At 53.4% G+C, this 461,373-nt stretch carries 458 protein-coding genes and 25 pseudogenes (2 of these 483 cut by a window edge); 238 read left to right on the top strand and 245 right to left on the bottom strand.

Annotation, left to right across the window (positions count from 1 at the left end):
- Positions 1 to 2,519, bottom strand: the 5' portion of a protein-coding gene (locus tag EL645_RS26485) for an RHS repeat-associated core domain-containing protein (protein WP_126553801.1). 991 nt of this gene lie to the left of the window's left edge; only the first 2,519 of its 3,510 coding nucleotides appear in the window; its start codon is at positions 2,517 to 2,519; its stop codon lies beyond the left edge, outside the window.
- A gap of 312 nt (positions 2,520 to 2,831) precedes the next feature.
- Between EL645_RS26485 and EL645_RS26480 the strand changes: the two genes are divergently transcribed.
- The 3 genes from EL645_RS26480 to EL645_RS26470 all read left to right on the top strand — a co-directional run bounded on the left by EL645_RS26480 (position 2,832) and on the right by EL645_RS26470 (position 5,013).
- Positions 2,832 to 3,992 (top strand): eIF2A-related protein, encoded by a 1,161-nt coding sequence (locus EL645_RS26480; RefSeq protein WP_126553799.1) that lies wholly within the window; start codon positions 2,832 to 2,834, stop codon positions 3,990 to 3,992.
- Positions 3,979 to 4,287 carry a WD40 repeat domain-containing protein gene (locus EL645_RS26475; protein WP_161977709.1) on the top strand — a complete coding sequence of 103 codons (309 nt, stop codon included), beginning with the start codon at positions 3,979 to 3,981 and terminating at the stop codon, positions 4,285 to 4,287. The genes EL645_RS26480 and EL645_RS26475 overlap by 14 nt, the downstream gene beginning before the upstream one ends.
- 96 nt (positions 4,288 to 4,383) lie before the next feature.
- Positions 4,384 to 5,013, top strand: a complete 630-nt coding sequence (locus EL645_RS26470; protein ID WP_126553795.1) for a Chromate resistance protein ChrB — start codon at positions 4,384 to 4,386, stop codon at positions 5,011 to 5,013.
- Between the two features lie 19 nt (positions 5,014 to 5,032).
- On the opposite strand, the gene EL645_RS26465 is transcribed toward EL645_RS26470, so the two are convergent.
- Entirely contained in the window at positions 5,033 to 5,251 is a 219-nt protein-coding gene (locus EL645_RS26465; RefSeq protein WP_126553793.1) for a hypothetical protein, read from the bottom strand.
- A 31-nt stretch (positions 5,252 to 5,282) separates the two neighbouring features.
- On the bottom strand, positions 5,283 to 6,074 hold the full coding sequence (locus EL645_RS26460) for a COG4280 domain-containing protein (RefSeq protein WP_126553791.1): 792 nt from the start codon (positions 6,072 to 6,074) through the stop codon (positions 5,283 to 5,285).
- A gap of 262 nt (positions 6,075 to 6,336) precedes the next feature.
- On the opposite strand from EL645_RS26460, the gene EL645_RS26455 reads away from it, so the two are divergent.
- The 5 genes from EL645_RS26455 to pgi all read left to right on the top strand — a co-directional run bounded on the left by EL645_RS26455 (position 6,337) and on the right by pgi (position 12,132).
- Positions 6,337 to 7,440 carry an extracellular solute-binding protein gene (locus EL645_RS26455; protein WP_126553790.1) on the top strand — a complete coding sequence of 368 codons (1,104 nt, stop codon included), beginning with the start codon at positions 6,337 to 6,339 and terminating at the stop codon, positions 7,438 to 7,440.
- Positions 7,413 to 8,093, top strand: a complete 681-nt coding sequence (locus EL645_RS26450; RefSeq protein ID WP_126553788.1) for an ABC transporter permease subunit — start codon at positions 7,413 to 7,415, stop codon at positions 8,091 to 8,093. The genes EL645_RS26455 and EL645_RS26450 overlap by 28 nt, the downstream gene beginning before the upstream one ends.
- A gap of 44 nt (positions 8,094 to 8,137) precedes the next feature.
- Entirely contained in the window at positions 8,138 to 9,307 is a 1,170-nt protein-coding gene (locus EL645_RS26445; protein ID WP_126553786.1) for an ABC transporter permease, read from the top strand.
- On the top strand, positions 9,249 to 10,346 hold the full coding sequence (locus EL645_RS26440) for an ABC transporter ATP-binding protein (RefSeq protein WP_161977708.1): 1,098 nt from the start codon (positions 9,249 to 9,251) through the stop codon (positions 10,344 to 10,346). Before EL645_RS26445 ends, EL645_RS26440 begins: the two co-directional genes overlap by 59 nt.
- Before the next feature lie 154 nt (positions 10,347 to 10,500).
- Positions 10,501 to 12,132: a glucose-6-phosphate isomerase gene (gene pgi / locus EL645_RS26435; RefSeq protein ID WP_126553783.1), complete on the top strand. Its 1,632-nt coding sequence runs from the start codon at positions 10,501 to 10,503 to the stop codon at positions 12,130 to 12,132.
- Positions 12,133 to 12,266: 134 nt separating this feature from the next.
- On the opposite strand, the gene EL645_RS26430 is transcribed toward pgi, so the two are convergent.
- Together EL645_RS26430 and EL645_RS26425 are read right to left on the bottom strand one after the other, a co-directional pair.
- Positions 12,267 to 13,538: a glycosyltransferase gene (locus tag EL645_RS26430; RefSeq protein WP_126553781.1), complete on the bottom strand. Its 1,272-nt coding sequence runs from the start codon at positions 13,536 to 13,538 to the stop codon at positions 12,267 to 12,269.
- Between the two features lie 364 nt (positions 13,539 to 13,902).
- Positions 13,903 to 14,082 (bottom strand): hypothetical protein, encoded by a 180-nt coding sequence (locus EL645_RS26425; RefSeq protein ID WP_126553779.1) that lies wholly within the window; start codon positions 14,080 to 14,082, stop codon positions 13,903 to 13,905.
- 38 nt (positions 14,083 to 14,120) lie between these two features.
- Here EL645_RS26425 and EL645_RS26420 point away from each other — a divergent pair, with 38 nt between their 5' ends.
- Positions 14,121 to 14,612: an arsinothricin resistance N-acetyltransferase ArsN1 family A gene (locus EL645_RS26420; protein WP_126553777.1), complete on the top strand. Its 492-nt coding sequence runs from the start codon at positions 14,121 to 14,123 to the stop codon at positions 14,610 to 14,612.
- Positions 14,613 to 14,629: 17 nt separating this feature from the next.
- Here EL645_RS26420 and EL645_RS26415 read toward each other — a convergent pair whose 3' ends face one another.
- Positions 14,630 to 15,349 (bottom strand): MgtC/SapB family protein, encoded by a 720-nt coding sequence (locus EL645_RS26415; protein WP_126553775.1) that lies wholly within the window; start codon positions 15,347 to 15,349, stop codon positions 14,630 to 14,632.
- Between the two features lie 405 nt (positions 15,350 to 15,754).
- Between EL645_RS26415 and EL645_RS26410 the strand changes: the two genes are divergently transcribed.
- Complete coding sequence (locus tag EL645_RS26410) at positions 15,755 to 16,564, top strand: aldo/keto reductase (RefSeq protein WP_126553773.1); 810 nt, start codon at positions 15,755 to 15,757, stop codon at positions 16,562 to 16,564.
- Between the two features lie 95 nt (positions 16,565 to 16,659).
- Here the strand turns inward: EL645_RS26410 and EL645_RS26405 are convergent, their stop codons facing one another.
- Positions 16,660 to 17,571, bottom strand: coding sequence for an LLM class flavin-dependent oxidoreductase (locus EL645_RS26405; protein WP_126553771.1), 912 nt, complete (start codon positions 17,569 to 17,571; stop codon positions 16,660 to 16,662).
- A gap of 508 nt (positions 17,572 to 18,079) precedes the next feature.
- Between EL645_RS26405 and EL645_RS26400 the strand changes: the two genes are divergently transcribed.
- On the top strand, positions 18,080 to 18,799 hold the full coding sequence (locus tag EL645_RS26400; RefSeq protein WP_126553769.1) for a DUF998 domain-containing protein: 720 nt from the start codon (positions 18,080 to 18,082) through the stop codon (positions 18,797 to 18,799).
- 64 nt (positions 18,800 to 18,863) lie between these two features.
- Here EL645_RS26400 and EL645_RS26395 read toward each other — a convergent pair whose 3' ends face one another.
- The 4 genes from EL645_RS26395 to EL645_RS26380 form a co-directional block, all read right to left on the bottom strand.
- On the bottom strand, positions 18,864 to 20,207 hold the full coding sequence (locus EL645_RS26395; protein WP_126553767.1) for an ABC transporter substrate-binding protein: 1,344 nt from the start codon (positions 20,205 to 20,207) through the stop codon (positions 18,864 to 18,866).
- A 79-nt stretch (positions 20,208 to 20,286) separates the two neighbouring features.
- Positions 20,287 to 21,156, bottom strand: coding sequence for a carbohydrate ABC transporter permease (locus EL645_RS26390; protein WP_246035482.1), 870 nt, complete (start codon positions 21,154 to 21,156; stop codon positions 20,287 to 20,289).
- Positions 21,157 to 21,182: 26 nt separating this feature from the next.
- Positions 21,183 to 22,109: a carbohydrate ABC transporter permease gene (locus EL645_RS43140; protein WP_126553763.1), complete on the bottom strand. Its 927-nt coding sequence runs from the start codon at positions 22,107 to 22,109 to the stop codon at positions 21,183 to 21,185.
- A gap of 193 nt (positions 22,110 to 22,302) precedes the next feature.
- Positions 22,303 to 22,890, bottom strand: coding sequence for a DNA-3-methyladenine glycosylase I (locus tag EL645_RS26380; protein WP_246035481.1), 588 nt, complete (start codon positions 22,888 to 22,890; stop codon positions 22,303 to 22,305).
- Between the two features lie 374 nt (positions 22,891 to 23,264).
- On the opposite strand from EL645_RS26380, the gene EL645_RS26375 reads away from it, so the two are divergent.
- From EL645_RS26375 to EL645_RS26350, 5 genes are all read left to right on the top strand, one after another.
- Positions 23,265 to 23,894 (top strand): TetR/AcrR family transcriptional regulator, encoded by a 630-nt coding sequence (locus tag EL645_RS26375; protein ID WP_161977707.1) that lies wholly within the window; start codon positions 23,265 to 23,267, stop codon positions 23,892 to 23,894.
- A 615-nt stretch (positions 23,895 to 24,509) separates the two neighbouring features.
- Complete coding sequence (locus tag EL645_RS45780) at positions 24,510 to 25,220, top strand: PAS domain S-box protein (RefSeq protein WP_371865766.1); 711 nt, start codon at positions 24,510 to 24,512, stop codon at positions 25,218 to 25,220.
- Positions 25,139 to 25,384 carry a PAS domain-containing protein gene (locus EL645_RS44560; RefSeq protein ID WP_126553755.1) on the top strand — a complete coding sequence of 82 codons (246 nt, stop codon included), beginning with the start codon at positions 25,139 to 25,141 and terminating at the stop codon, positions 25,382 to 25,384. Before EL645_RS45780 ends, EL645_RS44560 begins: the two co-directional genes overlap by 82 nt.
- Complete coding sequence (locus tag EL645_RS26355; protein ID WP_371865765.1) at positions 25,312 to 26,322, top strand: sensor histidine kinase; 1,011 nt, start codon at positions 25,312 to 25,314, stop codon at positions 26,320 to 26,322. The genes EL645_RS44560 and EL645_RS26355 overlap by 73 nt, the downstream gene beginning before the upstream one ends.
- Positions 26,253 to 26,648: a sensor histidine kinase gene (locus EL645_RS26350; RefSeq protein ID WP_126553751.1), complete on the top strand. Its 396-nt coding sequence runs from the start codon at positions 26,253 to 26,255 to the stop codon at positions 26,646 to 26,648. Before EL645_RS26355 ends, EL645_RS26350 begins: the two co-directional genes overlap by 70 nt.
- Before the next feature lie 233 nt (positions 26,649 to 26,881).
- Here EL645_RS26350 and ppk2 read toward each other — a convergent pair whose 3' ends face one another.
- The 3 genes from ppk2 to EL645_RS26335 all read right to left on the bottom strand — a co-directional run bounded on the left by ppk2 (position 26,882) and on the right by EL645_RS26335 (position 28,764).
- Entirely contained in the window at positions 26,882 to 27,712 is an 831-nt protein-coding gene (ppk2, locus tag EL645_RS26345) for a polyphosphate kinase 2 (protein ID WP_126553749.1), read from the bottom strand.
- 222 nt (positions 27,713 to 27,934) lie between these two features.
- Positions 27,935 to 28,336, bottom strand: coding sequence for an AraC family transcriptional regulator (locus EL645_RS26340; protein WP_126553747.1), 402 nt, complete (start codon positions 28,334 to 28,336; stop codon positions 27,935 to 27,937).
- Entirely contained in the window at positions 28,288 to 28,764 is a 477-nt protein-coding gene (locus EL645_RS26335; protein WP_126553745.1) for a cupin domain-containing protein, read from the bottom strand. Before EL645_RS26335 ends, EL645_RS26340 begins: the two co-directional genes overlap by 49 nt.
- 176 nt (positions 28,765 to 28,940) lie before the next feature.
- On the opposite strand from EL645_RS26335, the gene EL645_RS26330 reads away from it, so the two are divergent.
- The gene (locus EL645_RS26330) at positions 28,941 to 29,975 is read left to right on the top strand and encodes a phytanoyl-CoA dioxygenase family protein (RefSeq protein ID WP_126553743.1); all 1,035 of its coding nucleotides are present in this window, start codon (positions 28,941 to 28,943) and stop codon (positions 29,973 to 29,975) included.
- A gap of 12 nt (positions 29,976 to 29,987) precedes the next feature.
- Here EL645_RS26330 and EL645_RS26325 read toward each other — a convergent pair whose 3' ends face one another.
- From EL645_RS26325 to EL645_RS26295, 8 genes and pseudogenes are all read right to left on the bottom strand, one after another.
- Positions 29,988 to 30,554: a GNAT family N-acetyltransferase gene (locus tag EL645_RS26325; RefSeq protein WP_161977705.1), complete on the bottom strand. Its 567-nt coding sequence runs from the start codon at positions 30,552 to 30,554 to the stop codon at positions 29,988 to 29,990.
- Between the two features lie 104 nt (positions 30,555 to 30,658).
- Positions 30,659 to 31,215, bottom strand: a pseudogene (locus EL645_RS43130) (MOSC domain-containing protein).
- A 136-nt stretch (positions 31,216 to 31,351) separates the two neighbouring features.
- A complete protein-coding gene (locus EL645_RS26315) occupies positions 31,352 to 31,750 on the bottom strand; it encodes a hypothetical protein (RefSeq protein ID WP_126553739.1) in 399 nt (132 codons plus the stop codon).
- On the bottom strand, positions 31,720 to 32,007 hold the full coding sequence (locus EL645_RS26310; protein WP_126553737.1) for a ThiF family adenylyltransferase: 288 nt from the start codon (positions 32,005 to 32,007) through the stop codon (positions 31,720 to 31,722). Before EL645_RS26310 ends, EL645_RS26315 begins: the two co-directional genes overlap by 31 nt.
- A 2-nt stretch (positions 32,008 to 32,009) precedes the next feature.
- Positions 32,010 to 32,882 (bottom strand): hypothetical protein, encoded by an 873-nt coding sequence (locus EL645_RS26305; protein ID WP_126553735.1) that lies wholly within the window; start codon positions 32,880 to 32,882, stop codon positions 32,010 to 32,012.
- Between the two features lie 307 nt (positions 32,883 to 33,189).
- The gene (locus EL645_RS41425) at positions 33,190 to 33,642 is read right to left on the bottom strand and encodes a hypothetical protein (RefSeq protein WP_218032026.1); all 453 of its coding nucleotides are present in this window, start codon (positions 33,640 to 33,642) and stop codon (positions 33,190 to 33,192) included.
- Positions 33,593 to 34,792, bottom strand: a complete 1,200-nt coding sequence (locus EL645_RS26300; RefSeq protein ID WP_218032025.1) for a vWA domain-containing protein — start codon at positions 34,790 to 34,792, stop codon at positions 33,593 to 33,595. Before EL645_RS26300 ends, EL645_RS41425 begins: the two co-directional genes overlap by 50 nt.
- Before the next feature lie 927 nt (positions 34,793 to 35,719).
- Entirely contained in the window at positions 35,720 to 35,938 is a 219-nt protein-coding gene (locus EL645_RS26295; RefSeq protein ID WP_126553733.1) for a hypothetical protein, read from the bottom strand.
- Positions 35,939 to 36,223: 285 nt separating this feature from the next.
- Between EL645_RS26295 and EL645_RS26290 the strand changes: the two genes are divergently transcribed.
- The 3 genes from EL645_RS26290 to EL645_RS26280 are packed head-to-tail and all read left to right on the top strand — an operon-like array spanning position 36,224 to position 39,301.
- Positions 36,224 to 36,805 (top strand): arsenate reductase (azurin) small subunit, encoded by a 582-nt coding sequence (locus EL645_RS26290; protein ID WP_126553731.1) that lies wholly within the window; start codon positions 36,224 to 36,226, stop codon positions 36,803 to 36,805.
- A 25-nt stretch (positions 36,806 to 36,830) separates the two neighbouring features.
- Complete coding sequence (locus EL645_RS44555) at positions 36,831 to 37,457, top strand: molybdopterin-dependent oxidoreductase (protein ID WP_126553730.1); 627 nt, start codon at positions 36,831 to 36,833, stop codon at positions 37,455 to 37,457.
- Positions 37,454 to 39,301, top strand: coding sequence for an arsenate reductase (azurin) large subunit (locus EL645_RS26280; protein ID WP_126553728.1), 1,848 nt, complete (start codon positions 37,454 to 37,456; stop codon positions 39,299 to 39,301). Before EL645_RS44555 ends, EL645_RS26280 begins: the two co-directional genes overlap by 4 nt.
- 68 nt (positions 39,302 to 39,369) lie before the next feature.
- On the opposite strand, the gene EL645_RS39610 is transcribed toward EL645_RS26280, so the two are convergent.
- The gene (locus EL645_RS39610) at positions 39,370 to 39,534 is read right to left on the bottom strand and encodes a hypothetical protein (protein ID WP_161977704.1); all 165 of its coding nucleotides are present in this window, start codon (positions 39,532 to 39,534) and stop codon (positions 39,370 to 39,372) included.
- Between the two features lie 690 nt (positions 39,535 to 40,224).
- Here EL645_RS39610 and EL645_RS26275 point away from each other — a divergent pair.
- From EL645_RS26275 to EL645_RS26255, 5 genes are all read left to right on the top strand, one after another.
- The gene (locus tag EL645_RS26275) at positions 40,225 to 41,025 is read left to right on the top strand and encodes a sugar phosphate isomerase/epimerase family protein (protein ID WP_126553726.1); all 801 of its coding nucleotides are present in this window, start codon (positions 40,225 to 40,227) and stop codon (positions 41,023 to 41,025) included.
- Between the two features lie 136 nt (positions 41,026 to 41,161).
- The gene (locus tag EL645_RS26270) at positions 41,162 to 42,220 is read left to right on the top strand and encodes a Gfo/Idh/MocA family protein (protein WP_126553724.1); all 1,059 of its coding nucleotides are present in this window, start codon (positions 41,162 to 41,164) and stop codon (positions 42,218 to 42,220) included.
- On the top strand, positions 42,217 to 43,056 hold the full coding sequence (locus EL645_RS26265; RefSeq protein WP_126553722.1) for a sugar phosphate isomerase/epimerase family protein: 840 nt from the start codon (positions 42,217 to 42,219) through the stop codon (positions 43,054 to 43,056). Before EL645_RS26270 ends, EL645_RS26265 begins: the two co-directional genes overlap by 4 nt.
- A gap of 420 nt (positions 43,057 to 43,476) precedes the next feature.
- Positions 43,477 to 43,989: a pyridoxamine 5'-phosphate oxidase family protein gene (locus tag EL645_RS26260; RefSeq protein WP_126553720.1), complete on the top strand. Its 513-nt coding sequence runs from the start codon at positions 43,477 to 43,479 to the stop codon at positions 43,987 to 43,989.
- Entirely contained in the window at positions 43,976 to 44,419 is a 444-nt protein-coding gene (locus EL645_RS26255; protein WP_126553718.1) for a hypothetical protein, read from the top strand. The genes EL645_RS26260 and EL645_RS26255 overlap by 14 nt, the downstream gene beginning before the upstream one ends.
- 3 nt (positions 44,420 to 44,422) lie before the next feature.
- Here the strand turns inward: EL645_RS26255 and EL645_RS26250 are convergent, their stop codons facing one another.
- Positions 44,423 to 44,971, bottom strand: a complete 549-nt coding sequence (locus tag EL645_RS26250) for a CGNR zinc finger domain-containing protein (RefSeq protein WP_126553716.1) — start codon at positions 44,969 to 44,971, stop codon at positions 44,423 to 44,425.
- A 410-nt stretch (positions 44,972 to 45,381) separates the two neighbouring features.
- Here EL645_RS26250 and EL645_RS26245 point away from each other — a divergent pair, with 410 nt between their 5' ends.
- Positions 45,382 to 46,908 (top strand): MDR family MFS transporter, encoded by a 1,527-nt coding sequence (locus EL645_RS26245; RefSeq protein WP_126553714.1) that lies wholly within the window; start codon positions 45,382 to 45,384, stop codon positions 46,906 to 46,908.
- A 94-nt stretch (positions 46,909 to 47,002) separates the two neighbouring features.
- Here the strand turns inward: EL645_RS26245 and EL645_RS26240 are convergent, their stop codons facing one another.
- The 3 genes from EL645_RS26240 to EL645_RS26230 all read right to left on the bottom strand — a co-directional run bounded on the left by EL645_RS26240 (position 47,003) and on the right by EL645_RS26230 (position 49,858).
- The gene (locus EL645_RS26240) at positions 47,003 to 48,211 is read right to left on the bottom strand and encodes a S1C family serine protease (protein WP_126553712.1); all 1,209 of its coding nucleotides are present in this window, start codon (positions 48,209 to 48,211) and stop codon (positions 47,003 to 47,005) included.
- Positions 48,212 to 48,425: 214 nt separating this feature from the next.
- Positions 48,426 to 48,695: an IS4 family transposase gene (locus EL645_RS39605; RefSeq protein ID WP_246035478.1), complete on the bottom strand. Its 270-nt coding sequence runs from the start codon at positions 48,693 to 48,695 to the stop codon at positions 48,426 to 48,428.
- Positions 48,653 to 49,858 carry an IS4 family transposase gene (locus tag EL645_RS26230; protein ID WP_161977702.1) on the bottom strand — a complete coding sequence of 402 codons (1,206 nt, stop codon included), beginning with the start codon at positions 49,856 to 49,858 and terminating at the stop codon, positions 48,653 to 48,655. Before EL645_RS26230 ends, EL645_RS39605 begins: the two co-directional genes overlap by 43 nt.
- A gap of 313 nt (positions 49,859 to 50,171) precedes the next feature.
- Between EL645_RS26230 and EL645_RS26225 the strand changes: the two genes are divergently transcribed.
- From EL645_RS26225 to EL645_RS26205, 5 genes and pseudogenes are all read left to right on the top strand, one after another.
- Positions 50,172 to 51,083 (top strand): S1C family serine protease, encoded by a 912-nt coding sequence (locus EL645_RS26225; RefSeq protein WP_126553706.1) that lies wholly within the window; start codon positions 50,172 to 50,174, stop codon positions 51,081 to 51,083.
- 109 nt (positions 51,084 to 51,192) lie between these two features.
- A pseudogene (locus tag EL645_RS26220) lies at positions 51,193 to 51,722 on the top strand (S1C family serine protease); the annotation flags it as partial.
- A gap of 15 nt (positions 51,723 to 51,737) precedes the next feature.
- The gene (locus EL645_RS26215; protein ID WP_371865764.1) at positions 51,738 to 52,118 is read left to right on the top strand and encodes a PDZ domain-containing protein; all 381 of its coding nucleotides are present in this window, start codon (positions 51,738 to 51,740) and stop codon (positions 52,116 to 52,118) included.
- A gap of 303 nt (positions 52,119 to 52,421) precedes the next feature.
- Complete coding sequence (locus tag EL645_RS26210; RefSeq protein WP_126553700.1) at positions 52,422 to 53,528, top strand: Gfo/Idh/MocA family protein; 1,107 nt, start codon at positions 52,422 to 52,424, stop codon at positions 53,526 to 53,528.
- A 198-nt stretch (positions 53,529 to 53,726) separates the two neighbouring features.
- On the top strand, positions 53,727 to 54,878 hold the full coding sequence (locus EL645_RS26205) for a Gfo/Idh/MocA family protein (protein ID WP_126553698.1): 1,152 nt from the start codon (positions 53,727 to 53,729) through the stop codon (positions 54,876 to 54,878).
- A gap of 141 nt (positions 54,879 to 55,019) precedes the next feature.
- Here the strand turns inward: EL645_RS26205 and EL645_RS26200 are convergent, their stop codons facing one another.
- Complete coding sequence (locus EL645_RS26200; protein ID WP_161977701.1) at positions 55,020 to 55,568, bottom strand: DUF4337 domain-containing protein; 549 nt, start codon at positions 55,566 to 55,568, stop codon at positions 55,020 to 55,022.
- A 260-nt stretch (positions 55,569 to 55,828) separates the two neighbouring features.
- Here EL645_RS26200 and EL645_RS26195 point away from each other — a divergent pair, with 260 nt between their 5' ends.
- Positions 55,829 to 56,347: a GNAT family N-acetyltransferase gene (locus EL645_RS26195; RefSeq protein WP_126553694.1), complete on the top strand. Its 519-nt coding sequence runs from the start codon at positions 55,829 to 55,831 to the stop codon at positions 56,345 to 56,347.
- A gap of 162 nt (positions 56,348 to 56,509) precedes the next feature.
- Here EL645_RS26195 and EL645_RS39600 read toward each other — a convergent pair whose 3' ends face one another.
- Positions 56,510 to 56,686, bottom strand: a complete 177-nt coding sequence (locus EL645_RS39600) for a hypothetical protein (RefSeq protein WP_161977700.1) — start codon at positions 56,684 to 56,686, stop codon at positions 56,510 to 56,512.
- Between the two features lie 16 nt (positions 56,687 to 56,702).
- On the opposite strand from EL645_RS39600, the gene EL645_RS26190 reads away from it, so the two are divergent.
- The 4 genes from EL645_RS26190 (at position 56,703) to EL645_RS26175 (ending at position 63,979) form a co-directional block, all read left to right on the top strand.
- Entirely contained in the window at positions 56,703 to 57,644 is a 942-nt protein-coding gene (locus tag EL645_RS26190) for an ABC transporter substrate-binding protein (RefSeq protein ID WP_161977699.1), read from the top strand.
- A gap of 296 nt (positions 57,645 to 57,940) precedes the next feature.
- Positions 57,941 to 59,920 (top strand): elongation factor G, encoded by a 1,980-nt coding sequence (locus EL645_RS26185; RefSeq protein ID WP_126553690.1) that lies wholly within the window; start codon positions 57,941 to 57,943, stop codon positions 59,918 to 59,920.
- A 248-nt stretch (positions 59,921 to 60,168) separates the two neighbouring features.
- Entirely contained in the window at positions 60,169 to 60,720 is a 552-nt protein-coding gene (locus EL645_RS26180) for a dihydrofolate reductase family protein (RefSeq protein ID WP_126553688.1), read from the top strand.
- A gap of 367 nt (positions 60,721 to 61,087) precedes the next feature.
- On the top strand, positions 61,088 to 63,979 hold the full coding sequence (locus EL645_RS26175) for an adenylate/guanylate cyclase domain-containing protein (RefSeq protein ID WP_126553681.1): 2,892 nt from the start codon (positions 61,088 to 61,090) through the stop codon (positions 63,977 to 63,979).
- 90 nt (positions 63,980 to 64,069) lie between these two features.
- Here EL645_RS26175 and EL645_RS26170 read toward each other — a convergent pair whose 3' ends face one another.
- The gene (locus tag EL645_RS26170) at positions 64,070 to 64,864 is read right to left on the bottom strand and encodes a class I SAM-dependent methyltransferase (RefSeq protein ID WP_126553679.1); all 795 of its coding nucleotides are present in this window, start codon (positions 64,862 to 64,864) and stop codon (positions 64,070 to 64,072) included.
- A 44-nt stretch (positions 64,865 to 64,908) separates the two neighbouring features.
- Positions 64,909 to 65,496, bottom strand: a complete 588-nt coding sequence (locus EL645_RS26165; RefSeq protein ID WP_218032024.1) for a Clp protease N-terminal domain-containing protein — start codon at positions 65,494 to 65,496, stop codon at positions 64,909 to 64,911.
- A gap of 390 nt (positions 65,497 to 65,886) precedes the next feature.
- On the opposite strand from EL645_RS26165, the gene EL645_RS26160 reads away from it, so the two are divergent.
- Positions 65,887 to 66,525 (top strand): PAS domain-containing protein, encoded by a 639-nt coding sequence (locus EL645_RS26160; RefSeq protein WP_126553677.1) that lies wholly within the window; start codon positions 65,887 to 65,889, stop codon positions 66,523 to 66,525.
- On the top strand, positions 66,486 to 67,523 hold the full coding sequence (locus EL645_RS26155) for a sensor histidine kinase (RefSeq protein ID WP_126553675.1): 1,038 nt from the start codon (positions 66,486 to 66,488) through the stop codon (positions 67,521 to 67,523). The genes EL645_RS26160 and EL645_RS26155 overlap by 40 nt, the downstream gene beginning before the upstream one ends.
- A gap of 104 nt (positions 67,524 to 67,627) precedes the next feature.
- Here EL645_RS26155 and EL645_RS26150 read toward each other — a convergent pair whose 3' ends face one another.
- From EL645_RS26150 to EL645_RS26135, 4 genes are all read right to left on the bottom strand, one after another.
- Complete coding sequence (locus EL645_RS26150; RefSeq protein WP_218032023.1) at positions 67,628 to 68,929, bottom strand: erythromycin esterase family protein; 1,302 nt, start codon at positions 68,927 to 68,929, stop codon at positions 67,628 to 67,630.
- Positions 68,930 to 69,532: 603 nt separating this feature from the next.
- Positions 69,533 to 69,901, bottom strand: a complete 369-nt coding sequence (locus tag EL645_RS26145) for a SaoD/DsrE family protein (protein ID WP_126553673.1) — start codon at positions 69,899 to 69,901, stop codon at positions 69,533 to 69,535.
- Positions 69,902 to 70,043: 142 nt separating this feature from the next.
- Complete coding sequence (locus EL645_RS26140; protein ID WP_126553671.1) at positions 70,044 to 70,625, bottom strand: SDR family oxidoreductase; 582 nt, start codon at positions 70,623 to 70,625, stop codon at positions 70,044 to 70,046.
- Positions 70,604 to 71,962, bottom strand: coding sequence for an SDR family NAD(P)-dependent oxidoreductase (locus tag EL645_RS26135; protein WP_126553669.1), 1,359 nt, complete (start codon positions 71,960 to 71,962; stop codon positions 70,604 to 70,606). Before EL645_RS26135 ends, EL645_RS26140 begins: the two co-directional genes overlap by 22 nt.
- Before the next feature lie 605 nt (positions 71,963 to 72,567).
- On the opposite strand from EL645_RS26135, the gene EL645_RS26130 reads away from it, so the two are divergent.
- Positions 72,568 to 72,936: an HU family DNA-binding protein gene (locus EL645_RS26130; protein ID WP_126553667.1), complete on the top strand. Its 369-nt coding sequence runs from the start codon at positions 72,568 to 72,570 to the stop codon at positions 72,934 to 72,936.
- A gap of 83 nt (positions 72,937 to 73,019) precedes the next feature.
- Entirely contained in the window at positions 73,020 to 73,919 is a 900-nt protein-coding gene (locus tag EL645_RS26125) for an alpha/beta hydrolase (protein WP_161977698.1), read from the top strand.
- Here EL645_RS26125 and EL645_RS26120 read toward each other — a convergent pair.
- From EL645_RS26120 to EL645_RS26085, 8 genes are all read right to left on the bottom strand, one after another.
- The gene (locus tag EL645_RS26120; protein WP_126553663.1) at positions 73,840 to 74,685 is read right to left on the bottom strand and encodes a hypothetical protein; all 846 of its coding nucleotides are present in this window, start codon (positions 74,683 to 74,685) and stop codon (positions 73,840 to 73,842) included. The two genes, EL645_RS26125 and EL645_RS26120, sit on opposite strands and share 80 nt — an antisense overlap.
- Positions 74,686 to 75,171: 486 nt before the next feature.
- The gene (locus EL645_RS26115) at positions 75,172 to 76,002 is read right to left on the bottom strand and encodes a tetratricopeptide repeat protein (protein WP_126553661.1); all 831 of its coding nucleotides are present in this window, start codon (positions 76,000 to 76,002) and stop codon (positions 75,172 to 75,174) included.
- Positions 75,996 to 76,421 (bottom strand): hypothetical protein, encoded by a 426-nt coding sequence (locus tag EL645_RS26110; protein ID WP_126553659.1) that lies wholly within the window; start codon positions 76,419 to 76,421, stop codon positions 75,996 to 75,998. Before EL645_RS26110 ends, EL645_RS26115 begins: the two co-directional genes overlap by 7 nt.
- A 449-nt stretch (positions 76,422 to 76,870) precedes the next feature.
- A complete protein-coding gene (locus EL645_RS26105; RefSeq protein ID WP_126553657.1) occupies positions 76,871 to 77,149 on the bottom strand; it encodes a hypothetical protein in 279 nt (92 codons plus the stop codon).
- Positions 77,150 to 77,747: 598 nt separating this feature from the next.
- A complete protein-coding gene (locus tag EL645_RS26100; RefSeq protein ID WP_161977697.1) occupies positions 77,748 to 78,707 on the bottom strand; it encodes an RluA family pseudouridine synthase in 960 nt (319 codons plus the stop codon).
- Entirely contained in the window at positions 78,697 to 78,963 is a 267-nt protein-coding gene (locus tag EL645_RS44550; protein WP_281276417.1) for a signal peptidase II, read from the bottom strand. The genes EL645_RS26100 and EL645_RS44550 overlap by 11 nt, the downstream gene beginning before the upstream one ends.
- 38 nt (positions 78,964 to 79,001) lie before the next feature.
- Positions 79,002 to 79,307, bottom strand: coding sequence for a signal peptidase II (locus EL645_RS44545; RefSeq protein WP_161977696.1), 306 nt, complete (start codon positions 79,305 to 79,307; stop codon positions 79,002 to 79,004).
- Positions 79,308 to 79,521: 214 nt separating this feature from the next.
- Entirely contained in the window at positions 79,522 to 80,046 is a 525-nt protein-coding gene (locus EL645_RS26085; RefSeq protein ID WP_126553649.1) for a hypothetical protein, read from the bottom strand.
- Positions 80,047 to 80,513: 467 nt separating this feature from the next.
- Between EL645_RS26085 and EL645_RS26080 the strand changes: the two genes are divergently transcribed.
- The gene (locus tag EL645_RS26080) at positions 80,514 to 81,305 is read left to right on the top strand and encodes a PhzF family phenazine biosynthesis protein (protein ID WP_126553647.1); all 792 of its coding nucleotides are present in this window, start codon (positions 80,514 to 80,516) and stop codon (positions 81,303 to 81,305) included.
- Positions 81,306 to 81,399: 94 nt separating this feature from the next.
- Here the strand turns inward: EL645_RS26080 and EL645_RS26075 are convergent, their stop codons facing one another.
- The 3 genes from EL645_RS26075 to EL645_RS26065 form a co-directional block, all read right to left on the bottom strand.
- Complete coding sequence (locus EL645_RS26075; RefSeq protein ID WP_126553645.1) at positions 81,400 to 83,151, bottom strand: outer membrane protein assembly factor BamB family protein; 1,752 nt, start codon at positions 83,149 to 83,151, stop codon at positions 81,400 to 81,402.
- 18 nt (positions 83,152 to 83,169) lie between these two features.
- Complete coding sequence (locus tag EL645_RS26070) at positions 83,170 to 83,712, bottom strand: RNA polymerase sigma factor (protein ID WP_126553644.1); 543 nt, start codon at positions 83,710 to 83,712, stop codon at positions 83,170 to 83,172.
- Between the two features lie 250 nt (positions 83,713 to 83,962).
- Positions 83,963 to 84,637 (bottom strand): TetR/AcrR family transcriptional regulator, encoded by a 675-nt coding sequence (locus EL645_RS26065; RefSeq protein WP_126553642.1) that lies wholly within the window; start codon positions 84,635 to 84,637, stop codon positions 83,963 to 83,965.
- A 199-nt stretch (positions 84,638 to 84,836) separates the two neighbouring features.
- On the opposite strand from EL645_RS26065, the gene EL645_RS26060 reads away from it, so the two are divergent.
- Together EL645_RS26060 and EL645_RS26055 are read left to right on the top strand one after the other, a co-directional pair.
- Positions 84,837 to 86,072, top strand: a complete 1,236-nt coding sequence (locus tag EL645_RS26060) for a cytochrome P450 family protein (RefSeq protein ID WP_126553640.1) — start codon at positions 84,837 to 84,839, stop codon at positions 86,070 to 86,072.
- Between the two features lie 177 nt (positions 86,073 to 86,249).
- The gene (locus tag EL645_RS26055) at positions 86,250 to 87,326 is read left to right on the top strand and encodes a Gfo/Idh/MocA family protein (protein WP_126553638.1); all 1,077 of its coding nucleotides are present in this window, start codon (positions 86,250 to 86,252) and stop codon (positions 87,324 to 87,326) included.
- Positions 87,327 to 87,394: 68 nt separating this feature from the next.
- On the opposite strand, the gene EL645_RS26050 is transcribed toward EL645_RS26055, so the two are convergent.
- A complete protein-coding gene (locus EL645_RS26050; protein WP_218032022.1) occupies positions 87,395 to 88,714 on the bottom strand; it encodes a leucine-rich repeat domain-containing protein in 1,320 nt (439 codons plus the stop codon).
- Between the two features lie 889 nt (positions 88,715 to 89,603).
- On the opposite strand from EL645_RS26050, the gene EL645_RS26045 reads away from it, so the two are divergent.
- Complete coding sequence (locus tag EL645_RS26045) at positions 89,604 to 91,853, top strand: DUF7779 domain-containing protein (RefSeq protein WP_126553636.1); 2,250 nt, start codon at positions 89,604 to 89,606, stop codon at positions 91,851 to 91,853.
- Between the two features lie 281 nt (positions 91,854 to 92,134).
- On the opposite strand, the gene EL645_RS26040 is transcribed toward EL645_RS26045, so the two are convergent.
- From EL645_RS26040 to EL645_RS26025, 4 genes are all read right to left on the bottom strand, one after another.
- Positions 92,135 to 92,686: a GNAT family N-acetyltransferase gene (locus EL645_RS26040; RefSeq protein WP_126553634.1), complete on the bottom strand. Its 552-nt coding sequence runs from the start codon at positions 92,684 to 92,686 to the stop codon at positions 92,135 to 92,137.
- Between the two features lie 181 nt (positions 92,687 to 92,867).
- Complete coding sequence (locus EL645_RS26035; RefSeq protein WP_126553632.1) at positions 92,868 to 93,830, bottom strand: hypothetical protein; 963 nt, start codon at positions 93,828 to 93,830, stop codon at positions 92,868 to 92,870.
- Positions 93,831 to 93,862: 32 nt separating this feature from the next.
- Positions 93,863 to 94,843: a hypothetical protein gene (locus EL645_RS26030; RefSeq protein ID WP_126553630.1), complete on the bottom strand. Its 981-nt coding sequence runs from the start codon at positions 94,841 to 94,843 to the stop codon at positions 93,863 to 93,865.
- Positions 94,844 to 95,105: 262 nt separating this feature from the next.
- A complete protein-coding gene (locus tag EL645_RS26025) occupies positions 95,106 to 95,522 on the bottom strand; it encodes a TraR/DksA family transcriptional regulator (RefSeq protein WP_126553628.1) in 417 nt (138 codons plus the stop codon).
- Positions 95,523 to 96,028: 506 nt separating this feature from the next.
- On the opposite strand from EL645_RS26025, the gene EL645_RS26020 reads away from it, so the two are divergent.
- The 11 genes and pseudogenes from EL645_RS26020 (at position 96,029) to EL645_RS25990 (ending at position 104,679) form a co-directional block, all read left to right on the top strand.
- Entirely contained in the window at positions 96,029 to 96,301 is a 273-nt protein-coding gene (locus tag EL645_RS26020; RefSeq protein WP_126553626.1) for a hypothetical protein, read from the top strand.
- A gap of 172 nt (positions 96,302 to 96,473) precedes the next feature.
- Positions 96,474 to 97,589, top strand: coding sequence for a 1,4-alpha-glucan branching enzyme (gene glgB / locus EL645_RS41420; protein WP_218032021.1), 1,116 nt, complete (start codon positions 96,474 to 96,476; stop codon positions 97,587 to 97,589).
- Between the two features lie 5 nt (positions 97,590 to 97,594).
- On the top strand, positions 97,595 to 97,759 hold the full coding sequence (locus EL645_RS41415; protein WP_218032020.1) for a hypothetical protein: 165 nt from the start codon (positions 97,595 to 97,597) through the stop codon (positions 97,757 to 97,759).
- The gene (locus EL645_RS41410) at positions 97,744 to 98,526 is read left to right on the top strand and encodes an alpha amylase C-terminal domain-containing protein (protein ID WP_218032019.1); all 783 of its coding nucleotides are present in this window, start codon (positions 97,744 to 97,746) and stop codon (positions 98,524 to 98,526) included. Before EL645_RS41415 ends, EL645_RS41410 begins: the two co-directional genes overlap by 16 nt.
- A gap of 322 nt (positions 98,527 to 98,848) precedes the next feature.
- Positions 98,849 to 99,733 carry a nucleoside phosphorylase-I family protein gene (locus EL645_RS26010; protein ID WP_126553624.1) on the top strand — a complete coding sequence of 295 codons (885 nt, stop codon included), beginning with the start codon at positions 98,849 to 98,851 and terminating at the stop codon, positions 99,731 to 99,733.
- Positions 99,734 to 100,192: 459 nt separating this feature from the next.
- Complete coding sequence (locus EL645_RS26005) at positions 100,193 to 100,384, top strand: LacI family DNA-binding transcriptional regulator (RefSeq protein ID WP_126553622.1); 192 nt, start codon at positions 100,193 to 100,195, stop codon at positions 100,382 to 100,384.
- A 5-nt stretch (positions 100,385 to 100,389) separates the two neighbouring features.
- Entirely contained in the window at positions 100,390 to 101,337 is a 948-nt protein-coding gene (locus EL645_RS26000) for a substrate-binding domain-containing protein (protein WP_246035591.1), read from the top strand.
- A gap of 294 nt (positions 101,338 to 101,631) precedes the next feature.
- Positions 101,632 to 102,491, top strand: a pseudogene (locus EL645_RS45775) (glycoside hydrolase family 16 protein); the annotation flags it as partial.
- Positions 102,492 to 102,593: 102 nt separating this feature from the next.
- Positions 102,594 to 102,707, top strand: a pseudogene (locus EL645_RS46245) (hypothetical protein); the annotation flags it as partial.
- Complete coding sequence (locus EL645_RS45770; protein ID WP_443090043.1) at positions 102,693 to 103,100, top strand: hypothetical protein; 408 nt, start codon at positions 102,693 to 102,695, stop codon at positions 103,098 to 103,100. The pseudogene EL645_RS46245 and the gene EL645_RS45770, both read left to right, overlap by 15 nt.
- Positions 103,101 to 103,488: 388 nt before the next feature.
- The gene (locus EL645_RS25990; RefSeq protein ID WP_126553618.1) at positions 103,489 to 104,679 is read left to right on the top strand and encodes a hypothetical protein; all 1,191 of its coding nucleotides are present in this window, start codon (positions 103,489 to 103,491) and stop codon (positions 104,677 to 104,679) included.
- A 154-nt stretch (positions 104,680 to 104,833) separates the two neighbouring features.
- On the opposite strand, the gene EL645_RS25985 is transcribed toward EL645_RS25990, so the two are convergent.
- The 3 genes from EL645_RS25985 to EL645_RS41400 form a co-directional block, all read right to left on the bottom strand.
- Positions 104,834 to 105,904 carry a hypothetical protein gene (locus EL645_RS25985; protein WP_126553616.1) on the bottom strand — a complete coding sequence of 357 codons (1,071 nt, stop codon included), beginning with the start codon at positions 105,902 to 105,904 and terminating at the stop codon, positions 104,834 to 104,836.
- A gap of 266 nt (positions 105,905 to 106,170) precedes the next feature.
- Entirely contained in the window at positions 106,171 to 106,749 is a 579-nt protein-coding gene (locus tag EL645_RS25980) for an LOG family protein (protein ID WP_246035590.1), read from the bottom strand.
- The gene (locus EL645_RS41400) at positions 106,656 to 107,057 is read right to left on the bottom strand and encodes a hypothetical protein (RefSeq protein WP_218032016.1); all 402 of its coding nucleotides are present in this window, start codon (positions 107,055 to 107,057) and stop codon (positions 106,656 to 106,658) included. The genes EL645_RS25980 and EL645_RS41400 overlap by 94 nt, the downstream gene beginning before the upstream one ends.
- A 579-nt stretch (positions 107,058 to 107,636) precedes the next feature.
- On the opposite strand from EL645_RS41400, the gene EL645_RS25975 reads away from it, so the two are divergent.
- Complete coding sequence (locus tag EL645_RS25975; RefSeq protein ID WP_126553614.1) at positions 107,637 to 108,131, top strand: heme-degrading domain-containing protein; 495 nt, start codon at positions 107,637 to 107,639, stop codon at positions 108,129 to 108,131.
- Here EL645_RS25975 and EL645_RS25970 read toward each other — a convergent pair.
- The 3 genes from EL645_RS25970 to EL645_RS25960 form a co-directional block, all read right to left on the bottom strand.
- On the bottom strand, positions 108,121 to 108,444 hold the full coding sequence (locus EL645_RS25970; RefSeq protein ID WP_126553612.1) for a hypothetical protein: 324 nt from the start codon (positions 108,442 to 108,444) through the stop codon (positions 108,121 to 108,123). The genes EL645_RS25975 and EL645_RS25970 overlap by 11 nt on opposite strands.
- 442 nt (positions 108,445 to 108,886) lie before the next feature.
- Entirely contained in the window at positions 108,887 to 109,441 is a 555-nt protein-coding gene (locus EL645_RS25965; protein WP_126553610.1) for a GNAT family N-acetyltransferase, read from the bottom strand.
- A gap of 35 nt (positions 109,442 to 109,476) precedes the next feature.
- Positions 109,477 to 110,244 (bottom strand): hypothetical protein, encoded by a 768-nt coding sequence (locus tag EL645_RS25960; RefSeq protein WP_126553608.1) that lies wholly within the window; start codon positions 110,242 to 110,244, stop codon positions 109,477 to 109,479.
- A gap of 305 nt (positions 110,245 to 110,549) precedes the next feature.
- Here EL645_RS25960 and EL645_RS25955 point away from each other — a divergent pair, with 305 nt between their 5' ends.
- Together EL645_RS25955 and EL645_RS25950 are read left to right on the top strand one after the other, a co-directional pair.
- Positions 110,550 to 111,356: a threonine ammonia-lyase gene (locus EL645_RS25955; RefSeq protein WP_126553606.1), complete on the top strand. Its 807-nt coding sequence runs from the start codon at positions 110,550 to 110,552 to the stop codon at positions 111,354 to 111,356.
- Positions 111,344 to 111,538, top strand: coding sequence for a hypothetical protein (locus EL645_RS25950; protein ID WP_126553604.1), 195 nt, complete (start codon positions 111,344 to 111,346; stop codon positions 111,536 to 111,538). Before EL645_RS25955 ends, EL645_RS25950 begins: the two co-directional genes overlap by 13 nt.
- A gap of 272 nt (positions 111,539 to 111,810) precedes the next feature.
- On the opposite strand, the gene EL645_RS25945 is transcribed toward EL645_RS25950, so the two are convergent.
- Entirely contained in the window at positions 111,811 to 113,082 is a 1,272-nt protein-coding gene (locus EL645_RS25945) for an ATP-grasp domain-containing protein (RefSeq protein WP_126553602.1), read from the bottom strand.
- 612 nt (positions 113,083 to 113,694) lie between these two features.
- Between EL645_RS25945 and EL645_RS25940 the strand changes: the two genes are divergently transcribed.
- Complete coding sequence (locus tag EL645_RS25940) at positions 113,695 to 114,219, top strand: hypothetical protein (protein ID WP_126553600.1); 525 nt, start codon at positions 113,695 to 113,697, stop codon at positions 114,217 to 114,219.
- Positions 114,220 to 114,698: 479 nt separating this feature from the next.
- Here EL645_RS25940 and EL645_RS25935 read toward each other — a convergent pair whose 3' ends face one another.
- Positions 114,699 to 115,205 (bottom strand): transposase, encoded by a 507-nt coding sequence (locus tag EL645_RS25935; RefSeq protein ID WP_126553598.1) that lies wholly within the window; start codon positions 115,203 to 115,205, stop codon positions 114,699 to 114,701.
- A gap of 245 nt (positions 115,206 to 115,450) precedes the next feature.
- Here EL645_RS25935 and EL645_RS25930 point away from each other — a divergent pair, with 245 nt between their 5' ends.
- The 8 genes from EL645_RS25930 to EL645_RS25895 all read left to right on the top strand — a co-directional run bounded on the left by EL645_RS25930 (position 115,451) and on the right by EL645_RS25895 (position 128,432).
- Positions 115,451 to 115,750 (top strand): protein kinase domain-containing protein, encoded by a 300-nt coding sequence (locus EL645_RS25930; RefSeq protein ID WP_161977695.1) that lies wholly within the window; start codon positions 115,451 to 115,453, stop codon positions 115,748 to 115,750.
- A complete protein-coding gene (locus EL645_RS45765; protein WP_371865762.1) occupies positions 115,750 to 115,950 on the top strand; it encodes a protein kinase domain-containing protein in 201 nt (66 codons plus the stop codon). The genes EL645_RS25930 and EL645_RS45765 overlap by 1 nt, the downstream gene beginning before the upstream one ends.
- Positions 115,944 to 118,055 (top strand): serine/threonine protein kinase, encoded by a 2,112-nt coding sequence (locus EL645_RS25920; RefSeq protein WP_371865761.1) that lies wholly within the window; start codon positions 115,944 to 115,946, stop codon positions 118,053 to 118,055. Before EL645_RS45765 ends, EL645_RS25920 begins: the two co-directional genes overlap by 7 nt.
- 1,133 nt (positions 118,056 to 119,188) lie before the next feature.
- Positions 119,189 to 121,411 (top strand): hypothetical protein, encoded by a 2,223-nt coding sequence (locus EL645_RS25915; protein ID WP_126553590.1) that lies wholly within the window; start codon positions 119,189 to 119,191, stop codon positions 121,409 to 121,411.
- Between the two features lie 9 nt (positions 121,412 to 121,420).
- Positions 121,421 to 123,877, top strand: a complete 2,457-nt coding sequence (locus tag EL645_RS25910) for a serine/threonine protein kinase (protein ID WP_126553588.1) — start codon at positions 121,421 to 121,423, stop codon at positions 123,875 to 123,877.
- A gap of 417 nt (positions 123,878 to 124,294) precedes the next feature.
- Positions 124,295 to 125,965 (top strand): L-histidine N(alpha)-methyltransferase, encoded by a 1,671-nt coding sequence (locus EL645_RS25905; protein WP_126553586.1) that lies wholly within the window; start codon positions 124,295 to 124,297, stop codon positions 125,963 to 125,965.
- Positions 125,966 to 126,149: 184 nt separating this feature from the next.
- Positions 126,150 to 126,671, top strand: a complete 522-nt coding sequence (locus tag EL645_RS25900; protein ID WP_126553584.1) for a hypothetical protein — start codon at positions 126,150 to 126,152, stop codon at positions 126,669 to 126,671.
- A 264-nt stretch (positions 126,672 to 126,935) separates the two neighbouring features.
- The gene (locus EL645_RS25895) at positions 126,936 to 128,432 is read left to right on the top strand and encodes a carboxylesterase/lipase family protein (RefSeq protein ID WP_126553582.1); all 1,497 of its coding nucleotides are present in this window, start codon (positions 126,936 to 126,938) and stop codon (positions 128,430 to 128,432) included.
- Between the two features lie 97 nt (positions 128,433 to 128,529).
- On the opposite strand, the gene EL645_RS25890 is transcribed toward EL645_RS25895, so the two are convergent.
- The gene (locus EL645_RS25890) at positions 128,530 to 128,949 is read right to left on the bottom strand and encodes a DinB family protein (protein ID WP_161977694.1); all 420 of its coding nucleotides are present in this window, start codon (positions 128,947 to 128,949) and stop codon (positions 128,530 to 128,532) included.
- A gap of 790 nt (positions 128,950 to 129,739) precedes the next feature.
- The gene (locus EL645_RS25885) at positions 129,740 to 131,167 is read right to left on the bottom strand and encodes a helix-turn-helix domain-containing protein (RefSeq protein ID WP_126553578.1); all 1,428 of its coding nucleotides are present in this window, start codon (positions 131,165 to 131,167) and stop codon (positions 129,740 to 129,742) included.
- A 373-nt stretch (positions 131,168 to 131,540) separates the two neighbouring features.
- Between EL645_RS25885 and EL645_RS43125 the strand changes: the two are divergent.
- Positions 131,541 to 132,758 (top strand): annotated as a pseudogene (locus EL645_RS43125) (glycoside hydrolase family 5 protein); the annotation flags it as partial.
- Positions 132,759 to 132,943: 185 nt separating this feature from the next.
- Positions 132,944 to 133,324, top strand: a complete 381-nt coding sequence (locus EL645_RS43120; RefSeq protein WP_170207718.1) for a cellulose binding domain-containing protein — start codon at positions 132,944 to 132,946, stop codon at positions 133,322 to 133,324.
- Between the two features lie 106 nt (positions 133,325 to 133,430).
- Here the strand turns inward: EL645_RS43120 and EL645_RS25875 are convergent, their stop codons facing one another.
- Positions 133,431 to 134,603, bottom strand: a complete 1,173-nt coding sequence (locus EL645_RS25875; protein WP_126553576.1) for a WD40/YVTN/BNR-like repeat-containing protein — start codon at positions 134,601 to 134,603, stop codon at positions 133,431 to 133,433.
- A 532-nt stretch (positions 134,604 to 135,135) separates the two neighbouring features.
- Between EL645_RS25875 and EL645_RS25870 the strand changes: the two genes are divergently transcribed.
- Positions 135,136 to 136,515 carry a M20/M25/M40 family metallo-hydrolase gene (locus tag EL645_RS25870; protein WP_161977693.1) on the top strand — a complete coding sequence of 460 codons (1,380 nt, stop codon included), beginning with the start codon at positions 135,136 to 135,138 and terminating at the stop codon, positions 136,513 to 136,515.
- A gap of 129 nt (positions 136,516 to 136,644) precedes the next feature.
- On the opposite strand, the gene EL645_RS25865 is transcribed toward EL645_RS25870, so the two are convergent.
- On the bottom strand, positions 136,645 to 137,847 hold the full coding sequence (locus tag EL645_RS25865; RefSeq protein ID WP_126553572.1) for a cytochrome P450: 1,203 nt from the start codon (positions 137,845 to 137,847) through the stop codon (positions 136,645 to 136,647).
- Positions 137,848 to 138,566: 719 nt separating this feature from the next.
- On the opposite strand from EL645_RS25865, the gene EL645_RS25860 reads away from it, so the two are divergent.
- From EL645_RS25860 to EL645_RS25850, 3 genes are all read left to right on the top strand, one after another.
- A complete protein-coding gene (locus EL645_RS25860) occupies positions 138,567 to 139,136 on the top strand; it encodes a Clp protease N-terminal domain-containing protein (RefSeq protein ID WP_126553570.1) in 570 nt (189 codons plus the stop codon).
- A gap of 163 nt (positions 139,137 to 139,299) precedes the next feature.
- Positions 139,300 to 139,569, top strand: a complete 270-nt coding sequence (locus EL645_RS25855; RefSeq protein WP_126553568.1) for a YciI family protein — start codon at positions 139,300 to 139,302, stop codon at positions 139,567 to 139,569.
- 263 nt (positions 139,570 to 139,832) lie between these two features.
- Entirely contained in the window at positions 139,833 to 141,110 is a 1,278-nt protein-coding gene (locus EL645_RS25850; RefSeq protein ID WP_126553566.1) for an MFS transporter, read from the top strand.
- A 103-nt stretch (positions 141,111 to 141,213) separates the two neighbouring features.
- Here EL645_RS25850 and EL645_RS44540 read toward each other — a convergent pair whose 3' ends face one another.
- Genes EL645_RS44540 through EL645_RS25830 form a run of 3 tightly spaced genes read right to left on the bottom strand, consistent with a single transcriptional unit; the run spans position 141,214 to position 144,006 of the window.
- Positions 141,214 to 141,726 (bottom strand): LLM class flavin-dependent oxidoreductase, encoded by a 513-nt coding sequence (locus EL645_RS44540; protein WP_281276365.1) that lies wholly within the window; start codon positions 141,724 to 141,726, stop codon positions 141,214 to 141,216.
- Positions 141,683 to 143,587 carry an LLM class flavin-dependent oxidoreductase gene (locus tag EL645_RS43115; protein ID WP_281276364.1) on the bottom strand — a complete coding sequence of 635 codons (1,905 nt, stop codon included), beginning with the start codon at positions 143,585 to 143,587 and terminating at the stop codon, positions 141,683 to 141,685. The genes EL645_RS44540 and EL645_RS43115 overlap by 44 nt, the downstream gene beginning before the upstream one ends.
- Entirely contained in the window at positions 143,551 to 144,006 is a 456-nt protein-coding gene (locus EL645_RS25830; RefSeq protein ID WP_126553564.1) for a GxGYxYP domain-containing protein, read from the bottom strand. The genes EL645_RS43115 and EL645_RS25830 overlap by 37 nt, the downstream gene beginning before the upstream one ends.
- 516 nt (positions 144,007 to 144,522) lie before the next feature.
- Here EL645_RS25830 and EL645_RS25825 point away from each other — a divergent pair.
- Positions 144,523 to 144,804 (top strand): hypothetical protein, encoded by a 282-nt coding sequence (locus tag EL645_RS25825; protein ID WP_126553563.1) that lies wholly within the window; start codon positions 144,523 to 144,525, stop codon positions 144,802 to 144,804.
- Between the two features lie 147 nt (positions 144,805 to 144,951).
- Here EL645_RS25825 and EL645_RS25820 read toward each other — a convergent pair whose 3' ends face one another.
- On the bottom strand, positions 144,952 to 145,146 hold the full coding sequence (locus EL645_RS25820) for a hypothetical protein (protein ID WP_126553560.1): 195 nt from the start codon (positions 145,144 to 145,146) through the stop codon (positions 144,952 to 144,954).
- Complete coding sequence (locus EL645_RS25815; protein WP_246035477.1) at positions 145,128 to 146,696, bottom strand: haloalkane dehalogenase; 1,569 nt, start codon at positions 146,694 to 146,696, stop codon at positions 145,128 to 145,130. The genes EL645_RS25820 and EL645_RS25815 overlap by 19 nt, the downstream gene beginning before the upstream one ends.
- A 422-nt stretch (positions 146,697 to 147,118) precedes the next feature.
- On the opposite strand from EL645_RS25815, the pseudogene EL645_RS25810 reads away from it, so the two are divergent.
- Positions 147,119 to 147,289: pseudogene (locus tag EL645_RS25810) on the top strand (BBE domain-containing protein); the annotation flags it as partial.
- A gap of 307 nt (positions 147,290 to 147,596) precedes the next feature.
- On the opposite strand, the gene EL645_RS25805 reads toward EL645_RS25810, so the two are convergent.
- The 4 genes and pseudogenes from EL645_RS25805 to EL645_RS45760 all read right to left on the bottom strand — a co-directional run.
- On the bottom strand, positions 147,597 to 148,331 hold the full coding sequence (locus EL645_RS25805; RefSeq protein WP_126553558.1) for an SDR family oxidoreductase: 735 nt from the start codon (positions 148,329 to 148,331) through the stop codon (positions 147,597 to 147,599).
- Positions 148,332 to 148,405: 74 nt separating this feature from the next.
- Positions 148,406 to 148,987 (bottom strand): TetR/AcrR family transcriptional regulator, encoded by a 582-nt coding sequence (locus EL645_RS25800; RefSeq protein ID WP_126553556.1) that lies wholly within the window; start codon positions 148,985 to 148,987, stop codon positions 148,406 to 148,408.
- Positions 148,988 to 149,168: 181 nt separating this feature from the next.
- Positions 149,169 to 149,996 (bottom strand): LLM class flavin-dependent oxidoreductase, encoded by an 828-nt coding sequence (locus tag EL645_RS25795; RefSeq protein WP_161977692.1) that lies wholly within the window; start codon positions 149,994 to 149,996, stop codon positions 149,169 to 149,171.
- A gap of 129 nt (positions 149,997 to 150,125) precedes the next feature.
- Positions 150,126 to 150,281 (bottom strand): annotated as a pseudogene (locus tag EL645_RS45760) (CAP domain-containing protein); the annotation flags it as partial.
- A 222-nt stretch (positions 150,282 to 150,503) separates the two neighbouring features.
- On the opposite strand from EL645_RS45760, the pseudogene EL645_RS45755 reads away from it, so the two are divergent.
- Positions 150,504 to 151,786, top strand: a pseudogene (locus EL645_RS45755) (RNA-guided endonuclease InsQ/TnpB family protein).
- Here the strand turns inward: EL645_RS45755 and EL645_RS25775 are convergent.
- From EL645_RS25775 to EL645_RS25765, 3 genes are all read right to left on the bottom strand, one after another.
- Entirely contained in the window at positions 151,724 to 152,188 is a 465-nt protein-coding gene (locus tag EL645_RS25775; protein ID WP_218032013.1) for a CAP domain-containing protein, read from the bottom strand. The pseudogene EL645_RS45755 and the gene EL645_RS25775 overlap by 63 nt on opposite strands.
- Before the next feature lie 333 nt (positions 152,189 to 152,521).
- Positions 152,522 to 153,499, bottom strand: coding sequence for a ring-cleaving dioxygenase (locus EL645_RS25770; RefSeq protein ID WP_126553550.1), 978 nt, complete (start codon positions 153,497 to 153,499; stop codon positions 152,522 to 152,524).
- An 87-nt stretch (positions 153,500 to 153,586) separates the two neighbouring features.
- Positions 153,587 to 154,000, bottom strand: a complete 414-nt coding sequence (locus EL645_RS25765; RefSeq protein WP_126553548.1) for a MarR family winged helix-turn-helix transcriptional regulator — start codon at positions 153,998 to 154,000, stop codon at positions 153,587 to 153,589.
- 280 nt (positions 154,001 to 154,280) lie between these two features.
- On the opposite strand from EL645_RS25765, the gene EL645_RS25755 reads away from it, so the two are divergent.
- The 4 genes from EL645_RS25755 (at position 154,281) to EL645_RS25740 (ending at position 157,347) form a co-directional block, all read left to right on the top strand.
- Positions 154,281 to 155,291: an alpha/beta fold hydrolase gene (locus tag EL645_RS25755; RefSeq protein WP_136625296.1), complete on the top strand. Its 1,011-nt coding sequence runs from the start codon at positions 154,281 to 154,283 to the stop codon at positions 155,289 to 155,291.
- 362 nt (positions 155,292 to 155,653) lie between these two features.
- On the top strand, positions 155,654 to 156,283 hold the full coding sequence (locus tag EL645_RS25750; protein ID WP_126553542.1) for a LysE family translocator: 630 nt from the start codon (positions 155,654 to 155,656) through the stop codon (positions 156,281 to 156,283).
- A gap of 231 nt (positions 156,284 to 156,514) precedes the next feature.
- A complete protein-coding gene (locus EL645_RS46355) occupies positions 156,515 to 156,868 on the top strand; it encodes an alpha/beta fold hydrolase (RefSeq protein WP_126553540.1) in 354 nt (117 codons plus the stop codon).
- Entirely contained in the window at positions 156,760 to 157,347 is a 588-nt protein-coding gene (locus tag EL645_RS25740; RefSeq protein ID WP_126553538.1) for an alpha/beta fold hydrolase, read from the top strand. Before EL645_RS46355 ends, EL645_RS25740 begins: the two co-directional genes overlap by 109 nt.
- A gap of 39 nt (positions 157,348 to 157,386) precedes the next feature.
- On the opposite strand, the gene EL645_RS25735 is transcribed toward EL645_RS25740, so the two are convergent.
- From EL645_RS25735 to EL645_RS45745, 3 genes and pseudogenes are all read right to left on the bottom strand, one after another.
- Complete coding sequence (locus EL645_RS25735; RefSeq protein ID WP_126553536.1) at positions 157,387 to 158,139, bottom strand: immunity protein Imm33 domain-containing protein; 753 nt, start codon at positions 158,137 to 158,139, stop codon at positions 157,387 to 157,389.
- 154 nt (positions 158,140 to 158,293) lie between these two features.
- Complete coding sequence (locus tag EL645_RS45750; protein WP_126553534.1) at positions 158,294 to 158,701, bottom strand: substrate-binding domain-containing protein; 408 nt, start codon at positions 158,699 to 158,701, stop codon at positions 158,294 to 158,296.
- A 428-nt stretch (positions 158,702 to 159,129) separates the two neighbouring features.
- Positions 159,130 to 159,252, bottom strand: a pseudogene (locus tag EL645_RS45745) (GntR family transcriptional regulator); the annotation flags it as partial.
- Between the two features lie 139 nt (positions 159,253 to 159,391).
- Here EL645_RS45745 and EL645_RS25720 point away from each other — a divergent pair.
- A complete protein-coding gene (locus tag EL645_RS25720) occupies positions 159,392 to 160,951 on the top strand; it encodes an alpha-N-arabinofuranosidase (RefSeq protein WP_161977691.1) in 1,560 nt (519 codons plus the stop codon).
- A gap of 21 nt (positions 160,952 to 160,972) precedes the next feature.
- Here the strand turns inward: EL645_RS25720 and EL645_RS25715 are convergent, their stop codons facing one another.
- The 5 genes from EL645_RS25715 to EL645_RS25695 form a co-directional block, all read right to left on the bottom strand.
- Positions 160,973 to 161,839 carry a WD40 repeat domain-containing protein gene (locus EL645_RS25715; protein ID WP_161977690.1) on the bottom strand — a complete coding sequence of 289 codons (867 nt, stop codon included), beginning with the start codon at positions 161,837 to 161,839 and terminating at the stop codon, positions 160,973 to 160,975.
- Entirely contained in the window at positions 161,814 to 162,083 is a 270-nt protein-coding gene (locus EL645_RS25710; protein WP_126553529.1) for a WD40 repeat domain-containing protein, read from the bottom strand. The genes EL645_RS25715 and EL645_RS25710 overlap by 26 nt, the downstream gene beginning before the upstream one ends.
- Before the next feature lie 49 nt (positions 162,084 to 162,132).
- Positions 162,133 to 162,618, bottom strand: coding sequence for a GNAT family N-acetyltransferase (locus EL645_RS25705; protein ID WP_136625295.1), 486 nt, complete (start codon positions 162,616 to 162,618; stop codon positions 162,133 to 162,135).
- Positions 162,619 to 162,981: 363 nt separating this feature from the next.
- Positions 162,982 to 163,437, bottom strand: a complete 456-nt coding sequence (locus EL645_RS25700) for a DUF4383 domain-containing protein (protein WP_126553526.1) — start codon at positions 163,435 to 163,437, stop codon at positions 162,982 to 162,984.
- A 273-nt stretch (positions 163,438 to 163,710) separates the two neighbouring features.
- Positions 163,711 to 164,535, bottom strand: coding sequence for an alpha/beta fold hydrolase (locus tag EL645_RS25695; protein WP_126553524.1), 825 nt, complete (start codon positions 164,533 to 164,535; stop codon positions 163,711 to 163,713).
- A 326-nt stretch (positions 164,536 to 164,861) separates the two neighbouring features.
- On the opposite strand from EL645_RS25695, the gene EL645_RS25690 reads away from it, so the two are divergent.
- Positions 164,862 to 165,272 carry a hypothetical protein gene (locus tag EL645_RS25690; protein ID WP_126553522.1) on the top strand — a complete coding sequence of 137 codons (411 nt, stop codon included), beginning with the start codon at positions 164,862 to 164,864 and terminating at the stop codon, positions 165,270 to 165,272.
- A gap of 421 nt (positions 165,273 to 165,693) precedes the next feature.
- Here EL645_RS25690 and EL645_RS25685 read toward each other — a convergent pair whose 3' ends face one another.
- From EL645_RS25685 to EL645_RS25675, 3 genes are read right to left on the bottom strand one after another with little or no spacing between them, the layout of a single operon-like run.
- Positions 165,694 to 167,163 carry a dihydrolipoyl dehydrogenase family protein gene (locus EL645_RS25685; protein WP_246035474.1) on the bottom strand — a complete coding sequence of 490 codons (1,470 nt, stop codon included), beginning with the start codon at positions 167,161 to 167,163 and terminating at the stop codon, positions 165,694 to 165,696.
- 22 nt (positions 167,164 to 167,185) lie between these two features.
- Complete coding sequence (locus tag EL645_RS25680) at positions 167,186 to 169,168, bottom strand: glycoside hydrolase family 15 protein (RefSeq protein ID WP_246035473.1); 1,983 nt, start codon at positions 169,166 to 169,168, stop codon at positions 167,186 to 167,188.
- A gap of 24 nt (positions 169,169 to 169,192) precedes the next feature.
- A complete protein-coding gene (locus EL645_RS25675) occupies positions 169,193 to 170,269 on the bottom strand; it encodes a hypothetical protein (RefSeq protein WP_126553518.1) in 1,077 nt (358 codons plus the stop codon).
- Positions 170,270 to 170,672: 403 nt separating this feature from the next.
- Here EL645_RS25675 and EL645_RS25670 point away from each other — a divergent pair, with 403 nt between their 5' ends.
- On the top strand, positions 170,673 to 171,206 hold the full coding sequence (locus EL645_RS25670) for a sigma-70 family RNA polymerase sigma factor (RefSeq protein WP_126553516.1): 534 nt from the start codon (positions 170,673 to 170,675) through the stop codon (positions 171,204 to 171,206).
- Complete coding sequence (locus EL645_RS25665; RefSeq protein ID WP_126553514.1) at positions 171,203 to 171,979, top strand: anti-sigma factor family protein; 777 nt, start codon at positions 171,203 to 171,205, stop codon at positions 171,977 to 171,979. The genes EL645_RS25670 and EL645_RS25665 overlap by 4 nt, the downstream gene beginning before the upstream one ends.
- Positions 171,980 to 172,146: 167 nt before the next feature.
- Here the strand turns inward: EL645_RS25665 and EL645_RS25660 are convergent, their stop codons facing one another.
- Positions 172,147 to 173,178, bottom strand: coding sequence for a phosphotransferase enzyme family protein (locus EL645_RS25660; RefSeq protein ID WP_126553512.1), 1,032 nt, complete (start codon positions 173,176 to 173,178; stop codon positions 172,147 to 172,149).
- Positions 173,179 to 173,517: 339 nt separating this feature from the next.
- On the opposite strand from EL645_RS25660, the gene EL645_RS25655 reads away from it, so the two are divergent.
- Positions 173,518 to 175,695: an ATP-binding protein gene (locus EL645_RS25655; protein WP_126553510.1), complete on the top strand. Its 2,178-nt coding sequence runs from the start codon at positions 173,518 to 173,520 to the stop codon at positions 175,693 to 175,695.
- A complete protein-coding gene (locus EL645_RS25650; protein WP_126553508.1) occupies positions 175,685 to 177,841 on the top strand; it encodes an ATP-binding protein in 2,157 nt (718 codons plus the stop codon). The genes EL645_RS25655 and EL645_RS25650 overlap by 11 nt, the downstream gene beginning before the upstream one ends.
- Before the next feature lie 25 nt (positions 177,842 to 177,866).
- Here the strand turns inward: EL645_RS25650 and EL645_RS25645 are convergent, their stop codons facing one another.
- From EL645_RS25645 to EL645_RS25625, 5 genes are all read right to left on the bottom strand, one after another.
- The gene (locus EL645_RS25645) at positions 177,867 to 178,520 is read right to left on the bottom strand and encodes a flavin reductase family protein (protein ID WP_126553506.1); all 654 of its coding nucleotides are present in this window, start codon (positions 178,518 to 178,520) and stop codon (positions 177,867 to 177,869) included.
- A gap of 351 nt (positions 178,521 to 178,871) precedes the next feature.
- A complete protein-coding gene (locus EL645_RS25640) occupies positions 178,872 to 179,828 on the bottom strand; it encodes a troponin (RefSeq protein WP_126553504.1) in 957 nt (318 codons plus the stop codon).
- A gap of 239 nt (positions 179,829 to 180,067) precedes the next feature.
- A complete protein-coding gene (locus tag EL645_RS25635) occupies positions 180,068 to 180,775 on the bottom strand; it encodes a S1 family peptidase (protein ID WP_161977689.1) in 708 nt (235 codons plus the stop codon).
- A 497-nt stretch (positions 180,776 to 181,272) separates the two neighbouring features.
- Positions 181,273 to 181,530 (bottom strand): hypothetical protein, encoded by a 258-nt coding sequence (locus tag EL645_RS25630; protein ID WP_126553500.1) that lies wholly within the window; start codon positions 181,528 to 181,530, stop codon positions 181,273 to 181,275.
- A 153-nt stretch (positions 181,531 to 181,683) separates the two neighbouring features.
- The gene (locus EL645_RS25625; RefSeq protein ID WP_126553498.1) at positions 181,684 to 182,448 is read right to left on the bottom strand and encodes an MBL fold metallo-hydrolase; all 765 of its coding nucleotides are present in this window, start codon (positions 182,446 to 182,448) and stop codon (positions 181,684 to 181,686) included.
- A gap of 288 nt (positions 182,449 to 182,736) precedes the next feature.
- Here EL645_RS25625 and EL645_RS25620 point away from each other — a divergent pair, with 288 nt between their 5' ends.
- Positions 182,737 to 183,750 (top strand): hypothetical protein, encoded by a 1,014-nt coding sequence (locus tag EL645_RS25620; RefSeq protein ID WP_126553496.1) that lies wholly within the window; start codon positions 182,737 to 182,739, stop codon positions 183,748 to 183,750.
- A 51-nt stretch (positions 183,751 to 183,801) separates the two neighbouring features.
- Here EL645_RS25620 and EL645_RS45740 read toward each other — a convergent pair.
- From EL645_RS45740 to EL645_RS25595, 5 genes and pseudogenes are all read right to left on the bottom strand, one after another.
- Positions 183,802 to 186,035 (bottom strand): annotated as a pseudogene (locus tag EL645_RS45740) (ATP-binding cassette domain-containing protein).
- Positions 186,036 to 186,444: 409 nt separating this feature from the next.
- The gene (locus tag EL645_RS40070; RefSeq protein ID WP_126553494.1) at positions 186,445 to 186,993 is read right to left on the bottom strand and encodes a 3-isopropylmalate dehydratase small subunit; all 549 of its coding nucleotides are present in this window, start codon (positions 186,991 to 186,993) and stop codon (positions 186,445 to 186,447) included.
- 403 nt (positions 186,994 to 187,396) lie between these two features.
- On the bottom strand, positions 187,397 to 189,340 hold the full coding sequence (locus tag EL645_RS25605) for a S9 family peptidase (RefSeq protein WP_161977688.1): 1,944 nt from the start codon (positions 189,338 to 189,340) through the stop codon (positions 187,397 to 187,399).
- Positions 189,341 to 189,350: 10 nt separating this feature from the next.
- A complete protein-coding gene (locus EL645_RS25600) occupies positions 189,351 to 189,842 on the bottom strand; it encodes a DUF3592 domain-containing protein (protein WP_126553489.1) in 492 nt (163 codons plus the stop codon).
- 118 nt (positions 189,843 to 189,960) lie between these two features.
- Positions 189,961 to 190,425 carry an SRPBCC family protein gene (locus EL645_RS25595; RefSeq protein ID WP_126553487.1) on the bottom strand — a complete coding sequence of 155 codons (465 nt, stop codon included), beginning with the start codon at positions 190,423 to 190,425 and terminating at the stop codon, positions 189,961 to 189,963.
- Positions 190,426 to 190,764: 339 nt separating this feature from the next.
- Between EL645_RS25595 and EL645_RS25590 the strand changes: the two genes are divergently transcribed.
- Entirely contained in the window at positions 190,765 to 191,589 is an 825-nt protein-coding gene (locus EL645_RS25590) for an NUDIX hydrolase (RefSeq protein WP_126553485.1), read from the top strand.
- Between the two features lie 367 nt (positions 191,590 to 191,956).
- Here the strand turns inward: EL645_RS25590 and EL645_RS25585 are convergent, their stop codons facing one another.
- A complete protein-coding gene (locus tag EL645_RS25585) occupies positions 191,957 to 192,361 on the bottom strand; it encodes a VOC family protein (protein ID WP_126553483.1) in 405 nt (134 codons plus the stop codon).
- 325 nt (positions 192,362 to 192,686) lie between these two features.
- On the opposite strand from EL645_RS25585, the gene EL645_RS25580 reads away from it, so the two are divergent.
- Positions 192,687 to 194,699: a DUF5054 domain-containing protein gene (locus tag EL645_RS25580; RefSeq protein ID WP_126553481.1), complete on the top strand. Its 2,013-nt coding sequence runs from the start codon at positions 192,687 to 192,689 to the stop codon at positions 194,697 to 194,699.
- 189 nt (positions 194,700 to 194,888) lie between these two features.
- Here EL645_RS25580 and EL645_RS25575 read toward each other — a convergent pair whose 3' ends face one another.
- The 3 genes from EL645_RS25575 to EL645_RS39595 all read right to left on the bottom strand — a co-directional run bounded on the left by EL645_RS25575 (position 194,889) and on the right by EL645_RS39595 (position 197,859).
- Positions 194,889 to 195,254: a hypothetical protein gene (locus tag EL645_RS25575; RefSeq protein ID WP_126553479.1), complete on the bottom strand. Its 366-nt coding sequence runs from the start codon at positions 195,252 to 195,254 to the stop codon at positions 194,889 to 194,891.
- Between the two features lie 1,074 nt (positions 195,255 to 196,328).
- Positions 196,329 to 196,955, bottom strand: a complete 627-nt coding sequence (locus tag EL645_RS25570; protein ID WP_218032011.1) for a nitroreductase family protein — start codon at positions 196,953 to 196,955, stop codon at positions 196,329 to 196,331.
- Between the two features lie 754 nt (positions 196,956 to 197,709).
- Positions 197,710 to 197,859, bottom strand: a complete 150-nt coding sequence (locus tag EL645_RS39595; RefSeq protein WP_161977687.1) for a hypothetical protein — start codon at positions 197,857 to 197,859, stop codon at positions 197,710 to 197,712.
- 550 nt (positions 197,860 to 198,409) lie between these two features.
- Between EL645_RS39595 and msrA the strand changes: the two genes are divergently transcribed.
- From msrA to EL645_RS25555, 3 genes are all read left to right on the top strand, one after another.
- Positions 198,410 to 198,958: a peptide-methionine (S)-S-oxide reductase MsrA gene (gene msrA, locus EL645_RS25565; protein ID WP_126553477.1), complete on the top strand. Its 549-nt coding sequence runs from the start codon at positions 198,410 to 198,412 to the stop codon at positions 198,956 to 198,958.
- Between the two features lie 565 nt (positions 198,959 to 199,523).
- Positions 199,524 to 200,498, top strand: coding sequence for a PAS domain-containing protein (locus EL645_RS25560; protein ID WP_126553475.1), 975 nt, complete (start codon positions 199,524 to 199,526; stop codon positions 200,496 to 200,498).
- 72 nt (positions 200,499 to 200,570) lie between these two features.
- The gene (locus tag EL645_RS25555) at positions 200,571 to 201,791 is read left to right on the top strand and encodes a sensor histidine kinase (RefSeq protein ID WP_126553473.1); all 1,221 of its coding nucleotides are present in this window, start codon (positions 200,571 to 200,573) and stop codon (positions 201,789 to 201,791) included.
- 12 nt (positions 201,792 to 201,803) lie between these two features.
- Here EL645_RS25555 and asnB read toward each other — a convergent pair whose 3' ends face one another.
- A complete protein-coding gene (gene asnB, locus EL645_RS25550) occupies positions 201,804 to 203,645 on the bottom strand; it encodes an asparagine synthase (glutamine-hydrolyzing) (RefSeq protein ID WP_126553471.1) in 1,842 nt (613 codons plus the stop codon).
- Between the two features lie 407 nt (positions 203,646 to 204,052).
- Between asnB and EL645_RS25545 the strand changes: the two genes are divergently transcribed.
- From EL645_RS25545 to EL645_RS38920, 3 genes are all read left to right on the top strand, one after another.
- A complete protein-coding gene (locus EL645_RS25545; protein WP_126553469.1) occupies positions 204,053 to 204,484 on the top strand; it encodes a DUF4231 domain-containing protein in 432 nt (143 codons plus the stop codon).
- A gap of 42 nt (positions 204,485 to 204,526) precedes the next feature.
- Positions 204,527 to 205,258: a serine/threonine-protein kinase gene (locus EL645_RS25540; protein ID WP_161977686.1), complete on the top strand. Its 732-nt coding sequence runs from the start codon at positions 204,527 to 204,529 to the stop codon at positions 205,256 to 205,258.
- 1,308 nt (positions 205,259 to 206,566) lie between these two features.
- The gene (locus tag EL645_RS38920; protein ID WP_136625293.1) at positions 206,567 to 206,755 is read left to right on the top strand and encodes a hypothetical protein; all 189 of its coding nucleotides are present in this window, start codon (positions 206,567 to 206,569) and stop codon (positions 206,753 to 206,755) included.
- 113 nt (positions 206,756 to 206,868) lie between these two features.
- Here the strand turns inward: EL645_RS38920 and EL645_RS25525 are convergent, their stop codons facing one another.
- Positions 206,869 to 207,210, bottom strand: coding sequence for a sensor histidine kinase (locus EL645_RS25525; RefSeq protein WP_126553461.1), 342 nt, complete (start codon positions 207,208 to 207,210; stop codon positions 206,869 to 206,871).
- Positions 207,211 to 207,398: 188 nt separating this feature from the next.
- On the opposite strand from EL645_RS25525, the gene EL645_RS39590 reads away from it, so the two are divergent.
- Positions 207,399 to 207,554, top strand: coding sequence for a hypothetical protein (locus EL645_RS39590; protein ID WP_161977684.1), 156 nt, complete (start codon positions 207,399 to 207,401; stop codon positions 207,552 to 207,554).
- On the opposite strand, the gene EL645_RS25520 is transcribed toward EL645_RS39590, so the two are convergent.
- Both EL645_RS25520 and EL645_RS25515 read right to left on the bottom strand, forming a co-directional pair.
- On the bottom strand, positions 207,551 to 208,093 hold the full coding sequence (locus EL645_RS25520; protein WP_126553459.1) for a DUF4118 domain-containing protein: 543 nt from the start codon (positions 208,091 to 208,093) through the stop codon (positions 207,551 to 207,553). The genes EL645_RS39590 and EL645_RS25520 overlap by 4 nt on opposite strands.
- A gap of 393 nt (positions 208,094 to 208,486) precedes the next feature.
- The gene (locus EL645_RS25515; protein WP_126553457.1) at positions 208,487 to 208,945 is read right to left on the bottom strand and encodes an NHL repeat-containing protein; all 459 of its coding nucleotides are present in this window, start codon (positions 208,943 to 208,945) and stop codon (positions 208,487 to 208,489) included.
- Between the two features lie 327 nt (positions 208,946 to 209,272).
- On the opposite strand from EL645_RS25515, the gene EL645_RS25510 reads away from it, so the two are divergent.
- Complete coding sequence (locus EL645_RS25510; protein WP_126553455.1) at positions 209,273 to 209,842, top strand: hypothetical protein; 570 nt, start codon at positions 209,273 to 209,275, stop codon at positions 209,840 to 209,842.
- Positions 209,843 to 209,865: 23 nt separating this feature from the next.
- On the opposite strand, the gene EL645_RS25505 is transcribed toward EL645_RS25510, so the two are convergent.
- Positions 209,866 to 211,053, bottom strand: coding sequence for a cytochrome P450 (locus EL645_RS25505; protein WP_126553453.1), 1,188 nt, complete (start codon positions 211,051 to 211,053; stop codon positions 209,866 to 209,868).
- Positions 211,054 to 211,823: 770 nt separating this feature from the next.
- On the opposite strand from EL645_RS25505, the gene EL645_RS25500 reads away from it, so the two are divergent.
- Complete coding sequence (locus tag EL645_RS25500; protein ID WP_126553451.1) at positions 211,824 to 212,399, top strand: ABC transporter permease; 576 nt, start codon at positions 211,824 to 211,826, stop codon at positions 212,397 to 212,399.
- Positions 212,400 to 212,481: 82 nt separating this feature from the next.
- Here the strand turns inward: EL645_RS25500 and EL645_RS25495 are convergent, their stop codons facing one another.
- From EL645_RS25495 to EL645_RS25485, 3 genes are read right to left on the bottom strand one after another with little or no spacing between them, the layout of a single operon-like run.
- Positions 212,482 to 212,757, bottom strand: a complete 276-nt coding sequence (locus tag EL645_RS25495; protein WP_161977683.1) for a cytochrome P450 — start codon at positions 212,755 to 212,757, stop codon at positions 212,482 to 212,484.
- Positions 212,754 to 213,401, bottom strand: a complete 648-nt coding sequence (locus EL645_RS25490) for a cytochrome P450 family protein (protein ID WP_126553447.1) — start codon at positions 213,399 to 213,401, stop codon at positions 212,754 to 212,756. Before EL645_RS25490 ends, EL645_RS25495 begins: the two co-directional genes overlap by 4 nt.
- Positions 213,389 to 213,679 carry a hypothetical protein gene (locus EL645_RS25485; RefSeq protein WP_126553445.1) on the bottom strand — a complete coding sequence of 97 codons (291 nt, stop codon included), beginning with the start codon at positions 213,677 to 213,679 and terminating at the stop codon, positions 213,389 to 213,391. Before EL645_RS25485 ends, EL645_RS25490 begins: the two co-directional genes overlap by 13 nt.
- Before the next feature lie 592 nt (positions 213,680 to 214,271).
- On the opposite strand from EL645_RS25485, the gene EL645_RS25480 reads away from it, so the two are divergent.
- Positions 214,272 to 215,435 carry a hypothetical protein gene (locus EL645_RS25480; RefSeq protein ID WP_126553443.1) on the top strand — a complete coding sequence of 388 codons (1,164 nt, stop codon included), beginning with the start codon at positions 214,272 to 214,274 and terminating at the stop codon, positions 215,433 to 215,435.
- 9 nt (positions 215,436 to 215,444) lie between these two features.
- Positions 215,445 to 216,014 carry a hypothetical protein gene (locus EL645_RS25475; RefSeq protein ID WP_126553441.1) on the top strand — a complete coding sequence of 190 codons (570 nt, stop codon included), beginning with the start codon at positions 215,445 to 215,447 and terminating at the stop codon, positions 216,012 to 216,014.
- 69 nt (positions 216,015 to 216,083) lie between these two features.
- Here the strand turns inward: EL645_RS25475 and EL645_RS25470 are convergent, their stop codons facing one another.
- Entirely contained in the window at positions 216,084 to 217,319 is a 1,236-nt protein-coding gene (locus EL645_RS25470; RefSeq protein WP_126553439.1) for an ROK family transcriptional regulator, read from the bottom strand.
- Between the two features lie 956 nt (positions 217,320 to 218,275).
- Here EL645_RS25470 and EL645_RS25465 point away from each other — a divergent pair.
- The 5 genes and pseudogenes from EL645_RS25465 (at position 218,276) to EL645_RS25445 (ending at position 224,414) form a co-directional block, all read left to right on the top strand.
- Positions 218,276 to 219,940, top strand: a complete 1,665-nt coding sequence (locus EL645_RS25465; RefSeq protein WP_126553437.1) for an ABC transporter substrate-binding protein — start codon at positions 218,276 to 218,278, stop codon at positions 219,938 to 219,940.
- Positions 219,941 to 220,151: 211 nt separating this feature from the next.
- Positions 220,152 to 221,123 carry an ABC transporter permease gene (locus EL645_RS25460; protein WP_126553435.1) on the top strand — a complete coding sequence of 324 codons (972 nt, stop codon included), beginning with the start codon at positions 220,152 to 220,154 and terminating at the stop codon, positions 221,121 to 221,123.
- An 18-nt stretch (positions 221,124 to 221,141) separates the two neighbouring features.
- Positions 221,142 to 222,185 carry an ABC transporter permease gene (locus tag EL645_RS25455; RefSeq protein WP_126553433.1) on the top strand — a complete coding sequence of 348 codons (1,044 nt, stop codon included), beginning with the start codon at positions 221,142 to 221,144 and terminating at the stop codon, positions 222,183 to 222,185.
- 36 nt (positions 222,186 to 222,221) lie between these two features.
- Positions 222,222 to 223,350: pseudogene (locus EL645_RS45735) on the top strand (ABC transporter ATP-binding protein).
- A complete protein-coding gene (locus EL645_RS25445; protein WP_126553431.1) occupies positions 223,347 to 224,414 on the top strand; it encodes an ABC transporter ATP-binding protein in 1,068 nt (355 codons plus the stop codon). The pseudogene EL645_RS45735 and the gene EL645_RS25445 overlap by 4 nt, the downstream one beginning before the upstream one ends.
- Positions 224,415 to 224,640: 226 nt before the next feature.
- Here EL645_RS25445 and EL645_RS25440 read toward each other — a convergent pair whose 3' ends face one another.
- Complete coding sequence (locus tag EL645_RS25440) at positions 224,641 to 224,994, bottom strand: hypothetical protein (RefSeq protein WP_126553429.1); 354 nt, start codon at positions 224,992 to 224,994, stop codon at positions 224,641 to 224,643.
- A gap of 762 nt (positions 224,995 to 225,756) precedes the next feature.
- Here EL645_RS25440 and EL645_RS25435 point away from each other — a divergent pair.
- From EL645_RS25435 to EL645_RS25425, 3 genes are all read left to right on the top strand, one after another.
- A complete protein-coding gene (locus tag EL645_RS25435) occupies positions 225,757 to 226,488 on the top strand; it encodes a DUF1361 domain-containing protein (RefSeq protein ID WP_126553427.1) in 732 nt (243 codons plus the stop codon).
- Between the two features lie 43 nt (positions 226,489 to 226,531).
- Complete coding sequence (locus tag EL645_RS25430; RefSeq protein ID WP_126553423.1) at positions 226,532 to 227,251, top strand: N-acyl homoserine lactonase family protein; 720 nt, start codon at positions 226,532 to 226,534, stop codon at positions 227,249 to 227,251.
- A gap of 248 nt (positions 227,252 to 227,499) precedes the next feature.
- Entirely contained in the window at positions 227,500 to 227,745 is a 246-nt protein-coding gene (locus EL645_RS25425) for a hypothetical protein (RefSeq protein WP_126553421.1), read from the top strand.
- Positions 227,746 to 228,131: 386 nt separating this feature from the next.
- Here EL645_RS25425 and EL645_RS25420 read toward each other — a convergent pair whose 3' ends face one another.
- Genes EL645_RS25420 through EL645_RS25415 form a run of 3 tightly spaced genes read right to left on the bottom strand, consistent with a single transcriptional unit; the run spans position 228,132 to position 229,583 of the window.
- Positions 228,132 to 228,890, bottom strand: a complete 759-nt coding sequence (locus EL645_RS25420) for a quinone oxidoreductase family protein (RefSeq protein WP_218032008.1) — start codon at positions 228,888 to 228,890, stop codon at positions 228,132 to 228,134.
- On the bottom strand, positions 228,851 to 229,129 hold the full coding sequence (locus EL645_RS41375) for an alcohol dehydrogenase catalytic domain-containing protein (protein WP_218032007.1): 279 nt from the start codon (positions 229,127 to 229,129) through the stop codon (positions 228,851 to 228,853). Before EL645_RS41375 ends, EL645_RS25420 begins: the two co-directional genes overlap by 40 nt.
- A gap of 1 nt (position 229,130) precedes the next feature.
- Positions 229,131 to 229,583, bottom strand: a complete 453-nt coding sequence (locus EL645_RS25415; RefSeq protein WP_126553420.1) for a MerR family transcriptional regulator — start codon at positions 229,581 to 229,583, stop codon at positions 229,131 to 229,133.
- Positions 229,584 to 229,806: 223 nt separating this feature from the next.
- On the opposite strand from EL645_RS25415, the gene EL645_RS25410 reads away from it, so the two are divergent.
- From EL645_RS25410 to EL645_RS25395, 4 genes and pseudogenes are all read left to right on the top strand, one after another.
- Positions 229,807 to 230,877, top strand: coding sequence for a baeRF10 domain-containing protein (locus EL645_RS25410; protein ID WP_126553418.1), 1,071 nt, complete (start codon positions 229,807 to 229,809; stop codon positions 230,875 to 230,877).
- Positions 230,878 to 231,235: 358 nt separating this feature from the next.
- A complete protein-coding gene (locus EL645_RS25405; RefSeq protein ID WP_126553416.1) occupies positions 231,236 to 232,054 on the top strand; it encodes a class I SAM-dependent methyltransferase in 819 nt (272 codons plus the stop codon).
- A 129-nt stretch (positions 232,055 to 232,183) separates the two neighbouring features.
- Positions 232,184 to 233,440, top strand: coding sequence for an RNA polymerase sigma factor (locus EL645_RS25400; protein WP_161977682.1), 1,257 nt, complete (start codon positions 232,184 to 232,186; stop codon positions 233,438 to 233,440).
- 606 nt (positions 233,441 to 234,046) lie between these two features.
- A pseudogene (locus EL645_RS25395) lies at positions 234,047 to 234,873 on the top strand (alpha/beta fold hydrolase).
- A 15-nt stretch (positions 234,874 to 234,888) separates the two neighbouring features.
- On the opposite strand, the gene EL645_RS25390 reads toward EL645_RS25395, so the two are convergent.
- The gene (locus tag EL645_RS25390) at positions 234,889 to 236,082 is read right to left on the bottom strand and encodes an MFS transporter (protein ID WP_126553412.1); all 1,194 of its coding nucleotides are present in this window, start codon (positions 236,080 to 236,082) and stop codon (positions 234,889 to 234,891) included.
- Between the two features lie 85 nt (positions 236,083 to 236,167).
- Positions 236,168 to 237,301, bottom strand: a complete 1,134-nt coding sequence (locus tag EL645_RS25385) for an outer membrane protein assembly factor BamB family protein (RefSeq protein WP_126553410.1) — start codon at positions 237,299 to 237,301, stop codon at positions 236,168 to 236,170.
- Between the two features lie 434 nt (positions 237,302 to 237,735).
- On the opposite strand from EL645_RS25385, the gene EL645_RS25380 reads away from it, so the two are divergent.
- Entirely contained in the window at positions 237,736 to 237,942 is a 207-nt protein-coding gene (locus EL645_RS25380) for a hypothetical protein (protein WP_136625292.1), read from the top strand.
- 162 nt (positions 237,943 to 238,104) lie between these two features.
- Here EL645_RS25380 and EL645_RS25375 read toward each other — a convergent pair whose 3' ends face one another.
- From EL645_RS25375 to EL645_RS25310, 16 genes are all read right to left on the bottom strand, one after another.
- Entirely contained in the window at positions 238,105 to 239,538 is a 1,434-nt protein-coding gene (locus EL645_RS25375) for a hypothetical protein (protein ID WP_126553406.1), read from the bottom strand.
- Positions 239,539 to 239,545: 7 nt separating this feature from the next.
- Entirely contained in the window at positions 239,546 to 239,983 is a 438-nt protein-coding gene (locus EL645_RS25370; RefSeq protein ID WP_126553404.1) for a hypothetical protein, read from the bottom strand.
- Positions 239,983 to 240,309: a hypothetical protein gene (locus tag EL645_RS25365; protein WP_136625291.1), complete on the bottom strand. Its 327-nt coding sequence runs from the start codon at positions 240,307 to 240,309 to the stop codon at positions 239,983 to 239,985. Before EL645_RS25365 ends, EL645_RS25370 begins: the two co-directional genes overlap by 1 nt.
- Before the next feature lie 47 nt (positions 240,310 to 240,356).
- Positions 240,357 to 241,301: a hypothetical protein gene (locus tag EL645_RS25360; RefSeq protein WP_126553400.1), complete on the bottom strand. Its 945-nt coding sequence runs from the start codon at positions 241,299 to 241,301 to the stop codon at positions 240,357 to 240,359.
- Between the two features lie 241 nt (positions 241,302 to 241,542).
- Positions 241,543 to 241,956 carry a phage holin, LLH family gene (locus EL645_RS25355; protein WP_126553398.1) on the bottom strand — a complete coding sequence of 138 codons (414 nt, stop codon included), beginning with the start codon at positions 241,954 to 241,956 and terminating at the stop codon, positions 241,543 to 241,545.
- Positions 241,957 to 242,090: 134 nt separating this feature from the next.
- Positions 242,091 to 243,038: a C39 family peptidase gene (locus EL645_RS25350; protein ID WP_126553396.1), complete on the bottom strand. Its 948-nt coding sequence runs from the start codon at positions 243,036 to 243,038 to the stop codon at positions 242,091 to 242,093.
- 5 nt (positions 243,039 to 243,043) lie between these two features.
- Positions 243,044 to 243,970: a hypothetical protein gene (locus EL645_RS25345; RefSeq protein WP_136625290.1), complete on the bottom strand. Its 927-nt coding sequence runs from the start codon at positions 243,968 to 243,970 to the stop codon at positions 243,044 to 243,046.
- A gap of 53 nt (positions 243,971 to 244,023) precedes the next feature.
- Positions 244,024 to 245,070 carry a hypothetical protein gene (locus tag EL645_RS25340; RefSeq protein ID WP_126553392.1) on the bottom strand — a complete coding sequence of 349 codons (1,047 nt, stop codon included), beginning with the start codon at positions 245,068 to 245,070 and terminating at the stop codon, positions 244,024 to 244,026.
- Between the two features lie 5 nt (positions 245,071 to 245,075).
- Positions 245,076 to 245,309 (bottom strand): hypothetical protein, encoded by a 234-nt coding sequence (locus tag EL645_RS25335; protein ID WP_126553390.1) that lies wholly within the window; start codon positions 245,307 to 245,309, stop codon positions 245,076 to 245,078.
- Positions 245,310 to 245,390: 81 nt separating this feature from the next.
- Positions 245,391 to 245,990, bottom strand: coding sequence for a hypothetical protein (locus tag EL645_RS25330; protein ID WP_126553388.1), 600 nt, complete (start codon positions 245,988 to 245,990; stop codon positions 245,391 to 245,393).
- A 31-nt stretch (positions 245,991 to 246,021) separates the two neighbouring features.
- Positions 246,022 to 246,312 (bottom strand): hypothetical protein, encoded by a 291-nt coding sequence (locus EL645_RS25325; protein WP_126553386.1) that lies wholly within the window; start codon positions 246,310 to 246,312, stop codon positions 246,022 to 246,024.
- A gap of 43 nt (positions 246,313 to 246,355) precedes the next feature.
- Positions 246,356 to 247,507: a hypothetical protein gene (locus EL645_RS25320; protein WP_126553384.1), complete on the bottom strand. Its 1,152-nt coding sequence runs from the start codon at positions 247,505 to 247,507 to the stop codon at positions 246,356 to 246,358.
- 39 nt (positions 247,508 to 247,546) lie between these two features.
- Positions 247,547 to 247,693 (bottom strand): hypothetical protein, encoded by a 147-nt coding sequence (locus EL645_RS39585; RefSeq protein ID WP_161977681.1) that lies wholly within the window; start codon positions 247,691 to 247,693, stop codon positions 247,547 to 247,549.
- A 78-nt stretch (positions 247,694 to 247,771) separates the two neighbouring features.
- Positions 247,772 to 248,080 carry a phage major capsid protein gene (locus EL645_RS46350; RefSeq protein ID WP_503827030.1) on the bottom strand — a complete coding sequence of 103 codons (309 nt, stop codon included), beginning with the start codon at positions 248,078 to 248,080 and terminating at the stop codon, positions 247,772 to 247,774.
- Positions 248,081 to 248,100: 20 nt separating this feature from the next.
- A complete protein-coding gene (locus tag EL645_RS46345; protein ID WP_161977680.1) occupies positions 248,101 to 248,250 on the bottom strand; it encodes a phage major capsid protein in 150 nt (49 codons plus the stop codon).
- Positions 248,220 to 248,981, bottom strand: a complete 762-nt coding sequence (locus EL645_RS25310) for a hypothetical protein (protein WP_126553379.1) — start codon at positions 248,979 to 248,981, stop codon at positions 248,220 to 248,222. The genes EL645_RS46345 and EL645_RS25310 overlap by 31 nt, the downstream gene beginning before the upstream one ends.
- Before the next feature lie 54 nt (positions 248,982 to 249,035).
- Between EL645_RS25310 and EL645_RS39575 the strand changes: the two genes are divergently transcribed.
- Positions 249,036 to 249,182: a hypothetical protein gene (locus EL645_RS39575; RefSeq protein WP_161977679.1), complete on the top strand. Its 147-nt coding sequence runs from the start codon at positions 249,036 to 249,038 to the stop codon at positions 249,180 to 249,182.
- On the opposite strand, the gene EL645_RS25305 is transcribed toward EL645_RS39575, so the two are convergent.
- From EL645_RS25305 to EL645_RS25275, 7 genes are all read right to left on the bottom strand, one after another.
- A complete protein-coding gene (locus EL645_RS25305) occupies positions 249,179 to 249,583 on the bottom strand; it encodes a hypothetical protein (protein WP_126553377.1) in 405 nt (134 codons plus the stop codon). The two genes, EL645_RS39575 and EL645_RS25305, sit on opposite strands and share 4 nt — an antisense overlap.
- Complete coding sequence (locus tag EL645_RS25300) at positions 249,577 to 249,984, bottom strand: hypothetical protein (protein WP_126553375.1); 408 nt, start codon at positions 249,982 to 249,984, stop codon at positions 249,577 to 249,579. The genes EL645_RS25305 and EL645_RS25300 overlap by 7 nt, the downstream gene beginning before the upstream one ends.
- Positions 249,985 to 250,052: 68 nt before the next feature.
- Entirely contained in the window at positions 250,053 to 250,550 is a 498-nt protein-coding gene (locus EL645_RS25295) for a hypothetical protein (protein WP_136625289.1), read from the bottom strand.
- A 17-nt stretch (positions 250,551 to 250,567) separates the two neighbouring features.
- Positions 250,568 to 251,803 carry a hypothetical protein gene (locus EL645_RS25290; protein ID WP_126553371.1) on the bottom strand — a complete coding sequence of 412 codons (1,236 nt, stop codon included), beginning with the start codon at positions 251,801 to 251,803 and terminating at the stop codon, positions 250,568 to 250,570.
- Between the two features lie 33 nt (positions 251,804 to 251,836).
- The gene (locus EL645_RS25285) at positions 251,837 to 252,100 is read right to left on the bottom strand and encodes a hypothetical protein (protein ID WP_126553369.1); all 264 of its coding nucleotides are present in this window, start codon (positions 252,098 to 252,100) and stop codon (positions 251,837 to 251,839) included.
- A gap of 283 nt (positions 252,101 to 252,383) precedes the next feature.
- Positions 252,384 to 253,151, bottom strand: coding sequence for a cysteine hydrolase family protein (locus tag EL645_RS43085; protein ID WP_246035471.1), 768 nt, complete (start codon positions 253,149 to 253,151; stop codon positions 252,384 to 252,386).
- Between the two features lie 245 nt (positions 253,152 to 253,396).
- Positions 253,397 to 253,897 (bottom strand): flavodoxin family protein, encoded by a 501-nt coding sequence (locus EL645_RS25275; protein WP_126553367.1) that lies wholly within the window; start codon positions 253,895 to 253,897, stop codon positions 253,397 to 253,399.
- A 303-nt stretch (positions 253,898 to 254,200) separates the two neighbouring features.
- Here EL645_RS25275 and EL645_RS25270 point away from each other — a divergent pair, with 303 nt between their 5' ends.
- The 4 genes from EL645_RS25270 to EL645_RS25255 all read left to right on the top strand — a co-directional run bounded on the left by EL645_RS25270 (position 254,201) and on the right by EL645_RS25255 (position 258,013).
- Positions 254,201 to 254,812: a TetR/AcrR family transcriptional regulator gene (locus EL645_RS25270; protein ID WP_161977678.1), complete on the top strand. Its 612-nt coding sequence runs from the start codon at positions 254,201 to 254,203 to the stop codon at positions 254,810 to 254,812.
- A gap of 111 nt (positions 254,813 to 254,923) precedes the next feature.
- Positions 254,924 to 256,141: a cytochrome P450 family protein gene (locus EL645_RS25265; protein ID WP_126553363.1), complete on the top strand. Its 1,218-nt coding sequence runs from the start codon at positions 254,924 to 254,926 to the stop codon at positions 256,139 to 256,141.
- A gap of 127 nt (positions 256,142 to 256,268) precedes the next feature.
- On the top strand, positions 256,269 to 256,922 hold the full coding sequence (locus tag EL645_RS25260) for a TetR/AcrR family transcriptional regulator (protein ID WP_126553361.1): 654 nt from the start codon (positions 256,269 to 256,271) through the stop codon (positions 256,920 to 256,922).
- 74 nt (positions 256,923 to 256,996) lie between these two features.
- Positions 256,997 to 258,013, top strand: coding sequence for an alpha/beta fold hydrolase (locus tag EL645_RS25255; protein ID WP_126553359.1), 1,017 nt, complete (start codon positions 256,997 to 256,999; stop codon positions 258,011 to 258,013).
- A gap of 305 nt (positions 258,014 to 258,318) precedes the next feature.
- On the opposite strand, the gene EL645_RS25250 is transcribed toward EL645_RS25255, so the two are convergent.
- Complete coding sequence (locus tag EL645_RS25250; RefSeq protein WP_126553357.1) at positions 258,319 to 258,810, bottom strand: DinB family protein; 492 nt, start codon at positions 258,808 to 258,810, stop codon at positions 258,319 to 258,321.
- Between the two features lie 229 nt (positions 258,811 to 259,039).
- On the opposite strand from EL645_RS25250, the gene EL645_RS25245 reads away from it, so the two are divergent.
- A complete protein-coding gene (locus EL645_RS25245) occupies positions 259,040 to 259,459 on the top strand; it encodes a nitroreductase family deazaflavin-dependent oxidoreductase (protein ID WP_126553355.1) in 420 nt (139 codons plus the stop codon).
- A gap of 336 nt (positions 259,460 to 259,795) precedes the next feature.
- On the opposite strand, the gene EL645_RS25240 is transcribed toward EL645_RS25245, so the two are convergent.
- From EL645_RS25240 to EL645_RS44530, 3 genes and pseudogenes are all read right to left on the bottom strand, one after another.
- The gene (locus tag EL645_RS25240; protein ID WP_126553353.1) at positions 259,796 to 261,433 is read right to left on the bottom strand and encodes an FAD-dependent monooxygenase; all 1,638 of its coding nucleotides are present in this window, start codon (positions 261,431 to 261,433) and stop codon (positions 259,796 to 259,798) included.
- Between the two features lie 35 nt (positions 261,434 to 261,468).
- Positions 261,469 to 261,876, bottom strand: a complete 408-nt coding sequence (locus EL645_RS25235; RefSeq protein WP_371865759.1) for a TetR/AcrR family transcriptional regulator C-terminal domain-containing protein — start codon at positions 261,874 to 261,876, stop codon at positions 261,469 to 261,471.
- A gap of 54 nt (positions 261,877 to 261,930) precedes the next feature.
- A pseudogene (locus EL645_RS44530) lies at positions 261,931 to 262,002 on the bottom strand (hypothetical protein); the annotation flags it as partial.
- Between the two features lie 313 nt (positions 262,003 to 262,315).
- Between EL645_RS44530 and EL645_RS25230 the strand changes: the two are divergent.
- Together EL645_RS25230 and EL645_RS25225 are read left to right on the top strand one after the other, a co-directional pair.
- Entirely contained in the window at positions 262,316 to 262,867 is a 552-nt protein-coding gene (locus EL645_RS25230) for a hypothetical protein (protein WP_126553349.1), read from the top strand.
- A gap of 16 nt (positions 262,868 to 262,883) precedes the next feature.
- Positions 262,884 to 263,222 (top strand): GIY-YIG nuclease family protein, encoded by a 339-nt coding sequence (locus tag EL645_RS25225; protein WP_126553347.1) that lies wholly within the window; start codon positions 262,884 to 262,886, stop codon positions 263,220 to 263,222.
- 27 nt (positions 263,223 to 263,249) lie between these two features.
- Here EL645_RS25225 and EL645_RS43080 read toward each other — a convergent pair whose 3' ends face one another.
- Together EL645_RS43080 and EL645_RS43075 are read right to left on the bottom strand one after the other, a co-directional pair.
- On the bottom strand, positions 263,250 to 263,627 hold the full coding sequence (locus EL645_RS43080; RefSeq protein ID WP_246035587.1) for a type III PLP-dependent enzyme domain-containing protein: 378 nt from the start codon (positions 263,625 to 263,627) through the stop codon (positions 263,250 to 263,252).
- A 51-nt stretch (positions 263,628 to 263,678) separates the two neighbouring features.
- A pseudogene (locus EL645_RS43075) lies at positions 263,679 to 264,265 on the bottom strand (alanine racemase); the annotation flags it as partial.
- A 382-nt stretch (positions 264,266 to 264,647) separates the two neighbouring features.
- Between EL645_RS43075 and EL645_RS25210 the strand changes: the two are divergent.
- From EL645_RS25210 to EL645_RS25200, 3 genes are all read left to right on the top strand, one after another.
- On the top strand, positions 264,648 to 265,994 hold the full coding sequence (locus tag EL645_RS25210; RefSeq protein ID WP_126553341.1) for a cytochrome P450: 1,347 nt from the start codon (positions 264,648 to 264,650) through the stop codon (positions 265,992 to 265,994).
- A 385-nt stretch (positions 265,995 to 266,379) separates the two neighbouring features.
- On the top strand, positions 266,380 to 266,766 hold the full coding sequence (locus EL645_RS25205) for a hypothetical protein (RefSeq protein WP_126553339.1): 387 nt from the start codon (positions 266,380 to 266,382) through the stop codon (positions 266,764 to 266,766).
- Positions 266,763 to 266,981, top strand: coding sequence for a helix-turn-helix transcriptional regulator (locus EL645_RS25200; RefSeq protein ID WP_126553337.1), 219 nt, complete (start codon positions 266,763 to 266,765; stop codon positions 266,979 to 266,981). Before EL645_RS25205 ends, EL645_RS25200 begins: the two co-directional genes overlap by 4 nt.
- 75 nt (positions 266,982 to 267,056) lie before the next feature.
- On the opposite strand, the gene EL645_RS25195 is transcribed toward EL645_RS25200, so the two are convergent.
- The gene (locus EL645_RS25195) at positions 267,057 to 267,515 is read right to left on the bottom strand and encodes a DUF5946 family protein (protein WP_126553335.1); all 459 of its coding nucleotides are present in this window, start codon (positions 267,513 to 267,515) and stop codon (positions 267,057 to 267,059) included.
- A gap of 72 nt (positions 267,516 to 267,587) precedes the next feature.
- Positions 267,588 to 268,517 carry a bifunctional helix-turn-helix transcriptional regulator/GNAT family N-acetyltransferase gene (locus tag EL645_RS25190; RefSeq protein WP_126553333.1) on the bottom strand — a complete coding sequence of 310 codons (930 nt, stop codon included), beginning with the start codon at positions 268,515 to 268,517 and terminating at the stop codon, positions 267,588 to 267,590.
- A 515-nt stretch (positions 268,518 to 269,032) separates the two neighbouring features.
- Here EL645_RS25190 and EL645_RS43070 point away from each other — a divergent pair.
- The 7 genes from EL645_RS43070 (at position 269,033) to EL645_RS25160 (ending at position 274,954) form a co-directional block, all read left to right on the top strand.
- A complete protein-coding gene (locus EL645_RS43070) occupies positions 269,033 to 269,455 on the top strand; it encodes an MBL fold metallo-hydrolase (protein WP_246035470.1) in 423 nt (140 codons plus the stop codon).
- A gap of 86 nt (positions 269,456 to 269,541) precedes the next feature.
- Complete coding sequence (locus tag EL645_RS43065; RefSeq protein ID WP_246035469.1) at positions 269,542 to 269,769, top strand: MBL fold metallo-hydrolase; 228 nt, start codon at positions 269,542 to 269,544, stop codon at positions 269,767 to 269,769.
- A gap of 504 nt (positions 269,770 to 270,273) precedes the next feature.
- Entirely contained in the window at positions 270,274 to 270,933 is a 660-nt protein-coding gene (locus EL645_RS25180) for a TetR/AcrR family transcriptional regulator (RefSeq protein ID WP_126553331.1), read from the top strand.
- Positions 270,934 to 270,988: 55 nt separating this feature from the next.
- Positions 270,989 to 271,972, top strand: coding sequence for an ABC transporter ATP-binding protein (locus EL645_RS25175; RefSeq protein ID WP_126553329.1), 984 nt, complete (start codon positions 270,989 to 270,991; stop codon positions 271,970 to 271,972).
- A 23-nt stretch (positions 271,973 to 271,995) separates the two neighbouring features.
- Positions 271,996 to 273,105, top strand: a complete 1,110-nt coding sequence (locus EL645_RS25170; RefSeq protein ID WP_126553327.1) for an ABC transporter permease — start codon at positions 271,996 to 271,998, stop codon at positions 273,103 to 273,105.
- Positions 273,106 to 273,125: 20 nt separating this feature from the next.
- Positions 273,126 to 274,232: an ABC transporter permease gene (locus EL645_RS25165; RefSeq protein ID WP_126553325.1), complete on the top strand. Its 1,107-nt coding sequence runs from the start codon at positions 273,126 to 273,128 to the stop codon at positions 274,230 to 274,232.
- A gap of 149 nt (positions 274,233 to 274,381) precedes the next feature.
- Complete coding sequence (locus EL645_RS25160) at positions 274,382 to 274,954, top strand: redoxin domain-containing protein (RefSeq protein WP_161977677.1); 573 nt, start codon at positions 274,382 to 274,384, stop codon at positions 274,952 to 274,954.
- Between the two features lie 48 nt (positions 274,955 to 275,002).
- Here EL645_RS25160 and EL645_RS25155 read toward each other — a convergent pair whose 3' ends face one another.
- Together EL645_RS25155 and EL645_RS25150 are read right to left on the bottom strand one after the other, a co-directional pair.
- A complete protein-coding gene (locus EL645_RS25155; protein ID WP_218032004.1) occupies positions 275,003 to 275,485 on the bottom strand; it encodes a MarR family winged helix-turn-helix transcriptional regulator in 483 nt (160 codons plus the stop codon).
- A 216-nt stretch (positions 275,486 to 275,701) separates the two neighbouring features.
- Entirely contained in the window at positions 275,702 to 276,196 is a 495-nt protein-coding gene (locus EL645_RS25150) for a DinB family protein (protein WP_126553320.1), read from the bottom strand.
- A 500-nt stretch (positions 276,197 to 276,696) separates the two neighbouring features.
- On the opposite strand from EL645_RS25150, the gene EL645_RS44525 reads away from it, so the two are divergent.
- Positions 276,697 to 276,822: a hypothetical protein gene (locus EL645_RS44525; RefSeq protein WP_281276362.1), complete on the top strand. Its 126-nt coding sequence runs from the start codon at positions 276,697 to 276,699 to the stop codon at positions 276,820 to 276,822.
- 14 nt (positions 276,823 to 276,836) lie between these two features.
- Here the strand turns inward: EL645_RS44525 and EL645_RS25145 are convergent, their stop codons facing one another.
- From EL645_RS25145 to EL645_RS25135, 3 genes are all read right to left on the bottom strand, one after another.
- Positions 276,837 to 277,193, bottom strand: a complete 357-nt coding sequence (locus tag EL645_RS25145; protein ID WP_126553318.1) for a hypothetical protein — start codon at positions 277,191 to 277,193, stop codon at positions 276,837 to 276,839.
- Between the two features lie 102 nt (positions 277,194 to 277,295).
- The gene (locus EL645_RS25140) at positions 277,296 to 278,492 is read right to left on the bottom strand and encodes a PGAP1-like alpha/beta domain-containing protein (protein WP_161977676.1); all 1,197 of its coding nucleotides are present in this window, start codon (positions 278,490 to 278,492) and stop codon (positions 277,296 to 277,298) included.
- A 231-nt stretch (positions 278,493 to 278,723) separates the two neighbouring features.
- Entirely contained in the window at positions 278,724 to 279,440 is a 717-nt protein-coding gene (locus EL645_RS25135; protein ID WP_126553314.1) for a DUF4352 domain-containing protein, read from the bottom strand.
- Between the two features lie 225 nt (positions 279,441 to 279,665).
- Here EL645_RS25135 and EL645_RS39570 point away from each other — a divergent pair, with 225 nt between their 5' ends.
- The 3 genes from EL645_RS39570 (at position 279,666) to EL645_RS25125 (ending at position 281,417) form a co-directional block, all read left to right on the top strand.
- Entirely contained in the window at positions 279,666 to 279,917 is a 252-nt protein-coding gene (locus tag EL645_RS39570; protein WP_161977675.1) for a hypothetical protein, read from the top strand.
- Positions 279,835 to 280,488, top strand: coding sequence for a methyltransferase domain-containing protein (locus tag EL645_RS25130; RefSeq protein WP_161977674.1), 654 nt, complete (start codon positions 279,835 to 279,837; stop codon positions 280,486 to 280,488). The genes EL645_RS39570 and EL645_RS25130 overlap by 83 nt, the downstream gene beginning before the upstream one ends.
- A gap of 146 nt (positions 280,489 to 280,634) precedes the next feature.
- Positions 280,635 to 281,417, top strand: a complete 783-nt coding sequence (locus tag EL645_RS25125) for a YoaK family protein (protein WP_126553310.1) — start codon at positions 280,635 to 280,637, stop codon at positions 281,415 to 281,417.
- 167 nt (positions 281,418 to 281,584) lie between these two features.
- On the opposite strand, the gene EL645_RS25120 is transcribed toward EL645_RS25125, so the two are convergent.
- Both EL645_RS25120 and EL645_RS25115 read right to left on the bottom strand, forming a co-directional pair.
- Positions 281,585 to 282,265 carry a methyltransferase family protein gene (locus EL645_RS25120; RefSeq protein WP_126553308.1) on the bottom strand — a complete coding sequence of 227 codons (681 nt, stop codon included), beginning with the start codon at positions 282,263 to 282,265 and terminating at the stop codon, positions 281,585 to 281,587.
- A gap of 44 nt (positions 282,266 to 282,309) precedes the next feature.
- The gene (locus EL645_RS25115) at positions 282,310 to 283,032 is read right to left on the bottom strand and encodes a TetR/AcrR family transcriptional regulator (RefSeq protein WP_246035468.1); all 723 of its coding nucleotides are present in this window, start codon (positions 283,030 to 283,032) and stop codon (positions 282,310 to 282,312) included.
- 602 nt (positions 283,033 to 283,634) lie between these two features.
- Here EL645_RS25115 and EL645_RS25110 point away from each other — a divergent pair.
- Entirely contained in the window at positions 283,635 to 284,417 is a 783-nt protein-coding gene (locus EL645_RS25110) for a class I SAM-dependent methyltransferase (protein ID WP_126553306.1), read from the top strand.
- Between the two features lie 314 nt (positions 284,418 to 284,731).
- Here the strand turns inward: EL645_RS25110 and EL645_RS25105 are convergent, their stop codons facing one another.
- From EL645_RS25105 to EL645_RS25095, 3 genes are all read right to left on the bottom strand, one after another.
- Complete coding sequence (locus tag EL645_RS25105) at positions 284,732 to 284,917, bottom strand: hypothetical protein (protein ID WP_126553305.1); 186 nt, start codon at positions 284,915 to 284,917, stop codon at positions 284,732 to 284,734.
- A gap of 144 nt (positions 284,918 to 285,061) precedes the next feature.
- Positions 285,062 to 286,360, bottom strand: coding sequence for a histidine--tRNA ligase (gene hisS, locus EL645_RS25100; protein WP_126553303.1), 1,299 nt, complete (start codon positions 286,358 to 286,360; stop codon positions 285,062 to 285,064).
- A gap of 195 nt (positions 286,361 to 286,555) precedes the next feature.
- Complete coding sequence (locus EL645_RS25095) at positions 286,556 to 287,134, bottom strand: histidine phosphatase family protein (protein ID WP_126553301.1); 579 nt, start codon at positions 287,132 to 287,134, stop codon at positions 286,556 to 286,558.
- 169 nt (positions 287,135 to 287,303) lie between these two features.
- On the opposite strand from EL645_RS25095, the pseudogene EL645_RS45730 reads away from it, so the two are divergent.
- The 3 genes and pseudogenes from EL645_RS45730 to EL645_RS25080 all read left to right on the top strand — a co-directional run bounded on the left by EL645_RS45730 (position 287,304) and on the right by EL645_RS25080 (position 289,583).
- A pseudogene (locus tag EL645_RS45730) lies at positions 287,304 to 288,391 on the top strand (winged helix DNA-binding domain-containing protein).
- A 44-nt stretch (positions 288,392 to 288,435) separates the two neighbouring features.
- Positions 288,436 to 288,906, top strand: coding sequence for a GNAT family N-acetyltransferase (locus EL645_RS25085; protein ID WP_126553299.1), 471 nt, complete (start codon positions 288,436 to 288,438; stop codon positions 288,904 to 288,906).
- A 101-nt stretch (positions 288,907 to 289,007) separates the two neighbouring features.
- Positions 289,008 to 289,583, top strand: coding sequence for a P-loop nucleotide/nucleoside kinase family protein (locus EL645_RS25080; RefSeq protein WP_126553297.1), 576 nt, complete (start codon positions 289,008 to 289,010; stop codon positions 289,581 to 289,583).
- Positions 289,584 to 289,593: 10 nt separating this feature from the next.
- Here the strand turns inward: EL645_RS25080 and EL645_RS25075 are convergent, their stop codons facing one another.
- From EL645_RS25075 to EL645_RS39565, 4 genes are read right to left on the bottom strand one after another with little or no spacing between them, the layout of a single operon-like run.
- The gene (locus tag EL645_RS25075; RefSeq protein ID WP_126553295.1) at positions 289,594 to 290,775 is read right to left on the bottom strand and encodes a beta-galactosidase; all 1,182 of its coding nucleotides are present in this window, start codon (positions 290,773 to 290,775) and stop codon (positions 289,594 to 289,596) included.
- Positions 290,776 to 290,833: 58 nt separating this feature from the next.
- Complete coding sequence (locus tag EL645_RS25070) at positions 290,834 to 291,124, bottom strand: FAD-binding oxidoreductase (protein ID WP_126553293.1); 291 nt, start codon at positions 291,122 to 291,124, stop codon at positions 290,834 to 290,836.
- Between the two features lie 22 nt (positions 291,125 to 291,146).
- Positions 291,147 to 292,118, bottom strand: a complete 972-nt coding sequence (locus EL645_RS25065) for an FAD-binding oxidoreductase (protein ID WP_126553291.1) — start codon at positions 292,116 to 292,118, stop codon at positions 291,147 to 291,149.
- Positions 292,105 to 292,269: a hypothetical protein gene (locus tag EL645_RS39565; protein ID WP_161977673.1), complete on the bottom strand. Its 165-nt coding sequence runs from the start codon at positions 292,267 to 292,269 to the stop codon at positions 292,105 to 292,107. Before EL645_RS39565 ends, EL645_RS25065 begins: the two co-directional genes overlap by 14 nt.
- A 363-nt stretch (positions 292,270 to 292,632) precedes the next feature.
- Between EL645_RS39565 and EL645_RS25060 the strand changes: the two genes are divergently transcribed.
- Positions 292,633 to 293,130, top strand: a complete 498-nt coding sequence (locus EL645_RS25060; RefSeq protein ID WP_126553289.1) for a ClbS/DfsB family four-helix bundle protein — start codon at positions 292,633 to 292,635, stop codon at positions 293,128 to 293,130.
- Between the two features lie 87 nt (positions 293,131 to 293,217).
- Here the strand turns inward: EL645_RS25060 and EL645_RS25055 are convergent, their stop codons facing one another.
- The 3 genes from EL645_RS25055 to EL645_RS25045 form a co-directional block, all read right to left on the bottom strand.
- The gene (locus tag EL645_RS25055) at positions 293,218 to 294,156 is read right to left on the bottom strand and encodes an MBL fold metallo-hydrolase (RefSeq protein ID WP_126553287.1); all 939 of its coding nucleotides are present in this window, start codon (positions 294,154 to 294,156) and stop codon (positions 293,218 to 293,220) included.
- Between the two features lie 241 nt (positions 294,157 to 294,397).
- On the bottom strand, positions 294,398 to 294,871 hold the full coding sequence (locus EL645_RS25050) for a 2-phosphosulfolactate phosphatase (protein WP_246035467.1): 474 nt from the start codon (positions 294,869 to 294,871) through the stop codon (positions 294,398 to 294,400).
- Entirely contained in the window at positions 294,871 to 295,173 is a 303-nt protein-coding gene (locus tag EL645_RS25045; protein WP_126553283.1) for a hypothetical protein, read from the bottom strand. The genes EL645_RS25050 and EL645_RS25045 overlap by 1 nt, the downstream gene beginning before the upstream one ends.
- 434 nt (positions 295,174 to 295,607) lie before the next feature.
- On the opposite strand from EL645_RS25045, the gene EL645_RS25040 reads away from it, so the two are divergent.
- Positions 295,608 to 296,891, top strand: coding sequence for an alpha/beta hydrolase (locus EL645_RS25040; protein WP_126553281.1), 1,284 nt, complete (start codon positions 295,608 to 295,610; stop codon positions 296,889 to 296,891).
- Positions 296,892 to 296,924: 33 nt separating this feature from the next.
- Here EL645_RS25040 and EL645_RS25035 read toward each other — a convergent pair whose 3' ends face one another.
- Positions 296,925 to 297,509 (bottom strand): TetR/AcrR family transcriptional regulator, encoded by a 585-nt coding sequence (locus EL645_RS25035; protein ID WP_161977672.1) that lies wholly within the window; start codon positions 297,507 to 297,509, stop codon positions 296,925 to 296,927.
- 353 nt (positions 297,510 to 297,862) lie between these two features.
- On the opposite strand from EL645_RS25035, the gene EL645_RS25030 reads away from it, so the two are divergent.
- Positions 297,863 to 298,498: an NAD(P)-dependent oxidoreductase gene (locus EL645_RS25030; protein WP_126553278.1), complete on the top strand. Its 636-nt coding sequence runs from the start codon at positions 297,863 to 297,865 to the stop codon at positions 298,496 to 298,498.
- Between the two features lie 19 nt (positions 298,499 to 298,517).
- Positions 298,518 to 300,185, top strand: a complete 1,668-nt coding sequence (locus tag EL645_RS25025; protein ID WP_126553276.1) for an NADP-dependent oxidoreductase — start codon at positions 298,518 to 298,520, stop codon at positions 300,183 to 300,185.
- 17 nt (positions 300,186 to 300,202) lie between these two features.
- Here EL645_RS25025 and EL645_RS25020 read toward each other — a convergent pair whose 3' ends face one another.
- On the bottom strand, positions 300,203 to 300,943 hold the full coding sequence (locus EL645_RS25020; protein ID WP_126553274.1) for an SDR family NAD(P)-dependent oxidoreductase: 741 nt from the start codon (positions 300,941 to 300,943) through the stop codon (positions 300,203 to 300,205).
- A 919-nt stretch (positions 300,944 to 301,862) separates the two neighbouring features.
- Between EL645_RS25020 and EL645_RS25015 the strand changes: the two genes are divergently transcribed.
- The 4 genes from EL645_RS25015 (at position 301,863) to EL645_RS25000 (ending at position 303,890) form a co-directional block, all read left to right on the top strand.
- Positions 301,863 to 302,174 (top strand): hypothetical protein, encoded by a 312-nt coding sequence (locus EL645_RS25015; RefSeq protein ID WP_161977671.1) that lies wholly within the window; start codon positions 301,863 to 301,865, stop codon positions 302,172 to 302,174.
- A complete protein-coding gene (locus EL645_RS25010; RefSeq protein ID WP_126553270.1) occupies positions 302,129 to 302,491 on the top strand; it encodes a hypothetical protein in 363 nt (120 codons plus the stop codon). The genes EL645_RS25015 and EL645_RS25010 overlap by 46 nt, the downstream gene beginning before the upstream one ends.
- 44 nt (positions 302,492 to 302,535) lie before the next feature.
- Positions 302,536 to 303,045 (top strand): hypothetical protein, encoded by a 510-nt coding sequence (locus EL645_RS25005; RefSeq protein ID WP_218032003.1) that lies wholly within the window; start codon positions 302,536 to 302,538, stop codon positions 303,043 to 303,045.
- A gap of 209 nt (positions 303,046 to 303,254) precedes the next feature.
- The gene (locus tag EL645_RS25000) at positions 303,255 to 303,890 is read left to right on the top strand and encodes a GtrA family protein (protein WP_126553268.1); all 636 of its coding nucleotides are present in this window, start codon (positions 303,255 to 303,257) and stop codon (positions 303,888 to 303,890) included.
- Between the two features lie 203 nt (positions 303,891 to 304,093).
- Here the strand turns inward: EL645_RS25000 and EL645_RS24995 are convergent, their stop codons facing one another.
- The 4 genes from EL645_RS24995 to EL645_RS24980 all read right to left on the bottom strand — a co-directional run bounded on the left by EL645_RS24995 (position 304,094) and on the right by EL645_RS24980 (position 307,714).
- Complete coding sequence (locus EL645_RS24995) at positions 304,094 to 305,164, bottom strand: hypothetical protein (protein ID WP_126553266.1); 1,071 nt, start codon at positions 305,162 to 305,164, stop codon at positions 304,094 to 304,096.
- 4 nt (positions 305,165 to 305,168) lie between these two features.
- A complete protein-coding gene (locus tag EL645_RS24990) occupies positions 305,169 to 305,555 on the bottom strand; it encodes a PadR family transcriptional regulator (RefSeq protein WP_126553264.1) in 387 nt (128 codons plus the stop codon).
- Between the two features lie 238 nt (positions 305,556 to 305,793).
- Positions 305,794 to 306,693, bottom strand: a complete 900-nt coding sequence (locus tag EL645_RS24985) for a LysR family transcriptional regulator (protein ID WP_126553262.1) — start codon at positions 306,691 to 306,693, stop codon at positions 305,794 to 305,796.
- Between the two features lie 388 nt (positions 306,694 to 307,081).
- The gene (locus tag EL645_RS24980; protein ID WP_126553260.1) at positions 307,082 to 307,714 is read right to left on the bottom strand and encodes a histidine phosphatase family protein; all 633 of its coding nucleotides are present in this window, start codon (positions 307,712 to 307,714) and stop codon (positions 307,082 to 307,084) included.
- Positions 307,715 to 308,011: 297 nt separating this feature from the next.
- On the opposite strand from EL645_RS24980, the gene EL645_RS24975 reads away from it, so the two are divergent.
- Positions 308,012 to 308,320 (top strand): hypothetical protein, encoded by a 309-nt coding sequence (locus tag EL645_RS24975; protein ID WP_126553258.1) that lies wholly within the window; start codon positions 308,012 to 308,014, stop codon positions 308,318 to 308,320.
- 59 nt (positions 308,321 to 308,379) lie between these two features.
- Here EL645_RS24975 and EL645_RS24970 read toward each other — a convergent pair whose 3' ends face one another.
- Together EL645_RS24970 and EL645_RS24965 are read right to left on the bottom strand one after the other, a co-directional pair.
- The gene (locus EL645_RS24970) at positions 308,380 to 309,573 is read right to left on the bottom strand and encodes an RNA polymerase sigma factor (protein ID WP_246035466.1); all 1,194 of its coding nucleotides are present in this window, start codon (positions 309,571 to 309,573) and stop codon (positions 308,380 to 308,382) included.
- Between the two features lie 3 nt (positions 309,574 to 309,576).
- Complete coding sequence (locus EL645_RS24965) at positions 309,577 to 309,942, bottom strand: YciI family protein (RefSeq protein WP_126553254.1); 366 nt, start codon at positions 309,940 to 309,942, stop codon at positions 309,577 to 309,579.
- Between the two features lie 352 nt (positions 309,943 to 310,294).
- Here EL645_RS24965 and EL645_RS24960 point away from each other — a divergent pair, with 352 nt between their 5' ends.
- Complete coding sequence (locus EL645_RS24960) at positions 310,295 to 310,813, top strand: GNAT family N-acetyltransferase (RefSeq protein WP_126553252.1); 519 nt, start codon at positions 310,295 to 310,297, stop codon at positions 310,811 to 310,813.
- A 203-nt stretch (positions 310,814 to 311,016) separates the two neighbouring features.
- Positions 311,017 to 311,502, top strand: coding sequence for a P-loop nucleotide/nucleoside kinase family protein (locus EL645_RS24955; RefSeq protein ID WP_161977670.1), 486 nt, complete (start codon positions 311,017 to 311,019; stop codon positions 311,500 to 311,502).
- A 172-nt stretch (positions 311,503 to 311,674) separates the two neighbouring features.
- On the opposite strand, the gene EL645_RS24950 is transcribed toward EL645_RS24955, so the two are convergent.
- Both EL645_RS24950 and EL645_RS24945 read right to left on the bottom strand, forming a co-directional pair.
- On the bottom strand, positions 311,675 to 313,042 hold the full coding sequence (locus tag EL645_RS24950; protein WP_218032002.1) for an aspartate aminotransferase family protein: 1,368 nt from the start codon (positions 313,040 to 313,042) through the stop codon (positions 311,675 to 311,677).
- Complete coding sequence (locus EL645_RS24945) at positions 312,924 to 314,171, bottom strand: hypothetical protein (RefSeq protein WP_136625288.1); 1,248 nt, start codon at positions 314,169 to 314,171, stop codon at positions 312,924 to 312,926. The genes EL645_RS24950 and EL645_RS24945 overlap by 119 nt, the downstream gene beginning before the upstream one ends.
- A 571-nt stretch (positions 314,172 to 314,742) precedes the next feature.
- Here EL645_RS24945 and EL645_RS24940 point away from each other — a divergent pair.
- From EL645_RS24940 to EL645_RS24930, 3 genes are all read left to right on the top strand, one after another.
- Positions 314,743 to 315,033 carry a hypothetical protein gene (locus EL645_RS24940; RefSeq protein ID WP_176599842.1) on the top strand — a complete coding sequence of 97 codons (291 nt, stop codon included), beginning with the start codon at positions 314,743 to 314,745 and terminating at the stop codon, positions 315,031 to 315,033.
- A gap of 256 nt (positions 315,034 to 315,289) precedes the next feature.
- The gene (locus tag EL645_RS24935) at positions 315,290 to 315,505 is read left to right on the top strand and encodes a hypothetical protein (protein ID WP_126553246.1); all 216 of its coding nucleotides are present in this window, start codon (positions 315,290 to 315,292) and stop codon (positions 315,503 to 315,505) included.
- 230 nt (positions 315,506 to 315,735) lie between these two features.
- Entirely contained in the window at positions 315,736 to 317,181 is a 1,446-nt protein-coding gene (locus EL645_RS24930) for an alpha/beta hydrolase fold domain-containing protein (protein WP_136625287.1), read from the top strand.
- Between the two features lie 68 nt (positions 317,182 to 317,249).
- Here EL645_RS24930 and EL645_RS24925 read toward each other — a convergent pair whose 3' ends face one another.
- Together EL645_RS24925 and EL645_RS24920 are read right to left on the bottom strand one after the other, a co-directional pair.
- The gene (locus EL645_RS24925) at positions 317,250 to 318,350 is read right to left on the bottom strand and encodes a hypothetical protein (protein ID WP_136625286.1); all 1,101 of its coding nucleotides are present in this window, start codon (positions 318,348 to 318,350) and stop codon (positions 317,250 to 317,252) included.
- Positions 318,305 to 320,554 (bottom strand): ATP-binding protein, encoded by a 2,250-nt coding sequence (locus EL645_RS24920; protein WP_126553240.1) that lies wholly within the window; start codon positions 320,552 to 320,554, stop codon positions 318,305 to 318,307. The genes EL645_RS24925 and EL645_RS24920 overlap by 46 nt, the downstream gene beginning before the upstream one ends.
- 413 nt (positions 320,555 to 320,967) lie before the next feature.
- Between EL645_RS24920 and EL645_RS24915 the strand changes: the two genes are divergently transcribed.
- From EL645_RS24915 to EL645_RS24910, 3 genes are all read left to right on the top strand, one after another.
- Positions 320,968 to 321,429 (top strand): hypothetical protein, encoded by a 462-nt coding sequence (locus tag EL645_RS24915; protein ID WP_126553238.1) that lies wholly within the window; start codon positions 320,968 to 320,970, stop codon positions 321,427 to 321,429.
- Entirely contained in the window at positions 321,413 to 321,574 is a 162-nt protein-coding gene (locus EL645_RS39560; RefSeq protein ID WP_161977669.1) for a hypothetical protein, read from the top strand. Before EL645_RS24915 ends, EL645_RS39560 begins: the two co-directional genes overlap by 17 nt.
- 128 nt (positions 321,575 to 321,702) lie before the next feature.
- Positions 321,703 to 322,209, top strand: a complete 507-nt coding sequence (locus EL645_RS24910; RefSeq protein ID WP_126553236.1) for a nitroreductase family protein — start codon at positions 321,703 to 321,705, stop codon at positions 322,207 to 322,209.
- A 142-nt stretch (positions 322,210 to 322,351) separates the two neighbouring features.
- Here EL645_RS24910 and EL645_RS24905 read toward each other — a convergent pair whose 3' ends face one another.
- Positions 322,352 to 324,754: a glycoside hydrolase 5 family protein gene (locus EL645_RS24905; protein WP_161977668.1), complete on the bottom strand. Its 2,403-nt coding sequence runs from the start codon at positions 324,752 to 324,754 to the stop codon at positions 322,352 to 322,354.
- Positions 324,755 to 325,532: 778 nt separating this feature from the next.
- The gene (locus EL645_RS24900; protein ID WP_161977667.1) at positions 325,533 to 326,456 is read right to left on the bottom strand and encodes an NAD-dependent epimerase/dehydratase family protein; all 924 of its coding nucleotides are present in this window, start codon (positions 326,454 to 326,456) and stop codon (positions 325,533 to 325,535) included.
- Between the two features lie 345 nt (positions 326,457 to 326,801).
- On the opposite strand from EL645_RS24900, the gene EL645_RS43050 reads away from it, so the two are divergent.
- The 7 genes from EL645_RS43050 (at position 326,802) to EL645_RS24870 (ending at position 333,068) form a co-directional block, all read left to right on the top strand.
- Positions 326,802 to 327,296 carry a sigma factor gene (locus EL645_RS43050; RefSeq protein ID WP_503827029.1) on the top strand — a complete coding sequence of 165 codons (495 nt, stop codon included), beginning with the start codon at positions 326,802 to 326,804 and terminating at the stop codon, positions 327,294 to 327,296.
- Entirely contained in the window at positions 327,191 to 327,670 is a 480-nt protein-coding gene (locus EL645_RS43045; RefSeq protein ID WP_307720588.1) for a sigma factor-like helix-turn-helix DNA-binding protein, read from the top strand. Before EL645_RS43050 ends, EL645_RS43045 begins: the two co-directional genes overlap by 106 nt.
- 603 nt (positions 327,671 to 328,273) lie before the next feature.
- A complete protein-coding gene (locus tag EL645_RS24890; RefSeq protein ID WP_161977666.1) occupies positions 328,274 to 329,128 on the top strand; it encodes an ABC transporter substrate-binding protein in 855 nt (284 codons plus the stop codon).
- Positions 329,098 to 329,526: a hypothetical protein gene (locus tag EL645_RS24885; RefSeq protein ID WP_126553228.1), complete on the top strand. Its 429-nt coding sequence runs from the start codon at positions 329,098 to 329,100 to the stop codon at positions 329,524 to 329,526. Before EL645_RS24890 ends, EL645_RS24885 begins: the two co-directional genes overlap by 31 nt.
- A gap of 2 nt (positions 329,527 to 329,528) precedes the next feature.
- Positions 329,529 to 330,491, top strand: a complete 963-nt coding sequence (locus EL645_RS24880) for a carbohydrate ABC transporter permease (RefSeq protein ID WP_126553226.1) — start codon at positions 329,529 to 329,531, stop codon at positions 330,489 to 330,491.
- Between the two features lie 23 nt (positions 330,492 to 330,514).
- Complete coding sequence (locus tag EL645_RS24875; RefSeq protein WP_246035464.1) at positions 330,515 to 331,354, top strand: carbohydrate ABC transporter permease; 840 nt, start codon at positions 330,515 to 330,517, stop codon at positions 331,352 to 331,354.
- 286 nt (positions 331,355 to 331,640) lie between these two features.
- Positions 331,641 to 333,068 (top strand): alpha/beta hydrolase, encoded by a 1,428-nt coding sequence (locus EL645_RS24870; RefSeq protein ID WP_126553224.1) that lies wholly within the window; start codon positions 331,641 to 331,643, stop codon positions 333,066 to 333,068.
- 573 nt (positions 333,069 to 333,641) lie between these two features.
- Here EL645_RS24870 and EL645_RS44520 read toward each other — a convergent pair.
- Together EL645_RS44520 and EL645_RS44515 are read right to left on the bottom strand one after the other, a co-directional pair.
- Positions 333,642 to 334,205, bottom strand: coding sequence for a cytochrome P450 (locus EL645_RS44520; RefSeq protein ID WP_281276361.1), 564 nt, complete (start codon positions 334,203 to 334,205; stop codon positions 333,642 to 333,644).
- On the bottom strand, positions 334,175 to 334,945 hold the full coding sequence (locus tag EL645_RS44515) for a cytochrome P450 (RefSeq protein ID WP_126553220.1): 771 nt from the start codon (positions 334,943 to 334,945) through the stop codon (positions 334,175 to 334,177). The genes EL645_RS44520 and EL645_RS44515 overlap by 31 nt, the downstream gene beginning before the upstream one ends.
- 167 nt (positions 334,946 to 335,112) lie before the next feature.
- On the opposite strand from EL645_RS44515, the pseudogene EL645_RS45725 reads away from it, so the two are divergent.
- From EL645_RS45725 to EL645_RS24830, 6 genes and pseudogenes are all read left to right on the top strand, one after another.
- Positions 335,113 to 335,310 (top strand): annotated as a pseudogene (locus EL645_RS45725) (TetR/AcrR family transcriptional regulator); the annotation flags it as partial.
- A 242-nt stretch (positions 335,311 to 335,552) separates the two neighbouring features.
- Entirely contained in the window at positions 335,553 to 335,765 is a 213-nt protein-coding gene (locus tag EL645_RS45720; protein ID WP_126553218.1) for a TetR/AcrR family transcriptional regulator, read from the top strand.
- 280 nt (positions 335,766 to 336,045) lie between these two features.
- Positions 336,046 to 336,783 (top strand): metallopeptidase family protein, encoded by a 738-nt coding sequence (locus EL645_RS24845; RefSeq protein ID WP_126553216.1) that lies wholly within the window; start codon positions 336,046 to 336,048, stop codon positions 336,781 to 336,783.
- A gap of 248 nt (positions 336,784 to 337,031) precedes the next feature.
- Positions 337,032 to 337,370 carry a hypothetical protein gene (locus EL645_RS24840; RefSeq protein WP_126553214.1) on the top strand — a complete coding sequence of 113 codons (339 nt, stop codon included), beginning with the start codon at positions 337,032 to 337,034 and terminating at the stop codon, positions 337,368 to 337,370.
- Between the two features lie 2 nt (positions 337,371 to 337,372).
- The gene (locus EL645_RS24835) at positions 337,373 to 337,957 is read left to right on the top strand and encodes a helix-turn-helix domain-containing protein (protein WP_126553212.1); all 585 of its coding nucleotides are present in this window, start codon (positions 337,373 to 337,375) and stop codon (positions 337,955 to 337,957) included.
- 123 nt (positions 337,958 to 338,080) lie between these two features.
- Entirely contained in the window at positions 338,081 to 338,446 is a 366-nt protein-coding gene (locus tag EL645_RS24830; RefSeq protein WP_126553210.1) for a VOC family protein, read from the top strand.
- A gap of 42 nt (positions 338,447 to 338,488) precedes the next feature.
- On the opposite strand, the gene EL645_RS24825 is transcribed toward EL645_RS24830, so the two are convergent.
- Positions 338,489 to 339,532, bottom strand: coding sequence for an alpha/beta fold hydrolase (locus tag EL645_RS24825; RefSeq protein WP_126553208.1), 1,044 nt, complete (start codon positions 339,530 to 339,532; stop codon positions 338,489 to 338,491).
- 833 nt (positions 339,533 to 340,365) lie between these two features.
- Between EL645_RS24825 and EL645_RS24820 the strand changes: the two are divergent.
- Positions 340,366 to 340,880 (top strand): annotated as a pseudogene (locus EL645_RS24820) (GNAT family N-acetyltransferase).
- A 155-nt stretch (positions 340,881 to 341,035) separates the two neighbouring features.
- Here EL645_RS24820 and EL645_RS24815 read toward each other — a convergent pair.
- Together EL645_RS24815 and EL645_RS39550 are read right to left on the bottom strand one after the other, a co-directional pair.
- Positions 341,036 to 342,310, bottom strand: coding sequence for an HlyD family secretion protein (locus EL645_RS24815; protein ID WP_126553206.1), 1,275 nt, complete (start codon positions 342,308 to 342,310; stop codon positions 341,036 to 341,038).
- Between the two features lie 71 nt (positions 342,311 to 342,381).
- Positions 342,382 to 342,537, bottom strand: a complete 156-nt coding sequence (locus EL645_RS39550) for a hypothetical protein (protein ID WP_161977664.1) — start codon at positions 342,535 to 342,537, stop codon at positions 342,382 to 342,384.
- Positions 342,538 to 342,938: 401 nt separating this feature from the next.
- Between EL645_RS39550 and EL645_RS24810 the strand changes: the two genes are divergently transcribed.
- On the top strand, positions 342,939 to 344,099 hold the full coding sequence (locus EL645_RS24810) for a HEAT repeat domain-containing protein (protein WP_126553204.1): 1,161 nt from the start codon (positions 342,939 to 342,941) through the stop codon (positions 344,097 to 344,099).
- A 154-nt stretch (positions 344,100 to 344,253) separates the two neighbouring features.
- On the opposite strand, the gene EL645_RS24805 is transcribed toward EL645_RS24810, so the two are convergent.
- The 3 genes from EL645_RS24805 to EL645_RS24795 all read right to left on the bottom strand — a co-directional run bounded on the left by EL645_RS24805 (position 344,254) and on the right by EL645_RS24795 (position 347,418).
- Positions 344,254 to 344,439, bottom strand: coding sequence for a Rossmann-fold NAD(P)-binding domain-containing protein (locus EL645_RS24805; RefSeq protein ID WP_126553202.1), 186 nt, complete (start codon positions 344,437 to 344,439; stop codon positions 344,254 to 344,256).
- 61 nt (positions 344,440 to 344,500) lie between these two features.
- Entirely contained in the window at positions 344,501 to 345,190 is a 690-nt protein-coding gene (locus EL645_RS24800) for a sensor histidine kinase (RefSeq protein ID WP_126553200.1), read from the bottom strand.
- Entirely contained in the window at positions 345,187 to 347,418 is a 2,232-nt protein-coding gene (locus tag EL645_RS24795) for a PAS domain S-box protein (protein WP_126553198.1), read from the bottom strand. Before EL645_RS24795 ends, EL645_RS24800 begins: the two co-directional genes overlap by 4 nt.
- Before the next feature lie 620 nt (positions 347,419 to 348,038).
- Between EL645_RS24795 and EL645_RS24790 the strand changes: the two genes are divergently transcribed.
- Entirely contained in the window at positions 348,039 to 348,560 is a 522-nt protein-coding gene (locus EL645_RS24790; RefSeq protein ID WP_126553196.1) for a DinB family protein, read from the top strand.
- 815 nt (positions 348,561 to 349,375) lie between these two features.
- Positions 349,376 to 350,347, top strand: coding sequence for a hypothetical protein (locus EL645_RS24780; RefSeq protein WP_126553192.1), 972 nt, complete (start codon positions 349,376 to 349,378; stop codon positions 350,345 to 350,347).
- Between the two features lie 131 nt (positions 350,348 to 350,478).
- Here EL645_RS24780 and EL645_RS24775 read toward each other — a convergent pair whose 3' ends face one another.
- The 6 genes from EL645_RS24775 to EL645_RS24750 all read right to left on the bottom strand — a co-directional run bounded on the left by EL645_RS24775 (position 350,479) and on the right by EL645_RS24750 (position 357,861).
- Entirely contained in the window at positions 350,479 to 351,126 is a 648-nt protein-coding gene (locus EL645_RS24775) for a dihydrofolate reductase family protein (RefSeq protein WP_126553190.1), read from the bottom strand.
- Between the two features lie 217 nt (positions 351,127 to 351,343).
- The gene (locus tag EL645_RS24770; protein ID WP_126553188.1) at positions 351,344 to 352,030 is read right to left on the bottom strand and encodes a helix-turn-helix domain-containing protein; all 687 of its coding nucleotides are present in this window, start codon (positions 352,028 to 352,030) and stop codon (positions 351,344 to 351,346) included.
- 393 nt (positions 352,031 to 352,423) lie between these two features.
- On the bottom strand, positions 352,424 to 352,642 hold the full coding sequence (locus EL645_RS24765) for a hypothetical protein (RefSeq protein WP_126553186.1): 219 nt from the start codon (positions 352,640 to 352,642) through the stop codon (positions 352,424 to 352,426).
- On the bottom strand, positions 352,599 to 356,105 hold the full coding sequence (locus EL645_RS24760; RefSeq protein ID WP_126553184.1) for an ATP-binding protein: 3,507 nt from the start codon (positions 356,103 to 356,105) through the stop codon (positions 352,599 to 352,601). Before EL645_RS24760 ends, EL645_RS24765 begins: the two co-directional genes overlap by 44 nt.
- 550 nt (positions 356,106 to 356,655) lie before the next feature.
- A complete protein-coding gene (locus tag EL645_RS24755) occupies positions 356,656 to 357,210 on the bottom strand; it encodes a GNAT family N-acetyltransferase (RefSeq protein WP_371865758.1) in 555 nt (184 codons plus the stop codon).
- A 450-nt stretch (positions 357,211 to 357,660) separates the two neighbouring features.
- Positions 357,661 to 357,861: a hypothetical protein gene (locus EL645_RS24750; protein WP_126553180.1), complete on the bottom strand. Its 201-nt coding sequence runs from the start codon at positions 357,859 to 357,861 to the stop codon at positions 357,661 to 357,663.
- A 314-nt stretch (positions 357,862 to 358,175) separates the two neighbouring features.
- On the opposite strand from EL645_RS24750, the gene EL645_RS24745 reads away from it, so the two are divergent.
- From EL645_RS24745 to EL645_RS24730, 4 genes are all read left to right on the top strand, one after another.
- Positions 358,176 to 358,823 (top strand): hypothetical protein, encoded by a 648-nt coding sequence (locus tag EL645_RS24745; protein ID WP_126553178.1) that lies wholly within the window; start codon positions 358,176 to 358,178, stop codon positions 358,821 to 358,823.
- A gap of 211 nt (positions 358,824 to 359,034) precedes the next feature.
- Positions 359,035 to 359,349, top strand: coding sequence for a hypothetical protein (locus tag EL645_RS24740; RefSeq protein WP_126553176.1), 315 nt, complete (start codon positions 359,035 to 359,037; stop codon positions 359,347 to 359,349).
- A gap of 600 nt (positions 359,350 to 359,949) precedes the next feature.
- A complete protein-coding gene (locus tag EL645_RS24735; protein ID WP_136625285.1) occupies positions 359,950 to 361,308 on the top strand; it encodes a WD40/YVTN/BNR-like repeat-containing protein in 1,359 nt (452 codons plus the stop codon).
- A 1-nt stretch (position 361,309) separates the two neighbouring features.
- Positions 361,310 to 362,734, top strand: a complete 1,425-nt coding sequence (locus tag EL645_RS24730; protein WP_126553172.1) for a hypothetical protein — start codon at positions 361,310 to 361,312, stop codon at positions 362,732 to 362,734.
- Positions 362,735 to 362,895: 161 nt separating this feature from the next.
- On the opposite strand, the gene EL645_RS24725 is transcribed toward EL645_RS24730, so the two are convergent.
- The 3 genes from EL645_RS24725 to EL645_RS24715 form a co-directional block, all read right to left on the bottom strand.
- Complete coding sequence (locus EL645_RS24725; RefSeq protein ID WP_126553170.1) at positions 362,896 to 363,711, bottom strand: response regulator transcription factor; 816 nt, start codon at positions 363,709 to 363,711, stop codon at positions 362,896 to 362,898.
- A 324-nt stretch (positions 363,712 to 364,035) separates the two neighbouring features.
- The gene (locus EL645_RS24720) at positions 364,036 to 364,905 is read right to left on the bottom strand and encodes an ABC transporter permease (RefSeq protein ID WP_126553168.1); all 870 of its coding nucleotides are present in this window, start codon (positions 364,903 to 364,905) and stop codon (positions 364,036 to 364,038) included.
- Positions 364,902 to 365,894, bottom strand: coding sequence for an ABC transporter ATP-binding protein (locus tag EL645_RS24715; protein WP_126553166.1), 993 nt, complete (start codon positions 365,892 to 365,894; stop codon positions 364,902 to 364,904). The genes EL645_RS24720 and EL645_RS24715 overlap by 4 nt, the downstream gene beginning before the upstream one ends.
- 1,133 nt (positions 365,895 to 367,027) lie before the next feature.
- Between EL645_RS24715 and EL645_RS24710 the strand changes: the two genes are divergently transcribed.
- The 6 genes from EL645_RS24710 to EL645_RS24685 all read left to right on the top strand — a co-directional run bounded on the left by EL645_RS24710 (position 367,028) and on the right by EL645_RS24685 (position 372,100).
- Positions 367,028 to 367,540: a CPBP family intramembrane glutamic endopeptidase gene (locus tag EL645_RS24710; RefSeq protein ID WP_161977663.1), complete on the top strand. Its 513-nt coding sequence runs from the start codon at positions 367,028 to 367,030 to the stop codon at positions 367,538 to 367,540.
- Between the two features lie 66 nt (positions 367,541 to 367,606).
- On the top strand, positions 367,607 to 368,566 hold the full coding sequence (locus tag EL645_RS24705; RefSeq protein ID WP_126553162.1) for a SagB/ThcOx family dehydrogenase: 960 nt from the start codon (positions 367,607 to 367,609) through the stop codon (positions 368,564 to 368,566).
- A gap of 186 nt (positions 368,567 to 368,752) precedes the next feature.
- The gene (locus EL645_RS24700; protein ID WP_126553160.1) at positions 368,753 to 369,814 is read left to right on the top strand and encodes a TOMM precursor leader peptide-binding protein; all 1,062 of its coding nucleotides are present in this window, start codon (positions 368,753 to 368,755) and stop codon (positions 369,812 to 369,814) included.
- A gap of 15 nt (positions 369,815 to 369,829) precedes the next feature.
- Positions 369,830 to 371,248 (top strand): YcaO-like family protein, encoded by a 1,419-nt coding sequence (locus EL645_RS24695; protein WP_126553158.1) that lies wholly within the window; start codon positions 369,830 to 369,832, stop codon positions 371,246 to 371,248.
- A gap of 35 nt (positions 371,249 to 371,283) precedes the next feature.
- The gene (locus EL645_RS24690; RefSeq protein WP_126553156.1) at positions 371,284 to 371,682 is read left to right on the top strand and encodes a hypothetical protein; all 399 of its coding nucleotides are present in this window, start codon (positions 371,284 to 371,286) and stop codon (positions 371,680 to 371,682) included.
- A gap of 109 nt (positions 371,683 to 371,791) precedes the next feature.
- Complete coding sequence (locus tag EL645_RS24685; RefSeq protein WP_126553154.1) at positions 371,792 to 372,100, top strand: CPBP family glutamic-type intramembrane protease; 309 nt, start codon at positions 371,792 to 371,794, stop codon at positions 372,098 to 372,100.
- Positions 372,101 to 372,152: 52 nt separating this feature from the next.
- Here EL645_RS24685 and EL645_RS24680 read toward each other — a convergent pair whose 3' ends face one another.
- The 3 genes from EL645_RS24680 to EL645_RS24670 all read right to left on the bottom strand — a co-directional run bounded on the left by EL645_RS24680 (position 372,153) and on the right by EL645_RS24670 (position 373,735).
- Positions 372,153 to 372,668 carry an EXLDI protein gene (locus EL645_RS24680; protein ID WP_161977661.1) on the bottom strand — a complete coding sequence of 172 codons (516 nt, stop codon included), beginning with the start codon at positions 372,666 to 372,668 and terminating at the stop codon, positions 372,153 to 372,155.
- 237 nt (positions 372,669 to 372,905) lie between these two features.
- Entirely contained in the window at positions 372,906 to 373,298 is a 393-nt protein-coding gene (locus tag EL645_RS24675; RefSeq protein WP_126553151.1) for a hypothetical protein, read from the bottom strand.
- Positions 373,295 to 373,735, bottom strand: a complete 441-nt coding sequence (locus tag EL645_RS24670) for a DUF2207 domain-containing protein (protein ID WP_126553149.1) — start codon at positions 373,733 to 373,735, stop codon at positions 373,295 to 373,297. The genes EL645_RS24675 and EL645_RS24670 overlap by 4 nt, the downstream gene beginning before the upstream one ends.
- A gap of 641 nt (positions 373,736 to 374,376) precedes the next feature.
- Between EL645_RS24670 and EL645_RS24665 the strand changes: the two genes are divergently transcribed.
- Positions 374,377 to 375,513 carry an oxidoreductase family protein gene (locus tag EL645_RS24665; RefSeq protein WP_161977660.1) on the top strand — a complete coding sequence of 379 codons (1,137 nt, stop codon included), beginning with the start codon at positions 374,377 to 374,379 and terminating at the stop codon, positions 375,511 to 375,513.
- 46 nt (positions 375,514 to 375,559) lie between these two features.
- Here the strand turns inward: EL645_RS24665 and EL645_RS24660 are convergent, their stop codons facing one another.
- Entirely contained in the window at positions 375,560 to 375,814 is a 255-nt protein-coding gene (locus EL645_RS24660; protein ID WP_126553145.1) for a hypothetical protein, read from the bottom strand.
- A 243-nt stretch (positions 375,815 to 376,057) separates the two neighbouring features.
- On the opposite strand from EL645_RS24660, the gene EL645_RS24655 reads away from it, so the two are divergent.
- On the top strand, positions 376,058 to 377,338 hold the full coding sequence (locus EL645_RS24655; RefSeq protein WP_126553143.1) for a sensor histidine kinase: 1,281 nt from the start codon (positions 376,058 to 376,060) through the stop codon (positions 377,336 to 377,338).
- A complete protein-coding gene (locus EL645_RS24650; RefSeq protein ID WP_126553141.1) occupies positions 377,335 to 378,033 on the top strand; it encodes a response regulator in 699 nt (232 codons plus the stop codon). The genes EL645_RS24655 and EL645_RS24650 overlap by 4 nt, the downstream gene beginning before the upstream one ends.
- Positions 378,034 to 378,135: 102 nt before the next feature.
- Here the strand turns inward: EL645_RS24650 and EL645_RS24645 are convergent, their stop codons facing one another.
- Genes EL645_RS24645 through EL645_RS24635 form a run of 3 tightly spaced genes read right to left on the bottom strand, consistent with a single transcriptional unit; the run spans position 378,136 to position 379,582 of the window.
- Complete coding sequence (locus EL645_RS24645) at positions 378,136 to 378,654, bottom strand: hypothetical protein (RefSeq protein ID WP_126553139.1); 519 nt, start codon at positions 378,652 to 378,654, stop codon at positions 378,136 to 378,138.
- Entirely contained in the window at positions 378,651 to 378,983 is a 333-nt protein-coding gene (locus EL645_RS24640) for a hypothetical protein (RefSeq protein ID WP_126553137.1), read from the bottom strand. The genes EL645_RS24645 and EL645_RS24640 overlap by 4 nt, the downstream gene beginning before the upstream one ends.
- Complete coding sequence (locus EL645_RS24635; protein ID WP_126553135.1) at positions 378,980 to 379,582, bottom strand: ArnT family glycosyltransferase; 603 nt, start codon at positions 379,580 to 379,582, stop codon at positions 378,980 to 378,982. The genes EL645_RS24640 and EL645_RS24635 overlap by 4 nt, the downstream gene beginning before the upstream one ends.
- A gap of 1,087 nt (positions 379,583 to 380,669) precedes the next feature.
- On the opposite strand from EL645_RS24635, the gene EL645_RS24630 reads away from it, so the two are divergent.
- The 3 genes from EL645_RS24630 to EL645_RS24620 all read left to right on the top strand — a co-directional run bounded on the left by EL645_RS24630 (position 380,670) and on the right by EL645_RS24620 (position 382,307).
- Positions 380,670 to 381,116 (top strand): YybH family protein, encoded by a 447-nt coding sequence (locus EL645_RS24630; protein WP_126553133.1) that lies wholly within the window; start codon positions 380,670 to 380,672, stop codon positions 381,114 to 381,116.
- 15 nt (positions 381,117 to 381,131) lie between these two features.
- Positions 381,132 to 381,686 carry a TetR/AcrR family transcriptional regulator gene (locus EL645_RS24625; protein WP_126553131.1) on the top strand — a complete coding sequence of 185 codons (555 nt, stop codon included), beginning with the start codon at positions 381,132 to 381,134 and terminating at the stop codon, positions 381,684 to 381,686.
- 225 nt (positions 381,687 to 381,911) lie between these two features.
- Entirely contained in the window at positions 381,912 to 382,307 is a 396-nt protein-coding gene (locus EL645_RS24620; RefSeq protein WP_126553129.1) for a VOC family protein, read from the top strand.
- A 76-nt stretch (positions 382,308 to 382,383) separates the two neighbouring features.
- On the opposite strand, the pseudogene EL645_RS24615 reads toward EL645_RS24620, so the two are convergent.
- Positions 382,384 to 383,216, bottom strand: a pseudogene (locus EL645_RS24615) (aldo/keto reductase family oxidoreductase).
- A 204-nt stretch (positions 383,217 to 383,420) separates the two neighbouring features.
- Here EL645_RS24615 and EL645_RS43035 point away from each other — a divergent pair.
- Both EL645_RS43035 and EL645_RS43030 read left to right on the top strand, forming a co-directional pair.
- Complete coding sequence (locus EL645_RS43035) at positions 383,421 to 383,741, top strand: helix-turn-helix domain-containing protein (RefSeq protein ID WP_246035463.1); 321 nt, start codon at positions 383,421 to 383,423, stop codon at positions 383,739 to 383,741.
- A 17-nt stretch (positions 383,742 to 383,758) separates the two neighbouring features.
- Positions 383,759 to 384,273, top strand: a pseudogene (locus EL645_RS43030) (MmyB family transcriptional regulator).
- Positions 384,274 to 384,293: 20 nt separating this feature from the next.
- Here EL645_RS43030 and EL645_RS24605 read toward each other — a convergent pair.
- Complete coding sequence (locus EL645_RS24605; protein ID WP_126553127.1) at positions 384,294 to 385,031, bottom strand: metallophosphoesterase family protein; 738 nt, start codon at positions 385,029 to 385,031, stop codon at positions 384,294 to 384,296.
- Positions 385,032 to 385,262: 231 nt separating this feature from the next.
- Between EL645_RS24605 and EL645_RS24600 the strand changes: the two genes are divergently transcribed.
- From EL645_RS24600 to EL645_RS24585, 4 genes are all read left to right on the top strand, one after another.
- Positions 385,263 to 385,841: an RNA polymerase sigma factor gene (locus tag EL645_RS24600; RefSeq protein WP_126553125.1), complete on the top strand. Its 579-nt coding sequence runs from the start codon at positions 385,263 to 385,265 to the stop codon at positions 385,839 to 385,841.
- Positions 385,842 to 385,844: 3 nt separating this feature from the next.
- Positions 385,845 to 386,165, top strand: a complete 321-nt coding sequence (locus tag EL645_RS24595; RefSeq protein WP_126553123.1) for a HEAT repeat domain-containing protein — start codon at positions 385,845 to 385,847, stop codon at positions 386,163 to 386,165.
- Positions 386,166 to 386,238: 73 nt separating this feature from the next.
- Complete coding sequence (locus EL645_RS24590) at positions 386,239 to 387,726, top strand: WD40 repeat domain-containing protein (protein ID WP_161977659.1); 1,488 nt, start codon at positions 386,239 to 386,241, stop codon at positions 387,724 to 387,726.
- Between the two features lie 159 nt (positions 387,727 to 387,885).
- On the top strand, positions 387,886 to 388,536 hold the full coding sequence (locus EL645_RS24585; protein WP_126553119.1) for a TetR/AcrR family transcriptional regulator: 651 nt from the start codon (positions 387,886 to 387,888) through the stop codon (positions 388,534 to 388,536).
- A gap of 54 nt (positions 388,537 to 388,590) precedes the next feature.
- On the opposite strand, the gene EL645_RS24580 is transcribed toward EL645_RS24585, so the two are convergent.
- Genes EL645_RS24580 through EL645_RS24570 form a run of 3 tightly spaced genes read right to left on the bottom strand, consistent with a single transcriptional unit; the run spans position 388,591 to position 389,470 of the window.
- On the bottom strand, positions 388,591 to 388,932 hold the full coding sequence (locus EL645_RS24580) for a hypothetical protein (RefSeq protein WP_126553118.1): 342 nt from the start codon (positions 388,930 to 388,932) through the stop codon (positions 388,591 to 388,593).
- Positions 388,933 to 388,937: 5 nt separating this feature from the next.
- Positions 388,938 to 389,210: a hypothetical protein gene (locus EL645_RS24575; RefSeq protein WP_126553116.1), complete on the bottom strand. Its 273-nt coding sequence runs from the start codon at positions 389,208 to 389,210 to the stop codon at positions 388,938 to 388,940.
- Positions 389,211 to 389,269: 59 nt separating this feature from the next.
- Positions 389,270 to 389,470 (bottom strand): metallophosphoesterase family protein, encoded by a 201-nt coding sequence (locus tag EL645_RS24570; RefSeq protein ID WP_126553114.1) that lies wholly within the window; start codon positions 389,468 to 389,470, stop codon positions 389,270 to 389,272.
- Between the two features lie 347 nt (positions 389,471 to 389,817).
- Between EL645_RS24570 and EL645_RS24565 the strand changes: the two genes are divergently transcribed.
- From EL645_RS24565 to EL645_RS24550, 4 genes are all read left to right on the top strand, one after another.
- The gene (locus EL645_RS24565) at positions 389,818 to 390,498 is read left to right on the top strand and encodes a TetR/AcrR family transcriptional regulator (RefSeq protein ID WP_126553112.1); all 681 of its coding nucleotides are present in this window, start codon (positions 389,818 to 389,820) and stop codon (positions 390,496 to 390,498) included.
- 111 nt (positions 390,499 to 390,609) lie between these two features.
- Entirely contained in the window at positions 390,610 to 391,413 is an 804-nt protein-coding gene (locus EL645_RS24560; RefSeq protein WP_246035460.1) for an alpha/beta fold hydrolase, read from the top strand.
- A gap of 200 nt (positions 391,414 to 391,613) precedes the next feature.
- The gene (locus tag EL645_RS24555; protein ID WP_126553110.1) at positions 391,614 to 392,405 is read left to right on the top strand and encodes an SDR family NAD(P)-dependent oxidoreductase; all 792 of its coding nucleotides are present in this window, start codon (positions 391,614 to 391,616) and stop codon (positions 392,403 to 392,405) included.
- Between the two features lie 730 nt (positions 392,406 to 393,135).
- On the top strand, positions 393,136 to 393,540 hold the full coding sequence (locus tag EL645_RS24550; protein WP_126553108.1) for a VOC family protein: 405 nt from the start codon (positions 393,136 to 393,138) through the stop codon (positions 393,538 to 393,540).
- A gap of 64 nt (positions 393,541 to 393,604) precedes the next feature.
- Here the strand turns inward: EL645_RS24550 and EL645_RS39545 are convergent, their stop codons facing one another.
- The gene (locus EL645_RS39545; protein WP_126553106.1) at positions 393,605 to 393,901 is read right to left on the bottom strand and encodes a hypothetical protein; all 297 of its coding nucleotides are present in this window, start codon (positions 393,899 to 393,901) and stop codon (positions 393,605 to 393,607) included.
- On the opposite strand from EL645_RS39545, the gene EL645_RS41360 reads away from it, so the two are divergent.
- The 4 genes from EL645_RS41360 (at position 393,901) to EL645_RS24530 (ending at position 395,682) form a co-directional block, all read left to right on the top strand.
- Complete coding sequence (locus EL645_RS41360; RefSeq protein ID WP_218031999.1) at positions 393,901 to 394,050, top strand: hypothetical protein; 150 nt, start codon at positions 393,901 to 393,903, stop codon at positions 394,048 to 394,050. The two genes, EL645_RS39545 and EL645_RS41360, sit on opposite strands and share 1 nt — an antisense overlap.
- Positions 394,020 to 394,358, top strand: a complete 339-nt coding sequence (locus EL645_RS24540; protein WP_218031998.1) for a MarR family winged helix-turn-helix transcriptional regulator — start codon at positions 394,020 to 394,022, stop codon at positions 394,356 to 394,358. The genes EL645_RS41360 and EL645_RS24540 overlap by 31 nt, the downstream gene beginning before the upstream one ends.
- A gap of 396 nt (positions 394,359 to 394,754) precedes the next feature.
- A complete protein-coding gene (locus tag EL645_RS24535) occupies positions 394,755 to 395,036 on the top strand; it encodes a hypothetical protein (protein ID WP_126553104.1) in 282 nt (93 codons plus the stop codon).
- A 232-nt stretch (positions 395,037 to 395,268) separates the two neighbouring features.
- Positions 395,269 to 395,682: a hypothetical protein gene (locus EL645_RS24530; RefSeq protein ID WP_126553102.1), complete on the top strand. Its 414-nt coding sequence runs from the start codon at positions 395,269 to 395,271 to the stop codon at positions 395,680 to 395,682.
- 69 nt (positions 395,683 to 395,751) lie between these two features.
- On the opposite strand, the gene EL645_RS24525 is transcribed toward EL645_RS24530, so the two are convergent.
- Both EL645_RS24525 and EL645_RS39540 read right to left on the bottom strand, forming a co-directional pair.
- A complete protein-coding gene (locus EL645_RS24525; RefSeq protein WP_136625283.1) occupies positions 395,752 to 396,369 on the bottom strand; it encodes an FmdB family zinc ribbon protein in 618 nt (205 codons plus the stop codon).
- A 76-nt stretch (positions 396,370 to 396,445) separates the two neighbouring features.
- Complete coding sequence (locus EL645_RS39540; RefSeq protein WP_161977658.1) at positions 396,446 to 396,583, bottom strand: hypothetical protein; 138 nt, start codon at positions 396,581 to 396,583, stop codon at positions 396,446 to 396,448.
- Positions 396,584 to 396,900: 317 nt separating this feature from the next.
- Between EL645_RS39540 and EL645_RS24520 the strand changes: the two genes are divergently transcribed.
- Together EL645_RS24520 and EL645_RS24515 are read left to right on the top strand one after the other, a co-directional pair.
- A complete protein-coding gene (locus tag EL645_RS24520) occupies positions 396,901 to 397,371 on the top strand; it encodes a PHP domain-containing protein (RefSeq protein ID WP_126553098.1) in 471 nt (156 codons plus the stop codon).
- A gap of 4 nt (positions 397,372 to 397,375) precedes the next feature.
- Positions 397,376 to 397,798 carry a PHP domain-containing protein gene (locus EL645_RS24515; RefSeq protein WP_161977657.1) on the top strand — a complete coding sequence of 141 codons (423 nt, stop codon included), beginning with the start codon at positions 397,376 to 397,378 and terminating at the stop codon, positions 397,796 to 397,798.
- A 131-nt stretch (positions 397,799 to 397,929) separates the two neighbouring features.
- Here the strand turns inward: EL645_RS24515 and EL645_RS24510 are convergent, their stop codons facing one another.
- Both EL645_RS24510 and EL645_RS41355 read right to left on the bottom strand, forming a co-directional pair.
- A complete protein-coding gene (locus tag EL645_RS24510; RefSeq protein ID WP_126553094.1) occupies positions 397,930 to 398,415 on the bottom strand; it encodes an HIT family protein in 486 nt (161 codons plus the stop codon).
- Positions 398,416 to 398,793: 378 nt separating this feature from the next.
- Positions 398,794 to 399,045, bottom strand: coding sequence for an ArsR/SmtB family transcription factor (locus tag EL645_RS41355; protein WP_218031997.1), 252 nt, complete (start codon positions 399,043 to 399,045; stop codon positions 398,794 to 398,796).
- Positions 399,046 to 399,547: 502 nt separating this feature from the next.
- Between EL645_RS41355 and EL645_RS24500 the strand changes: the two genes are divergently transcribed.
- Positions 399,548 to 399,847, top strand: a complete 300-nt coding sequence (locus EL645_RS24500; protein ID WP_126553092.1) for an MFS transporter — start codon at positions 399,548 to 399,550, stop codon at positions 399,845 to 399,847.
- Here EL645_RS24500 and EL645_RS24495 read toward each other — a convergent pair.
- Complete coding sequence (locus EL645_RS24495; protein ID WP_126553090.1) at positions 399,844 to 400,032, bottom strand: hypothetical protein; 189 nt, start codon at positions 400,030 to 400,032, stop codon at positions 399,844 to 399,846. The two genes, EL645_RS24500 and EL645_RS24495, sit on opposite strands and share 4 nt — an antisense overlap.
- 260 nt (positions 400,033 to 400,292) lie before the next feature.
- On the opposite strand from EL645_RS24495, the gene EL645_RS24490 reads away from it, so the two are divergent.
- The 5 genes and pseudogenes from EL645_RS24490 to EL645_RS43020 all read left to right on the top strand — a co-directional run bounded on the left by EL645_RS24490 (position 400,293) and on the right by EL645_RS43020 (position 403,579).
- On the top strand, positions 400,293 to 400,577 hold the full coding sequence (locus EL645_RS24490; protein ID WP_126553088.1) for a hypothetical protein: 285 nt from the start codon (positions 400,293 to 400,295) through the stop codon (positions 400,575 to 400,577).
- A 96-nt stretch (positions 400,578 to 400,673) separates the two neighbouring features.
- On the top strand, positions 400,674 to 400,859 hold the full coding sequence (locus EL645_RS24485; protein WP_161977656.1) for a hypothetical protein: 186 nt from the start codon (positions 400,674 to 400,676) through the stop codon (positions 400,857 to 400,859).
- Positions 400,860 to 400,976: 117 nt separating this feature from the next.
- Positions 400,977 to 401,225: a hypothetical protein gene (locus EL645_RS24480; protein ID WP_126553084.1), complete on the top strand. Its 249-nt coding sequence runs from the start codon at positions 400,977 to 400,979 to the stop codon at positions 401,223 to 401,225.
- Between the two features lie 439 nt (positions 401,226 to 401,664).
- Positions 401,665 to 402,737: pseudogene (locus EL645_RS45715) on the top strand (Gfo/Idh/MocA family protein).
- The gene (locus EL645_RS43020; RefSeq protein ID WP_126553082.1) at positions 402,737 to 403,579 is read left to right on the top strand and encodes a sugar phosphate isomerase/epimerase family protein; all 843 of its coding nucleotides are present in this window, start codon (positions 402,737 to 402,739) and stop codon (positions 403,577 to 403,579) included. The pseudogene EL645_RS45715 and the gene EL645_RS43020 overlap by 1 nt, the downstream one beginning before the upstream one ends.
- An 86-nt stretch (positions 403,580 to 403,665) precedes the next feature.
- Here the strand turns inward: EL645_RS43020 and EL645_RS24465 are convergent.
- The 3 genes and pseudogenes from EL645_RS24465 to EL645_RS24455 all read right to left on the bottom strand — a co-directional run.
- A pseudogene (locus tag EL645_RS24465) lies at positions 403,666 to 404,625 on the bottom strand (alpha/beta hydrolase); the annotation flags it as partial.
- Positions 404,626 to 404,870: 245 nt separating this feature from the next.
- Positions 404,871 to 406,121 (bottom strand): adenosylhomocysteinase, encoded by a 1,251-nt coding sequence (locus EL645_RS24460; protein WP_126554354.1) that lies wholly within the window; start codon positions 406,119 to 406,121, stop codon positions 404,871 to 404,873.
- A 38-nt stretch (positions 406,122 to 406,159) separates the two neighbouring features.
- The gene (locus tag EL645_RS24455; protein WP_161977655.1) at positions 406,160 to 406,918 is read right to left on the bottom strand and encodes a TrmB family transcriptional regulator; all 759 of its coding nucleotides are present in this window, start codon (positions 406,916 to 406,918) and stop codon (positions 406,160 to 406,162) included.
- 449 nt (positions 406,919 to 407,367) lie between these two features.
- Between EL645_RS24455 and EL645_RS45710 the strand changes: the two are divergent.
- Positions 407,368 to 407,505: pseudogene (locus EL645_RS45710) on the top strand (hypothetical protein); the annotation flags it as partial.
- On the opposite strand, the gene EL645_RS24450 reads toward EL645_RS45710, so the two are convergent.
- The 5 genes from EL645_RS24450 to EL645_RS24430 all read right to left on the bottom strand — a co-directional run bounded on the left by EL645_RS24450 (position 407,500) and on the right by EL645_RS24430 (position 412,265).
- On the bottom strand, positions 407,500 to 407,916 hold the full coding sequence (locus EL645_RS24450; RefSeq protein ID WP_126553076.1) for a helix-turn-helix domain-containing protein: 417 nt from the start codon (positions 407,914 to 407,916) through the stop codon (positions 407,500 to 407,502). The pseudogene EL645_RS45710 and the gene EL645_RS24450 sit on opposite strands and share 6 nt — an antisense overlap.
- A 481-nt stretch (positions 407,917 to 408,397) precedes the next feature.
- Positions 408,398 to 409,462, bottom strand: coding sequence for a tetratricopeptide repeat protein (locus EL645_RS24445; protein ID WP_126553074.1), 1,065 nt, complete (start codon positions 409,460 to 409,462; stop codon positions 408,398 to 408,400).
- Positions 409,463 to 410,046: 584 nt separating this feature from the next.
- Positions 410,047 to 410,460, bottom strand: coding sequence for a RidA family protein (locus tag EL645_RS24440; protein ID WP_218031992.1), 414 nt, complete (start codon positions 410,458 to 410,460; stop codon positions 410,047 to 410,049).
- 95 nt (positions 410,461 to 410,555) lie between these two features.
- Entirely contained in the window at positions 410,556 to 411,314 is a 759-nt protein-coding gene (locus EL645_RS24435; protein ID WP_126553072.1) for a hypothetical protein, read from the bottom strand.
- Positions 411,315 to 411,317: 3 nt separating this feature from the next.
- On the bottom strand, positions 411,318 to 412,265 hold the full coding sequence (locus tag EL645_RS24430; protein ID WP_126553070.1) for an ABC transporter ATP-binding protein: 948 nt from the start codon (positions 412,263 to 412,265) through the stop codon (positions 411,318 to 411,320).
- A gap of 474 nt (positions 412,266 to 412,739) precedes the next feature.
- On the opposite strand from EL645_RS24430, the gene EL645_RS24425 reads away from it, so the two are divergent.
- Positions 412,740 to 414,245, top strand: coding sequence for an MFS transporter (locus tag EL645_RS24425; RefSeq protein WP_126553068.1), 1,506 nt, complete (start codon positions 412,740 to 412,742; stop codon positions 414,243 to 414,245).
- Here the strand turns inward: EL645_RS24425 and EL645_RS24420 are convergent.
- Complete coding sequence (locus EL645_RS24420) at positions 414,242 to 415,099, bottom strand: glycerophosphodiester phosphodiesterase family protein (RefSeq protein WP_126553066.1); 858 nt, start codon at positions 415,097 to 415,099, stop codon at positions 414,242 to 414,244. The genes EL645_RS24425 and EL645_RS24420 overlap by 4 nt on opposite strands.
- A gap of 124 nt (positions 415,100 to 415,223) precedes the next feature.
- Between EL645_RS24420 and gltX the strand changes: the two are divergent.
- Positions 415,224 to 416,767: pseudogene (gene gltX / locus EL645_RS45705) on the top strand (glutamate--tRNA ligase).
- 103 nt (positions 416,768 to 416,870) lie between these two features.
- On the opposite strand, the gene EL645_RS24410 reads toward gltX, so the two are convergent.
- Positions 416,871 to 417,296: a nitroreductase family deazaflavin-dependent oxidoreductase gene (locus tag EL645_RS24410; RefSeq protein WP_126553064.1), complete on the bottom strand. Its 426-nt coding sequence runs from the start codon at positions 417,294 to 417,296 to the stop codon at positions 416,871 to 416,873.
- Between the two features lie 126 nt (positions 417,297 to 417,422).
- The gene (locus EL645_RS24405) at positions 417,423 to 418,319 is read right to left on the bottom strand and encodes an SDR family oxidoreductase (protein ID WP_126553062.1); all 897 of its coding nucleotides are present in this window, start codon (positions 418,317 to 418,319) and stop codon (positions 417,423 to 417,425) included.
- Between the two features lie 351 nt (positions 418,320 to 418,670).
- Here EL645_RS24405 and EL645_RS24400 point away from each other — a divergent pair, with 351 nt between their 5' ends.
- The 4 genes from EL645_RS24400 to EL645_RS24390 all read left to right on the top strand — a co-directional run bounded on the left by EL645_RS24400 (position 418,671) and on the right by EL645_RS24390 (position 422,608).
- Positions 418,671 to 420,563: a glycoside hydrolase family 6 protein gene (locus EL645_RS24400; RefSeq protein WP_126553060.1), complete on the top strand. Its 1,893-nt coding sequence runs from the start codon at positions 418,671 to 418,673 to the stop codon at positions 420,561 to 420,563.
- Between the two features lie 352 nt (positions 420,564 to 420,915).
- Positions 420,916 to 421,053 (top strand): hypothetical protein, encoded by a 138-nt coding sequence (locus EL645_RS39535; RefSeq protein WP_161977654.1) that lies wholly within the window; start codon positions 420,916 to 420,918, stop codon positions 421,051 to 421,053.
- A 218-nt stretch (positions 421,054 to 421,271) separates the two neighbouring features.
- Positions 421,272 to 421,658 carry a PadR family transcriptional regulator gene (locus tag EL645_RS24395; RefSeq protein ID WP_126553058.1) on the top strand — a complete coding sequence of 129 codons (387 nt, stop codon included), beginning with the start codon at positions 421,272 to 421,274 and terminating at the stop codon, positions 421,656 to 421,658.
- A complete protein-coding gene (locus tag EL645_RS24390; protein WP_126553056.1) occupies positions 421,658 to 422,608 on the top strand; it encodes a hypothetical protein in 951 nt (316 codons plus the stop codon). The genes EL645_RS24395 and EL645_RS24390 overlap by 1 nt, the downstream gene beginning before the upstream one ends.
- Before the next feature lie 65 nt (positions 422,609 to 422,673).
- Here EL645_RS24390 and EL645_RS24385 read toward each other — a convergent pair whose 3' ends face one another.
- Positions 422,674 to 423,645: a helix-turn-helix transcriptional regulator gene (locus EL645_RS24385; RefSeq protein WP_126553054.1), complete on the bottom strand. Its 972-nt coding sequence runs from the start codon at positions 423,643 to 423,645 to the stop codon at positions 422,674 to 422,676.
- Positions 423,646 to 423,905: 260 nt separating this feature from the next.
- Here EL645_RS24385 and EL645_RS24380 point away from each other — a divergent pair, with 260 nt between their 5' ends.
- Complete coding sequence (locus tag EL645_RS24380; protein WP_126553052.1) at positions 423,906 to 425,465, top strand: leucine-rich repeat domain-containing protein; 1,560 nt, start codon at positions 423,906 to 423,908, stop codon at positions 425,463 to 425,465.
- 210 nt (positions 425,466 to 425,675) lie between these two features.
- Here EL645_RS24380 and EL645_RS24375 read toward each other — a convergent pair whose 3' ends face one another.
- Positions 425,676 to 426,359, bottom strand: coding sequence for a cation efflux transmembrane domain-containing protein (locus tag EL645_RS24375; protein ID WP_126553050.1), 684 nt, complete (start codon positions 426,357 to 426,359; stop codon positions 425,676 to 425,678).
- Between the two features lie 75 nt (positions 426,360 to 426,434).
- Entirely contained in the window at positions 426,435 to 426,911 is a 477-nt protein-coding gene (locus EL645_RS24370) for a hypothetical protein (protein WP_136625282.1), read from the bottom strand.
- 424 nt (positions 426,912 to 427,335) lie between these two features.
- On the opposite strand from EL645_RS24370, the gene EL645_RS24365 reads away from it, so the two are divergent.
- From EL645_RS24365 to EL645_RS24350, 4 genes are all read left to right on the top strand, one after another.
- A complete protein-coding gene (locus EL645_RS24365; protein ID WP_126553046.1) occupies positions 427,336 to 427,887 on the top strand; it encodes a hypothetical protein in 552 nt (183 codons plus the stop codon).
- A gap of 267 nt (positions 427,888 to 428,154) precedes the next feature.
- Positions 428,155 to 428,787 carry a glycosyltransferase gene (locus EL645_RS24360; RefSeq protein WP_126553044.1) on the top strand — a complete coding sequence of 211 codons (633 nt, stop codon included), beginning with the start codon at positions 428,155 to 428,157 and terminating at the stop codon, positions 428,785 to 428,787.
- A gap of 43 nt (positions 428,788 to 428,830) precedes the next feature.
- On the top strand, positions 428,831 to 429,463 hold the full coding sequence (locus tag EL645_RS24355; RefSeq protein WP_307720587.1) for a glycosyltransferase: 633 nt from the start codon (positions 428,831 to 428,833) through the stop codon (positions 429,461 to 429,463).
- Positions 429,464 to 429,760: 297 nt separating this feature from the next.
- A complete protein-coding gene (locus tag EL645_RS24350) occupies positions 429,761 to 430,687 on the top strand; it encodes a GNAT family N-acetyltransferase (protein ID WP_126553040.1) in 927 nt (308 codons plus the stop codon).
- A gap of 80 nt (positions 430,688 to 430,767) precedes the next feature.
- On the opposite strand, the gene EL645_RS24345 is transcribed toward EL645_RS24350, so the two are convergent.
- Positions 430,768 to 431,433, bottom strand: coding sequence for a bifunctional nuclease family protein (locus EL645_RS24345; protein WP_161977653.1), 666 nt, complete (start codon positions 431,431 to 431,433; stop codon positions 430,768 to 430,770).
- A 682-nt stretch (positions 431,434 to 432,115) separates the two neighbouring features.
- Between EL645_RS24345 and EL645_RS24335 the strand changes: the two genes are divergently transcribed.
- Positions 432,116 to 432,451: a hypothetical protein gene (locus EL645_RS24335; protein ID WP_136625281.1), complete on the top strand. Its 336-nt coding sequence runs from the start codon at positions 432,116 to 432,118 to the stop codon at positions 432,449 to 432,451.
- 89 nt (positions 432,452 to 432,540) lie between these two features.
- Here EL645_RS24335 and EL645_RS24330 read toward each other — a convergent pair whose 3' ends face one another.
- Both EL645_RS24330 and EL645_RS24325 read right to left on the bottom strand, forming a co-directional pair.
- Positions 432,541 to 433,269, bottom strand: coding sequence for an SDR family oxidoreductase (locus EL645_RS24330; RefSeq protein WP_126553034.1), 729 nt, complete (start codon positions 433,267 to 433,269; stop codon positions 432,541 to 432,543).
- A gap of 196 nt (positions 433,270 to 433,465) precedes the next feature.
- Entirely contained in the window at positions 433,466 to 434,536 is a 1,071-nt protein-coding gene (locus EL645_RS24325) for an MFS transporter (protein ID WP_126553032.1), read from the bottom strand.
- A 596-nt stretch (positions 434,537 to 435,132) separates the two neighbouring features.
- Here EL645_RS24325 and EL645_RS24320 point away from each other — a divergent pair.
- Positions 435,133 to 435,489 (top strand): cupin domain-containing protein, encoded by a 357-nt coding sequence (locus EL645_RS24320; RefSeq protein ID WP_126554350.1) that lies wholly within the window; start codon positions 435,133 to 435,135, stop codon positions 435,487 to 435,489.
- Positions 435,490 to 435,503: 14 nt separating this feature from the next.
- On the opposite strand, the gene EL645_RS39530 is transcribed toward EL645_RS24320, so the two are convergent.
- On the bottom strand, positions 435,504 to 435,656 hold the full coding sequence (locus EL645_RS39530) for a hypothetical protein (protein WP_161977652.1): 153 nt from the start codon (positions 435,654 to 435,656) through the stop codon (positions 435,504 to 435,506).
- 313 nt (positions 435,657 to 435,969) lie between these two features.
- Between EL645_RS39530 and EL645_RS24315 the strand changes: the two genes are divergently transcribed.
- From EL645_RS24315 to EL645_RS24300, 5 genes are all read left to right on the top strand, one after another.
- Positions 435,970 to 437,496 (top strand): toll/interleukin-1 receptor domain-containing protein, encoded by a 1,527-nt coding sequence (locus EL645_RS24315; RefSeq protein WP_126553030.1) that lies wholly within the window; start codon positions 435,970 to 435,972, stop codon positions 437,494 to 437,496.
- 220 nt (positions 437,497 to 437,716) lie between these two features.
- Entirely contained in the window at positions 437,717 to 437,995 is a 279-nt protein-coding gene (locus EL645_RS24310; RefSeq protein WP_126553028.1) for a hypothetical protein, read from the top strand.
- Positions 437,992 to 438,405: a hypothetical protein gene (locus EL645_RS24305; protein ID WP_126553026.1), complete on the top strand. Its 414-nt coding sequence runs from the start codon at positions 437,992 to 437,994 to the stop codon at positions 438,403 to 438,405. Before EL645_RS24310 ends, EL645_RS24305 begins: the two co-directional genes overlap by 4 nt.
- Positions 438,406 to 438,625: 220 nt before the next feature.
- The gene (locus EL645_RS39525; RefSeq protein ID WP_161977651.1) at positions 438,626 to 438,775 is read left to right on the top strand and encodes a hypothetical protein; all 150 of its coding nucleotides are present in this window, start codon (positions 438,626 to 438,628) and stop codon (positions 438,773 to 438,775) included.
- Between the two features lie 330 nt (positions 438,776 to 439,105).
- Positions 439,106 to 440,803: a Clp protease N-terminal domain-containing protein gene (locus EL645_RS24300; RefSeq protein ID WP_126553024.1), complete on the top strand. Its 1,698-nt coding sequence runs from the start codon at positions 439,106 to 439,108 to the stop codon at positions 440,801 to 440,803.
- A 353-nt stretch (positions 440,804 to 441,156) separates the two neighbouring features.
- Here EL645_RS24300 and EL645_RS24295 read toward each other — a convergent pair whose 3' ends face one another.
- Entirely contained in the window at positions 441,157 to 441,366 is a 210-nt protein-coding gene (locus EL645_RS24295; protein WP_136625280.1) for a hypothetical protein, read from the bottom strand.
- A 162-nt stretch (positions 441,367 to 441,528) separates the two neighbouring features.
- Here EL645_RS24295 and EL645_RS24290 point away from each other — a divergent pair, with 162 nt between their 5' ends.
- Complete coding sequence (locus EL645_RS24290) at positions 441,529 to 441,927, top strand: DUF302 domain-containing protein (protein ID WP_218031990.1); 399 nt, start codon at positions 441,529 to 441,531, stop codon at positions 441,925 to 441,927.
- A 109-nt stretch (positions 441,928 to 442,036) separates the two neighbouring features.
- Here the strand turns inward: EL645_RS24290 and EL645_RS24285 are convergent, their stop codons facing one another.
- Positions 442,037 to 442,546, bottom strand: a complete 510-nt coding sequence (locus EL645_RS24285) for a GNAT family N-acetyltransferase (protein ID WP_126554348.1) — start codon at positions 442,544 to 442,546, stop codon at positions 442,037 to 442,039.
- Between the two features lie 426 nt (positions 442,547 to 442,972).
- Between EL645_RS24285 and EL645_RS24280 the strand changes: the two genes are divergently transcribed.
- A complete protein-coding gene (locus EL645_RS24280; RefSeq protein WP_246035458.1) occupies positions 442,973 to 445,111 on the top strand; it encodes an APC family permease in 2,139 nt (712 codons plus the stop codon).
- 58 nt (positions 445,112 to 445,169) lie between these two features.
- Here EL645_RS24280 and EL645_RS24275 read toward each other — a convergent pair whose 3' ends face one another.
- Positions 445,170 to 446,132 (bottom strand): acetyl-CoA carboxylase carboxyltransferase subunit alpha, encoded by a 963-nt coding sequence (locus EL645_RS24275; RefSeq protein WP_126553020.1) that lies wholly within the window; start codon positions 446,130 to 446,132, stop codon positions 445,170 to 445,172.
- A 297-nt stretch (positions 446,133 to 446,429) separates the two neighbouring features.
- Here EL645_RS24275 and EL645_RS24270 point away from each other — a divergent pair, with 297 nt between their 5' ends.
- From EL645_RS24270 to EL645_RS24255, 4 genes are all read left to right on the top strand, one after another.
- Positions 446,430 to 449,180: a HEAT repeat domain-containing protein gene (locus EL645_RS24270; RefSeq protein ID WP_126553018.1), complete on the top strand. Its 2,751-nt coding sequence runs from the start codon at positions 446,430 to 446,432 to the stop codon at positions 449,178 to 449,180.
- Positions 449,181 to 449,309: 129 nt separating this feature from the next.
- Positions 449,310 to 450,299, top strand: a complete 990-nt coding sequence (locus EL645_RS24265) for a hypothetical protein (protein WP_126553016.1) — start codon at positions 449,310 to 449,312, stop codon at positions 450,297 to 450,299.
- A 563-nt stretch (positions 450,300 to 450,862) separates the two neighbouring features.
- Positions 450,863 to 452,191: a phytoene desaturase family protein gene (locus tag EL645_RS24260; protein WP_126553014.1), complete on the top strand. Its 1,329-nt coding sequence runs from the start codon at positions 450,863 to 450,865 to the stop codon at positions 452,189 to 452,191.
- A gap of 30 nt (positions 452,192 to 452,221) precedes the next feature.
- A complete protein-coding gene (locus EL645_RS24255; protein ID WP_126553012.1) occupies positions 452,222 to 453,106 on the top strand; it encodes an RNA polymerase sigma-70 factor in 885 nt (294 codons plus the stop codon).
- Positions 453,107 to 453,148: 42 nt separating this feature from the next.
- On the opposite strand, the gene EL645_RS24250 is transcribed toward EL645_RS24255, so the two are convergent.
- The 3 genes from EL645_RS24250 to EL645_RS24240 all read right to left on the bottom strand — a co-directional run bounded on the left by EL645_RS24250 (position 453,149) and on the right by EL645_RS24240 (position 455,965).
- Positions 453,149 to 454,093 (bottom strand): zf-HC2 domain-containing protein, encoded by a 945-nt coding sequence (locus EL645_RS24250; protein WP_126553010.1) that lies wholly within the window; start codon positions 454,091 to 454,093, stop codon positions 453,149 to 453,151.
- Between the two features lie 430 nt (positions 454,094 to 454,523).
- Entirely contained in the window at positions 454,524 to 455,774 is a 1,251-nt protein-coding gene (locus EL645_RS24245; protein WP_126553008.1) for an ABC transporter permease, read from the bottom strand.
- A gap of 14 nt (positions 455,775 to 455,788) precedes the next feature.
- Positions 455,789 to 455,965: a hypothetical protein gene (locus tag EL645_RS24240; RefSeq protein ID WP_246035457.1), complete on the bottom strand. Its 177-nt coding sequence runs from the start codon at positions 455,963 to 455,965 to the stop codon at positions 455,789 to 455,791.
- 130 nt (positions 455,966 to 456,095) lie between these two features.
- Between EL645_RS24240 and EL645_RS24235 the strand changes: the two genes are divergently transcribed.
- Together EL645_RS24235 and EL645_RS24230 are read left to right on the top strand one after the other, a co-directional pair.
- A complete protein-coding gene (locus tag EL645_RS24235) occupies positions 456,096 to 456,377 on the top strand; it encodes a hypothetical protein (protein WP_126553006.1) in 282 nt (93 codons plus the stop codon).
- Between the two features lie 41 nt (positions 456,378 to 456,418).
- Complete coding sequence (locus tag EL645_RS24230; protein WP_136625279.1) at positions 456,419 to 456,796, top strand: hypothetical protein; 378 nt, start codon at positions 456,419 to 456,421, stop codon at positions 456,794 to 456,796.
- Between the two features lie 507 nt (positions 456,797 to 457,303).
- On the opposite strand, the gene EL645_RS24225 is transcribed toward EL645_RS24230, so the two are convergent.
- The 8 genes and pseudogenes from EL645_RS24225 to EL645_RS24195 all read right to left on the bottom strand — a co-directional run.
- On the bottom strand, positions 457,304 to 457,981 hold the full coding sequence (locus tag EL645_RS24225; RefSeq protein ID WP_126553002.1) for an ABC transporter ATP-binding protein: 678 nt from the start codon (positions 457,979 to 457,981) through the stop codon (positions 457,304 to 457,306).
- Between the two features lie 180 nt (positions 457,982 to 458,161).
- Positions 458,162 to 458,919 (bottom strand): annotated as a pseudogene (locus EL645_RS44510) (cytochrome P450).
- A gap of 26 nt (positions 458,920 to 458,945) precedes the next feature.
- Complete coding sequence (locus EL645_RS44505) at positions 458,946 to 459,518, bottom strand: cytochrome P450 (protein ID WP_126552996.1); 573 nt, start codon at positions 459,516 to 459,518, stop codon at positions 458,946 to 458,948.
- 29 nt (positions 459,519 to 459,547) lie between these two features.
- Positions 459,548 to 459,937 (bottom strand): hypothetical protein, encoded by a 390-nt coding sequence (locus EL645_RS24205; RefSeq protein ID WP_246035456.1) that lies wholly within the window; start codon positions 459,935 to 459,937, stop codon positions 459,548 to 459,550.
- A pseudogene (locus EL645_RS45700) lies at positions 459,938 to 460,060 on the bottom strand (helix-turn-helix domain-containing protein); the annotation flags it as partial.
- 180 nt (positions 460,061 to 460,240) lie between these two features.
- Positions 460,241 to 460,498 carry a hypothetical protein gene (locus EL645_RS24200; protein WP_126552994.1) on the bottom strand — a complete coding sequence of 86 codons (258 nt, stop codon included), beginning with the start codon at positions 460,496 to 460,498 and terminating at the stop codon, positions 460,241 to 460,243.
- A gap of 208 nt (positions 460,499 to 460,706) precedes the next feature.
- Positions 460,707 to 460,841 (bottom strand): hypothetical protein, encoded by a 135-nt coding sequence (locus EL645_RS44500; RefSeq protein ID WP_281276360.1) that lies wholly within the window; start codon positions 460,839 to 460,841, stop codon positions 460,707 to 460,709.
- A 97-nt stretch (positions 460,842 to 460,938) separates the two neighbouring features.
- Positions 460,939 to 461,373, bottom strand: partial view of an LLM class flavin-dependent oxidoreductase gene (locus tag EL645_RS24195; RefSeq protein WP_126552991.1) — the end only. Its footprint extends 480 nt past the window's final position; 435 of the gene's 915 nt are visible here — the last part of the coding sequence; the start codon falls outside the window, past its right edge — the gene reads right to left on this strand; its stop codon occupies positions 460,939 to 460,941.

Genomic DNA, 461,373 nt, shown 5'->3' with positions numbered 1-461,373 from the left:
GCGCTCTCAAGGTTGCCGTTGTTATCATGGTGATAGGACCAGGGAGAAAAGAGCGTGCCATCGGGATTGTACTTGTTGACGGTCATCAGTTGGTTCTTGCTGTTATAGCTATAAGTCCAGGTGTACTTCGTGCTCTCGTCTATTGTGTCGAGCACTACCGCTTTCTGCAGCAGTTCCGTGGATTTTGAGCCGGAGACATAGCTATAGGCAAAGTTGCTGTATTGTGTGCCACTAAAGTGGGGCTGCCCATTGCTATCAATGGTGATCGTGCCCTTACCGCCAATATTGGTGAGCTCGCGGCCCGCTCCATCATAGGTCATGATCTGCCCGGTGCCATTGGGATACTGGATGCTATTCTTACGATTGTCATTATCGTAGGTATAGGTCGTATTCAGGCCGCTGGCATCGGTCAGCTTCGTCATACGATTGACTTCGTCATACGTGTAGCTCACTTTGCCGCTGGCATCAGTCAAGCTGGTCAGATTGCCGACCTTGTCATAAGTATTGGTGAGCACGATCGCGCCCGGCAAGGTCTTGGTCAGTTCACGGTTGCGCGCATCATAGGTGAAGCTAGTGGTGCCTGTACGATCGGTTTCCGTGAGCACGTTCCCATCAGCATCATAGCTATAGCTCACCGATGACCCATCTTGATATGCCAGCTTGATAATGCGATTGTCATTGTCATAACTGAAGGTGGTCGTGTTGCCGTTGCCGTCTTTCTCGGTGCTGACCCGGCTTAAGCTATCGTAGGTTAACGTGGTCTGCCCCAGTGGATTTGGCGGCGTCATGGTTGTGAGATTGCCTTTGCTATCATAGCCATAGGTCGTCAAATGGCCACTCTTGCCGCTTTGCCAATCGGCATCCTTCGCGCTGGCAATAGTGCCATTACTATTATAGCTATAGGTCCATGTACTACCAGTACTGTAGTCAAGCTCCGAAGTCAGGTCTCCTGCCGTATCATAAGCAAAGGTCGACTTGTTATTCTGCGCATCCGTCTGCGAGGTCTGGTAGTAGATGTGATTGGGGTCTCCATCCCCATAACCGTACGTCGTTTGGGCATTAGATCCATCGGTGGCCGTCTTCAAATTATTATTGACGTCGTAGCTGAAGGAACTCGTGTTGCTCAAGGCGTCCTGCTGTTTGGTCACATTATAACTTCCCGGATCAAACGTTTGCGACGAAATGTGACCAAGCGCATTCTTCGTGTAGTTTACCTGCCACGAGGGATCTGCCTGATATGCATATGTCGTGCTGTGTCCGTTTTGATCGGTGACTACCGTACAGGGCAGGACCGTCTGTCCTGAAGGCACGATACCACTACAGTGACTATCGTCGCTGTCATAATACGCTAGCTGGATCGTTCCTCCATCGGCCAGCGTAATCTGGCTTACCTTGCCTGTCCCGCTGACATAGCTGATGCCTGTTGCGTGGGTCAGGGGATCGGTAATGGAGGTCAATTCTCCATTAGTATAGCCATAGGTTGTCGTTTTCTGATTGGCATCAGTGATGCCGGTTAAATTGTGATTACTATCATAGCTATAAGTAATCGTGCGTCCCGTGGGGTCGGTCATCGTCGTGATCTCGTTGGCGCTATTATGCGCCATTGTCAGCACGCGACCCTGGGTGTCGGTGATGGACTGTGTATATTTGGACCCGTTAGGCGATGCATAGGTACAGCTAATTGTATTGCCATTCTTGTCCTTGATATTGGCAATACTTGTATCTGAGCCAAAGAGGACCCTGGTTCCCGACTTATGATAGCTTAAGGTATAGGTTCCATCACCATTGGCTTTCAAGCTGGCATTGAGGCCTGGAGCATCTTTATAGGTTCCATTACTATTGCGATTAAAAAAGAAGCCAGTTCCCGTCTCACTGTAAAATCCAATCCCTGTGCTACCGGCCTGACTTTCATCTAAATACTGGGATGAGCAGAGATTCGCACGCCAGTTATTGCCATACTCATAATTATAATAATCTGAGTCTGAAAGACTATTATAGTACGTATCAAGGTCAAGGTTGATCCCCGTTCCATTCAGCGCATAATTCGCAGAGGCAACCAGCAGGTTTCCGCTTCCTACATTTACTTTCATCGTCACGTGATCGGACAATGAAATTTTGATGTAGGTGAAAAAGGGTTGGTCTCCCAGCCCATCGTGGCTTTTCGTGGAATCAATGAAGGGCCTGACGGTGCTGGCTGGTTTTGCTTTAGCCGCAGGAGATGCAGCCGGAATGGTGGCAGCTGGCTGCGTGGTGGAAGACTTTGCAGCCGGGATCGCTGATGTGTTGGATGCAGGTGTCGTTGGCGTAGTACTCGCTGCCGGTTTCTTTGCGGCAAAAACTGAAGGAGCCGAGTAGAGGTTAGCCAGCAACCCTCCAGTAACAATGGTAAAGACCAATGCCACGCGCAAGAGCATCGTGCCAGAAAAGCGAGGGCAAAGATACAAGCGGAGAGTAAGAAGGCGACTCGCCAGCAAAGGCGTATTAATCGCTTCATCTTGATCTGCTACGGGTGTCATCATGACAGACGAAATCCTTTTCTACTAATGCCAATAAAATATTCTTCTGGAAAAGAAACTTTTCCACAGGTCACCATTGGCTGAGTATAGAAGCAAAATGAGTAGAAAAACAGGCCATTTATACGCCATATAGCGGACATGTCCTCATGGTGTCATGTCTATGTCATGACAGTGGAGCTCGACGTGTGTTCCATGAGGTATCACATTTGAGATGCATTTATCAAGAGTAGTACATTTGGATATCTAACAAGAAAAATGAGATAATTATCTATATATCTGGTGCCCGCAAGAAACAATTATAAACGGAGTTTGAGCATGTATTCTGATGACGTAAAGAAGAGTAAACTCAGGCGAGCACGTGAGTTGCGAGGGTGGTCACAGGCAAATGTAGCGGACAAACTTGGATGTGATGCCCGAAGTGTGGGTCGTTGGGAACGAGGAGAGATTTCTCCCAGCCCTCACTATCGACAGCAGCTCTGTTTCCTTTTTGAGCAGAACGCGGAGGAGCTTGGACTCGTGGAGGCGAGCGTGCCCGCTACGCTGGATGTGGTACCGACGGAAGTCGCGCATACAGAGGGCGTGCCTGAGCCTTTTCATGAAATTAGTTTGCCTACACGTGTACATGTGCCACCTGCAGAAGAAAAGAAGAACTATGGTTGGCCCATGCTCCATAAACATCGTTCCTGGTTCCTGCTCGGACTATCTCTTCTCCTTGTGCTGGCAATAGGAGGGATAGCCAGCAAATTTCTTCTACCTGGATCATCTATGTCTCTTGCATCGAAAAGCTCCCTGCTTTATACCTATAAAGCGTCGTCACTGGTCGGCATCTACGATGTAGAATGGTCCCCCAATGGTAACAGCATTGCGTGTGTCATTGGTGATAACACAGCACGTGTTCTTACACATCAGAATGGGAAGTATACCCTCACAACAACTATTAGTTCCTCCGAGGCTTTGAGCTGGTCACCTGATGGCTCACAAATCGCTTCTGTCACTGGTGATACACCCGAGGCGAAAAAAGCTGTCCAGATTTGGAATTCGTCAAGCGGGCAGATCGTGTATCGTTACCCTGAACAGCATGCGACGATCACCGATGTTGCCTGGTCCCCTGATGGAACCAGGATTGCCTGGAGTGATACTACAGGGACCGTTTTTGTCTGGACAGCCTTAACGCATAAGCTTGAGATCACTTATCGTGGTCATAAAAATCAGGTCTGGTGGATCGCCTGGTCTCCCAATAGCCGCTATATTGCTTCGGGCAGTGAGGATACAAGTGTACAGGTGTGGGATGCAGCGACAGGAACACATCTTGTCACGTATAGAGGACATGCCGGTATTGTTTACGGTGTAAGCTGGTCTCCCGATGGCTCACGTATTGCTTCTGCCAGTACAGATAGAACGGTGCAAATTTGGCAGGCCACAACAGGAAAAACTCCTTACCTACCGCGACCATACCTCTTCAGTGCAAGCATCTAGCTGGTCCCCTGATGGAAAATTTATCGCATCGGCCAGTGCGGACACAACCGTTCGGGTCTGGGACGCAACAACTGGGAGAACTATTGCTGTGTATCGAGGCCATACAGATATTGTCTATGGTGTAAACTGGTCCCCTGATGGAACACGTGTTGCTTCTGCCAGTAACGATGGAACGATTAAACTTTGGAGCGTGGCTCTGCCGGGGCAGCAACCACGCTCCCAGAACAGGATGACATCGAAAAAACCCGAGGCACTCCAGCTTCATAGCCAGGTATCTATGAGCGCACCTTCGTAGCAGCTATGATACAATGGGAAAGGATGAAATTGCGGAGGTTGTGTGGAGATAGGCCGCAGCGGTGCGAGCACAATATGCAGAAGAATGAGTGATGACATGGATCAGCATCAATATATGTTGTTAATTTATCAAGTCCCCAGCCAGCCTTCAGCAGCACGCGTGAGTGTCTGGCGTGAACTTAAAAAAATTGGGGCACTCTACCTCCAGCAGAGTGTCTGTATCCTCCCAGCCACCGATGCTCTGGTGGCGGCCTTGCAAAAAATCACTGAGCGCATCACCGAACTGAGTGGTACCTACCATCTGCTTCCCCTCCATACCTTGCCTGAAGCGGAAGATAATAAGATCGTTGATGCCTTTATTGCTCAGAGCAATCTGCAATATGATGAGATTATTGAGGATTGCGATGTCAATTTTAGTAAAGAGGTCGAGTTTGAGACGTATCGCCAGAACTTTACGTATGCCGAGGCGGAGGAGATTCGCCAGGATCTAGATAAGATCCGTCGCTGGTATGATCGTGTAGTTGAGCGCGATCTCTTTGGGGCTGCACGCCGCGATGATGCTTTGCGCAGCATCGAGCGCTGTGAGAAGTTGCTGGAGGAATTTGAGGAGAAGGTCTTCCTCAGACAAGAGGAGGATGAATCACAAGATCCATCCTCTGAAGATGCTCGTAAACGCCTCCACCCTCGTCGCTCGGAGCGCCGGGGAGGCCATAGCAAGCCACTCTAGCCGGTCTGCCACCGCCGGCTTAGCTTAGCTTAGAACGGTGGCCTCGCACTTCCCGCGTGAGGGTGAGCGTCAAGACGACCAGGGTTCCAATAATCATGATTATCCCGCTCGCCCCACGCAAGCTTGCCAGCCCACTCACCGTGTTGAGCAGAACGAGAATCAGCAAGGTGAGGATAATCCCGATCAGGATTATGATATCCCCCACCAAAAAGTTATAAATGGCTTTGATGACATTCATCTATTTTTTCTCCCTCTATGCCTGATGTTCTCTACAAGCTGGTTTGTGCCCCGGACCGGGTGCTGATGGCGCGCTTCTGGCTTTTGAGCCAGCTGATCAAGCCAAATGAGGCCAGCAGATAAATGGCTGCCAGGATCAAGATGAAGGCATCCGACAGGGGCCAGTCATAGTGAAAACCTTCGACCGCCCAGAAGGTGCCGAAAGTGGTCAACATAATACCTACGATGAATTTGAGGGTATTCTCAGGAACCTGCCGGAGCGGCGCACGTACCAATGCTCCCAGGATAATTACCAGCACGCCCGCAACGGCCGCACCAATGGCGGCTGAACCGATCCCGCCCAATCCACATTGGGTAACACAGGCCTGTGAGGCAGCATTACTCCCAAATGTGATGACGATAAAAGCTACTTCCAATCCCTCTAACAGAACCGACTTGAAGGCCAGCAGGACCGCGTAGGGCTGCAATTTAGTCGTAACTTCGCCACGCGCACGCAGCTCAGCCATATTCTCTTCAAAAATAGCTTCCTCGTCGTGCAGGGCCTTCAGTCCGCTATAGCGCAGAATAGCTTTCTTCAGCCACTTTAAACCGAATAATACCAGTATAATACCAACCACCAGGCGCAACACATCAATAGGTACATATCGCACCAGCGCGGTGCCAAAAATCGCCACGATCACCGCCAGACTGACGGCTGCCGCCAGCGTTCCCACCAGCGCACTACGCCAGTTGATCGTCACACCAACCACCAGCACAATAGTAAACGCCTCAACAAATTCTACAGCCGATGCAAGAAAGGCGGCCACTGTAATCGCCCACTCCATGCTCTCACAACTCCTTGTACTCAATACAGACCACGAGACATACATCATTATTTTTTCTCGCTACAATCATTGTAACACATTTTATTTGTAACAGCTGCTAAAAATAGCAAGTTTTCAAATGTAACAAGAGTTTACAGTCATTTAACTCGATCTTTACCAGTTATTAAAACAATCCTTATATGCTTACACGCAGATAGACTTACCAGTATATCTAAACACAAAAATGTATTTTTAAATATCTAAACAGAGGAGTTATACTCTGATGCGTGATTCATTACAGCAGGCCCGTGTCCTGCTTCGTCCTCAAATGAGGCTCTTCTACCTTCTGGGTTGTGTGCTTGCTTTGCTGGCCGCCTGCGGCTCCCCATCCCAGTCATCTTCTAGCAACAGTAGCACTGGCAGCACGGCGACTTGCGATAAGAGTACCGGCCTGACACTTTATTCGGCCCAGGGCTATGATTCAGACGCCGCCAAAGCTTTCCAGAAACAGACTGGCATTGCGGTGAAGCTGGTCGATGACAGCACCGGCAATCTTCTGGCCAAGATCTCAGCAGAACGCAATAATCCACGCTGGGACGTGGTCTGGTTCGATGGCAATGTGACCATGCAGACCCTGGATGACCAGAACTATTTGCTGAAGTGGACCTCACCCAGTGCTAGCAACTATACCGCTCTGGGAACGCAAAATACTCCTTCTGATCATGCCTATTATCCAACCGGCGTGACCGCTGCTGGCGCGATTGTCTACAATAAAAAACATATTCCAGCCGCTGGCCTGCCCAAGGATTGGAGCGACCTGACTAAACCTGCTTTTAAAAACTTGCTGGCCGAGAATGATCCCGCTTATTCTGGTCCTGCCTATCCGTTTATTGCTGGTATTGCCCAGTCTATGAAGGGTGAAGATCAGGCCAAACAGTTCTTCCAACAGCTGAAATCCAATGGAGATAAGATTTTCCAGACCAATGATCCTACCCTCAATAGCGTTGAGACCGGGGCTCGCGAGTTTGCGATCATCCAGGACTCTGCTTACTACGCTGCGGTGAAGGCTGGTCAACCACTGGGTATCATTTATCCAACCTCGGGTGTGGCTGCGCTGCCGAGTGAGATCGCGGTCTCTGCCCAGAGCCGCCACCAGGCTTGCGCCAAACAATTCGTGAACTGGGTCCTGTCCGCTCAGGGTCAGAGCGTGATGACCCATCATGATCCTACCGATGGCGATACCTACTTCATTGATATCATCAATGGTGTGACCCCGGTCGTGACACGCCAGACAGATGGCATCAATATGATAACGTTGGATGTGCCCAAATGGGCTGGAGTTGAAACAGAGTTGAAGCAATGGTTCCACGACAACATCGTCCAGTAGTGGCAGATGCTCAACAGGAACAGGGTATGGTCGCGCGCGCGACCATACCTGTTTCTCGTTTTAGTGCCATCAGCCTGCTGCGTATGGGCAGCCAGGTCTTATTGATTGGGGTGCCACTGCTGCTCCTCTTGCTGCTGGTCGTCTATCCACTGGCAGCGATTATTCTGCAGAGTGTCTTTCCCAATCTCTATACACCTGCACCTAATTTAGTTCCTGGTTGGGATGCGCTACAGGCGTTGACGCGCCAGTCTCACAACTATCTGGCCTTCCTCAATTCGCTCTGGCTGGGATTAATCACGGCCCTGCTGGCCTGTATCCTGGGTACAACGCTTGCGCTGCTCTCGCGCCGTACCGATCTGCCGCTGCGCCGGGCCATGGATACGCTGGTCTGGATCGTGTTCTTTACGCCCTCTTTCCTGGTCGGTGAGGCCTGGTCGCTGGTCTTTATTCGCGGGGGCATTCCCGATCAATATCTGCATTTTTCGGATGCGTTCATCAATACCTTCTTTTCACCGGTGGGTGTGGTGGCGATCCTGAGCCTGAAGTCCTTTCCGTATGTCTATATCTCGGTTACGGCGGCCCTTCACTGGCTTGGTTCGGAATTTGAGGATGCCGCGCGCATCTCGGGGCTCGTTCCTGGCGGGCCTGGCTGACGATCAACATTCCCCTGCTGCTGCCAGCCATTTTCGCGGCTGGCTTGATCGCCTTTGCCGAGGCTATCTCAGACTTTGGGACGGCTGCGACGATTGCGCAAAATTCCAATGTGACCTTGATTACTTATCAGATCTATAGCGCTATCAATACTTCGCCGGTCGATTTCTCGCTGGCGGCAGCGCTCTCGCTGCTCCTGTTTATCGCGATCGCGCTGGCGATGCTCATCCAATCGTCGGTCCTGCGCACGCGCTCATTCCAGGTTATCAGTGGCAAGAGCCGGCCCGCGCGTACACTTGAGTTGGGGGCCTGGAAGTGGCCTGCCACCATCTTCTGCCTGCTCATTTTCATTGTCGCCCTGGTGATCCCGCTCAGCATGTGTCTGCTACTCTCGCTGCTGCACGCCTTTGGTCAGGGATTGGTGCCGGGCAACTGGACCCTGGATAACTATCGCACGGTCTTGACGCGTAGCTCGGATGATCTGGATGCGCTGACGCGCACGACCTGGCTGGCCCTTGGCAATGCGACCATTACGTCCCTGATAGGCTTTCCGCTCGCCTTTGTGATGCGCTATACACGCCTGCCTGGACGCAAACTACTCGGGATGGTGACCCTGCTGACGATCGCGGTACCAGGATTGGTGCTGGCCTGCGGCTATATCTTTGCCTGGAACGCTCCTTACCTTGAATATGTGGGTATCGGGGGCGTGGATGGTATTCAGTTCTATGGTACGGTCTGGATTCTGCTGGCCGCTTATATGGGTGGCAGCCTCCCCTACGCGACGCGCCTGAGTATGGGTGCGCTAGAGCAGGTGGGACAGACGATGCTGGAGGCGGCGCGCGTCCAGGGTGCTGGCCTCTTCCCTTTATTAACCAGGATCGTGGCCCCTTTGCTACGTGCCAGCCTGGTCTCGACCTGGTTGCTGGTCTTTACCGGCACGATGTTTGAGCTGGCCACTTCGGAATTGCTCTATCCGCCTGGACAACCCACGATGCCAGTGCAGATCGTGGCGCTTTTTAGCAATTTTCAAATGGGACCCGGCATGGCGCTGGCGATGTTAAATGTTGGGGTGGTTACCCTTGCCTTGCTGGTTATTCGCTTCCTGCCATGGCTGCTTAGCCGCTTGCTTCAGTATCAGAAGAGGAAAAAGAATGTCTATGTATCTACGGATCAAACAGCTGAACAAAACATACGGATCACGGCAGGTAGTCTCTGATCTGGACCTTTCGGTGCGAGAGGGCGAGGTGCTCTCTCTGCTGGGCCCTTCGGGCTGCGGTAAAACGACCATCTTGCGTATGCTGGCCGGCCTGGTTACGCCCGATAGCGGCTATATCGAGGTGGGCGATCGTGTCTTCTTCGATGGTAAAAGGGGCCTGCCAGTGGAAGAGCGCGGACTGGGCATGGTCTTCCAGGATTATGCCCTCTGGCCACATATGACGGTGGCCCAGAATATTAGCTTTGGCTTGCGCCTGCGTCGCATGCCTGGCCGCCAGATCAAGGAGCGCCTGCAGACCTTATTGGAACTGGTCAATCTGCCCGGCTATGAGCAGCGCTATCCCTATCAGCTCTCGGGCGGTCAGCAACAACGTGTCGCGGTCGCGCGCGCGCTGGCTACCGAGCCTCGCCTGCTCCTGCTGGACGAGCCGCTCTCCAGCCTGGATGCGGCGCTACGCGAGACGATGAGCGCCGAACTGGTACAACTCTTTAAGCGCCTGAATATTACAACCATCAACGTCACCCACGACCAGAACGAGGCCATGACGATGTCGGACCGCATTGCGGTCCTGCGCGATGGCAAGGTGCAGCAGGTCGGAACACCCACTGAGCTCTACCTGCAGCCGCAGAATGCTTTTGTGGCCTCCTTTATGGGTCAGGCTAACATGCTGCCGGGTGCCCTGGTCGTCAACGACAACGAGGAGAACGGCACTTCCGGCAGTCTTCAACTCCTGGATGAAGAGATCTACCTCTCGGGCCAGATCAGTGCTGAAGCTCGCGCACATAGCGGCTCCCACAACTTCGTCTGCCGCCCGGCCAACATCACCATCATACAGGAGCTGCCGCCAGCACCACACCAGAACATCCTGCCCGGTCAGGTTGCTCAAACATTTTTCGTCGGCGGGCGCTGGCGCACCCACATCAAAGCCGGTAGCCAACAACAATACACCATCCAGGCCTTTACCGACCAGCCACTCCAGCCCGCCCAGGCCGTCTGGCTAGAGTTCCCGTCAACCCAAAGCCTGATCGTCCCCGTCTAACCGTGCGTGCGGCCTCGCGGCCGCTTTTCCCTTCCTTTTGCATATCCTTGTGCTTGTAGCGCAGGCCGGCGCGGCATCGTGTTAAAGAGTGGTATACTCACAGAGGTCAGTTATTTTTGCGACCAGAATTTTTTGTTGAAGAGGAGATTAACAGATGTCAACTACATTGACACAACAACCCTCCTGGAGGGCTCTCGAAGCACATTTCCAAAAGGTTCGCGACCTTCACCTGCGCACTCTTTTCGCCGAAGACCCCAAACGCGGTGAGCGTTTTTCGGTTGAAGCCGAGAATATCTATTTTGATTATTCAAAAAATCGTGTTACCGATGAAACGATAAAATTACTTCTTGAACTGGCTGAGGCGGTTGGCCTGCGCAATCGGATCAATGCCATGTTCAGCGGTGAGAAAATTAATATTACTGAGCAGCGCGCCGTCCTGCATGTGGCCTTGCGCGCCCCTAAAGGCTCAACCATTATGGTCGATGGCCAGAATGTGGTCCCCGAAGTCCATAAAGTGCTGGAGAAAATGGCGGCCTTTTCCAATCGCGTCCGCAGTGGCGAGTGGAAAGGTTTCACCGGCAAGCGCATTCGCAACATCGTCAATATCGGCATCGGTGGATCGGATCTCGGCCCACACATGGCCTATGATGCCTTGCGCTACTATAGCGATCGCAATCTGACCTGCCGCTTCGTATCCAATGTGGATGGCACAGACTTTGCTGAGGCGGTCCATGATCTGGACCCTGAAGAGACGCTGTTCATTGTGTCTTCAAAGACCTTTACGACCCTGGAGACCTTGACCAACGCCCGCAGTGCCCGCGACTGGACCCTGACGAAGCTGCACGATGAGAAGGCGGTAGCCAAACACTTTGTGGCCGTTTCGACCAATGCCAAAGAGGTGGCAAAGTTTGGTATCGATACCGAGAATATGTTTGAATTCTGGGACTGGGTCGGTGGCCGCTATTCCTATGATTCTGCGATCGGTCTCTCGTTGATGATTGCGATCGGACCCGAGAATTTCTACGATATGCTGGCCGGCTTCCATGCCATGGACGAGCATTTCCGCACCACACCGTTCGAGAAGAACCTGCCGGTCCTGCTGGGCTTGATTGGCATCTGGTACAATAACTTCTTTGGCGCGGAAACCGTGGCCATCCTCCCCTACGATCAGTACCTCGAGCGCTTTAGCGCCTACCTGCAGCAGCTCGATATGGAGAGTAACGGCAAGCATGTCGATCTGGAAGGGAATACCGTTAACTACCAGACCGGCCCGATCATCTGGGGCCAGCCCGGCACCAATGGCCAGCACGCCTTCTACCAGTTGATCCACCAGGGCACCAAGCTGATCCCCTGCGATTTCATTGGCTTCTGCCAGACACTCAATCCAGTGAAACCTCACCACGATCTATTGATGGCCAACTTCTTTGCCCAGACCGAGGCGCTGGCCTTCGGTAAAACCGCGGAGGAGGTGAAAGCCGATGGTGTGCCTGACTACCAGGTGCCACACCGCACGTTTGAAGGCAACCATCCAACCAATACCATCCTGGCTGATCGTCTGACACCCAACATGCTGGGCAAACTCGTCGCGCTCTATGAGCACAAAGTCTTTGTCCAGGGTACCGTCTGGAACATCAACTCGTTCGACCAATGGGGCGTTGAGCTCGGCAAGGTGCTGGCTAACCGTATCATTCCAGAACTGGAAAGCGCACAGGAGCCAGATCTCAAACACGATAGCTCCACCAACACCCTCATCAGCCGCTACCGCGAACTGCGCAAAGCTGAATAAGTAGTCTACACCCAAGCAAAGGCGAGCTCATTCTATTGTGTGAGAATGAGCTCGCCTTTATTTCGTTCGCTTCTTAGAATGGTGAGGATACTGGGCCGCCCTACCGGGGTGGCAATTGGCCGCTGAGGGCCGAACTATCCGATAGTAACTATCAGTTTTACTGCCTGTTCAACTCCATTTTCACTCCTTATGCGCGCCCCGAGCTCACTGGCCCTTTGCCGCATCTCCTGATTGTGTATGGCAGTATTGAACAGTTCGGCCAGCTTTTTTGCGGTGAGCTGCTTGCGACTGATTGGGCGCGGCCCTACTCCGGCGCGGGCAACCTGGTGACCCCAGAACCATTGGTCGGAGATGTAGGGGACGATGATCGTTGGAACACCCGCCTGCACGCTGGCCGCGGTCGTCCCGGCACCTCCATGGTGTACGATAGCTTGCATCTGTGGAAAAAGCCAATCATGCGCGACCACATTCGTGAGATAGAGGTTGTCCGAACGTTTTTGTGCGCTATAGGCGTGTTTATCTACCAGGAGAATACCGCGTTGCCCGGTCTGTGTCAGGGCCTGCTCGACCATCTCGATTGTCTCGGCTGGCCGGTAGGCGCTCATGCTACCAAAACCAATATAGATGGGGGCGGGACCCGCATGGAGGAAATCGACCAGCTCACGCTCAGGCTGCCATGCCTCTGCATGCTCAAGCATCCAGAAACCCGTGATATGGATCTTCTCACTCCAGTCGACGGGTCTGGGCACCAGCAGTGGGCTGTATGCGCAGAGGACGAAATCGGCGACACCGGGCAGGTTGGCATAAAAAGAACGCTCTAAAGGTGGCAGGTTGTAGCGCTTTTTACGTACCTCGTTGGCCGCTGGCAGAAACAGCATTCCGGTATATTGCTGTGCCATCACATGTGACAACTGGTTCATGGCTCTTCCAAGCAGCGCGGGCTTTTGGGGTAGCCACGGTGATGTGGGCTCCGCCATAGCCGCCGTCGAGAGCAACATAGGCTGCAACATGCTCATCACCAGTCTTTTATTATATTTCTCAGCCAGGGTATAACCAATGAGCAAGCCTATATAAGCTACAACTATAGTGTCCGCATCCTGGCATGCCTCATGCGCACGCTGCATATATAGTGGAGTAAAGGCCGCAAGGTTAGAGGCAAACAACTGGGCGAAACGATAGGGATTCGTGCCATTGGCCAGCAGCTTTTCCCCGTCTTTCGTCTGGAAGAGCTCCTTTGGCTCATCATCAAGCGCAAAAAAGGGGATACCATAGCTGCGCACTAGCTCTGCGAACGATAGGTGGGTGGCGAGTCGGATAGAATGTCCTGCATTCATCAATCCCTGACTCAGGGCAATATAAGGAACAACGTCACCACGTGAGCCAATAGCAATAATAGTGATTCGCATAACATATTACCTCATATCATCATAAAACAGGTCCTTTCATATACTAATACTCATGAGCTAATGAATGCAAGCTCTCCACTGTAAGTAGCGGCTAAATTCATATAATCACCTCCTGAGGAGTTTCTCAGAATGTGTCTGATCTTCATGATCACCGCGCTCTTCACGCCTGAGTTTGAGCGCCAAAGGCGCTCAAGAAGTATTCTTGTGTGGTGCAAAAAAGTGCGCCCAGCGCGCTTTTTTGCACCACACAAGAAAAAAAGGTCGTGCGCTGGCGCGCCCGACCGCGTAAGAGTGGCACGCTTCTCATGATGATGGGAGTAAGCCATATTCTCAATTACAGTGTGCTTTCTACTATGGGTTGACGCTATCTGTGGTTGAGTATATAATCTTTGACCATCGGGCCTCTCTGCACCAACCAGCCAGGCAGGCCGCGTGCAGGGCTGCAGCCAGTAAGCCCAATCACTTCACTACTACTGACTTGATCCATCAATGATCGACGTTCTCGCTGCCTATCGGCGTGGACAGAGACACCCGGCGCGCCCATAGACAGAACTGCTGAAAACGACAGGGAGGGATGAGCATATGGAGATTCGCGAGGCCATATATGAGGATGCAACGACCATTGCGTCTATTTATAATCAAGGGATCGAGGATCGGTCGGCGACGTTGGAGACACAACTGCGCACACCGGCAGAGCGTGCCGAGTGGCTGGCAACGCGGAGCTCGCGCCATCCGGTCCTGGTGGCGGTCGATAACGCTGGAGCCGTTGTGGGCTGGGGCTCGCTCAATCCTTACAACCCTCGGCCAGCCTATCAGTATGTGGCGGATTTCTCGGTCTACGTCGCGCGTGAGCAGCGCGGACGAGGCATTGGGGATGCGCTACTGAGCGCTCTGGAGATGCGCGCGCAGGCCCTTGGCTACCACAAACTGGTCCTGGCGGCCTTCCCAACTAATACATCGGGGATGCGCCTGTATAAGCGCCACGCTTTTCAGGTGGTTGGCATCTACCACGAACAGGGCATGCTCGATGATCGCTGGGTTGACGTTATCGCCATGGAAAAAATTCTGCCCTGATGCTGCAAGAACAGTTTCTATTCAGGCCCCACACCTTTTCGGGTCGATGATTTGATGCTCTGGACGCCTTTAATGACACGTATCCGGTCAAGGGCTTGCATTAATGTACGGGCATCGCTGGCACGACAACCAATCTCCAGTGTCCGTACTATCTCCTGCTCTAATTTCTGGCTGTGGATATCAACCCGCTCTATGTCTATATGCAAATCATTCAGGATATCATAAATTTTTCCGACCACAGTACCTTCTTCATCGCTGTCGATGCGGATAAATAATTCCTGCATGTGATGGCTCTTGTAGGGCAAAAATCTGGCTTCCACATAACGCATGCCAATCAGGATAAATAGGGCCATGATAGTGGTGACAGCGGCCTCTAGCAGGAAGCCGATGCCGCAGGCCATGCCGATGGCGGCCACTACCCAGACGGAGGCGGCGGAGGTGAGGCCCCTGACTTTTTGGAGATCTTGCCGGAAGTAGATGGCTCCCCCGCCGAGGAAGCCAATGCCGGCCACGATATAGGATGCGATACGCGTTGGATCGAACTGCACATGGGGCTGGTTGAGCAGGTCGCGGAAAGCATAGGCGGATATGATGGTGAACAGGGTTGTTCCCAGGGCCACCAGGGAACTGGTACGTACACCCGCATTGTGATCGCTATATTCTCGCTCCCAACCAATAAGTCCACATAATAGTATTGAGACAACAAGCCGGAGCAATATTTCTGGAAATGTGATCATTTCTCAACATCCCTCTTCTTCGATAATGCTGATCTTTTTTGAAACCATTGCTGCTTCTTGTACGAGATACAAGCATACAGCGAGCAAAAAGTTAATGGGATAGGCATTCCCTCCCATTTCAATGCTACTCGCGTTTCTATGTATTGGAGGTTATTGCGTATGCTTACCACTCGCTACACCAGTCCTTCTCGCTTCCGCTCTCATTATATTCCATTACATAATCCTCTAACTTTTTTTCTCCCTTGAGGATACTCTGGAGTTACTATGTATGCTACTTCTTTGCGCTGGCCGCTCTCTACTTTTTCTCGCTTCGAACGTTTAGATGCATAGTTGAGCTATTTTTGCGGCGTGGTAACGGGATGGGGGACGCTGCTAGGGTACGCCGCTATAGAAAGGCGTTGTTGTATGGACTATCGTGTTTTAGGCACAAGCGAACTGCGGGTACCGGTAATTGGCATGGGTACCTGGCGTACCTTTGATGGACGTGGTGAGTCCGCCCTTAAAAATGCGCGCATGCTGGTTGATACTGCTCTATCTCAGGAAGTGTCGTTTTTTGATTCGTCCCCTATGTATGGATCGGCTGAACAGGCACTCGGTGAGGCGCTGCGTGGACGACGCGATCAGGCCTTGGTGGCCACCAAGGTGTGGGCACGTACCCGCGCTGAGGGACAGGCCCAGGTGAAGCGGGCCTTGAGCTTTTTTGATGGTTACGTCGATGTCTACCAGATTCATAACCTGGAGAACTGGCTGGAACACCTGGCCTTGCTGGAAGGTCTTAAAGAACGGGGACAGGTGCGGGCAATCGGGGCCACCCACTATAGCTACTCGGCCTTTAATGAGCTGCGGAAAGTGATTAAAACTGGTCGCATTTCGGTGATCCAGATTCCTTATAATCCACTCCAACGGGAAGTTGAGAAAGATATCTTGCCGCTGGCCGCCGATCTGGGTCTGGGAGTGATCGTGATGCGCCCCTTTGGGGAGGGAAGCCTGATGCGCCTTCCTCCATCTGAACAGGCATTGAAGCCTCTGGCCCCATTTGGGGTGAAGACGTGGGGACAGGCACTGCTGAAGTGGGTACTGAGCGATGAGCGTTGCCATGTGGCTATACCAGCCACCACTAAAACTCAACGTGTCATCGAAAATGCAGCGGCCGGTAATCCCCCCTGGTTCGGCCCCGAAGAGCGCGAGCTGGTCGCTCGCCTGGCTACTGCCTGATTCCCTGCCTTCGACCTTAAAATCACGCCTTTCTGGTGCGCACGTTGTTGATTAGTGCTAATCAACAACATGCGCACCAGAAACTTTAATTTGCCTCAGGCGTTGAGTTTGGGAAAGACTTCCTCGACCAGCAGGCGTAGCGAGGTGGTGTCGGGAAAACTTTCGGGCTTCAACATAAAGTAGTCTACACCCAGGTCAATAAATGGCTTCATCTGCTCGATGATCTGGGTAGGCGTGCCCACAAAGGGATTAGGTGAGCGGACCAGCTTCATGTCGATGTCGGCGGGATTGGTTCCTTCAGGCACACAGTAGCAGCCGCCAAACCAGGTGCGCCGCAGGGTGGCTGGATCTCGTCCAACGACGGCGCAGGCCTCTTCGCTGGCTTTGACCTGCTCGCGATAGCGATCGATACCGACCTGAGAGACGTTCCACCAGTCGGCGTGCCGGGCGGTGAGCCGTAGCATGCGCGGCTGCGAGCCACCAACCATAATGGGTGGCACCGGCTCCGGTTTGGGCTCACAGTAAGCATCCACAACCTGGTAGTGTTTCCCTTTAAAAGTCGCCTGGGGCTCCGTCCAGAGCGCCTTAACGATCTTCAAGGTCTCGTCCAGTTCCTCGACGCGCGTTCCGGCCCCGGGGAAATCATAGCCATAGGCCTGATATTCCTCCTCATGCCAGCCGGCGCCAATCCCGAGCACAAAACGCCCGCCGCTCATAAACTGTGCGGTCGCCGCCATCTTCGCCAGCAAGGCAGGATTGCGGAACGACTGGCAAAGCACAACATGCCCAAAGTCGAAGCTGGGATAGAGTGCCGCCATATACGCCAGGGCAGTCCAACCTTCCAGCAAAGGACTACCCTTAAATTGCACATGATCAATAAACCAGATCGAATCAAAGGTCCCAACGACTACGTCCAGGTTCTTCTTCAGTAGCTCCAGAAACGTTTCACGGGACATTTCATCACGTGGACCATTGGGCAATGCCAGCCCAAGCTGAATACGTGTCATTATACTTCCTTTACCTTATATAAAGACGCCTTCATAATAAGACAGTATCGCACATTCTTCGCCTCCTAACCTACCCACTCGCCCCCCTCGCACTCTCTATCTATGCGCTTTCACACCTGCGGAGCTCAAAACCCATTTTTATGACGGAGGCCTGAAACTATGCTCAAAGCCAGTTTTATGATGGTGAGTCGAAACTATGCTCAAAGACAGTTTTATAATAGAGAGAAGCTATGCTCAAAACCCGTTTTTTTATGATGGAGAGTCGAAACTGTGCCAAGCACAGTTTCGACTCTCCATCATAAAAAAACTATTCGGGCGCGCATGCGCACGTACACAATAGAAAGAACGTTTCCCAAGAACGCTTCCATAACGGTCAACATCTTAAACTTTGCTCAAGACAAACAACATATCCACCGCGCACACACTGAACGCAATATGGTGCAGTGGAGAGAATATGAGCAGGCGGCAAGAGTTTTTCTCCAGGCCGTAAGAACAGGAGCAAGTAATCATGGCCATTATGCAAAACGAGACAGCTTCCCGTCATACAAGCAGGGCGCTTCCTACCCCACTTCTACTGTGGCTTTCGTGCAGCACGCTAGCATCGCTGCTTTTTACCACCACCTACCTGATCGAGGGTGCGACCCGTCCGGGCTACAGTACCTTGCAGCAATCTATCAGCGCCCTCAGCCTCGGCCCCGGCGGCTGGGTGCAGCAGGTTAATTTCATCATCTTTGGCCTGCTCATCCTCTGGACAGCATTCGCCTGGCGCAAAGTCCTCACTGGTGGCAGAGGGGCAACCTCGTATCCGATCTTCCGCGTTCTCGAAGGCCTGGGAATCCTTATGGATGGCTTCTTCTCACAGGACCCCACACAGGGCTACCCTCAGGGAGCCGTCCTCACGCCGCCTACCCTGCATGGAACCCTCCATGTGGTCTTCGCATTCATGGCCATTACCTCTATTGCCTGCGGCTTCTTTGTCCTCGCCTGGCGTTTCCTCAAAGAGCCCCATTGGCGCGGTTGGGCGGCGTACTCGCTCATCACCGGCATCCTGACTATCGTCTTTATTACCCTCTTTGGCATGGCCAATGGGCAGCATAGTGAGATAGCTGGACTCTACGAGCGCCTATCCACCGGCCTTGGTACACTCTGGGGCATCCTGTTCCTGGCTCGCTTATGGCTGGGGACAGGCTTTGGAGCCTACCAGCACCCAACCAATCCCAACCAGTAAAAACAAAAAAACGGGGAATCCTCGCCAGTGAGGGTTCCCCGTTTTTTTTGCGCTGGTAGCTAGCCTATTGCGTCAGACCATCGTTACACTGTTGCTCCATCTTGGAGAGAGCTGCATCCGAGCTGCTCTGCCCATTAAGAACACTGGTAAAATCGTTGCTGATCTCGTCGCGACATTTCTGCCAGCCTGGCAGGAACGAGGCGACAAAAGCATTGTTGATCTGCTGTGAACCTACTTTGCGGGCCGGGAATTTCGCATAATAGGCGTTCATGGTCTCGCTATTGTAGACCGATTGGCGAATCGGCAGGTAGCCCGTCTTCTGTACGAAGGTGGTATTTGAGTCTTTGCTGATCAAAAACTTGAGGTAATCCCAGGCAACTGCCCGCGTATCATCACTGACCCCTTTGAACAACGAGAGGTTGGTACCGTACAGTACGGTATATTGTCCACCAGGACCGGCTGGGATGGCTGCTTCGTTGAAGGCAAAGGCGCCTTTGATCGAGGCGGCCAGGAAACTGTAGCTGGCGACGGTGCTAATGGCGAAGACAGATTTCTGTGAGGCAAAATCGTTCTGCCAGGCATACTGCTTGGTCACATGGACAACACCGGATTTGACCAGCGGGGCCAGCGCATCCAGGGCGCCTTTGGCATACGTTTTGTTGCTATCCTGGGTAAAAGCGACTTTCTGGCCATCGCTGGAGACAAAATCTTTACCACCCAGAGCTTTATATAAAATAGACCACTCGTCAACGCTCGGTGTCAGGGAGAGACCCCACTGTGAGCCATCACTCTTGGTGACCTTGCCCAGGTCCTGAATCAGCTCGTTCAGGTTGGTCGGCGGGGTGATATTCATTTTCTTTAAGACGTCGGCATTATAATAAAGGACTTCGTCACTCTTGTTGAATGGCATCATATACTGCTGGCCGTCGATCTGGCCGTCTTTGAGCAAGGCTGGATAGAAATCAGACATCTCCATCGAGCTCAGTCCGTTCTTGCCGGAGATATAGGGCTGCAGCGAGACGATGTTGTCATTCTGCTTGTACTGCACGGCCCAGTTCTCGTACACCTGGGCGATGGCAGGTGGATTCTTGGCGGCAATGGCGGCGTTCAGTTTGGTCTGCAGGGTGGTATAGGAATCATATGCCTGCAGGTTAATTTTGACGTTGGGATGTTGGTCTGTGTATTGCTTGGTCAAGGCTGCCAGCGCTGTCTTGTTGGCACCGGTAGCGAAGGCTTCCCAGAAATTAATGCTGTACTGCTTGGAGGCATTAAATTGGGTTGGATCGCTATTGCTGGTGGTGCTGCTATTCCCTTGATTATTGGTGGTGGTCGTTGTGCCACAGGCCGAGAGGGCCAGCACCATCAAGATCAAGCAGACAAATGCTGGGTATGTCCATGTACGACGCATAGAATCTCTTTCCTTTACTCAGTTAAAAATAAATAAGTACGTCACAGAATTGCCCACTATATAAACGCCTGCTTGCCCTTTAGCCTTTTGTACTTCCGGCTGAGATACCTTCGATAAATTGGCGCTGGGCCAGTAAAAATACCAGCAGGACAGGTAAGGTGGTGAAGGCGGCGGCGGCAGCCAGACCCGTGGGGTCGGTTCCACCTTCTCCACTCATGAATGCTTGTAAACCAACTTCAATGGGTCGGTGCGCATCTGAACTGGTGACCAGGTAGGGCCAGAGAAATGCGTTCCAACTCCCAATAAAGACCTGGAGCGCCACGACAGCAATGGCCGGGCGGGCCAGGGGGGCCGCGACACGCCAGAGAAAACCAAAGCGTGAGCAGCCGTCAAGCTGGGCCGCTTCCCATAAGGATGCGGGCAGCGAGAGAAAAAATTGTCGGATCAGGAAGATGCCGGAAATACTGACAGCATAGGGAATGATTTGTGCCTGGTAGCTATCAATCCATCCCAATATGGATACAATCAGATAGCTGGGAATCAAGGTTGCTTCGCCAGGGATCATGATCAGTCCCAGGACCAGCAAGAAGAGGATGTTGCGACCAGGAAATTTCATGGTGCCAAAGGCGTAGCCCGCCAGCAGTGAGGTTAGCACTGCCAGCACAACGGTACAGGTAGCGACAAAGATGCTGTTCAGAAAGAATTGTACCCATGGCTCTAAATTCCAGGCCCGTGCATAGTTCGACCATTCCCAATCTGGCCAGAAATGCGGTACCACGTCGGCCGCGCTATGGGCATTGAGTAGCGAAGAAATAAGGATCCAATAGATTGGAAAAAAAGCGAGCAGCGCAGCCAGCACGACCACTAGATAGCGCCACAAGACCTGTGTCGTGCGATAATTTCTCCTGCGCCCATCGGCTACTTGTTTACTCCTACTTTGACTAATCAACGGCCTGTACCCCCTGCGTGATATTCTCAATTGCACAATTGAAATGATGAACACCAGGACAAATAAGACCACCGAGATAGCCGCGCCACGTCCATCATGGGGATCGCTAGAGAATCCCTCGGAAAAGAGATAAAGGCCCAGTGTGTTGGCGGCATTGCCTGCACCTCCCACGGGTCCAACCAGCAGGAAGGCTGGCTGAAACATCTTAAAGGCCTCGATGGTCCCAGTAACATGACCACCAGCGTAATGGGAGTGAGCAGCGGCCAGGTAATCCAGCGCAAGATCTGCCATGAGTTTGCCCCATCCACACGCGCCGCCTCCCTGACATCTGGTGGGATATTTCCCAGGCCCGCCATAAAGAGCACCACGCTAAAACCTGCGGACTTCCAGGTGGTGTAGAGGATGATGCTCAATAGAATCCAGTGTGGATCTCCTAGCCAGTCGATGGTTCGCATATGCAATAAGCGCAATAAACCATCGAAGAGTCCGTGATAAGGATCAAACATCCAGTACCAGATGGCGGTTGTGGCTACCAGTGGCGTGATAAATGGTGAGAAGATGATCAGGCGCCAGAAGGCTTTGGCCCGAATACCAGACATTAGACACAGGGCCAGAAATAGGGCCAGAAATAATTGCAGCGGGACCGAAATAACCACATAGAGTAGGGTGGTCTGCAGCGCATGCCAGAAGGTTGAGCTGTGAAAAAGATATACATAGTTGGTCAGGCCAATAAAGGGCTGTGTTCCCTGGTTCAGGAAGCTCCATTTAAAAAGGCTCATATAAAAGACAAAGGCGGCCGGACCATACGAGAAGAGAGCCAGCACGATAAATGCTGGCAAAAGATAGAAATATGCCTGCCCGGTCGCGAACCAGCGCCGGATATACCAGAGGCGTGAATGTCGCACTTTTTTTTTGCTTTGGATCGTTACAGAAAAATCAGGTTCCATTGCCATTGCTTACTCCATCCGAATTCCACATTCCCCCCTATCTTAGCTGGCCAATTTTAACAATTTGTGATCTTCAAGCAAAATTGTTGTTAAATAGCAATTGTATAATTTTATATCATTATAATTCCTACAAAAAACACTAGCACTATTACATGATTCTAAGGTAAAATATTAACTTTTTCTCTACCATGCAACCCGTTTATCCCGCAATCATACCAGCACGAAAACAGTCGGGAGCATGATCATCCACCATACCGACCGCCTGCATAAAGGCATAGCAAATCGTCGCCCCGACAAACCTGAAGCCACGCTTCTTCAAATCCTTGCTCATGCGCTCACTGATGGCAACCCCTTGTTGCTTCTCTGCCTCGCCCAAAGGCTTCCCGCCAACAAACTGCCAGATGTAGCGATCAAAACTACCAAACTCACGCTTTACCTCAAGCACGGCTTTAGCATTTTCAACCACGGCATTGATTTTCAAGCGATTGCGCACAATACCTTCGTTTTGCAGCAGAGATTCCTTTTTGGCCGTGTCATAATTCGCGATCTTCCCGGCATCAAAATAATCAAATGCGGCACGATAATTCTCGCGCTTCTTGAGGATGGTAAGCCAGCTCAAACCTGCCTGCGCTCCTTCGAGGTTGAGCATCTCAAAGAGGAGACGATCATCGTGGACCGGCACGCCCCACTCCTCATCATGGTACGGTACAAACAATTCATGAGACCGCGCCCATTGGCACCTTATCTTTGTCTCTACCATAGCTTGCTGTATCTGCTTTGTGTCCATTATATCTCCTTCCAGACTAACTGCTTTTGACAACCACATCCTCACCCACCAGAAATCGCTATCTTACCCACCGTACTGGACCATCATTGCAGTATAACCATTCCAATATTATAAGCACAAGGAGGCCCGAGACCCAATGCTTTTAACTAAAACTTCCTGGAAATGAACGCAACAAAAAGCACACCATGTACGTGCAGGACTTGCTCCCGCTTTATCCGTTCCTGCCCGCAAAATCAATATATATAAAAGATGAATTGCATAGCTTCAGCCATTGCGTCACCTGGTCCCTTGACGCCAAAGTAGCTCTCCATATATGATTTATTGGTCATGCGATCACTAGCAGTTGAATGGTAGATGGTAGAGAGGGAAGCACTATGCCTGGCAAAACAGAGACTGAGGCCCAGCGGCGCGAGCGGATTCTACAGGCGGCCTTTAAAGTCGCGTTACGTGAACGGCTCGAACATATGACGATCCGCCAGGTGGCTGCCGAGGCAAATTTAAGCCATGAACTGGTCTTCTCCTACTTTAAATCCAAAGATGCCCTGCTGGTCGCGTTACTGGATTGGCTGCTCGACGACTTATTCGAAACCTGGGAGGCACCGACCACCCTTTCTCCCCGTGAGCGCCTGCTTGAGCTGATCGAACAAGATCTGCGCGATGCCTGCATCCAACACAATCAAAAATCTCTTACCAGGCTAGAGCTGCTCTTTGACTACTGGACCCTGAGCACCCGTGAGCCTGAAATTCGTTGTCGCATGCTGGCTGGCATCGAACGCTCACGCCAGATGTTTCTGCCCGTTGCCTGCTCCCTGATCAAGGCCGAACCCACCCGCTTCCCAGGAGTCACGCCCGACACTCTGGTGACTCTCATACTCAGCCTCATCCAGGGCTACACCCTGCAAAATATCCTCGGCAACCCCATACCACCCTTGACCAATTTCTCACTGCTACCCGCGCCTCCTCGCTCCTCCCACCCCATGACAATGCGTGCGGCCCGCGCTTGAGATGAGAGATGCCCCTCTGGCCATACCCTGATGCGCCGACATCCTCAATGGCTACTGACTCTCGTGAGCGTCCTTTCTTGTCGAGATTGTGACAGGAGATCGTATGTTGTAGGATGACTATGCGAAGTAGAACGCTTTGCGACTGCTCACACGAGAAAATGAAGCTTCTACTCAGCGCAAAAGGAGAGATGAAATGGTGGAGGCATTGACACCACTTGACAAGGCAAACGTATTGCGGCTCCTCTGGACATCCGATGGAAGTACGCTTGCTCCCGAGAGCCGATCGCTCTGGTGGGGATATAACGGGCAGACCGAGGGCGTGGTGCAGCCCTGGGGGTGGCTTGCGGCTATCCATCCCGCTGATCGAAAACAGGTGAGACAGCAGTGGGCGACCGCAGTGAACAGTACCAGGATGTTTACCACCCACTACCGGCTGGGCACCGCCGATGAATACGATCAAGTCGTTCACATGATCTGCGTTCCTCTCTTCAAGGACGCAGGCACGCTTGACGGATGGGTTAGCTGGCTGAGCAAAGAGAGAGAACCGGGGTTCACTACCTCGCCCGCCATTGCGCTAGAGAAATTCTTGTCTGGTGGGATCATTGAACAGGCTCCCTGGGCCTGGTCTGTCTCTCCCTTGATCTCTCCCTATTACAAGTCAATGAGCGCTATTGCCAGCTCCTGGGCTATACTGAGAGAGAACTACTCGGGCGGCGCCTGCATGATCTTTTGCCTGTTGATGCCCAAATTATATTCAATATGAATGTGCGACAGATGTTGACTGGGAACATGCAAAATGTCGTCTATGAAATGGGCTATGCACGTCCCGATGGACATATGCTCTGGCTCAAAGTAACCCGGTCGCTGGTGTGGCACCCTCAAGGCTTCCCGTTGTATTTCTTCTCCTGGATAGAGGATCTCACTCTCCAGCAACGGTGCGAACAAGAACGAGATGTACTTTTGGCCTGCGAACAGGCAGCTCGCACAGCCGCTCAACAGGCAGTAGAGCAAACCCAATCGCTGAGCACGATGCTGCAAGCGATCTTCAAGAACGTTGCCGATGGCATTGTCGTCTATGATCGCGATGGGGTCGTGCTGCATATCAATGCGGCGGCTCGTACCCTGTTGGAACTGGGGCAGGAAGCTGACTGCCTTGGAAAAACCTACGCGGACCTCTTCGAGGGCTACAAGCGCTATGACGAGGCCATGGAACTCATCCCCTGGAAAAGCTTCCCATCACATCCATGTTGCAGGCGCAGTCGGTCTCGCAGCCTCGCATTTCTGATATGCGCGTGCATTTTCCTTCCGGACATGAACGCTATATAGATATCACCTGGACATCGTTGCGCGATCAGCAGGGATATTGGATGGGCCTGGTCGCTATTTTCCGCGATGTCACCGAGCGCCATCACAAAGAATACCGCATCCGGCATGCCTTCCATCTCTTGTCCTCCTTGATGGAGGAGATGGTCCATCTCCCCTGCAAGTAGAGCAGCACGCGACTGAAGAATGCTTTGTCTCCGTATCGCTGCCAGTTGTTGGCCAGCGCCTCTCCGAGGTACTTCATCACGTGCTGGATTGTTCCATCACTGGTCTGGTTGCAGTGGAAGGTTCCGAGGGTTCAATGCATATCGTTGGGGCCAGCGGGCTCTCCCAGGAGCGCCTCGCCTATATCCAACAGGAGGTTGAGCGCTCCACCCTCTCCGATTATCTCGAGCCAGCGACAATTGCTCAACTGCAAGCCAACCAGGTGGTGATCCTTGATCTTGCCACACAGCCATTTGTGCGCCGCTCCAACTATGGGCTGCAGTATTTTCTGCTCGCCCCTATGCTTCTTGATGGACAATTAGTCGGGATATTCGGCATCGACCGACCTGCCGAGCAGGAATACGTTCAGGAAGAGATTGAGTTGGTGAAGGCACTGGCGAAAATGGCAGCCCTGGTGATCGAGCGGGTACGCTTACTGCAAGCATGGGCGCAGACACGGGCCAATGAGCTGGCATTGCAAGAAGCTAATCGCCGCTTTGATGGGTTCCTGAGCCTGGCCAGCCATGAACTGAGAACGCCTCTGACCGGGATTCGGGGCCTCATCGAGCTTGTGTTGCGCCGCCTGGGGAAATTGGCCCGCGATGAGAGCATAGCATCCCTGCTGACAGGCCCAACCCTGAACCGCTTACGACACCCACTAGAGGAGGCTGTTCAGCGTGCAGCGGCGCAGAATCGCATGATCTCCGACATGTTGGATGCCTCACGCATCCAGGCCAATCAGTTGGAGATGCTAACCGGCCCTGCAATCTGCTGGAAATCGTCCGGCGCGCTGTCGCCGATGCCCACTATCTTGCACCCGGTCACGATATCATGGTCCGATGGCCTGCAGAGCAGAGCATTCCCATCATCGCCGATGCTGATCGCATCGGGCAAGTGGTGAACAATTATCTGCGCAATGCTTTGAAGTACTCGGCAGCGGATCGACCAGTGGAGGTGGGGTTCAGCACAGAGGGGGCAATGACACGGGTCTACATCAAGGATCAAGGACCCGGACTGACCCCAGTGGAGCAACAGTCGGTGTGGGAACGCTTCTATCGTGTCAAGGGCATCCAGGTCCAGTACGGAACTGGCGAGGGTCTGGGTCTGGGTCTCTATCTCTGTCGCATAATCATCCAATGGCACGGGGGACAGGTCGGGGTAGAGAGTAAAAAAGGGGAGGGGTCCACATTCTGGTTCACGCTGCCCATGGCTACTGAGGATTGTTGAAGAGCAACTACTTCTTCTCTCTATCTTATTCCCAATTTCATGTGTAGAGAGTGCGTGGTGGGCGGCTGCAGTCGCCCACCACGCACTCTCTACACTCCAAACCCGGCGCCGCAGGCGCCAAAGAGGAACATGAAAAAGCCTTGCCTTGGGCCCGCTTGCCGGTTTGCATACGCAGAGGTTGGATCCCGGGTGGCCGAGGCGGGAATGCCCTGGCCACCCAGCATCAAGCGATCTCAATGTATTTGAGGAATCACATTATAAGCTCGTTCTGGCTCCCGATAACCTTTTGATGGCTGGCGTTCAGGCAGCCGCACAGATTTGCTGGGGACCTCCTTATAGGGAACCTGGCTCAAGAAATGGGTGATACAATTCAAGCGCGCCCGGCGCTTGTTATCAGCAGGCACCACGTACCACGGAGCTTCAGGGGTATCGGTGGCAAGAAACATCTCATCTTTGGCCCTGGCATAATCATACCAGCGTCTATGCGCTTCTAAATCCATGGGGCTCAGCTTCCAGACCTTGCGTCCATCCTCGATGCGCGACTGAAAGCGCCGTTCCTGTTCCTGCTGACTTACCTCGAACCAGTACTTAATGAGGATAATACCGCTATCAATCATCGTCCGTTCAATAGCCGGACAGAGTTCCAGAAAGTCCCTGTGTTCTTGCTCGGTACAAAAACCCATGACATATTCAACACCAGCACGGTTATACCAGCTGCGATCAAAGAGCATCACTTCTCCGGCGGCTGGAAGGTGAACCAGGTAGCGCTGGAAGTACATCTGAGTTTTCTCACGCTCGGTGGGAGTTGGCAGCGCTACGACATGAAAGACACGCGGACTTACCCGCTCGGTAATCCGCTTAATTACACCTCCCTTGCCAGCAGCATCCCGACCTTCAAACACGACCACAACCTTTAATCCAGCGTTCACTACCCAGGTTTGCAGCTTTACTAATTCCATTTGCAGCTTTTCAAGTTCTTTCTCAAAATATTTTCTCGAAAGCTTTGTGGAAAGTTCGCTTTCACTCTCTACCGGCTGTTTATAGTTTTCAAGCTTGGATTTCATGCTTCCCTCTTTCTGGTCTCATGCGCGAATGATGAAAGATTGTCTGCTGCTACCTGAATTCGTGCCCGCTCAAGCGCTTCCAGCCGGCAGAGAGCGTTTCATTATTTACGAAAATTTGTATAACGAAATTTTCCACCATCCCAGGTAGCACTTCTCGTTATACAATGTTTGTCCAACCTTATCAAGCTCGGGTGTGTGATGATGATTTCCATTTTTGAGCTGCTATTTTTCTTGAGCAGCGGGATCGAGCTGCCAGGAACGGTGGCGCACCTCCAGAGGTGTATAGCCGATGGCCTGACGAATGCGCCGTGAGAAGTGGAAGCGCGATTGGAAGCCGCATTGTTCGGCGATCATGCCCACCGAGAGCCCGGTCTGCTCAAGCAGCTTGATGCCCAGCGTGATGCGCTGCTCCCAGACATAGGCCATGGGCGTGGTGTGCAGTTGCAATTGAAATAAGCGGATCAGGTGGGCGGGACTGATAGCTACGGCCTCGGCGATCATCGTCAGGGTCAGTTGTTCGCTCAGGTGCTCATAGATAAATTGCAGGGCCTGCCCCACGGCGCTGTGCGAGAGGGTCAGATCCTGGCCACCAGTTGCTCGCCCTCCCCGATATAGCGCCAGCACATCTGTATAGCCAGCGCGCGCAACATCTCTTTCACGGTCGGAAAGGCACTGGCACGCAGCGCCAGGGCATCATGCATCAATTGCTGCATGGCCGGAGAGAGTGGTAAGGGCCATGCCAGCTGTTGGAGGCGTGTAATCATCTCAGCTTCAACCAGGGCCAGCGAGATATGAATCCAGCTATGGATGGTTTCGCTATCTTCAGCAAAGACAAAATATTCACGGTGGCCTGGATACAGCACAAACGCGCTGTTGGCCGCTATCGTATGTGTCTGCTCATCAATGCGGATCGTGATGCGCCCGGCATGCACAAAAACAAACTGCAGTGTGGGCTGGATACGGGGTCCCAGCGTGCTGCCAGGTGGATAGACGACCTCTCCTACCATCACTTCATCGGACCAATAGGATTTTTCTTGCTCTATCTGTTGCATCGTTGCCTGCCTCTCACGCCTAAAATATGATCAATTTCAGACACATTCGCATTCATTCCAGTTATCGCTCTTTTGGTCTTTTTCTTTTATGCTATCCTTAACCACTTTGAGCGAGCTACTTATCATTGCAGATGCCTATACTTATGCAAGCTACATTGTAACAAAGGAGCGCGAGCATGACGACTACTCCACAGCACAATTCGACTCCACCAACCAGACAATATGAGCAGTATCCGATCAGTGTGAAAGAGTATGTGACTTTCCGCGAGCAGGGTTTCCTGATTGTGCCCAACCTGGTGCCACTGGATGATGTGCAGGAAATGAATGAGCATATGGATCACATTCTGACTGGGACGGAACATTTCCCGGGCGTGCCACCACCGCCCGCCGATTGGGACCCCGACAAGAAGATCTCTTATTACCTGCGTGTGCATATGCTGCATCGCGTGCTCCCTATCCACGAGCGCTTCCTGCTCCACCCACGCGTTCTCGATGTCTTAGAGGCCTTGATTGGCCCCGATGTGCTGGCCTTGCAGTCGATGCTTTTCTTCAAGAATCCTGGCCAACCGGGACAGGGCTATCACCAGGATTCCTACTATATCCCAACCTTCCCCGATACATTATGTGGTGCCTGGCTGGCCCTGGATCGCGTCGATGAGGAGAATGGCTGTCTGTGGATGACGGTGGGTTCGCAAAATGAGCCGGTCTATCCCGATTCAGATGGTCAGTCGGAGAATGGACAGCGCGAGCTGAGTGATATCGAGCCGATCTATAATGCCAGCAATACCGATGAAAACGTCAATGGCCTGACCCGTGTGGCCCGCAAATACGTGGGGAAAGAGATCAAGGCCGAGGTCAACCCTGGCGATGTAGTCTTCTTTGGTGGCCATATCCTGCATCGCTCCCACGCCAATCGGAGCAAGGATCGCTCACGCCGGGCCTTTGTTGGCCACTACTGCAATGCGCGCTCCTTCGTGCCCTGGAATCACGGCGCACCCTACGAAGGCGAGGCGGGCAACTATCTGCATATCCTGGGACGTGGCACAACCCACCTTCCCTATGCCCAGCCTGAATTCGGGACGCCCTGCGCCGCCAATCATCCACCAGCACCCAGGGCTAAACGCCAAAGCGCGCCCATGTCCATGATGGGCGACATGGATAATAATCTCATGACCCTCACACCCCATTCCGAAAAGAACGACGAAGACTAGAACAGGCCTTAATCAGCTCCTCGGAGAGGATGAGGGCAACGTGTCCACTGGCCAGTTGAGAGCAAAAACAATGTACTCGGTATCGAGATCAGGACGTCGTAGCAAGCCGGCCCGCTCAGCCGTCCGCATAGATGCGATGTTTCCTGGTCTCGTGAGAGCAATCACTGGCCACGGCGGCAGATACTCCTGTGCCAGGGCCACCGCTGTTTGAGCGAGTTCGGTGGCATAACCGTGTCCCCACGCGCTGGGAGTGCAGCGGTAATATAAGTTGAGCACATCCCGATCATTCCAGGCTCTATGTACGACCCCACCGAAGCCGAGGACCTGCTCCGTCTGCGGCAGCACGACTGCCCAGTAGCCATAGCCCTCTTCCTTCCAGTGCGCCAGCCAGCCTCGTAGCCGCTGCTCACAACTGGCCAGGTCCGGGGCAGGCCCGCCAGGAGTATAGCGATGCGTTGCTGGATCGCCATCCACAGCGAATAAAACAGGGCCATCACTCTCCTTTAGACGACGCAAAACCAGGCGGCCAGTCCGCACCTCACCGAAGATGGTTGCCAGATCGGCAGGTAAGCGGCGCACGTGCCTCTCCTCCTTCTCCATGTCGCTCGGCCTTTCTCTTGTACTTCAAATCAAAACACCAGTACTGCTAACTTACCTCATTTTCTCCATACGCTCTATCAAGATTAGACGCGCTCCAATGGCCGGTGTGGCTCAGGTGGTAACTCAACCCGAATAATATCTCCAGGCCGCACCTCGCCTTCCACCAGCACGATCCCCATCACGCCCGCCTTACGGATAAGTTGTCCCTGCTCATCGCGGCCGAGCACCGCCGCCATCAGGCCGGCTGCAAACCATTCAATTGTCCACAAGGATTGCGCAAACCAGTCACCTCGACCACTGCACTCTCTCCCAAATATAGCCGCGTACCCGTTGGCAGCCCCAGCAAATCAATACCTTGCGTGGTCACATTCTCGCCCATCTGTCCCGCCGACACCTCAAAGCCGGCCGCCTGCAACTCCTCATGCAGTTCCGAATGGATCAAATGTACCTGCCGCAAATTAGGCTGCGTCGGATCAACCGCCACCCGCGACCGGTGCTGCACCGTCTTCCCTATATGTGCATCCCCCTCCACACCCAACCCCGTCAACAACCGAATCCACTCCTGATTCGGCTTGCTAAAGTCATGCACCCCGCTACAACTCACCGCCGTCACCACCCCTACATCATCATAAATAACCATATCCAACCCTTCTGTACGTGCGGGACTTGCCCCGCTTATCCCGTTCCTGCACGAAAAAAATCAACAATAACCGGGTCATTCATTGAATAATTCGAGGATAGCATATGAGCGCAACCATTCCAGCCCTTTAACAGGTCTATTGTCGGTATTGCACCTTCAAGTCGTTCCAGGTGAGTTCGAAATCGTGCGCCTGGCCGAGGCGAAAAAAATCGGTGATGGTCCGCGCGGCCAGTGCGCTCAGCATCAGGGCCAGAGGACGTGTCAGGGGATAATCGCAGGGATCGCCGGGCACCTCTTGTGGTACCTGGTAGCGCGGCTCCCATAGTCCATTGCCATATAATCCATCACCACTAAAGCCGATATGCAGGCAGGGCAGAGAAGCGGCCCGGATAGCCTGGCTAACCGCTGCCCGCGCCTGGACATTATCAAAGGCATCTACTACCAGCGCGCTGCCTTTCAGCAACTCGGGCGCATTTGTCGCGCTCAACTCGACGACCTGGGGCTCTACTTTGGCCTGAACCGCTCGATAGAGCATATGCGCCAGCGCACGCGCTTTGGGGCGCCAACCTCGGCCCGGCTATAGGGTTGTCCGGAGAGGTTGCGTACCTCGATACGGTCCTTATCGATCACGCGCAGCCGGGTGAAACCCATGCGCGCCAGTGTCTCAGCCACGTTCGCGCCCAGCGTGCCCGCTCCACAGATCGTGATCAGCTGCGCGGCGAAAGGTTCCAGGGTCGCGTGCCGTTCCTCATGGAAGAAGGGGCTTTGGGGATTCAAGGGCTGTTGTGTCATCTTTACAGATCCTCTTCATCATATGCTGCCCAGGAAGGGGATGCCGCCATCACATTCACCAGGCTGGTCAGGTCGAAATTGCGGTCCTGCCCGCTCAGACAGATGCCACTGGAGACGACGGTAAGGCGTGGATCAACCAGAGAGCGGTAGCGGCGGCGCTGTCCGTGCTCACTCCACTCTACGACCAGGTGACGCAGTGAACCATCGTTGGCATTGATCTCGCTAAAACTATGGAGTCTGGCATCCGCTTTGCTCAGCGCGTGGCGCAACTGTTCTTCAAGCGCTCGCCGCTGCACCTGCCCAGCCAGCCAGTTGCGCTGCTCGTGACGTTGCTGCGGCGCTTGCAATCCAGTCGCAGGCAATGTGCCTGCCAGCTCTAACTGGTGGATACACCAGAGCAGCAAGGCCAGGCGCTCAGAGGAGGCCAGTCCTGGCAAGAGCGTATTATCTTCCTGCCGACCAGACGCCTCACGCAACCACTCGGCGTGCACAGGATCGGCCCGCAGATCGGAGCCTTCAAACCAGAGCGTGCCTCCGTCAACGCGTACTATGACGCGCTCGAAACGTTCCGCGCCCGCCATCGGATCACACAAAAAGACCGGCAGCGGCTCCATCGGCAATCCAAAGCGCTGGCGGGCATCCCCCTCATTATAGGGCAGGGCCAACCAGGTACCAGGAAACGGACCACTGTGATCGGGCCACAGTAACAACACCCGTAGCGCTGGGAACAGTTCGAGATATGCTCCTCGCTCCCAGGGCAGTGCCTCCTCGATGAATTGTGCCTCACTCTCATTGGTGGGGCGAAAGCGGCCCCAGCCATGGAAACGCTCACGGACCCGAAACTCATACACCAATCCATCGAGGCGCGTCCGCATACGTCCCCCAGTAGCAAGGGAGCAATCAGTTCTCGCTCCCGCAGGGTCTGACTCTGCTGGCTCAGGCGGGCAATCAGGTCGCGGGCGTCAATCCTGGCTGTGGTAGCTCGTTTCTCAGATTTCTTCGGCATATTGTCTATCTCAGATCCTTCAAGCTTTGAGCTCGGGGGCCTCAATCAGGCTACCAAAAACACGAATTGTACGTGCGGGTCTTGCCCCCGCTTTTAACATTCCCGCTCGAAAAAGCAATAAGAAGAATATTTTGCAGCTATTTATTTAAGCGCATAGCATTATTATTGTTGCCTTTTCAGGCGAGAACGGAGGAAGCGGGGACAAGCCCCACGCGTACAATTCGTGTTTCTATGAACTTTCTCCTCTCGTCTTCGCATGAAGCGAGGTGTATTGATCCTTCCTGCCACCGTCTGGTTGGGAGTGGAGCAAACACTATGCATGCTCCACTCCCCGGCCTACTCATGCCCCTGAGCAACAAGGTCCGGGCGACGCGGCAGCTCATAGCCCATAATAACCTCGACCAGCTCGGCCGCGAAGGCTGTGCCAGCAATTCCACCACATTGGGCAGCGAGTAGTAATCTCCCTCAAAGCGATAGCGGGTCAGCTCCACCCCATGTTCCAACAAACTCTGGGCCACGCGCTCATATGCACCACCAACCTGAACAATGATGATCGAGGGCGCGACATTCAAGGCCTCTTTATACGCCACCCAGGCATCGGCCAACAGCGGCGCGCTGTTCACCTTCATCGGTCACGATCAATATCTGCTCGACATACTGCTTTTTCTTCATCATCTGTGCCAGGGCCACACCCAGCGAGGTTCCACCGTTGGCCTTGATAAACTGGAATGCCTTCTCCCAATCGCTCAACGCCGCCCGCTTTCCGGCAGGAACATCAGCCTTGATATCAAAGGCCGCTGTATCAAAGGCGTAGACATAGAAGTCAGCCGTCGTGACCGCGCTGATCAGGGCCGCCAGCTGCTTCGATACTGTGATCGCCTGCGACATCGAGCCGCTCTTATCCACAAACAACGCCGTAGGGCGCTTGATCTCGACTTTGTCCGCGATCCGCTGATCCATTATCTCGGTCAATGCCCGCTCGGTCTCGACATCCAGGCGTGTCGCCTCCAGTGCCTTCCTGGCCTTCATCGTCGAGACACGCTTGTTAGTCTTGGCCTCAGCCAGCTTCTGATCGATCAAGGCCTTGACCTCAGGATTATCCATGGCGCCGCGCTTCTTCAGCGAGGCCATGTTATTGATCACCTCCTGCGGCGACATGGCGTTGATCAGCGCCACCAGTATCACGGGCGTCATGCTTTTAAGCGCCCCGATTGCCGTGGTATACGGAATCTTTTGCTCTACAATGATCCGCGCCTGCTCCTCAGATGTAGCGGCCTGCGCCAGGCTCTTGAGCGCGAACAACGGACTATCCTCCGGCGGCTTCTCATCGAAGAGGATGGCCTGGGCTCGGGGTCCCGGCTTGATGCGCAGGCTGGCATACAGATGCTTAAGATCGTTGCGGGCGCGCAGTGCCGCGCCATCAAATTGGCGCGGATTATTCTCACGCGTCTGCAGGTAATGGGCAACGGCCCCCTTGAACGAACGCGGTGTCTTGCCAATTACCTTTTTGGTGTGGTCGAGTGCTCGTGCTACCTCGTACGGTGCCAGCTTCTGCAAGAGCACCCAGGCCGCCTCACGGAACTCTGGATACTCGCTGGTCGCCAGGTGCGCCACGAACAACAGCTTATGATCCCGCACCTCACCTTTGGCAAAGTACCACAGAGCCAGGCGGCTATAGAAAAGAGGATCGTGCTCAAGCGCGCTCGTATGCAGCGGCGCGAGCTCTTCAAGTTTGCGGTGTGGTGTGGTGAGAAACGAGTTGAGGATCGAAACACGCACATCCGTCTCAGCAGGGGATTCTGTGTCATCACATCACCATTGGAGCACACAGCATCAAGGCTGTATGCAATTTTTTTAAGAGAAACAATATTATAAACCAGTACCGGGCGCACGAGTCAAAAGAGCTATGTTAAAGACATTCGCCTATACCATTTGGCTACAGCTTTAAAGGCTGGTGGGACTCGAACCCACAATGATCACTCAAATGTTTGTAAGCTCGTTTAGTTAGAATGCGCCCGGTGCCGGTCGGTATAAGAGTTATCGTAGAGCAAAAAAGTCTGTCCTGTGCGAGTAAAAAGAGCGGGCTCTGATGGCATCATCCCGATGGATGACTACAACCAGTTTCAGAGTTCAGGACTCGACCCGCATCCAATCCAAGAAGTTAATGAGAAAGGCAACTGTATGTACGCTCTTCAGATTGGAGCACAGGACAGATAATCATCAATAATAATATATATCAAGGCTGGGGTGCACGAGTTGCATGAGCATGAAAACAGGCGCTCTACCTTTGAGCTACGGGCTCTAAAGTGAGCCCGACAGGAATCGAACCTGCAGCATCCGGATTAAAAATCCAAAAGTTTGTAAGCTCGTACTGTTGGAGGCGCACCCCAACCGAGATAGCACATAAAAATGAAAAGTATTAGATAAGATCTGGACTGCCCTGTACAAGTTTATTGAACATGGTCCCGTAGGACCAGCAGTTCCTTTTCAGGAAGAGCGTTGGGCTCGAACCAACATTTTCCCGCCGAGGCGAAAAAAACCAGTTTGTATGTTCAACACATGAGAATACAGGGCAGAAAAAGTCTGCTTCAAAGAAGGGAAACTGCCCGGGACATACATGTCGTGAGGGCACATAATAACAACCCAAAATTGTTTGTAAGCTCTCCCAGTTGGAGTACGTCCCGGACCCGCTTCACTCTGTTTTGCTTAACCGTAGAGCGCCTCAGGACGTATAATTATGGCCTGAGTCGTCCGCACAATCACGTGGCTGGCCAGGGCATCCGCTGGTAGATCCAGGTAACGCACCACGGCCTCTTTTAATTGGAGGTCATCCACGGTATTCGCGACACCGAGCTGCGCCAGTTGCACTTCTTCACTGCGCCCCTGAATGCGAATGTGGACAGGAGTTGTAGCAAGTTGAGTCATCTCTGCCTACCTCCATCTGTGATTGACATTTCCATAAGTAGCTGCTATTTGTCAAGTAGTTAACGTCTATAGAGATAATAACTGATAAATTTAGCTGAGTCAAGGGATTTTCAAGCATTTTTCGGCTATTTTCTCATTTCAACCAAAAAGTATCTGCACCCCTCACTGTGCGCTTTGTCTGCTGTTATTATACTGAGCATGAGACCAGGATTTTTCTTTCTGCAAGCGATGCGGCAGATGGCTGAGTATAGCGTTGATATTTCTGTAAAAAGTGAGAATTAGCATATGGAAACTGAACCATCTCCCCCTACACCTCATGCTCATGAATTACGTTTGACTCGTCGGCAGCTTATGGTAAATGCTGGTGTGGCTGGCACTGGCCTGATTGTTGGTGGAGCAATCGGAACGATACTCACGCGTATCCTGGCCCCTGGGCAGACACAAACCCTGACCTCCTATCCACAGGTGCAGATTGCCCATCTCAATGATTTGCACGTGGGTAAGCCTGTTGCCTTTGACTATCCACTGAAAGGACAGAGTTGCTACCTGATTCGCCTGGGAACTCCAGCCCTGGATGGTGTAGGACCACAAGGAGATGTGGTGGCCTTTAGCACGACTTGTGTCCATATGGGGTGTTCGCTCGCCGATCACTACCGGGCTGCCTACAACGTTCTTGGTCCCTGTCCCTGCCATATGAGCACGTATGATTTGTCTATGGGAGGGATGCCAACGATTGGCAATGCCACCGAGAATCTTCCACAGATTGAACTGCTTGTTGAGCAGCATGGAGCAATTTTTGCGCAGGGAGTCTGGGGGCTGCTGTATGGATTCGAGCACAATCTCACTTCAGGGACGCCCATAGCATAGTCACGGAAAGGAATGGTCGCCAACCATGTTCAGATTCCCCGATCACGTTCCCATCCCTCCTCTATCAGCAAAGAAACATCGTACATCTTGTCAGTACTGCATTGTCGGTTGCGGCTACACTGTTTATACCTGGCCCACCGATGTTGCGGAGGGTGGGCTAAAGGCAACGGAAAACGCTGTCGGCTTTGACTTGCCGACCAGCGCACTCTCTGGTCGATGGATTTCACCAGGCATGTACAATCAGACGGTCATGCAGGATGGTCGCTCCTATCACATCGTTATCATTCCTGAGCAGGGCTATCAGGTGAATCAAGGCAATCATTCCATTCGTGGTGGTACGAATGCACGCGGGATCTGGAACCCTGATGGACCAACAGCAGATCGGCTTACCACTCCTCTCCTCAAGGTAGGAGGAGCCCAACAACCAATTTCATGGCATGCTGCGCTCACAATTGCAAGTGGGGTCTTACAACAAACCGTTGCCCAGCATGGTCCTCAGGGAGTTGCTTTCCGCATGTATGCCTACCAATGGTTTGAGAATACGTATGCCATTACCAAATTGTATTTTCAGCACATCCATACACCAAATGCCGCCTTTCATAATCGCGCCAGCTTTGGGGCGAGACGACGGCGCTGGAAGATACGGGCATGAGTACCTGGAATATTGCCTACGCTGATGTGGCAAAAGCGGACGTTGTGTTCGAGGTCGGTGCAGGGGGATATGAGAATAAAACAGTCCTTTTCACGCAACACATTATGCAGCATACGCCCACATTGATTGTACAAGATCCCCGTAAGACAATTGATGCCGCCTATGCGGAGAAACATGGTGGGCTCCATCTGCGTGTGAAGCCTGGCACTGATGCGGTATTGCTCAACACACTTGCTCGCATTATCCTTGAGCAGGGTTGGCAGGATCAAAGCTTCCTGGATCAGTCTGTGATCTCCTCTTCAAGCGATATTCAGCGGGAAAAGAACTGGCGGCGGCGGCACTTTGGTATGACCCTGGCAGACTACCGCAACATGCTACAAAAACCTCTCTATGAAGTCGCGAATGCTGCGCAATTCACAGGTGTGCCAGCGAGCCAGCTGCAACAGGTCGCGCAACTTATTGCGCGACCGAATACGCATGGCGTGCGCCCAAAAACACTTTTTTTGTTCGAGAAAGGATTAATCTGGGGCATTAATTATGAGAATGTGGCTGCGCTTGCCAATCTCGCCCTGCTTGTGGGTAGTATCGGCAGAGAAGGAGCGGGCATCAGCCGTATGGGAGGACATCAGGAAGGCTTTGCGAGTCCAGTTGATTATCCAATCGAGCGGGCGACCGATACAGGTTTGTTTGGTGAGAAGCTGCCTAACAACATTGACGAGCATATCGCGAATGGCGAGGTGAAGGTCTATCATGTCATTGGCGCTAACCCGGCGGGTATGACGAATAGCTCTCAGCACTCTCGTGACGTGTTGAACAAGCGGCTCTCGCAGGAACCAAAGGTCACGTCCGCTGACACTGAGGCGGCCTTAGCAGCACTCATGGCGCGCATAAAGGCCGGGGGCATGGTCCTTATCGCTCAAGATATTTATCCTAATCTCACTACCAAGATGGCCGACCTCGTATTCCCAGCGGCTGCCTGGGGAGAGATGAATGGCGTGCGCATCAATGGAGAGCGGCGTGCCCGTCTATATGAACAGTTTATGGATGCACCGGGACAGGCGAAGGCGGATTGGTGGATTATTGCTCAGATAGCGCAACGGATGGGTTTTACCGGCTTTGACTGGAAGAACGAGGAAGAAGTCTTCACAGAACTGGCACCGCATGCCCAGTACGATGCATCAGCGGTTGTGCAGTACGCGCAAAGCAGCGGGAAAAGCCCCTATACCGTCTTGCAAGGATTGCCCAATGGGGTGCAGCTCCCAGCTCGGCTTGAACACGGGAAACTGGTAGGAACCACACGTCTACTCGAAGACCATACGTTCTCGACCGAGGTAGGGAAGGCCATGTTTATTCATTCCGATTGGGAGGGGTTACCAGCGCAAATATATCAGCAATTGGTTCCAAAAGGTGACGAGTTCTGGGTGCTGAACGGGCGTGTCAACGAACTCTGGCAAACGCTGTATACACACCAGCGCATTCCATATATTAAACAGCGCTGGCCCTCAAATGCCGTCGAGATCCACCCTGCTGATGCCAAACGGCTCAACATTCAAAGCGGAGATATGGTCTCTATCACCAGCGATCGTGTGTACACCTTTCAGGAGGGAACCTTCGATCAAGGAAGTTTTACTGCGGTCGCCTATATTAGTGATAGTGTACCCCCAGGGGTCGTATTTACCATCTTCGCCTACCCGGATCAGTGGATGAACAGCATCAGTCCGCGCTGGATGCATCCAGCTAACCCTGTACCGCCCTATAAACTCGCGCGCGCACGCCTGGTAGGAAAAGGACCATCCCCCTTCGCATCTCAAATGTCCTTACAACCAAGAAATCTTGTCCCATAACCAAAAGCAACAATAATAAAGCTCAGTACGTGCAGGGCTTGCCCCAATACCATTGAGATAAGAAAAGCTCAAACATGGTGATTGCTATCGGACGACAAGCCCTCCCTCCCTTTCCCATACGACCAGGCAACACGAAGAACGAATGGTATAGGTTCGGCCTTGTAGGTGCGAGGCTTGCCCTCGCTTGCCGCCCCAGCGGCCCCATATCCCAGCGATAAGGTGCCTCGTGGCATGATCCTTTCCTTCACGCGGTGCCCCAACACGGACCATCCTTTTGGGCACCGCGTGGAGCGAGGTCTCAGAGACAAGCAACCGCGTGATGAGGAAACCGGGCCACCCTACCGGGGTGGCAATCGGCCGCTGAGGGCCGAACCTATGCGAATCGCTTTTATTGCTGCTTTGGATCCTATGAACCAATAAATTACATTATTATCTATTGTACAATTATTAATCCTCATTAATCAAAAATGCCAATAATGCAAGTGGATATCTGTGCGCCTCTCTCGTTATGACCTCATGATAAAGAAAACGATTACTTTTCGTTAATTGTATATAAATCAACCACTCAATTTGTCATTTTTATGTATATTTTTCCCATTTTCATTGACTATAGGAATTATAGAATAGCTATGATATTTGCTCGATCGACGGCTTTTCGAGTCGCCTGGCAGGCTGGTTGATCGCCTGCGGACAGCGTTAATTGGACGTGGACAATAAGCGAATATGAGCGGGGTGCCGATTACAAAAATTAACGTAGAGCTATGCTGTTAGATGGTTCTATGTTCTCGACCAGACTGGCAGGTGTGATATGCTATTTTTATAGCGCGAGGTGAATGGACACTTTCGGTGCATTCTATAACACAGGTCGGACGTCTGGTTGCTTTATGTCTCCGTTCGTTGTTAGTAGAAGAAGAGGAAATACGATGAAGTTTGGTATCTGCACATCTTTTCGCAACATTCCCCAACTTAATGAGATCTCTTTTGATTATCTCGAGGAGAGTGTACAGCGCTTCCTGATACCCGAACAGCCTCAGGAAGATTTTGAGGAGCTGCTACACGCGATCCGCCAGTTCCCTTTCCCTGTTGAAGCGGCAAATTCTTTGTTGCCTTCAAATCTTCTGCTTGTCGAGTCACCATCACAACATGTGGATCGGCCGCGTCTGGAGCAATATATGCGTACCGCGTTGCAGCGTGCGGAACAGGCTGGCATCCGGATTTTTGTCTTTGGCAGCGGACCGGCCAGGGCCTGTCCGGCGGATATCGATAAGGCTGCTGCAGCCCAACAACTGGCCGCTCACCTGGCGACCTGGAGCGGCTGGGCACGTGAGCATGGCGTTCAGATTGTGCTTGAGCCTTTGCGCTATGAAGAGACAAACATTTTTAATACGGTAGCCGAGGGCGGGGCAATGGTCTCTGGCATCGCTAACTCAGGCGCGCGCTTGCTGGCCGATGTGTATCATATGGCCTGCAATGGCGAGGACCCTGAGTCAATCCTGCCCTATAGCTCAATTCTGTCGCATGTGCATGTGGCGGAGAAGCAGGAGCGCGCTGCCCCCGGACACCACGGTGAGGATTTCCGCCCCTACTTTTCGGCCCTGCATCGTGCTGGCTATGATCAGCGTATCTCCATCGAGTGCAATTGGAGCAACTTTGCTACTGAAGTAACTCCCGCACTGGCGGAACTGCGTACTCAATGGATCGAGAGCAGCAAACAGGCTGTTTAACCACCCACCTGCCCTCCAACCAGGGCAGCTATTTTTAGCTATCTCTATAAAATGCTTCGTGGCATAATCTCAAACTACGTGGAGGAGACCCTGTAGAGGTGCTTCCTCCTCAATGCATAAGGAGTTGCAAATTCTCATGGAAAAATTGCGTTTTGGTATTGTTGGTTGTGGGGTGATCGGACCCACCCATGCGGAAGCGATTCAGAGCCTGCCAGATGCTGAGCTGGTGGCGGTCGCCGATATTGTTCCTGAGAAGGCTCAGAAACTGGCTGATAAGTTCCACGTCAAGGCCTATACTGATCTGCAGGAGATGTTGGACAGCGAGCAGTTGGATGTTGTCGATGTCTGTACGCCGAGCGGGATGCATGGTGAGCATGCCTGCCAGATTATGCGTTCCGGTCGCCATGTCATTATTGAGAAGCCAATGGAGATTCGCAAGGATCGTATGGATGAGATTCTCCAGACTCAGCGCGAAACTGGTAAGAAGCTGGCCGTTATCAGCCAGCATCGCTTTGATGAGGCTTCACAACAGGTCCACCAGTTGCTTGAGGAGGAGGCGCTCGGACGCCTGGTGATGGGCAATGCGGCGATCCCCTGGTGGCGCTCGCAGAAATACTATGATAGTGGGGCCTGGCGCGGCACCTGGGCGCTGGATGGCGGCGGTATCTTGATGAACCAGTCGATCCACTCGATCGATGTGCTGCAATGGCTGATGGGCCGTGTGAAGAGCATCCACGCCTATACCGATACGCTGGTCCACAATATGGAGACGGAGGATGTGGCGGTGGCGGTCTTGCGCTTTGAGAGTGGGGCTCTGGGCACGATCGCGGCCACTACAGGCGCCTATCCAGGCGTGACCACACGCATCGAGGTCTTTGGCAATAAAGGCTCGGCTGTCATTGAAGATGATCGCATGGGCTACCTGCACCTGGCCAGCCAGGATACCGAAGAGGTGGGCCCGTATGGCGGAGGCGTCAAGAAGTCCGAGGCGGCTAGCGCCAAACCGAAAGCTACCGCCAGCGATCCCGCTGCCCTGCAGGCTTCGACCCACGCCCATCAAATCGCTGATATGATCCGCTCCATCCGTGAAAACGGTACGCCCCTGGTGGACGGCCACGCAGCACGCCATCCAGTCGATATTATCCTTGGCATCTATGAAGCTGCCCGCACAGGTAAGGAGGTTACACTCTCATGATTCGTCTATCCGCTTTCGCTGATGAGATCTCGCCCGATCTCAATGAGCAGATCGCCGTTCTACAAAGCGAGAATATCCACTACATCGATCTACGCTCGGTCTGGCAGGTTAATGTACTGGACCTCTCCGATCAGCAGATTCAGGACATCAAACAGACACTGACAGCTGGCGGCATTGGCGTCGCCGCGGTCGGCTCCCCCATCGGCAAAGTGCCCATCGACAGCTCCTTTGCAGATCATCTGGAGCGCTTCGATCGCGCCATCGCCGTGGCTAAGGCCCTGGATACGCAATACATCCGTATCTTCTCGTTCTACGCCCCTGTTAAAGAGGAGGCGGGCTCAAGCAATCCGGCTGCCTATCGCGATGAGGTTATCAGCCATCTGCAGGAGATGACGCGCCGGGCACGCGCGGCCGGCGTACAGCTTATTCACGAGAACGAAAAGGCCATCTATGGCGATACCATAGCGCGCAATGTGGATCTCTTAAAGAGCATCAACGACGAGCACTTCCGCTCCGTGCTGGACCCGGCTAACTACCTGCAATGCGACCAGGTGCCGTATCCAGATGCCTATGAAGCCACTAAACCCTGGCTTGAATATGTCCATGTCAAAGACGTTCGCCCCGACGGCTCGATGGCCGTAGCCGGTGAGGGTGCCTCTGACTGGGCCGCCATCCTACAGCGTTTACGCCAGGATGGCTACGATGGCTTTATCGCCCTCGAACCACACCTGGCAGCCGCCGGCCAATATCAAGGCTTCAGCGGACCCGACCTCTTCCGCAGCGCCTCCCAGGCCCTGCAAACCCTGCTGCGCAAGATGGACTGGTCCTACAACTAACTGGCTCGACCAGCCGTGGAGTGTGTTTGGCGGGAGGCTGCGGCCTCCCGCCAAACACACTCCACACTCCCAACCCACCGCCGAAGGCGGCAAAAAAGACTTTTAAATGGCCCTGCATCACAGGCAGGGCTATTTAAAAGTAGCGCTCAGCGGGGTCAAGGGGCTGCCGCCCCTTGCGGGGTGCGGGTGTCCCCGCTCACATTTCCCCCCTCGCCGCCGCCGAAGGTGGCAAAAAAGACTTTTAAATGGCCCTGCATCACAGGCGGCTTTATTGACTCCAATCGGGCAGTATGCTACAAATATATCTGGCATCTTTGGCCAGTAGGAAATACAAAGATCAGTCATCTGCCCTACTTTCGTTATGTGAACTGTAAAGATGCCTCTGACCCTCCGTCAAAAATTTTATCATCGGGGAGTTCTATGCTTGATCTATCGTTACCGCCTGAGGTTACCGCTGTCTTTGAGGCCTTTCGATGTTGTGAATTCACAACCCTGAATAAACAAGGCGTACCCGTAACCTGGCCTGTCTCTGCTGTCTACTTTCCTGAACGCGGACAATTTCTGATTACTACATCGATTAGCTTTCCCCAAAAAGTGTGGAATATCCGCAGAAATCCAAAAGTTTCTCTGCTTTTCTCTGATCCAACCGGAAGCGGACTGACGACTCCTCCCATAGTTTTGGTGCAAGGAAACGCGACGGTTTCTGATGAGATCGTGGTGTTAAATGAAGATATGAAAAGGTTCTGGAGGGAGCTCTATCAACGCCAGCCCTCCAGTCGAGGCTATAGCAGCAATGCGTTGTCTCGTAAGCTCATGAGCTGGTATTATATTCGTTGGTGTATCTATATCACTCCACATTCTATCCATTGGTATCCAGAAGGGAATATGCAGCAAGCAGGCCAAACAATTGAGGTGAATCATGGAAAATACTAAGCTCGAGGGGTACCTGCGTTCTTTTCATGATGCCGTTCTCACAGGCATCGATGCTCAAGGATATCCTGTGAGTGTACGTTGTCACCCACAAGTTGATGAGACTGAACAGGTTTTACGGGTACATCTGCCTGTGGATGTCCAGATCATGCCAGGGCCTGCTGGATTCCTCTGCCATTCTCATGACGAAAAACTTTGGCAGCTCAAAAGTTTTTCCCTTCAAGGCACGTTAGAACATCAGGAAGATATTTCTCTTTTTCATGTTCAACGATTTTTGCCAGGTATGAATATGGCAGGAGCGCCAGGGCCACTTACGACACTCATGCATGCCAGGCGTACCATGAAACAAATCTTGCGCAAACGCGGTCTCCCACAACCTTCTATTCCCTGGGACCAGATGAAACAATTGGCCGAGCCGGCAAAGCGTCTATAAATTTTATACTACACCTTCCTTATGGTGGAGGCGCTGTTGATACGCACGGGCCTTGGCACGGCTCCCACATATTTTCATTGAACACCATGTGCCTGAACGATTCTTTGAGGTATCGTAGAATACACGTTGGCAGCGCTCGTTATGGCAAACTTTGAACCGGCTCCAGCTTCCATTTGCCATGGCGGTAAACACAATACCAAACAATGTCGCAACCACGCCATCAACACCTGTGTGCTCAGATATAAGGTCAGCCCGTCCATCTTGCTGGAACGAGACCTGCAATGCTACACGCCTGGTAAGATGATTCAGTGCCTCAATGTGGGCCGCCTCCACCACACCATCGGTATTCATATGTAAAAGCCCTCGTATGGCTTCTCGCACTTCGATCATGCGGTGATAGTCACTCTGAGTCACAACCTGTTCTTCGGTCAACCAGTGCCGCTGCACCAACCAGGCGCGAAGCTGCTCTGGATCTCCCCATTCATCCGCACGCTTTACCCCAAAACGTGTATTGATACATTCTTGAAGCCGTGTAAGTGGTTCAGAGATCATAGTAGTCGCCTCTTCGAATAAGATAATTAGAACAGATCTTCCTCACTATTATAACACAGTTGAAGGGAAACTAAGGCGGTTAATTGCCAGAAATATCACCATCTAAGATTGTTGGCGGGTAAAACCAGCCAGATTGTGCTTTCCTGCATATGAGAGATCCCCAGGATGATGTTCCTCTACAGCTAACACAAATCATCATCCATAGCATATCCACCATCAAAACCACATTATATGGTATAAGAACAAGAATATTTACACTAATTTTCACCACCAAACGCCATTGACAGGTTTAAATACGCTTGTTATACTAAAAGTGAAGCGAGTAGTTGCGCATTGAAGTGTGACATCTGAATGCGTCCCAATTCACAATCACTTTTGTTTTACCTGGATTCCTGGAGAGTACGATAATTATGGCTTTTCCCCCGCACACAACAATTACAAGACAACGTCTTCCCTATAAATGGATCGTCATCCTGGTCGTGGTCTTTGGGGCCTTTATGACCATTCTGGACCAGACCATCGTCAACATCGCCCTGCCACGCCTGCAAACGGCCTTTCATGCACCATTGAGCATTGTACAGTGGTCCATCACAGCCTACATCTTAACGCAAGGGGTGATGACACCGACGACGGCCTTTTTTGTTAATCACCTGGGCGCTAAACGCTTCTATGTGTTAGCGCTCGCTATCTTTACACTCGGCTCCGCACTCTGTGGATTGGCCTGGAGCCTGCCAGCGCTCATTATCTTTCGTATTCTCCAGGGAATAGGCGGGGCATTCCTCTATCCTGTCGCGATCACATTGGTTTATCGCGAGTTCCCACCCCAGCAGCGCGGTACCGCTTCGGCAGCGCTAGGAGTCGCGTCGCTACTGGCACCGGCGATTGGGCCAACATTGGGTGGTTACCTGGTCACCTATTCGGACTGGCCTTATATCTTCTTTATCAATGTTCCACTGGGTATCATCGGTATCATATTGGGGATCTGGCTCTTGCGCGAAGTCCGTCCGGAGGCACCAACACGTTTTGATCTGGCTGGCTTTGTGCTGGCTGCTTCCGGTCTGACTGCCTTTCTTTATGCGCTCTCTGATGCCAGCACGGCTGGATGGGGGTCTCTGTTGATCGTGAGTTTGCTCGTTGCTGGTTTGCTGTTGCTCTGCACTTTTGTGCTGACTGAACTCAGGCGTGCCAGGCGGGGAGATGCTGTCCTGCTCGATTTGCGGCTCTTTACCAACAGTCCTTTTATCTTCAGCAATATCGCCAGCGCACTGATCACGTTCGTGTTCTTTGGTGGGCTCTTTCTGTTCCCCATCTACTTGCAAAATCTACGCGGACTCAGTGCCCTTCAATCCGGCTTGCTGCTGCTCCCGCAAGCGTTTGCCTCGATCATTGTCGCCTTGATTGGTGGAAGGCTGGTTGATCGCTTTGGGGCACGTCCAGTTGTCATACCAGGAATGCTCATCATGGCATTTACGCTCTGGCAGAGTGCAGATCTCCAACTTACGACCTCGTTCTGGTGGCTTGGCGGGCTCTATCTCTTGCGTGGAGTCGCCCTGGGTCTGATTATTCAACCTTTAAACGCCTCGGCGTTACAGGACATGCGCCCCCATCAGTTTGCGCAAGCGTCATCGCTCTACAATGTTATTCGTTTTGTTTCTACCTCATTGGGGGTTGCTATTCTCGCCACATTGGTACAATCGCAAGCAAAGCTGCATACCAACGAGATCATCAAGCAAGCGTTGCGCACCCATAGCAGTCCCATTGTCATGAGTATCATTGGGAACCGGGCGCTGATGCAGGCACTGCAAGATGCCTTCTGGCTGAGCGTTGTCGTGGCCCTGGGCGGCGTGCTGGCAGGAATGTTCATTCGCTCTCAGCGCGTTCATGACCTGAGTGAAGAGGAAAAAATAGCCCTGCGCTCGGCCGCGGTGCTTGAATAAGCCGAACGCGTGAAATACCGCCAGGGAACGTTCCTATAAGTAAGAATGCAGCAGAGCTTTCTCATTCAAAACCTGCTAACTTCTGTGGCTTCCTTTAGGTGTTCCCCGCCGGCAACTCGCTGAGTTTGACCTCAAATGTCATTGGTTTGCTGCCGCGGTAGAGCTTGATTTTGACGGTATCACCTGGATTCCTGGCGATCAGGGCGTCTCCCAGGGAGAGTGAGCCTGTAATCTGCCTATCATCAACCTGGACGATGACGTCGCTGGACTTGATACCAGCAAGGTTGGCCGCTCCACCGGCTGTGACGCTGACGACCAGTGCCCCTTGCTTAACTGGCAGGTGATTCTTCTGGGCGGTGATTAAATCGAGGTCCACCACCTGCACTTCCAGAGCAGCCCGACCCGTGCGTGTAACTTTACCTGATTTAATGATCTGTGGCGCGATAAATTGTACCCGGTTGGAAGGGATAGCAAAACCGACGCCAGTGGCGGGAGTCTTAAACTCAGGGTCCAGGGCGGTCAGGGTCGGAATGCCGATCAGGTTGCCATGCATATCGAATAGCGCGCCGCCACTATTGCCTGGGTTAATGGCGGCATCGGTCTGGATGGTACCCGGCAAGATCTGGCCAACTTCACCGGTGGCAATATTGCGCCCCAGGGCGCTGACGATGCCGCTGGTAACCGTCTGGGTGATGCCCAGTGGATTGCCAATCGCCACCACATCCTGCCCCACACGCAACCTGGAAGAGTCGCCAAGGGTAGCCACGGAGAGATTTAGCCGCGACGGATCGACATGGATCACCGCCAGGTCGTCTGCTGGCGCGACACCAGTCAGGCTGGCCGTCGCTGTTTGTCCATTAAAGAAGACGACCTGGATATGCTCGCTATTCTTTACTACATGGTTATTGGTGATGATATATCCTCTCTGGTCGATAATTACGCCAGAGCCAAGGCTGTTACTGAGAAGGCCCTTGACATTCAGCTGCACTACCGTCGGACGCACATTGGCCACAATCTGTTCCCGCAATGCTTCCAGCTCATCTTCGGTGGAGGATTTGATCGTTGGTGCGGCATTTGGACCAGGTTGTAGATCCGTGCCGAGCGCTCCCCGCGCTACAAATTGCCAGCCAGCCAGCATGCCACCACCAAACACGGTAGCCAGTAAGAGGGCACAAATGACTAACGTCCCTGCACTTAATTGCCTGGAATGCCTCCGCTGCGCTGGAGGCCTGCTCTGACCATCCAGCGCGGCTGGTTCCGCAGCCATCTGCGGCTCATGTATTTCATGCGGTTCGTTCATCATAATCCTTCGCCCAGAGGGCGTTTCCTTCCTCCGCTACCCAAATCCCTTTGCGTTAATGTACTTTCTCTGCTTCTTCGACTTTGACCGGCACATTCTCACCCAAACGCCGGGCCTGGATGATTGAGGCGACAATCGCCACCAACAAAACCAGGACAATAATCAAGCGGGGGTCAAGGGGGGCGCACAGCCCCCTTGCGGGGTTCCTGACTTTTTATCACAAATCTAGTTGATTCGAAAGGAGGGAAGCGAGTTGCATTCCCTGCAACACGTTCTGGATATACATCCACCCCAACCACAAGGTTTTCCATCCAGGTGGGCCATCGCCTTTGCGACCCAAGTAGCCACCATGACGTGCAATGCCATGCCAGCATTGCTGCACCGTCATGGTTTTTGCTGGATGCCCACTCAAATGAGCCACCACCAGGACAATATCAGTGGGTATCACTGCCCGTGCCAGCTCGTCAGGACATTGACGCGAAAGCACACGCAATTGCAACAAGCGCACGGCAATGGGGGCAATGATGCCCAGCAACGTTCGCAACCCTCGTAATCCCGAATCTCTCGTTCTTCCATATGGCATCCCGTCTTGAGACCTTGGTGATAGTCCTCAACAATCCAACGCCTGCGATACCACTCGACCCGCTCTTGGGCTTGAGTTGCCGTGTGGGTGGGGACCGAGGTCAACAAGATCCAGTCCAAGGCTTCAACCCCTTCTGGGGGATCAGGTTCCCACACACGGATGACCCAGATCACCAGCGGACGCCACTGGTTGGCTTCCCGTGTGCGGGGAGGCAACAGACGCACGGGCTGCCAACTCACGGCCAAAAGGGCCTTGCGGGCCGGGTGTTTCTGGCTACTCTTGAGTTCCAGCCACATGCTCGACCGAATGGGCATCTGCTTGACCACCTCCAGCAAATGCAGCGTGGGGCTACGATGATGATGCGATCGTGGGGGCACCGGTGTCTCTCCTTGTTCCACCAACAGATCAATACAGCGATCTTCATAGGCCCGGACGAGAAAATCACACCCCTGCTCTCGACATTGGCGCATGAACGCAAAGATGTCACTGTAGCGGTCGCCCATATGAATCCATTGACTGCCAGCAGGAGGCGAGCCCAGGATGCGCACACTGCGCTCCCATACCTCCGATTCCCGTTCGCGTTTCCAGCGTTGTTGCTTGCTCTCTTTCTCAGGGGCTGGCTGGCGCAAAAAGGGTTCTTGATGAGCCAATCCCAACAACTGATCGTGCTGAGGTACAACAGCCAGGACGCTTTGCAACAGAAAGCCGTGATGCGTTCCGTTGCCAATGGGCCCCAGTCCACGCGTCGTAGGATGAGCCTGGTAATCCATCTCTGTGGTATCCTGAATCAACAAGACCTGTGCCTGCTGGTGGCATGCTTGCCGTGTGTGTTGCAGGTGGGGAGCAACCAGATGTTCATACGAGGTATGCGACGAATGCACAAATCGATAGGCCGCTTCCAAGCCCGCCGGGCTCAACACACCGGGCAGAGACGCTTGTGGATGCTGCGCAAGGTGGAACGCAAGATCGACGGCACGCTGCACACGACGTGGATCGCCCAGTTGGACCGAGCCAAAGGTGGCTTGAGCCCACTGCTGAGACGACAACAAGATTGCTGGAGACAACATCACCTTCTCCTTTCTTTTCGTTCTTGGTCGTTCCAATGGCATGTGCACCAAGAACCGTGGTTTTTCTGCTTCCACGATTCAACGACTAAAAATGTGATAAAAAGTCAGGCGGGGTTCCAGGGGTGTCCCCTGGCATCCCCTCCCTCCCCTTTTGCCGCCGCAGGCGGCAAATCAAAAAGAGAAAAAAGAAACAACACCTGTTAATTTTTCCAGGTAAACAACTGGAAAAATTAACGATGCACCTTTTTCAAGCATGGCATATAGTATGCATACGCTATCCGTTGTTATTCGTTCCTGGTCAAAGGATACACACATGGAAAACACGACTTACGACACTTCATTGTTACGTTCACTCTCAAATCAGATGGCTGATGCGATTGAGAAGGCCACACCAGCCCTGGTGACCGTTATTGGTCGCACCCGCCAACCTGGCAGCGGCGTCGTTATTTCACCCGAGCTTGTGATTACAGCTAGTCACATACTTGAACGTGAGAACGACATCCAAATCCAATCACATGAGCAGACTCTTTTTCCGGCAACCTTGATTGGTCGCGATAAAACGACCGACCTGGCCCTGTTGCGCGTCCCCAACCTCAAGCTGCCAGCGGCCGTAGCCGCCACCGAACCAGCGCGGGTTGGACAACTGGTGCTGGCCCTGGGTCGCCCATCCGAGGATGGTGCCATGGCCAGTTCAGGCATCGTCAGCGCGCTAGGCGGCCCGGTTCGTACCGGCCAGGGCACGGTCCTGGAGCGCTACATTCGCACCGATGCCACCCCTTATCCAGGTTTCTCGGGTGGTCCCCTGCTCGACACCCAGGGGCAGGTGCTGGGCATCCTGACCACCGGACTGGCCAATGGCGTCCCGCTGGCGATTCCTATCGCGCAGGCACAATCCATCGCTGATGCACTGGCCCAACAGGGTTACATCAAGCGTGGTTTCCTGGGCCTGAGCAGCCAGCTCGTACACCTGCCAGAGGCGCAGCGCGCCGGACGCACCCAGGATCATGGCTTGCTGATTGTAAATGTTGAGGAGAATAGTCCCGCGCAACAGGCCGGTCTACTCATCGGTGATATCGTGGTCAGCCTCGATGGCCATACCGTCACTGATACCGAAGATCTGCAATTGCTCCTGACGGGAGAACGCGTTGGTAAAGCCTTGCCGATCGAAGTGGTCCGTGGCGATACTGTGCAAACACTCACCGTCACCCCTGGACAACGTCAATAAGCTATCGCTTAACCATTCATTACACACGATAATTTTTATGCTGGTACGCGGAAGAAGAGCTGGTTCCACGCTTCTTCCTTTGACATAGAGAACGGCTAGGATTCCCAATATGACACAATCTACAACACCATCAACGCAGTCTTCATATCCGCTACCTGATGCATTTTCGTCCACCCTGACCGGACTCTTCAACCACGTGCGGCCGGCCATCGTTCAGGTGCGCAATGAGCGCCACGGCGGCGGTACCGGTATCGTCTGGCGTGCGGACGGTCAGATTATCACCAATAATCACGTCGTGCCCAAAGATGGCGAGGGCATCCAGATTCATTTTACAGATGGACGCACCCTGCCAGCCCGGGTACTACATCGACAACCCCAGTTTGACCTGGCTCTGCTCAAAGTTGAGGCTGACCAGCTCCCATTCCTGCCAGCCGGCGACTCGGCCAGCCTGCGCGTCGGCGAATGGGTCTTCGCCATCGGACATCCCTGGGACAACGCTGGACGGTAACAGCCGGCATCGTAAGTACCATGAGCACGCGCCAGATTGAGCCCGAGGTGAGTATCCCATACATCAAATCCGATGTCCGCCTCGCTCCTGGCAACTCTGGTGGTCCCCTGCTGAACGCAGACGGACAGGTGGTAGGCATCAACGCCATGATCTTTGGTGGCGACCTCTCGGTCTCCATCCCCAGCAATGTGGTCAGCGAGTGGCTTAATGGGCTGCCAAAATCGCAGGCCATCCTGGGTGTTGGCCTCCAACGCATCGACCTGCCAGCAATCGTCAAACAGCAGCTACCCGATCACAGCGCTAACGGCCTGCTAGTTGTCAGCATTGTTGAACGTCCCGCCGCCCAACAGGCCATCCTGCTCGGCGACCTGCTACTAGAGCTCGAAGGCCAACCCATCGAAGGCGTACACAATATCCGCCAACATCTGGCCAACAAAGCCCCCGGCGAACAGGTCACCCTGAAAATCGCCCGCGGCGGCAACATCCAAACTATCACCGCCAACTTAATCCCAATCACCGAAGGCTAAAGCGATCCATCCCAAAAATGAATCGCTCTTCCTCAACAACCAATTCTTCTTCCATTTTAATATGCAGGAAAGGTTATTCGTACCTTTCCTGCATATTAAAATAAAAAATGGTTCGGGCGCGTATGCACACGCACACCAACAACGCACACACCCAACAAAAATCAACACAAAAAACAAAAACACAAGATTTCCTAACAATTAGCTTGGAAAACCTTTTCTTGCATGGTATCATGTCTATAATAAACTCTAGTAAGACCCGATAAAGTCATCGTGTCCAAACAGGAAGAGGAGTCTATTTCAACCATGACAAAAAAAGCCAACGTAGGTGTGATCGGCTGCGGGCAGATTAGCTCTATTTATCTTGAAGCTCCCAGCAAATTTGATATTTTAAACTTCACTGCATGCGCAGATATCGATCTAGATCGCGCTCGCTCCCAGGCGCAGCGCTACAATGTCCCCAAGGCCTGCACAGTCGAAGAACTGCTGGCCGATCCCGATATTGACGTGGTTCTCAATTTAACGATCCCCAAAGTTCATGCTGAAATCGGCCTGGCCGCTATCGAGGCAGGCAAGTCTACTTACAGTGAGAAACCTCTGGGCGTCAATCGCAACCAGGGCCGCGCTCTCCTTGAGGCTGGCAAAGCTAAGAACCTGCGTGTAGGCTGTGCTCCCGATACCTTCCTGGGTGGTGGTTTGCAGACCTGTATTAAGTTGCTCAATGATGGCGTCATCGGTGAGCCGGTTGGCGCGACCGCCTTTATGCTCGGCCATGGTCCTGAGAGCTGGCATGCTGATCCAGACTTCTTCTACCAGCCCGGCGCGGGCCCGATGTTTGATATGGGTCCTTATTATTTGACCGCCCTGATTGCGATGATGGGGCCCGTACGACGCGTGACCGGTTCGGCTCGCATTACGTTCCCTGAGCGCTTGATTACCAGCCAGCCAAAATATGGTACGAAGATTCAGGTCAATACCCCTACCCATATCGCGGGCGTGCTGGATTTCGCCAATGGAGCGGTCGGTACCATGATAATGAGCTTCGATGTCTGGTCCCACCAGCTGCCACGTATCGAGATCTACGGCACCGAGGGTACCTTAATTGTGCCTGATCCCAATACCTTCGGCGGCCCGGTCTATGTCCGTACGGTTCAGGATAAAGACTGGCGCGAAGTACCGCTGACGCATGCTTATGCTGAGAATAGCCGTGGCATTGGTCTGGCCGATATGGTGCATGCCATCAACTCTGGTCGCCCCCATCGTGCCAGTGGCGATCTGGCCTATCATGTCCTCGATATTATGGAGGCCATCCACGATGCATCCGACCAGGGCAAGCACATCGAGCTGACCAGCATGTGTGAGCGCCCCGCGCCCCTGAATCCTGGCAAACATGACTGGAGCGAGGATCGCTAAGCCAGCCAGCCCACTACAGACAAACCCCGACCGCTACGCCGGGATGACAGCTATCCCGGCGTGCGGTCATTATACTAATCGTGGTATTCTTCATGTATATCAATAACAAGGTACACCAATTGCGCGCCATCACCCATGCTCGCGTGCAATGTACCGGATGAAGAGATGACGTTAATTGACAGATAGGAGAACACTTCAATGGGCAGAAACGTATCTAATCGACGACTACGTGCCGGCATTGTAGGCGGAGGCAAAGGTTCTTTTATCGGCGCAGTCCATCGCGTCGCAGCAGAACTGGATGGTCAGGCGGAAGTGGTCGCGGGCGCGATGTCCACCGATCCTCAGCGCGCTGAAGAGTCGGCCCGCGCCTGGTTCCTGGATCGCTCCTATGCCAGCTATGAGGAGATGGCGGAAAAAGAGGCTAACCGCCCGGATGGCATCGATTTCGTGATTGTGGCCACTCCCAACCATATGCACTATCCCGTGGCAAAAGCTTTCTTAGAGCATGGTATCCACGTGGTTTCCGACAAACCAATGTCCTTCAGCCTCGAAGAGGCCAAAGAAGAAGTGGCCCTGGCTGAGCGTAGCAACCTGATCTTTGCGTTGACCCACAACTACACCGGCTATCCCATGGTACGCCAGGCACGCGACCTGGTACGCAGTGGTGCGCTCGGTGAGATTCGCAAGGTGCTGGTCGAATATATCCAGGACTGGCTGATGGGGCCGGAAGAGAACAGTGGCAATAAACAGGCCGCCTGGCGCACCGATCCGACTAAATCCGGTATCGCTGGTTGCGTCGGAGATATCGGCACTCATGCCGAAAATCTGCTGGAATTTATTACCGGCCAGAAGATCGCCTCGCTGAGCGCCGACCTGAGCACCTTTGTGCAGGGCCGCCAGCTTGACGACGATGCCAATATGCTGCTGCGCCTGGAAAACGGCGCAAAAGGCCTGCTGACCTGCTCTCAGATCGCGGCCGGCGAAGAGAACAACCTGAGCATTCGCGTCTACGGTACCCGTGCTGGCCTGGAATGGCACCAGATGGAGCCTAACACCCTGCTCTTCAAACAGCCAGGGCAGCCCACCCAGATCTATCGCACCAACGGCGCCTACACCAGCGACGCCGCCAAAGCTGCAGCCCGCACGCCCGGTGGACACCCCGAAGGTTTCTACGAAGCCTTCGCCAATGTCTACAAACTGGCCATCGCCGACATCCGCCGCGTCGAATCCGGCGAAAAGCCCCTCGGTGGCTACCCCACCGTCTACGACGGCCTGCGCGGCATGCTCTTCATCACCAAATCCGTCGAAAGCTCCCAGAAAGGCGCTACCTGGGTCGACATGAAACTCTAAACCACCCCGAACCAACAACACACACAATAGCGGCTGCGCCCTCAAAAGCCCGGCCGCTATTGCTTTTAAAATATCTTTAAACAAGCCATGTACTTTCGGTTATTTTTCCCGCTTCATCTGCTCCTACACGAAAAGCAGCGCTTAGAGTATCCCGCTTAAAAAAAGAACCAGCGCCCCAGCCGCCATAACAAGAGAACCAATCCACAGCCATTCCTTCTTAAGCAAGGCACTCATCGCAGACAACGCAATAGCGACCTGGCAGAATAATGTCGCCATATCTAGTTTATCGCTTCTAGCCAGCATTTTAGCCGATTGATCATTGGCAGCCTGAGCCTGGCTTTCAAATTGCAGCGCCTGTTTTTGAATGACATCCTTTTCCTTGCTGTAGCGCTCAACATCAGTTTTAAGTTGCGAATTATGGGTCTGGTCGAAAAAATCTAAAGCCAGGTTATACTTGATGCTTTTAGCCTGAAAGTAGGCCCATTGATCAGTAGCTTTATTTTGATAGAAGATAGCATTGTTCTTCTGGAGAAATGCCTCGCTAGCATAATTTCCGCCAATTGATGAGATAACAGCCGCAAATACTGCAATCAGTGCAGTAGTAATTGCTAGAAATTTGTTCCAGTGGCCCGCATGTTCAATAACTTCTTCAATTTTCTCTTTGACCTCAATAGCCTCTTTCCGCAACATACAAGTTTCCCTCATTCTGCAAGATGAAAACATTATCTAGATACATAAACACAGGTATATAAACGAATAATATAATTATTCATCAAACGCGTCAATCCGCTTGCCTGGCACATCCACAATGCATTCTCTATCACAGCTAAATTGCCAGGCCAACACTTCTCCTCCATCTAAATATCCTCTTGACCTATCGCACACATACTGTATATTTACGTATGTAAAACGTTTTCAACGCATATACTTAAGAAGAGGGTCACGGCTATATGACAAACTGGGAAACTGAACGCCTCTTGCTGCGTCCACTCACACTTGACGATCTTGGTGCCCTGTATCAACTCTATAGGGAACCGATGCTTATGCAGTATGTTACAGGTCAACCGCGCAGCTATGAGAAGACGCGTGAGCGCTTGCTGAGCCATCTCATGGACTTCGATCGCCACGGCTTTGGCTACTATGCCACCATCCTGAAAGCAACTGGCGAGATGATTGGGCGTTGCGGCATCCAGCCGATGCCTAAAGATACTGGCCTGGAGGGTGCCCTGGCCTGGATGTTCTCGTCCGCCTACTGGAATCAGGGTCTGGCAACCGAATTCGCGCGCGCCATGATTCCGTATGGCTTTACGCACTTTCCCCTGGACCGCATATATGCCCAGGCTGATATACGCAATCCCGCTTCTATTCGCGTGATGCAAAAAGTTGGCCTGCACATGATCAATTGCGATGAACAATACATCGAATATGAGATCAGTCGTTCCGATTTCGAAGCAAATAAACATCAATAAAAAGAGCGTATATCTAAATAAAATATATGGAATTCATCGCTATATAACCAAAAATAGAGCTATGCCCACAAATGTACTACTACTTGTTTGTTAACCATTCATTATTGTATAAATGTGTACGGATGATAAAAAAAGAATAGGCATATAAATACCTATATATAATTAAATACTCATCCATAAAAAATAAGCCGCTATTAAAGAAAGGGCAGGAAAAACCAGAATGAAGCGCATCAGCTTTATTTCTTGTGTCACAATTATCTTAACAAGTGCTCTCTTAGCAACTTCTCTATTCGTCTCTACGAGTAAAGCGACAACAGCACGCGCTGACGCCAGCTGCATCCAGTACGGAGCCTTTATGCATAATGTCTCCTTTATCGAGGCGCAGCAACAGGGCTTCTTCACCAAACAGGGACTCAATGTCTGCTACAATCAGGTAACCAGCTCAACTCAGCAGTTCAACAGCCTCCTCTCCGGTCAATATGACATCCTCGAAACAACCGCCGATAACGCGGTCAATCGCTATGTCAACGCACAGCTTCCTGTACAGATTGAGGCTGGTATGGACCAGGGTGCCGGGCTTGACTTGATCGCCAATACCGCCAACGGTATCCATAGCATTTCCGATCTCAAAGGTAAAACAGTGGCCGTCGATGCTCCTAATAGCGGCTACGTCTTCGCCATGGAAAAAATGCTGGCAGCCAATGGCCTCAGTCTGCAGAATGGGGACTATTCATTGCAGGTTATTGGTGGCTCCTTACAGCGCTTCCAGGCCATCTCTGCTGGCCATACCAGCACCGGTGATCCGGTCTACGCGACCATCCTGGGCACGCCGTTTTCCGAACAGGCCCACTATGTCTCCACGCTTAGCGATCTGGGACAGTTCTCATCCTATGTGGCTCCCTACCAGGGTGCCTCGCTGGTAACCACGCGCGCCTATGCCCAGGCCAATCCACAGACACTGACCAACTTTATCACAGCTTTGATTCAGGGCTATAATTTCGCCATCAATCCGCTCAATAAAAACACGGTCATTGCTGATATTGCCAGTACCGACAACGTCACAACCCAGGTTGCGACCGATGTCTACCATGACTCAATGTATGATCTGGTGAGAGGCGAGAACGTTGAAGAGTTGTTAAACACCCCCGGGCTGGTCAACACGATCAACCTGCGCCAGGAATTTGGTGGCTTCACAACGCCAGTCAATAGCCAGCAGCTGGTGCGACCAGGCAAAAACTCGCTCTACGATGACGAGTACTGGAAAGCAGCGCTCTGCCAGACCTTTACTAAAAACTAAGAACGTATATTATATAATCAAGAGCAGATGGCAAGCATTAATGTCTACCATCTGCTCTTGATTTCATTTAGAATAATATTCGTACTTCCCCATGAAAACACAATACCAATCTCTATTTATTCTTGCGGCTGTGCAAGCTTGACAAACTTATCCCTTATCGTGTACCGTACGACCATTAAATGTAGCTACACAGTAGCATTGCAACAAAAGATTGGAGAAGCATACCATGCGGCAATTCAATACTATGAACAAGGAGAATGACATGCTGAAAGATAACTCACAGAGGATTCTACTGAATGAAGAGAGTAAACATCGGGATCGTGGCGCACGTAGACGCTGGAAAGACAAGCCTGACGGAGCGCATACTGTTTGAAACCAATGTTATCGCTGAAATTGGTCGCGTTGACCAGGGAAACACCCAGACCGATTCGCTGGATCTGGAAAAAAGAAGAGGCATCACCATTAAGGCCTCGGTCGTTTCCTTTTTTGTACAAGATCTAAAAATTAATCTCATTGATACCCCGGGACATGCGGACTTTATTGCGGAAGTTGAACGTTCCTTCAGCGTTTTGGATGGAGCGATTCTGGTAATATCGGCCGTGGAAGGGATTCAAGCGCAGACAAAGTTCCTCATGAACATCCTCATGAAGCTTGGCATTCCAACGATCATCTTCATTAATAAGATCGATCGCAGGGGCGCGCAGTCTCATACGCTCGTCAAGCAGATCAAAGAAAAGCTCACCAAACACGTACTCCCCCTCTACAGACCCGAAAATATCGGCACGAAGCAGGCCTTTATTGTCGAGAACAGCTTCAACAACGACGACGATCCAGCCTTTCTGGAAGAGTGCATCGAGCTTGTCGCGCTCAGCGATGAACAATTACTTGCCTCTTATCTCAATGAGGAAGCAGTGACGCCAGAGCGGCTCACAAGCGCCTTGACCGGCCAGGTCAGAGATGCCAGACTCTATCCCATCTACTTTGGCTCAGCCATGACCGGGGTCGGTGTCGCAGAACTGCTTGCGGGCGTGGCCACCTTCTTTCCAACCAACACCTGCCTGGAGAATGCCCCTTTATGCGGGGTCGTCTTTAAGATCGAGAAAGCGGCGGCTGGCGAAAAGATCGCTTATGTCAGGGTCTTCTCAGGCAGCATAAATGTCAGGGAACATATTCCTATCATCAGGAACAAGAACGAGAGCGAGGTTGAAACACGCACAGATAAAGTGAAAAAGCTCCATGTCTTCTGGCAAGGGAAAACCATCCAGTCCTCAAAGGTGGAAGCGGGCGATTTCTGTAAAGTCTGGGGATTGAGGGACATCAGGATTGGCGATGTGGTGGGCGAGTGGTCGGATAAAATAAAAGACCTGCACTTTGTGGCTCCCCAGATGGAGGCGCGTATAGAAGCAAAGCGCCAGGAACAAAATATCCAGCTCTATCGCGCCCTCATCGAGATGTCAGAAGAAGATCCCTTGATCAGGGTGTTGAAAGATAACTTCCATCATGAAATCTATCTCCGCATCTTTGGAGAGGTGCAGAAAGAAGTTATCGAAACATTGCTGCAGGAAAATTATGGCCTGGATGTCCAGTTCTCAGAGACAAGGGTGGTCTGCGTCGAAAAGCCCGTCGGGACCGGGAAGGCGCTTGAGACTATAGGGAAAGACGGCAATCCATTCTATGCCACAGTCGGTTTCCGGGTTGAACCTGGCATGCTTGCGAGTGGCATTAGCTATAAATTGGAGGTAAAACTTGGTTCGTTACCCCTGCCATTTCACCGCGCCATTGAAGATACGGTCTTTGAGACTTTAAAACAAGGGCTATACGGCTGGGAGGTCACAGATATTGCCGTGGCCCTGACCCATACCGGCTACGCCAGCCCTGTCTCGACGGCAGGCGACTTCCGCAAACTGGTGCCGCTGGTTTTAATGAACGCGCTCTCGCAGGCTGGCACGGTGGTCTATGAGCCCCTGAACCAGTTCGAATTGAGCGCGCCTGTCCATTCAATCAGCCAGGCCCTATTCAGGTTATCAGCGCTAAAGGCGACCTTTGAAAAGCCGCTGCTGCGCGGCGACACCTTTCTTTTAACGGGAGCGCTCCCTGTGGCGAGCACAGAGGACTTTAAACGAGGCTTGCACTCTTTTACCGAGGGCGAAGGCATTTTTCTGACGAAGCCATCCGGCTTTCGCAAACTAGAGACCACCTTCCCCACACGAAAGCGTGCAGACTATAATCCATTGAACCGCAAAGACTACCTGCTGCACATCCTGCACACCTATTGATCATGAAGGCTGTGTCCTTCCATCAAAATGAAAATGGCGAGAAACAGGCCTCTGCAGAGATGCTCGTTTCTTGCCAAAACAGCAACAATAAATACTAATTGTACGTGTGGGGCTTGTCCCCCACTTTAATCGTTCTTGCTCGAAAAATTCAATCTTAAATTGAATCCGCAAGATAGGAGAAGTTTCTTTCGCTACAAGCGCGTAAACTTATAGGAAAGAAACGTTCACGCATTTTTCATGGAGGAGTTATGGCAAAAGTTATTGTAGGTGCAACTATGTCACTGGATGGATTTATGAATGATCGCGATGGTGATATAAGCCGCCTGTATCCGGATCTAGACGCGTTGCGCAACACAGAGATGCTGGCCGAAGAGAGACAAACCACCGGTGCGGTAGTAATGGGCCGCCATTCTTACGACATGGCGGATGGGGACCTCACAGATTACGAATATCAGGTGCCGATCTTTGTCCTGACCCACGCTATTCCAGACACGACCATCAAAGGAGAGAACGACCATTTGACGGTGACCTTCGTGACTGCCGGGATCGAAAGGGCCATCGAGCGAGCAAAAGCGGCCGCTGGCGACCAGAATGTCATGGTGGTGGGCGGCGCGCAGACCGCTCAGCAATGCCTGCGCGCCGGACTGGTTGACGAAATCCATATCGGTATCGTCCCTGTCCTCTTTGACGAAGGTCTGCGCTTTTTCGCACCTGCTGACAATGAGCGGCTTAAACTGGAAAAAACGCGGGTGTTTGAGTCCCCGACGAGAACCGATCTCTGGTTCCGCGTCGTAAAATAAGGGCTGCACCGCTTCAGCTCGGCAATTCCCGCTTTCTCATCCGTCCACCTCAATATCCACCAACAAACCAGTCAAGTGCCTCACAAAGTTAACAGGGCAGAGCTTTTTCATGTTCGTCCAGAGCTCGCAGGAAGTCACGAGCAAACAATAAAATAGACATTCCTTTATGTGTGTTTGTGTGTGATGGGCAGCCGCGGCCGCCCATCACACACAAACACACTCCCAACCCGGCGCCGCAGGCGCCAAAGAGGAACTCGAAAAAGCCCTGTTAACAGGGTTGCAGCAGAGACAGTACTGGATTGATGTGGTATTATTTTCGGGAAGAATAAAAAATGGTTTTACTTGAAGACGGAGCCGGATAGAGACGATGCGACAATTCCCGATTGGTACTTTGACGCTGCTGTTCACGGATATTGAGGGCTCGACCCGCCTGTTGCGCCAGCTTGGTAGCCAGTATGCTGATGTGTTGCGTGAGTGCCGTCGCCTGATGCGGGCTGCGTTTGCGCAGGGAAATGGTTTTGAGGTGGATACGCAGGGCGATGCTTTCTTTGTGGTCTTTGAGCATGCGACCGATGCCATTATGGCGGCGGTGATCGCGCAACATTCACTATTCGAAAACCAGTGGCCAGAGGAGGTCTCCGTTCGGGTGCGCATGGGCATTCATACAGGAGAGCCACAGGCGGTGGAGGAGGGCTATATCGGCCTGGATGTCCATCACGCGGCACGCATCATGAGCGCGGCCCAGGGTGGTCAGGTGCTGCTCTCACAAAAAACCCACGATCTGGTCGCGACCAACCTTCCGGAGGAGGTCGGTTTACGCGACATTGGCACATTTCGCCTCAAGGATATCCCTGGCCTGAGCCAGCTTTTCCAGCTCGTCATACCAGGCCTACCCTCTACCTTTCCGCCTCCTACTACATCCAGTTCTCGTCGCTCGCTCCGTAATATTCCACGTCCCTCCGCCTCCTTCGTCGGACGCCAGCAGGAAGTCGAGGTACTCTGCCAGCAGCTGCGCCGTCCCAATGTGCGCTTGCTGACCCTGATTGGAACGGCAGGCGTGGGTAAGACGCGCCTGGCGATCCAGGTTGCCAGTATGCTGGAGCATCAATTTACGGATGATGTCTGCTTTGTTGGATTGGAACAGGTCAGTACCAGCGATGAGGTCATTTCGAAGATCGCACAAGCAATCGGAGTGCAAGAAGAGAAGGAGAAGCCCCTGATCGAGCAGGTAAAAACAGCCCTCGCCGATCAGCCAATGCTCCTGGTGCTGGATAACTTTGAACATGTACTGGGTGCGCGCCTGGCAATTGCCGAGCTATTAGCTAGCTGCCCGGCTTTAAAGTTCCTGATTACCAGTCGCACCATGCTCCACCTGCAGGCTGAGCACCTCTTTGAGGTCTCACCACTTCCACTTCCAGCTTCCGACCAGGCAACGGATCTAGAGATCCTATCGCAATCAGCCGCGATCGCTCTTTTTGTGCAGCGCGCCCAGGCCATCCAGGCCAATTTTTATCTCACTGCCGACAATGCGCCCGCCATCCACCAGATCTGCGTTCTGCTCGATGGGATTCCGCTGGCGATTGAGTTGGCCGCGGCCCAGAGCCGCTATTTCACGCCCGCCAATTTGCTGGCACGCCTGCAAGAAGGGAATATGCATTTCCAGGGTAAGTTCCAGGATATCCCTGAGCGTCAACGTACCTTGCAGCAGGCTATCACCTGGAGCTACAACCTGCTAGAGCCAGCCGAACAGCTTGTGTTCCGTCGCCTGGCGGTCTGCACAGGAGGGATAAGCCTGGAGCTGGCGGAACACATTTGTTCCACTGGCGAACCTCTCAACAGCCAGATCGTGGAACTGCTTGAGAACCTGGTCGATAAAAGTATGCTGCAGCGACGTATCAGTCGCAATGGTGAAGCTCGCTTCTGGCTACTACGCACATTGCGTTCCTATGGGGCAGAGCGCTTAGCCGAAGCTGGCGAGGTAGCAACAACCTTGACCGCCCTGAGTACCTATAACGTGTCCAGGGTTGAACATATCGCTCCGCTGCTGGCAGGCGCCGAACAGATCTCCTGGCTGGATCAGTTGGACCATGACTATGAGAATATCCGCGTGAGCTACAACTGGCTGCTGGATGAAAGCAATCCCGATGCGACACGCAGCGAGCAGGCGCTGCGACTCTGTATAGGGATGACACACTACTGGGATATTCGTGGGTATGTTGAGGAGGGCTCAAACTGCATAGCCCGGGCACTGGCCAATGCACACATGGTATCACCTGCGATCAAGGCCCAGGCCCTGCATAGCGCTGGCTTTCTCGCCCTGATGCAGGGCGAAATCGCGCAATCCGAGGCATTTCTACGAGAGAGCCAGATCCTGTTCCGCGAGAACGGCGACAAAGCTGCAATGGCGAATATCCTACGCCTACAAGGGAATCTGGCCATGGTGAAAAATTCTTTTAAAGTGGCTCGCCGCCTGCTTGAAGAGTCTCTGGCCCTCGATCTCGCAGAGGGCAACATCAGGCGAACAGCCTCAACGCGTATTACCCTGGCCCAGATCGCCATTGTTCAGGGTAGCTACAGCAAGGCCTACGCGCTCCTGGAAGAGAATATAGCCGAGTATGAGGCTCTGGGAGAACAATATAGCACCGCCTATCCACTCTACTACATGGCACGCACGCTCTTTCTTTCCAACCAGGACCTGGCGAAGGCGCAAGAGTTGGCTGAAAGCAGCTTGCATTTATTTAGAGCCATCGGTAACCACAGATTCGTCGCCTATACGCTCAACCTGCTGGCGCAAATCCTGGCTGAACGGCAAGCTGATAAAGCGGATGCCTTGCTGGCTGAAAGCAACCAGCTTTTCAAAGAGATCAAAGACCCCTATGGCCATGCAGAGGTTCTGATCGCGATGGGCCGCCTGGCCGCTTCCCACCACGCATGGCAGCAGGCACGCTCCTACTATGAAGAGAGCCTGACCATCCTGCAGACACTGGAGGATAAAGAGCAACTGGCAACCTGCCTGGAAGGATATGGTGCTGTGCTGGTGAGACAGGGAGCAGTCAGCCAGGCGGTTCAAGCCTGGGGGCAGGCCGCGACCATCCGTTCCACCATAGTCGCGCCCATACCACCCATCTATCGCACCAGCTATATTCAAACCCTGGCCCAGGCCCGCGCACAACTTAGCCCCCAGGCGTTCCAGGCAGCCTGGCAAGCAGGCAGCCAGGCATCCCTACAACCCACCCTCGCCAGCATCACCACCCACTAAAGCCGCTTGTATTACTTTCTTTCCTGCGACTGCCCTTCTCCTGTCATCAGAGACCGCGCAAACGATCGTTGCTTTTTCACCTCCCCGCACTCACTTGATCCCGATCCAGACCCGGTAACTTATATACCAGGGGATGGATGCGGACCCAAGAGATTGGAACGCAGCGTTGCTGAGGCGATCCAGACCGATCTCCTGGTCGGTGAACTGGAACTGCTGGCTGAACGCATTGCTCCGTATCGCCTCAAGAAACCGTGCCGCATCTCCTTGCTCGATATGATGAAGCAGCACCTCACGAGTGAAGCGGAAATGAGCACTCTCGCGCATGTGGTCGAGATGCCTGTCCTTTGACCATATCTTCAGGTTCTGAGGCAGTCCGCGCTTCCGAACAAGCTCTACCAGGCGCTTGCTACACTCCTGAGCGAGCAGATCAAGCTCCCAGGTGATTGCTGGTGGCCAATCATAGTCATAGGCCGCAAAGAGCCCTCCGGATCGTAGAATGCGAGCGATCTCGGCCAGGGTCGCCGTCGGTTCCATCCAGTGGAACGCCTGGGCGCACGTGACGATATCAGCACATCCATCAGGCAGGCCCGTCTGCTGGGCAAGTCCCTCTCGATACTCAATGTGTGCCGCGTAGGGATAGCCCTCGATTTTGCGGTCGGCCTCTTCGCGCATGTCGGCATTGGGTTCGATCCCAATCACGCGCTCGGCCCGCTCACCCCAGATCGCGCTTGACAGCCCGGTCCCGCTGCCCAGATCCACCACCAGGGCGGGATGCGGCAGCTGAATCAACTGTGACAGCAGATCGAGCAAAGCCGGTGGCGGCGTCGGGCGCGCCCGATCGTAACTGCTGGCCTTGCCAGTCCAAATTTCACTGCTTTCTGTCACGCCGTTTCTCCTTCCTTGATCGCCTTTTTTAAGCAGGTGAAGGGCTAGCCGAGCAGCTCGAAAACCTGGGCGCGTACCTTTCCCAACACCCCAAGGGTATCGAGAATATCCGCGCCGACACCACCACCATCGCGTACAATTCCCAGTAGGATATGCTCGGTGCGAACGTAGGCACTTCCCTGCCGCTCTGCTTCGTCCAGCGCCAGTGAGAGCACCTTGCGAGCGCGGGGCACGTAGTCTATCTCCTCCTGCACAGGTTGGTCTCCACGCCCTATCTTCTCCTCAACCGCCGCCCGAACAAAATCGAGTTTAACGCCCAACTTATCCAGCGCCAGGGCTGCGAGACCATCTTGCTCGCGCAGGCCCAATAACAGATGCTCGGTTCCAATATAATTGTGATCAAAGGATGAAGCCTCCTCACGTGCCAGCACGAGTACATGCTGGGCATGTCCATTGAAGCGACTGAGATGTTTACTGGGTATCCATGTCGGCTGATAGCTCATCAATGCTTGAAACAACAGCTGGTTGAGCACGCTGGTAATCGTGCGATCCTCGGTCTCGGCGATCTGCGCCAGCTGCTCATAGAAGTGGACCGGAACTTCGATACGCTGACGATCTTTGCTGGATGGCATAAAACTATACCTCTCTCTGTTCCTTTTTCCTGATGAATATAGTGGTATATACGGTGGTATTTCTAATGTAGGAAGTATACCACCGTATATACCACATTGTCAACGCAATATCTCAACCATTAAACAGTCGCATTAGCCAGTAACGAGACCATTGTGAGACGTTTGGCTGCTTGCCGTCGTGCTGATACTGACGATTGCCCACAGTTATAAGTGCTTGTGTGTCTTCATTAAAGAGCGTAATTGGTCTGCTGACAACTCACCTCGAGGTGAGTGGAAAATACTATGAGCTTGTTATATTATAGATATGTTTGATATGTTTCTATGTTTGTTGGGTAAGCACAAGCTATTATCGAGCAAAGGCAAACGGTGTTCAGCGAAAATGGAGGGCACATGCACTTCAATTCACAGGATAGTCAACAGGCAGCTCTGACACAGGCTTATATGCCTGAATCAAGCCTGCACCATTTGCAAGGACGCCTACTCGAACTGGCCCATGATGCCATTATTGTGCGTGATTCTCAGAGTCGTATTGTGTTCTGGAACCGAGGAGCTGAGCATCTGTATGGGTGGACAGCACAAGAGGTCATTGGTCAATGCAGCCATCGCCTGCTCCAGACACAATTTCCGGCATCAAGAGAAGCAGTCGACCAACAATTAATCGATGAGGGATACTGGGAAGGCGATCTTGTCCATATGGGTCGCGATGATAAACAGGTTGTTGTAGAGAGTCGACAGGTGCTGGATCGCGATGAGAAGGGGATCCCCGTTGCTATTTTGGAGATTAACCGCGATGTGACCGAGCGGCGCCGCCTGGCCCAATTTGAGCAAAAGATACGTGCGGAGCGCGAGGCGCGCCTGGATATTTTGCAATTAATTCTGGATGAAGTCCCTGTGAGCATCTATCTTGTTCGCGGACCAGAGCTCGTTTTATCCTGGCTAACCGGGTCGCCTCGCAGGTCTGGGGAGCGTCATGGCATCCTGGACAACCCTTGCAGGATTTTCTGGACACCAATCATATTGAGCTGCTAAGCGCTGATGGTAAACTCCTGACGTTGCACGATCTAGCAACCTGGCGAGCAGTCATGACTGGCGAGAGCATCAACCAGATGCAAGAGGTGGTCCGCCGCTCGGACGGCACGACCATCCCGATTCTGGTAAGCGCGATTCCCCTTACCGATCTCTGTACACTCCATCCCTCTATCAGTGGCCCTCTTATTGATATTCCAAATTCGGATGACAATATGTGGGACCAGGTGGCGTTGGTCGTTCACCAGGATGTGTCAACCCTTAAAGAGGCCGAAGCCCTCAAAGATGAGTTTATCAACCTGGCAACCCACGAGCTGCGCACCCCGGTAACGATACTGGCGATGGGCACCGATATGCTGGTCAGCCGTTCCGAACGCGGCAAGGGACAAAAGCTGGATGAGCGCCAGGAAAAAATTCTGCGTGATATGCGCCAGGCCACGCATCAATTAAGTAAAATCACAGAAGATCTGGTGGATGTCACACGCCTGCAGTCAGGTCACCTTAAGATCGAGCCGACGACAACCGACCTGATCGCGCTGACAAGGAATATCATTGATCAGCTACAACTTACAACACAGCTCCATCAAATCAAGCTGCATACACCCTTGAATGAGCTATCTGTATTTGTCGATGCCGCCCGCATCGAACAGGTTATCACCAACCTGCTCTCCAACGCGATCAAATATAGCCCTCAGGGTGGCCCTATCGATGTAACAATTACGGAAAATCTCGCCACGCACGAAGCATTGTTCAAGGTACAGGATCAAGGCCTGGGCATTCCTGCCGAGCAGCAGTCACGTATTTTCGGTCGTTTTATGCGCGCCGATAATGTCAAGGCTATGCACATCGGTGGAACCGGTCTGGGACTCTACTTATGTCGAGAACTGATCAAGTGCCACAGTGGAAGTATCTGGTTTGAATCCAAAGAAGGCGTTGGGTCCACATTTTTCTTTACGCTACCACTATGCACCCCCCAACCCGAACACCCAACCCACGCTTAGATAAAGCTGATAATGCGATGTAGTAAATACGCGAGGCATATTTACTACATCGTGAAGCATCTCCGAGGGAGGTCGTTATTGCTCGGAACGTGCGCTCCAGCCTTCTAGAAATGGCCCCACCCGTTGTATGCCGTTGTATCCAGGACAGCTAACCAATCGAAATCGGTGAAGCTTTGGGCGTTGAGCAATTCCACATAGGAACCGTTCTTCTTACTGCCAGAGCGAATCGGAAGTGCCGCAATTTCCTTTGCAGGAAGTCCTTGCCCTTGATGTGTGGGAATGAACCGCGCTGGCCCGGGAGCGGATGTTAACCGCGCCTCAAGCGTCCCGGCTTCTGGCTGGCCGATCCCGTTGGCTGGCGATTCGCCTACGGCTGAGCCGATGACGGCATAGCGGCGGCCGAACATTTCATGAAGATGAGAGCCAACGGGCCACCAGATCACCGTCTCTTTCCCCCATTGCCATTGCACCTTTCCACGCTTGAGATGACTATTGTGGGCAAAGACCAGGATGTTGCCTCGCCCCTGTTCACGGGAGACGATGTACGCCAGATTCTCTGCCATCATTGCGGCACGGATACCGAGCAGGCGGGCCTCGCGTTTAGCGGACGTTTGCGCTAACTCTGCATGAAAGTTCAGGAGCTGCCGAGCCGCCACAGCATAGTGGATGGATTCCCGATAGCGGCTCTCGTCGCTCTTCGCGACCAGTTCGGGACGGCGCACGAGCAGCTCTGAAATCAGATCCTCGGTCTCGATCCGCAGCGCGGTTGCCTCCGGTGATCGACCTATCGCTTGCGTCGGGTCGAGCGCGGCAGCCGGATTCTCCCAGGCAGAGTCCTGGCCGAGCAACGGGTCGATGCGATTTTGATACTCCTGGCCGAGGGCCTCATCAACTGAGCTGAGGTAATCGAGCACAAAGTGCAGTGTCTGGCGGGGACTATCTGTGATCATATCGGTCGGGCCATCGAACCCATAGAACTGGAGTTTTCTCTGGTGCGCTGGATCAGCATTGTAGTGTCTCATCCACTCGACCAGTTCTCGGTTCGCTTCGAACGTTCCAAAACCGTGGCTCCATCCAGTATCCTGCACTGCCTCATAGGTTGCCGGACCGCGGCCAAGTACGTATTCGTTGATGATGGGTCCCCGAGGAAAACTGCTCTCAACGGCAATGGCGCTGTATCCATGGGCTTCTACAAGGCGTTGGAAGAGTCGGTTGCGCAGAACAAGCAGCTCTTCTCCTCCATGGAGTGCTTCTCCAAAGCCAAGCAATTCTACCCTATCGCCAGATGAGTTGATCACCGTATCAACGGCGGCATTGAAGTCCGGGCGAGAATCGATCGAGAATGGGATCACCTCGTGTGCAATCCAGTCGTCAAGTGTCGTATATGCTCTTTCTGCGTGCATCATTGGTCTCCCTCCGTTGTTTTCACTGTACCATTATCTTCTCTTTCTGCTGCTTCTATCTGCCATGCTCTCGTATACCATCTGAAAGCATAGGAGCCTGGACAAGTGAGAACACTCACCTGACTTCGGCAGATCTCGCAGGAGGCTGCATGCATGCATCTCCAATCCAAGCTGGCCGGGCTTTTTCTGGATCATGTCTCAACTGTACAACACAGATGCAAGAATAGAGGGTAAAAAAAGACGCATGAACATACATGGATCATACGCAGGCTCAAGATACCTGGGTTTCTATGTTAAAACGGAGTGGTGTATCGCAAAAAGTCTCAATAACGAACTTGAGAGTTTTACATCAAGCCTGGCAACACGTTACGCGCTATCGGGTTTTCCTAGAGATACTGGAATGAGCGTTCAGCAGATGCGCGACAATGAAAGCTTTCGCTTGGTGTCAGAGGAGAACAATGTAGAAAAGTCTTTCCCGGATCTCAAGGCATCATCCAGCCATCCAGGATTTTTCAGGGGATAAAACATCCGTTAATTGCAGAAAATACTTTTTTGCAATTTCTGCAATTAACCACAAAAAAATCGAACGTGTATGCGTACTCTCTCTTAGAGAGTAATTACCTGGTCGGGTGGATTCCCCTCCAGGGCAGCATAGAGATCAGGAAAACACCCCACGCGGACACCCTCAACGGTATCAACAGGATCATAAGTCCCTTCACCATTTTGGACGGCCAGGCCACGCTCACTGGCGCACTGATCGCACAGCATCAGCAGAATACCCTGCTCGCGAGCCACTGCACTCAGACGCTCACCCAGAGGATCACCTTTGCGTAAAGCAAAAGTATTGTCGTCGAAGAAGAACATGCCCACCACCTCAGCACCATGGCGCTGCTCCTCAAGCTGGGGCAAAATCATCTTTCCCAGCTTATAGCTGACGTTGTGGCCCGATGAACTGAAAATATATGCGACTTTCATGAACGTTCCTTTCCTGTTAAACAATCTCGTTGATCATCAGTAGATGACAGACAATCCGGGTTGTCCGCAGCGCAGGTCTGGTCTGGTCTGACACCGATACATCATTATGATATATCCTGCCAGGGCGTTGCTGGTAAGATGGCTACCAGGGGGCAACCAGATAATCTTTCCAGAATCTTCCGTACTCCGCCTGGCCACCCTGCGCGGCGACAAAGATCAGGTCACAGATCCGGGCGGCGGCATCGACCTCATCCAATGGAAGTTTATGGTCCGCAATGCGTTGCCCATAAGGGACCTGCTGCGAGATCCAACCGGGATCGACACTGTTAATTGCGATACCTTCAGCGGCTAAATCTGTCGCCATGGTTAAGGTTAACATATTTAACGCCGCTTTCGCCATATTTGTATGTGGATGAGCCCCGGTTTTGTGGCCCGCGAATTGTCCTTCAATCGCGGATACGTTGATAATATGAGTATACCGAGGTTGTACACTTCGAGCTGTACGCATCAAGGGCGCCAGTTGTTGTATCAACACGGTAGGGGCAATCGAATTGACCAGCTGTACCTCGACAATTTCTGGAATGGAAAGCTCTTGCAAGCGCATGGTCCAGCTATTCACTGGTCGCAGATCCAGCTGCTGCCCATCTCGATCATAAGTTGCAGGGGGGAAATGCTCGGGGTCGCTATGCTCATCACCCGCGATCAAGGGGATCTGAGATAGCATGGCAGGACGCTCGGCGCTAGTGCAGGGATCAAGCTATGCTGGCTGCCGCCTGACACGAATTCAAGCGCTTCAACCTCGCTAGCTTGACTGGTAATCGGTAGCGCGTTGGACAGCTCACTTTTTAAGAGCGGTTGCAAGGCCGCTGGTAGCTCTGTGGAAGATTGCAGCTCAAAATCCATCAGGTGGGCATAAAAAGCGGGAGGACGGCGCACGGTCTGGGCAGCGTTGTTGATCAGGATGTCGAGCCGTCCATACTGCTGCTGGATATATGCGGTGCAGCGTTGAATAGCAGCTAACTGGCGCAGATCCAGACCATAGATCTCCAGGCGTTCGCTCCAGCTAGCAAAATCAGCTTCCTGCGCATAGCGCCTGGCCGCGTCATGCGGGAAACGGGTGGTGATAATCACGCTGGCCCCGGCGCGCAAAAGCTTCAAGGCTACTGCCTGCCCGATATGCAAGCGTCCACCGGTCACCAGGGCGACAGAGCCATGCAGGTCCGCTGTTTGCAGACGCTTCACATAATTCAAATCACCGCAATTGGGACACATGTGTGCATAATAAAAGTGCCGACGAAAAGAACGCTCCTTGCACACATAACAACTTTCAGCATTCTGGTGATCTGGCTCCCAACACACACCGAGCTCAAAGCCCTTCAAACCACGCCCATCGAGGACTGGATTGCGATAATATACCTCTCGCTCTAACACATAGATATAATCGGGGCGCTCCCCCACAGTATAGCCCGTGACCAGGGCCGAGAAGCGCTGGCAGAACGTTTCATGCGCATCCAATGGCTCACCCCTACCTGGCTCATGTCCCCGCGCAAAAACAATCCCCAGCGGAAAGGCCTGTCGGGGCAGACGCTCATTACGCGTACTTACAACTGGCTCACTTTTATTGGCTATGGGAATTTGACGATAGGGCTGTAATCTTTTGACGCTCCGCATAGTCTCCAGTGCGGGATCAGGCCCGGCAAGTTGGAGCGCTGAAGTGAACTGCAGGGCCACCAGGACACTCTTGAGACTACAAGCGGTCGACGTTTCGGTAAGCGCTTCGTTGGTGGCTCTGGTTTTATCGTAAATGATGATATCTACTGGAAAGGAACTTTGTCCCGCAGCATTGATGATGGGTCCGTTGCCGATACCATAACTGGCGGGAAGAAAAGCGCTCAGTTGGTCTCTAATACTTTGCTTGCTGGCTTCCCAGGCCAATGCATCTGGATCACGTGGGGCTGCACTAATGGCGGTACGTACCAGTTTCACAATTTTAGGTAAATGTTTATGGATGTCGGTCATAACTGCGCCACTATATTTTGCCAGGAGAGTGAGGAGTGGCATTTTGCTCCCTTCCTTTGAATCATTGAATCATATCAAATATCCTCCCATTTTTCAACACAAAGCCGCTTATGCTGGCGTTCTAATTCTGCTTTTTGGCGCCTGCAGCGCCGGGTTGGGAGTGTGGAGTATGTGTGATGGGCGATTGCGGCCGCCCATCACACATACTCCACATTTGAAAGAAAGGCTGGCGGCATTGATTTCAGGACGGGATGCGTCGATAAGTACAGTTATAGGGAAAAAATCAATGCGAAAACCAGCCTTGTCAGCAGGTTCAGACCCTCGTTGCGCTCAAGCATGATTGCTCACAGCGGGGATTTGGTAGCAAAAAATGCCCTTTACGGTAAAGACCTCTAGCATTTGGTGGCACTCTGTATAGTGAAAGTGGTAGACAACACTATGCTATTCAATCAGATGAGCTATAGGGCAATAAGTCGCCAGTGCGACGTTTCTGATTGCTGGTTACGGGACTGCCAATGCGCAGGGTTACTGGTCTGTTTTATACAGCTAACCTGCCAAATAACAAGTACAATGCTGCAAGCGCATTGAAGTTATGAGCAGAGGCACTATTTCTCTCTGCAAACCATTTGTGAGGAGTAAGAATTCTTATGAAAACAAGTTCCCCAGATAGAGAACATGTTGTAGTTGGCAAAGACGAGCTGATTCATCAGATCGCAGCCAAAGCCGGTATGAATCTGAAAGAAACCAATAAGGTTATTGATGCCTTTACTGAGGTCGTTCGCGAAGGCGTAGCTAAAGGCTATGAAGTCCGCTTGATGGGCTTCGGCACCTGGAATCTTCGTGATGTCGCTCCTCGCCGCGTAAAGTCTATTCGCGGTGGCGATCAGATTACTATCCCGGCACGCAAACGTGTTGGCTTCTCGGTTGGTGCGGTTCTTTCACAGGCCGCGTTAGATGCTTCAACTGGACGCAGCAAAAAACCTGATACACACCAGCGCAGTGCTACCGGTCGCTAGTTTCGTTTGATGCGTTCCCTCCTACCATGCTATCCTAACAGAAGATGATTCCTGTAAGGCAGCATGATAGGAGGTCCTTTGCAATGCAGAACCAGAATGCCTCTTTTTTGATTGGTCCAGAAGACGCGTCTAGAGCTTGTTTACTTATCCATGGTTTTAGCGGTTCGCCAAAAGAGATGTTGGGATTGGGTGAGGCGTTGGCAGCCCACGGCATTCGGGTCTATGGGGTGGAGTTGGCGGGACATAGTGGTGACCCGGATGATTTGTTACGCTATGGGCGTAAGCACTGGATTGCTTCGGCCGAAGAAGGGCTGGCGCAACTAGATCGCTATCCACAGGTATTTGTGGTTGGCCTCTCAATGGGAGGCGTTCTGGCTTTGTTGCTGGGTATTAAGCATCCCAGGCGCATCGCCGGTGTGGTGACGCTCTCTACTCCAACCAGTTTCTACGATCGCTGGCAGACACGCGCAGTCCCGCTTTTACGTTATGTCATGAAATGGTATTATCCTCTGGCTCGCCTCAATTTTAATGATCCCAAAGTACAGGCTGATATGCTACAACAGGCCCGCTTGCGCGACCCTAACGCGCAGATCGATTTTTCTGATCACAACACGGTCCAGGCCATCAAGCAAATGGTGCGCCTCCCTATTCCCGCGCTGGCTGAACTCTTTACACTGACCGCGTATTGCCGTCGTCGGCTGGGGAAACTCATCACCCCTCTACTTATCATCCAGAGCCATAATGATCATACCGTCAATCCTCGTAGCGCCGATGAGCTCTTTCGCCTGGCGCGCGCGGCCTCTCCCAAATCCTTGCACTGGCTACATAAGTCCGATCACTTAATCGTTGTCGGCCCTGAGCGGGAGGAGGTCTTTGCGCGGGTCAACCATTTTGTGCAGACTATCAACCCAGACGATGAAGCGCCTGCTCGATCCCATCCTGTTCCGCCGGCAGAGCCGGGCGAAAACTCTTCCCATCATTAATATAGACAAGATGCTGGTGCTGGTACAGAACGATCATGTCTGGCTTCCGATCATTATTGACATCGACAAACCTGAGTTCGACCGGCACCAGTTCATCATTGGCATTGTATAGCTCGGGCCCCATGAAAATTTTGGCCTGCGAGGCATCGCCACCGGGAAACTCAATAATCTCGATGCGCCGATGCAGGTTGATGGCAATAAAATGGCTGGGCTGCCCGCTCTGTTCGTTGTGGCCGACCATGGCATCGGTCTGAAAGGTACGTGGTCGCCCATAGTGCAGATCATCGAGCCAGGTCGAAACCCAGCCCGCCGCCGTACTCAGCAACATCCACAGTACTAGCGTCGACACCATCCCTATCAACAAATAAAACCAGAAGGGGCGTCGTGCTGCCGGCACCAGTAAAAACGCTCGCTGTTTCTGTCGCAGCGGACGACGTAAGGCTCCCTGTACCCGTGTCACGCGCGTCGGCGATAGGTCCACATAAGGAATTCGACGCGTGGCAGTATTCTTCACATTTCGTCCTTGACCGGCAGTCGTCTCATTCATACGCCGATCCTCCCGCGGCGACCCATTGGGCGTCGCATCCACTTCCTGCTGCATAGCAACAACCTCTCCACTCGGACGTGAGGCACGTGGAACCGGGGTCGGAATACCAGCCTGGGAATCGGACGACCTTGTTGACGGTTGACCGGCCACATCCTCAATCGGACGATGGCGTAAGATACTTTTTGGAGCAATCTTATCAGTAGATTCCAAAGTCGGCATCGCGCTTACTCCTCTCGATCTCAAACGTACGCTCTTCTAGTTTTCTGCACAAAAACAACACTTCAACCAGCACATAATCTTGCTGACACAATAGAACAAACGATCAATCCAGAACCTTTGTTCTATTTTAGCCGAACAAAATACCCCTGTCAATCCATTTAGACCAAAAGGAGAAAAAAAGCCCAAACACAGCACAACACACACGCGGTTACACAATTAATGGGGTAAAAATCGCACCACACCCACGAAACAACATCAAAAGATACACATATTTTACCTGCAATTCTGGCAAATTACAAGAAATCCCACCCAAAAATACCATCCGTTCCCGCGCACAGGCGAGAAAATAAAATGAAATCTCTCTATTTATTATACAAATATTCTAAATATATTGTTACACTCTTTATATTAAAAAATAGCAGCAAGAATAATTTAAGGTGGTATTTTTTTGTGGAGGATCAAAGGGATCGAGGGACGGCTCGCCTGTTAAGAGGCCTGGCTTTTGAACTGCTGGTAATTGGCGCGCAGAGAAACGGTGGCAGGATGTTCAGGTCCCAGTTCTTGTTCACTGATCATCAATGCACGCTGATAGAGTGAGTTCGCTTTGACATATTTGCGTTGATGGATAGATACACAGGCCAACCGTTGGAGAATGCTAATGATAGCGAGGTTGTCCGTTATTGCTAGCCGTTCCCAGGTTGCCAGAATACGCTGACAAAGGGACTCAGCTTCAGCATATTTCTCTTGCTCAACCATGAGGGCGGCCAGGTTATTCAAGCTACGAATCGTGTCCAGGTGGGCCTCACCCAGGACTTCCTCTTGAATGCGGATAGCGCGCTGATAAAGCCTTTCGGCGCGTGCATAGCTTTGCTGGCGTTTGTAGAGGGTGGCCAGGTTGTTCAAGTTGTTGGCAACTTCCGCATCCAGTTTGCCGCCAGCCCTGGCCAGGATAGCCAGAGCCTTCAGGTAGAGTATCTCCGCCTCGGTATACTGCTCCATTTTGGTGTAGATATATGCCAGCTTGTGCATACATAAAGCGGTCGCCGGATGGGTCTCTCCCAGTACCTTTTGCTGTTCCGCTAACAATTGTCTCAGTAGCTGCCTGGCCTCCACATACATGCCCTGCCCTACATAGAAGTTGGCCATCAACTCTATACAGGCCTGGACATCAGTACGCTCTTCTAGCAGTTCCTGCAGACAGCTCTCCTGCAGGCGTTCGTGTAATATCCGCACACCAGTCTGAAAATCGGGTACAGTCGAAGCGGTCGGGGTGTGGGTATGATACTGTTGGATGGCACACTGTATAGCCTCTACCACCCTGACAAAAGCATGCTGCTCATCGGACCAGTGGATAGCATAGGGGCGTGCAGGCCAAGGGTGCGCAACATGGAAAAGGAGTTCTGCTTCCAATCGAAATTGTGTAACAATACGGGTACAAGTACGATCTCCCCATCTTCGTGCCGCTCTAATATGTTCTCCAGCTCCAGCCCATCACTAAACTCGCTGGCAAAAAAATGCGCACTCAGCAGCGGACAAATCAGCACAACCTCTTCTGAATATGCAAAGGTGGCTGGCGAAGCGACACATTCAGCAGAGATCGCGCGACACTCCCATCCCGCGATCAAGCCTGTTCGCTTCAATTCTTGCAGCTGCACTATAAATATGTCCAGCAAAGATGTATCTTCAGTCGCATAAAGTACACAAATTTTGATATTTCGATCCCGCTCCCACATCATATCCCATCTCTCTTCCCGACACAAAAAGCATCCACATCTAATAAACATCCCTGCAGCATATTATACATTTTTTATATCTTAATGTCCAGTACAAAATTCGTGAAGACATGCAGCTAAATCTAACAATAGATTCGCCATAGCTCTATTTTCTGCAGCGCCTGGCTTTATTTTTCTCATACCTGCCTTTAATGCACAAGGACACGATACGTCCGCATCGTTCAATAAACGGTGCAGAGCATAAGTACACTTTGCTCACACAAAAACTTGAACATTATGCCCTGACCAGAAAAGCTACGCAAAGTGCAACACCATCACCGACCACGGATAATTAGCAGCGAGAAGCCGGTCCCTTGATGTCAGGCTGGGTGATATAGAATATCATTCAGACACTGACGCGGAACCGGCTTCTTTAGTGAGAGATCCTGACACGAAGTAATCTGCTAGACTCGCTATTGATCCCCACCGACAGTGGGATCATCGCTCATATAGCGCCTCAAGAGGCGGCGAATAGCGGCTCTACGGCGATAGCGTCGCTGTGCACGCCTGTAGAGAACCCCATCCGCTCCCATATGAGCATCGTCAACACCTTCTGCGGCATAGCCAGCGCCGGCGACGACGTTCGCTAACTCTTCATCAGATAATTCTACTATAGCTATACTATCGTCGGGTACAAAAACGTTGGAGATTTCCGTAACGTTCTCACAGTTGGCTGTTTTCTTCATTGGCATGAGGGTAATCCTATCCTTTCGGTAGAAGGTCAACATAAACTTGTACACGTTACACGGCTTGTAAACTACCGACACGATAGTAGTACCCTAAAAACGATTGTTAGTCAAGCCCTCACCATTATCATTTTAATAATTCTTCGCGCTTCAACCTGTGATTATTTAATAATTTAATCTAATTATAATCTATTAGCCACTGGACCCGATCGATATGTCTGCTGGCTTCCCGGCTAGATCCAGACATCATTTTTTCAACAGTCGCCATGCTGGTTGATACAATAGTCAGGACATAAATAGCGCGCGAGTGCGCTTCAGTGCCCGCTTTCTAGCCCCTACTGGCAAGCCAGAAAATTTTTTTCGAATCGATTGGCGGGTTTCTCCCAATTTTCAGGCGTGTTAAGCAGCTGCATCATTTCCCACATTCTCGGATATCACACAGACAGATTCCGCTGATTTCTCCAGCTAATCCAAGCGCTACGATTTCTTATGGTTGCGCCTTACTTTAGTGGGTGAGCGGATGTGGCTAGGCGATCTGAAGAGGCAAAAGTGGTTGGCTAGAAGACTGGCGTTATTTTCACCAACCACTTCAGGTTATCTTGATTTAGAGATGCTCTGGATGATCCAGGATACTCTGCAGGTCTGGTGGCAGGGGCGCTTCCAGTTCGATTATTTCTTCTGTAACGGGATGTTTGAAGCGCAGTTGATAGGCGTGCAGGAACTGACGATTCAAGGTGATGCCGTATCTGAGGCGTCCGGTCCCATAGGTCGGATCACCAACCACCGGATGACCAATGGCTTTGAGGTGGACGCGGATCTGATGGGTGCGCCCGGTCTCCAGTTGGAGCAGGACCAGCGTGTGTTGCTGATAGCGTTCCTGAACCTTAAAATGTGTCACGGCCTCTTTACTATCTACGGAGGTGATCGTCATCTGCTGGCGGTTGCGTGGATCACGCCCGATCGGTGCGTCGATACTGCCACGATCCAGGGAAATTACCCCTTCGACCAGGGCCAGGTAGCGCTTCTCGATCTGGTGCTCTTTCATCTGTTCGATCAGCAGGCCCTGGGTCTGCAGATTCCTGGCCACGATCAGCAAGCCAGAAGTATCGCGGTCCAGGCGATGAACGATGCCCGGGCGTAGGTCTGCTTGCTGATTGCTTAACTCGGGATAGCGAGCCAGCAGGGCATTGACCAGGGTATCATCGTAGTGACCCGGGGCCGGGTGGACAACCATGCCAGCTTCTTTGTTGAGAACGATAAAGTCTTTGTCCTCGTACACAATATCCAGGGGTATTTGCTGCGGGGTCACGTTCTTGACGGCGGATGAGGGAACAAAGGTTAAGGCACGCACATGATCATTGAGGCGCAACGCATAACCAGATTTGGTGGCCGGTTTGTCATTGATGAGGATCGCTCCATCAATCACCAGTTGTTGGATTGAGGCGCGCGATAGTTTGTCGATCTGCGCGGCCAGAAAACGGTCCAGGCGAGTTCCGACCTGCTCTTCTGTGATCGTCCAGGAAGTTTGTGCGGTTGTCGGTGTTGGTGTATCTTTATCCATCATTCTCCGTTGTTTGTGCTGTGGTATTTTTGATTGCTGCATTTTCTTCGACGGCAGTCTGTTCTACGGCGGTCTGCTGGCTATCTTTCTCTTCTTTGCCCTGCTTGAGGCCCCCGAACAGTACCATGATGAACAGGAGGATCACGCCAACCGAGATGCAGGCATCGGCAACGTTGAAGATAGCGAAATAGTAATTGATCTCGGGAATGCGGAATGAGACAAAGTCAACCACATAACCACTATGCAGCAGGCGGTCGATTAAATTGCCGAAGGCGCCTCCCAGGATCAGGCCAAAGATCAGTTTGTATACCAGGGGCCTGTATTGAGCATGCGCGCGTAGAGATAGCAGACGACGAGGATGGCGACGCCAATTAAGATGGCCAGGATAATTGAGCCGCTACCGCCAGATAGCATACCAAAGGCGGCTCCTGAGTTGTGAATATAGTTGAGAACCAGGTTGTGTCCAAAGATAGGAAACGGCATCTCGCTTCCCACGGTCATATTTCGGACTACCAATGCTTTGGTCCATTGATCCAGGACGATGGCGATAATTGCTGTACAGAGGGCCAAAACATCATACAGACGCGCACGTTTAAGAGGCACGATTTCCTTTTCCTTCTTTCCATCCATGCAATACATAGCAGTTCGACAGTGCTAGCTGCCTGCTCATGGTCTACCTCACTACTATAGCGAACCATGACCACTACGCACACATGATAGCGCATGATCAAGACATAGCCATTTGGGCATGCCTATTGTACCACACGCCACCAATGGACTCTACCTGCCTCTGTGTGCTATGTACGCTGTGTGCCACCTAAGGAGCTCTGCGCCCATAATTGGATTGTGCGACCCGGCCGCTGAACGTGATACGCTGCGATGATGGCAATTGGGGGAGCAGATATTGCCGCTGGATGCTTAGTGCCAGTCGCGCGATCCGCTCTTCGTCCTCCACATCGATGGGTGCTAATGATAATTCGAGATCACCCAGCGCCATGCATACACGCAAACTGGCAGGCGCGTGCAACACCTTTTTTCCCGCCAGCCAAAGAACATGTACGATAGGGCTGACCGCTTGCAGGAGCAGTCGCAACCCCTCAACGATCTCGCTCGCCTCGGCTGGATTACTCTCAAGTCGCACATTCCCCGATGCGACTTGATAAAACAGCTTGCCTCCTCCGGGCTTGCCCTTATAGACGGAGGCGACCGCATAACCATTCTGCTGTAAAGCACTGACCAGCTCACGCCCAACTTCATGGATCACTGCCACATCAGCATCATGCTCATTTTCAGGAGCGATCTCGATATTACACATCAGCCTTGCCGTTGGCTGCATCCCCATAAGATCTTTCCTTCTAGCTTTACGCTATCTCGATAACATCCACCAGAACCGCCAGTCATGGTTTTTCTCGCTTAGCCTTTCCCTACACTTCCTATCATTCATCCCACAGTTTAACCGTCCTATCCTCCGGATTCTATACTCTTCTAATAGGACGAATGAAATAATGTTCATCTCAAAATACAAAACATGAAAATATCGTAATTAACAAGCCAGCTTCAGGATGATCCTGCTTTTTATTATGTGTTGTAAGAGCCAGCTTCAGGATGATCCCGCTTTTTATTATGTGTTGTAGAAAAATGCTCTTTGAGCATTTTTCTACAACACATAATAAAAAGCTCGGGCGCGTCAGCGCACGTACACAAAGACACAAACCAGATTGGCTCATAACCCAAACAGCAAATGGCTGTTGAGCACAAAATTTTAATCCTCTATAATAATCACGAATAAAGAATAAGGGAGAACGAATAATGAGCTTGCGCTTATTTCATGTCGATGCGTTTACCCATACCCCATTCGCTGGCAATTCAGCGGCAGTCTGCGTGCTGGACGGGCCGCGTGAAGATAGCTGGCTGCAATTGGTAGCCCGCGAAATGAATCTGGCGGCAACCGCTTTTCTTTATCCACAGGATGATGGCTATCGCCTGCGCTGGTTTTCGGCCAGCGTTGAGCTTGAGCTGTGTGGCCATGGCACACTGGCCAGCGCCCACACGCTCTGGGAGCAGGGCTATCTGGCCAGCAATGCTGAGGCCCACTTCTACACCAGGGGAGGCTTTTTGACCGCCCGGCAAGCAGGTGAATGGATCGAGTTGAACTTTCCCGCCAAGCCTGAAGTGGCGGCGGAAAATAATACCGTGATCACGGCAAGCCTGGGCGTGACACCACGCTACGTTGGCAAGAGCCAGCTCGATTATCTGGTTGAACTTGATTCTGAAGAGACGGTGCGCAACCTTCGACCCGACTTTGGCCAGATGGCCACGTTGCCGGCGCGTGGGGTGATCATCACGGCCGCCGCCACCGATAGTTCAGACTACGATTTTGTCTCGCGCTTCTTCTGCCCCAGTGTTGGCATCAATGAAGATCCCGTCACCGGCTCCGCTCACTGTGTGCTCAGTCCTTTCTGGAGTAAACGCCTGGGTCGGGCGCAACTTACCGGCTACCAGGCCTCCGAGCGCGGCGGTATCGTCCGCGTACTGCACGACGGCGACCGGGTACGCCTGGGCGGACAGGCCGTGACCGTCATGCACAGCGAACTGCTCTAAACTCAATAACGACAACTTGAGCGCAAAAGATGATGTTTACAGCGGCTAATAATATCAGCCGCTGTAAACACCACCGTACAACGATCATGTCGCCTTACGGTAAGGCAAAGAAGAAAAGTCTACTGTATAAAGTCGTATCATTGGTCTTGTCTATACTAAACAATGTCAATATCTTGCCATCAGATGCTTGCAGGGCATATACACTATTCCCTGGCCTGCTATAGTAGACAATGCCATGGCTGACCACGGGAGCCATATCTACAGATATACCTATTGGCATTGATCCTATCGGTTTTGAGGGCGAAGATTTTACCGTTGGCGTTGGAGTTGGCTTACTATCATCCATGAATTTGACCGGCGTTGTCCAGCGTAACGTCCCATTTTGTTGATCCAGGGCTACAATATTCAAGGCAAGCTGTCCACCATTGAGATGGCTGGTCTCAACATACAGATTATTATCATCCATAGTAGAGGCGGTTATGTTTGTGTCTTTCACCTGGTAACGCCACTGTGGCGCTCCATCTGTAAGGCGCAGGGCATACAGTGTGAAGACAGGGGTGGGCGACTGTGAGTTTGTCACCAATAGGTTTTGGTTATAGACCTGATAGTAGAGCAGCGTGCCGGTGACACTCAGAGAAAAATCAGGGTTAGGTTCTTCACCTATTCCTTCAGGTGTCTGCCAGAGCCTCTTGCCGGTAGTCGCTTCGTAGGCCACAACTTGTGACTGAGGAATTTCGGAGACAGTCATGCCATTTTTGTCTGTATACGGCGTGATTGATTTAAGGTAATATTCAGTCGTGTAAATCACACCATTGACGATCTGCGCCTCGATATCAGATATACTACCCACCACGGGCTGGCTATTCTGCCAGATAATTGAGCCATCTTTTGCGCTGAGGGCGTAGCGTGCAAAAAAATCTTGCCCATTTTGATGATAGGATCTTACAGCGTACAGGACCTCCTCGCTGGCCGCCACAAGTCTAAAACCTTCGGTATTATCGGTCCCGTATCCCGGATCTTTTTTCGATCCGATAATGGGATATTGGCGCTGCCACAATTGCTGACCAGTTTGTGGGTTGCGCGCCATGAGCGTACTTACATCCGAGGTTCTAGATTCAACCAGGGTGTAGAGTGTCTGGTTGTTCGTCAGTGGCCTGGCAGAAGACAACTTCCAGAGGAGGGTCCCACTGTTCTGACTAAAAGCATACAGGTATTGCTGATTAGCGTCCTTAGTATCATGGGTCATCACATAAAGTATGTTGCCCACACTGAATGACTGGTGCTGACGCAATTGGGGTATGCTAGAATTATCCTCTATGGCCTCATTACTGGCAAAGGTATACTTCCAGATAATGTTGTGGCTCTGATTATCCACGCGATAGAGCGTCTGCCCAAGATAGGCATACAAATTACCAGAACTATTTGTGATGGTCCTGGAGACAGGTTGAATCGGGCCTGGACGATTAATAAACCACACAAAGCTTCCTACAATCAGCACAAGACAGAGAATGGCGACCAGTTGTGTGAGCAGGAGACGGGAACGTTTTGTGGCACGCCGGCGCTCTCCAGATGCTCGATCAAGTTGTGGACGCTGTCCCAATCCTTGTGCTGTTTCTTCTTGCTGCTCGCCTGCGTTTTCCTGCGCTTCGGCGTCCAATATGCGTTGCCATACACGCTGGAGGGATGGATCATGTGCCGGGCTATTCAAGGCGTAGATGCGCTGGAGACCTGAGATAGCGCGCCGTGCAGCTTCCTCTGAGGGTTTCGCTGGCTGATCTGAAAGGACGCGCTCAATTTGCTCATCGATCTCTTCTGGCTTAAAAAATGTCTCATTGGTGTCAGACAACTTGCTTACCCCTTTCGTTCATCGTTCGTAGTGCTTACGTAATTCGTTTAAGGCGCGTGAGAGGATGCTGCGGATCGTTCCTTCACGTTTATTGAGCAGGGTGGCGATCTCTATGCAACGCAGTTCTCCAGCGAAACGCATTTGCAGCACTTCTTGTTGTATCGGTGAGAGGCTCTGCAGGTATCCATGGAGGAAGGCAGCTTCCTCCTGCTGCAGGGCCTGTTCCTCGGGATCTTTGTCTCCCGCTATTTCCTCCATGTCTGCTAGAGATATCTGCGGCTGTCGGTGACGGCGGCGATAATAATCGTTGATCTTGTTGCGGGCAATCGTCCACAACCAGGCTCGTTGTTCGGTCTCGCCCATTTCCGTGAGATCATGTCCCAGTACGGCAATAAAAACCTCGGCCAGAATATCCTCGGCATCATTGACGCTCGCGGTATGTCGCTTAAGATAGGCAAAAAGAAGAGGCGCATGGTGTTGGTAGAGATTGGCCGTATATGTATGGCGTTCTGCTAGCGGAATATGGTCACCTTTATTCCGCGATCCCGGGCCTTTGTGCATCTATTCCTCCACGTATATATCAATCGAACTAGTTCATACCCTACATCGCTGCAATGCCCGAAAACGTTGCAATTTTTGGGAGTAAAAATCAATAAGAGCTAATTAAGTAGAAGGTTAAAATTCTCCCCATGCGGTTGCTGTGCTGAAGCAGGGTAGGTGGTGAATGAAGGAAGAGGAGAATAATCCGCCCGGATATTGGTATGGGTAAACACTGAAATGGTTTAGCGTTCTCAGGAACTTAAGCACAAACTCATTCCCAGTTGCTCACTTCTTTGATGGTCGCAAATATCAGGCGGAAACAATAGGTTGCAATCTGCCTGGCAGGATAGGGCCTTCCGCTCTCAAGCCACCAGGTAATGGAATCAACAAGCTGCGCGGTTATCAGTGTGGGCAATAACCCTTCTATCAAAGGCCTCTGGCCGCTAACGCGCTTTCCATTTACGTAGTATATAAACGCTTGCAGGCGCTCACTGGCTATTTCGGTTAGATACTCACGCATCTTTAGCGAGAACCAGGAACTCCCCTTCTTGCCAAGCATTACGCGGTAGAAGCGTTCATATTCCTCGAAATGCTCAAAGAGCTTCACCCATGGCTCTGGTGTAAATTCTTCCATCACCTCAGCCAGCTTAAACAATTCGGCCCATGATGTAGGCTGGTGGGCGGCATCAAAGCTGGCGAAAACGTCGCGCCGGAGAGGTTCGATCTCGCGCGTAAGGGTCTGGATCGCGTCTTCAAAGATCTTCTCAACCAGGTCGTATTTATCCTGATAGTATCGGTAGAATGCGGCTCGACTTACCATGGCGCGCTGAGCAATCTCGCCCACCGTGAGGGCGTCGAAGCCACGCTCCTCTATCAGCTCGATGAGCGCGTCACGGAGAAGCTTACGGGTGCGCCTTACCCGTAAATCGTCGGGGTTATGAGACATTTTTTGCTCCCTGTTACATATGAGACATTTCTTGTTGATTGCTACTTGTCTCTGACTTGCGCTCAGGCTACACTTCGAATGAGACAGGTTGTCACATATTGATTATCATGTATTACATTTGGACAACTGTCAAACTGCCTTTTCGTCGAGGCGCAACATTTATAGTGAACATAGCACAATCAATGAAAGGATAGTAGACATGACTGATCATATTACGCTGGAAGATCTACTTGCTCAAGAAACCAAGCGCAATCCCTATGCCTTCTACGCACATTTACGTGAGCAGGCGCCGCTTACATATATCACGGGATTCCCTGGTGTAGCGGGCGGCTGGATTACCACCAGCTACGAGGATGCCATTGCGATTCTGAAAGATCCGCGTTTTACAAAGGATGTACAGAAACTTTTTCGTTTAGAGGATAGGCCAGCGACCAGTACCAGTGAAGAGAACACAGCCATCAAACAAATAATCGCCTGGCGACGGGACATGCTGACGGTCGATCCGCCGGACCATACGCGTTTGCGTGGCCTGGTCTCAAAAGCCTTTACACCACGTATGATCGAGCAGCTGCGTCCACGCATCCAGCAAATTACCGATGAGCTATTGGATACGGTTCAGGAGCGTGGAGCGATGGATCTCATTGCGGATTTTGCTTTTCCACTACCCATCACGGTCATTTCAGAAATGCTGGGCATACCCACAGCGGATCGCCAGCAATTCCGCAACTGGACCCAGGCGCTCATCACTTCTGGTGAGGGATCTCAGCAAAGGGAGGGAGCCGCCACGGCAATGGAGTCGTTCGCGCACTATATCAAAACGCTGCTGGTCGAGAAGCGCGCACATCCTGGCAGTGACCTGGTCAGCGACCTGATCCAGGCCGAGGAGAGCGGAGACACGCTGAACGAGAACGAGCTCATTTCGACGATCTTCCTGCTCATTGTCGCCGGGCATGAGACGACGGTCAATCTGATCGGCACTGGTACGCTGGCCCTGTTGCAACATCCTGCACAACTGCGCCTGCTCCAACAGGATGCTACCCTCATCCCTTCCGCCGTTGAGGAGTTGTTGCGCTACACGGCTCCGGTAAGTCTCTCTTCACCACGTTGGGCGCTCGAAGACATTCCCATGCATGGCCAGGTCATTCGCCAGGGCGAGATGGTGCTGCTCTCCTTGATTGCGGCCAATACCGATCCACAGCAGTTCAACGAGCCAGACGAGTTGGAGATTACGCGTCAGGTGAACAGGCATCTCGCCTTTGGCAAAGGGATCCATGTCTGCCTTGGGGCACCTCTGGCGCGCCTGGAAGGTCAGATTGCCTTCGCTACCTTGCTACGGCGTCTGCCTGCCCTTCATCTGGCAGAGGAGCCAGAACAACTGGCCTGGAACCGCACACCCATCTTGCGCGGCCTCACAAGCCTGCCTGTGGCATTCTAAGCACCCGAAAGAAAGCCACAACCAGCGCCCACAGCGCAAGCATCCAAGGCATATCATTTGATAGAAGAACGGCACTCGTCCGGCAAAAGTATGTTACTATTAATTCGAAGAGTAAAATTCTCTAAGTGCTGTTTGTCTACCTAAATCAGAGTAGATTATGGATGAAGGAAGAGGACTATGACTCGTTTACGGATTGGTTTTATCGGCACAGGTAGGCGTAAGGAGCGCCGAGACGCGTTTGGCTTTGCGATGGCTTATGAGCATGCTGCTGGTTACCTGGCGCTGCCAGAACAGTGCGAGCTGGTCGCCTGCGCCGATCTGGTTCAGGAATACGCGGCCGCTTTCGCTGAAACCAACGGCATCCCCTCTGAAGGCATTTACACAGACTATAAGAAGATGCTCAATGAGGCGGCGCTGGACGTGGTGAGTATCTGTACGTGGCCTCATCTACATGCGCAGATGGTGCTGGATTGTGCGGTGGCAGGCGTGCGGGCGATCCATTGTGAGAAACCAATGAGCGATAATTGGGGCATGGCTCGTCTGATGGAACAGGAGTGTTCGCGCCGTGGGGTGCGCCTGACCTTTAATCATCAGCGGCGCTTTGGCCTGCCTTTCCGCAAGGCCCATGAGCTGCTTATGGCTGGCGATATCGGCGATTTGCAACGCCTTGAGATCTCATGCGGCAATATTTATGATTGGGGCACCCACTACCTGGATATGGCCGGACTCTATACAGGCGAACAGGCCGCTGAATGGGTGCTGGGCCAGATCGACTACCGTACGGAGTCGCGTGTCTTTGGTGCCCATGTCGAGAATCAGGCTATCGCCACCTGGCGCTACCGCAATGGTGTCTTTGGCTTGATCAGTACCGGACCCGGTTCAGAGCTGATCGGTACCGACATTCGCTTGCTTGGCAGTGCTGGCAGTATCGAGATTGGCAACTGGGAAGACAATCAACACCTGCGTATCCAGGGCCACGGTCGCCATGAATGGGAGTATATCGATACCGGGGCCGACAACCTCCATGGTCCACATTATGTGGAGCGGGCAATCGCCAATATCGTGTATGCCATCCTCAATGATCAGACCTCGGAGCTGTGCGCGCGCAACGCGTTGAATGCCACGGAGATCATCTTTGGCATCTATGAAAGCAGCCGCCGCCGTGGCCGTGTCGACCTCCCGCTGACCATCACCGACCATCCCCTGTATGCCATGATCGAGAGCGGCGCGATCCAACCTACGCCACCCTCCTGACCTGCAACATGCCTTTTTGAGTAGATGTTTTACCAGCGCCCCTCGCGGGCGCTTTTCATTCTTCTCTGTTATCTAAGCACAATGCAGCCTCGCTCTTGCAGACGTTGCAGCCAATCCGGATCGGAGAACAGTTTAAGCCAGCGCAGGTCTAATTTCTCCAATTTCGGGAGATTTGCAAGTTGTGGCGGCAGGACAACCAGGCGATTGGCCCTGAGGTCCAGTTGCACCAGGCTTTCCAGTCGGGCCAGCGTTACAGGAAGTTCCTGTAGCTGATTGTTTCTGAGATCCAATATACTCAGGTGCGCCAGCCCACCCAACGATCCAGGCAGCGTGTGCAAGCGATTGTTGGTTAGGCGCAGCTCTTTCAGTTGCGTCAGCTGTCCACAGGATTCCGGCAAAACAACCAGACGGTTATTCATCGCGTGTAATTCTTGCAACTGGCTCAGTTTACCAAGGGACTCTGGCAGGGTCTGCAACTGGTTGTTGTAGATGCGCAGCTCGCGTAAGCTGCTCAGGTGGCCAATCGTGTCGGGCAGCTCCCGCAGCAGGTTGTCGGTCAGGTTGAGGTAGGTGAGCTTGTCCAGGCGCTCAAACAAGGCTGGCGCTAGCGTCGTCAGGCGGTTATTGCTGAGATACAGGTAAGCCTCCAGCTTTGTTAGCTGGCCCAGTGAAACCGGTAGCTCACTCAATAGATTGTGGCCCAGGTCGAGGGTGTGCAGCTGGCTGAGCTGACCAATGCCCTCAGAGAGAACAGACAACTGGTTTTCGCCTACGTTTAATATCTGTAACTGCGTTAATTGCCAGAGCGTCTCCGGGAGCGCGGTCAGCTGATTTTTACCTACGCTAAGATCTTTGAGCTGGCTCAGGTGGCCGATCTCAGTCGGCAATTCCTGCAGCTGATTGCCATAGAACCGCAACGTCTCCAGGACAGGCAACAGGCAGATCTGTGCCGGAAAAACGCTCAAGCAATTCCCATCTGCATGCAAGGCCCGCAACAACTTTAATTGCCCCAGGCTCTCTGGCAGCTCCGTCAGTCTGTTATGATCAATAATTAGTGTATGAAGCTGTCGCAACTGGCCCAGCGATACAGGCAGGGAGGCCAGTTGATTGCCACGTACATCCAGGTAGCGCAGCTGTTCCAGTGCTCCTAGAGATTCCGGGAGTGCGGCTAGCTCACAGTAGCGCGCGACCAGGCCGACGACATGATTGTCAGCTACCTCCACCCCACATTGTTCGCTACTCGACCCACCGCTATTAAGCAATGGCAACACTTCATGCTCCCACAGCCTGCCCACCTGCTGAAGCATCGCTTCTAATTGTCTGATCAGCGCTAACTCAGACTCAGGAAGCCTGATCCCATTCCATCTATGCTCTACTTCATTTAACACTAGTGCTCTCATTCCTCTCACATACAGGATGCACACATTTTATTCTAAAATACCACCAGATGCAATTGATGGTATTTAGAAAAGTCTAACGTGCGCAAAGACTTGCTGCTTAAACATGAGATAGGAGAGCAGGAACATCACACCCATGATCAATAAAATAACAATAGCCAGTTTATTGATATAATCAAATCTGCTTCTATAGTGAATATATTGATCCTGCAAGGTATAGCGGTGGGAAAACATTCTGGATAAGATCATTACACTCACCAGTAAACAGATAATGAATAATAGCGCATAGGGAAGCAGGCAGTTCATTTAATAACCTCGCATTGCTCGTTTAAAGCTTTCTAGCAACGTTTTCCTGGCACTTTCAAAACAAAATTATTGTTTAGTAAACATTGAACGTCCACTAAATTATACATTACCTGACGCGAAATACAAGCTATAATAGCCCGGATTGGGTGCAAAGTTTTTGAGATGAATATTTGCCGTGCGAATGTTTACAAGGGTGCGCTGATACTGTGGCTCCAGCTCTCTAATCGGGAGATTTACATTGTATTCTTGAGCCTGTTCGCATATACTATGATTGTTTAGTCATTTGTAATGATTCATGTGTTGTAAAAAGCAATCGTCACCGTGCCTGGAGGCGGCTAGCCCTGCTGCCACTGACTCAGCCATTAAAATGGGGTCAGTTTCGAGCAAGCGGATTGGCCTGCCAGGCAGCTACACACAGATTGCAGCGTGCCATTTAGAGCCACCACGGACAGTTTGTTGATAGAGGAGGATGGGGTAAAAAGGATACCAACGCTTCGACATAGATCTGGCATTCCCCGACACCCCTCCTGGGTGATTACCTGATTCAAAATTATTAATGTAAGGAGGAGCAACCATGGGACGTAAAGATAAGCAAATTGATAGTGCGCATATGGAGGCTCTTCCGCTCTCTATGCGCCTGCGCTCGGCTCGCCAACAACAAAGTGTCTCGTTAACTGAGATGGCTACGCGCCTGGGATATTCTAAGAGCTATCTATCGGGCATCGAGAATGGCAATATTCGTATTACCGAGGAACTAATCCGGCGCTACGCGGAGATACTTGCCCTGGATCAAGAGGAGCTGGCGGAGCTGCTGCAACTATCGCACGGGCCCGAATCCAGGCAGCGAGCCATGCCCTGGTTCGTCCCCTATCAGCGCAACGCCTTTTTTACTGGTCGTGACGCGCTTCTGACGGAGATCCATGAACGTCTGCAAAAAAGCGGGGCCGGCTCTTGCTTGCTAGCTATCACCGGCCTGGGAGGCATCGGCAAGACCCAGATTGCCATTGAGTATGCCTTTCGCTATCGCTCGGATTATCAGGCGGTCCTCTGGCTCAATGCAGACTTGCCTGAGACGCTGCTTGAAAGCTGTGTGGAGCTGGCCAGTTATTTGAATCTACCGGAAAAAGGAGCCAAAGATCGGCAAGCTACGGTTATGGCGGTGCAGCACTGGCTCAAAGAACATCCACATAGCCTGCTGATTCTCGATAATGTTGATAATCCAGCCGCCATCCAGAATTTTCTACTCCACCTGGGAGATTGTCGAGTCCTGATTACCACGCGTCGGCAAGTAATCGGCCCGCTGGGACAGTCGTTTGAGCTGCTGGAGATGTCACCAGATGAGAGTGTCCGGCTCTTGCTGGGTCGCGCGCAGATGATTCCACCGACTACTCCTTTACAAAATGTGCCTAAATCTATGCTGGCCCTGGCCTACGAGATCTCTGAGGCTCTGGATTACCTGCCGCTGGCCCTCACCCAGGCCGCGTCCTACCTGGAAGAAACTGGTTGTGGCCTGGCCAGCTATCTCAAGCTGTTTCGGGAGCATCGCGCCGATGTACTACAGGAATTCAATACGGTCGCCAGTAATTATCAATTCTCGGTCGCCACGACCTGGAAACTTTCTTTTGAGCGTCTCCAGCAGACCCAGCCTGCTTCTTCACAGATCCTTTGTTTCTGCGCCTTCCTCAATCCAGATCGCATCTATGAAGAATTTATACAATACAGTATCGCTTATTTTAATACCGAGCTGCGACCACTACAGGATAGTCCACTCTTACTACATCGTGCCATCGGTGAGCTACGTAAATACTCGCTGATCCGCACGCAGCCGGACAGTGGGGCGCTCTCGATCCATCGCCTGGTCCAGGCGGTGATTCAGGACTCGATGGATGAGCAGATGCGCAGGACCTATGCAGAGCGTACGGTCATAGCCGTGAACCATGCTTTTCCACTGGTAACCGTCTCTCGCTGGCATGAGACCTGGTCCCAGTGTCAGCGCTATTATTCCCAGGTTGAAGCTTGCGTTAAGCTAATCGATCACTGGCAATTAGGCAGTGAGGAGGTCTCACAGCTCTTGAGCAAGGCCGGCCATTACCTGCGCGAACGGACCCAGTACCAGTTGGCCGAGGAGATGTATCAGCGTGCCCTCAAGCTTGATCGCCAGCTCTATGGAGATGAACATCTCTCCATCGCCACCGATCTGGGCAATCTAGCCATAATCTATGAAGATCAACAAAAATTTGAGCGCGCGGAAGAACTCTATCGCCAGGCTATTTTCTTACAGGAAAAGTTCACCGGGCTGGAGTACGCGGATCTCTTTTTTGTGAAGCGCTACGTCAATCTACTACAAAAAACCGAGCGCACCCTTGAGGCCCTGCAATGGCATCAACGTATGCATCCTCACGAGAGCGAACACTCCCTCACGCGTGAGGTAGTTAACGACAATGATCCACGTATCCTCTACAACGAAGAGGGACAATGGAGCCAGCGCCAGCATCCAGGCGACTTCAACAACGATGCCCACTTTACAGAAACACCCAATGCTTCATTCCAGTATCAGTTTACCGGCGTAGGCATAGAAATTATTTCTGATACCACTATGTATAATGGCGAGATCGAAATCTATATCGATGATACCTATATCCAGGCTACCAACACGGCCCGCTTCTCAGTTGAGAAATACACCCAGACCATCGTATTCAGCCACACCAACCTGGCGCCCGGGCCCCACACCCTCAAAGTCATCGTAGTGCGCGGCTCCTTCATCCTCGATGCCCTGGCCGTGTTCTCATTCAACAACAAAACCATCGACGAACATAGCGCCTGATCTGTACGTGCGGGGCTTGCCCCCGCTTTTAATCTCTCCGCTCGAAAAATCAACAAGAAGAGGATTTTGCAGCTATTTGGCTGAGCGCCTGGCATTATTATTGTTCTCTTTCGAGCAGGAACGGATTAAGCGGGGACAAGCCCCGCACGTACTGATCGTGTTCTTGTTGCTTTCGATGCATTAATTTATTATTAAGTAAAAATTATTGTAGACAAGACCCGAACGTACAAACATGTTTTTGGTGATAGATGAGCGGAAAAATACGCCAGCCGCGCAGGTTGCTAGTGCTGCCATTCGCTGGCGAGTATCCCATAGATTACCATATCATGGGCATTCCCGTTGATCCATTCTGCCTGGCGAATGGTTCCCTCCAACATAAAACCCAGACGCTCCGGTACCGCTCGGCTTCGCTGGTTTCCTGCTGCGGCATGAATATCGACTTTGTTGAGTCCATATTCCTCAAATGCATAGGTGACAAGCGCCCTGGCCGCCCTCGTAATAATCCCCTTCCCTTGCATGTCCTTGTCCACCCAGTACCCAATCTCTGCCTGGCGCTTCTCCCAACTCATCCTGGGATATCCACTGGCACCCACCAGTTGCCCACGATACCAAATATTTGTCGGGAGCCCTAGTCCTTCAGCAAACTGTTGCATGCTCCCCCTCATATATGCCTGCGTTGTCTCAAGCGTGGATCCCGCTGCCCACGGCATCCATACGCGCAAATGCTCGATATTGCGTATAATCAAAGCAAAATACTCGTCTGCGTAGCGCAACTCATTCAGGCACAGTTCGATCTCATCATCTACCCGAATGCATAATGGCAATTTACTCATATAAGCTCCTTCAAAAGGAAACAATATTTCGCCCCTGAATAAAAACAATCGTGTTGCTTTTTTCTTCTTTAACAATTTTCTTCAAAAGAAGCAGCTTTTATAATCAGCTCGCAAGTTGAGGCGATTCCCGGCGGGAGTGGATTCTAACGGCGAATTGCTATTTTACAACGTTTTGATCGTATTATAGCAGATGCAGCGAGGCATCAAGGCAAAGGCTGCAAGCTAAAGTTTGAGAAGTTGGTGGTCCCGGCGGACTCTTGCTACCGGACAGTGTATTGAGCTCGATATGATCGGTGGTGCTGAGAAAGGCATCATGAACGGAGGCGACGCGTCCTCCGTTGATCTGGAGGCTCAGCGTTTCTTCGTTGGTTACGGCCTCAAGAATATAGCTATCATGCCGGGCTACGCGGCCAGCGGCCAGCTGGTGGCTGGCGCCCCTATCATCATAGCGCCGCATACTCCAATTCCCATCGTTGCGCACCAGAAAAGTATAGCTGGCCCCCTGCTCATTCACGCGCGTGCTCAACCCGGCCCAGTTGTTGTTGGACTTTTTCAGATCCACGCCGACTTTGACGCTATAGTTGCTGGGAAAGTTCCCATCCAAACCATAGAAGGAGATACGCCCCATATTCTTGCTGTGTTCTCGCTGCGTGACGTTGAGTGCATGGCTCAGACAATGGGTAGTCACGTACTGGTCGGCCTCATTGACTGGTTGCCATTGTCCCGGACCATGATCACACCCAAAACCAGGTATCGGCGCACTATATGCTGGCTGCGTCGTTGCTTCGCTGGAGGCCGCATTCACCTGCGCGGTAGCTGTACTGCTGGCCTCGACCGCTTTCTCTTGAGGGCTATCAGACAGGGGAGTGTAGGCGAAATGAGAAAAGAGGGCGCTGGGTGGCTCTTTAGCGCCTGCATCACTTAATCCAAAGGAGATGCCGTAGCTATCAGGGTAAGTAGCATCGCTGATGGTGGCCACCGTATGCTGGTTAATGGTAAAGGTCATGACCGGACCATTGATGTCCGCTGATATGGTGTAACTCTGCGATGGCTGGACGAAGCCGCGTGCGAACCGTACGTCGACATTATTGGTCACGTTATTATAGCGTACTAGCTTCCAGCTGCCATCAACCCCGACCTGCAAGGCATCATTACCATAACCGACCTCGGTACCACTTATATCTGAACCGCTCTGGTCGCGTACCCCCAGTTCGAAAACAGCGGCATCGCTGGTGTTGATGGTGCTGGCGGTAATATGGGTACTATAATGGCGTGGCAGGGCAGGCCTCGACTGGTAAAAACCAGCGAGGAAAAGGCCGCATAGTGATTGGTGTGGGTCAGTAGCACACCACTTTGCTGACAGGTGGTGACCGTAGAATTGTCTAGAATCACTTGAGGCGTCGAGACAGGGGTCGCGTCCTCGCTGGCTGCAGGTGTGGCCGTGCCTTTATAATAAGTGGGCACCTCCCAATCAGCTCCGCCGAGATCACATTCCTGACCAGGAACCAGCGCGGAATAGGGATGATTGCGCCAGGTAGAGGTGGTAGCCATAGGCGTGGTGGCCTCGGTGTTGGTGGTCGCTGAAAGCTGAAAAAAATAATAGGTCAGGAAACTGACACATAAGATGAAGGCCAGTGGCCAGCAGAGCTGGAGGTAGTGGGCCAGTTTATGTGGTGGCGCCTTTTTATATTCAACAACCGGGGCAAACGGCTCGGGCTCGCGCAGCCAGGGTTGAATGTTCGCACGCTGCATAATAGCGTTGATCTCATGCTCTGACATGCTTTGCAAGTGATGGCGAATCAAAGCAACCAGAGCTTTCGCTGTCTCGGCTGGCGTCTCGGATAGATAAAAAGGCTCGCTCCCCCATGCCGCCCGGGGCAAATTCATCGGCTCTTCCAGCACTGGAATCATATAACGTGGATTTCGGCGCATGGCCGTGACCACTGAGGGTGTGCTACGCCACTTTTCAGGATTCAATACAACCACGCAGACCGCCACATCGTCTGCTTGAGAAGCTAAGCCAATCGTTGCGGCAATTATTACCGTCAAGCCCAGTGCTCGCATGGCTTTGACAAGTTCAATTGCCTGCATGTCGTCTGGAGCTACCGCCACCAACACTCTGCGCCTCAGGAACGAAGGCTGCATCTCATACCCCATACCGATTCAAGCTCCCGTTTACTGCTAAAATATTCACGGATTGATAAGTATTCATTGTAAATGACAGGATCGGAGACGTCAAGATGATTTTGGAGTATATCGAGATTTGTTATCATTACCCTGCTATATGCTCTACTTCCTCAAAAAATACCCCTATTCATGCTCAAAAGTGTAACTATATGAGTGTGCATGAATAGGGGTATCTCTACGTATCTCTACATATATTTACATATTTTGGGAGTGACCCGAGCTCAAGTAGGGCCTAGTAGAAATGAGTGCCCTCAGTAGGCTCGTCGCCACGCACTTCATCTTCACTGGCCAGCAATCGATCGTGTTTCTCTTCATCCTCGATGCAACGCTCGGCCCAGGGAATCGCCTCCAGGCGTTTCTCAGGAATTTCTTTGCCACAATCTACACAGCGTCCATAGGTGCCGTCTTCGATGCGCTTAAGGGCGGCATTTACATCATCCAGCTGGCTCTGCAAGGTAAAGCGAATGCCCTGCTCTTGCTGCATCTCCTGCGTATCGGTGGCGTCATCTTCCTTATCCTGATAGTCGATAGTGGCTGGATCGCCATTGGTCTCCGCTGGTGGTCCGGCAGTGGAGTCCTTTAGATTTTCCTCTAGCTCATGGCGTTGCTCCTCCAAACGCTTCTTCATCTTTGCTATATTTATAGCCATGGCTCTACCTCATCCTTTCTTAATCTATCTAATGCTGCTTCTCGCATCACCTCCGCACCTGGTTACACTAAACCAGGAAACTGGCTCAACATACGAAGGTCCGCCTCCAAAGCAATCGTATTAAAGCTTGTGCTCTCATTAATACACGTAATTCGCCAGTAATTGGTCTCATGAATACCCTACCCAACCTCTCTCCTCATTCTACCCACTCACATGATAATCAGCATTATTACACCTAAAATCACCAATAATAATGATCTGTACGTGCGGGGCTTGCCCCCGCTTTCTCCGTTCCTGCTGGAAAAGCAACAATAATCACAACCATAAACATGAGAAGCGCGTGCGTCCCTCAAGGCGCTACGTGCCCTCTACGAGGCTGTTATTGCTTTCTTCGATATAAACATGTAATTGCCCTTATTATTTACATTGTGTTATACTGTTCCCGCATCAAAAACAGATCACACTTTTGATGCCTGTAATTTTTTGAAGGGATTTATACTCGATTTATGTATAAAGTGCTCCAGGCCAGACAAGAATTTATCCACTATCAGTTATTTTTCACCTCCACCCTGACATACATTTATCAGCACAATCAATATATTTCAGGATATTCTATCGAGCTGCAATTAGAGATTATGCAGGTAGACTTTGAGGAGCTTGTTGCGTCAGGCCAGGATGCAGGTTGTGGTATAGATGGCAAACAGGTCCACTCATTGCGCAAGACAAGTACAATCAGTCTGCAACAGCATTTATCATATGCAGAATTTATTACATTTTAGTACTACAATCTCTTTTATTTTCTCTTTTCTACGCCATTACAGTTCAAAATAAAGTATTTCACAGGTTTTCTACGCTACAAGCAGCAGAAGAGTTAATAGCCAGCATTTTGTTTGCTGAATGTGCTATGCTAAAAACAAATTGGCAAAACATCGAAAATAAAGGAAGTTTTTTATGTCAGCACCACTTCTTCCACAACAACCAGGCAGTGACACAAATAATAATTCACATAAACAGGAAGTCCCGTCGATCTTTAGTGATTTTGATTTCTACCTCTTTGGCCAGGGTAAACACTTCCGTCTTTATGAGAAGATGGGGGCGCATCCCAGAGTGGTGAATGGAGTGGAGGGGGTCAACTTCGCGGTCTGGGCCCCTAATGCTCGCTCGATCTCTGTGATCGGGGATTTCAATAGCTGGAATCGCAGCGCCAATATGATGGAGTTGCGCCACCAGGAGCTAGGGGTGTGGGAAATATTTATCCCTGGCCTGCAGGTGGGCGCGCTCTATAAGTATTCGATCTATTCGCGCCACAATAATTATGTGGCCGACAAAATTGATCCCTATGGCTTCGCTTTTGAGTTGCGACCCAATACGGCCAGTATTGTGCAGGATATCAAGCGCCATGAGTGGCAGGATGCCACCTGGTTGGAACAGCGGCCAAAGCGCCAGGAGCTCAATGCTCCGATGTCGGTCTATGAGGTGCACCTGGGATCGTGGCGCCATGTACCCGAACGCCATGTGCCGGGCGCGGCTGAAGAAGATCGTTTTATGACTTATCGCGAGCTGGCTCCTGCCCTGACCGAATATGTGAAGGCTCATGGCTTTACCCACATCGAGCTGCTTCCGATCACCGAATTTCCTTTTGATGGCTCCTGGGGCTACCAGTGTACCGGCTACTATGCGCCAACGTCGCGCTTCGGCACTCCCGAGGATTTCCAGTATTTTGTCGATTTTATCCACCAGGCAGGCATCGGTATTATTTTGGACTGGGTGCCGTCCCATTTCCCCAAAGATGGTCATGCCCTGAGCTATTTTGATGGTACCCATCTGTATGAGTATCCCGATCCGCGCAAGGGTGAGCACAAGGAGTGGGGCACCTATGTCTTTGATTATGGACGTAGCGAGGTGCGCAATTTCTTGATTGCCAGCGCGCTCTTCTGGTTGCGCGAATATCATATCGATGGCCTGCGCGTGGATGCGGTGGCTTCAATGCTCTACCTGGATTATCTGCGTGACTCGGGCGAGTGGATTCCCAATGAACATGGGGGCGCGAACACCTGGAGGCGGTGACGTTCTTGCAGCAGCTCAATGAAGCGGTCTATGCCGAGGTGCCCGGCACGGTGACAATCGCCGAGGAGTCGAGCGCATGGCCATTGGTGACACGTCCAACCTATGTGGGCGGCCTGGGCTTCACCCATAAGTGGAATATGGCTGGATGCATGATATGCTCGAATATATGAAATTGGACCCCATCCATCGCCGCTTCTTCCACAACAATATTACTTTCTCGATGATGTATGCCTATTCGGAGAACTATGTGCTGCCACTCTCGCACGATGAGGTGGTGCATATCAAGGGCTCGATGATTCGTAAGATGCCGGGTGATCTGTGGCAGAAATTTGCCAATCTGCGTGCCTTCTATGGCTATATGTGGGGACATCCCGGCAAGAAGCTGCTCTTTATGGGCGGTGAGTTCGGCCAGTGGAGCGAGTGGAACTATAAGGAGAGCCTCGACTGGCACTTGCTCTCTGCGCCCAGCGATCCCCACCATGCTCAGCTGCTTGATTTTATCTCGCAGCTCAACCAGCTCTATCATAACGAGCCAGCCCTGAGCGCCCTGGACAACGATCCTGCTGGCTTCTCATGGATTGATCCACATGATAGCGATAACAGTGTGATCTCGTTCCAGCGCCGCAGCAAAGATACCGATGATACCCTGATCTTTATCAGTAATTTCACTCCGGTGCCGCGCCAGAGCTACCGCCTGGGCGTCCCCGAGTCAGGTATCTACTACGAGCTCCTCAATAGCGACCACACCCAATATGGCGGTAGTGGCCTGATCAATGCCGAGGATATGACGAGTGAAGCCATCCCCTGGCAATCCTGCTCTCACTCGATCACCCTCACCCTCTCGCCCCTGGCCACCGTGGTCCTCAAACGCCGAGCCGGTAGCGTAGGCAAAGAAGGTCCCACCACAAAACCAACCACCCCAGAAAAAACCGAATAATCATCCACTCTCCCCAGGAAGGGCAGCGCAAACGCTAACGCATCTGTGCTGCCCTTCTTCCTCCCACGCTCGAAAACGCAACAATAACAGCAAAAAGTAGGTGCGGGGCTTGCACCCGCTTCCTCCTCCCACGCTCGAAAACACAACCAAAAAACGCCGGAATCATAGAGATAAACATCTCAAATTGCCTGCCCCATATAGTAGAGATAGAGCATAAGTGAAGCACGCTCTCGATAACCAGATACAAAGAGTATTTGGCGCAAAAACTATTGCTCATATCACTCCCATAATCAATTGAACTTGTAGAGAGGTAAAAGTACACATGCGTACAAAATTCCTGCGGCAAAGTTTGCTGGCGGTCTGTCTCGGTCTCTGTATCGCGACCACGCTCTCGTCAGGCCTGGTGCAGGCCCAGGCAAGCGCAGGCCAACATGGCCACATCTTTAAGGTCAAAGTATTTATCATCAACATGTTCGCCCTCGAAGCACAGCAATGGCTGGCCCACGAGAATCTTACGATGGTCTATTCCGTGCCCGGTGCCGATAATCCGGTCTTTTGTAATAAGCAGGGACTCTGCCAGACCATCACGGGTGTCGATAAGTCCAATGCGGCCGCCAGTATGTCGGCGATCCTGGCCGATACGCAGCAGTTTGATTTTCAGAATACTTACTTTATCACCGCCGGCACGGCCAGTGCCTCGCCATATCGCGGTGGTACACTGGGCTTTACCGCCTGGGCTGACTGGATCGTTGACTGGGATCAGGGCTACCACCTCTTGCCAACCGATCTCCCCGGCAATCCTTATGGCTACATTCCTCCTAAGACCACGTTCCGGGATAGCACAGCCGTCTTTCAACTCAATCAGAACCTGGTGAATCTGGCTTATAATCTCACTTCCCACCTGACATTGCAAGATAGCGCGGCCGCCATCGCGGATCGCCAGTTGTATCCTGGCCAGAGCAACCTGCATCCCTTTGTCGGCCAGTGCGACACTGCAGCCGGGGATAATATCTGGGCCGGCGAATTCTTCTCTAACCTGGCTCAACATATTACGGATTTGCTGACGAATAATGTTGCTCACAACTGCACATATGAGCAAGAGGATTCAGCGGTGGCTACCTCGCTGAAGCGCTTTGGCTACCTGGATCATTACTTGAATTTACGTGGGCCAGCGCCTTCGATCAGCCTTATCCCGGCCAATCACTGAGCGATTTCATCAATACGGGTTTCCGCACCAATGATATCGCGGCCACCAATCTCTATCTCGTTGGCTCAACTGTAGCGCACTATTTCTTGAGCCTGCCCGAACAAAAAAAGCAATACAAATAGTCCTGGACACTTATACTATGTGCCAGACAACTCTGGTTACAGGACAGAAACGAATGTGTCTTCTATTCATGCTAGAATAGAGGACACATTCGTTTCCAGAAAAAATGCTTGTATGACTCCTCCAGGAGTAACCTATCTACTTATGATCTTCAACGCTCTAAACATGTCTACACAAGCAATTTTAGAGCAATCTGGAGATTCGTCACAGAACCCTTGACAGAAACCGGTTTCTGATTTACATTTTCATTAACAGACCATACAGGTTTCGCGCGTACAGAATGCAATGATGCAAAAGTAAAGTATTTTCTATCTTATATGCAGAGGACAAGGAAGTAGTATGCATGATAAATTGACGATTCAGGATATCGCCCGCCTTGCTGGCGTCTCAAAGGCAACGGTTTCGCGCGTTCTCAACCACAATCCATCCGTCAATCCTCTCCTGCGTGAACGTGTGCAGCGCGTTGTACAGGAATACGATTTTGTTCCTAGCATCATCGCCATCGGTCTGTCTGGGGTCACTCCCGTTTGATTGGTGTGCTCGCTCCTCAGCTAACCTGGCCCGCAGTGCCCGAGATTATACATGGCGTTGCTGAATATATTGAATCCACCACCTACGAAATCGTCTTATACAGCATGGGCGCTGAGCGCAACCACTCTGATGTGCTTGATCGTATTATGGGCATGAAGATGGTTGCCGGCCTGCTGGCTATCTTTCCCGGTGAGCTCTCACATCTGCTGACCAATCGATTCAAACAAGGTTTCCCTCTCGTTTCGATAGATGACCAGGTAGAGCCCGCAACGCTCCCCTGGGTTGGGGTCAACAATATCGCCAGTGCCTATGAGGCGACACAGCATCTGATCGACCTTGGGCATAGGCGTATCGCCCACATTTCAGGACCCCAGAGTTACTACTGCGCGCGCGAACGCTACCAGGGATATTGCCAGGCGTTGCAGGATGCCGGTATGGCTATCGACTCATCCCTTCTGATTCAAGGGACGTTCGAGCCGGCCAGTGGGCGTGAGTGCGCCACGCAACTCTTCTCACGCGATAGACATGAGTGGCCCACAGCCATCTTCGTGGCCAATGACCAGATGGCCTATGGCGTCCTAGAAGTAGCCGAACAGTGGGACATACGTATTCCAGAAGAGATCTCCATTGTTGGCTTTGACGACAATAGCCTTTCAGCTCACATCAAACCCTCTCTCACGACAATCCGACAACCATTTTCTGAGATGGGATATAAAGCCATCGAGGCCCTCATTACGATGATTGATCAGAAGCATCGGCGGAACAAGCGCCGAAACCACGACCGGTACCCCATGGATCAGAGCATTCCGTTGAAGATTTTCAACGGGACAATGCTCTGCGTATCCAGCTGCCCGCCCACCTGGTCGCTCGCGCATCGAGCACTGTCCCTCACCTGCTCACAGTTGATGCGTAGCGCTAGCTATCTTTATCTTTTCTGGCCAGAATACCCGTAGTGCCTTCCTCTATTCTCGACCAGTACCGAAAAATCGTTGTCGTGTTGTCCCGTTGTCATATATTTAACTCTTTTTGTAAAACTGACTGACTATCAGTTTATGGCCCTGATACTTTCGTCTCTCACGGGAGATGAGAATATCTTTGTTTAGCTCATTCCTATTTGTCATTTGAAAGGGGTAAGCAATGCACATGTCTCCTCAAAAAGAACCGTTGACCGGTTCTCAGCCACAGCGCACATCGAAGGCGCTGCGCGTGGTGGCGCTGCTACTGACCGTGGCACTGATGGGGTAGCCATTAGTAGCTTTATCTTTTCTGGCAGCACAAAAGCTCATGCTGACACCGCCTGGACGCCCGTTTGGAGCGATGATTTCAATGGCGCGGCTGGCACTGGCGTCAATACAGCCAACTGGCTCTATGATACCGGGACAGGTTGGGGCACGGGCGAGATCGAAACGATGTCGAATAGTACGGCGAATGTGCAGCAGGATGGCAGTGGCCACCTCAAAATTACGGCGATCCGGGATGCCAGTGGCAACTGGACCTCTGGCCGTATCGAGTCGCAGCGGGCAGATTTTGCCGCTCCTGTCGGCGGTGAGCTACAGGTAAGCGCCTCGATCCAGCAACCCAATGTCTCTGGGCGGCAGCGGCTGGCTACTGGCCGGCTTTCTGGATGCTTGGCTCACAGTATCGCGTAGATCACAACTGGCCCCAGGATGGCGAGATCGATATCCTGGAGGATGTTAATGGATTGAGCTCGGTTTTCGGTACCCTCCACTGTGGCGTCGATCCGGGCGGCCCCTGCAATGAAACAACGGGCATCGGCAGTGGGCAGCATGCGTGTCCTGGCTGTCAGACCAGCTTTCATACGTACTCCATGATTGTGGATAGAAGCGTTTCACCCGAACAGATTCGCTGGTATCTCGATGGCGTCAATTACTTTACAGTCAATGCCAATCAAGTTGATCCTACAACATGGTCGAACGCAGTAGACCACGGCTTCTTCATCATCTTTGACCTCGCGATGGGCGGCGGCTTCCCCGGCGCATTCGGTGGCGGACCGACATCCGCAACCCAGTCCGGAGCATCCATGCTGGTCGACAATGTACAGGTATCGGTGGCGGGTGGCTCTAGCGGCGGGTCCACACCAACGCCTGTTCCACCTACACCAACACCCACGCCAGGCAGCGATTTTACCCAGAGTGCCAGCAGCGTTGGCACCAATCAGGCACAGCTCAGCTTCCAACCGAATGGCTGGACAGCAGGCTATGTTATTGCCCACTATACCGTTGCGGGCGGCGGACAGCAAAATGTCAACATGACCTATAATAGCGGTACTTCGCGCTGGGAATACACAGTGGGAGGCCTGAGCTCAGGCCAGGCTATCAATTACTCGTTTACCTACCAAAAGAACGGACTCCAATACGATACTGGCTCCTATAGCTATACCTTCGGCTCAGCCCCGACGCCAACGCCCACCCCGATTCCAAACGGAGGCTTTGCCCAGGCGGTAAATAGCACCGGATCAAATCAGGCGCAGTTCACCTTCCAACCCAGCGGCTGGACAGCCGGCTATGTCATTGTCCACTACACGGTTGCGGGCGGTGGACAACAAAACGTCAACATGACTTATAACAGCGGCACCTCGCGCTGGGAATACACCGCCAGCGGCGTAAACCCGGGCAACACAGTCAACTACTCGTTCACCTACCAAAAAGGCGGCCTCCAATACGACACAGGATCGTACTCCTGGGTACATCCATAACCTAAACCATCATCCCATCCAGCCTCCCCCGGCACCAGCGCCTTCACGCGCTGGTGCCGGGCCCATCTTCTCTTCCCAATCAAAAACAAATACCGTAATAACAACGAGAAGATGTCCATTCTTTCAGATGTAGAGTGGGCGGCCGCGACCGCCCATTCCACACTCCACACCCCCAACCCGGCGCCGCAGGCGCCAAAGAGGAACATTAAAAAGCCCTGCGAATGTCCTAAACCAGTAGCATTATAGCAAGATTTATGGCATACTAGGTGTGCAAGAGTTCATAAACAAAGGGTGCCAGCCTCTATCTCTTTTTTGGGGTAGTATGTGAACTCAACCACATCTTTTTGTGTACTCAACTACCATATTTGTCGAAAGGAATCGATAAGCAATGTCGAGGAATCTATTCCCTTCACGCACACGGACGCTTCCGCGCCTGGCTCTTCCTTTCTTGCTTGCCTGTATGATGCTCGTTGCCAGCGTCTCGGTCGCCAGTGCCAAAACCAATGATACAATCGATGGTCAGCCCCAAAACTGGCATCCTGTATCACAGGTCAGTCAGAGCCTCATCCAGAACAGCCAGCCAGCCCCTGATACCACCTCCGCGACGCCAGCAAAAGCTGCCACAACCAACGCAGCAAAAGCTAGTGCGAAGAACCAGATCAAAACCATCCCCTATTGGACATCATCGTTCAATTACCAGGGGCAGAACTACCCATACAGCATGGTTGGCAAAGATCCTAGCAAAGGATCGTCTCTTACTATCGTCCCGACGATCTTGATTCCGATCAAAATCACGCTTTCAGACGGCGTCGTCTATGATGGATCGACAAAGGCTGATGCGGTCGCCAAATCCCCACTTTTCCAATTTGCTCAGTATGAGAGTGGCTATACCCAGTATGGAGATGCCATTCAGCGTGCTGAGTTCTGGACCAGCGTGTCCAAAAGCCTTTTCTACCATGTATGGCTGACACCACCTGTCCGCTACCCAACGCTTTCACTCAATGTCCCGGCAGACCAGGGCCAGGAGCTCCATCTGCGCACTGGTAAAGTAGCGGCTGGCGTGGATATCAACTACCTGGATGCTCAGTTGGTAGCCTACATGCAGAACTATCATATCTCGACCCGCGTCCTACCAATCTTCATCAGCTACAACACTCTTGGCACCGATCAGGGTGGCTGCTGCATTGGTGGCTATCACAATGCCATTCCCAATGCGGATAACACAGCTATCCAGACCTATGCCTACGCTGAGTATGGCGATACCGGACTCCTGCGTACCACCAATCCTAATCTGTTCGCCAATACAGATGCGCTGAGCCATGAGATCGCTGAGTGGTACAATGATCCGTTCACCAACAACATCGTGCCTGACTGGAGCGTGCCTTCAGAGCCCCAGTACGGTTGCTCTAACATTCTGGAGGTCGGTGATCCCCTGGTTGGTGTAGGTTTCGACGTCAATGGTTACCATCTACAGGATGAAGTGTTCTTCTCCTTCTTTGCCCGGCAACAACCATCGATAGCTATCGATGGCAAGTATACCTATCTGGGCACGTTTACGACCTACGCTGGCCCGTGCTAATTAATGACCATTCATTAGCTAGCACATAGCACATTCTGGCACCCATCAGTTCAATGCTGAATTCGCAATAAGATGCCGGGGAAGAAGCTAAAGCCGCTTCTTCCCGGCATCTCTGGTTTCTCTTCAAACCTGCCTCAGCACCTGCTAAACCGGCTTAGTCGGTTGCGCACCCTGGATTTGCGTGATAGCCAAACAGGGTGCTGATAAAGTAGTGGTCGGCGTTAGCAAAATTGTAGAAGACGTTGTTTTCGATTACGTCAAAGCGGTGCAACGGGACCAGCAGGCCCTCGGGGTTGATGGTGAAGTCGCGATAAAATTGATGGTCGAGCTTGCGTTCGCCCCATTTGCTGCCGGTCGTGACATCGATGGCATCGATGGCGGAGTTGACAATATGGCCGGCCAGTCTGGTAAAAGAGTTCTTTTCTTCCAGGAATTCTTGCTGGATACTATGTGGCAGGTTGGCAGTTACATTGATTTCAGCGGTAGCCTCCTTGACACCATCCCCCAGACCCAGCTTGAGCGATTCGACGCGGTCCATCTGCCAACGTGTACCGATGAAACCACGGGTGTTGCCGTCTCCGCTGAAGGTGACCAGTCCTTTTAAGCCTACATGATCCTTACTGGTGTGATGATTGAGGTCGTCTTGAATTAATTGCTCAACGCCGCGCCTGGTCTCAACCGCCTGCAAGCGACTGATCTGGGTGCTGGTCGGCGTCAGCCCTAGATCATAATGGAAACCAGTGGTCTCCAGGTAGGCCATTTCGCCGTTTGGAAGCATAAAATCATAGCTTGTATTCAAGGCGACCCGCTGGTTGCGGCGCATTACCTTGCGCTCAACCATTGAGAGGTGGATAGCGCTGCGCGACCGTACCGCGAGGTGCCGCGAGGAGACAATATATTGGTCCATTCCATCGCGGACCTGGCCGTTTGTCTCTTCGGAACCGTAACGAAAAATAGTAATTTCGTCTTCAAACACATCCTCAAGCAAGCGCGTCATACCCACGCTCTGCTTACTGATGGCGCCCGCTTCCTGTAAATGCATGGTGAATGCTACCCCGTTGCGGTGTGCACGCTGCCGCATCGCCTTTAAAATGTTCAGGGTGGGAATATCGCCCCGCAACAGCTGGCCTGCATTTCCAGAGAACACCATCAATGCTGGTGTGCTCTCGGTTGGATGTTCAATTGTTAATATTCGACCCTTATTTTCTGGGCTATATAGTAGCATGGAAGAAGAACCTTTAATTTCATCAATAACATATGGCAAAAGCCAGCCTACATGGGCTCGCCTCTGCCTGCTTGAACAATGTGCTTGTACGCTTATCTGTACTATTATGGTACTTGTTTTAGTCTACGGTTGACCTGTGTAAATGGTTGAATTGGCTAACCTTTTTTCCTATTTCCTCGCTGAGCAGGCACAACAAAAGCAACCTGGAGCGAATACAGGTTGCTTGGACATGGGTTGGTTGCGTTGCCAGCCTTGACGATACGAATTTAGCGGATCGAGGTCTCGCGGGAGGGATCGATTTTTTCGAGCTGGCTGTTGCGCTGGTAGGCATCACAGACCAGGGTACAGATCTCTTGTGGATCATCTGAGACAAGCAAGAGATCCAGGTCTTTGGGTGAAATGTTTTCGACGGCGAGCATGGTCTCACGAAGCCAGCTCATCAGGCCATTCCAGTAACTGGACCCGTAGAGGATAATCGGGAAGTTGCTGACCTTTTGGGTTTGGATCAGGGTAAGGGCCTCAAACAGCTCGTCCATAGTACCAAAGCCGCCGGGAAAGATGATAAAGGCGCTTGAGTATTTCATGAACAGGGTCTTGCGCACAAAAAAGTAGCGGAAGTCCAATGAGATGTCCAGGTATGGATTCGAGGCTTGCTCAAATGGTAGCTCGATGTTGCAGCCAATTGAGAGGTTGCCACCCTCCTGTGCCCCTTTGTTAGCAGCCTCCATAATGCCGGGACCTCCACCGGTGATCACGCCAAAACCAGCCTGGGCCAGCAAGCGCGCGGTCTCGGTAGCCGCTGCATAGCTCGGATCATTCGGCTTCGTGCGGGCAGAACCAAAAATGGCGATTGAGGGGGAATATGGGCCAGCACGTCAAAACCATTGACGAACTCGCTCATAATGCGGAACACTCGCCAGGGATCTGTCATCGTATAATCAAAGTTCAGCGCACGCTCGAAGGCATGCTCCTCTTCTCTGATACGCTCATTAGGAACGGGCTGATTCGGGCTGACCAGTGGCTGCGTCGGACGACTGAGCAAGCGCTCGTCATCGGTCACGGCTCCTTTTTGGCGCAGGGCATTATAACGCTCTGTCGCGGTCTTATCCCGATGATTACCCGATCCATTCATATTGGTGTTCCTATTTTTCATAAAAAGCTTGCCTTCCAATTGTCTGAACTCAACAACCCGTACAGTCGGGCTGCGCGTCCTCATTTAAAGTAGCTGTGCCCATCGTTGGGAGCTTCTTCCCTTCCTGCACAGTAGGTGCGCCCCTCGCGAACGCTTCTTTTTTGATACCCACAGGTGGAATAAGCGGCGTTTAGGATGGCATTTACCGCTAGTGCATAATACTCACTATAACAAATCCAGTATAGCACGAAGTGATGCCACAACTACCAATGCTTTGTTAAATATTGGTAAACGTTTTTTTAAGCAGCCACTATCAACCGCCATTGCAAGCCACACATAGATCGCCAGCTGCCTCTACACCCGCTATCTGCTCCCTGATATCTACCAATATACGCGCTTCTGGCAGTGGTCCCTCGGAGGAAGATATAGGCATATAATCTAGAGTAAGTGGAGCTACCGGGATACATCATAACTCTCTCATGGCTGCACTAATACTACGAGTGAACACTCTGCATGTTGCAAACTCAACCATTCCGTCGACTGTGGGTGTGCTATACTCAAATTGGTTACAATTTCTACGAAATGAGGCGAACATAACATATGAGTCATGATGATGCATTATTAAAAGAATTGTTGCAACAGGAAGAAGAGATCCAATTTACCCAATTCAACAATGACATGGCCCTGGAGCTCGGGCTGGCCTTGCTCAAGGAGGCCAGGACCCGCAGCAAGCCGGTCGCCATTGATATTACGCGCCACGGTCTGCAGCTCTTCCATTTTGCGATGGAGGGGACCGCCATTGACAACGGAGAATGGATTCGCCGCAAGAATAATGTGGTGCAGCGCTTCGGCCATAGCTCTTTCTTCGTGGGTCGCTCACTTAAGCAAGCGGGAACCACGATTGAGGAAAAATATTTGATCTCCCCTCACGAATTTGCGGCCCATGGCGGTGCTTTTCCACTGATCATTCGCGGCGTGGGTGTCGTTGGGACCGTGACGGTTTCCGGTTTACCACAACAAGAGGATCATGAACTGGTGGTGGGTGTGCTCAGACAGTTCCTGGCTACGACAAAGGATACAATAACTACAAAATAAACTCAACCGTGATACGCGGTAAACGTAACTGCGCCGAAGAATGCGCCCAGAGTCGAATGGCCTGCGCGACAATCTCATTATCGCGGGGTGATTGCAATCCCTCTCGCTGAGAGAGTCGCCTGGTCATAATCTGGATGCGCCAGGCTCCATTCATACGCTTGAGCGTGGTTGGCAATGCCACACGTAATAGAGAAGCCAGTCGAGGAGATTGACGATTAATAATAAAAAGGACATCAGACCAGTGTTCAGCTAAAATGGAAACGAATTGCTCGGCAAATTCATCATAGTGCACACGGTGTTGCTTTTGCTCCACAGCAGTCTCCTCATTTGACTCAATATATCCAGACGCACTCACAGTATAACACATCAAAATATGGCAGGTAAATCTAACTTTATAGCTGCAATTTTCTAATCAAACACTACAATACATAACGTCATCTATAAGCAATTCATCGCACCCGTACGTGCAGGCTTGTTCTACTTTTACCCTTCCCATTATTAAAAGCCCAAATAAACAAGATCTGTACGTGTGGGGCTTGCCCCCGCTTTCTACGTCCCCGCTCGTAAAATTAACAATAAAAAGATTTTGCAGCTATTTGGTTGAGCACATCGCTTTATTATTGTTGCTTTTGCGACTGGGAGCGGAGGAAGCGGGGACAAGCCCCGCACGTACAGAACGTTGTTATTGTTGCTTTTACGTTATGATGGGGACGCTTCGTTTTTATTGATGCTTTTGCGCCTAGCTCGCATATATTTTATTCGGCGACCTTAAAGATGGTTTCGTAGCGCTCATAGAACTCGGGTTTGAGGATGCCGTAGACGTGTAGGTCCTGGCGCTTACCGTTGTGCAGCTCGTGCTGGCGCAGGACACCTTCTTTTTGGAAACCGACGTGCTCCATCAGGCGCTGCGAAGGGATGTTAAAGCCCCATACCTCGGCGTATACGCGCTCCAGGTTGCGTACGGTAAAGGCGTAGTCCAACAGGAGGCGCAGGGCGATACTCCCGATGCCTTGTCCCCGGTGCTCTTTCGCGCCGATGACGATACTGATCGCGGCACGCTTCTCACAATCATCAATCAAGGCCAGTTGAAGTACGCCAACAAACTGGCCGGCGTAATCGATCGCGAAATACTTCAAGTCGTCCTGCGGCTCATTGATACGCTGCTCGTGTTTATATTTAAATGCCGACCTGGCCAGCAATGGCGTCCAGCCTGCCAGCATAGATATTTCGAGGTCCTGCTCCCAATCGTACCACACATCCAGATCCCCACTATCTATTGGCCGCAGAGAGACAGCATCGAGCGTAAACATAGTTTCTCCTTCCTTGTATTTATTAATTAATAGCTCTAGAAACCCAACAAAATATGCATAAAAAATAGCAGCCACAATACAAAGCGTAGCAGCGCCAGCAGCGCTACCAGCAGCGACAGATAGAGGCCGAGATACGCCCACCCTTTCCAGATATACTGCTGCTCATTCACAATGACAGCAATACTTCCAATTAGTGCGAGGAGTAAGCTGGCACAGACCAGCCAGATATTGATGGCGGGCAAGAAAAAAGAGAATATCAGGGCTAGTGCGCCAACAATGCCAGTCAGCAGGCTGACGATGGCCACACCGCGTCTCGGGTGGGCAGGCAATGGCAGCGCATCCTTTTTCATTCCCATGCGCCGCAGGGAACGATGCCCTCCCAGCGCACCCAGCACCGACCCGAGCACAATCAAAAATATCCACACTAGCGGCAAACCATAGAGCAAGATGAACTCGATACTCCAGGCCTTGATCGAGGTCTGGCGCACATTGAAAAAAAGCTCCTGATAGCGATACAGGAGATAGACAACCAGCATCACGCTCATTACGACATCCACGGCACCCGCCCAAAAACCTGCCGCCACCCCGGTCGCCGCATCGGCCGTGACATTCGTGCTGAGGGCCCCGATCCCAAATACTCCTAACATCCAAAGCACAACCAGCAAAATCATCCACACGAGCAAATCTGACCATGGTACACAGGTCACCAGCAAGAGTGCTACACAGCCAACACCCAGCCCAAACAGCGCACCATACTGAAATGCGATATACTTGGCCGTCACACGTCGTACAGGTGCATGCACAGGCTATCCCTCAACTTTTCCATCAAAAATGTTCCCCCTGGCATTTTTTTCTCCCCATTGAATTCTTTTAAGAAAATACGTCAAAAAATCCTAACCCCTCACAACAAGCCCATCCACAACCATCTACCCCAGCGCCCGCTTGCAGATCCAGCTCCATTCGAGTACGATAAACCACAAAGGGAGCATCTCATAGTGGTTTCAATCAGAAGGGGTGCCGGGAACGCCATAAAGGCACCATAATAGTTTATACTTAAAAGATTAAAATTTCATTTGAAGCCAATAAAATCTAGAGATGGGGTAGTACAATGCTTGCTTCTTTTCCATCAGCACCAGAGTTGAATAATGCATATGTGGCGCAGGTCTGGCAGACGCTGCCAACGTTTATACGCCCAACCTTGTTTACGCTGGCAACGCGCCTATCAGCGGAGCTGGGCTGTGAAATAACGCTCGCCAGCGAATCGCTGCAACATACCGGTAGCTTTAAGTTCAGGGCCGCTTATAATCTGCTTTCAAGCGTGCCACAGACACGGATCGTGACAGCTTCTTCGGGCAACTTTGGGCAGGCGGTGGCTTATGCCTGCAAGTTGCTGGATAAGTCGTGCACGGTGGTGATGCCGGAAACCTCGGCCCAGGTAAAAATAGCGGCCGTCCAATCCTATGGTGGCACAGTTGACCTGATCGATGTACACCAGATCAGCCGGGCAGAACGCGTGGCGCAGTTGTTGGAGCAATATCCGGATGCCTTCTGGGCGCAGGCCTATGATGATTATCGGGTGGTAGCGGGCAATTCAACCCTGGGCCACGAGATTCTGGCGCTCGGCCCTTTTGATACGATTGTTGTTCCAGTTGGCGGGGGTGGCTTGAGCTCCGGCATCGTGGTGGCACGAGACTACCTGGAGGCCACGACCGAGATCGTGGGCGCGGAACCGCTGGCCGGCAATGACGCGGCACGTTCATTGCGAACCGGCCACCTGGTGAAGAATGAGGCTGAACCCGCGACCGTGGCCGATGGCGCACGCACCATTAGCCTGGGAAAACTTAACTGGGAGATACTGCAGCGTGGGCTGGCCGATATCGTTGAGGTCCCGATGAGCAGACCATGGCGGCCTTAAGCTATTGTTTCCTCTACTCTAATCTCAAGATAGAGCCGACCGGTGGCCTGGCCCTCGGTGCCCTGCTAACCCAACCGGAGCGCTTCCGTGGTAAGCGTGTCTGCTGCATCATCAGCGGCGGCAATGTAGATCCGGCCGTCTATGCCCGGGCCATTACCAGCGACTTCCCCGCCAACTCGTAAAAGCCACAATAATAACGAATTGTACGTGCGGGGATTGCCCCGCTTCCTGCGCCCCCACCCGCAAAAGCAACAATAACAATATGCAGGTATATAATTCGAGCCATAGCATTAATTATTGTTTTCGTTCGAGATGGGACGGATGAAGCGGGGCAAGACCCGCACGTACTGATCTTTTTTATTGCTGCTCTTTCTTAAAAGACATAATGCTCTTTTTTCGCTACATTAGAATAATTCATCTATCCCCTAAATGAATGGCATTGTTGCTTTTTACCTTATTTAGCGCTGCCTTGATTGAGGACCGGGATGCCGCGTCGGATCTCGAAGTGCAGGCATTGGTGGGCCTGGCGAATGGCGGCTTCAACTTCAGTTGGCGTGTCACCACGCGCGAAGATGAAGCCAAGGTAGCTGGCCCCCTCCGGCAATGGGACAAGCTGGTTGTTGAGCTGGGCCGTGATCTCGACACCGGTAATCAGGGGTACGGCCTTGGCCGCTTCAACACCCTGCACTCCCTTGAGTATGCCCGCGCCTGGAATAGGGATCATCATTACGCCCGCCGCGTGCTCCTCACGCTCCAGGGTAGCAACCTCTTCTCCAATCGCATGGCGCAGGATGAGCTCTTCCAGGCACATGCCCGAGCCAAATTCCAGGATCGTTGAGCAGAGTCCACCAATCGAGCGACCGGCAATCTCCAGCATCCAGGGGCCGCGTTCATTGACTCGCAACTCGGCGTGGACGGGCCCGGTACGCAATCCCAGCGATGCCGCGGCGGTCGCAACGCAGTCGGCAATCTCTTGCTGCGTCTGCGCGGGCAACCTGGATGGCGTTATGTAGATCGTTTCTTCAAAGAAAGGACCATCCAGAGGATCAGGCTTATCAAACAGGGTCAGGACCTTCAGGTGGCCATCGGTCAGCAGGCCTTCCAGGGCCACTTCAAAGCCAGGGATGAAATCTTCAACGAGGATGGAGGTTTCGTGCTCTGAGGCTCCTTCGGCGACCAGCAAGCGTTTCAGGCGGCCAAAGGCGGCCGTAAATTCAGCCGCGTTATCGGCACGTATAACGCCACGGCTCCCCGAAAGTCGACGTGGCTTAAGCACACAGGGATAAGTGACCTGGCTGGCAATCCATGCGGGATCTTCATACAACCAGAAATTACGAAAAATAGGACAGGGAGCGCCGCCAGCGGACATCAATTGGCGCATTAGTAATTTATCACGCGCAGCTTCACTGGCCTGTGGAGAATTGTTAGCCAGGCCCAGAGCCATATTGGCATAGGCAGCCAGCTCGGTCGCACTATCATCCACCGAAAGGATCGCTGCGAATGGTTTTTCGCGTGCATACTCAACAATACGCTGCACTGAAGTCCTGATATTCGCAAACTCCAGACCCAGCGGCACATGCCAGTATTCCGCCAGCGTCTCTGGCAGATCCAATCCCACCACAGCGTCCAAACCAAGTTGCTGCGCGGCCTGCACAAAAGCTCCTGCCCGATAGGTCGCCGGAGACATCAATAAGAGAACTCTTTTACCATTCTTTGCTAAGACCATAAAAACTTAATCACTCCTCCCTCTATTGCCCTCTATTATATCTCGTCTACGGCCAACAGACCAATCAGGGTACATCCTTTACAGGGCTATTTACTGTTTCTCTTTGGTGCCTGCGGCGCCGGGTTAGAGGCGTGGAGTGTGTGATGGGAGGCTGCAGCCGCCCATCACACACTCCACACCTGAAAGATGTACATTCATTCTCTGGACGAACATTACATAGCCCATCCTTCATCTATCTTCTAGCTAACAGCCAGGCCATCCAATCCGTGCCATGGCGGCTCTGCGTTACATACAATAGCCTCAAAAAAACAAATACCAACAGCAATCGACCAGACACAACGCATTATTGTTGACATAATAAAAAAGTAACACAATATATATCACATAGCTAAACCATTAAAAGCCTATAAAAGTTTTCTCCGTTGTGACATATAGAGAAACACATTGACACATAATGATAAACCATATCAGTTTTCTATAAAGAAAAACGGGTTTCACTGCTGCTGGCAATATGCTACTGTATAACCACAAACTCAATGCAGCATTTGCATCTCGTATATGTTGCCCTAATAGTCAATGAGCAGTATTCTATAAAAATGGTGGTTGAAGCATATGTTACACGTCAGCTACGAAGACCTTTTACGCCTGGCCGCGTCATACAAATACGCGGGCATCTTTCATGCCGACATCATCATCAACGGCAAACCAGGTTTCGTCGAGATACTGATCCAGGACGGCAAACCATTCGACATCCTGTCAGTCCCCTCTCCGCGCCCGGGAGAACGCTGGGTAACCATGCTCGCCCCCCTCGGCCAACTCCACTGGAAACTTATCGCGCCCGAAACCTCCAACATAGCGGCCCGCAACGAATACCGTGCCATGCTCCAATCCAACCTCGCCAGCAGCCAGGCCCAATTAACGATCCAACAACCCAAACCCCATATCGACCCCATCCCGCGCCAAAAAATCCAACTCCAACCCGACCAGATCCGCCAGCTCCCCCACCGCTACCGCGTCGTCTACCTCCTCATCGACGGCTACCGCTCCCCCCAGGAGATCGCCACCCTCCTCAACAAATCCCTCGAAGAAACCACCCAAACCCTCGACATCCTCCACCAACAAGGCCTCATCGCCTGACCCCCCCAAAATGTACGTGCGGGGGCTTCCCGCTCTTTTAACCTCCCCTACCGACAAATCAACAATAACATCTTTTATTCTTTTTTAATCGCTTAGCGAGGAATAAATCAACAATAAAAATAACCTGTACGTGCGGGGCTTGCCCCCGCTTCCTCCCTCCCTTCCCGAAAAATTAACAATAACATCTTTTATCCTCCCTTATCGTTTGGCAAGAAATAAATCAACAATAAAAAAGACCTGTACGTGCGGGGCTTGCCCCCGCTTCCTCCCTCTATTCCCGACAAATCAACAATAACATCTTTTATTATCCCTTATCGTTTGGCAAGAAATAAATCAACAATAAAAAAGACCTGTACGTGCGGGGCTTGCCCCCGCTTCCTCCCTCTATTCCCGAAAAATTAACAATAACATCTTTTATTCTCCCTTATCGTTTGGCGAGGAATAAAGCGGGGGCAAGCCCCGCACGTACATTTTGGATTTTATTCTTCTTTTCCTTTATGGTGCTTTTTCTGCTTGGCTTCAAATGCGGCTGGATTGTTGAGGATATAAGCTGTCTGGGTATCAAAATCAATCTTCCCACGAACAATATGATCATAAAAGCGCGTTTTCCATATTTTGCCGCTTTGTTGATCACCTGTTTCTTTGATGTAGCGCAACCAGGCATTGGCGGCAATGGATTTGTAGGTACCAATGATATCTGTGACGCTTTTTTCGTGTGGGTCATTGCCTTCAATTATGAGGATGCAGTGGATATGGTTGTGCATGACAATCATTGTTCCTGGAACGACATTGGCAAAGCGTTTTGAGAGATTTTCCCATTCTTTATATAAGATGTCGCGTAAAGTAGGGTGTAGAAACAAAGGCTGTAACTTCCGGGCGCATATGGTAATGGTATAGGCGCCTGGCAAATGATAGTCATATCCTTCAAGGCGCATCGGCTTAAGAGGGGTAAATTTTTTGCGGCGAGGTTTTTTAAATGCATCCAATTGATCTTCCCTTCCATTACTATTACGACTTTCTATATCTGTAGATACCCGGTATCTTCTTAAAAGCGGAAATGGGAGGTCGCTGATTTTTGGGGTGTCGTTTGCATGAAGAGATGCGTTCTTACTTGCTTTTCTCCTATAACAATGAAATAATTGCTTATATTGTATATAGTTATTCCATATGTGCTCTTGCCATTCATGGGTGGCTTTTTGTCTGTTTGTGTGTTTGTTTTGAGGTGCTTACGATGAAATTGTGGCGCTATGGGATTCCTTTGGAGCGTCTGGGGCAGCGCTATCGATTGGATGGGGTGCTGGGCAGCGGGGGTATGGCGGACGTCTGCCTGGCCTGGGATGAGCGTGAGATGCGTGAGGTGGCGGTTAAGGTGATTAAGCCGCAGGAGTTGGAGCAGCGGACCGTGGATCGCTTTTTGAAGGAGGCGGCTCAGGTGGCTCGCTGGCAGCATCCCAATGTGGTGCGGATCTATGGGGGGCTCGCCTGGAGCTGCTGGATGGGTCGCAGGGGTCGTTTGTGCCTTATATTGTGATGGAGTATGCCCAGAACGGGGATCTCCATAAGCGTTTGCGGCCCGGGGTGCCCTTCGCGTTCGCTCAGACGCTGGTGGTGTTTGAGCAGCTATGCCAGGCGGTCTCCTACGCCCATTCTCAGGGGGTGATCCACCGGGATTTGAAGCCGCTGAACATTCTTTTTCGGGCCCTTCCGGGTGGGGTGAGCAGGCGATTCTGAGCGATTTTGGTCTGGCGGTGGAGAAGGATGCGACCCATTTTACTTTTGCGGCAGGCGGGACGTTACCCTATATGGCACCCGAGCAGCTACGGGGCCGGGCCGAGCCGGCCAGCGACATCTTCGCGCTGGGGGTGATCCTCTATCAATTGTGTACGGGTCGGCTACCCTTCAAGCGTTCTCTGGTCGATCTGCGGAACCGTGCCCCCATCAAGCCGCTCATCCGACCCAGTGAGTTGTTTGAGCTGCTACCACCGGACCTGGATGATGTGATCCTGCGCGCCCTGACGGAAGATCCGCGCCAGCGCTACGTGGATGCCCTGGATTTCTGGGATGCGGTACAGGAGGTGATTTCGGCCAGCACGCTGCATGCGATCTCACGCCAGCAGTCGCTGCACCCACCCCGGCAGTCTTCGTTGTCGCACCCCTCCCTGCCGTCAGCTACGCCAGATGGCGCGACCCGCAAACCGCCCACAGCAGCCAATTCAATCTGGTCCAGCCCCAACCTGCCCGGCGACATGGACGACCTGGCCCCTGATGCTATAGCTTACATCGATGCATCTGAATACGAACTGGACAGCGAGGCGGCCCACCCACCACATCAGGAATCCGACGCCGCAGCCTATCCATCAATGCCACCACGGCGCAATTCAGACTATAAGAATACCGGCACGCCGGCACGCAGCTCGCTACGTACATCGCGCGGCCTCAACACCTCGCCAGGACACGCGGTCCCGCCCGCGAACACAGGCCGGGCAGCGGTCCCGCCAACGCGCGTGCTGCCACCAGAGGCCTACAGCTCATCCGGACAAAAAGCTGCCCGCTCAGGAGGCACCGGCCAATCTATACCAACGCGCCCACGCCGACCGGGCCGCAAGCTCACCATCGGCCTGCTCGTCAGCGCCTTACTCATTCTCGGCCTGCTCCTTGTCTTGCTCACACCCATCTTCCCGGGCCTCCACACCCTCACCGGCATGAGCGCCATATTTCCAGGAACCGCCAACAACCCGAGCGGTCCCACCATCACCATCGTCCCCAGCAGCAAAACCGTCACCGACAACTATGTACTTCAAGCCGTCACCACCAATCCCGACCCTCAGCAACTCCAAGTCAGCCTGCATAACCTGACCGCCACACCCACAACCCAGACTCGTCAGATAACTGGTACAGGCCACACCCAAACCAACGGAACAGTATCAAAAGGCATATTAACATTTCTTAATGGATCTTTTAATCCTTTCACAATATCTGTCGCTACTACTATACCAGGACCAAACGGAACGGAATTTTTAACGGATGGGCCAATTACCATACCGGCAGCTAATACTAACACCAATCGTGATGGTCAAGCAACAATTTCTGCCCACGCTACAAAGGTTGGAACAATAGGAAACATCCAGGCATTAAACATTAATCAAACATGCTGTACTACAGGAAATTTTGTAGTAGTTCAAAACACAAGTGCATTCACAGGCGGTCAAGATCCTGCGGATTATAAATTCGTGCAGCAGGAAGATGTGGATGCTGTGGTCAATCCACTGGTTAAGACGCTTACACAGCAGGCACAGGGCGATATCAACGGTCAATTAGCCGCCAATGAAAAACTGATCGGGAACCCGGATTGTACAAAGAATATCACCAGCAATAAGGGGGAGATCGGCGATCAGGGACACAATGTTACCTCGACCTCGGTGACGGTCTCGGCGACCTGTACTGCGATGGCTTATGATCAGAAAGGGGCCCAGCAGGTGGCCCAGGATCGCTTGCAGAGAATGGCGGCCCGCGATCCCGGGACAGGCTATGCCCGGGTCGGCAATATTACGTCGCAGGTGGTCAGTGTCAATCGTCAGTCGCAAAATATCACTTTGCTCGTCAGCGCACAGGGGACCTGGGCCTATCAGTTTAGCCCACAGAGCCAACGACAGCTACTCCAATCTGTGGCCGGAAAATCGGTCGGCGCGGCTGAGGCATTACTAAAACAGCAAAATGGCATCGCCAACGTGTTCATTCATATAAAGGGGGGTGACACAGCTACCTTACCAACCAACCCGGCCAGCATAAACATACAAATTCAGGACATCCAGGTACCAAAATCAGCCAATGGGTAATCCGTTGATACTGTATGCTTGACGAATCGACCCTATTCTTGAGATAAATAAGGTAGCAAATCTTTTATACCGAAAATCCGAAGCGGGAAAGAAAAAGAGAAAAGGATTAAGAATAGCCCTTCGCCCCATTCGGCCATAGCAGGGCATTTAATATACGACACGCAACAGCTAATCGTATAACAAAGATATAACATTAAAATAATAGAGTGTGTCTGATCCTCATGATCTCCGCGATCTTCGCGCTTGAGGTTGAGCGCCAAAGGCGCTCAAGAAGTCATCTTGTGTGGTGCAAAAAGTGGGCTGTGCGCACTTTTTGCACCACACAAGAGAAAAAAAGCTCGGGCGCGCCAGCGCACGTCCGCACAAGAACGGCATGCTTCCCATCTTGATGGGAGTCAGACACACTCGCAAATAGCGGGGGTCCAGGGGGCCTGCAAGGTCCCACAGCGGGGGTCCAGGGGGCCTGCAAGGTCCCATGGCGGGGGTCCAGGGGGCCTGCAAGGTCCCATGGCGGGGGTCCAGGGGGCCTGCAAGGTCCCATGGCGGGGGTCCAGGGGGCCTGCAAGGTCCCATGGCGGGGGTCCAGGGGGCCTGCAAGGTCCCATGGCGGGGGTCAGGGGGTGTCCCCCTGCTCATCCCCCACCCCTCGCCCGCCGCCGCAGGCGGCAAAAAGTTATACGCAGCCATAAAACATCTAATATTTGTGAGAATACTTTAATTTTGCATAAGCAAACTTATTCTTCTCTTTCCTAATCGATCAGTATAGTGTAAAATGAACGCCATAGGCGAGGAACGCAAATTTATGGCATAGAGGGATGGATTATGAGACAGGGTAACGGCACGGATCTGCTGGGAATGAATGACCCTCGAAGTGCAACTATTGGTGTCATCTATGTTTCTCCCAACGACGATCGCAAAAGTGTACTTGGGGCTATCTTGACCCAGGAAAAATTGAATCGCGAACAGATTGTAATCGTTCTTCCCAATCCAAATAAAGCTTTTCAGCGTCCACAGGATTTTGATGATTTAAAAAGTGTCCGCCGCAAATTGCAGGGTGAGATGGTCTTTATTGCCCGAGCGGCCCCGGGCCGGCAGAATTTGCGCGCCAGCGGCGCTTTCCTGTCTATGCATCCTTGGAAGATTATACGCAGACTTTACGCGAGGGTGGCAATCCAGCTACGCCCGCTCCACAGCCAGAACCTGCCCCGGAGAAGAAAAGCCGCTTCTTTGGTGGGTGGGGTAAATCGGCGGCAGGCGGGGCGGTCGCAGGTGCGGCCGCCGGGGCCGCTGCCAGCCGCATTGCGCAGCCACGCGATCCCAATTCGACGATGAAGTTTGAGGAGCCGGAGCCACAAACGGGCGCGCCAATCGCCAGTACGCCTTCGCCCCAGGTTCCATCGACGCCGCGCATGCCAAATACACCCAATCGCAGTACGTTGGATGATGATGATGATCTGGGCCCCACAACCGGTGGGACAGGTGTCGCGGGAGCCGCTGCCCTCGGAGCAGGTGCGGGCCTGACCGCAGATCGCATGCGCCGCGCTAATCGGTCGGCCCCTTTACCTCGCGATCTAGATGACGATGAACCAGCCAAAGCGGCCGATCCAGCTACCCGTACCCCTAATGCGCAGGCACAGAATCCCAACGCCACGCAACAGGGGAATAATGCCGCCGGGGGCAGCCCGGGCATCATCGACCTGCAGCCTGTTAATCCACGCGCCGCTGGTGGGACAAACACGGGTCGAACACCCGTGCGCAATCCAGCTAAACCCAACGAGCCACCCATCATCGTACCAACCGAACTGGACGACTCTGATGTACCACCACCCACCCATGGCGCGGGCCGCCGTCGCTCTGGCGGAATGGGTGCGGCCGCGATAGGCGCGGCTGGACTGGCTGGCGCCGCCGCTGCCAATCATGGTACCCCGGTAGCTGCGGCCTCTGGCAATACCGGCTCGATAGCGGCACAACGTCCACCCAGCGGCGGAGGAAATCCTCCGCAGCGCCCGGCCCGACGTAATCAGCGCCGCCCGGGACGACTCCTATTGCTACTCTTGCTCTTGCTCATTTTCTTGCTGGCAATGGGTATGCTAGCCTATGGCTGGCTGGCCCCGGCTAGCTTCCAGAGCACAGTGGTACAACCAATTTCCGGTATCCTACCAAAGGCTGGCTCAACCACTGCCGCTACCATTACCATCACGCCGGATAGCCATGTGGTGACCGACAACTACGTCATGCAGGCCGTCACATCCAATCCTAACGCCCAGCAGTTGCAGGTCAGCCTGCAAAACCTTAACGCTACCCCAGGAGCCCAGACACGTCAGGTCACCGGCACCGGCCATACCCAGACGCCAGCCGCTAAAGCACATGGCACACTAACATTTAAGAATGGATCGACCCAACCCTTTACAGTCGCCTCAGGCACTGTCATTTCTACAAGAGCCGGGGTAAGCATAATTACCGATGAACCAGCTCCAATTCCTGCCGCGCAACTAGCTACTAATACTATTGGTACGGTAACAATTAAAGCACATGCTGTTACTGGCGGTACGATTGGAAATATTGATGCTGGAACACTCAATGGAAATTGTTGCAATGCCAATAATTTCATCTTTGTGACTAATAATACTTTCGCAGGTGGTCAGGACCCGCAGGATTATACGTTTGTGCAGCAGGGGGATGTAGATGCGGTGGTGAACCCGCTGGTGGCCTCGCTGTCCAAACAGGCACAGGCTGATTTCACTAAGCAGTTGACGGCTAATGAGCAGTTGATCGGGACCCCGAATTGTACGAAGAATGTGACCAGCAATCGAGGAGAGATCGGCGATCAGGGGCATAATATAACGTCGACCTCGGTGACGGTCTCGGCGACCTGTACGGGTATGGCCTACGATCAGAAAGGGGCCCAGCAGGTGGCGCAAGACCGCTTGCAGAAGAAGGCGGCCAGCGATCCCGGGACCGGCTACGCCCTGGTCGGCCATATTGTAACCAACGTGGTCAGCGTCAATCGCCAGAAGGGAAATATATCCCTACTGGTGAGCGCGCAGGGGACCTGGGCCTATCAGATAGGGGATGCGCAGAAGGCGCAGTTGGCCCACAATCTGGCCGGCAAAAAGCTGGCCGATGCCCAGGCATTCTTGAACGCACAAAAGGGCTTTAAGAGCGTGGCGATCAAGCTGAGCGATGACAGCAAGACTTTGCCAGGCGATCCAACGCAGATTAAAATTGATGTGCTAGCAGTTTCTGGCTCAAATAGCGCACCGGGGGGCAACAATCCCCCGGTCAATGGGTCAGATACCACACCGACAGCACCAGCCGGGCGGGGTCTAGTTTCGTCTGGTTCATTGAAAGGATAAACGTACGCAATGCTGTCTCTTGAGGGCAAGCAACTCGGCAACTACGATATTATCCGCCGGATTCGTGTCGGTGGGATGGGAGCCGTCTACGAGGGGCGGCAGCGCACGGCCTTTGATCGTCGAGTCGCCATTAAGGTAATCCTGGGTGATTACGCCGCAGATCCTGATATGCGGCGGCGCTTCGCGCGCGAGGCGAAGACGGTTGCTCGCCTCCAACATCCACATATTTTGCCGTTGATCGAGTTTGGAGATGAACAGGGTATCCTGTACCTGGTGATGCCGTTTATCGAGGGTGGGACCCTCACCAGCTATCTGCGCCATAACCTTCCCGGCCTCGGTGAGGTCTCGACTATGTACCAGCAGATGCTGGACGCGGTCGAATACGCGCATGAACATAATTTAATCCATCGCGATATTAAATCCTCCAATGTTTTGCTTGAGCTGCGGCGCAATATGCCTCCCTATGCCTACCTGGCCGACTTTGGCCTGGTGCGGGCCATGCGTCCCGGTGATGCCAGCCAGGTCGGCAAGCCGATCCCTCTTGAGCAGGTGCCCGGAACACCACACTATATGGCCCCCGAACAAACAATGGGGATCGTGACCTCGTTGACCGATATCTATGCCCTGGGTGTTTTGCTCTATCAAATGCTGACCGGGAACCTGCCTTATAATGATCCCGATGAGGTGCGCGTGATTGAGATGCACCTGCATGATCCTATTCCGTCGCCGGGCGAACACGATGCCTCGATTCCGCCAGAACTGGATGAGGTGGTGAAAACGGCGATGGCCAAGCTGCCCGAGGAGCGCTATCCTACGGTGGCGGCTTTACGCGTGGCCTTTCTGGCTGCGCTGCAGGGTACCTCGGTACCTCTACCGGTCAAGGAAAGTGTTAAGCCAAATCGGGCCGTCAAGCCAACTATTCAGCTTGAACCCGAAGATCAACCGCCTGGCCAGTCGCCTGCCGCAGCGGCGGAGGTTCGTCCCAATAAACATGCCCCTGGCCTGCGCCGTCCGCCCGCAGACCCGCCCAGACCGATTATCATGCATCAACGGCCACGCGGCGGCGATAGCCCGCTCCCGGTGGCGGTCAGTGAGACCCGCGAGCGAGCAGACCACATTGAACGGCCTGAGCGCCTTGAAAGAATCACCGATGAGCGATCCGATAGAATTGAGCGTCCCTATGGCGCTGAGCGTGCTCGGCACCGGGTACGCATCACCGATGAGCCTGCGACCTCGAGGCCGCCCCGACAACGGAGACGTTTCCTCTTACTTTTAGCCCTGGTCGCCCTGCTCTTGCTGGCCATGTTACTGATCCCGCGTGTCTTCGGAGCCAGTATCTTCCCCTCCGATCTCGCCTTGCCCGGAATGACCAATGCCGCCACGGTGCGCATCACGCCTAAATCGAGCAACCTGGAGAATGCCTTCTTGCTGACCGCCTCTCCCCAGATCAAGTCGACCGATCTCAATGCCCGCGCCATCCCTGATCGCTTGCTCACCGTCACCGAGGCCGCCGAGACCATTATTACCACGACCGGTATCAATAAAACCCAGGGCCAGCAAGCCCACGGCGCCGTGCTATTTGTTAATACCTCGCCCAACGCGATTCCAGTCTCGAAAAATCTCATCCTCACCACCGGCAACGGCATTCAGGTACAACTGACGCAGGACGCCTCTATCCCACCCAAACAGGACAATCAGCCTGGCCGACTCAGTGTCCCGGCCGTGGCTGTCCAGACCGGTCAGGCCGGTAATATTTCCGCCAATGCCATCATCGGCGCCTGCTGCACACCTACTCTGTACACCAGCAATCCGGCTCCCTTCACAGGCGGTGTGGATGATGCCACAACCCATTTTTTCTCGCAAGCAGACCTGGATGGCTCTAAAAATAATCTACTCAATAAACTCAAACAGCAACTTGGCAAAGAATTACAGCAACAACTCAAAACCGGCGAGATCATGGCAGGCCAACCTGACTATAAGATAGTTATGGTCAATACCAATGATCCCGTCAACGCGACTGCCGACAAAGTACAGATCAGTATCAAGGCGCAGGGGGTTGTGCCAGCCTATCAAAAGAACGTCGCGGATGCGGCGGCGCTCGCCCTGCTCAATAGCTATGCCCAGAAAAAACTGGGCAATAGTTATCAGCTGCAAGGCCAGATTACCGTTAATGGACCCGACAATACCGAACCGGGCAGGGATGGTATCGTCTATCTCACGCTTAAAGCGCGGGGCACCTGGACCTACATCTTCAGCGATGCCCAGATCAAAAAACTACGCCTCCCCATCAAAGGAGCCACCGCCGACGTCGCTAAAACGTATCTGGCCGCGCAACCTGGCGTTGATAGCGTCGATATCCGTCTCCCCTTCGGCACCGACCACCTGCCCACCAATACCGACGATATCAACATCCTCCTCAGCCCACCGCCCGTAAGCGCCAATCCAGCACCCGATAGCTTTAATTAACCTCTGCAATAAAAACGATCAGTACGTGCGGGGCTTGCCCCCCAATACTTTTCATTTAAGAATAAATCAACGCATCGAAAGCAGCAATAAAAACGATCAGTACGTGCGGGGCTTGCCCCCGCTTTATCCGTTCAAGCCCGAAGATAACGCAATAGCTGCAAATCGCTTTTCTTGTCGCTTTTTTCGAGCGCCGAGGAAAGAAGCGGGGGCAAGCCCCGCACGTACTGATCGTTTTTATTTTTTCATTTCATTTATTGTTTTATTTCCTATTTGCTCGTAAAATTAATAATTGCATGCGCGGGGCTTGCCCCGCTTCTTTCCTCTCCGAGCGTGATTTCTAGCCTATCAAAAATGAACAATTGCTGGTAAAATAGTAGTATCATAGGAATAGTTTAAAACAGGTGTGGGGAGACAACTATGGAGCGAGGTTATCTAGACCAGACCTTCTCAACCCGCGATGCAGCAGGCGGACAAATTAATACGAGGAAAGCGGCAAGCGAAATGAATGGGCCAGAACTGACTAAGCCACAGCAGGAATTGAGCAGAATCGAACAGGCTATCAACAGCGCGCGCGTGGGCTGGACTTTATGCTTTATCGGCGAAGATCAATCTAAGAAGTTGGCCACTCTGACACAACATTTACGGGGTCGCGCCTCTTCTACAGGTGATGGCAAGGAAATCACTTCCGGTTTTTCTTATTGGGGCATCGGCCCCACACTGGCCTGGACGCATGCCTGTAATGATCCTTTTTACCTGGTGATGAAAGAGAGCATTGAGTCATTCCCTGAACGCTGGACGCAGATTTTGCCCAGCCTGGATCGCCAGAACTACCATTATGTGAGCCTGGGTGTCGGCACCGGTCATAAGGATCGCGATGTGTTACGGGACCTGTATAAAATTCATCCCGACCTCTTCTATTTTCCGGTGGATATGAGCCCTGAAATGCTGCGCGTGGGCGTTCAGGAGTCGACCAAGGGGGCTTCACTGGAACGACGCAAGGTGCTGCCCATCCAGCTCGATTTCTCAAGTCAACGCAATGTGGAGGAGTGCCGCGGCATCCTGGATCGCATTGTCGAAGATGATCCTATCCTGTTTTCTTTGCTGGGCAATACCCTGGCCAACTTCGAGAAAGATGGTACGCTGCTTAAAATTCTGACCAAATTGTTGCGTCCCCAGGATCGTCTGTTGCTTGAAGTGGCCTATACGGAGACGCTAGAGGATGAGGCGGTTCAGGAGGCGGCCGATGAGTATTCACGCAGCCGGCCGTTTACTGAGTTCGTCACTAGCTCGCTGCTGCAAAATACCGATCTGCGCCTCAACCTGGATGATGTCTCGTTTATCGGCGCGGTCGAACAGGATCGGGCGATTCGCATTAAGGCCCTCTACCATAATAATAGTAACGAAACCAGGAAGATCTCGTTGCCCGATCGCACCCATGTCGATTTTCCACCCCAGGATACGATTCGACTCTACCTGACCCGCAAATATACGCGCAAAGGTCTGGATGCGCTACTCAAAGAGGGTGGCCTCTCGCTCCTGAGCCGCGAACGCTCGGTCTTTGATCCCAGCAGGAGCCGTTTCGACTTTGGCGTGGAACTGATGCTGCTAACCTCCGCGCTCAGCACCCCGGCTCAGCCACGCCAATCGGCCTTTATCAGCTATGGGGCACCCGACCAGGAGTTCGCCAACCGACTCAACGAGGCCCTCAACAAAAAGGGGGTGCGCACCTTTTTCTTCCTGATGGACGGTGTTCCTGGCGAGAAGGCCTACCAATGGATGCAAAAAGGCGTCAACGAATTTGATCGTACCATCCTGATCTGCTCCCAACGCTCGCTTGAACGTCCAGCGGTCCTCTATGAGCTCGACTCGGTCTTATCGCGCGAGAGCCGCGAGGGTGGCAGCAAACGCCTGCTCCCCCTCACCCTCGACCGCCATGTCTTTGAAACCTGGAACCCTCAGTCCAGCCACCTCAAAACCGCGGTGCTGGATCGTATGGTCTGCGACTTCACCGAAGCTGAGCAGAGCGACGAAAAATTCAATGCCGCCCTCGATGTCCTCCTCAGCGCCCTCGTCCCACCAAAAAAATAAACACAAAACTTCATGAAAGCGGTAAGGAGCCAGCCCGCTGCGGGCTGGCTCCTTACCGCTTTCATGTAAGTAGAGCTTCACGTCGTTGCCCACTTAAAAATTGCTTCTCCCTTTCGGTCACAAAATGCTTGCTATTCACGTTATGGAATATAAGAGAATAAATCCAGTGAATTGGAGTATTATTATGAAGCGACCATCAATTATTTTAGTGATCGCTATCCTGCTAATCTTGCTAGCTATCGGTGGCTGGTTTATTATCCGACCTGGAACAACGCCATCCAGTGTCAGCAGTACGCACTGCACACCTCCGACCGCGCCCGCAAATAGCATAGGCGCTCCGGCCATCAAGCCACACCTGTGTACAACACCTACATTCACAGTGGACGATGTGCGCCAATACATCAAAGTCCATGGCTTCCAGGGTATGCGCATCAGTTCTGTAACACCGATATCCATTGCCAGTATCAAATTTGTATCCAGCAAAGAGGCCAGCCAGTTGATGAAAGGCGAGTCGACCGGTGTAGCAGACGACGCTATCGTGTGCTATGTACGCGTTACTGGTCAGTTCCCAGCTCCCAGCGGACCTCCTACGGGACGTATCGACAAAAAATCAACGCCAACACCTCAGCCAGTTTACAATAGTGGCGAAGAGGTTTTTGACGGCACCACCGGCAATATGCTGGTCATGGGCATTATGCCAGGCTAATCTAACCAGTTCCCGCCCCACGCGCCTGCAGGCTGCGCCACTCTTCGCGCTATAGAGAAAGGCGGCACAGTCTGCATTTTTATTGGAGCCCGCAAGGTAATATCCATCCTCCAATTGATCAGATAATTTGCTATACTGATAAGGCTCAAAAAAGTGGAGGATATGATTTCTTTTTTTGCGCTATTGAAATTTATAATTCATATCATGTATGCTTGTAATCGATAAACATGTGACACATTATTTGAGCTCAGAGGGGAGTAAATAATGGAAAATATCATCGTTGATACATCTTATGGCAAGCTACAAGGGGCTCAGGAAGGCCCGGTGTTGACTTTTAAGGGCGTACCTTTTGCGCGTCCACCGATTGGAGCATTGCGTTTCTGCGCTCCTGAGTTACCTGAACCCTGGCCGGGGGTGCGAGACGCCACCACCTATGGTCCCCGGGCACTACAGGCTCTGGATCCACAGCTGGCCGCCGAGGCTACGGTGGATGAAGATTGCCTGTATTTAAATGTCTGGACGCCTGGCCTGGGTCAGGGACGTCGTCCAGTATTAGTATGGATTCATGGCGGAGCACTTGTCTCTGGCTCTGGCTCTGAACCTCAATACGATGGTACAAAGTTTGCCTTCGATGGCGATATGATAGTGGTGACGCTCAATTATCGCCTGGGGGCTGCTGGCTTCCTCTATCTCGGGGACCTGCTGGGTGAGAAGTATGCGTCGTCGGGCAATTCTGGCTTGTTAGATATCGTGGCGGCCCTTAAATGGGTACATGATAATATCGCGCGCTTTGGTGGCGATCCTGGCCGGGTGACCATTATGGGTGAGTCGGCGGGCGCGATGTGTGTAGGGGCTTTGCTGGCCCTACCGGCAGCCCAGGGCTTTTTTCAACAGGCGATCCTGGAAAGTGGAGCGGGTCAGACAACTCGTGATACCGCCAGTGCGACCAGTTTTACGCGCCGTTTCCTCGCGGGCCTGGGATTAAGCGCCCATGACGCGAAGAAGTTGCTGACGCTTTCAACCGATGAGCTGCTGGCGGCGCAGATCCGCTTTATCCAAAGCGAGAGTATTGGGGGTGTGAGACACCTGCGCTACTTTGGTCCTGTAGTGGATGGTACGACGCTCCCACACTACCCTCTCGACGCGGTGGCACAGGGGAAGGGGGCCCGAGTCCCATTGCTGCTCGGCACCAACCGCGATGAGGCCCGGCTCTATATGGCACTCGATCCTCAATTGACCCATCCAGATAGGCAAATACTCCACACCTTGTTTGGCTCCAATAGCGCGACGGCAGCGGACGCCTATGCGACGGCCCGACAGAAACACCCGCCTGAGGAGGCCTGGGCCATCGTCCTGACCGACTATCTGTACCGGCTCGGGGTCATACATCTGGCCAGGGAGCAGGCATATCAGCATCTACCGGTCTGGCTCTATCGCTTCGACTGGGATAAAACCTCGCACGGGGCCTTCCATAGCCTGGAGCTACCATTCGTCTGGAACACATTGAACCGACCTCACCCACTCCAAATTCCGTTCCGCTTTACCTTTGGAGCCGAGGAATACGCGCTGGCCGAGCAAATGCATGCCGCCTGGATCGCGTTCATCCGTAACGGCAATCCTAATGTAACAACGCTACCACCATGGCCAACTTATGCAAACGATGAACGTGAAACGATGTTATTCAATACTGTCTCGCGCGTAGTATCACTCCCTCCCGAACAGGACCCGGCGAACTATCAACGTCATGGCCTGACTTTCTAACGTAGACAAACGATCAAGCAAGAGAGGGCAAGCACAAAATCGCTCTTAGCGCAGGTGCTTGCCCTCCCGACTGGCCTGTTCGGTTGAAACAGATAATTCAGGCGCCCGCCTCTTCTAGTGCCTGGGCATGTTCAAGATTATGGTTCATAGAATTGATCACCCAATCGTGCACCAATCCGCCCACATTAAAATGACGCGCATCCAATGCATCCAGCAAACTTAGCAAGCGCTGGTGAGCCTGGCGCAGCGCCCCCTCCAGCTGCTCAAACGTCTGCCCCTCCGCCTGGGCCAGAGCCTTCGCGTTAAAGTCCGTGGTATCATAATCCTTGTTTCCGGCCCCGGCCAGTAAAGCAGGAATACGATGTGATGCCTCAACCTCCCAGGCTCCTATGTGCGCCACAATCTCCCAGGCCCTCCAGCCATCAGGCAGGACCACGCCCCGCGTAGCTGCATCTTGCGCCGCACTCAACAAACGATTATGAGCCAGCTCAAAATCCAGCAGCATCTGCTCTTTCATACTAAATAATTCCTTTTCCCTGGAATTCTTCGCGTCCATCCAGAAGATAAAAATAATGGCACCATTATAACCGAAAGAAGGCCATTCGTCTCTATCTACCGACAGCAAAAAAGCCGCCTTTATCCCTATCCATCTGAAAAACGCAACAAGAAAAGCGAGGCGCATAGGTTCGGAGCTTGCCCCCAATACTTTTCATTGAAGAATCAATCAATGCATCGGACGCAACAAGAATAACGAGGCGCATAGGTTCGGAGCTTGTCCCCAATACTTTTCATTGAAGAATCAATCATGCATCGGACGCAACAAGAATAACGAGGCGCATAGGTTCGGAGCTTGTCCCCAATACTTTTCATTGAAGAATCAATCAATGCATCGGACGCAACAAGAATAACGAGGCGCATAGGTTCGGAGCTTGTCCCCAATACTTTTCATTGAAGAATCAATCATGCATCGGACGCAACAAGAATAACGATCAGTACGTGCGGGGCTTGCCCCCGCTTTTAATCTTCCCGCTCGAAAAAGCAACAAAAAGAGAATTTTGCAGCTATTTATATGAGAGCACGGCATTGTTATTGTTGATTTTTCGGGCAGGAAGATTAAAAGCGGGGGCAAGCCCCGCACGTACATGTCGTGTTTATTTTTGCTTTATAAGCATCTATTGTCAGGCGCTAGTCGGGTAGCTGGCTCAAGTGTTCATGGATAACCTGCCATTGCGCGCCAACTCGCTGGTCCCACGCCCGGCTCCCGCAGAAAGTCTGCTGCCGTCATCTACCTATCCTTTCAATCTAACTCAATTCTCGGTGAGCATGGGGCGCGGGCGCGCGCTCTGGATAAAGGCGTGGGCACGCTGTTCGTGGGGAAATGCTTTGACCAGAACCTGCTGGTATTCAACAAAGCGTTGGTTGAGCATACTGGAGTCAATCTCTTCAAGCAAGGGTACAATATGTCTGGCCGTAACCAGGCTGGCGTCCAGTTCGCGTTTGCGGGCGTAGGCTTCGGCGAGCGGCATCAGGGTGCGGGCCCGCCGTATGATCCAGGGCTCCGGCTGCTGCTCCAGCGCGGTCTCCAGGTGGTTGACGGCCCGCGAATAGTGCTTGAGGTTTAGCATAGAGCTGCCCGCCATCTGCTGCCATTGGGTGGCGTCAAATTCCTCATGCGGACCCAGCTTCTCGAGAAATTTGGCCGAGGCATCCAACTTCTCCTCGGTCTGATGAGCATCCTGCAGGAATGAGGCATTATAAGCCCAGTCCGTAAACAGGTGCGCACGCAGGCGCACATACGCTTCTCCCTCCTGGCTGGCGATCAAGCGCAGGGCCGCCTCGATATGGGCAATGGCGGACTCATATTGGCCGCGCACATTGGCGATGATGGCCTGCCAGTTGAGGTTCTGGGCCATATTCCAGATGTCGGCCCCTTCCAGGGCGGCGATATGCGCTTTGGTATAGGCTTGCTGGGCGGCGGCGTAAGAACCCTGTAGATAGGCGGCGGCCCCGATCAGGTTGTAGAGGCCAGCATACAGGCTATAGCGTACCTCTGGAAAGATCAGCTCATGGGTCTGTTGAACCAGGTAGAGCTGTGCCTGGGCCGAGACCAGTACTTCGGTGGGACGCATAGTATGGAAGCGCTGCCAGCCCTCCGATACGCTCTGGCGCAAGGTATCGCAGAGGTGTACGCGCTCTTCCATAGAGATATGTTTATCAGAGGATGGGATAATATCTTTAATCTGCATGATCTTTTGCCTGACACTGGGTGGCATACCCTGGGCGCCGCGCAAGATGACCCGCAGCGAGTTGAGTACCTCGTCAATGGTCCAACCCGCCTCAAAGAGGGTTGAGAGCTCGGTTGCATTCAAGGCCAACCAGGCGCCAGCGCGCTGCTCCTGGGCAATTTCAGGCTCCCTGGTGCCTGACCGGTGCTCCTGCTGGAAGCCTTTCTGCAACACCATCGGTGTGCGCTGTATACCAGCTGTGTGAGGATTGGTAGCTGATCCGGAGCCTGCTTGCTCCACATGTAGTGTTGTCTGCTCCTCTTCGACCAGGCCGAGCTCACGGGCGGTCATGCCAAAGTATTGGCAGAGGCGGCGGCGCGATTCCGCGTTGATGGGGTAACTGTGCTCGGCTCGCCAGACCGTCGATGAACCGATGCGGGCTTCATCGGCGAGCTGCTTGATAGTCAGGTTGCGTAGACAACGAGCGGTACGTAAAAGATGTGTACTCATGCGTTCTCTCCCCCCAGATAAATCGTGAGTCATCTGCCATAGATATGAGTGAGTTGCGTCGTTGTATATCCCGTACAAAAGTACATGCCAGTGCGCTGAAATAAATACATCGCTGTACCTATCCTCAAATAATTCCCGCTATCCCTGCGCTTGCGATATGGCCTTTATCTATTTTAATAGTACCATATACATTCATCCAGTAGATACATTGTATACCTTTATAGCTATTATGATGAACAAAAAATGATAAAGCGGTCATCAGTTTTTATTCAGTCTCCACTAATAGATTGACCTCGCTGCAGCTTATCCATTATTCATTAGGTGTATCCCTTTCCCGCCACGGTCGGCGGGAGCAAATCGGAAAGGAGAAGCTATGCTCATCACATCTGTTCGAAGACAGAACATATGGCGACATGGTCGCGCTCTGTTGATGATTGGAGCATTGGCGATGCTTATTAGTGTGAGTTTGTTCCAATTCCAGGCCAATCAGGCCAAAGCAGCGGGTACCGGGTACTGGCATACCAGCGGTTCACAGATCCTGGACTCGAATAATCAACCGGTGAGAATCGCGGGTATTAACTGGTTTGGCTTTGAGACGGCAAATTATGTCGCTCACGGACTCTGGACGCGCAGCTACAAAGATATGTTGGATCAGATCAGTAGTCTGGGCTATAACACGATCCGCCTACCCTATTCTAACCAGCTATTCGATGCGGGTAGTACACCCAATGGTATTGATTTTTCAAAAAATCCAGACCTGCAGGGGCTGAGCGGCATCCAGATTATGGATAAGATCATCGGTTATGCTGGTCAAAAAGGACTACGCATTATCCTGGATCAACATCGGCCGGATTCGGGGGCGCAGTCGGCCCTCTGGTATACGTCGGCCTATCCTGAATCGCGCTGGCTCTCGGATTGGACGATGCTGGCTCAACGCTATGCCAATAATCCAACCGTGATTGGAGCTGACCTGCATAATGAGCCACATGCGCCAGCCTGTTGGGGCTGTGGCGATCCCGCTACCGATTGGCAGGCGGCTGCCCAGCGAGCAGGCAATGCTATTCTGGCGGTGAATCCTAACTGGCTTATCTTTGTTGAGGGCGTGGACTGCTATGGTCCTGGTGGCGCGACCAGCGGCGATTGCTACTGGTGGGGCGGCAACCTGGAAGGTGTGGCGACCAAACCGGTACAGCTGAACGTCGCGAATCGCCTGGTTTATTCGGCCCATGACTATCCAGCCAGTGTCTACAACCAGACCTGGTTTAGCGATCCGAATTATCCTAACAACCTGCCAGCCGTATGGGACAAACACTGGGGCTATATCGCCAAACAAAATATTGCCCCGGTCTGGCTGGGTGAATTTGGCACCAAGCTGGCAACCCAATCCGACCAGCAATGGTTGACAACCCTGGTCAATTATCTGGGCAAAGGCTCTGGTGGCATTAACTGGACCTTCTGGTGCTGGAATCCTGATTCTGGCGATACAGGCGGTATCTTAAATGATGATTGGACGACGGTCAATCAGACGAAACAGAATTATCTGACCCCGATTGAGTTTGCCCTGGGCGGGAATAATCCACCTCCCACTCCAACTCCATCCAATCCAACTCCAACACCGCCTAACCCGACGCCGACTCCACCTAATCCGACACCGACACCAACTCCGCCTAATCCTACCCAACACCAACCCCGGTTAATGGTGTCTCGTTACAGATCGACTATAAGGTTAATAATCCTGGTGTCATTACTACCAATGAGATCCGCCCACTCTTTGAGGTGGTCAATAACGGCCAGAGTGCCATTAATCTCAGTGATGTCACGATCCGTTACTGGTATACGATCGATGGCAATCAGCCTCAGACCTACAACTGCGATTATTCGGGAATCGGTTGCGCCAATATCAGTGGTAAATTCGTTCCGGTTTCGGGACGCACTAATGCCGATTACTATCTGGAGGTAAGCTTTACATCCGGCGCAGGTAGCCTGGCGGCGGGCGCGACCAGTGCCGAGATTCAGGATCGCTTCAATAAAAATGATTGGTCTAACTACAATCAGGCCAACGACTATTCCTTTAATGGTAGCCAGACTAATTATGCACCCGCTCCAAAAATTACTGCCTACTACCAGGGTCACTTGATCTGGGGCACCGAGCCCTAAATTCAGTATAAAGGAGGTAGTTACCATGCATAAAGGGGGCCATTCTCGTGCGAGAGAGGATGGCCCCCTTTGCGATTACAGCCTGTCACCGACAGGCGTCCGGGCTTTAGCTGATGGTATAGTTGATACGCTGCCAGTTGTGGCCGCCATCGCTGGTACGCAGCAGGTATTGATTGCTGGTAGCAGTGATAAAGAAGCCATCGTGGCTATCGATAAAGCTCAGGTCGCCGATAACGCCGGTAGAGGTCACCTGGAACCAGTGGAGTCCGCCGTCGTTGGTGGCAAAAACCCGACCATCCCTGGTATCAGCATAAATGTGGGCGGGATCAGCCAGATTGACCATGTTGGGAGTGAAGTTGGTAAATTGCTGTGTATACCAGTGGTTACCACCGTCATTACTGGTGTAGATGCACAGACCACTGACACTCCGATCCGGGGTGTAGACGTAAACAGGCATGATGCCTTGCTGGCCGAAGAAGAGGGGCGGGGTGGTCGTGTAGTGCGCATTCTTCAAGCCTGGAATAGTCGGAAACTGCTGTAGATGCCAGCTTTTCCCGCCATCATGAGAGACGGATGCAAAGGCATGATCCAACGTCGAGGCCCCGGTAAGATTATTCATATCAAACGGGTCCTCAGTATACCAGATGTTATTGGCATCCTTCAACGAGATACCAGAAGCCTGGCCATTGATATACAGTCCCTGAAGCACCTGTGTGTAATCTGCCAGCTTGCTCCAGTGTAGCCCACCATCCGTGGTATGGTAGACGTCGCCCAGGATACCTGAGCTCATCCCATAGGCGACGGAGAACGAGAGCCAGCCATCATTGGCATTCAAAAAGTGTGGCATATCGGTGAGATATGCACCAGCGGTGTTCGCGATCTGCACCTGCTGCCAGTGAATCCCACCATCGGCGGTACGCAGTACTTCGATATTCCCGCCGACGGCTATGTTGGCCACCCAGGCATATTGACTATTCATGAAATCGGCCTTTGCCAGGCGGTTCAACACGGTCCCGGATGGCGTCACATTCTGCCAGTGCCAGCCGCCATCGCGCGTCTTTAAAATTTTGCTATCCGTTAAGGCCCATCCATTTGAGTAATCCAACATACGTATCGAGGTCAGAGGCTCCTGTGGAGCAGCCGCGCGGCCGGCGGCAAACACCTGTGAACCCTGGCCCGCCACGCTCAACACAGCAGCCAGCATCACAAGTGCCGCCACCCTCAACCACCATCTTTTTACTATCCGCCCAACGTTTTTTTTATGCATTCGCATATTCATACGCCTGCTTCCTCTCAATCGTTCCATGCGGCCCTGCTCAAATCCTGAGACTATAGGGATGCCCATCGCATGAACTGGCGCCATCGCAGCTGGCAATGCTCGCATTTGACATTCAATAAACAGCTGCTTTTCTCTCTATGCGTAGAATACAGCAAACACATGCTTTCTACTATGAACTACGTCACAAATAGAAAATCATCCACCAGGAAATTAGATTCATAGCATCTCACCCAATAAAAATTTCCTCAACAAGATATGTATCCTACGCACCAACGCTTCGGTAGACACTCTGAACAAGACGCCTTCAAGGAACGACATATTCGCTGCAGGCTTGCTCTCACGGCAAATGTTCTTGAGAGCAAGCCTGCTTGCTGCTATACTGGAACAGCACAAATAGGAGTGGCGCCCCGCAGATACGATGATCGATGCCAGCAGCTATGACTATTACTATTTACAATCAGGGGATTCCGGCGCCATTTATATATTTTGGCTTGTAGTGCATCCTATGCAACAAAAAAATGGAGTGCGACTCATGAGTGAGACGAGATCATCGACCATGGCGATACCAGACCTGGATACGCTGGCCGCGGAAGCGGTGCGCCACCTTCAGGCATTGTTACGTTGCCAGACGGTCAATCTTCCTGGGAACGAATACCTGGCCGTTGACTACTTGCGATCCCAACTGGAACAGGAGGCCGGCATTGAGATCCGCATTCTCGAACCAGCACCGGGCCGCCAGAGCATCTGGGCTCGTGTGCGAGGGAGCGGGGCACAACGTCCGCTGCTACTTCTGTCGCATACCGACGTTGTGCCCGTAGAGCGCGACCATTGGACGGTTGATCCGTTCTCTGGTGAGATCCACAATGGCTATATTTATGGTCGTGGGGCCGCCGATATGAAGCAAATGACGGCGATGGAATTGACCCTTTTGCTGCACATGGCTCGTCAGGTACGAGAAGGAGGCCCTCTGCCCGGTCGCGACATTATCCTCCTGGCCGTCGCAGATGAAGAACGGTCTGGGACCTGGGGCATGCGCTGGGTTGTTGAGAACATGCCTGAATTGGTCGATGCCGAATATGCACTCAATGAAGGGGGCGGCTTCGCGTTTGAGCTGGGCGGCCAACGCTTATATGTGTGCGAGACAGCTCAAAAAGGCTGTGCCCATATTACGCTCCGTGCCTCTGGGACGCCCGGACACGGCTCCGTTCCCCATAACGATAATGCCATTGCACGCCTGGCGCGGGCGATCCGGCGCCTGCATACGACGCCGCTCCCGATGCATGTCACCCCCACGACCAGGACGTTTCTCCAGGCGCTGGCTGCCACACAGACGCGTGCACGCGGCCTGCTGCTGCAGCAAGTTCTCAATCCGGCTCTGTCAGAGATGATTTTGAAGGGCCTGGAGCCGGGCATCGCTAATCCCCTGCGCGCCATGCTGCATAATACAGCCTCGCCAACTATCCTGCAGGCCGGTACCGCCGGGGCAATCAATGTCATCCCCAGCGAAGCCACTGTACAACTGGATGGGCGCAACATCCCTGGTCAGACGCCAGAAGCCTTTGAGCGAGAGATTCGCAATCGCATTGCTGACCCCAAAATCGCAATCACGCTTGAGCAGGAGAAACCTGGTCACGAGCTGCCTTCAGCTACTCCCCTGTTTACAGCCCTGAATGCGGCCATCGCCGCCGCCGATCCAGGAGCCAGCGTCGTCCCTTATCTGCTACCGGCGGTCTCCGACTCATCCTACCTTGCCGCTCGCGGAGTGATCTGCTATGGATTCATTCCTACGCGCCCGGAACCCGGCTTGCCTTCGCCCCATGAGTTAGCCCATGGACATGATGAACGGGTGTCCGTGGCCAATATCCAGTTTGGCATGCAGGTGCTGACCAGGACACTGATGCAGCTCACATAAACGCTCGCATGCCCGATAGGTAACGCTCTTAGCCAATGCCCGACCATGCGACGAAATAGAGACCCCGAGCCGCCCGCAAGCAATGAACGCTTCCGGGCGACTCGGGGTCTACAGGTGCTCTTTGACGCTTTATGCTTTCGCTTGAAAGGTGATGGGTAACGATTGGATGACGTAGACGATGCCCGCGTTTACTTTGATGGGCACATCGGGGACGCGCTTGATGTCTTTGAGCTGCTCCAGCATCATGGGTAGCAGGATGCGCGCCTCTAGCCGGGCCAGCGGAGCACCAATGCAGAAGTGGATGCCGTGCCCAAAGGTGAAATGCCGGTTGGGCTCGCGCTGCATGTCAAAGCGGTCAGGCTCGGGAAACTGCTCGGGATCACGGTTGGCCGAGGCGTTCCAGACCAGGACGATGGAGTTGGCTGGAATGGTTTTTCCACCCAGCTCGACATCGCTGGCGGTGCGGCGGAAGGTAAACCAGACCGGCGGCAGGAAGCGTAGTACTTCTTCGATCGTCGTTGACATCAGGGCTGGATCTTGCCGCAAGCGTTCCTGTAGCTCGGGATATTCGGTGAAGCAGTACATGGCGTTGGCGATCAGGTTTTTGGTGGTCTCCTGCCCGGCTGCCAGCAACAGGATACAGAAGCTGACCAGTTCGTTCTCGCTCAGGCGCTCACCGTCGATCTCGGCCACGCTCAGGCTGCTGATCAGGTCCTCACGGGGAGAACGTCGGCGCTCTTCCAGTAGGCGGGCAAAATAGGCATACATCTGCTGCTCCATCGTGTGGCGCATCTGCATGGCCTGCTCCGGCGATTCGGGCCGGGTATTCCCATCTTCTCCACCCGCCCAGCGACGAAAAATATCCCAGTCTTCGGCAGGTACCCCTAGCAGTTCAGCGATGACTTTAGCTGGAAAGGGAAAGGCGATATCCTTTGCCACGTCCATCTTGCCAGTTGGCAGCACCTCGTCCAGCAATTCCTGCGCGATCTGCGTCACGCGATCAGAGAGATGGTTGACGGCGCGCGGCGTGAAGGCCTGGTTGACCAGGTTGCGTAGCTTGCGATGGGCCGGTGGATCTTTGGCGACGACGGTCCCCTGTAAAAAAGTATCCTCGGAAAAGCCCGGCACATCCTCAGACGAAAAATGGGTAGGATCAGTGAGTGCCTGCTTCACATCCTCGTAGCCGAAAACATGCCAGATATGTGATTGTTCATCATAATAAACCGGCTGGCTACTCCTCATCGCTGTAAACCAGTTAAAGGCTTGCAGTGTTTGCTCGATAGGTAACACCTGAAAAGGTGAGAAACCTCGGCGCTGGCTTTGCTGTTGCATAGATCAAACCTTTCTACCTTACTATTAGCTATCTGCCTTGTCTACGGAGAAGGTCAGAAAAAAGTTCCTCTATCACTATGTTAGCCCATGACATGGAACACATGAAAGGGCATTTGGTAATTCCTTCATTACATAATCGATCTTGTTATCTGCAAAAAGATGTTCTGAATTACAAAGGGTCTGATTTTGGTGCCCCCTGGGATCGTAGCACTCGCGTGCGTGCGTGTGCTGACGCACCCGAACAGTATTTATGGGTGATTTGTGGAATTGTGCGATGCACAATTCCACAAATCACCCATAAATACTGAAGATTTTGGTTCTTTTCATCCAGAGGCTTTTCAGGTCATGATAGAACAGCGAAGTGCACAATTCCGCAACTCACTCTTACATATAAGATATTGGCCTTTAGAGCTCAAAATTATCTCTTTTGGTAGATTTTACAGATTCTGATACCTAAATCTCTTTTTAATGGAAGTTGCAGGCCTGGGCAGAGCCCAGGCCTGCAACTTCCATTAAAAAATACGCTCGGGCGCGTCAGCGCACGTACGCATGCAAGACAACACAGCAGCAGGCTATAAATATATAATCTGCCCCGGTGGGAACCTTTTGCCTGTCACCTGCCGTACTATTGCTACAGAAGGAGCTAATAAGTACTTTGTACTGCATATTGCAATTACAGCTTACTCTGTTCAGCAATAGATTGCGAAAGGATCTGCTCAATGGCTACCCTTAATCTATCTTTTTCGATTAGCGGTTTATTAGGGCGCATCGTAACAGGACTCGGCAGCCGCCGTGGCGGGGGCCGCAAAGCTCCTGTCCATGAGCGCGATAGGTTTAAAAAGTTTACTAATAGGGCCCGGGCCGTACTGAGTCTGTCTCAAGAAGAGGCGAGTCGCTTAAAACATAGCGCGATTGGCCCTGAGCATTTTTTATTGGGCTTACTACGCGAAGGCAATGGTATTGCGGGACAGACACTTGCCAGTCTCGGAGTCGAGCTCCAGCAGGCCCGCCAGCTGGTCGAGGAGCATATGGGACGTGGCACAGCCTCGGCGTATGGAGAAATCGGCCTGACTCCAGGCGCGAAACATGTAATTGAGCTGGCTATAGATGAAGCGCAGCAGCTCAACCATCACTTTCTGGGCACCGAACACCTGCTGCTGGGCCTGCTGCGCCAGGGCGAAGTCACAGAGATCCTGGAACGTCTGGGCCTGAATATCGAGCAGGTACGCACGCAGACCCTGGCAAAGATGCATATCAGAGATACTAAGAGTGATCCAGAGCATCCTTAAGGGAACAACGCGCTGTCCGCTAAAAGGATTATTCCTGGAAAAGCCGCTCCCCATCAGGTATACTTTTTCCAAAACCAGTAAATTGCATTCTTGAGCAACAGTTCTCGTAAATGTTGCTCAAGATAAAAAAAGAGCAGAAAAGTTTGTTGAAAAGAGATGAAAAATGTTATTTGCAGTGATTGGCAGCAGCGCCGGAAAGACTCGCGACGAGATTATGGCCATCTACCCTCGCCACAAGGCATTCCTGGATCAGTTCATTGCCCGCGACGAGGTAGTGGGCGTAGGTCCTTTTACTGACCCAGGAGGTGGAAATATGGCGCTCTTCCGTAGCCGGGCCGCCGCCGAGGCTTTCGCCAGGTCGGACCCGTTCTACCTGGAAGGTGTCGTGAGAGAGTATCAGATCAAGAATTGGGGTGATAACATGCTTTCCTGATCACGACTTCCGAGCGAGCACGGCAAATTCTGGTGGATCGATTGGGGATTATCACGAAGCAAGCTCTACATTACGCGCTATCCGCAAAAGGAACGGTCGATCAAACGAACGTTGGTTACAACCTCAGACATTTGCTCGTTTTAATATTCATCTGTTTATATATTTTTATGTATGGTGAAAGGAGGCGACACGATGATTATTCATAAGCATTCAACACTATTTATGGTTTTAATGGTTCGCATAGAAGAGGATTATCTTATTTGATGCTAGAATTTAGTGGTCGTATTCGCTTACTGCGCGCTTTTAAGTATCGACCTTTCACGTATTTATGGATCGGGCAAACTATTTCTTCGCTTGGCGATGGCGCCTATACAACCGCGCTGGCCTGGCTTATCCTGGTGCTGACGGGCTCGGCCACGGCAATGGGGATTGTGGTGACGGCGAATGCGCTGCCCCGCGTACTCTTTCTCTTGCTGGGAGGTGTGGTCGCCGATCGCCTGCCCAGGCGCTTGATGATGCTGTTGTCGGACGGTAGCCGGGCCGTTATCGTGCTGCTGATCGCGCTTTTGAGCTGGACGCACCAGTTGCAACTATGGCACCTGGTCGTGCTGTCGCTCTTCTTTGGCATTGTCGATGGCTTCTTTATTCCCGCCTACCAATCGATCCCGGCTCAACTGGTTCCCCGGGACGATCTACCCTCGGCCAATGCCCTCAATGAACTCAGCCTGCGCTTCAGCCAGTTCGTGGGACCCCTGCTTGGCGCGGCCTGTGTGGCACTGGTCGGCCCTGGCAGCGCCTTTGGCCTGGATGGACTGTCCTTCGTGCTCTCGACGCTCTGCCTGCTGGCGATGCGTCTACCTGCGCGCCTGCTTGAGCCAGCCCCTCTAGCACCTGAAACAAATATTGGTCGCCAGCAGGAGCTCAACGTTGCGCAGGCAGCTGAAGCCGAGGCGGAACGTCAGGGGGTACGTGGTGTGTTCAGCGATATGCGCGCCGGCCTGGACTATGTGCTCGGTTCGACGTGGCTCTGGGTGAGTATTGTGATCTCGGCCGGCGGCAATGTCTTTAGCGGCGCGGCCCTGGAGGTAGCGCTGCCGAAGCTCATTTCGAGCGTCTATGGATCTGGTGTCTGGTTGCTAGGCATGCTGGCCTCGGCCAGCGCGATCGGCTCAATCGTGGCCGTCCTGATCGTGGGCCAGCTAAAGCAGATCAATGGACGTGGCCTGAAGATGTATTTCTTCTCGATCATCAGCGGGCTCGCACTGGCGCTGATGGGCTGGCCCCTGCCACGCGGCAGCGAGCCGCTGGTCGCCGGTATCGCCAGCGTCTTCATCGGCTTTAGCATGGGTTTCTTCAACGTCAACTGGTTCATCATCCTGCAACAGATGATCCCCGACAAGTTCCTGGGACGCGTGAGCAGTATCGATATGATGGGCTCGCTCTGCCTGACTCCGGTAGGCCTGGCGTTGGGAGGCATCATCACAGATAGTATCGGCCCCGCCTGGTCTTTATTGGCTGTGGCATCATCATCACCCTGCTGAACCTGCCCGCCCTGATGATAAGGGGGATTCGCCAGCTCAATTAAGATCCCCCCACTTTTCAGCCTGCCAAAAGCAACCCAAAACACGACCTGTTGCTTACATCTTAGAGTTGGCCGATCAAGCGAGCAAGCTGGGTGCGCTCGCTGGCCGCATCTTTGACCGCAACCGGCAGCACCAGGAGTTCGTCCAGGCCGCTGGAGAGGAGCTCGCCAAAGCGGGCGGCGATCGCCTCGGGTGTACCAGAGATGACCAGGCTATTGACCAGCTCGTCCGACATGGTCCCATCGGGTCCAACCGGGAAGTCGGCATCGGCAAACATGCTGGCATAGAAAGGGAGCCTCCCATAGCTGGCGATCTGCTTGCGCGTGGCTTCCAGGACCGCCTGGTGGTCGTCGCTCATCGCGGCCAGTACGTGGGCCACCACTGGCGGGGCGCTCCGTCCGTGCTGGGCCGCCGATTGGCGCAGGGCCGGGACCGCCGTCTTCAGCAGGTAGGGGACCGGACATAACCAGGGGAGCGCTCCGTCGGCGATCTCTCCGGCAAGCTGGAAGGCCCCACACGCAGAGTTGAGATTAAGATTGGTATCTGGCAGTCCGTGGCAAGGTTGTGTTGACATTAAAGAAGTTGCCGTGGTGCTCGACCCTACCCTGCCATAAGGCTCCCCGCAAAATCTCAACGTATTCGCGCAGATGCTCCAGCGGCTTCACCATCTGGATACCATACATGCCTTCGATGATAGGTCGGTGGCTGGGACCAATACCCAGGCGCAACCGACCCGGGGCCAGGTCGTTGATGGCCAAAGCCTGCATGGCCATCGTCAGCGGGTGGCGTGGATAGGTCGGGATGATGGATGTCCCTAGCCGGATCGCATTGGTCTGCGTGGCTGCGGCCGCCATGGTCGTCAGGGTGTCCGGACTGAGCGGCATCTGCGTCATCCAGATCTGGCGCACGCCAACCCCTTCGGCCTCGACGATGGTACGCACCGCCTGCGCGGCATTTGAGCCATCCAACACCAACCCAACACGTTCACGTGCTGGCTTTGAGGCAAACGGCGACGTTCCAGTAGCTGGTGCTATATTCTCATTTTGCATAACTCTTCTACCTTTATACGTATACGTATACGCGGGGCGCACCCGGTGGCCCGCGCATAAGCCTACGACAATGAAAAACGAATATCCCTCTATACTATAACACTCACTAATAATGGGCAGTGGGCAGCCCCGGGCAGCCCGGAAGAGTTGAAAGTATTGATCGCCTCTGACCACACGATAATTTGAACCCAGGTGATCGACCACATATTTGATGTCGGTTGGACTGAGATTCCAGGAAATCGCCAGGGCGGAGATGAAAAGTGGTGAGCGTCCGTTCCACTGGCTGGCACTGAGGCGGATAGCCTTAAGCATATCCAGGCGCGTGGTCGCGGTTACCTGGGTAGAAACAGGAAGATTACCCGCCGAGACAGTCATGCGGCTGATGGGATTCCACCAATTGTAGAGGATACCACTGGTATGGGCATACGCGCTATAGGCATGCGAGACGTAAGAAGGGATGGTGGTCTGATCATCGATGATGAATATAACATGCAGGCCCGCCTTCTGCATATAGTTGTTGGATTGTCGCATAAAGCTGTTCAGATTACTGAACAACCAGTTCGAGGGATAGGCATAGCCACCTCCCGAGGGTCCAGCCACCAGGTAGTCGTTGGCGCTGGCGGTCAACTGGTAATGATTGAGCATGGTGGGTGCGGCATCATACAACAAGGGGTTGATCGACCAGTTTAAGGGCACGTTGCCACGCTGCGGGTCCTCCCACAAGTGGCGCATGGCATGCTGCACGTACTGAAAGTTATCGCCCTCACTCATGGTAAATGTCACATAGATCTTGTTGCGCAACGGCAGGCTGGGCGCCGTTTTCTGGAGCAATGATGGTGCTCGGACACCTGAGAAGACGGTGAGGTTCGAGAAGTAGTCGGCGGCTATCGTGTAGACGCCATAGCTAGAGGTCAACCTCACGCCACGAAACTCTTTGTCGTACCAGCCCAGATAGGGCGTGCCGGGTGTAACGGTCGAGAGCACCTGCCGGAACAGGTTGATCTCGGTCGGACTCTGCAGCGAGAACCAGAAGACCATGGCCCGATTGGCCACAGCGTAGTCGCGCAGGTAACCATAGGTCGTGACGTGACCAGCGATCTGGCTGGGTGTCGTAGGAAGCAGCCCGACCAGTAGACGGTGCGAGGCGCGTGGCCAGAGGTTCTGGACCTGCCAGATGTTGGCCTGCAGGTTGCTGCTAAATTTGCCGCGCAGATCGGCCAGTACAGACATATTATACGGTGCGGCCGTCAGCCTCTTCATCAATTGCGGGCTGACCACTACGCCATCATCCAGACCGGCCATGGTGGTCGCGACGTTGACGCTGTCGATAATATGTGGATCATAGACGATCACGCCACGCGCTGTCGCAATATATTTATCAACCACCTCCCAGGGATCGGTATGCAGCGTATAGGGTACATTGAGGCTTTGCAGCCAGGTGCTGGCCCCTCAGCCGGCTCCCCTTCCTCCAGGTAGATCTGCGGACGGCTGCGATTCACCAGGCCCTGCAACGTTGCCAATAATAGACACAGGTCGCCCGGCTGATTCGTCACCCGGGCGACATCCAATTCATCGGGGCTGGCAAAAATTGGTAGTGCCTGCCCCTGGGGCCAATAGATGCCATCGGCCCCATCAGCATAGTGGGAAGCCAGGCGCGCATGGGCAGAAGCCGAGCGCGCTTGCGGTTGGAAAACATTGTGGTTAACTGAAGAAACATTGAAGCAGAATAGCTCGATGGTAATAATACCAAAGCACAGCAAGCAGCGCGCCAGGTGTTGTATGGGCGTAGTAGTGGTTCTCGACATCAGATACACTCCTCATCGCAGCAAAAAAACCCTACAACCTCACATTTATTTCACCTATTGTCCTCCACCCACCTATTGCTTCTCCCTGTTGCCAAAAAAATGGAAATAAGGCCACGAGGTAGATATCCATTTAGAACATCGTCACACTTCGTAATCTGGCACGACCATTACGAGCGAACAGTGGAGAATCAACCACCCAGACACATACATCATACATCTACATCTATAGACATTCAGGACCGATGAACCGGTATCAACTAGAGTATATATTATTTTAAACCCATCAATACACTTTCTAGCCTCGTCTATAGTCATAAAACACGACCATATACGTTTTTTGTGCCCACCAAAAAACTCATAAAAAGAAAAAATATATGCCCCAATAAGCGGCATAGCACTGCTGAGGTTTCGTGCGCAGAGGCGTTGGTGGGCCGTCGCTTATGATTCTGTTACCTATGTGTTAAAAGAACCGTTTCTGTGTCTATATACAGGAATCAAATCACAGGAGGCTCCGTCATGGATATGCAACCAGCACAAAAAAGACAGCCACAAGTACGAGCACGAAACACATTAGCGCTCACGGGATGCATCATACTGCTGCTCACGTTCCTGATCGGCTTGGTCGCGCTGATCTACGCGAACTACCAGAACAGCCTCCCATCCACAAACCAGCATGGCTTTGGCGCCTATAGCATACTCTTTGTCCTCATCACGCCACTGCTCGTGCTGGCCGCCATCGGCGTCGTCACCCTCCTGAGTGGCCTGGTCGTCGCCTGGATCAAAAAAAGACAGCGCTAAGCTACGATTTCGCAGCGTAAAGAGTGGAGTGACCCATAAGGGATATTATCATAATGAATGCACCAATAAGCACGTACAGATCGTGCTTATTGGTGCATTTGATGGCGTGTCTGGTTGCTAGATGAAATGTATTGCGCCTCCGAGTGTTTAGCCTACACGCTGATAAGAGTTTTGGAAATCATCCTGGATGAGGTGGGCCTGGCCGTCGATGTGCAGGACACTTTCCTGCTCAAGCTGGCGAACGCGGTAGTGCCAGCCAGCGGGCAGGTGCAGGCGGTCACCAAGCGTCTTTAGCTTCGCCTCTGTCAGAGTGGGGTCCACTTTCAGCGAGTAGCTTTGCATGATATAGGTTGTGCCATCGGGCGCAACCAGCTCATAGACCTCGCGACCACGGTCAAAGACATAGGTGGTCGTACGCGCAACGATGTTCTCGGTATATGGTTTCTGCTTGAGTCCCCGAACACGGTGGCGAGCGGAATGCGCACAGTCGCCATGCGCCGCATCTGCAAGGCGCCAAAGGTAAAACGCTCTTGACTCACATCCGCGCTGGCGATCTTATCCATCAAAAAGTAGCGCGGACCATTGAGGATGGCCCCACGGGCCTTGTACTCTTTTTTAATCGCCTCGGCATCCAGGGTCTGCCAGAGATCATCGGGACAATCGTTGAGGCCCAGGGTGTTGTAGACCGTTGCCTCCAGGTGGTTCAGGTGACCCGTGACAAGCAGTACCTCGCCGTAGCGCGCGCCGTGCATCTGTCCACGCAGCTGCATCTTTGGCATACCAGGCGCCATGGCAACCTGTGGCAGGGGATTCGCCTGCATGAAATTGACGACCTTTGTGGCCAGGATGGGACCAATATCCTCCTGAATAAAGTGGCCCGCCTCGAAGCGTTCGTGCGGCTGACCGTGCGCGCCCGGAACGTGGCTGGTCATGCGCTGCTGGTTCGCCACCGATCCCATGTTGGGGTCATGCTCACCCGCCAGGAACAGAAAAGGTTTCTGATACACGCCAAGCGCATCCCAGGCAGGCACGTTCTGCTCTTCTATCGCGGCAACCATCGAAGGAAAGGCGCGCACAGCGGCCTTATAGGTGAAACCAGGATAGGGCGCGTCATATGCCGCCTTCTCCTGCGCCGTCAGCGGCCGGGTCGCCATGGACGCAACGACCTGGCTGGGCGTAAAATCAGGGGCGGTCAGCGCGAAGATAATCCAGCGCTGGAAGAAGGTTGGCCAGGTAGCAGGAGAAAGATCGGCCGGGCGGGCAAAATCGCCTAGCGTACAATCAATCTGGACAGGATTGGGGACACGGAAGGGATTCATGCCCTTCGGGATCACCGGCAGCGTTCCATTCGCCACGATGATGCGGGCGAAACGTTCGGGCTGATCACCGGCTACCCTCAAACCTATCAGGCTGCCCCAGTCCTGGCAGAAAAGGGTAATGTCGTTCAGGCCAAGGGTCGCGATAAAGGTTTTGAGACGCTGAACGTGCTTTTCAAAAGTGTGGAAGCTGAGATCAATCGGCTTGTCCGAGCGCCCCATCCCAATATGATCGACGGCAATCACGCGGTAGCCAGCGGCAACAATGGGCGGGATCATCTTCCGATAGAGGTAGGACCAGCTCGGTTGACCATGCAACAATAAGACCACCTCACCATTTGCTGGCCCCTCATCGACATAGTGCATGCGCAGGCCCTCAACCATCGCATAGTGAGGCGCGAAAGAATAATCAGGAAGATCGGCAAAGCGCTCTTCAGGGGTCCGCACAAAACGAATACCGTCCTCGGTCTCATGAACGGGCACCTCACCCTCATCTGGCACACAATCAGGCCGGGTAGCCACATCGACCAGTTTCCAATCAGCATCGCCAGCAGGCGTAGATAGTTGCAAGTTCATAGAGAGTTCCTTTCTTGCAGGCAGGCAGATAAATTAGGGCAATCACCCTAATCACTATCCTAATTTTAGGTTGTTTACCCTAATTTGTCAAGGTCAAATTGAAAATCTCGGGTTTTCTACAGGTGGATATCCTCCTCAGGATTGTTTTTTTACTACAAAATCGCGTATGCTTTCTAACACCACCTTATCTTTTTTCATCCAACAGTTTTGCTAACCTCACCCATGCTATGCTCTCAGTGACTTACAGATGCTTGTTGACAGCAGCAGTAACGCTATCCGTTCTACGCAACGTGTTACAACGTGTGCCGCAAGATCAGCGACTTCCACATACGGTCGCGAGGCGTTGATAGTTGCATATGCAGCGTACGCAGTAGCACTGACAAGGAGAATAGTATGCTTGAAGAGCACAACACGAGAGTTGCTTGCATCCCTATTCGGCGGGAGGTGGCTATGTTAACATGATGATGGATGAGGGCACGGACAATGTGAAAGCAGCGTATCGCGACAACTATGCCCGACTGACACAGATTAAAGCAACGTATGATCCGAGCAATCTGTTCCATGTGAACCAGAATATCAAGCCAGCCAGGTGATGCTGCATGCGCTGGAATAATGCTGACAAGAATGCTCACCAAGCATCGATCAACTGGTCCAATGTGTAGCGTTTGCACACGTTCCAACAAAGATGATATTGCCTTCAACACAGGTATCGAAGGCAATATCAGGGTGTATGTTTAAGTGATGCGTATGTCCGGGCCATCGGCACATCTTGCAAGATACCAACCAGGTCGCCGTCGGCAGCTCTGAAAGCTGCCGACGACGACCTGGCACATAGACTCTCATCGAAAAACTACAACGTCAGGCGTCTATCCACTTTTGTTAGCTTTGTACATGACAAGCTCAGACAGGTTGTTCCGTTTTGTTCCATTCCGCTTGTATCGTCTGGTAAAAAGCTTTTTTGTCGCTGGCAAGCGCAGCTTTGACGTGCTGGCTCCTCTGGTCCGCGAGCACCTCTTCCTGCTCATTGATAATGCCCTCAATGATTTTGTCCGCTACCGCAGCGGGGCTGACTTTGGGGGCATTAATGTCGGCTGCCATATCTGTATCCATATACCCAAGGTGAACTGCTATGACCTGTGTGCCCTGTGAGCGCAGTTCGATGCGAGCACTTTCTGTGAGCTGCAAGGCGGCCGCTTTGGAAGCACTATATGCGGCGGTCAGTGGTGTGGTAAACCAGCTTAAGACGGAGAGGATATCGACAATTGCACCACCACCATTCTTTTTCAGGATAGGAGCAAATGCTCGTATCATGGCCAGGGTTCCGAAGTAGTTTGTTTCCATCTCTTCATGTGCCCTCTGCATCGATGGCGCTGTGAGCACCGATGCGAAAGATGCGATGCCCGCGTTGTTAATAAGGATATTGACATCCCGTGCGACTTCTGCCGCCGCCTTCACATCCTCTTCGTTGGTAACGTCGAGCTTGATTGGCTGCAGGCGCGGATCACTCGTCTCTATCGGCGTACGACTTCCCACATAGACTTTGCGCGCTCCCGCATCGAGGAATTTCTGGACAAGTTCTTTGCCAAGTCCACGATTACCACCAGTAACGAGCACGGTTGCATCTTTAATGTTCATAATGAGGTACCTTTCTGACTGCTTTTTGCAAGCTCATCATTGAACGATCATTCAAAGATGAATGCAAAAAAAAATTAGCGAAACACAGACAATGCGGTCTTTACCACGTCTTCGAGTACACGGCGGTCCTGCTGCGCCCGAGCAAGGGCTCGAATACTGATCAGTGTACCCAGCAAAAAATGCGCAAATTGATGGGGATCACAGGTCCAGGACAGTTCGCCCGCCACCTGTGCTTTGATCAGCAAACGATAAAATCCTTCTTCGGTCTCTTGCAGGGCCGCTTGTGTTAATGCGCTGACCTCCCTATCGTGGGGAGCCATCTCTAATAACGCATTGACCAGGAAACAACCACGGCGGGCAGGATCATCGAGCAACAGATCAATATTGGATCGAAAAAAGTGCTCCAGGACCTCATAAAGCGATCCTGTTTGATCTTGTAGCGCTGCGGTCCTTCCCAGAGATTGCGCCAGGTAGCGTTTAAGGGCGGCAAGGTACAATGTATGCTTGTCGCCAAAGGTATCATAAAGACTGCCGCGCCCAAGTCCAACGCACTGAACAAGATCTTCGATTGATGATCCTTCGTATCCCTGTTTCCAGAACAGACCCATGGCTTTGTCTAGTGCCTGCTCTGGTTGAAATGTTTTCTTTCCTGCCATTGTGTTTGTATACTTCCCTTTCTTCTATGGGCAAGTATATATCATGTTGGAATGAAAAGTCAAGGATGTTCACTTGAGCGCGACATTATTATCTCTCTACGCGCATCAATAGCTGATATGGTTCCTTGCCAGGCAAGGAGCCACCAGTAGAAAAATACGATGCGCTTGCTTGCTATAACATTTATCTACATGGTGGTCCGTGGTGGATACGCGCTCGAAATTCTTCGAGGCTCCAACCAAGTCCTTCTTCTACCCACCAGGTAGCGCCCGCCTCTTGAAACGGCGTCACAATAGCGATCCCCTGCGCGCGGTCGCTGGGAGTTTCACCGCTCATCACCACCTCAAAAGGAGTGGATCGTGAGCGATGAGCCCGCACATAGGCCAGACAGCTGCGAAAGTCGTCAAGCGTGAGCCACTGGTTCTTCTCGACTTGAATAGATTTGAGACTGACTCCATCCCATTGGGCGGCACGACGGAATGGCGCACGACGGGGCCAGCCGCCTGCCACCCAGAGAGGAATGCAGGGCGTTTGAAGGGGTTTAGCATGAAGGCTCACCTGGTGCAGTTTATAGTGTTCGCCGTTAAAGGAAAACGGATCTTCGCTCCACAAACCGGCCAGAATGGCTAACCCTTCATCTAGCTGCCTGGCTCGAACTGTCGGCTTACTCTCTTCACCAAAGGCTACGCACATTTCCTCGGAGGCTCCTAACCCCACGGTACAGATGATCCGTCCCCCGGAAAGCTGATCAAGGTTGGCGAGTCTTTGAGCCACAAGATAGGGGCGATGACGGGCGAGCGGCGCTACCAGTAAGCCAATCTTGATACGGGATGTCTGCAAAGCAATAGCTGTCAGCGCAATCCAGGGATCAATGACAGGTTGGCTTTCAGGCAGTACATCCCAGATAAAGAAGCCATCCCAGCCTGCCACTTCTGCTTCCAACGCGAGCTGCGCTAAGACACGCGCATCCGCATAGGCGCCTGTCGTTGGGACATCCAGTCCAAATTTCATGATTCCCTCCATGACATATACGTTCATCGCAAGGCAAATGCCAGCTTGTTGCAATATAGCTCCATATTCCTGTCATCTGCCGTCATATTGAAGGGAGGCTTTCTAGCCATCGCGTCGGCTGGCCGACAGTTAGAATACTTTTTGTCCGCTATAGTTTCCTGGTGGATTATACTGGCAAACCAGAAAATCATTCTGATCATCATGCATAAGACCACACCCTACTTCTGTTGTGTTTCCCCAAATAATTTGCGTATAACGAATGTTCACTGAAAATCTAGCGAACGACTGACAACTCTTGTGTTCTCTGCTATAATCTCTCCCATGAAGGTACGTGCTTGCTCAAAGGGTAGGGATGTGAGATCGAGGTCGTGAACCAAGCTGACAATGACCTGCTGGCTGATCTTGTGTCCATTCTCTCTCGCTCCTGTGCCAGACTGTATGGGCAAAGACGAGCCAAACGGATACCAGAGAAGATTGTCGCAGAATGAGAGGATGGGGAGGATGGCGATGCAATTGGTCGAGCAGCACGTGATCAAGAACACTGATCCACGCTTTGCGGCTCTTGATCGTGCTGCATTCGCCTCCAAAAATCTCTATAATGCTGCACTCTACGAGATCAGACAGCACTTCATCTTCACTGGTGCATACCTCAACTACAATGCACTCGATAAGATCATGCAGAAGCATGAGGCGTATCGTGCCCTTCCCGCTAAAGTGTCGCAGCAAGTACTCAGGCTTCTGGACAAGAACTGGATGTCCTTCTTCGCGGCCCTCAAGACATACAAAGACGACCCATCACGGTTTTTAGGACGCCCAAAGTTGCCTGCGTACAAAGACAAGAAAGATGGGAGGAACATGCTTGTCTATACCATCCAGGCGCTCTCACTTCCAGCACTGCGCAAAGGCATCATCAAACCATCGCAACTTGGTATCGAGGTGCGAACCAGACAGCGCAACGTTGATCAGGTTCGCATTGTCCCGACACGAGCTGGGGCTATGTGGTTGAGGTGGTCTACACGAAAGCAGAAGAACAGAAACAGGTTTCTCCCTCTCTTGTCGCAGCGGTAGATATTGGGGTGAACAATCTTGTGGCGCTAACATCAAACAAAACGGGCTTCGTGCCACGACTTGTTAACGGGCGACCAATCAAGAGCGTGAACCAACGCTACAATAAACAGGCGGCAAAGCTTCGCAAGAAGATGAGTCACAATCATCACACATCACGCACATTAGAACGAGTCTCAGCCAAGAGAACCCGACGCATTGAGCATTACATGCATACGGTTTCCAGACGCCTGATTGATGTGCTGGTGACTGAGCAGATCGCAACGTTGGTGATTGGGAACAATCCTGGTTGGAAGCAAGAATCCAGCATGAGTAAAAAGCAGAACCAGCACTTTGTGCAATTGCCACATGCTAGATTCATCGACATGCTGACCTACAAAGCGACATTGGTCGGGATCTCTGTCATTGTGCAAGAGGAAAGCTACACGAGCAAAGCCAGTTTCCTTGATCTGGATCCAATACCAGTCTACGGGAAAACGGGTGAGAAGCAACCGGTCTTCAGTGGAAGACGGATAGCACGCGGTTTGTACAAGGCAAAGAGCGGGAGAGTATTCAATGCCGATGTGAACGGCAGCTATAATATTTTGCGCAAAGCACTCCCAGATGCTTTCAGCAATGGGATAAAGGATGTGAATAAGACGCTGGTAGCGCTACCAGCGTCTTTAGTAGTGCATCCTGTGAGGATCGTCATTCCCTCCAAATCCAACATGTCTAGAATTCGCTAGAGTTTTGGAACTATAATGACCAACATCTTGCCAATTGCCAGTCGTTGAAGAAGCGGGAAAGGTGCTGCCAGGGATATAATCCTTCTTTTCACTTCCCCAACTATCAACCATTTGCGTTAACGAATACGCCCCAATCGTTCCCTCCCAGATGTTCTCTCCATAACGATTATTGTCACTGTGAACCAGGTCATGTATTTCGGCCAGGTGATTTGCCCATTGCTGAGCACTCTGAGCCAGACTGGTTGACCATACTAATGGCGTAACACCTACCTGTGCTCGATACGCGTTATGTGCCGCAAGGAGCTCAGCACTATCAATATCTGCCTGCTTGCCCTTTTCACTCTCCATTTGTAACGAAACAATGCCACGCCCAGGCGCCTTAATGCTCTGTTTCGTTATCAAATAATTGAGCACCATTCGACTATTGAATGTATTTTGATGGGCTGAAACTGTGCCAGATAAGAGGAATGCACCAAGGACACTCAACAGGAACGCGCTTCCCAGACACCTGCTACGGAAACAATGCATCTTTTTTCACCTTCTTCTATCCCTTAAACATCCAGAATCAACAACAATAGTGACTTTATACTATACAATATAATATTAACTATTCTCTTAAATAAAAAGCATCTATTATTGCTCTGGATCGCTCATTGTGTAAAAGATGCTATGCCAATGGCTCATCCCTCGTTTGGAGAGATGAGCCATTGGTGTTTTTTTAGACTATACCAATATTTATTTGACAGCCTCAAAGCTTAGCGGGCGAATCGGTTTGAGGTTGGCCTCGATCTCGCGGCGATAGGGCTCCAGGAATGGTGGCAGGGCCAGCAATTCACCCAGATGCTCGGGATCTTCGTCGTTGGTAAAGCCGGGTCCGTCGGTGGAGACCTCGAAGAGGACGCCGTTGGGCTCCCTGAAGTAGACGGCGTGGAAGTAGTAGCGCTCGATAACCGGGGTTACGTTGCGAACTACCTGGGCGATTTTGGCGCGCCACTGCTCGTGCTCCTCATTGTTGGGAGTGCGGAAGGCGACGTGGTGCACGCCACCAATACCGGGATTACCATAGTGCAGGTTGGGCCGTACATCCAGGTGCACCTCTGTCCCAGGACCGCCAGGGCCGACCTCGAAGACGGAGACGCTGTTCTGCTGCTCGGATTGATAGCTATAAGTTGGTCGGAAGCCCATGGTCTCGGTCAACAGTCTGGCGGTTGAGGCCAGGTCGCGGATCATCAGGCGCACGCCGTACAGTCCGTGAATGCCCATCTCAGCTGGCACCGGGCTTTTGTCCCAGGGCTTACCACCCATGCGACCCTCGTCATCTACCAGCTCCAGACGCTGTCCCTCGGGATCGCGGAAGGCCAGGAAGGCTTTAGCGGTCTCGCTGCGCTCCTGGATACCTTCATGGGCGACGCCAAACTCGTCAAAGCGTTTCGCCCACCACTGCAACGCCTCGCGTCCGGTCACACCCAGCATGATCGCTGAAATGGTGCCGACTCCCGGACGATTTGGACCAGACTGTGGCCAGTCAAAGAAGGTCAGTTCGGTGCCGGCATGTCCGATCTCATCGCCATAGAACAGGTGATAGGCCGATACGTCGTCCTGGTTGACGGTCTTCTTGACCAGGCGCATGCCCAGAACCTGGGTATAAAATGCGACGTTCTGCGAAACATTGCCAGTAATGGCGCTGATATGATGGAGTCCACCTAATTGCATTTTTATTCTCCTTGAGAATAGCTCGGGTCTACTAACTAATCTATCTTCAGTTTAGTTCTAAACTTACAAACAAAAAAAAGAGGGGTTTTAATCCAACGCATGATCCAACTTGCGCAAGAGCACTAATAGCTCGCTCACCTCGGCAGGTGTAAGTCCGCGAAACTGGCGTGCTACCAGCTCTTCCTGGGCCGGTACAACCCGGTCATAGAGCTCCTGCCCTTTGTCAGTCAGGCTCAGACTATTGCTACGCCGCTCCTGGCTGCGCGTCAACAATCCTTGTTTCTCCATGCGATCCAGTAACTGCGAGACGTTACCCTTCGTGACCAATAGGCGATCCGCCAGCTCCTGCTGCGTAATCCCTTTGGCTGCCCCCACCTGGGCCAGAATATCAAACTGAGCCGTACTCAATCCCCACCCGCGCAGATGCACATCCGACGCCCGGCCAACCTTCTGAAAGATACGCGAAAGCCGTAACCATGCAAACACTGCTGATCTAAGCATCTCACATCGCCCCCCTTTCATCACTATCCACAGTTTAGCACTAAACTCAAAGTAAGTCAAGGATGAAGAAACAGGAATCTCAAAAGTGCTTTTATGACCCACTTCTGCTATACAAGGACTGTTTTGTTGCCAGCGCGGGAAGACTTTGCTACAGTTGCTCTTGTTCGGGATAAATTAGCCATTGGCTTAGGGGTAACGCAATCGTTATACCTCAATCGTTTTTCGCGCGTAGCCGATTTCCGCGATGAATGCATAACAAAACCTGGAAGGGATCGTTATTTTGATCAGGCATCTTTTTTCGCTGGTCGTTGTGTCGCCGGTTTTGTCTTTGAGCGCCCGGCCGAAAACGTTTGTTGCCAGAGTACGGCAAACGTTTAAGATGGGCACCAATCTGTTCTTTCTGACCAGTCTGCTAACTCTGCTGACAACTGCCGTGGTCGGGGCGCTCCAGTCGTATCGGTCCTGGCGCGTGCAGGAGTTGCGACGTATCCGCACCAATGGTTTAGTGGCTATGACAAGCGCGGGGCCAGTAGAATATCAGATCAGTGGTCGGGGCCCGGCGGTAATCTATGCCCATGGGACGCCCGGCGGCTATGATCAGGGGCTCGCCTTTGCGCAATTTTTCGATCCAGAAAAATGTACTATGATCTCTCCTTCCCGTCCTGGCTATCTAGGCACGCCCCAGGATTCGGGCGCTTCACCTGAGCAGCAGGCCGATATGTATGCGGCCCTGCTGGATGAGCTGCACATCGAGCGGGCCAGCGTGATCGGATTCTCAGGAGGTGGGCCTTCAGCGATCCAGTTTGCCCTGCGCCATCCTGAGCGCTGCCGCAACCTGATCATGATCGGTGCCATCGTGCAACGCTATTGCCCGGCTGAAAGCCTGCAACTGCTACCTGCCTGGAAACGCTCTCTGCTCCAGCAAGTCGAACACCTGCTGGTCTCAGACCTCTTCCTCTACTGCATCCTACCCATCATCCGCATTCTCCCCATGGGCCACGTTATGGCAGGCATGCTCTGTTCCGGGACTATCTACCATCTGCGCGAAGCTGGCTATCACAACGACCAGCATCACTTCGCCCGCATCGAGCAGTATCCACTTGAACAAATCACTGTCCCCACCCTGATCGTCCATGGCACCGACGATGAAGATGTGCCCTTCGAGGATGCCCAGTTGATGGCTCGTACCATCTCGCACGTCACGCTGGTCGCCCTCAAAAAAGGCAACCACGCCTCCTTCTTCATCCACGCCAGGGCTATCATCCCCATCATCCAAAATTTCCTCGCCTAAATAGCGCAGCACCGCTATCTACACTAGCGCCGACAAAAAAAACGCCGTGCGGCGCTACCTACAGGCTGAATTCCTCTTCCAGGGCCTTTTACTGGTCGTCCAGAGATCACGAGCAAGCGATACGATGGACATTCTTTCAGGTGTGGAGTGTATGTGGTAGGCGGCCGCAGCCGCCTACCACATACACTCCACACTCCCAACCCGGCGCCGCAGGCGACAAAGAGGAACATTAAGCCCTGTTCCTCTTCGATGTATCCTTGACTCTCGCTACATAAATCTTTATACTTTCTTGTAACGCTCAAATTATAAATATGACCATTACCGAAGATCAAGATGTGCATCGAAAAGGAATGGATTGTCAAATGCCAACTTTAACTGTTATCTGTTCGCTAGTGGCTGCTGCCATATTGATTTGCGTTATTCCTGGCCCTGATATGCTGTATATTATTGCTCGTAGTACCGGGCAGGGGCGTTCGGTCGGGGTTATCTCTTGCCTGGGCATTGCAGCTGGTGGCTTGCTGCAAACAACGGCGGTGGCACTTGGCCTTTCGGGTCTTTTTCTACTGGTGCCGCTTGCTTACGAGGTCATTAAATATGCGGGGGCAGCCTACCTGGTCTACCTGGGGCTGCGCAGCATCCTGAGCCACGAAGATCTATTAACGGATTCAGCAGGCAGCCAAACAGGCCGCCTTAAAGCTTTTGCGCAGGGAACAATCACAACCCTGCTCAATCCCAAGGTGGCTTTCTTCTATCTGGCCTTTCTGCCACAATTCGTGGACCAGGCGCGCGGACACGTTCCTCTGCAACTCTTGATCCTTGGGCTGCTATTCAATATTACTGGTTTAGCGGTTGATTCGAGCGTGGCCCTGCTGTCCAGTGGACTGGGCCTATGGCTGAAGCGCCACACGGGAGCCGCCAGGCTGATTAACCGGCTTACAGGAGGTGTGCTGGTTGCTCTGGGGGTACGCCTGGCATTCACCGGTCGACAGTGATTGCGTCACTATTGCTTGCTTCTTTTGCGATAGCGAGCGGGTGCAAGCGTTTCCAACAAAAAGATAGATTAAGTTAAAAGCTTGCATTTATGATAAAAATCAAGTACGATCTTAAAAGGCTACCTTGCATAAAATAATGCAAGCAGCGTGTAAAACTGGATGCTACACAATTTGATCGGTATCGCTTGCTAGCTGGCTATAATAGTGCTCTGGAAGAGGTATACTTACCCAATGCATGACGCACAACAGATACAGACAGGTTTTGTCGAAACGAATGGCACACGGATCTATTATGAGATGTTGGGCCAGGGACATGCGCTGGTGCTGTTGCACGGCGGCTATATGGATCGACGCATGTGGGATGATCAATTCTCCCTGCTGGCCGAGCGCTACCAGGTGATCCGCTACGATATTCGCGGCTTCGGCAAGTCAACGCTGCCCCAGCGTCCCTATGCTGATCGAGATGATCTCTATGCCTGCTGCGCTTTCTTGGCATTCAGAAGACATACCTGCTTGGGCTCTCTCTGGGCGGCGAGATCGCCCTGGATTTTACGCTCGAGCATCCTGAGCTGGTCGATGCTTTGATCCTGGTGGGCTCGCCCATCTCCGGTTATCCACATGAGGTTATGTTTACGCAGGAGCAACTGCAAACCCTGATCCAGCAATGGATGCCATTCGAGCAGGCTGTCCAGGATCGCGATATTCCTCGCATGGTTGATTGCTTGATGGACCATCCAACCCTGGTGCCATCACCGCACTATCCAGCCGCACGCCAACGGGTACGCCAGCAACTCTCGGAATATTCTTTTGTCTGGGTGCTGGACCCCGCGCCGCGCCAGGGGCTGACGCCTCCGGCCCACGGGCGCCTGACAGAGATTCGTGTCCCTACCTTGATCATCGTAGGTGCCGACGACCACTTCCAGCTCCACAAAAGCGCCGATAAACTCGAGCGCGATATCGCCGGAGCTAGGCGGGCTTCAATTCCCGATACCCACCACATGCCAAACATGGAGAAGCCAACCGAATTCAACCAGCTCGTACTCGACTTCCTGCACAATCTCTAACCCGGACGACAAGGGTGTGTGTGGGCACGTATGAAGCATTTACATCTCCAGCGTAGGGAGCGCTTTCAGCGGGAGCACCGTATCTGGGAAGCCCTCCTTTTGATCTGGGGCAAAGACGATAACCTGGGCTGGCTCGATAACCAGGGCGGTTTTTACCGGGGCATTGAGATAGGGAAAGAGGGCCGGGCAGCTGGTGATCAGGTGGGAGAGATGAACCTGCAGGAGTTGATCGGTATCGTTGTGATTATGATCCTTTTCTACACAACCAATAAACCAGCCGCTATATTGATGATTACCGGCGCTGCCACGCTCTGCCAGTATCTGATGGCCCGACTGAAGTGCGTAAGGCGTGATACGATTGCAGGTAATGGCCGTCTGGGCACGTTTCGTGACCACAGATTCTCCAAGCAGCCGATTGCGTTGCTCGGCCTCATCCTGTAGCGCCAGCAGATAAATGGCCAGCGTCACCCCTGGTACATAGTGTGGGTCCCCATGCTCGAATGGCTGCCGTAATTCTTCAGCTTGCAGCTCGTCCGCGCCTTCAACAGCGTTGGCGGCGACAAAACGCAATGTGGTCCAGCCATATTGCAAGGTCTGATTGGCCACAATGCGCTTGGACTGTGCCGCGATATAACGCTCGATCACATTGAGCAGATCGGCCACCTGCCGATCGCGCAGATCACCCCGCGACCAGAATAGTGGAACGCGTATCTCCTGCTGTCCCAACGCCTGCAAGCCCTCGGTTACGGCCCAGCGTGGAGCTGCATCCCGTGCACTAAAATGGATCCGCATATGCTTTCCTTGCTACTATACACAACATAAAATAAATAGAACCATTCAGCTCAATAATAGCATATGGCTCAGTTTTTTGCCCATTTCCTGCTTTTTCTCAATCATACGGGCTATCAGAACCGCCATTAAATATGGAGGTTCTGGTAGCCCGTATCTATGCGAGCAACTCAGAACGCCAGTAGAGGGGATAGCGCACGGTGCGGCCCGCCGGGAGGCGATGGCGGGAGAGGCGTTGTAGCTCTTTGACGGCGTCTTCAGCCATGGTAGCAATTGGGATTTTCAGGGAGGCAATGCCGAGGGATGGATCTTCGGTCATGGCCAGGCCGTCAAAGCTGACCAGCGGACTCTGCTCTAAGGCGATGCCTCTGCCCAGCAGACCGGTGCGCACACCCAGGGCCAGCCAGTCGTTGGTGACAATGATTCCGCGCCCGGCGCTCGTCTGCGTATCTGCCAGTGTGCGACCCATCTGCAGGCCCGCATTATAGTTGAGCGAACAGGTGCGAAATGCGATCTCGACCCCCGCCTGCTGTGCGGCCTGCTGCGCCCCAGCCAGCGTTCCCATGAGGAGCTGACCTCTTGCTTACCAACAAAGATCAGTTGCTGACAGGCGGCGCGCAATAGATAGGCGGCGGCCTCAGCTCCAGCTTCGCGGTCGGCGGTTTGTAGGATACTGACGCGCGGATGAGAGGCTAGCTCGCTGGTCAATAGCAAACTGACGACGGGCAGATCGAATGCACTGATGCGCTGGATCAGCGCCTGCCCGGCCTGTCCGATCAGGATCGCGCCGTCGCGCAAGCGGAGCTGAACTTGAGAGTCGCTGGCAATGCGTTCAATACTGCATTGCATATGCTCGGCTTGCAGGCTGGCCAGCAGCTGATCCACCAGCAAGGAGACAAAGGGGTCGTCCCCCAGCTTAAGGCTGGCGTCGATCAACAAGGAGATTGAGCGCAGCGCTGGCTCGGCATGTATATCTACGGCATAGGTGCCACTGCCCTGCCGCCGCTGTATGCTGCCTTCTTGCTCCAGGATATCCAGCCAGGCACGCAGGGTTGGTCGCGAGACCTGCAATTGCGCGGCCAGCTCGCGCTCGCCCGGTAGGCGCTGTCCGGCCATCCGCGCTACTATTTCCCGTAGCGCGCTGAATTTCTCTTCCATCTGTCTTGACATGACATAATTATACATGGTAAGTAATTACCAGAACAAGTATATTGGACAAATTGGTAAACAATTGGTAAAAAAGGAGATGCACGCAATGGAGACGGTGCAGCGGGTGGTGCTCCTGCCAGAGGAGCCCATCGGACAGGTAAGTCCCTATATCCATGGTCAGTTCTCTGAACACCTGGGCGATTGTATTTATCCAGGCACTTTTGTGGGCACTGAGAGCCCGCTTCCTCATACGCGCGGGATACGCCAGGATGTGCTGGAGGCCCTGCGCCCACTGGAGATCCCGGTCCTGCGCTGGCCGGGGGGCTGCTTTGCCGATAATTACCATTGGCGCGATGGCATCGGTCCGCGTGAGCAACGCCCGACGCGCGTAAATACGTACTGGGGGATGGCCGAGGAGTCAAATGCTTTTGGGACCCACGAGTTTCTAGATTTTAGTCGCCAGCTGGGGGCTGAACCATATTTTGCGGGCAATGTTGGCTCGGCCGCGCCCTCAGAGCTGCGCGATTGGGTGGAATATTGTAATTTCGCGGGCAATTCGGCCCTGGCTGCCGAGCGGCGTAGCAATGGCGCGGCCGAGCCCTTCAAGGTACAATTCTGGGGCATCGGCAACGAAAACTGGAGCTGTGGCGGCAATATGAGTCCAGAGGAGTATGCGGCGGCCTTCGCGCGCTATCGCACCTATGTCTTCAACTATCCTGGTAGCGAGGTCCAGGCCATTGCCTGCGGACCCAATAGCCGCGATTTCGCCTGGACGCGCCGCTTCTTTGATACTATGAAGAACCACCATACCTCCTGCCGCCTCAAACAGGTGCAGGGCTTTGCCGCCCATTATTATTGTGGAACTACTGGCTCCTCAACCGAGTACACTGACTCGCAGTGGCTGGAGCTGTTGGCGCGCGGCTATGCCATTGATGGTATCGTGAGCGGGCATCGCTCGATCATGGATGAGTTCGATCCAAACCGGCGCGTCAAACTGATCGTGGATGAATGGGGTACCTGGCATCCCAGTGGACCCGGCGGGACCTCGCTCGAAGGCTTCCATGGCATCTACATGCAGCAGAATACGTTGCGCGATGCCTGTGTGGCTGCGCTGACGCTGGATGTCTTCAACAACCACGCGGATATCCTGTATATGGCCAATATCGCGCAGCTGATCAATGTACTGCAGTCGCTGCTACTGGTCGAGGATGATAAGTGTATCAAGACACCAACCTACCATGTCTTTGATCTCTACAAGCCGCATCGCCATGGCCAGGCTATTCGCTTGATCTCGCAGGCCGAAACTATCAGCCACGGTGAGGCCTCGGAAGAACATTGCCGCTCCTGCTATACCGATCAGCGCACCCTTGATCTGCAGGCCGTGCATGGTTCGGCCACCATCAAGGATGGAGTGCTGTGTATGACGGTCGTCAATACCCACCCTACCCAGCCGGTGGAGCTCGATGTCGAGCTACGACAGGCCAACTGGTCTGAACTAGAGATTGTCACGCTGACAGCAGACGACATCCATGCCTGCAATACCTTTGCGGAACCTGAGCGCGTCCAGTTATCGGCCCCACGACGTAGCAGCGACGGTGGCAAGCATACACGCATCCAGCTACCAGCCGCCAGCATCATCCGTGTTATGGGAACCCTGCACGCCTGAATAAAGCTAGCCGTGAGGCCGTCAGGCATGCTCGCCGGGCGGCCTCGCATTATCCACATCCAGTTGCCAGAGGCTAAACTCAGACCGCACTGGACCAGGGGCAATCAGGAGGGGTTGATCAGGGTGCCAGGCAAATGGCTTCCCATGGATCAGGCCGGACATGGGAAAGGTTGCCCGCAGCTCCCAGTTGGGAGTATGCCAGATGTAGACCTCTCCGCGATCACCTTTATAGGCGCTGGCCGCCAGCCACATACCATCCGCTGACCACGCCAATAAATGGTTCCGTCCCTCGGTATATCCTTCTAACGTATAAAGCAACATCCCGCTATTCCTATCCCATAGCCGGACAGTCCTATCCAGGGAACTGGTAGCTAACTGCGTCCCATCGGGCGACCACGCTATTGATCTGACCCAATTTGTGCGTCCTTCCAGCACATGGTAGAGTTTACCGCTGCTACCATCCCAGATTCGCGCGGTACCACTGGTTGTACCGGCGGCCAGCCGGGTCCCATCAGGTGACCAATCAACCGACCAGGCATGGCTCTGGTCCCCTTCTAGCTTATGCACGAGCTGCCCGCTATGTCCATCCCACACTCGTACAATGCCATCCGTCTGGCCAGTGGCTAGCTGTCTGCCATCGGGCGACCACGCCACAGACAATTTCAGTCCTTCGCGATGTCCCTCCACCTCATATAACAACTTCCCATTGCTACCATCCCAGACACGCACTTCCCAACCCACGGACCAGCCAGCCAACCTGGTACTATCGGCCGACCACGCCAGCGACCAGATCCCTGCGTGATGCCCCTCCCAACATGGCAGTAGCTCACCGCTGCTGCTATCCCATATCCATACCTCAGTGCTAAACCCGAAAGCCGCGCCTGCCATCAGGCGACCACTCCACCTCCCTAACTGTAGATGCATACACTTCCGAGGTATGCAATAACTCACCGCTGCTTACTTCCCACACACGCATAGTCTTATCCGAAGAGCCAGTAGCTACGCGCGTCCCGTCGGGCGACCACACCATAGACACAATAAAGGCGACGGTAGGCTCCTTAAAGATACGCAACAGCTTGACCCCATAAGGCAGCCTGTCAGATGTAGGCTGCTCTGGTTCCGCTGTGCTCATAGAGAGCTTCTCCTATCTTGCTGTCTGGTTACTCAATGACAGGTATTGCTTATTGCTGCATCTGATCCAGTTCTTTGACCATCGAGATATTGGTGGCCACATAGCCCAGCTTTTGATACATCTCTAGAGCGACCTGATTATGCCCGAAGACATGCAAGCCGATCTGGCTGGCCCCAAGAGCGCGCACCTTCATCTCCATCTCGCGGAAAGCCTGCGAACCATAACCCTGGTGTCGATAAGCTTCCTCAATGCGTATATCATAGACAAAGGCGCCACGCCGCCCCCTGCGCTCCTCAATCGCGAACCAGAGGATGCCCACCTTGCGTTGCTGCTCCGGGTCAACAAGAGTGAAAAGGTATTGCTGCGGCGAAGCAACTCCGGCGGGCAACAACTCAGCATACTGCTTTTTGGCCAATGCCAGCGCCTCTCCCTCGGACCAACGCCCACTCTTCACGTGCTCCTGGGCATAATCCGCTACCGCGAAATCCAGGTAACTCTGTAATTCCGCCTCTGTCATCGGCTCTAAAACAACCATCAAACTAACCCTCCTATGCCTATTTGTCTTCCAATCAAAAAATCATTTCAGGAGAAATTGCAGGCCGTCCGCCAGGGTGCCACGCCAGCAGGCATAGTTATGGCCAGGCGCTCAACCATAAAAGCGCCGCGCAATCAATTTCTATCCATTTGACATTAAATACTCTTATAAATAGATCATTCAATATTTTACCACATACATTGGCCTGTCTAAAAACCAGAAAGCTGCATCGAACGTGTTCGCTTCCCACGTCCTTCGCACGCTCTGACCATGCACTTTTCCCCTATAGAAATGACCGTGATCCCCGAAATAGTGGGGAGCACGGTCGTTCATATTAAGAGCTAGCAGTGTGAATCTGGTAGCTTACAAGCTGTGGCGAGCACGGGCATTGGGACCTGGATTTCTAACTGTACCTTTGACGAAGAAGCCAATAGCGGCTGCGATCAATCCAGTGATCAGGTGCAGGATGTGGTCGCCAGCGTTCAGGTGGGTCAGACCCAGGAACAGGCCTTTATCGTTGCCATATGATCCAGCCGGGAAGTAGAGCTGTGGGATCAGACCAAGCAGGGCGAGTAAGATGTAGACGATGCCGAAGATCTGATTAAAGCGGCGCTCGTAGCCGGTGAAGGCTGATCCGATACCCAGCAGGCCGGTAACAACATACAGAATATTATGGATGGTATCAGAGTCGAAGATACCGAAGATGGCCTGCACACCAGTGCTGTTCTCGGTTGGAGTCACAAAACCGACAATACCAAGAATAAGAAAGATGATACCAATCACCAGTGCCACAACACGATTTATAGACCAATTCGCCATGGAGTCCTCCACATCATTTTGATGTATGTGCGATAAAAAAACAATATTATTGCTTGTCTCAAACGAACCATTTCTGCTCGCACATCTGCAAGCACCGATCCGTTATCCTCCTATGGCACGATCATGTTACTCATGTAGATGCACTTTATTCTCTTTCTTAGCATTTATTAATCTCATTCCGATCAGGTCCAACTTAAAGATAAGTTTTCTCAGCTTCTTTATCTCACCCAAAGCTCTTTGGATGAGATAAAGAAAGGGATAACGCAAAGACGATTAAATGGCGACTTTGTTCAAGAATGAGAGGACGACACGATTGAACTGCTCGGGCTGCTCCATACTAACCATGTGCGCCACCCCGGGGATGATCACCTGTTGCGCATCGGCGAGCCGCTCTGCGAGCTGCTGGCTCAGTTCTAACTTCTTGGGGATGTCGTAGTCACCAACTATAACCAGGGTCGGCCTCTGCACTTCGGCCAGGCGCGTGATGGCTGGCGGCTGCAAATCCAGCGTCTCGGCTCCCTCGGGCACCGGGACGGTGAAGGCATGATACTGCATCGTGCGTACGCGCTCGCGCACCAATGGATCGACCTGCTCGGGCGTCCGTTGTGGGCCATCGACCCACATGCGCAGATTCAGCTCGGTCGCAGCGTCCAGGTCGCCACGCTCCAGATAAGCCTCTTCTTCCTCTGCGAACTTCTGCACCAGTTCCGAGGGCTGTGTACCACCCACGCTTGGCGCGACCAGCACCAGCGAAGCCACCATCTCGGGATGCGCCAGCGTAAAATCGAGCGCGACTTTGCCGCCAAACGAGATACCAACGACGTGCGCCTTCCCAATATCAAGAGACTTGAGGAGCTCTACCGGGTCCTCGTGATAGGCAAAAGGCCCGGCTGGATACTGCGATCGGCCATAGCCACGCTGATCATAGCGAATGGTGCGGTAGTGTTGGGCGAATGCCGCAAACTGCTCGTCCCACATCCTGCTATCGGCGACCCCGGCATGGATCAACAGCACTGGCTCGCCCTGACCGGCAACTTCATAGTACAGCGGGGCACCCTGTGCCTGCAAAAAACCTGTTTGTGAATGTAAATCTGCCACGAAAAATCTCCTTCAGAGTTTGTAACACAAAAAACGCCGCGAAAAAGGGGCTAGCAGCGGCGACAATTCTCAAAAAGTAAGCAATATAAACCTATGGGGATGAAGGGAGGCAGAACTTAATTCACTGGCGTTCAGGTGTACAGTTCCGCCTCATTCTCAGTTCATATCTCAAAAGCATCGCTGTACACCTCCTTTCTATTTTTGCTGTAGGTAGACAGTATACCTCAAGAGCATGGCTTGCGCAAGAATTAATTGTAGAACAAATCTGTTCCTGCATCCGTAATACATTCGTCACTTCTTGATCTATTATGAAAGGAACGATAGGCATGCATGATAACCAACAGAAGGCACAAAAGGCGCCAATCAACAAGCAATACCAGCTCCTGGATGCGATCAGTAAGGCGATGATAAACAAACAACCGTGTGCTCACCTCGTCAGAGAATGGCAAACCAGATATCCTGAGGAGCCTCTGACCGGGCCAGAAGAGCAAAACCTTGTGGCATACGCGTGCGCCTGGGCTAATCATCACAATTTGACTGAAGCGGAGAAAGAGGACATCGACGTGGAGATGATAGGTGCTGATCGTTCGATGGCTTTTCTCCTGCTTCACGCCCCTGATCGCGTCGAGGTGATAGCTCTTATTGTGTTAAATGAGCCTGCGGTCCATCTACATGCATTTACGGCTGAAGGTTGGCAAGCTGTGATGCAGCGACGCATCACAGCAAATGGAGCGTGACCCCCCAAAGAAAGAAAACCATGTTCGAAACCCAAAAAAGCTTCCACAACACGAACCCGTCCCATCCCATAAACGAAGGCCTCCGCAACACGAAACGGTTCCCCTGTAGGCGGCATAGGCATGCGGCTTATCAACCAACTTGCCATGTACAACCCGCAGCATGCCGGCCTCGTGCACAATACACCTCACGCAGCAACCAGATAATCAACTGAGCGCAACAAGAAACACGATCTGTACGTGCGGGGCTTGCCCCCGCTTAATCCGTTCCTGCCTGAAAACAAACAATAATAACTTTATGCGCTCAAATAAATAGCTGCAAAACATCCTTATCATTGCTTTTTCGAGCGTGAAGATTAAAAGCGGGGGCAAGCCCCACACGTACAAATCGTGTTCCTTTGGGCTTTTTCCTCTCTCCATTGCCTCAGCTGTTGCCCAGCAGGCGGATGCGCGCGAGCTGGTTTATGAGCTTCCGATTGCGCACCGTCTGGGGGCCGTGGAGATAGGCTTCAAAGGCCACTTGTTGCAGTCCTGTCCCCAGGGTAGGATAGGGATGGATGGTATTCATGATATCGTTGATGGTCAGGTGGTGCTGCATCGCCAGGGCGATCTCGCCCAGTAGTTCGCCCGCGCCTGAACCAACCATATGGGCACCCACAATCTCTTCTTTTTTTCCGGCCAGGACAAGCTTGATAAAGCCCTTTGTCTCGCCCGCCGTTTGCGCGCGATCGATTGCAGCCCACGGCAACTTGCTGACATGCACATGCTTATATTGGTGCAGCGCCTCGCTGACTGTGAGTCCCACGCTAGCAACCTCAGGATCGCTAAAAGTGCACCGGGGCACGACGCGGTAATCCACTTTCTGCTTGAAGATTGGTACCAGCGCGTTGCGCACCGCTACCCCGGCTTGATATGAGGCTACATGCGTGAACTGGTAGCCGCCAATCACATCACCCAGGGCGAAGATATGCGCCGCCGATGTTTGCAGGTATTCATTGACTATAATGCCTTTCTTGCTATAGCGCACTCCGGCCGCCTCCAGGTTCAACCCTGCACGGTCTGACCCCGACTGCGCGCCATCGATATTGGGCTCACGGCCAAGGGCGAGCAGCAATTCATCCGCTTCAATGCGTAACATCAACTCCCCACGCCGGGCCACAACCATCTTCTTGCCACTCGCGCTACGATACGTTTTCACTACGCGCGTATTCGTGACGATCTCAATGCCCTCAGATTTAAGGATGCCTGTAATCCTTTCAGACACTTCAGGGTCTTCGCGCGGTAGCAGCCGGTCTGGCCCCTGAACAATCACTACATTTGTGCCCAGGCGCCCAAACGCCTGAGCCAGTTCGACACCGACGGGGCCACCGCCGGCGACAATCAGCGAAGCAGGGAGGGCCGTCAGATCAAAGACATCTTCATTGGTCACATAGCCCGTTTCCCGCAATCCCTCAATCGCTGGTATCGCCGGATGTGAGCCGGTAGCGATCAACACGTTGTCGCTACCAATCTCCTCATCGTTCAGGCGCAACCTCATCGGTGAGATGAACGAGACATCCCCATAGCGTACCGTTACGCCCTCTGTATACGCCTTCTCCTCAGCAGCCACGCGCGCAATCACATCCTGGATGTACGCGCTCACCCCGGCCATATCGACGCCCTCATAGCGCGAGCTCAGTCCCAGTCGTGCATCAACCTGCCTCGCCCACGCCATGCGCGCCACGTGAATCAGGCTCTTGCTCGGCACACAGCCATAATGCAAGCAATCACCGCCCAGCCGTTTTTTATCGATCACTAACACCTTACTACCCAGAGCCTGCGCCAGGTGGGCGGCCGTAAGCCCGGCCGATCCACCACCAATAATCGTCAAATCATACTGTACTCTTACCATCATCGTTCGCTTTCTTTATGCGCAATCAGGCACAATTCTCGACGCTATCCAGCGCAGCAACATTCCTGGAACACTGCTTGCCTGCATTACAGAGATTACTGGCACTATTGATCAAAGCCATGTGCGTCAATGCCTGGGGATAATTCCCTGGCACCATGCTGCCCTGAGCATCAACCTGCTCAGAGAAGAGGCCCAGGTTACCGGCACAACTGAGCAAGCGCTCAAAAATGGCGTGCGCCTCTTCAACGCGACATTGCAGAGCCAGGTTGTCGATCAACCAGCACGTGCAGATGGAGCAGCTTCCCTCGGCGCCCGGCAGACCATCCACCGGGCGATAGCGATAGACAAAACCATCCTCATTGGTTAACAGCTCCATGGTGCGCTCAACCGTTGAGAGCATGCGCGGATCATCGGGCGCTAAAAAGCCAACCAGCGGCAGCAGTAGATTCGCCGCGTCAAGCACCTGATCACCATAGGATTGGGTAAAAGCTCCGAGGGATGGATCATACCCGCGCTCCAGGATCTCAGCCCGCAGCTGCTCGCGTACCTGCGTCCACCTGGGAAGATCAGCCTCCAGGCCAGTCTGTACCGCGGCTCGGATGCCACGATCCAAGGCGACCCAGCACATAACCTTGGAATAGACAAAGTGACGTGGCTCGGTCCGCATCTCCCAGATGCCACTATCAGGCTCCTGCCAGTGGTCACACACATAGTCCACCAGCGCTCTTATGCGTATCCACAACGAACTATCCAGGATGATGTTGGATTGCTGCTGGCACTGGTACAGGTGCAGGCCGCCAATGATATCCAGTTGTTGCTGCCTGCCCGCCCCATTACCGATGCGCAGGGGGCTAGAACCGGCACAACCGCTCAGGAGGATCTGTTCCTGCTCGGTCAGGACACGTTCGTCATGGATACCATACATAACCTGCAGATCCTCACTATCCACATATGGGATATGGCCGAGCCAGTCCATAAATGCCGCAGCCTCACTGGTAACGCCCAGGGTATTAAAGGCGTAAAGCGTAAAGCTCACGTCACGCAGCCAGGTGAAGCGGTAATCCCAATGGCGCACACATCCCAGTTCTTCGGGTAAGGATGTCGTCGGAGCAGCCATTAGCGCGCCGGTGGGAGCATATGTCAGTAACTTCAACACCAGCGCGCTGCGCTCCACCCAGTGCGCATATGGTCCATGCCGGGTACAGATGGCGCAACCAGCGATCCAATCGCGCCAGCACTGGAGCGTATGGATCAACTCCGCGTTAAAATCACGTTGCAATAATTCATCCCCAAACAGCTCATGGGCGGTGTAGATGCTATCCTCCACACCCAGCAAAAAGGTCAGGCTTTCTCCTTTGTGCAATACAAATTGCGCCTGGATGGTCGGATGCCACGCATCTGGGTCCTGTACGATCTCCATGGTGAATGACGGCACCAGGTGCACATCGGCGGCGAGCAGCGCCACATGTTGCAGGCCACCAGAGATGAACGCCCCCATATTATCAGGGCAAAGCACGACCTCGGCTGGCACACTTGCATAGTGCGGAGTTACCTTGAGACGCATAGTAACTGCCATACTGCCGTGCGTACATTCGATCATCCGTACCAGGCAGCTACGAGGGCTGTGCCTGTTTGTCAGGTTGGCGGCAACCTCCTCATAGGACCTGGCCTGCAAGGTCTCCACGGGCAGAAAATCGGTCAGTTCTATGGCCCCTTTCTCACTCACAAAACGTGTTTGCAACACGTTGCTCCTGTGTAGATAGCGCTGCGATCCCTGCAGCGAGCCATCCGTTGGCGCGATCTGGAAGTATCCCCCATGTTCCGCATCCAACAGGCGACAAAAGATGGACGGGCTATCGAAGTCAGGCAGACAGGCCCAGTCTGCCGACCCATCCGGCGCTATCAGCACTACTGAATGACAATCGCCGATGACACCATACGCATTGATTGGTGAATGTGCCTGATGAAATTCGTTCCCCCGCACCATGTTGTACCTTCTTTCTTCCAACTAGCGAGCCTCTTTATTCCTATCTCACGCGCTTACTTTTTGACCGACAGCTCGTCCAACGACCAGGATCAGAAATCCGCCAAGCAGAATCAGTGCCGCCGCCGGAGCGGCCGCGCCGATATGGATGAGCGGTGCCTGGCCCGTGAAGATGGAGCGCACGGCATAGATGAAGGGGACCAGTATCACGACATAGAGCAGTTTGTTCAGCACTCGATACCAGAGCTCACCACTCCTATGCCCAAAAGCCAGCTTGAAGGCTCCCCGCACACCCAGCAACAGGAGTACCGTGATCATCCACAGCGTGAAACCGGTCGCATTTCCTTTTATTCCTACCTGGTAGCCGTTCGCACCTAATGTCAGGTTGGCATAGCTTCCGTACAACATGATGAATAGCCCGATAACCAGCAGGGCATCTACCAGCAGTTGGTACGGGAGCCTGCCTGGACCCTGGATGCCCTCAAAGCGTTTTTTCAGGCCTTCGCGACCAACCAGGATAAACATGCCAGGGATGGTAATGCCCAGAAAGCTGATCCAACTCCATTGCGGAGCCTTGAGCTCGGCCCCCGCTAATTGTGACAGGCCGATTCCCAGCACGACGGTACCTGTGAGCAACTGCACTCCATCACGAACCACGTCGGGAAACGCGACCAGCCCGCGCGGACGCGCAGCCTTGACGGAACCGGCTAAGGCCAGCTCGCCACAGCCAAAGACCAGGGCCACCAGCACGGTAATGAACTGAGCCAGGGCAATTGTCGGGGTCGCATAGCCCTGGTGAAATGCTGGGATAGCCACACCCAGGTAGAGGAAAGCCGCCGCCAGGGCGATCTCACCGGCCAGCAAGACCATCCCCGGTGACTGGCGCTCTTTGTTCATCAGCTCGTTCCACATCATCCAGCTGGCGGCAAGCATTGACACACTCAAAAAGACTTCAATTCCTTTGATCAGCACATTACTGGACGTTAAGAAGAGTAGTGCCAGCATCGTAATCCCGATCAGGGTATGTATGGCCGCACTGACAAAACTATAGCCCCTTATCAGCCTTCGCGTTGAGGAAGCCATCGGGGTATACTCCGCCGCGTCAACCGCAAATGTCTCATCCATTGGATCTCTCCTTCTTCAAGCAAACTAACAGTATCCAACTTGCTGTCTGAAAGCTTCACGATGGGAACTAAATGGTCTCACCTGTATGCCAGGCTCTAGCACAGCTCCCGCTTTCTTTTTCCCACACATCTCCAGACTGCCTTTTGCCAGATTTATTCCCGCAATCTATTTCACATCGAGAAAGTGCTGGTAAAGCCCTGCATTATAAATAGAAAACAAAATCAATATATTGTATGATGGTAGGTAAAAGGACTCTGGAAGCGGAGTAATCTAACTATGGTTCATTTAAAATGGGAGAGGCCAGCGCTGGTAGGAATAAAATAAAGTCAAAGCTAGTCTCTCCTACAGGAATAAAAACAGGGAGAAATCAGTCTCTTTTAGAGAAAGGAAAAAAGGCGCGTAAGTGCAACAGCATGACCAACGCTTACGTTTTGAGCAGCTTATCTTACCGCACCTGGATGCAGCATACAATCTGGCGCGCTGGCTCACCCATAATGACCAGGATGCGCAGGATATGGTGCAGGAAGCATGCTTACGGGCCTTCAGGTTTTTTCAAGGCTTTCGTGGCGGCGATAGTCGCGTCTGGTTGCTGACAATTGTACGCAATACCTGTTACACCTGGCTCCAACAGCGGCGCTTAGATGAGCAGACAACACCGTTTGATGAAGAACTGCACGATATAGAGAGTGAAACCTTTAATCCGGAAGTGCTGTATCTGCGTCGCATCGACCAGCAGAGACTCCGAGAAGCGCTTGTGGCCTTGCCCATCGAGTTCCGCGAAGTCATGGTCTTACGCGAATTAGAAGAGCTGTCGTACCGGGATATCAGCACGATCGTGCATATTCCCTTAGGAACTGTGATGTCGCGCCTGGCACGGGCCCGCAAACAGATGCAACGCTATCTGGCGAAACAAACAAATGAAGAAGGAATACGATGAATTGTACAGAGGCGCAGCGACTTTTGCATGCATATATAGATAATGAATTAGATGTCGCTCATACACTGGAGGTCGAGCGTCATCTAGAAACATGTGCAGTATGCCTGGAAAATTACCAGGAGTATCAGGCGCTACGCGACGCGATGAGGGATGACGCCCTCTACTTTACGGCGCCGGCGAAATTACAGAAAAGCGTGCAAGCAGCACTACGAGAGAGGAGCCGCACACCATTGCTGGCTCGCGCCACCTCCTGGCGTGGCCCTGGCGTTGCTGCGGCGGCCTGTCTGATTGCAGTGGCTCTGGCTGTACTCCTGACTGGTTTGTGGCGTACTACCTCTACGGTCCCGCCAGGCGGCGCGGGCGCCGGCATACAGCAACAAGTGTTTAACAATCACATGCGCTCATTGATGGCCGATCACCTGGTAGACATACGCTCCTCTAACCCTGATGTCATCAAACCATGGTTCAAGGGCAAGCTCGACTACTCCCCTTATATCTATAATCTCGCCCCCGCTGGCTACTCTCTGGTTGGAGGTCGCCTCGACTACCTGGATAATAGAGCGGTGGCCGCGATCGTCTATAAGTATCAAGGGCATATTGTGAACTTCTTCCTCTGGCCCAGCCAACAAAACAGCGCGCCTATAACCATAAGCAGCGCCCAGGGCTATCACCTGGCGAACTGGGAAGAAGAGAAGATGAACTGCTGGGCCATTTCAGACTTGAAGCAAAGCGAGCTGCAAAGATTTGCTACCTTGCAGCGAGATTGGTCTTAAGCGAAAGCAGGGCGGCATGTTGTGTACGTGCGCTGACGCGCCCGATCTAAATTTCAGAGGTTGTTGCCGTAAATGTGCATGTGCACATTTACGGCAACAACCTCTGAAATTTATTTAAGCACTGAAGGGGCAAGAAAGTAAGGAGACCCTGGGACGTCATCCAGATATTAGCTGTGGTGGAGGTTGGCCGGCAGATGAGTGGCGGCGGCAAAGGCTGCCTCAATCTCGCCGCCCGGCGCCAAAACATCATGGAATAGCTGAGCAGAAGCGGCCCTTGTCTCTTCTTCCAGATCATCCCGGTAAAATACATCCTGGAAGCACACAATTAAATCTTGCACAACTCGTTCACATTTGTAATAGGTAAGTGCCACCCAATCAATCTCGGTCGCTCCATATCCCTGAAAAAAAGGGGCTACCTTTTGGGCGACTGAACCAGTTGTATTTCCCTCCCCGACAAAGAGGAAATCGCGTTCTTTGGGGGCCAGCATCACCTCATCCCAATCGATGACAAACACGCGCTCACCTTGATTGCGAATCAGATTGCCTGGATGCAGGTCGGCGTGACAAATGACATGTGGTCCTGCTTGTCTTTGGAGCACCGGTGCCAGTTCTTCCATCAAGGTCGCTACTGCGTGGATTGTAGGCTGGTAGTCCATCCAGTCAGAGCGGAGGGCGCGCTCACTGCTGCTGCCACCTTGTAAGCCTGTGTGCTGTTTTTCAAAGGCAGCAATGCAAGCAGAGTATCCGGTTGGGTCAAATGTCTCTGTTCGCAGCGCGGGGAAACCTTCAGCAGGCAGCCTGGTCTGATGAATCTGCCTGAAGGTCATACCTACCACCCTCCACTGCTGCTCACTCATCGCAGCCTGGAAGCTGGCAACCCCATCGATAAAAGGATACAGCATCACCGTCCATTTCCCGAGCCGCGTCCATAGCGTATTCTCAGTTGTTGGCAGGGGAGCCACTACTGATGTAATACCTTGCTTGGCGAGATAACGGGGAACGGTACAGCCCGGTTCATAGCATAAGCCAGCTTTTAGTTTGAGGAGATATGAAGCTCCCTGTTCGTCCACCACACGATACACCCCGGCCTGCATATCGAGTCCCAGTGGAAGAAATTTGAGTTCAGCGACCGTAATAGCATAGTATTCCTGCAAGCAGGTCCGCAGTTGTTCATCCAGAATAGCAGGTTTTTCGCGCATAACTCTTTTTCCTCATCTTGTTTTATGATGTGGTATATAAAATGTGTTGCGTATTTTATATACCACATCATAAAACAAATGCGGACACGGGCGTGCCCGAGCTTTTTTTCTTGAGCGCTAAAGGCGCGCAAACTCAGGCGTGAAGATCGCGGTGATCATGAGGATCAGACACGTGCTCATATTTTTAGTATATATCCCTGGTTCCTTTGCATACAAATATAACTGCTAAAAAATTGAATAATTTTCGCTTTACTGTATTAACTCAACTATGTTATAGTTAGTACATTACTATAGTTTTGTTTTGACTATGTAAAAATACTGCTTTAGGGTACAATTAATATGCCTGAAGAACTCGAAATCCTCCCTGTTGATATTCATCTACCCGGCTTGCTCAAGGTGCTGGGCGAGCACTTATATTCTGATCCACGCGTGGCGATCCGTGAACTCATCCAGAATGCGCATGATTCCTGTGTGCGCCGCCGCCAGGAAGATGCGGACGTGGCTGAGGAGTATGCACCGGAGATCACTGTGTCCATTGATAGCGCGAATCAACAGCTCTCTATCGAAGATAATGGATCTGGTCTGACCCACGATGAAATTACTGTCTTTCTGGCGACGGTGGGTCGCGGTTATACCCGTGAGTTGCGCGAGCGCCTGGGCAATGCGCAACGGGAAGAGGCATTGGATCTGATTGGAATGTTTGGCCTGGGCCTGCTGTCAGCTTTTATGATTGCGTCGCGCATTGAGATTACCACCAGCAGCTATCAGTCTCCCGGCGAGGCCTGGCGCTGGATCTCGGATGGCGGACAGAGTTATGCGTTGCGCAAGGCGAGCCGCGAGTCGATCGGTACGACGGTGCGACTGGATCTACGCGAGGATGCGAAGTTCTTGCTGGATGCCAGTATTTTGCGTTCGGTGCTCAAGACCTATGCGGCCTTCCTGCCGATCCCTATTTATGTGGGTGAGGATGCGATTCCGATCAATAATTCGCCGGCACCATGGCTGCTGGATAGCGAAGCGAGTGGAGCACGCTTCGGTCAAACGGCGCGTTACCTGTCCTGGATTGAGGAGCGCACTGAGCTGCGGCCCCTCTCTGTGTTGCCACTCTCAGATGTGCAGGCAGAGGATGGGACGGTGATACCATTGCGGGGGGTGCTCTTTGTGCCGCCGCGCTCGATTGTCTCGATTCAGGAGTATGGCGATATCACGGTCTATGTGCGCCATATGTTGATTACTGAACGGGAACGCGATCTGCTGCCAGCCTGGGCGCGCTTTGTGAGCGGCATTGTAGATTGTCCGGCGCTCAATCCAACGGCGAGCCGTGAGACGCTGCGCCATGATGAGCTGTTCGCGGCGGTGCAGACCGCCCTGGAGAAGGCGCTGCTGGCTCATTTCGAGGATCTGGCAGACCATGCGCCCCTGGATTGGCAGGCTATCGTACAGGCGCACAATGATCTGATCAAGGGCTGGTCGGTCCGGGCGCCTGAGCTATTTACGCGCGTGGCCGACCTGGTAAGCTTTAAGACCAGTCGGGGCGAGTTGACTTTGCCCGCTTATTTACGTGAGAATCCCGGCCGCATCTTCTATTATGATAATGAAGATGGGGTGACACAGGCCCTGGCACTCTTTGAGGCGCGCCGCCTGGCTGTGATCGATGCGCGCTGGTTTGCCGATACGGCTTTCCTTAAGGCCTATGGCCAGGTCTATGGGGTTCCAGTTGAAGAGTTGACGCCCTCGGCCAGCTATTTATTTTCTCCGGTCGAGGACCCGGAACAGCGCTGGCAGGCCCTGATCGAGGCCTGTCGCGCCGAGGGCTTCCCCGTGCGCTTGCTGGCCTATGAGCCTGAACACCTGCCGATGATCCTGCTCTATCCCGCTGGCGCGCAGAAAGTGCGGCGCGCCCAGCATAATATGGATGAAGGACGCTTTGTAGGGCCAATCCGCTCGCTGGTGCGCGGTTTTCTGGAGCGTCAGCAAACCGATGAGGCAGTCATGAAGGGCGTGCTGCACCTGAATGTGCGCAACCCCTTGCTGCGGCGCATTCGCGATATGGGCCCTGAGCATCCCAATTTTACGGCGCTGCTCAGTATCCTGGTAGCCAATGCGCGCATGTTCGCGGGCCAGAATCTATCGGCCCAGGATGCGATTGCCTGTTTTGAGCAGATCAATACTTCGCTCTCCAGTATCGCTGGCCTGACGCAGCAAATACCTGCCGGACACCATACCCTGACGGCTGCGATGCTGACCACGATCGGCTTACATCCTGAGGCCGCCGGTCGCCTGAGCGCTGAATACGAGACGGTTGAGGCGTTGCTGGCCGCCAATACACAACAGGTAGCCGAGCGTCTACATATCTCCCCCCTCTTACTGGCCACGGTCTGTGAAGAATTGAAACGCCAGCCAGACGAGGAACCAGCAGCGGATGCCAGATCCGCTAGCACACTACTATCGTTGACTGATGCCAGACACATGCGGAATATACGGGCAAGTGAGGAGAACACCAACGATGCTGAATAAGACTGATCCTACCAATATATGGGCCTGGACGGAGAAGGATGAGAAGCGCCTGGAGAAAAAAGGGGGGCGCTGGCAGGCTATCCTGGAGGGCTACTACGAGTTCTGGCGCAATTATCATGATGATTATATCGCGGCCGAGCTGGCGATCAGCCAGGCATTGGAGGCGGCCCGCGAGACGAAGGAGATGAAATGGGAGCTGCACTTGCGCCACTGGCGCCTGCAACTCTGGTTGAGCCAGAACCAGGTCAAGCGGGCCCTGCCTGAGGCGGTGGACCTGCTGTCGCTGGCGACCGATCCACGAGTGCGCGATGTGCCGCAGCGCATCTGTGCCTATCATGATATCGTCGAGTGCTATGTCGCGATGGACCCGGCAGGCTACTATCAGGAGATTGTGGATAACTCGCAGGATGTGCTGGCGCAGCTGCCGCAACGCCATCCCTGCGCGACCTGTGCTCGCTCCAACCTGGCCCGGGCCGCGGCGGCTCTGGGCCGCGTTGAAGAAACGGAATACTGGCTCAACCAGACCAAAGCCTCGCTCTCCGAGAAACGCCACGCCAGCCTGGTAGAGGGCTTCGCGGATAAATATGCCTTGATCGGCAAATTGGATGAGGCGGAGATGCATTACCTGGAGGCACGCAACCTGGCTGGCAGCAATAAGCAGGGTGACTATTACCTGGATGCCACGCTAGGGCTGGTGCTAGTCTATATCGAGAAAAAGAATTATCCCAAGGCCTCGGAAGCACTGAATGAGGCGCGCCAGTTGCTGAAGTCCTATGGCGGGACCTATCTGGTGGCTCGTTTGCTTGAGATCGAGGGGCGCTTTATCGCGGCGGCGGCTGAGGAGAAAGAGGAGGCGCTGGACTTCTTGACGCGCGCGGCCCGTTTCTACCTGGATCTGGGCCGCTATCGCGATGCCGCCGATACGGCGCTCCATGCGGCCGAGGTGGCCCGCGCGGCTCAGCTGATCCTGCCAGATGAGACGCTGGAGATCGCAGCCCGAGCCGTGGGGCAACTCCCCCAGACATCCCAGGATCTCTATCAGCGCCTGGCTGCTTTCGAGCGTGAGCCGCTACAGCCCACGACCCGCGCGGAACAGGCTCAGGAAGCGCTGACGGCGGAGGAGATTGATCGCCAGGAGCTGGCGGCGATGGAGGAACTGCTGCGTGCCCATATTGAGCGCCAGCACTTTAGCGATACCTGCGTGACCCTTTTCCGCATTGGCCGCTGGTATGGCAACCACAATCAGATGCGCGCCGGCATCGACTATTTAATCCTGAGTGCCGCGCTTGAGCGCCTGATGAAACTTTCACAGGAGGAGCGCCAGGATGCGCTGGGCATCCTGGAACGCCTGCGTAAGAATCTGCCCGATGGTGCGGTGGAAACGGCCCTGGCCGCCAATGAGAGTGGCCCGCCTTCCTGGCTCTTGCCGCTACTAAAAGAGACACCCGTGGAGCGCTGGCAGTGGATCATTCGCTGCTTGCGGGCAGAGATCTCTGGGCAGCCTGTGGTTGAGCCTGAGCCGGAAAACCGGGCCTCACAGGATAATTTCTATTCATGGCTCAACCATAATGCCAGCATGACCGCGTTGATCCTGCGCTTCACTGAACAGGTCGAGCCAGCCGAGCGCGAGCAGTGGGCGCGCTCGATGGATGAGAATGCGGATGAGCTGGAGCAACATTTTCAGGCGGTGAAGAAAGAGCATCCTGAGATGCCGGAGCAGGCGTTTGAACCCGTCACCCTTGTGCGTGGTTTTGCCGCCCTGACCCGTGGTGCCAGCGTCGAAGAGGCGGAGGCCGTGGTGGCACCTGCCTATGCATCCGTGATCAGCCAGACCGCCGAGATGGCCCAGACCCCGATCTGGTTCCACCCGGAGGCCTCGCCGATCGATTTCCTGGTCGAGCAGATGGCCCAGAAGGCGGTGCGCGCCCTGCGCCACCACGATGAGGGTCGCAGACAGCGCCTCTCTAACCTGGCCCTGCGCTATAGATTGATGACCATCGACCTGCGCAACAACACGAGCCGCTCATGCCCATCGCCGACTTCCTCGACGCCTTGCGGGCCCTGGTGCTCAACGATGGCCAGGAACTGCCCACACTCGACAAGCCGCTGGAAGCCCCCTTCGACGCTGTCCTGGCCGCCGTCTTAGCCAGCGGCCAGGCGCCCGAGCCCAACTAAATTTTCAAGACGCTCGCGGCCTCAAGCGCCGCACTGACACCATAGAAGGCAGGCTCCAGTCTGGAAGGCTGGAGCTTGCCGCTGAGGCCAAAGAAGTCACAGAAATTCATGATCAGGGGATTCCATTTCTCTGGATCGATGTAGTTAGCGGTGCCGGGCACAAGTAGCCGCTCATCGATATGTACGCGCACGATACGCATCTCAATGGCTTTGATGCTGCCATTTTGCTCATCAAAGCCATGTACCTGTTCGACCCGCGCCTCCAACTGCAACGGACACTCGGCCACCAGCGGAGCATTGACCAGCTCGGCGGCCAGCGGCGTGAGTCCAGCCACCCCAAATTTATCTGCCTCATAACGATAACCGATACGCTGCTTGCTCTCTGGCACTGGATCGCGACCCGTGGTCAGCGCCAGCCGATCAACAGCGGCCACCATGTCCGCGGAGGGCAGATTGAGTACCCCCTGGCGCTCCCGCAACAGATTCTCAACCGTCTTTGACTTGCCACTCATACCCAGCATACACGACTGGTTCAGCCACCAGGCTGAAGACATCGGGGCCAGATTATGCGAGCCATCTTCATTGCACGTACTTATCAACACCACCGGAGTCCCAAAGTAAAGGATACGTGGTTCAATCACTTTATGCATCAGCCTGCTCCATTCATGCAACTCATTCACGACCACGCCTACTTATCTCCAAATTCATCAAGGCAGACGCGTCGTTTCTCAACACAGCAAGCATAACGCACCACGAGCTGAACAAATATCCGATTCTTGCCGTTCAAACTCCCAGCAACAGCCTCTAAATGTACGTGCGGGGCTTGTCCCCGCTTTTAACCTCCCCACCCGAAAAATCAAAAATGAAGACACGCTGTACGTGCGGGGCTTGCCCCCACTTTTAACCTCCCCACCCGAAAAATCAAAAATGAAGACACGCTGTACGTGCGGGGCTTGCCCCCACTTTTAACCTCCCCACCCGAAAAATTAATAAAAGCGATCCTAATTGGCTGCTTGCGCTTTTTCGCGCCGGTTCGTTATTATGCCACTACATATGACGACGGCGATAAGGACGATAAGTGGCACGATATTGAACATATCCGCCGTCCCTTTGGACAAGATTTGTTGGGTGACAAGCAGATAGTGGGTGATATAACAGGCGACAAAGAACACACCCGCTATGGTATAAACCACCGATATATGCTGAGGCCAGTGCCAGGACCGCTGTTCGAGGCGCGCTTTATCCTGGCTCATCATAATAGCCGACAGGCTCCAGCATAGCCAGGAACAGCTAAAATCGATCGCGAAAACGTCATAGGGCATAGATTTCGTAAAGGTATTCACAATCATAATAATCATGCCCCCCAGGAACAATAGTAGAGCCATTGAGGCCAGGGCGACCTGCAACCAGTTGCGTGGCGTACTCTTCTCTGGTTGCGGAAGGGGCTTCCCTTCAGCCAGCAAACGTTCCTGCTCCGCTTTTTTCTGCTCCTGCTCCCGCTTCATTGTTTCAGCCGCATCTTTGCCGGCCCTGTTCGTAATCTGGATATCATGATAGATGGCCGGTGCGATACTGATAACAATAATAGCGAGACAGATACATATCACGATAAGACCAACAGTATCCGAAATTGCCTGTGGATAAATTGTACTGTACAGCAGCAAAACAGCCGCAACGATAAATGCGATCCCCCCATAGAGGGCCATGTACTTATAAAATACCGGTTTGCGCCCCTCCTTGCGGGCCAACCGCAATTCAGCGAAACCACCATACAACAAGACAAAACCAAGTACACAAAGACCCACAACACTAATTGCCTCAACTGCATAATCAGGTAACTTGAGAGGGATATTGAAAAAGTCCATAATAAAAAACAGGAAGATACAGAGATAGCCAATAGTAATAACTGTCCGCACAGGCTTAGGAAGCTGCTTTATCGTTTCCCAAAAATAAGTCATTGCGTGACCTCCATGCCATATAAACCATTATTTTTACAATATACATACTATACCCATCTATTAGTACGCGCTATAATTAACTATCGCTTCACATTGTCTATACGCATTTCACACATAATGCATGCCCTTCTCTCTCTCACCCAACGACAAGTGGTTCAATCATATTGAGTATCGTCTCTGTACTCATTTGTTCAGAATTCCAGAGCAGAATGATATGCGCTTTCTGCTCTGGGCACTGTTTAATCGATTGATATACGCATAGTGTGTATCCAGTCCAGGAAGAGCGAGACACGGGAATAATGTTCGATGCAGCCATAGGTGCCAAGCTGACGGCCACCCAGAAATTGCCAGGAACTTACACCGGCCAGGTACAGCTGCCCATCCCGCTGAATAAAGGCCGGGCCACCACTATCACCCCGACCACACACGCCTTCCAGCGTCGTCCCAAGTGGCGGGGCCTCAAAACCCAACTTCAACCAGTAATCGTCCACAACATCCACCTGATTGGTCACTCGGCGCAAATGGCGATCCGAGCCCAGCGCCCCCCGCTTGCCATTGCCAGATTCGCCCGAGCCCAGCATGATCACTTCTTGACCCAGTTCATCGGTGCGTCCATAAAGCTGGAATGGCTCGATATCCTCAACCGGCGTCGCCAATTCCACCAGCGCCAGGTCAACCGCATCCGCCGCCGTCTCAGTCTCCGCAACCCATTCACGACGAAAATCGGGATGTACAATGACCCGGCCCAACGGATAACGCTTCCCGCCCAACTCCACGCTCAAAGCCCGGTCCGTCGGAATAATATTAGCCACATGGGCCGCCGTCAGCAGCCACCTGGGAGCAATCAGAGAGGCCACCCCATGGCCACGAAAGAAACTGGTAATACCCGGCCACTGCCCTACATCAACCAGACTCTCCCGATCCAAACGATCATGCCTGATAATCATCCTAAAAGGCTCCTTCCCAACATAAATCATTAAGATACTTGTATATCCCCATTCTAAGCGCACAACCCATTACAATCAACCTATCACACTACAAAGCCCCATCTTCCATCACGACGACCCGGCCTCCACAGCGGAGGCCGGGTCGTCGTGATGGAAAACGTTACGTGTTGTGGGAACCGGATCACCATGACGGGAAACGTTACGTGTTGCGGGGACCGGGTCGTCATGATGGAGGATGAGGCATGTTGCAATCCGAAAGAATGATCACAGAGGTTCTGAAGGCTTCATTGCCATGAAAGCAACAATAATAACGATCTGTACGTGCGGGGCTTGTCCCCGCTTCAGCCGTTACTGCACGAAAAATCAACAATAACAGCGCTATGCGAACATTTAATTCAATGCATAACACTGTTATTACTGCTTTCGGTACATTGATTTGTTCATAAATGAAAAGGGCGTAAGGCTCAATACTTTTCATTTATGGCTCAAGATTTCCCCTAGTCTTTCTCTGGAGGAGCGTAAAGGAATTTCGCTTTGTAGAAGCGCCAACGGCGTTCATCCATAGCAAGTGCTCCTTTGAGTTGTTCGAGATCAGCAACGCTCAGCGTCTCCTCTGCTTCATAGCACAAGCGCCCGATGTCTTTTTCCGTCAACATGTATTTTTCTCTCATGGCTAATTGCAGCCAGGGATTCTGCTCAACTTCTTCTAAATGATGCAAATTCTTCTGGATCGCTGTCTTCAACTCTTCAAGCATTTTCATATCTCCTCCTGCATGCCGACTCTCTTCGGCTCGCATCATCTGGACCTCAGAAATGTGTCTGTGGATGAAAAAAGCCTGCTACTTTTAAAATAGAACCATAACAGAAAAAAATGACAGCGAGGAGATGCATAAACAGGCGCGGTCTCGCTAGAAGGTCAGTACATCCCCATCAGATGGAATGAGCACGCGGGAGAGCAGGCCTTCGCTTTCCAGTCGCTCGCGTAACAGGGGGCGCGTCAACACACAATGATTGACGACCTCCATATGAACGGCAACTACTTGAGCGGCAGGTAGCTCGCGCGCGACTGCGCATACATCATCAGCATCCATTGTGATTGGATCGCCGACCAGATAGGTGGCGGCCCCGGCATTGACGATCACCACCTCAGGCGAGAAGGTCTGGAGCGCCTGCTGCACGCCATCGTACCAGATGGTGTCGCCCGCAATATACACGCTCGGCTCTCCCTCTGCTTGCACAACGAAACCGGAGACGGGACCCATCTTTTTGCCAAGCTCACCCGTTCCATGCTGGCCAGCAGTGCGAGCAATGTGTAGCCCATTCCATTCACGCCGTTGGACAATCGGCAGCACTTCAGTGAAGCCCGCCTGCTTCATGACAGCCTCGTCCTCGGGCTGGCAGAGGATGGGCAATGTTTTCGGCAGTAGCTCGATCGCCCGGGCGTCCCAGTGGTCACGGTGCGTATGCGTCACCAGCACCCCATCCACTTGTCCGATCAACTCGTGCAACTCACTCTCGGAGAGGGGTAGCTCAACCATGGGGATACGCTGCTGACTCGCCGCATTGGGCACAGGGTCCATGGCTCCGGCTTTGCTCAGCATGGGATCAACTAGAATATGTTTCCCATTCAGGGTCAGCAGCAATGTTGCATGGCGCAGAAAATGAATACGCATACTATAATTCCTTTCTCACATTATATATATGATCCTGCATAAATAAAATATTTTACCAATGGCTCAAGCAATACCCTCTTGCTCCACTGCGATTTCTAACACAGGAAAAACCAACAGCCATTATACTCTTGCCTCACAGAAAAACAGCAGCCTGAGTATCAAACAACCCTATCATATCACCTGGACAGCACAGAACCAACTAAACATTTATCCATCTTATAACATATATTCCATTTAACGCCGCTTTCTGTTACAATCCCTCAAAAAGGCGAGCAATAAATACGCGTAATGGCAGCCTACAAAGCGCTGCGCGTGGTGCTGTCCTGCTATCCCCTCCATGAACCATACTATTATAGTGATGAGCCATACATCAATTGGTGCATGGTCGATTCCTTCCTGGACGATGAATACCTGCGCAGCCAGGGTACTCCCCATGAGCAACGGGGCCGCGCCCAGGCGATAATCCAATATGTACTGTTCCGGTATGGCATCACGCGTTATAAGCTGATCGATGTCACCACAGCAAACAGTAGCCTGCCTGGAATCTATCTGGATGAGGTTAAATACTCTTCTGGTATCCTGGTGACACCTGAAGAGGCCCTACATATCTCGCTCAATTGGTCTGCTGAGCAGGGCTATTATTTCTATTCTACTGAGAAGCCAGATGCACCGGGCTATCCGGCAACACGGCAGCAGGATGGAGATGAAGTCTGGCAGTGGATCGGACGTCTCCAGGAGCAGATGCGGGCAGATCCAGAGGTGGGTGTACAGCCGCCGCTGGCGCTAAAGGTGCGCGAGCCCGGACAACCAACAACGCGTGAGCGCGAGATTATCACTGCCTGGCTGACCGAGCGCGAATGCCAGCATTTTAGTATCTATGCCGTTGAGAGTGGCAACCATGATCTGCCAGGCAGCCTCTATCCAGGGGAAGTGCAGGATATCAGCGGCCTGCTGGTCCTGCCGGGTCAGGTGCAACGCTTTGCTCTACACTGGCATCCAGAGTGGCAGTGCTATACGCTGGGAGATGCCAGCGGCCAACTATCCGAACAGCCCTTAGAGGACCTGACGGCTGAGCAGCAGGCGCATATTGAGCAGTTGAGACAGGCACTCTACGAGCAGATTACGGCTCCCCATACATCCGAGGAAGAGAAAAAGGATGCCTGGCTCATGGCAACATATCATCCTTCTATGTATGCCCTCACCGACCATCCATGCAAGCGTATCAAGGAGCAGATAGCGCGCGAGGAGAGGGAACGGCGACCCCGAAGCACCAGGCCGCGCGTCCCTCGCAAGCTGTCTTAACCTTATTGTTGTTTGGACACCGCGTGAAGGAAAGGTGTCAGAGACCAGCATCTAGCGCAAATACTGGCTCGTCAGCGAATGCCTGGCGCCGAGGAGTTCTCGTGGTGTCCCTTCGAAGATGACCATGCCGCCCTTATTGCCGCCTTCTGGCCCCATATCAATGATCCAGTCTGCATTGCGAATCACGTCGAGATGGTGCTCAATCACAATTACTGTGTTCCCACCATCGACCAGCCGGTTCATGATGGTGAGCAAGCGACCAATATCCGACAGGTGCAGGCCCGTCGTTGGCTCATCCATGACATAGATACTGCCCCGCTTGTGGAGTTCGCTGGCTAACTTCATGCGCTGGCATTCGCCGCCAGAGAGTGTGCTCAAGGGCTGGCCCAGCGTCAGGTAATCCAGGCCCACATCGCTCAGCGCCTGGAGCTTTGGCCGCACTTCTTTGAGCGTAAAAAACGCGAGTGCCTGGTGGATGGTCATACTCAGGACCTCGGCAATTGATTTGCCGTTGAAGCTATAGGCCAGCACCTCCTCCTTAAAGCGCTTGCCGCCACACACTTCACAAGGAAGCTTGACGCCCTCAAGGAAGCCCAGGTCAGTGTAGGTCACGCCCAGACCCTGACAGTTGGAGCAGGCCCCCTTTGAGTTAAAGCTAAACAGACCGGCATCGACGTGGTTCACCGCCGCAAAAGCTTTCCGTACGTCATCCATGATGCCGGTATAGGTGGCGGGATTGGAACGGCTAGACGTACTCATAGCTGACTGGTCAATCACCACCGCGCCCTGGTGCTGGCGCAGGAAAGCCTCATTGATCAACGAGCTCTTGCCCGAGCCAGCCACACCCGTGATTACCGTCAAGACACCGGCGGGAATATTCACGCTGACATCCTTCAGGTTATTGACCGTCGCATGCACAATCGGTAAGCTACCCCTCGCCTGCCGAAATTCATCCTTAAGTGGCCTGGTAGACTGCAAATGGGTGCCGGTGAGGGTGTCAGCGTTGAGCAAGCCGGCAAAGCTTCCCTCGTACACGACCCGGCCGCCTTCACTCCCTGCATACGGCCCCATATCCACCACGTAGTCCGCGACTTTTATGACATCGGGATCATGCTCCACCACAATCACCGTATTGCCTTTATCACGCAATTTTTCGAGCAGCTCGTTTAAGCGGTGGACATCGCGCGGGTGTAATCCGATACTCGGTTCGTCGAAGATATACATCACATCCACAAGGCTCCCGTTGAGGTGCTTGACCATCTTCACACGCTGTGACTCACCCCCGGACAGCGTGTCGGTGGCACGATCCAGACTCAGATACTCCAGACCGATATCCACCAGGTGTTGCAGCCGTTCGCTCAACGTGCGAACGATTGGTGCCGCCGCCGGGTCTGTGATCCCCTTGACGACCTCTAACAGCTCATCGACCTCCATCGCTGCAAGGTCAGCAATGTTGAATCCATTGATCTTGCAGGCCAGCGCCGCCTGGTTGAGCCGGGCCCCTTTGCAAAGCGGACAGGGACCGAGCTTCAAAAAGGGCTCGACCTTTTGCCGCGTGCGCTCCGACAGCGTTTGGATATCCCGGTTGATAAACTTCCGGTTAAATTTGGCAACCAGGCCCTCGTACACATTTCCCGGACTGCCGATATCGCGTTGGTATTTGCGCGCCTCGCTATTGAGCAGCAGCTCCCATTCCTCTGGCGTGTACGCGGCCAGTTTCTTGTCATTATCAAATAAGCCGGAACGCATATAGAGATCGCGCTCCCAGCCAGCCATGCCGGGGCGATCACAGCTCCCTCATTCAAAGACTTCGTTGTGTCGAGGAGCACCTCAAGGTCCACGCCAATCTTGCGGCCAAGCCCATTACACTCCAGGCACATGCCCTGGGGATCATTGAAGGAAAACGCATTTGCATAGCCCACGTACGGTTTCCCCAGCCGGGAAAAGAGCAGGCGCAGGACAGGGGCGATATCGGTGACGGTGCCCACCGTCGACTGCGACCCACCACCCAGGCGTTTCTGGTCCACAAGCACCGCCATGCTCAGGTTCTCAATCGCGTCGGCGTCTGATTGAGGATAGCGTGGCAGGAAGTTGCGAATGAACATACTAAAATTCTCGAACAACAAGCGTTGTGCTTCGTTCGCAATGGTATCAAACACAATTGAGGACTTCCCCGAACCAGATACGCCGGTAAAAATGGTGATTTTGCGCTTGGGCAACCTCAGCGAGACATTCTTGAGGTTGTTCTCGCGGGCACCACGAATCTCGATATATTCTTGAACCATGCTGATGTGTATTCCCTCCGGATTTTTTAAGCAGGCTTTCCCTGACTTCCACTGTCAGAGCGCCTTTGTTCGCGCCTCCGCTCTTAGCTCTACAAATGAGCAGTATAGCACAGAATGATTAGCAAAACTTCTTCTCTCTTGCTTGTGGCAGGGCTTTTTCATGTTCCTCTTTGGCGCCTGCGGCGCCGGGTTGGGAGGTTGGGTGTGTTTGGTAGGTGGCTGCGGCCACCCACCAAACACACCCAACACAGGAAAGAATGGACATCTTCTCGCTTGCTCGTGATCTCCCTGCGATCGCTGGACAAACATGAAAAAGCCCTGTGCTTGTTGCGAAGCTCGTTGCGCGACCCGTGGCAAGAAAAAAGCGCCCCTCGCGGGCGCGTGTGCTGTTCGTTCGTTTTTGCTCTGGTTATATTGTATTCTGCGCCGGGTTCTGCGCCGATACCTGGATTGCGGGTGGGGGCTCGATGGCTTTGGTGGCGCCAAGCGCAATGGCGATGGCGACAGCGGCAAACCAGACTTCCTGGCCGGTCAGGACCATGTCGATAACGGCCTGGAGGGGCATGAAGAGTCCGAAGATGCCCAGAACTCCCATGGCAATCCCGAAGGCCAGGGCCAGGTAGCCAAAGATGCGGGGCAGCAGGCGTGTGTCCAGGATGATAGCGCCCAGGCCCAGCATGATCAATGGAGCCGGTACCAGCACATAGGCGTGTTGGATCGCCTGGTTCAAAATCAAGCTCACAGAAAGAGCCGTTAAATTGCCGCTGATGACACTCTGAACCGAGCTGATATAGAGGCTGACTTCGACCAGGCTAATACATAAAACGACGACGCCACCCAGGGCAGTTAACCAACCCGCCAGACGATTGATCGCTCCAGACATAGAGACAAGCGCCAGGATAAAGATGACGTTCAGTAATGAGCCTATGGCCTGCAGCCACGAGCTGGCCAGGATCAAATTCTTGTGTTGCTGACCAAACGCTACTATCTGCGCCAGCGTTGAGCCGGCCGGGGAGCCGGGTTAATCGAAAACGACCCCACCAATGCCACCACACCAACAAAGCCGCACAGCGCTATCAGCAAGCGAAACAATCGTGTAGACATCTCATCACTCCTCTTTTTTGCTTTCTTTCTCTATTGCACTACGTCAAGCGGATAATTTCTGCGGTCGCGCTTGAACATCCATCAATTTCTATGTCCAAAGCATAACCGCAACAGAGGAGTTGCCCTAGTGCAATTCATCACCACCTCAGCATGACAAATGTCATAGCTGCCCGGGCGATAGAAGCGACATATATGCTAAGAAAAAGCGCTAAAAAGGGCACACATACGAGTATGTGCGCCCCTTATGAGGATTGGGGTCAGGCACGGAGCCAGCGGTCATACCAGCGGCGAACGCGGTAGAGCAGGTCGAGCTGGTGGGCTCGTTCGCTGATGCCGTGCGGCTCGCGCGGGTAGAGGGCCATTTCGGCCGGGACCTGGTAGTGGCGCAGGGCGCGGTGGAAGCCGATGGCCTGGCTGACAGGTACACGGGCATCGTTCTCACCGTGCAGGATCAAAACGGGGGTCTTGACCTGGCTGGCGAAGGTGATCGGGCTCAACTCGCGATGGCGCTGGGCGGCCAGGCCATCCCAGGGAGCGGTAGCGCCTAGTTCTTGCTCGAAGGCGGGCAGGTCGCTGGTCTGGACCATCAAGCCCCAGTCGGAGACGCCGGCTCCCATGATAGCGGCCTTAAAGCGGCTGGTCTGGGTAACGGCCCAGGCCGACATAAAGCCTCCCTGACTCCAACCGCCGATACCCAGACGCTCAGGATCAGCAATGCCGCGCTCGATGGCGGCATCTACGGCGGCCATGACATCGCCATAGTCGGCCCCACCGACATCACCCAGGGCGGCGGCCGCAAACTCTTCTCCGTGTCCGGACCCGCCACGAGGATTGGGCATGAGGACCGCATAGCCGGCCAGGGCCAGCCATTGAGCCCAGTTCCCCCAGGAGAGGTTGAAGCCAGCGCGCCAGCGACCATAGGGGCCACCATGCACCAGGACCACTGTAGGGAGCCGCTGGCCTTCGCTAGCCGTAGCGGGACGCAACAGGAGTCCATCCAATTTCCAACCATCGGGCGCTGTCCAATAAAAGGCTTCTTGCTCAACAAAAGGGATGCCGGCCAGCTCTTGATGGTGCGCTGAAAGCTGTCGCATATCACTCAGCGGCTCACCAGCATTCCCGGTTGCGACCCAGACCTCGGCTGGTTGGGTGCTGGTAGCGCGTGCCATGGCCAGCACGATGCGGCCATCCTCTAGCCGACGTACATCGGTCGAGCCAAAGGCAATTTCTTCCTGTTCGGTGGCAGGAAAGATCCTGCTCAGCTCGCCGCTCTGGCCATCCAGACGATACAACTGCTGAGAGAGTCCCTCGGCCACAGAGAGCGCTACCTGCTGCTGATAGTGCAACGGGAACAATTGCAAGGCACAGTTGGTCTCGCCACCGGCCAGGCGTCGGGGCTCGCCGCCCTCAGCCGCCACGCAATAGACGACCTGCGAGGATTGCGCTTTATGGCTGGCGGAGCTCATAAAAAAGAGAAGCTTGCCATCCTCAGACCAGGTGAGGTCGCCCACTGAGCCAGGCCAGCGGCAGACAACCTGGGCCTCACCACCAGCCAGGGGGATACGCTCAATGACCTGCTCGTGGGCCAGCGACTCCAGTTCCGGGGTCTGCCAGGTCACATAGGCCAGTTCAGTACCCTGTGGATGCCAGGCGAAATCAGCTACGTGTCGTTCCTGGCTGACCAGGGTGGTGACCTCGTTCGAGGCCAGCGAGAGCAGGCGCAGGCGCGCATATTTGAACCGCTCGCCATACACATTGACATCGTCGCGCTCTTTCTCGCGCCGCTCCTCATCTTCAGTTTGCTCATCCGCGCTGCTAAAAGCGATCAGGCCACCACCCGGCGACCAGGCGAACTGTTTTACAGCCTGCTTACTCTCCTTGTCGCCCAGCAGGCGAGCCTCACCACCATCAACCGGCAACGCGTAGAGCTGTGCCGTGCCTCGTTTAGCGCGATCCGAGAGGAAGGCCAGCTGCCGCCCATCCGGCGACCACCCTGGACTGCTATCTTTGGCCTCGCCCGACGTAAACTGTCGGGTAGGAGCAGAGCCATCGGTGGGCACAACCCACAACGAGCTGGCCCCATGCTCATCCTTCTTGCTCCCAGCCTGCAACACATAGGCGACGCGCGCCCCATCGGCAGAAAGTTGTAGCTCTCCAGGAGTAGTTAAATCGACGATCTGCTCGGCATTCAATTCAGACATGCAAAAATCCTTATCTACCATTGGCCGCTTGTACCAGCGTCAGTCGGAACAGCAAAGGTATCCCAATCAGGCAGGCTCCAATAAGCCAGAGGAGCGCACCCACCCCACCAAAGATCAGCGGAAACAACCATAAGGCAATAAAATCCGAGATACGCGCATCGGCTGGATGATTGGGATGATAGCTGACCTGGACATTATCCCCTTTATTATATGAGCTGGACGAGAAAGAGGAAGTAAAAGTAATTTCCTGACCTGATTGGGTGGTGAAAGTGACGGTAGGTTGGCAAGTGCTATTGGCCAAGGAGATAGCGGCAGGTCCACTATCCACGCTATAGGTACATGCTACAATACGTCCGGTCGTCGAAACGGCGCCCGCTAAAAATGCTTGATTGATGAACAAAAAAACAGCCGCTACAATAACAAAAATAAAGCCAATAAAAAAGAGGATCAGGCCCGCCAGCAACGGATTCTGCCTGCCACGATAACGCCTTCGATACATCATAATGCATCCTTTCAGTGCCCAGCCTGTAAACCAACACAAAGAGCTTCTTTTATAGTTCCCCTCTTTGAAAAGACGTTACAGGCTGAGCTTTTTAGCAGGCTACGACCCTCAATCAGTCTTAATCTAACCCTTTTCCCTCTGCGGGGTACCCTTTGCCTGTGGTAATGAGGTCGTGCAAGCTCTCGGGGATTAAAGAGTCCCAGCCGCCTGAACAATTACTGTAACACGCGAAGGTAGGAACCAGGCCAACATGCGTAAAGAGAAGTTCGGTTTTGTCGTCCTTCCGGGTAATCTCAAAGACGATAGTCGTGTCTGTCCACTCGTCTTTATCTTCCACGAAGGTAAGCTGGCTGTCCAGGACGCGCCAGACAACCTTTTTCTCTGGCACCAATTCAATGATCTTCTGCGTGCTGTAGTGTAAATCTTTGTAGCGGTATGTAAACTCCGCGCCAAGTGTATCGGTACTTCCATTTATTTCTCCTGCCCACCAGCCACGAACATTGTTCACAGCTGCAAAGACTTCTGCGGGAGATTGGTCTACGACAAAAGAAGTGGTGTAATGTTGCTGTTCAAGGGTATTCATCGTTGTTTCCTTTTTACCTGATTTCCTCAGAGCAATGTTACTCATAAGGTGAACATATTTTCTATAGGGAGTATACCCTTGCGTATAGAAGCAATCTATGTCTGATCATCCTGGGTTGTTGTCTGATCGTCTCAAAATAAGATTACGAAAAGTTTTGTGAGAAAATCAGTGCGTTTGAATATTTGCCATTGGGCCGACAATTACTGTTATCAATTGCCAGCTTTGATATGATAGTCCTGGTTGAGTCGATTCGCTGGCAGCAATCCAACACAATAACAGCCAGCGAGACAAGCACTCTATAACTGAATAGATCTGGCAGTATGATAAAGGATTTTCTCTATGATTGAAGGAAAGAGGCGTGGCCTCCTATTTCTCTTAGCTCCCGCGACCCCAACCATGCAGGAACTGCTCCCACGCTGGCTGAAGGCGCTACCGACCCTGGCTCCGGCCTCGCTTGATCCGACCACCACCGAGCAAGCCATGCTGGCCGGACAGGATATGCTGGCGCTCTGTAGCCCACGCGATGGGGCACGCTGGCGCAAGAATTATCCTGATAATGTGCGACTGCTCGCGCTGGTAGACGGCGAGGAGGAGGTAGCCATCGGTAATTATGTGGATTATGTTCTGGAGAGCGCTAATCTCTTCGTGCAAGTGCAGGGCATTATCCTGGCCGAACAGAGCCGCCGCCGTGTCCTCAATGCCCAGAGCACGGGCCGCCTACGCCATAGCTTTGATTATACGGCCACAGCCTATGTGCTGAGCGAAGACTATAAGAATGTCCTGATGATACTCAAGGCCGATGGTCGCTGGTTCCCGCCCGGTGGTCATATCGATGAGGGCGAGTACCCCCATGAGGCAGTGGCGCGCGAGGTCTTTGAGGAGACCGGCTATCGCGTACGCTTTATCCAGCAGCCAGATGGCGTAGGCACAAAGCTAGGCGAGGCCGAGCTGCTGCCTGTTCCCTACCAGGTCTTGCTAGAGGACATCGACACCCACTACCACCATGACTTCATCTACCTCTGTCATATCGAAGGTGAACGTCAGGATGGCGCGGAATTCGAGGGACAATGGGTCGAGCTAGCCGGAGTCATGGAACTGCCCGCCCCCGACGACATCCATTTCACCATCCAACAACTGGTCCGCCTGGCCGCCTCCCATAAATGATGCCTTAAATGTTCGTGCGGGGACATCTCCCCGCTTTATCCCTTCCAGCTCTTAAAGCAACTATATCAGCAAAATGTACGTGCGGGGCTTGCCCCCGCTTTTTAACCTTCCCAAGCAAAAACGCGCCAATAAAAGCGCTATGCTGATAGCTGATGCGATGCATATCATTGATATTGTTGCTTTTTCATGCGGATAAGAATAAAAGCGGGGGGCAAGCCCCGCACGTACAGATCTTTATTATTGCTGCTTTTTCATGCGAGAAAGGATCAAGCGGGGACAAGCCCCGCACGTACAGATCTTTATTATTGTTGCTTTTTCATGCGAGAAAATGAAAAGTATTGGAGGCAAGCCCTGCAAGTACAGATGGTCATTCCAGGTTCAATTGCCATGAGACGCCGTATTTATCGGCTACCCAGCCGAACTTTTCGCTAAATGGGTAGCGCGATAGCGGCATCAATACCTGGCCGTCTTGAGATAACTTCTCAAAGAGCTGATCAATCTCCGCTTCAGTATTACAGCCAACAAATAATGAGATGGAGGGCGTAAAGGTAAAGCCATGCTCCACATTGCTGTCCATACACATAAAGACCTGCCCATAGAGTGAAAAGGTAGCGTGCGCTACGGTTCCCTCAGTACCAGATTCGTTGGCTCCATAGCGCTGAACGTTCAGTATTTCTGCCTGCTCAAATACTGATACATAATAATTCATAGCCTCTTCAGCTTTGCCAGTAAACATCAAAAAGGTGGTGATCTTCTGCTTTGCATGTTCCATGTAAAACTCTCCTTCGTACAATCTTCGTATAAAATGTGGTTGCTATCGTTACCAAGCAAGAGCTTTTTTGACGGCCTTGATAAAATCAATACATACGTTTCTTTTGTATTCTGTTTAGCATAGCATGAAAAAGGCAAAAAAACTTCTCGGATCTTGCGCTTAGTTGATTCAACCATTGGCAGCAACCATATTGATCATCTATAATGCATGACAAAGAGAGTTTTATGCATAGCTGTAGATTCAGCCAGTAGGATCTCTTTTTTGCCTGAGCACCACTTTTATATCTGGTGCACCCATTCAACTCTCTAGAAAAGAGAAACAACGTATGCCATCCGCTCATCCTCTACGTATTCACCTGATTTTCAAAACCCACCTGGATGTTGGCTTTACCGAGCTGGCTGAAGATGTCAAGCGGCGCTATTTTACGTCGTTCTTTCCTCAGGCGATGGAGACCGCTCGCCAGCTGCGCGAGCGCGGCGGCCCTGAAAGGTTTATCTGGACAACCGGCTCCTGGATTCTTTCCGAATATCTGGCCCAGGCATCAGCATCTGAGCGTGTACAGATCGAGCAGGCCATTGCGCAGGGGGACCTGGTCTGGCATGGTCTGCCTTTTACGCTGCACAGCGAGTTGCTGGATGGTTCTCTCTTTGAATATGGCTTGAGCCTTTTCCAGGCCCTGGATCAGCGCTTTGGGAAGACGACCCTGGCGGCAAAGATGACCGATGTGCCTGGCCATACACGCGGGATCGTTCCGCTACTGGCCCAGGCGAAGATCCAGTTTCTGCACATTGGCGTCAACGCCGCATCGACAAATCCCGATGTACCCTGCCTCTTCACCTGGCGCACCAGTAGCGGACAGGATTTAATGGTGCTGTACCAGCCTGGCTCTTATGGTGATCTCATGGAGGTGCCAGATCTACCGCTCGCGCTGGCGTTTGCCCATACCCAGGACAACATAGGACCCCAGACCAGTGAGCAGGTACTGGCCGCTTTTGAGCAACTACGCGCCCAACATCCAGATGCCGAGATCTTTGCGTCGACGCTGGATGCATTCACCCAGGAACTGCTGCCCTTTAAGGATCAGCTGCCAGTGGTGAGCGGGGAGCTGGGTGATACCTGGATTCATGGTGTGGGAAGCGATCCATTGAAGGTGGCTCAATTCCGCACCCTGAGCCGCCTGCGCCGCCAATGGATCTCTGAAGGGCGCCTGAGCACAACGGATGAGCGCTATCAAGGCATGAGCGGTGCGCTACTCCTGGTTCCCGAGCATACCTGGGGTCTGGATGAGAAGACCTACCTGGATGATTATACCCGCTATACGCCGGCCCAATTGCAGGCGATGCGGCAAGAGGAGCGCTGCCAGTTCTTTGAGTCATCCTGGCAGGAGCAGCGGGGATATATCCAGGCTGCGGTGCAGGCGCTGGGCTCATCTGCTGAGGGGGAAGAGGCGCGCCTGGCCCTGGCTGACTTACAGGCAGTACGCCCTGACCTCACCAATTACCAGCGCATCGAAGATCCAACTGCCCTGCTTGAAACACCCCATTTTGTGCTGGGCTTTAATCAGCATGGGGCCATCTCCCACCTGCAGCAGCGCTCAAACGAACGGATCTGGACCTCACACGACCACGAACTGGCGGCATTTGGATATGAGCTGTTCTCCCACCATGAATATGAGCGCTTCTGGGAGCAGTATGTGGTCAATAAAGAAGCGACCTTTGAGTGGTCGTTCAAGGACTTCACCAAACCAGGGATTGAGCAGGCGGTTGACCACTATCGGCACTGGCAGCCAACGCTGCTGGGGCTCTATCAGCAGCGCAGCGCGAATGCCAGCCATATATTATTGGAGCTGAGTATGCCGGATGAGAGCTGGCAAAAGTATGGGGCACCACATTATGTCACGGTAGAGCTGCGACTGCCGGATGCCGAGCCAGCGCTGCAGATGACGCTCCAGTGGTTTGAAAAACAGGCCAATCGCTTACCCGAGGCGCTCTGGTACTCTTTCCATCCACAGGTCTATACCGAGGGCATCTGGCAATTGCATAAGCTGGGTAGCTGGATCTCACCATTCGAAGTGATATCGAGGGGTAATCGTACCCTCCACGCGGTAGATGAAATGGGCGTGCGCTACAGCGATTTGCAGGGGCGCTTCGACCTGGAGCTGCTGGACTCCGCCCTGGTGGCTCCTGGTCGGCCCTCCTTGCTGGATTTTGCCGACCAAAAACCACAGATGGGGCAGGGATTCCACCTCAACCTCTTCAATAATGTCTGGGGCACCAATTTCCCAATGTGGTATGAAGAAGATGCGCGCCTCCGCTTCGTGCTACGTTTCGAGCTGTAGCCGTTTGCCGCGCACAGCAGCAAAAATACCTGCCACAAGTATCCTTTTGGCAGGTTGCTGCTTAGCTGGCTTGAGATCCTTGAATTAGAGAAACATTTCAACCGGTGGTGTGCTAAATAGTTGAGCTGCCTGACATCCCCATGGATGAAACACAACCACCATTAACCAGACCCCCTGCCCGTTCAAGCCTTATGCGCAAAAATCGTTCTCTGCGTTATCGCATAAAGGCACAAATGTCAATTCACCAATGCGCTCCAGTGGTTGAGATCGATTAAGAAAACTGGCTCTTCTGGACGGACGATAATATTGGGCAAAACGCAGGCAGAGATCTTTATTACGCTCATATGCCTCGGCCAGCAAGGCGCGCGCCTGCAGGCCGCCCTCAAGGGTCGCATAACAATTGTACAACAAGACTCCGTGCTCAACGGCACTTGAGTCCAATACATTTTGTACAGCGTCACGCGCCTCATCCAGGCTATCAGTCTGCAAAACGATCATAGTCGATTTGATGTTCAGGACAGGAATCAGGTCCTCATTACCTTCGATCGACGCCAAACCCATCTCCACAGATTTGTGAACAAGCTCTAGAAGTTCAGCATTGACATCTTCTAACCTAACAAGTTTTTCTCCCATTGGCATCGTCCTTTACATTTGTGCTGCATACGTCGGACAACGTCAGCCATGATGTATATATTGCTTGTCACAATAGTACAATCAATGTTCGGGTATGTCCAGCCTTTATACGTATCGCAACCAGGGAAAGAAGATATTGCTTCTCACCACACATCGAAGAGGGCATGCGTCGCCATGTATAGATGACGAGACCCTCTTGTTTCCTCCAGGTTCCTATTGATGAGTATGCTATCCCTTGATGAATAGATAGACAATGAGGAACCTTCCTGCGGGTATATACAGGTGCGCAACTTTTCTTTATCTCATCAATAATCGAGACGAAGGAGCCATGCTAAAATAACTCATTTCGCCATTTTTCTGTCCTGACAGGAAATATATAGTATTATATTCTCACCTGCGCAGACATGAACAGGGTCTTTCTGGCCGCCTCAATGGCTGATGGAGAAGAAGTATATGACAGGGCACACCCGGTTAATAACCGGTTATATTTCAGTGAATAAGCATATATTATTCCTATTATACCATTAGATTTACTTCATTAATTTGCTAAGGAAAGCTAAACAGGCCAATCCTTTAGATTGTGTCGGCCCCCCCGATTGTGTTCCGCCCATGCGGACGTGCGCTGGCGCGCCCGATTTTTTTCTTATGTGGCACAAAAGTGCGCAGGGCGCACTTTTGTGCCACATAAGAAGATTCTGTCGCTCAGGGGCCGTGGCGCTGGCAGACCGATACATTCTTAGATGGTATCGCCCCATGCCAACGGCACTCTGGGCGCACTTTTGTGCCACATAAGAAGATTCTGTCGCTCAGGGGCCGTGGCGCTGGCGCACTGATACATTCTTAGATGGTGTCGCCCCCGCACCAACGGTGCGCAGGGCGCACTTTGGCGCCATATATGAAATTTCTGTCGCTCAGGGGGCCGTGGCGCTGGCGCACTGTTTACACCACAGCAAAAATTGTGTCTGAGTGCCGTTCCCGAGCCGAGAGGTCAAAGGCTCAGGCGTTAGCGTCAGGGGCGGCCTGCTGCCAGCTACCCTCGAAGACGAATTCGTTGAGGGGTTTGCGCGCACGTGGTGCCAGCTCGCGCTCACGCAGCACAGGATGTAAGGTGTCGGGCGAGCCTGGATAGCCGATAGCAATCACAGCGACCGGTACGTACCCCTCGGGAATGTTCAGCAGTTCGCGCGCCTTGTCCACTACAAAGCCACCCATCTGGTGGGTGACCAGTCCAAGGTGGACGGCCTGGGTGACCAGGTTGCCGACGGCCATGCCCAGATCATAAAGGCTATTGTGCTCTCGGCCAGCGAAATCATAGAGTTTAGCCACGGCCACTACCAGCACCGGAGCCTCCTGCGCCCATTTGGCATTATTCTCTAGCAGGGTCTCAACGATGCGTGCATGCTCCTCAGGATGCTCCCTGGTGGCAAAGACAAAATTCCAGGGCTGGAAATTGGCGGTCGAAGCGGCCCAGCGTGCGGCCTCGAACAGGCTATGCAATTTCTCAGCCTCCACCGGACGATTGGCAAAGGCCCGTGGGCTCCAGCGCTCACTGATCAGCTCGTGGATAGGATGCTCGGCGGTAGCGGGTTTACGCAGAAAAGGTGTATCGATTGTATTAGACATAGAACAGATCCTTTCAAAAACGCATATGGTGTTGCGCTATGTTGTGGGCGCTGGCCACAAAGATAAAATTTCAATCATAGCCATGTACAAGCTATGGTATTGATGCCACGCGCCAAATATTCTTTGCATCGCCTATGTCCTACACTCCTGGTCCGCCTTTGGCTCCGCCATACTATCTACAAATAACCATAGTATGTATCTTCTCCCCAGTCGTCCTGGGAAGAAGCCTGGGACAATGTACTCCACGTATCAATGCACGCTCAGGGTTTACTCCTGAACTCTAATTATGAAAACAGCAAGCACACGCTTTGTATTCCCTTCGGAACCAATAGTCATTAAAATATAAACCCAACCATAAATCTGGTGACGATTCTGCATGCATTAACACCAAGGTATGTATTACCCCTCGCCAAAGAACATCCGCGACAAAAGAGGAAAAAGCCCAAAGAAACACGATCTGTACGTGCGGGGCTTGCCCCCGCTTAATCCGTTATTTCTCGAAAAGCAACAAAAATAACGCCATGCTCTCATCTAAATAGCTGCGAATCCTTTTTATGGTGACTTTTCGAGCAAAGGGTTTAAAAGCGGGGCAAGCCCCAATACCGTTTAGATAAGAAAAACTCAAACATGGGGGGCATCGGATATCGGCCTGGCTTTCCAGGCCAGAGGTGGCCTCTCGACAGCATGCGGCAGATGGACCTCATTGTTTCTGGGCTCCACTGCTTCTGAACGACCTGGATGAGGACAAGCCCCTCTACCGTTCATTGAGCAACCAGGCAGCAATAAGAACGAATGGTATAGGTTCGGCCCTCAGCGGCCGATTGCCACCCCGGTAGGGTGGTCCGGTCTCCTCACCACGCGGTTGCTTGTCTCTGAGACCTCGCGCCACGCGGTGCCCAAACACGGACCCTCCTTTTGGGCACCGCATGAAGGAAAGGATCATGCCACGAGGCACCCTATCGCGGGATACTGGGCCGCCAGCTCTGCGGAGGGCGGCAATCGGCCGCTGAGGGCCGAACCTATGCAATTCGTTCTTCTTGTTGTTCTTTCGTATGGGAAGGGGAAAAAGGGGGCAGGCTCCAATCCCATGCTTCTGAGCTCAAATTCTTCTTAACTACATGGTATTGGGGCAAGCCCCGCACGTACTGATCGTTGTTATTGTTGCGCTCAGTCGCTTGTCTAGTTGCTAAGTGAGTTGTATTGTGCACAAGGCCGGCATGCTGCTGGGTTTACATGGCAAGGTGGTCAACAAGCCGCATGCCTATGCCGCCTACAGGGAATCGTTTCGGGTTTGGGAGGTTGGGTCGTCATGATGGGGCCGGGGCGTTTTATGAGTAAGGTAACCATAATTGTGGAACATTCAAGCTATGCCGAGTGTTTCAATAAGTGTGATAAGCTAAGCTCACACGTCAGCATTAAGCAATGCTAATAACTATAAGAAATGGAGCACATAGATGGCACAGCTTGAAACGGCGACATTGGCGAATGGATGCTTCTGGTGTACAGAGGCGGTTTTTAAACGGTTGCGAGGGATTGAGTCGGTGCAGTCGGGCTATGCGGCCTCTAAGGTTGCCAATCCTTCCTATGAGGCGGTCTGTACCGGGCGTACCGGTGCGGCAGAGGCCGTACAGATCACGTATGATCCGGCCATCATCTCCTTTGATAAGATCCTGGACATCTTCTGGCATATGCACGATCCAACGACCCTGAATCGCCAGGGCAACGATATCGGCACCCAGTATCGCTCAGGCATCTACTATCAAACTGAGGAGCAGAAGCGCCAGGCTGAAGCATCCAAGCAGGCATTGGATGCCTCAGGCACCTACAAAAACCCGGTCGTGACCGAGATTCTGCCGTTTACCAACTTCTACCCGGCCGAGGACTATCACGACGACTACTATGACCGCAATCCTAACCAGGGTTACTGCCGCTTGATTATCGACCCCAAAGTACGTAAGCTGCTCAAAGACTATCGCAACGATCTCAAAGAAACCGTCAAATAACCACCGGCAGCTATAGACGCGCTCAGCCCTCCACCGGACTCCGGTCTGGTGCGGGGGCTGAGCGCAACAAGAAACACGATCTGTCCGTGCACACGGACAGATCGTGTTTCTTGTTGCGCTCATTTCTATGAAGCGTTCATCGAAAAGCATTGGGCGTAAGTCCCGGAGTTATTAATAGAGAAAGTATAATATTATATGGGCTGGAATACATCGTCCAGATGAACGATGTGCATTCTTGACAACTATGCTACACTTATAGTGACAAGTAATAGTGTTTTTTTAAGGTAACTATCCTACCAATTACACTATATATAAAATCAGGTTACATAAAATCAGGGACTGACTTTTGGAATTGGACTTCGCCGGGTTGAAACGAAGCCGTTGAGCTTGGCGTATAAGTAGCATAAATGCAATCATTTTTTCATCCATTTCGATTTTTTGTCGTGACCCGTTGCTGAGCTAGAATGTCGCAGGTCTCTTCCTTGCTTGACGAGCATAGAGGTTTCGCTACCACATGTTTGCTTCACTGGCGGGTGCTTATGCTGTCTTATAATGGAAGTTGTATATGAATGAATCCACCCACTCTTCTGCTGACACAGCAGACTCTTCTGAGCATCAGCGGTCGGGGGCCACTAGCGATCAGGGTGCGCGCCTGGCGTCCCTGGCTCAAGAGGTCTGGGATGTGCTCTGGCTCTTGACTCCTGATGGGCGGATGCAAGTTGTCGAGCGCTGGTCGACTTTTACCGGCCAGACCGCCACAGAGGCAGCTAATTATGGCTGGCTGACCGCCCTTCATCCTGATGACCGTGAGCCGTTTGAGCTCTGGCTGCAGGCTGTGCTACGCCACGGGGTAAGGGATGAGATAGAATGTCGCCTGCAACAGGCCCAGACGGCCCATGGCTTGATGCGTGTCCAGCTTGTTCCTCAGTTTACAGACGATGGCTCCATCGAGGCGTGGCTGGCCTGTGGTTTCGATATGTCCAAACAGCAGCAGCATAAGGTCTTTGGTACTGAACACTTTCAGCTGGCCATGGAGTATGGTGACATTGGCTTCTGGGATTGGGACCTGGTGCGCAACCAACTGGTCTGGTCTGCGCAGTGCAAGAGCATTTTTGGGGTGCCTATTTCGACGAAGGTAAGCTATCCTTTTTTGATGCAGTTGCTCCACCCCGCTGACCGCGATCGCGTGAACAATGAGGTTGCACATATACTGGAACACCATCTGGAATATAATACGGAGTTTCGCACTATCTGGCCGGATGATCAGAGTGTGCATTGGCTCGCCAGCCATGGTCGGGCCCTCTACGATATAGAAGGAAAACCCATCCGCCTGGTTGGAGTGGTCTATGATATTACGGACCTGAAGCGGGTTCAGGAGAGCACTAACGCGACGATGAGGCAGGTGAGCCAGTTGCTAGAAACGCTGCCCGATACCTTTGTGCATCTGGACAAACAATGGGCCTATACCTACATCAATAGCGCAGCAGAACGCGTGATCGGTAAGCCACGCGAACAGGTACTTGGCCATTCCTTCTTTTAACTCTATCCCGAAGCCAGTTATCATGATTTCATTCCATACTATCGCAAAGCTCTGGCGACCCAACAACCGGTCGTGTTTAAGGCTTTTTATCCACCCAGCCAGCGCTGGTATGAAAGCCGGGCTTATCCAGATAACGAGGGGGGAATCTCGATCTATAGCATTAACATTACCGAACAGAAACAGATCGAGAAGGCACTACAGGCCACCGAGACGAATTTCCGCCGCTTGATTGAAAGTAACCTGATCGGTATTGTGCGTGTACGTGTGGATGGTACCATCGTGGAAGCCAATGAGGCCTTTTTGTCTTTGATTGGCTATACGCAAGCCGATGTCGCGACGGGTACCCTGAACTGGAAAACGTTTACACCTCCCGAGGGCATCAATCGGAGCCTGCAGGCTATTGAGGAATTGAAGAGCACGGGCAGTTATAATCCGTTTGAGAAACAATATCAGTCGCGCGATGGCAGGCAGGTGACAATCCTGGCCGCTGGCACGATGCTGGACGATAGCAAGGATGAGTATATCTCCTATGTGGTGGATCTGACAGCCCAGAAGGAACTGGAGCAACAGAAGGATGCCTTTATCGGGGTGGTGAGCCATGAGTTGCGTACACCGCTGACCGCAATTAAGGGTAATATCCAGCTCGTCAAGCGCCAGTTGCGAGCCCTCACGCGCGCGAACCACACGATTCCAGACAATGTGGGCAAAACGATTAAGATCTCGGAGGAGCGCATCGGGCGGGCCCTGCATCAAATCGAGGTGCAGAATCGCCTGATCAATGATCTGTTGGATGTCTCACGGATCGCCTCTAATAAGCTGGAACTGGCACCACAGTTGTGCGATCTGAAACGGCTGGTCAGCGAGAGCGTGGAAGATGTGCACGCCACGGCGCTGATACGCACCATTCATCTACAACTGCCTGATCAAGATGCCGTGCTGGTCCTGGCCGATCCGGATCGCATTGGGCAAGTGATCTCTAACTATGTAACCAACGCGCTCAAGTACTCCGATACCAACGAAGAGGTCACCGTGGGGATGGATCTGGAGCCACAGAAAGTACGGGTCTGGGTCCAGGATCACGGGCCAGGCCTGAATGCGGAGGCCCGGAATCATGTCTGGGATCGCTTCTATCAGGCCAAAGATGTTCAGGTACGCAGTGGTTCAGGGGCGGGCCTGGGATTGGGCCTGCACATCTGCAAGACGTTGATTAAGCGCCATGGCGGCGATGTGGGGGTTGATAGCACTCCAGGGGAGGGCTCGACCTTCTGGTTTACCCTGCCCCTGGATATGTAGCTTTACACGGACTCAGATGAAGCTTACCTGGTAGTCTTTAAGCCAGGCTTCGAGCTGAATGATGCGCTCCAGGGGTCCGATCGCGAAGTCCTCTGCCAGCGCGGGATCTTGCCTGGTAGCGATGCCTCGATAGGCTTCGACATTGATGTATGGCCGCACGGCAGCATTGGGGTCGTTGAGAATCTGGAGGACCCAGTCGCAAACGCCCTTGACGTAGCTGGGATGCTGGGATGATGGATAAGCGCTCTTGCGCCTCATCCTGGCATCGTCAGGCAAGCTGTCCCGGAAGGCCCGGCGCAGGATGCCTTTTTCGATGTTGTCGACGGTCTTCATCTGCCAGGGAATATTCCAGACATATTCTACCAGGCGGTAATCACAGAAGGGGACGCGCACCTCAAAGCCGGTGGCCATACTCATGCGATCCTTGCGGTCAAGCAAGATGGGCAGCCAGCGCGTCAATCCCATATACATGATCTCACGCCGTTTGGCCGCTTCGGCGTCTTCACCCTCTAACCGTGGTACCTCCGTTAAGGCATCGCTATAGCGGCGTGCGAGATACTCGTATGGCTTGACCTGCTGCATTAGATCAGCGGAGAGCAGTGGTGGTAGTGAGCGCATGCCCCTGTTGCGTCCCATCATCATCAACCAGGGGAAGGTTTTGGCCGAGAGCACCTCGTCATAGAAGTACCAGGGATAGCCGCCAAACACTTCGTCGGCCGATTCGCCCGAGAGGGCAACGGTCGCATGCTCTTTCATGGCCTTGAAAATCAGGTAGAGCGAGGTCTCGATCTGCCCCAGCGCGGGCACATCGTGGGCATAGAGCGGCTTCAATAGATTTTCGAGCAATTCAGGTGTATCGACGGTGACCGTATGGTGGCGCGTCATGGCGTGCTCGGATACGCGCTGCACCCACGGCGCATCCAGGCTGGGACGCATATCATTACCAGTAAAGTACGCATCGCTTTCAGCAAAATCAATAGAATAGGTATCGAGCTGCTTCCCCTCCCGTCTAAATTCGCTGGCCGCCAGCGCCGTCAGGCCGCTGGAATCCAGTCCACCCGAGAGCATAGAGACGACGGGAACGTCGGCGATTAATTGGCGTTTTACGGTATCTTTAAGCAAGGCTTGAATATGTTGTGTGGTTGTTTCCAGATCATCGCTATGCGGTGCGCTGCGCAGGGACCAGTATTGGGTGACGCGTGTGCGCTCACGCTCAAACGCGATTTGATAGCCGGGCCGCACTTCATGGACATCGTGGTAGTAGCCAAAGCCAGGCGTGTGCACCACCGGGACGCCAAGGATATCGGCCATGCCGTCGCGATCCACCTCTGGCTTCACCAGGGGATGGGCCAGCAAGGCCTTCAACTCGGACCCAAAGATGATCGCGCTACCACGCTGAGCATAAAACAGGGGCTTGACGCCCAGGTGATCGCGGGCCAGCAAGAGGCGCTGACGCTGGTCATCCCATAGCCCAAAGGCAAAGATACCATTCAAGTGGCGAGTACACTCCTCACCCCACTCCACATAGCCATGTAAGATTACCTCGGTATCCGATTGGGTGCGAAATGTATGGCCACGCGACTCCAATTCACGGCGTAGCTCGCGGAAATTATAGATTTCGCCATTATAAGTAATCGCATAGGTATGGGCCCCCGACTCATACACCATCGGCTGCGCCCCACCAGCGGGATCGATCACCATCAAGCGCCGATGGGCAAAAGCCGCGCGCGGCGAGAGCCAGACTCCATTGGCATCCGGGCCCCGATAGCGCAACGTTGCGGCCATCGCTTCAATGACAGCACTCTGCTGCGTAACATCAACCTCCCAATCAATCCAACCTGTAATTCCACACATAGGATATCTACCTCCTGCACCTGAATCACACCATGGATTCAAGCCACGGAACAAACTAATCTACAGAAGCAGGCATTTTGTACGTCAACAACAAATCAGGCACAAGGCCCAAACATCTACGAATGACGGTTTTTGTTGCTTTTTAGAACAGCAAGCTCATACCCGCTTCGTTCTTCCCAATCATAAATGTACAACATAATTGACTCTCTTGCCTGTAAGCCTGAATACAGAATAGGGATCATTGCAGCTTGTTTTTCCTCTCTTCGTCTCTATGCTGCAAAAATGCCCCACGCCATACATAAAATAAAAGCGAACAGGCAAGGAGATAATTACATTGACATATTTCATTTTTTCGCATACTATACAGGTGTTTTTAGCGTTTCTTTAACGAGATGTATTAATGGCATATGGATCAAGAAAAATTTACTGCCTTCCTGAAAGATATCTATTATCCTAGATTGTCATTTCATCGACTCCGGGCGCGCAGAAATCATCATATCTATCTCCGGCTGCAATGGGCTATGCTCATCCTGGCACTCGCCAATGCTATCCTGGTCGCACTCCAACCATTTTTTTCCTGGATCTGGCTCAAAGTCCTGGCCATCGTGTGCGCGATCCCTGTAGCCACACTGGCCACGGTACTCAAAACCTTTAATTATCAAGAAAAATGGGCTCAGCATGGCAAGGCGTATTATGATCTCGAAAAAGAATATAATCTCTACCTGGCCGGGGCGGGAAACTATAGCACAGAGCCTGATAAAGAAGGATATTTTGTGCTTCAAGTGCAAGGAATCCTGAGTCAAGCCCTGGCAGCCAACCCATATATGACAGTACCTTAAAGAAAGCAATGATTGCAGCCTGAGACGATGAAGGATCAACGCATGGCGAAACGGATCAAAAATTACAAAATTCACCGCCTGCTAGGGCATGGCAATTCAGCCGAGGTTCACCTGGCAACAGAGATACAGAGTGGGCGTCAGGTGGCACTCAAGCTTCTACATGCCTTTATTACCGACCAAAAGGTAAAAGACAACTTTTTACATGAGGCAGATATCATCAGACGCCTGCAACATTCCTCCATTGTGCGTGTCCTGGATGCAGATTTCGATGACACCCGGCCATTCCTGGTCCTCACCTATGCTCCCAACGGCAATCTGCGCAAAAAATATCCTCGCACCACAGTCCTTCCCAATAATGACATCCTCAACTATGCGCGCAATATCGGGCAGGCGCTGGAATATGCCCACCAGCAGGATATCATCCACCGCGATGTGAAACCAGAAAACATCCTCCTGAATGAACGTAACGCGCCGCTGCTCAGTGACTTTGGCATCGCCAGAATTGCGCAACATACACTCACCCAGAGCACCCAACAGCCCGCGGGTACACCTATCTACGCGGCCCCCGAACAATTAATGGGAAAACCCAAAAAAGCCAGTGACCAGTATTCGCTGGCCATCATGATCTACGAATGGCTCTGTGGACGGCCCCATTTGAGGGCGATGATTTTACCAGGCTCTATGATGCCCATCGTTACGCGGCGGTCCCCTCGCTACGCCAACGCAATCCAAAGGTTCCCGTCACCGTCGAAGAAGTCCTGCTCCGGGCCTTAGATAAAAATTATAAGGCGAGATTTTCTAGCATCACAGATTTTATCCATGCCCTGGAGCAGGCGTTCCCTCAACCCCGGCCGGCCGGCCCTCGGAACCAGGCGACCACATATCGTGTCCCGCCACGCAGAGTCCCTGTGGAGGAGGAAGAAGTACCTGAACGACCAATGGGTAGGCTGGGACAACTCTACAATGATTTTACAAGGCTACTCCAGCGTGAACCGGATACCACCACCTATCAGAAAGAAGTTGAAGTCGATGAGGTCGATGAAGTTGATCTGCCACGCAAAGCCGAGCTCTATTCAATAGTGCAGATTGAAGATGATACAGTGCGAGCAATGATCATCGATATCAATGGAAACCAGGCAAATATCTTAGGGATAGGTCGTCAACAACTGGCTTCGAATATACTGAGCGATAACATCATCATTGACATAGCTGGAGCGACCAGCAGTTGCAATAAGGCTTTACTTGAGGCAGAAGAAATAGCTGACGAGATCATTGCTCCCAGAGCTATCCTGGGCCTCAACAGTGAATTGGTCAAATTTAACTCAATCACCGTCAGTAAACAACGACAGCAACCCACCAAACAGATTACCGAAGAAGAGGTCGAATCCTTAATCACGGCAGCGCAGGCGCGCTCACTCAAAACAGCCAAAGAGCAGATTAGTACTGAAACAGGTCGTAGTGATATCGATGTCCGGGTGACCAATGCCACCGTTACCTCGGTACGTATTGATGGGAATCAGGTGACAAACCCGCTTGGTTTTCGCGGTCGACACTTTTCATTGACGCTCTTTAGTACGTTTGCACCTCTCGCACAATTAGGCGCGATCGAAGCGGTGGCCCAGGGACTTGATCTTGCCCCGATCTCTATTGAGGCCGAGCTATATGCTCTGGCACGTTGCTTGTACCCCGATGCAAGGGCTAATAGTGGCTGTATTTTTATCAACGTCATGAGCAGCACAACCGAGATCACCCTGGTACGCGCAGCAGTGGTCGAGGAATCGCGCATCTTCGCATTCGGAGAACGGGTGTTTGGACGGCGCATCGCTACCAGCAAAGGTATTAGCCTCAGAGAGGGCAGACAATTGCTGAAGGATTATATCACCGGGCTCTGAATAAAGAAGCCCGAGAAGAGATCCAGAGGAGACTTGCACCAGAATGCCAGACCTGGATGGATAGTGTTGAGTTAATAATCGAAGAGCTGGCCAAAGGTGAACCATTGCCACTGGATATTTATACCCTGGCAATGGTGCCAAAATTCCTGATCTGGTCAGGTTACTTGACCATTTTTCGTGGACCAAACGGTTGCCATTTACACGCACGCCCACCATTCGCTTTATACTGCCAGAAATGATAAAAAGTATTCGCGACCATAAGGGGCTGCTAGAAGAACAGGATATTGTTTTGATGGCCCTGGCACATCGGGCCATCGAAATCCAAAAAGAAAAAGATGCCCCTACTACGCCCCAAAGAAGTACGCGCCTGGCCCCTTAAGAACGATGGGGATGCTAAGACGAAGGGCGCGCCCCGGTTCACGTTAAGGAACCGGGGCGCGCCCTTCGTCTTAAAGTCTATTAGGAATACGCAGCCAGCATGCCGGGATGTCTTTAAAGTGGGACGGCCGTCTCGAAGATGGGCTGCACGCACTCTTGTAGTGGCAGGGTAAACCAGAAGGTCGAGCCCTCACCGGGCTTGCTGTCAACCCCGACCTCGCCATGATGCTGCTGGATAATCCCCTTACAGATATGCAGGCCAACGCCGAGGCCGACATGGGGGACACCCGAATTGTGCTGGCTATGAATGCCAGAGACGCGGTAGAAGCGTGTCCAGATGTTCTGTTGCTCTGCTTCTGGCAGGCCCGGACCTTCATCGCGCACCGAGACTTTGACATTCTGGCCATCTTGCTCCAGGCGCACAAACACAGGCCTGTCAGGGGTGAATACTTTAATGCATTAGAGAGATAGTTGGCAATGACCTGCCCGATCCGATCCGCATCGGCACACACGATCAGCCGCTCATCTTTATTCTCATCCAGCTCAATCACGCGATTGGTGGCGATGGTGCGCTGGTTCTCAACCGCCTGGCGCACAATCTGGTTTAGCTCACACGGCGACTGTAGCAGGCGCAATTTCTGCCCATGGATACGCGAGGCATCCAGCAGATCATTCACCAGCCGGGTCTGGACGGCGGTCTGGCTATGTGCATTGGTCAGCGCTTGCTCTACCGCTCTGATAATCTGGTTATTGCGCTCCTGCTGCTCAAATCTGGATGGATCGGGTTCGTAACGCCTTAATTTGCGCTTCGCCAGCTGGACGCTGCCCTGGGACGCGGCCAGAGCGTTTTCAGTTCATGGCTTACCAGGCCAATGAACTCCTCCAGCTTCCGCTGTGCCTCCGTGGCCTCCTCGACCATCGTTTGAGCGTGCAGCCGAGCTGCCTCACGCTGATGCACCATGGCCGCGATAATGACACCGGCCAGCGCGAAGAAGAGTAGATAGATGCTACTATAGATATTTTGATGCTGAAATAATAGACCGTATGGCTCAATATAGAGAAAATCGATCACCAACAGACCCGTACAGAGGGTAAAAATCGCCGGACCAAAGCCCCAGGTAAAGGCCACACATATAATGTAGAGATTCAATAATGTGCTTGGCAAGAAGGCAGGCATATCATGGTGCCAGTGCATCAATCCAGTCACCAGACCTAAGATGGCCAGCAAAAAACCTACTAAATAACCTATGATGGGACGCTTCCATGTTGGCTGATGCCCTAATGTATACGTATGCCAATGAATTTTTATTCCCCGTGGTCTAAATCTTGTTCCGTCCATCTGCTCGGTGCTCCTCAAGCGGCTACTACCCTTCTACACAAACACATCTCCTACGATTGTTGGTTGTCGTGGTATCGATTGTAATGGGAGCTCCTTCTCCATGTCAATTTAGCAAATATGCAAATGTAAAACAATAAGTGCAATATTCGCCTCGGCCAATGCGGAAATCCTCACTTGCAAATCCCGTGCCCCCCCACTATCCCTTAAGCGAGGCCTGCATTTCCCAAGCCGATCATAAAATATAACAACCCATAGCACAGAAATCATCTCCCTACTCAAAGGTACTACCGATCGGTTTCCCACTTCCACTAATAACGTCTGATCGCTACACGCCTGGATGGTCAGTTAGCCCAGATCAGCTAAGCGCACCCATCCAGGCGCTCGTGTACTAAATCAAGCTGCGGGCAGGGTTACCCGCACCAGTTCTCCATGATCGCCATTTGCCCCATTGCCAGTAATCCAGAGCGTGCCATCAGCAGCGCTCACTATTCCTGTCGGGATCACGATACTACTCTGCAAGGGGTGTTCGGTGATTATTCCACCAGGAGTAATATAGCCCAGGCGCATAGTCTTGCCCATGGCTGGGGGTGTATCGGGAAACCAGAGATTGCCATCTGGACCAGCAATAATCTTCCCCACCGATCTGATGGTTGTTGGCAGCTGGAATACTTGTACAACGAGTTGGGTGTTAGCTACTACTGTCTTCTGGGGCGGTACAACTGTTGTTTTGCCAGGCGATCTAGCGACATTGGCAGGAGAGCCGCATCCAATCAACAGCATCAGAAGCGCTCCCAATAGCGGGACCAGGCGCGCGCGTTGGCGCACAATCATTGTTACATTAATCTGTGCCATGGGAGTTGAAGTCCCTTTCTTCCAGGGAAGACCAGCGATAGATATATCTACCGACTTATTCCTCTGAAAATGATCTTACATTGCGCACAATGTAAGATCATTTTCAGAGGAATAAGTATAACTATAGCCCATGGCCCCTTTTCTTATACATGTCATTTGCCCTATTTCTTCCCATAGATACTCGTTCAGCTTATCCTATGACATGAGGCCACAAAGAGATCGCATGCATGCATGGTGAAACCAGCATGTCCCTTATACCGTGTTGGTTGATGCAGGTAGCTCCAGACGTCACTGAGCAATTATTCTCATGAAGGGGGTGCAGCCATTATGGTCGAAGGTACACTTGTCAAGAGTAAAGGCAGTCCGGCCCTGGGGCACGGATTCTTATTTGGACTTGTGCTGGGCGTTATCCAGATCGTCCTGGGGCTGCTGGTGAGTAATCTTCATCAACCAGCTTTGACTTTACCATTGAGTCTGGTCGGCGTGCTTTTCGCACTCTTTTTCTATTTTTTGGCCGGTGTGCGGGCAAGCCAGAGCACTGGTCGCGTGGGCACCGGGGCCTTTGCAGGCCTGTGGACCGCGATTATCAGTGCTCTCGTCTCCTTGATCGGAGCATATTCCCTGGCAACGGTCAATATCAATACATTTCGAGAGCTACAACGGGTTGTGATAGAGGATGCCGCCAAACGCCTCAACCAGCCTGTACCTGCCACCGCCGAACAGTTTCTCTTCGGAGCCGTCAATGCCTCGGGCCTGGGTAGCTTTACCCTTTCACTCTTGCTCGGCCTGCTGATTGGCGCCCTGGGTGGACTGATCGGTCGCGGCAAAACCTCGCGCTATAGCCGCATCTATGATGCAGCCCGTCCCGCGGCGTCGGCCACCCCCAAGCATAGCTAGATCAGAATGATAGGCCGCTCGCTTCAAAATTCGAGCGGCAGGTGCCTGACACCATAGACGGCTCCGCCTTCTATCCATTGCAGCGGCTCTCTGCGCACACGGTGCAGGGCAGGAAACTGTTGCCACAACATGGGAAGGGCGGTACTGGCCTCTAAGCGGGCCAATGGTGCTCCCAGACAGCTGTGAATACCTCGTCCAAAGGTAAGATGGGGATTAGGGGTACGCTGGATATTAAAGTGGTCGGGATAGGGGAAAAGCTCGGCATCCCGATTGGCCGAGGCGATCCAGACGCGAATAGATTGGCCGGCCGGGATCTGCTTGCCACCCACCATGACCTCTCCGGTTGTGCGCCGGGTTACGCCCAGCAGCGGTGGACTGTAGCGAAGAATCTCTTCAATGGCCGTGGACCACAGGTCGGGCTCGCGCCGCAGTCGCTCAGCATCCCTGGGATATTCATCCAGGCAGAGGATGGCGTTACCGAGCAGGTTGACGGTCGTCTCGTAGCCGGCGGCCCAGAATAAGAAGCAGAAACCCACCAGTTGTTCTTCATTGAAACGCTTTCCAGCAACTTCGGCCACCAATAACTGGCTGATCAGATCATGCTGCGGCATCCGCCTGCGCTCCTGGAGCAACACCAGCAGGCTCTCACGCATCGCCTGCCGGGCCGCTACCGCCCGCTGGTAGGGCTCATCTTGCTCGCTCTGACTCTCGTCACGCTCATGCTGACGAAAAAACATGCTGTCAGACCAGTGGCGAAAGGCTGGCCGTTGCTCCACTGGGATACCCAGCAGCTCGCTGATAACCTTCATCGCCAATGGATAGGCGAAATCTTGAATCGCGTCCATATAGCCAGCCGGACGTACTTTATCCAGCAGATCCTGTGTAATCGCACGCACCCGGGGTGCCAGCAGTTCCACGCTCTGCTGAGTAAACACCTGCGCTACCAGCGAGCGCAATAGCTGATGCTCCGGAGGGTCCTGCGCAATCATCGTCGAAGCCAGCAGGACCGCCCCAATCGGTCCTCCACGTTCTAAGTCTGACGAAAAGCTGGCCGCATCCTCCAACACCTGCACAGCATCCCGATAGCCAAAGATATGCCACTTATTCGTTGTTGGCTCATACGTGACTGGACCAGTCGCACGCATAGATTCCAACCAGGCAAACAATTCTTGCGTCCCATGCAACGAAGCGGGCAGGATAAGAGAGCGCATACTATCAGCCTTTCGTATATAATGAAGAACACCTTACTTCAGTCAGGCCTTTTTTCGAGTAAACAGCCACAAATTGATACAAAATAACACACACAGACATATAGACACATCGTACCACCGCTCGTCAATTTTAGGAGATAGCTAGATCCATTAAACCAGACAATCATATTCCACCAACACCATTTCCCCCAAACCCGTCATTGGTACTTCCGCACAATGCTCCATTGCTTCTGAACGACCTGGATGAGGACAAGCCCTTATACCCTCCCCACACAACCAGGCAGCAAGAACGGCGATGCGCATAGGTTCGGCCCTCAGCGGCCGATTGCCGCCCCGGTAGGGCGGCCCGGTATCCTCACCACGTGGTTACTTGTCTCTGACACCTCGGCCCACACGGTGCCCAAAAGGATGGTCCGTGTTTGGGCACCGCGTAAAGGAAAAGGCGATGCCACAGGGTGCCTAAGCGCTAGGATACGGGGCCGCCGGCTCTGCGGAGGGCGGCAAGCGAGGGCAAGCCTCGCACCTACAGGGCCGAACCTATGCGCATCGTTGTTCTTGTTGCCTGGTTTGTTGTGGGGAGGGTAAAAAAGGGGCGGGCTCCAATCCCATGTTTCTGAACTCAAATTCTTCGTATCGCAACGGTATTGAGCTCCCGCACGCAAACACATCACACAGCCCGATAAAAAAAGGAAGACAATTTTATTGTGCCCCTTCAATAGCGTCTTTTCAAGTAGAGCTTTATTATTGATCTTCTCATAAAGGAGCAGGTAGTGTATCACCCTAGAAATATTTCCGGTGGTTTCGTCTTGATCGGATTGGCACTAGCTATCATTATTGGGCACGGCCTTTTTCTCCCCATTTTCTTTACCGGACTGGCTTTCGCGGCCCTGTTTGGCGCCTGGGGCATGTCTTACCGCGGCGCCCGCTATGGCGGCATCAACGGCTTTGTCTGGTTTATGACCCTGGCACTCTGCTTCCTGACCGGTATGTGGACATTGATATTGTTAGGTATAGGCTTATCAATTGTACTGGGAGCGTTCCGCAATCCCATTAACAATCAACTCAACAGCTGGAACCTGGGACCGAGATCCTACCAGCCACAAGCTCCTTATCAGAACTATCAGCAACCCAACCCTCCCTATCAGCAACCCAATCCCACTTACCAGCAACCACCGCAGACGCCTCAGGAGCGTCCCTACAACGAAGGTTATACCCCACCAGTGCGCCCGGCCGAGCAGCCTCCTATTGAGAGGCCTCCCGTTGAAACTGATGATCCATATGGAGCCCAACAACAATATAACCAACCACAATCGCAATATCCTCAACAGCTACCGCCGCAGGAATAAATAGCTTCACCAACACAGACAGAAAAGAAACCGCCAGGGAGAGACGCGTAGCCATTGGTGGTTTCTTTTCTGTCTGCGCTACTTATGCTTCGAACATGACAGGTAGGTTGTTAATATGATGTAGCGGTCCAGGGCCAACATCAACGGAGACATTCGGTATGCGCCGCAAATTCTTGAGCTGCTTGAGCAGCAGCGAGAGTACGATGCGGCCTTCCAACCGGGCCAGCGGGGCGCCAATGCAGAAGTGAATGCCATAGCCAAAGGTGAGATGGCGGTTGGGGGTGCGTTGAATATCGAAACGTTCAGGATCGGGGAAGTGCGCGCCATCGCGATTGGCGGAGGCGTTCCACGCATTCACAATCGTGTTGGCAGGGATACGCTGCCCCCCAGTTCGGTTGCGCAGGTGGTGCGACGCACCGAAATCCAGAACGGCGGCAGGTAGCGCAATACCTCTTCAATGGCAGAGGGAATAAGCTCTGGCTGCTGGATCAGTTGATCACGTGACTCGGTGAACTGCGTTAAACAATAGATGGAGTGTGTGAGCAGGTTCTGCACCGTCTCCTGGCCAGCCACCAGCAGCAGCACACAGAACTTCAGGATCTCATCATCGCTCAACCTCTCACCATTGAGCTCGGCCGCACTCAATGCCGTAATCAGATCTGCCCGCGGCTCGCGGCGCCGCTCGGCCAGCATGAGAGAGAAGTAATCGTATATTTCCTGTCCCACCAGATTATGGAACGCGATGGTCTCTTCACGCGTATGGGGTACCAGAGTTTCATCCTCTCCTTTGGTCCAGCGACCAAAGAGATGCCAATCTTCTACTGGTACTCCGAGTAGTAGCGCCACCAGATTGGTCGTCAGCGGCAAGGCAAAATCCGTTACAAAATCCATCTTACCTTGAGGGCGCACTTTATCCAGCAGAGTTTGGGTTAGCTGGCTAATATCATCCGCGAGAGAGGTAATAGCACTCCTGGTAAAGGCCTGATTGATTAGATGACGCAATCTGCGATGATTGGGGGGTCCTGCGACACAATGGTATCGCGCAGAAAAACATTGTGGGAGAAGGTGGGGACATTTTCAGAAGAGAAAGTCTCAGGATCATTGATTACTTGATACACATCATCATATTTAAAAGCATGCCACACTTGCATCTGATCATCATAGACAACAGGATGATTGGCCCTCATATAAGCAAACCATGCGAAACCCTCTAGCCTCTCTTCAACGGGCTGCGTACTTACCGAAGTCGGGCGACTTGAACGATTAGTCTGTTTTTGCATCAATCAACCTTTCTACATTATTCTGTCACAGTCAACAGAGACTCAACATTGTTTTTATAGTGTGGTGTAGAAAATGCACTGTGCGCATTTTCTACACCACACTATAAAAAGGTTCGAGCGCGCCAGCGCACGTCCACACAGGAACTCTTACACATGGTCATCGATCAGTCAATAACAGTAAAAACACCATTACATACAAAACAAGCGCACAAATTACGCGTTTCATATACAATTTTACTGAGAAATACACTTTCTCCAAATTGGATAGAATTTAGTACTTTTCTGTATTTTTTCATAGACAAAAGATCTTTCATGGCTTAACATAAATTCATATCCCTTAAACATTAAAATAAGTCAATATAGCGGGCACATAAATTAATACCTTCTCGTTTTTGCACGCTCCCTGTAAATGTAGTGCTCAATATTTTCCCAGACATAATCCTGTAACAATTCCGTCATACTTTTCGTACATCTTATGACTATGATTATTTTGTAAGTAGGAGCAGCGGACAATCGATAGAGTGGCATCTCTTGTAGGCTTGAAAATATAGCTCCGTGAAGGGCATGAAAAAAGAAAAAAGGAATATTCTTTATGGCCAGAACACTTGATAACGGCGCCATCCTCAGCCGTACCTCAACGCAGGTGCGCTCCCTGCAAATGGTTGGCACGATGCGCCTGATCCTGGGATTTATCGCGTTACTGGGGGCGATTCTTTTTCTGGAAGGGACCAGTTGGGATATTCAGTGGCATACGTTCCTGGGACGCGACCGAACATTGATCCCACCCCATATTCTAATGCTGACCGGGGTGGCTATCAGCGGCGTCGCGGGCCTGGTCGCGGTCGTGCTGGAGAGTCTATGGGCTCGCCGCGATTCGCAGGTGGCTCAGAGCAGTACCTCCTTTGCCAGTGTCTTCTCTGGCTCATTGGGAGCGTACGTGGTTGGCTTCGCGGCCCTGGATGCCGCCGTGGCTTTTCCGCTGGATGCTTACTGGCATGCTTTGTATGGCATCGATGTGGCAATCTGGGCACCTTTCCATGTGATGTTTGTAGCCGGTATGGGCGTTGTCGCGCTTGGCTCGGTGTATATGCTGGCTTCGGCCGCCAATTTGGCACGCAGCATCCGTATCCGGCGTAGTGCTTTGATCGGTGTGATAATTGCGCTGGCCAGCGTGCTCGCCATCTTCACGCTGCTGCTGTTTGACTCGCTCTCTGAAGAGCGGTCAATCGATCTAGGCTTTGGGTTCCTGAACTTCTTCCCGGTGCTGGCGGGACTGCTGACCGCCTTTGTACTGGTGGCGGCGGCCTATGCGCTGCCCTGGCGCTGGTCGGCGACGGCGGTGGCGGGCGTCTACATACTACTGGCCGGGATAATGGCTATCTATGTACAGCCCGCCACGAACTGGCTGGTCGGCGTGGAGCGCCTGAGCTATCGTCGCGAGCCTCCTATTATTGCCGTTGTGGCCCTGGAATGGTTTATTGCTCCGCTGCTGGTGGCCATCTTGATCGATATTGTGATGCGGCGCGCCCGGCGCAAACAGTGGTCCACACGCAAACAGGCACTCTTCCTGACCCTGGCGGCCTCAATCAGCATGCTGCCAATGTATACGGTCGAGCCCTACATCTTCGTTATAGTGCTGAGCGCTTTAGGGGTTGGGGGCACCATTGTCTCGTTCGGGCCAGGCTTTCTGGCCACCTATATTGGAATGCGGCTCGGTCGCAATATCGGTGAATCTGTGTCCACGCAGGAAAGGTAAGTAGATACTATGCCTAAACCCTTACAATTTGTGCTGCTTGGTATAGGTGTGCTGGCACTGCTAGCGGTGCTAGGGGAACTGGCCTACTCGGTGGCCGCCACGACGCATGGCAATACGCCGGTCAAGGTTGTCAAGGTCAATGCTGGCCCTTACCCATTGACGGTCAACTTGTATACCTATCCAGCCCATGCCAGTTACGCGCTGCCTTTCTCGATTGAGCCACAACAAACCATCAACGGTACCATCACCTATGATGTCTCGTCGACCCCTATGCCAGGCGATGTGCCAGCGACCCCTGTGCGCGCCGGACTGACCCCCGACGCCAATGTCCACAACGGGGTCCAGGGGACCGCCGAGATCACGGTCCAGGGTCTCTGGGACCTGGACATTACCGTCAATGGTCCCGCGGGACGCGGCACGGCCAGCGTGCCCATCGAGGCGACCGCGCCACCACCCCTCCCACAATGGCTCGGCTGGACCATTGGCCTGATCCCTCTTTACGGCCTGACCATCTTCCTGCTCATGCAGCGTGGTCGCCGCCGCAAACAACCCGAACCCGGCATCATGACGTCAAATTAAGCCAGCTCAACCAGAACAATACGAGCGCCCCTCGCGGGCGCTTTTCCATTTATTACGTATAAAATATGCTTATCTTTGCAAGGATGTCAGGGAGGCCGAGTTTTTGCCGCCACCAACGTTATCCAGAAATTCTTCCAGGCATAGCCGGGCAGCCCCCATACTTACACCGTCTCGCCCAAGCAGGCTCAGGCTGATTTCGACGACCTCATTGGGCTGTGTGAGCGCGTAGCGCGCCACAATCTCCTCGATGGCCGGGAGCGCAAAGGTGCCCAGTTCCCCTGACAACCAGCCACCAAGGATGATGCAATGTGGATTGAAGAGATTGATCAGATTCGCCAGGCCGGCTCCCAGATAGTGCAGGGTCTCCTCTAAAACCTGGTTGGCAACGGCATCGTCTTGTCGGGCCGCCCGTATCAGGGCCTGGATAATACTGATCTCGTCAGGGCACGACAGGGCGGGATGCTGGTCAGCGCGCTCACGCAGGCGGTGAATGATAGCCGCCGACCCGATATATGCTTCAAGGCAACCCCGGCGTCCACAACGGCACAGCGGACCATCCAGGTTGAAAATAGTATGCCCCCATTCGCCCGCGCTGTTGGTAGCGCCACGATATAGCTTGCCCTCATGGATAATGCCCGCGCCAACACCGGTCCCTAGCGTAACCGAAGCCACCGTCTTTGTGGCCATCAGCGGATTGGACTCGACTTCCCCTAATGCCATGACCTTTACGCCGTTGTCGAGGTGGAATGCAAAAGGGAAGTGCTCACGCAGCATGGCCTTGAGCGGAATAGGTTCCCAGTTCCAGGCCGGCGCCGAAACCATCTCCCTCTCGGTGTACTCGACGATCCCAGGCAGTCCCAGTCCCATGCTGAGAATTTTATCTGGCGTAAGCTCCGCCGCCTGTAACAGGATAGTTATCCCATCGATCAGAAAGCGCACCACCTGGGAGGGATTATTTTGTTCGGGGGTCAGGGATATGCGAAAAGCGTTCAATTTTTGCAGTCGTAGATCAAAAAGCTCGATCATGATATCCGTCTCACCTAGCTCACCACCCAGAAAATAGCGATAGGTCTGATTTAAGGTGAGAATGGAGCGGCGACGCCCGCCTTCAGATTCCGCGAAGCCCGATTCGAGCACGATCCCTTCGGTCAACAGTTCGTTGATGATATTAGTAACCGTTCCTGTACTCAGACCGGAACGCTGGCTTAGCTCAAGCCGGCTAATAGAGTCGCTCTGAAACATCGTTTGCAGAATGGTGCGCTTGTTGATACGCCTCAAGTCGCGGGCAGTGGGGTTGAGACCCATAATACTTAGGTTCCTCTCTGAGCTAAATACAAGCAATCTCGTAGTCTTCTGGCGTTCATCATGTCTGGCATGCACGGATCTCTCCCTCTCAACCTGATCCCGGCTAGTGACCAGAACTATGGTTTTCACTATCCTTCAGAAGTAGATAGCCCCCGCTCTGTCAAGTAGATGATCAAAAAAAGCTTAGAGTGTGTCAGACACACTTTTTCCAGGGGCGCTTACGTGCCCCCACACAGGCGTCCGCCCCTGTTTTATCTATTGTTGCACAGAATGCACGAATGCGCATTCTGTGCAACAATAGATGGAAACCATTGTGCGCGCCCGAGCTTCTTTTTCTTATGTGGTGTAAAAAAGTGCGCTGTGCGCACTTTTTTACACCACATAAGAAAAAGAAGCTCGGGCGCGCCAGCGCACGTCCGCACAGGAGCGAGATGCTTCCCATGCGAATGGGAGTCTGACACATTCTTAAAAACCTGGAAAAAACATAACTTCAAAAAAATACACGACATGCCAGCCATTACCTAATAGTCTTCTGTTTTTAATCAGTTTATGATCTACTGTAAAAATATGCCTGATAGGGATTGACAAGCCTGTCTGTTCTCAGTATACTCTTTTTTCAGAGTTATTAAAATAACTCTTAAAAAAAGTCCTGAAGAAACTACACGCTGAGGTGTTGTGATCTTAATTTTGTCTCTGGAAATGGAGGTTTTATTCACTTCGTCTTAATGTAGAAGCATTTGGATGCAGCACCCATTGTGGTCCGTCAATATCCAGTCCGGTTCCTGGCATCCTATCTTCTCGACGGGCATACCCATCCAGATGTCAGGTAATTTACAGTAACCGTTTAGCCGCTCGAACTGTTGGTATGGATACTAACAAAACTTGGAAACCCTTGGTATACACAGCCTGTTTTCTTAGATCAATGATCGATCTATCCTTTTTTAAGGAGGTTTCCCATGTTGCTCGGCTCTTTTATGTCTGGACAAAAGCACCCTCGCTTGTCAAAGGCAACTATTTTCTCGACCCTGATGCTATTGCTCTGCGTGCTTGCCTCTTGTGGACAAGCCGCCTCGACCCCCGGCCAATCTCAAACGAAGAATAGTATCCTGAATGTTGTTCCCAGCCCCAAAGGCGATTTTACGGATGGTTTTAGTCCTTACGCGGCGTCCGCGAACTACGGATCACAGGGCATGATCTATGAGACCCTGCTGTTCTTCAATCGCATGGATAGCTCGGTCAAACCATGGCTGGCACAGGACTACCAGTTCTCAAACAACGCCAAAACCATCACGTTCCACCTGCGCAACGATGTCAAATGGAGCGACGGTCAGAAGTTTAGCGCCGATGATGTCGTGTTTACCTTGCAGATGCTCAAACAGTATCCCGCCGCCGATGGCAATGGTCTATGGCAATATATTCAGGATGTGCAGTCTCCTGATAGCTCAACCGTTGTAATAGATCTGAAGCAATCATACACGCCTATTTTATGGTATCTTGCCGGTCAGACCTATATCGTCTCTAAACAGCACTATACAGGCGTGGGCGATCCGACAAAATACATCGACTCCAAGCCAGTTGGTACCGGACCCTTCCTCTTGAAGTCGTTCACACCACAGTTGATCGACCTGACGAAGAATTCTAACTACTGGCAGCCCGGCAAACCCGCGGTGAGCGAGATTCGCTATCCATCCTTCAACTCCAATACCAGCGCGGAACTGTTGCTGACGCGCGGTGATGTGGACTGGACCGGACTCTTCACTCCCAATATCCAGCAGACCTTTGTCTCGAAGAATCCAACCACCAACCACTACTGGTTCCCGAACCGCAATATCGTCATGCTCTACCTGAATACGGCGAAGGCTCCATTTGATCAGCTGGCTGTGCGCCAGGCTATCAGTAGCGCCATCGATCGTGACAAGATCTTTAAAGTGGCTGAGAGCAATTATGAGCCGGTCGCTCACCCGACAGGCTTGATCCTGCCCGCCAATCAGAGCAATATGAATCCATCGTATAGCTCGTCAGCTTTTAGCATGGATACCAATAAGTCTGAGCAACTGCTCAATAGCGCGGGCCTTACCAAGGGTTCCGATGGCATCTACCGTGATAAGAGCGGCAAGAAGCTCTCCTTCAACATCAACGTCGTTACCGGTTGGACCGACTGGGTGACGGCCGACCAGATTATTGCGGCTAACCTGAAGGCCATCGGTATCGATGCCAAAGTCAATTCGATCTCTTTCAATAGCTACTTCAGCGCGTTGCAGATGGGTAGCTACGATATGGCTATCTCCTGGACCAATCCTGGCCCAACTCCGTTCTACCTGTACAATTCGTTGCTCAATAGCACGAATAGCGCCGCTGTAGGTAAGACGGCCTCATCCAATTTCGAGCGCTGGATGGACCCGTCAACGGATAAGATGCTGGTCCAATACGCGACCTCGACCGATAAGACCGTCCAGCAGGATGCGCTCAATGGGCTGGAAAAAGTGATGGTTGAACAGTTGCCGAGTATCCCCTGGTCTATGGCGCAACCTGGTATGAATACAGTAGCGCGAAGTTCTCGGGCTGGCCAACCAGTACGAATGCCTATGCCTCTCCGGCCCCTTCGATTTCCCGGATGCTGAGATCGTCGCTCTTAATCTCAAACCCGCTTAAACATCCCGTCAGTCGATAGTCCTTGCCTGGTCGTGATGTGATGTGGACCATCACGACCAGTCCACGGCACTGCTGCTGCCTGCTCCCCGCATATGGGATGGTTGCTTCATCCTATATGCGGGGAGCGGGCCGCATATATCATATCTTGATCTCCCTCGATTATAGAAAAGGAGTATTCAGGTGAAGTATTTGCTCCGTCGTATCAGCTTCTACCTGGTAGCCCTCTGGGCCTCGATTACGATTAACTTTATTATCCCCCGCCTGGCTCCTGGCGATCCGGCCGGCGCGCTGATGGCGAATTTCCAGGGTCGCCTCAATCCCAATACGATCCATGCCTTAGAATTGCAGTTCGGCCTCTCCCATGATCCTCTGTGGGTACAGTATTTCCAATACCTGGTCAATCTCTTTCATGGGGATCTCGGAACCTCTTTTACCTATTTCCCGACACCTGTCTCGACCGTTATTGGCCAGGAACTGCCCTGGACGTTGACCTTGATCGGCACCTCTGTCTGCATTAGTTTCTTCATCGGTGTCTTACTCGGCACGCTGATTGCCTGGAAGCGTGGCTCGCTGATCGATAATATCTTTCCCCCCATGCTGACATTCTTTTCGGCCATCCCTTATTTCTGGCTGGCTCTGATCGCACTCTATCTATTTGCCTATACCTTGCAATGGTTTCCGCTCAATGGCGGCTATGATACCTCGACCGATGTGGGTTGGAATACCAGCTTTATCGTCAGCGCAGTACAGCACGGTATCCTGCCTGCCTGTACGATTGTGCTCGGCTCGGTCGCCGGTTGGATGCTCGGCATGCGTAACTCGATGATTACCACCCTGACCGAGGATTATGTCTTGCTGGCCGAGGCCAAAGGGCTGAGTGAGCGGCGTGTGATGTTTGCCTATGCCGCGCGCAATGCGATCCTGCCCAGTGTCACTGGTTTTGCCCTCTCGCTGGGCTTCGTGGTGGGCGGCTCACTGCTCACTGAAGTCGTCTTCTCCTATCCAGGCATCGGGTTCGCGCTGCTCAAGGCCGCTCAGGGATCCGACTATCCGCTGCTGCAGGGGATCTTCCTTTTGATTGCCATCGCTGTGCTGGGCGCGAATTTTCTGACGGATCTGGTATACACGCTGCTTGATCCCCGCGTTCGTTAGTAAAGGATTACGCTTGAAATGAGTGATCATTTGACGTCTCGTCCGTCGGCGGGTGAGCCGCATTTACCCAATGAGCCGATAAGTGAGCAGGAAGTAAATATCGCGCCAGTGCTGATGGCGGCTGGCGCGGAAAAGAAGTCTGCGCTGGCTGCTCCCCTGGCTGTGCTGCGGCGGATCTTTACCCTCAATAAGAAGACGACGATTGGCCTGTATATCGTGATCTTCTTTGTGTTGCTGGCCATCTTTGGCCCCTTTTTTCCCCATTCCGACCCCAACGCCCTGACGAATGATATCCTGCTGCCTCCTTCGAGCGCCCACCTGCTGGGCACGACACAAACGGGTCAGGATATTATGTCCCAGATCCTGGTGGGGACGCGCGTCTCGATTATGTGGGGCTTTCTCACCGGGCTGGTGGTGACGGTGCTCTCGATCGTCATCGGTCTGTCGGCGGGCTATCTGGGTGGCCTGGTCGATGATGCACTGACGATGTTGATCAACATATTTCTGGTCTTGCCGAGCTTTCCGCTGGCAATCGTGCTGGCCGCCTATGTGCCGCAGAAGGGTCCGCTGACCGTGGCCATGGTGATTGCGCTGACCAGCTGGGCCTATAATGCACGTGTCTTGCGCGCCCAGACCCTCTCGATGAAGCAGCGTGATTTTGTGGAGTCCAGTAAGTCAAGCGGGGAGTCGGCCTGGCGCATCATCTTTTCCGAAATTTTGCCCAATGAGATTGCTATTGTGGCTTCGGGCTTTGTGGGGACAGCCATCTATGTGATCCTGACGGCGGCTGGCCTGGAGTTCCTTGGCCTGGGCGATGTGAGCGTGGTCGATTGGGGCACGATGTTCTATTGGGCGCAGAATAATGATGCCCTCTTGCTCGGTGCCTGGTGGTGGTATGTCGCTCCTGGAGCCTGTATTGCCCTGCTAGGCGCGGGACTGGCCATGATTAATTTTGGTATCGATGAGTTTGCGAATCCGAAACTACGCCGTGAGCGCACCATCACGAACCTGCCTGGCCTCAGGTCCTTTTTCGCCTTGAAACGGCCTGAACGCGCCCAGTAAGCGCGGCACACTATAGAAAGACGCAGTAATTGCCTTATGCAAACAAATGATATCTTGCTCGATGTGCGCAATGTGTACGTCGATTACCTGGCGTCCAACGGCAATGTTCATGCTGTACGCGACGTTAGCTTTACCCTTAAGCGGGGCGAGATTCTTGGCCTGGCGGGCGAGAGTGGTAGCGGCAAGTCGACGCTGGCCTTTGCGATTGCTCGCCTCCTGCGCCCCCCGGCCCTGGTGACGGATGGCGAGATCTTTTATTATCCGGGTCTACACGATGGCCGTTTGCGCGTCCCTGCCCTGCAACGCTATCTGGATGAGCAGCAGGGATGCGTCGAGCTGCTTAGTCTGAATAAGGAGCAGTTGCGGCTATTCCGTTGGAATGAGTTCTCGGTGGTCTTCCAGAGCGCGATGAATGCGCTTAATCCTGTGATGACGATCGGCAACCAGTTGATGGATGTCTTCAATATCCACCGGCCTGAATGGGATGCCGCGGCACGCAAGAAGCGCGCCAAAGAGCTCTTACAGGTGGTTCGCACCCGATCGGCTGAATAGCTATCCTCATGAGCTCTCCGGTGGCATGCGCCAGCGCGTGGTGATCGCGATCGCCCTGGCCTTGAATCCTGAACTTATTATTATGGATGAGCCGACGACGGCCCTGGATGTGGTGGTGCAGCGTGAGATCCTTGAGCTGGTGAGTGCGCTATGTAAAGAGATCGGGACCTCGATGATCTTTATTACCCACGATCTCTCGCTACTGCTTGAGCTCTGCGATAAGATCGCGGTGATGTACGCGGGTAAGCTGGTCGAGTTTGCGATGCCGGAGGATATCTACAACCATCCGCGCCATCCCTATACCTATGGCCTGATGAACTCGTTTCCGACCATCGATGGTCCGCGCCGCTGGATGACGGGTATTCCTGGCTCGCCGCCCGATCTGCGCAATATCCCCTCGGGCTGTCCCTTCCGCGAGCGCTGCCCTTCCGCGTTTATCGCCTGCCAGATGAAAGTGCCCGAGCTCAAGGTCGCGGTTCCTGATGATCCATCCCAGACAGTTGCCTGCCACCTCTACGATCCTGCTATGACCGGCACCAGGAGCACACCAACTAACGATAATTTTGCGCGCGGCTACGAGGAGCTGGCTAAAAAAAGGAGCACGGTGCGATGAGTACACCGCATATTAACACCTCTGATCAGTTCCAGGACGCTGCGGGACCGAATCCTCAACCGATTATCGAGGTCGAACACTTGCGTAAGGAATTTCCGCTGCGCCAGGCGAGCTTCTGGAGCAAGGCGATGACGGTGAAGGCGGTTGAGGATACCAATCTGGCCCTCTATCCCGGCCGGGCGCTGGCGCTGGTGGGGGAGAGCGGTAGCGGTAAGACGACGGTGGCACGTATGCTGGCGCGCGTCTATCAGCCAACTTCGGGCACGATGTCGTATCAGGGTCGGATAGTGAATCGGCAGTTTAGCTTGAAAGAGTATCGCCGCAATGTGCAGCTGGTGTTCCAGGACCCCTTTGCGTCGCTCAACCCGGTGCACAATATTCGCTATCACCTGGCGCGCCCGCTACAGATTTACCGCCATGCCACTAACCGGGATGAGCTTGAAGCCGGGGTGATAAGCCTGCTGCAGCGTGTAAGCCTGTCGCCAGCGGAACAGTTCATTGAGAAGTATCCACACCAGCTCTCGGGTGGTCAGCGCCAGCGTGTCGCCATTGCCCGTGCCCTGGCGGCCCAGCCACGCGTCCTGCTGGCCGATGAGCCGGTCTCGATGCTCGACGTATCGATCCGCCTCGATATCCTCAACCTGCTCTTGCGCCTCAAGGACGAGGAGCAGCTAGCCCTGCTCTTTATCACCCATGACATCGCCAGCGCGCGCTACTTCGCCGAAAGTACGCTGGTCATGTATGCCGGTCAGACCGTTGAGGGAGGTCCCAGCGACGAAGTAATCCAGCAGCCCAAGCATCCCTATACCCAGCTCCTTATCTCGGCCGCACCTAATCCTGGCCGGGCCAATAAGATCGTAAAGGGGGTCAGCAAAATACCCGCCCGCGGTGAGATTCCAAGCCTGATCAAGCCGCCAACGGGTTGTCGTTTCCATCCGCGCTGCCCCCACGCCATGCCGATCTGCAAACAGGCCTTCCCGCCGCGAACCGAGCTCGGCAACGGACATTGGACAAATTGCTTCCTCTACGGAGGCGATCCAGCGGTCTCCGGACCCACACCCTAACAAAAGCATAAAAATGCAACAATAATAAAGATCAGTACGTGCGGGGCTTGCCCCGCTTTTCCCGTTCCTGTCTGAAAAAAGCAACAATAAAAACGATCAGTACGTGCGGGGCTTGCCCCCGCTTTTCCCGTTCCTGTCTGAAAAAAGCAACAATAATAACGATCAGTACGTGCGGGGCTTTTCCCCGCTTTTCCTGTTCCCGCATGAAAAATCAACAATAATAACGCTATGCGCTCAACCAAATAGCTGCAAGATCTCCTATTGCAGCTTTTTCGAGCGGGGAGGTTAAAAGCGGGGACAAGCCCCGCACGTACAGATCGTTTTTATTGTTGCTTTCGATGCAGGCTTTTTTCATTTTCCTTTTATTTACAGGCAACCACTTACACCTTCGCTCCTCACAGGTCCACGCGCCTATGAGGATTTCCCCCGCTTTTCCCGTTCCTGCATAAAAAATCAACAATAATAATAATAAATTGTACGTTGGGGCTTGCCCCGCTTTTCCCGTTCCTGCATAAAAAATCAACAATAATAATAATAAATTGTACGTTGGGGCTTGCCCCCGCTTTTCCCGTTCCTGCATAAAAAATCAACAATAATAATAATAAATTGTACGTGCGGGGCTTGCCCCCGCTTTTCCCGTTCCCGCATGAAAAATCAACAATAATAACGCTATGCGCTCAACCAAATAGCTGCAAGATCTCCTATTGTTGCTTTTTCGAGCGGGAAGGTTAAAAGCGGGGCAAGCCCCGCACGTACTGATCGTTTTTATTGTTGCTTTCGATGCAGGCTTTTTTCATTTTCCTTTTATTTACAGGCAACCACTTACACCTTCGCTCCTCACAGGTCCACGCGCCTATGAGGATTTCCCCCGCTTTTCCCGTTCCTGTATAAAAAATCAACAATAATAATAATAAATTGTACGTGCGGGGCTTGCCCCCGCTTTTCCTGTTCCCGCATGAAAAATCAACAATAATAATAATAAATTGTACGTGCGGGGCTTGCCCCCGCTTTTCCTGTTCCCGCATGAAAAAGCAACAATAATAACGCTATGCGCTCAACCAAATAGCTGCAAGATCTCCTATTGTTGCTTTTTCGAGCGGGAAGGTTAAAAGCGGGGACAAGCCCCGCACGTACAGATCGTTTTTATTGTTGCTTTCGATGCAGGCTTTTTTCGTTTTCCTTTTATTTACAGGCAACCACTTACACCCTCGCTCCTCACAGGTCCACGCGAATCATATCAGGCAGCATTCTTACGCATTATCTATATTAATTTAAGCATATGCATGTTATAATATCTTAGAATTGCTGTGTCTTTAGTATCGTAAATAGAGAAATTTTTACAATGAATCAACATTTTGAATTGATTGTTACGACGGCACTGCTTGTGCCGATGCTGGGGAGTGTAATCCTCTTCTCCATTTTGACCGTCGGCCTGCTATTTGCGCGTGCTAGGATCTATCCCTACCCACTCTACAAACCCATGCTGCTCAATCTCTTTCTGGCCTGGATACCCATCGTTTGTGTCAGCGTTGCACTATTTTTCTTTCTGGTTACCATGGCCTCGCAGCCCTGGCTGGTAATCGTGCTCTTATGTATCTGGTTTGTCTTCTTTCCCAATTCAACCTACCTGGTCACCGAGTTTCACCACCTCAAAGAAGAGGTCAATAACGTTCCATTCTGGTTTGACACGATCGTCATCCTGTCGCTGGCCCTCTGCGGCGTGCTGCTGGGAAGCTTCTCGCTACTCCTGATTCACCGCATGCTGGATCTCTATCTGCCACCAGTTTTTGCCTGGGTGATCTTTGTGGTCTATCTTTTCCTTTCCAATGTGGGTATCTACATTGGTCGCTTCCTGCGCTTCAATAGCTGGGATGTACTAACCAACCCGCTCGGGCTGGTCAGACAGGTCATAAAGGAACTTAAAGATCCGCAGAAGGCACGCAACCTGCTGCTCTTCTCCACCCTCTTCACTATTTTCCTGCTGGCCTTTTATCTATTCCTGTACAGCGCCGTCACACCCATTATCTGGGTACTAGAAATGTTAATCCAACACTATCCGAACATCCCACACTAAAACATATACCGCGGTCTCTCAAAAAAGAGGAAGGCAAAAAATCATGACAACAACATATCCCACACGGCTCTATCTCTTACAGTTGGCGATAAATACAGTGGGATCGCCGGTTCCAGGATATCTCATTCAGACGAGCGACCATAAAAATATCCTGGTCGATACGGGCGTTCCCCTGGATGGCTCCTTTACTCCCAATGGCCATCAAGACTTACAGATATTCTCTGTTGTCGAGCAACTGGCCACCATCAACCTTACGCCGCAGGATATCGACATACTGGTCTGCACCCATTTTGACCCCGATCATGCGGGCAATCATGATGCCTTTCGTTGGTCAGAACTGATTGTGCAGCGCGCGCACTATGAGTTTGCGCACGCCAGTACGGCTTCGCGTTTCCAGCTAACGCGTTCCCACTGGGACCACCCGGACCTGCGCTACCGACTCGTCGAGGGCGATGTTGAGCTGGTGCCTGGTGTAGATCTGATCGAGACCAGTGGCCATGTTCCCGGCCACCAGGCGGTGCTGGTTCGTCTGCCAGAAACCGGCCCGGTCCTGCTCGCCATTGATGCCGCCGCTATGGCCAGCGACCTCGATCCAGAGACACGCCTATACGAAAACGGTGTAGATCTGGACCCGGCCCAGGCCCTCGTCAGCGCTCGCAAGCTCTTCAATCTCGTCCAGCGCGAACAGGTCTCCCTGACCGTCTTCGGCCACGACGAAGATCATTGGCCCGCCCTCAAAAAAGCTCCTGATTACTACGCATGAGGACACGCTTTCTTTAGCACGCTCATAACTCAGCAGTCTCCTCAATGTTTTTTTAAGATTGCGTTACCTTGATAGAGGCAAAATAATAATCTTTATTTATTATTTGTCTCTACTTATTTAATGCTACGAAAAGACACATATAATACTAATTTGCGTTCTAAGAAAGAAATATGAGAGAATAAAGGAAGCAGGGTTGACTGCGTTAAGGCGGAGCCAGGATGGCTTGTAAGCAAGAAAAGGAGAGTGGTATGTCATCAAGTCCTCAGTGGGAATATTTGACGGTTCTCGTTGCACCAGAGATCCTCGATTATAAAGAGCTTCATCCAAAAGCCGTCAATGGGCAGGAACTCCAAAACTGGAAGAAGCTAGACCTGAATACATTTTTGGGCCAGCTAGGTGCCAATCATTGGGAGATGACAGGTACCATAAGCATTTCTGTCGATGAGTCCAGGGCAGGGACCAGCTATCTCTTCTTCAAACGTATCATGTCCTGACAGCACCTCTCCAAACGAGAAACGCAACAAAAACAATAACCTGTCCGTGTGGGAATTGCCCCAATATATTTCAATTAATGCTTCATAGAAATGAATGCAACAATAATAACGATCAGTACGTGCGGGGCTTGCCCCCGCTTTTAATCTTCCCGCTCGAAAAAGCAACAAGAAGAGATTTTGCGGCTATTATTTAAGCGCATCGCATTATTATTGTTGTTTTTCGGGCAGGAACGAAGGAAGTGGGGGCAAGCCCCGCACGTACTGATCGTTATCATTGTTGCGTCCGATGTATTGTTTAATTCTTAAATGAAATGTATTGGGGGCAAGCCCCTCACGGACAGGTCATCGTTCTTATTGTTTTTATTAATCTTTTTGCGTTAAGTGAACTAGACTTTTAGGAGAAGCTTGCCAAGGTTGGTACGGGCTTCGATGCTCCGGTGGGCTTCCGCGGCCTGTTCCAATGGGAGGACGCTGGAGACATCAATCTTTAGCGCTCCTTGTGCCATTAAGCGGAGGACGTGCTGTACTGTCTCTGCAACCAGTTGTGGCGCGGTCTGGCTGAGCGAGGTAATGCTGTAGCCGATGACGCCCTTATTGGCTTTCCAGAGATTGCTGGGAGAAATTGGCTGCTCTGGATTATTGCCGGCGTCACCAAAGACAATCAGTCGTCCAAAGGGGGCCAACACGGTCAGGTTCTGGCTGCGCGTTGGCTCTCCACGCGCATCCAGGGCGATATCAACCCCGCGACCAGCCGTGATCTCCATTACGGCTTGCTCAAAGTCTGTCGTCAAAAAGACATGGTCATAGCCAAATTGGCGCGCGTAGGCGGCTTTGCTTTCGCTACTGGCCGTACCCAGGACAAGGCTGGCCCCCAGGGCACGGGCAATCTGTCCGGCCGCGATACCTACTCCACCAGAGGCAGCATGCACCAGCACGCTATCCCCGGGACGCATACGGGCCGCGTTGGCCAGCAGATCATAGGCCGTTGGAGCGACGGCGGGAAAGGCCGCGGCCTGCTCCATGTCAACAGCTCCCTCAGCGCTATCCAATGGGAAAGTGAGGATGGCCTGGGCCGTTGCATATTCCGCGTAGCCGCCACGTATTGTCAGCGCGGCAACTGGCTGTCCGCTGTGGAAGCCTTCCACATCCGCCCGACCGCCGCAATCGTACCTGAGACCTCATAGCCAGGAATAAATGGGGTTGGCTGGGCATGATAATCTCCACGCCGGGCCATCAATTCGGCATAGTTGACGCCTGCGTAGGCAACTTTTATCAATACTTCTCCCGCCTCTGGCTGAGGAACAGGAAACTCATGGACCTCAAGGACCTCTGGCCCACCAAAATGGGATACCGCGACTGCGCGCATGGTTTGTGTCTGATGCATACTATCTCTCTATACTTTCCTTAGCACTCGCCCCGCTGGCTGCCAGCGCCGACTGGGCGGCGAAGTGGCGCTCATAACGCTCAAGTTTGCGGCCAACCTCGGCCAGCATACGATCAAGATTTTCGCGTTGCTCAAGCAGCCGCTGCTGCTGCTCGCGGAGGAGTTGATAACGTTTGATGACAGATTGTTCGGTTGCCTCGCCCTGCTCATATTTATTCAGAATACAGCCGTAGCGTGAAATTTCTGCAATCAATGGGGCGATATCTTCCAGGGCCATGCCGGTCTTCTTGAAATCAGCAATATAGCGCAGACAGGCCACATCGGCCTCACTAAAGCGGCGGATGCCGCTCTCACTGCGTTCAATCCTGGGCAAGATACCGCTCTTCTCGTAGAAGCGAATCGTATATGCCGATATGCCCGTCAGCTCAGCAACCTCTTGCATGGTGAGATACATAGGTGGCGCCTCCTTATCTCGTTCTAGAAAGAAGTATAAATGTTAGAGTTAACTCTAAGTCAAGGGAGAAACAGGCCAATTTTAGGGAAAACCACATAATTGATGTCATTGGCAAATCATCGGCTTACAAAGATTGGCAGAGCTACATTCTATCCATAGTCAACGTTTTATTAAGGTGGGGTGGAAGTGGCACGAGTAAGCTTGTCTTCAGAAGGAGATAGATATGCAAACTGCTAAAGAACTGTTCCATAAACTCGCGTCTTTTGAGCCTGATGGAGCCTATGTACTGAGTATCTACCTGGATATGAGTCCGCATATGTCCGGTAAGCAGCCATGGAAACGCACAGCTGATACTGAACTACGCAGCCGCTTGCGCGAGATCGAAAAAACACTGCTGCCTCGTCATCCTACCCTGGAGGGCTTTCGCAAGGATGCAGAGAAAGTACAGCATTATCTTGAAAATCATGCTGAGCCCTGGCTGCAGGGAGTGGCTATCTTCGCCTGCGATGCGCATGGACTCTTTGAAACCCTGGAAACTGGCGTACCATTTCAGAACCAGATCGCGTTCGAGCCCTATCCTGATCTCTTCCAACTGGCCCACCTGCTGGACGAGCAGGAGACGGTCGTGACCGCGGTGGTTGATACCAATACGACGCGCCTCTTTGTGACGCGCCAGGGCTTCCTGGAAGAGGTGGCTGGACCCGACGACTCGCCAGCCGGCTATGGCAAGCGTAGTGCTCACTGCTTAAACCAGGCTCGCTATCATCGGCGCGTCGAGAATAAACGTAAAGCGTTCGCGCGCGAGGCGGCGGCGGCAATCGAGGAACTCGTACAGCAAGAGGGCGCACGGCGCGTCATTCTGGCTGGTGATGCGGTGGCCATCCCCCTCTTGCACCAGGAGCTTTCCAACACGCTAGAGCCAATGGTGCACGAAGAGATACTGAACCTTGATATCCGCACACCGCTGCGCGAGGTTCATGATGAGATCAGGCCGGTCATGGAATATATGGAAAGGGAATCATCGCACGACCAGGCTGACAACCTTGTGGAGAGAATACGCGCCAACGGGCTCGCGGTAAGCGGGATGCAAGAAACACTCGACGCGCTTGAACATGGGCAGGCCGATACTCTGATTCTGGCCAACGATGCCTCATTAGACGAAAAGCTGCGCAGCGAACTTGTGCGCCGGGCGGCCAATACAGGTGCCCAGGTCGAGGTTGTCATGGGCCATCCCATTCTCCAGGAAATGGGAGGCGTGGGCGCCCTGTTGCGCTATCGTCCCCACTGGGTCTAGCGGCCAGCGCCAGCCTCACAATCAGTTCTGACACAGCCCTGGTGAAACACACCCGCCGTTTTTCACCGCAGTATCCCCCTGCCCATCAGAACCATTACGCGCTATTGGCGAGATCAGGTGGCGCCTCCAGTCTGACGAGGTGCCACCGTCGTGTGCCGTTTGAGCGAGCAGCTTTTACAACTTTTCAGGCCAGAAACCTTGTTACAAATTCGACACAATAACAGGGCATAATAACACAATTTCGCCATAATTACGTGACATAAGCGCACTATACTCCTAACAAATGAGTGAGCGTGACATTGAGCACTCAGCGTCGCGAATCTATAGCAATAATATAGTTAGGAGATATTTTTAAAAGATGATTGCTCAACTCTTCGATATGGCCTGTAATCTATCTCCCAATGTCAGGCGCTTCCTGATCAAACACTGGTTTCAATACCTATCGGTCCTGGATAAAGAGGCTTTAATGGTCTTTATGAACCTTGGCTACGCTCCCACCCATACGGACAAAGAACAGTCACCAGCACTGGCTGGCCGTGATGAGATTAATCGCTATTGCATCCAGATGTATCATCATGTGGCGGGTGCTGTTGAGCTGAACAATTGTGATGTGCTGGAGGTAGGTAGCGGGCGTGGAGGCGGAGCATCATATATTACCCGCTACCTCCGGCCGCGCTCCATGACAGGATTGGACATCTCTGAAAACGCGGTGGCGTTCTGCAATACCTATCACCAGGTCGAGAAGCTCCATTTCCTCCAGGGAGACGCTGAAGCGCTGCCGTTTGCGGATAATAGCTTTGATGTCGTCGTCAACATCGAGTCTTCCTATGGATACGGTCACGTGGATACCTTCCTGAGCGAGGTGCGGCGCGTTCTTCGTCCAGGCGGCTATTTTCTTTTCACTGATTATCGCGCCCGGGATGCCATCGATACACTACAAAAGCAGCTATGCGACTCTGGCTTGACCAAAATACGAGAAGAATGCATCACGATGAATGTATTGAAGGCCCTGAATCTCGATAATGAAAGAAAACAGAAATTGATCCAGCAGCGCGTTCCTGCTATGCTACAAAAAATCTTCCACTATTTTGCGGCCATGCAGGGATCACACATGTACAAAGCACTCAATTCAGGAGCTATTGATTACCGCTTTTTTGTACTCGTCAAAAACAAATAATGGATAGAGGATAGAGCCCACACGTTCAGACATGTCAGGTTTTGGGGAGCGGCTCGCGATAGAGTAATGTAGCGTTTAATGCAAGGCTACATTACTCTATGTATTATGCTTAAAGGAGAGAAGCAACGTATGTTACCGCAGCCATTTGAAGAGACGGTGGCGCTGCCACCAGCGAAGCCTGATGCCCAGACGGAGCCTGCAGTTGATATTCTTTTAACCGCCGAGCGCCCATGGTTGGTACGTAAGTGTGCCGTGCTGACCCGAAACGCCGATGCCGCCGAGGATCTGGCACAGGAGACGTTGCTGGAGGCATGGCGCCATCAGCAGAAATTGCACGATCGGAGCAGTGAGCAACGTGAGGAGCGCCGCAGGTGGCTGGCCGCCATTGCCCACAATGTCTGCTTGCGCTGGCTGCGCGAAGATAATCATGAGCGTGCCCACCGTATCCTACCACTACCCGGTGACAACGGCGCTGCGCCATCTGATGGACAGGAACAGGACGAATGGAACCTCGAACTGCTGGCGGCCCCAGACCACTATAGTGTTGAGCTAGAATTTGAGCGCACGGAGCTCAGTTCCCTGCTAAATGAGGCTCTGGCCCACCTGTCGGAACCATTGCGCATAGCCCTGGTCGCGCGCTACATTCACGGTGACAACCACGATGAAATCACGCGCCAACTCCAGGTGAACGAGGCCACGCTGGTCCAGCGTATCTATCGCGGGAAGCAAGCGCTGCGCACCGTCCTGACCACCCAGCTGAGCGATGAACTGGCGGCCTACGGCATCTACCAACCAGGAGAAACAACCATCGAACCATTAGTGACGCGCATGTGGTGTCCCTGGTGTGGAACGGACCACATTGTCCTGCATGAGAATGGCGCATCTGATAGTCTCCTCTTCAAGTGCCGGGCCTGCAACGCACCTGTGGGTGGAAAGAAAACAGATAGCAACTGGCCGAAGGTCAGTAGTGCGGCGGCCAGATATGTGCAGCTAGCAAACTGGCTTCACAATTATTACTGGCACACCATCGACCAGGAGCCGACCTGCATCTTTTGTGGTGCCTCGGCCACGCTGACCACCCACGAGGCACCCGAACTGCCAGCCAGGCATCGTGGCCTGGGGGACCAGCCCGGCATCGCCATCACTTGCGGCCAATGCCAGCGCACCCACTACAATACGCTATCGCACCTGACCTTTGATCTGCCACAGGTGCAACGTTTCTGGCAAACCCACAAACGTATCCACTGGCAACCAGGCCAGCCCACCGAACACGCAGGCATCCCGGCCTGGGTCAGCACCTTCCACAGCAAATCCGGCCACGAACAGATCGACATCCTCATCGAACGCCAGACATTCCGCGTCCTGGCCATCAACGAACAACCATAATACCCAGGAACCATTGTATATACGATTCTAAGGAGTGTTTCGTATACCAATGCAAATTTACACCCAAATAATAATACTTTTCACTTAATACCTCATTAGAATGAAAGCAACCAGAAACACGCTCTGTACGTGTGGGGCTTGCCCCCACTTTTTACCGTTCCGACTTGAAGAAGTAACAAGAAAAGCGCGGTGTGGATATTGGATTAGGATCACATCATTGTTATTTCATGTTTTTCATGCGAGAGCGGATTAAGCGGAGGAAAGCTCCGCACGTACAGCGCGTGTTTCTAGTTGCCCGGTTGCTGTGAAGCTTTATGTGAAACCCTCAGGTGATTTAAGAGGCTTTCTTTCATCAAGGCATTTCTGCATACCGCATTCAGGTCAAAAACTGAGCGTGAATAGGGCGTGATCGTGTCTATGGACAAAAACGCTGCCCGGCTTAACCCTCCAGTTGGGCATCCGTGTTGTAAAGTAGAGATATGATCCAGAAAAAGGCGTGGCCAGCCAGGATCAGATCGCATGCATGCATTTGAAGAAGACATGAAAAATCAACGCGCGCTGCCCGCATTCAGGGTAGCCATGAAACGAATTATGGAGGGAACTTACATGCCTGAAGTTAGATTGCATGACGGAAGCACTATCGAGATCGAGGTCACAGGTACAGGGCCAACCCTGCTACTGCCGGTCAATCCGCGACCAGTCGAGGGTCCGCAGGCCGATGAAATGCGCAAGTATGGCGTCGATCCGGCCCTGGGCCAATCCCTTATTAAGGGCTTGAGCGACACCTTCCGTGTAGTGGCCTTCAACTATGAGGGTCAGGTCCTGAGCGCGCCAAAACCGGAGACGCTGACACCAGCCAATATCGTCAGCGATCTACTCGCCGTAGCTGATAGCGTTGGAGCGGATCGCTTCGCCTACTATGGGTATTCCTGGTTGGCGTTGATCGGGCTGCAGCTCGCCACACGAACCGATCGCCTATCGGCGCTTATCATGGGTGGCTTTCCGCCGCTAGATGGCCCATACAAAGAAATGCTCCGTGTAACCACTGCGACCTATGAGATAGCGTGTGCTCCTCAGGCTGAGCCGCAACAGGATGATGATGAATGGTCATCGGTCGCTCTGTCGCAGGACCAGACGCGACAGTTCGTCACCCTTTACGAGGCGCTCCAGAGCTTCGACGATCGGGCCGCCCAGCCACAGATCACCTGTCCTCGCCTCTGCTTCGTGGGTTCGGCGGACGAGATACACTACGGCCCGAAATGGGCAATGTGCTTGTGAGCTTAGCTGGCCCGATCATACGCGAACAGTCACGACTGGAAGAACTTGGCTGGGATGTACGCGTGCTGGCTGGCCTCGATCATATTCAGGCCATGCAGGCGGCGAACGTCCTACCAATTATACGTCCGTGGCTGGCTGACAGGCTGAACTCATAAAAAGCGACAGGAGCCTTACACATCCTGTGCGCCAGGCACAATATTCCAGGCCAGCGCAACAGCCAGCAAGCCAATGCAGCCAACAATACACCAGCACAGCAGCGGTGAGTAGTGGAGCAACACACCACCGAGAGCGGGTCCTACAGCAAATCCCAGGCCCGTTGCGATCCACAGGAAGCTCATATAGGCTCCCCGCTGCTCAACTGGTGCGAGATCAGCCCCAATCGTATCATAAGGAGGTGAGAAAAGCATGTTGCCAAAGACGAAGGCGAGCAGTGGTAGCGCCAACCAGTAAGGTGCAACAATCAGGCTACACATCGCTGCCGCAGCGGCCAGGATCAGGCTGCCCAGTGCCATGATGCGGCCGGCTGGGATATGCTGGAAGAGGGCCGTCAAAGGAACTTCCAGCAGGATCACCAGCAAGCTTCCGGCCGCCATCAAGCCACCGTAGAGCACGGGGCTTCCACCAAGCCTGGTAAGGTACACCGCCAGGGTCGTTGTTTGCTGGCTCAGAACCATGGTGGTACAGAAGCCAACCAGCCAGATGCGACGAAAAGTGCGGTCCCTCAAAGGCGCCAGCAGGGCCTGCGGGGGACGCGGCTCCTGGACATCTGGCAGGGATGGCAACGGCCGGGGAAACAGGAGAAGCATGAAAAGGGCAAAGAGCAGCGTCGTCCCTGCATCTGCGCCAAAGAGCGGGAGAAAAGCAATCGAGGCGATCAGCCCTCCAAGCGATGCGCTCACCATGCTGCCAACATTCATGGCCATCCGTAACAGGGAGATGGCCTGCCTGCGCTGGTCACGTGAAACCAGATCCATCACTAACATGCCAGCCAGAGGTCGCTGGGCCTCACTGGCAATACTCCAGAGCAGAACCATGCCTGCCAGCCAGAGAAGAGAGGAGATAAAAGGAATGGTCAGCAAGAAGCAGGCCGAGATGGATAGGCTGATGATAAAGACATATTTGCGCGCAAGCCGGTCGGCGAGGACGCTCATCAGGAGCGAGGCCAGGATACCTCCTACCCCCGGCAACGCCACGATCAGGCCGACAACCTGAGATGGCAGATGGCGATCAATTGTGAGATAGATAGCCAGGAAAGGCAGGACCAGCATCCCTACACGATTGATTAATGTTCCTCCCCATAAGAACCAATAAGCCCGGGGAAGCGTCAAAATGGTTTTTCGCAGATGGGCAAGAGCTGAAAACATCGCATTTGTCTTTCTAGTGCAGCAAGATAGTGGCTTGTTTGGAAATTATAGCTCATTCAAAAAATAATGTAAAAAATGTATCGTCTTACATGGATGGTACATGTTCATTTACATCCAGCGCATTGACCCACTCAGCGCTAGCAGACCAGTCTTCGCTACCCGTTAACACGTTGATAGCATGCACAGTCCCATGCTGGCCACGTCCATGTTCATTAAAACCAACATATAGTTCATCAGCAATCAACTTCATATGGCTTGGCTGGCCAATAGTAAGGGTGCGCAGCTTTTGCCGCCACAGCAAACGATGACGGGTACAATCAAAAGCATAGACATCCCCGCTGCTTGCAGCCACATACAGCGTATGCCTGCTGGCCAGCAAGCTCGCATTATTGATGCCAGGATATTTCCAGACAGGCCTTCCGTTCTTTGGATCGAGTCCAACCAGGTGATCCCGCTGACAGACATAAAGCAGACCTTCATGTACCAGCAATTGCGACATACTATCCACAAACACTGAATTCTGCCATTTCAATTCTCCACTCTGAGCATCGAGCGCCAGGAGACATGGCCCATCGTTGCCCGCGCCGGCATACACCGTTCCTTGATCGACAATAGGATCAATATAGACGCGCCCATCGGTCTGATACGTCCAGCGCGCCTGGCCGTTCTCGATATCGAGCGCGTAGATGTTATTGTCATAAGAGCCAATGTAAAGTGTGTTATCGACGATAACAGGGACTGAGGTCACCACACCCTTCGTGCTAAGGTTCCAGCGCTCAACCCCATCTTTCGTATTCAGTGCATAAATAGTACTCGATGGAACATAAATAGTCTCGCCTGCAATCGTGGGCATACCACTGGCAAGGTCAATCTCATGCTGCCAGATGATCGTCCCATCTACGGCCACCAGGGCATAGACGAAAGAGTTAAGCGAGCTCACAAAAACCCTATCCTGCTGCGCAGCCAGCCCTACCAGGCTATCCAGAGGTGGTGGCCCTGTAAATATCATGCCATCCGGAAGGGTGGTCGACTTAAACGGCGCCTTCTTGATCGACAAGCCCCACTTTAGTGCCCCGGTGCCTGCATTCAAGGCATAGAGATAAACGCCACTCGCAAAATAGAGGGTATGCTCTACAACCTGGGATGCCACTTGCTTCAATGTAATCTGAGGATAAAATTGTGGCGCGCATGGCTCGACAATATCTTTTCTTTCCGCCATCAGAGTACTTCCTTCCGTGCCGCTTCTATATGTATTTACATTACAGGACGCTGCGCGAGCGGCAAATTCATCAACATGTGGGACAATAATGGCCGAAAAGCTCTAGCAATATGCTGTATTTCTACCACCAGGGAGGCGGAAACGACCCAAACAAAAAAAAGGCTGGGGTCTTGAACTGGATCTCCTTTTGGCTCATGTAGAGAGGTGTGAGCTTTCACCAGGGATGTAGACACATCGAAAACCAATATGGCAGGTCGCGCTATCAATCATTTCGGGAATACGCGCGGCAGGACGGTAGCGTAAACAATAATTAGGGGCACATAGATTTCGCCAAGGAGAAGCTACAGGCGATTCGCAACTCACCTGTGCCAAACCAGTGCGTTGGTACAGCCAAACTCTACATTAACGACAAGCAGGTCGGCACGTTCAAGGATATGTGCACCCAGCTCGGAAAGTTCGCCCTCTGCGGCGAAGGCTTGAACATCGGACACGATGGCGGCTCACCCGTCACCAACGACTATCCGGGCAGTTCACCGTGGGCATTCAGCGGCGGCACAATCAAGCGAGTAGTCTTTGATGTGAGCGGTGAGGAGTACCACGACTTCGAGGCAGAGGTCCGGGCCATGATGAGCCGCGACTAGCTGCCCCCCAGGATGCGGACACGCTCATAAGTGCTAAAAATCATCAATACGGGTAAAGCTCAAAAGCGGCTTTTGAGCTTTACCCGTATTGATGATAAACGTCTATGCACTAGAAGCGGCCGTCGCCGAGGTAGAGCTGGCGGGGTCGGACGATGGCCGCTTCTATGGGCGGGGCTGCAGGTCGCGGATGGCTTCGGCGCAGAGGGCGAGGCTCATCAGGAAGTCGTCGTGTCCCTCGGCGGGGTCGACGTACATGTCGAGGCAGTTTTCGGCCGGGATGCGGTAGCGGGCCAGCCGCAGCTGTTTCCAGCATTCCTCATAGACATCCATGGGTGCCTCCTCTGGCTGGTAGAGCTTGATGCGGGCGGAGTTGACCAGGCTGAGGAGCTGGTAGGTCAGGCGGCTCTTGCTGCTGCGACTGAATTTGTAGCCACTGATGCGCTCAGGACCAAACTTGTCGCACAGCAGGCTGGCGAGGGCTTCACCGAGTCCGCTGCTGTCGATGAGGAGGCGTCGAATATTCCATTGTTGCAGCAGCGCGCCGACACGGGCATACTGGTCGCCATGGCGCAGGCCGGTCCACCATTGCTGGTGCACGATCTCGATGGTGGGCAGTTCGAGCTCGTTATAGCGGACACGGCCGATGGTCAGGATGGTGCTATCGCGTTTGTTGTTCGCTTGCTGCTCCTGACCCGGGCGTGGGCGTTCTTCGCCACCCACGTCCAGGCCCGCCACATAGTAACCATCCTCTTCGCCTTCCGCTGGATCGGCCAGCCAGCGGTGGCTGCCACGCAGCAGGTGGCGCTGCAGTTCGTTGAAGAGGAAGCCCGCGCCACTGATGGGGAGTAGCCGATACTGGGTGCGGATCGAGACGTGCTCTTCGCCGAGGCGCCGCATCTCGCCTTCGACGAAGCGCCGATAGCGCGCGTTGATCCGACCCAGGGTGCGCCAGTCACACTCAAAGTGACGCTGGATGCCGTCCTGCTCCTGGCGCTCCAGATTATGCGCCCGCATGCGCGCCAGCAGCGTGTCGTCCGTCCAGGCCGTGCCATACATCACGGTAACAGCATTATTGGTGGCGGCCATCGGTTTAAGCTCGACATCGTACTTCTCTAGCTGCACATCCTGGGCCTCGTCGATCTCCAGTAGCAGGCTGGCGGTGGCCCCGACGATCGAGGACTCGGGTCCAGCTGAGAAGAAGAGGATGCGCGGACCGCTCTGGGCGGCCACGGCCTCGGGCTCGGGAGCCAGGCCGATGATGTAGCCGAAGGATTTCCAGACGCGCTCGCGTAGCATGGGGGCTTCGAGCATGCTGAGCAGGCGCATACGCGAATTGACGATCTGTGGCTTGTAGGTCGGGGCGGCTTTGACAATCGAGCCCTGGTCATACGCGAAGAGCAGATAGGCCTCAAGGACGGCGCTGAGCTGGTTCTTGCCCATCTGGCGAGCGAACATGACGGTGAAGGTGTCTCCGCGACCCGCGCGAATGGCGGCCAGAATGGCATCTCCGACCTGCTCCTGATAGGGATAGAGCGGCTTGCCCAGGATGTGGCGCGCGAACCAGCCGATGCCGGGCTGAAACTTCTCTGCTTCCATGCTATCTTCAGGCCTCCAACAGTTCAATCGTTACTTCGTAAGAGGCGGCCAGGCTCCCACCAGTGGCCAGGGCGCCGACCTGGCTATGCAGATCAAAGATGCGCTCGCTATAGCTATCGAAGTGTACATTGATGCTGCCATTGACGGGGTCAATAAAAGTCAGGGTCGAGCCCACGCTACCGCTATAGCTGGCCCGCAGCGCGTCGCGGTAGGCCTGCCCGCTCACTCCGGTTGGCTGGCCATCATAGCGCAACAGGTCATTGAGGCAGAGCACGACCAGCTTCCAGCTGCGCTTGCCGGGTCCCAGATCGACATAAGAGAGCGAGCCATCGGCGCGCACGCTCGTCTTACGAATGCGGGGCTGCAACAATTGATAGCTCGCGGGCTGCAAAAAGTAGCCTGTGCCATCCAGAATTACCTCACAATCGACACCAATAGTTGCCATTACCGTTCCTGCTCTTCCTGGATACGCGCCATGGTGCTGGCCCCGCTATGATCGCTGATCGAGACCATATCACCATCGATCGAGACCGCGATCCCGCGTCGGCGCAGCGCCACACAGATCGTATCGATGATCAGGCTCAAACGTGTATTCTCAGCCTTCATATCCTCCAGCCTGGCCCGCATCCCCGTCAACTCAGCCTCCAGCGCATTGATTACCCGCTCCTGAATATGGTTGGCCGTGCGCGCCATGCCACCGCGATAAGCCAGCACGCCCCCCAGAATAGCGCCAATCGTCAATAATAAATTCAACAAACTCAACACATCCAAAATGCAATCATCCTCTCCAAAAAACATCACGAATACAAATGCTTTATTTATAAGCGGCCCCAGTAGCGTGGGATGTCGCCCCAATGGAGGCGGGCGGCGCTGGCATAATCGCGCTGCTGCTTGATCTCTTGCAGGCGGGCCATAAATTGGGCCATGCGTTGGCCTGCGGTGGCGGCCCAGGCAGTGGGGATACGCGTATCGTCGAGGCGATCATGCAGGGCGCCATCCTGAACATCAAAGTTGTCGTTGGTCGGGACCTGGTAGGCCTCCATGGCATAGGCGCTGGCCCCCAGCACGATCAGGTCGCGATGCACCTCGGGAATGGTCGAACCGCTGCTGTCCAGCTGGTGTTTGGTGGCATAGAAGATGCGCATCAAGAGACTATTATCCTGCGGCAGCTCGCCGGCGGGCAGCTGCAAAGTAAAGGTTGGCTGCTGGCTCCCAACGACACTGCTCCCCCTGCCAGCCGTGCCCTGGCTACCCAGATTGCCGCCCACCGCCAGGGCGACCGCCGAATCAAACAGGTTGGAGAACTCGCTAAAAGCGCGCTCGACGGGCGGCCAGCGCATGATGCCGGAGCTATTGACCTGCGGCGCCTGTGGCTGATTCAGCAACCCGCTATCGGGCAAGGTATCGCTAAAGCTGCTGCTGACCGTATCGCTGAGCGTGGTCAACAGGTAGAGGGTCGAGCTGCCCACCAGCGAGCGGTAGAGGGCACGCCCAATCACGGGATTGCTGACCCCGGGCTGGCCCGGCTGGCTATTCCCCAGCATAATATTGCTCAGGTTGACCTTCTGGTTGCCGCTACTGGTGGTGACCGTGGCCAGCGGCGATGGCAGCGTCTCGCCTCCGGCCGTCAAAAAGGTCAGCGCGTACTGGTAGGTGCCGCTGCCCAGGCCGCTCCCGCTGACGGCGCTGGCGGTGGGGCCGCCATAGGCGCGGTCAGCGAGGTGCCTGCGATCTGGAGTGGATAGAGGATACGCTCGATCCACAGCACAGGATAGCTGGCGTTCCAGCTGGTGGGATAGGGATAGGTGCGCTGTCCGGGCTGGGTGGGCATATCGACATAGGCGATATTGGGATAATACTCAGAGTAGCGCTCGACGGCTTTGTCGAGGGCGCGATCGAGATCGGCCTGGCTCCAGCGCTGGTTGCTGCCGGCTGGATCAAACAGGTCCAGCCGCAACATATTTTCAAGATCGGTTAGCAGCATAGCTCGCTCCTCCGGCCACGCTAACCCTGAAGCAGCCCGGTTGGCCGGGGCGGGACCGGGGCCGCAGGCACAACCGCCGGCGTAACCCGTGTGGGGGCGTCCTGGTAGGGGCTGCGCGGGCGCTGGTTCTGGCGTACCGCGAAGACGGCGGCCTCCAGGGCGGTATTGAGCGCGCCCGGCTGCGGCACCGGCAGGTGGAAAGCATTAAAAAGCTCGATTGAGGCTCGCAAAGCCACCTGCTTCTTTTCCAGTGGACCATAATCATCGTAGGCCTGTTCCGCCATGCTGACGGCCATCTGGACACATTTCTCTAGCATCTCTTGCTGCTTGCCGGGAAGCTGGTGCTCAAAAAACTTAAGGCACCAGACGGCAACCACGCAAAGAAACGGGAAAGCATTCAATAGCAGGGTGGTCAGAAGATCTGTGTGAGGCATAAAACTCTCTCTTTCTCTTACTACAAGCGTGCGCTGGCGCGCCCGCACCTGTTTTCTTCTATGGTGTAAAAAGTGCGCGAAGAGCACTTTTTACACCATAGAAGATGACTTCTTGAGCGCCTTTGGCGCGGGAACTATGCGCCTGCGGCGGGAGCACTCGCCAGCGTGGCTTTCTGTGGTTGGGCCTGCTGCAATTGCTGGTTAACTTGCTGCAGTTGGGCCTTGAGGACATCGCAGGTGACATTCTCCTGCAGCAACTGGGCTTTTAAGGTATCGCGCTCTTTCGTCAGCTGACGCCCCAGCTGCTCCAGAGCCATCAGTTCCTGGCCGGTCCAGGCCTCAAACACGGCATGGGTCGCATTCCATTCCAAAGTGGTGCGACGGAAGCGCTGGCGACTGCCGCCGCCCAGGCCGGGATTGCCCACTTCAAGCTGCTGGACGCTCTGCTCGGCCTCTAATGGCAGATCATCGCTATCCCAGCCGTGCGTCAGGATGTAAGTCCGAAAACCTTTGATGACCGGGAAACCATTGGGGGCCGTCAGGGTCGTACCATCATCCTTCCAACCGGTCGGCACATGCTCCACCAGCGCGGCAGGTTGCTTGGAGAGGGGCCAGACCTCGTTGTATTTCAAGACTTTGAGCCAGTCGGCATCACTTTTGGTGATGGGCTGGGCGATATAGGGGTCCATCGCGGTCAGGGTGGTCGCGCTACAGCCATAAAAGGCGATCATGTGCGTCCAGTCCAGGGCGGCGCTGACATAAGGATCAAGCTCAGCGGCCACCACGGGATGTCCCTGGGCCAGTTCGGCGCGGATACTTGACAAGAGGCTGGCCATCTCGCCATCCAGCGTGCGCAAAACCACGCCACGTTTGGCCACCTCGGATACATAGTCGCTGACCATGGTGGCGCCTATGTAGCTGGCCCCATAGATGCTATTCTTCAGCTGGCTCCCGGTGGTGGGCTGCCCGGTCAAAAACTGGATGCAGGCTGCGATACTGGTGGCGACGCAATCATATTCGCGATTCGCCTGGGTTGGATCTTCGGTGCGCTGCGATTTCATCGGAAAGTTGTTTAATTCCATAGTGCTTACACTCCTTCAAGTTCTAGTGTTGTCTGATATATGGCCTGCTGGGCCTCATAGACAGAACTGCTCTGCACGATGCGGGCGCTAGTGCTCACGGCGATGCTCGGATCGCTGATGGTGATTACATCCAGCAGTTGATGGGCAGGATTAAAGGGGATCTGGATGCGGTGCTGGAGCTGCGCCCGTTGCTCCTGGGCGAGCAGGAAAGCCGCCTTGCTGGCACATTGGGCCACGGTGAGTAGTTTTTGATCGACATGCTGGATCAGGCCTTCTTGTCCGCTCCACTGCATCTGCTGGTCATCATAGACCTCGGCACTGGTAAGGGCCATTGTCCCCCCGCCGGTTGGTGGCTTGCCGCTAACAATAATATGGTTGCCGCGCTGCTGCCGCTGCTCCCAGCTCAGCAGTTCCAACTCGGGCTGATAGGACCAGCTAACGCTGGCGGCGCCGCTCAGGTCGCGGAATTGCAGCACCTCATTCTGATCCAGGAAGTACTGCATATCATAGATGCGGCACAGCTCGCTCAGGGCCTTGCGATATGTGCCACCGGCCGGCAGGACAAACAGTGGCACGCTCTGGCCCAGCTGGCTACTGGTGGGCAGCGAGAGCGCGCACAGTCCAGCCCGGACGCAGATCTCGCGCAACAGCCAGCCCAGCGGCTGCGCCGTATAGGTCATCTGGAAGCGATTGACCTGATCCAGTTGCCGGGTGAGATCGCTACACAGCAGGCGCAACTGCGCTACCCCCGGCGAGCGCAGCAGCTGGATCGACACGATGCGATACGTCCCCACCAGCACCAGCTCAGGTGAGCCCGGTGGGGTCCCGGTACGATAGCCCGCACGCAACAGCACTGAGCAATTCGGACCGATCGGCTGCGTCGCCCCCGGCTGACTGAGCGCCGCCCCCAGGACCCCCTGATTATTATCCAACACCAACTCCAGCATAGCGGGCTTAGCGAGCTGCTCTTTTATACTATAAGAAATCACGCTGTTGGAGCAGTTGAGGTAGTGCTGGCTATCCTGGCTGTAAATGGGGCGCGCAGGACGCTGGACATACTGATGAGCAGGTTGGCGCTAAAGGTGCTGAGCAGACAGGCTCCATATTGGGCGGCCATGCTATGGATAATGCTGCCCTGCGACCAGTGCTGGAGGTCAGCGCTCTGGCGGATGCGTGGATAGCTGTAGACGGCGCCAGTGAGCAGGCCGTTGTCGGCCTCGATACAGGTCAGGTTGTAGAGTCCGGTGCTTGAGTCGTATTGCAGCCGTGGGGCGCGACGCGTGATGGCGCTCCCGGTGGCGGGTGCGATGGCTGGATAGCTTTGCCAGCTGTTGGTGGCCGGGGCATAGCTGCTTTCATACAGCGTATTGCCATCGCTGGAGACAAGCCAGTAGAGTTGTCCATCCCAGTAGGCTCCCAATCCAGCTCCATAGGGGATGGCTGAGAGGGTGGTGCTATGCAGGCTACCCCAACTGCTGCCGCTATAGAAAGAGCAGCCGGTCAGGACGCCACTGACGAGCTGATAGAGGAAGAAGACATCGTTGTTGCCGGCGCTGCCGATGCCCAGGATGGTGGCGCTACTGGGTGGCGTCAGGACCGTGGCCGGGCTGCTGCTCCAGCTCTGGCCGTTGTCGTTGCTATTCCAGGTCCACAGGGCGCTCCCGCCGCTCCCCTGCTGCACAAAGGCGCGCAGGACACCGCCGTTGTTGGAGAGTGCGCATCCACCATCCTCAAAACAGGTGGAGTTAGCCCCGCCCAGCGTGGTCCAGCTATTCCACTGGCTGGCGTTGCTGGCATCAGTAATGCGCTGCCATTGCAGGGATTGGGCATAGGCATTGCTGCCACGCGTCAGGCGGATACGTACGATGCTGCCGTCGTTGGCAAGGCAGGCGTCATGCCAGCCATCGGCTGCTCCGGGACTCTGGTACAGCTGGTAGTGCAGGATATGATCCTCGATACTGACGCCGATGGCGGGAACGCGCGTGGGAGCCTGGATGGCGGCGCTCAGGGAGGAACTAATAACTCTGGCCATGCTGGCTACAATCCTTCTGTCTCTAACTCATCTGTTACGACATTGCTGTCGTCCGGTCCTTCACCACGCATCTGCTGCATCAGGTTCTGCAGCCAGATCTGCACATTATTGGCGGCGGCAGGCGGGCTAGCCAGTTTCTGTTTGATGGTCAGGAAGTGCTGGATCTGGCCCAGGATCTTGAGCGCGAAGTTGAGGCGCTCTTTCTGGCTCAGTTCCTCGATATCCAGGTCCGCCAACAACTCGTGGGCCTGGCTTTCGAGTCGGGATACCCAGCGCTCGATGCGTTGCTCGGAACTGCCTGGGATAGTTGTTTTGCTGGTTCATAGTACATATCCATAGGTGTAGAGGGTCAGGGTACAGGTGCCGACAAAGGCTTTGATGTCGACGCGGCCCAGCGCATCCAGGGCCAGCAGGCCACCACCATTGATGGTAGCGCCGGCGCTGGCGATATTGCCGAGGGTGACATAGGCGCTGAGGTCACTGGCCCCATGCGGGGCGAGCTGCAGGTAGCTATTGACGCTACTACTGCTAAAGTAGGCTTTGTAGAGCACGCCCAGGGCACGACCGGGGATGCCCGAGCTACCGCCGCTCAAGGTATAGGTCGCCAGGGTGCCCGCGCTCAACACATCCCCATTGATCTGACGATAGCCGTTGACAAAGGTGATGCGCCCCGGCGGCGGTGTGGGGACCGCCGAGCCGGTGCTATAGACCGCGAGCACGACGGCATCGGTGGCGTTATGCTCGTCGAAGAAGAGGACGGCGCACAGTGAGCCGTTGATTGGCGTGCTACTACCGTCCGCTTGAAAGGCCAGCGGGACATTGGTCAGCTCAGTCGAAGTTGCCTCCAACAACAGGACCGAGGCGGTATAACTGGTCGGATTAAACGCGGTCAGCAGGGCGCGCTTGATAACCTGGGCCATCGGGTACCTCCACTCCTCACTTCAAAGCTGCTCAGGCGTCGTTGCCGCCCTGGCCTGGATTGCCGATCAGGTCGCCCGCTCCCTGCGTGTGGAAACTGGCCGCGCTATAGCTGGTCCCCAGCACAGCATTGACGTTGCTGGCGATCACGGCCAGGGTCTGGCTGGCCGAGGGATCGACGCGCACCCAGGTGCCATCCTGCGGCAGCGCACCATCGGCGCTCAATTGCTGGATGGCCAGCGTCCGTGGATTGAGGTAACTACCAATCGGGGCGGTCTGGCCACCGTTATAGCGGCCAAAGGCAAATTCGAGTTGATCTAACATATCAAGTTGTTCCTTCCTTAATGATCCGGATAATCCAGATGTCTTAAAACTCAACATACTTCATGCTGATGATGTAGCTGCCGGCGGCGCTGGTCTCCAATGTCAGGGTCAGGCCATTGGCACTACCCGCCGGCAGGTAAACACATTGTTCGTTCTGCAAGAGCTCCAGTGGTCCGTTGCCGATATCCACCATGGCAAAGGGAGCTGTTGGGGTCGTGGAGGTCGTGGTATAGGTGCAACTAGAGGCAATGGCGCTGGCCGCCCCACCGGCCTTCTGGTTGCTGACCGTGGCCTGGCTGCCATAAGCTGGATCGCTGGTCGTCAGCTTGAGGCGTGCATTGATGGCGTTGGTGGCGGCGTTACTGGCGGCCACGCGCAGTGAGTAGACCAGGATGCTTTTGCCACTGCCCGCCGGATTGAACAGACTGAGGGGATAATCATTGGTGCCGGCCGCCGCGCTCTGCAGGCCGCTATGCACGCTATAAGCATGACCCTGCAACGTCAACTGGCGCACCCAGTTCTGCACGCTGGGGACCCCATTGATGCCGACCGCCCGGTCCAGGCTACTGCCATTAAAGAGCGCTGGACTACTCAATGGAATGTTGGAGCCCGAACAGTTGTCCTGCGAAGCCGCACGCACCAGGTAGTAGTTGCCGGCATTGGGATCAATAATCACGCTGGCAACGGGATCAATGCCGGTAGCCAGCAGGCCATTGAGCAGCGGCCCCTGCGGCGCATAGCCATCCCAGAAGGCTCCGGTATGGCTGGCATACACAATCGCCGACTGCAAGCTCACCGGATTGCTGCCCGGCACATAGTTACTGGCGACATACACCACTTCGGTATAGCCCCCACCAACCAGCAGGATGGGCGCCCCCGCGATCAAGCCCGCCACCGAAGACAGCGTCAGGCTGGTCGAGCCAACACCGCCCCCGGCCGTAATATTGTTGAAGATGATACCCTTTCCCTGCAGCTCACGCTTACGATCAAAGCTATTACTGCCCGGCGCCCCATTATTGAACAGGTACACCACCTCAGGCGTAAAGGCCTGTCCCACCCCACCATCCAGGGACGCGCTACTGGCGGGCGTCGTCTTCAAATTGCCACTACCATCCACCTGCAAAGCCTGGCCGCTCCCAGACGGACTCAAACCGCCCACCAACCCCGACCCATCCGCATTCATAAAACTCGTCAACCAGATTCTCCTTCCCTAAAAGAGGATTGCTCGCGGCGCTTAAATGCCGCGATAGAGGCCACGATAATCGACTACGGCGCCACCATATTCATGGCGAATCTTGTAGGTGATGGCGTCCTGGGTGAAGTTGAGGCCCAGGATCGGCTGGTCCTGGATGAAGAGCGAGGGTTTACCTGCCCCCGACAAAGCCGATCTCGATGGTATCGATCTCGCGCGGATCGCCGATCAGGAACCATTGCGTGGTGCTGCTGAGCTGCGGCGAGACTATCGGGTAACATAGCCGAGCATGGGGTTGATATCGTTGTTGGGCGAGCCGGGTACGCCAGCGGATTTGGTGACGACCATGCTGGTCCATTCGAGCTCCGGGGGTACTACCAGGTAGCGTGGACGCAGGCCGAGGCGCTTACCAGCATAGTTGGTCTGCTCGCGCATGGCGGTGATGCCGCTCTGCATGGCCGTCGTCGAGAGCGCGGCCGCCCCCAGGTTGTTGTGGGGCACGCCAGCGGTAAACAGGTTGGAGGTATCATAGATGACCGGATTACCTGATAGGAATGAGTAGACGAACTCGGCCAGGGTATAGGCTGCGGCGACCGCTAGCTTGGTGGGATCTGCCGGATGGCCTGCAGGTCATCATTGAGGATGGTTTCGCGTGAGATGGTGACCAGGTTGCCACGCTTCTGCGGTACGTAGGTGGCGGCCGAATCGGTCAGGGTCACTGCGCTATAGGGCGTATCTTCGGCCACGACCGGCAGGCTGCCAAAGGCTCCCAGGCGCACCCGCGTCTGCTGCTTGAAGTCCCGAATGGGGCGATGGTCACGAACTTCTGCCATTCAGCTGGCCAGGCCTGGTAGTCTTTGAGCAGGCGCTTGTTCATGCTGGTGCCAAGCAGGTAGGAGAAGCTGGCGGTGGTGGTGTCGGCCTCATTGATGCGCCCGATGGGAGCGCTTTCGGCGACCTGGATCGCGCCCAGGTGGCTGCTATTGCTGATGCCTGCCCGCAGCGAGGAGTCGCCAGTGACGCGGCTATAGGCTTCGTGGATACTGACGAAGCCGCGAATGTTGCCGAGCTTGCTGGTGTCGATATCCAGGTCGAACATGGCATCAAAGGCGGCCTGGACCTTCTCGGCCTCGGTGACCATTGAGCCAATGCTTGCCTTTTCATAGCCATTGCCCCGGATCAGGCCGTCGCGACTCAATTGGGCCAGCAGGGCCTGGGCGGAGTTGATCTCGTTCTCCAATTCCTGTTCCTCAAACAGCCGTCCTTGCAGGCGCTGGCGCACCTGGGCCCGGGCGGCCTCGGGCAGGATGCTCTCCTGTAAGCGCCGCTCCAGCAGCAGGCCGGCTTTCTGAATACCGACCTCGCCCAGCAGGCGCTCGACCTCTTGTCGCTGCTCTGCAATCTGCTGTTGCTGCTCTTGTAGTCGCCCGCTGACCTCTATCTGCTGCGAGACCTCTGTACTGGTTGTCTCTACCATGGGATGTTGTTCTCCTTGTCTGTTGTGATTATTTGATGTGTTGGGGATATCTTCGTGGAGAATGCGCCGGAAGCTGCCGCCCGCGCTGGGCCGCGTGACGATGTCGCACGAGTTGAGTTGAAGTACGTTGCTGATCTCTTTGGCCTTGCTGGCCTCGTTGAGCTGCCATTGTCCGAAGATGTCGATGGAGAGCCCGATTAGCTCGGGTCGGCCCAGTCACAGGCCTCTTTGATGATGGACCAGAGCCAGTCGGCGGCCTCGAAGATATGCAGGGTCGCGTCCACCCGACCACACCCTCCATCAGCCACATAGGCGGCATCCTGGTAAAAGCCGACCACATCGCGCACCGAGCGATTAAGCTGATCCTCAGTGGAGCGCGCATGGTCCGCGTAGGCCTGGGCCCCCTCGATCAACCGCGCGATCTGGCGCAGCGCGGCCTCATCGTAGACATAACCATTTTTTGAGCGCCCACCCTGAATGATGGTGACGCGCACCGCATGACCATCCTCAGAACTTACTGCGGACAACTGCTCAACGATCTGTCCATCGATACGGATCTGCTCTTCACATGGGACAGTTTGCACTGGCGGCTGCTCTAACATTGGTCATCCTGCTTCCAGCCAGCCGCTAGCAGGCTCAAATGGCGCTCACGCCGACTCATGTAGTGTTGCCACGCCGCCGTGGCATCGGTATCATCTGGTATGTTGTCCTGTTGATAATCCTGCAACAGGTCCGAGGCTCCAGCAGCCAGCTCGCCCGGGCGCTCCGCCATCTGCCGCTCAGGGACCAGTTGTATTGGAACCAGTGGCGCGAAAGCTGCCAGTTCGGCGCTACCATCCAGTTCGGGCGTGACAATCGTTGCCTCGTCGGCTGCTGGCTCAGCCAGCTGGTCGGCCAATAATGCGTCAGGCTGCAAAGCTGGCGGCATAGCGAGGCCGGGTAGTTCAAGATCAAATGGCTGCAGGTCCGCTGTGGACCGCGTTTCAATGGGGTACGAATGCATAAAGCTCCCTTTCTTTCTCTTGTTTATAAGGCGTCAGGTCTGCGTTGAGGTTGTGGGCGCCCTGACCTCTACAGGAGGCGGCGCAGGTAGGCGTAGCTGCGGGTGCCACCGGGAACGATGCCAGTCGGGACCGCTTCGATGAGCTGGTATTTTCTGGCACCCTGTACGGCTGCGGCGGTGGCGGTCGCGGTATCGGCGATCATGACGAGGCCCACAAATGAGGTACTGAGCGGGGCCAGCATAAGCGTATCGTAGACGGGGCGTGGTGGCTGGCCATCCCTGGCGGGGATCTGGCGCTCGATGCTGGCCTGAGGACGGAAGATGACATTGATGGCCTGGTAGCTATAGCTGCCACCGCTCTGGTAGACGAAAACGACCGTCTTCTGCCTCCCAGCCAGCGCGCGCGCCTGCAAACTCTGGATGTGCGCTACTTTGCGATTATCGAGCGGCATCGGCGGCCCTCCCTCATCCTGCTGTGCCTGTCCGATCTTCGCCTGCTCCTCATGCACATCCACCTCGACATCGACCAGTTGGAACAGCAGCCGCATGGCGGTCTCATCGCTCACCCAGCCCTGCTCTTTGGCTATCGTGAGGGCATTGACCAGGCTCTGCATGCACTGGCCAGCGTCTGGTGGTCGGCGCAATCGATCTCGGGGAAAAGCACATCATAGCTGGTGTCGATGGACGTGCCCAGCTTCCCTGCGCGCCGGGCCTCCAGCAACACGCGATCCAGGATCGTGCGCACGATATATTTGAGGATCTTCTGCCGCCGTTGGAATCTGAGCAGGGCAGGCAGTCCCATCTCGGCGGCGGTGGCTCGATTGCCCTGCGAGGCATCGCTCAGATAATGCTCGGGCAGGCCAGCACCGACCGCGATCATCAACTTGAGCGCCCGGCCATCCTCGCGGGCATCATTGGCATTGATGGCTGGCTGTACCGCCGTCCATTTCTCGGACTCATTGTGCAAGAGCACGCTGCCCGGCTCGGGTGGATAGCTATACTCCATGCGCTTGCGATCAATCGTCTTCTTATCGGCGCCGCTCAGCTGCACATCCCACAGAAAGGCGCCTTTATATTTATTGATGCGCACCCTATCCGTCAACCAGTCCTTATAGCGCCGCAGCCAGGGTAGCAGCGTCGCCAGGTCCGAGCGCCCACGCTTGGCATTGGAGACCTTATTGATCGCGAATTGCACCATCTCGGTCCCGGCCTGGAACCACTCGCCCTCGCTATCTACGGCCTCCACTCGCATTCTAAGCTGCTCAGGACTCACCAGCTGCGACACATTCTGTCCCAGCGGGCGCCGATGAAAACGTAAGGGTGTCTCGACATCCTCCGGATCGGTCTCGATCAGGTCGATCAGCGAAGGATCAATCAGCCGTAGCCTGACGCTGCCATCATAGGGATTGACGAAGAAGCGCACAAAGATCTCCCCATACAGCGCCAGCTCCTGGCATAGATCATAGATGCGCTCATCCATGCGGTTGGCCGGATCATGCCAGAATTGTTGCAGCAGGCGCTGCACCTTCTTGTGGTTGGCCTCGATGCTGATCCCTTTGCCCAGCACAAAACTGGTGGTCATCTCAATGATCGCGGACGCCAGCGGGTTGGCGTTCCAGGCCTCATAGCACTGATTATGCAGTTCCAGATACGTCGCGGGCACGATATCCTTCAAAGCGAAATCGTCGCTCAGCCGCCGCCAATAATAATCCTCCTCTCCACCCAATACATTGCGTCCCCAGGTCAGATCTTCCTGCGTCAGCCCGGCCAGATCCACCTGCTCGGCTATGCGCTGCCGCCTGCTCCTACGCCGACTCATAACAACATCACCTCCTCACCAGCAGCCCAACCACTACTTCTTATTCTTATGTTGCTTCTCATTGGCCTTCGCCACCACCGGCGTCTTCGACTCTGCTTGTCTCACCGGTGGCTTGTTGGCCACGGCGTTCGCCCGCCCACGTCCAAGACTGCGACAGGTATGGCACACCAGGCGCTTCGGCTCGCCGGCCGCCACAACTTCAGCGGTAGCAACGGGATACAATGGGGCCACGCTCTGCCCACAATACGCGCAGTGGCGCCCTCCATGTTGAGAATTACTATGTACAACGTCAGCCATATAAAAAAACTCCTCATCCTCTACTAAACCGGGGGAAGAAGATTGATACGCAGAATCTGTTGTATACCGTACCAATCTTCGAGGTTAAACAAGCAAGTGGCCTGTCACCTTGCGAAGAGATCAAAGGGGACCACGGCGAAAGGGGCCGGGGACAGCTCCAACACCACCAGTAGTACAGGCCAACTACTACGCTACGAACTATACATCTAAATCCCGCAATTGTCAACATAAATACATTCAAACCAACAAAAATCAACAAATATAAGTATTTATCCAAATAAACCTAAAATTCTTTCCGCAAATCGCGCTCCAAAAAAGAATAGAAAGCGCCGCCGTTAAAGCAACGACCTGTACGTGCGGGGCTTGCCCCCGCTTCCTCCCTACCTGCTCGAAAAATCATAAATAACAACGACCTGTACGTGCGGGGCTTGCCCCCGCTTAATCCGTTCTCGCATGAAAAATTAACAATAATAATGCTATACATCTGGAAATCGCGTTTATTGTCGCTTTTTCGAGCAGGGAGGGAGGAAGCGGGGCAAGCCCCGCACGTACAGATCGTTGCTATTGTTGCATTTGATTGCCAGCCTGGTTCCTCAATGAAAAGTATTGACCTTGCAGGTGCTTTTGCTCTTCTAATCAGCGATAACCATCTCCACACACCCAGATTGCCCGCCATGCGAGTGGTAGTTTCAACACAATGGTTGGTCGTTAATCCTCCTATCACAAGTGTCGTGATCTGTCGCTCTCGCAGCAACTCTTCAAGCGGCGTCCCGATAAAAGCACTGTTCACTTGTTTGGTAATCAGTGTTTCCCCTGGCTGTACTTGCTCCTTCAAGGCATAGCCTGGATTTGTAGGATGCAAGGGTGAAGCAGTAAGGCGTGACTGATGTTGGACATGGATGATCGGCCATTGTTGAGCGCGCCAGGCTTGTAGCAGGCGCACAATATTAGCTTCTGCCTGCGGATTATTGCGTCTGCCCCAGTATGGATCATCAAATCCCTGTTGCACATCAATAATGAGTAAAGCTGCATTAACCAGTGAAAGAACCATAAGTAATCCTCCTAAAATAGTGTTAAGAGAAGTATATATTGTCTTCAGGCAAAACATGCTATAATTTCTTTAGCAAAAATAGCATATGCATTAAGATACTATGGAGAAAAGTCATGCCCACCAAAGATTATTCACTTGAGCTTGATGATATAGCACTGTACAAATAATAAGGGATCGACAATAAGCCGCTCCCTTTTAAACTTCGCCAAGGAAACATATCCATGCCAGCCCGCGAGAACAGATTTTTATACCAGCGATGGATTATCTATTAAAGACTCTTTCTGCGCACACAACTCTTTTGCCCAGCTGGTCGCTCGCTCAAGCTCTCCATGCTGCAAGGGTCCTTCTTTATCCTCAACAATAAAGCCCTCGGGTTCTGCGATCAGCCTGCCGCCTTTCCGCGTTAAAACTTTTGCGATCCGCCCGGCCGCATAGTGGATAATACTTATCAATAGGCGTATTCCGATCCCGTGATCTTCAGCTGAGAAGCGCGTATCAAACGCAGCAACACTTATACCTTTGAGTGCATCGGCAGGCAGTTGCTTTAAAAACTCCTCAATGGCAACGGTAGGTCTACCACCATGGACCGGCGAGCCTACAATCAGGAGATCCGGTACGCTGAATTCAGCAGCGTTCACATCTACTACACTCTGTACTTTCACATCACCTGTAATGCCATCAGCCATGGCATAAGCAATCTTCTCAGTATTGCCATACATTGAATCGTAAATTATTAATGTATTCATAGCATTTTCACCTTTCCGACTGCTCGCAAGCAGGATGACTCAACTTTTCATACCCGCTAAAAGCGTATAGCATGCGCATCACATTGACACTATCATTGTCAGCGCTGGCCTCTCATTTACATCACAACCTGTTTTCTACATCATCAGGGCCGCTTATACTCTCCCTCAATGAATATTGAAGCCTGTCCTCTTTTTCAGTTGCCTTGACATTGGGCGCTAAATTCAGCATAATGAATACATATTCATTTATGCTGAATGACGATTCATTCAAGTGAACGAGCAATCATTCATCAGGGAGAGAAAATGACAACACCACCCGATCCTATCCAGGCACAACTCATCGCTGCGCGCCGCAACCAGATTCTGGATGCCGCGACAAAGGTGTTCGCGGACAAAGGCTTTCATCCAACGACGATCAAGGATATTGCCAGGACGGCGGGCATCGCGGACGGCACTATCTACAACTACTTCGAGAACAAGACAGCCTTGATGCTCGGCATTTTCGATCGCTTGAATGAGACAGACCGACGGGCCGAAGATCTTTCGCAGTTTACGACCGGGGACTTTCGCGCTTTTATGCGCACCTACCTGCGCCACCGTTTGACGTTCCTGCAGAATGATAACTTTGAGGTGCTCAGGGTCGTTATTGCGGAGTGTATGGTCAATAAAGAACTGCGCGAGCTTTTCAACCAGCAGATCCTTGCACCGACTTTTGCTGTGGCCGAAGAATACTTCCAGCAGTGGGCGGCACAACATATCGTCAAACCGATCAATATCAGCCTGACCATGCGGGCCATCTCTGGGATGGTGCTTGGCCTGATTGTGGAGCGCCTCATGGGTGACCAGCCCCTGGAGGCGCAATGGGATGAACTGCCAGCTTTTCTAACTGACCTGATTATGGATGGGCTATTGTAGTATCCACCGAGCGGATCATGAAAGTATGCTCTTTGTAGCCATGTGCCTTGCTTCTACTATATCTGTAAGGTCAAATAGGTGTGGTGAGAAAACACCAGGGGGTACAAAATCATGACGATTACACAGGTTGATGTGACCAGCGCACAATTCAAAGCCAATCCGTTTCCATTTTATGCTCAACTACGGGCCGAGGCGCCTGTTTTCCCGGTGACCATGCCCAAACCCATCAAGCGCCGGGCCTGGCTGATTACACGCTATGACGATGTGCGCGATACCTTGAAAGATCCGCGCTTCGCCAAAAATCGCCGCAATGCCATGACGCCGGAGCAGCTAAAGAAGATGCCCTGGATTCCTCCGATGTTCAAGTCGCTTGAGCAAAATATGCTTGACCTGGACAGCCCTGACCACACCCGCCTGCGGGCACTCGTCCACAAGGCCTTTACGCCACGCCTGATCGAGCAGATGCGCGACCAGGTCCAGACTTTAACCAATCAGCTGTTGGATGCGGCCGAGCCACAGGGTGGCATGGACCTGATTGCTGATTTCGCGCTGCCGCTGCCGCTTACTATGATTGGACGCATCTTAGGGGTCCCGGCTGAAGATAATCCTAAGTTTCATCGTTGGACAAAGGCATTTCTTGCCACTGGCAACAACACGAACTTACTGGCCCTCATTCCCACCATCATGCGCTTTATGGGCTACTTGAAGAAACTCACCCGTGAGAGGCGCGCACATCCCCAGGATGACCTGATCACGGCCCTGGTCCAGGCTAAAGATGGTAGCGATCAGCTGAGCGAAGATGAGGTGCTGGCGATGATCTTTCTGCTGCTGGTCGCAGGCCACGAAACTACCGTCAACCTGATTGGCAGTGGCTCATTAACGCTGTTAGAACATCCCGACCAGTTGGAAAAGCTGCGTAATCAGCCGGAAACCATCAAGCCTGCGATTGAAGAGTTGCTGCGCTTTGTCTGCCCGGTTGAAATGGCCACCGAGCGCTATGCACGTGAAGATATCACGGTTGCTGGCACGACCATCCCGCGTGGTGAACTGGTACTGGCCGTGATCGGCTCGGCTAACCGTGATCCAAACTACTTTGAGCATCCTGATGTGCTGGACATCACGCGCGAGAACAACCGACACCTGGCATTCGGCCTGGGTGCGCATTATTGCCTGGGTGCTCCATTGAGCCGCCTTGAAGGGCAGATTGCTATCAACACCCTCGTCCAACGCATGCCCAACCTGCGCCTGAACACCAACCCCGCACAAATTCGCTGGCGCGGCGGCTTCATCCTGCGCGGCCTGGAAACCCTCCCGTATCCTTCTAGTTGATAAGGGGCCATAAGCGGGCATTGCAGACCGCCTATGGCCCCATCATCATCTTTCACTCCTTGACATCTTCCCTCTGATTATTTTATAGTGAGTTATTAGCTGATAACCTTATTAGACAGGAGCGGCCATGTCACAGGATGCACGCAAAAAAGGCGAGCCACGGGAGGCCGGCGAGACACGTCGACAGATCCTGCAGGCGGCCCAGCACTTGTTCGCGGCCCACGGCTATCGAGCGGTGACAACGCGGCAAATTGCCGAGGCCTGTGGCATCACGCAGCCCGCGCTCTATAAACACTTCGGAGATAAGCAAGACCTCTATGTGTCTATGCTGCTTGGCGAAGTGGCGCAGGTCAAAACAGCCCTTGAGCGCATCGTGCAGCGCGAAGCACCCATCCCTGAGCGCTTGCGCCTTACGGCCCTCTACCTGCTCAATAACACACGACACGATATAGGTATGATGACGCACGATATGAGCACCGAGCTCTCGCAAGATAGACAACATATACTCGAACACGCCTTTGTCGATGGCCTGGTCCAGCCTATTGCCGCTCTCTTTGAGGAGGGAATGCGCCAGGGACTGATGCGTTTACCAGGACAGGACAGCGTCAGTCCACAGATGGCCGCCCTGCTCTTCCTGAACATTATTGATCTGTTTACAGCCCAATCATTTCAGGATATGGCCGCGGAGCCTCGCCGCAGTAAGACTGAGCAGGCCCGCCTGATCGTCCAGCTATCCTTATATGGTATGGCGCAGCGGCAAGAACGGCTCGATCCGCTCTAGTTCTTTTTTGTCTTGTAGTTATCAAGCTATAACCACAAGTTCATTATAATCTTGTTGTTTGAGGATAAATAACTATGACAATTATTAACTTTCATAAAAAACGGACCTGGATAATGCTAGCTGGCCTGGCCGCCCTCACAGGCCTCTTCTCGGCTCTGCGAGAAGGGAAGCTAGACGATCCAACCGTTGATTACACCATTCATGGCTTCAGCAGGCGCTCCCTCAAGACGCCCGTAGGCAAGCTAAATTACTACGAGGCAGGCACAGGCCAACCCCTTATCTTCCTGCACGGCATTGGTGCCGGGGCCTCCTCCTGGACATGGAGCAAAGTAGCGCCGGCCTTCACTGGCCAGTACCGCGTGATCGTCCCCGACTGGGTCGGCTGGGGCCTCTCAGAGCATCCACGCCGCTACCTGCTCTTCCCCGATTATGTCGCGCAACTCAACGCGCTGCTGCAACACATCGATCAGCCCACCCATATCGTCGCCCAATCGCTCGCCGCCGGCTTTGCCGCTGCCTGCGCCCACGCCACCCCCGAACGCGTCGCCTCCCTGATCCTCATGACACCCACCGGTGGCAAAGACGATGTCAAATTCGTACCAGGCCACATCCTCTCCCTCCTCGCGCGCACAGAACCACTCAACCTGCTCTTCTATCGCACCCTCTTCCACCGCCGCTTCATCCTGCGCTCCTGGCTAGAATCCGAAGGCTTCTACGACTCCAAAGCCGTCAGCCGTCAGATCGTCGCTGGCTTTCTCTATTCATCCCGTCGACCTAATGCCGCCTACTCCGTCCTACCCTTCCTCTCCGACGCCCTACGCTACGACATCACCCCCTACATCCGCAACCTCCCCGTCCCCGCCATCATACTCTGGGGCAGTCAGGAAAGAACCACCGGCCGCCAGACGGGCCAGCGCCTCGCAGCCCTCAACCCCAACATCCCCCTCACCATCATCAAACGCGCCCGCACCAACTTCGAACTCGAACTACCAGCCCAAACCACCGCCCACATCCAAACATTCCTACACACCACCCCCCAATCCCTCCACCCCCTAACCTCCTCCCAACCCCTCCACCACACAAAAAAATAAAACAAACGCACGAAAAAGCCCTGCGTAAAAAGCAGGGCTTTTTCGTGCTGCACACCCCTCCATACCCATCTCTGCCTTTCCTACCCATCTCTGCCTTTCCTACCCATCTCTGCCTTTCCTACCCATCTCTGACTTTCCTACCCATCTCTGACTTTCCTACCCATCTCTGACTTTCCTACCCATATTAATTGCAGAAAATGCGCAAAGCGCATTTTCTGCAATTAATATAAAAGTTTCGGGCGCGCCAGCGCACGCCCACAAAAAACAACATGACTCCCATAGTTATGGGAGTCATCCGCCCTCTTTTAAAGATCGATGGCAGGCACGCCATGCATACCAAGGGCGAGAGAAATCTCCCCACCATGATGCATATCATGCTCCAAAACATGCCAGATAATCCACTGCCGCGAAAGGGCAGGCCGATCAGGCCGACGATGTGGATCAGCAAAGGTCTGAGCCAGATCCTCCGTCTTCCAACGCTCCAGCGCCGACCAAATCACCTGCCAGCTACTTTCCAGACCCGCGACCAGCTCAGAAGCCGGGCGTAGTGGCTCCATACTATCATCCCAGGCACCTAAAGCAGCAATCTCTGGACCACCCTCACCCATCCAATAGTGAAACCAGCCAACACGCGTCGCCACGATATGCGTAGCCACCATACCCACCGACCACATATGTGGCGCGGCCCGCAATCCCAACTGCTCCATCGACAGCGACCCTATCATCTTCACCAGATGTTGCTGATACACATCCCAGCCGCGATAATAGCTACTCAACGACAAATTTTGATCGCTCATGAGAAAATCCCTTTCTTACCTGTTTATCCACCATTGTAAACCCTGAAGCGGGCATTAACCACCCTGATTAACTTCTTCGCCAAAAACCTGGAATTTATCAAAATAAGGGTGAGATTTGTCCGCCTTTGCGCATATACTCTATACTGTGATAGAACAAAAGAAGCTATATTGCATTCTCACAACCATAGACCGGGCACACGTGCCCATAGTAGAAAGGACAAACCTTACCATGAGCGAGTGGACAAGCGACAAAGTCAAAGATTGGAATAAGCAGATCGTAGCCGAGTTTCGCGCCAATGACGGTAAAGTTGGAGGACAATACGAGCACGCATCCTTGCTCCTCCTCACAACCACAGGCAAGAAGAGCGGCGAGCCGCGCATCACTCCGCTGGCCTACCAGGCCGATGGAGACCGCCTGATAGTAGTTGCTTCCTTCATGGGCTCACCCAAACATCCCGCCTGGTATCTCAACTTAAAGGCCAACCCCGAAGTCACAGTCGAGGTCGGTGGCGAAACCTTTGCCGCAATCGCCAGCGACACCGACGACTCGGAACGCGAAGAGCTCTTAAAAAAGTGGCCCTTCGTCCAGGAGCACCAACAACAAACCAGCCGCCAGATCCCATTCGTCGCCCTCCAACGCATCAAATAAATCCCGGCCCACGCGTAGGTGCGACCCTCTGCGGTCGCTTGCCACCCTCCGCAGAGCGGCGGCCCCGTATCCCAACGCAACGGTACCTCATGGCATTCTCCATTCCTCCACGCGGTGCCCAAAAGCATCGTCCGCCTTTGGGCACCGCGTAAACCGAGGTATCAAAGAAAAGCAACCACATGGTGAAGATACCGGGCCCCACTAACGGTGGGGCAAGCGACCGCAGAGGGTCGCACCTACGGAGGGTCGCGCCTACGGAGGGTCGCACCTACGGAGGGTCGCACCTACGGAGGGTCGCACCTACGGAGGGTTTTCGCTTTTCTTGTCGCATAGCATCTATCGCACAACATACGCCGTTGGCAAGAAATGTGCGCACAGATAGCGCTGCAATGGCTCGACCGCGATCGGCTGGCTGCGCAGGCTGAGATAGCCATCCGGACGCACCAATACCAACCCTTCTTCGGCAATCCCATAGCGCCGGGCAAGGCTACCATCTGGATCGTAATAGGCCTGCCCACCATCGCCATCTGGCTGGCTGCGCAGGATCGGATAGACATCCAGCACCTCCTGCCAGCCGCTCAGCGTACTCTGCAAGTCGCGCTGAGCCTCGCTATCTCGCCGCGCGAAGATCAGCAGCGCATGCTTCGTACCCGTCAACAACTCATAGAGCCGTGCGGGCGCGCCCTCGCTACCCACGCGCAGCAGACCATCGGGGGCGCGATCCCCTACTTTAAGCTGACTATAGCTCGGCTTGATCTTCTCGTCACGATATTCACTGGCCAGTGGCCCATGTCTATACGAAACAGCCAGCTCCGAGGCGGTGCTGGTAAACACTTCTTGCGTCATCCTCAGCCTCGTGACACGGGGCATGATCGTATCGCGTGTCGCCGTAGCCAGGGGATTATGCATCAAGGCCAGCCGGGTCAGACGCCCGGTTCCCTGCAAGAGTTGGCGGCCGACCTCTGATCTTTCGCTGGCATAGCTCTCTAGCAAGCGTGCAGGGGCATGTCCCTGCACGATCAAGGCCAGCTTCCAGGCCAGGTTAAACGCATCTTGTATCCCGGTATTCATGCCCTGCCCACCAATCGGGGAGTGAATATGCGCGGCATCACCGACCAGCACCACATGCTGCCACACATAGCGATCCACTTTGCGCTGGTTGATCTGGTAGCGGGCCAGCCAGGTCGGGTCCGACGCGCGCGCGCCTTCAGGACCACAGGCATCGATGGCCCTCTGGATCTCATCCATGGTGATCTCGCCCTGCGGCTCCTCGCCCGGCTTGTAGGCGATAATGAAGCGGTGCTGCCCATCGGGCATGGGGAAGTAGGCGATAAAGCTGCCATGGTTTAAGCGCGCAAAGGCCTGGTCGGACGGAATGTCCCAGTGCATACGCACATTGCCGGTGGCAAAACTCTGTTCAAATGTCTTGCCCACAAATGTGGCCCCCACCAGGTGGCGCACCACACTATGGGCACCATCACAGCCCGCCAGCCAGCGCGTGCGAACGTGTTCCTCTCCTCCATCGGCGTGCCGCAACACAGCCTCAACCCCATCAGCCCGCTGCTCCAATCCGACCAGTTCAATGCCACGCTCAATCTCTCCACCCAATCCAAACACATGCTCGGTCAGGATAGCCTCGGTCATAACCTGAGGGGCCATCAGCACATAAGGATAGGCGCTATCGATCCGCCGAGAAAAATCAAAGGATGCCAGCTGGCGACCTTCGCTATAGATGCTAAAGGCTGGTACCCGCACGCCGCGCTCAACCAGTTCCCCGGCTATGCCAGACGGGGTCAAGAGCTCCAATGTACGCGCCATCACCCCCAGCGCTTTCGTATTCTGCGAGGGCTCGGCAATCTTATCGATAATCCGTGGCCGTATCCCCCGGCGCAACAACTCATGCGCCAATGTAAGTCCACTGGGTCCAGCGCCAACAATCAAAACATCACTACTTGAGAAAGTCTGAGAGGACATCGTGTTTTCCCTCCTGAATGCATAAAGTAGCCAGACTAGATCGCCGCCGGTGCCAGAGCTCGCATCATAACCTCTACAATGGCATCGGCACGCTCAAGTGCTACAGGCGATGCATCCTCGCCAGCAAAAAAGACATCGAGTAGGGCATATGTCAACAAGCCACCCAGCAAGGCATGGCTAACGGCATCCAGATCAATCTCAGCCACTATCTTATGTTCCCTGGCCTGCTGCAATAGGGTGGCCAGAATCGTCAGCCCACGCTCCGGCACAGCCGCTTTAAACAATTGGCCAATCTGCGGAAAGCGTGGCGTTTCGGCCATAATAATGCGCAGCAATGCCAGGTATTCAGGCTGCATCATTACCGACAAAATCTCTCGCGCCACCATCGTCAAAGCCACCCGCAACGTCTGCAAATCCCGCGGCCCCGGGAGCTCCGCCAGCACCGCGGCCGGATGTGCCTGTTCCAGCGTCAAATGCTCCAATACATCCACGAACAGCGCCTCCTTGCTCGCATAATGGCGATACAACGTCTCCTTGGAAGCCACTCCCGCCTCAGCCATAATCGCATCCGTGCTCGTCCCATAAAGCCATACTGCAAAAAAAGCCGATGAGCCGCCCCCCTCAACTGCTCCCGCGTCCGCAACGACCGCTTACTCGCCTTACTATCCATCGTAATCTCCGATCGCATCGTACTGTACGGTACGATTATAAACCATCCCACAGCCAGAATCAACCCCTGGCATGCTTCTTTCTCTACTCGATAAACAACCATAATCCCTCATTGCTAACTAACGTTAGTTGAGTTATAATATAGTTGCGCGCCAGTGCTATTCAATATTATTAGCCTGGCGAATGATGATAGAGGAGGAAGGAGAACCAGGCATGGCTCTCTTTGATGATAATTTAGCGCAGGAGGTCGTCAGGCTGCTGCAGCGGCGCTACCAAAGCTTAGGGGCCGCGCTGGGAGTTGCGGATACCTCAATCCCTTTGCAGCAAGGGAACGGGCTGAGCCCTTTGCAGCGCGATCTGCGGCTGTTGATTGGCATCGCCAATGGCGAGTTCCAGCGCACCCCTGAGCGTGTGCAGCAGGCCGAGCTGGCTTTGACGTGCCTGCAGGAATTACTGCTGGGCAATGCGCTACAAAGCAGGGCGCCGTTCCCGGAAGACTTTTGGAGGTCGGACATGGGTATCCTGTTCTCGCGTGTGCGCTGGTGGATCTCGGTCGATGACCTGATTACGATTAGCAATGCTGCGGCGCTGGCCTTTGGCGCCAATACGCAGGCCAATCGGATGCGTATCGTGCGCGCGATTGACAATGGGATATTGAGCTCGTTTCCCGATCCTTCGGTGGCGAATCCCCAGCAGAATAAGCGTGTGTTACGCTCACAGGTCGAGCGGTTGGGCGAGCAGCGTCGCTTGCCCGCTATAGAATAGAGGAGCTAGCAAACTTATGAAACGTAGAAAAGAGATTCAGCAGGCCTATAAAGAGCGTAAGATCGTCGGCGGCGTCTATACTATTACAAACAAACAGACCGGCCAATACTTGATCGCCCATACCGCTAATCTGCGTAGCGCGCAGAACCACTTCCAGTTCGCGGTGGCGACCGGCTCAACGGTCCATCCACGGCTACAAAAGGATTGGAATGAACTGGGCGCTCAGGCTTTTACGTTCAAGATTCTTGAAGAGGTCGAACAAAAACCGGATCAGAGCTCGGCCGCTTTTATGGATGATCTGCGCACGCTTGAGGAGCTGTGGCGCGCCAATCTGGATGCGACAAAGGCATATTGATCGGTGCGCCCACAGGCTTCACCTGGTCTATTGTACTTTGCCTCTGGCCTCGACGGGCCAGATGGCTTCAATCACGCCGTCGCGATAAGCATAGTAGGTATCGTGCAGGTTGATGGTGGTATCGATATGGCTTGGAATCAACTCGATGCGCTCCCCGATCTGTAGCGGTAGCTCGGCGGACACGCCCTCTTGCTTCCAACTCAAGGCTCCGTGTTCATCTCCCTTTGGCTGATAGGCAAGCTCGGGCTGCCCTTTGGGTTCGGCCATCCCGCTATCGATGGAGAGCGATTTGAGGCCGGCGTCGATAATGACCCGGTCGGGCGTTGGACGGCTGATGACGGTTGAGAGAATGGTCAGGGCATTGGAATAGACCGGCCCCAGGGCATTGCGGTAATCGGTGTCCATAAAAACGAATGAGCCGGGCTGTACCTCGGTGATGCCCTCATAGTCGGCGCAGAATTCGGCCGTCCCGGTGCCGCCGGTGGTGACGATCTGGATCGGGAAGCCGGCTACCCGCAGTTGCTCGGCGGTCTGGGTGAGGATCTGCATTGCTTGCTGGCAGCGTTGCTTGCGCTCTTCGAGATCATGAATGTGCTGCAAATGCCCTTCGTAGCCCTGCACGCCGATCAGTTGTAGCTGCTCCATGTCGCCGATCTGCCGGGCCAGTTCAAGCGCCTCATCTCCCGGAGTCACACCACAGCGATTCTGCCCACATTCAGGTCCAGCAACACATTGGCCTGCAAAGCAGCCTCTCCCATAGCCTGGTTGAGCGCCTGTGCCCCGGCCACGCTATCCACGACCACCTTGATCAAAGGATGATTCTGCAGCAGCGCCACCAGCCGCGCCAGTTTGGGCTTACCCACAATCTCGGTCGTGATCAACAGATCCTCGACGCCCCCCTCGACCATCACTTCCGCCTCGCTGACCTTGGCGACACAGCCACCAATCGCTCCGGCCGCCAGCAAACGCAAAGCCAACTCAGAGCTCTTAACTGTCTTGAGATGCGGCCTGACCTGGATGTTCCGGGCCTGGAAGCGCTTCATCAAACTCGCAATATTCTCATCCATTAACGCCAGATCCACAATCATCGCCGGCGTATCCAGGGTATCGAGTACATCACCTACCTTGGGCTGATACATAATCCCATGCACCTCTTCTTGAATTCATACGTTTTTCCGCATTCTATCACGAAAAACACCTCTTTGATACACCATAATAATATCAAAACAACCAATCGAAGCATCATCTATGCTCTGGCTCAACAAGTAGTGGGACAAACACAATATAAGAAAATCTTTTTAAACTCATGCATGATATTGAAAATAACAAATAAATCAGCTATTCTCTATAGAGAGCTATTTGAGGGAACTCCACCGCAGTTCCTTTTTTGATGTATATTATCTATTGTAAAAAAAGGAACTGCATATGGATGCGATCCAACAAAAGGTCACCCTACCTCCTGGACCCAAACCATTGCCCGTATTAGGAAACAACCACAGCTTTGTCAGAGATCCACTGGACTTCCTGCAAACGCTCCATCAAACCTATGGGCCACTGGCTACTATTTATATGTCCGATACGCCTTCAGTGGTCCTGTTTGAGCCTGAACATATTCATTATGTGCTGACAGAAAATCCCCGCAATTTTACCAGCGCCGAATTCGCCCAGAATTTGCAGGAATTTACCGGCCATGGTCTCTTCAACCTGGATGGGGATACGCATCGCCAGCAACGCCGCCTGGTGCAACCAGCCTTTCATCGCAAGCGCGTCGAAAGCTATGCCGATACGATGCGGCAGTATACGCTGGAGCTGCTTGATACCTGGAAAGCTGGTGAGCAGATTGCCCTCGATCAAGAACTGCAACAGCTGACGATGAGAACTGTAGCCAAATGTCTGTTCAATATCGATCTTGGCTTGCGCAACAGTAACCTTGGCCAGGCCTTTGCAGACATCCGAGAGAATCAGCCGAAACTGCTTGAAATGATCTTGAAACTGCGCATAAATCTGCCTTTCACCGATTATGGCAAACGCCAGCGCGGTAAACGCATTATAGATGAAGTGATCTATCGACTGATTGCGCAACGCCGTATAGAAGGCAAAGATGAGGGTGACTTCCTCTCGATGCTGCTGGCCACCACTGAAGATGATCAAGCTTTGTCGGATACACAAATACGCGATCATATTATGACCTTTGTGGCTGCCGGCCATGAGACCGCAACGAATACACTATCCTGGGCAATTTATTTGCTGGCCCAGAACGATAGCGAATATGAAAAGCTGTACCTTGAATTACAATCGCAGCTGCATGGGCAGCCTCCGACACTGGCCGATTTAGCTAAGATCCCCTATACTGAATGGGCAATCAATGAAACCCTGCGTCTTTATCCACCCGCTTACCTGATCGGCCGTCGGGCACGCGCAGAGTTCACGCTCGATAACTATACCTTTCCAGCCAAAACCAATGTGTTGATCAGTAAGTGGGTGCTCCATCGCCGCCCTGACCTCTGGGAAGCCGCCGATGAGTTTCAGCCTGAGCGTTGGCGACCAGAAAACGCGAAGAATATCGTTCCCTGGTCATACATTCCTTTCGGAGCTGGCCCACGCATATGCATCGGTATGCCCTTTGCACAGCTAGAGATGCGCATGCTCCTGGCCACCATCCTGCAGCGCTTCAAATTCCGCATTGTCCCGGGCTTCAAAATGCAAACCGATGCCGTAATTACACTGCGCATCAAAAATGGCCTCCAGGTCATCTTAGAGCCCGCACCATAACGGATTTACTGCCTCTGCTCGAAAAATCAGCAATAACAACAACCTGTACGTGCGGGGCTTGCCCCGCTTCTTCTTTCCCCGCTCGAAAAATCAACAATAACAACGATCTGTACGTGCGGGGCTTGCCCCCGCTTCTTCTTTCCCCGCTCGAAAAATCAACAATAACAACTTATATATCAAATTAACTATATTCATTCATCTGCGCTTCTCCCCTTCCATCCTCCCTGGCACAACCACAACCACAAAAATGTCAAGCACCCTTGACAAAACCAGCTCTATCAAGCTACAATAATGTCAAGTAAACTTTACAAAAAGTCAACCAGTCTTGGCATCGCGAACACTACATTGTATTCCGGTTCTGTTCAACAAGGATGAGGGAAAAGTTATGAAGACAGCAGCACACAAAACTTATCTGAAAGAATTTTCAGCAGCTATGATCGCTTATGTTATCGTCTTGCTAGTCGCTATCACTGTAATCAACGCCAGCCCGGCCTCAGCCTGGTGGCGCTATCCGCTAGCACTGACCCCGGTTATCCCGGCCATATTCGGGATGATCGCCTATATCCGTTTTATTCGCCGCATGGATGAGCTACAGCGCCGCATCCAGTTCGAGGCGCTGGCCATCGCCTTTGCCAGCGCAGGCATCCTGACCTTTAGCTATGGTTTCCTGGAACTGGTCGGCTTACCGCATATCAACTGGATCTTTGTCTTCCCTTTTATGATTATGCTCTGGGGCATCAGTTCAGGTTTCACCTCCAGGAGATATTCATGATCAACAAGCTCAAAGTGCTCAGGGCCATTCATAATCTGTCGCAGGCCGAGCTTGCTGAGCGCCTGGACGTATCGCGCCAGACCATCAACGCGATCGAAACCGGCAAGTACGATCCCAGCCTGACCCTGGCCTTTAAGATCTCTAAATTGTTTCAGGAACCCATCGAAACCATCTTCCAGCCTGATGCCGATCCCGCTACTACCCCTAAAAAATAAAAATGAACTGACGCGATAGGCTCAATCGAGGGCAAGGCTGGCGGCCAGTTCACTGAGCGTGCCCTCTACCGGCTCCTATGGCTGGTTGCCGGATGCCTTGAGGTCCTCGTTCATCAAGCGCGCCCAGGTGCGCACACTCTCGCAATAGTTGTCCTCACCGCCTGCTACGACATCGGCTGCCGTCATCCTCCATTGAACAGGATGCGCATAAACACCATATGAGGTGGGCGTTGCGGTAATTTTCCATGTGCGCTTGTTTGAGTTAACGACCTCGCGATTTTCTTGCCGTACACCCTGCGGCGTTACATCCTGCTCCACAAATTTCTGGAGCAACTGGATGGCATACTGTAATCCGGCCGGGGAATAGAGCTTCGGATGTTGCAGGTGGTAGCACAACACCATCAAGTGATGTACCTCGGCACCATAGCTGGGATGCTCAAATTCCCAGAACAGCATCTGGTGAAAGTGTTCCTGGCATGTCTGCTCATCAGTTACCGTCGCCTTGCATTCAGGACAGACCTGTGTCGCCTCCATGGACTCCCTCCTCTGCTTACACGCATTGCATTTAACTCTACCAGTGTACCATACCAGGCTCACAACCCAAGACTATAGGATCAGCTCCCAGGTTTCTCCGATCAGGTCGTGGCCAAAGCTGTGATGGCTCTCTTGCTCGATCATTTTGAAACCGGTCTTCTGGTAGATATGGCGCGCTTCCACCAGTACACTATTGGTCCAGAGCTGTAACTTTTGGTAGCCGTGCTGGCGCGCGAAGCGGATGCACTCCTCAACCAGATAGGTACCCAGTCCCAGTCCACGGGCTTTGGGTTCGACCAGCAATAACCGCAGCCTGGCTACGCTCTCACTGGCCCGTACTACAAAGACGGAGCCGACGATCTCGCCCTTCATTTCGGCGATCCAGCAGTGGTCGCGCAACGGATCATAGTTGTTGACGAAGTCTGCCACGATCTGGGCAACCAGGGCCTCAAAGCGTTCATCCCACCCGAACTCCCTGGCGTAAAGTACGCCATGCCGGTGCGCGACCCAGCCTATATCACCAGGCTGATGCGAGCGCAGGAAAAAGGGCTCAGAAAACTTGAAGCTCCTGGTGAGGATACCTTCGATCTCCTGCATGGCCTTTAAGAGTCGCTGCTGCTCTTGCTCACTCAAGGTATTGAGCATTTCCGCCACCTCGTCACGCGAACGTTGATCGAGTAGCTGCGCGGCCTGCTTGCCTTCGTCTGTCAGTTCCAGCAAAAATTGCCGCCCATCATTATCCGAGCGCCTCTTTTCGATCAACGCCTGCTGCTCTAACCTCGTCAGGAGACGGCTGAGATAACCAGGGTCCAACCCCAACTCGCGACCCAGATGCGAAGCCGTCGTCTGCTCACGGTGCGCAATCTCAAACATGATACGCGCCTCAGTCAACGTATAGGGACTGTGCAGCAGGCCTTCACGCAAGACGCCGATCTGCCGTGTAAATGAGCGATTAAAATGCCGAACTACTTTAACCCTCTCGTCAATAGCCTCTGGTAGCATACTTCACCTCATTATTTGACAAAAGCAACTATATACTTGCCAGTATCAACTATTTAATTGCCATTGTCAACTAAATCTGCCCCTTATACAATAAATGAAGAACAATATTGCCTATTGTTTATGTAGACCACATTATAACAAGATAAAAGCGCGTGTAAAGTGTATATTAGCTCTATTTTCATCCCTAAAATGTGTAGAATTAAACAAGCAGCCAATATCAAGATAAGAGAGCTTAAAGCTCATCAATAAACCGAAAGCAACAATAACAACTACATGTATGTACGAAAAAATAATATTATAAGTTTGGGACTTGCTTCCGCTTGTCGCCCCACCGGTGGGGCGACAAGCGGAAGCAAGTCCCAAACTTTGTTGCTACCACAACCATAGCACAAATTGCACTTTTTGTCTGTAATGGTATTTACAGTTTATGCTCTGACATTCTCCTATACTCTTCTGTGGGACCTATTGGAGTTAACAATTTGAAACAGATGCATAAACACAGAAAGGTTCGACGCATGACAACACATGCCGCCACCCCACAGAAATTGTATCTCTTACCGCTATCCTACTCGACCGTCCCGGCCCCTGGCCGCACACTGGAAATGGTGCTGGTCAGCTATCTGATCGAGATGAGCGATGGCAAGCACATTCTGATCGATAGTGGCTTTCCAGCCGAGGTTCCTCGGCCCACAGGAGCGCCGGAGCCACGCCAGGAGAAAAATGTGCTGGCACACCTGGCCGATCTAGGCCTCTCGCCGACCGACATCGATGTCCTGATCTGTACCCATTTCGATATCGATCACGCCGGTTATCATGATGCCTTTACGCAAGCGGAACTGGTTGTCCAGCGCTCCCACTACGAGCTGGCCCGCAGCGGCCACCCGCGCTTTGCGGCTGTGCGCCCCACTGGGACCACCCGGACCTCCATTATCGGCTGATCGACGGCGATACCGAGCTCTTTCCAGGACTGACCCTGCTGGAAACCAGCGGCCACACTACCGGCCATCAATCGGTGCTACTCCACTTGCCACAGACGGGCCCGGTCCTGTTGACCATCGATGCGGTCCTGATGCAATTTGCCTTCACCCCCGATCGACCGGCCTGGCCGATGGATGAGAACGAGGAACAGGTACGCGCCAGCACACGTAAACTGCTGGCCCTGGTCGAACAAGAACAGATCGCGCTGGTGATCTTTGGTCACGATGGCCACCAATGGCAAACGCTCAAGACAGCACCAGACTACTATGCCTGATGCGACCACTCGCTTTTAATCTCCCTACTCGAAAAATCAACAATAACAACAATCTGTACGTGCGGGGCTTGCCCCGCTTAATCCGTTCATATACGAAAAATCAACAATAACAACGAATTGCATAGATTCGGGGCTTGTCCCGATTGCCGCCCCGGCGGCCCAGTATCCTAGCGCTCAGGTGCCCCGTGGCATCACCTTTTCCTCCACGCGGTGCCCAAACACGGACCCTCCTTTTGGGCACCGCGTGGGCCAAGGTGTCAGAGACAAGCAACCGTGTGGTGAGGAGACCGGGCCGCCCTACCGGGGCGGCAATCGGCCGCTGAGGGCCGAACCTATACGAATCTCTTTTCTTGCTGCCTGGTTGCTCAATAAAAGGTATTGAGGCTTGCCCATCTTCTTCCCTTCCAACACGCTCCTTGACAGAGCCATTACAACCATGTTATCATTTTTGTACTGGTACGGTACTGTACCGTACCGATACATTCACACCAAAGGAGAAGATGCATGGGATCAAAGGTGGAAGATGGGGCTCGGGCAAAGGCCAAACGGGAACAGATACTTACGGGCGCGCGGCATGTATTCCTGCGCGAGGGCTTTGCGGCCACCAGTACGGACGAGCTCGCTCGTGAGGCGAGGGTCTCAAAACGCACGCTCTATGCTTATTATCCCAGCAAGGAAGAGCTGTTCGCCGATGTCTTGCGTGAGCTCACTATCGAGCATCCACAGTTGCGGATGCTTGATTTTGTACAGCGGATAGAGCCTCATAGTGCCGAAGAACTACATAGGGCGCTCGCCGAACTGGCAAAAAGGATCGTTTCAGTCATGTTGAGGCCGGAATACCTGGCACTACTACGCATGATCATTGCCGATTCCCACCGCATCCCTCAACTGACTGATATTTTTCGCGCCACGATTCCAGAGCGGGGCTTTAAGGAAGTTAACGCTATGCTCCAACGGGCACAGGAGAATGGGATAGTTGTGCGGGGTGATCGGGAGGTCATGACGCGTTCGTTCATCGGTCCACTTCTTACCTATGCCTTGATGGATGGTCTGTTCAGGCCCGAGGGCCAATCCCAGCCGCCTACCAATGAGAAGATCGAGGAGATCGTCGACCTGTATATGAAGGCCATCTCAAGCGGGAATGAAAATTCCCCTACGGCTTAAAATATCATCGTTCTGCGCTTTATTGGGCTGAAACATCAGGAAAGGAAGCCACCACATGAGTAAAGATGCGACACAAGTAAATACGGCCGCTCAACAGGGCGGCCGCAGCGATATCCCGGCGATTGATATGCGCGATATCAGCAAATCCTTTGGCTCATTCCATGCCGTGGATCATCTCTCGCTCAACGTAAAACAGGGTGAGATCTTTGGTCTGCTCGGACCAAACGGTTCGGGGAAGACTACCACCATCAATATGATTAGCGGCCTGAGCGCTCCTACCAGCGGCGAGGTCTATGTCCTGGGCTATAACGTCCATCGCCAGTCGCGCCATGTGCGGCAATTGCTCGGCTCCGTGCCCCAGGAGACGGCGCTCTACGAAGAGCTTACCGCCTGGGCCAATATGGACTTTCATGCTGATCTTTTCGGCATTCCACGCCGGGAGAAGAAGGAGCGTATCACACGCCTGCTCGAACTTGTCCAGTTGCTGGATCGCAAGGATTCGCGCGTCGGTACCTTCTCGGGTGGCATGAAGCGCCGCCTGGCCCTGGCACGCGCCATGCTGCACGAGCCACAGTTGCTCTATCTGGATGAGCCTACGCTCGGCGTCGATGTGCAGGCCCGCCGCGCCATCTGGGACTATGTTCTGTCGCTGCGCGATCAGGGCAAGACCGTGCTCATTACGACAAATTATCTGGAAGAGGCGCAGGCTCTCTGTGAGCGTCTGGCCATCATCGATCACGGCAAGCTGATCGCCGTTGATACCCCCGAGCACCTCAAGAAAACGTACGGCGGGAGCGTGATCGAGATAGAGACTGAGCATCCTACCACGGACATAGCGAAGCTGCGCGCCTTAGATGGTGTGACCGGCGCCACCCAGGATGGAACACATCTCAAGATCACCACCCAGGGGACCAGCAATATCGTGGCGCAGTTGATCACGATTCTGATGCAGGAGAATGGTATCCGGGATATCGCTATTCGTGAGCCGAACCTGGACGAGATCTTCTTGCTGCTGACCGGAAGCGCGTTGCGCGATTAATAGGGAAGGGAGCGTCTAAAGCCATGTCGCTAAACTATACGCTGCGCGTCATCTGGGCCTGCATGCTTAAAGATATCAAGAGTACACTCACTGAGCGCACCTTTACTATTATCAGTATATTTGTGCCGCTAAATGTACTTATCTTGCTCAGCCTCTTCGTGCTGGCAGGCAGCCAGGCCCCCACGGCAGTGGTTATGCATGATACCGGTCCCTACGCGCAACAGTTTTATAGCGCGATGAGCCACGCGCACTCGTTTCGCCTGCGTACCGCCAGTGCGACCGAGGCACAGCAGTTGATCGAGACCGGAAAAATCGTTGCCGTTGTTACTATTCCTGCCGATTTCGATGCCCGTATCCACCAGAATCAACCGGTCCAGGTAGGAGTGCAGATCAATAACCTGAATACCGATTTCACCAATGATATTCGGCGCGCGATCCCACTCTCCATCACAACGTTCTACTCCAAAGCCTTTCCCACTCTCGTTGTCGTTACACCACACGAAAGCGACCTGCAGCCCCAGGATACCGATTACGTCCCCTATCTGGCCGTCTCTATCCTCGTGGTTGGTCTGACCCTGGGAGGCATCCTGCAAGCCGGTACGGCCGCCTCGCGTGAGTATGAGAATATGACCATCAAAGAATTGCTGCTCTCTCCCGCCAGCCGCTGGGCCATTACGGTAGGCAAGATGCTGGGCGCGTTTATCGTCAGCCTCGCTTCGGCCGTGGTGGTGCTGCTCGTACTCATCCTGGTGATTGGCATCTGGCCCGCGCATTGGGGCGAAATGATCGGCATAACCCTGTTGACGCTCCTGCTCTTCGTGGCCCTTGGCACCTTGCTCGGGACCCTGATAAAGCAGCGCCAGCCGGTTCTGGTCCTCTCTTTTGGCACCGCCATCCCGCTCTTCTTTATCAGTGGCGCGTTTGGTCCGCTCTCTTTTACCACGCCCGCCATTCAAGTCATCGCGCAAATTTTTCCTATGTACTATGCGATCGTCCTGCAGCAGCATGCCTTTCACAACTTCATACTGAACACCTATGGTCTGGGCACCAACGCCCTTATCCTGGCGGCTTACGCGCTTGTCATCATCATCCTAACGGCCATTGTGCTCCGTCGTAGCTCAGTGGCGCATTGATAGAGGAGGCTCATCCAACTATGCTTAGTACATTTTTTCGGGTCGTCTGGGTTATTCTCAGGAAGGATATTGCGATCTTCCTGCGTCAACCCGCCAATATGGCCGCGACCATCCTTCCCCCGGTGGCCTTTCTACTCATTGGCGCGCTCGGCGCGGTAGCCGTTGGGCGCAATCCGGTCGCGCTCGTTACGCTCGATTCAGGCGCGAAGGGGCAGCAGATGGCGCAGATATTCCATCAAGCCGATGTCTTTCGCATCACCGACACCACGCCCGCCCAGGCAAAGACGCTGCTCAATACCGTCAAGGTAGCCGCCGTGATTACCATCCCGGCCGACTTCACACAGCGCGTCTCCGCTCACCAGAGCGCGCCCATCGAGGTGACGGTTAATAACCTGAACCTGGACTTCACGAACGACATTCGGCGCTCGGTCCCCGATGCCATTACCCAGTTTTACCAGGCCCAGGGTAGCGCGAGCCCGATCGCTGTGACGATGCACGAGACCAATCTACGCCAGCGCGATATCGAACTCTTCCAATATGGCGTCTTGCCAACGATCTTGCTCCTGCTCTGCATCAGCGGCATCCTCAATGGCGGCCTGGCGGCGGCGCGCGAATGGGAGAGCTACACCGTCAAAGAATTGCTGCTCGCACCAGTGGCACGCGGAGCGATCATCCTGGGTAAAGTCCTGGCCGGCTTCTCCATCTCATTCATTCTGGGCACGCTAGTCCTGCTCCTCGGATATATCTTAGGCTGGACACAACCCGAGGGCATCTACTGGCTTACCACCCTGCTGACACTGGCTCTCATCGCGCTCTTCAGTGCCGGCCTCGGTGTCGCTATCGGAGCAGCCCTCCAACGTATACAGCCTGTGCTTGCCGTCTCCATTAACGTAGCAGTCTACCTGTTCTTCCTCGCTGGAGGCATTGGCGTCCTGGCCTTCGAGCCAGACTGGCTACAAAACATCGCCGCCTTCGTCCCGCTAACCTATGGACGGCACGCTCTTGAACAGGCCATCTTCTACCATTCCGCCGACCAATTCAGCCTGGACATATCCATCCTGATCGTATCCGCGGCCATCACCATCACCCTGGGCATCCTGGCAATGCGCAGAAGCCTGTCCCATTAAAAACCAGACCAACAGTGCGAGAGGGTCTTTCCGCCGCTTCCATTCTAATACATTTCTATGCTTGACAAAATAGACAACATGGTTTACCATATATTTAGTAAACCATGTTGTCTATTTTTATCATACAAGAAAACAGCGAGGAACCTATAATGAAACTCCATAGAAGAGAAGTCGCGCCCCAGTTTGAGGCAGAGGATATTTTCGGCGCACGCATCGACCTGCGTGCATACGAAGGGAAACCCGTCCTGCTCACCTTCCTGCGCAACGGGGCCTGTGCTATCTGCAATCTACGCGTCCACCAATTGATACAACGCTATCCCGAACTCCACGCACGCGGCCTGGAGTTCCTGGCCGTTTTCGAGTCGCCAGTTAGCAGCATCCTCCAATATGTGACCTCCAGACAAGAGGTGCCTTTCCCCATTATCGCCGATCCGACCGCGCGGCTCTACGATCTGTATGGCGTTGAAGTATCGCAAGAGAAGACACAGGCCAGTATGGCCCGCGTTGAGACCCCAGAGTTTCAGCGCATGATCCAGGATGCTGCTGCTATCGGCTATCAACTCCTCCACGAAAAAGGCGCAAATTTCGAGCGCCTCCCGGCCGATTTCCTGATCGGGCCTGACCAGTGTATCCAGCTAGCCTTCTACTCCGACCTGATCGGCGATCATCTTCCCCTCGCAGAGGTCGAGGATGCCTTAAGCGCAACGGGCAAAAAAATATAAAACGTACGCGCCCCTCGTGGGCGCGCTTTTTCCCATCTTACTCCGTCTTTATTCGACAACATCCTTTTCGTCTTCAATATGCGCCAGCAGATCATCGAGTGTCTCGCGCAACTGCTTAAAGCGCTCCTCGCCCAGGATAGCGCTGAATTCCTGTTCCATCTCACCTTTAAGCTCATAGGCATCGTGAAGAAATCGCCAGCCCAGCTCAGTGAAGGTGACCTGCACCGCGCGTCGATCCGTCGAGTCAGGGGCGCTGACAACGTAACCTTTTTTGGCCAGGTCGGCCACCAGATGTCCCGCCGCCTGTTTGGTAATATTCATGCGTTTAGCCAATGTCGTGATGCGTGTGCCTTCTGTATCGAGATGAGAAATAAGGGTTGTGTGGGCTGGCGACAACCCGGTATGGCCCCGGGCCGCCAGTTTACGCACCGATAGCGCAACAAAGGCGCGGTGGGCACGCCAAAAATACCTGCCAATATTCTCCTGTCGTCGTCGTACCAAATCTTCGTATGGGCCGGGCTCTTCGCTCACATACTCCTCCTTCTCCTGACACACCGATATCATTCGTAAGCTATCCATGCGCAATAGCTTCTTCTCTACATGGTACCATGTTTTAAAGTAAAAGAAGGGACGCGACAAGAGCTAAAACACTAACATTGAATGAATGCAAGCCCCAACACGCTCTGTACGTGTAGAGCTTGCCTCCACTTTGCCCTTCCCAATCGAAAATAATGACAAAACTACAAATTACAGGTCGATGGCCGTCAGCCCATGCATCCCCAGTACAAACGAGATTTCGCCACCATGATGCAAGTCATGCTCGATCAGGTGCCAGATCACCCATTGCCGGGTGAAGGTCTCTTCCTGCCCATCATCATCAACATCATGCAATAGATCCTCCATATCGGCAATCGTCCAGCGCTGCAGACAATCCTGAAGTATTCGCCAGGTTGTCTCCAATCCCTGAACCAGCTCTTGACCCGACCGAGCTGGCTGATCAGCATCATCCCATATACCCAACGCCAGTAGCTCCGCATGCTCTTCCTTGAGAACATAATAAAGCCAGCGTGCACGCGCACCAATAATATGCCTGGCAATCGTCCCGACCGAACGCAAATTCTGTGAAGCCTGTATGTTTAACTGCTCCAGTGTAAGCGGGGCCAGCGCGTTCATCAAGTGTTTCTGATACGCATCCCACCCCTGGTAAAAAGCAGCCAGTGAACGTGTCGTCTGTTCTTTCATCTATTTCTTTCTCATTTCTTACTTGCAAAAAACATGGTCGCCCCAGGACACAAACTATCCCGGAACATATCTTATCGAGGTGAAAACAAGAGGAGCAGTGCAGTGGCATGAATAGATACGGATCTATCCATCAGCAGAGAGGTGCAAGCAAGCGAGCAAGTCCATCACTATAAGAAATCGTGCGGCTAAGCACCACACACCCGGCTGAAGAAGTGCACAGTCCCCATGAAGATAAATGTACTGTCCATATATTTCTTTCCTCCTTTCAGCTAACAAAAAACGACGTGCAACGAATTGAGTATAACAGAAGGTCAGCGACTTTACAAGCAGCTATACTTCCCTCATGTTCCGACTCTTTCACATTCTATTATTTTTTCACCCAGATTAACACAGCAGCATATTCCTATCCATAAAAGCTTTTATTATAGCAGGCATATATATTACCTATATATAAAACAAATCCGCAGCCGATTTCTATTTTCATAGGAGTATACGCAATCATGAAAACAAAACTTTACTGCCTGCCAGTTATGCTGGCAAGCATCCTGCTCCCAATCGGCCTTATGCTGGCAATGTGGCATATCACCACCTCATTTGAAAAACATATCCTGGTCAGCATTCCGTGAGAAGGATATGGTCTTCAATGCGAGGCTCCCCAGGCCTGCATGATCACAGCCATACAGATGCCCAGACAGCAGAAGAGCAGGCCAAAGGCCAGGGCGGTAATGGCGATCGCCTTACCAGCGGCTGAATGTATATGACGATTCCAGAATAGGGCCAGTGTGCTCAGGAGGATGGCACCCAGGGGCGCTACAAAGAAGATGGGATAGAGGATGTTCCATAGCCGTATGTGGCCAAATGCGAGGGTGTTGATATAGGCCGCCGTCGCGGGGATGGTTGAGGTAAAGAAGATGGTTCCGGCCACTACGTCCAGCAATAAACTCAGGGTGGCCAGTCCCACAATACCTGCTTCATAGGTCGGTGCTTTGCTCATCATGGCAACTCCGCTCTTTTTTGAGCTACATGTGGGCAGGGTCCGCTCGTGCTTGAACCCTACCCAATGAAGATAACCAGGGCTACATAGCCTTCAAACTCAGCATTACCAGGCGTAGCTTTCCAGGGCATAGTACATTTCCTGCAGCCCATGTGGATAGCTGGTATCCTCATAATACCAGCCTGGCCCCTGTCCTTGACCATCATCATAGACGCAGTCATTGCTATAGGGTTTGGTAGTATCACAATAGCTGGCCTGGGCGTTAAGGACGGTCGAGGGATCGTGAATGGCTCCGCCGTGATTATAACAGGCTGGATTGGATGAGTTGTCGTACCAGACTTTATGGTTGGCATCCATCATGAGTGAGCTATTGCCGACCAGCCCATCGCAATGGCTCCCGACAACGGTCCAGTCGGTGTTGCCGCTATTGGGATGCTGGGCGTGGGCGCTCAGGTCGCGCATAAAGCTGCTGCCCCAGTTCATCTCCCTTCCTTGCGTACAGTTGGCACAGGCCAGCGCGGCTCCAAAGACCCCGTTGTGGGGGGTATTAAAGGTGATGGCGTCGGTAACGGTCCCGATGGTTGTGGGCATCCAGGGCGCATGCTCCTCTACCAGCTCCATGGTATGCCGAATGATCAGCCCACCCATACTGTGTCCAATCAGGATCTCCGACCAGTTGCGCTGCCCGAAATTATAAAATAAATACCAGGCAAACAGGCAGCTAAGATGGTCGATACTCTCATTATTTGTGCCATCATAGGTGTTGCCCAGACTGGCACAGTGAGCGCGGTAGAGAGCATCATGCAGGTCAGCCGAGTAGTGGCTGATGGAGTTTTGCTCATTGCCATTGCTGGCACAATCCGAGCCATCGGCTTTGACCTCTCGGTTATAATAGCTGATCTGCCTCAGGTCCCCCATCCAACGTGAGGCGAGAAAACCAGCGGCGTCCTGCCAGTAGCCCTCACAATCAGGCATCGTCTCGCTCCCATTGGAGGCCGTGCCAAACAATCCATCCCCACCATTCAAGCCATGCACAAAAACAACGCTGGTACCAGTATAGCTGGCACGCGGTGCCAGCGGGAAGGCTTTCTCCTTGAATTGCACATGTCGTGGACCCACGGTGCTGGCATGTGGCTTCTGGCCAGTCGGGGTGCTCGTCTGAACCAGGGGCGTTTGCGCAAACGCTGGCGCGGATGAACTGGTTGGTGCCCACAATACCGAAAAAATACAGATCAGGACCACCAGGAGGAAAAGTACGCGAAAGAGAACAGGGCCTACATGTAGAGTCTTCAAACGGCGCATAATGTTCAGAAATCCTTTCCGTCCCCATTTAATTATTAGCATGCTTCTACAGCATGAAAAAGCTATCTGAATACAAAGCTTTTTCAGTACAAAAAACGGGAATGGTTGAGATTTTCGCGCCCGATAGCCTTATTGGCTATTACGCCGCAATAATCCTGCTATAAAGAGCCGCCCTATCGATAGCATTAACTCTATATTATCGATAGGGCGGCCAGGTACTCTAAAAGGCGTTTAGCACAGGTCTAGCTTTACCAGCAGACAGGTGTTGGCATGAATGTCCCAGGCGAATTGTTCCTCTGAGCCGGTGGCAGGAGGCATCCATACCAGTTCCAATGGTCCATGGTCGGCTGGCACGCTAAAAAGAATATCACCTTCTTTACTCTCACCTTCCTGTATGGTGAGTTGCGCCAATTTTAAACGTGTGTCCGCATAATATGCAGGCACCGGACCATTATCATCAACCGGCTGGATAGCCTGGCCTCTGTATTGATGGCCCTGCAGAACTGGTGAACTGTATACGACAAATGTGCCAGGATCATATCTGTCTGCCTGCGAATTATTGGGATCTAACTGAAACCGGGCATGTACAACCAGGAACGTCTTCCCTTTGTCGTCCTGGGCATGGTGAATCGATACCAGCGTCAATTGTATACCGCTATCAGCTACTGTATCACCCACATGCTGCGGATGCGTCATGCGTGGATCATCAATTGAGATATATCCATATGTCAGCCCCCGCTGCAATTGATATAACAACCAGATCGGCGTCCCCACTACAGTCACCGCGCACAGACACAATCCCAGCGCCACCACCAGCATAGACACCGAAAAAGCCCGGAATCTACGCTCACCTTTACTCGGCCCACTTACGCTATAACGTTGCTCGGGTATACTCTGCACTGTATCCTGCTTATATATCTCTTTTTCGCCCGTATGCTGGCTCTGCATAAAAATATCTTCCCTGATAAGAAACACTATAATATATCTATATTATCAACCTATCCACTTCCTGCTATATCAGAGAGTATACTGCGATCCAATGCCACAAAACATGGTGCAATTAACCCATTTTCCAACGCGCTACAATTTTATCCCTGAAGGGCTGTGCACACACATTCTACATAGATTATACTGTATATGAATTGGCAAAAATTGCAGGCAAAGGAGCAGGCGATGAGAGATTTTCAACAGCCGCGCACAGAGTTTTCGGATGTGGATCAGGCGCTTAACCCCAACATATATATTCAATTGTTGGATGCCCAACTGGATAATCCTTTTACCCTCCAATACAAGCAGCACGCCCAGAGCTTACTCGAACTCCAACCAGGATTGCTGGTGTTGGATGCTGGCTCTGGCACGGGCGAAGATGTGCGCCTTTGCCCGCCTGGTCGGTCCAGGCGGACATGTGACCGGGCTGGATTTTAGCCAGCGGATGGTTGAGGTGGCCCGTCGGCGTACACCTGATTTCAGCCTGCCACTACGCTTTATGCAGGGTGACCTCCACGAGCTTTCTTTCGCGGACAATACTTTCGATCGCTGCTACGCTGAAAAAACCTTCCAGCATCTATCCAATCCTAGACGGGCGCTGGCCGAGTTGATCCGAGTCATGAAGCCCGGCGGCCTGCTGGTCATTGCCGAGGCCGACCACGAAACCCAGGTTCTTGACTCTCCCTATCCCGATGTGACGCGCCGCTTCTTGCGCTTCCGCAACGCTGGCATGAAACAACCAGACATCGCGCACCGCCTCTATGCCCTCTGCAAAGATCTCGGCGTCACAGATATCCATATCGAGCCACTCACCTGCGTTACTACGGACTATAAGAATATCGAGGCCCGCGCCCATTTTGTCGAGGGTATGGAACTGGCCTGCCAGCACGCCGTGGTCACCCCGGAAGAAGCCGAGCTGTGGATCACTGCCTTCAATGAGGCCGTGCGCAGCGAGCGCTTTTTTCATGCCGTGACCTGGTTTCTGACCCGCATCCGCAAGCCTCTTTAATCTGATCAAGGAGAAAGCCCAAAGGAATACGAATTGTACGTGCGGGCTTGTCCCCGCTTCAGACGCTCCTGCATGAAGAATCAACAAATACATAACCCCGAGACATAAACCAGACGATCAATCATTTTCTGTCGATAGAGAGATTTATGCGACAATATACAAGGCCTTCTTCAAATGTGAACACCACACAAACATTCGAGCACACCTGGGCGGTCTTCCTGCTCGCCTGGGTGGCCGCGTTCGGTGACGCAATTGGCTTTCTGGTCCTGCAGCAGCTTGGAGCCTCGTTTATGAGTGGCAATAGTATGGCTACTGGCGCGGCCCTGGGCCACCTGGACTGGCACGCAGCTTTCCGCAGTGGCCTGCCTATCATCGTGTTCTTCCTGGGAAATATGCTGGGCTTCCTGGTGCTGGTGCTGGCCAGGCTAGCGCATATTCGCTCTCCCTTTTCTATCATCTTTACGCTGGAACTGGCATCTCTGCTGGCATTCCTCATCCTTGGGAGCCGCTCTTTACAGAATGGGAGTATTCTCCCGGTTCAATCGTGGAACTTTTATCTATGCACGATCTTGCTTACGCTGACAATGGGGCTCCAGACGACAACGGTACGGCAGGCCAGTGGTCAGGGCATCAGTACGACTTTTGTGACGGGGGTGCTGAGCAATTGGGCCAATGCTCTGTTACAATATCTGCCCTGGCTGCATGAACAGCTCATCGAACATTCTTTTTTGCAGGCCATGCGTGCTTCATGGCAACGAACAGCATTTCGCCATCTCCTCTTGCTGAGTGGGGTGTGGGCCTCCTATGTGATAGGAGCCATCTGCGGCAGTGCCCTCGAACTGCGCTTCGCGCTGAACTCTTTGATCTTCCCCATGATCATCCTCGTTGTGCTCATTATCATCGACTTACTACAACCATTTAGAAGATGAGAAAAGTGAAATATATCACCAAAAATTCCAGGCAATTCACAATTTCTAGCTGGCCCGACACTATATTCATCAGTTAAAATACACCTGGCCATTCTCTAGTGCACAAAATATATAGATGAGGGCGTAAATATAATGTTCTACGCCCTCCCTGTCATCTTTCAGCAGGATTACCAGACATACGGGATGAGGCGATATTTCACCTGTGTCTTGTAGGCGCTATAGCCCTGCAGTTCCTGCTGTAGCGTGCGTTCCTCCAACACTGCCCGGATCGCTATCATGATGATCAAGAGCAATCCTCCCAACAGACCGAACAATGATCCCAATAGGAGCGCTGTACTGAGCATATAGAGAAGGGCGGCGGCATACATGGGATGGCGTACATAATGATAAGGCCCGGTTGATACTACTGTTTGCCCGCGCTCTTCCTGGATGCGCACCATCGGCGATAAGAATGAGTTCTCACGAAACGTGGCGTAGAAGAGCCAGAAAGAGCCAATCAGGACAACCGCACCCACTATCTGAAGCCAGGTTGGCACCTGCGACCAGCGAAAACGTACCGCATCCAGTGGCATCAGAACCAACCAGGCCAGGAAGACAACATACGTGACAGCCATTCCAATCTTGTCCCAGACCTTCTGGTCGGACTTACTGATGGCCATGCGCTCTGTCAGCAGGGCAGGGTTGTGCTTGAACAACCAGTACGTGATGGCAAAGGTGAAGCCAAAGAAGAGAATAAGAAAGGTCCAGCCAGCGGGCCAGGCAAGGGTACCAGCCGCCAGGAATAGGGGCAGGCTGAAGAACAAAAGAAGATAGACGAATTCAGCAAACAGCACTTTGAGATTGACCATGATAGATCACCTTTTCCCATTTCAAACAGGACCAATACGTCTCTTTATTTTATGAAATGTTTCTCGGCCTGGACTTGCGGAGAGACAAACCATTCCCTGAGGGTGTCAGCATTGGTCAGAGACAAAGAACCCGCTGATGCTCCCAGTATTCGCTCCAGTGCATCGGTATAGGCGGCAATGGTGTGTTCAACGCGCACCATATCGCCGCCCTCCGACTCGAATGCCAGCAGCATTTGACCCAGGGTTTCCCCCAGTTCCGCTGCAATGGATAGAACGACTTCACTTATCTGCTCGGGATAAGGGGTCGTCAATACACCTTCCTGCACCCCCTGCCGAATAACCGCTGCAAACAGAGGCGTGAGTCGTTTGACACCCACGGCGTGTGATTTTCGCCGGACAATAATGTTGTCATCCGCGTACCAGACCCGTAATAGCTCAATCAGCAGCGTCTTCTGCGCGGTTTTATACTTGTTGAGGGCGTCAAAAAAATGCTGCAGCTTGACGATGGCGGTCAAAGAAGGGTCCTGCACAATCGGGATGAACAGTTGCTCCGCCTCTTGCAGCATGCGCTCAAGCAAGGCTTCGAGCACATCCTGCTTTGAATCAAAGTAGTGATAGAAGGCCCCCTTAGAAATCTTGAGCGCTTCCACGATATCCTGGATCGTCATCTGCTCATAGCCCTTGCTATAAATAAGCTGCTGGACCGCATCGAGGATAGCATTACGCCTGAACGCATATTCCTGCTCATTGACTGTACGTACCATCATCACTCCTTCATTCAAAAACCGACCGAAGGTTTATCTTTACTACTACAATAGTAACTGCAGAATTAATCCCTGTCAATGGATAATTCTGAGGGAAACGGCAAGAGCGATCCGATTCCCATAGATTCGAGCCTTATGTCCGCTACGTTTCGCTGCGGAACACAAAAAAGCATGTATAGTACGCCAACAGATTGGCATGCGCAAGGCACATCACTTACCAACCAGACAAGCAATTGAATGCAACAAGAATAACGATCAGTACGTGCGGGGCTTGCCCCCGCTTAATCCGTTCCTACCCGAAAAGCAACAATAATAATGTCATGTATCCAAATAAATAGCTGCAAAATCATCTTTTTTCTAATTCTTCGAGCGAGAAGATTAAAAGCGGGGGCAAGCCCCGCACGTACTGATCGTGTTTTTGGGGCTTTCTTCTCTCGTCTTCGCCTTAAATGAGGTGTATTGTGCACAAGGCACGCTGCTTAATGGCACAGAGTTGCACGTGTGCAGAAGCCCGGCAGAAGCAACTTTCGTTGCTTCCATCCGTAGTTGAATAGAACCCATGGCACCCGCTCACGTATTTGGAAAGAAAAGGGGAGGATAGTTACATGAAGCCTAAACCCGCTCATCTTGGCCTGCAATACGCGGAACAATTCAAGGATAGCAGTGTTGCCGAGGTCTATCACCATCGCCCTCCATACGCCGATGAGGCCATTCACAAGCTCATTGAGCTCATCACAGACGAGCCCCGCACGATCCTCGATGCGGGCTGCGGCACAGGTGACCTTGCTCGTCGGCTGGCAGATCAGGTGGAACGTGTCGATGCCGTCGATTTTTCTCAGGCTATGCTCAACCAGGGAAAAGCGCTTCCCGGTGGCAATCATCCTCACCTGCATTGGATCTACGGGCGCGTGGAGCAGGCCCCATTACAACCTCCCTATGCCCTCATCACTGCTGGCGAGAGCCTGCACTGGATGGAATGGCAGCTCGTCCTGCCCTTATTTCACCAGCTATTGACCCCGCACGGCTTCCTGGCGCTTGTGGGGCGCGGCACTGAACCCAATCCCTGGGATCAAGACCTCCAGGCGCTCATCAATCGCTTCTCTACCAATCGGGAATATCGCCCATACGACCTGATCGCGGAATTGGAGCAGCGCCACCTCTTCCAGCCACAGGGCAGCTTTAACACACAGCCAATCCCATTCGTTCAATCCGGAGAAGCATACATCCACTCCATCCACTCGCGCAACGGCTTCTCACGGGATCGCATGGATAAGGAAGCGGCCGAGACCTTCGATGAGGAGGTACGCCAAATGCTCGCCCCCTTCCTGCACCATGACCAGCTCACGCTATCCATCAACAGTTCCGTGGTATGGGGCTTCCCTCAATGAGCAGGAGATGCACCCTAACGAGAAGTAATATCTCCACGACGCACCAGCCATTCCTGTAGCGAGGGCGTATGATCCTCGTAGTGTTTGAATGAACAGCCGCGAAGACCTGCCAGGGCACCCACTCTGCGGGCATATATTTGAAGCGCCGGGGATCAGTAAAATCTTCCTCATCCAGACCCGGACCGCCTGGAGGAACTGCGTATAGATCTCGTGCTCGTCCTCCACTACTTCCTGCAGCGCGCAAGCGCGATTTTGCAGGTACACGACCTCATTGCGCTCATCTTCCGATACCTGCCATAGCTCCGAGCCCGCCATTATGTGCGATTGCAAAACCGGCACCATCTCATGCTCGCTCCACGCCACATGCGCCACCACGTCCTTCGCCGACCACGTCCCGGCCGCCCCGCCAGTAACATCTCCTCGACATCAAAGCGCGCCAGCAACTCCTCCCACACCCGCCGTTTCTCCACCAGGGTCTCCACAAACGTAGCCTTATCCATGCTCTTCATATCCTTCCTTGCTCAAAGGCACATGCCTCCCTGCCATGGGAGCTTCTTACCGTTCCTACTCTACCACTAAAAGCGGAGAAAATACGCCCTCATTGTACGTGCGCCCTTGCGGGCGCTTCTTCCTTCCCTATCCATCTATCTCGCCGGGGAGGGCCGCCAGGTGGTGGGATCGGCCGCTTGCTGCTCGCCGCTCAGCAGATTTTTGACTTCGTGTCCCTTTTCAGCATAGGGTAAGAACCAGGCATAGGGTATGCCCTTACGCGAGGCGTAGCGCAGCTGCTGCGCCTGCTTGATCGGCGTCGGATACAGTTCGACGTTGAGGCCACGCTCACGCAATATGCTGGCGGTCTGGACCGCTTCGGCGCGCCGCTCATCGTCCGGGAAGATCACCAGGACCTGCGTTGGGCTCTTTGGTCCGGGCTGGATCTTCTTCTCGGCGACCAGTTTGGCAAAGAGGCGCGTCAGGCCAATCGAGATGCCTACGCCGGGCAGCTTGCGGCTGATAAATGAGCCGGTCAGGTCTTCGTAGCGCCCACCCGAGCAGATGGTGCCTAAGGCCGGGAACTCCGCTAGCTTGCCTTCGTAAACTGTGCCGGTATAATAATCGAAGCCACGGGCAATCGCCAGGTCCGCCAGTATCACGCCGCTCGGCAGGTTGCGTAGCTCATTCATCACAAATTGTAGTTCATCCAATCCCTGCTCAAGCAGCTCAGACTGCACTCCCAGCGCTCGGACACGTTCGACAAAAGAGAGATCGGGCGTGCAGATGCTGCCGATCGCCAGGCAGCGCTCCGCCAGCTCACTCTCCATCCCAACCTGCTCTTGCAATTGCGTCAAAACACCGCCATGCCCGATTTTATCCAGTTTGTCGACGATGCGGATAACGGGAATAGTGTCCTCGATCCCCAGCCCCTTGAAGTATCCTTCGAGTACTTTGCGATTATTGATGTGCATCTGAAAGCTCTCGATGCCGAGCCGCTTGAAGATCTCATATACGATGGCGGGCATTTCGGCGTCGAAGTGGAGCGGGATCGTGTTATTGTTGATCACGTCGATATCGCACTGGTAAAACTCGCGATAGCGTCCCTCCTGTGGCCGTTCGCCGCGCCATACACGTTGGATCTGGTAGCGCTTGAAGGGGAAGACCAGGTCGTTATAGTGCTCCGCCACATAGCGTGCCAGGGGAACGGTGAGGTCGTAGTGCAGCCCCAATCGCGCATCGCTCTTGTCTCCCTCACCTTGCAACCGCTTGATAATATAGATCTCTTTGTCCGTTTCACCTTTGGCCAGCAAGACCTCGATCTCCTCCACAGCGGGAGTTTCAATCGAGCAAAATCCATAGCTCTCAAAGGTGCGCCGTATCTCATCCAGCCATTGCAGTTCAACGATACGTTGTTCCGGCAACCATTCAACAAATCCACTCACTTTTGTCATTTTATAGCTCCTCAATGGACTTTTGAACCTATTCTAAACTATTTCTTGCTCAGAGCGGTTCCGACTCTGCAGCGCTACTCCGTCTTTAAAACAAAAAGTGTTTGGCAGCCGGGTTCAGCGGCTGCCTCTACTCAGAATAGTCTGCACGAAAGCAAGCTTTCCTCTGTCTGCTAAACGATGAGGAAAGCATTTTCGTCAGAGCGCGTGGACGATGACGCGCCTGTTCAGCTGCGCTGCCCGCAATTCGTAGCGCCAGATTGGAACGTCGCGCCACTCCCAGGGCGACGTTACCATAGTCTCTAAAGCAATGTCGCTACACCAGTAGGCCAGCCCATATTTGGTTGCGCGATGTCCGATGATCACCACCGTCTTGCCCTCATACTCGCGTATAATCTCGCGCAAGAAGGCGCCCACACGCTCCACCGCCATCAAGACACTCTCTCCCTCGGGAAAAGGCTCGGTAATACGCCGGGGAATCTCCTCATCAATCTGCGCAATTGGAAACTGCGTCATCGTCCCATAGTCAAACTCGCGTAACCGCGCATCCAGCACAATCGGCAACCCACGCTTCCCAAACGCAATGGCCGCCGTCACCGCCGCCCGCTGCAGATCCGAGCTAAACACCGCATCCAACTGCTGGCCTGCATAATGCTGGCCTAGCTCAACGGCCAGCTTGCGTCCCGCCACCGACAACGCCACATCAGCAAAACCAGACCCGCGCCCGATCTCATTATCTACACTTCTCGCATGCGGAGAATAAAATAAAGTCAGCATATGCCTATTCCTAATCCCCAATCTCAAAAAATACGCCAGAATACACCCAACACAGATCACGCATATTACCAACTATTCTAATACAAATAATCCCAAACAACAAGAAAAATAAATCTATTTGTTATATACTGAAGATCTAAATGCAGAGATTGGGGGATTACAGTAAAACATGGATATTGCCCAGCAGCGGTTGGTCAACCAGCGTATTAATGGCGAGAGATTTAAGCAGCCGGCGGAGGTGGTGAGGTGGATGGGCGCGCTACAGGCCCAGGATTATCAGGCTGCATTGTGGGCTATCGGCCTGCGCACACAAGCGGCAACGCTCACCGACGTCGAGCAGGCTATCGCTGACAGAAAGATCCTGCGCACCTGGCCGATGCGAGGTACACTGCACTTTGTTCCGGCGGAAGATGCTAAATGGATGCTCGCGCTTTCAGCTACGCGCTTGCTCACCAGGGACAAACGCAGACAGGAGCAGCTCGAACTCGATGCCAGTATCATCGAACGCACCAGGCAGCTTTTTTACGACGCCCTGCAAGGCGGCAAGCGCTTAACACGTCCGGCCATGATGCAACTGCTGGAAGACTCAGGCATCAGCACGAAAGGACAGCGCGGCTATCACCTGCTATGGTACCTATCCAGTCAGGCCTGATCTGCCCTGGCCCGATGGAGAACAAGCAGCAAACATTCGTGCTCCTGGATGAATGGGTGCTCCACCCCCGCGAGCTATCCCGCGCGGAGGCCCTGAGTGAGTTCGCCTTGCGCTATATCTCAAGCCATGGACCGGCGACCATTCAAGACTTCGCCTGGTGGACCGGGCTAACGCTCACTGAAGCCCGAGCTGGCTTTGATGCGATCAAATCAAAGCTCCAGATGGAAAAGATCAATGGCCAGGTGTACTGGATTACCGCAGATGCCCCGGCCCCACAGGAGTACACTACATCCAGCCTGCACCTCCTGCCAGGCTTTGATGAATACTTGCTTGGCTACAAAGATCGTAGCGCCGTTCTCGCCGTCGAACATGCCATGAAAATCGTCCCCGGCAACAACGGCATCTTCCTGCCCACAATAGTCACCGCGGGCCAGATCACCGGCTCCTGGAGGCGCACGCTCAAGAAAAACATCATCAGCCTGCAACTCCAACCCTTCATACCAGCCGACAACCTCCATGAAGAAGCCGTCACGGCCGCCAACCGCTATAGCCATTTCCTTGGCCTCCCATTATCATCAACTACCGCGCCGCTGCTTTTGACTTAAAACTACATATGACTATAAAAAAAGACGAAAGGTGAAATAGGTCCATGTCTATAAGAAGCGCCAAGGACAGGGATATCGCCACTATTGTCGAGCTAGCCGAGCAGCGACGCTTGCAGTATCAGCGCTACCAACCCACCTTCTGGCGTAAGGCAGACGATGCGCGCGCAAAGCAGATCCCGTTTCTGACCAGCCTGCTCCAGCGTAAGGATGTGCTCATGCTGGTGCACGAGGATGCCAACCAGGTCGATGGCTTTATCGTCGCCGATTTCGTCGCCGCCCCACCTGTCTACAATCCCGGCGGCCCGACCTGCCGGGTCGATGACTTCTGCGTCGCTGAGGAAAATCTTTGGGAAAACGTGGGCCGGGAACTACTTAATGAAGTACTCAGGCTGGCCAAAGAACATGGAGCGGCCCAGAGCGTTGTGGTCTGCGGCCACCTGGATCAACCCAAACGCTCCATGCTCATCGAGCTGGGTTACACCATCGCCTCCGAATGGCACGTACGGGATCTCTAATATCCTTCTGAAAACACCTGCCTGTTGCGGGCAATTATCTAAACCCACAATTAATTGTGCACAACATATCGCCAAAAATAAAATAGTAAGGGAACAAGAGGATGCGGAAACCATTGCTGATTATTATCAATGGCCTGCCGGGTGTGGGCAAAACGACGCTGGCGAAACGCCTGGGCCACGATCTTACTTTACCGGTCCTGTGCCGCGATGAAATCATTGAGACGCTCTTTGATGCCCTGGATTGCCCGACCACTGGTCGTCCGACCACGCTCGGACACGCCGGTTTTCGGCTGCTGCACTACTGCGCGGGCCAGATCCTGGCCACGGGACAGGATCTAATTGTGGAGGCCAGTATGACGCGCCCCGCTCTTGCTAGCGCCGAATTCCGACAGCTGCGGCAGGCGCACGACTTCGAGCCACTCCAGATCTCCTGCTATGCGGACGGGGAAGTTATCCGCCAGCGCTTCTTGCAGCGGGCCGGAACCAGCGAGCGCCATGACTGCCATCGCGATCTGGAGTTCGCCGCCCAGAACTACGATCTCTTCACAACTGGACGTTGTGAGCCACTGGACCTGGGGGGTCAGCTTATCGAGCTCGATACCAGCAACTTCGCTGCCTGCGATTACTCGGGCCTGCTCCACACCCTGCGCGCGGCCCTGATCCGCATGGCCCCGTGACCTGACCGGCTCAGGCCCGTTCAAGGATGCGCGCAAACGCCTGCAGGTAGCTCGCATCAGCGCTTTGCTTGCGCAGCAGCCAGTATTCCGCTCCCCAGAAGAGATATGCATATAGCGGATTTTCTGGCTGGGACCAGCGCATGCAGGTGTTGTAGTTGATGATGACCTGTTCCGGTAAACAGCTGTACATGCCCTGGCTGGATGGATTGGGCGGCGTCGTTACGCTCTCCCAGGGCTCGGCCTGCCCTTCAGTAACCATCAGTTTTTGCCGCCGCGTGTGGGTGGCCGTGAATACTTGCTTGCGCTTACCTTGCAGCCAGAGGCTCTGGCTTCCATCCAGATACAATGTTCTGTTCCCCATCTTCAGCAAGGCGTGGCGCGGGTAGTAGTCGATCCCGACGATATCCGCCAGCCGCTGCGCTACTGCGAGGGAGTCGCCCTGATCACGCGTGCGCCACCATTGCGAGAGCCGCACCGGCAAAGAGGTTGGCAGGAAGCCGTTCAGCAGCACTGGCCTGTCGGGATCGGCCTTTCTGACGACTTCGATCTCTTTTTCGACAAAGGCCTGCGCCAAACGCCAGCTGTGTTCTACTCCGAGTGGATCAACGGCTTCGTGCTCGATTTGCCAGGCGACGATGCTTTTGCGCTGCTTATATCGCTCCACCAGACGGGTGATGAATGTAGTCGCGGCCTCCAACAGCGCGGGATAGGCGGAGGGCTGGATCAGGGTATGCTCCGGCAAGGGCTGCTTCAGGTGATGCGCTGGCACAAAGAACTCTGGATAGCTAAAGGTTTTGAGCGGGCCAACACACAGGATGATCTGCTTGCCTGCCTGTTCGGCGGCAGCGATCTGCCAATCCAACTCATCGGGAGAGAATACGCCTGGCTCAGGTTCTATGTGCTTCCAGTAGGCCCCTAAGCGAATGAGTTGAAAGGGGTAGTCGAGCAGTGTGCGCAGGCTGTCGCGCATGTCTAATCCAAGCGCGGCAACCTGGGGTGGGCGAAAGCTTATCCCCAGTAGCGTGGTACGGCGGGCCTCAATCGGCAACCGCTGCCATACATCTGTCAGAGGTTGCGTTGGCCGCTTCAGCCGCATCTCCAATGCGAACGGGAGCGCCAGCAAGCTTGCGGTCCCGAGGCCAGGAGCGATAGCGCGCCAGGTTTTCCGCGCCGTTTGTTCTGTTCTCTCCATATATATAATACATCTTTCCCTTTAAACGAACTCATTGCAGCAAAGTACGGCACAAGCATCATAGCTCGATCTGCGCTAAGCCACGACCTATCTCGCTGCCAGATACCTGTAATACGCGCCGAAATAGATTCGATTGGAACAACATATCGGGATCATAGATCTGCTTGAGCTGCAGAAATGCTTCCACGGCTGCATCTCCAATGCTGCGCCGATAGAGGCTATTGGTGAGCAGAGAGTCTTTTGCGAGATAGAATCTTCCCCCGGCCGCGATCACCAGTTCCATCAGCTCAAGTAGCAGCTCGCGTAACTTATGCACGGTACGGGGGATAATCTGATAATTGAGCTCCAATGAGAAGCCATCCACCTGGTAGCTAAGCAGGAAGGGGTCCTGGCGATGTCGCTTGATGATGCACCAGAGTGGGATGAAATGCTGCTCCTGCGAGCGGCGTATGATTTCTTTGAACAGCGGCTGCGCTCGCTGATAGGAAACGAAGACCTGAAATGTTTCGCTCCCACGGGCAGCAGAGCTCGATAACTGGTAAATACGGCCTCTGAATAATAGGTTGAGCGCACCAGCGATCTTTGTCGAATAAACTTGCGTTCCCACCATCTACTTCCCAATACATCACATCGTTTGCGAGCCGCACGCCGCTCTTCACCACCGGTCGACATAGGATGCCAGCCTGGCGGGCACAGCTCGCTTTAAGTTGTCCTGCCATACCTGCCGTCGCAGGCCACAGGCCAGCATCCTCGTATACATGACTATATGTTGTAGCGGTGACGATCCCTCGGCCCAGCCAGCGCCCGCCAGCAAAGCCATCCACCCAGGCTTCCAGGTAATCAGCTGACTGCTCTTCCTCCAATATCCTCAAGAGCTCGCCCAATGAAGAGGCTGGCTGGACATGTACATCGACATACCCCGAAGGGATACGTTGGAGCTGAAACGTAATAGAGATGATAATCCCTAGTAGGCCAGCGCTGCCCACAAAAGCCCGGAACAGCTCAGGCTCTTGCTCGGGTGAAAGGGTGAGCAGCTGACCGCCGGCCAGTAGGACCGTAAGGGACAGCAGGTGTTCACCAAAGGAGCCCGTTTTCCAGGCGTTTTTCCCATTCACATTCATAGCCACACAGCCGCCAATAGTCGCGTCAGCGGTGGATGGGGTCACCGCTGGCCACCATCGATCCGGCAGCGAGATACGGACCACGTCGCGCAACGTCACCCCTGGCTCAACCTGCATGATCCCCTGCTCGGGGTCCCAGGCAATGATGCGCCGCATGCCTGTTGTGTCGAGGAGCAACCCACTGGTATTTAAGGCTGCATCTGTATAGCTATGCCCCGCCATGCGCGATCACAGAGAGACCCCGCTCACGTGCAATCGCGAGCGCTTGCACAATTTCTGCGCTATCGCGCGCCTTGCAAACATAGCAAGGGGACCGCTCTGTCCCGCTCCAATTGGCGACTGAATCCTGCTTCCATGTCAGAAGTTGTGCCATGCTCTCTCTTATCTCCATCCTATTAATAATCTTCATTACATCAATTTTTTATCTCATTTCTATTTATATACACTTTTAAAGATACCATATAACAGGCAGTTAGCTTTGTTTATTTTATTTATTTTATTTATAAGGAGCACAGCCAACCTCGCCAGCCATCGACACGCTCAGATTCCACAAGCCCATACGCGGCCTGGATAGCCGTAATATAGCAATGCAAGCTGACACATTGATGCCATGGCTCCTTGAAGCGTCGAAGCGGCGCATATGTTTTTTCAAGCCAATGGCCTGAAAGCGTGGCCTGGCCCTCTGTAGGAGCGTCTTATAGGTACTACACGTTATGCAAAAATAGTGGAGGAAAACATGGATAAAGCAACCTTGCTGAACACCATCCAGACCGAGCATGCACGTTTTGAGTCGCTCGTGGCTCCCTTAAGTGAGGCGCAATTGTGTACGACAACAGGCGCCGGAGAATGGTCCATCAAAGACATCATGGCCCATATCGCCGTTTGGGAACAGCTTTGTGCTCGCTGGCTCGATGAATTCTCGCACGGTATCACACCTCAGCCAGCCGAACGGACCGACGATAATTCGAATGAGCGCATTTATCGTGAGAACCGCGATCGCTCCCTGGCGGAGGTGCAGGAGCTCTTTCACCATACTCACCAGCAACTTCTCCAGCAGGTAAACCTGCTCACCCAAACGCTCTCAGAGGAAGATTTAAACGCCTCACAGCGCTTTGACTGGACAAAATTCTGGCCCGGTGCCTCGCTCATCGCCGTGATCGCGGACAATTCTTACGAACACTACCAGGACCATGCGCAGCACATCCGCTGCTTGCTTGACGCTTCCCAAATTTGATTAAAACAAATAACAAAGCCAGCCATCAAATGCACCAATAACAACGATCTATGGCTGCGAGGCTTACCTCGCAGGCACAGATCGTTGTTATTGGTGGTACCATCGATCCACATTGCGCAGATTCTGCGCAAAAACTCCTGAGGCAGACCATGTTGTGTACTTCTCTGGCTCTTTGATGGTACTGAGATAATCGGAAGTTGTGCTATCCTGCCTGGCTTGCTCAACCAGTTGGCGCAGATCGAGCAGATATTGACGCATGATCTTGACGTGCTCCCCGGTCCCGACGTTGCCATGGCCAGGAATCACATGTTCCAGCTGGAGCGCCTCCACCTGATCAAGCATCCTCAGCCACTCCTCCAGGTTCCCGGTGTTCATAGAAGGATGAAAATCAACCTGGACGATGTCGGCGGTAAAGGCAGTGGCGAGAGCGGGCAGATAGAGAATGACATCGCTTGGAGTATGGCCTCCTCCAAATGTGATGAGCTGCGCCGCACATTTTGTGCCATGGAAGACCATGCTCTGCTCAAAGGTAATATCTGGCAGCCGCACCTGAATGGCCGCGAGCTCGGCTTCCAGCGCCTGGTAATCTCCAGCCAGCGTCTCACGATCTCTACGCACACGAGGATCGTGAATACCTTCGAGCGCAACGTTTAACGATGCAGGGTCGGCACGCGCCTCTTCAAGCGTAGCGGGAAGTTCTACGCTCATGAGCTCATATGTCCTGTTAGTGGCCACAATGGTCGCGTCATCGAAGACCTGATTGCCAAAGACATGATCAGCGTGGAAGTGGCTATTGATCACATAGGTGGGAGGCCTGCCCGTCAGCGCCTCGGCCGCCTCGCGCAAGCTTTGTGCTGCACGCGGCGTGAAAAAAGTATCAAAGAGCAACGTCACACCACCCAGATCAACGATGCCCGCATTGCCCCACGCCCCTTTCCCTCCCCGCACAATCGCCGCATACACACCATCAGCCACGCGCTCAATCTGGAAATAAGGGGATTCAAAGAGAGCACCAGAAAAAACCATCGCCAAAGCATCCTTTCTTCCTGCATCGTCTTACCTTTAAGCCATGATAAATAATGCAGAATAAACCTGAAAAGCGTAGCGCATTTCGAATGTGTAAATATACTATAACTACTTGGCATATGCCATGACCAATATATCTTATTTATAGGAATAAAACAATAAAGCGAACGAAACAATAATAACGATCTGTACGTGCGGGGCTTGCCTCCGCTTCCTACCTCGCCGCCCGAAAAAGCCCATCTCAACCATCAGCCCGGCTCCACGCGCATATCGCACCATCTCGCATAGCAGGCACGGTCTGATAACGATTCAATTGGGATGCGTGCACAACATCCTGCTCAAACCCCCTGGCCCGTAGTTCACGGCCACTACCACATTCCCAGAGCAACGCCGCAAGCTGATCCTTTGCCTGCCTGAACGCGCCTTCACAAACCACGGCCTCGGGCGACTTTGCATAGGGCAAATAAGAGAGGAGCGCCCCGGCGCCTAAATAATCTTCGATGGCTACCCGCATCTCCTCGCCTTTAGGAGATATGGAGGGGACATTCCATCGTTCGCCACAGGCGATTATCGTGACCGCTAGATCGCTACGAGTCGCCAACAAAGCGGCTACAACTGCCGCCACCGCTTCAGCGTTGATAAGGGTGCCAACAAACAAAAAAGGGACCTGCCGGCCATACTGGCTACATGTCGCCCCATTGGGCGAAGCAAGCACTATTCGCGTGCCTGGTACAAGCTGCTCGAAGGTCGCAGGCGAGAGGAAAAGCGACCCTTTTCAGGCACCTCTCGGCGATTCACAGCCACTTCTCCACCTATGCTTTGTGCAAGCCTGACTGGATCATCACTCATAGCACAGGGATGGATGATGCCACCATGATGCACGGCAGTCGCAACAGCAGTAGAAAAAGAAAGGGTGTCAACAATAATAAGGATATCGCCTCTCTCGGCGGCCTGCTGTGTCCCTGGTCGCCCCCAATCCAATCGGCAACGATAAGGATGTTGCGTAAATATATTCATGCATTTCACCTTCTCAGACTACCAGCATGTGCATCCAAACAATAATTAACATTATTTTATGCTGTGATGCAACGCACTTGCTTCCCATATATTTCTCGTACTCTGTCCATGTACGTTCACACCCACAATGCTCAACATTATTTTATGCTGTAGTGCAGCACATTTTCTTTCACATCTACGGTTCTCAACATTATTTTATGCTGTAGTGCAGCGCATTCTCTTTCACACCTACAATGCTCAACATTATTTTATGCTGTGATGCGACGGACGCGCTGTGCGCGTCCGTCGCATCACAGCATAAAATAACTGCTCGGGCGCGCCAGCGCACGTCCGCAAAGACAATAATTATTAACATCTCCCCCATAAAGTGTTATAGTACAAGATAAGCAGCATAAATTCAATGAAGTTTATCTATATAGAAAGGTGATATTTCAATGGCAATGACACCTAATGAGCAGGCACAACACGTTGTCGCGTTGCTAGCCCAGGGAAAATTCTCCGAGGTTGAGGATATGCTGGCCGCGTCAATTAAACCATTAATGCCTGCGGGCCAGATGGCAGCGACCTGGCAGATGCTTGAGCAGCAGCTGGGTACATTCCAGCAACAGCTGTCCGTGCAAATGGTGCAGACACCCCAGGCCGCCGTGGAGGTGGTGACCTGCGCGTTCGCCATGACCCCGTTCGATATTAACCTGATCTTCAATACTCAGCTTGAGATTGTGAGCCTGACACTGACGCCCGTCGGCACGATCGAGCAGCAGACCAATATGCAATATGCGCCCCCGCCTTATGCCACGCCCGAGCAGTTCAGCGAACAGGACATACAGATCGGTAGCGGTGAGTGGGCCTTACCCGGTACGCTGACCTTACCCACCGGCACCGGACCTTTCCCGGCGGTCGTGCTGGTCCATGGCTCGGGCCCCGGTGATCGCGATGAGACGATTCCACCCAACAAACCTTTTCGCGACCTGGCCTGGGGACTCGCCTCGCGCGGCATCGCAGTCCTGCGCTATGATAAGCGCACTAAGGTGTACGGCGCTAAAATAGCCTCTCTGGCCACCACCTTTACGGTGCAGCAGGAGACTATTGAGGATGCCCTGCTGGCGCTTGAGCTGCTACGCCAACGTCCTGAGATCGATGAGCAGCGTCTCTTTGTGCTCGGCCATAGCCTGGGCGGCTATCTGATGCCGCGCATCCTGAGTGCGCCAACCGCCTCCGTCGTCCACGGAGCCATCATTATGGCCGGCACAACCCGTCCCCTCGAAGACGTATTGCTGGACCAGGTGAGCTATATCACCTCGCTCAATACAGATACGCAGCAGCCACAACTGGACACGCTAAAAAAGATGGTCGCCCTGGTCAAAGATCCGCAGCTAACACCAGCTACGCCGGCCAGCGAGCTGCCTCTGAACGTCCCTGCCGCCTACTGGCTCGATCTGCGCGGCTACCATCCCGAGGAAGTAGCCCGCCAGCTACCACAGCCACTCTTGATTATGCAGGCTGAAAACGACTATCAGGCAACAATGGAGGATTTCCAGGGCTGGCAACAGGCACTCAACCAGCGCGCCAATGTCACCTTCAAGCAATATCCCGACCTCTACCACCTCTTCATGCCATCCGAGCCCGGCCACAAAGCTACTCCCGCCGCCTACTCTGTCGCGGGACACGTCACTGAAGAGGTCGTCAACGACATCAGCGACTGGCTTAAACAACAATAGAACAACGTACGTGCGGCCTTGCGGCCGAGGATCTCAGGCGTGCATGCCTTTGATGGCGACGGTGATCAGGGTGTGGGCCAGCTCTTCGGCGCTGATACTACCGGCTTTGAGCAGATCGTCGAAGTCGGTCTGGAAGGCGTTGAAGAGCAGGCGCACCAGGACCGCCGTGGAGAGCGATCGGTCGACGCTGCCCTCGGCTTTGGCTTGCTCGATTAATTGCGACCACTGGGCCGCCAGGCGATCCCGTTGGGCCAGGTAGCCTGGATGCTGGGTGACGGCAATTGAGGGCAGTTCGACGTTGATGCGCCGCATCGCTGAGCGGCGCTCCAGGCTTTTGGTCAGGATGGCTGTGAGCCGCTCTAGCGCAGGCGCCGGCGAGACAAAATCAGGCGTGAGCTCTTCTTCAATGATTTTCATGCCACGCACAATTACCCCGATGGCCAGCGCTTCCTTCGATGGGAAGTGCTGGTAAATAGTCATTTTTGCTACCCCCACCTGCGCCGCCAGCTCGTCCATATTCATTTTCTGGTATCCCTGCTCCAACAACAATTGGTAGGCCGTGTCCAGTATCACGTCCTCACGTAGCTCGCGCTGCCGCTCACGAAACGATTTTGCCAAATCTATACTCTCCGTCTAAATTTATACTTGACGTCTAACCATTAGACTGTTAGTATTTATTATAACAGGGGAGCGGCAATCAGACAATCTCTTCTGCCAGAAATATAGTTTCAAGTATTCTTTTCCCTTAGAATGTGTCTTATCCTTATGATCGCCACTATCTTCACGCCTGAGTTTGAGCGCCTTTGGCGCTCAAAAAGGCTTCTTGTGTGGTGCAAACAGTGCGCCGGGCGCACTGTTTGCACCACACAAGAAAAAAAGCTCGGGCGCGCCAGCGCACGTCCGCTCAAGAGCGGCGTGCTTCCCATGATGGCGGTAAGACACATACTTAATGGAAGTCGGGAGCAAAGCGGATGCATATCCTTCTTCTGGGCGCGACTGGTCGCGTTGGTTCACATGTGATCGAGTATGCGCTGGCAGCCGATCTACATGTGACGGCCCTGGCGCGCCAGCGATCCAAAATCCAAACGTCGTCTCCAAATCTGACGGTGGTCGAGGGCGATATCCAGCACCCTCAGGCTTTTATTGATCAGCTCCAACAGCAGTCGTTCGATGTTTTGATCAATGTGGTTGGTGGCGATGTCTTTAAGCCGTCTACGGTAGTCACTGATAGTGTGAAGGCCGCGCTGGCGGCTGTACGACAGCTTCAGATCCCGCGCTACCTGGGTATTACTGGCGTGGCGGAGATGCCGGCCTGCGGCCTGGGCGGCTCTATCACGGCCGCGCTGTTGCGCCGCTCACCGATCCGCCACGCGGTCCATGATCATGACAACGCCTTCGCGCTGGTCAAGGAAACAGCGGACATGGATTGGGTGCTGGCCGGTTGTCCTTATATCCGTGATGGTCGTCATACTGCCAGCTATAAGGTGGTGCCAGGCTGCTTCCCCGGCGGCTTCAAGCTGATCTCGCCGGAAGATGTGGCCGATTTTCTGACCAGAGAGGCCCGGGAACAACGCTACAGTCGACAAATTGTCGGTATCTGGAACTAGCTCTAAACAAAGGAATATCATGATGCGCGCAAGTCAGTTGGCTCAGGCCAATACCCTGATTCGTTTTGTTGGTTATCAGCCCAGACCAGGTGTGGCGGCTGAACAGTTCATTTCAGCGTGGCAATCTACGGTGGCACAGGTCCAGCAGCCTGCGGGACTTATCTATCGCGAGCTGTGTCAGCAGGTTCCGGCGTGGAATGCTCAGGTGAGCGATGAGGCGCAGAACCCTAACCCTTTCGCTTTCATCGACTATGCCATTCTGCGACCAGACCAGGACCCGGCGGCGTTGCCAGCTCTGCCCACAGCTATCACTGACCACTATGAACTGGTCGAGGGCCTGTTCAATATTGTGCATCCGTTCGTTAAACCTGAGCTGAGCGGCGAGCCGCAAACGTTGCTCTATAATTGCTTTGAGATCGATGGTCCGCCGGCGGTTGAGCAGGGCTTTGTGCTCGGCTGGCCGGGACGCGGCGCGTATCAAGCGCAGCAAGCTGGCTTCTATTCCGCTTTCCTGCATCGCCGCCTCCAACGGGATGTGCGTATCGCGGCCTTTAATCGCGCTGAGTGGCAAAATGTTACACAGTATGCAAATACGTTGGCTGGCTTCGAGCAGAACTTTCCACGCCAGGCCCGTGCCGCGGCTGGTGGTCCGCCCCCGACAGGCTCTGGCCGTCCGCCGGTGCATAGCTACCTCGGCCTCTATCGCATCGTGGAGTCATTCCAGGGACCACCCACTCCGCCACCAACGATGATGAAAGCGGTCGTCATGCACGGCTATGGCGGTCCCGAGGTGCTTACCTACCAGGAGACTCCCAGACCAGTCCCAGGACCCGGCCAGGTCTTGCTGCGCGTCCATGCGGCTGAGATCAATCCGCTGGACCTGAAGATGCGCTCGGGAGCGGTAAAAACTATCCACCCGGCGTGGCCTGAAGATATTCTGGGCTTTGGCCTCTCCGGTGTGATCGAGGCGGTGGGACGTGGCGTGGATGCGCGGCGCATCGGGGAAGCTGTTTATGGCACGGACTCGCCATTTGTGCGCCGTGGCTACGCTGAGTATGTGGTTGCGCCGGCCAGTTTCTTCCAACCTAAACCCGCCAATCTCACCTTTGTACAGGCGGCCGCGATCCCGGTCGGGGTCGGTACGGCGCACAACGCGCTCTTCAAGATGGCTAACCTGCAGGCAGGCCAGAGCATCCTTATCCATGGTGGCTCGGGTACCGTCGGTGGCTTTGCGATCCAGCTGGCCAGGCGCGCGGGCGCCCATGTGGTCGCGACCGCCTCTACAGCCCGGCTCGACTATGTGCGCAGTCTGGGAGCTGACGAAGTTATCGACTACCAGGCCCAACGCTTTGATGAGCAGCTTGCTAACCTGGATGTCGTGCTCGACACGATCGGTGGCGAGACCCGGGAGCGTTCCTGGCCGCTGCTGCGGCGTGGTGGCGTGCTGGTCACCCTTGTTCCACCCTTGCCCGATCCCGCCAGCGCCGCCCGCTACGGGGTCCGTGCCGTCATGAACCAGAACGCCAACGATGAAAGCCAGTTCCTGCGCCAGGTCACCGACCTGCTCGAACAGGGAGAACTCCAGCTTCCAGAAATTGGTCGCGTCCTCCCACTCAGCCAGGCTCAACAGGCCCACAGCCTGCTCGAACAGGGCCAGCTCAAAGGACGAATCATCCTGGAAATCTAGCGCTTTGTGCTACTTCTCTATAGGGTCTGGCCGCTGTCGACGGTGATGATCTGCCCGGTCATCGATTCCTGTTCGAGGGCGGCACAGATCATGCGCGCGATATCTTCGGGGGTCGAGATGCGTTGCAACAGCAGGTTGCTGCTCAGGCGATTCATTTGCTCTTCGCGACCGGCCCACCAGCGGGTGGCGACGGCTCCCGGTGCCACGCTATTGACCCTGATCTCGGGTGCCAGCGCGCGGGCCAGCGACTTGGTCAGGCCATGCACGGCTGCTTTGGAGACGGCATATGGGAGCGAGGAGCCGGCCCCGGCCAGTCCCGCGATACTGCCAACGTTGACGATGGCCCCCTGCTTATTCTGCTTCATCAGTGGCGCCACCGCCCGCGCGCAGTAAAACATGCCTTTGACGTTAACACCATACAGCTCGTCCCACACCTCATCAGTGGCGGACTCCAGATCGTCCATGGGAATGTGCCGGGTGATGCTGGCATTATTGACAAGCAGGTCGATGGTCCCAAAGTGCTGCACGACCTGTTCAACCATACTTCGTACCTCGCTGTCCTGGACCACATCGGCCTGGATGGCGATGGCGCGTCCACCGGCGTCTTTGATCGCCTGCACCGTTTCGTCCGCCTCGACCTGTGAGCGCGAATAGTTTACGATTACGCTCGCGCCGCGCCGCGCCAACTCAATAGAGGTCGCCCGCCCGATCCCGGTGCCGCCCCCGGTCACCAGGGCCACTTTGTCTGTCAGATCCATACTTTCAGTCTCCTTCCCTTAATACCACAAGCATACCAGCATCCATTAAATTGAGCAACATAAATCAAGCATTCATTTAATCCCTTATCTATTGATCGCTCCCTCCCCCCTCGAAAATGCAGCAAGAAAAGCGTATTGTGTAGGTGCGAGGCTTGCCTCGCTTGCCGCCCCGGCGGCCCCGTATCCAGCTCACAGGCATCCCGTGGCATCGCCTCTTCCTCCACGCGGTGCCCAAAAGCATCGTCCGTGTTTGAGCACCGCGTGGGCCGAGGTGTCAGAGACAAGCAAACGCGTGGTGAAGAGACCGGGCCGCCCTACCGGGGCGGCAAATCGGGGACAAGCCCGAACCTATACAATACGCTTTTCTCGCTACTGATCAAAAAAACAATCCATTCTGCTTTGAGCTCGCTTTGCAAAATAATAATTGAAACATTTGTAATCAGATAACAATATTTAATTCTGTATGTTATGTATCTTTTTATACTATCATAAGAAGCCATATACTTCTTGCATACTATAGTTTCAAAATATATCAGAGTGTACCTGATTTTTATGATATCTGTGATCTTCACACCTGATTTTGCATGCAAAATTCTATCAACAAGTATTTTCTATGTGATACAGAACCATTTTTGCGCGCTAAAGGCATCCAACAAGTATTTTCTATGTGATACAGAACCATTTTTGCGCGCTAAAGGCATCCAACAAGTATTTTCTATGTGGTGCAAAAATTGCGCCGTGCGCAATTTTTGCACCACATAGAAAAAAAGCTCGGGCGCGCCAGCGCACGCCCGCAAAGACAGCTTATACCTATGGAGGCATTGACAGTATGAAGGTGAAGGTACGCCCACTATGGCTAAAAATATGCTGCCTTTTGGTAGTGGTTTTAATAACGGTAGCATATGCAGGCTTTAGTCATATGCTGCACGCGAATGTTGCCCCGGCCACCCCGCTGGTTCGGGCGGGGCAACCGGTAGCGCTTATCTACAAAAACGGCCTGGACCCCTACTACCATGTTCAAAATGGTACCGCTATCCAGGATGTATATATCACATCCAGGTGGGTCACCTTTGGCCTGATTACAACCTGGCCAGACACTTCGCCCCAGCGTGAAATAATTTATGTCTGCCAGGCATCAACTATAGCTCAGGCTGCCATAGAGAGCCTGGGACACGCAGGCAATGGATGCTGGTCAAAGTCTTACCCTATCCAGCAACCTATAATAAATTGACGATCGGCCCTGCCATTGGCTTTAAAACAGACACCACGCTCCCCCTTAATGGTTCATATCGCTGCTTCCAGCCAGTAAACTCAGCCTGCGATCGGCCGGACACCAATATGATCACACAAAAACTGGGCACGCTCCACTATGTGCACTATGCCAATCCCGCTCCACCACGCGGCCTCTCCGCCCATGATGCAAAAACGTGGACGACTTCAAACTGCTCGAAAACACGCTCGACGGCTCCATCTCAACCGTACAATCCGGCAATTAGGACCAGCATACATTTTTCTCTTGTCACGCTTTACCAGCATGAGGTAAAATAAGTAGGTTAAAACTAGCTGGACCCATAAAGCAGGAAGCGAGAGAGATGAGTATAAAAAAGCAGCGTTTCTTGATCGACCCCAACATCCACCTCACTGATTTTGCTTCCTTGTTTCTCGTGCAATGTCCGCGTTGCCAGGGCTGCGCACGCGTCATACCAGAGCTAGATACCACAAGAGAATTTGTCAATCCATACTTTCCTGAACGTGTAAAGTTTCTCTGCCCACGCTGCGGTGCGGTTAAAGAAAAAGGTAAGTGTCTTCGAATGTGGGTGGGAGGTCCATGCGATTGGTATTTTCGCCTCCCTCTCTACTTACAAATGCCGTGTTGTGGACATATACTATGGGCCCACAATCTCGAACATCTGCAGTACCTTGAACAATATGTCCAGGCCGAATTAAGAGAACGCTCCACGATCAAAAATCAACGCTATACCTATACAAGTACTTATGAACGAACGCTGGCGACCCGGCTCCCCAAATGGATGAAAAGCGCGAAGAATAGAGCTGAAGTTATCAAATGCATCCATAAATTGCAGCATCTACTTCTACAATAATCGTAGCCATTCCTCTCCCACTTTTATAGCCCGCGTAACAGCTCCGATCCCCCTGGATAAATAATACTTGAAAATGCATCCACTGCCCCAAATAGCTCCATCGGTTATATAACATAGACAAAATGGTGATATTCCTTGCGAGAAACATACTGACATGATAGGATGGACGCATATCTCGTCTAAATTGTAGTTAAGGAATATATTGGTATATGACTACGCTTATAAAAAGACTATTCAAATTGCGTATCATCCGCTACGGATTGGTGGGCGGCATTGGTATCCCCATCAACGTCCTGGCGCTCTACATTTTTAAACTTCTCCTGAATAATTTCCAGCTCACCGTCCATCCTTCCTTCATCGGCTACCACTGGACAGTTGATCTAAACTACGCACTGGCCTCCGCCTGCTCATTTGAGGTAAGCACAACCATCAATTTCCTGCTCAATCAAATTTTCACTTATAGCGAGCAACAACTCCATGGATGGCACTGGGTTCGGCGCGCGGCACGAGCACAGGTGACCAGCCTTTCAGCATTGCTCCTCACATTCGCCATTGGCCTGGTACTTGTCTACGGACTCCATGTCAACGAATTCATTGCCAACCCGATTGGCATCATCGTCGTCTTCATCTACAACTTCTTTATCTCAAAACACTTTGTGTTCAAGCCCACCACCCCCATCACCACCACCGAACCCCTGAGCGAAGAGGACGCCATCCAGCAAAATAAACATATATGCGGCCCCGCGGCCGCTCCCTTCCCCTTCTCGCTCAAAAAAGCAACAATAAACACGATCTGTACGTTCGGGGCTTGTCCCCGCTTCCCCCGTTCCCGCTCGAATAAGTAACAATAATAATGTTATGCATCGGATAAAATAGCTACAAATCGCTGCGTGGCTGCTTTTTCGAGTGGAAAAGGTTAAAATCCAACAAAAAAGCCGCCACAGAGAATGATCTTTGCAGCGGCAATAAAAACAATGCTCAGCTTGATGAAGGCACGCATAATCCGCTAACATCGCTTACTATGCATTTTACTTGCTGGCTTGCTGATTCATGGCAACTTATGGAGCGCTGGATCGTGCAACAAGGCATGGAGCCGCACGGTCGTTCCCTGTCTGAAGGCATTGATGAGCAGGCATAATGCCAGTACCATGGCGCCAACAGCCAGAATGACCCAGGTGAGGTTACTCTGACCAAGTCCGGCGTCGCTCATAGCGAATTGGGGAGCGTCACGCCACAGCGCAACCATCCAATACAGCGCGGCTCCAAAGGAGATAGCCAGGGCCAGCAGTGTCACAGCCATGCAGATGCGTACCAAACTGAATACGCGTGGACCCAGGTCGCTGCGTGAGACGGCCAGGGCGATCATGCTGCTGACCAGCAAGATTACGAACGTGAATAGGGCAGAACCAATAAAGACACCTGCGATGGCGATCAATAACGCCAGCCACTCTGGCTGTCCGGCAATCTGTGGTGGATTACCCATGATCACTCCGAAGGACACGATATAGAGCGTCAAGCATAGCGCGACCACCAGGGTTCCAATGCCCAGTATGCCCAGGTGCCGCCTGGTGGGCAGAAACAACTTGATCAGCTTGTCCCCGCTGGCACGAACATATTTGATAATGCTAAAGAGCACCAGGCCACCACACAGTAGCATCGCCAGCGTGGCAATGTCCATACTGATCGAGATCGCCCTATATGCGATCCCAACCGCTGGATGGACCAGCGCCACCGCATTAAAAGGGGCCACCGGATCACTGGTACGCATGAGCGTGAGGTAGCCCAGGACAAAAAGCACAAAGGCGCTATAGGTCAGGATCGTTGAGCGGCGCATGATTGGTTGCATCTGCCTGCCTCCTTCCATGGAAAATTGTTCGGCCACCATATCCATGATGGCTCGGATAAACAATGCGGGCCAGAGTCGTAGCACGCCGGACGTGCCATGTTGTCTATACTCATCCTGACAACACTGGCGCAATGTGCGTAGCATCTCCCCTTCATATTCGCGCCGAAACGCTGTTGGCCCCAGGCACAACAGCCAGCGATAAATCTGTAGCGAGAGCCGGATAATCCAGGGCAGGTCCGCTCTCGTCGCTGACGACCTCGATACGTGCGACATATATTTATGCTCCCCCATAGATTGGCTTTACCGCGGCATCGCCCAGCAGCGGCTTCTTGCGCGCGACCGCCACCGCCTGCGCCAGGCGCTGTACCTCGGCCTGCGTGACCCGCACCCCAAAGGTCGTCAAGCGATAATAGCGCCGCCGCTCATCATCCAGCGCCGGATCAGGCCGCTCCTCCGTCTCCTCAATCATGCCATCTTCCAGCATACGCTTAATCGAGCGATAGAGCGTCGTCGGACCAATGCGCAGCTTGCCATCGGTCTGCGCGGCAATCTCCTGCATAATGCTATAGCCATGGCGCTCACCATCGGCCAGCGCCAGCAAGATATGAAACACCGCCGGAGTCAGAGGCAGCCTGGCCTCCGGCTCTTCTCCACCTGAACTCATCGCATACCCCCTCAAACACTATATTTTTCACCTTGACTATACCCACTATGGTTATATTAACCCAAAAAAATACCCCTGTCAAGCTCCAGCCTACCTGAGCCGCAAGCTCCAATCCATTTCATTTCGCCTTCGCCTTAAGTGAGAGGGCTGTTGCCAGCTGAGCCAGCGTGGGAATGGATGGTTGTCAGCAAATTACTTTCCTTGTTTCTGTTGTGCGGTAGTGTCCCGTTGGTAGATATCAAGCCGCTGCTCCAGCGTCTGCGGCGGCCTGTTTTAACAGGGAGCTGAACGCTTGTATCGCCTTGTTTTGTGGGAGCGGAACTTCTCTGGTGATGAGACCAAGAGGCATTTGCAGTTTCCAGTCTTTGATATGTCGGATAACCGTGTCGTCTGGAATATGGTATGTGGCGAATTTAGGCATGATTGCGACTCCCATTCCTTGCTGGACGGCTTGCTTGATGATTTCGAGACTCCCGATCTCAATGCCAATTGCCAGTGGAAGTCCGCGTGCCATAAAAGCTTGCTCGATAGCCGTGCGATAGGCACAGGGCGGATCCGTGAGGAGCAAGCATTCAGTGCATAGATCGCTCAGCACGATCTCGTCTTGTTGCAATAGAGAATGGTTTTTGGGGAGGAGTAGGACAGGCGTTTCGGTCAGGATTGGCTCGAAGATGAGTCCTGCGTTGGCGGGTGGTGGTGTTGAGATGCCGAGATCAATCTGGTTGGCTATGAGTTGTTCGTGCGTGCGGTTTGTGCTCAGAATCTCGATGGTGAGACGGATACGGGGATAACGCTCACGAAAGATGCACATGACCTGCATCAGATAGAGGCGTGCTATTGGCTCAATCATGCCCACACGTAACGTGCCGCTCTCTCCTGCGGCGAGATCTGAGAGATCCTGCTGCATTTGCTCGACTTGATTGAGGACATGCTGAGTGTGGATGAGGAGTGTGTGCCCTGCGGCGGTCAGCTGGATTTTTCTCCGTTGGCGATCAAAGAGTTCGACTCCGAGCTCCGCTTCAAGTTGCTGAATGTGCAATGTGAGTGTTGATTGCGCGTATTGCAGTCGCTCGGCAGCCTGGACAAAACTCCCTGCCTCCGCAATCACCTTGAACGTCTGCAAATGTCGTAGATCCATAATCCTCCAACTATCAGTAAAAATGAATGTTTACTTCGAATACTTTGTGTTGTTCGATATATCATACTCTGTTATATTGATAAAACACAAGCAAATTATCCGTGTGACGACTTTTGGATCACTATCGATGATGATCCAGAGGTGTGGCAAGGCTTTATGGTTCGTCGGAAATTCAAAGTCAGTAGGAGAGAAAATATGGATATACACAGCTAGCCATACTCAAGCAAGCAACAAGGCTCGAGGACGTCGCAGCCTACAGCATGCCAGCCCGCAGCGAGAGCATCACCGTCAATTCAGGCCCCACCGTGTAACCACGCGCCTCCGGCCATCAGTTCCAACGTATTCGGGGGAAGAGGTGTACGTTCCTCTTCCACAGTATACCATGCCCTCACTCGATGCCAATCAGGTGCGCGGTCTCGCCAACCGTGACGACATCGACGCTGCGCGGGGGATAGATCGGCGGATGCTCCTGGCGCATGGACGGTGGGATCAGGCTGACCTGGCTGATGGAGGCAAAGTTGATTTTGAAGAAGCTAAAGCTATCGGGGGGCATGCGCAAAAGAGCATGAAAAATATATGAGATCATGCCACCGTGCGCGACCACAACCACATTGTCGTTAGGCCCAAAGTTGCGCTCCAGGCGCTCAATCACTTGCTGGCTGCGCAGGAAAAGACTCTCTTGCGTGTCGGCGGGATAGATGATGCTTTCTGCATCCATCTCTTCAGGCAACCAGGCCAGTGGATAACGAGGCCGTAGCTCACCGGCCCCATAGCCCACCATCTCTTCAAAGAGGCCTTCACGTAGCTCTGGCCAGACCTCTACCGGCATACTATCACAGGCCTGGGCGATAAAATGGGCGGTCCCCAGTGCTCGTACCAGTGGGCTACTGACCAGGCCGGTAATCGGTAGCCGCGAAAAATAGCGCCCGGTTGCCTGTGCCTGCGCCTCACCACGAACTGTCAAAAAATCATTGCCCGAAGTACGGCCCATTTCTCCATGGCGTACCAGAAATAATTCCATTCAATCTTACTCTTTCTTTAACTATTTTCTTGCGTATTCGAAGTATGTTCTTACTTAGATACCTTTTATATAAATTTATCAATATGCATCCCTATTGTATCACCTGCTGCTTTCTGGATCGCAGGCCAGCACTCCCACAATCACAATATCCCCACCACATAAAAAATAGCGGCCTGCACATGTCAGGCCGCCTGACAGGAGTTCTGGAAAAGATCAAACAATCATTGCTGGTATCCCTCGGTTGGTGTTGATGCGTAGTACAAACAGGGCTATCAGCAATTTACAAGGAGTTTTTATATGTCGAATTCAATTCCCCAGGATCGCTATACGCGGTCAACCATTAGCACATTCGCGTCGAATCAGCAGAATATTGCGGAGTCGGCGCCTCTCATAGAACAGCAGATCAAGCCGGAAGAGCTCTTCACAGACGCTTCGAATCAGCCTTCGGGTCCCATCGATCTACTCTACCGCTTTAACAGCGATCAGCAGAAGCCAGCACTGGGTTTCCAGCAGGTCGATAATGAGCAGGATGAAGAAGAGATGTATTCGCTGGTCTATATCGATCCGAGTCTGTTAGAGGCCTGGCAGAGCCATATCAGCCGCTAAAAGCAGATCAATCCAGGCATCGGATGCTCGATGCCTGGACTGATCTGCTTTCTTATTTTCTACCATTCCAGCAAGCGACGCGTGAGCAGGGATTGCTCGGCGCGATTCTGCGTCAGCCCGAGGGCCCGTAGTGCTGCGGCCCGCGCCTGTTCGCGCTGGCTCAATTCTAGCAACAACTCTCCCCGAATAGCATGAAAGAGATGATAATTATCCAGTTCCTGTGCCAGGGCATTGACCTCGGCCAGCGCGGCTTCTGGTCCGGCGATTTGCTTCAAGGCTACGGCCCGATTTAACCTCACTACCGCCGTGGGGCGCAGACGTAGGAGCATATCATAGAGGATCACGATCTGCGGCCAGTCGGTTGCTGCCCAGGATTCCGCTTCGGCATGGCAGGCGGCGATCGCCGCCTCCAGTTGATAGGGACCGGGTCGCCCATATGTCGCTGCCTGCTCAATTAATTGAACGGCCTGCGCGATGCGGACGCGATCCCAGCGTGTGCGATCTTGCTCGGCCAGCAGGATCATTTCGCCGCTGCTGGAGAAGCGGGCCGCGCTGCGAGCCAGTTGTAGACGCATCAGGGCGAGCAAGCCCAGCGGCTCCGGCTCGCCCGGCAACAACTGTACCAGCAAAGCCGCCAGCCAGGCAGCATCTTCGGCCAGATCGCGGCGCGCTGGAGCCGCCCCTGAACTTGCCATATAGCCCTCGGTAAACATCAGGTAGAGCACAGCCAGTACTTCCCCCAGGCGCTCATCCAGCTCTTCATCGGTCGGGATGCGATAGGGGATGTGGGCGGCGACGATTTTGCGCCGTGCCCGGACCAGCCGTTGGGCCACCGTTGCCTCAGGGACCAGAAAGGCATGCGCGATCTCGCCAGTGGTAAAGCCACAGACGGCCCGAAGCGTGAGGCCAATCTGGGCCGCACGAGCCAGCGTGGGATGACAGCAGGTAAACATCAGCCGTAGCCGGTCGTCCTGCTCATGGTTAGAGGGTTGCTCCAACTGCTCCAGTTTAGCGCGATAGCGGGCGTCGCGGCTCAACTGGTTGAGCGCGCGCCGCCGGGCAACGGTCATCAACCAGGCCCCTGGCCGTTCGGGAATACCCTCCAACGGCCAGTGTTCTAACGCAGCCAGCAAGGCATCCTGGACAATCTCTTCGGCGATATCAAAGTCGCCCAGGATGCGCACCAGGGCCGCTGTAAGGTGACCCGTCTCCTCACGGAACACAGCAGCCAGGGTGTCATGCGTCTCAGTCACGATTTAGCGTTCTCCTGCTCGCCCCGGTCGGATCTCTACCGGCCGAATTTCAACGATATCGCCCCGGGCCGGCCACGACTTCACCAGGCGCAAGGCTTCATCCAGGTCGGCCACATCGATCTCAGCGTAGCCGCCAATGATCTCGTTGGCCTCAATAAAAGGACCATCATGAATCAGCGCGTCACCCTCAAATCTTACAGTGGTCGCGGTATGCGGCGGCTGAAATTTATTGGCCGTAGTAATCTGGGCTGCATGCTCGGCCACCCAGCGACCAGTCTTAGCATATTGCTCATTGCGCGTCTGCTCTGGCAGCGCCTCCCAGGCCTGCTGCTGCTCACGCGTCGTATAGAAAAGAAGCACATATTTCATAATCGAGACCTTCCTTGTTGTTATTACTACAAACGAACCGGCGGCCATGCCATACACTATTGACCACCTTCTACAAATAACGACAAATAAGCAAGGCCTAAAATCGACATCATAACCTCCAATAACAACTTATTTTCCCCAAACAAGCATCAATAACAACGATCTGTATGTGTCGCCTCTGATTGCCGACCACGACCATTTCCTGCCAGCATTACTACAAAGATTAGATCAAAACTAAAGCAGTAATCACCATACAAACTCTTCCAACATGTATCTTATTTTATGCTATCTTAATATACATATGTTATACTTGAGAGCGCAATAAGATGGAAAAGGAAGGATTTTTCTTATTATGATCGTTTTAGAGACAGAGCGTCTGCTTGTTCGTCATCTGGAAGATAGTGATTTTGCGGCACTGCAAACTCTCTGTAGTAACCCGGCAATTATTCAATATATGGGAGATGGCCAGCCGCTTAGTGAAGAACAGACCAGGGATTGGATCAAGATCTCACAAAACAACTATCAAAAGCAGGGCTTCGGCTGCTTCGCCTTGCTTGATCGCCACACCAACCAGATGATTGGCTTTGGCGGCCTCGTCCGCCCGGGCGAAGGCCAGGTGGAGATCATCTATGCCTTCGAGCAGCCCCGCTGGGGACAGGGCCTGGCTACCGAGTTTGCGCGCGCCATGATCCAGCTTGGCTTTGAACGCTGGCAGCTTCCACGCATCGAGGCTACCATTGATCCGGCCAATCATGCCTCTAGCGCGGTCGTCAAAAAGCTCGGCATGACCTTTTTACGCTCCGGTGTCGACGAACACAACTTGCCAACAGACTTCTACGCCCTGGACAATCCAGCCCAGATCTCCCACTGATATGTGCGTTAGTATAGAAGAAAAGAACAAGCAACAAAAGTTTTACGGCATAGAACCGGGGATGCATGGCATGCATTTGACATGTCTCGCATCCTCCAGGTCGGTAAGCACCCTTCCCTTTACCCATCACATTCCCATCAAATACAAGCTAAAGCGGTTAATTTTATGTTATAATCGTGACTATGAAAAAGGCACTGTATTTAATGTGTGGAGCTCCTTTCTCCGGTAAAACCACACTCGCTCGTTCGCTGGCAGTACACACCAATAGCAAGTATTTAAGCCTGGACGACATCATGAGGCAGCGTGGACGAGATCTCTCGCAACTACAGCCAGTTGAAGAGTGGGGCAAAGCCCACGAGATTTGCCTGCAACTCATGGATGAGCTCATGCAGGAGCACGTTTCCATTGTATTGGATGATACAAATAATCTCCGATGGCTCAGGGACCGCTTTCGCCAGCTTGCCCAACAACATCAATACAACACCTCCATCATTTTTTTGGATATCCCGTTGGCAGAGCTAGAAAAAAGAAGAGAGCAGGTCCGGCACTCAAAACAAAGGAATTATGTGCCCGATGAGGTTTTTTACCCCTTCATGGAATATTTTGAGCGACCCGACACCGATGAGCATCCTCTCATATTTGATGGAACATTGGATATGCACGAATGGATGCGCACCTGTTTGATATAGAAGGGTAGCACATAATATTTCTCTAAAAATCTGCCAAATAAACAAAAAGCAGCAATAAAAATGACCTGTACGTGCGGGGCTTGTCCCCGCTTTTAACCTTCAAGCTCGAAAAATAAACAATAATAATGCCATACATCAAGTTAAATCTCTATTTGTTGCTTTTGACGACTTGCTAGCGGCGGTGGAGGATGCGGTGCGCGCTCTCCAGGGTCTGGTCGACGTCGGCGTTGGTGTGGGCGAGGCTGATATAGCTGCGCTTGAGGTTGACGGGCAGCTCATAGCTGCCTTGCTCAATCAGTTGGCGGCGATAGCTCAGGAAGCGTGCGCCATCGTTGCGCAAGAGGTCGTGGTAGCTTCTGATGGGTGGTCGCAGAAAATAGAGGAGATAGACGGAGCCGTAGCCGACCACGGTGGCTTCGATGCCGGCTTGCCGCACGATCTGCTCCAGGCCCCGGCGCATGCGCTCACCCAGGCGAAAGAGGTGCGGATAGCTCTCGGGCCGCTCAAGGATCTCGATGGTGGTCAGGGCAGCCGCCACACCTGCGGCATGGGCGTTAAAGGTGCCGGCAAAATAGACATCTCCACCGGGCTGACATTGGTCCATGATGTCGGCCCGGCCAGCAACTACGGCCAGGGGATAGCCGTTGGCGATAGCTTTGGACATCGTGGTCAGGTCAGGGACCACGCCAGCGATACGTTGATAGCCGCCCAGGCCGTGGCGAAAGCCGGTGATGATCTCGTCGAAGATCAAGACGATGCCATAGCGCAGGGTCAGCTGGCGCAATCCCTGCAAGAAGCCTTCGGCGGGCAGGACACAGCCCATGTTGTGGGGCAGGGGCTCCAGGATGATGGCCGCGATCTGCTGGCCCTGGTCGCGCAACACTTCGGCGACCGACGCCAGATCATTGAAGGGCAGCACCAGTGTGTCGTCGATGGCCTGCGGCAACATGCCAGCCGATAGTGGATCTTTCTGGCCCAGTTTCTCGGCTTCGCTGATGACGTTCATGAGCACGGCATCGTGCCAGCCATGATAGCAGCCCTGAAATTTGAGGATCTTCTGGCGTCCGGTGGCGGCCCGGGCCAGGCGTAAGGCCAGAAAGGTCGCCTCCGAGCCAGAGTTGCAGAACACCACCTTTTCAGCCGAGGGGATGTGCTGCCCCAGCTTTTCAGCCAGCGCGATCTCCTGCTCGCTCGCCCCCACGCCGATCAAGTCTATCCGAGCCATGGTCTCCATGACGCGCTGGTTGACTTCGGGATGGCAGTGGCCCAGCAGGATAGGGCCGAAACCGCCCAGGTAATCAATGTAGCGCCGCCCCTCGACATCAAATAAGTAGGCGCCCTGCGCCCGGGTAAAGGCGATAGTCGGCTCAACCGCGCGGATCGCCCCGCTGACACCTCCAGGCAATATTTGTTGGGCCTGCTCAAGCAGGCGATGGGAACTGGGCATGTACAGCCTCCTTTTGTTTACGATATTGTGGTAGCAGCACTTCTTCGACATATGACAATGGATAAATGTAGCGCTCAGCCACCTGCTGGGCAATCGGCTCGCTTCCTTCAGCCTCACCGCCAGTTGCCAGTTCGGCCAGCACCTCGGCATCAGCGTACAATGGACGCCGCTCGGCCAGGCCGGGGTCCCAGCCCAGCCTTTGCTTGAGCCAGTAGATGCATTGATCATTCTGGAAGGTGCCATCATCCCAGACTGTGCGCTCGATATCGGCTCCCAGCCAGCGCAACAGGGTATAAAAGAAATGCAGGCGGGCCACCCGGATCTCGTGACCGAATTGGAAGAGGGCATAGGGGAGACTATAGCGGGCGTTGCGCAGTACGAAGCGGGACATGGCGCGGTTTGAGCCACTCATATAGTAGAATGGGCGCGCCACATAGCGGGGATCAAACGACCACGGCGCGCGCCTCAGGGCCATCCCGCTCAACAACCAGGGATCATTGGTCCAGATGCCGTGCACAAAGACTTCGCCTCTGGCAACATCGCGCACCAGGCCACCACGCAAGGCCTGTTGCTGTGGGATGATGCGAAACGCTTGCATATACGCCAGCCGTTGCGCAACCTCTCCATCGGCTGCGACCCGCTGCTTCAGCACCTCCAGGACCAGAGCGGCCCGTTCTTCGTCGCTCAAACTATAATAGCAGCAATAGCGCCCACCAATGCTGCCCGGACGATAGCTACGCCGCCTTTGTAGATAATAGGCAATGGCTCGATGTGGCAAGAGCTGCCAGGCGGCGCTAAATATAATGGGCACGCGCTCGGCCAGCAGGCGTAGCGCCTCCGCCCATAATGGGAGATAGCAGACCAGCACCCACCACTGCAGGCGTAGCGGTCCCACCAGCCACCAGACCAGACCCCAGGTCAACAGTACGTTAGCTAGCTCAGCCAGCAAGTTGACAACCTCCCTTACATAGGTGGTGCGCCGCGCCTCATAGCGCCAGCGCAGCCCAAAATGCATTCCAAGCTTGACCAGGTAGGGTACCAGGCCCAGCGGCGCCCGCAGCAGTGACAGCCCATAGGCTATATAAAACGCACCCAGGCCCAACCAGTTCCATCCTACCCATGCGCGTACAGGTTTCACTGGCAAAGCCGGCGTCAGGCATACATAGCCAGCCAGTTCTACACACCAGGCTATCCCCAACCCTGCACCCAGATAGAAAAGCATGTAGCTACCCCATTTCATCTGATTTACCGCCACGAACTCCCATGTCTGAAAAATTTCCTTTTAGCAAAATCTACGCTTCTAAGTCCCTGACAGTTAAAACCAGTGTACTCCTCCCCTGCACGTCCTCAGGTGCTCATTCTCTCGCACCTGTACCATTCGTGGTTGTCCTCAGCGGTCACTGCGCATGGCACGCTCATCCATATAATCACTCCTCGGGTGGCTGTACAAGTCTGCTACACCTCCAATAGAACAGCACATATTAACTCCAATTCAGGCCGGGACATCATTCCATCGCCAGGAATACCGAATAGAGATGATATTTTTAAACTAAGAATATACATTCTAGTTTTCTTGCATGACTTACAGGTCGGTTGTTTGATGTATTTTTATAATGTAAATAGGTACCAACGACGAAAAAGAGCAATAGCGAAAAGATAACTAAAAGCGATTGACAAACCACAAAGCCATTTATACAAATAGCAAGTTCATCAATCGCCGCTAGTATCTCAAAAAGAATGAATGGTACCTGTAAATGTAGCCTTTGCATCATGCAAAGCGAAAGGATAGTCACATGCATAATGAAATTAAAATTGCAGAAGACACTCTATCCACAGAGGAAGTTACCCGGCTTTCTGAGAGCTCGCCCGAAGCGCAGGAACTGACTGATTCTGATTTGAAGCAAGTCATTGGTGCTGCCGGCAAGTGGGGTGGAAATGGCTATGGCTATGGCTACGGCTACGGTCAGGGCGGCCACGATCATGGTGGCTATGGCTATGGCTACGGCTACGGTCAGGGCGGCTATGGCTACGGTTATGGCCAGGGTGGCTACGGCTACGGCTATGGTCACGGTGGCAACTGCTAATATTCTTCTACCAACAATCATTTCTTGATCATTAATCACTGCTACTAAACAACAAAAGCTCGCCCTCAAGGGATCATAAGAAATCCCTTGAGGGCGATTATTATTTGTATTTAATGAAAGCAACAATAAGAACGCTGGGGCATAACGTTTTCAGAACGCCTGAACTTCTATACTCTCATCAAGATACACGACAACGTCGCGATCCCACATTGATCCGCTTTTAAAGCGACTAGAATACATGCGTAAGGAGCAATTAATGACCGATCACATATTCGATGAGTCGCCCCATTCTTACCTGTTCACGGTCCGCGTCTGGGAGGAAGCAACCGGCAACGGAGAGAGCGAGTGGCGCGGCAAAGTGCAACTGGTGACGACCGGTGAGACGCGCTACTTCCGCGAGTGGCCAGCATTGCTTCCACTACTCCTCACGATGCTATCTGAATTAAACTCTGAGGCTGAATCTCAGCTGTAGTTGCTGGCTTTACGATCAATAAATAGTTCGGTTTATCCTATACAAGGTTCATCTCTACAAAAGGAACGGGATACAATGAATAGATCAGCATTATCGAAACACTCACTAAATACATTGAAATTCATCAATTCATATCCGTTGCAACGTGGGGCACTGCTGTATTGGGCCGCCCTCCTCACCATGAGCGCCGCCATTATGCATAGTATCGCGCTATTGGAACAGCCCCATCGTTGTTGTTGGCGACACTACTCATTGGTTTCACCCTTGTCCAGGCCGTGCTGGCCGTTGGCGTGCTGACAACTCCTACGCGCCATGTTTTGCTTATCACAGGGATTGTCGAATTGGTGGGATTGCTGGTCTGGATTATTGCCCATACCCTGGGCCTTCCTGATGGTTTCGCCATCTGGCGACCTGAGACGCTAGCGCTACCAGATCTCTACCTGCCGTTTGTGGAGGGGATCTCGGCCTGCTTTTTCCTCTGCCTCAGTGGGCGTACATGGAGTGCGGCCCCTAAAGCCTGGCGTATCACCTGCGCTGTGCTACCACGCTTGTTCCTGCCTGGCCTTTTGATCGTAGGCGTGCTGAAATCTGTATCGATCGCTGTCTTTTTCCTGGTGCCTGGCGTCTTCTCAAGCTTGCAATACTGCTTCCTGCCAGCCGTCGGCATCTTCGCGCTATTCCTGATCCTGCGCCAGGCTATTCGGCCGCTGCGCATGAGAACACCGCGAGCGTGGCGCACTACCTTCATCTTGCTCCCTGCACTCCTGGTGCTCGGTTTCGTGACCTGGGGCGGAGGCGTTAGCGCCATCGATACAGCCTGGCTCACCACTTCAGTTCCAGCCAGCATCCCTGCCGGACAAACAGCGACCATGGCGTACTGCAATAGCTCCAATGGGAGCCCGATGGCGATGGATATCTCCGAGCCAGCGGCCACGGCGGCCCGGCCCGCGCCCGTCGTCTTCATGATCCATGGGGGTGAGACACTGGTTGGTTCGCGCCTTCTATTAGATGGATCACAGGATGGTGTCTACTACACGCAGTTGCGCAATGAGCTACTCGCCCATGGCTTCGTGGTTGGCTCAATTGACTACAGCCTGGTCCCGCTCAGCCATATATCAGAGCAGATAAGGGACGCTAAGTGCGCCGTGCGCTTCCTGCGTACCTACGCCAGCCAGCTCGGGATCGACCCACAACGCATCGGTGTCTATGGTCCCAGTCAGGGCGGCTATATCAGCGCCATGCTGGGCACGGTCGGACCCCAGGTGGGCTACGATAGTGGTCAGTATATGAATCAATCCAGCCGGGTGCAGGCGGTGGTCGATATGTGGGGTCTGACTGAGCTCGACAACCTTAGTGGCTCACCCTTCTTTGTCAGCTTGTTGACGGGTGGCACACCTACCCTGCTGAAGGCCGCCAGTCCAATCACATATGTCGCGGCTGGCGACCCACCTTTCTTGATTATTCATGGCACCGACGACTGGATGATTGCTCCCCATCACTCGCAGGATATGGCAAAGGCGCTGCAAACAGCCCATGTACCGGTAACGCTGGTTATGGTCAAGCACGATAGCCATGGCCTGGCGGTCCCTACAGGTGGCCAGACCGAACAACCGAGCCCTGATACCCTGATACATATGATCAGTGATTTCTTTGCCCGTACCCTTGCCGCCAAATAACAGATTGAGACAGCACATTGAAAGGGAGCCAGGCCGCGTCAGTTGCGGCCTGGCTCCCTTTCAATGTGCTAGAGGTAGCCCAGTTGTTCGGCCAGCGGAACAGCACTTTGCATAAGCGAGCTGGCCTCGTTCTGCTTTCCGTCGTCCCAGGCTCGAAGCGCGGCCTGTAGCAAGTCTTCCAATGGCGCGGGCGGTGGCTGCTGGATCGTGTCAAACAATAAGCGGATCTCAGCGCTGGCGGCGGCGTAGCGCTCCTGGATGAGGGCGATACCAATCAATGGCCATCTGCCGGTCCACATAAAAGCGTTGGTCCTGAACAGTTGATAGCGATCTTGCAATAAAGCGGCGCGACCATAGCTCTCAGCCTGCTCCAGGTCGCCGGCGCGCCAGGCCAGCCAGGCCTGGTGGCCGCTGAAGATACTATTCTGCTGGGCCACGCCCGCAGCCTGGGCCTGCACGAGTAGCTGACGCATAGCCTCCACCTGGCCACGCCGCCTGTAGACCAGCGACAAAAAGGTCAGGCAGTTGTTCTGCAGCCAGGCATTGCCGGTGCGTTCACCTATCTGTAGTGCCGCGTTCAGCTGTTCTTCCGCTTCATCGAACTGGGAGGCGCACCAGAGGCCGATACCCAGTACCGTCAGGTCAATGCCGCGCTGCGCCTCGTCGGCGCTCGGCTCCAGGGCCGCCAGCCTCTCACGCCAGGCAATTATACGCTGCGCCGGGATCACGTAGCGCTCGTGCACCGCGTTATAGATGCCGATCGATTCAGCCAGCAGTCTACGTTGCCTGGGGCTACCATGCTGCTCGACCAGCGGCCGGGCTTTCTCAATGGCGGCCAGCATATCTTCAGCCGAGTTTCTCCGGGGCCAGATGTGGGCAAACTGAAGTGCGATCCATTCCTCGCGCCACTCTGGAGTATCGTGGTCTGCCATGGCATGTAAAATGCGTTCGGCCTCCATAAATTCCGGCTGGGCATGGACTCGCCAGCTGTCCAGATCCTGGTCGACCGCAAACACCCAGGTAGTGGCCAGTTTCCAGTGCAAGCGGGCTCGCCAGAATTCAGCCGCCAGCGGAATGGCGGTCAGCGCCTGCTGATATGCTTTCCGGGCCTCTTCAAAGGCATTTATTTCAGCCAGTACATCTCCCAGCGCCACATAGACGCTGGCCATAGTCTCCCAGGCGACCTTTGGCGTTCCTGGCCCCGGCTGCGGCGTTGAGAACAGCGAGACCGCCCGTTCCAAAGCATAGCGGGCTTCGCTGTGTGCATAGAGGCGGCTGGCAGCCGTGGCGGCCCGTTGATAAAAAGTGATGGCCTGGCCGACGCTGCCTGCCTGCTCATAGTGGGCGGCGATCTGTCCGCTAATACTATCCAGTTCCTCGCTATAGAGAGCTTTGAGGGCTTCGGCGACGCGCTGGTGCAGCAGGCGGCGCTGGATGGGGCTGAGCGAGACATAGATCTGCTCACGCAGCTTGCCATGGCTGAAATCATAGGCGTTGGGCGTACCCGCCGCCTGCTCGCGCACCATTCGGCGTTGCCACAGTTCATCCAATCCCAGGACGACGCTCTCTTCCTCCTTGCCACTGGCCCGGGCCAGAACCGGGAAGGTAAACTCGCGTCCGATGACGGCGGCCACGTTGGCGATCTCGCGGGCCCGGGTGGAGAGTTGCGCCAGGCGCGCGGCCAGGACCCCCTGGACCGATGATGGCAACGTTGAGGCGGTCGCGGAAACCAGGGTCGCGCTCCGCCCTCCTTTGAAGATACATCCAGTGGCCGCTCCAGCAAGCCGGCCTGGGCGAGCTCAACTACGAAGTAGGGATTGCCTTCGCTCTCTCGATACAGGGTAGCACGCTTGGCGGCATCGAGCGGTCGACCCAGGATCGCTTCTGCCAGGGAGATTGTATCGGTCGGGGCAAGTGGCTCCAGTGGGAGCTCGGTCAGCAGTCCGTCACGCTGGAGCGCTGACAGCAAGGTCGCCAGCGCTGGCGTGGGCGCAGTCTCCTCTGCACGTACAGTTGCTACCACCAGGAGCCGGGCAGTGGGCGCAAACTGAAAAAGATATTGGATCCACTGCAGGGTCTCCTCATCACACCATTGCATATCATCCAGCAAGAGCAGGAGCGGCTGCGGACCAGCGAGCAGGACGCGGGCCAGGGCCGCGAAGAAGTGCTGGCGCTGCCATCCCTCGGTCATAGCCACCGGAGGCGAGAGTTGGGGATGCGCGGTCAGTACCTCGGGAAGCAGGCGCGCAACCTCTGTACGTACAAGCGGATCGAGCTTTGCGAGATTGGGCTGGAGCGCTTCACAGCGCAGCCAGGAGGGAATTGGGGCATACGCCAGTTGTCCGAGCGCGGCATAACAGCGCGCCCGGGCCGTCGCTATGCCCATACGGGTGACCCACAGATCCAATTCGTTCGCCAGCCGGGTTTTGCCGATACCGGTTTCACCACTCAGCATCACCAGTTGAGCACTGCCCGCTTGCAGTCCGTCAATGCCACCCGTGGCCTTGCGCCATACCTTCTGTAATTGGCGCCACTCTTCCTTACGCCCCAGCAGCGGGATGGCCGTTCCACGTTTGAGCGCTGACTCGTTGGGGGGGCGCTTCATTGCGGCTTCCAGCTGCTCGGGCTGCATCAGCGTCTCATAGATGGCCTGCGTAGCCGCGCTCGGCTCGGCCCCCAGTTCTCGCTCTAACAATCTGACACAGGTATGATAAGTGCGCAATGCCGTGGCACGCTCCCCACTCAAAGTATACAGGCGCATCAGCCGTCCATAGCTCGCCTCATGCAAAGGCTCCAGGCGCAAAAGCTGTTGAGAGACCGCGATGGCCGCCGTATAATCACATTCCTGTTCCAGCAGGCTTCCCAGCTGCTCCGCCGCCCGCAGAAACGCCTGGTGCCAGCGATCGCGCTCAGGCAAGATCCACTCATCATAGCAGCCCGGCAGCAAATCGCCGCGATAGAGCTGCATCACCCGCTCCAGGGCCGAACGGCGTGCCTGCGTATCTCCGACCTGCTCCGCCTGCTGCGCCTCGACCAGGGCCTGTTCCAGCTCTTGCACATCCAGCTTAAAACTATCCTCGCCCAACGCCGGTACCCACTGCACACTGCGCCGCTCGATCGCCAGAAACTGCTCGGCATGCGGCAAAGCCTGCCGCAAATGATACAGCAACTGGCGCAGATTCGTATGGGCCTGCGCTTCCAATGAGTCCGGCCACAACAAAAAAGCCAGGTGCGCTCGATCCTGCGGCGCGCGCCGATGCAGCAACAGATAGGCCAGCAAAGCCTGCACCCGTGGCACCAGCACCGTCGTCAGCGGCCTCTCACCCTCCATCACCAGAAAATCCCCCAACAAAGAAATATACAAAGCAGGCATCACCAGCAGTATCCTTTCTCAACCAAAGGTGACCTTCATGGGCAAGACTTTCAACTTACGCTAGAGAAGGAAATGAATAGCATGCTTTTCAATAGCAAGCAATATGAAAAGCACAAAGCTAGTTTGCTCTGGTTTAACTGGTCAGCATATATAGCAGCTTATTTATGTATATTTATGTGATTCTAACATAGAATATATGTTTAGCGCCAGAAGCTCTTCCTCAATTATCATGCCCCACTGCTGACCACGCCTGCCACTGGCAGCGCGTTGTTCAAGCACTGCGCGCCAGCTCATGTCATATCAATCCCTTAGATGGCTCCTATTTTTTTGCGCCAGGTGGCCCTTTCCTCAGCTCCACGTTCCTGGTAGTATATGCCCAGAAACAAACCTCTACCAGAAGGAAAGGGAAAAAGATGTTAGCCTATGTTTTCTGGCACCAGCGTGCCAAACAGACCGACCAGACAGAGTATCAGCAAAAATTAGTAGCCTTCCACCAGATATTGCAGCAGCGGCATCCACAGGGCTTCTTATTTTCGATGGTACTGGAATTCGAACAACTGCCATGGATGGGGGTGGGCCTGGAGGCCTACGAAGACTGGTATGTGGTCGAAAACTCGGCGGCACTCGATCCACTGGACGAGGCAGCGGTAAGCGGCATCTGCCGCGACCCCCACAATCAGGTTGCGCGCCTGGCCGGCAACGGCACCGGTGGCCTCTATCGCTTCAAACAAGGCAGCTTCGACCACTCCCAGCTCTCCCAAATCCGCTCCACGACCTGGTTCAACAAACCAACCGGCATGAGCTACGAAAGACTATACGAAATACTGCGACAGCAGAACATCGAGCAGCAAGGGCCTTATGGCAACGCCAGATGACAATGGGCCAGCCCTGGAATACTGCCTGCATAGCCCCAACAACCAGCCTGCCCTGAAAGAGATCCAACATATCCAGGTTGCCGCCCGCCCCATCTTTACACCCACTCCACACCTGAAAGATGTCCATTCTCTGGACGAACATTAAATGGCCCTGCCACCGGACAGACGGCCTCACACATAATTGAGAGATGTGCTATGCTAAAGCTAATAGATATACAATCTGTTAATTAATGTCCGCACAATGTTTCTAAATAAGAAAGAAGGTAAACGATCATGGAGGTATTTGAAGCGATTCGCACCGTACTGGCCGTGCGCCAATTTCAGGATAAGCCGATTCCAGAAGAGATTATTCATGAAATTGTTGAAACCGGTCACCTGAGTGCCAGTAGCATGAACGGTCAGCCCTGGCACTTCATTGTCGTGCAGGATAAAGAGACGCTACGCCAGCTGGCACCCCTGGCCCGCACTGGCCCCTACATTGAGCAGGCACCGCTGGCGATTGTGGTTGCCATGGAAGCCAGTCCATTTGCCGTCTCGGACGGTAGCCGGGCCATTCAATCCATGATACTGACCGCCTGGTCGCATGGTATCGGCTCCAACTGGGTCGGCTTCAACAACCTGGACCAGGTCCGTCCCTTGCTTGGTATTCCCGAAGACATCAGCGTCCTGGCCGTTATCCCTTTCGGCTATCCGGCCTCGGCGAGCAGCAAGGGCGTCAAGAAAAGGAAGCCGCTCAGCGAGATCGCCCATCGCGAGCGCTGGGACCAGCCGTTCTCCTAAGCTGGCAAACTCCACGACAAGAAGCGCGCCTGGTATCGATACCAGGCGTGCTTCTTGTCGCTTTGCGCTATGAAACCTTGGTAGTGCAGATCCTCGGTATCACGCTGCTTAAATAATAAGAAGCGTGATACCAGGAACAGATTTAATCGTCTGCTAGCTGCCTGGCTTCACGGGCCAGCACAGCCATCAGGGGCGCGTCCCGCTGTGCGTCGGCCTGGGGCAGGTATGGATTGACGTTGTAGTTGTTGTCGGACCAGTCGGCAAGTTGCCAGATATTGCTACCGGCTCCCCCGGCCCGGTAGAAGGTATCCAGCATATCCTTATACCATGTGACGCGGGTCGCTGCATAGGCAGGATCGCTCGGCTGTAGCTGCTTGCCGGATGGATCATAGACGGGCTGGGCGCGGTCGATGCCATATTCCTCCATGACGACTGGCTTGCCACGCTGTAAGCCTGCTTTGGTGATGCCAGTGATCAGCTGCCGCGTCTGCTCAAGCGTCAGATTAGCCCACGAGGCGTTGGGATATGGATGGAAGGTGAAGAAATCGATACCGGGCACGTCTTGCGCCATGACCGGCGAGTTTCCGTTCCCCTCCTGGGTACCACCCCACTGAATGCCTTTGCCATTGGGTCCGGTCGGGACAAAGCTGTGTCCCTCAAATCCGTCGGTTACCATGTGCTGGGGGTCCAGACCCTTGACATATTTACTCATCATATCGACCCAGTTGCGCAAAGTGTTGCCGCTGGGATCACAGTATTGATGCATGGGGGTCGGATCATCGCTGCAGTCGACGCGTGGCTCGTTCATCAACTCCCAGGCGAATACGGTAGGATCATTTTTGTAGGCGACGCCGGTAACGGTGTTGACCCGGTTGACCAGGTGCGCGACGTACTGCTGGTAGAGGGCTTTCGCCTGCGGATCAGTGAAGAATTGCAGCTTGTTCGTCAGGCCCAGCCATTTGGTCTCCTGCTGAATGCCGCCGTAATCTCCCCAGTAGTTATCCATGGTCAGGATGACGCGCATATGATGGCGTTGCGCGCTGGCCATGATGTAGTCGAGCTTCTGGAAAGTGGCTTCGTTATACTGACCGGGGCCGGTCTCGAAGGCGCTGGAGTCCGCGCTGCTATCAAAGGCCCAGGTGCGCAGGACCGATAGGCCGTTACGCTCGGCCTCCAACATCTGGCGGTCAATCTGCTGCTGCCAGGGGATAACGGTGCCTTTGAGCAGGATGTTGCCCTCACTGGTCTGCTCGTTGTGGGCTACCGTCTGGTCGGTGCGAGTGAAAAGGTCGTATTCGTTCCAGCCGACGTAGCGGAATTGGGTGTGGCCATCTACGAACCGGGTCTTATTGGCATGCACGATGTTCGCCGGGCGGTCGTGGTTCGCCACCAACACATCCACCAGGTCGCTGACCGTGAACCGGGCATCGCGCACGACTACTTTGAACGTCTGTACCCCATCTTGCAGCTCATGTGTATTGAGCTCGGCAGCATAGACGCCTGCTGCAGTCGTCGTCATAGGGACGGTCTGCCCGGCCGCCTGTAACTTCACGGACTTCAAGGCAAAGCGTGGGTCGGCCTTCACCTGTGCGCTGACGGTTACCTTCCCCTTCAATTGCTGGTCAAAGGTGGGGGTAGTGATATGTACCTGAAGCTGGCTATCCTGCACCAGCACACTGGTCTGGCTGGTCGTGGTCGCTCCAGTTGAGTCAGTAGCGCTGATCGTCAGCGTCTTCAGTCCATCCCCCTCTTTCCACAGATCCCATGCGCCAGTGTAGATATTGTTGGCGCTATCGAAGGTCAGGGTACCAGACTGCGTAGCCGTTTTAAAGGTCACGCTGCTGATCTGCCGTCCGATGGAGGGGGTGACGTGGGCCTGGATCGTGTAGGTCTGCCCCTGTGGGACAGAGAGAACATCGTCCGCCTGGGGTGCGGCTGTACGGATCACAGGCTGTGTCGTCGGCACAAAGCGCACGTTATCAAAATAGACGGGTCCACTATAGGTGGCTCCCCGACCAATGGCGCGCAAGAGGAATTCTTTGGCGGTCGTGAAATAATTGCCTGCGTTCGGGAAGTCCTGACTGGTCGGGCTGATGTCGAAGGTGACTGTGTTCCAGCCTACCTGGAGCGGTTTGGGATTGGCCGCTGGCAACCAGGGATCATTGAAGACCAGGTCGGTCGATACATTGGCAACCGGGGAATAGACATCATAAGTGATCGCTGAATAGGCGCTAAGGTCAACCGGATTATAATTATCAATGACCTTATCTACGCCCGCCTGGTCCCAGCTGCCACCGGTAAAACTCACGGGTAAAGCCAGGCTATTCGCCCCTTCAGAATGCTGGGCGGAACTTTGTGTGGGCTGCCCCGCATTGGCGCCTAGCCAGCTCGGCGCGGTAAACCCATCACTACCATCCTCGAAACCATAGAACAGCGAGGTATCAGCATGTGCTGATCCCGCCTGCCCAAATAAACCTGTACCTAGCAACGCCAGCCCACAGGCCAGCGCACAGAGCATACCACCAATACGACGATGTCGCTTCATGCTCTCCATACTCCTTTCGCTGAGTCCAAATAACCAGACTCCATAGGATCATGCAAACATTGCATTGCTAAAGTTGATTTCTACCGAGAAATCATGTAGAGCGTAACCATAATAGAAAAGAGAATTGGACATTCACCAACGTGGATATCCGTACAGACATACATACATTCAACATATTCAATGAAATAACTTGCCAATTCATTGATACACCGTGACAAAAATCAAGTATTTCAATGTACAATCAATAGTAAGCTAAAGTAGCATAATAAGTCAAGTGCCAAAAATTACCACATGATCTTCACTTATCTCCTGTTAATTTTCAAGCATATTACCATTAGCATCACCTGATTCTGCTATATCAATGCAAAAAACGAGCGAAATCCCCTCGTTTTTCCAATGAATTCACAATACGTTCATTGAAACAGACAATACATCGGGCGCAACAATAAAAACGATCTGTATAGGTTCGGGGCTTGTCCCCGATTGCCGCCCGGTAGGGCGGCCCGGTATCCTCACCACGCGGTTGCTTGTCTCTGACACCTCGGACCACGCGGTGCCCAAATACGGACGCTGCTTTTGGGCACCGCGTGAAGGAAAGGGTCATGCTATGAGGCACCCCAGCGCTGGGATACGGGGCCGCCAGCTCTGCGGAGGGCGGCAATCGGGGACAAGCCCGAACCTATACAGATCGTTATTCTTGTTGCTTTTTCGAGCTGGTAAATTAAAAGCGGCGACAAGCCCCGCACGTCCAGGTCGCTGCATAGAATCTCAGGTTGTTTTAAATGAGGGACATTGGGGCTGGCACTCGCTTTTTCGTTTCTGGGCTGCGGCTGGCCTGAGCAATGAGGGGCCAGCCTTTTTGTATATTGGGTACGCCAGGTTTCCAGGTAGTCAGTTCGCGGAAGCGGCGATTGGAGACGCGCTGGCTCCGCGTTATCAGGTCCGAGGCAATCCCCGACATCATTTTTATGACGCCGTTGGGGATGCGGAACAGACGTTTTTTCCCGACGCTTTGCGCTAATGCGGCCGCAAATTCATCACGGGTAGCCGGTTCATCATCAACAATATCGTATATGCCGGCCGGGACCTCGGTTAGAGCAATAACGATGGCGCGAGCGGCGTCCTCCAACCAGATATAGGACAGGTACGCATCTCGCGGACCCGGCAACATCGCCAGACCTTTTTGCGCCATGTGAAATTGTTCCAGTGCCGAAGGTATCTCTGGCCCATACAGGTTGCCCATGCGCAGCACGATCCCACGCCGCTGTCCTTGCGTGAAACGGGCCACTTCAGCCTCCGCATCAATGGTTGCCTGCTGGGTCACATGGGATTGCACCGGGGTTGAGGATGCATCGATCCAGCGACCACCACTATCAGGATAGACATAATAGAAGCTGGGATAGATCACGGTCTGTACCCCAACCGCCAGGGCTGCGTCAACCAGGTTGCGCATACCATCGCGGCGAATGCGATCATTTTCCTGCCACGCGGCCGCCTTCCCCATCTGCGAGGTCGCGGGAATTTTGGTTGCCAGGTGCACGATAGCATCGATCTTCATGTCACGCAGTACCCGGGTGAGCGCTTCCGCGTCAAAAAGATTCACTGTAACAGGTTCCGCGCCCAGTCTTCGCACGACTAGCGCGTTTTCCTCCGAACGACTCAGGGCATAGACTTTATGACCGGCCTCGATCAGCAGTCGCACAACTGCTTCCCCAATACACGTGTAGCGCCAGTAACAAAAATGTTCATTTATCTTCTCCTTTTTGTTTCTATATCATTCCTGCCCAGATACCTCTCTGAACACCTCTAAAAAGGAGACAACTGACCCGTGAGAATGTGACATCCTCCCTCCTTCAATCAGGGCTATTTATATGTGTGGAGTGCGTTTGGTGGGCGGCCGCAGCCGCCCACCAAACGCACTCCACACTCCCAACCCGGCTCCGCAGGCGCCAAAAAGGAACTTTGAAAACCCTGTGTTTCAATAAAAAAACTTGTGGATTAGTTTGAGGTGAACTATGATAGCTTTATCAAAGATACATAACACCTAATGAGGAGAAGCTTCGTGAATACCGCAGTAGATTCTTTTCAGGAGTATCGCCCACTCCTGTTCTCGATCGCGTATCGCATGACCGGGAGTGCGAGCCAGGCTGAAGATATGGTCCAGGATACATATCTGCGCTATCAACAGGCTGATACCACCACCATCCATTCACTGAAATCGTTTCTCACCACCATTGTCGTTAACCTCTGCCTCAACTATTTGAAATCGGCCCATGTCCAACGGGAAGAGTACAGCGGGATATGGCTCCCCGAGCCGCTGCTCACCTCCACGCTAGCAGAGGAGTCGCCAGACATCAGGCTTGAGCAACAGGAGTCGATCTCCCTGGCCTTTCTCGTTCTACTGGAGTCCTTGACGCCCCGGAGCGCGCTGTCTTTCTGCTTCACGAGATATTTGACTACTCCTTTACCGAGATCGCTGACATCATTGAGAAGAGTCCGCAGAATTGCCGCCAGCTCTTTCATCGCGCAAAAAAGCATGTGAGCGAGAAACACCAGCGCGTGACGGTCGCGCCAGAAATCCACCGTCAACTCACGGCCTCTTTTGTCGCCGCATGCCAGTCCGGCGATCTCACCACGCTCACTGAATTGCTGGCCAGCGACGTAACCGCCTGGGCCGATGGTGGTGGTAAGGTACACGCGGCTCCCTATCCAGTTTCTGGTCGCGAGCTTGTTGCAAAGCTGTTCATCACACTTATGAGCAAGGTGCCAGCGAACCACCAGCTCGCTATCGAAGAGGTGAACGGTGCGCCTGCCCTCATCTCCCAGAGTGGCCCACAACTCAACTGGATATTGGCGCTTGATATCTCGAACGGCCACATCACAGGCCTGCGCAGCATCCTCAACCCGACAAACTGACCTTCATACAACACCAACTAAAGCAACAATAAAACACGATGCGTACAGGTTCGGCCATAGGTGCCAGGGCAGCCTGACACTTATGGCCGAACCTGTACACGTCTCTTTTCCTGGCTTTCATTGAATATCCTGGCAAGAGGCTCCGCATGTTACAAATGTTCCTTGACAGAAAAAAGATGAGGCATTACACTATGGCTATAGTAGTTATATTTTACTACTCAATTCTTGTAAAGGAGTTCATAGCGTATTTCAGTAGTAATATAGATGAGTTTTCCACAAAATCTCACACTGGCACTCGACTTGTGCCATAAACCAGGGGTATTTGTGCTCGATCAACAACAATAAATACCCATCTCACTCAATCACCTATACCAAAAATACCCTGCCATGCACTGATATACGTTCAAAGATATGATGCTTTGAATGCGCGTATATTCGAGAAATACAAAAATTCACCCTCGGTGTTCCATACACCCGGGGAATAGTTTTTTATTTCCGTAAATTTGAATACGTAACGAAGGAGTTACAGGACATGATAGGTACAATGCTAGGTCGACGTGACTTCTTGAAGCTAGGGCCGGTACCCTGACTGGTATCGCTGCCTTGAGTCTCTCAGGTTGTGGAAGTGGATCAGACGCACAGGCAAGCGCCTCTTCGCTTCAATTCTCCTTCTGGGGTTCTTCTGTCCGCGCCGGTCTGACCACAAAAGCCGTTCAGCTATTTGAACAGAGCAATCCTCATACCACGATCTCTACGTGGTTTTCGAGCTTCGGTTCGTACTGGCCTAAACTGGCCACGCAAATCTCCGGTGGTAGCGCTCCCGATCTCATCCAGATGGACATGCGCTATATCGATCAATACGTGCGTAAGGGGCTGCTGCTCGATCTATCGAAATACATTCCCCAAACAATTGATCTACACGATTTCAATCAGCCCTTGCTCAAAGGGAGTGAGGCAGACGGTCGTGTTTATGGTGTCCCCTTTGGGGGAAACTTCACCAGTATGTTCTATAATACGACCCTTTTCGAGAAGGTTGGCTACCAGCTACCAACCGGGTTCAATGACTGGACCTGGGATGAGATGAAGCAGGTGTCGCAGCAGATCGTGAAGGCGGCGGGTCCGGGCGTCTACGGTACAGATGATGCTAGTAGCAATATCGGTGCCTTTGAGGTCTTTATCCGCCAACGTGGAAAGGAATTATATACTCCAGATGGGCAGCGTGCTTTTAATAAGCAGGATGTCCTGGAATGGTTTAGCTATTGGAGTGATATGCGTCGTGCTGGCCTCTGCATTCCACCCGATTTGTCGGTACAGTATAGTGGAGCGACTCCTGCCCTGACCACGATTGTGGCGGGAAAAGCTGCCATTAATATCAGTACATCCAATCAGATCCAGGCCTTCCAGGCTGCGACCCCACGAAACTGGGATTGTATTCAACGCCGGCCGCAGCGGGTGTGAAGGATACCGGGAACTATCTCAAAGCTTCAATGCTGCTCAGTGCCTCGGCTTCGACCAAAAATCCCGCTCTAGTGACGAAATTCATTAATGCGATCTTTAATGATCCGACGATCGTCAAGGCGTTAAAGATCGAGCGTGGCATTCCAGGCTCAGCCAGGGCGCAGGCGCTACTCAAACCAGGCCTGAAACCTGCGGACCTTCAACAACTCACGATGACCAATCAGCTGGCCGCGATCACGCGTCCAAAGATGGTGCTTGATCCTCCAGGTGCGGGCGAGGTCAGCGATCTGCTGGTTCTGATTGCTCAGGGCCTGGGGTTTGGCAAGATGAGTGTTGCCGATGCGGCCAACACGTTTGTGGTACAGACAGATAAGGCGCTAGAAAGGGATGGTGTGTAAGTATGAGCAGTGTTATACAGCCACAACAGACACCAGCGATGACGCAATCCAAACAGCCTAAAAGAAAGATCACGTCCAGCCGGGCGCGCAAAGAGAACCTGGTGGGCTACCTCTTTATGCTGCCCTGGTTTGTGGGCTTAATCGCCCTGACGATCGGGCCGATGCTCGGTTCTCTCTACCTTTCCTTCACCAGCTACGACTTGCTGTCGGCTCCACGTTGGATCGGTCTGCAGAATTATGGCGCCATGCTCTCCGACATCCGCTTTTTGGATGCCATCAGGGTTACCGCCATCTACGTGCTGCTCTCGGTTCCTCTCAAGCTTATTTTCGCCCTGTTCGTTGCAATGATCCTGAATAAGGGATTGCGCGGACTGGCCCTGTATCGCTCCATCTACTACGTTCCGTCGCTGCTGGGCGGTAGTGTGACGATTGCGATTCTGTGGCAGCAGATATTTGGCAAGGACGGGATTATCAATGCGGGCCTGGGACTGCTCGGTTTCCACAATCTGGGGAGCTGGGTGGCCAATCCGAATACGGCCCTCTTTACGCTGATTATCCTGGCTATCTGGCAGTTTGGCTCGCCTATGCTTATCTTTCTGGCCGGCCTCAAGCAGATTCCGCAGGAGATGTACGAAGCCGCCAATATCGATGGCGCGAGTGCCATCAAGCGCTTCTTCAGCATCACGATACCGATGCTGAGCCCGATCATCTTCTTCAATCTGGTGTTGCAGATGATCAGCGCCTTCCAGGCCTTTACGCCTGCCTTTATCGTCAGTAATGGCGGTGGTGGACCCTACGATTCCACCTTGTTCTACACGCTCTACATTTATTTGCAGGGCTTTGGCTACTTCCACATGGGTTATGCCTCGGCGATGGCGTGGGTACTCCTGCTCATCATTGCGATCTTTACGGCTGTAGCGTTCCGTTCATCCAAACTCTGGGTGTTCTATCAGGATGAGAGGTAGGTAAGTGATGAAAAGCTATTCAGTTGAGCGCCGACCAGCCAATTGGTCTAAGCTGCTGCTGCACATTATCCTCATTATTGGGCCGTACTGATGTTATATCCCTGGTGTGGATGTTGAGCGCTTCATTTAAGCCGAACAACCTCATCTTTAGCAACGCCAGCCTGTTGCCGCAACAATTTACGCTCAAGAACTACACCACCGGTTGGATGGCTCTGGGCACACCGTTCAGTACCTTCTTCTGGAACTCGCTGCTGGTATGTATCGGCGCCGTCATCGGTAATGTCATTTCCTGCTCGATGGTCGCCTATGCGTTCGCGCGGCTAAACTTCAAGTTCAAACCGCTCTGGTTCGCCATCATGCTCAGCACGATTATGTTGCCCTACCACGCCATCGTGGTGCCGCAATACATCCTTTTCAAGAGTATCGGCTGGATCAACACATTCCTGCCCTTGATCGTGCCCAAGTTCCTGGCCACGGACGCCTTTTTTATCTTCCTGCTCGTGCAGTTTATCCGTGCCCTGCCACCTGAACTGGATGAGTCGGCCCAGATCGACGGCTGCGGACCCATCCAACTCTTCTGGCGCGTCATCTTGCCGCTGGCCAAGCCCGCGCTGGCCACGACCGCGATCTTCACCTTCATCTGGACCTGGGGAGACTTCTTCACCCAGCTGATTTTCCTGAACAACCAGAGCAGTTTCACGTTCCCGGTTGCCCTGAATTCCTTCCTGGATAGCACCGGAGTATCACAATACGGGTCGCTCTTCGCCATGTCGCTGCTGGCGCTCGTCCCGATCCTGATCTTCTTCCTGCTATTCCAACGCCTCCTAACCGAAGGCATCAGCACCACCGGCCTCAAAGGCTAACAAACTATTCACGACACATGTGTATTGCTTATCCGAAAAGGGATAAGCAATACACATGATCCTCCACATATGCGACGTCTCCGGATGATGGGAGACGTAACATGTTGAATAAAACATTTACTTCATTCAATATTACATATACAATTATCGCTTTCGATATGTTATAATTGTGGAGCATGCTTTGCTTGCCTATCATCATGAACGCACCTCATTACTTCTCCATAGCTGTTACGCCTATATGTATAATCGCCATGTCCAGTCCAGGATAATTGAGTAAGGATACGCAATGAACAAATCCGTTCTGCCAGCTGGCAGCCTGAGCTTTATTCCTTATGTGATCAAGCCAGACTTTGTGAGTGGTCCCGAGAATGAGAAGCTGCGCTATGCGGCCGAGTTGGGGCGCCTGGTTGTGCCGGAGAAGCGTAGCGATCCTGCCAGCAATACGATTGAGCTGGCGTTTATCCGTCTTAAAAGTACCGCTAAACAGCCAGGGCCGCCGCTGGTGTTTCTGGCCGGTGGCCCTGGTATCCCCGGGACCGATGGGACACGCTACGAGGGTTTTGTGCCGTGGCTGGCAGCTCTACGCGAGGTTGGGGATGTCATTATGCTGGATCAGCGTGGCACCGGTCTGTCACTGCCGCGGCTGGATTGTTTGGAGCGCTGGGACCTCCCCCTCGACCAGCCGGGCTCGCGGGCCGAGCTGTTACGTATCGGGCGGGAACGCTGCCGGGCCGCGGCCGCCTTCTGGCAGGAACAGGGAGTAGACCTCTCTGGCTATACAACTGTGGAGAGCGCGGACGATGTGGAGGATCTGCGCCGGGCGTTGGGGGTTGAGCGCATCAATCTGTATGGTGCTAGCTATGGTTCGCACCTGGCCCTGGCCACGATCAAGCGCCATGGCGCCCATATCTCGCGGGCCATCATCGCGCTGGTCGAGGGTCTGGACCACACCATCAAGTTGCCCGGCAATGTCCAACGCCACCTGGAGCTGCTTAACCAGCTCGTACAGCAAGATCCTCGCCTAAACACCAGGATTCCTGATCTGCTGACCCTGATGCAATCGGTCCTCGATCGACTTGAGGCGCAGCCAGTGACGGTTGAGGTCCTTAATCAGCAAACGGATGAGCCGGTGAAGGTCTGCGTGGGTAAGTTCGATCTCCAGCTCATCACCGCCCAGGGGATTGGTACGCGAGATTTTATCAGCCAGCTGCCGGCTCGCTACTACACCATGTCCCAGGGAGACTTCTCCTGGCTGGCTGGCGAGGTACTCCTGAGCCGCCAGGCCTGGCTGGATAGCGCCATGTCCTTTGTGATGGACTGTGCCTCTGGCCTATCGGAGGAGCGAGCCGCCCGTATCCGCCAGGAGGCCCCCAACACCTTGCTTGAGGACTGCATCGATCTACCGTGGCCCGACATCGCCGACGCCTGGGGCAATCCCGATCTAGGACCCGCTTTCCGTGCCCCTTTCCAATCGGAGGTCCCGGCACTCTTCATCAGCGGCACCCTGGATGGTCGCACTCCAATTAGCAACGCCGAAGAGGTCTGCGCTGGCTTCGCCAATGGCCAGCACCTCATCGTCAACGGTGGCACCCACTCCACGCCCCAGCTGATCCACGTCCCCGGCGTCACCCGGAGCATGATCGAATTCCTGCAAGGCCAGCCCATCACAACACTCACCGCCAGCACACCCTTCGCATTCGCTCCCCTACCATGATTGCCGAGGGAGGCAACCAGCGCACACCTATCGAGCCATGGCCCGCCTTTTTTAAAGGCAACCATAACCACGAATTGTACGTGCGAGGCTTGTCCCAATACCATTGAGATATGAAGAATTTGAGCTCAGAAGCATGGGATGGGAGCCTGCCCTCTTTTTCCCCTTCCCATACGAAAAAACAACACGAAGAACGAATGGTATAGGTTAGGCCCTGTAGGTGCGAGGCTTGCCCTAGCTTGCCGCCCCGGCGGCCCCGTATCCCAGCGATAGGGTGCTTCGTGGCATGATCCTTTCCTTCACGCGGTGCCCCAACACGGACCATCCTTTTGGGCACCGCGTGGAGCGAGGTCTCAGAGACAAGCAACCGCGTGGTGAGGAGACCGGGCCACCCTATCGGGGTGGCAATCGGCCGCTGAGGGCCGAACCTATGCGATTCTCTTTTCTTTCTGCCTGGTTGCTCAATGAAAGGCCCTGCTTTTGACGCTTCAGCTCGAAAAATGAGAAAAAACGAATTTATTTTTTAACGTCGGCGCTGGAGCACCATGGGCATGCCGCCTTTTGGGCGCAGGGTGATCAGTGGCTCGGTCTGGACGTGGTGGCCGGAGACCAGTTGGGCGCGCCACTGTTGGATAGGATGGCCAGGGCCAGCTCGGCTTCCATCCAGGCGAAGGCTTCGCCGATGCAGAGCCGGGGACCACCCCCAAAGGGGAAGTAGGCGTATCTGGGCCGGCCAGCGCGCGCCTCGGGTGTCCAGCGCTCAGGATCAAAGCGCAACGGATCGGGATACCAGCGTGGATCGTGGTGCACGACGTACTGGCTCATGATCAGTAGCGAGTTGGCGGGTATGCTGTACTGGCGCACCCGGTACTCTTCCACGGTGCGACGACCAATGGTCCAGGCCGGTGGATAGAGGCGCATGGCTTCAGTCAAGACCATTTCGGTGTAGGTCAGTCGGGACACATCTTCAAGGGTGGGCAGGCGACCAGACAGCACGCTATCTACTTCGTGCTGCAGCTTTTCCGCGACCTCGGGATGCTGGGAAAGCAGGTACCAGGTCCAGGTCAGGGCATTGGCGGTTGTCTCGTGCCCGGCCACAAACAGGGTCATTACCTCGTCACGCAACTGGGTATCGTCCATGCCGGTGCCGTCGCCCTCCTCGTCGCGTGCCAGCAAGAGCATCGAGAGCAGGTCTCCCGATCCTCACCAGACGCACGCCGCTCGTCGATAATGCGATACACAATGGCGTCCATCTGGGCTCGGGCCTCAAGGCGCCTCTTCTTGCTCGGCAGCGGCAAATACTCAAGCAACATATCCAGTGGATTAAAACGGCTGGCCCCACCCATTTGCAGCAACGGGGTCAGGGCCTCGCGCACCGCCTCAGTATCATCCTCAACCTGAGCCCCGAACATCGTCTGCGCAATAATCGCCAGGGTCAGGCCCATCATCTCCTGCGCCATATCTACCTGCATACCATCCTGCCAGCGACCACTGAGGCGCCGGGTATACTCGACCATGGTCTGGGCATAGCTCGCGATCCGCTGGCGATGGAAGGCCGGCTGTATCAGGCGCCGTTGATGTTTATGGAACTCCCCCTCGCTACGCAACAGACCATTCCCCCCCACCGGCTGGCGCAGGGCATCCGGCTTACGCATCTGCTGCTGCCGCACCACCAGTACATCCCGAATATCCTCCGGATTACTCAACAGGTAAGCATCCTGTTTGCCCAGCTTCACATGGGCGACATCCCCATAAGTCTGGAACAGCCGCTGGAGCGCGCTAAGCGGATCACGCCTCATGCTAAGCATGAAGCGGCCATTCTCGGGAAATTGTAGGCCGGGTATCTTCTCACCAGTGTTTTCTGCGATATGCTGTGCCATAAACACGACTCCTCTATTGGATCAGGCGCACTTCAGTCATCATCGGCGCATGAGATATGCTATACTAGCCATAAGCGCAATATTTTTAGGTTCTTTACCCTAATCACAATCAGATTATAGGTTGATTCCCCTAATTTGTCAAGCTAAGCTAGAAGGTAGATGGAGCAATGCAGGCATCAGCTGGTTCTCGTTCCCGGCGCCAGGGCGGAGAGCGGCGCAAGAAGACGCGCGATCTCATCCTTGAGGCTGCGCGCACGTTATTCAATGAGCAGGGTGAGGCCAATGTTACGCTGGCCCATATAGGAGAGCATCTCGGCATCAGTGAAGGCAACGTCTGGTATCATTTCCGTACCAAACATGATTTAATTGTGGCCCTCTTTGCTGAATTGCAAGCCAACGTGCGCGCCAACCAGCAACAGGACCTCAACGAGCTCGGTCAGGCCAATAATTTGCGCGGCATGCTGGTGCGCGGCTTTCAATTGATGTGGGAGTATCGCTTCCTCTTCCGCGATCACATCAACTGGGCGACGGCCCAGCGCGAAGTCTATCAGCAACTGGTCGAGTTGACCAACCAGGACACGACTTCATCGAACGAGTGCTCGAACGCATGGCCCAGCTCGAACTGCTCACGATTGAAGCAGCCCAAATCCCGCTGCTGGCCACCAACATCTGGATCATCAACCGCTACTGGATCGACTACTGCCAGACGCGCAGCCCCAGCACCAGATCACCGAACAGGACATCCAGGCAGGCATCGCCCAGGTGCGCTTGCTCATCCGCCCCTACTTCACACCCGCCGCCCACCACATCCTTGAACTAAAATAGAAACAATAATAAGGATTTGTACGTGCGGGGCTTGCCTCCGCTTCTTCCGCCCCGCCCGAATAAGAAACAATAATAAGGATTTGTACGTGCGGGGCTTGCCTCCGCTTCTTCCGCCCCACCCGAATACACAACAATTCCTTATTATTGCTTCTTTTTGTTATGGCTTCTTTCTTGAACAGATATAATCAAGACAGTTGTTGTATAGCATGCGTTCAGCTACGTCTCTCTCTATAAGAAGGGGAAACTGGTCTCTAAAAAATGAGAGGAGTCACATTATGACTACAACCGGGTCTGCTCACCAACCTGATGAGGCTGCATCTGAGAAGAATACCACGGAACAAGATGAGACAAGCCAGCAAGCGCATACCAGCAGCAGGAAGTGGCTCAAAACCTTGTGGAGGATGCTATATTCCCTCTTCCTGTGCTTCTGCATCTTCCTCATTATATATATTTATCTGTCCAATGCCATTAATAGCCTCGATGCACTACTGGTCACGGCTGGCCTGGTACTCGTCTTCTGCGTCGGCTTGTGGTACTTGCTAAAGCAAAAGGCACGGAATAAAGTTCCACCTATGGTAGAGAACCGAAAAGCGAGCGACCGGAGGGAAAGACCACCAGCTAAAAAGTCGAGCAGCCATAAATCCAGTCTGAGCCCTGACGATTTCGACCTGCTTGTGCAGGAGGCGGTCGCCTCCATACCCGCTGAGTTTCAAAAACATATGGACAATCTGGCTATCTTGATCGAAGATGAACCGGACGCCGAGACCCTTGAAAGGGTAGGCACGGGCGAGGGGCGTATACTGTTGGGAGTGTACCAGGGTGTGCCGCTTGCCAGCTATGGGAGCCACTACGCGCTCTTGCCTGAACGGATCACCATCTATCAACGCTCGATTGAGATTTATTGCCATGGTGACCCTGAGCGTATCCGCGCGCAGGTCAGAAAGACGGTCCTCCATGAGGTGGCCCATCATTTTGGCATAGGTCACGAAGAAATGCCGATCTGGGTCAAATAGGGCAAGGATAACTGGTCTATTTAGAGGGGAACACTGGCAAGCTGGCAAACATCCACGCGAGATGGGACGCGAGGCGACACCCCCCCATGCCATCCGACCCGCCATCGAACCCTGACCATATGGTATACTCTTAACAAGAACCAAAGCAGCAATCGAATGCAACAATAATAACGATCTGTACGTGCGGGGCTTGTCCCCGCTTCTTCCTTTCCTGCCCGAAAAATCAACGACAAGAACGAGTTAGTACCATGCCACAACAGGATTTGGGAAAAGCCTTAAATAATATGCTTACGTATCCACAGCTCTACCTATCCAGCGAGGAGGCGGGCTGGGATGGGTTGGTCGCTCAGGCTTTCCACGAGCCAATGGAATTAGAGGGCTGGATGGCTCCGGCCATGTCTGATGTTTCATTGATCCTGTTCAATGGTGGCTCCATGCGTATGGAGCAGCGCCCCATCAACGGTTCCTGGCGGACACAATATATTCGTCAGGAGGATCTAATCCTGCGCCCGGGCGTGAACATCCCCCATGAAGTGCGCTGGCAGGGCTTTCCGCCACGCCTACGCAGACCCTCCACATACATTTGAGCATGCAGTTACTAGCTCGCACGGCCGAGGAGGTAGCGGGCTATGATCCGGACCACCTCTCTCTTGTCACACGTTCTGGCTTTCAGGACCCGCTCCTGACGCAGATCGGTTTGACGCTCTGGCATGAACTGGAGCAGGGCGCTCCGACCGGCAAGATCTATGCGCAAACGGCGGCCCAGATGCTCGCCGTCCACTTCTTGCGCCACTATACTACGACGCCCAAAGCGATTAAGGAACCGGCGCACAGGCTAACCGAGCAGCAAATCAAACGCGTACGCGACTACATTCAGGCGCACCTGGCCCAGGATCTCTCGCTCGCGGTACTGGCTCAACAGACCGGTTTTAGTCCTTATCACTTTGCGCGCCTGTTCCGCCAGGCCACCGGGACAAGCCCACATCAATTTGTGATGCAGCAGCAGATCGAGCGGGCTCGCGACTTACTCCAGGAGGCCGATATGCCGCTCGCTCAAGTCGCGCTCGCCTCTGGTTTTGCCAATCAGAGCCACCTGACGCAGGCCTTCAAACGCTACCTCGGCCAGACTCCACGTGTCTTTCGCCAGCAACATGGAATTCGCGCAGATTTATAACAAAATCGCATGAATCCGCAAGATAATGACCGTTTCCTCCCTGTATGATAAAAGCACGAAATTGATAATCGCGCTGTATTGAACTCTATATAGCGCAAAAAGGGAACGGAAAGGAACACCATCATGGCACTCAACCTCTACATGCTTGGCCTGGTACCTCAAAATATGGAGAAGTCCCTGGAATTCTATCGGCGGCTCGGCCTCGACATTCCCGCTGGAAGCGAGGGACAGCGGCACGTCGCTGTAAAAATGAAAGGCGACCTGACCTTCTTTCTCAACGCCGGCTTTCCAGCCGAAGCAGCGGGCCACTCGGCCGTCATCCTCGAGTTCTACTTGCAGGACCGTACAGAAGTAGACGCCAGATATGCCGAGCTCACCGGCCTTGGTCACCCGAGCCACCAACCCCCCATCTTCTCCTCCGCCATCAACGTCTACTTCGCCATGCTCAAAGACCCCGACGGAAACATCATCATGCTCTCCGCCGACTAACAAAACCCCTTTTGAATGGCGCAAAAGCAACGGTCAAACCACTTAATCCGAGGCCGCCAGTTGAGGAGAATTGGCGCGTACATGCATGACAATATCACGGATGGCCTGGATGACGCTGTCTGGCTGGTCGATCTGGATAAAGTGACCGCTCTTCTCAATGATGCGCAGGCTGCTCTCGGGTGAGAGCAGCGCCTGCTCGGTCTGGAGTTGGAGCCAGAGTTGTTGCAGGGCGCCAGTCGAGCTATTGGCGGCTGCCAGTACAGTCAGGGGCACCGGCGGAAAGGGAGGAGCGGAACGCACTTCGGCCTCGCTCTGCTCGATTGCTCTGGCCTCACCTAGCGTCCAGTCAAAGGCAGTGGAGCGCAGGCGCTGGGCTTCAGCGATCGGCTGCACCGTAGGTGTGTAGCGTGTCGGACCCACCTTGGGACGCTGCAGGCGTTTCTGTATGCGCACCACCCCTAAACGAGCGAGCAGTGGACTGCTCCAGCAAAAGAGCTGCCAGCGCAGTTGTTGCAGTAGCCGTTTTCTCCAGGCTGGCCGGGAAACAGACTGGCGCTGGTTGAACGGCGAAGCATCCACCAGGACGACTCCAGCAACCAGCTCGGGATGCTGGCGCGCGAAGAGCTGCATGTGCAGGCCACCCAGGGAGTGCCCAACCAGTACATAGGGAGCCGGGATGTTGGCGCGGGTGAGCAGGGTCAGAAGCTCATCAACGATGCGCTGACCGTCGCGTGGCCAGGGACCTGGCTCGCTCCAACCATAGCCCGCACGATCATAGGCGCAGACACGCGTGAAGCGAGCAACCTCCGGCTGCACATAGCACCAGTCCAGCATCGAGCAGCCCAGACCAGAGTCCAGCACGACGGTTGGGCCGCCCTGACCCATGTCCAGGTAGTGCAAACGGTGCCCGCCGACAGCGACTAATTTCCCTGGCGCTGGATAACGCCGCTGCTCCTGTGCCTCGGCCAGCGCTTGATAGAGGGCACCTGTACCCGCCGCCACCAGTCCCAGACCAAGCGCCGAACCCAATGCTGCCCCCAGCCACGGCGCAAGCCTGCGCCCACCTTCAGCTTCTTTTACTATCATAAAGATGCTCCTTCATCCAGACGCGCCAATACCGCAGTCTCTCCTAAGAATAGGTGTTTGCAACGCTCGATTTCTATTTACGTATAAGCATATTTTCAATTCAAAAACAGGCATGACCTATTAACAATATATAATACTCTACATCAAATAACCTTTAGCGTCCAGTACATGTAACCTTTTTTCTTAGAGTGCATCTTATCCTCATGATCTCCGCGAAGATGGACGTCATCGTTTCTGAGCTCCACTGCTTCTGCACGACCTGGATGAGGGCAAGCCCCCATACCTTTCATTGAGCAACCAGGCAGCAAGAAAGGCGATGCGCATAGGTTCGGGGCTTGACCCCGATTGCCGCCCCGGTAGGGCGGCCCCGTATCCCAGCGCTGGGGCACCTCGTGGTATGACCCTTTCCTTCACGCGGTGCCCAAAAGCATCGTCCGTGTTTGGACACCGCGTGGGCCGAGGTGTCAGAGACAAGCAACCTCGTGGTGAGGAGACCGGGCCGCCCTACCGGGGCGGCAATCGGGGTCAAGCCCCGAACCTATGCAATTCGTTATTATTGTTGATTTTTCGTGCTGGAAGGGTAAAAGGGAGAGCAGGCTCCAATCCCATGTTTCTGAGCTCAAATCCTTCGTATCTCAATGGTATTGAGCGCCCGCCCGCGCAAGGGCGGCACGCTCCCTATGATGATGGGAGTAAGACACATACAATCTCCCTCGAAAAAGTGGAGTTTATCTTGCTAACCAGGCTGACTTTTGTTACGATATGTCCAAATTCTGCGCTATTTTTTCTATATTCTCGAAAAGGAATGTGCACTACCGATGGGAACGCTAACTATTGACGTTATTCAACCTGAAGATGGATCTAACATCCTGACGGGCCTGATCATTTTGTTACAGGATACGGTGGATAGTGGTGCATCAGTCGGCTTCTTGCCACCACTGGCACAGGAGGAGGCCAGCAGTACTGGCGTGAGGTGCTACAGGATGTGGCTGCGGGCACGCAGGTACTACTGGTGGCGCGCGATGATGAGCAGATAGTCGGTTCGGTCCAGCTGGCACTGGCGACGCGGGCCAATGGACTGCACCGGGCGGAAATCCAAAAGCTCTTTGTACTTCAATCCCAGCGCCGGCGCGGGATTGCTCGGACCTTAATGCAGGCGATTGAAGAGATTGCGCGTGCCAGGGGCCGCACCCTGATCGTGCTCGATACACGTGAGGGCGACACAGCCGAGCAGCTCTATCGCAAGATCGGCTATATCGAGGCCGGCCGCATCCCCGGCTACGCCCTCAGCGCGGCTGGCACCCTCGACGGCACCATCTACTTCTATAAAATCCTGCCCACCTCATAAAAAACACAGGCAATCCAAATATCACAAAAAGACAGAGGAGGTAGACCGCTTGAGTAAGCAGACTACCTCCTCTAAAACTCTCTATGTGTCAGGCTGGCCTGACTTATAACCAGGCTCGTTAGAGCATACAACAGCAATACAGGATGTCATACATATCAGGTTGAGATGGTGACATTGGCTGTCATATGGTGATAGAAAGCATAGGAACCACCACCACTATCATCCACTTGCACGATGACGAGGTATTTAACGCTCGTCGTAGTGCCTGGATAGCCGAGACCATTGGGTGCAATCTGAATGACGTGACCCGAGAACTTGTGAGTACCATAGGCCTTAAGGGTGAAGCTGACCCCCTGGTCAAGGCGCACTTTTTGAATGTCGGTCTCGTCTACGTAGGTCTGAATCCGATTTACACGCGTTGTATCCGTGAGCTGGATGAAAGTAAGTCCACCATGATCACTTTGAATTTCGAGGCCGCCAGCGGGAACAAGGTTGTCCACCGCACCCGGTTGGCCACCGATGGTTCCAATGATCGCAGTCACGGTTCCAGCATGGGGAGCCCGCAATGTCAAAAGCTGTATCGTCTCTTCTATGACCAACAGCGCTGCCAGCGAGGTTCGATAGAGATACTCGGCAGACGTCAGGGCAATAAGCGCATTTGTGCGATCTGGATTAAGCCTTGCCACGTCAATGCTAGCCCGGGCTTCATTGATGCGTCCGGCCACCGCGGTCAGGTCTACATCGGCATTGGCTTGCGCCTGCTGTAACGCCGCCCGATCCTTGGCAACCGTCCCCTGCGCGGTTACGACAGCCTGATCGGCAGTCGCTACTGCCGCCCGAAATGCATCCTGGGCGGCTTTGATGCAGGAGGAGTTCGAGTTATCAGATGAATCTGAATTGTTGTCGTTGTTGTTGCTATTATTATTGTCACTGTTGCCTGTGGACGCTGGCGTACCGCTTGTTGCTGGCGTCGCCTGACAGGCCGCAATAGCACTTTGCTCTGTATCGCGGGCAACTTTGATGGCGGCATTCGAGGCCCTGATCACAGCGTCCAGTGTGGCCTGATCTCTATCCAGTGTGACCTGGGCAAAATGGACATTGGCATTGGCTTGCCGGATCAGGGCCTGCCGATTGTTTAACTCCGCGTTAAGCGTGGTTTGGGCCAGCACAACCTGGGCATGGATATAATCAAGCTGATTCAATACGTGCGCCTGGGCGGCATTTAGCTCGTTGCGCGCGGCATCTACCGCAACCTGAGCAGCACGAAGTTGAGCATCATAGGTATTGTATCCAAGGTGAGCCAGCGGTTGATTTGCCACCACAGTCTGGCCTAAATGGACATAAATGTCGCTGATCAATCCGGTGACAGACGAACTAAAGACCAGATTATACACGGGAGCTTGTAGAAAACCTGTGGCATTGACAGGCACAGCAAATAGTCCTCTTGTTGCCTGTCGTCCCTGGAACCCTGATGCCCAGCGCAGTGGCCCGAATATAACGGCTAAAAGGATAATTCCGAGCAGAAAGAGGGAATCCCGATGGCCTTTTTGTGCTCTCGCCACCCGCGCCGTCGCTCAGGTACCTCATTGGTGGGTATGGTATGTTCAGCCACCACATCTGGTCCCGGACATACTGATTTAGTAGGTGCTTCTATCATGCACTGATCATCTCCTCCTCATTATAAATCTTGTCAACCCGGCAAGAAAATGACCGCTTGTACGACAGGCAGAGCGCAGAAATAACCGAACATAGAATGACGTACAGTATGGCATTTCAGGTTTAGTATATAGAGGCACTGAATTGATCTGTGTTAATCATATTGTGTAACAAGGAGCCGCCACATCCTGAGGTTTTTTCTGATACCGTTTCAACTGCACCCTCCTCTCAGGATAGGAGCTATTGCATTGATAGAGTACAATAAAGAACATATCTCCGATTCTATCGCTCTACGTACTATGCGCATATATGTATAGGCGCGCTCATTCGTATACTGATTATGTTCCTAAAATAGGAACATATAAATAATTCTCGATTTTCACGAGAGAAGAGCAGGTAGCGATGTTAGAAACGCTGGATACCATCCCCTGGCAGCAACTCCAACATGCCTATGGAGACGCCAGCGAGGTGCCTGGTTGGATTAAGGATCTTGCCTCTGAGAATAAGGAAATTCGCCAGCAGGCGTACATCCATCTCGGGAGCAGCGTCTATCACCAGGGTACTGTGTATAGCTCGACGGCTGCCATTGTGCCGTTCTTTTGCGAGTTACTCGAAAATGAGCAGGTGGCGCACAAGATCTGGCTGCTGAGTTTATTGGTCTCGATTGCCCATGGCTCTTCTTACCTGGATGTACATTATCGCCGCCCTGAGGAGCGCTCTACCCTGGAGTTCCAGAGCAAGCTGGCGGAAGAGCTAAAATGGGTGACGGCGGCCCGCGAGGCGGTGAGCGCGGGCTACCCGACCTACATACACTTGCTGCAGGCGGATCAGCCCAAACTGCGGGCGGTGGCGGCCTGGACCCTGTCGTGCTGCCGCTCACATTCCGCTGAGGTGATTCCGGCCCTTAAAGAACACCTGAAGCGGGAGGATAAGCAGTCGGTGCGCGCTTGCATCATTATGACGCTGGGCCAGTTGATGCCGCGCATTAAGGAGACCGACGATTACTTTATGCACCTGCTCAAAAAGCAGAAGAAGCCGGTCCTGGTGATTACAACGGCCCTGGCCTATGCCTTGCTGGCCGAGGAAGATACGCCTCGCGAGGTGGTGCGTACCTTACTTGAGGGCTATGAGCAACCAGCCGAGGTCAAGGAGAAGTTTCGCTCGCTACCCTTTGCTGAGGTGAATATGGATGCCAGTATCAGCCAGGCGTTCTGCGCCATCGGCTTCGAGATTGCGCCCCTGGTCATCCCGACCTTGATCAAGGCCCTGGCCCACTGCGACGCCTTGAGCAGCGTGGTGCTGGTTGATAATCTACTCTACCTGGCCCTGGAGGGCCGCCCATTCTCAAAAGAGACCACTATCGATAACCTCTCTGACACCCAGAAAGATGTGCTGACCGCGCTCGTCAAGAACAAACACATCTGGGAAAGCGGCAACATGCTCTTTACGGTCGGCCACTATTTCCCACCCCAGAACAACCTGGAGTTCTCGATGTGGAAACGCGAAGATGTCGCCCGCTTCCTCAAAGGCAAACCCCTCGAAGAACCCGATACACCCAAATAATAAGATCTGTGTGTGCGGGGCTTGTCCCAATGCCGTTGAGATACAAAGAATTTGAGCTCAAACAGGGGATGGGAGCTTGCTCCCTCTTTTCCCTTCCCGCACGAAAAATCAACAAGAAAGACGATGCGCATAGGTTCGGGGCTTGACCCCGAACCTATGACATCTCATCTTCTTCGGCCCCCCAAGGCATTGTGCTGTCATAAGCGTGCCAGGAGGTGAAGAAGATATCCATCCTGGCACGCGCCAGGGAGCGACAGGCAGCCGCTCCGATGCCGCGCCGCCGACTCGCTCCCGTCACGATCGCAATACGGCGCGCACCCTGCAATTCCTTTTGCATCATTCTCTCCTCGTAACTCAATAAAATCTTTTGCATTCCTTATCACGATTATACATTATTATAATTATATATTCATCCGCTGGTCCGCTAAGGGCAGGGTAAACCAGAAGGTCGAACCCTGGCCCGGGGCGCTACGAACGCCGACAGTCCCCCCTTGTCGCTCAATAATTGTGCGGCAGATATGCAGCCCCAGCCCCAATCCTATGCCTGCGCCACTTTTTACCTCGATTCCTGGGGCGCGATAGAAGCGCTCCCAGACATGTTGCTGCATCTCATTCGAGAGGCCGGGCCCCTGATCGCTCACCGAGACTTGCACGGCTGGCCCGAGCAAATCGATGCGTACCCCGATAGGTGTACCAACATCTGAGTATTTGAGCGCATTGGAGAGATAGTTGTTGACGACCTGCCCGACGCGCCTGGCATCAGCCTCCACCAGAATCTCTAGCACAGGGCAATCAAAATGAATGGTACGGGTCAGCGTGAGGCGGTGTTGATCTTCGATGACCTCCAATACAATTTTTTGTAGATCACACAGAGTGATTTTCAAATCGAGCTGCTCCATACTAATGCGCGAGGCATCTAACAGGTCCTTCACCAGATGTCCCTGTGCGATGATCTGCCGTTCCGCACGATCCAGGAAGCTTTGAACCTCTATAATCGTCTGCGCTGTCTGGCTTTCAGGCTTGACTTCCTCGGGCGGGATACGCCCCAATTGGCGCTTAGCGAGCTGCACATTGCCACGGATCGAGGTCAAGGGGTCCTCAATTCATGACTGGCCACCCCGATAAACTTATTCATGCGCTGGGTAGCTTCCAACGCCGCCAGTTCGCTGGCAAGCGCCACTTCGCGCTCACGTAAGAGCCTCTCTCGTTCAATGACCAGCGTGACTAATTTACCTATCGCTACTGCTAAAGTGATTTCTTCGGCCAGATAGAGGTGATGTGGGTCAGGCGGATAAAGCGTCATTATCCCAACCAGCTTATCGTGTAAACAGAGTGGCACAAGCATTGCCTGATGCAGGTGGGAACGCAATTGGAGCTTGAGATAAGGAGGCTGGCTTACATCCAGCAGAACAGCGTTTCCGGCTTGAAGTTGCCTGATCAGCTCTGGCTCCTGCACATAATCTGAGAGGGCTGCCCCCTGCACATGAGGGTGTAAAGTAGAGACCACTGAACTATCGAAGCCGGTACCCACCCCATATTCGATCTTGCCAGTCGCGGCATCCAGCATAACCAGGATAGCTCCTTCACAACCCAGGACGCGGCAGACGAGCTCAATCAGGTGTTGCAGCACCACGCGGATGGTCTCCTCTGTCTGGGTAGAGGTTCGCTCACAAGAAATCAGGCTTTCCGCCATCAGAAGAAGAGCGTCGAGCGCCGTCTGGGTACGGCGCTCCAGCTGGCGGCGCGCCGTCACGTCACGGGTGACCATGATTGCCCCACTGACCTCACCATCCTCTGTCGTGAGCGGCGCTCCCGTCACATTCAACTCTATCTCACGCCCGGATTCGTGCTGCAAGCGGATCTCGGCCGCGCTTGACCCTACCAGGTGCTCTCCATGCAGCAGACGCGCTTCTGGCCGCTGCTCCGCTGGCAGTGGAGACCCTTGCTCATTGAAGAAAGCAACCGGCGGAACAGAGAGCCGCTCACTCAGCTTACCGGTCGGAATGCCCAGTAGCTGCCGGGCCGCTCGATTCAAGCGCACCGGGTTACCAAGCGCATCCAGAATAAACAGACCATCGCTGATCGCTTCCAGGAAGGCTTCTAGTTCGTTCGCCTGCTCAGTGGCTTGCTGTTCCGCCTGCTTGCGCTCCGTGATATCCAGGTCAATGCCCATCATACGCATGGGACGACCATCCTCATCGTAGAAGATACGGCCACGGGCTATCGTCCAGCGCAGACTCCCATCCATGCGTAGCATACGAAACTCCGCCTGGTACTCTTTTTTTTGTACCAATGCCTGTTGCAATAGCTGCTCAACCATGACGCGGTCAGCAGGATGCACCAGCGCAATAAAAACATCAAAGGTGCCATGGAAGCTCCCGGGCGCAAGTCCAAGCAAGGCCTTTAGCTCTTCCGACCAGATAATCTCGCCCGTTCTGAGATTCCAGTCCCAGGAACCAATACTGGCGGTTGAGAAAACAAGCCTTAGCTGCTCTTCCCTCTCGCGCAAGGCGGATTCCGTAGTTTTGATGTCGGTGACATCACGACTGATACCCAGGATGGAGATCACCTGGCCGGCCGTGTTAAATTCAGGGGCCAGCCGAGCCTGAAAGAAGCGCCGCCCCGCAGATGAGGCAAGCTCATATTCGAGTTGCGCGACCTTTCCTGTTGCCAGTACCTCCGCCAGCCGCTCTTCCCAGCTGACACAGAAATCTTCTGGCATCCCTATCTCACGATTGGTTTTGCCCAGGAGGGACTCTACCGCCAGGCCTGTTGTCTGCATCATGGCAGGGTTGGCATACAGATAGCGAAACTCAGGGTCGAAACGCACAATAATATCAGGGGCGTTCTCCGCCAGCATCTGAAAGGCGTGACGCTGCTGATCCAGCTCCAGCCATTGCTCTTCTAACCTCTTTTGCATCGCCAATTTTTCAATAGCATTAAGAATTGTGTAGCATAGTTTTTCAGCGGAGAGTTGTTCTTTGATTACATAATCCTGGGCACCGCGCTTCATCGACTGGACAGCAATCATTTCGCTACCACAGCCCGTAAAAACAACCACAGGTAAAAAAGGTCGCTTGATTTCTATGCGCAGCTTATCAAGAAAAGCTATGCCGGTCATATCAGGTAGATTATAGTCTAATAACACACAGTCAAACGGAAAATTCTGACACGCGAGCAGTCCCTGCTTTCCATTGCTTGCTTCATGAATAGTATAGTTGATGCTCTGGTCACATAATGAAAGATAGCGATGTATCATAATGCGATCTTCAGGATTATCATCAACGACCAGCAAGTTCTTATGTTGTGGTTGCTGCATCGACGTCACTCCGTACTCTGAGGCAGAAATACAGCCTCTACCTAGTATTGAACCAGCCAATGGACCGCTTACATAAAATTGCCGAGATGAACAGGCTTGAATGCATAACAATAAATCCCAATAAGCATAACAAAAATCACTATAGCTGGGATTGTAGAATATAATGTCTCCTACTCTCTTACGCAATACGCAATAGGATAGGAGACAGCAAGCTCTCTACGGACCTGACCTATAAACACGCAACGTCCCCATCATGGCAGCCTTGGGCACAATACACCTCACTTAAGGAGAAGACGAGAGCAAAAGCCCAAGAAACACGATCAGTACGTGCGGGGCTTGCCCCCGCTTCCTCCGTTCCCGCTCGAAAAATCAACAATAATAACGCAATGCTCTTATCTAAATAGCTGCAAAATCATCTTTATATGGCTTTTCGAGCAGAGAGTTTAAAAGCGGGGGCAAGCCCCGCACGTACTGATCGTGTTTTTAGCTACTTTCAATTAGCAAACAGGCTGGCAACAGGCAGCCTGGCGTTGTATGATAATTATGGATGAGCTAGAGCGACAAAGGGTCATACGACTCACGCTCAAAACATTCGAGTAAATATGAAAGAGCTAATTATAATGCGAAAATTCCAGCGACCTGAAGTTGGCGAATATGCTCCTTATGCGATTATGTATATTGACCTCGTACCAGACGATGGGCTGGTTCTACAACACCTGTCAGAGAATTTACAGATGGTCAAGGATCTGGTTGCCGGGCAGCCTGAGGAGAAATTGGTTACTCCCTGCGCGGAAGGCGAATGGACCATCAAGCAGATCCTGAGCCATGTCACTGATACTGAACGTGTTTTCGCCTATCGCGCCCTGCGCTTCGCCCGCAATGACACGACCACCCTGGCTGGCTATGAGCAGGATGATTATGTGGCCAATTCCAATGCCAATGAGCGCAGCATCGAGGACATTCTGGAAGAACTGACCGCTGTCCGCATGGCAAGCATCGCCCTCTTCAAAAGCTTCGATGATGTCGTGCTGACGCGCTCTGGTCTGTCGAATGGACATAATCTAAGCGTACGTTCAGCGCTCTACCAGATCGCCGGCCACGAACTGCACCATTTCTATAGCATCAAAGAAAACTATTTCTAAGCTGTGCACCACAATATGGATATATAGCAACATGTATCGCTTTGCTATAACATGAAGAGAAAATGTAGCCAGGCAGATAGATACCGACAACCTCCCATTGCCGGTGTCCATCTGCCTGGAATTAATTGGACGCACCAATAACAACGATCTGTACGTGCGGGGCAAGCCTCAATACCGTTCAGATACGAAGCATTTGAGCTCAAACATGGTGATTGCTATCGGACGACAAGCCCTCCCTCCCTTTCCCATACGACCAGGCAACAAGAAAAGAGATGTCATAGGTTCGGGCCTCAGCGCCCGCCCCGGTAGGGCGGCCCGGTCTCCTCGCCGCTCGGTCTCTCGTCACCGCTCCCTCGACCCACGCGGTGCCCAAACGCATGGTCCGTGTGTGGGCACCGCGTGAAGGAAGGGCCAATACCACCGGGTGCTTGAGTGCTGAGATACCGGGCCGCCCTACCGGGGCGGGCGCTGAGGCCCGAACCTATGAGCATCGTCTTTCTTGTCGCTTTTTCGTACAGGAAGGGAAAAGGGGGAGCAAGCTCCCATCCCCTGTTTGAGCTCAAATGCTTCGTATCTTAACGGTATTGAAAATTAAATCCGCTCTACACCCTTATCACCCGAAAAAACAAAAAACGCTATGCACCAAATCAAATAGCCACGTCTCGCTTTTCCGTTGCTTTTTTCGGTGCGAGGAAGTTCATCCATATATCAAAGAAGCAACTCAGTCCGTTCTTGTACGTATATACATCCGTATTTATAGCCTTATGCATAAAGTATCATGCTTTGCTCGCACAATAAGAAAGGATGGCAGAATAATGCACTTTGTTAGCACCACACGCTGGACCCTGAACTGGAGTTTTGATCCCACAGTCGATTTTTGCCTCTGGCTGTTGGAGCATGATGGTTTGCAGGTTCCCCCCTTCACGGCGCATCCAATCACAACAAGTTCGGTTCCGGAGGGGCAACTGACCGCAGACGAATGGAAGAACTGGTTGGTAGCTGTGGTCAATGCACTGGATACGATATTTGAAGCCGGGCCAGCCCGGCGCTGGCCGCCTCAGATCTGGCAGGGCAATGCCGCTGAGGGCGAGCGACTGGCCCAACTCTGGCAGAAGAGCTATCCATCCGTCCAGTCGGCCCGCGAGCAACGCTCAACCAAAAGGCATGGCATCCAGGGATTGTACGAGGAGCTAGAGCCGTATCGCGGCTACATTCCTAATCAGTTGCGCATCGAGCTGATCGATTATCCTGTCCCCATTAGCTGGCTATGTACACCTACGACGCTCCTGCTCTCCACGGCCTATAATAGCCTGAGCGATGCAGAAATCAAGGCCCTGATCTGCCAGGAGCTGGATACCATGGTCGCCACAACCGGGGCCGCCGAGAATTGGAAGGAGCTCTATTGGCAGGAGAAACAGCAGCAGGAGCCGCCCTGGCAGAACCTGCTCAACGAGCTTTCCGTCGCCCAGCAACCAGAGTGGCGGGCCGCCATCGAACAACTGCGCAAGAGCACCGTCGAGGTCCAAAACATGCTGTTCCAACGCTTTCGCCTGCTCAATGCCATCTATCGCGAGGGTCCACGCACCGGGACAATTCATAGCATTGAGCAATTGACCCCTGAGTACCAGCTCGTAAGTGTTACGCTCGACGGCGTCACCTTCTCAAATGGGGCTTCGTCCATCCAGAATCCAACCGCCAAACCATTAGAGATTGGCCAGCAGGTCGAAATAGAGGTCGAACACTTCAGCTTCCAATCGCCGAACATCATCTATCGGCTCATATCTTAGAATGTTTCATAATGGGTCTTACTCTCATCATGGGAGCGTGTCACTCTTGTGCAGACATGGGCTGGCGCGCCCGCGCTTTATTTATTATGTGCTAAAGGCGCGCAATCTAATGAGAGATAACATAAGGAGCACTATTCCTTCTCAACTTCGTAGGTGATATGAGCAACTTCTTGAGATGGGATGGCTTCCCTCACTTTTACCTTGATATCGGGGTTCATCTTCGTAAAAAGCGGTGTGCCGTGGCCAAAAAACACTGGCACGTAGTGGATCGTGAATTCATCAATCAGCCCCGCATTGAGATACTGCTGGATCGCATTGGCTCCTCCCGCTATTCTGATATCTCTGTTTCCGGCAACCTCTCGTGCTTGATGAAGCGCGCTCTCGATGCCATCATTGACAAAGTAGAACGTTGTGCCGCCAGGACGCACCCAAGGTTGGCGTATCTGGTCGGTCAAGACAAAAACGGGGGTATGGAAAGGAGCCTCCTCAGGCCAGAAGCGCTCGCCACCAGTGAACATATTCTTTGCCATGATGCTGACGCCGGTTCGTTGAAAGGTGGCTTCTAACAGGCGGTTGTCTTGACCTGTTTCGCCGCCTTCGCCGAGGTTGAGATTTTCGCGGAAGAATTTCTGTTGAAACATCCAATGCTGAAGTTGCATCCATTTGTTCATCCACTGCTTGTATTCCGGGTCGTCTGCGTGGGCCATGTCCATCCCTTCTGGAGCGATGAAGCCGTCCAGAGACATGACAACGTCGAAAAACACTTTGCTTGTTTGCATGGTCTGGCTATCTCCCTTGTTTTGATATTCATTTGTGCACAAGTCATCCCTCAAATAATCCTGAAACCTGTGCAGTATTCTGACTCAAGAGTGAGTTGTGGGAGCCACATCTCGTCTCCTTCTTCACATGTGAACGTTTCCCCATTTGTCCTGAGGAGTCGTCACCAGTGAAAGTCTACCTCGAACAGGTGGCTCTTGTCTTGAACAAAATGGACAGCTACTCCGGGTTTCCCCCGTTCCCTATACGAGCAATATGAGCAGGTGTGTAACCAATAAAGTGCTTGAGAGATCTGGTCATATGAGACTGATCAGCATACCCTGCCTGATACGCCGCATCCAGGAGCGAGATGCCTCGCTCCAGGAGATCTACCGCCTGCTTCGCGCGTTCGATCTGCGAAATTGCTTTATACGTTAACCCGGTTGCAAACAAGAAACGACGCCTCACTGTGCGCAATGACATCTCCGGCAGGTAGCCGGCTAAGACCGCCTTCACGATTTCGTCAGAGACCAGCAAGTCCTCGCGCACCAGCCTCTCGACAAACGTTTCAACATTGTCATAGTTGGGAAATTGAAAGCTGGAGCCAGCAAGCTCGAAGGATGTGGTTGCGGCGAGCGACAACGTGGCCCGTTCATCCAGGAGATTTCTTACGGGCACGACAGACAGAAAGGTGCCAAGCCGAAACGTGACGCCAAACCAGGAGGTCCCCTCAGCCTGAGTGACAGGAGTCGCTTTGGTCAATGGTCCCTCTACAGAGACGTTGACCTTTCCATTCTGTTTGAGAAAGAGCAGATGCCAGCGGCCAGAGGCCGGGCAAACAGGAGCATAATCGTTGCCGGCCAGACCACGCCAGACCGCTTCGATATATGGGGAGTCAGACTCCCTTGCCTCAAAGAGCAGATGCATATTTCTCCCTCCGATGCATCAGATGTAAACACTATTCCAGCCTGGGTGCATGTATGAACGTGCCAGGAATGAGCGTACGGAATGCGGCAACGCCCGGTCGCGCGCCGGGCACATTGAAGCCTCACATGCTGGAAGCACGAACAGTTTCCTGCATTTTCGCAGAAAGACGTCTCTGTTTCTGTTCTTTTGTGAGGCAAGAAAGGTGGCAAAAATAATGCTCAGGATCAGCAGTTTAATGAGACATTGGAGCAGAACACTCTTAAAAAACAAGACCCTCATGTCTGTCGACATCACCGGACCGGGCATGAAAACGCTCATTTTCAGAGAAGAAACAGGCAAGCAAGCAATCTCAGGCTTATCATTGCCGGATTTGGAAATCGGGGGAAGAATGGGTTAGAAGAGGCTGGCTGGCGGCATTTCTCCGATCCCGTGGTCCTTCGCGGGGCTTGCCAGGCGATCAGGTGAGGACGGGCAATGGCGCCTGCGCTTGCTTGCTTGATTGCCAATATCACGATGTCCCAGTTCGGCATTGACATCCGCCCACCTGGTGGGCGGATGCCTTCTGAGATCAGGCGTCGACCAGCGGGAGGGTAAACCAGAAGGTTGAACCATGACCGGGCTCACTCTCGACTCCGACCTCGCCATTGTGCAGTTGCACAATGGTCTGGCAGATGTGCAAGCCCAGGCCCATTCCCTGACCGCTACCAGTCTGCAAGGGGATGTCCGGGTCCTGGTAGAAACGTTCCCAGATCTGTTTTTGCTGCTGGGCGTTCAAACCTGGCCCTCCATCGCGCACCCAGACCCGCGCCTCGCTGGCTGTGGCGCTAATGCCTACGGTGATCGCGGCGCTGGTTGGCGAATATTTCCGGGCATTGGTCAGGTAGTTGTTGATGACCTGCCCGATACGTCCCTCATCAGCCATGACTATCAGGGGCGACTGATCAGGCTCGATTTGTAGGATAATCTGGTGGCCGGAGGAACCGGAATGTTGGTCGAGCACCGAATCCTCAACCATGCTGACCAGGTCGCATAATTCCAGTGTAAGGTCAAGCTTGCCAGATTGGATACGTGAGACATCTAACAGATCGTTGATCAGGCGTTTCTGGGCCTCAATCTGGCGTGCGGCTCGCTCCATCAACTGGGTCAGAAAACCATGCATCTGCCGCAATTCATCGACTGTGGGGGGAGCCGGTTCTTGCAACTCCGTCTCAAAGCGCTTCAAACGCCGCTGGGTCAACTGGATATTGCCTTTGATGGCGGTAATCGGTGTGCGCAGTTCATGACTGACCATATGCAAAAACTCGTCTTTGCGTTGATCGGCCTCCTCTAATGCTACCAGTAAGGCTTCCACGCGCTGGCGCGCATGCACAAATTCGGTGACATCAACCGCATGAACCAGGACGCCGTCGATCTTTTCATTGGTGTCGTATGTGGCTTGATAGATAAAGTTAAAATAGATCTCTTCCAGGTTTCCATTTCCACCCCGATCTACCATCATGCACATCTCATTACCATAGAACGGCTCACCCGTCTGATAGACCTGGTCTAAGAGTTCGAAGAAGCCCTGCCCCTCTACCTCGGGTAAAGCCTCTCGTACAGGTTTGCCCAGTAGAGCTTCCGCTGAACGCCCGAGGACCTGGGAATAAAGAGCATTGACCAGCGTAAAAATGTGCGTGGGGCCGTTCAGGACCGCGATGACGGCGGGTGCTTGCATGAGCAGTCTTTGCAGGCGTTGCCGGGCGTTTTCTGCTTCTCGGCTCAAGCGCGCGATCTCCAGGCGCGACTGGATGCGTCCTAACAACTCACGGGCCGAGAAAGGCTTGATTAGATAATCATCGGCCCCGGCCTGTAATCCCTCGAGGGTAGCCTCTTCACCGGCACGGGCTGAGAGCAAGAGGAAGGGAATATTTTTGGTGGCGGGCTCGCTGCGTAGCGCGTTCAGTAACGCAAAGCCATCCAGGCCGGGCATCATTACGTCGCTGATAATCATATCTGGCTGCTCGCTCCTGGTCAGGCGCAAGGCTTCAATACCATCCACAGCTAACCACACCCGATACGTTGGTGCAAGGAGACGGTTGAGGTAGTCGCGCATATCGGCATTATCATCCACTACCAGCAAGGTAGCCTTCTGCTGTGTGGTATCGCCACCAAAGGCAGTAGCCTCTGCTCCTCCTATAGAGTCGCTTAAGAATGAAGACACGACCGGCCTGGACGCCGTCAAATCTCCAGATAGCCAGCGCAAGGCCTCCTCAACGTAAGGATCAGCTCCCATGGTAATTGAGGCCAGCGTGCTCTCCATACCAAGGCGCTCAGCAGGCAGGTGGGCATGGCCACGTAGTAGTTGTATCGTGAACGTGCTGCCAACCCCCAATTGACTCTCGACAGAGATGGTCCCACCATGTAAACGCACCAGTTCCTGCACCAGCGAGAGGCCAATGCCCGATCCCTCCTGCGTGCGGCCCTGGCTCTGACGCACACGGTAAAAGCGCTCAAACAGGTGCGGCACATCCTCAGCCGGAATGCCCACGCCAGTATCCTGGACGGTCAGGGTCACTACGTCGTTCTCCATCTGCAGGGCAATCCGAATGCTTCCTGCTAGCGTATACTTAAGGGCATTAGAGACCAGGTTGAGAACAATCTTCTCCCACATCTCTTGATCCACATAGATCGGCTCGGGCAACGGTGCACACTCTACAACCAATGTCAGGTTGGCCCTCTCAATAGCCGAGTGGAACGAGCTGACCAGGTCGCGGGTCAGACGGGCCAGGTCGGTCGGGACATAGAGGGCTTCGACGCGGCCGGCCTCAATACGGGAGAAGTCTAGCAGTGTGTTGACCAGCTTGAGCTGGCGTAGACCGTTGCGACGCACCATCTCCAGTTGCGCTCGCTGCTCCTCAGTCAACGGATGGGCAGTATCGGATAACACGGCCTCCAGCGGACCCAGCGAGAGGGTGAGCGGTGTGCGAAACTCGTGGCTGACATTGCTGAAGAAAGCGGTCTTGGCGCGGTCAAGCTCTGCCAGCGCCTCCGCCTGCTCGCGCGCATCCTGATATGCGCGGGCCGCGGCACACGCGGTAGCCACCTGTCCGGCTAGCAGCGAAAGGAAACCGCGATAGTCTTCATCCAGGGAACGCAGTGGATTGATGCCGACAATCAAAAAACCATAGGGCGCAGCCTGCCCGGGCTGCCAGAAAGGCATTAGCAACGCCTGCTGTGGTAGCGAAATATCTTCTGGCAATCCAATGCCGTAACGTCCCAGACGCTCAGGCAATTTGTCCAGCAGGATCGGTTGGCCAGTCTGTATAATGCGCGCGAATGGCCAGAGCGCGTCCACCTCATCGGCAAGCTCACAGCTCTCCATAGGTGCCATCATAGCATCTGGCCAACGCGTAGCGGCCGCTATCTCGGCCTTTTTTCCATCCGACGAAAGCAGGTACAGCAAAGAGAATGGAACGTCATCTGGATTCTCAACCAGGGTCTGCGCCGTCACCAAACAAACAGCTTTCAAGGTACGCGCTTCCGCGGTACTGGCAGCCAGGGCACGTAAGCTGCGCATGCGCCGATCGCCCAACACCTGGCCCGTCGTCTCGGTGACCGCCGTAAATATACCAGCAATCGCACCTGATTCATCGTGAATGGGGCTATACGAAAACGTGAAATAGCATTCTTCAATGATACTGCTGCGCTTGAGGAGCAAGAGTTGATTTTCCGACCAGGTGGCTTCGCCGTGCGTCATCACCCCATCTAGCATCGGCCCGATAATATCCCAGATTTCAGGCCAGCATTCCGAGCCGCGCTGCCCCAACGATTGCGGGTGCTTCTCACCCAGTATGACGCGGTAGGCATCATTGTAGAGCATGACGAGATCGGGACCCCACCAGATCAACATCGGGAACTGCGAAGCCAGGCAGATGTTCACCGCTGTCCGCAAACTCTGTGGCCAGGTCACAACCGCCCCGAGTGGTGATGAAGCCCAATTATACTCGCGCATGAGCTGGCCCATCTTGCCACCACCCACCAGCGTATTATCAGCATCATCATGCCGGCGGCCCATTTCAACCGTTATCTCGTCCATAGCGTCGCTCCTCGTTATTATGCCATTCGATAATAACTGCAGTCACTCCTCATCGTCAAGGCGCGCCGTTTTTTATACATCAAAAAAAATAATAGCTATGCCTATAAACCCTACACTCCACCACCACCACCACATTGTAACGCTTGCACTTCAATACAGCAAGACACACCAACATTATTCTACAAATAAACAGACAATCCCATAAAAAAACGCTTCCATACATCGAAAGTAGCAATAAATGCGATCTGTGTTTTCGATTATTTAATCCTTTTCTTATGCTCCAGACTTATAGAATGGTCAATAAAAATGCTATGCATCAAATAAAGCATTGCAAATCGCTGTTCTTGTTGCTTTTTCGAGCGGGAACGGATAAAGCGGGTACAAGCCCCACTTGTTGATTTTTCGAGCGGGAACGGAGGAAGCGGGGACAAGCCCCGCACGTACAGATCGTGTTTCTTGGGCTTTTTCCTCTCGTCTTCGCCTTAAATGAGGTATGTTGGGCCTTGTGCATGCCGCCCTCTTGGCGTATGACCTGCCCCTCAACACGTTCTTAGCGCACCAAAGATCTCGCCATCAAAATATCGGGTTTGCCAATTCCATTGGCATCAGGCACCACACCAACAATGGAATAGCCAAGCTTCTGATAAAACTCGTAAGGGTGCCGTTTCAAATTCTGGATGCGGGCGATATGGATGTAGGGATCGGGAAAGAGGTTGACACCCGAAAGAGTAGTCTGATCATATTCGTCGTCGGTACCCAGGGTAATGGTCATGCCACCGCGCTGCCGCACCAGTTCTTCCAGATCACGGACCAGGGCACGCCCGATACCCTGTCCCTGGTAATTGACATCCACAACCAGAGGATGAATTTCCCAGACACGACCATCATACTGGCTGATCCCGCCAATCCATCCCAGGACCATCCCATCCTCGGCCAGGGCGATCCGGCTGATGCGCCCGGCCGCGAATAATTCCTCAACTTCCTGTGCCGCCTCGTTCATATCAGGCCAGGCATCGGCATGGTTTACGCTAAAGCCCTCGACCAACAATTTTGTCACCTGCTGAATCCGGGCTGTATCCTCAGGGGTAAGATCCATAATATGCACCATATACAGCTATTCTCCTGGAACTTTTGTAATCGCTTGTTACCTGAATAATATCATGCAAGTCTTGCTCATTAAAATATTGGGTGCGTTGGACGTGTTGAGGGGGCGGGTCGTACGCCAAGAGGGCGGCATGCACAAGGCTCAATACTCACTTAGCAAACCATACAAGCAATTGAGCGCAACAATAAAAACGATCTGTACGTGCGGGGCTTGCCCCCTTTTAACCCCCATGCTCGTAAAATAAACAAAAAAAATGCTATACATCAAATAAAACATTGTGAATCGCTGTTCTTGTTGATTTTTCGAGCGTAAACGGAGGAAGTGGGGCAAGCCCGCACGTACAGATCGTTTTTATTGTTGCTTTCGATGCATTGCTTTGTTCTTTGAGTTTGATGGGTGGTGGGACGCATGATCACTACTGCAGTCTGAACGTCGGACGCTAACGGACGGCTAGTAGCCGCGCCGCCAGGTGGTGTAGAGGCCAGCGCAGCCAAGGATAATGGCGCATGTGCCAACCAGGCCAAACAGGCATTCGCTGCTAAAAGTATACAATGCCGCTACACCTGGAATTGTGTAGTTGATAATATACATTGCCAGTGCGCATATGCCGATGGCAATTAATATGTTCTGGTAAGGCCAACGCTGAAACATGGGTTCCATCCTTCTCGCTTTATCTGCGCTGCTTCGCTTTCATCTGTTCCTCAGGAAATACGTTAACAACTCTGTTTTCGCTTCATCAATAATGACCTCACACATCATACCACTTTTTCACGACCCTTCGTTCTTATCGGTAATTTCAAAAAACATCTGGACTTGCAGCCATGGTCGTCCTGGACATGGGCTTTCTTTCTGCCATACCATTCTCACGTTACAGCCACCGCTAAGGTTACAATTTAGCAATTTCGTCAACGCCGGGAACTCTTTGCCATGCTATTTCGTCTTCTATTATATAGAAGGAGGGCGTAATGTTAAGAAACAAGCGAACTGTAATAATCTCTGCACTAATCTTACTTTGTCTAACCATCCTGGCTGCTTGTAGCAACTCGGACGGGCAAAAGACCACGCAGCAACCACCGCAGGGTCCAACAAATCCCACCCCCACTCCAGTTCCTCATAAGAGGCCGCCCTACCGCAAGGTTCCGGCTGAGCCGACCCCTACACCACAGCCCGGACAAACGCCGGCGCCCCCGGCAACGCCGACGCCCGGCAACACTAGCACTGGCACCAACGCGATTCAACTTTCAATGGATAAGGCGAGCTATGGAAGATCAGATGTGATCACCGTGACCATCACCAATGGCCTGTCCCACACCATTTATATGAACGCGCCCAAAACAAGCTGCACCATGGTCCAGTTAGAGATGCTGGTCAATGGAGTCTGGAACCCGATTGGACGCTGTGTCAATGTGGCCGCCATGCCCACCCTGCAGGTGGCACCCGGCAACAGCACACTCCAGCACCTCCAGCCCCAAATTGCCTTTGGCCTGCTCCACAGCGCCGCCCACTGGCAACCAGGCACCTATCGCGTCAGCCTCGGCTACAACACCATCCTTGATCCCGACACCATCGGAGGAAGCCAACATGCAACATCAAACACCTTCACCATCAACTAAAGCAACCTTCGTGCTTACGGTAACTTATAACGCTTATAACCTATAATCACATGAATGCAACAATAATAATGAATTATACGTGCGGGGCTTGTCCCCGCTTCCTCCCTCCAGGCTCGTAAAAACAAAATAATATGAGCAGTTGACAATGATTATATCTAGAAATATAATTTATTGTTGCTGCATGATAATAAGGGGAAGAAAGGGATTTCGGATGTGCCGCTTTGGTTTTACACAGTATAAAGACCACTATGCGTGTTTTCGCTGCCGCAAAACTTTTCGCTACCATCAGGCGACCACCTGCCCACAATGTCGCCGACCCCTGGCCGCGATGGGCCTGAACTTTCGCGCCCCCAAACAACGAGCGAAAGAACAATGGCAGGTACTAGAGATCCTCTACCAACACGACATTAACTTCAGCTCCTGCGGCTGCAATGGCCCGGGCTATCGCCCCACACGCATGCGCGACCTGCCCGCCTTCCTGGCACAAGCACAAGCTTCGCTCACGCAAAATCGACCAAAAGGATAATCCTTATACAAAACTCTCTATATTGGTGCAGAAATTGCGTATGTACGCAATTTCTGCACCAATATAGAAAAAAAGATTGGGGGCGTCAGCGCCCCCAGGCCAGCAAGCCTTTCCTTTTAAGAACAGAGAAAGCAGAAAATCATACAAAGTTACATAATACTGTTTCTTTTAGCGTAGGAAAATTCTATTGACAAAAAGCGATTTATATTGACTTTTATGAATTAGCAATGTATGCTTAGAGACGCGTGAGTATTTACGGTGCTTTGTGCCAGAAGCATCTTTACATCTATTGCTGTCGCGCTTCTCTTACCGATTGATGCGTCGGGGGATAGCATCAGTCATTTAATGATCATCAATACGTTACGTCCTTTCAAATTCTAAACTGACATGCGTACATGAGCTTGTAATCATGTTAGTTGCTGGCGGTCTGATGAACAATAATCAATATATACTTGACCTGTCTGCCCGGGATACAACCCGGGGAGAAATATCAGGTGTTAGAGGTTCTCTAGAAATACGTGAGCGCGCAGCAAGCATTAACTATCCCCTCCATTTTCAAACCGCAGTTTCGGAAGCGAAAACACGGAGGTTATGACTCGCATGGCTCGTTCCTCTCTATTACGCCGATACAGCCTCTTTAGCATCTGTGCTGTGACACTGCTAGGGATCTCGGCATTCCTGGTACCATCGGCGGCTGCCTACCCCATTCAGCCAAGCTTTAACCATTTTCTGTATACGAATCACGACGATTTTCTGTACGACGATAATGCGCAGCCGGGGACCGAAGGGGCGGCACTGGCTCAGCAGGCGTACGATGATCGTGCCTATCCACACCAGTTTATTGATGCCACGCAGGCCAACAATGCCTATAATGCGAACCAGGCGCTCGCATCCCATCCCATCCCGGTTGGTGATTCGGCAAGCCGTAACGGCCGCTCATGGCAGTTGGCTGGCCCACTGGACCCGGAGGCGGTAAGCCAGGCCACCTATACTGGTCGGCCAACGGCGGTCTCTGGTCGTGTGACGGCCATCGTGGTCGCTAATGACTGTAATGCCACGGTCTGTCGCGTCTGGTTAGGCGCAGCGGGCGGCGGCGTATGGCGTACCGACAACGGTTTGGCCGCCAGGCCAACCTGGAAGTCTGTCAATAATGGCATTCGCTCCAACGCTATCGGTTCGCTGGCTCTTGATCCCAATGACCACAGCGGTCGCACGATCTATGTGGGCACGGGTGAAGAGAATGGTTCCAGCGACTCAGAGGCCGGCGTCGGTCTGTACAAATCCACTGACTTTGGTGACCACTGGCACCTTGTTGAAGGTAGCTTCCCGGCCGCCAAAGATCGTTCAATTGGCTCGGTGGCGATTGATCCCACCAATGCCAAACACATCTATATCGGCACCGATGTGGCCCGTCACGGCTCATCAGCTTCCAACGGTGGCCGCTTCTCACCTCCCGGCGCTCCTGTGATTGGTCTCTACGAATCAAAGGATGGCGGTCGCACCTTCTCGCTGGTCTTCAGCAAAGAATCGGATGTTGTCAATCCAGGCAGCCCGAATGGTAGCGACTTCTTCCGCGGCGGCGTGAGCAAGATCCAGTTCAGCAGCACCGGTCTGCCGGCTGGCGTCGGCCCACAGGTCTACTTCTCGATGTTTGATTATGGCGTTTTTCGCTCGGCCAATGGCTCGTTTGAGCAGATCTTTGCTTCCGCGGGCGGCGGCTCCGTAGCGAATAGCGCAACCTCACGCACCGAGTTCTCGCTGGCTCCGATGGGCCAGAAACTGCGTATCTATGTCGGCGATACCGGCGCTTCTCCAGCTGATTTCTATCGTGTCGACGATGCCAATGTCGCAGCCGCGACCCTGACGGACGGCACGAACAATCCTGGCTGGATCAAGTTGTCCAATCCGACACCTGGTACACCTGGCTTCTCTTCCTACGACTATTGTAGCGGCCTATGATATGCCAGTCGCCTCACCTCCGGGACGTCCAAATGATGTCTGGATTGGTGGTCAGTTCCAGTATGGCGAAGTAACTCCGACCGGCGCGCCTTCCAATGGTCGCGCGGTCCAGCGTTCTACCAACGCCGGCGTCAGCTTCACCGATATGACCAACGACACCCAGTCACCACCACAGGGCATGCACCCGGACCAGCACGCGATCGCCTTTGATCCGAACAATCCCGACATCGCCTTCCTGGGCTCTGATGGCGGCCTGGTCCGCACCAGCGGTAGCTTTGCCGACACCAGCAGCGATTGTGCTACTCGGGGTTTGAGCGGTGCCAACCTGACCGATTGTCAGATCTGGCTCAAAGCGATCCCAACCCACATCTTCAGCCTGAACAATGGCCTTGGTACAATCCAGTTCCAGAGCCTGACCGTCAATCCACAGGACCCCAAACACGATGTGATTGGTGGCACCCAGGACAATGGTACCTTCAACACGACGTCTGATCCTCTGACCTGGACGCAGAACGTTGGTGGTGATGGTGGTCAGTCTGTGATCGATGCGGGCAATCCAAACATTCGTATGCACACCTACTATGGCCCACAGGGTGACGTCAACTTTAAGAAGAACGATCCCTCGGGCTGGGATTACTGGGGTGATCCGCTGGCTGCCAGTGGGGAGGCTGCCTCCTTCTATGTGCCGCTGATCGGTGATCCTAAGATCAGTCAGACCATGTTTGTTGGTCTGGAACACGTCTGGCGCACTCAGGACAGTGGTGGTTCACAGGCTTACCTGGATCAGCACTGTAACGAGTATACCGGCGATTTCGCTGCCACCTGCGGCGACTGGGTGCCACTGGGTAGCAACCTGGTGGATTCAACCTACGGTACAGATAAGTCTGGTAGCTATGTGGTCGCCATTACACGCGCCCCCAGCGATAACCAGACCATGTGGACCGCGACGCGCCGTGGCCGTCTCTTCATTTCCTTGAACGCGAATGATGCCGCTAGCGCGGTTTCCTTTACTCGCCTGGATACAGCGGCCCAGCCCACTCGCTTTATCAGTGGTATCGCCGTTGATCCCAAGGACAAATATCATGCCTATGTAACCTACTCTGGTTACAATGCCTATACGCCTACGACGACTGGTCACGTCTTCGATGTACACTACAATCCAACCACCAAGACCGCGACGTGGAAGGATATCAGCTATGATCTGGGCGATCAGCCGATCACCGGCGTAGCTTACGATAGTGTCACCGGCGACCTCTATGTCGCCACCGACTTTGGTGTTGGCCGCCTGAAAGCCGGTCACAACCACTGGCGCCCGGCTGCTGCTGGCCTACCCATCGTAGCCGTCTACAGCCTGACCATCTCAAACTCCGGCCGAGTCCTCTACGCCGCGACCCATGGCCGCAGCGCCTGGAAACTCGACCTCTAACCGACCATCTGTCTGGCACGCAACCGTAAGGGCGCCCCCACGGACGCCTCTCTCCCGCAGGGTCCCGACTCAACGCCGAGCCGGGACCCATTCCCCTCAAATGCATCAAAAGTAACATAATAACTTGTCAGCGGCCCAGGAGACTGTCCCTTAAAATCGATTCATATCGATGTAGATATATTACTTGTACCTCGGACAGGAAAAATGAAGGAAAGCAAACCTAGCTGCTGAGCCTTTCCCAGTGCTTCTCTTTCATTGTGTACTTCGAGCTGATTATAAATGTGCTGTTTATGCTTAACGACAGTTTTAGGTGCTATCTGCAAATGAGTGGCAATTTGTTTATGGTTATAGCCCTTATTCATGAGATAGAGAACTTCCAGTTCTCTTTTTGTTAGGGTTTTAACCAGCGCAGGTGTAGTTGAGTCAAGATTGCTAAGAGATGCATACAAACATAGCGAAAGGTCTAACGCATACAGCAGCCATCCACAAAACTGAGCAAACAAATGAGATATATCAAGGGGAATGGATGGGGTAGATGCTTGTTCTTGCGCTAGCTTGACTCTCAAGTATCCATATAAAAGCGTAGGACCACGAACGGGAAAAGAAATATAGTTGATAATATTGTCATTCCCCAAAGATACTTCATCTTTTATCTTTTCTTCATTTACCAACTGCAAGATAGCTTGATGCCGTGTAGCATGCTTGACTGCCTGACAAAATTGTTCAGCAACGTCTTTTTTTTGCCCATAAAGCTTCTGGCTTATGTGCATAACATGCACAAACATATGCATATAAGAATTTAAATTGCTCTCTATCTTGCCATTATCATCAGTAATTGCTATCTTTGCGCCATTTAAAGTTTTGTGTCCTTTTTGTAGCTGATTGTCTTTAACTTGCGCCTCGAGGGTTTGAATGCGTTCATTCAGTTGATAAATTTGTTTCTGTATAGCCGCCTGCTCTTTTTCTGATGTTTCCAACGTCTTTAGCCTCTTAAACAGATTGTGATTGGGATGATCACAATACACTCCATAGCAATTTCCAACTTATTTAAGATCAGGTAACCTTATTGCATAATCTGAACGATAATAGCCAAAGTCAACGCCACTCACTCACGGCTCGCGATCGAGCGGCGTTTACGATTGCTTTTCAACAGCATACATGCCATTTATTTGGATGAGCGAAGCTGCCTGACAGGCGAAACTGTTTGCTTGATACTGATCAATTCGAATGGCTGAGCCAGTGACAGCGGAGCGAGCCGCGTTCAGGCGGCGTTTCCAAATGCTTTTTTACAGCATCGTGTTTTAACTGACAACACGCTTACGAAACATACGAAGACCAAGGATCAAAAAGAGGACACATGTGATACATAAACCCAGAAAGGTCCAGGGGAGAGCTAACGTTGGTACCTGATAATGATTAATCACCGGCACCATAGCATTACGTAATCCCTCAGCTGCGTAGGTTAGAGGATTAATTAGTGTGATGATTTGAAACCAGCGGAAACGTTCCAGAGTGCTCCAGGGATAAAAAGTACAGCCAGTGAAAATCAGTGGCGTGACGATAATGGAAAACATAAGACCTAGTTGCTCTGGCTTGAATAGCGTGCCAACAAAAAGCCCAATGCTAGCCCCGGCAATTGCAGCCAGTACCATGATCAGGGCAATTAAACCTATTGCGTCACCTCGCACATGGAAATTGTTTCCTAACATAAGAAAGGCACAGGGAAATACAATGATACCCGCAACCAGACCTTGAATGGAGGCAAATATAATTTTCTCGATGCCCACTAACAATACAGGAAGAGGAGCGAGCAGCCGGTCATCGATCTCATGCGCGAATCCAAGGTCAAGGATCAAGGGAATAGTAACGCCCTGAAAGGCTGTGGTAATGATCGTTAGCGCAACAATACCAGGCAGGAGCAATGCAGAGAAAGTTGGGTTGGCAAAACCAAGTCCCGTTAGCAATGTCCCAAAGACGAAGAGATAAAATAACGGCTGCAAGAGAAACTGTATCAGGAATTTGCCAAATTCATGTCCAGTCACAACCATATCACGATGTAGGATAGCCAGAAAAGCGGCGATTGCCAGGCGAAAATCGTTGTCCGTATGTACGCTGCTCGGCGATGGTGATTGGGTTTGTGAAAGTTCAGGAGAAGATATATTTGTTTTCATGCGCGTAGGCTCCTTCCTGTCAGGTGGATAAAAACATCTTCCAGACTGGTGCGATGAATATTCACATCTAGCAATTCACATCCTTCAGCTGTAAACACTGCATTCGCCATGGCAAATGTTTCACCAGTATTCTGTGCGTAGAGACGATATATCCGAATATCTGGCACATTTTTGTCGTCTGCCAGTTCTTCTACTTTAGTAACATCTGTGAGGGCTGCCAATTTTTGTTGGATCGTTTCTGTGGCTACGCTTTGAGGGAGGTGTACACGAAGCTCCAGGCGTGTAATACCTGGGATATCTTTCTTGAGCTCCTCAGGCGTATTCAGATTAAGAATCCGCCCGCGATCCATAATAGCAATACGATCACATAACTGATCAGCTTCTTCCAGATCATGGGTCGTTAATAAAATTGCCATTCCTTGTTTTTTGAGCAGTTGTATGCGTTCCCACAAAAAAAGTCGAGATTGAGGATCCAGGCGGTTCGTAGGCTCATCTAAAAAAAGTATAGATGGATTATGCATCAAAGCACGCGCGATCATTACACGTTGCCCCATACCACCCGAGTAGTAGCCAACCTTCTCGTTGGCACGCTCCGCCAGACCTAACTCTTTGAGGAGTTGAGCGGCTCGTTGCTCTCGTTCACGCTTCGCGATGCCGTGATATGCAGCATGAAAGGTCAATATTTCTCGGACACGTAAACTCTGATCCAGGTTACTCTGTTGCGGCACGACTGCGATATGTTGCATGACTTTCGCTGGTTGTGCCTGTATATCGATACCCATAATATGTATAGTGCCACTACTTGGCCGCATCCGTGTTGTAAGCATGCTTACCGTGGTCGTTTTCCCGGCTCCGTTTGGCCCCAATAACCCCAATATTTCACCACGCCCGATACTAAAAGAGACATTATCGACAGCGTTAAATGGCACTCCTGGATATTGCTTAGCGATATTTTGTACTTCTAGTACCGGATCAATGTATACCGCCATTACACTCTTCCTTTGTTGCTTAGCGACATAAAAACAATATGCTGCTGCCTATACATGTAGATTACATCCACATCCTTGTCGAATTCCCGGCTCATGACAATGAGTAGTATAACTTTAAAACATAAAAAAATCAAATATATCTAATTAATACATATAAACAGTAAATTATTTACATGCTATTAAGTAAGTAAATAATTATATAGTAATAAACTATACATAAGTAAGTCTGATCAGCACAGTAGTAATATTTTACTCCATAAATATCTATATCGTATAAGAAAGAATCAGCATATATACTATCTTCAGGCCGTATTTACCACGAATAATTTTTATTCATATACCTAAATATTAGTATATTGCAATACATAAAATACGGCATTATGCGGGGGACAAGTTACCCACGACCAATTATAGTTAAAAATAATGAGGAAATTCCTCAGTTGTGATTCAGAAGGAGACATCGCATGAAATTAAGCGTGAAGAAACGTGGTACCACCCTTACAGCAACTCCTGGATTGATGGTACAAACCGCTCTTCTGGTCCCCGGTGGCAGCACATGCAGTTCTGCTGGCAGCTCTTGCTCCTGCACATGTGCCTAAGTGGTTTATCTCTCATGATGAACTAATGGAAGTACCAGCGCTTCTTTCAGATGCCGCTGGTACTTCTTCGAAGCAGCCTGGCTTACTCATTATTGCTATACTTCTTTGCTGTACTAGATACAAACAAACAAACATTGATACGGATCAGAAGGGGGATCAGCGATGAAACTCAGGGTAAAGAAACGTGGTACTATTCTTGGTTCTGCTCTACAGGGTTTATCTTTAAGTACGACACTGGTAGTACCAGGCGGCAGTACCTGTACGTCGGCAGGTTCTTCTTGCTCCTGCACATGTGCCTGAGTGCCTTTGATCGATCAGGCAGATCGATGAACAATGCTTGTACTCACACAAGCGGTCAGAGATCTGCCATTAACCCATCATCTGCGAATTGCCCGCTTAGAAAGAGACAATGTGGTTTATATACAATGCGCTTTATGGCTCCTATCAGCAGCTCCTTCATTCTTCTTGCAAATTCTTAATACGTTGTGGCCAAACAGAAGGAATGCAGCATTCAGCTATTGGATGTATGCCCTTGTGATTACCGGACTAGTGCTTTGTGATAGTCTCATTTTTGGTCTTCCTAACTTTGGCTCATTGTCTTTTATATGGATACTGGCTGCCATTGGTAGTGGCCTTGGTTACTACATTGTTGAACGAATACGCCTGGCGAGACCTGAACAGGGTGTTATCCGCATTATGCGTCAGGTAGAGCAACAGGCTATCCAACGCGTCATTGTCGGGATGCAGTTGGTATGGATCGCGCTCATAGAGGAGATACTCTTTCGCTGGTATTTACTGATGACACCCTTACAACATACCCCCGTTCTTGCTATTGCAACCTTGTTGTATTCCAGTCTGGCCTTCGGGCTTATCCATCAGCAATTTGGCTCTAGCACTATGGTAAGCAGAATGATTTTTGGCCTGGTGCTAGGCATTTTTATGCTCGCCACGGGCAATCTGCTGATTATTATCGTTGCCCATGTTACCTATAACGCGCTGGTCTATGCCTGGCCTGTCAGTTACTCAACTATCCGGTACACTGCATAAATAAATATTGAAGGCACTCCTACTTACTTATGGCACTTGCGTACTACTTTTGTTGGAGGCGGAAGTATGAGATTAAGACACAGTAAAGTCAGACGATCAAGTCCTTTCCCTGATGCTCCTACCTTTAATCCCTGGCTTATTGCTTCCCATACAATGGAGGAAATAAGTAACCAGGCTACGCAGGTTGGTTTTATGACCAATCAATTACGCCGTTCACAACGCGATTTTGACCCAGCACGTGACATCGGTGAACAATTTCTGGCCAATACAGTATTTCATCCCTGGCGAGCGGAATGGGTCTCGTCGGCAGCAGAGTACTTCTCGTCCTATCTGGGTCCCGTTACCGCTCTTAGTGGTTCTGAAAGTCAGAACACACGCGCTCGAGTAGTGCTACCAGAGCCACATCAGCTCGATATGAGCTTGAGTGCAGTGCTTGCCAATCGGAAAAGTGTCCGTCGGTTTTCTGGTGATCCCATGCAATTTGATGATTTAGCGACCATCTGCCATGCCGTAGCAGGTATTACACATTCCACTACATCTCATCCTATTGATGGTGGCGATGAATATGAAGTACGCTGCCGCAATGTACCCTCAGCTGGCGGCTTATATGGTGTCGATTGCTATATCTTTGCCTTAAATGTGCGCCATGTGAAATCGGCCCTCTACCGTTATACACCACACTACCATGCGCTAGATGAACTGGCTATTGATCAATCAGTAGATACGCTATTTCAATGCTTCTCGGGCAGTGAGGCAACCGGACTTAACGTTGATAAGCTCGCGCTGGTGATTGCCTATGTGGGCCATCCCCAAAAGGTGGTGCGCAAGTATGGTGCTCGTGGAGTACGGTATCTCTTGTTGGAAAGTGGCATGATGGCATTTTCTGCTAATCTGGCGGCGACCGCGCTGGGCTATGGTATCCTCGATTATCAGTCTTTTCTGGAGGATCGCTTGCGCACAATGGTGCAGATCGCTGATAAGCCGCAATATATCTTACACATGCAGCTATTGGGCTGGCCTGCTTAAAAATTGAGGCTGCATTTCACATTCATCTCATAGTATGCCATTCAATCGTATGAGCGCAGCTGCCTGACAGGCGCACCCGCTTGCTCGCCACTGCTCACGTTGAATGGCTGAGCCAGTGGCAGCGCAGCTAGCCGCGTCCAAGCGGCGTTTACGATTGCTTTTCAATAGTATGCTAGGAGCTATATTATGCCAAATTTAGAAGATACCCGACTGGCATTTATCCCCGGTGCACGCGTAATTATCCATGATCCCAATACAGTTGAGCTACGAACCGGCGTCTGGAATTGTAGTTCAGTGACATTATCAGATGATGAAGAAAAAGGTATTCTTGGTGAAGTGATTTTGGGCCTGCTGGATAATCACTCAATCGCGACATTAACGCAAAAACTTGGCGTACGTAGTGACCAGATTGGCAGCGTTGTAGAAACACTGGTCGAAAACAATATTCTTGTTCCAGTTGAAAAACGCAACGTATGGAACCAGCTGGCATACCTGGCAACTCCTACTCTTGGTTACCGGCCAGAGCCTGGAGATGATCTGCCAGCCCAGGTCATAGTGCTCGGATCTGCAACCCTTGTGAAACAGTTTCGCCATATAACACATGGATTACTGGGCGATAAGCTCCAGGAAGCGTCTGAAGACACTATTAAGCGTTTGCGCGTAAAAGACTTAAACCTGGAGAGCAATGGCCTGGAGTTAAGTGATCATCTTGAAACATTCCAACACTGGCGAGGAGCTTTGATAGTTGCGCTATGGAATGAACTGGACCCAATTTTGCTTGGCAACATTAATCGTCTGGCGCATCATATCGGCTTTACCTTTTTACCAGGCGCGATAGATGGTCCTTTTTCTATTATCGGCCCCACTATTATTCCACAGGTAACCGCCTGCTTCCAGTGTGCAGAGATGCGCGTCATAGAGGCATTACGTGACCACACCCTCTATACTGAATATCGACGGGCTCTGGCTGAGCAGCGTGTCTATGGTGGTGAGGATAAGGACGAGGCAATTGATCCATTCCAGGCAAATATGGTCTCTTTTGCTGCCTGGGATGCCATCAATCTGGTTACCCTGGGCAATGCCTTTACACTTAATAAAATTTTAGGGATTTATGGTCCTACCCTTGAGGTTCGCTTCCATGAGCTTTTACGTATGCCCGGTTGCCCGGTATGTAGTGAACCAATTACGCTTGGACCAACTCTCTACAGCGATTTACGCAGCTACTTAAACACTCAAATAAAAATGTAGCAGGGAGGAAGTGCTATGCCACTACAAGAAATTGCCAGGCGTTCTAGCCAGGGGGTTGATCCGCGCGTGAAGTTGCAGGTCGACCGTATGGTAAGCCCAATGCTGGGCCCTATCAGGCGCTTGATGGCGTTGAGTTATGATGCTTCCAGCCCTGCTGCATGCACTATCTTACCTGAATTAGCAGATGTGCATCGCCGGGCAGGCCTACTATCAGCTCCCGAATACCACCTGGGTGGATACGGATTCTCTCTTGAAGAATCGATGCGTAAGGCTCTCGGTGAATCGGCTGAACGCGCGGCACTTATGACATTTCATGCGTATTGCGCACCGTTGCTGCGTAGAACCAGCCAACAAGAATTAGAGCGGCAGGATGTGGCGCATATACCACTCGCTCAACTCGCGTTATTCTCACCACAACAGCGGGCACAGGCCCATTTTCCTTTCAGTGTGGTAGCAGAGCAAACGCCAATTACATGGGTCCCCATGCTCGATCTTCAAAAAGATTCAACCACTTTATTACCAGCCCAGGCTGTACTCAATGGTTTTCCTTGTCAAGATGAGGCACGTGCAACGCTGGTTGTTTCAACGGGAACCGCTACCCACGTAAACTATGGCAGAGCTTTGCGTGGAGCGCTACTTGAACTGTTACAAATAGATGCTGCCATGGGACATTGGTATAGCACGACTACAGCACAAAAGATTGATGTTTCGCCACAAAGCACACCGCGCTTTGCGCACTTTTTAACACAATACTCTTCATGGTGGAAAAGAGAGGATAGCGATATTGAATTCTATTGGTTACCACAGCCCGATGGAATTCCTGTCTATATTGTTATCTGCGCAATCCGTCGTCCCACAGGCTATCCTGCGGTTGCCTTTGGACTGGGAGTCTCTCTGGACCTGGATACAGCACTGTATGGGGCTTTTATCGAAGCGATCCCGGTGAACTTTATTGCGATGGTAAATGGCCTTGATCGTCTCTATGGAACACGCGATACAAATGAGACCCCACAGCGGCAGACCAAAGATTTACAGTCCGCCTATCGCTCTTTTGAAAGTAGCACAGATACGGACTTTGATTCTAATGTAGGGTTTTATGCTTTACCAGAGCAAGCTACACGTCTGTTTCCAGCCAGGTTTGATCCACGTCGGCAGATCAGTGGTTCGGCTATACGACAACAAGTGGCAGAGATTCCACGCGACACACCATTTGATGAAGCCAATAGCATTTTGTTTGCAAAGGTATTACAAAAATATCGCATCTATGCTTTAGATATCACCACGAATGATAGTAAAGCACTGGGATATCGCGTTGTGCGCTTATTCAGCCCAGACCTACTTGCTCTATGTGCGCCTCGCTATCCTCAGGCTAGCCACCCGCGCTTTCAAGCATATGGAGGGTTCCATAAGGTTGAGCCTCACCCTTATCCGTAAAGCTGCGTTTCAAGAACATGTGTGGAGACGCTCCTATGGAGATTACAAGCTTACTTGAAAATCTTTGGTTTGTGGTATGTGGATTATTGCTGCTCGCGACATTGTATATCTGGAGTTATTGGTGTACTGAAATCATCGCCAGACGTGTATTGCCTTTGACAGGTTTGACCAGATATGTGCCTCGAGGCTCGGCTATTATGATGCTGCGCGCAGGTTTCTATGGGATGCCAGGGCTATTGCTCTATACAGTAGTTGCCCTGTTTCTACCACAACTGGTCATTCCTATACACGTCAGCCTGGCTGGCGTCCCACAAGGAATCTTGATCGGTATGGGCTACGCCGCACTAGGGAGTACTCTTGCGCAAGGGATTATCCTGTTTAAGGGCATGATCTTACAGCTGAGGGACAACCAGCACGAGCCTATTCCGAACTAGAGACCCTTGGAAGTACTGGTTGGATTAGAGGCTACAATACGGCACATCAACTCTGGCCTAGAGGTGGCTTTCTGCTAGCCGCTCTGACTACAACAGGGGAAGAACTGGCATTTCGTGGCCTGGCACTCCCCTTTTTGGCTCATGGCTTTGGGTCACGATCGCACTCTGGATTACGGTGCTTGCATTTACTGGCATCCAGGCCATCACGATGCCATCCTGGGAGCCCGCGCTCCTGCCGATGTCTTCAGCATTTGTGATGGGATTGATCCAGGGCTATCTCGCGCTAACCTATCAGAGTTTATTTCCTTTGATTGTTGCTCATTTTAGCTTTTTTGTTATCTTGCTACTCTTTGCCAAAGGAGCAAAGGGTATGGGGAATGCTCAGGGTAATCCGTCCTCACGTCCAGGTTTGTTTTGACTTATAAGCGACGCGAGCAGGGTTACCCTGTGTTAAACAAAAAAGGTTAATGCTATACGTCTAAAATTTCGATGTCGTCGCCGTTGAGCACATTCAGGACGGCATCATAGAGTTCGACCGGGATGTTGGGCTGGAGCTCTTCGAGCGTGGGATAGATGTCGAGCGCTAATTCGCGTTCTTGCTCATATTGGGACCAGCCCCAGTTTTCCCAATCTTGCTCTGAACGGTTGGATAGGCGCGTCCAATCAATCGTGTCTTTTGTGCGTACGGCGAAGTACCCCTTTGGGGTCTGATAGACAACCACGGAGTGGACTGCGGTGCCAGCTGGATCACGACGTACTTTGTGGGCCGCGAGCAGCTTTCCTTTGAATTGCTTCTTCTGGAAAGGTGCATGGCTGCCCACCCTGACCACAATGTCTTCGAAGCCGCCTTCCTTTGTGTGCTGCTCCTGCACCAGTTTCTGGAGCGCCTTTACAATGGTGACGGAAATGTTTGCGCCCGTGACCTGCTGAGCCTGGTCGAGTAGTGGAAGGTCCGTATCCGCGATGTAAAATGTTTTGTTTGGCATGAGCATAAATGCCTCCTTACTGGTAATTATTTCGGGTCATATTTCTCTGCATACGTCTACAAATCCCTATGCAATATATTATAATATATTACATAGGGATTTGCAAGCTGGAGCCGTACGCGAGTTACAAAAGGCTGATCAGCCTTCGTGCTGGAAAACCTTGCAAAAAGTCAAAAATCTGAGTACGCTTGGGACAATAAGGTCCGCCTGCACAACACACGCAGTATTTGACGAGTATCAGGAGGCGCCGCTGGCTCCTCCGCCACCGCCACCTGAGAAACCACCACCACCTGAAAAGCCACCGCCCGCGCCCATATAAACAGTGCCACGTGCGCCCTGGTTTCTGGGGATCAAGATGTTGGCTGCGTACATAGCCTGTTCAAAGGCGAAATGCTGCTTGCTCGGTTCACTGCTGCTGATTGGAAACCAGATTGGCAGGTTAAACTCGGTGGGAAGATAAAACTGGCGTATCCAGCCATCTGCCAGGCCAAAACCAGCGGCATAGGGCAAGTAGGATGCAACCATCTCAGGACCTTCGCGCTTCAAGAAAAACGGGGTCATGCAAGCCTGCTGTAGATAGCGCGAAAACTGGCGCCAGCTCCAGGCCTTTGGCCACCACTCATCTTTCACCGCGCTAAAGCCCCCCGATAGCCCACCACAACAGCGGCCAGGACCAGCAGGCCGAAGTCGGGAAAGAGCAGACACCAGTAATATTGCGTAATGCTACCCATGAGGATGCCAGTCAGAATGAAACTCAGGAGGGCCAGCAGAAAGAGGTCGTCGTACTGCCCATTATCACTCTTCATCGCAGCGTCTTCAAAGGTGATGTTGTCCCCTTTATTGGGGGTCAAAGCGCGGAAAACACTGGTGAAAGGGCCGCCGCTAAAGCGAAAAGTCACCGTCTCTGTCACCAGCAGCGCGCCGTCCGGCTGAATCTGAATATCTTCATCAAACGCGCTGGCCCGATACTCTTTCTGCTGTCCTCCGGCCGCCATGACGGGCGCGGGCCAGACACAAACGATACATAATAGGAGTAACAATAATAATGCAAAGCAACGACGTACCATAACTATTGTTCTTTCAACATAAAAAAAGAAAAACTCATTTATATTTATTAGAACGCATATTTTCCTCTATTGTACAAGAGCAATACTAGAAAGCGCAGGGCTTTTAAATGGTCCTCTTTGGCGCCTGCGGCGCCGGGTTAGGAGTGTGGAGTGTGGAGTGTGTTTGGTGGGCGGCTGCGGCCGCCCACCAAACACACTCCACACTTGATCGCTTGCTTGTGATCTCCCTGCGATCGCTGGACGAACATGAAAAAGCCCTGTAGAAAGCAGGTAATATTTAACAATTGCGTAAATTGCCAACTAATTTGACAAACAATCATATAAAGCACTATAATGAGGATGATTAAACTTATAGGGAGTATATCGCAAATGATTCTCTGCTAATCATGTACCATTGATTCACGCTCTATTATCCATAAAAAGAAGCTTTGCACCCGATGCAGGGTGCAGTAGTTTGTTGGTGTGGCCGGGTACATGAACATGCAGAGTACGCTACGCATGGCGCTCCCCTGCTCCTTGTTTTTCACGATCTGTTCACGCCATGTCTTCCACCTGTCCCACGACAGCTCCGTACCTGCCTCTCATGTGCCCGCATCTACCATTACTATTCCACACACCGGGACTATTTAAAGGAGGAACCCATGGCCGAGCTGTTTGCCGCCGCAGAAAGCGGTAATATTACGCCTGCCTGGTTGACGCAGGCGCTACGCCAATCTGGTACCTTGCCCCACGGCGAGGTGGTGGCCGTCGAACTACAAACGACAGATGCCTTTAATTCGCAGACCAGCCATCTCACGCTACACTATTCCGCTGACGCACCGGAGCAGGCGCCAACGCGACTGGTCTTGAAGCGCAACACGCGGGAAGCGTGGTGCATCCGAGCCCAGGCGAAAGAGGTGCGCTTCTACCAGACGGTCGCTACACTTCCCGAGCATCCAAAGATAATCCCACCCTGCTACGCGGCTAGCTATGATGCGCAAAGCGGCAACTCGTACCTGCTCCTGCAGGATCTCTCTGAGACGCATCGTCAACCGGTGACGCGCGCCGAGACGATAGATACCAGCGGGAGTGTGCCGCGACCCGAGTATATCGAGGCGACCATCGATACGCTTGCACGCCTGCATGCTTTCTGGTGGGAGCATCCCTTGCTCAAAACAGAGGTGGCACAGGCCGGTATGTGGCAGGCCGAGGAGGCGCCCGCTCAACGCTACACCCAACGACGCATTCAGGAGTGGGAGCAGCTAATGGCAAGTGAGCCCGGCTCAACCCTGCCTGCCGAGCTGCGTACTGGCATTGAGCAGTGGCTAGAGCGTATGCCACACTACTGGGAACAGCGGCTGGCTCCGCGCTTCGCAACGGGCAGCAAACAAACGCTAACCCATGGCGACGCTTACTTCTCCAACTTCCTGTGCCCACGCCAGCTGCCTGGCACAAGCTACCTGCTCGACTGGCAGAGCCCACAGGTGCACATCGGGGCACTGGACCTCGCCAATATGCTGGCAACCTTTTGGACTCCCGCGCAGCGCCACGAAGGCCAGCGTGAGCTGCGCGCATTGCGCCGCTACCACGACACGCTCACAGCCAGCGGCGTCAACAACTACAGCTGGGAAGAACTGCTCGACGACTACCGCATCGGCCTGATCGACTGGCTCGAAGTACCTATCTGGGACGCCAGCAACGGCTCATCCAGGACCTACTGGTGGCCCAAATTGCAATGCCTTTTCAACGCGGTAATGGATTGGCAATGCCTGGAATTCATGTCGAGCACCCCGTCCTAAAGTGCGTGGCGGCATGGCCGCTTCTATCGCGGCCATGCCGCCCGGACTAGTTCAGACTAATGATGAAATCGCCGCTGCGATCCGGGGTCGCTAAGGCTGATTGCTGAGGGACAACAAGCCGGGTATGCTTCGGACCGGGATTGATCTCGCCAGGGCCGGGCTGACTACTGCCTGGATGCTTGCCAAAGTACCAGATGCAGAATAAGGCGATGACGACGATCAGGACGATGGTTAGGACCAGGGCCAGGCGATTAAAGGCCCAGGGATTGCTTCCTTGCTGCGACATAAATTTGTTTGCCATGTGCTGCTTCCTTTCAAGTGTGTACTTACTTTACATTGATGGTTTGCCCTTGCATGTTCAAAATATAAGCGGAACCATGATGGGCGCGCATCGTAGCATGCAGCAGAAAAATCATGTAGCATCCTACATGTAGTTTCCTCTCTTCCTTTAGACAACCAGCAGCAGCTATACTTGAGTCAGAAATATTGATAGCTAGCATTGCTCATATCTATAAACAGCGACTACAAAGAGGACCGATAGAAGATGAAACGTATCAAGGATGCACAACCTGCTATGCCGTTGCTGCTCTGGCTTATTCCACTCTATATATGGGCCATCTTTTCTTTGTGGAGCGGCAGCTCCCAGCAGTGCATCAATAGTACCCAGGCCACAAAGAGTCTTTGTACCTCGCTGGACTTTGTTGAACTGCTCTCTACCCACTCCCTGTCGATCGTGGCCCTGACCGGCCTGGTTGCGCTACACGGTGGTTGTTTCTGGTTAGCCCGGAAGGAGAAGATCGCGCCACGCTTAGCCTGGCCCTACCTGGTCGTCCAGGCCGTCTTGATCCTGCTACTGGGGGCGGTCATCGGCAACGAAAACTTTATCTTACTGATCTACCTGGCCTTGATCCTGGGAGCAACAGGCATGCTGCCTCAGGCGCGGGCCACCTTGATCGTCGCCAGTCTGCTCTTCATCGCCAAAGCCCTGGTAAGCACGTTCGCCCAGGGAAGCTGGGACGCCTTTCTGGATAATATGCGCGTGGACAGCACGGCCCCGCTATTTATGTTTGTCGTTGGCTACCTGGTACTCTACATCCAGCAGGGACAACTCTATGAAAAGCTGCAGAAGAGCCACGCAGCCCTGGAAGAGGCCAATACACGCCTGGAGGTTTCAACGCGACAGATCACCATTCTGACGCGCCAGAATGAGCGGCAGCGCCTGGCCCGCGAGTGGCATGATACGCTGGCGCAGAACCTGCTCAGTCTGATTCGCCAGCTCGATGTGGCGAAGTCGCACCTGGCCCATCAACGTAGCGAGCGAGCCAGCGAAATTGTCAGTGAGACAGCCGCCAGCGCACGCCTGGCACTGGCCCAGGCCCGCGCAGCCATTAGCGATCTGCGCACCAATGTCCCAACGCCCGAGACGCTCCGCGAAATGGTCCAGCAAGAAATTGAACGTTTTACGGACGCGACTGGTATTATCTGCGTCGCGGAATTGGATGCGCTGCCGGAAACACCACCTGCCTGCTGTGAACATGTGCTCAGAACAATCACGGAGGGACTCAACAATATCGCGCGCCACGCCCAGGCCAACCACGTCTGGATCACGCTCGTTCGCCACGCGCAGGAGCTAGAATTGGAGATCCGCGATGATGGGATCGGCCTGCCCGATCTGGCCGCCATCGGTAGCGGACATTATGGGCTGGTCGGCTTGCGCGAACGGGCACGCCAGGTCATGGGTCAATTTGAGATACAGAGCGTGCCGGGACAGGGGACGTTGCTCGCGATGACCTTTCCGACCAATGCTGAAGAGGTAGAAGCATGAAACAGCCAATTCAAGTCTTGATCGTGGATGATCATCCCTTGATGCGCAAGGGGATACGCATGACTCTGGAGGAGGTGAGCGAGGATTTTGGGCTGGTGGGAGAGGCGGACGACGGGGCTTCGGCCTTGCGCCAGGTGGCGGAGCTACGACCAGATGTGGTCTTGATGGACATCCGCATGCCGGGTATGGATGGGCTGGAGGCGCTAGAACATATCCGTACCCAGCATCCCGGAGTGGCCGTCATCCTGCTGACCACCTACAACGATGATGAACTGGTACTGCGTGGACTATCCGCCGGAGCCCATGGCTACCTGCTCAAAGATTGTGAGCTGGAGGTCCTGCTAGCGGCCATTCGTAGCGCGGCCCAGGGACAGGTATTGCTGTCACCAGAACTGCTCCAACGCGCCCTGATGGCAGCGCAACCAGAAACTTCAATGCCCCGGCAACCTCCCATGCCACAAGCCAGCCGTAAGAAATATGCCAACGACCTGACCGAACGTGAACTGACCATCCTGAGCGCCGTGGCGCGTGGGGAGCGCAACAAAGAGATCGCGCACCAGCTCGGCATCAGCGAACGCACCGTGCTGGCCCACCTGACCACCATTTTCGCTAAACTCCAGGTAGACTCGCGCACCGCCGCCGTCGCCGTCGCCCTACAACAAGGCCTGATACTTCTCACTAATCAAAATACTTAGTAAGCGACCAGATGAAAGGTACCTTCGGCTGCCGCAAGATCAGGATAGGAGCATGATACTCGTAGCTTATACACTCGTCGCAGGAAGTCCTGGCGGCCAGCGTCACCGAGCGGAACCCCCGTGCCACGTCCTGGGGAGGAATATTAATCGTGATGACAACCTGGCCAGTACATCCCGCCGGCCCCCAGATATAGAAGGAGTTGTGTCCGCTGATCGGTGGGGCAGATGATAACGCCCACCGAATTTCAAGAGCGCACTAGCCTCGCCATAATTTTCAGTAAAGATGCAGGCAACCCGCTGCTCATTCATAGGCAGGCTGTGATATACCCGAGCAATCAACGCGACCTGTTCCTCCCAGCCAAAGCGATCCACCAGGGGCTGCGACAAGCCGTAAATATTGCCTGCTTCCTGGCTATTTTTACCATAAATCGGTCCATATATGGCAAGTGGTAATATCGGCATCGCCACAGGGGCTAGCAGTAGAGCACTCACGACCAGCACGACGGGATAGGCCGCGATCCATCGGCGCCAGCGCAGCCGCCATTGACCGAACAGCACCGCCCCACCAGCATACAACGGCGGGTAGGCTGGCGCCAGAAAATAGGATTTCGCCTGAATCACAATGAAGAGCACGAAGAGGATGAGAAACGCCCACCCGAAGACCCGATAGCGTGCACCGCGTGCGGAGAAGAAGTACCACAGCCCTGCCCCCACAAGAACACCGAGAGAGGATTCATGCCGAGGATCTGGGTGGTCAGGAAATCGAGGGGCGACGCACCGCTACTATGATTTTGAGGATAGTTCGTCCAAAACTGCATTGACGCCCAGCCATTGAAGGCATTCCAGGTTAAGAATGGCAAGAGGAGAGCGCAGGCGATCAGGCCCCCAAACACCGTCCAACGGGTGAACAGCAGGCGACGTTGTGGGGTTAGCAGCAAGCCGACAATCAACGCGAACCCCAGAAGAGGATGGTCTCCTTCGTCAATAATCCCAGCCCGGCCACCAGGCCAAACATGAGCCAGCGTCGGGGTTGTTCAGCGCGCAGCAGGACGATGAGGATGGTGGCGGCCAGCGTCCACCAGAAGCCATCCAGGACATCATAGGTGTAGAGTGAACCATCGGCCAGCAGGACGATGGCCGTCGCCGATCCCAGGGCAGCCAGCCCCTGGACCCATCTCGCGCCGCCGAAGAGCCGGGCCATCAGTCCTGTCAGAATGATCGTCCCCGCACAGAACAGCGCGGAGATCACATGGATAGCCCATAAGGCATTGCCGGTGAGCAAGCGGGGAAGCAGCGTGATCCAGGGAAGCAGCGGTGGAACATCCACATAGCCAAAGGCAGGACGCTGGCTCATGGCCAGAACATAGAGTTCATCACGGAAATACCCGTAATTGTCGCCGACCAGGACATGGGCCAGGAATGAGATGCCGGCGATAAGCAACACAACAGGAGCGAGGTCGGCACGGCGATAAAGTTTGATGAGGCCAACGCGCGCGCGACTCAACTGCTGAAAGGCTGCAGAGACCATCGGTAAGGTTTTTGACAACATGATCGGTACACCTCGTAGAGATCTATTTTTATGCTCCTACATTGTTCGATCCTACAACGATGGCGAGTCCAGTGCAGATGTCGATCTATGAGGTACGACTCTACCATGAGTATAAGAAAAGCATACCGTATTTTGAAGTCAAATATAACCCTGTAAAGCATATATATAGACACCATGCAACATATCGTGGTCAGGAAAGCAGGAAAAATTGGGCGAACGAGAACAATGGATCTATCACATTAATAAATACTATATATACGTTTTTTGTATTTTATCCTCTTTTTAACAATAAAACACGAAAAAAACAACAAAACACGAATTGTATAGATTCGGGATAAGTCCCGAATCTATACAATTCGTGTTTATTCTAATTTTTAGAACATATGAATCAAAAGCGGTGGCAAGCCCCAATACCATTGAGATAAGAAAAGCTCAAACATGGGGATTGCTATCGGACAACAAGCTCCCTCCCTTTCTTTGAGCAACCAGGCAACAAGAAAAGCGATGTGTATAGGTTCGGGCCTGTAGGTGCGAGGCTTGCCCTCGCTTGCCGCCCGGTAGGGCGGCCCGGTCTCCCAGCACTCAAGCACCCCGTGGTATTTGCCCTTCCTTCACGCGGTGCCCAAACGCATGGTTCGTGTTTGGGCACCGCGTGGGTCGAGGTGCCGATGACGAGGGACCGAGCGGCGAGGAGACCGGGCCGCCCTACCGGGGCGGCAAGCGAGGGCAAGCCTCGCACCTACAGGCCCGAACCTATACACATCTCCTTTCTTGTCGCTTTTTCGTACGGGAGGGTAAAAGGGGGCAGGCTCCAATCCCATGTTTCTGAGCTCAAATTCTTCGTATCTCAACGGCATTGGGGCAAGCCCCACACGTACAGATCTTGTTTTTTGATGCTGAATAAACGTATTGGGGAGCAAGCCCCAGGGGTTTCTTGATGGATGGTCACACCAGATTTATCTATTCCACCTGCCCAAATTTGAGGAGTCAAATAAGGTGGTATAATTATTACCTGTCTATCACTTTTTGTTTTTTTATAATCATATAACACGATAGATATCATTAAGCTGGCAGATAGGAGTATTCAATGACCGGCACATATGAGGACGCTGAGGCTATTTCGCAATCGTTCTATCAGGCGGTGCAGCAGGTAATGCACGGCAATGCTGTCCCGATGCTTGCGCTCTGGTCCGAGCAGGATGATGTGACCTATTGCGATCCACAGGGCAACGCGCACAAAGGGCACACCAGCCTTGTCGTTTACTGGCAGCGCGCAGCACAGCTCAATAGTACTGAACCAGGGAGCATTTCGGTGCAGGCTGAATTGATCATGCTACAGAGAAGCCAGGACATGGCCTGCGCCTTTATGGCGGAACATATCCAGATCAGGGACAAGGATCAGCTTCATCGAATGAAGGCCATGGCAACCAACATCTACCGCTACGAAGGACAACAGTGGAAGATGATTCATCGCCATTCAGGCTCCCCAACCCTGAAAACGCAGGCAGCACGGATTGACAATTCGTATTTGTAAGTACATACTAATAGAATGACGAGAAAACGTTCGCTTCCCGGCCCACGACTTTCTGCTGAACAACGCCGTGAGCACATACTGGAGGCCGCGCTACCTGTGTTCGCAGCTTATGGCCTGCATGGTGCCTCCACACTGACAATTGCAGAACATGCTGGCATTTCCGAGACCTATATCTTTCGCCTGTTTGGAACAAAGAAAGAGCTGTTCCTGGCGGTAGTTGAGAGGGTCCACGGCCAGGTGATGTCTGTCTATCGCTCCGTGTTGGAGAACCACCCTGATCAACCATTAGAGGCTATTCAGGTGGCCATAAGACATGCTCCTGTGTCACAGGATAAACTGTTGCTGTTACTACAGGCTTACGCGGCCTGCCACGATGAAGACATCCAGCGCGTCGTACGCGAACGTTTTACTGACATGTACAGCTATGTAGCACACAAGGTTGAAGACCGGGCAGATGTACAGACCTTCTTTGCCTACAATATGCTCTCAATGATTACCCTGGCCATGGGTATCACCGATCTAGCCAGTCTGGCTCAGGGGCCGGCTACATCGCTACAAGAAGGAGGATAAGCTACTTTTTTAGCCTTGAAAGTTTGTAAGTACTTACATGCTATCCTGCAATTCAGGGGATAGCACTATATGTCGTCTGAGCGATTTTTCTTTTTTATCCACCTTTGTTTGTGATCACTTACTAACAGTTAAAGCCAATATGACATGCTTTGAATTTGTTAGAGCAAGCCTATATATAGGCTCTGGTCCAGGCAAGATACTGCATTAGCAGAGAAAGGCAACCATATGAATACTGCATCCTATGCTCTAGGGCATTTAGCTCTTCGTGTAAGCAATCTGGCTCGCGCCCGGGCTTTTTATGTGGATACCCTACATTTTACGCCCCTGCTGGAAGTCCCAGGCCGTGTCCTTCTCAATGTACATGGCCTGGTCATCGCACTGGTAGGAGATGACCCCAACACAGAGCAAGGGGACCGTTTTTCTCCCTACCGTGTTGGCTTGGATCATCTTGCGCTGGCGGTTCCAGATCAGCAGGAGCTAGCGACGTTACTTGAATACCTGACGCAGGCCGGCGTGCCCAACCATGGGATCGAAGAAGATGAGATGACGCATGCTCGCTATATCAGCTTCTACGATCCCGATGGCATTGCCTGGGAGTTCTATGCCAGCCCCCAGCGCTAAGAGGAACGCTCGCCAGGCGCTAAACCTGATCACGGGTTTAGCGGCTGCAGCGCAGATCACGGTTAGCGCAGGATGCTTACGCGGCAATACTGTTCAGCTCAGACAGATCTTCCTCGGAAAGGGTCAGCGCGGCACCGGCGATGTTCTCGCGCAGGTGCGCAACGGATGAGGTGCCTGGGATAAGCAGGATGTTCGGGGAGCGCTGTAACAGCCATGCCAGCGCGACGGCCATCGGTGTGGCGCCGAGACGCGTGGCGACTACTTCCAGCTTATCGGACTGCAGTGGGGAGAAACCACCGAGCGGGAAGTAGGGCACGTAGGCTATGTTCTGTGCCGCAAGCGAGTCGATCAGGTCGTCGTCGACGCGGTGGGCGAGGTTGTAGAAGTTCTGCACACACACGATCGGCGCGATAGACTGTGCCTCGGCGACCTGCTCGGCGGTCACGGTGCTGATCCCGAGATGCTTGATCAATCCCTCCTGCTGCAGCTGCGCGAGCACCGTGAACGGTTCGGCGATCGAGCCAGGAGTGGGGCTATCAAACCCACCGACACGCAGATTCACGACATCGAGCGCGTCGAGGCCGAGGTGCTCAAGATTGTCGTACACAGCCTGGCGCAGCTGCTCGGGAGCGAGCGCGGGGGCCAATTACCCTCGGCGTCTCGCAACGATCCAATCTTGGTGACGATGTGCAGATCGTCCGGGTAGGGGTGCAGGGCTTCCTTGATAATCTGGTTGGTGACGTGTGGGCCGTAGAAGTCGCTGGTGTCGATGTGCGTGATACCCAACGCTATCGCCTCGCGCAGTACGGCCACGGCGGCAGCGCGGTCGGCCGGTGGACCAAATACATGGGGGCCAGCCAGCTGCATCGCGCCATACCCCATGCGCGTGACCGTCAGATCCTCGGCCATGGTGAATGTTCCTGCAAGTGTGGCTGGCAGATTACTCTGTTCGTTCGCTGAATGCGATATCATAGATAACTTTCTCTTTCTTTCATTGAGACTACAACAATCACGATCTGTGATACACTTAGGAGTATGACATCGCAGCAATCATATAACCAGAGTCTCTTTATCGTATGATTGAGACTGGCAGGATAAGGAGCAAAGAGGACTATGAGCGACGAACAACGCAGACACGAGCTTGGAGATTTTCTACGCACTCGACGTATGCGCCTCTCGCTTGAACAGGTTGGGTTGATAGGTGGTGGGAGGCGGCGCACCCCAGGATTGCGGCGCGAAGAGGTGGCGCAGCTAGCGAATGTGGGCGTCTCCTGGTATACCCTGTTGGAGCAGGGACGCGATATTCACCCTTCAAGCGAGGTGCTACAGAACATTGCTGATGCGCTACAACTCACGCCCGACGAACGGCAACATCTTTTCTTGCTTGCTGAACAGCACCCCCCATCGATACACCCACATCGACTGAACAGGTAAGCCCGGCGTTACGCCGTGTGCTTGACGCGCTCGATCCTGTCCCGGCCTTCGTCGTTGGTCGTCATTGGAATTTTCTCGCCTGGAACACCACTGCCAAGCATGTCTTTTTGCTGTCAAGGCCGGTGCCCCCATATGACTATAATGCGGTCTGGCGTATGTTTGCTGATCCGATGAGTCATCATCTATACAGCCCACCGTGGGAGCAGGTCGCGCAGAAAGTGCTCGCGGAATTCCGTGCTGATAGTGCGCGTTATGCCGATGAAGAATGGTTTAAACGCTTGATAGCTGATTTGCAGCATGTAAGCCCTGAGTTTCGCGCATGGTGGCCCGCCATGATGTACGCGGCAGAGCCGATGGAAGAAAAGACATACAGCATCCTCTGGTGGGATGCCTGATGTTTGAGCATACAACCTTACAGGTGCCCGCTATGCCCGAACTCAAGATCATGATCTATACACCACTACCCGGAACGGATACGATGGAAAAGCTACAGCAGTTGATGGATCAAGATGTAGCCATCAGCGCTATGTAGGCAGCCGTAAACCAAAGCTATTATGCTTCGCCCCAGTAGCCTGCCCACCAGGCGGCATGAGGCATCCCAGAGCTATTCATCACGCGAAGGAACTCCTGGAGGTCAAAGGCGACACGATGCAACTCCACTTGCAAGGATGTCCTGTTGCACTCGATAATGGCATATTCCGCGAAGGCTGGCTGACGAATGTCACTTATAGGTGAAACGCGATCCATTGCTAACCCGACACTCCCCGGATTGAGGACCAGAATATCTCTGAAACGGCGAAACATCTGGACGTGCGTATGGCCGCCAACCATGAGATCTCCCCGGGTTCCTGCAAATGCCTGCTCCAGTTCTTCCTCTGGTGTCGTGGGCAGGATACGCTCTTTGTACGAACGAGGAGATCCATGATAGCAAAAGAGCACTTTTTCGTCGGCCAGAGGATACGTGAGGCTTTGCTGAAACGAGCGCAAATACGCGCGATCAGTGGATGAGAGTTGAGCTGCACACCACAGATCCATCTCCTGCCATCGTTGGCGGCGCAGATCGGGCTGCTCCTTCGGCTCAGGCTGTAAGAGCCAGGCATCCATGTTCCCCATCACGATAGGACAACCAATCTCTCGCAGTCGTTTGATCACCTCACAGGGTTGAGGTCCTGTCGAGGCAACATCACCAAGACAAATCACCCGGGTGATATTCTGGGTTGAGATGGCTGTCAAAACAGCCTCTAGAGCCACATTGTTCCCATGGATATCAGAAATGAGAGCAAGGCGCATAGACTTTTCCCTTCTTGATGATGATACTTAAAATGTTATATTACGCTTAAATGCAAACTTTATCCGGCTCTGACTCAAATCCGGTGTTCCCCCTCGCTCCCGCATTCCCACCTACAAGCAACGCGATTGCAGTATCATGAAAATTATAGTATGAATTTGCAACATTTCAAGGGTATTCTGGATTACAAAGAACAGGAACCAGATCACAAGTGAAAGCGTAAAAGGACTGTTATGTATCAACAGGATACTGCTTTGGCACGGCTGCTAGCCACTGATTTAAAGAGCAATTTCAGGCTGCTCATCATTCGCTATCAGCCACAGATCTACGCCTTCGCATTACGCCAGACCGGGAATCCGCACGATGCCGAGGATATTGCCCAGGAGGCATTTATTCAGGCGTACTATGCCATGGCAGATTACCCTGAACAGCGTATCCAGGCGTTGGCGCTCGAACCCTGGCTCTACAAAATCGCGCTGAACATTTTCTATAAGCGCCTGCGCAATAATAAGCTCCAGCTTATTGCCCTCGATACAGGTGAAGATAAGGAGCATATACAGATTGAAGTTGGCGCATCCTACCAACCCGATTTCATCCTGGAGGATAAAGAAGCGTTACGCGAGCTGGCAGCGCTGCTCATGACCTTGCCACTTCAGTACCGCGAGGCAGTCAACCTCTATTATTTCGCGGAACTCAGCTATTGTGAAATAGCTGAGCTGCTTCAGCAACCCATGGGAACGGTCAAATCGAACTTACACCGGGGCGTACAGCTGCTACGCAAGGCGCTCGTTAGCAAACAGAAGGGAAGATAGGGCATGGATTCAATGAATAATCATCATCCTGATAGGCGTGGCGCAGAGGCAGATAGTCGGCGTCGCCACATCTGGTCTGAGGATGCCACGGTGCCACCTTCCCTGCTACCTAATATACTTGCTCGTCTGGAATTGGAACAGGAAGAACAACGCAGACCAACCCATCAAGACCTACACCATCCTCAATGGGATGTGCGGACAGCTACGGTACAGGCGCTGGGGAAGCTAGGTGAGCCCGCCTTGTTAGAGCCACTCGCACTGGCGTTGCGTGATGAACATGTCTCTGTGCGGGCCGCCGCCATTTATGTGCGCTGGGCCAGCTAAGAACCCGGGTTCCACTACAGCTCTTCGCACAAGCACTACAAGACCCGAGTGGCAGGTCCGCGAAAAAGCTATCATGGCCCTGGCAATCCAGGCCTCACCGGCGTCCCTGGCATTGGTGAAAACAGCTCTTTATGATCCGGATACTATGGTACGTGATGCGGCCCAGGCAGTGCTACAGCAAGCCCGGGCTGAGGGCACACTGACGCCAGTTGCGCAAGCGGTACCCCAGGAAGGTACTTCCGCGCAACAAGTTTCTTCTCTTAAATCTTATCAGCGATTTTATGCTCTAAAAACTATCTTAACCCATCTCTGGCCTGCCAGAAATGGACCACAAAAATCAGCAGGAGCATCTACTATGCAAAAAAGATCTATGAAAAATGAAACTTCACCGGGGCCGGGATATGGGTTCCCAGAGAGAGTGCAACGACCCCGACAACGCTGGCTTGCCACCGGGCTTACGCTGGCGACAGTAATAGCGCTCATAGTGGCATGGATCGTCGTACTGCAACTGCGGCTACTGCCAGGAACAACGGCCAGCCACCATCCGGTAGCGAACCCAACACCGAAAGCGGTCCCTTCTCCCACAGCCACACCCGCCAGCGCGCCAGTGGGGACAACATTGTACACGTACCATAGCTCCTACCGCGATGTCTATGCCGTCTCCTGGTCGCCCGATGGCAAGAGATTGGTAGCAACGGACAACACCGTCAGGTCCTGGGATGCCACCACCGGCAAAAACATTATCACCTATCCCAAACAGATAAATGATGATATGACCGCTATAGCCTGGTCACCTGATGGCCTCTTTATCGTGGGCTCAGGCTCAAAAGCACAACTATGGGATGCGGCCAGCGGAAAAACGCTCGGAACCTTTACCCCACAGACACAAGCCGGACAAACGCCATCTGACAATGATCGCATCTATGCTTCGGCCTGGTCGCCTGATAGCACTCTCGTTGCCTCCGCCGTGAATGGGCCGGCCTACGGGTTCAGCATACAGGTCTGGAATCGGCAGACCAGACAGGTAGTCTTCACGATCCCGAGCAATCCTGCTGGCTATACATATGCAGGCTACATTTATAATGTACAATGGTCGCCTGATGGCAAAGAGATCGCCATTACCACCAATAATAAGATCCAGGTATACAATATCGCCAGCAAGGCGCTCGTAAGCCAGAATAGCGGCGGAGCCTTCACCTGGTCGCCTGACGGCACAAAAATCGCCTCTACAGATGATAAATATGGCACCCTGCAGGTGTGGGATAGCGTGACCGGCACTATCCTCTCGCGTATCCAGTATCAAGACACCAGATTTGGAGCGACAGCAGCTACGGCGCTGGCCTGGTCGCCTGATGGAAAAATGTTCGCCATAGCAGCGGGTCCACTCACAGAATGGGATGTGAGCACCGGAAAGAAGGTGTTTGAATACAAGGGACATGTGACGAATGGCGGCAATGGAGTCACCTCGCTGGCCTGGTCGCCCGATGGAAAAATGATCGCATCTTCAAGTGGAGGCGAATCGGGCCCGGCTACCGCCCAGGTATGGGTACCAGCCAGATAATCATAATGCAGTAAGCACCACAGGCTACGTCCCATTCCTCTTAGTGGAAATAGGGCGTAGTCTATGATCTCCTATTTCTAGCAGCCTATTCTTAACCATTTCGTCGGGCATATTACTATTCAATTGACACACAAATATAGCAGAGTTTATACTTCATTTATGAAGGAAACAACGCGCCCAAAAGAAGAAAAGCGCCCTTACCACTCACCGATGCGCCAGCGCCAGGCTGAGGAGACTCATAAGCGTATACTGGTGGCGGCCCGGCAACTGCTCGCCAGCCATGGCTATGCGAAGATGACTATCGAAGCTATCGCGGAGGCGGCAGCGGTCTCGCCAAAGACGATTTCGGCGGTGATTGGCTCGAAGCGGGAGATTATCGCAGAGTTGATCCACCCGGATGCCTTTGATGCCCCTGTGCAGCAGTTACTCAGCCAGCTGCGCGCCAGTGAGGAACCGGTACAGCGCATCGAGCTGGTGGTGCAGATTTCCAGTCAGGTCTACGAGTCCCTGACCATGGAGTTTGAGCTCTTGCGTACCGCTGGCGTGGTGGCGACCGAACTGGCGGAGCTGGCGCGGCAGATCGAGATCCGGCGCCGGGGACGCCAGACCTATCTGATTATGGATCTGCACAAGCTCAGTGTGCTGCGTGAGAACTTAACGCCGGAAGAAGCCATCGATATCCTGTGGTCCCTGACCAGCTATGATATGTACCGTATGCTGGTAGTGGAACAGCGCTGGCCCACCACACGCTACCAAACCTGGCTCACCACCCTCTTGATCGATCAATTGCTGCAACCGTTAGCTCTCTGACATTAAGCAGAGTGACATATTCCAGCCACTACTCAATTGCAGGGGCACCGGTATTTAGAGGTGGGGCCATGTATGGATGTTGTATTCCTTCAGCCAGGGATCATCAAGCACCGTGAAGGAATGCTGCTCCTGATTCTGCCAGCGCAAGAGGCCCATCGATCCCTTTTCAAGCACAAATGTACCACGTTCCCAGTGCAGGTCCGCCAGCTTGACCGAAAGCGTTACACCATTGGGATCGGTACGCACCTGCGGCGGACCTCCATAGTGACCGAAGAAATGGTAGGCGGGCCGCAGCTTTTCCAGGGCATCTTCGATCTGCTCCATCCCGGTACTGCTCTTGCTCTTCACCCCGCGCTCCAACAACACAAAGTCTGGCCGTGCGTCGTGGGTAAGCAAGATATCTAAGGGCGCTTGCTCAAGTTGAGAAAGGCGCCTTGCTTCGTAGTCCTGAATATACTTACCCTGCTGCCGCTCCGTCTCGCCCTCATGTGCTGCGATGCGCCCAATGCCCAGTATCGTAATCTGCTCGCCCCTTGCTGGAAAGTCCAGGGCTGGCCTGTTTTCAAATTATAGACACGTTTATAAGCGTCGATCGGAAAGATAGCCTGCTGGCTCTGCCGCTCCAATTCATCGAGCCAGGCATGGTCCTCGTGGTTGCCGCGCACAGAGATCATCGGACAACTCGTTTCGGCCAGCCGCGCGGCCACAGCAGGATCATAAAGGCTGAAATGCGTCAGGAAGCCAAGCTCCGTCGCATCCCGATCAGCATACTTGCGCGTAGCTTTGTCCAGCCTCCTCTCGTCAGGGAACGCCCCAGGTCGCCCGCCTGTAAGATCAGGTCGATGTGTTCTCCGGTCTCTCTCTGCCAGCGCGCGCAGAGCTGAAAGGCGAGCAGCAACCGCCCATGCAAATCTGCAAAAACAGCAATGTTCATGTCATTCCTTCCCCGCTATATCCCATCCGGGAAAATAATACTTTCATCAGGCATGCATCACGAGGCACCTTCATTTTTTTGGGGATAATGAAGGCCCATCAAAGCCTCCTGCTTCCTCGAAGGATGAGGCCTGTGTGCACTCATTTCATATGGGTGTTTCCAGTAAATCTATACTTTAGATTCTATCACCTTAAATTAAGATTGTAACCAGGCTCAATAGCATTTCTTCTTCGTGGAGAACATTGGGTGCCAGCTCAAACTCGCCGCTACATACTTGACTCCAATGGTTCAGGCAGGTATAATTTTGATTGAACAGTTCAATCAAAATAAAAAAAGAAGGTAAAGACATGCCACGAACAGAAGCGGCCAACCAGCGTCTGCGCGAAGCGCAACGTGAGAAGATCCTGGATGCGGCCAGAAAGGTCTTTGCGCGCAAAGGCATGGACGCAACCATGGGTGAAGTAGCCGCCGAAGCCTCGATCAGCCAGGGGCTGGCCTATCACTACTTTGCCAGCAAAGACGCGCTCTTTCAGGCACTGAGCCAGCAGGTACTACAGGCCAGTACAGCTGGCTTGCAGCACGTTCTTGCCATGCCAGGGACGCCCGGGGAGCGCATTACCTTGCTGGTGAGCAGGGTAGTAGAATCCAGGCGCGAACACCCCGACATCTATCAACTTATGGACCAGATACAAAGTGACGAGACGACCCCTGCCAACCTGCATGAACATATACAGCGGCAGGGCCAGGCTTTTTACGATGTGCTGAGGCAGTTGATCGTAGAGGGCCAGGCCACAGGTGAGGTTGCCACTGGCGATCCAGATCAACTGGTAATCGCCATGGTTGCCTGCGTGGTGGGATTGAGCAGGTTATCGTTACGCAACCAGGAACAGTTCACCCGGTCTTGCCCGGACGCTGATATCCTCCTGCGTATGCTGCTAGTCCCTAAAACTGAGGGGTCACGGGCTCCTGATGCTCATCATTTTGGCGCATCCTGTTCCACCTATGCACTCATCACGCAACCTTGCTAGCATATTTTCCCAAACACTACGGCTCAAGTGCAATGAAGAAGGATCTTTTTTGATGGATAACAAGCAAAGCAACATGTTACATGTGCCTGGAGCGTGCCTCTACTATGAGGTATGCGGGTCGGGCCTCTCCTGCTTTTGATCCACGGCGCAGGTGGTTCAAGCGATGCTTTCGACGGCATCGTCAACCTGCTCGCCAACCAGTACACCGTCGTCACCTATGATCGCCGGGGACTCTCGCGCAGCACGCTCGATGAGCCGCAACACGAGCAATGGGTCGAGACACACAGCGATGATGCCCATCGTCTGCTTAAAGAGTTGGGGACCGACTATGAGCCAGCGTACGTGTTTGGCAGCGGTGGCGGTGCCGTCATCGGACTCGATCTGGTCGCGCGCCATCCCGAACAGATCTATACGCTGATCGCCCATGAGCCGCCCACCCACCTGCTACCTGAAGCCGATCCTATCCAGGAGCTTGCTTCTCTGCGCGAGTCCTATCACCGCGCAGGGCCAACCGTGACCTTCCAAAAGCTGGCGGCCCGGCATGATTTCCGCCTCGACAATCGGGAGGCAGGTGTCGAGCTACCACGACGGACCATTGAGAACAGGGAACAGAATATAAAGAATATCGAGTTTCTGTTTGAGCAGGAATTCCCTATGTTTGACCGCTACCAGTTTGATTTCACCGCGCTGGCGGAGGCCTCGACCCTGGCTCGCATCGTGCTCGCGGCGGCTCTGGCCGCGAGGATAACACATATCGGAGTGCCGCGACCGTGGCGGATCTGCTCGGGACGGCCCTGGTGGAGTTTCCCGGTCGCCATGCAGGCTACGCCACGCACCCAGGAATCTTCGCCCGGCAGTTGCACGAGGTGCTTGGCGCTGAATAGAGCAAGCAAGCAGCCTGACGCTCGCGCATAAACCTCTGCACGCGGCGCGGCCACCCGGATCGGCCTCCCGACAGGCGAAATAGATGTCTTAAACACGCTGGTGTTCTGTGATTGGAATAATGCTTTTTGTGAGCCGGTTGTGCTGGCGCTCTGCAATAATATGGAGTGGAGAATACAACACGAAGTGCGTGCTCGTTCTTCTATTCTTCTAAGGAAAGAAGGTATAACGACATGACATATCAGCAACATCAGGGTCTTATTGCAGACCTGTTCGATCTCAGCGGAAAAGTCGCCATGGTAACCGGAGGAGCGATGGGGATTGGCCAGGGCATCGCGTTCCGCCTGGCAGAGGCGGGTGCGGCAGTGGTGATCACAGACATCAACCTGGAAATGGCACAGGCAACGGTCGCACAAATTCAACATGCCGGTGGCACGGCCACGGCCATCGCAGCGGATGCCGCCAAGGTAGAGGACGCGAAACGAGCAGTTGAAGCAGCTGTCAGTGCATTTGGACGCCTGGACATCCTTGTCAACAACGCCGGCATATTCCCATTCTCGCCCGCACTGGAAGTAACCGAGAAACTATGGGACCGGGTTATGGATATTAACCTCAAAGGCCTGTTCTTCACCACCCAGGCGGCGGCCCGAGAAATGGTCAACGAAGGCCACGGCGGCAAGATCATTAACATCGCATCCATCGATGCCTTGCACCCCAGCGGGATGCTGGTCCATTACGACTCCTCAAAAGGCGGAGTGGTGATGATGACAAAATCGCTGGCCCTGGAATTTGGCCCGCAGAACATCCTGATCAACGCCATCGCCCCTGGCGGCATCCAAACGCCCGGCGCCAGCAGCCCCACGACCTCCGAAGAGATCCTGAAGGCATTCACCGCCAGGATTCCCCTGCGCCGCATGGGTGTCCCCGACGACATCGCCAAGGTCGCCCTCTTCCTCGCCAGTGACATGTCAAACTACATGACCGGCAGCGTAATCGTAGTGGACGGCGGCTACCTGCAAGCCTAGTCCCCAGGCATTTACCTGGGGCACAAAAAGCAGCAATAGACAAGAAAAGTACGTGCGGTGTAAATCCCCAATACCGTTGAGATACGAAGAATTTGAGCTCAAACATGAGATTGGAGCTTGCTCCCCCTTTTCCCTTCCTGGACGAAAAAGCGACAAGAAAGACGATACTCATAGGTTCGGGCCTCAGCGCCCGATTGCCGCCCCGGTAGGGCGGCCGGTATCTCAGCACTCAAGCACCCAGCGGTATTTGCCTTCCTTCACGCGGTGCCCAAACACGGACCATGGGTTTGGGCACCGCGTGGGTCGAGATATCGGTGACGAGAGACCGAGCGGCGAGGAGACCGGGCCGCCCTACCGGGCGGCAATCGGGCGCTGAGGCCCGAACCTATGACATCGCTTTTCTTGTTGCCTGGTCGTATGGGAAAGGGAAGGGGCTTGTCGTCCGATAGCAATCACCATGTTTGAGCTTTTCTTATCTTAACGGTATTGGGACAGGCCCCGCACGTACATATCGTGTTTATTGGCGCATTTCATATGTCCAGATCGTGCTTTGGGAACCGCCATCTTCATTTATTTCATTATCGAAAGCTATATCGCATTCTCTATAAAAAGCCGGGGCGCTGCTGACATAATGGTGTCACTCACGTCGGTTAGACTACTGGTATGAAAGAAATCAAGTACTCCTGATGCGGCAGTTTCTCGTTTTTGATTTGAAAGGATGGAATCACCGATGGCAAAACTTCTTGGACCCGACTTTATCAGTCTACAGGTGCGCAACCTTTCCGCCTCCCGTGCATTCTATACAGAGATGTTGGGCTTCACTATCGATCAAAGCTTCAATGCGCCCAATTTTGTGCTCTTCGATTCTAGTACGATCCCTTTTGCGCTCAGAGAAGCGACGGCGAACCTGGATGAAGCACCGCGGCCGGGCTGGGGGATGACGCTCTGGATCGACTGCGATCATGTCAATGCGTTGCACGAAAAGTTGGCAACAGCCGGCATCACTATCATCACGCCCCCATTTGATGGTCCATTCGGGCGTACCTTTATCTTTGCGGACCCCGATGGATACCAGATTACGGCCAACGAGAATCCCTGGGAGCGCTTTCCCCTGGGCGGCAAATCCCAAAACTAAAGAAACCATCACCGTAAAGAATGAGATGCGGCCTGCCATTTGATGGGCAGGTCGCATCTCATTACTATCTCTGCTCGCTATTAAGCGCGCAACCCATTGGCTTTTCCTCAATCAACCACCTCTGAACCGAGCCGTTGCTGCCTCTTATACTCAACAGTTGCTTCTGGATGGTATAGTGGATGGGGTAAGCAGCAACGAAGCAGTGTCGCGGCAAACGATACGGCGCATCCAGCAGCAATTGCTGAGCACACCCACTGTTTACCTGCCAGGCCATGATCCAGAGTCCGCGAGACGCCTGGCACAGCGCGAGGTAGTTGCGTCCACCACCCCACATCATGATGAAGAAGAAGAGAGAAACCAATGAAACCTGTTGAAGAGCTCCGTTACCTTATCCTGGCGGCACAGCGCGAAGGGAATCGCATGCTGGCCGAAGATTTGCGCCCCTGGATGTTTACTCCCTTCAGGCCGAAGTCCTGCGCGTGCTGCAAGACTATCAGCCGCTGTCATTGATCGCGCTGGGTGAGCTACTTGTTTGTGAAGTGGGTAGCCCCAGCCGCCTGGTCAACGGCATGGTCGAAGCGGGCCTGATCGAGCGCGTCACATCTCCCACCAATCGCCGCATGATCACGCTCACACTCAGCGAGAGCGGCCAGCAGAAAGCCGACCAGATCCGGGCCGTCGAAGAAGCCATGTACCAGACTATCCTGCAGAGTGTCCCACCTGACACCTCCCTCACCGCCCTCAACTCCCTCCTGTGGAACTTCATCACCAACCGACCGGCTGGCGAAGCTCTGGCCCGCCGCACCAACCGATCCTGAGTACGTGCGGGCAGGCTTGCCCACACCTACCTTTTGTGTTTCAAGTAAGATCTGTGAAAAGATGCCCGCAATTGTGATAGCTCTGTGTGGTCTATGGTGCATACTTGAAGAGGAAAATGGTGCATACATTGAGCCTGTATGGGAAAGGAAGATACAGCTATGAGTAAATCTAATATGACCCACCAGCGCGTTGCCAGGAAGAGAAATTGGCTGGCCGGATACGCTTTGTGCTTATGCTAGCAGTAATTTCTATCATCAGGAGCAACGGAATGGGTGATAGACAAATGCGGCCTTCAACAAACCTACACCATCTCGCGCCTTAAGCTTGCTGGACGCCGTATAGTCCATGCGATGTGACATGAGGGCGCAGGGAGGTGTCAGACGCGGTGGGCTGATTTGCGCAAAAGTTCGTGGATTGTCATTCACTCCCTATGGAGTAAATACGATTGGTGCCTCAATGTGATGGCAGCGGGCCGCTGTACAATCACAAAGGATCAGGTTGTCTACAATGTCACTGAGCCGACCATCCTTGACGCGGCAGATGTGCTACCCGAACTGCCTGCCCTGCTGCAGGGATCTTTGCGCGCCTTCGGCCTCAAGAAGTTCATGAAAGTACGGATCGAGACGTCCGCTAAAGTTGAAGAGCCGGTGGAGCTAGTGACCGCGCATGAGAGTTGAGCGCACAGGTGACATGTTTCTCCTCTGCTGCTTCATGCACTCGTTTTTACCAGTTTACAAGAGCCGGCACAAGAAATAGATTTACCTTGAACAGACTTTTTTATCCTGCCAGGCCAGATCTGCCACAATCAGGACCTATTCTGACCGCAAGAGGCTGTATACTGGAAAAATGCTATTCTTCCACGGGAGGAAAGGCTTGTGACTGGAGATGCATACAGCAGAGGAGGACACTATGTCAACAACGCTCTCAAAAGAACAACTCATCCAGGAATTCGCAGCGGCCAACGAGCGAACCATCGAAATAGCCACGGAGGCCGCACAACGCGGCATTACCTCCAAACAGAGCGCCTGGGGTCCACGTGAGGTCATTGCCCACATGGCCGGCTGGGAAGTTATGGCCACCGTGCGTATTCCTCGCATCGTGGCAGGCATGGCCCCACTCGAAGAGCCAGATGAAGAGCGCCGGGCCGTCATGAATGATGCGATCAACACCATGATTGTCACGATGATTGGCGATCAATCGCTGGCTACGATATGTGGCATTTTGGCCAGGCGTACCGCACAACGTCGAACTGCTCAGGACCCTCGACGACAAGTTCTTCCAACGAGGCGAATACATCTACGAACGAACCGCCGGCGCCATTGAACATTGCCAGGAACACATCGACACAATCAATTCCCTGACGCGATAACATGCCGCTCAAACCTGTTTCTATCAGATAAGGGGCTTGCCACATCTGGGACAGGATTGCGTGAGCGCGTTGTGGAGTCGGTCGTACACTTCTAGTGAGAAGCCACACTGGGTACAGAAGCGTGCCTTCCGGCTCTTCGACCTTTTGTAATTGCTACTACTACTTCCACCTCCATGAGCATTGTTGCTGTCAAAATTGTCAGATAACATAAAAATGAACAGGACAACAATCAGGATCAGGAACACACAGATGATGGCGTCTTTAACACTCAGCTGCTGCACGCCCATCAATGAAGGCACCAGAAGTAGCACGCTGTACAGGAATAGGAGAATAGCGACGATAGCCAGCGGTATGCGCGCCACGCCCCCCAACGTTGGAGCCAGGGACAGAAACAGCATACTACCAAACAACATGATTAACAGCGGAGTTTCAATGACCAGCACGCTGTACAGTTGTACGCAATATCTTCCCTGGCCTTTCTGCATATGCGCAAGAATGTGCGCGGCTCCAGCCAGAGCAATAATCAGTAAGGGCACTCCCAATGTCAGCGTAATCACAAGTCCCCTCTCAAGGGGATGAGGAGTTAGCGTCGGCACATTTAAATTCTGGATACCAGAATTTAAGGTGGCCACTCGTCCCACAGGTAGGCGCACCAAGCAGTCATAAACGCTAAAAAGGCCCAGCAACCCGCACACCGTTCCCCACGTTGCCTGATCCTTATGCCGAGCGAAATTGGCTGGTGTGGGCCATAAACAGGTCGTAAGCACAATAAAAGGAAACATAAAACAAAGATTCGCTGCGGCTCACTGGCGGCTGCGAGAAAGCATTATAGTTAGCATATGGATCAGCATTCATAATAAATTTCCTTTTTATACACTCAAATCCATAAGTAATATACATTGAATATAAAATAAGCCTATCATCAGATAACCACATCTGCTATGATCCACATCTCCACCACAATGTGAACATACTCACTCGCGCTACAATCAGGAGGATGAATATTGTCAAGCAAGAAGCTGTAACGGCGTTGCATTATGTTTCAAGCCCTTGTGTTCATGAGCAAGAACCATTGATCTCACCAAATACCCTTGACACAGGCTTTTATATGCCTTAATATATCTGTGATGGATGTATCCACAGTGGATGTAAACTCAAAGAAGGGACATAGTATGTATCAGCCCAAACCATGGCTCACCCTCTCGCCTGACGCTCCGATCGATCTACAGATGCACACCACAAATAGCGATGGCTCCTGGACCCCAGAGGAGCTGGTGGATTATCTGGCGAAGGAGCAGTTTGCGCTGGCGGCGATTACCGACCACGAGCGTGTAGATACGGCGGCGCAGGTGCAGCGCTACGCGGCCACACGCGGCGTGCATATATTGATCGCCGCCGAAATGAGTACCCACTGGCACGGGCAGCTGGCGGATCTGCTCTGCTATGGGTTTGATCCAGCTCATAATACGCTGGGGGAACTGGCGCAACGAGTGCGCAACAGAGAGATTCAGGATGCGCAAAATTTCCTGGCGGTGCTGCAACAGCAAGGCTATCGCTTTACAAAGCAGCAGGAAGTATTGGAAAATCACGGCGGCCAGCCAAAAAAATGCTGGCGATATCCTCGAATTGCTGCGGCAACATGACTATGTGAAGGACGAAGAGGGGTTCATCTCCATCTATGATGGGCTGGTCGCGAATGAGTTGATCCAGGCCTATGATCCTCGTGTGATGACAAACGAGCTGGCGACGGTTGTTGAGGCGGCCCACCAGTGTGGAGCGACCTGCGTCCTGGCGCATCCCGGGCGCGGGGGCATGTATCCTGTCTACGATCCCTCATTGCTGGATCAGCTGCTGGCCGAGATTCCAATCGATGGCATTGAGGCCTACTACCCAACGCATAGCCCTGAGCAGCGCGAAAGCTATCTGGCCTACGCCCAACAGCATGGCCTGGTGGTCAGCTCAGGCTCAGATTCACATGGGCTGAAAGTTAGCACGGACCAGGCCCCCATCAAATATCCAGCCCACCTGAGCCAGCAACTCCTGGCGCGCGTTGGCATTCGCGTACAGTAAGTATTGATCTAGTGAAGGAAACATTCCTTGACAAATACTACAATAGCTCTTGCTTAGTTATAGCTGAACAAGAGCTATTGTAGATACATCCATTTTAGTGAACTATTTTAATGAATAGAAACGTTGCCTACTTACTTGCTATGCGGAGGCGTGTAGCCGTGCTGCGAGAGAATATCAAGCAGCGCTTCCGTCAGGCGCCGCTTCAGCAGGCCGTGCTTTTCTTCGCTGTACTCCTGCTCTTCGGCGTTGCGATGTTCTTGCGGATAGGACCAGGCCGTTCTCGGGCGCTGCTCCTCTGGCTCCCACTGGTAGCGCGGCCACACATGGGCATGCAGCATCGGCAGGCTGTTGCCAAGAATCTCGTAGTTGATACGCTGCGGCTGACACACGGCCAGGACGGCCTCACCAATCAGGCTCATATCGAGCAAAAAGAGGCTGCGCTCCTCATAGGTCAGATCTGTGAGATGATTCTTCTCTGGTGAGGCAAGTAAGAGACAATATCCAGGCAAAAATTGGGTATCGCCAATGACGGCAAAGCCGCTCCGCATGCGTGTAAGCACCATTGGATTTTCACCGCGTTCCGCTGCACCTACACGATCTGCTCTCCAATCAACCATAATATATCTAGTGGCTCCTTCCAAATTATATAGTAATAGCTTAACGCAAGCGCCCACCATTGTCCAGCTAAACCGGCTATACGCGCCAGTAATTTCCATGCTCGCGCTGCATCAGCTTCTCCCGATCATATCACGGCGTATCGAGAGGCATCTTCATGGTGGCGCTGGATGACTCATTGACCTGCTTTTCGGTTATAGTGCGCACCATACTCAAATTGGGTCGCGAACCATTTCAGTACCACTATGCTTCTTACGACTGGCTGGTAATCTCCCGGAGCTGTGAGCCTTCAAAGAAATCCTTCAGCACTTGCGCTCCAGGCATCACCCGCGACATCATCAACCAGCGAGGCATTTTCTCTGACGAGAGCAGACCCTTGCTCATGGTCTGGATTGGCTCAGAATCAAGCCGGTACAGGTGGGTATTGCCTTCAGGCCGCATCTCCACCAGGCCGGCTTCTTCAGTCGGGCCAGATGATGCGAGACGGTGGGCGCCTTCAACTGCAGTTGGGCCGCCAGTTCCTCAACGCTCTGCTCACGATTAGCAAGCAAGCCCAGTAGTTTGAGGCGGTTTCGATCAGCCAGTAACTTTAAAAAATTGCAGAAGCAATCTTGAAAATCTGAGGGTGCCATATACTTCCAACCAATCTATGGAATTTATCGATTATTACCTTTACATAGTTGTTTACATCTAAATTAGTATACATCAAATTTACAACAAAGTCAAGTGTGGAAAAATAAAGGCAAACCCCACTGTTATAAAAGAATCCTTCTTGGTTAAAAATTATGGGAAACCGCGAAATGATCGCCGTACGGGCCATTCGTGGCTACAGATGGAATAGTGAATGCAACAATCTTACTCCAGTATTTCTCGTGCGTAAAAGCCTGGGTAGCGCGTTTAACGGCAGAGAACAAAGGCCAAATCATACGTCATTCATGTTCATATCCGTTCACTGGACGATGAATATTCAAGCGTGTGATGGTTACGTGTTACTCTATCTACTTTCCTTCACTAAGTAATACATGCTGCCAAGCGCCTCCTAATATACGTCGGTTATCGTTGCCGAACGAGACAAAGAGAGGTTTTTCTACCAATGCAAAGCAACCAACAACCGTCTAAACAACCAACATCGCTATGGCACAATCGCGATTACTTGCTCCTCTGGAGCGGCCAGACCATCTCAGCGCTCGGTACAGAGATTTCACAGGTGCATTTCCTTGGTTGGTACTGGCCCTCACCAGATCTCCCTTCCAGGCGGGTCTGGTGGGCGCATTACGCCTGCTACCATACTTCCTTTTTGGCCTGCCAGCGGGAGCACTGGTGGATCGCTGGGACCGCAAGCGGGTGATGCTACTGTGTGATCTTGGGCGCGCTATCAGCCTGGCCAGCATTCGTTGGCGCTCGCGCTTGGGCATCTCACCCTCCTCCAGCTAGAGATCAATGCCTTGCTCGAGGGCACATTGTATGTCTTCTTCGACCTGGCCGAGGCAGCCAGCCTCCTCGCGTAGTATTATCTGATCACACGCCCGACCATCCTGGTCTTCCTTGCTTGCCTGCTTATTCTCGCCCTGCTTGCTACCTGGCCGAGCGCTACAAAAAATCGAGTAAGCCGGAAGCATATATGTTCCTGATAAAACTATTTTTTGATGAGCGGAGTAGCAATGGTGTTTCGAAAATTCGAGAGAAATACCACTTATGGATCAATAGAAGACTGACCCACCTCATGCTTCCTAAATCATGTAATAGTGTGAGGACCAACACACAAAAGATGAAAATCGCAGACTATCAGGCAGTGTAAGAGGAAGATCATTATGCCAGTGAAAGTGTATTTTTCTTACATGCCCTCAACAGCAAATATCAATAGATAAAGGAGATTGCCATGCCAGGAGATTTTACACTTTCAGAGCAGCAGGCCGAGGCCCTGATGAGCCTGCTCGATCTTCATGGCTCGCTCCAGGTAACGCAGGTGCGAGAACAAAACCATACATATCGCATTATCTGTCAGCAGCAAACCTTCTACCTCAAGGTTCATACCAAAGATTGGTATCCGCCCGATGAGGGAGAGACTGGCTATTCGGTGCAGCATGAAATAAGCGCCTGGAAGATTCCATGCCCAACACAATCTGGCCACGCCCAAGGTGGTACTAACGGGACTCAACCATGAGAACCCGCTTGACATGCCTACTTCTTGACCCGCGAGGTTCCCGGCACGCTTATGGCCGAGGCACTGGACAAGGTCTCACCCGAAGAAGTGGTGCAGATGCTGCATACAGTTGGTACCTACCTGCACCGCATGCATGCTATTAAGTTCGCCTATCCAGGTTATTTGTTCGGGGACGGTCCCACAGCGGCTCCTGCAGAGGATGCCTGCAACATTTCACCTGGACGCTCCGTGCTCGCCGCATGGTTGTACAGCAGTGGATTCGAGAGCACCAGGCCGAACTGACCCCATCCTTACTCACCCAACTCGAAGAGCTGATACAGCGACTACCCGAGATCCTTGCTCCGGCCTATACATCGCCCCCGTTTTGCGCAGGGAGATTGTGGGATCGATCAGATCATAATGCTACAACAGGATGGGACATGGCATGTTTCGGCCTTCCTGGACATGGAGGTCGCCTCGGCTGGCGACTGCATCGCTGACCTGGTGAGCTTATGTATCAGCCTGGCACAAGTTTTGCCCGTCACCTCACGCTGGTGGGAGCCGCTTTTCGCAGGCTATGGGCAGGAACCTGATTTTGCAGGCTTGTCGGCTGCGCCTCTTAGGCGGCTGGTATCCCTACCAGCCACACATCTAGCCTGGCAGTGGTGAAAACGGCTTCGCCACCTGTTGCATGCCAGTGATTGGCAGACGCTCTTTTCACACACCCATCTTCCCATGCAGAAAAACTAATATATCTAAATAAACAGCATTCCTTGTTAGTGATATGGTGGCTAGCGTGTTGGGGGGACGTTGTCAATATGTTATACATAGGTAGAGAGAGCTGGTTCAAAGCTGGAGCCGGCATTGTGCCTGATACTTTTCATTTAAGAATAAACCAATGCATCGAACGCAACAAGAATAAAGAACAGTACGTGCGGGGCTTGTCCCCGCTTTCTCCTTTCCTGCCCGAAAAATTGACAATAATAACGCTATGCGCTCAACAAAATAGCTGCGAAATCATCTTATTGTTGCTTTTACGAGCGGGAAGATTAGAAGCGGGGACAAGCCCCGCACGTACATGTCGTGTTTATTCAGGAAAAGAGGAAATATGGAGAAAGAAGCGCGGTTGCTCAGGGTTGGGGTGGTGGGAGCAGGCCCGATCTCGCAGGCCGCCCATTTTGAGGCTTGCCGGAAGGCACGTAACACCGAGTTGTACGCCATCTGCGATTCTGGCAGACGATCTGGTCGCGCTGATGGCCGCGATCCACCATCCCAGGGTTACCTATCTGGATTACGATGAGATGCTCGCGGACCCACAGGTCGAGGCAGTCATTGTGGCGACCGCCGATCAGTTCCACGTAGCGATGACCGCCAGGGCTCTGGCCGCGGGCAAGCATGTCCTGGTGGAGAAGCCACTCGGGTGAGCGTTGAGGAGGGTGAAGCACTGCGCAGACAGGTCCAGGAATCTGGATTGCTACTCCAGGTGGGGACGATGAAGCGCTTTGATCCAGGCATCGCCTTCGCCCACCAGTTCATCCAGGAAGAGATGGGACAGCTCCTCGCGCTCAAGGCCTGGTACTGCGATTCGACATATCGCTATATCGAGACCGACAATCTTCAACCCATTATTGTCACGAGCGCCCATGCCAGGCGGCCGGAAGGCAATCCAAGGCTAACAAACAACGTTACTATTTACTGGGACATGGCAGCCATCTTGTCGATACGGCCCGCTTCCTGGGTGGCGAGATCGTGCGCGTCCAGGCCCGGCTGGTCGAAAAGTTCGGGGCCTACTGCTGGTTTGTGGACACTGAGTTCGCTGATGGCAGCGTTGGTCACCTTGACCTGACCATGGCGGTGCGCATGGACTGGCATGAGGGCTTTCAAGTCTACGGTGAACACGGCAGTGTGGTTGGCAAGACCTTTAATCCCTGGTATTTGCGCTCCAGCGAGGTGGAGTGCTTCAGTACGCGCGATGGACAGTATCATCGCGTGCTGGGAGCAGATGCCCATGTCTATAAGCGGCAGCTTGAGGGCTTTGCCGATACGATCCTGCACGGGACGCCTCAACAGGGAGCCGGGATCGAGGATGGCGTTGCGGCTATCCGGACCCTGGTGGCGATCTCGCGTTCGGTCGAGACGGGCGCATGGATCACCGTGGCCGATGTGACAGGAGGCGTGTAATGCAGATCGGAATTTTCGCCAAAACGTTTGCTCGCCCTACAGTAGAAGAAGTCTTCGATGCCGTGAGGGCGCATGGATTGCAGCAGGTCCAGTTCAATCTGTCCTGCGCCGGTGTGCCATCGCTGCCCGCTGAGATCGCATCTTCCCTCATCACGCATATCCACGAGGCCGCGCTCAGTAAAGGCATCGAGATCGTCGCAGTCTCCGGTACCTACAACATGATCCATCCCGATCCACAGCTGCGACAGGTCGGTCTGCGTCGATTACGAACCCTGGCCGCCGCCTGTCAGGGTCTGGGCACCAGCGTCATTACGCTCTGCACCGGCACACGCGATCCCACGGATATGTGGCATTGGCATCCTGAGAACGCTTCTACCAAGGCGTGGTCGGATCTCCTGCATGCGATGGAGGCTGCCCTGCGCATCGCCGAAGAGGAGCGGGTCACGCTGGCCTTTGAACCAGAGCGAGCCAACGTTGTGAACACCGCCGCGCGCGGCCACGCCTTGCTTACCACTATGCGATCCCCACATCTGAAAGTGGTACTCGATCCAGCGAACCTGCTTGTACCCGCTGCTGACCAGCAGGTACACCAGATGCTAGATGATGCATTTGAGCTGCTGGGAGAACATATCATCATCGCCCACGCGAAAGACCGAGGGGCAGACGATACCTTCCAGGTCGCGGGACAGGGCCTGCTGGACTATGACCATTATCTACATCTACTACACGCCAGCGCCTTCGCCGGTCCCTTGATCATCCATGGCCTGGCAGAAGGAGATGTGGATGGCGTCCTGCGCTTTCTCAATGGCAAGTTGCAGACGGTTATCTCAGATGAAAGATAAGGCACATGGATAATCGGTGGATTATCCATGTGCCTTCGCACACTGCGCAGGAGGTGATTAGCCGAAAACTTTGCGTAGCCCCAGATGGCCTGGGCGATGCCGGAACGCACGGGCGGCGTCTCAGCGATCGGGTTAAGCAAGGCGAAATCATGAATGGTGCCGAGAACGCGCATGGCCGCTACGGAAACACCGGCATCCTGCAATTTGTGGGCATAGGCCTCCCCTTCATCACGTAATACATCGTTCTCATCCACGATAATCATGGCCGGAGGAAGGCCATGCAATTTCTCAAGCGAGGCCCTTAAGGGTGAGAGGTGATAATCTTTGCGCAGCTCTACATCCGGGGCATAGCAGTCCCAGAACCACTTCATGGCAGCCGCGGAGAGCCAGAAAGAGCCATCGCCATACTGCTGATAAGAATTGGTATTCATGCCGGCATCGGTGACTGGATAAAAGAGCACCTGGGCCGCCAGCTTGGGTCCTCCGCGCTCTTTAGCCAGTAAGGTCAGTACTGTAGCCATATTTCCGCCGACGCTATCACCGAAGACAGCCAGCCGTGATGGGTTGACGCCAACGGTAGTCCCTTGTTCAGCGGTCCACAGCAAGGCGGCATACTCCTGTTCGAGCGCCACAGGATAATGCACTTCCGGGGAACGATCATAATCCACAAAGACTACCGTTGCCTGTACGCCGTTAGCAATTTCGCGCACCAGGCGATCATGCGTCTCTTTATCACCAAGCACCCAACCACCCCCATGACAGTACACAATCCCCGGCAATGCTCCGGCCACTCCAGCCGGGCGCACAATGCGCAATGAAATCTCGCCCGTTGGGCCACCAGGAATCTTACGATCCTCAATATCAGCAGGGAGCTTTTTGACGTTGACACTCTCTTGTATTGTGACGAGCACCTTGCGTGCAGCGTCCGGCGTTAATGTATTGAGCGGAGGACCATTCTGTGCATCCAATTTTCTGAGGAATGCCAGGGTCGTCCTATCCAGTAACGACGCACGGAGATCACTTGAGATACTTACCATGGAAAACATCCTTTCTTATACTGCTCCTAACGATTAACCGGTGTCATTCCCTTGACACTGAAAGGTCTCTACTATTTACATAATAAAGAAATCTTTCAGTGCCCCATTTGCTGTATACTAAGGAGATCTCCTCTTCCTCCCGTGCTGCCAAGCAAGCAAACAGTACATGGCTTCAGCGTATCGCAGGAGTGAACAAGATGCAAGGTGTTCATTTACCAGGATGCTACAAAGGTGTCAATGAACACCCTGGATGCTTAGACCGTCCCCATTTGCCAGGAGTGTTGATAGGCCAGCTGATCCTGATTGAGCGTGTCCAGTTGTACGCCCAGGGCACGCAGTTTGAGGGCAGCTACGCGCTCGTCGATCTCGGATGGCACGTCATAGACCTTCGGATCAAGCTGCTGATAGGCTTCCAGCAGATAGCGTGTGGAGAGCGCCTGGTCGGCAAAGCTGAGGTCCATGATGGCGGCCGGGCTGGCCTCGGCGGCCGCCTGACCGATCAGGCGTCCCTGGCCCAGCAGGTAGACTTTGCGCTGGTGGGGGAGCTCGAATTCCGTCATGTGCTCACGCAGCTGCGCCTCGCCGACTGCCAGATCACGCAGGCCGGCTGTATCGACTTCGATATCGAAATGCCCTGAATTGGCCAGGATAGCTCCGTCCTTCATGGTCAGGAAGTGCTCGCGGCGAATCACGCCCGCCATGCCGGTCGCGGTAACAAAGATGTCCCCCAGGGGAGCCGCTTCATGCATCGGCAGCACCTGGAATCCATCCATGATCGCCTCCAGGGCACGCGTGGCATTGATCTCGCTGACAATGACGCGCGCCCCCATGCCACGGGCGCGCATGGCGATGCCGCGACCACACCATCCATAGCCAGCCACCACAAAGGTCGCACCCGCCAGCAGCACATTGGTGGCGCGCAGGATACCGTCGATGGTGTTCTGGCCCGTGCCATAGCGATTGTCGAAGTAGCGCTTGGTTGGGGTATCATTGACCGCGACTACAGGAAAGCGCAGCACCTTCTGGTCGGCCATAGCCCTGACCCGCACCACGCCGGTCGTGGTCTCCTCGATCCCGGCCAGCACCGTGTTATCCCCAGGACGATTATGCAGGGCGGCAATGAGATCAGCCCCATCATCCATCACCAGGTGGGGCTGAATGGCCAGCGTCTGCTCCAGGTGGCGCTGATAAGTGGGCAGGTCCTCGCCGTACTGAGCATAGACCGCAATGCCACGCGCGACCAGGGCCGCGCAGACATCATCACGCGTCGAGAGCGGATTCGAGGCGCATAACGCGAGCTCGGCGCCACCGGCCTGCAGGGCGTAGAGCAGCACTGCGGTCTCGGTCGTGATGTGCAAGGAGGCAGCGATGCGCCGCCCCTGAAATGGTTTTGCGGCCGCGAATTCATCGCGAACCTGGCGCAGCACCGGCATATGGCGCGCCGCCCAATCGATCCGCTGCTGGCCACGCTCGGCCAGGGCCAGGTCTCGAATATCATATGACATAATGGGATATCCTTTCCTCTTAATGACGTAACAAAAGACTACGCAACCCGATTTCCACCACTGATGCCGCGCAACTGCCGCTGCTTGCGGGCCTCCCAATCCATCCACGCCACATCCTGCTGCCGGGTAGATGCCGCGGCCACTTCCGCAGGCTGCCAGCCGGGCGACTGCCGGTAGAGAAAATAGCCACGCAGAGTTTCCAGTAGAGCCTGATTAGAGCTCAATACAGCCTGACAGGATTCATGTGGGATCAGGGTCCCGACCAGTGCTTCCCGCTCGTCTCTTATCAACAGGACAACATTGTCGTCCTGTATATCGATCGGAGCATGGAAGATGCGGCAGCCACGTGCCCGTGCCTGGTCCAGGGTTGCCGCCAGTTCATGATGCATAGGGATGATCAGATCGAGGCTGGTCTGCGCCTGTGAGATCAAGGTCTCTGCCTGCGCCAGGATATGCTGCTGACCGCGCACCACCCAGAACTCGCCCCGACTATCAGCGCGGGCCAGGGCGGCCAGCGCCGTCGTCAACGTTGTCAGGGTCGACTCCATCGAAGCGCGGAAGCGCGCAAAGACCACCTGCGGGTCCTGGGCCATATAGCGCGGCGGCTCGCCCGGCTGAACCAGGGCCAGGCCCTTCTCCAGCAGGCGCTCCAGCACCTCATAGCTACGTGAACCCGGCACCTGCGAATACTTCCCCACCTCATATCCCGTCAACGCCCCTCGCGTCAGCAACGTATAGTAAGCCTCCGCCTCGTATTTATTCAACCCAAGCTGTTGCAAAAGATCAACTGTCGTCATAAAGCGCTCCATAACTAGTAACCACTATAGTGGTTACTAGTATAACTCGCAATTTCAAACAACACAACCCTCTCCTAATGGAACCCCAAAAGCAACAAACCCCAAGCAACAAACCGCAAAGATCGATCCTGGATGATTTTGCTTACCATATTCTTTGCCAGCTTATTTTTTTGCCGCATTAAGTGGTAAAGTCTTCACATAAGCAAAATTGCTATAAATAACTATCTATTGTAATATAATTAATTAGATAGCTATTTAAATTCTCATTTGCTTTTACTACGATAAGCAGCAACATTTTATAGAGGATAAGGATGACACATATAATGCAGCATTTCGATTCTGGCCATGCGGAGGTCAGTGGTACAAGCATTTTTTATGAAGTTGCCTTCAATCGTACAGTGTTGAATTTCTTAAAAGATCGAAATTAAGGGGTAAGCTATTATGCAAACATCGACAAATCAATCATTGTCATCCAAAGAGCACGTTCCACTGGGGATCGTCTTAATCGCCGCATTCTATCTTTTTGGCTCACTGGTGCTCCTATTGTTATCCTTGCTGTCCAATTGGCAAAATGTAAACGATCAAATCTCTACAGTGCAAGGATTCTCAAAACCGCCAGTCAAGCGGAAACTGCCAATGCCGTGCTTTTTCGACTTGTAGCGCGGAAAGCCGAGTTTGCCACGAAACGTCCCCTGCTTCTTCTTTTGGCAGCGCTTCCAGAAGTTGCGAAACGCTTTCTCCAGATCACGCAAACTTTCTTGAGGCGCAGCCTTGCTGACTTCATACATCCAGGGCAGTTCTGTTTGCTTGAGGGCATTGAGTTCTTTATGTAGGCTCATCGCGTTGGGCGCTTTCCGCCCGGCCTCCCGCTCTTCTTGATAGCGGTGCAGGCCCCAATTGTACGCATAGCGGGCAGCACCCGCATGCTTGAGGCAGGCAGTCCGTTGCGCATTGTTGAGCTTGAGTTCAGTTTTATAGCCACGGACGACGAGCGCCATACGTCATCTTCCTCCATCTGCTTCTCACTACAGGCTTTCATCTGTGCCGCCCGGTGTTTAACCTTGCAGGCCTTCGTTCGCCAGCACGTACTTCCTCTGGCTCAATTTCATGGCTGTATTTTACCATGAAGTGTCTCTATCTACCCATAAAATAAGAAATTAGTTATTACCCCTGATTTTCACTCTCTTGCTAGGTTTATTTATTGCCTATGGATTATATTCACTGGCGCGCTGGGGATTTTTTCTAAGCATCGTATACCTGCTACATTTCGGTACCATCAACGTTTTGTTGCTGATGCAGCACAATGGCACCACACCCTTTTCAGGGAATGTGATATGGTCGGTAATCGTCATTGTATACTTATTAAGTAAAACAAAAATATTTATGCACCAACGGCCATCCACTAATAAAGCAACAAAATATAAGGGTTTCTACCATTAGGCCAGCCGCTGCCACCTATAGCACCATGAGTGCTTGTATCTACATAGGCTGATACTGCGCCACAAATTCGGCGTGCTCCGCCTTTAATAGAGCCAGGGCTTTGAGGAAGAAGCGCGGCACGCCTTGTTCCAACGCATAATCGATGGCCCTGGTCGCCTCTTCATAGCGTCCCAGCGCGGCCAGCGACATTCCAGACCATAAATAACAGTTCTCGTTATGGTAATGTTCATTTTCTATACCCAATTCAAACTGTTGCAGCGCCTTTTCATACTCTTCCCTTAGCCAGTACAACATACCTTGATATAAATAGCGATAATATTCATTGCCAACTTCGAGAGCGGCTAAAGAAGCGAATTCTTCTAGTCTGGCTGAAGTTATCCTGGGCTCAAGGCAAAGTTCATACCATGCCTTACACAAACGATGGATTAACGCCTGTGGATGGAGTTCGCAACTTCTGGCAATATCAGCACATCCTCGCTCTACATCATATATAGCCATATAAGCATATGATCGATTGTGGTAAGCATTCCAGGCCCAAGATCTCAGTTCAATACACCTTGTATAGTCCTGGATAGCACGATCATATTGTTGGAGTTGAAGAGAACTATTAGCGCGCGCAAAATACTGATCGGGAAGATTTGGCCGCTGTTCAATACACAGATCAAAGTCTTTGAAAGCCAGTTCGCAGGCATTTAAGCTGTGTAATGCGCAACCACGGTTATAATATGCTGACCACAATGTATTATCGAGTTGGATAGCCTGCCGGGCCGCCCAAACCGCATCCTGATATCTCTTTAAACCCACATAGGCAGCCGCACGATTGTTATAGGCCATAGCTGCCTTACCATTTAGCTGGATGGCCCGCGCACAATCAGCCAGCGTGCGCTCAAACTCGCCTAAACACAGCCAGGTCCATGAACGATTAATGTACATGGTCGAGCTAAATGGCAGCACCGCCAGCAAGACCGAATAATAGTTGGCCGCCCAACGATACTTCTTCCAATAGCGGATCAATGCATACCCGATACCCTCAACCACAAATCCAACCAGAACCACACCCAGACAAATATTCCCAGCCAGATTAAAGAGACCTACAACATCCATGCTCGCTCCTGCATATACAATTCACTGCTTGCCAACAATATTTAAAAAAAATACAATTCCTCTATAATTATAGTACAGTTAATATCCCATTACACCTTCCCCCAACACGATAACGCCCCGTAGGCGGCACAGCACTGCGGCCTTTTAACCACCTTCAAGCGTAGAAAAGCAGCAGTGCGGCCTTGGGCGTGCCGCACTGTTGGCGTACGATCGGCTCCTAAAACACGTTCAAGGTACCTGATATCGTCGTTCCACTTCACCACAAATCGGTAACCGCTACGAGGGAGTCGAAAGCCGTCACTATTGGGCTCCATGGCGTAGCGGGTCGTACGCCAACGGAGCGGCACGCCCAAGGCCGCACTGCTGCTGGGTTGATCGCTTTTCGTTTCGATAAGGCCGTAATCCTGTGCCGCCTACAGGGCGTTTTCGTGTTTCATGGACCGTTTTATATACGGGATGTTTTCGCGTTTCATGGGATGTTTTTTTGTACGATACGCGATGCCCGAATATCATCGTCCATGGTTGCTCGGTGCTGTGATAGGTCAACATCTGTTGATCCTTTTTCTAGCAGGAGTAGAGATTTTCTATTGTTCAGGCAGATGGGCGACCGCTTCGATCTCGATCAAGAGCTCCTCGCGGGCCAGTTTTCGTACTTCAACGAGGGTGCTTGCGGGTGGATTAACGGTGTTCACATAGCTGTCGCGAACCTCGCGTAGCGCCAGGAGTTGAGAGATATCCACAACGTACATGTTCAGCTTGACTACGTGCGTGAAATCCGCTCCAACCGCGGCAAGCGCGGCCTTGAGATTTTCAAAGACCTGCCGGGTTTGTGCCCGAAAATCATGGGGACCGACGACATTGCCTGCCTGGTCAAGCGCGATCTGACCCGCGATATAGATGGTGCGCCCGCGCGTTACCTCGACGACATGGGTATAGCCCGGCGCAGGCGCGATGGCCGGTGGATTAATAAAGCGTATATTTGTTGGCTGATCAGTCACAATTTTTCCTTCCTCAAGAAGATATTCATCCATCATATATATGATTCTTGTTGCTGCTACTTAACCGGAAAGCATGGCCATAAAAGGTAGGCGCGCTAGGTCAGGTGCAGGTCTCTTTTGGAGAACCAGTAGGTGGCGACGGCAATAGTAATGGCTATGTAGAGTATTATAATCCCTAAGCCGACCCAGCCCCAGGCACCGATGGTGCCGCTGAGGACGATCTGGTAGCTTGCGGCGACGGGTTGCAGGGGGAGCTGGAAAATTTTAAGGTATTGGACGAAACCGCTCGTTTGCGTGAAGTTGCTCCAGAGCACCAGGACGATCCAGAGTAGAAAAATGATGCGCGCGGTCGTGGTGGCGAGGGGATTTGAGAAGGCAATCGTGAGCAAGGCACAGAGAATAGAGATCAGGAGCACGCTCGGGCTGCTACTGAGCAGGTATGACCAGTTGGCGGGTAGCGCGGTCGTGAAGAGCAGTAATAAGAGATAGCATGCGATACGAAGTGCGCAGGTAGCAAGGATGATACCATTGAGATAGGTTGAGCGCGTTGTGAGGCGCGCCAGGGGCAGGTAGAGGTTGGCCTTCATGGCGCGCCGGGTCAGGATCAGTGTGCTGAATATAGCCTCGGCACTTAAAGCGGGAATCGCTACGCCGAAAAATTGGGCCGACGTCAGTTGGGGGGAGGAAAAGAAGAGCTGGTGGATCAACCAGACCAGGACGATGTCCAACAAGATCCAGCCGCTGCGACTATAACTGTAGAGGGTAAAACGGGCGACCTGCAGGCTCTGGCTATTAAGCCAGCTCGGGCTGGAAGCTTGCTTGCGCTGCTCAGGCTGTGGTAGTGAAGTTTGCATGGCTTACTTTCCTCCTGACGCCACAGGCGCGGGCTGGGCGATAGCCGCGGCATCGGCCTGCTCTGTAGCCTGGACATAGACTTCTTCCAATGATTGATTCAGAGGCTGCAAGGAGAGCAGTGGCACATGGGCCAGGACGAGTTTCTCCAGGATCTCAGCCTGAGACTCGCCTCGCACTTTGCAGGTATTGCCGTGCGTGTCCAGGATTGCCTGCATGGGTACCTCTAGCCGGACCAGCGTCTCGCGGGCGTCCAACTGTTCAGCAATGGTAATCTCGACCACATTCTTCGAGCTAACCAGGTCGGACACGGCCCCTGAGAGGATCATGTGGCCACGCCGCAGGATGCCAATGGTATCGCACAGGGCCTCAACCTCGGTCAGGTAGTGCGAGCAGAGCAGGATCGTCTTGCCCTCCTGGCGCAGGCCCTGGATTAGCTGGCGAATCTCCCACTGGCTACGCGGGTCCAGGCCGCTGGTTGGCTCATCCAGGATCAATAGCTCGGGATCGGTCAGCAACGCCTGGGCAATCGCCAGCCGCTGCTGCATGCCCTTGGAATAGCTACCAACCGGCCGCTGAGCGACATCCTGCAGGTGCACGCGCTCCAACAGCGCATCGATATGTTTCAAACCGACGCTCCCCTGTACGCCCGCCAGCCTCCCCAGATGGACCAGATAGCGCCGACCAGAGATGCGCGGCTCAAAGAGCGTCCGCTCATGCACATAGCCGATAGCCGTGTGGGCCTGGGCCACCTTTGTCTTACCCAATACCTGCAACTGACCCGACGTAGGAAAAATAAAGCCCATCAGCAGACGCACAAACGTCGATTTACCCGCCCCATTCTCACCCAACAACCCAAAGGACTGCCCACGCTCAATCGTCAACGACAGGTCCCGCAACGCCGTCCGCTGCTCATACATTTTCGTCAACTCAACACACTCGATTGCAGCCATAAAAACCTTCCAATATGTTTAAATATCAATCGATTATGACGTTTCGCAACCAGCCCCCATGTACGTGCGGGGCTCTTCCCCGCTTTTAACTCCCATGCTCGAAAAATAAACAATAATATTATTATTCATTGAAACACATAGCCACATAACATTTTTTATTATTGCTTCTTCTGACGGATATTTTCCGTTGGGCGACCAGGCTACCTGGCATATTAAACATTCAACAAAGAATAAATCGCCTTCAATATTATAATACAGCATAGTCCGCCAATACCAGGCAATTCAGGAAGGATTAGTACCACTGGCGAGATATGGGCACGGGGAAGCAGGAGAATGGGGCAGGTATGCATCTAGATGAGCGTAAAGCAAGTATATGAAGAGAATGGTCCATCTCTGTTGAAGGCGGATCAGATCTATGCCAGAATTAAGAAAGTGCAGCCTGCACTATAAGATTGTAAGAAAGGCAGGAGCCCCATGGCGACTATTAAGCAGGAGGTCCCTGAACAGGATGCGCAGCCTGGCTCGGAGGCGGAACTCCCACGGCTCCATTGGACACGTATTCTAGCGATCAGTATTTTTGCCCTGGCGCTGAATTTTCAATGGGCGGCCATCAGTACGATTGTTCTGCCTAGCCAGATCTTTAAGATGGTGGGGGACCTGGATAAGGGGACGGCTCTGGCCTTTGTGTTGATTCCGGGCGCGTTTGTCTCGCTGTTTGCGAATCCCTTATTTGGTTGGCTGAGCGATCGTATGCAGGGGCGGCTGGCGGTGCTGGGGCGGCGCCGCCCGTATATTTTGCTGGGGACGCTGGGAACGGTGGCGGCTCTGTGCTGGATGGCAACGGCACGCGATGTGCTCTCGCTAGCCATCGCTTATGCGCTGACACAGTTCGTCAATAATGCGGCCCAGGCCCCTTATCATGCGCTACTACCGGATATCGTGCCGCCCGGGCAGCGCGGCCTGACCTCGGGCGTGATCGGCTTGCTGGTGATCGCGGGCAACGTCGGCGGCGTCCTGATCGCCGGCCACTTCATCGATTCGTCCCAACCTATGGCTCGCTATAGCCAGGGACTCTGGTTGACCTACGGCATTATCATCGCTATCTTGCTAATCTTCCTCTTGATTACCATGATCTTTGTCCGTGAAAAGCCTGTGACTCCAATCATCAAATCCGGACCGCTGGCCGATCAGCGGCCACGAAGATTGGGCTGGCTGGCCTTGCCGGCGACGCGCACAATTAGCGGCGTAGTGGCCATTGCCGTGCTGGTCTGGGGACTAATGACACTCTGGAATAGCTGGCATCCAGGCGGGCTGGTCATCAGTGGCGACATTGAGCAGGTGCTCATCGAGATCATCTTAACCATCGGCATCCTGCGCCTCTTCGATTTTCGGCCGCGCCGCGATCCCGATTTCGCCTGGGTGCTGGCGACGCGCCTGATTATGATGCTCGGCATCTTCACCATTCAGGCGTTCCTGCAATACTACATGCGCGATGTCGTGCGCGTACCACATCCTGAGCAGGCCACCACCAATTTCTTGATCGTTGTATCACTAACCAGCCTGGGCAGCGCCTTCGGGGCCGGTTGGGTCTCGGACCACTTCGGACGCAAACGCCTGGTCTATATCTCGGGCGCGTTGATGGCGGTGGTGGGTGTCGTCTTTGTGCTGACCCACTCGCTCCCGCTGGTGCTCGCGGCCGGGGCCGTCTTCGGGCTGGGCTATGGCGCCTACCAGAGTGTCGACTGGGCGCTGGTCGCCGATACCCTGCCCTCGAAACGCAACTATGCCCGCGACATGGGCGTCTGGAACGTCGCGCTCTCGCTCTCGCAGGTGATCGCGCCAGTCCTCGGTGGCCCGCTGCTGGACACCTTTGCGCGTGCCGGCCAGCCAGTGCTGGGCTACCAGGTACTCTTTGGCATGTCGATCGTCTATTGCGCCATCGGCACAATCACCGTACGCTTTATTCGCGGCGTCGCCTAGCGCAGTCCCATCTCGATCAGCAACGCCTTCAACAGGTCGGGGCGATTGGTGAAGAGCCCATCGACCCCCATCTCGATCAACTGGCGCATCAGGCCCGGCTCATCGATGGTCCAATAGTAGAGCTCTATCCCTTTGCGCCGCGCTCCCTGGAACAAGACGGGGTCCTTGAGATTGACGCCACTATGGGCATCGGGAAGCGAGAGCACCATCGAGCGGCGACGATAGAGCCAGGGCAGGCGCGCTTTATGGGCCAGGACAAAGTTTGTCACCTCTGTGCGTCCGCCGCCGGTCACTACACGGCCACCGCTCAAGGTCTGAAAACGCGACACCACCGACTGCAGAAAGGACGACACGATCACGCGCCGCTCCATCTGATACTTCTGGATCAAGGCCCACAGTTTCTCCTCGATCTGCGACGGTCCCTGCTTTGGATAGGCATCCTTGACCTCGAAGTGCAGATAATATTTAGAGCCATAGGCCTGGAAAACCTCTTCCAGCGCCGGGATATAGACGCCTTTGCCGCGATAGCTATACTGGCCCTGCAGGTCCTGAAAGTGATAGCCGGCATCCAACTGCTGCAGTTCCGCCAGCGTAAAGCTATCCACGCGCCCCTGCCCATTGGTCGTGCGATCCACCGTCGCATCATGGATGCCCACGATATGCCCATCCCGCGTCATATGGACATCCACATCCAGAAAATCCACGCCCCCAATGGCATCCGCGACCGCGAAGGCCGCCATCGTATTCGTTGGCGCCAGCAGCTCCCCACCCTGATGCGCAAAAATATATGGCCGCCGCAGCCCTGGAAACAACGTCGATTCAGCACCCTTCACAGACGGTTCAAACTTTCTCATTCTCAGCCTGCTCCATTAAAAATAAAATATCATCCAACCGGTATTTTATTACATAATTTACCATACTTATAAAAAGCTCTTCACTACTTCTGCAGGTTTACCCACTATGTTAAAATAGCTCCATATGCGCAAATTTGTAGAAAAAAGGTGTGTTATGCTACAGGCAGATCATCAAATAGAGGAGCAGAATGTAGAGGTCAAGAAGAAGCCACGCGTGCGTTTCGCTCCCAGCCCGACCGGATTCATGCATATCGGCGGCTATCGCACGGCGCTTTTCAACTGGCTTTATGCCCGCAAGACAGGCGGGACATTTATCCTGAGGATCGAAGATACCGATACCTTGCGCACAGTCGAGGGTGCGGTCGAGTTCCTGACAGAGGGGATGCAGTGGCTGGGGATCGACTTCGATGAAGGTCCTGGCGTGGGTGGTGATTATGGTCCATATTATCAGACCGAGCGCAGAGCCCTCTATCAACAGTATGCCGACCAGTTGATCGCGTCGGGGCAGGCCTATCGTTGCTATTGTACGCCTGAGCGCCTGGATGCCATGCGTAAGGAGCAGCAGGCCCAGAAGCTGCCGCCACGCTATGATCATCGTTGCCGCTACCTTACGGCACAAGAGCGCGCAGCCTGCGAGGCCGCGAACCCGCGCTGGACCGTGCGCTTCGCCATGCCACGGAGGGTGAGACGGTCGTCCACGATGAGCTGCGCGGCGACATGACCTTCAAGAACGCCGATATCGATGATGCGATCCTGCTCAAATCGAACGGACTCCCCACCTATCACCTGGCCCATGCCGTGGACGATCACCTGATGGAGATCACCCACATGATCCGGGCCGAGGAGTGGATCTCCAGCGCGCCGCTCCACGTCCAGATCTGGAAGGCACTGGGCTGGGAGATGCCCCTGCTCTATCATGCGCCCGATGTGCTGGGCAAAGACCGGCGCAAGCTCAGCAAGCGGCATGGTGCACCTTCCTGGAAGGAGCTACAGCAGCAAGGCTTCCTGCCCGAGGCGGTCGTCAATTTCCTGGCCCTGATCGGCTGGTCCTATGATGATAAAACCGAGTTCTTTACGCGTGAGGAGCTAGTGCAACTCTTCACCCTGGAGCGCATCAGCGTGTCGGGAGCCATCTATGACGCGGAGAAGCTGGCCTGGATGAATGGCGTCTATATTCGCAAGCTCTCGCTTGAAGAGCTGACCCGGCGCACGCTGCCCTTCCTGGAGCGGCCCGAGTCCGAGGGCGGTCTGCCAGACACTATTCGGCGTCCTCTCGATCACGCCTATACCCAGCGCGTGCTGAGCCTGGAACAGGAGCGCCTGCGCACGCTGGGCGAGGCCACACACGCCATCTCCTACTTCTACACCGAGGATTGGGAGTACGAGACGCCTTTGATCCAGAAAGGCATGGACGCCGAGAGTACCAGACAGGCCCTGCAACGCACGCGCGACCTGCTCGCCGGCCTGGACACCTGGGAGGCCAGCGTCATCGAGGAGCGGTTACGCGCCCTGATGGCGGAGATGGGGCTCAAACCAGGCCAGCTCTTTGGCGCGGCTCGTGTCGCGGTTAGCGGCCGCAAAGCCACACCGCCCCTCTTCCAGATGATCGAGATACTAGGCCCTGAGCGCACCCTACCTCGCATCGACCGCGCCCTCGCCTCTCTATAGGGACAGAGCTACGTAAAATATCACCATGGCAGGACTTCTACAATTCCTGCCATGATGCCGTTAGAATCTACAGGTCCCTTCTTTTCTCAGGTAGACGCGCTCTTTACTTCTTGCGTTCCAGCAAAACAACAGGGACCTTGCGCGTGATCTTCGCCTGAAGCTCAGCGAGACCAGGCAACCTTTGTAACTGGATGCGACCGAGGCGGTCCCACTCAGTGCTTTCGACAACGGTGGCTCTGGCCTCGAACTTTTCGGTGCCGACCTCAACCGTCACATCAGGATGCGCAACCAGGTTGTGATACCAATGGGGATTGGTTGGCGCGCCCCTATTGCCGGCGAAAACGTAGATGTGATCGCCTTCGGGCAAATACACCAGCGGGCTGATACGCTGTTGACCACTTTTTGCTCCCGTCGTCGTCAGCAGAAGCAAGGGAACGCCAGCGAATTGACCGCCAACGTTGCCCCCATTGGCACGAAACGCTTCGATGAGCTGGCGATCCCACTCCTTAAAGTCATTTATCTCAGTCATGTGCTTCCTCCTTGTGCTAGAAGTTTATCCGTCTCCTGGGCCTCCCTGATGAAATCGGGAGGCCCTCACCCAACCACGACAACAGGCTCGTGTCGTCGCTCCTGCTTCGTGGCATCTACCTGGACATTATCGCTCGTGCTTGAAGTAGTACTCCTGGTCGAGATCCGCCAGAAGGCCGGATTGTACGGGGCGCCACCCCAACCGCTGTTGGGTCAGCGCGCTCGATGCCGTACTGTCCATGGAGAAAAAGTTTCCAAGGAAGCCGAAGTGTTCGCCCGCTTCCTCGACAGGCACAGAAACAACTGGAACGTCGAGGCGACGACCAATGACGCCTGCGATCTCGCGCACCGGCATCCCTTCCTCGGCAACCGCGTGCAGTCGTGAGCCAGCCGGCGCGCTTTCCAGCGCCAGGCGGAACAGACGGGCCGCATCGAGTCGATGCACGGCAGGCCAGCGATTCGATCCCTCGCCCGGATACGCCGACACGCCCTTCGCGCGAGCAATATTGATGAGGGTCGGGACAAAACCGTGATCGCCCTCGCCATGAACAGACGGTGGGAGTCGCACAATCGATGAGCGCACCCCACGCTCAGCCAGCGCGATCGCCGCGTTCTCAGACGCGATCCGGGGCACTGCGGGGTCAGACACATCCTCTTCCGTCACAAGGCGCCCCAGCATCGCGAGCATGAGTATCCCTGAGGTAACCACGAATGGCCTGTCGGAGCCTGCGAGGACCGCCCCGATCGTCTCGATGGCATGCAAATCCGTTTCAGCGGCCCGCATAAAATCGGACCAATCGTGTATGAAGGCGGTATGAATCACGCCGTCAGACGCGGCCGCGCCGCTGCGCAGGCTGTCGAGATCATCAAGCGAGCCACGGTGCACCTCCGCGCCGACAGAGGCGAGTGATGCAGCCGCCGCATCTGAACGCGCCAGGCCGAGAACCTGGTGCCCGGCCTCGATCAACTCACGGACGATGGCAGAGCCGATAAATCCGGTCGCGCCAGTAACGAAAACTCTCATAGGAAATTCCCCTTTTCTGTCTATCTTAGCGACACTTTGTTGCAAAGGCATCAACTTGTTACAATAGACAGTGTAGCCTGGACTTGAACACAGGGCAAGCATCAATTCTTGTCTCTTGTTACTTATGCAACAAAGAGGGAAATATGTCGCACGAAGAACAGGACAGGCATGTCACCAAAACATCGGGAGGTGCAGTTGTGCCTCCTGATGTTTTGGTGACATATTATTGAACACTTATTGAAGTATATTTTGCTTGTTTACTCTCCTGGTGCATTCTACACTTGTTTAAAGATAGAAGAGAGGAATAATCATCCTGGTTATCCTCTTTAGTGCTCCCGAAGGAGGGTAAGTATGCATTATATCGCGAAGGACACACTGCGAAGTGTCCTCCTGGCGAACAGACCTCGGAGTCTGATCCTACGCAGTAGCGCTTTGTCGCTCTTAATTCTTGGTAGTCTCTTTATTGGGATTTTCCGGCCGGTCGGGGTCACGCACGCAGCTTCGTACTGCCAGGTGACCTATACAGTATCTAATCAGTGGCCCGGCGGCTTTACCGGAAATATCGTTGTCCAGAATACCAGTCCTTCGGCCTGGTCAAGCTGGAATCTTACCTTTAGCTTTCCGTCTAGCAGCCAGTCGGTGACTCAGGGCTGGAACGGCACCTTTTCACAGTCCGGTCAGAATGTAGCGGTGGCCAACATGGACTACAATGGCAGTGTAGCGGTCAATGGCACGGCCAATCCTGGCTTCAACGCCAGCTGGTCGGGCAGCAATCCGCTTCCCACCAACTTCGCGGTGAATGGCAATGCCTGTAATGGCTCGACGTCTCCAACGCCGACGCCAACCACGGTGCCACCAACGCCAACTCCAGGCACGACCCCAACTCCCATTCCGCCTACACCCACGCCAACACCGGGCACAACTCCTACCCCCACGCCGACGACGACTCCTACCCCTCCGGGAACACATGTGGATAATCCATATGCCGGAGCTCAGGGGTATATCAATCCCGATTGGGCGTCTGAGGTAACGACGGCCGCCACCGCGAAGGGTGGCACGCTCGGGGCTCAGATGGCGAAGGTCGCCAACAACTCTACGGCCGTCTGGCTGGACCGTATCGCAGCGGTCACTGGTGGCACTGGCGTCACGCGTACGCTGTCGGGTCACCTGGATGCAGCGGTCGCGCAGGCCAGTAGCAGCAGTCAACCAGTGGTCATTACTATTGTAATTTATGATCTGCCCGACCGCGACTGCTCGGCCTATGCCTCCAATGGCGAGCTGTCTGTGGCCAACAACGGCCTGGCCCTCTATAAATCACAGTATATCGACCCGATTGCCTCCATTTTGAGCCAGTCCAAGTATAGCAACCTGCGCATCTCCGCCATCATCGAGCCAGACTCGCTGCCCAATCTGGTCACGAACCTGAGTGTGCCGAAATGTGCTGAGGCCAATTCCAGCGGCGCCTACGTTCAGGGCATCCAGTACGCCCTCAACAAGCTACACGCCATCTCGAACGTCTACAATTATATCGATATCTCCCACTCTGGCTGGCTGGGCTGGTCCAGCAACTTCCAGCCTGCCGTAACCCTGATCACCAACGTGATCAAGGGGACAAGCGCCGGAGTGAACAGTGTGGATGGCTTTATCAGTGATACAGCAAACTACACGCCAACCACAGAGCCCTTTATGACCGCCAACCAGCAGGTCGGTGGCAATCCGGTGCGCTCCGCCAACTTCTACCAGTGGAACCAGTACATTGACGAAGCCACCTACGACACCGACATGCGTAACGCCTTTATCGCCGCGGGCTTCCCGAGCGGCATCGGCATGCTCATCGACACCTCACGCAACGGCTGGGGTGGTCCCAACCGACCGAGCGGGGCCAGCTCATCGACCGACCTGAACACCTTTGTCAACGCCACCAAAATCGACCAGCGACTGGATCGTGGCAACTGGTGTAACCAGGCCGCCGGTATCGGGGCTCGCCCGACCGCCAATCCCGCTCCCGGGTTCGACGCCTACGTCTGGATCAAGCCTCCTGGTGAATCTGATGGCACCAGCGACAAGACCCAGACCACGCCGGATCCCGAGGGCAAGCAGTTCGACGCCATGTGCGATCCTACTGGCAATAGCCGCTACAACTCGGCCGTTAAGACCGGTGCCCTTCCCAACGCACCAGACGCCGGTCACTGGTTCGAAGCCGAATTCGAGATCCTTGTCCAGAACGCCTACCCATCCTTCTAACCCACCCGGAGCTTACCTCGTGAAGAGGTAAGCTCCCCCTCCTCCAATGATAATCAAAAACTATGCCAGCTTGAAAACATAGATCTGATTATCATTGCAGCATCCCGGCCGCCCTCACGATGTTGAGACGACCCGAACAAGAGACACCCTCCCCTGCACACGCATAAAATAAAACAAAAGCAACAATAATAACGCATTGTATAGGTTCGGCCCTGTAGGTGCGAGGCTTGCCCTCGCTTGCCGCCCCGGTAGGGCGGCCCAGTATCCCAGCGCTCAGGTACCCCGTGGCATGACCCTTTCCTCACGCGGTGCCCAAAAGCATCGTCCGTGTTTGGGCACTGCATGGACCAAGGTGTCACAGACACGCAACTGTATGGTGAGGATACCGGGCCGCCCTACCGGGGCGGCAAGCGAGGGCAAGCCTCGCACCTACAGGGCCGAACCTATGCGCATCGCCGTTCTTGTTGCCTGGTTGCTCAATGAACGGTAGAGGAGCTTGTCCTCCTCCAGGTCGTTTCGATAGCAACCAGCATGTTTGAGCTTTTCTTACCTCAACGGTATTGGGGCAAGGTGTCAAAGACAAGCAGTGCGAAAAAGTTTTTCTCTTGACAAGCTTCGCTTTCTATTTTATTATAGCCATATTGGATATAATTATTTTGGATATATCCAGTTTGGATATTTATCTGGAGAACATGGAAGGAGTTCCTTGTGAAGCAACCAGTAAGCGATCCTGAAGCGTTGCTGCCGCTCTCACCTGCCATCTTTCATATACTGCTGGCGCTCAGCGGGGGGGAGCGACATGGCTATGGCATTATGCAGGAGACGACCCTCAGAAGCGATGGGAAGATTAACCTGGGACCAGGAACGCTCTACCGCTCGCTCAAGCGCCTGCTGACGGATGGGCTGATCGAGGAATCTGATGAGCGGCCAGTACCTGAACTTGATGATGAGCGACGCCATTACTACCGGCTGACCCCCTTTGGCTTGCGGGTCGCCAGGGCTGAGGCACAGCGTCTGGCTGCCCTTGTGCGCATAGCCGAGGCGCAACAACTACTGGCCGGTCCTGGAATAGCCACCCTCGAAGGAGGTCTGTAATGGCAACTCCTCCATCCAGCAAGCGAGGCGTACGCCAGGCGCTTGCACTCTCAATGCGGCTCTATGCCCTCTTCCTCTACGCCTATCCGGCAACATTTCGACGTGAGTATGGTTCACGCATGGCCGCAGTCTTTCGCGATAGCTGTAATGATGCGCTGCAACGGCGTGGGATGGCCTTCCTCGTCCCGCTCTGGTCGCAGACGATCTCTGACCTATTGATCACTGCCTGTTTGGAGCGCTGGTCTGCTCTGAAGGAGAAAACCCGAGCTATGGCTACATACACCCCATCACAAAACTTCCCGCTGCGCCTGTGGGTGGCGCTTGCCGCAACGCTGCTGGCCTTTGTCGTTTCACTGGTGGCCAGCCTCAACCTGTATTTGATCGAGGACGCAAGCCCTCTCACCCAGGTCGCTTACGCGGCATCGCCCCTGCTGCGCTTCAGTTACGACGGCATCTACCTCTCAGCGCTTGCCGCTGGTGTCGCCGTCTGCGCCATCCTGGGATTTGCTCTGGTACAGCGCGCTATGCTGGTAATCTCCGGACTCATCGTGGTCGCGCTCCTGGTCGCGCTTGGCGGCTTCGGCGGCCTGCTCGTGCGTCATCCCGTCACCTTCCTGCTCTTCTTCATCGTCTTCCTTGCATTGACGCTGCTCAACATTCTACTTGGACGGGCAATGGCAACACGTGCTGGCCGCATCATGGGTCAACGGCCCGCGCAGGTCCTGGGAGCCTGTGTGAGCGTGGGTAGCGTGCTGCTCATCAATGTCGTGCTGCTGGTTCTCCACACGCTTATCCTCAACCCGGTGAACCATGCACTCTACATGCAAGGCCAGATAGGTACGACGCCCTGGAATTTCTCGCTTATCGCCATGGGACTCGCCTTCCTCACCATGATCGCCTGTGCCGTCAGCCTCGGCAGCGCCTTGCGCTCGCCCGCGCAACAATCCTGACAGATAGATGCAGGCAAGGGGAAAATAAACCATGACACACCAGGGATTCTTGAGCTCCCATAGCATCAGTGCGTGATCGGACTGTCGGCAGGTTGATAATTACGCAGCATGGCCCGCGTCTCCGCGGCCATGCGCTCTCTCAGTGACGCGGGTTCCACAATCCTCACGCGACTCCCCCAGCTCAGCAGCCATTGGAGAATCTCGCGCTCATGGCGAATCCTCAGCGTCACCAGCAAACCATCCGCGGTCTCTTCTTCGGAGGTGACATAGAAGGAACGTCCCTCGCGTACCCAGCGGGCGATCTCCTTGTCGAACAGCACGCGCACAGTAATATTTCGCTCCTGATCGCGCTCGCTCTGGTTAAACTGTACGTTGGCGGGACGCGTGAAGGTGCGCGGCAACAATTCTAGTTCCTCGATGCGATCGAGGCGAAAGTTGCGAATATCCTGGCGCGTGTGACAGTAAGCAACCAGGTACCAGGCACTGAGAATATACGCCAGCCCATAGGGATCGGCCTCGCGCGTCCGGAAAGCATCCTGCTCGTCACTGCGGTGGCGCGTGTGATAGCGAAAGCGTATCGTATTGCGATCAAGTAGCGCGCGCCGCAATTGCTGCAGGGTCTCATGCTCTCTGGTATCGGGGGCATTGATCGGCCCAATGAAACGGATATTGCTCTGCAAGTATTGCACATCGGCGCGCAAAGTCTCGGGCAACACGCCCTCAATTTTGCGCGCCGCCGACTCGGCTGCGGCGCGATACTGGGCATCAAAGTTCTTAGCCATAAAATGGCTGCCCAGGAGCAACATCGTCGCCTCCTCGGCCGTAAAACTGAGCGGCGGCAAAAAATAACCCTTCATCAGCGAATAGCCCTGACCAGGCACAGAAATAATCGGAACCCCGGCCTCACACAAAGCCAGAATATCACGATAGATCGTACGCTTGCTGGTCTCAAACGTCTCCGCCAGGTCCTCGGCGCGCTGCCGCCCTCGGCGCTGCAACTCCAGCACAATCGCTAACAAACGATCCGTCTTATTCATCACTACTACCTCTAAGCTTCAATTTTTAGAGCACCTTCTTTATTATGTACACTAAAATCCAGGCCTATGAGTGGGGGAGAACCTGGCAGTGTCCAGAGCGTCAGGGCAAAAACAATACTAAGGGAATATATACTCCAAATTACCTATCCAATCTCATATGCAAGAATAACATGATACAATGCGTTTTTATAATAAATTTCAATCTATAAAGCTGGCATCCATTTATGATTCCCTCAAAATTGTTGTGAAAGAGGACACGTATGGCTCAATCCCAAAGCGATCAAGACATTCTGTTGGTGATGCTACGGCAGATGGGTATATCAATCGATAGTGAAATACAGGTGGTGGAGCGGGAGTGGACGTTTCTACAAGATGGCGTACAGGTAATAGCTCATTTTGATGAGACTGCTGCATATCTTACTACACTTTATTTGACGGCCGATACACTCACTATTCCAGCTGAACTGAATCAGCTACGACATATAGAAGATTTGCGCCTGTGGGGACGCGAGACGATTACGCTACCCGACGATATGGGGCGGCTCAAGCGCTTGCGCCGTCTGCAGCTAGCTTGTTGCGTCCCTCCAAATCTGCCGCAGTCGCTGGCTGGCTTGCCACGGTTGCGCTCGCTCTCGCTCTCCGGTTATGGGCTCTGTACCCACCTACCAGAGACACTCTGGCAGTTGAGGCAGCTTCAGGAGTTGACGGTGGGACTGTACCTGCTGCAACAACTTCCAGCCGGACTAGGCAATCTGCAGGCTTTACGCCAGCTCTCATTGCGTGAGTGCAGTTTGCAGGCGCTGCCAGACGAGATCGGGAATTTGACGGGCCTGGAGGAACTCTATCTGAACCAGAACCAGCTGCAAACCATGCCCGCGACCATCGGACAGCTGACACGCCTGCGACTGTTGCGGCTAGAGAATAACCGCCTGACCATGCTGCCAGAGGAACTCAGTGCCCTGACGACCCTTAAAGAACTCACGCTGACCGGCAATCCATTGCAGCAACTGCCTACGGGGCTGGGAGAGCTTAAACAATTACAGGTTCTGCTGACATCCACACGGGCATTTCCTTATGCGGTGGCGCGCTTAAAACGCCTGCGCACGCTCTATTTAAACGATCTGAGGATGGACGAGACGGAGGCCAGAGATACGGCCTGGGCCCACGCCATAGGCCAATTACCACGCCTGCGCCACCTGTCCCTGGAGAATTGTAACCTGCCGCTGCTACCTGCGGAGGTGGGCAGGTGGACCAGTATAGAGGAGCTGGATCTACGCCGCAACCAGCTACAGACGCTCCCACCCGAGGTCGGCAACTGGTCACAACTTCAGGTGCTCTACCTGGCCTTCAATCCCCTGCAATCGCTGCCCGACGAGGTTGGAGGCTGGTCGAAGCTCCACAAGATACAGCTGATGCGTACACGGCTGCGCATCCTGCCCGTCACTATCGGAGGCTGGCAGCAGTTGCGCGAGCTAGTGATCAGCGACAGCCAGCTAGAAACGCTCCCCGCGGAAGCAGGTCAATGGACCGAGCTACAGCAGCTCTATGGCCATAAGAATCGGCTCTCGTCCCTACCCCCTGAGGTTGGACAATGGAGCAAGCTACGCATGTTGCGCCTGAACAACAATCGCCTGACAGAGCTACCAGCCACCGTAGCAGGCTGGCAGCAACTGGAAGAATTAAACCTGACCACCAATCAACTGCGCGAGCTACCAACCGAGCTAGGCCAGCTTACACAATTACGCGATCTGCAACTGGCCAATAATCGCCTGCAAATGCTGCCGCCCAACTCGGGAACCTGCGGCATTTGCACACCCTGAATGTAATGCAGAACGCCCTTGTTACACTCCCTGACGACATCGCCCGGCTCAACATACTCGAGCATCTGCAACTTTATGGCAACCCGCTCGCCGAAGTCCCGCCCCCAATCCAGACCAGCCTGGTCAACTGCGACATCCACATCTAAAAACAAATAATAAGTTGATATTGTAGAGCAGGTGCACACCTGCTCTACAATATCAACTTATTCTTCAATCGTCGTCGCAGCCACAACCGCAGGCCTCGCCGGTGCGGGCGGCGTGCCAGGCTTCGCGTCCTTCGCGCACGATGAAGTAGATGAGCAGGAGGGCGGCCAGGGGATCGGCCCACCACCAGCCGAAGATGGCGTTTAGCAAGAGGCCAAGCAGCAGGGTGAGCGACATATAGGCGCAGGTTACGCTGCAGGCGGCATCGGCCTTGAGGGCCGCGCTACCGATGCGGCGGGCGATGCGCAGCTTGCTTTGCCAGAGTAGCGGCATGATGAGCGCGGCCGCGCTGGCGATGCCGAGTCCCCACCAGGAAACGGTTGGGCGGCTGTGGGTAAATAAGCTGATGGCGCTATCGATCAGGATATAGGCGGCCAGGGCAAATAAGCTGATGGCGGTGACCCAGGAGGCACGCCGCTCGGCCTGCGCAACAACTTCGCCGGAGCCACCACCCACCTCTACCCACAGGCGCCAGAGCAGGATACCACCGGCAATCAGCTCGATGATACTATCAATACCAAAACCTTCCAGAGAGACACTGCGGCTGCTAATGCCGCTACTGAGGGCAACGCCCGCTTCAATCACCATCCAGAGCAGCGCTACAGCTTCGATGATAATCCCCTGCCGCAGCTGGCCAGCGCGTCCAGACGAAGGTTCCAGGCGCCGTTGGATAGAAAATGGTCGTGCCATGGCGAAATCCTTTCCTTGCTTATACTCTCTGAGTAGATTTATTTCTCTGCACACAACAAATACGACAAGGGCCGCTCACTCGCTCTCGGGCAACGGCCACTCACCGTGTCGACTCTGGGGCTGGCGCAGGCGTTCAATGATCATCCAGCCCAGGTCGATAACATAGAGGGTGATCACGATATCGCCCAGAACGGTCGCGGGCGTGCCAGCTGGCAGCAGCTGGTCCACACCCCATAAGATAAAGGCGGCGCACACAATCAAGGCTTTAAAAAGATCCAAAGGCTTCGGTCGCGACCAGGCTTGAAAAGCCAGGTAGGCGGCGCCAATCAAAATCAATGGGGCCGCCGAAATAGGAGCGTGCGGAAAGATAGCGGCCAGACCATCATCCAGCAGCAATAAGCCACCACTCAACAAGGCTAAGATGGCCACAAGCCAGACGCAGATATACAGCCACAGCGGACGGGCCAGCGCCAGCGTACGCCGCAACGAACGAGCAACGGGATACAACGCTTCTTTTTCTGAAAGATCACTCATGGGTCGCCAAAGTAGCACGCAATCCTCTCCTCCTCCAGCGCAAGAAAGAAACGCGATCTATCCTTTCCTGTTGATCAAAAATAGCCAAAAAATGGGTGAGGAGTATGGACTCTGTTGCGCTATTGCAAGAAGAGTACCTGACATACTCGATCGACGACTATCCAGTTCAGGCAGCTCATATAATCTCACTGGATAGAGCGTCTTCTACTCACCACATTACAGCATAGCACCAAATATGTCTAGATCCGCTCAGGAAATACGTCAGAGGCCTCAAAAGTTAATGAAAAACTCTTCATGAAAAATAATAGAAGACCAAAAGCGCGCGCTCTCATCGTTGTTTAATGTAGGGGACATATGCTATCATTTAATACAAGAAACGTTATGTATTTCCTATGTATCTTCAGATATATGTCAATATCATTTCTATGAGGAATAGAATTCTATGCAGTCGACACTCGTGCGTTGTCCTCTCTGTGGACAGGTCGATGCCGTACAGAAGGTCAGCGCCATTATAGCAGGCAACCAGTTATACCAGCTCTATACAAAAGATGGAATAAAGTCGCTTTCCAATGAAAGTCTGACTCATGCTATGCCTGCCAGTCCCTATCAGACCACCTTAAGCGAACGCCTGGCGTTTCCAGAGCATCGCTATGGCTGCAGCACACTACTCCTGATCACCTTCGGGGCGATCCTGGCTCCCGGCACCAGTATTGTGGCCTGGTTTACATATAATGCAGCAGCCAGCAATCCATCTCCATCCAATCAGATGGCCATGTTTATGAATGTCATCCTGGCACTGCTCTGCATTGGGATTGCGCTGGTCTGTTCTCTGCTACGCTCACGCCAGAAGTCAGTGGATAAACCCAGGCGCGAACGGGCCATGGCCATCTGGAATACCCTGTATTATTGTCATCGTAACGACATTGTCTTTGTGGCGGATAATCCGCTACAGCGCACAGACTCAAAGACGATGCGCGTTCTCATCAACTATTGAAAGCAGCATGTATCACTATTCAACGCGCCCCACATCTTTTTCTGCTCAGCCGCGCAACATAGCACTCACCAGCGCATCCTCGCGCGCCATCGTCAGCGATCCCAAAAACGGTAGTGCCTGGTAGTCCTCCTCAAGGCATACAGGAATGTGAAACTAAATACTGAACAGCTACATATTCTTTATTGATGGCCTTTTTCTATTTTTCGCCTATAACAGGAGAGAAAAATAGTATGTCGCTCTATTTTTTTGGTGCTGGAGTTTATATATATGCATATAACGATTATTACGATTGGTTCACGAGGAGATGTTCAGCCCTATATTGCCCTCAGTCGGGAATTGCTCAAAGCTGGCCATCGTGTGCGCCTGGCAACCCACGCAGCCTTTGAGAAGCTGATCAGTGACTATGATCTCGACTTCTACGCGATCGATGATGATCCACAGGCGATGTTTCAGGGTCCAGAGGGGCTGAAGTTGCTGGATGCCAATGCTAATGCGTTCCTCTTTGCCTATCGCTTGCGCCAGTATCTCACGCCACGCATGGATCTTTATATGCAGCGCAGCCTGGAGGCCTGCCAGGATGCCGATATGATCTTTTCCAGCTATATGAGCTTTTTGATCGCTTATTCGGTGGCCGAGAAGCTGCAGCGACGCCTGGTCGCGACCTTTCTGCAGCCTTCGCTCGTGCCAACGGATGCCTTTCCAGAGCCGACCGCGCCCTGGCTACCGCAGCACCCCGAGAAGGTGGGGAAGGTGATCAATGAGCAATCGCACCTGGGGCCGGCAAATTCTTCTGGTATCTCTTCAGCCCGGCCGTCAACAGCGCTCGCCAGCGCCTCTACCAGCTACCACCACTGCCAGAGGAATCGCTCTACGCGACCCTCCCTGACCATGTTGACCTGATCATGATGGCCTATAGCCCGCTGTTGCTGCCCAAACCACATGACTGGGGATCAAAGATCCAGGTCACGGGCTTCTGGAATCTGGAGGCTGCCCCGACTGGCACCCGCAGCCGCAGCTCGTTGAGTTTCTACAGGATGGTCCACCGCCTGTCTACATTGGCTTTGGCAGCATGGGCAGCCAGCGACCCACCAGGACGCTGGAACTGGCCGTCAAGGCGCTCGCGCGCGCTGGCCAGCGCGGCATTATCCTGACCGATAAAGCGACCCTGATCGAGCAACGACTATCGGAACAGATCTATATCACCAATGGGGTGCCTCACGACTGGCTCTTCCCACAGATGAGCGCGATCGTCCATCACGGCGGGGCGGGTACGAGCGCCGCCAGCCTGCGCGCCGGCGTCCCCTCGATCACCGTCTACCATATCTCAGATCAGCAATTCTGGGGCAAGCTGGTCGCCAACGTCGGGGCCGGCCCCAGACCGATCCGCAGACGCTGGCTTACCGCCGGCAAACTGGCACGCACCATCCAAAGGGTCCTGGCCAACACCGCGATGCAACAACAGGCCAGCGCCATCGGCCACCAGATGCGCCAGGAACAGGGCACCATCAGAGCCATCCAGGCCCTTGAGCAACACAGCATGCAGGAGATACAACAGGTGGCCCGCAAAACATTCTAGCACCTGAAGGCGATAATAAAATGGATCATTGTTATTGTTGCCTGCTTTACTTGATGATGAAGGTAGCTGAGATGGCTGTTTGGATCCATTTCTAGTGCTATCTTCTGCGAAAAGGCAAAGCGCCATGCGCAGAGAAGATTTCTCATCCATAATAACCATTGGCAAGGCCAAAAGCGGACAAATTGTAAGTATATTGATACTATATGCAGCGCAAAAGGAATACCGCACAGGAAATAGTCGAAGATCCGTTGCAAACAAGTCAGAAACTAAAAGTATAGAGAGAAGGAAGTATTGTTGATGATCTCGCGTGCAGCTACCTTACCAGACGATTTTACATCGATAAATGAATTGCTGAGTGCCTGTGAGGTTGAGGATACCATGGATCTCGATATCCATCGTCACGCACTCCAGGAAACACAAACCACTGAACATTTCCAGCTATGGCTGGCGGATAGTGGCCACATCCAAGGGTTTGCGCGGCTCCGTTTTGGTGAGGTTGATAATATTACCGAGGGCCGCTACTGGTATTATGTCCGGCCGACAGCCAGGGAGCAAGGGATCGAAGCGCGTGCGTTGCAATGGGCCGAACAGCAGACATTGCGGCACAGTGCAGGCAGTACCTGCCGTCTCTATACTGCATCACATGCGGATCATGCAGCCCGTTTTGGGTTCCTTGAAGCCAACCACTTTACGCGTGAACGCTATTTCTTTACCATGAAGCAAGATCTGCACGAGGCGCCATCAGCGCCAGAAGTGCCCGCTGGCTACACGCTGCGCCCCGCGACATTAGAGGAACTTGAGAGCTATACGGAATTGCAAAATCTGGCGTTTCGTGAACACTGGAACGCAGCTCCAACCACCGTGAAGGAATTACGCACCGAGATGCTGCAGCCACGATATCGCTCTGAGCTGGATATCGTGGCGGTGGCCCCGGATGGCACCCTGGCCAGCTATTGCACCGCTACAATAGAACCATCGAAACGTGAAGGAGCCGAGGAGATTATCGGCTTTATCGCCGCTCTTGGAACACACCCTGCGCACCGTAAGCTCGGCCTCGGTCGTGCGCTCCTCCTCCACAATTTGCGCACGCTCCATACACTAGGGGTCAGCAAATCACACATCAGTGTCGATGGGATCAATCCAACTGGCGCGGTGCGCCTATATGAGTCCGTGGGTTTTCAAACCTTTGAGACCTGGTTACTCTACTTCAAATATTTATCTTAATGTGTTTGACGGTTGTAATCCAGCTCGATGCTCCCATCGTAACAAAGCGCTGCCACGACATCGCGGGTCTCGGCAGCGTTTCACACATGGGCACTCTCTCCAAGCAAGAAGGCCAGATACTCTTTTTTGCGCTGCTCCATATCTTCCTCGGGGAAGATCGGCGCTTTGCCTGAAAGGGAGGCTTTGACCTCTTTGACGAGTGCATCGCGGAGTGGCGTCTTACTATACCCCAGACGGAGCTCTTTACCTTCTGGTAAGGTAATCCCTTCGCGGTGGAGCAAATACCTGGCAAAGACCAGTTCAGGCGTCTGCCCGTCCGTCAGCGGTACCCCCATCTGTTTAAACAATTCGTCTGAGACCAGAAGCGGCGCTTCCATGAGCAGGGCCAGTCCGATTGCATCACCGGCACACAGATTTTTCGTTTGCTCGCGCACTGTCTCGCCCGAACTCCAACTGAGTTGGCACTCACATAGATGATACAGCGGGGGAAGCCTCGAATAACTTGCTATGCGTATCTCTTTCAACTTGTAGTTGAGCAAGGTAAGTGTCTCGGCCATCAAATGGATGGCGCCGGGGCGTGGCATGGTCAGATTGTTCAGGGCCGCGACAATAGGCAGGGCTTCATGGCGCTCAACAGGAAATATGAGAAGGCGCCGCTCTGCTTCATCAAGCAAGAAAACATTGTACAGGAAGGCGCTGACAGGAATGAAATTTCTTCTGACACCTTCTACCTTTACAGTAATCATGGACATCCCCCGTTTATTTTCTCTTGCTAATGTAGCCAATTTTTCTGTGCCCTGGCAAGGTTTTTGTCAAAAAAGAACCGATCATCCTGACATCATTTTCCTCCTTGCATACATCTCAAATTGACAATTCTACTTGTATTCAGTATTCAAGAATACTTCAACGATAATCTTTGTATATCTTTTTTATTCCCTATGCCTGCTTCATCCTATTGTTCCCAAATTAATTTTATAACCACAAAAACTAACATCTCTAATTTATGCCAATTTTTGTATACTTTTATCCATTTTAAAACGTTTCATACCTGTGCATATATAATTGCGCCAATATCTTTATATTATTGTTAGCTTATCTAAGCATGACAAGAATCTCAATGAATGCAGAGGTCAATTTCCTGATGCAAAATAAGAAAATCCGTTTATCAAGTTGGATCGCACTGTGCTTCTGTTTTGTCCTTTTTGCTGGTATCATGAGTGCCTGTGGGTCAAGCAGCCCAAGCTCTTCGGCCAGTTCCGCTCCGACCCCGAAACCAACACCAACACAAATGCCAACGCCAACGCCAACACCTATTCCTACCACCGCTTATAAAGGTGAGTCTTTCACTTTCAATTATAACCCAACTGGGAAATCAAAAAGACACCTACCATAGTTGTATTGAGCTCTCAGAAAGATGCTGGCGAGGCTTTGAGCGTTGCTACAGCACCAACGGCCAATGGCCAGGCAAATATTGATAAAGAAATCGACACCACATTAGCCGTTGTGAAAGCTGGGGGCACCAATTATAAAGAAGATCCTTCTGCTCCCAAGACAGTTAAGGTTGGTGGCGACACCTGGCAGCAAAAGGTTGCGACCATGGATCTGACAAGTGGCGGCACCAAGGAGCCAGTCAAGATCTATGTACTGGCTGTCCAGCATGGTAAAGCTATCTTCTTGATGGACTACATACTCAGCCAGGCCAACGCTGACAGCGATGCCAAACAATATATCCAGCCCGTGCTGGACTCATTCAAATTTGTCTAAACCTTCCATCTCATGTGCATAAAAAGAGGAGGGGATACAGCTGTTGTGCTGTATCCCCTCCTCTCTTTATGCACATGAGGCGACTCTATTTATCGCTGCTGCTTATCCCAGGCCCGTTGCATTTCTCGATTGAGGGACTGTGGGTCAGTGGCAAGTGCGGCCTTGATATCCCGGCTACGCTGGTCTGCAAGCACCTCTTCATCTCCTGCGATAATGCCTTTCATGGTCGCTGCGGCAACATCTTCAGGACGAACCTTGGGAGCGTTGACACTGGACGCCATTTCGGTATCGATATAACTGGCGTGCACGCCAATGACGAGCGTTCCCTGTGCTCGCAGTTCCATGCGAATACCATTTGTCATTGACCACTCGGCGGCCTTGGAGACACTGTAGGAGCCAGCGGTCGGATTGGTGAACCAACTGACGACAGAGAGCACGTTGACCAGCGCTCCTCCGCCATTTTTCTTTAGAATAGGAGCAAATGCACGGGACATCGCCAGTGTTCCCAAATAGTTCGTCTCTATCTCATCACGCGCATCATCCATTGATGAGGCTCCAATCAATGGACTATTACGCCATATACCCGCATTGTTGATAAGAATGGAAACATCCTGACACGCTTTAGCGGCTGCGCTGATGTCCTGGGGATCGGTAATGTCGAGCTTTAGTGGTTTGAGCCGGGGATCGGCGGTCTCTATGAGGTGACGAGCACCTACATAAACTTTCTTTGCTCCACCGTCAAGCAACGCCTGGACTAATGTCTTTCCAAGCCCACGATTTCCGCCGGTCACGAGTGCGATCGATCCTTTGATATCCATGTGCGTCTTCCTTTCATGATCCAAGAATATTCTCAGCCTCGTTTTTTCAAGGCTCCTTCCAGATTTTCGGAGTCACCATCAGTTGTACGGGTGCCGGTATTGCCTACGAAGGGAGCACACAATGTAACAGCGAGGCATAAACATACAATCAGTATAAGAGCGATACGAAGTCCATAGCGATCGGCCAGGAAACCAATCACGGAGGACCCACGAAGACCCCCAGATAGCCACACGTTGAGAGCAGCGCGATACTGGAACCCTTATCCTGTTGGGAACTACGCCCGGCGGCACTTACGAGCAATGGAAACAGGATCGATAACCCTATCCCAACCAGGCTCAGTCCTACCAGCACCGCTGGCACCCGGGTTATTGTCAGGGCCAGAGCCAGGCCGCTGGCCGCCAGCAAACTGGCCAGGCGCACAACCAGAGCCGCATCCAGGCGTGTCGTTATATAGTCGCCAAATCCACGTCCCAATGCCATGAATAATGTAAATAGAGCAAAGCCCGTGGCCCCCACAGCGGCCCCACTATGCGCAACTCCTGATAGATAGAGCGCGCTCCAATCAAACATTGCTCCTTCGCTAAGCAAGACACAGAAGGCCATCAGCCCTAATACACTCAGTAGAAGAGAGAATTGAGGAGGCCAGGCACGACGCTTCTCTCTGCTGGACCCGGCCTGGACAGGGGATAAGAGAAAGCGTGCGCTATATATAACGGCTACACTGGCAAGCAAACAGACGATCAGAAAGTGCGAGAGCGGACTGATCTTTACGGCAGCCATGATACCTCCAAAGAAGGCCCCGGCCAGGCTTCCCAGGCTAAAGCAAGCATGGAAATAGCTCAGTATGGGCTTGCCATATTCGTGCTCGACGGTGACTCCCTGCAGGTTCATGGTTACTTCCATGCCACCGTTGCCCGCACCCAATAAGAGCATGGCCAGCGTCAACCAGGGTAGCCCGGGCACGATGGCGAGCAGGGGCAACGCCAGGCACATACAAAGTGCGGCACTGATGGTAATGGCTCGACTGCCAAAACGCCTGCTGGCGGGGCCTACCATATTCATCGCCATTAATGCGCCCACCGGCGCACCCAACAAGGCAAATCCCAGTTGAGCAGGCGATAAAGCCAGCCTGGCCTGTATCTCAGGAATGCGGGCGGGAAAGGTTGCGGTCATGACCCCGTTCGCAAAAAAGTACAGCATGACCGCGCTGCGCGCCATCCGTAGGCGCGAAGGATTCCTGAATTGAGCAAGTGAATGCATATACATCTAGCATTTCTATGCGCCTTTAGTAAGATCAAAACAATATTCGTTATAGCAGGCAGTGCACTTCGACAGCTATACTGGAATATCCTGCTACACTATCTCTAACACAGAGGTAGATAAAGTAAGCGCACGCGCGCATAGATGAGGCGGACAAAAACAGGATCGAAGGCGCACAACAAACCAGATCGCCGGATCATCTCATACACGCGAGATGCCTGGCGATACACGCCGTTCAGTTGGAGTTTAAAAGAGGTATCAACGGATATCCATAAAATGGAGATAGGGCAAGCTGGCTCTCAGGAATAGAGCCCTTGTTTGACAGCCTGTGTGCTATCCCGCATAAGCCCGGCGTGATCGCTTATGCGGGCATGATATCCGCGAGGATGAGGCCCCAGCTGGTTTTCATGCGAAAATACACTTCCTTGACAATAAGTTTTCATAATGGGCAATGATTGCCGTTTGCTATGCAACCTACTCTACCAGATGGGTACGAGCACGTCAAGCCGCCCACCAGCGGCCCCTTGACATTGGCTAACCTGGACAGTACGCTTAACAGGACAATAATTAACACTAATACGCTAGAGAAGGAACCTGATCGTATGGATATCTTTCAGCTCGCCCAACTCCAGGCCAAGCATGCTTCCACACAAAAGCTCTACAATGAGTTCTTACGCGTCCCGACGCTTAGTGTCGGCCTCTACGTTCTGCCCGCAGGCGCGCTTGATCCCCAGCTGCCCCATAGCGAAGATGAGGTCTATATCGTCCAGAGCGGACAGGCAACCATCCAGGTCGCAGGAGAAGACCAGCCCGTCTCCGCTGGCTCGATCATCTTTGTGGCAGCGGGAGTCGATCACCGCTTCCACAGCATTACCGAAGACCTCTCGGTCCTCGTCTTCTTCGCGCCCGCCGAATACTCGCTTGCCAAAGACAACACGAACTCTCTTGATGATCTGTAGATGAATAATTGCTTCTAAACGACCTGGATGAGGACAAGCCCCATACCGTCCATAGAGCAACCAGGCAGCAAAAACACGAATTGTATAGGTTCGGCCCTCAGCGGCCGATTGCCGCCCTCCGCAGAGCCGGCGGCCCCGTATCCCAGCGATGGGGTGCCTCGTGGCATGACCCTTTCCTCCACGCGGTGCCCAAAAGCAGGGTCCGTGTTTGGGCACCGCGTGGGCCGAGGTGTCAGAGACAAGCAACGGCGTGGTGAGGATACCGGGCCGCCCTACCGGGGCGGCAATCGGGGACAAGCCCCGAACCTATGCAATTCGTGTTTTTATTAATTTTTCGTGTGATAATGGATAAAATATGTGTAATCTAATCTCATTTGGCGCTTGATATTAAAGCTTGAGAGAACTATACTGGTATTACTATTTCTACATCTTATTACATGAATGTAATCTTAGCAGGTATTTAGAGGTGTAGCTCTGGATATGCAGAACGATTTGTCGCAAGCAAAAACTATTCCTGTATTTTTCTCGTATGCGCCGGAAGATAGAGAGCTGTTGGTCGAATTAAAGCGCCACCTGGCGCCGTTGAGAAGACAGGGACTCATTGAGTGGCCGGAAGATGTGATTCCGGGTATAGACTGGAAACAGATGCGCAGTAAGCAGTTTGAGGCTGCTACCATCCTTGTTTTATTGCTGAGCCCCAATTTCATAGCCTCCGATGATTGCTACAATGTTGATTTACAAAAGGCTCTGAAGCGCCAGGCGGCAGGCACAGCCCGGATCGCCCCAATCTTGCTGAAACCAGTTGATCTGCAGGGGACTCCATTCACACCTCCTTCCTTACTACCAGAGAACGCCAGACCTGTTACTAGCTGGCCTGATCGAGATGAGGCTTTTCAGAATATCAACTCGGGGGTGCGCAAGATCATCCACTCGTTACAAGATCAGCCAGAGAAGCTTCCTGGCACGACACAATCCGAGCAAGCGGATAAGGTGATAGATAAACAATACAGCCCTGGCGACATGATTTTTACCTATGATGTCCATGCTCGCTGGGTGAGCGCCGCCGTCTGGTCGCCCGATGGCAAACACATTGCTTCGGGTGGTGGAGATGGCATTGTGCATATCTGGGAAAGCGCGACCGGCCATAATGTGTTGACGTATCGGGGCCACGCCACTGCCTACCTGCCTCAATTCTGGAATGTGTGGGATGTGGAGTGGTCGCCCGATGGCCGTTCGATTGCTTCCTGTGGCCAGGGTGAAACTGCACGCGTCTGGGATGCTAAAACGGGTAAGGATATTGTGGTCTACAACCATCAAAAAAAAGTCAACCTGCTCAATGATACCTATGCCGTCGCCTGGTCGCCCGATGGGGCCTGTGTCGCGTCCGCGACCTGGGGTGTGCACGATATTGATCAGACCATCCATGTCTGGAATGCTGAAACCGGCAGCACGCAGGCGAAGTATGCAGGCCACGCCCACGGCCTGGTCTCGACATTTAGCATCTCCGATATCGCCTGGTCGCCCGATGGGCACTCGGTTGCCTCATGCGGAACGGATAAAAACGTCAAAAAATGGAAGATAAATCCAATTACGGGTTTCAATACCGTCCAGATCTGGGACCCCAAAACCGGCAAGCATAAAGTGACCTGCCATGGCTATGCTCATTACATCTATAGTGTAGCCTGGTCGCCCAACTCAAAATATCTGGCGGCGGCCCAAAGCGATAAGACTGTCTCGATCTGGGAAGCGGCCACGGGTGACCTGGTTTTTAGCTACAAGGGCCATACCAAAGAGGTGCGCGCGGTCGCCTGGTCGCCCGATGATAAATATATCGCCTCGTCCGGCAACGACCACACCGTACACATCTGGAAAACTGGCAGCGGCAAGCTCATCCGTGTCTACCGTGGACACTCAGATAACGTCACGACCCTGGCCTGGTCGCCCGACGGCTCCCGCATCGCCTCCGCGGGCAGCGACCACACCGTCCAGATCTGGCAGGCCAGATAGATCACACCCAATCACAATAATGGATTTCTTTACTAATTGTACTAAATGCATGCTTTTCGCTATAAAATAGGGTAGAATTATGAGTGCTGATACGTCTATTATAGTGTACAGCAATATGGCTCGTTCTTTGCCCTCTGTAGGCGTATTGATGCTGTAGAAACAAAGTCATTAAAAATGACAGTTACATCCTTTCAAAGTGATTGCCAAGGAGTGATCTTGAATGTACGACAACGATAACGGGTGGCAAAAGCCGAATTTTGAGAAGATCGAAAACAAAAGCATCTGGCAGCGCTACCGCTTGCAGATCGTGATGGCGGTCGGGCTTCTGCTGCTGATCATATTCGCTTCAAGCACCGTTTACCTGCTGCTGAATCGTCCGAGCCCTACCCCTGCGGTCGCGACAGCGGCAACGCCCACGGCTGCCGCGACGGTTGCCCCCACCACGGTAGCAGCCCAGCCCACACAGGCCCGACAGACACTCCCACAGATACAGCGTTGAGCGCCACGACGACCGCCACGACACCCCAACCTACCACCAATCTGAATGCTCAATCAACCAACTATCAATTTATCTGCCTGGCGGATTGCAGCAACAAAATTGGCGTGACGCTTACATCCATCAACATCGATAAAAATGCACAGACGATGGTCTGGAACTTTAACATCTTGAATAATGGCACATGCAGCAATATTCGTGGTGGATTATCTCTTGAGTCGCTACAGGGAGACAAAAACCAGGCCAATGGCGGTACATTTACGGAAGACATTAATTTCAATAGCGGCCAACAGCTACCCCGGAGTGCAACATTCTCAGCACTACCCAAACAGGGCACACCATATACAGTTTCATTATCAATGTACTGCGATAGTAATGGTAATGATTATCAACCTGTGCTGTTCTCTTATTAGCCAGCTTTAACTGTGGAATGTAATGTCATCCATGCTATGGTGTGGTCAAGTTTCGCTTAGCAACCAGACAAACAATTGAACGCAACAAGAATAACGAATTGTATAGGTTCGGGGCTTGTCCCGATTGCCGCCCTCCGCAGAGCCGGCGGCCCCGTATCCCTGCGCTCAGGCGCCCCGTGGCATGACCCTTTCCTCCACGTGGTGCCCAAAAGGATGGTCCGTGTTTGAGCACCGCGTGGGCCGAGGTGTCAGAGACAAGCAACGGCGTGGTGAGGATACCGGGCCACCCTACCGGGGTGGCAATCGGCCGCTGAGGGCCGAACCTATGCGCATCGCTATTATTGCTGCCTGGTTGCTCAATGAACGGTAGAGGGGCTTGTCCTCATCCATGTCGTTCAGAATCATTTGAGCGCAGAAACGATGATGTCCATCTGCCGCATGCTGTCGAGAGGCCACCTCTGGCCCGGAAAGCCAGGCCGATATCCGATAACCCCCATGTTTGAGCTTTTCTTATCTCAACGGCATTGAGGAAAGCCCCGCACGTACTGATCGTGTTTCTTTTTGCGCCCGATTGCTAAGTAATTTTTCTTTATGATTACATTCATTTATAAATAATGATACATTTAAACGTCTATAACATAACATGGTCTGATCCAGGAATAGTGAGCCGTAATAATATGTAAGAAGGAGAAACATTTCGATGAATCATGTGGATCTTCTCGATAGGTATACTGAGCAGGCTCAAAGGGCGTTGGCGCTGGCAGAGGATGAGGCGCGGCAATTTCAACATAGCGCGGTCGGGACCGAGCATTTGTTGCTGGGGTTGTTGCGCGTGCGTGAGGGTGTGGTGGCTCGGATATTGGAAGAGCAGGGGGTGACCCTGTTACAGGTGCGCCAGGCGGTCGAAAAGCTTAAGGGGCGCGGACCACATGCGGTACAGGGCGAGCTGGGGCTGACGCCACACGCGCAAAGCGCCCTCAAACTGGCTATCGCCGAAGCTGATCGGCGCCATCCACGCACGACAGAACCCATGCCTGGAACGAAGTACGTCCCCTTGAGTGAGGCGCAACGTGTCGTGCAAGATGGGATTTTACCAGATCAGTGGGCAGCACTGGGTATGACTATCGAACAGGTGCGCCAGGCTAGCGCAGAGGCGCAACAACAGGGTCAACAGGTGGTGGGCCTTGAAATCGAGACGGGGATGGCACCATATGCCAACCAGCCAGCCAGCGGTGAATGGCATCATCCACTCATCATTATTAAAACCGAGGATCTGTTGCTGGGCATGCTGAATGTGGCAGACTGCACGGCCGTACAGATCCTACAAGCTGATGGCAAACCAGGGCTCAAGGATTTCCGCTATCTGCTATTCCTGCAACATGTATCTACGCTACAGACAACCAATCAAAATTATGCGCAACAGTTCACGCGCTCGGCCCGCCGGGCATGGCAACTGGCCTGGAAAGAGGCTCGACAACGGCAAGATCACTATATCGGGTCTCATCATCTATTAGCTGGCTTGCTTGGAGCGGGCGATGGCGCGGCCGCCAGAGCGTTGACTGAGCAGGGGGTCAGCCTGGATAAACTACGCGGAACTATCGAGAGCAGCCTGGGGCGTGTCCCAAAGGGTGATGCAGTAGAGATAGTACTCACCCCACAGCTGAAAAATACTATCGAGCTGGCCTCCAACCAGGCCCGGCAGCTCAATCAGCGCGCGATCAGCACCGCGCACTTATTGCTGATTCTACTACGCGACCACGATGGGCAGGGGGTTGAGGCAGGCCTGCTTAAAAGCCTGGGGGTAGACCTGTATAGCCTGCAAACCAGGCTGCTGGAGCTAGCTGACGATACGGCTGATACCTTATCCACATCAGACAATGATGAGGATACTGATGCTGCCGATATCCCGATACAGATCATAGAGCAAGGACTACAGAGCCGCGAGCTGGACAAGACCATCCTGGCCATCTACCCATTCGTGGCTGAGGCGCGCATCGTGCTGGAGCAGGCGCGCATCGCCGCCCTCCAGCAGGGGCAACAGGTCGGGCCAGAGCATCTGTTGCTAGGGCTATCCTACCTGACCTTCCAGCAGCGCGGGCCGGTGGGCAAAAGACTAAAAGAAGCTGGCATAGACTTTGCCAGCGTTCAAACGGTCTTGCAACAGAGACCCGAGCAGGGAGAAAAAGGCCACCCGGTGGTTCTCCTGCTGAGCGCCATGGGTCGAGCCTGCTTACTGCTAGCGGCGGCCGAGGCCGAGAAACAAGACGGTCCGGGCGCCCAGATCAAGAGCGAGCACCTATTACTCGGCCTGCTAGACGAACCAACCGGCGTCATCGCGCAACTACTACAAGCCCTGGGAACCAGCAGCGACACCATCCGCCAAACGATCCTCTTGTAGGCGGCATAGGATTACGGCATTGAGCACAATACTTTTCATCTAAGAATCAATCAATGCATCAAAAGCAACAATAATAAAGATCAGTACGTGCGGGGCTTGCCCCCGCTTCATCCGTTCCTGCCTGAAAAAGCAACAATAATAATGCTGTGAGCTCAAAAAGATAGCTGCAAAATACTTTTCTTGTTGATTTTTCGAACATAAAGATTAAAAGCGGGGGCAAGCCCCGCACGTACAGATCGTGTTTCTTGTTGCGTACAACACGCTGGCGACCATAAGAGACATACGCGTTTCTTAGCTGGCTTTCTGGAGCCCCGGCATGATCCTTTTCTGGCCTTGACGAGCGCTCATCAGTGCTACGCCTGGGTCAGGGCTACCTGTTGTTGGATGGCGGTGTGTAGTTGCTGGAAGTCTTCGGTGACCTCGGGCAATGCAATCTGGGTCCCGCTGTGGCTGACCATGACGCTGGGCGACAATAAATGAGAGATTTCATCCCAGCGCACCGCCAACAGCCCCCCGTTGGTCGGCGTTATCAGCCCATTGGTATAGAGATAGACCTTTTCCATGGGCACTTTGTGAACCATGTCCCTGAAAATAAGAAAACACAGCTGATCCTGCAGCATATAACGAGGTAGAGGATGGTACAATGATGATAGACAATGAAATATTTGTAGATTTTGCCGCAGGAACTCTGCTTCTTGTGGAAGATGAAAGAGGAAAAACACATAATGAGTACTCCAAATAAGGCGGTCCCGCCAACATCAGTTGAGGGTGTTATCACTAAAGCGAGCCCTCACTCGGTTGAAGAGACGCTGGAGCGCCTGGAGGATATCATACGAAATCATGGAATGCGCCTGTTTACCCATATCAATCATAGCTGGGAGGCACAGCAGGTTGGCTTGAAGATGCAAGAGGCCCATGTGTTAATCTTCGGCAATCCTAAAGCAGGTACGCCTATCATGGTTGCCTCACCACTGATCGCGCTTGAGCTTCCGCTTAAAGTGCTGGTCTGGCAGAGCGACGACGACCATGTCTGGGTTAGCTATCCAAGCGTCACCGACCTGGCTAAGCGCTATGCCGTTCCCAGGAGCTGGCCAGCAATCTCGCCGGTATCGATGGCCTGGTAGACGCGGTGGTACAGCCCTAAAAGCCAGTCCAAGGCGCGTCTACGTAATAATGAGCACTGTCCTGGTAACTTTTAACCGCAGGTAACGCTTGCCAGGCGGGTTTATGTACCTATTCTAGCCGGAGCAGAAACTCTTCCGTCTCCGCATTGCGCGCATTGGCAAAGCCTTTGCCCTCGCCAATACGCGTAAAACCGTTTTTTTCCAGGACACGCAGCGAACCAATGTTGTCTTTAGCAGCGCGACCATACAGAGGGCGCTGCTTAACCACGTCTAAAAGGAAGGCGGCCAGGGCCCTGGTGGCAACGCCTCTGCCCCAATAGGACATACCAATCCAATAGCTGACCTCTGGGCCTTCCAATTCCTCATCTCGATAGCTAAAAACGTGGCCAGCCACCTGGCCATCGATGAGGATCGTGCGTATGGTACCGCTCTTATTCTGTAAGATCCTGCTCCAGTGCTCCATGAACGCATCTTTGTTGGTTGGATCTTTAGCCGTAAAGGCAGCCATGTGGTTCGCCTCGGCGTCCAGTTGCTGCTCAAAGAAGACGGGCAGGTCGCTCGCTGCCACAGCCCGCAGGCTCAAGACATAGCTCCCAGAATTGGAGCGCGCACTCTCCATATTATTCACTTTGCCTCCTTGCGCCACATGGCGTATCTTCAATCGTCAAAAAGCAGTAGTACTTCTACTTCATATAAGGTCCTGACCACATTTTAACAGAGCAAATACAAAAAGTAAAGAACATTAGTTCTTATCGCAAGACTTTTTCATGTTCTTCTGTGGCGCCTGCGGCGCCGGGTTGGGAGTGTGGAGAGTGTGTGGTCGGCGCCTGCGGCCGCCGACCACACACTCTCCACACCATGAAAGAATGGACATCTTATCGCGGGGAAGAAGAGTGAATTTTTAGTGTGCCTTGAGCATTATCGCTTATATTTTTAGTGCGCCCTGAGCGGGCTGGCTTATACAATGATATATATAATAGGGTGGTTGTGAGCGTTTTTGATAATAGAGATAAATAACAGATTGGTTTCAGGAGGGAGTGAACGGATGAATCCGCTCCACGCATCTGAAGATAAGCCTGAGCGAGAACCAGGCCAGCAGACCGGGCCAGCGACGGCAGATGATTTCGATGTTATTTTGCTCGGTCCAATGGAGGAGCGTCCGGGTAGTCGGTTGGGCGATAACCGGGTGCGCATGGTGCTACCTGCCAGACAGCCATTTCATCGTTTGCGGGAAGGTACGCTGGAAGCGACTGAGTCGGCCGAGATTCCGCAGGGGCGTATACAGCAGGCGACGTACTGGCTGAAGCGGGCGTTGATCGGTGTGCCGATCGCTACGGCGCGCGCCGATCAGGAGCGCCTGACCAAATTTAAGGCCCTGGCGGTGCTCTCCTCGGACGCTATTTCGTCGGTTGCATTCGCCACCGAGGCGATCTTGATCAATCTGGTGGCCGCTGGCTCGGCCGCGCTGGTCTGGACGCTGCCGATCAGCCTGGTTATCCTGGCGTTGCTGGTCATAGTTACGCTATCCTATCGCCAGACCATTCCTGCTTATCCCAATGGCGGTGGCTCCTATATTGTGGCACGCGAAAACCTGGGCACGATTCCAGGCCTGGTCGCAGCCGCCGCGCTGATGATCGATTATGTGTTGAATGTCGCGGTCTGTGTCGCCGCTGGCGTGCATAATGTCGTCTCGCTCTTCCCCTCCCTGCAACCTTATGTCATTTTGATGGACCTGGCACTGGTCGTGGTGATGACGGTGCTCAACTTACGCGGCGTGCGCGAATCCGGTACCATCTTTGCCCTGCCAACCTACTTCTTTATTGTCAGTGCATTACTGCTGATCGGCGTGGGCCTGACGAAGGCCTATGTCTTTAACCATCAGCCTTTGATCGGACACTTTGTGCCGACCGTCCAGGCGATTGAGCCGCTGACGATCTTTGTATTGCTGCGCTCATTTGCCACTGGCTGTTCAGCCATGACCGGCGTTGAGGCCATCTCCAATGGTATCCCGATCTTCCGCAAGCCGGAGACGCGCAATGCTTCAATTACGCTGACCTGGATGGCCTGTATTCTGGGCACGCTGTTCCTGGGTATTACGCTGCTGACCATGACCTATGCGGTACAGGCCGAACCCTCGGGCAACCCGACGGTCATCGCCAAGATCGCCAGCGACGTCTTCACGGGTCCTCTGGTCTTCCTGTTCCCGATCTTTCAGTTGTCTGTCCTGGGTATCCTGACGCTCTCGGCGGAGACCAGTTATGCCGATTTTCCCCGGCTGGCCTCGCTGCTGGCACGCGATAAGTTCTTGCCCTCTATGTTCTCATTCCGTGGCGATCGCCTGGCCTTTAGCTCTGGCATCATCGCGCTGGCCGCGCTTTCGGCACTGCTGCTGGTCGTCTTCAAAGGCGACACCAACTCCTTGATCAACCTGTTCGCCGTGGGTGTCTTTATCGCCTTTACGCTCTCACAATCGGGCATGGTCATCCACTGGTGGCGGCTACGCGCCTCTCAAAAAGGCTGGCTGCGCAGCATGATCATCAACGGGACCGGCGCCCTGACCACGGCCATAGTCGCCCTGGTGGTGGCCACCATGAAGTTCCTGGAGGGGGCCTGGATCGTGGTGATCCTGATTCCTGTGATGGTCTGGCTCTTCCAGAGCATTTCACACCACTACCACCTGGTGGAACAGGAGCGCACCTTTGATCTGCCGTTGCGACCTCAGGATATTCATCACCGCGTCATTGTGCCGATTGATCGCCTGGATCGCGCGACTATCCAGAGTCTGGCCTACGCGCGCTCGATCGCCAACCACGTCACCGCCGTGCATGTGGATACCGACGAAGAGCACACGAACCAGTTGCGGGCCGACTGGGAGCGCTGGCAGAAGCATATCCCCGAAGAAGAGGGGATACACCTGCTGATTATTGCCTCGCCCTTCCGCTCGCTGGTGCGACCGCTGCTCGCCTATATCGACGTCATGCACCAGCGCCATCCCGAGGATATCCTGACCGTCATCCTGCCCGAGTTCGTCGTATCACACTGGTGGGAATCTCTGCTGCACAACCAGACCGCGCTGCGCCTGAAGTCGTCCCTTCTCTTCCGACCGGGCATCGCGGTGCTCAATCTACCCCAGCACCTGCGCCACAACATGCCGTCCGGGGCGGCCCACAGCGAACGACCTTAGCTTACTGGCTGCGGGCGAGAAGGGTATAAGCGGTCGCGAGGGCCGCTTATACCGGTTATTATTCGGTGTAGGTGCCGACGGGGCCGATGCTACGATATTTCTGGTAGCGTTGGGTGAGTAGCTCGTCGGTCGTGTGCTTTTGGAGCTCGGTGAGGTTGCTGAGCAGCGCTTCTTTGAGGATTTTGGCCGCCTCTTCATAGTTCTGGTGGGCACCCCCCAGGGGCTCGCGAATCAGTTCGTCGATGATGCCAAGCTTTTTGAGCTGGCGGGCACTGACCTGCATGGCTTCGGCCATGGTGGCGGCGTGCTTGGCGTCGCGCAGCAAGATGGTGGCCGCGGACTCGGGCGAGGCAACGGAGTAGTAGCTATTCTCAAGCATCAAGATACGATCGCCGATACTGAGGGCGAGGGCGCCACCACTACCACCTTCTCCGATGACGACGGCAATGATCGGTACACGTAACTGGGCCATTAAATACAGGTTAGCGGCGATCGCCTGGGACTGGCCGCGCTCCTCGTCGTCCAGGGCAATCGAGGCTCCCGGAGTATCGACCAGGCAGACCAGTGGCAGCTTAAATTTCTCGGCCTGCTCCATCAAGCGGTGCGCCTTACGAAAGCCTTCGGGATGGGGCTGGCCGGCGTTCCGGTCGCGCCGCTCCTTCATCTCGCGCCCCTTCTCCTGACAGAGGAACATCACGGTCTTATCGCCCAGCTGTGCTGGACCACCGAAGATCGAGGCGTTTTCACCATAAGCTCGGTCACCACGCAACTCAAAAAAATCGTCACAGATCAATTTTACATAATCGATAGAATGTGGACGACCAGGATGGCGCGCCACCTGGACCGTCTGCCAGGGTGTCAGGTGCTCATAAATCTCTTTCGTCGTCTGCTGCAGCCGCTGCTTCAGCGAGTCCAGGTTCTTAGACTCCTCAGGCTTCAGGCGTTCGCCCTTTTTCTGCAATGCTTGAATCTGCCGATCCAGATCCGCCAGCGGTTTTTCAAAGTCCAGAGTATAGGCCATATTCTCAGTTCCTTTTTTAAATGTAGAGGTACTCTCCAAGAGTATAGCAGAGAAATTCAAGAAGATTCAAGCGCGCCCTCAATGACACAGGGCTTTTTTATTCTCCTCTTTGGCGCCTGCGGCGCCGGGTTGGGAGGGAGGAGTGTGTTTGCCGGGCGGCCGCGGCCGCCCGGCAAACACACTCCTCCCATGAAATAATGTTCATTGACAGGTCATGCATTCCCAACTATTATAGTTAAAATAGATAAACTCATACATATAAATATGTGAGCAATTATGTGACGGAGAAGATCACTTATGACACCTGAGCTATTACTTCAGGAATGCGCGACGATGACGCATGCGGGCCGGATGTATCGGATGGTTGAGGTTGGTCGGCTGGCCGTTACATACTTACGGCGACAAAGCGCCCGGCTTACAGCGCGGGACATGCCATTCGTACACCAGGTCAATATGGTGCTGCCCACGCTGAGCGCAGTTGCACCCGATCTGGCCCTGGAACTGGTGCGTACGACTATCAAACACACGCCCCTGGGACAACTCAATATAGCGACCCTGCTACAGAAGCGTCCACGCGAGATGGCTGACCTGGTCCTGGCCGCCGATGAGATGGTCCCAGCCAATTTTAATGCGGTGGCCCACAAGTTGGATACCGAGAGGCTGGTGGCGCTGGTTACGCACCGCTCGCTACTGCTCAACAATCGCAGCCTCAAACGGCTTGCTCCGTCACAGCGACTGGCCATTTATAGGGTCAGTGAGCGTGGCTGGCGCAACAATGAAGGTATCCTGCGCTATGAAATTGTGGAGCTACTGCCTGCCGAGCAGCGTATGCAGGAGGCGCGCCGCCATCTGGAGTTGCCAGCCCTGGCGACGCGTCCGCAGGTACGCCTGCGCTACACGGCCTTTCTGCCCTGGGATGAGGCACGGGCGCTACTGGATAGCGCGCTACGCTCCAACGAGGCCGAGCTGCGTGCCCTGGCACTGCAAACGCTGCTCGCGGCCACACGCTATCAGGCAGCCTATCTGCCAGATGCGCTGCAGCTGATACGCAAGCGCCGCTATGAGCAAGATCCGGTGCGCCTGGCGATGTTGACAGCGCTGGCCGAACTACCTTATGGGCGCTGGCGCGAGGAGCATCTACCCGAGCTGGCCCAGATTATCCGCGATGCCCTGGATGCCGCGGACCTTTCAACAGCGACAGCCCGTGCCATTGGGAAAATGGTTATATACCTGCTTCCATACTATCCCGCATGGTGTGCCGCGCAACTGGCCATCGTCTACCGTGAACGCGGTCTGGTCACTGGTTATCAGCTTGACCATATCATTTCTGATGAGGATATGCATCATATCGCGCCCGCGCTCCTGCCACTGCTACAGGCCTGGCAGGAACGTGAAAAGGAGCAACACCTGCTGACTCTGGGCCTGATCTTTGGGCGCCGCCTGCGCGTCTTTGACGAGCTGGTAGCTATCCTGACGACCCTGCTTGAGCAAACGCAGAGCCTGAACGTAGCAAGCACGATCACACATCTATTTGAGCTGCACCGGCATGAGCGGCTGCTAGAATTAGTTCCTACATTGCTGGCGCGCGATGAGAGCTATGTGATTATCCCGGCGGTCTATAACTGCCTACACCGTCACCGCCAGGACCTGCTGACATCCTACCTGGGTCAGAGAACCTACAAGGGCAAATTCACCACGGGACAGGTCCATATCGTGCTTAACCTGCATGATGGCTTCTATCGCTGGACACCAGAGCAGCAAGATATCTTTGCCCATACGCTATTAAAGCTGGCCAGCGATGATGCCCAATCAACACCGGTGCAGCAAAATACCATCAGGTGCCTGGCTGCGATGCCGGCCATTGATCCAACATTCGTGATCCAATTTGCCAGCGATCCACGCCCCCAGGTTCGCGATACAGCCCTGCGCGCCCTCGGCAAGCTCGATGCCGGCCAGGGTGTGCCGGTCCTGTTTGAGGCCCTGAACGACGAGCGTGCCCGCGTAGCCATCTACGTCTTGCGCCGCATCCTGCTCGCCATGCCCCCGCAAGAGGCGCTGGCCCGCTTGCGCGCCATGCCGCTCAATCAGGTAACGGTAGGCAAGGAGATCGTGCGCCTGATCGGGGATCTCGCGTCAGAGGAGGCTTACCAGGAACTACTGTTGCTGGCACAGCGCGAGCTACACCGGGATGTCAGGGTGGCCTTGCTGCGTGCGCTATGGCCGTACCTGGAACGGGCCGAGACCTGGGAAATACTGACACAGGCGGCACAAGCACCTGAAAGCGCCCAGGCCCTTGGCGTGATCAATATTCCGGTCAATGGCATGTCGCTCACTACCCAGCGGCGGCTCACCAATCTCTTCACCATCTTGCTAGCCCATCCTGATCCAGAGGTGCGCATCGCTACCTTGAGACGCTGCGCCTCCTATCCTTTCCGCGACCCTGAACACACCCTGCATGCTCGCCTGCTCCAGATGATGCAGTCAGAGCTACCCGATGAGAGCACGACGGCGGCCAACGCGATCTTTGCCATCTATACCGGCAACGACATTGCCCTGGTAGGCAACGCCGTACGCCGGCTGCTCAATAACCGCCATGCCTTACACAACATCATCGAGTCCTTTGTATCCAGGCTCTACTACAATCGCAAACACCAGCTACCAACAGCACAAGCCATCCAGGCCGTGCTGGCCCGGGACCCGCTGACCATTTCCCTGCGCCTCAAAATCCTGTGCTGGAGCTTTCCCTGGCCCGAGGTAATTCAGAGCTTGATCGCGCTGGCTCCCGAGCTGCATGCCGACGCCCTGGTCAGCGCCGAAAGCCTGGTTAACCAGCTAAGCCGCCGCCCTGATGCCAACCTCGCCGAGCTGGAGGCGGCCCTGGCTAATCAGGCCGATGAACGCCTGCGCCGCCTTGCGCTGGCTGCCCTGCTTGCCCAGGCCAGACAGGCCAAAGGCTGGAGCGACGAATACATCCAACGCCTGCACACCTACCAGCGCGATAGCTCAGTGCTGGTGGCCGAGAAAGCCCAGTTCACCTTCCCGGTCTGACAACGCGGGTGACATGTGATACGGGTGAGATATAGCAGAAAATGGATGAGATATATCTGTGACCTCTGGAGTTTATCTTTATAGTAGGGAAAATGTTTTATCGCCCATAGTTAAAAAAGGAGGTTTGCTATGTGGAGCAACATTGTTGATGCGAAAAGCATAGCAAAACGCGCTACCTGGTTAGGGTGCAGAGTTGCATTGCCGCTTCTACTTGCACTCTTGTCTCTTGGCTTCGTTACAACGAGCACAGGGCATGCTAGCCCTTCTGCTCCACTTCTACCGGCGGCGGTTTCCAGCCAACGTGCTGACTCTGCCCCCGTGATGGAAGAATTTAATGGCGTGTTATATATCGGCTGGACGGGCAGGAATGGGGCTCATAACTTGAACCTGATGGCCTACAATCCATCCACAAGCAGCTTTAGTGCGGCCCAGGTACTGACCGATACCACCATCGTGGGTGCGGGACCCAGCTTGAGTAATTTTTATAACAATCTGTACGTTGCCTGGCTGGGAACAGACCATCGACTCAATGTTGGTCGCTATAACATGGCCAACCCCTCTGTTCTAGCCAACAAAGTGACGCTGGATGAGCACTCAACCAATGCGCCCGCGCTGACCGGCTTTAATGGTCGCCTGTACCTGAGTTGGAGAGGCACCGACGGACGCCTGAACCTCATGTCTTCGGTCGATGGTAGCACCTTCGGCTCAAAGATTACCTACATTGCTGCGCTCAAGACCAGCCCGTCGTTGGTCAGTGCAAATATGTACATGCTGGTATTCTGGGAAGAGATGAACGTCAACTCTAATATTGTAGTTGGGCGCTATGATCCGCAGAATCCAATGAACCTGAACCCTCTGGTCACCCTCGCCTCGACAAGCCAGCTTCCAGTTGGCGTGGCGCAAGCAGGTGTGCCAGAGCCATACGCCAGGATTGCCTGGCGCACCGGCAGTGACGCCCATATCCGCCTGGGCCTCTACGAAAGCAGTTCCTTTATTCACAACCCTGTATACACCACCCAAACTACCCCCTATACGCCAACCCTGTTCAACGGCGCCTACCTGTGCTGGACCGGTACGGATGCAGCCCAGAGCGTCAATGTAGCCTCGATACACCTCTAACCACCAGCGGTGAATAAAGACCCGGCTCCTTTCAAGGAGCCGGGTCGATGTTATTACCCGATAAATTCTATTTTAAATCAAAACAATATCCTATGCAACAATAACAACGAATTGTATAGGTTCGGGGCTTGCCCCCGATTTGCCGCCCCGGTAGGGTGGCCCGGTATCATCGCCGCTCGGCCCCTCGTCACTGAGACCTCGGCCTACGCGGTGCCCAAAAGCAGCGTCCGTGTTTGGGCACCGCGTAAAGGAAAGGGTTATGCCACGGAGGCACCTCATTGCTGGGATACCGGGCCACCCTACCGGGGCGGCAAATCGGGGCAAGCCCCGAACCTATACAATTCGTTGTTATTGTTAATTTTTCGAGCATGGAAAGATTAAGCGGTGAAAAAGAACCACACGCACAGATCGTTGTTATCGTTGCCTTCGATGGATGGCAGGTCCTGATCCAATTTGTATGAAAGTTAGCCGCCAATCAACGACATGCTGTCACAAACAGCGCTGCCTTTCCGTCTAGTTTGCGATAAATTTCTTGCTTAGCAAATGAAAGAAGGATTTGCACGATGGATACAGCTAAATTGCAGCAAGCAGATGTTTTGATTGTTGGCGGCGGCCTGGCGGGTCTGAGCGCGGCCTGCTATCTGGCCCGGTCTGGTGCTTCTGTCAGGCTATACGAGAAATCAACGGGACTGGGTGGGCGCGCCTCCACCACAAACTACGATGGTTTCCTGTTGAATCGCGGGGCCCATGCGCTCTATACAGGTGGAGCTGCGGAAGAGGTGTTGCAAGAACTGGCGATCCCTTATAATGGCCATAAACCCGGGAGTCTGTATGTGTTGCGCCAGGGGAAGCTGCATGTGTTCCCAGCCAGCGTGGGATCGCTGTTGCAGACAAGCCTGCTGAGCTTCAGGGATAAGCTGGAACTGGGGCGCTTTTTTAGCAAGCTGCCTACCTTGAAAACTGAGGAGCTGGCCCGCGTGAGTGTTAATTCGTGGCTACACGAAACGATCAAACGCCCACGGGTACGGGAATTCTTGACGATGTTTGCCTGTACCAATGTGTATAGTTCGGCGCTGGACCTGGTAAGCGCGGAGGTGCTGGCCTATAAGCTACAGCTCTCACTCAAACATCCAATCCTGTATATTGATGGGGGCTGGCAGACGCTGGTGGAGGGGTTGCGCCAGGCAGCCGTGCGAGCGGGGGCACAGCTTATCAACAATTGTCGGGTTGAGGCCGTGGAATACACTGCGGGCCAGGTGCAGGGTATTCAGCTTGCCAACGGCCAGCGCGTACAGGCAAAAGCGGTGATTATCGCGACCACGCCCCAGGAGGCACTCAAGCTGGTCGAAGACGGGTCCTACGCGCCCCTGCAACAGATTGTACAGGACCTGCTGCCAGCCCCTGTGGCCTGCCTGGATCTGGCCCTGAGCCGCCTGCCCGACCCAACCCATCCAATTGTTCAGGATACAGCGGGACCGCACTTCATGACGTCGCAGTCGCTCTATGCCAGGATCGCACCGGAGGGCGGGGCCGTCATCCATACCTTCAAGCTGCTGGACCCGACTCGTCCCAGTGAGCCACAGGAGGATGAGCGCGCGCTAGAAAGGTTACTGGATAGCGCTCAGCCGGGCTGGCGCGAGCTGGTGCTCAAACGCGTCTTCCTGCCCCATATACAGGCGGTTGGTATGCTGCCGACCGTGGCCAGCGGCGGCTACGCGGGACGCCCCGGACCACAGGTACCCGGTATCCACAATCTGTTGCTGGCCGGTGATTGGATCGGGGCAGGTTTTCTGGCGGATGCCAGCCTGGGCAGCGCACGCCAGGCGGCCCGGCTGCTACTACAGGAGGGTCGCCTGAACACAAGGATCGAAGCAATAAGTGTGTTACAATAAGGTGGCACATAAGTCTATAGGGATGCGCAATTGAACGTTCACGACAATATCGAGCAGACATTTAATCAATATCGTTTATTGCTGTTCTCAATCGCCTATCGCATGCTGGGTAGCGCCACCGATGCCGAAGATATGGTGCAGGAGGCCTTTGTACGCTGGATGCAGACGAGCCAGGAAACGGTACAATCGCCTAAGGCCTATCTCTCAACGGTGGTGGTGCGGCTCTGCATCGACCAGGAGCGCTCGGCCAGGGTCCAACGTGAAGTCTACGTCGGGCCCTGGCTACCCGAACCCTTGCACCTGGAACAATATCCCGACCTGGGCCAGGGCGCGCTGCTGGACGAATCGCTCTCCTATGCCTTCCTGATCATGCTGCAGAAACTGGGTCCACTGGAACGAGCGGTCCTCTTGCTGCGCGACGTCTTCGATTATGAGTATGCGGAGATCGCAGCGATGGTAGATAAAAGCGAGGCCAACTGCCGCCAGGTGTTGCGCCGGGCCCACCAGCATCTAGAGCAGGACCGCGCCCGCTTCGCGGTCTCGCAAGAACAACAGGAACGCCTGACCAGCCAGTTCCTGAGCGCCAGCCTCAATGGCGACATGCAGGGACTGCTGAACCTGCTCGCGGAAGACGTCGTCTTTACCGGGGATGGAGGGGGCAAGGTGCGCGCTGGACTCAAGCCGGTTAGCGGCGCCGACAAAGTGGCGCGCGGCATGCTGGGTGGCCTGCGCTTTATGCCCGCTGGCGTGCAAGCTCGTATCGAGGAGATCAACGGTCAACCGGCCATCGTTGGCTACCACGACAACCGCCCATACGGCGTGATCCTCCTTGAAGTGCTTGGCACACGCATCCAGCGCGTCTACACCATCCTCAATCCCGACAAACTACGCGCCCTGACACCACAGCCCAGGTAGGGACACTCACATTCTGGTTCCGGAACCATTATGTATCGGCGGCTAGGAATGGATCTTCCCGCTGCGCCAGAGCGCGATGTCGCGGTTAATGAATGTGACATAGTTCCTGTGTGCCTGGTCCTGCTGATTCTTGACGGGCGCATACACCGCAATGATCTGGTTGACCGTGGTTAGTTTATTGCGAACCACATAATAATCATGGATCAGCTTATACCAGGCCGCAAAACCCTCTTCCCAGTTCGCAAAATGGGCGTAGCCACCCCTCTTTTTATCTACACAGGGATAATCTGGTATGCAGCGCAGGTTGCCCAGCGAGTGCGTATAGTTGGCCTCGCCAAACCGACCAAAAGTGCTTTCATGATGGAAGAAGGCCAGGGCCACCACGGGATCAATTTGATACTGGACCCCGAGATCGTAGAGGGCCTGTCCCTTGCCGGCGGCGGGCGAGTGGTAGTAGGTCAGGATGGCATTGATCTGTTGGGCGCTGATGGTGGGTTTGCCTACCACGTTAAAACCAGCAGCAGGAATGGAGCCGGGTGCCGCGGGTAGCGGCGTAGGCCGGGTGACTACAATGGCGGGCGGGCTAACGGGATGAGAGATGACCAGCGAAGCCACAAGCACACAGAGCAAGATAGTGGCACAGGCGAGCGCTTTAAAAATAGTGGCTCGGGCACGCCGCGCCTGCCGCCTGGCCTGCATGGCTTTTCGACTCAGGATTATGCCAACAGGGACGGGAAACGCTTCGCTGCCTGGTTCATCCATGTCAGCGGCCACAAAAGCAGCCCTTGGGACCGGGCGAATGCCACTCATAATGGAGTCAAGTACACGTTGCGCGAGGACGTCGTTTTGCGCCTGGACGGCCGCACAGGCGGGACAGCCAGCCACATGGGCATCCAGTTCAGCTTGTTCGCGTGCAGAAAGAGTATGGCGATGGCTGGCAGCCAACTTTTCAGCCCAGGCGGCACAAGGTTTCACAGCCTTCTTCATTAAGGGGAGCAACCTTTCTCTGTTCGTATTCAACCATCATGTATGCTCTCCTCAGCCTGCTTCTCCACAGCGCAGCAGGAAATAGACACAATCAGGGTTGAGTTCTCCGCGAGATCCTGCGCGGGACTCTACTTTATAACACCCCTCACCTTACCAAAAAATATACAAATTGATCAATTTATCAGATGAATGGAATCACAGCGACATGACGTCCGAACACGCTGCTAACATCCATCGCTTTTGAGGACACGCGGAATGCACAAGAGAACACTTTCGTCCACGTCCAACACCTCCCATCACCAGACATAAAGATATCTAGTTGATAGCGTTCGTTCGAGGGAGATGAGGACGATGTTATTGGTGAGAAAGATGCCTCTGTCAAACCAATGGAACGACATCGAGCAGACAGAGGCATAATCTACAACATCAATCAGGCGACGGCGGTTTTGGGCTGAAAGCTAAACAGACGCAGGGCGATAATGAAGCAGATGGCTCCATAGACCAGCAGTCCCAGGATATCGGGGAGCACCGCTGAAAAGCTCTTGCCGAAGAGCATGGTACCGTTCAGGCCCTCCATGGCCCAGGCGGTAATGCCAACCTTAGCCAGCTGCTGCATCCAGGTTGGCTCGGTAAAGAGAGGCCACCAGGAACCACCGATGGCCGAGGTGATCAGCGTCACCAGACTAACAATGGGATTGATCTGGCGGCGCGATTTGACCACCGACACCAGCAGAATTCCCAATCCAGTGGCGGCAAAGCTAGTAGCGATCAAGAGCAGGATAACGGCTGGCCAGGAAGGAATGTGCATCTTAAAGACGAAGTAGCCGACCACGAACAGGATGGTGAGCTGGGCCAGGGTGAGCAAAAATTGGGCCAGCAGCTTGCCGCCCAATAGGGCATATTTCTGGATCGGCGCGATCAGCAAGCGGCGGAAGGTGCCACCTTCCCGCTCCTGCAAGATCGTGGCGGCCACCGCATTCAGGCCAAAGAGCGAGAAGAAGATGGCGTATCCAGGCACCACCTGATCAAATGGGCTCACCTTCGTGGCCTGTCCCACCGTCTGGGAAACGATAGCCTGGTCGCTGGTCTGACTGGCTTTGACGACCGCGTCGCTGATGGCGGCGTCATTGATAGACTTTGGCGCGCACACGTTGCCCGGCTGGCTACACACCTGGTGAACCTGGAGCGCGGAGACATTGGCGATGCGCTGCTCCTGCACAACATTATTGACGATATTGCGCACAATGGTAACGGAGACGCTGGTAGCATTCGGCAGGGTGTAGAACTGGATCAGGTCCTTTGTTGCGCTGGCGGGCTGACTGGCGTTCAGCACGGCCTGGCTGGCACCTGTGGGAATGACGATGCCGACGTCCGCCGCGTCATTGGAGGCATTTACCCGCGCGGTAACCTGCGCAGTATCAGGATACTCACTGACCGTAATCAGCAGATCCTTTGTATTTACATTGAGCGCGCGGCTGATGGTCCGCCCGATCCCGGCATCATGATTGCTTAAAGCTACTTTAATTTTGACCTGAGAGGAGCCATCCCCAAAAAGATTGCCCAGGGCAAAACCAACCACCGTGATCAAGACCAGTGGAACCACGAGCATCAAGATCAGCGCGTTTCTATCTTTGACGACCTGCAACAGGTCTTTTTGGGCAATATACCAGAGCGTCTTCATATGTTTCTCACCTTCTAATCGCGCAATGTTTTGCCGGTTAACTGGATAAACAGCTCCTGCAAGCCGTGGGGGCGCTGCACCTGCTGCTGCTGATCGCGTAGCGCCAGCAGTTGTTCCAGTGTACCCAGGGCGATAATCTGGCCCTCGTCCATAATAGCGATGCGATCGCAGAGGCGTTCGGCCTCTTCCATATAATGTGTGGTGTAGAGGAGCGTGGTCTCTTAGGTGTAGGTTTTTTGAAAGGGAACAAGAAAAAGGACACGGTTTTCTGTTACGATAAGACCACCGTCAAAAACAAAGGCGATCGAAAGGGAGAAAACCATGTCGTATCCAGAAACAGTATGGCATTGGATCAAAGAAGTAGCAAGACGCTTTCCTCATCTGAGTTGGCCCCAAGCCAAGGTGCTGGCCTGCTACAGCCTGGGGATTGTCATAGCAGGAACCTGCGGCTTGACCCAGGTGTCCGACAGCCTGGCAGAAGTGTTGGGGCAAACGCAACCAACCGTCTTTCAACGCCTGCGGGAATGGCGCAATGAAGCGGGTGCCAAACGGGTTCTCATCGGCAGCAGGTGGACGTTTCGGCCTGCTTCGCGCCCCTCTTGACCTGGATCCTATCCTGCTGGGATCCCAGCAGCCACCGTCTGGTGCTCGTTGTCGACGCTACCAACGTGAGTGACCGTTTCGTGATCCTTTCCATCTCCGTGGTGCTGCGTAGTTGTGCCATCCCGGTCGCCTGGCACATCGTGCCAGCTGGAGTGAAAGGAGAACACAAATCGCACTGGCTGCACCTACTGGAGAGCTTGCGCGGGTCCGTTCCTGCGCAATGGGAAGTCCTGGTGATGGCAGATCGAGGGCTCTACGCTCGCTGGCTGTATCAAAAAATCGTGGCGTGTGGGTGGCATCCCTTTTTGCGTATTCGCAGCGGCAGCAAGGCCCGTCCAGCCAGCAGTCATCGGGTGGGGGACTTCCGAGAGATCAAAACGCTCGTTCCCAGCGCGGGAACCCAATGGAGTGGGACGTGATGTGCTTTTCGGATCGGCATGCTCGGCTGCGCTGTCGCTTGCTGGCGCGCTGGATGAAGGCTATGAGGAGCCCTGGTTCGTGGTGACGGATCTGCCCGTCGAAGAGGCCCAAGCTTGCTGGTACGGGCTGCGCCCTTGGATCGAATGTGGGTTCAAAGATGGGAAACGAGGGGGTGGAACTGGCAACGCTGTCGGTGTGAGATCCCTTCACGGGTGGAACGGCTCTGGTTGGCCATGGCGGTAGCGACTCTGCTCACCGTAGGGATGGGAGCCCAGCGTGAGGTGCAGGAGCAGGCGCCTTGCCTGGAACGCCTGCCTCCCACGCATATTGCTCGGCGCACGGCCAAGCCCGACCGAAAGCAGCATCAAAGGCGCAAGTTGAGTTGCTTCAATCGGGGTGTCGCTTGGCAGCGCGTATCATTTGGCGCTTACAGGAACCGTTACGCTTCTTCTTGCCCGCTGAGCCCTGGCCTCAGGGGCCTGACTTGCCGCTCGCAGAGGGCTTTTTCAACTCCTGTTGAAAAACCTACACCTAAGAGAGGAGCGTGGTCCCTGCTCGCGAATGTGCTCGATGGTGGCGAAGATGTGCTCGCGCGACTGTGGATCGACGCCGACGGTCGGCTCGTCCATCATCAGAAAGTCGGGATTATTGATCAGGCCAATCGCGATATTGATGCGGCGCTGCATGCCGCCAGAAAACGTCTCAATAGCATCCTTACGCCGGTCATAAAGTCCCACAAAATGTAATAATTGTTCGGCGCGCTGCCGACATTCTTTTTTCGATAGACCATAGATTTTGCCAAAGAATTCAAGGTTTTCCAGAGAATTTAGATCTTTATAGAGGGCGATCTCCTGTGGCACCACGCCAATGACGCGCTTCACCGCGCGCAGATGGCCGGATAGCGAGAGCCCGTTGACGCTCACATCGCCGGCCGTGGGTTTGAGGTATCCACACATCATATTAATCGTCGTGCTTTTGCCCGCCCCGTTGGGGCCCAGCAGGCCAAAGATCTCGCCCTTGCCGATGGTGAATGAAACGTCTCTTACCGCCTCATGCTTGCCAAACGTTTTCACCAGGCGCTGAACCGCCACGGCAACCTCCCGGCCATCGTCCGGAAGATGGATTGGTCCCTCTTGCTTTTCATTGATAGTAATCGATAAAGGAGATTTTATTGATTCTTGCATTAGACATGCTCCTCATAGCCAAATGTCGGCAGCTCCGACAAGCTCATGCAAAGTATAACGTACATATATAGAAGAAATAAAATCCAAAAAGGTATAGTCGCGCCTGCGGCGCGGGCTGTTTTATAAGAAGGCGAGCCAACAGTCAGCGGAGTCGCTACCTTTTTTTCATATCAGGGGCATTCATAGGGATGCGCGCTTGTGAACTATGACCTCTACTTTGCCACCCGGGCGCAGGGCGAGATTATGGGCGATGTCAGGCTCGACGCGCTGTCCAGGAACCAGTTCGAAGGTGTAACGCTGGGCGATGGCCGCGATGAGTAGCTGACCCTCCATCAGGGCGAAGTGATTGCCTATGCAGATGCGTGGACCAGCACTAAAAGGATGTAAGCCGAGCGGGGCAGCAGCTTCTCTTGCTCTGGGATGAAGCGCTCGGGTTGAAACTGCTCGGGCTCAGGGAAGGTATCTGGTCGCCGATGCAAGGTGTAGGGCGAGATCATAATGGTTGATCCCCTGGGTACTTTATAGCCATCGATGACGGTGTCGTGCAGGGCTTCACGCAAAATGCCGGGCGCAGGCGGATAGATACGCATGGTCTCTTTGAAGACCTGCAAACAATAGGCGAGCCCCGGCAGATCGGCATAAGTGGGTCGGCGTCCCTGCAACGTCTGGTCAAGCTCCTGTTGGAGCCGCTGATAGCTTTCTGGATGCGTGCAGAGCAGATACCAGGTCCAGGCCAGCGCGGCGGCGGTCGTCTCATGCCCGGCGGTAAAGAGGGTCAGGCATTCATCGATCAACTGTTGCTCGCTCATCGGCTGCCCCTCGTCGTCCCGAGCTCGTAAGAGATGCGAGAGCAGGTCGTTGAGCTCACCTGGATCGCGCCGACGCTCGGCAATCATCTGGCGCAGGCGTGCTTCAACCAGCTTTGTTGCCTGGCGCACACGCCGATTGTACGGCGTTGGGACGCTCAATGGCGGCGTAAACGGTGAAGTAAGCGTGCGTACCGCGTAAGCCAGGCCAACGTTGATCGCGGCCCCAGCTCGTCGGTTTCGCTAAGAAAATCAGTATCGAAGAGCACCTTGCCAATAATGCTCATAGTGAAGCGGATCATATAATGGTTGATATCGATGACCGCCCCATCTTCCCATTCGCCCATGATATGCTCGGCATAGCTGGTGATGGTATCGGCGTAGCTGGCGATGTGGCGCGGCTGAAAGCAAGGCGACATCAACTTGCGCTGCCTGCGGTAGAACTCCCCCTCGCTCACAAACAGGCCGTTGTTCCCGACAGCCCTGCGCATCAATCTACCCTTTGAAAAATCCTCGGCGTGCTCGACCAGAATATGCTGCGCATGCTCAGGCTTATTGAATAAAAGCATCGGAACCGGGCCGATACGAAAACCTATGACATCTCCCTGCTGCGTCAGGCGCAACAGAAAGTCAGTACGATCCTGTAAAAAATCACGATAACTGCCAAGCAAAAAATGCTCATGTGCAAAAGGAACGGCCTTCAGGTTCGAAGGTGCAGTTGATGTAACCATCCTTGATCTCTCCTTGCGTAAAGAGCACGCTACAAGAGCGCGCTCAGCATCCCATACAGGGCCTGCTCGGTCTCTTCCGCGCTCAGGCTACACTCATGGCGCAACTGATACCAGACCTGGACGCCGGTGAGGGTGTACAGCTGGGCCAGCAGGAGTTTACGCTCATCCTCAGATCTTTGCTTAAGCTGGAGCGCAAAGGCGCGCTCCAACCATTCCCGATGTGAAGCGCGGGCGATATCGATAATCGCGTGCAGGTGAGGCTGGCGCGCCTCTTGCGCGATTCCACGTAGCATACGCTCACCACCCACCTCATAGTAAACAACCAGGCCATGCGCAATCGTCGCCAGGTCACCCACCGGCGGCTCGATACGCTGCTGCATGGCACGTCGAAACGCCTCCTGACTGACACGCTGCGCCATCTGCTCCTTTGAACCGAAGCGGCGCAGAATAGTCTGAACCGTAACCCCGGCCCGCTGAGCGATCTGATCAAGCGTAATCTGATCATTCCACTGTTCATCGAACAGCTCTATACTGGCGTCAATAATACGTTGTTCTGTGAGCGCCGCGATCTCCGCCTGTACCGTCCCCGATAAGCCCGCTTTTTGCGCGGGCGCCCACCATCATTCTCATTGGTGTTAGTCATATTAAAAGCATACAACAACAATTATATTGATGTCAATATAATTAACACCAAAAAACCAATGCAACAATCGCTTGTTATATCAAAATTGTATGTAGGTCCGATTCCCATCCTGGCGCACGATGGGTTGCTTTTTGGAGGCGAGATAGATGACCAGGATACAGATGCCCATGCTCAGAAGCGAGGCAATCAGGACCATGACGAGTAGCGCATCGATAAAAGCGAAAATGGATTGGTTGGCGGGGAGCAAGAAGAGGATGACGCCAACAACTATAGTGCAGAGAAGAGAGGTCAACAGGCCACCAATGGCTATCCGACGTGCCTTGCGCCGTTGCGCCACTGCCTCATTTCCCTCGGGACAGTTTGGGCATCATCCGTGGTCGGAGGCGGTCCTGCATAGCGTCGATCCCTTTGGAAAAGTGAACGCGGACCAAATAAAAGCCGTGGCAAGGAGACAGCACAGTACAGCAGCGTCCCGAAGAGTCCACTGAGTAGCGCAAAGGGCCCGCTGCGGTTGAAGAAGTTGAGGATCACCACAATTAACATGCCTAGCATACAAGCCAGCGCAATATTAAAGGCAAGATTAAATATCCGCATGGACCTGGAACAACCAGGGTCATACGCGGCTGTGGTGGCGGCTCCATGGGAGGATCGATCTCAGTATTCAACTCGTCTGCATCCATGCCAGTTTATCCTTTTCTGTTGTATTTATGTACGTGGGGGTCTTTTATAATAGACGTGTCCCAGAGTTATTTATACAATGGGACACGAATACTTGCTCTATCGAGCGTTGAGGGCGGGTAGAACTTCATGGGTGAGCAGTTCCAGGGTGGTGAGATCTGGGAAGCCGCCAGCTGTGATCATGAAGTAGTCAAAGCCCAGGTCAATAATGGGTTTGAATTGCTCCACCAGCTGCGCGGGCGTGCCAACGAGGCCCAGTCCAAAGGGTCCGCTGTGTTTGTCGGTGAGTTCTTTGAGTTTCTGCTCATTGGACGCGCAATAACAACCGATCATAGCGGTGCGGCGCAGCGTCCTGGGGTCTCGGCCAACGGAGCGGCAGGCTTCATCGAGCTTAGCAACCTGTTCTTTGGTCTTTTCGAGATCGCTGTAGCCAGTGTTCCACCAGTCAGCATGCCGAGCGACCAGGCGCATCATGCGGGGCTGGAAGCCAGCTACCATGATGGGTGGCACCGGATCAGGTTTGGGCTGGCAGAA

The organism is Dictyobacter kobayashii, from assembly GCF_003967555.1.
Lineage (GTDB): Bacteria > Chloroflexota > Ktedonobacteria > Ktedonobacterales > Ktedonobacteraceae > Dictyobacter > Dictyobacter kobayashii.
Note: the sequence above shows the minus strand (reverse complement) of the source record. Positions and strands in the feature narration are given on the sequence as shown.

Coding starts and splice junctions, on each gene's coding strand:
- EL645_RS25275 (WP_126553367.1), bottom strand. CDS start 253,897: ATGAATACATTAATAATTTACGATTCAATGTATGGCAATACTGAGAAG.
- EL645_RS26105 (WP_126553657.1), bottom strand. CDS start 77,149: ATGCCAATGAAGAAAACAGCCAACTGTGAGAACGTTACGGAAATCTCC.
- EL645_RS24435 (WP_126553072.1), bottom strand. CDS start 411,314: ATGCAAACTTCACTACCACAGCCTGAGCAGCGCAAGCAAGCTTCCAGC.
- EL645_RS26160 (WP_126553677.1), top strand. CDS start 65,887: ATGCACTTCAATTCACAGGATAGTCAACAGGCAGCTCTGACACAGGCT.
- EL645_RS24695 (WP_126553158.1), top strand. CDS start 369,830: ATGCCACTACAAGAAATTGCCAGGCGTTCTAGCCAGGGGGTTGATCCG.
- EL645_RS26460 (WP_126553791.1), bottom strand. CDS start 6,074: ATGGAGTGGGCGATTACAGTGGCCGCCTTTCTTGCATCGGCTGTAGAA.
- EL645_RS24295 (WP_136625280.1), bottom strand. CDS start 441,366: ATGGAAAAGGTCTATCTCTATACCAATGGGCTGATAACGCCGACCAAC.
- EL645_RS26060 (WP_126553640.1), top strand. CDS start 84,837: ATGACTGATCATATTACGCTGGAAGATCTACTTGCTCAAGAAACCAAG.
- EL645_RS41375 (WP_218032007.1), bottom strand. CDS start 229,129: ATGCATCAGACACAAACCATGCGCGCAGTCGCGGTATCCCATTTTGGT.
- EL645_RS24570 (WP_126553114.1), bottom strand. CDS start 389,470: ATGAACATTGCTGTTTTTGCAGATTTGCATGGGCGGTTGCTGCTCGCC.
- EL645_RS43035 (WP_246035463.1), top strand. CDS start 383,421: ATGAGCGACGAACAACGCAGACACGAGCTTGGAGATTTTCTACGCACT.
- EL645_RS24745 (WP_126553178.1), top strand. CDS start 358,176: ATGTTAAGAAACAAGCGAACTGTAATAATCTCTGCACTAATCTTACTT.
- EL645_RS26210 (WP_126553700.1), top strand. CDS start 52,422: ATGACAAAAAAAGCCAACGTAGGTGTGATCGGCTGCGGGCAGATTAGC.
- EL645_RS24500 (WP_126553092.1), top strand. CDS start 399,548: ATGGCACAATCGCGATTACTTGCTCCTCTGGAGCGGCCAGACCATCTC.
- EL645_RS25110 (WP_126553306.1), top strand. CDS start 283,635: ATGAAGCCTAAACCCGCTCATCTTGGCCTGCAATACGCGGAACAATTC.
- EL645_RS24700 (WP_126553160.1), top strand. CDS start 368,753: ATGCCAAATTTAGAAGATACCCGACTGGCATTTATCCCCGGTGCACGC.
- EL645_RS25005 (WP_218032003.1), top strand. CDS start 302,536: ATGAGTATAAAAAAGCAGCGTTTCTTGATCGACCCCAACATCCACCTC.
- EL645_RS44520 (WP_281276361.1), bottom strand. CDS start 334,205: ATGGACGATACCCAGTTGCGTGACGAGGTAATGACCCTGTTTGTGGCC.
- EL645_RS25350 (WP_126553396.1), bottom strand. CDS start 243,038: ATGGAATTAAACAACTTTCCGATGAAATCGCAGCGCACCGAAGATCCA.
- EL645_RS24915 (WP_126553238.1), top strand. CDS start 320,968: ATGTTAGCCTATGTTTTCTGGCACCAGCGTGCCAAACAGACCGACCAG.
- EL645_RS24310 (WP_126553028.1), top strand. CDS start 437,717: ATGTACGACAACGATAACGGGTGGCAAAAGCCGAATTTTGAGAAGATC.
- EL645_RS26045 (WP_126553636.1), top strand. CDS start 89,604: ATGGGACGTAAAGATAAGCAAATTGATAGTGCGCATATGGAGGCTCTT.
- EL645_RS25665 (WP_126553514.1), top strand. CDS start 171,203: ATGAATTGTACAGAGGCGCAGCGACTTTTGCATGCATATATAGATAAT.
- EL645_RS24375 (WP_126553050.1), bottom strand. CDS start 426,359: ATGGCACGACCATTTTCTATCCAACGGCGCCTGGAACCTTCGTCTGGA.
- EL645_RS24510 (WP_126553094.1), bottom strand. CDS start 398,415: ATGGTTGATTGGAGAGCAGATCGTGTAGGTGCAGCGGAACGCGGTGAA.
- EL645_RS24400 (WP_126553060.1), top strand. CDS start 418,671: ATGCATTATATCGCGAAGGACACACTGCGAAGTGTCCTCCTGGCGAAC.
- EL645_RS39590 (WP_161977684.1), top strand. CDS start 207,399: ATGGATACGCGAGGCATCCAGCAGATCATTCACCAGCCGGGTCTGGAC.
- EL645_RS24270 (WP_126553018.1), top strand. CDS start 446,430: ATGACACCTGAGCTATTACTTCAGGAATGCGCGACGATGACGCATGCG.
- EL645_RS24805 (WP_126553202.1), bottom strand. CDS start 344,439: ATGATGCAAAAGGAATTGCAGGGTGCGCGCCGTATTGCGATCGTGACG.
- EL645_RS24360 (WP_126553044.1), top strand. CDS start 428,155: ATGCATATAACGATTATTACGATTGGTTCACGAGGAGATGTTCAGCCC.
- EL645_RS24720 (WP_126553168.1), bottom strand. CDS start 364,905: ATGAAAACAAATATATCTTCTCCTGAACTTTCACAAACCCAATCACCA.
- EL645_RS25655 (WP_126553510.1), top strand. CDS start 173,518: ATGCCTGAAGAACTCGAAATCCTCCCTGTTGATATTCATCTACCCGGC.
- EL645_RS25165 (WP_126553325.1), top strand. CDS start 273,126: ATGCTTAGTACATTTTTTCGGGTCGTCTGGGTTATTCTCAGGAAGGAT.
- EL645_RS24390 (WP_126553056.1), top strand. CDS start 421,658: ATGGCAACTCCTCCATCCAGCAAGCGAGGCGTACGCCAGGCGCTTGCA.
- EL645_RS25580 (WP_126553481.1), top strand. CDS start 192,687: ATGCCATCCGCTCATCCTCTACGTATTCACCTGATTTTCAAAACCCAC.
- EL645_RS25510 (WP_126553455.1), top strand. CDS start 209,273: ATGGTCGAAGGTACACTTGTCAAGAGTAAAGGCAGTCCGGCCCTGGGG.
- EL645_RS24995 (WP_126553266.1), bottom strand. CDS start 305,164: ATGTCGCACGTATCGAGGTCGTCAGCGACGAGAGCGGACCTGCCCTGG.
- EL645_RS25010 (WP_126553270.1), top strand. CDS start 302,129: ATGCTGGTCAAAGTCTTACCCTATCCAGCAACCTATAATAAATTGACG.
- EL645_RS25245 (WP_126553355.1), top strand. CDS start 259,040: ATGAGCGAGTGGACAAGCGACAAAGTCAAAGATTGGAATAAGCAGATC.
- EL645_RS24945 (WP_136625288.1), bottom strand. CDS start 314,171: ATGCTTTTCTATCTGGGTGCAGGGTTGGGGATAGCCTGGTGTGTAGAA.
- EL645_RS41410 (WP_218032019.1), top strand. CDS start 97,744: ATGCTCGAATATATGAAATTGGACCCCATCCATCGCCGCTTCTTCCAC.
- EL645_RS24940 (WP_176599842.1), top strand. CDS start 314,743: ATGCATAATGAAATTAAAATTGCAGAAGACACTCTATCCACAGAGGAA.
- EL645_RS25400 (WP_161977682.1), top strand. CDS start 232,184: ATGTTACCGCAGCCATTTGAAGAGACGGTGGCGCTGCCACCAGCGAAG.
- EL645_RS26430 (WP_126553781.1), bottom strand. CDS start 13,538: ATGCGAATCACTATTATTGCTATTGGCTCACGTGGTGACGTTGTTCCT.
- EL645_RS24715 (WP_126553166.1), bottom strand. CDS start 365,894: ATGGCGGTATACATTGATCCGGTACTAGAAGTACAAAATATCGCTAAG.
- EL645_RS43070 (WP_246035470.1), top strand. CDS start 269,033: ATGACAACACATGCCGCCACCCCACAGAAATTGTATCTCTTACCGCTA.
- EL645_RS25800 (WP_126553556.1), bottom strand. CDS start 148,987: ATGGCAGGAAAGAAAACATTTCAACCAGAGCAGGCACTAGACAAAGCC.
- EL645_RS43085 (WP_246035471.1), bottom strand. CDS start 253,151: ATGGTTCTTTCACTGGTTAATGCAGCTTTACTCATTATTGATGTGCAA.
- EL645_RS24600 (WP_126553125.1), top strand. CDS start 385,263: ATGTATCAACAGGATACTGCTTTGGCACGGCTGCTAGCCACTGATTTA.
- EL645_RS24880 (WP_126553226.1), top strand. CDS start 329,529: ATGAGCAGTGTTATACAGCCACAACAGACACCAGCGATGACGCAATCC.
- EL645_RS25145 (WP_126553318.1), bottom strand. CDS start 277,193: ATGATGAGCAAAGCACCGACCTATGAAGCAGGTATTGTGGGACTGGCC.
- EL645_RS25965 (WP_126553610.1), bottom strand. CDS start 109,441: ATGTTTACGCTCGATGCTGTCTCTCTGCGGCCAATAGATAGTGGGGAT.
- EL645_RS24980 (WP_126553260.1), bottom strand. CDS start 307,714: ATGGAATTATTTCTGGTACGCCATGGAGAAATGGGCCGTACTTCGGGC.
- EL645_RS25895 (WP_126553582.1), top strand. CDS start 126,936: ATGGAAAATATCATCGTTGATACATCTTATGGCAAGCTACAAGGGGCT.
- EL645_RS25985 (WP_126553616.1), bottom strand. CDS start 105,904: ATGCTACTATATAGCCCAGAAAATAAGGGTCGAATATTAACAATTGAA.
- EL645_RS25195 (WP_126553335.1), bottom strand. CDS start 267,515: ATGGAGGCGACACAGGTCTGTCCTGAATGCAAGGCGACGGTAACTGAT.
- EL645_RS26245 (WP_126553714.1), top strand. CDS start 45,382: ATGGCTTTTCCCCCGCACACAACAATTACAAGACAACGTCTTCCCTAT.
- EL645_RS24760 (WP_126553184.1), bottom strand. CDS start 356,105: ATGGACGAGATAACGGTTGAAATGGGCCGCCGGCATGATGATGCTGAT.
- EL645_RS26215 (WP_371865764.1), top strand. CDS start 51,738: ATGATCTTTGGTGGCGACCTCTCGGTCTCCATCCCCAGCAATGTGGTC.
- EL645_RS25355 (WP_126553398.1), bottom strand. CDS start 241,956: ATGCCTCACACAGATCTTCTGACCACCCTGCTATTGAATGCTTTCCCG.
- EL645_RS25425 (WP_126553421.1), top strand. CDS start 227,500: ATGTCATCAAGTCCTCAGTGGGAATATTTGACGGTTCTCGTTGCACCA.
- EL645_RS24455 (WP_161977655.1), bottom strand. CDS start 406,918: ATGACGACAGTTGATCTTTTGCAACAGCTTGGGTTGAATAAATACGAG.
- EL645_RS26140 (WP_126553671.1), bottom strand. CDS start 70,625: ATGCTATCTCAGATCCCCTTGATCGCGGGTGATGAGCATAGCGACCCC.
- EL645_RS25875 (WP_126553576.1), bottom strand. CDS start 134,603: ATGAATATGCGAATGCATAAAAAAAACGTTGGGCGGATAGTAAAAAGA.
- EL645_RS26025 (WP_126553628.1), bottom strand. CDS start 95,522: ATGGCTATAAATATAGCAAAGATGAAGAAGCGTTTGGAGGAGCAACGC.
- EL645_RS26480 (WP_126553799.1), top strand. CDS start 2,832: ATGTATTCTGATGACGTAAAGAAGAGTAAACTCAGGCGAGCACGTGAG.
- EL645_RS25905 (WP_126553586.1), top strand. CDS start 124,295: ATGGAGCGAGGTTATCTAGACCAGACCTTCTCAACCCGCGATGCAGCA.
- EL645_RS26405 (WP_126553771.1), bottom strand. CDS start 17,571: ATGACACGTATTCAGCTTGGGCTGGCATTGCCCAATGGTCCACGTGAT.
- EL645_RS26420 (WP_126553777.1), top strand. CDS start 14,121: ATGGAGATTCGCGAGGCCATATATGAGGATGCAACGACCATTGCGTCT.
- EL645_RS25850 (WP_126553566.1), top strand. CDS start 139,833: ATGCTAGAATTTAGTGGTCGTATTCGCTTACTGCGCGCTTTTAAGTAT.
- EL645_RS25265 (WP_126553363.1), top strand. CDS start 254,924: ATGACGATTACACAGGTTGATGTGACCAGCGCACAATTCAAAGCCAAT.
- EL645_RS24250 (WP_126553010.1), bottom strand. CDS start 454,093: ATGAAGAAGGCTGTGAAACCTTGTGCCGCCTGGGCTGAAAAGTTGGCT.
- EL645_RS25705 (WP_136625295.1), bottom strand. CDS start 162,618: ATGGTTGTTTTAGAGCCGATGACAGAGGCGGAATTACAGAGTTACCTG.
- EL645_RS25720 (WP_161977691.1), top strand. CDS start 159,392: ATGGAGACGGTGCAGCGGGTGGTGCTCCTGCCAGAGGAGCCCATCGGA.
- EL645_RS25170 (WP_126553327.1), top strand. CDS start 271,996: ATGTCGCTAAACTATACGCTGCGCGTCATCTGGGCCTGCATGCTTAAA.
- EL645_RS25475 (WP_126553441.1), top strand. CDS start 215,445: ATGCCTAAACCCTTACAATTTGTGCTGCTTGGTATAGGTGTGCTGGCA.
- EL645_RS25440 (WP_126553429.1), bottom strand. CDS start 224,994: ATGCAGGAACGGGAAAAGCGGGGGCAAGCCCCAACGTACAATTTATTA.
- EL645_RS24365 (WP_126553046.1), top strand. CDS start 427,336: ATGCAGTCGACACTCGTGCGTTGTCCTCTCTGTGGACAGGTCGATGCC.
- EL645_RS24350 (WP_126553040.1), top strand. CDS start 429,761: ATGATCTCGCGTGCAGCTACCTTACCAGACGATTTTACATCGATAAAT.
- EL645_RS39540 (WP_161977658.1), bottom strand. CDS start 396,583: ATGAATGCTGATCCATATGCTAACTATAATGCTTTCTCGCAGCCGCCA.
- EL645_RS44515 (WP_126553220.1), bottom strand. CDS start 334,945: ATGGCACAGCATATCGCAGAAAACACTGGTGAGAAGATACCCGGCCTA.
- EL645_RS24480 (WP_126553084.1), top strand. CDS start 400,977: ATGCTACAACAGGATGGGACATGGCATGTTTCGGCCTTCCTGGACATG.
- EL645_RS25430 (WP_126553423.1), top strand. CDS start 226,532: ATGACAACAACATATCCCACACGGCTCTATCTCTTACAGTTGGCGATA.
- EL645_RS25600 (WP_126553489.1), bottom strand. CDS start 189,842: ATGATGTATCGAAGGCGTTATCGTGGCAGGCAGAATCCGTTGCTGGCG.
- EL645_RS26395 (WP_126553767.1), bottom strand. CDS start 20,207: ATGCGTCGTACATGGACATACCCAGCATTTGTCTGCTTGATCTTGATG.
- EL645_RS24560 (WP_246035460.1), top strand. CDS start 390,610: ATGCGGGTCGGGCCTCTCCTGCTTTTGATCCACGGCGCAGGTGGTTCA.
- EL645_RS25820 (WP_126553560.1), bottom strand. CDS start 145,146: ATGCAAAGCTACTCGCTGAAAGTGGACCCCACTCTGACAGAGGCGAAG.
- EL645_RS24690 (WP_126553156.1), top strand. CDS start 371,284: ATGGAGATTACAAGCTTACTTGAAAATCTTTGGTTTGTGGTATGTGGA.
- EL645_RS45765 (WP_371865762.1), top strand. CDS start 115,750: ATGGAGTATGCCCAGAACGGGGATCTCCATAAGCGTTTGCGGCCCGGG.
- EL645_RS41400 (WP_218032016.1), bottom strand. CDS start 107,057: ATGAAAAATAGGAACACCAATATGAATGGATCGGGTAATCATCGGGAT.
- EL645_RS25545 (WP_126553469.1), top strand. CDS start 204,053: ATGGATCAAGAAAAATTTACTGCCTTCCTGAAAGATATCTATTATCCT.
- EL645_RS24840 (WP_126553214.1), top strand. CDS start 337,032: ATGCCACAACAGGATTTGGGAAAAGCCTTAAATAATATGCTTACGTAT.
- EL645_RS24935 (WP_126553246.1), top strand. CDS start 315,290: ATGACCGATCACATATTCGATGAGTCGCCCCATTCTTACCTGTTCACG.
- EL645_RS24410 (WP_126553064.1), bottom strand. CDS start 417,296: ATGACTGAGATAAATGACTTTAAGGAGTGGGATCGCCAGCTCATCGAA.
- EL645_RS24300 (WP_126553024.1), top strand. CDS start 439,106: ATGAATCATGTGGATCTTCTCGATAGGTATACTGAGCAGGCTCAAAGG.
- EL645_RS26065 (WP_126553642.1), bottom strand. CDS start 84,637: ATGTCTCATAACCCCGACGATTTACGGGTAAGGCGCACCCGTAAGCTT.
- EL645_RS24670 (WP_126553149.1), bottom strand. CDS start 373,735: ATGGTACGTCGTTGCTTTGCATTATTATTGTTACTCCTATTATGTATC.
- EL645_RS24450 (WP_126553076.1), bottom strand. CDS start 407,916: ATGGCGCTCGTCGTCCGTGGCTATAAAACTGAACTCAAGCTCAACAAT.
- EL645_RS24550 (WP_126553108.1), top strand. CDS start 393,136: ATGGCAAAACTTCTTGGACCCGACTTTATCAGTCTACAGGTGCGCAAC.
- EL645_RS25255 (WP_126553359.1), top strand. CDS start 256,997: ATGACAATTATTAACTTTCATAAAAAACGGACCTGGATAATGCTAGCT.
- EL645_RS25205 (WP_126553339.1), top strand. CDS start 266,380: ATGAAGACAGCAGCACACAAAACTTATCTGAAAGAATTTTCAGCAGCT.
- EL645_RS25830 (WP_126553564.1), bottom strand. CDS start 144,006: ATGTCGAGAACCACTACTACGCCCATACAACACCTGGCGCGCTGCTTG.
- EL645_RS24660 (WP_126553145.1), bottom strand. CDS start 375,814: ATGGCAAACAAATTTATGTCGCAGCAAGGAAGCAATCCCTGGGCCTTT.
- EL645_RS26275 (WP_126553726.1), top strand. CDS start 40,225: ATGAAGTTTGGTATCTGCACATCTTTTCGCAACATTCCCCAACTTAAT.
- EL645_RS26375 (WP_161977707.1), top strand. CDS start 23,265: ATGCCTGGCAAAACAGAGACTGAGGCCCAGCGGCGCGAGCGGATTCTA.
- EL645_RS25605 (WP_161977688.1), bottom strand. CDS start 189,340: ATGTCTGAATTGAATGCCGAGCAGATCGTCGATTTAACTACTCCTGGA.
- EL645_RS25990 (WP_126553618.1), top strand. CDS start 103,489: ATGTCGAGGAATCTATTCCCTTCACGCACACGGACGCTTCCGCGCCTG.
- EL645_RS25285 (WP_126553369.1), bottom strand. CDS start 252,100: ATGGCTGACGTTGTACATAGTAATTCTCAACATGGAGGGCGCCACTGC.
- EL645_RS25250 (WP_126553357.1), bottom strand. CDS start 258,810: ATGAGCGATCAAAATTTGTCGTTGAGTAGCTATTATCGCGGCTGGGAT.
- asnB (WP_126553471.1), bottom strand. CDS start 203,645: ATGTGTGGAATTACAGGTTGGATTGATTGGGAGGTTGATGTTACGCAG.
- EL645_RS24240 (WP_246035457.1), bottom strand. CDS start 455,965: ATGGAAGAGGCCGAACGCCTCTGCGATCGCATCGCTATTATGGACGAG.
- EL645_RS24740 (WP_126553176.1), top strand. CDS start 359,035: ATGTGCCGCTTTGGTTTTACACAGTATAAAGACCACTATGCGTGTTTT.
- EL645_RS26450 (WP_126553788.1), top strand. CDS start 7,413: ATGGTTCCACGACAACATCGTCCAGTAGTGGCAGATGCTCAACAGGAA.
- EL645_RS26120 (WP_126553663.1), bottom strand. CDS start 74,685: ATGCCGACTTTGGAATCTACTGATAAGATTGCTCCAAAAAGTATCTTA.
- EL645_RS25130 (WP_161977674.1), top strand. CDS start 279,835: ATGCTGGCTCTGGCACGGGCGAAGATGTGCGCCTTTGCCCGCCTGGTC.
- EL645_RS44555 (WP_126553730.1), top strand. CDS start 36,831: ATGTTCAGATTCCCCGATCACGTTCCCATCCCTCCTCTATCAGCAAAG.
- EL645_RS26055 (WP_126553638.1), top strand. CDS start 86,250: ATGACTCGTTTACGGATTGGTTTTATCGGCACAGGTAGGCGTAAGGAG.
- EL645_RS25085 (WP_126553299.1), top strand. CDS start 288,436: ATGTCTATAAGAAGCGCCAAGGACAGGGATATCGCCACTATTGTCGAG.
- EL645_RS25135 (WP_126553314.1), bottom strand. CDS start 279,440: ATGCAGAGCCAGCATACGGGCGAAAAAGAGATATATAAGCAGGATACA.
- EL645_RS26010 (WP_126553624.1), top strand. CDS start 98,849: ATGCGTACAAAATTCCTGCGGCAAAGTTTGCTGGCGGTCTGTCTCGGT.
- EL645_RS26335 (WP_126553745.1), bottom strand. CDS start 28,764: ATGCAACAGATAGAGCAAGAAAAATCCTATTGGTCCGATGAAGTGATG.
- msrA (WP_126553477.1), top strand. CDS start 198,410: ATGGCACAGCTTGAAACGGCGACATTGGCGAATGGATGCTTCTGGTGT.
- EL645_RS25590 (WP_126553485.1), top strand. CDS start 190,765: ATGATTGAAGGAAAGAGGCGTGGCCTCCTATTTCTCTTAGCTCCCGCG.
- EL645_RS24795 (WP_126553198.1), bottom strand. CDS start 347,418: ATGCAGCAACCACAACATAAGAACTTGCTGGTCGTTGATGATAATCCT.
- EL645_RS24485 (WP_161977656.1), top strand. CDS start 400,674: ATGCTGCATACAGTTGGTACCTACCTGCACCGCATGCATGCTATTAAG.
- EL645_RS25585 (WP_126553483.1), bottom strand. CDS start 192,361: ATGGAACATGCAAAGCAGAAGATCACCACCTTTTTGATGTTTACTGGC.
- EL645_RS24320 (WP_126554350.1), top strand. CDS start 435,133: ATGGATATCTTTCAGCTCGCCCAACTCCAGGCCAAGCATGCTTCCACA.
- EL645_RS26330 (WP_126553743.1), top strand. CDS start 28,941: ATGACGACTACTCCACAGCACAATTCGACTCCACCAACCAGACAATAT.
- EL645_RS25640 (WP_126553504.1), bottom strand. CDS start 179,828: ATGACTTATTTTTGGGAAACGATAAAGCAGCTTCCTAAGCCTGTGCGG.
- EL645_RS25415 (WP_126553420.1), bottom strand. CDS start 229,583: ATGTATCTCACCATGCAAGAGGTTGCTGAGCTGACGGGCATATCGGCA.
- EL645_RS26350 (WP_126553751.1), top strand. CDS start 26,253: ATGGTCCGATGGCCTGCAGAGCAGAGCATTCCCATCATCGCCGATGCT.
- EL645_RS25225 (WP_126553347.1), top strand. CDS start 262,884: ATGAAACGTAGAAAAGAGATTCAGCAGGCCTATAAAGAGCGTAAGATC.
- EL645_RS26125 (WP_161977698.1), top strand. CDS start 73,020: ATGCAGAACCAGAATGCCTCTTTTTTGATTGGTCCAGAAGACGCGTCT.
- EL645_RS24620 (WP_126553129.1), top strand. CDS start 381,912: ATGAATACTGCATCCTATGCTCTAGGGCATTTAGCTCTTCGTGTAAGC.
- EL645_RS26310 (WP_126553737.1), bottom strand. CDS start 32,007: ATGACACAACAGCCCTTGAATCCCCAAAGCCCCTTCTTCCATGAGGAA.
- EL645_RS45750 (WP_126553534.1), bottom strand. CDS start 158,701: ATGGGAACGCTGGCTGGGGCGCAGCAGGCCGCACAGCAGGCGGGGGTC.
- EL645_RS26150 (WP_218032023.1), bottom strand. CDS start 68,929: ATGATGCACGCAGAAAGAGCATATACGACACTTGACGACTGGATTGCA.
- EL645_RS25855 (WP_126553568.1), top strand. CDS start 139,300: ATGTTATTTGCAGTGATTGGCAGCAGCGCCGGAAAGACTCGCGACGAG.
- EL645_RS25770 (WP_126553550.1), bottom strand. CDS start 153,499: ATGCAATTAGGTGGACTCCATCATATCAGCGCCATTACTGGCAATGTT.
- EL645_RS26455 (WP_126553790.1), top strand. CDS start 6,337: ATGCGTGATTCATTACAGCAGGCCCGTGTCCTGCTTCGTCCTCAAATG.
- EL645_RS25570 (WP_218032011.1), bottom strand. CDS start 196,955: ATGTCTAATACAATCGATACACCTTTTCTGCGTAAACCCGCTACCGCC.
- EL645_RS24680 (WP_161977661.1), bottom strand. CDS start 372,668: ATGCCAAACAAAACATTTTACATCGCGGATACGGACCTTCCACTACTC.
- EL645_RS45720 (WP_126553218.1), top strand. CDS start 335,553: ATGGCCCAGCTCGAACTGCTCACGATTGAAGCAGCCCAAATCCCGCTG.
- EL645_RS25650 (WP_126553508.1), top strand. CDS start 175,685: ATGCTGAATAAGACTGATCCTACCAATATATGGGCCTGGACGGAGAAG.
- EL645_RS26260 (WP_126553720.1), top strand. CDS start 43,477: ATGCTTGATCTATCGTTACCGCCTGAGGTTACCGCTGTCTTTGAGGCC.
- EL645_RS25190 (WP_126553333.1), bottom strand. CDS start 268,517: ATGCTACCAGAGGCTATTGACGAGAGGGTTAAAGTAGTTCGGCATTTT.
- EL645_RS24730 (WP_126553172.1), top strand. CDS start 361,310: ATGCCAGTCGCCTCACCTCCGGGACGTCCAAATGATGTCTGGATTGGT.
- EL645_RS25660 (WP_126553512.1), bottom strand. CDS start 173,178: ATGCGCGAAAAACCTGCTATTCTGGATGAACAACTGCGGACCTGCTTG.
- EL645_RS24975 (WP_126553258.1), top strand. CDS start 308,012: ATGTCGAATTCAATTCCCCAGGATCGCTATACGCGGTCAACCATTAGC.
- EL645_RS26440 (WP_161977708.1), top strand. CDS start 9,249: ATGTATCTACGGATCAAACAGCTGAACAAAACATACGGATCACGGCAG.
- EL645_RS24530 (WP_126553102.1), top strand. CDS start 395,269: ATGTCAACAACGCTCTCAAAAGAACAACTCATCCAGGAATTCGCAGCG.
- EL645_RS25065 (WP_126553291.1), bottom strand. CDS start 292,118: ATGGCGGGGCATAGCTATACAGATGCAGCCTTAAATACCAGTGGGTTG.
- EL645_RS25300 (WP_126553375.1), bottom strand. CDS start 249,984: ATGCATTCGTACCCCATTGAAACGCGGTCCACAGCGGACCTGCAGCCA.
- EL645_RS25700 (WP_126553526.1), bottom strand. CDS start 163,437: ATGGCGAATTGGTCTATAAATCGTGTTGTGGCACTGGTGATTGGTATC.
- EL645_RS39600 (WP_161977700.1), bottom strand. CDS start 56,686: ATGCAGCTGGCGTCAGCGCGTGCTGTTGTCGCTTTACTCGTAGAGACG.
- EL645_RS24810 (WP_126553204.1), top strand. CDS start 342,939: ATGTTAGAAACGCTGGATACCATCCCCTGGCAGCAACTCCAACATGCC.
- EL645_RS44540 (WP_281276365.1), bottom strand. CDS start 141,726: ATGTCAACACAACCTTGCCACGGACTGCCAGATACCAATCTTAATCTC.
- EL645_RS39610 (WP_161977704.1), bottom strand. CDS start 39,534: ATGCCACGAGGCACCTTATCGCTGGGATATGGGGCCGCTGGGGCGGCA.
- EL645_RS24990 (WP_126553264.1), bottom strand. CDS start 305,555: ATGAGTTCAGGTGGAGAAGAGCCGGAGGCCAGGCTGCCTCTGACTCCG.
- EL645_RS24650 (WP_126553141.1), top strand. CDS start 377,335: ATGAAACAGCCAATTCAAGTCTTGATCGTGGATGATCATCCCTTGATG.
- EL645_RS26185 (WP_126553690.1), top strand. CDS start 57,941: ATGAAGAGAGTAAACATCGGGATCGTGGCGCACGTAGACGCTGGAAAG.
- EL645_RS26135 (WP_126553669.1), bottom strand. CDS start 71,962: ATGCCACTCCTCACTCTCCTGGCAAAATATAGTGGCGCAGTTATGACC.
- EL645_RS24920 (WP_126553240.1), bottom strand. CDS start 320,554: ATGCCTGCTTTGTATATTTCTTTGTTGGGGGATTTTCTGGTGATGGAG.
- EL645_RS25030 (WP_126553278.1), top strand. CDS start 297,863: ATGCATATCCTTCTTCTGGGCGCGACTGGTCGCGTTGGTTCACATGTG.
- EL645_RS24955 (WP_161977670.1), top strand. CDS start 311,017: ATGTGTGGAGCTCCTTTCTCCGGTAAAACCACACTCGCTCGTTCGCTG.
- EL645_RS26400 (WP_126553769.1), top strand. CDS start 18,080: ATGGCCATTATGCAAAACGAGACAGCTTCCCGTCATACAAGCAGGGCG.
- EL645_RS24405 (WP_126553062.1), bottom strand. CDS start 418,319: ATGAGAGTTTTCGTTACTGGCGCGACCGGATTTATCGGCTCTGCCATC.
- EL645_RS43020 (WP_126553082.1), top strand. CDS start 402,737: ATGCAGATCGGAATTTTCGCCAAAACGTTTGCTCGCCCTACAGTAGAA.
- EL645_RS24490 (WP_126553088.1), top strand. CDS start 400,293: ATGCCAGGAGATTTTACACTTTCAGAGCAGCAGGCCGAGGCCCTGATG.
- EL645_RS25410 (WP_126553418.1), top strand. CDS start 229,807: ATGCAAACTGCTAAAGAACTGTTCCATAAACTCGCGTCTTTTGAGCCT.
- EL645_RS25685 (WP_246035474.1), bottom strand. CDS start 167,163: ATGATGGTAAGAGTACAGTATGATTTGACGATTATTGGTGGTGGATCG.
- EL645_RS25645 (WP_126553506.1), bottom strand. CDS start 178,520: ATGCATAAAGTGATTGAACCACGTATCCTTTACTTTGGGACTCCGGTG.
- EL645_RS24285 (WP_126554348.1), bottom strand. CDS start 442,546: ATGGAGAGTGCGCGCTCCAATTCTGGGAGCTATGTCTTGAGCCTGCGG.
- EL645_RS25015 (WP_161977671.1), top strand. CDS start 301,863: ATGCTGCACGCGAATGTTGCCCCGGCCACCCCGCTGGTTCGGGCGGGG.
- EL645_RS25020 (WP_126553274.1), bottom strand. CDS start 300,943: ATGGATCTGACAGACAAAGTGGCCCTGGTGACCGGGGGCGGCACCGGG.
- EL645_RS26380 (WP_246035481.1), bottom strand. CDS start 22,890: ATGGACACAAAGCAGATACAGCAAGCTATGGTAGAGACAAAGATAAGG.
- EL645_RS24225 (WP_126553002.1), bottom strand. CDS start 457,981: ATGCAAGAATCAATAAAATCTCCTTTATCGATTACTATCAATGAAAAG.
- EL645_RS25230 (WP_126553349.1), top strand. CDS start 262,316: ATGGCTCTCTTTGATGATAATTTAGCGCAGGAGGTCGTCAGGCTGCTG.
- EL645_RS24605 (WP_126553127.1), bottom strand. CDS start 385,031: ATGCGCCTTGCTCTCATTTCTGATATCCATGGGAACAATGTGGCTCTA.
- EL645_RS25075 (WP_126553295.1), bottom strand. CDS start 290,775: ATGGAGAGAACAGAACAAACGGCGCGGAAAACCTGGCGCGCTATCGCT.
- EL645_RS25125 (WP_126553310.1), top strand. CDS start 280,635: ATGCGACAATATACAAGGCCTTCTTCAAATGTGAACACCACACAAACA.
- EL645_RS25465 (WP_126553437.1), top strand. CDS start 218,276: ATGTTGCTCGGCTCTTTTATGTCTGGACAAAAGCACCCTCGCTTGTCA.
- EL645_RS24235 (WP_126553006.1), top strand. CDS start 456,096: ATGTCGTATCCAGAAACAGTATGGCATTGGATCAAAGAAGTAGCAAGA.
- EL645_RS25945 (WP_126553602.1), bottom strand. CDS start 113,082: ATGGTCTTAGCAAAGAATGGTAAAAGAGTTCTCTTATTGATGTCTCCG.
- EL645_RS24380 (WP_126553052.1), top strand. CDS start 423,906: ATGGCTCAATCCCAAAGCGATCAAGACATTCTGTTGGTGATGCTACGG.
- EL645_RS24965 (WP_126553254.1), bottom strand. CDS start 309,942: ATGAAATATGTGCTTCTTTTCTATACGACGCGTGAGCAGCAGCAGGCC.
- EL645_RS24960 (WP_126553252.1), top strand. CDS start 310,295: ATGATCGTTTTAGAGACAGAGCGTCTGCTTGTTCGTCATCTGGAAGAT.
- EL645_RS25975 (WP_126553614.1), top strand. CDS start 107,637: ATGAGTCATGATGATGCATTATTAAAAGAATTGTTGCAACAGGAAGAA.
- EL645_RS25955 (WP_126553606.1), top strand. CDS start 110,550: ATGCTTGCTTCTTTTCCATCAGCACCAGAGTTGAATAATGCATATGTG.
- EL645_RS25115 (WP_246035468.1), bottom strand. CDS start 283,032: ATGATGGTACGTACAGTCAATGAGCAGGAATATGCGTTCAGGCGTAAT.
- EL645_RS25390 (WP_126553412.1), bottom strand. CDS start 236,082: ATGTTTTCAGCTCTTGCCCATCTGCGAAAAACCATTTTGACGCTTCCC.
- EL645_RS25765 (WP_126553548.1), bottom strand. CDS start 154,000: ATGCTTAGATCAGCAGTGTTTGCATGGTTACGGCTTTCGCGTATCTTT.
- EL645_RS25040 (WP_126553281.1), top strand. CDS start 295,608: ATGGCAATGACACCTAATGAGCAGGCACAACACGTTGTCGCGTTGCTA.
- EL645_RS39560 (WP_161977669.1), top strand. CDS start 321,413: ATGGCAACGCCAGATGACAATGGGCCAGCCCTGGAATACTGCCTGCAT.
- EL645_RS43080 (WP_246035587.1), bottom strand. CDS start 263,627: ATGGACACCGATTACCGCAATGCCCTGGGGCCGGTCTATTCCAATGCC.
- EL645_RS39530 (WP_161977652.1), bottom strand. CDS start 435,656: ATGCCACGAGGCACCCCATCGCTGGGATACGGGGCCGCCGGCTCTGCG.
- EL645_RS25340 (WP_126553392.1), bottom strand. CDS start 245,070: ATGGCCAGAGTTATTAGTTCCTCCCTGAGCGCCGCCATCCAGGCTCCC.
- pgi (WP_126553783.1), top strand. CDS start 10,501: ATGTCAACTACATTGACACAACAACCCTCCTGGAGGGCTCTCGAAGCA.
- EL645_RS26295 (WP_126553733.1), bottom strand. CDS start 35,938: ATGACTCAACTTGCTACAACTCCTGTCCACATTCGCATTCAGGGGCGC.
- EL645_RS25635 (WP_161977689.1), bottom strand. CDS start 180,775: ATGATTATCAGGCATGATCGTTTGGATCGGGAGAGTCTGGTTGATGTA.
- EL645_RS24555 (WP_126553110.1), top strand. CDS start 391,614: ATGACATATCAGCAACATCAGGGTCTTATTGCAGACCTGTTCGATCTC.
- EL645_RS26080 (WP_126553647.1), top strand. CDS start 80,514: ATGAGCTTGCGCTTATTTCATGTCGATGCGTTTACCCATACCCCATTC.
- EL645_RS25080 (WP_126553297.1), top strand. CDS start 289,008: ATGCGGAAACCATTGCTGATTATTATCAATGGCCTGCCGGGTGTGGGC.
- EL645_RS25470 (WP_126553439.1), bottom strand. CDS start 217,319: ATGGGTCTCAACCCCACTGCCCGCGACTTGAGGCGTATCAACAAGCGC.
- EL645_RS25560 (WP_126553475.1), top strand. CDS start 199,524: ATGAATGAATCCACCCACTCTTCTGCTGACACAGCAGACTCTTCTGAG.
- ppk2 (WP_126553749.1), bottom strand. CDS start 27,712: ATGAAATCCAAGCTTGAAAACTATAAACAGCCGGTAGAGAGTGAAAGC.
- EL645_RS25795 (WP_161977692.1), bottom strand. CDS start 149,996: ATGAAATTTGGACTGGATGTCCCAACGACAGGCGCCTATGCGGATGCG.
- EL645_RS26290 (WP_126553731.1), top strand. CDS start 36,224: ATGGAAACTGAACCATCTCCCCCTACACCTCATGCTCATGAATTACGT.
- EL645_RS26040 (WP_126553634.1), bottom strand. CDS start 92,686: ATGAGTAAATTGCCATTATGCATTCGGGTAGATGATGAGATCGAACTG.
- EL645_RS25890 (WP_161977694.1), bottom strand. CDS start 128,949: ATGAAAGAGCAGATGCTGCTGGATTTTGAGCTGGCTCATAATCGTTTG.
- EL645_RS25095 (WP_126553301.1), bottom strand. CDS start 287,134: ATGCTGACTTTATTTTATTCTCCGCATGCGAGAAGTGTAGATAATGAG.
- EL645_RS24780 (WP_126553192.1), top strand. CDS start 349,376: ATGCACTTTGTTAGCACCACACGCTGGACCCTGAACTGGAGTTTTGAT.
- EL645_RS39565 (WP_161977673.1), bottom strand. CDS start 292,269: ATGGCACAACTTCTGACATGGAAGCAGGATTCAGTCGCCAATTGGAGC.
- EL645_RS26190 (WP_161977699.1), top strand. CDS start 56,703: ATGCATAATGTCTCCTTTATCGAGGCGCAGCAACAGGGCTTCTTCACC.
- EL645_RS24430 (WP_126553070.1), bottom strand. CDS start 412,265: ATGGCTGCAATCGAGTGTGTTGAGTTGACGAAAATGTATGAGCAGCGG.
- EL645_RS25025 (WP_126553276.1), top strand. CDS start 298,518: ATGATGCGCGCAAGTCAGTTGGCTCAGGCCAATACCCTGATTCGTTTT.
- EL645_RS24445 (WP_126553074.1), bottom strand. CDS start 409,462: ATGGATGTTGTAGGTCTCTTTAATCTGGCTGGGAATATTTGTCTGGGT.
- EL645_RS26315 (WP_126553739.1), bottom strand. CDS start 31,750: ATGCTCTATCGAGCGGTTCAGGCCAAAGTAGAGCCCCAGGTCGTCGAG.
- EL645_RS25595 (WP_126553487.1), bottom strand. CDS start 190,425: ATGAATACCCTTGAACAGCAACATTACACCACTTCTTTTGTCGTAGAC.
- EL645_RS25885 (WP_126553578.1), bottom strand. CDS start 131,167: ATGAGTACACATCTTTTACGTACCGCTCGTTGTCTACGCAACCTGACT.
- glgB (WP_218032021.1), top strand. CDS start 96,474: ATGTCAGCACCACTTCTTCCACAACAACCAGGCAGTGACACAAATAAT.
- EL645_RS26005 (WP_126553622.1), top strand. CDS start 100,193: ATGCATGATAAATTGACGATTCAGGATATCGCCCGCCTTGCTGGCGTC.
- EL645_RS25060 (WP_126553289.1), top strand. CDS start 292,633: ATGGATAAAGCAACCTTGCTGAACACCATCCAGACCGAGCATGCACGT.
- EL645_RS24205 (WP_246035456.1), bottom strand. CDS start 459,937: ATGGCGCAGCGTGTCAGTCAGGAGGCGTTTCGACGTGCCATGCAGCAG.
- EL645_RS24575 (WP_126553116.1), bottom strand. CDS start 389,210: ATGATCTCTGTGCGCGGCAACCACGAGGACCATGCCTGGCTCGATGAA.
- EL645_RS25805 (WP_126553558.1), bottom strand. CDS start 148,331: ATGAACATTAAAGATGCAACCGTGCTCGTTACTGGTGGTAATCGTGGA.
- EL645_RS25325 (WP_126553386.1), bottom strand. CDS start 246,312: ATGTTAGATCAACTCGAATTTGCCTTTGGCCGCTATAACGGTGGCCAG.
- EL645_RS26085 (WP_126553649.1), bottom strand. CDS start 80,046: ATGGGGATGCAGCCAACGGCAAGGCTGATGTGTAATATCGAGATCGCT.
- hisS (WP_126553303.1), bottom strand. CDS start 286,360: ATGACAAAAGTGAGTGGATTTGTTGAATGGTTGCCGGAACAACGTATC.
- EL645_RS24770 (WP_126553188.1), bottom strand. CDS start 352,030: ATGCATCTGCTCTTTGAGGCAAGGGAGTCTGACTCCCCATATATCGAA.
- EL645_RS25860 (WP_126553570.1), top strand. CDS start 138,567: ATGGCTACCCTTAATCTATCTTTTTCGATTAGCGGTTTATTAGGGCGC.
- EL645_RS25950 (WP_126553604.1), top strand. CDS start 111,344: ATGGCGGCCTTAAGCTATTGTTTCCTCTACTCTAATCTCAAGATAGAG.
- EL645_RS25200 (WP_126553337.1), top strand. CDS start 266,763: ATGATCAACAAGCTCAAAGTGCTCAGGGCCATTCATAATCTGTCGCAG.
- EL645_RS24625 (WP_126553131.1), top strand. CDS start 381,132: ATGACGAGAAAACGTTCGCTTCCCGGCCCACGACTTTCTGCTGAACAA.
- EL645_RS25150 (WP_126553320.1), bottom strand. CDS start 276,196: ATGAAAGAACAGACGACACGTTCACTGGCTGCTTTTTACCAGGGGTGG.
- EL645_RS26205 (WP_126553698.1), top strand. CDS start 53,727: ATGGGCAGAAACGTATCTAATCGACGACTACGTGCCGGCATTGTAGGC.
- EL645_RS26470 (WP_126553795.1), top strand. CDS start 4,384: ATGGATCAGCATCAATATATGTTGTTAATTTATCAAGTCCCCAGCCAG.
- EL645_RS24845 (WP_126553216.1), top strand. CDS start 336,046: ATGACTACAACCGGGTCTGCTCACCAACCTGATGAGGCTGCATCTGAG.
- EL645_RS24385 (WP_126553054.1), bottom strand. CDS start 423,645: ATGAATAAGACGGATCGTTTGTTAGCGATTGTGCTGGAGTTGCAGCGC.
- EL645_RS25910 (WP_126553588.1), top strand. CDS start 121,421: ATGCTGTCTCTTGAGGGCAAGCAACTCGGCAACTACGATATTATCCGC.
- EL645_RS24590 (WP_161977659.1), top strand. CDS start 386,239: ATGGCCCTGGCAATCCAGGCCTCACCGGCGTCCCTGGCATTGGTGAAA.
- EL645_RS26230 (WP_161977702.1), bottom strand. CDS start 49,858: ATGTTGTCTCCAGCAATCTTGTTGTCGTCTCAGCAGTGGGCTCAAGCC.
- EL645_RS26225 (WP_126553706.1), top strand. CDS start 50,172: ATGGAAAACACGACTTACGACACTTCATTGTTACGTTCACTCTCAAAT.
- EL645_RS25505 (WP_126553453.1), bottom strand. CDS start 211,053: ATGCGCTCTCTTATCCTGCCCGCTTCGTTGCATGGGACGCAAGAATTG.
- EL645_RS25175 (WP_126553329.1), top strand. CDS start 270,989: ATGAGTAAAGATGCGACACAAGTAAATACGGCCGCTCAACAGGGCGGC.
- EL645_RS25305 (WP_126553377.1), bottom strand. CDS start 249,583: ATGTTAGAGCAGCCGCCAGTGCAAACTGTCCCATGTGAAGAGCAGATC.
- EL645_RS25865 (WP_126553572.1), bottom strand. CDS start 137,847: ATGCAACAGCAAAGCCAGCGCCGAGGTTTCTCACCTTTTCAGGTGTTA.
- EL645_RS26270 (WP_126553724.1), top strand. CDS start 41,162: ATGGAAAAATTGCGTTTTGGTATTGTTGGTTGTGGGGTGATCGGACCC.
- EL645_RS25480 (WP_126553443.1), top strand. CDS start 214,272: ATGGCCAGAACACTTGATAACGGCGCCATCCTCAGCCGTACCTCAACG.
- EL645_RS24735 (WP_136625285.1), top strand. CDS start 359,950: ATGGCTCGTTCCTCTCTATTACGCCGATACAGCCTCTTTAGCATCTGT.
- EL645_RS25055 (WP_126553287.1), bottom strand. CDS start 294,156: ATGGTTTTTTCTGGTGCTCTCTTTGAATCCCCTTATTTCCAGATTGAG.
- EL645_RS24825 (WP_126553208.1), bottom strand. CDS start 339,532: ATGATAGTAAAAGAAGCTGAAGGTGGGCGCAGGCTTGCGCCGTGGCTG.
- EL645_RS24630 (WP_126553133.1), top strand. CDS start 380,670: ATGACCGGCACATATGAGGACGCTGAGGCTATTTCGCAATCGTTCTAT.
- EL645_RS24775 (WP_126553190.1), bottom strand. CDS start 351,126: ATGCAAACAAGCAAAGTGTTTTTCGACGTTGTCATGTCTCTGGACGGC.
- EL645_RS24275 (WP_126553020.1), bottom strand. CDS start 446,132: ATGGCCTATACTCTGGACTTTGAAAAACCGCTGGCGGATCTGGATCGG.
- EL645_RS24495 (WP_126553090.1), bottom strand. CDS start 400,032: ATGCTTCCGGCTTACTCGATTTTTTGTAGCGCTCGGCCAGGTAGCAAG.
- EL645_RS26100 (WP_161977697.1), bottom strand. CDS start 78,707: ATGATGGATAAAGATACACCAACACCGACAACCGCACAAACTTCCTGG.
- EL645_RS24280 (WP_246035458.1), top strand. CDS start 442,973: ATGAATCCGCTCCACGCATCTGAAGATAAGCCTGAGCGAGAACCAGGC.
- EL645_RS25290 (WP_126553371.1), bottom strand. CDS start 251,803: ATGAGTCGGCGTAGGAGCAGGCGGCAGCGCATAGCCGAGCAGGTGGAT.
- EL645_RS24520 (WP_126553098.1), top strand. CDS start 396,901: ATGTATCAGCCCAAACCATGGCTCACCCTCTCGCCTGACGCTCCGATC.
- EL645_RS44560 (WP_126553755.1), top strand. CDS start 25,139: ATGTTGCAGGCGCAGTCGGTCTCGCAGCCTCGCATTTCTGATATGCGC.
- EL645_RS24315 (WP_126553030.1), top strand. CDS start 435,970: ATGCAGAACGATTTGTCGCAAGCAAAAACTATTCCTGTATTTTTCTCG.
- EL645_RS25620 (WP_126553496.1), top strand. CDS start 182,737: ATGGCAGCCTACAAAGCGCTGCGCGTGGTGCTGTCCTGCTATCCCCTC.
- EL645_RS24985 (WP_126553262.1), bottom strand. CDS start 306,693: ATGGATCTACGACATTTGCAGACGTTCAAGGTGATTGCGGAGGCAGGG.
- EL645_RS26415 (WP_126553775.1), bottom strand. CDS start 15,349: ATGATCACATTTCCAGAAATATTGCTCCGGCTTGTTGTCTCAATACTA.
- EL645_RS25815 (WP_246035477.1), bottom strand. CDS start 146,696: ATGAACTTGCAACTATCTACGCCTGCTGGCGATGCTGATTGGAAACTG.
- EL645_RS26465 (WP_126553793.1), bottom strand. CDS start 5,251: ATGAATGTCATCAAAGCCATTTATAACTTTTTGGTGGGGGATATCATA.
- EL645_RS25330 (WP_126553388.1), bottom strand. CDS start 245,990: ATGGCCCAGGTTATCAAGCGCGCCCTGCTGACCGCGTTTAATCCGACC.
- EL645_RS25310 (WP_126553379.1), bottom strand. CDS start 248,981: ATGGTAGAGACAACCAGTACAGAGGTCTCGCAGCAGATAGAGGTCAGC.
- EL645_RS25870 (WP_161977693.1), top strand. CDS start 135,136: ATGAGTGAGACGAGATCATCGACCATGGCGATACCAGACCTGGATACG.
- EL645_RS44500 (WP_281276360.1), bottom strand. CDS start 460,841: ATGGATGCAGACGAGTTGAATACTGAGATCGATCCTCCCATGGAGCCG.
- EL645_RS24345 (WP_161977653.1), bottom strand. CDS start 431,433: ATGATTACTGTAAAGGTAGAAGGTGTCAGAAGAAATTTCATTCCTGTC.
- EL645_RS24595 (WP_126553123.1), top strand. CDS start 385,845: ATGGATTCAATGAATAATCATCATCCTGATAGGCGTGGCGCAGAGGCA.
- EL645_RS26175 (WP_126553681.1), top strand. CDS start 61,088: ATGCGACAATTCCCGATTGGTACTTTGACGCTGCTGTTCACGGATATT.
- EL645_RS39570 (WP_161977675.1), top strand. CDS start 279,666: ATGAGAGATTTTCAACAGCCGCGCACAGAGTTTTCGGATGTGGATCAG.
- EL645_RS24290 (WP_218031990.1), top strand. CDS start 441,529: ATGAGTACTCCAAATAAGGCGGTCCCGCCAACATCAGTTGAGGGTGTT.
- EL645_RS25520 (WP_126553459.1), bottom strand. CDS start 208,093: ATGGACGGAACAAGATTTAGACCACGGGGAATAAAAATTCATTGGCAT.
- EL645_RS44505 (WP_126552996.1), bottom strand. CDS start 459,518: ATGGTTACATCAACTGCACCTTCGAACCTGAAGGCCGTTCCTTTTGCA.
- EL645_RS26145 (WP_126553673.1), bottom strand. CDS start 69,901: ATGAAAGTCGCATATATTTTCAGTTCATCGGGCCACAACGTCAGCTAT.
- EL645_RS25540 (WP_161977686.1), top strand. CDS start 204,527: ATGGCGAAACGGATCAAAAATTACAAAATTCACCGCCTGCTAGGGCAT.
- EL645_RS41360 (WP_218031999.1), top strand. CDS start 393,901: ATGAAACCTGTTGAAGAGCTCCGTTACCTTATCCTGGCGGCACAGCGC.
- EL645_RS25375 (WP_126553406.1), bottom strand. CDS start 239,538: ATGGAAGCAGAGAAGTTTCAGCCCGGCATCGGCTGGTTCGCGCGCCAC.
- EL645_RS24260 (WP_126553014.1), top strand. CDS start 450,863: ATGGATACAGCTAAATTGCAGCAAGCAGATGTTTTGATTGTTGGCGGC.
- EL645_RS25210 (WP_126553341.1), top strand. CDS start 264,648: ATGGATGCGATCCAACAAAAGGTCACCCTACCTCCTGGACCCAAACCA.
- EL645_RS24750 (WP_126553180.1), bottom strand. CDS start 357,861: ATGTTTCAGCGTTGGCCTTACCAGAACATATTAATTGCCATCGGCATA.
- EL645_RS24425 (WP_126553068.1), top strand. CDS start 412,740: ATGGCGACTATTAAGCAGGAGGTCCCTGAACAGGATGCGCAGCCTGGC.
- EL645_RS24910 (WP_126553236.1), top strand. CDS start 321,703: ATGGAGGTATTTGAAGCGATTCGCACCGTACTGGCCGTGCGCCAATTT.
- EL645_RS26305 (WP_126553735.1), bottom strand. CDS start 32,882: ATGCGGACGCGCCTCGATGGATTGGTGTATGAGTTTCGGGTCCGTGAG.
- EL645_RS43050 (WP_503827029.1), top strand. CDS start 326,802: ATGAGGAGAAGCTTCGTGAATACCGCAGTAGATTCTTTTCAGGAGTAT.
- EL645_RS46355 (WP_126553540.1), top strand. CDS start 156,515: ATGCATGACGCACAACAGATACAGACAGGTTTTGTCGAAACGAATGGC.
- EL645_RS24585 (WP_126553119.1), top strand. CDS start 387,886: ATGAAGGAAACAACGCGCCCAAAAGAAGAAAAGCGCCCTTACCACTCA.
- EL645_RS24870 (WP_126553224.1), top strand. CDS start 331,641: ATGAACAAATCCGTTCTGCCAGCTGGCAGCCTGAGCTTTATTCCTTAT.
- EL645_RS25455 (WP_126553433.1), top strand. CDS start 221,142: ATGAGTGATCATTTGACGTCTCGTCCGTCGGCGGGTGAGCCGCATTTA.
- EL645_RS25105 (WP_126553305.1), bottom strand. CDS start 284,917: ATGGATAAGGCTACGTTTGTGGAGACCCTGGTGGAGAAACGGCGGGTG.
- EL645_RS25045 (WP_126553283.1), bottom strand. CDS start 295,173: ATGAATATATTTACGCAACATCCTTATCGTTGCCGATTGGATTGGGGG.
- EL645_RS25160 (WP_161977677.1), top strand. CDS start 274,382: ATGAAACTCCATAGAAGAGAAGTCGCGCCCCAGTTTGAGGCAGAGGAT.
- EL645_RS25120 (WP_126553308.1), bottom strand. CDS start 282,265: ATGGTCAATCTCAAAGTGCTGTTTGCTGAATTCGTCTATCTTCTTTTG.
- EL645_RS25690 (WP_126553522.1), top strand. CDS start 164,862: ATGCATGATAACCAACAGAAGGCACAAAAGGCGCCAATCAACAAGCAA.
- EL645_RS25000 (WP_126553268.1), top strand. CDS start 303,255: ATGACTACGCTTATAAAAAGACTATTCAAATTGCGTATCATCCGCTAC.
- EL645_RS25240 (WP_126553353.1), bottom strand. CDS start 261,433: ATGTCCTCTCAGACTTTCTCAAGTAGTGATGTTTTGATTGTTGGCGCT.
- EL645_RS24835 (WP_126553212.1), top strand. CDS start 337,373: ATGCAGTTACTAGCTCGCACGGCCGAGGAGGTAGCGGGCTATGATCCG.
- EL645_RS24245 (WP_126553008.1), bottom strand. CDS start 455,774: ATGAAGACGCTCTGGTATATTGCCCAAAAAGACCTGTTGCAGGTCGTC.
- EL645_RS26020 (WP_126553626.1), top strand. CDS start 96,029: ATGTATAAAGTGCTCCAGGCCAGACAAGAATTTATCCACTATCAGTTA.
- EL645_RS24565 (WP_126553112.1), top strand. CDS start 389,818: ATGCCACGAACAGAAGCGGCCAACCAGCGTCTGCGCGAAGCGCAACGT.
- EL645_RS24925 (WP_136625286.1), bottom strand. CDS start 318,350: ATGGCCAGCGTCTATGTGGCGCTGGGAGATGTACTGGCTGAAATAAAT.
- EL645_RS26255 (WP_126553718.1), top strand. CDS start 43,976: ATGGAAAATACTAAGCTCGAGGGGTACCTGCGTTCTTTTCATGATGCC.
- EL645_RS25180 (WP_126553331.1), top strand. CDS start 270,274: ATGGGATCAAAGGTGGAAGATGGGGCTCGGGCAAAGGCCAAACGGGAA.
- EL645_RS25930 (WP_161977695.1), top strand. CDS start 115,451: ATGAAATTGTGGCGCTATGGGATTCCTTTGGAGCGTCTGGGGCAGCGC.
- EL645_RS25630 (WP_126553500.1), bottom strand. CDS start 181,530: ATGCTTGAAGAGTTGAAGACAGCGATCCAGAAGAATTTGCATCATTTA.
- EL645_RS26425 (WP_126553779.1), bottom strand. CDS start 14,082: ATGGGCGCGCCGGGTGTCTCTGTCCACGCCGATAGGCAGCGAGAACGT.
- EL645_RS26030 (WP_126553630.1), bottom strand. CDS start 94,843: ATGGGGTATGAGATGCAGCCTTCGTTCCTGAGGCGCAGAGTGTTGGTG.
- EL645_RS26180 (WP_126553688.1), top strand. CDS start 60,169: ATGGCAAAAGTTATTGTAGGTGCAACTATGTCACTGGATGGATTTATG.
- EL645_RS25270 (WP_161977678.1), top strand. CDS start 254,201: ATGACAACACCACCCGATCCTATCCAGGCACAACTCATCGCTGCGCGC.
- EL645_RS24905 (WP_161977668.1), bottom strand. CDS start 324,754: ATGAAGCGACATCGTCGTATTGGTGGTATGCTCTGTGCGCTGGCCTGT.
- EL645_RS24330 (WP_126553034.1), bottom strand. CDS start 433,269: ATGGATATCAAAGGATCGATCGCACTCGTGACCGGCGGAAATCGTGGG.
- EL645_RS39550 (WP_161977664.1), bottom strand. CDS start 342,537: ATGATAGAAGCACCTACTAAATCAGTATGTCCGGGACCAGATGTGGTG.
- EL645_RS24265 (WP_126553016.1), top strand. CDS start 449,310: ATGTGGAGCAACATTGTTGATGCGAAAAGCATAGCAAAACGCGCTACC.
- EL645_RS43140 (WP_126553763.1), bottom strand. CDS start 22,109: ATGGCAATGGAACCTGATTTTTCTGTAACGATCCAAAGCAAAAAAAAA.
- EL645_RS24790 (WP_126553196.1), top strand. CDS start 348,039: ATGCGAAAATTCCAGCGACCTGAAGTTGGCGAATATGCTCCTTATGCG.
- EL645_RS25735 (WP_126553536.1), bottom strand. CDS start 158,139: ATGCGGATCCATTTTAGTGCACGGGATGCAGCTCCACGCTGGGCCGTA.
- EL645_RS25485 (WP_126553445.1), bottom strand. CDS start 213,679: ATGCAAAAACAGACTAATCGTTCAAGTCGCCCGACTTCGGTAAGTACG.
- EL645_RS25435 (WP_126553427.1), top strand. CDS start 225,757: ATGAATCAACATTTTGAATTGATTGTTACGACGGCACTGCTTGTGCCG.
- EL645_RS25625 (WP_126553498.1), bottom strand. CDS start 182,448: ATGCGTATTCATTTTCTGCGCCATGCAACATTGCTGCTGACCCTGAAT.
- EL645_RS25385 (WP_126553410.1), bottom strand. CDS start 237,301: ATGGCGGAAAGAAAAGATATTGTCGAGCCATGCGCGCCACAATTTTAT.
- EL645_RS26410 (WP_126553773.1), top strand. CDS start 15,755: ATGGACTATCGTGTTTTAGGCACAAGCGAACTGCGGGTACCGGTAATT.
- EL645_RS26130 (WP_126553667.1), top strand. CDS start 72,568: ATGAAAACAAGTTCCCCAGATAGAGAACATGTTGTAGTTGGCAAAGAC.
- EL645_RS25825 (WP_126553563.1), top strand. CDS start 144,523: ATGGATATGCAACCAGCACAAAAAAGACAGCCACAAGTACGAGCACGA.
- EL645_RS41425 (WP_218032026.1), bottom strand. CDS start 33,642: ATGAAGGTGAACAGCGCGCCGCTGTTGGCCGATGCCTGGGTGGCGTAT.
- EL645_RS24325 (WP_126553032.1), bottom strand. CDS start 434,536: ATGTATATGCATTCACTTGCTCAATTCAGGAATCCTTCGCGCCTACGG.
- EL645_RS25370 (WP_126553404.1), bottom strand. CDS start 239,983: ATGGCAACTATTGGTGTCGATTGTGAGGTAATTCTGGATGGCACAGGC.
- EL645_RS24460 (WP_126554354.1), bottom strand. CDS start 406,121: ATGTCATATGATATTCGAGACCTGGCCCTGGCCGAGCGTGGCCAGCAG.
- EL645_RS26280 (WP_126553728.1), top strand. CDS start 37,454: ATGAGTACCTGGAATATTGCCTACGCTGATGTGGCAAAAGCGGACGTT.
- EL645_RS26265 (WP_126553722.1), top strand. CDS start 42,217: ATGATTCGTCTATCCGCTTTCGCTGATGAGATCTCGCCCGATCTCAAT.
- EL645_RS25940 (WP_126553600.1), top strand. CDS start 113,695: ATGTTACACGTCAGCTACGAAGACCTTTTACGCCTGGCCGCGTCATAC.
- EL645_RS25710 (WP_126553529.1), bottom strand. CDS start 162,083: ATGAGCACAGCGGAACCAGAGCAGCCTACATCTGACAGGCTGCCTTAT.
- EL645_RS26165 (WP_218032024.1), bottom strand. CDS start 65,496: ATGCCATCCAGCAAAGATCGTCAGCGTATCGAAGTTCCGGTCCACTTC.
- EL645_RS25445 (WP_126553431.1), top strand. CDS start 223,347: ATGAGTACACCGCATATTAACACCTCTGATCAGTTCCAGGACGCTGCG.
- EL645_RS24420 (WP_126553066.1), bottom strand. CDS start 415,099: ATGAGAAAGTTTGAACCGTCTGTGAAGGGTGCTGAATCGACGTTGTTT.
- EL645_RS24765 (WP_126553186.1), bottom strand. CDS start 352,642: ATGGTTCAACCTTCTGGTTTACCCTCCCGCTGGTCGACGCCTGATCTC.
- EL645_RS25260 (WP_126553361.1), top strand. CDS start 256,269: ATGTCACAGGATGCACGCAAAAAAGGCGAGCCACGGGAGGCCGGCGAG.
- EL645_RS26200 (WP_161977701.1), bottom strand. CDS start 55,568: ATGTTGCGGAAAGAGGCTATTGAGGTCAAAGAGAAAATTGAAGAAGTT.
- EL645_RS25515 (WP_126553457.1), bottom strand. CDS start 208,945: ATGGCACAGATTAATGTAACAATGATTGTGCGCCAACGCGCGCGCCTG.
- EL645_RS26240 (WP_126553712.1), bottom strand. CDS start 48,211: ATGATGAACGAACCGCATGAAATACATGAGCCGCAGATGGCTGCGGAA.
- EL645_RS41355 (WP_218031997.1), bottom strand. CDS start 399,045: ATGGCACCCTCAGATTTTCAAGATTGCTTCTGCAATTTTTTAAAGTTA.
- EL645_RS25675 (WP_126553518.1), bottom strand. CDS start 170,269: ATGGATGAGACATTTGCGGTTGACGCGGCGGAGTATACCCCGATGGCT.
- EL645_RS25405 (WP_126553416.1), top strand. CDS start 231,236: ATGATTGCTCAACTCTTCGATATGGCCTGTAATCTATCTCCCAATGTC.
- EL645_RS24655 (WP_126553143.1), top strand. CDS start 376,058: ATGAAACGTATCAAGGATGCACAACCTGCTATGCCGTTGCTGCTCTGG.
- EL645_RS24830 (WP_126553210.1), top strand. CDS start 338,081: ATGGCACTCAACCTCTACATGCTTGGCCTGGTACCTCAAAATATGGAG.
- EL645_RS26195 (WP_126553694.1), top strand. CDS start 55,829: ATGACAAACTGGGAAACTGAACGCCTCTTGCTGCGTCCACTCACACTT.
- EL645_RS26250 (WP_126553716.1), bottom strand. CDS start 44,971: ATGATCTCTGAACCACTTACACGGCTTCAAGAATGTATCAATACACGT.
- EL645_RS24665 (WP_161977660.1), top strand. CDS start 374,377: ATGGCCGAGCTGTTTGCCGCCGCAGAAAGCGGTAATATTACGCCTGCC.
- EL645_RS26110 (WP_126553659.1), bottom strand. CDS start 76,421: ATGATGTGGGAGCGGGATCGAAATATCAAAATTTGTGTACTTTATGCG.
- EL645_RS25750 (WP_126553542.1), top strand. CDS start 155,654: ATGCCAACTTTAACTGTTATCTGTTCGCTAGTGGCTGCTGCCATATTG.
- EL645_RS25900 (WP_126553584.1), top strand. CDS start 126,150: ATGAAGCGACCATCAATTATTTTAGTGATCGCTATCCTGCTAATCTTG.
- EL645_RS24705 (WP_126553162.1), top strand. CDS start 367,607: ATGAGATTAAGACACAGTAAAGTCAGACGATCAAGTCCTTTCCCTGAT.
- EL645_RS25715 (WP_161977690.1), bottom strand. CDS start 161,839: ATGGCAGGCGCGGCTTTCGGGTTTAGCACTGAGGTATGGATATGGGAT.
- EL645_RS26070 (WP_126553644.1), bottom strand. CDS start 83,712: ATGCACAAAGGCCCGGGATCGCGGAATAAAGGTGACCATATTCCGCTA.
- EL645_RS25380 (WP_136625292.1), top strand. CDS start 237,736: ATGTGCACCCAGCTCGGAAAGTTCGCCCTCTGCGGCGAAGGCTTGAAC.
- EL645_RS25140 (WP_161977676.1), bottom strand. CDS start 278,492: ATGCGCCGTTTGAAGACTCTACATGTAGGCCCTGTTCTCTTTCGCGTA.
- EL645_RS24635 (WP_126553135.1), bottom strand. CDS start 379,582: ATGTTGTCAAAAACCTTACCGATGGTCTCTGCAGCCTTTCAGCAGTTG.
- EL645_RS44525 (WP_281276362.1), top strand. CDS start 276,697: ATGAAAACAAAACTTTACTGCCTGCCAGTTATGCTGGCAAGCATCCTG.